The organism is Pseudomonas urmiensis, from assembly GCF_014268815.2.
Classification (GTDB): domain Bacteria; phylum Pseudomonadota; class Gammaproteobacteria; order Pseudomonadales; family Pseudomonadaceae; genus Aquipseudomonas; species Aquipseudomonas urmiensis.
The window spans coordinates 1,205,132-1,666,504 of record NZ_JABWRE020000001.1 but is presented as its reverse complement, the minus strand read 5'-3'; the positions used below and the strand labels follow the sequence as shown (position 1 = coordinate 1,666,504).

The window sequence follows — 461,373 nt, the reverse complement described above, 5'->3', positions numbered from 1 at the left end:
CGCTGTCTGCCGGTGACCTCAGCCAAGCCAAGGCGCAGATCAGTGGCCCGCTGACGCAACACGCCGATGCGATGATGAAGGCCATGAACGCGCTGATCGCTTACAACGGCAAAGGCGCCGAGATTGCATCGCAGCGCAGCAGTGATGTGGCCGATGAAGCCTTCACGGTCATCATCGTCTCGCTGCTGATCATCGTCATCGCCCTGGCAGCCATTGCCACCCTGCTCACCCGCAGCATCGTCGTGCCGTTGGCCGCTGCCGTGGCAGTCGCCGAACGGGTGGCCACCGGTGACCTGACCCAGGACATTCAACTGCGCGGACGCGATGAGCCGGCGCTGTTGCTCGGCGCTCTGAGCCGGATGCAAGACAGCCTGCGCGACACGCTGCGCAAGATCTCCGCCTCCTCCGACCAACTGGCCTCGGCCTCCGAAGAGCTGCACACCGTCACCGAAGACACCAGCCGCGGCCTGCATCAGCAGAGCGCGGAGATCGACCAGGCGGCCACCGCCGTCAACCAGATGACGGCGGCGGTCGAGGAAGTGGCCAACAACGCGGTGAGCACCGCCGACGCCTCCAAAGGCGCTGACCAGACCACCCGTGACGGTCGCGACCAGGTCAATCAGGCGCTCAGTTCGATTCAGCTGCTGGTCGACGATGTCAGCGGCACCTCCGAGGAGATCGAACTGCTGGCCAACAACGCCAACGAGATCAGCCGGGTGCTGGATGTAATCGGCTCGATTGCCGGGCAGACCAACCTGCTGGCGCTCAACGCGGCGATCGAAGCGGCGCGTGCCGGTGAGGCCGGTCGTGGTTTTGCCGTGGTCGCCGACGAGGTGCGCGCGCTGGCCCATCGCACTCAACAGTCCACCGCCGAGATCGAGCAGATGATCGCCGGCATCCAGAACGGCACCGAGCGGGCGGTCCACGCCATGCACAACAGCCGCGGCCGGGCCAACGGCACGCTTGAGGTGGCGCAGTCGGCTGGCCAGGCGTTGGAAGTGATTGCCGAGGCGATCGCCTCGATCAACCAGCGCAATCTGGTGATTGCCAGTGCCTCGGAAGAGCAGGCGCAGGTGGCCCGGGAGGTCGATCGCAATCTGGTGAACATCCGCGACCTGGCCATGCAGACCTCTGCCGGGGCCAACCAGACCAGCGCCGCAGCACAGGATTTGTCGCGCCTGGCAGTGGATCTGAACGGGATGGTGGCACAGTTCAAGGTCTGAAACGGCTGGGGCGAATGATAGTGCGCAGGTCTTCGACCCGAACCTGATCAATATCCGGTCATCTCCAGATATCCCTTGCCCTGCACACCCCCACTCACCCGTACTGGCCCTTCCCAGTACGGGAAGCGGGTGGTCATCCAAGCCTTGCTGTGCAACGCCTCCACCTGCACATCCAACCCCTGAGCAGGTAAGCGTATGCGCCAACGGGTCGGCAGGCGCTTGCCATTGTCCTGCAGGGTGAATGCCAATGGTTGGAGCTCGATCTGCTCGCCAAGCAAGGGCTGCGCCTCGCCTTGGGCGCTGATCCAGGTCCCGGCTCGATAGGGCTGGCCCTGCGCTTCGCGGACCTGGAACAGCATCAGCTTGGCGCCGCTGGCCAGGTGCAGCGAGAACCAGTCCCAGCCCGACTGCCCGGGCGCCAGCGGCTGGCTGCTCCACTCCCGGTCCAACCACGCCTGACCGGTGACGACAACCCGATGTCCCTCACGCTCAACCTCACCACTGACCCGGTAAAAGGGCTGGCTGTAGTAATAGGACGCCTGGCCCTTGCCCGATTTCTCGCTGTAGCCTTTTACCCCATGCAGCACCAACGGCCCGCCACTGACCAGTTTCAGTTGATAGCGAAAGCCCTTGCCGCTGGCGCGCATATCGAGCTGGCCGATGCCGTCGGTGCCCTGCAACGACCAATCATCGATCCAGGCGCGAAACGGCTGCGCCTGGACGCCGGCCTGCCCAACGCCGCCACGCGCCAAGGTCTCGCTGACCTGATGGCTGCCGGGGCCGGTCAACGCGGCGTGGCCCATCCACAGGTTGGGGCTGACCCAGTTGGCGGTTTCCGGGCCAGGGCGCAGTGCCGAGCGAAACAGCGTCCACTGCGCCCCCCAATCGCGGCCCTGGGCATCTTGCAGGTTGGCCGTGATGTACCACCACTCGATGCGAAAGCCGTCGTGTGCGCCATGGTCGCGCGGGAACACCAGCTCTGGGTTGGGCGTCACTGGTCGATAGGCGCCCGCCTGTTGGCCCAGGCCAGCAAAGCTCTTGGGCTCAGGCGCAGGCGGCTCGCAGCCGCCGAGCAGCAAGCTGCCGAGCAACAACCAGGCGCCTGTGCTTGCTCGGCTGTTTTCCCGTTGCTTGATCGCCAGTCGGCGACTTCTCGTCCACGTCCTAGCCTTCATTGGCAAACTGCCTCAACAGGTCACTCGGCTGGCGACGGGCGAGCTGCCAGAGCGGCCAGGCACTGGCCAGGAAACTGGTCAGCACACCTAGCATGGCCAGCTGCAGCAACTGCCCTGGGAACACATGCAACGGCAGCCGCCAGCCAAATGCCTGCACGTTGACCACCGCCACCAGGCACCAGGCAAGCAGCAGCCCCAGGGGCATTGCCAGCAGCACGGTCACGCTGCTGAGCAGCAAGGTCTGCCCCAGCGACAGCCAGACCAGCCGCCCGCGCGACACGCCCAATGCCCACAGCGGTGCCAACTGGCTGAGGCGGGTCTGACCCAACGTCAGCAGGCTGATGAACAACGCCACGCCTGCCACCCCCAGCGTCAGGCTATTGAGCGCAGCGGTGGCGGCAAAGGTGCGGGTGAAGATTTCAGTCGACCACGCTTTCAAGCTGGCCTGCTCGACCACCCGGCTATCGTCCAGGGCGAAACGCTGTTGCAAGGCGTGCTTGAGCGGCGTGAGCTGCTCAGGCGTCACACTCACGCCAAGGCTGCCAAGCGTCGCCTGCGGCCAGTGCTTGCGTAACGCATCGGCGTTGATCAACACATGCCCCTTGGGATTGCCATAGTCAGCGTAGATGCCGACTACCGTCAGGGTCTGGCCGGGCAATGGCAAGCGATCGCCCAGCCCCAGCCCCAGGCGCCGCGCCAGTTGCTCGCTCAGCATCACCGCCGCGCCCTGCGCCAGCTGCTCCCAGGCTTGTGGGCTTTGCGCCAACAATGGCCAGTGCGTGCGGTAGTAGCCATGATCGATGATCCCTTGAACCTGGGCCGGCCACTGCCCCAGCCGCCACTCCAGGCGCCAGCTGGGTAACACCGCGCTGACCGCTGGCTGCTGCGCCAGCCAGGCGCTGATCTGCAGCGCTTGCGCGGTGTCGCGGGGGGTCAGGTAGAGGTCCGCCGACAGCCGCTGATCCAGCCAGCCGGTAAAGGTTCGGCGAAAGCCTTCAGTCATGCTGCCGACACCCACGCTGGCAGCCAGGGCCAGCAACAACGCCATCAGGGCCAAGCTCAATGCCGGCAGTTGCTGGCGGCTGTCAGCGATGAACCACTGCGGCAACGGTCGTCGGCAGACCCGCGCCAAGGCGCCGAGCGCCGCTTCCAGCAGGGCCGGTAACAACAGCGCGGCGGCCAGCAGTAATGCGGCCAGCAGCGCAAAGGCGCTGGGCAGGCTGTTGCCCCATTGCCAGCAGCCCAACGCAAGCACACCCAAAAACCCCGCAACAATGGCCTGTCGCCGCAACCCTGCTCGTTGTGCCAGACGCCAGGCCTGGGGTTGTGCCAAGGCCAACAGCGGCAAGCGAGCGGCGCGCAGCACACTGCCAACCCCCGCCAGTAGCGCCCCCAGCACGCTTACTGCAACACCTGCCAACCACCACTGCGGCGACAGGTTCAGCTGTCCGGCCACTTGCGCGCCATACAAGCCGCGCACGCTGGCAGCAAAGTCGGGCAGCAGCAGCCCGGCCAACAGGTAGCCACTGACCACCCCGGCCAGCCCGCCAAGCACTGCAAACCCGCCCAGCTCCAAAGCCAACCCGGTCAGCACGGTGCGCAGGCTGATGCCACACGCCCGCAGGGTACGGATCAAACTCCGGCGCTGCTCCAGGGCCAAGCCGATAGCAGCATGGGCGATGAACAGTCCGACCACGAAAGCCAGCAGGCCAAGGGCGGTGAGGTTGAGGTGGAAGCTGTCGGTAAGACGCTGCAGGTCGCCATCGTCGCTGGCCGCTTGCAGCGTCACCTGATCAGCGATTGCTGGGGGTAAAGGCGCCGGGGCAGTGCTTAACAGCAAGCGTGACAGCTGTCCTGGCGCTTGCAGCAGCGTTTGAGCGTGGCCAATGTCGACGATCACCACGCCCGGGGCCAGCTCCGGCTTAAGGACGAATGGCGGTAACCGCCGGCCATCGCGGGTCTGCGCTTGCTGCCCAGCCTGCATACCCAGTTGACGCAGGGTATCGGGGCTCACCCAGGCTTGCCCTGGTTGATCGATGAACGCCGCGAGGTCGAATGCCTCGGCCAGGACGCCGGCAACCACCGTCGCAGCAGGCAAGCTCAACGGTTCGATCCCGATCAGGCGAACGCTCAGGGGCCTGTCAGCCGCCAGGCGCAAGCGCCCTTCCAGCACTGGCGTAACCTGCCAACCTAACTGCCTCAGTTGCACGTAGAGGGACTGTTCAAGACGCTCGCCCCTACGCGGCACCAGCTGTGCCTGCGCAGGCCCGGCCAATACGGCGCTGGCACGGGCATAATCGGCGCGTGCCTGGCTATTGAGCGCCTGCACGCCGGTCCACAGCGCCGTGGCCAGCCATAGCCCGGTGAAGATGCTGAAACACTGCAACCAATGCCGTCGCCAGTGGCTGAGCAGTGCCTGCAGGGCAATCGCCAAGCTGCCCATTATCCTTGGCCGACCTGGACCCGGCCGGCGTGAAGCACACAGCGCTGTTGCAGCTGTTCGGCCAGGCGCTGGCTATGGGTCACCATCAGCAAACTGCTGCCCGCCTCGCTGACCAGTTGCAGCATCAACCGCAGCACTTGGTCACTGCTGGCCTCATCCAGGCTGCCGGTGGGTTCGTCGGCTAACACCAGCGCCGGGCGTGCCGCCAGTGCCCGACCGATCGCAACCCGCTGCTGCTGGCCACCCGACAGCTGTTCCGGATAGCGTTGCAACACTTCAAGCAGCCCCAGGCGCTCGGCCAGATACCCCGCCCAAGCGCCATCATGGCGCCCGGCCAGGCGCGCCTGGAAGGCAAGATTGGCGGCCACATCCAGGCTGCTGATCAGGTTGTACTGTTGAAACACCAGCCCGATCCCCTCACGCCGCCAACGGGCCATGGCCGCCTCGGAGCGCCCCGCGAGCGGTTCACCGTCAATCAGGATCTGGCCGCTGTCAGCGCGATCAAGGCCGGCGACCAGATGCAGCAAGGTGCTTTTGCCGCTGCCCGACTCGCCCATCAGGGCCAGGCTGCTGCCATGTGCCAGGCGCAAATCGACACCCTGGAGCACCGCCAACTCGCCTTGGGCAGTGCTGAACGACTTGCGGAGCTGCGCGACGACCAGCATCTAGGGCAATTCCTTTGGCAAGGCAGGAGGAGGATCGGCACCGGGCCAGCACCCCATTTGCGGGGTGGCGGGGGCCGCACGTGGATGCCCGCTGCGCACGGGGTTCAGTCCGGCTGAGCACGCTCACCACGAATGCTTCAACCAATAGGCATAGCAGCCCTGCCAACCTTTGCACGCCCAAGGTGGGCCGCAGCCCCGCGCTGCAATAGGGGCCTCGGCAGCTGGCAATATCAAATTGGAATCACTGCGCTCATTTGCCTACACTGCGCGTTCTTCACGCTTTCTAGACCGGCAGGTGCCGGCCCGTGAATAAGGAGATTCTGGTGTCTTCCAACGCCCGCCGCTGCCTCGCACTGAGTGCGATCACCCTGGCCTGCCTCAACCTCGCCGGATGCTTCAGCGAAGAGATCGATGCCCGTCAGACCCATGAAATACAGGGTCTGCTGTACAAGATCCACGCCGAAGATCCGTTTACTGGACGGGTACTCAACTACCCGATCTCGGTACTGGGGTTGTTCAATGTCGGCACCTGTGCAGCCGATTTCAAGAAGGGTTTGCCTGACGGCGAAATGCGCTGCTCGGACAACGCCGGCACCTTGATCGCCAGCGGCGAGTTCAAAGCAGGAAAGCGCGACGGCAAAGAAGAGAAGTTCGATGCCAAGACCGGCAAGAAAACTGCCGTCGGCCACTGGAAAAACGGCCTGCAGGACGGCGTACAAGAGCAGTTCAACCCGCAGAACGGCGAGCGCGTGCTCGAGGTGCACTACAGCGCAGGCAAGAAACAGGGCCGCGAGCGCGCCTGGGACAACCAGGGGGACCAACTGATCGCCCAGCTGGAATGGGACAACGGCCTGCAAAGCGGTTTCGACAACCGTGGCACCCAGCACCGTACCTACCTTGACGGCAAGCAGCACGGGCCGCAGAAGGAATACAGCATCGACGGCAGTCGCTTCTACGTGGCCCGTGAAGAAAACTACGACAATGGTGTAATGCACGGCGTGCAGAAGCGCATCGACGCACGCGGCAACGTCACGGAGTTGAGCGTATTCGAGCATGACAAGCTGCGTACTCGCACCGTCGATGAGTACAACTACAGCGGCCAGCATGTCCATCACGTCAGCCGGGTGGCGCTCAAGGAAGACGTCAACCGCTTCATCGCCAGCGATCTGAGCAATGATGGCGAGGAGCAATACTGGGATGACCAAGGCAATCTGATTCGCCAACTGCAATGGCGCAATGGCCAGCTGCTTAGCGCAACTGCCACGGTGTGGGTGGGCGGGCGCCAGGAAAGCCAGTTCCAGGGCATTGGTCGCGACAGTTACGAGCCAACGCAACAGGACGTACTCAAACATGGCCAGGAGCGCCTGTTCAGTGATAACGGCGAACTGCAGGCAGTGATCTTCTGGAACGCAGGCTCAGTCAATCAGATCCTGGTGAGCCTGCCGCCCGATCAGCGCAATCAATACCCTGGCAAGATGGGTCTGTTCGACGGCAACGAGTTTTGGGGGAGCCCGGTACAAGCCGATCCTGATTTCAGTAAGCCGAGTCGCTACAACGCAGGTTTCGCCACCCGCTACGAGCAGTTGGTGGATATCCCCGCCCCTGGCCAGCCGATGCAGGCCAGCAACGTACCCGCCAGCGCCCAAGCCGCTGCCGCGCCTGTCGCTGCCACCAGCAATGATCAGGACAGCTGCGTACAACGCAAGGTAGATGCTGTACACGCTGAAGACCCGGATGCCTTGATTCGCGCCGACATGCTCGAGGAGTTCGAGCAGGACTGCCTGTAGGCAATGGGGCTAGACTGAAGAAACCATCACCCGCTGCGCCTCTTGGCGCTCAGACAGGAACCCACCATGACCCGCTCTGCAACATTGTCTCGCTTGTCATGGTGGCTCGCGCCCGTGCTACTGGGCAGCCTGGCGCTCAGTACTGGCTGCTCGAGCAAGCACACAGCCACCCGGTATGCCACTGCCAACGTCGGCTCTAGTTGCTTCGCCAAGGCAGTGCCCACCAGCGGTGAAGGTGGCCTTGCCTTCGGTGATACCTTGAGCATGGCGCGGAAAAAATCCATGGACAGCTGCATCCGCTATGCCGGTCGCTCAGGCGGCGAGCCACGCACTTGCCAGGTGGTGATGGCCAAGTGCAAATGATGCAGCGCTGAGGATAGGCGGCGGCTACGTACGAGCCTGCTAGACCGGGCTATGAGGTCAGTTACCCGGCTGGCCGGAGGGCCACCCGCACGCAGCTACCATTGAAACAACCAGGTGTTTAGATAACTGTAGAGTGCTGCCTGGGATGCCGCAGGCTTGAAGACCCGCGGTATCGGCTGACAGGCGATGGAGGATGTTGCCTCACCGCGCCAAGGGCAATCAGGAAAGTCCGATTCATCCATTGAGCGGCGTCAGCAACGTGGAAAGTTGAAAGTGAAGGCAGTCCCGTCACGCCAGGAAGACTGCACCGTCACCTCGCCCTGATGAGCCCTGGCTATCTGCCGAACGATGAACAGGCCAAGCCCGACACTGCGCTGTGCCAAGTTGCAGCCGTGCCCACGGATCATGGGTTCGAACAGGTCATTGAGGTGTTCTTGGACAATGGGCGTGCCCTGGTTGTGCACGACGATACTGGCCCTGTCGACACCGACCTGCGAAGTGACTGTCACCGGTGCTTGCGAGTTGCCATAAGCAAAGGCATTGGAAACCAGATTGCCGATCAACTGACAGAACCGATCAGGATCGAATGCCACCTGCCCCTGGCCCAAGCACAGGTGCAGCAGATTGGCGTGGGGATACGCCAACCTCAATTCATCCACACAGTGCGCCACAGCCAGTTGCAAGTCCGCTACTACGGGCTGGATCACAATGCCTCGGCCAACTCGAACCTGCCGATAATCCAGCAAATCGGCCACAAGCCGCTCGGCGCGCTCGGCCGAGTGAGTGATGTGCTCGAGTAATTGGCACGTGCGCGCGTCCTGCGGCTGACGCGCCAGAATCTCGGTGGCCATCTTGATCGCCAGCAGTGGATTACGTAGATCATGAGCGACGATGCCCAACATCTGTTCGGCCAGCAAGGCGCGCTGAGCAGCGTCGGCGTGCTTGTCCTGCACGGCGCGCTCGCTGGATAGCAACCCGGCATCGATAACGCAGGGCACTTGGCGTGAAACGACCATGAGCAGCTCCGGGGGCCAACGGTGGCCAGTGAGTACAGCTCTAGGTTGAGCGCTATAAGCATGCGGGTCTGTTCGCTACCGAACAGACCCCGCAGGAGCTCAGCAGCACAATGGCCGCGAGCGATTGAACCTGTGTCAGCAAGGACTCCATGGCTAATCCCTGGCTTCGCGCAACCCGTCTGCTCCAACGCATACCGCTCGCCTTGCAGCGTTGGCGGGCGATGCCGCGCGTGTTCAGCTCTGAAAGTCTGCTGCGCTCGGAGCTGTTTAGCGCCGAGCAGATGGCCGACTACGGCTGCGTCCTGGCCAAGCAACACCGTGTGAGCCAATTGCCGGCCGATGATGCCTTGCTTGTGCGCCTGAGTGACAACGAGCGAACTCTCTCCAGCAGCTGCGCCGCGCTGGCCAGCACATTGCCGGCGTCACGGCGGGACATGCCGGCCGCGCAGTGGCTGCTGGACAATTTCTACCTGGTCGAAGCGCACATCCGCATAGCCAAAAGCCACCTGCCACCCGGCTACAGCCGCCAGCTACCGCGTCTGGATAACGGTGCATCCAGCGGTCTACCGCGGGTCTATGACATTGCCCTGCAAACCATCTCCCACGGTGATGGCCGGTTCGACAAGGAAAGCCTGAGCGGCTTTGTCGAGGCTTATCAGACCATCACGCCCTTGACCCTGGGTGAGCTGTGGGCAATCCCGATCATGCTGCGCCTGGCACTGATCGAGAATCTGCGCAGGGTCGCAGCCAGGGTCATGGCCAATTGGGCCGACCGTGACCTGGCCAACAGCTGGGCTGATCGCCTCAGCGAGATGGCTGAGCGCGACACCAAGAGTGTGGTGCTGGTGGTAGCCGACATGGTTCGATCCGGGCCGGTGTTGAGCGCAGCGTTTGTCGCCGAGTTAGCCAGGCGTCTGCACGGGCAGAGCGCCACCCTGACCCAGCCGCTGGCCTGGATTGAACAGATGCTCAGCGAGTCGGCATTGAGCATCGAGCGCCAGGTGCAACTCGATGCCCAACAGCAAGCCATGGATCAGGTCTCGATCAGCAACAGTATCGGCAGCCTGCGCTTGCTGTCGACCACTGACTGGCGGGCGTTCGTCGAGCAACTGAGCCTGGTTGAACGCATTCTCAGCCAGGATCGCGCCGCAGTGTACAGCGCCATGGACTTTGCCAGCCGGGACCATTACCGGCATGTCATCGAGCAGCTCGCCCGCCATAGCTCCTCCAGCGAAGCAGCTGTGGCGCAGACGGCCATCGACCTGTCGCATGTGCCAGACGCCAGCGCCGACGATCCAACCGATCATGTCGGTTTCTATCTACTCGGTCCTGGGCGTGCGGTGTTGGAGCAGCGCCTCGCTGCCCGGGTAGCACTTGCCGAGCGCTGGCAACGGCTGCTGCACCGGGCGCCGCTGGCGTTTTACCTGGTGCCCTCGGCGCTGCTCTCAGGGCTGTTGGCCTGGGTATTCCTGCAGGCCATTGATCAGGACGGCTGGCCCACTTGGGTGCTGGCCTTGCTGGCCATGCCCATCCTGCTGATGACCAGTCGCCTGGCCATCGGACTAGTCAACTGGCTGGTCACGCTGACCGTCAAGCCGTCCTTCCTGCCGCGACTGGATTACAAAGACGGGATACCGGCGCAGGCTCGAACGCTAGTGGTGATCCCTAGCCTGCTGGCCAATGAAGACGATGTGCAAGAGTTGCTCGAGGGCCTGGAAGTTCGATTTCTGGCCAATCGCGACGAGCACCTGCACTTTGCGCTGCTGACGGACTTTCTCGATGGCCAGCAGCAGAACTTGCCCGAAGACGCCGGCCTGCTGGCGTCAGCCAGTGCAGCCATCGACGCCTTGAACCGCAAGTATCCCAGTACTGGCAGCAAGCGCTTCCTGCTCCTGCATCGCCCGCGGGTGTGGAATGCCAGCGAGCGACTGTGGATGGGTTACGAGCGCAAGCGTGGCAAGCTGATGGCGCTCAATGCCTTGTTGCGCGGCCAGGGGCGCGAACACTTTGTCCTGATCGTCGGCGATATCGCCAAACTGTGCGACGTGCGCTATGTGATTACCCTGGACACCGACACCCAACTGCCGCGCAATGCCGCCAGGCAGTTCATCGCCACCCTGCAACACCCCCTCAACCATCCCCGTTTCGAGCGCCACAGCCGGCGTATCCGCTCAGGCTACGCCATCTTGCAGCCCCGGGTCGGTATCAGCCTGCCCAGCGCGTCGCGTTCGGCCTATGCCCGATTGTTCGGCAGCGACGCTGGTGTCGATCCTTACACCCAGGCGGTTTCCGATGTCTATCAGGACCTGTTTCTCAGTGGCTCGTTCATCGGCAAAGGAATCTATGCCGTGGACGCCTTCGAACAAGCACTGGAGGGCTGCTTTGCCGACAACCGGGTGCTCAGCCACGACCTGATCGAAGGCTGCTATGCCCATTCGGGCCTGCTCAGCGATGTGCAACTGTACGAAGAGTATCCGCCGCATTACAGCACTGACGTCAAACGCCGCCATCGCTGGATCCGCGGCGACTGGCAGTTGTTGCCGTGGCTGCTGCCGTGGCCCAGGCGCGCTGCGCTGAGTGCACTGTCGCGCTGGAAAATCGCCGACAACCTGCGCCGCAGCTTGGAGCCTGCGGCCTTTGTAAGTGTGTTGCTGTGGGGTTGGCTGGCCTCTTCGGCGCCAGCCCTGTGGACCCTGGCGGTGCTGGCGTTGCTGCTGACCCGGCCGCTGCTCGACACCCTGCTGGAAGTGCTGGGCAAAACTACCGATGTGCCGCTAGGGCAGCACCTGCAAGCCGCATTGCGTGCCTCGCGAGCGCATTTCATACGTTGCGCGCTGGGCCTGGCATGGCTGCCCTTCGAAGCCTATTACAGCCTGGATGCGATCGTGCGCACCCTGTGGCGCCTGCTGGTCAGCAAGCGCCGCTTGCTGCAATGGAACCCCTCCCGGGAGGATGCACGGGGCAGCGTCAACAGCCTGCGCGCACTCTACCAGGACCAGTGGATCTCTCCGGCCATCGCTGTGCTGCTGGCCGTCGCCCTGCTGGCGAACCTACAGGCGCTGCTGGTCGCCACACCGATCCTCAGCTTGTGGCTGCTTGGCCCGGCGCTGGCCTGGTGGCTCAGCCGCAGCCCTACTCGTAGTGCGTTCAGCCCATCGGCCGATGAGCTACGATTTCTGCATCGCCTGGCCCGCAGCACGTGGGCGTTCTTCGACCAGCATGTCGGCAGCGAAGACAACTGGCTGGTGCCTGACAACATCCAGCAAGCGCCCTACGCCAGCATCGCTCACCGCACTTCACCGACCAATCTGGGCATGGCATTGCTTGCGCACATGGCAGCTCACGATTTTGGCTACCTCAGCGCGGGGCGCCTGCTTGAGCGGCTGTCACTGATGCTTGACAGCATGGAGCGCCTGGAGCGCTACAAGGGTCACTTCTACAACTGGTACGACACCCAGACCTTACGCCCACTGGCGCCGCTGTATATCTCCACGGTGGACAGCGGCAACCTCGCAGGGCTCCTGCTGACCTTGCGTGCAGGACTGTTGGCCTTGGCTGACGCGCCGTTGCTGGAGCGGCGTCTGAGCCAAGGCCTGGTGGATACCCTCGACGTGCTCAGCAGCACCTTGGCCAGCGCTGGCCGCGCGACGGATGAAGTCAACGTGCTGCGCGAGCAAGCCTTGCAGTTGCACCTGCAATCGACGCCGGCGCAACAGGCTCAGCTGCTGCAACGCGTCAGCCAATTCGCCGCCGCCAGGCTTGAAACCGGCGACGCCAGCGACTGCAGCTTCTGGTTGGCGACGCTGCAGGCGCAATGCCTTGATGTGATGAGCGAGCTGCAATGCGTTGCCTTGCCGCAAAGCCATGACCCGCCGTTGTCGCGGCCAGGCAGCTGGCGCCAGCTGGCAGACTTGCCCGTCGCCCATTGGCCAGTTGCCGAACAGCCTGGCGTGGCCAGCGTGCAAGCCCTGGCCCGCGCACGCATGACCCAGGCTGGGCAGCTAGCCAGGCGCATCGATGCCTTGGCAAACATGGATTTGCGCTTTCTCTACGACCACCAACGCGACCTGTTCACGATTGGCTACAACGCCACTGAGCACCGCCCGGACGCGGGGTTCTATGACCTGCTGGCCTCAGAAATGCGCCTAACCAATTTCGTCGCCATCGCCCAGGGCCAAGTCCCCCAAGATAGCTGGTTGGCCTTAGGCCGCCTGTTGACCAGCAATGCCGGGGTGCCAGTGCTGCTGTCCTGGTCAGGCTCGATGTTCGAGTACCTGATGCCCATGCTGGTGATGCCCAACTACCCAGGCACCCTGCTCGACCAGAGCTGCCAGGCGGCGGTCACCCGGCAGATCGATCACGGCAAGCAGTTGGGCCTCCCCTGGGGAGTATCGGAGTCGGCCTACAATGCACTGGATAGCCATCTGAACTATCAATATCGCGCTTTCGGCGTTCCTGGCTTGGGCCTCAAACGTGGGCTGGGCGAAGAGCGGGTAGTTGCCCCATACGCCAGTGCCCTGGCCCTGATGGTGGCGCCGGCGGCCGCTTGCCGCAACTTGATGCACCTGTCGCAAACCGGCCTGGCCGGCCGCTTCGGACTGTTCGAGGCGGTCGACTTTACCCCGGCGCGACTGCCACCGGGGCAGGAGGCGGTGGTGATTCGCTCGTTCATGGCCCACCACCAGGGCATGAGTTTGCTTGCTCTGACCTCGCTGCTGTTGGACCAGCCCATGCAGCGGCGCTTTGCCAGCGATCCGCAGTTTTTGGCCAGCATGCTGCTGTTACAGGAGCGCGTGCCGAAAACCGCTGCGCAGTACCTGCACACTTCACAAGCACCCGCCCTGGATGACACCGGTAGTGCCAGCGAGTCGCGCCTGCGCGTATTCAGCGACCCGAACCGGCGCTACCCCGCCGTGCAACTGCTGTCCAACGGTCGCTACCATGTCATGGTCAACACCGCCGGCAGTGGCTACAGCCGCTGCAATGAGCTGGCCGTCACCCGTTGGCGCGAAGATATCAGCCACGATAGCCTGGGCAGCTTCTGCTACCTGCGAGATGTCGACACCCAGAGCTTCTGGTCCACGACGTTTCAGCCCACCCTGCACAAGCCACACAGTCAGGAAGCGATCTTCAGCGATGGTCGGGCCGAGTTTCGCCTGCGCGAAATGGATTTCGACTGCCATACCGAAATGGCCGTTTCGCCTGAAGACGACCTCGAATTGCGTCGCCTGCACCTGACCAATCATGCGTCAGTACGGCGCATCCTGGAGCTGACCAGCTATGCAGAAGTGGTGCTGGCGCCGGCGATCAGCGATGCACTGCACCCAGCCTTCAACAAGTTGTTCGTCCAGACCGAGCTGATCCGCCCGCTGCAGGCCATCGTCTGTAGCCGTCGACCACGCTCGCAACAGGAGGCCGTCCCCTGGATGTGCCACGTGTTGGCGGTGCACGGCGCTGATATTACAGCGATCTCATATGAAACCGACCGCGCCCGTTTCATTGGCCGTGGCCGCTCGCTGATCGCCCCGGCCGCCTTGCAGGCGGATGTCGAGCAGCTGTCTGGCAGCGCCGGCGCGGTGCTTGATCCAATCGTCGCGATTCGCTGCCGGATTTCCCTGGGGCCCGGCCAAAGCGCCACCCTCGACCTCGCCACAGGGCTCGCCAATAGCCGCGAAGCCTGCCTGCAATTGATCACCAAGTACCGCGACCGGCACTTGGCCGACCGGGTCTTCGACCTGGCCTGGCCGCACAGCCAAGTGCTGCTGCGCCAGCTCAACGGCTCGCTGGCCGATGCCCGCCTGTTCGAACAAATGGCCGCCTCGGTGATCTACGCCCACGCCACGCTGCGCGCCAACAGCGCGTTAGTCGCCAGCAACCGGCGCAATCAGTCTGGGCTGTGGGGCCAGGGTATCTCCGGGGACCTGCCGATCGTGCTGGTACAGATTGCCGATCCTGCCAACATCCAGCTGGTCAAGCAGATGGTCCACGCCCACGCCTATTGGCGGCAGAAGGGCCTGGCGTTGGACTTGGTGATCTGGAATGAAGACCAGGCAGGCTACCGCCAACAACTGCAGGACTTGATCATGGGCGTGGTCGCCTCCGGCAGCGAGGCGGCCCTGCTCGAACGCTCGGGGGGGATCTTCGTGCGCCCGGCGCAGCAGCTCAGCGATGAAGACCGCACCTTGCTGCTGTCGGTGGCGCGACTGGTACTCAGTGACAGTCATGGCAGCTTGGCAGAACAGATGCACCGTCGGCGGGCGCCAACTGCCCCCGCAGATCTGGTGGCCACTTCGGCGCCTAGGCAACAGCCCGATAGCCGCCCAAGCCGCGCAAACCCTGCGCCGCTGCTGCTAGCGAATAGCTATGGTGGTTTCAGCAGCGATGGTCGCGAATACATCATCCCCATATTGCCCGATCGGCCTACCCCGGCGCCGTGGGTCAACATCCTGGCGAACCCACAATTGGGTAGCGTGATCTCGGAATCCGGCAGCGCCTACACCTGGCGCGAGAACGCCCATGAATACCGGCTTACGCCTTGGCACAACGATCCGGTCAGCGACCCAAGCGGCGAGGCTTTGTACGTGCGTGACGAAGACAGCGGCAAAGTCTGGTCAGCCACCCCCCAGCCCAGCCCCGGCCCCGGCAGTTACCGCACCCGCCATGGCTTTGGCTACAGTGTGTTCGAGTACGTCGAGCAAGACCTGCGCAGCGAATTGTGGGTATATGTTGCCCTGGATGCCGCGGTCAAATTCTCCCACCTCAAACTGCATAACGACGCCGACCGGCCGCGGCGGCTTACCGTCACCTGTTTTGTCGAATGGGTGCTGGGCGATCTGCCCAGCAAGTCAGCCATGCACGTGGTCAGCGAAACCGATCCGGTCAGTGGCGCGCTGTTTGCCCGCAATGCGTTTTCGATCGAGTTTTGCCGGCATGTGGCGTATCTGGATTGCGACCTGCCCTACCTCAGCATCACCTGTGATCGCAGCGAATTTCTCGGCCGCAACGGCCATCTGCGAGCACCTGCCGGGCTGCGTCAAGCGCGCTTGTCAGGGCGCATCGGCGGCGCGCTGGACCCTTGTGCGGCACTACAGGTCAGCGTGGAACTGCAAGCCGGCGAAAGCCGCGAACTGGTGTTTCGCCTCGGCGCAGAGGCGGACGCAACCGCTGCCACCCAGCGGGTATTGCAGTACCGCGGCCTGCGCACCGCCATGGCTGAGCTGGACAAGGTGCAAGCCTATTGGCGCCAGACCTTGGGCACGTTACAGGTGAAGACACCAGAGCCTGCGCTCGATGTACTGGTCAACGGCTGGCTGATGTACCAGGTGATCGCCTGCCGCTTCTGGGCGCGCAGCGGCTTTTATCAGTCGGGCGGCGCTATCGGCTTTCGCGACCAATTGCAGGACAGCATGGCCATGCTGCAGGCCGCCCCCGCCGCTGCGCGCCAGCACCTGCTGACCTGCGCGGCCCATCAGTACGTCGAAGGCGATGTCCAACACTGGTGGCACCCACCGCTGCAACGTGGGGTGCGCACACGCTGCTCCGATGACCTGCTGTGGCTGCCCCTGGCCACCAGCCGCTACGTCGAGGTGACGGGCGACCGCAGCGTGCTGGACGAAGCGGTGGGCTACATCGAGGGCCGCCCGCTCAACCCCGGTGAAGAGTCCTATTACGACTTGCCGGCTCGATCCGCCTTGGTCGAAAGCCTCTACCAACACTGCCAGCGCGCCCTCGGCCAAGCCCTGCAGTGTGGCGCCCACGGCTTGCCGCTAATGGGCAGCGGCGACTGGAACGACGGCATGAACCGGGTTGGCGAGCAAGGCCTGGGAGAAAGTGTCTGGTTGGGCTTCTTCGGCCATCATGTGCTGCAAGCCTTCGCCCGGATTGCCCAGCGCCAGGGTGACCGGCATTTCGCCGAGCACTGTGCCAAGCAGGCCGCTGCCCTGAGCAGCAACCTTGAAGCACACGCCTGGGATGGCGGTTGGTATCGCCGTGCCTGGTTCGATGATGGCCAACTGTTGGGCTCGGCGACCAATCAGGAGTGCCGCATCGATTCGCTGCCACAAAGCTGGGCAGTACTCAGCGGCGTGGCCTCGGCTGAACGTGCGCGCACTGCCATGCGCGCCGTTGATCAACTGCTGGTGCGCCGCGACCTGGGTTTAGTGCAGTTGCTCGACCCGCCGTTCGACCAAGGCAGCCTGGACCCCGGCTATATCAAGGGCTATGTGCCTGGGGTACGCGAGAACGGCGGGCAATATACCCACGCCGCCATCTGGGCCAGCATGGCGTTTGCCCAGTTGGGCGACAGAGCCAAGGCCTGGGAGCTGCTGCGCCTGATCAACCCAGTGGGTCAAGGTAGCATTGCACAGATCGATACCTACAAGGTCGAGCCGTATGTCATGGCGGCCGATGTCTACGCGGTAGCGCCACATGCCGGCCGCGGCGGCTGGAGTTGGTACACCGGCTCTGCCGGCTGGATGTACCGTTTGCTTGTGGAAAGCCTGCTCGGCCTGCAGCGCACGGGCGATACCTTGCACATCCGTCCCCTGCTGCCTGCCGACTGGCCGGGCTACACAGTGCATTACCGCTTCGGCGCCACCGACTATCGCATCGAGGTGCGCAACAACGTTAGCGGCGCTGAACTGAGCTTGAGCCTTGATGACCAGCCGCTGGCCGTCAACACGCTGCACTTGGTGGATGATGCAGGGCTGCATCAAGTGATTGTCCAGTGCCAGCCATCGACCCAGCCTCTTGATCTGTAATGCCTGCTGACCTGCGTTGGGCTAATCTTGCTCAACCAACCTTCGCACCTTGAACGGTGGCCGATCATGCTCCCCATGCCGCAGCACAACCACCTGCTGGCTGCCCTGTCCACGCCGACTTTCGAACGCCTGGAGGGCGATCTTGAGCTCGTGACGTTGCCGTTGGGCAAGTCGCTGTACGAGTCGGGCGATGCCCTGCGCCATGTCTACTTTCCCACAGACTCGATCGTTTCATTGTTGTACGTGATGGAAAATGGCGCCTCAGCGGAAATTTCTGTGGTGGGTAACGAAGGCCTGGTGGGCATCGCGGTGTTCATGGGTGGAGAAAGCACGCCCAGCCGCGCGATCGTTCAAAGCGCCGGCCACGCCTACCGCTTGCCCGGGCAGCGCCTGAAGGACGAATTCAACCGTCACGGCGAACTGCTGCTGTTGATGTTGCGTTATACCCAGGCACTGATTACCCAGATGGCGCAGACCGCGGTGTGCAATCGTCATCACTCCATCGACCAGCAACTGTGCCGCTGGTTGCTGCTGTCGCTGGATCGCCTGCAGAGTGATCAGGTACGCATGACCCAGGAATTGATTGCCAACATGCTGGGGGTGCGCCGTGAAGGAGTAACCGATGCTGCGGGAAAACTGCAGCGTCTGGGCATCATCGAGTACAGCCGCGGCCATATCAAAGTAGTGGACCGTGCCCGGCTCGAAGCGCTGAGCTGCGAGTGCTACGAGGTGGTGAGGAAAGAAACCGAGCGCCTACTGCCCTATCTGCCGCAGCGTGCAATAACCGACCCGCCTTGACGTGAAAGCCCCTTGGCGGGATAGCCCGCACCTGCGTGGCCCTTACCGGATACATGGACTGCATCCGATATTTACCCCGCAGGAACGAGCTAGCCCGGCAAAGGGCCTGCGGCTAACACGTCACTCTGCGACCGAGACGCAAAACGGCCCCGGTCGCAGAACTGAAGATCAACGTTCCTGATCTTTATCCATGTTGCGGTCAGCATTGCCTTGCTGGCCAGCATCGCGCTCACGTTGAGTACCTTGGTTTGGATCATCGGCCATACCGCCACCCGAACCTTGGCCCCCCTGACGCCCTGCGTCAGCTGGACGGTCAGCGTCCTTCGACCAGTCGCCACCGCTCTGTTTACCGCCCTGCTTGCCCATGTCCGACTGACGTTGAGGATCGTTACCCGCACCCCCTTCGGACATCTGGCCACCTTGACGGCCCGCTTGAGAGGCCTTGTCCTGATCCTTGGCCCAGTCACCTTGATTGCCCTGGGCGCCTTTGCCCATGTCGCCACCTTTGTTGCCTTGATTACCAGCCATGATGGTGTACCTCGTTCAGGAACACAGATAAACCTGTGTGTACAGCTGAGACTCGGCGTCGATCCGGGTAATCCTATTTATCTTTGCGTGCGCAGACGAAAGGCCGCAAATGCCGCGGTGCCGGGACTTTTGCGCGCGAGTATCGAGAGCGCAGGTCATCAGGATGTGCCGATGATTCAAACCCTTTCGGGGGTTCGATAATCGCCCATTTTAAACAGCAGATGCATTTTCAAGATTGACGAATTAACTAGATAGTACAAATATCGAGACATCCAACAACAACAAAGCGATGCCCGCCATGACGCCCCGAATCCTCGTGCTCAACGGCCCTAACCTCAATCTACTCGGCACCCGAGAACCCGAGCAGTATGGCCGCGAGACCCTTGCCGACCTTGCCAACGGCTGCGCCGACACCGCTCGCCAGCTGGATATGGAAATCGAATTTCGCCAGACCAATCATGAAGGCGAACTGATCGACTGGATCCATGCCGCCCGCGGTCGCTGCAATGGCATCCTGATCAACCCCGGTGCCTGGACCCATACCTCGGTGGCCATTCGTGATGCCTTGGTGGCCTGTGAACTGCCCGTGATCGAAGTGCATTTGTCCAACGTGCACAAGCGCGAACCGTTCCGCCATATCTCGTTCGTCTCCTCGATTGCGGTCGGGGTGATCTGCGGCCTTGGCAGCCAGGGCTATCGCCTGGCCCTGGCACACTTCGCAGAGCTGCTCGGGGAGCGCGCGGCATGAGCCAGCAGAGTGTTCTTGCCGGTTTGATCGGCCGTGGTATCCAGGCCTCACGCACGCCAGCGCTGCACGAGCGCGAAGGTGATGCGCAGTCATTACGTTACCTGTACCGGTTGATCGATGCAGACCAGCTTGGCCTGGACGACAGCGCCCTGCCCGGTCTGCTCGATGCCGCGCAGCGTACCGGCTTCACCGGGCTGAACATCACCTACCCATTCAAGCAGGCGATTTTGCCACTGCTCGATGAGCTGTCCGATGAAGCGCGCGGTATCGGCGCGGTCAACACGGTGGTGCTCAAAGATGGCAAGCGAATCGGCCATAACACCGATTGCCTGGGCTTCGCTGAAGGCTTGCGGCGCGGTTTGCCCGACGTGCCACGCGCCCACGTGGTGCAGATGGGTGCTGGCGGCGCTGGGGCTGCTGTGGCGCATGCCTTATTGGGTGAAGGGGTCGAGCATCTGGTGCTGTTCGAGGTTGATGCGGCGCGCGGCCAGGCGCTGGTAGATAACCTCAATCAGCATTTCGGCGCAGGCCGGGCCCGCCTTGGTACAGATCTGCCCACTGCGCTGGCGATGGCCGATGGGCTGGTCAATACCACACCGGTGGGCATGGCCAAACTACCCGGAACGCCGCTGCCGGTGGAACTGCTGCATGCGCGGCTGTGGGTAGCGGAGATCATCTACTTCCCACTGGAAACCGCCCTGCTGCGCCACGCGCGAGCGCTGGGTTGCCGTACCCTGGACGGCGGCAACATGGCGGTCTTCCAGGCAGTGAAAGCCTTTGAGCTGTTCAGCGGCCAAGTGGCCAATGCCGACCGGATGCAGGCGCATTTCGCCAGCTTTGCCTGACGCGCCATGTCGCGGGATAGGTCCACGCCCACGGCTTGCCGAGCGTGCAACCGTCCCGCGAATGGCCGATAACTGAAGCGTCAGTCCTTCTCATCGAGCAACGCCTGTATCACCTTCTCCTGCCCCGCATAGTCGCCTTCGCCGAAATGCGCATGGCGTACCTGACCTTGCCGGTCGACAAAGTAATGCGCCGGCCAGAACTGGTTGCCCCAGGCATTCCACACCTGATAGCTGTTGTCCACCGCGACCGGGTAGCCGATGCCTAATTTGGCGAGCTTCTCGCGCAACGTGCCGACATCATGCTCGTAGTCGTACTCAGGCGTGTGCACACCGATCACCACCAAGCCCTGGGCGGCGTAGCGCCTGGCCCAGTCGTTGACATAGGGCAGGCTGCGCTGGCAGTTGATACAGTCCCAGGTCCAGAAGTCGACCAGCACCACCTTGCCCTTGAGCGCTGGTGCATCCAGCGGCGGCGAATTGAGCCATTGGCTGGCGCCACTCAACGATGGCATCGCCCCGTTGCTGTCCTTGGCCAGCAGATGACCCGCCAGCCCCAGGCCGGTCAAGGCCAGCACCACCGCACCGGCTTTGAGCAGCACGCCTGGATTAACTTTCATGGCAGCCGCCGCTGGCATAGGTGCGGTACTGCAGGGTTTGCTGCTGACCGTGAGAGTCGAGGTAGACCATACGTGTGTTGACTACCCCGCAGGCATTGCTCTGGTCATCCATGACCGACAGGACTTTCTTCACATCGAGCCGGTCACCATAGCGATACTGCATCACGCTGCTATCGTCCATCTGCTGGGTGTTTGCTTGAGCGCTGATGGCCGTAAAACCGAGCAGTGCGACCAAGCTGGCATTAATCAGAGTCTTGAAGTTCATGGCATCTCTCCTACATGCGGTTTGCTGATGGGGAGGTGCTTCCCCTTCAGTCGAGAACCATTTCACGCCTGCAAGGTATCGCGGATGTGTCGGTCAAGCGCGAGACGTGCATGCACCTGTATCCAGCAGCAAGCCAGATACACTGCAATACAATCCTCGGCAGGCAAGCGCGCCAACGCCCAGTACACTTGGCTTACTCAAACTAAGGCAGGGCCCGCACGATGGAACACGTCGATCACATCCTGATCGTCGACGACGACCGCGAAATCCGTGAGTTGGTCGGCAATTACCTGAAGAAAAATGGTCTGCGCACCAGCATCGCCGCCGACGGCCGGCAGATGCGCGCCTTCCTTGAGGCCGATGCAGTGGACCTGATCGTGCTCGACATCATGATGCCCGGCGATGACGGCCTGTTGCTGTGCCGCGAGTTGCGCGCGGGCAAGCATCGCAACGTGCCGGTATTGATGCTCACCGCCCGCGACGACGAGACCGACCGCATCATCGGCCTGGAAATGGGCGCCGACGACTACCTGACCAAACCGTTTTCCGCCCGCGAGCTACTGGCGCGGATCAATGCCGTGCTGCGTCGCACGCGCATGCTGCCGCCGAACCTGACCATCAGCGAAAGCAGCCGCATGTTGCGTTTCGGCCCGTGGCGCCTGGACACCACGGCGCGTCACCTGCTTGATGACCAAGGCACCCTGGTGGCCCTCAGTGGCGCCGAATACCGCCTGTTGCGGGTATTTCTCGACCATCCGCAGCGAGTGCTCAGCCGCGAACAGTTGCTCAACCTGACCCAAGGCCGCGAGGCGGACATCTTCGACCGCTCCATCGACCTGTTGGTCAGCCGCCTGCGCCAGCGGCTGGGTGACGATGCGCGAGAGCCGACCTGCATCAAGACCGTGCGCAGCGAAGGCTACGTGTTCTCGCTAGCGGTGCAATTGCTTGAGTCGCCCTCATGAAGTGGCCGCGTACCCTCGCCTCGCGCCTTGCACTGATATTTTTCACCGGGCTGGTATTGGCCTACGGACTGTCATTCGGTTTGCAGGCGTACGAGCGCTACATCAGCAGCCGTTCGATGATGCTCAGCAACCTTGAGCTGGACGTCGCCACCTCAGTCGCCATCCTCGATCGCCTCCCGGCTGCCGAGCGCCCGGCCTGGCTACCGCGACTGGAGCGGCGCACCTACCGCTATAGGCTCGACTCTGGCCAAACCGGATCGGCCATGCCCAGCGAAGACCCGCCGATGGCGGCCGAGTCGATCGTCAAGGCCATCGGCAAGGACTACCGCCTGACGTTTCTGGAAATCCCCGGCCCGCTGACGCACTTCCAGGCACATCTGCGCCTGGCTGACGGCGCGCCGCTGACCATCGACGTCACCCCTGCCACCGTTCCGGTGGCCAGCTGGTTGCCAGTAGTGTTGCTGATCCAGCTGGCAGTGTTGCTGCTGTGCACCTGGCTGGCCGTGCGTCTGGCGATTGGCCCGCTGACCCGGTTGTCCCAGGCCGTGGACAATCTCGATCCGAACACGCCCGGGCCGCAATTGGATGAAAGCGGGCCGCGCGAAGTCAGGTACGCCGCCGCAGCCTTCAATGCCCTGCAAGCGCGCATCGCTGCCTACCTCAAGGAGCGCATGCAGCTGCTGGCGGCAATCTCCCATGATTTGCAGACGCCCATCACGCGGATGAAGCTGCGGGTTGAAGTGATGGACGACGGGGTCGAGAAGGACAAGCTGTGGAGCGACCTGAGCGCCATGGAGCACCTGGTACGCGAAGGCGTCGCCTACGCCCGCAGCATGGACGTGGGCACCGAAGCGCCGTGCCGGATCGACCTCGATGCCTTTCTCGACAGCGTGGTGTTCGACTATCAGGACAGCGGGGCCAAGGTTGAGCGCCTGGGCAGCACCGAGACGACCTTGCAAACCCGCCCGCACGCCCTGCGCCGAGTCCTGGTCAATCTGCTGGACAACGCCTTGAAATTTGCCGGCGCCGCTCAGTTGGAGGTCACTCAACACGCCAATGCCACGGTGATTCGGGTACTCGATGAAGGCCCAGGCATTCCTGCCGAGGAGCTCAACGAAGTACTCAAACCGTTCTACCGGGTAGAAGGCTCGCGCAATCGTGGCACCGGCGGCACGGGTTTGGGCTTGGCCATTGCACAGCAACTGGTGCAGGCCATGGGCGGTACATTGACGTTGAGTAACCGCGAAAATGGCGGGCTCTGCGCCCAGATCGAATTGCGTTGACCGCTGGCTTACAAGCGCATACCTACACTGCGATACATAACTGCAGCGCCTCGACACATTGCAGATACCCCACCCGCGCAAACTCCGAGTCAGTCTTTTCGCTGACCGGAGCCACCCCCAATGACCAGCCTGACCCGTGCCCTGCCCGCGCTCAACCGCTTCGGCGACTGGAGCGCAGATCTGCCTCTGCGACTTTTCCTGGCCTGGGAGTTTTTTGAATCAGGCCTGGAAAAATTCAATGGCAGCAATTGGTTTGCCGATATCCAATCCAACTTTCCCCTGCCTTTCAACCTGCTACCCGCCAGTCTGAATTGGCAGTTGTCGATGTGGGCGGAGCTGATCTGCCCACTGTTGCTGCTGCTCGGGCTAGGCACCCGTTTCGCTTCGCTGGTGTTGATCGGCGTGACAGTGGTAGCCACGGCCGCAGTGCATTGGCCGGCAGAATGGTCGGGGCTGGCGGAACTGGCCCGGGGCTATGCGATCACTGACCAGGGTTATGGCAACTTCAAGCTTCCGCTTATCTATCTGGTCGCCTTGCTGCCGCTGGCGCTCAAGGGCGCGGGCTGGCTGAGCCTGGACCATTGGCTGTGGCATAAGCTCGGTTACTGCCCGCGCAACGCTCGGTAAACATCGCGGCCCCTGCTACGGGGCCGTCGGCGTTTCTACAGCACGCGTTTGATCAACGGCTCCAGACGGCTCAAGCGCAGCCTCTTGAGGAACTTGCGCACCTGCTGCGGATGCTCGCCGGGCTCGCCCAACTCGCTGGCCGAACGCAGTACAGGCGCATGCTGCCTGATCCCCTGCAGCTCAGCCTCGCGAGGTATCAGCCACTGCCCATGTGGGTCGTCGATCAACAAACCATTTTCGAGGTCCAGGTTAAATCCGCGTGGGTTGAGGTTATTACCCGTGAGCAGGCTATAACGTTGGTCGATCCACAAGCCTTTGGCGTGAAAGGTATGCCCCGGATCATTCCAGATGCGCAACACCAACTGGCCGCTGTCGATGGCCGCCTGACGACGTCGGGCGAAGGCCCGCAGGTTGTCTTCGTACAGGTAGGGCAACACCCCACTAGCACTGAACGGCTTACCCGGCTCGACGTAGAAATCATTGGCGGTACGATGACCGACGATGATCTCGACGCCAATGCCGCGGGCCAAGGCCCGGTCAATTTCGCTCATCACCACGCGGGGTGGATTGAAGTACGGGGTACTGATGATGATCTGCGCGCGCGCCGCCGCCAGCAGCGAGCAGATGGCGTGGTTGAGCGGGTTGCCGCGGCCGATGCCCAACAGTGGAATGACCCGCAGGCCATCGATCGCAGGGCTGTCTGGCAATGGGTAGGCCATGCGCCGCAAGCGTGTGCGCAATCGGCGGATGTCCCCGCGCAGACTACGGGTCGATGGCGCCGCTGGCAGGTCCAGGCGGGGTGTGGCGGTACTGGCCAGCACATCGCGCACCAGTTCGACCATGGCATCGGCCAGCGCCGGACAGTCGAACAGGTGATAGCGGTCGAGGCGATAACGCTCGAAACGGTGCAGGTAGACGTTATTAAGGCTGGCGCCGGTGTAGATCACGCAATCATCGATGATGCTGCCCTTGAGGTGCAGCACACCGAACAGCTCGCGGGTTTGCACTGGCACGCCATGAATGATCACATCCAAGCCATGGTGCTCGCGCTGCGCTTGATACCAGGCAGCATTACCCGGCTGGCGGCCCGCCCCTAGCAGGCCACGACGGGCCCGGAACCAATCGACGACGATGACAATGTGCAGTGACGGCCGCGCCGCCTTGGCCTGGTACAGCGCATCCAGAATCTCCTGACCGGCCTCATCTTCCTGCAAGTACAGGGCGACGATGACGATACGCCGAGTCGCGTTGGCAATACGTTCGAGCAAGCAGGAGCGGTAGGTGGCGGCATCAGGCACCACCTCGATGGCTTGCGGTGCCAGGGCAAAGCCTTTGTGCGGTACTGCCACGGATCTGCGGATCAAGCGGTTCACCTCAAGTCGGGAGTGATGGGCACGGCTCACCCGTGCACAGGTGCTGGGTGTACTGACAGGCCCGGCCACGCCCCATCATAGCAACAATGCCAGCAGGCTCGAGTTTCTCCCTGCCCTGCGAACCGACAATGCCTTGGCTTTTACAGGAAGATCGTACAGCTATTGAACGGCGGCAAGCGTCTCTACATTGAAGCGTGTGGTGCCTGAGCCGGCCTCTTCGCGGGCAAGCCCGCTCCTACAGGTGCCGTGCCGCGCACACATTTTGTGACGGCTCAAACACTGTGGGAACGGGCTTGCCCGAAGAGGCCGGTTCAGGCACCACACCTTGGCAGCGGATTGGCCCTGGACCAGGTTATGGTCTGGGCGCTAGGTCAAAGCGGTCCAACTCCATCACCTTGACCCACGCCGCGACAAAGTCTTTGACGAACTTAGCCTCGGCGCCGGTGCTGGCATACACCTCACTCAGCGCACGCAACTGGGCATGCGAGCCAAACACCAGGTCCACCCGGCTGCCGGTCCACTTGCTCTGCCCGGTCTTGCGATCCTTGCCTTCGAAGGTTTGGTTATCGTCCGCGGTCGGCTTCCACTCCACGCTCATGTCCAACAAGTTGCGGAAGAAGTCGTTGGTCAGTTGCCCAGGCTTGTCGGTGAACACGCCGTGCTTGCTGCCAGCGTGGTTGGCGCCCAACACGCGCAGGCCGCCGATCAGCACAGTGAGTTCTGGTGCGGTCAGGGTCAGCAATTGCGCCTTGTCCAGCAGTAGCCGCTCAGCCTTGACGCTATAGGCACCCTTGGAGAAATTGCGGAAGCCATCGGCGAGCGGCTCCAGCACCCCGAACGACTCGACATCGGTCTGCTCCTGCGAAGCATCGACGCGACCAGGATGGAATGGCACGCTGACCGTGTGTCCGGCATCCTTGGCAGCCTTCTCCACCGCCGCAGTACCGGCCAGAACGATCAGGTCGGCCAGCGACACCTGCTTGCCGCCCACGCTGAACTCACTGCGAATTTTCTCCAAGGTGGTCAGTACCTTGTCCAGCTGTTCAGGCTGGTTGGCCGCCCAGAATTTCTGCGGTGCCAGACGCAACCGGGCACCATTGGCGCCGCCGCGTTTATCCGAGCCACGGAAGGTCGAAGCCGACGCCCACGCGGTAGCTACCAGCTCGCCGATGCTCAGGCCGCAAGCGAGCACCTTGGCTTTCAAATCAGCGATGTCCTGCTCGCTGATCACCGCTGCCGGCGCTGGCGGCAGTGGATCTTGCCACAGCAGCTCTTCCTGGGGCATTTCCGGCCCCAGGTAGCGCGCCAATGGGCCCATGTCGCGGTGGATCAGCTTGTACCAGGCGCGGGCAAAGGCGTCCGCCAACTGATCAGGGTTGTCCTTGAACCGCCGAGCGATGGGCTCGTAGATCGGGTCGAAGCGCAGCGCCAGGTCCGAGGTGAGCATCGACGGAGCATGGCGCTTGCTGGGGTCATGGGCATCGGGAATCTGCCCTGCCCCATCACCGTTTTTCGGCCGCCACTGGTTGGCACCCGCCGGGCTTTTGGTCAGCTCCCAGTCGAAGCGGAACAAGTTCTCCAGGTATTCGTTGCTCCATTTGGTCGGGGTCGAGGTCCAGGTCACCTCCAGGCCGCTGGTGATGGTGTCGCCACCCTTGCCGGTGCCGAACGTGTTATGCCAGCCAAACCCTTGCTGCTCCAGGGGTGCAGCTTCAGGTTCCGGACCGACATTATCGGCAGGGCCAGCGCCGTGAGTCTTGCCAAAGGCGTGGCCGCCTGCGATCAGGGCGACGGTTTCTTCGTCGTTCATCGCCATGCGGCCGAAGGTTTCGCGGATATCCTTGCCCGAGGCGATGGGGTCGGGATTGCCTTCCGGACCTTCCGGGTTCACATAGATCAGGCCCATCTGCACGGCGGCCAGCGGGTTTTCCAGGTTGCGCTCGCCCTGCAAGGTGCGGCTCTGTTCTTCTCCATGCTTGGCAGGCTCGGCCACCAGATCACCCTGGCCGGGCGCCTGGGCCTTGCCGTAGCGGGTGTCGCCGCCCAGCCAGACTTTCTCCGAGCCCCAGTAGACATCTTGATCCGGCTCCCACACATCGGCGCGGCCACCCGAAAAGCCAAAGGTCTTGAAGCCCATCGACTCAAGCGCGACGTTGCCGGTAAGCACGATCAGATCTGCCCAGGATATCTTTTCGCCATATTTCTGCTTGATTGGCCACAGTAAACGCCGCGCCTTATCCAGACTGACGTTGTCTGGCCAACTATTGAGTGGCGCATAGCGCTGCTGACCGGAGCCTGCGCCACCGCGCCCATCACCGATGCGGTAGGTGCCGGCACTGTGCCAGGCCATGCGGATGAACAGCGGACCGTAGTGGCCGAAGTCGGCCGGCCACCAGTCCTGGGAATCGGTCATCAAGGCAGTCAGGTCTTGTTTCAGGGCTTGGAAATCCAGGCTCTTGAACGCCTTGGCATAGTCGAAATCCGGGTCCATCGGATCGGACTTGCTCGAATGCTGGTGAAGAATGTTCAAGTTGAGCTGGTCAGGCCACCAGTCACGGTTACTGGTGCCGCCACCTGCGGTTTGATGGAACGGGCATTTCGATTCGTTCGACATCTGCGGTTACCTTTGGGTCGGGTTCTATCCAGATTTCCGGTCTATGCCAGGTTTGATCAGCCGAGCACGAAGGCTCATGCCTACCCCTCATCAGGTGGGTAGGTCTTCGCCGATACGGGCGTGCGAGCGTGTCATCACGTGCAGCGCAGTGTCTTGCACCCAGGTGCTGCCACGCCGCCCGCGCAGGCTTTTCACAGGGCCAGGGACAAGACTAGTCGAGCCTCGCAAGACTTCTAATAGAGTCCGTATTGGCTGCCAATAGCCTGACTCTGTCAGCGCACATCGATACAAGCAGCAAGGCGGCGGACATGCTTGAATATGACGCCACACCTCCCGACCGAGAGCCCTTGCCTTATGAACCGCAATGACCTGCGTCGCGTCGACATGAACTTGCTGGTCGTGTTCGAAGCCTTGATGCTCGAACGCAACCTGACCCGCGTCGCAGAAAAGCTGTTCATCTCCCAGCCTACCGTGAGCGCCGCTCTGGCCCGCCTGCGCGATCTGTTCGACGATCCATTGCTAATCCGCAATGCTCGTGCAATGGAGCCCACGGCACGGGCGCTGCAGATCTTCGCCGAACTGGCGCCGGCAATGGATGTGATTTCAGCTGCCATCAGCCGCGCCAAGGCGTTCGAGCCTGCCACCAGCTGCAATGTGTTTCGCCTCGGTTTGTCGGACGATGCCGAGTTCGGCCTGTTCCCTGATCTGCTCCAGGCCCTGCGCGAAGAAGCGCCACAGATTAGCGTGGTGGTGCGCCGGGCCAACTTCCTGTTGATGCCTGGGCTGCTGGCCTCAGGGGAAATCTCGGTTGGCGTCAGCTACACCACCGACCTGCCGGCCAACGCCAAGCGCCGCAAGCTCCGTGACATCGGTGTGAGAGTATTGCGCGCAGATACCCGCCCAGGGCCGTTGAGCCTCGACGAATACTGCGCCAGACCGCACGTGATGGTGTCGTTCTCAGGTGACATGAGCGGCAATATCGACATGGACCTGGCACGCATTGGCCGCTGCCGCAAAGTGGTGCTGGCCGTGCCACAGTTCGGGAGCCTGCGCGCCCTGCTGCGCAATACTGAATTAATTGCCACAGTGCCGGACTATGCTGCCCGCGCCCTGGCGGACGACGGTAGCCTGCGCGCCGACCCGGCGCCTTTTGCCATCAGCGAAGCCGAGCTGTCGATGGCCTGGAGCAGCGCCCATGACAACGACCCTGCCGAACGCTGGTTGCGCGAGCAGATCCTGCAGTTCATGGCCTCGGGCAACTGAACTGCAAGCCCCTTGAGATCAGGCCTTTTTACCGCGCTGCATCCACGCCGCGCCCAGCCCGCTCAGGCAGATGATGGCGATGCCCACCAGGCTGGTGGTGTCTGGCGCCTGGCCGAAGATCAGCAGGCCCAACAGGCCGGCGAAGACGATCTGGCAGTAACTGAACGGTGCCAGCAACGCCGGCGCGGCAAAGCGAAACGCCTGGGTCAGCAGCAGGTGCGCAGTCATACCAAAGCCGCCCAGGGCCAGCATCAACAGAGCGTGATGCCATTGCGGCGTCTGCCAGAAAAACGGCACCAGCGCCGTCATCACCAGGGTATTGCACAGGCCTGCGTAGAAGTTGCTGGTGGTCGGGCTGTCGTACACCGCCAGTTTACGCGTCAGCACCTGATAGAAGCAGAAGCCCAACGCCGAACCGAACGGGAACAGGATCGCCGGGGTGAACATCGCCCCGCCCGGATGCACCACCACCAGCACACCCACGAAACCCATCACCACCGCCAACCACTGGCCGAGCGTGACCCGTTCCTTGAGCAGCGGCACCGACAAGGCAGTCACCAGCACCGGAGCGAGGAAGTTGACTGCCGTTGCCTCAGCCAACGGTAGGTATTGCAGGCCGGCAGTGAACAGCAGGCTGGTGCTCAGCAGGCTCAAGGCGCGCAGAGTCTGTAGCACCGGGCGATGGGTACGCAGTACCGCCATGCCGGCCCTGGGCAGGAAGATCCCGGCCATCAACAGGGTGTGCACCAGGTAGCGTGCCCAGACCACCATGATGATCGGATAAAGACCGCCGAGGAACTTGGACAGGGCGTCGTGGCTGGCAAATAGAAGCGTGGCGACGACGACCAGCGCGATCCCTCGCAGAGGCTGATTGACTCCAGACAGCGGTGTACTCGAACTCATGGCGTTCTCGAAGGTGGCGTCGGCGGTTGCCGCGCCCGGGGACCTGCGCCGCCTTTGGGCAGCACGGATGTAATGACGGATTCTAGAAGAGATGAGTCAGCTTGCGATAGCCGCGATGCCGTCACAGCACCCTTGCGGACAATTTGCGTTCGCTGATCGACCACTTTTGCTCAACCCTGCATGGTCTGCCCGGTACCGATGCACCACCATGGGCCTGGCCTCTACCACTTGAACAAGGAGTTTTCATGCATAGGCTCACCTCCCAGCATGGCCTGGACATGCCCGCCATTGGCCTGGGCACTTGGCCGATGACTGGCGCCGAGTGCACCCGCGCCGTGCACCAGGCGCTGGAGCTTGGTTATCGGCACATCGATACCGCGACGGCGTACGACAACGAAGCTGCGGTAGGCCAGGCGCTGCGTGATAGCCCTGTCGCGCGTGAGCAGATCCACCTCACCACCAAAGTCTGGTGGGATCGCCTGACACCGACGGCGATGCGCCAATCGCTGGAGGACAGCCTGCGCGCCCTAGGCACCGAGCAGGTGGACCTGTTTCATATCCACTGGCCCGGTAAGGACTGGGACCTGGCGCGCAGTATCGACACCCTGGTGGCGCTGCGAGACGAAGGCAAGGCACGTTGCATCGGCGTGGCCAACTTCCCGCTGGGCCTACTACGCCAAGTGGCCGAAGAGCTGGGCGCACCGCTGTCGGCGATTCAGGTGGAGTACCACGCCCTGCTCGACCAGCAGCCATTGCTCGACTACGCCCGCCAGCACGGCATGGCGCTGACGGCCTATACCCCGCTCGCCCGTGGCCGGGTCGCCGAACAGCAGGTCATCCGCGACATCGCCGCCAAACACGGCGCACTGCCCAGCCAGGTTGCGTTGAAATGGCTGCTTGACCAGGACGGCGTGGCGGTGATTCCCAAGGCCAGCAGTGAGCACAATCAATTGTCCAACCTGGCGGCGTTGCAGGTGCAGTTGGATGATCAGGACCGGGCGCTGATCGCCGCCTTGCCGAAGGATCAACGGGTGGTCAACCCTGAGTTTGCTCCAGACTGGAACAGTTGAGCCCAGGAGCCGCTGCGATGGGTTGCGCAGCGGCCCTAGCGCACTTCAGCGCAGCAACGCCACGCTCTTCAAGCGCTCGCAGGCAGGCGCTGGCCGACCATACAGGTAGCCCTGGAAGTGCGAGCAACCCTCGGCGCGCAAGCGCTCCATCTGTTCAGCTGACTCCACACCTTCAGCCGTGGTCTTGATCATCAGGCTGTTGGAGAGCTCAGTAATGGCGCGGATGATCGACATCGCCTCGCGGCTGTCGCACATGTCATGGACGAACGACTTGTCGATCTTGATCCGATCGAACGGGAACGAGCGCAGATAGCCCAGCGACGAGTAGCCAGTGCCAAAGTCGTCCAGGGAAATCGACACGCCCAAGTCCTTCAGCGCCCGCAGGGTGCGCACGTTTTCCTCACTGTTACCCAGCAGCACCGATTCGGTGATCTCCAGCTCCAGGCGCAGCGGCGACAAACCGGAATCGGACAACGCCAGGGCGACGATATGCACCAGGTTGGCATTTTTGAACTGCACCGGTGACAGGTTGACCGAGACCACTTGTTCAGTGCCCCAGGTGGCCGCCTCCTGGCACGCCAGGTTGAGCGCACGGGCGCCGATTTCATGGATCAGCCCAGTCTCTTCGGCAATCGGGATGAAGTCCATCGGCATGATCATGCCCCGGCCCGGGTGCTCCCATCTCAGCAACGCTTCGTAGCCGGTCACCTCGTGGCTTTGTTGATCCACCACGGGCTGGTAATGCAATTGCAACTGGCCCAGGTGCAAGGCCGTGCGCAAGTCGGTTTCGACCAAGCGGCGCTGGCGGGCAGCCACGTCCAGCTCAAGGTGGAAGCACTCGAAGCGATTGCGCCCATTGCGCTTGGCTTCGTACAGGGCCATGTCGGCGTAGCCGAGCAGTTGTTCGGCCTGGTCGTGATCGTCCGGGGCGATGGCGATACCGATGCTCACCCCCACCGAAAACTGATGCCCTTCGATCTGGAACGGCGGGCACATGGCTTCGATCAAGCGCCGGGCGGTGTTGCAGGCAGATTCGGCGGTGTCCAGGCCAGCCAGAATCACGGCAAATTCATCGCCGCCCAGTCGGGCCAAGGTGTCATGTTCGCGCAGCTCCCGGCGCAGGCGTTTGCCCAGGGCGCGCAGTAGCTTGTCGCCAAAGGCATGGCCGAGGGAGTCGTTGATGTTCTTGAAGTTGTCCAGGTCCAGGCACAGCGCGGCGGTCAACTTGCCGGTGTCTTCGCCGCGCAGCAGCGCCTGCTTGAGCCGCTCGTTGAACAGGGTGCGGTTGGGCAGGCCGGTCAGAGCGTCATGATGGGCCATGTGGTGGATCTGCGCATGCGCGGCCAACTCTTCGGTGGCGTCTTCAGCGACGAACATGACGTAGTCGGCCTGGCCCTCACGCTTTTGGCTGAGCAAGGCGCGGCTACGCAAGGTGCGCGGACCGCGAGCCGTCTCTACCCGTGTTTCGGCAGCATAACCCTTGGTGCTGCGGGCACCGTTGGCCAGCTGCAGTTGCAGATACTCGGCAGCGCCGGGCAACAGGCATTCGCCCGGCAGGCGACCAATCATGCTCGCGCCCTGGCTGCCGAACAGGCGCTCGGCCTGCTGGTTGGCCAGCAGGATGCGCTGGCTGTCCAAGTCCTGGACGATGACGCTGGCAGGGATGTTGGCAATCACCGAATCAAGAAAGCGCGACAAGTTGGCCATTTCCTGGCTGTACTGTTCAGCCAAGACCTTGGCCTCAAGCAGCTCAAGCTCGTAGCGGTGGCGCTCGGAGATGTCGCGGGTGACCTTGGCAAAGCCGAGCAGTTGGCCTTGTTCATCACGCACCGCATCGATTACCACATGGGCACGAAACGCACTGCCATCCTTGCACACCCGCCAGCCCTGCTCTTCGAAACGGCCAGTGCGCCGCGCTTGTTCCAGGTTCTGTTCGGGCAGCCCGGCTGCGCGGTCTTCATCTTCATAGAACAGGGAATAGTGCTTGCCCACGACCTCATCGGCGCTGTAGCCCTTGGCTCGCTGCGCCCCCGGATTCCAATTGGCGACCACGCCATCGGGGGTGAGCATGTAGATGGCATAGTCCACCACGCTCTGGATCAACAGCCGGTACATGATGTCGGAACTGGCAACTAGCGACATGGGTTTTCCCTGAACCTGCGACACGCACGAATGAATCCCCGGCCAGAGCGGCCGGGCCTTGAATAAGACGTGCTGGCATTATGCCGTGCAACCAACCATTTTGTGAACTGCGTCACATTTTCGGCGGGCGCTGTGGCAGGTATCAGTGGGTTTGAGTGGGTACCCAGTAATTGATCAGGTCGGTATCGTCCTCCAAGCTTATGGACTGGACCGGGCGTGGCAGGTCTGCCAGCACCGCGCTGCAAAATGCCATAGCCAGGCGATCTTGGCGATAGCAACGCAGCAACCAGTTGTGGGCGTCACTGCCCAGGTCAGCTGTCGCTCGGGCTGACGTCATCGCGGGACAAGCCCGCTCCCACGCAGTATTTCAACGTGGGCTTGCCCCGCGATGACGCTGAAGGTCCACGTGGGAGCGGGCTTGCCCCGCGATGACATCAGTATTGACACCCCGCGATCAAACCGCAGCCACCGCGTCGATTTCCACCAACATCCCATCCAGCGCCAAGCGCGGCACCGGAATCAACGTGCAGGTGGGTTTCATCTGCGTACCCCAGGCCCGATCAGCCTCGGCCACCCACTGGCGCAGGCGCTGCTGATCATGCTCGACAATCAACAACGTCAGCTTGCACACCTGTTCAAGCCCAGCGCCCTTGGACGCCAACGCCAGGCGCAAATTGGCCAGGGCCTGGCGTGCCTGCTCGGCGAACAGCGGCGAGAGATTGCCCTGGGCATCCTCCCCACCTTGCCCGGCGATGAACAACAAACGGCTACCGGCCTGAACTTCAGCGACATGCGAATAGGCATTGGCGCTGGGGTCGTACAGCCCTTCGGGATTGGACAGTTGCAATGCACTGCTCATAAGGTCGCCCCATCGATGAAAAGAGCAACCGAGTATCAGACCTCAAGTAAAGTCGAGGTCAAGCCCATGCTACTTTTCCTCCAGTACCGCCCTGCCCTTGACCGCCCGCGGCCCGCGCCAGGCCCAGAACAGCAACCCGGGAATCGGTGCATAAACCACAAAGACAATCCACAACATCTTGCGTTCGGCGCGTCGCTCGCTGCCGATGATGTGCCAAATGGCCCAGATCTCCATCAGGATCACAAAGGCGGCGACGATGATCCAGAGCGTTCCGATTTCCATGAGCGTTCTCCTGTGAGCGTGTACTGGGTTGGGTAGCAGCCAGCGTCAAGGGTTCATTCGGATGTTGTCCAGCACGCCGCACGCTGGCAGAGTGGACAGCCGCTCTGCCCTGCACCTTGGAGACTTTGCATGCGTTTCAACCCTCGCCTGCTCGCCAGCGCCCGGCATATCGTGGTGTTTACCGGCGCCGGGGTATCTGCCGAAAGCGGCATCGCCACTTTTCGCGACAAGCTCACCGGCCTGTGGGAGCGTTTCGATCCGGCCGAGTTGGCCAGTGCCGAAGGTTTTCGCCGCGATCCAGCGCTGATCTGGGGTTGGTACGAGATGCGCCGGGCCGGCATTGCCCAGGCCCAGCCCAACCCCGCGCACCTGGCGATCGCCGAACTCGCTCAGCGAGTGCCGAAGCTGACCTTGGTCACGCAGAATGTCGATGACCTGCATGAGCGCGCTGGCAGCGCGGATGTCCTGCACCTGCACGGGCAGTTGGATGCAGCGCGTTGCTTTGACTGTGCGCGACCAGCGGGCGCGGTACTGGAGCTGCCCGAGGGCGCTGGCGACGGCAAGCGCATCGAGCCGCCGCTGTGCAGCGCCTGTGGCGGCCCGCTGCGACCAGGGGTGGTGTGGTTTGGCGAGAACCTGCCAGAGCAGGCGCTAAGCCAAGCATTTCTGGCGGCAGCCGATTGCGACCTGTTGCTGTCGATCGGCACCTCAGGCGTGGTGCAACCGGCGGCGATGATCCCCGGCGTGGCGCTTGAGGCCGGGGCCAGGGTGGTGCATATCAATCCGCAAGTGACAGGGGCTGGCCATGCCAGGGAGTTTGCCCTCGCTGGCAAGGCGGGCGAGCTGTTGCCGCAGCTGCTTAGAGAAGCATTCGGCTAAGTGCAAACGACCTCAAGGTCGCTTGGCCTGATCTAGGGCGGCCTTCAGTGCGTTGGCGTCTGCGTACTCCTGTTGCGCCACCAGGCTGGCGTTGTCCAGCTGCAACCACAGTACCTGGCCCTCTTTGCCTGGATAGCGGCTGGCCACCTGGCCATCGCGGTCGAGCAGCACGCGGTAGCTGTAGTCGCGCATGGCCGGGATGGCGAACAGCTTGCTGATGATCGCCGGCATACGTTGAATGTCGGCCACGAACACCGCGCCCCGGGCTTCAAGGTAGCCCTGGGGCTGCTCGGCCAGGGCCGCCTTGACCAGCTTGGCACCGTCCATATCGCGCGCTACCAGCAAAATGCGCGTGCTGGGGCCGAGGCTATAGGCCTGATCGTGTTGATCGGGCAGCGTCCAGGGGGCGAGCTTGTCGCCGGTCTCCAAGGCCTGGGCCAGGACCGGTAGCAGGGCGAACAGCAGTGCGATGGCGTATTTCATTGCGGGTTCTCGGGTGCTTGGGAGGGGCAGCATAAAGCACAAAATGGATATTGGCAGTGCCGGCCTGTTCGCAGGCAAGCCCGCTCCTACAGGGATCGCGTTGCTGTTGAGATTGCGCGGGTTTACCCGCTAAGGGGCCGGCACTGCCAAGCCCAGGACTTGCCTGAACACGACCTCCAATACCACCCTGCCACCGGCACAGTTGTCTTTCCCCCGCCCCCCAAGCACACTCACCCGAGCCAGCCAGGAAGCGGAGTCCGCAGTGCCCACACCACGCCATTTCAGCAAGAAGACCAGCACCAGCAACATGCTGCGGCTCAAGTCCGCCACAGGCGAGGCGCACAAGCCATATCGGGTCGATTTCGTCTTGCTCGAACACTTCTCCATGGCCAGTTTCACCGTGGCGATGGACGTGCTGGTCACCGCCAACCTGCTGCGCGCCGACAGTTTCAGCTTTACCCCGCTGTCGCTGGATGGCGAGCGAGTGCTCAGTGACCTGGGCCTGGAACTGATCGCCAGCGACCTCGACCCTGCCGAGCTCAAAGCGTTGGATCTACTGGTCATCTGTGGCGGCCTGCGCACCCCACTCAAATATCCAGAACTCGACCGTCTGCTCAATGACTGCGCAGCGCACGGCTTAGCCATGGGCGGGCTGTGGAATGGCGCCTGGTTCCTCGGCCGCGCTGGGGTGCTGGCCGACTATGGCTGCAGCATCCACCCCGAACAACGCGCCAGCCTTGCCGAGCGCAGCCCGCAAACACGCATCACCCCGGCAAGCTTCACCTTGGACCGCGACCGCCTCACCGCCGCCAGCCCCAACGGCGCCATGGAGCTGATGCTTGGCCTGGTACGGCGCTTGTACGGTGACGCCCTGGCCGAAGGCGTCGAGGAGATCCTGTCGTTCTCCGGCGCTCGTTATCGCCAGGTCGGGCCAGGGGCTAAGAAGTCGATGAGCCTGCACCTGCGGACCATCGTCGAGCTGATGGAAAACAACCTGGAAGAGACCCTCAGCCTGGACCAGCTCGCCGCCTACAGCGGCCGCTCGCGGCGGCAGATCGACCGCCTGTTCCAGGCTCAGCTAGGCACCTCGCCACGGCGCTACTACATGGAGCTGCGCATCACCAAGAGCCGGCGCTTGCTGCAGTACTCCGACCTGTCGGTGATGGAAGTGGCAGTGGCCTGTGGCTTTGTCTCGGTATCGCACTTCAGCAAGTGCTATGCGGCGTACTTCGGCTACCCGCCGTCGCGCGAGCAACGGCTGGGCGAGTGACGGCGATCAGGCGCGGATGTAGTTGATCACCGCTTCGCAGATCATCTGCTTGTGGCGCTGCTTGACCTGTTCATCGGACAGGTCGATCTGGAAGATATCGCTGAAGGTATGGCGGTTGGAAACCCGATAGAAGCAGAACGAGCTCATCAGCATGTGCAGGTCGATGACCTCGATGCCCGCACGGAACACCCCTTCCTCGACACCCCGTTGCAAGGTCCTGGCCAACGCCTGCAAGACCAGGCTGCTCATTTCGCGAATGGCCGGGGTTTGCTTGACGTATTCGCCGTAGTGAATGTTCTCGGTGCAGACGATGCGCACGAAATCGACGTTGCGATCATGGTGATCGAAGGTGAATTCGACCAGGCGGCGGATCGCTTGCTCGGCCGGCAATGCCTCCATGTCGAGGTTCTGCTCGGTTTTGCGAATGTCTCCATAGAGCTTGACCAGGCACTCGACGTACAGCTGCTCCTTGCTGCCGAAGTAGTAGTAGATCATGCGCTTGGAGGTGGCGGTGCGCTCGGCGATGGCGTCGACCCGGGCGCCGGCCAGGCCCTGCTGGACGAACTCACTGATGGCGGCCTGGAGGATGTCCTCGCGGGTCTTCTCAGGGTTGTTCTTGCGCGCCTTGCGCCCCCCTTCGATGGCAGGCTGGCCGAGGCTGACTACAGAATCACTCATACCCACTCACAGGCTGTTTATTGGAATAAGCCAGGGATTATCCGTGAGTGGGACCTAGCAGGGAAGCGCGCTGTTGGTCGAGTGGTCAGGATCTTAGAGTGCCAGTGCCGACCTCTTCGCGGACAAGCCCGCACACATGTCCCTGCACAGCGCAAGCTGTGTGACCGACTCGGTCCCTGTGGGAGCGGGCTTGCCCGCGAACGAGCCAACGCGCATCGGGCCTTAAAGCACCAGTCTACGCGCCGCCCCGCTGCGCGCCTTGGCCATCGCCGCCAAGCGTACCGCGACGTTGGCCGCGCCGTATCCTGCGTATCCCCCCTTGCGCTGGATGATCTCGAAGAAGAAGCGCTCCTCGAACGGCTCGGTGTAAACGTGGAAGAACTCGCCGCCCTGGGCATCACGGTCGTACAGCACGTTGTAGTACGCCAGCTCACTGAGAAACTCATCGTCGAAATCAAAGCGTGCGGCCAGGTCGTCGTAGTAGTTCAGCGGGATCTCCAGCAACGGCACCCCTGCTTCTTTGGCGCGCGCTACTTCGCGGAAGATGTCCGCACAATCGAAGGCGATGTGGTGCACGCCTGAGCCACGATAATTCGACAGTGCGTGGGCGATGGCGGTGTTGCGGTTCTCGGAAATGTTCAGCGGCAAACGCAGGCTGCCGCACTGGCTGCGCAACGCCCGGCTCTTGACCAGGCCATAGGGGTCGGGCAGCACCACCTCGTCATCGGCGGCGAAGTCGAACAGGCTCTTGTAGAACAGCACCCAGCTGTCCAGCGACTCGGCTGGCAACGCCAGGGCCATGTGATCGATACGCTGCAGACCACCGGTGGCCTCATTGCCAGCATCAAGACGAAAATCACTGTCATAGATGGTCTGCCCCGCCCCGGCCTGCTCCACCAGGTAGATCAGGCTGCCATCCGGCGCCCTGACAGCGGGGATCTCTCGCTCGTTAGGACCGACCAGGCCACGGAACGGCTGGCCCCGGTAGGCGGTGGCACGCTGCAACGCAGCTTGGCCATCCTTGACCCGTAACGCAGTGGCACACAGCGAAGGGCCGTGGGCTTCGAAGAAGTTATGCGCGAACGAATAAGGCTCGGCATTGAGCACGATGTTGATATCGCCCTGGCGCAGCAAGCGCACGCCCTTGCTGCGGTGCGCCCCGGCCTCGGCAAAGCCCAGGCGCTTGAGCCAGCCGCCCAGACGCGCACCAACCGCTTCGTCGACGGCAAATTCGAGGAACTCAACGCCATCATAGGCACTGGCCGCCGGCGGGGCGAACAGCACATCGGGCTCTACCGCTCGCGCCTCGCGTTGCAATTGCAGACGGGTCTTTTCTTCCAGATAGAGCAGTGAGCGCAGGCCATCGGCGGCGTTCTGCCGGGTCGGCGCGGCGCGGAAGCCATCGTTGAAGATCTCCAGCGACAACGGCCCGCGATAACCCGTCGCCAGGATTGGCGCAAGGAACCCCGCCAGGTCCATTTCACCTTGCCCCGGGAAGCAGCGGAAATGCCGGCTCCACTCCAGCACGTCCATGGCCAGGATCGGCGCATCGGCCATCTGCACGAAGAAGATCTTGTCGCCAGGAATGTCGCCGATCGCGCGAGGGTCGCCCTTGAGCGACAAGGTGTGGAAACTGTCCAGGATCACCCCAAGCGCCGGATGATCAGCCTGGCGGACCAGGTTCCACACCTGCTGATAGGTGTTGACGTGACGGCCCCAGGCCAAGGCTTCGTAGCCAATGCGCAAACCTCGGGCGCCTGCGTGTTCGGCCAGCAGGCGCAAGTCATCTACCAGCAGCTGTTCATCGCCCAGGGCATCGGCCTGGACGTTGCTGCACACCAGCACCAGGTCGGTACCCAGCTCCTGCATCAGGTCGAACTTGCGTTCGGCGCGGTCGAGGTTTTTCTGTAGCCGGTCCCGGCGGCAGCCTTCGAAGTCGCGAAACGGCTGAAACAGGGTGATGGCGATACCCAGGTCGGCACACATCTGGCGAATCTCGCGCGGGCTGCCGGCGTAGTAAAGCAGATCGTTTTCGAAGATCTCGACGCCGTCAAAGCCGGCTGCGGCGATGGCTTCGAGCTTTTCCGGCAGGGTGCCGCTCAAGGACACGGTGGCAATCGAACGCTGCATGCTGGAGTTCCTTGTTATTGGAGCGCAGCCAGGACAACTGCGCGAATACGACAAAGCCGAAAACCGCGGCGGGTTCCTGGCACGATCGATTATTCGCAGGTAAAGTCGGCTCAGCAATTCATTTTGTACGGAACAGTTAGTTTTTGTTCGATTACCGAACAAAAGCGAATTTTGCGAATTGATCGGCGCCCAGCACTGGGCAACCATGAATCGCAGCACAGGCGATCCACCGGCGCTCCCTGCCCTGCCGAACGTTCGGCGGATCCTGTCTTGACCAGCCCAGCGTCACAACATAATAAGTTCAATAAATCGGGTAACGACCTATGCACACCTCCCTCGCCCTGCGATCCGCACCTGCTCGTTCGTCCTCTCTACGCAGACCTCGTTTGCGATCGTGCGCCTTGCGCTGAAACCACTCCCAATACTGATCGCACAGTGCTTCACCGCGGCCTTCGGCCGTGCGCGTGGCACCGTCTGCAGACTTACAAGAACAACGGAGACAACGATGGCTCACTCTAGCTCCCAAGCCAAGAAAGCGACTGCCAGCGGGTGGATAGGCTCGGCTCTCGAGTACTACGACTTCTTCATCTACGCCCAGGCTGCGGCGCTGATTTTCCCGCAGATCTTCTTCCCCTCAGTCGACCCGAAAATGGCCATCATCGCCTCGCTGGCGACCTACGGCGTCGGCTACCTGGCGCGCCCAGTGGGCGCCTTCGTGCTGGGTCACTGGGGTGATACCCGCGGGCGCAAAAACGTCTTGCTGTTGTGCATGTTCCTCATGGGCCTGTCGACCATGGCCGTGGGCCTGCTGCCGACTTACCACGACATTGGCATCCTGGCGCCGATCATCCTGGTGCTGCTGCGCCTGGTGCAGGGCTTTGCCGTCGCTGGAGAAATCTCCGGGGCCAGTTCGATGATCATGGAGCATGCGCCGTTCGGTCGACGTGGCTACTACGCCAGCTACACCCTGCAGGGCGTGCAAGCCGGCCAGGTGATGGCGGCGGCGGTATTCCTGCCACTGGCCTATTTCATGCCTAGCGAAGCCTTCAACGAATGGGGCTGGCGGATTCCGTTCCTGATGAGCGCACTGGTGCTGGTGGCCGGTTTCATCATCCGTAAGGAAGTGCACGAGACCCCCGCATTCGTCCAGGAAGAGAAGCAGGACAAGGTGGCCAAGTCGCCGATCAGCGAAGCCTTCCGCCACAGCTGGAAGCACATGGTGCTGGTGATGTTCATGGCCCTGATGAACGTGATCCCGGTAGTTGCCACCATCTTTGGCGCAGCCTATGCGGTACAGCCGGCCTATGGCATCGGCTTCGACAAGAGCGTGTACCTGTGGATTCCGGTGGTGGGCAATATCGTCGCGGTCTTGGTGATTCCGTTCATTGGCAACCTATCGGACAAGATCGGCCGCCGCCCGACCATGATTGCCGGGTGCCTGGGCTCGGGTCTGCTGGCGTTCGTCTATCTGTATGCGATCAGCATCCAGAACGTGCCATTGGCATTCGCCGCCTCGATCCTGATGTGGGGCATGGTCTACCAGGGTTACAACGCGGTGTTCCCAAGCTTCTACCCAGAGCTGTTCCATACCCGCTACCGGGTATCGGCCATGGCCATTGCGCAGAACGTCGGCACCATGCTCACCGCCATGCTGCCAGCGCTGTTCGCCGCCATCGCGCCACCGGGTTCGGACAACATCTGGCTGGTGGTCGGTAGCCTGGCGTTCTTTATCACCTGCATCTGCGCCTTTGCTGCGTACCTGGCGCCGGAGACCCATCGACTGGCGATGGAGGACCTGGGCAACCCCGAGGCCAAGCCAATGGAGAAAGCCGTATATGAGGCTAGCCGCAAGAGCAGCCTGAACGTAGCAACCCACTAACCGAGTATTGGGGCCGCTTTGCGGCCCCAGCACTTTTAGCCACGAACAACGTCCTGCAAGTTGGCCCACAACCGCTCCACATCCCCCCGCTCGGTCGGCAACGCTCCCACCGACACCCGTACCATCCACTGCCCTTCCAGCGTCGCAGGTGTCACATAAGCCTGCCCCGAAGCATTGAGCCGCTCTGCCCAGGCCCGGGTATGCGCATCCAGTGCCTGCTGCTCCAACCCACTAGGCCGATGGCGAATGCACAGCGTCTGCAATTGCACCGGCGCCAACACTTCCCACTCGGGCGCCTGCTGCACCTGCTCGGCCAGCCAACGGGCATTGTCCAGATCACGGCGCAGGCGCTGCTGCAAGGCCTCGACGCCTTCACTGCGCAGCATGAACCACAGTTTCAAGGCACGGAACCGCCGCCCCAACGGGATACCCCAATCGCGCAGGTTCTTCACTTCACCGTCGACCGCCGATTGCAGGTAGCTCGGGTTGGTGCTCATCACCCGGATCAGGTGCTGCGGATCACGCACGTAGTAGATCGAGCAGTCGAACGCTACACCCAGCCACTTGTGGGCGTTGACCACCACCGAATCGGCCAGCTCGATGCCGTCCCACATCCAGCGGCACTCCGGCAGGATCATTGCCGAGCCGGCCATCGCCGAATCCACGTGCAGCCACAAGCTGTGGGCTTGGGTAATGGCACCAATCGCGGCCAGCGGATCGAGCGCGGTGGTGGTCGTGGTGCCAGTGGTCGCGACTACGGCGCACGGCTGGTTACCGTCGGCAACGTCTTGCTCGATGGCCGCGCTGAGCGCCTCGGGCAGCATGGCGAAGCGCTCGTCGGTGGGGATCAGGCGGATATTCTCGCGACCAAAGCCTGCTAGCAGCGCCGCTTTATCCACCGAGCTGTGCGCATGGGCGCTGACGTAGATGATCAGTGGTTTGGCCTGGGCCTGCAGGCCACCGCGGGTCAGGGCGAAATCGCTGGCGCGCTCGCGGGCGCAGATCAACGCCACCAGGGTGCTGGTCGAGGCAGTGTCCTGGATCACCCCGCTCCACTGGTTCGACAGGCCCAGCAGCTGGCGCAGCCAGTCGAGGGTGGTCTCCTCCAGCTCGCTCAACGCAGGGCTCGATTGCCAGGACAGGCCCAGCACGCCAAGACCGGTGCTGAGGAAGTCGCCGAGTACTGACGACAGGGTGCCGTTGGAGGGGAAGTAGCCATAGAAATCCGGGTGCTGCCAATGCGACAGGCCGGGCATGAGCAGTTGGTTGACGTCATCCAGGATCGCTTCGAACGGCTCGCCCTGTTGCGGCGCCGCGCTCGGCAAAGCGGCCTTGAGGTAGCCGGGCTCGACCTGGGCCATGACTGGGCGTTCGCCAACGGTTTGGCGGTAGTCGGCAATCAGGTCGATCAGTTGGTGGCCATACTGGCGAAATTGTTCCGGGGTCACGCGCGGTCTCCTTGGCAGGCTGAATTAGCGTTGTCAGTGCCGGCCCTATCGCGGGCAAGCCTGCTTCTACAGACATTGCGCACATCCTGTAGCAGCGGGCGTGCCCCGCGATAGGGCCTTCACTGACGCCACACTCAGCCCAGTCTAGGCCCCTGGCCGCACAGCAAGAACCCCACTTCGCGCATAGCTCCTATGGCAAAGGCGCATGCCCGCCCTGTACCCCGAACTGCGACTGACGCCACAACTCGAACACCCGGTTACGTAGCCAGCGGTGCTCGGCCGACGCCTGCAGGCGCTGATGCCAGACCACCCAGTAGCGCTGGGTGTGGTCAACAAAACCCAGCGGCCGCCAGGCCAGTTCATGCAACCGGCACAGCTGCCGGGCAATATGTTCGGGCACGGTGGCCAGTGCCTGGCTGTTGGCGATCACCTGCACGGTGGCGGAAAAGAACGGCACCTCCAGGCTGATCCGCCGCTGCAAGCCTTGGCCACGCAGGTGCCGGTCGATGAAGCTGTCCTTGTCACCGCCGCCGGAAATGCGCACATGCTTGAAGCTCAGGTAAGCGTCTTGATCGAGCACCTGCTGCGCCGCCAGTGGATGGTCGTGACGCATCAGGCACACCGCCCGGTCTTCGCCCAACAGGCGCCCATGCAGGTTGGCCGGCGACTCGTCGAACAAGGTCGTCGCCAGGTCGATCTCACCACTGGCGAGCAAGGCGTATTGCCCGGCCTGCCAGGTCCGGTACTCCAGCGACACGCCCGGCGCCTCGCGCTCCAGCGCCGCCACCAGCAGCGGCAGCATGTGCTCGGCGACGTAGTCCGAGGCGGCCAGGCAGAAGCGCCGCTCGCAGCGGGCCGGGTCGAAAGTGACCGGCTGGCGCAAGGCGTTGAGCTCTTCAAGCACCTGGCGCAGTGGCTCGACCAGTGCCTGGGCGTATTCGCTGAGCACGTAACCACGCCCCTGGCGTACCAGCAGGGGGTCATCGAAGGCTTCGCGCAGATGGGCGAGTTGGCGGCTCAGGGCCGATTGGCTACAGCCCAGGCGCTCGGCGGCGTGGCTGAGGTTTTTCAGCTGCAGCAGGCAATCGAGGGTGCGCAGGTGGGCCAGGCTGAGGGAGGCGAAGGTGGGGTTCATGAAGCAGCTCTGGGCGGTGTTCGCAAAAGTTCAATCGCGGGATAAGCCCGCTCCTACTGTAGGAGCGGGCTTGTCCCGCGATTGGGCCGCAACGCGGACCCGAGCACAGATCAGTCAGTCAGGCCGACATAGACGTTCTGCACGTCTTCGTTCTCGTCGATCGCCGCCAGGAACGCTTCGACCTCTTCCAGCGCCTCAGCACTCAGGCTAGCGGCGCTGACCGGGTTCTTCGGCGTGTAGCCGATCTTCGCCGAGGTCACGGTGAAGCCTTGCTCAGGCAGGGCCTTTTGCACGGCATCCAGGTCGGTGGTGTCGGTGATGAACAGGGTCGAGCCCTCTTCTTCGCCTTCCTCGAAGTCCTGGGCACCGGCTTCGATAGCGGCCATTTCCGGATCCGAATCAGGGTTGACCGGGGTCGCCTCGATCAGGCCGACATGGTTGAAGTCCCAGGCCACCGAACCGCTGGCACCCAACTGGCCTTTACGGAACAGCACGCGGATCTGGGCAACGGTGCGGTTGACGTTGTCGGTCAGGCACTCGACGATCAGCGGCACCTGATGCGGGGCAAAGCCTTCGTAGGTGACTGCGGTGTACTGCACCGCATCGCCATCCAGGCCTGCACCCTTGCGAATGGCCCGTTCCAGGGTCTCGCGGGTCATCGAGGCTTTCTTGGCCTGCTCCACTGCCAGGCGCAGGCGCGGGTTCATGTCTGGATCAGCGCCCGACTTGGCCGCGATCTGAATTTCCTTGGCCAGCTTGCCCATGATCTTGCCTTTGGCGTTGGCTGCGGCTTCTTTATGTTTGGCTTTCCACTGTGCGCCCATGTCGACTCTCTTTGTTTCAGGCGGCCGGTTCAGGAAGCGACCGGCCAAAGTGGGTGCAGTTTATACGCCCTCGCAGCGATGGGCGACAAGAGCTTGTTGTGCCAGCGCCATCAGGCTTTATCAGCCTTACCCGCCGCTGCGGCAAATCGCGCCAGGCGCACATCCAGATGGCGCGGGCGCAGGCCACGGTCCTCGGCGCGCTCTTTGCGGCGGATGGCGTTTCGCACCATCAGCGAGCCCAGGTAGCGGATGGGTTCGGGCGGGAACAAACCCAGCGGCCCCTTGACCAGCGGTGAGCGGGTCCACGGGTTGTCCAGCCCCAACGCCAGCGACGACAAGATCTGCCCGCCCATGTGACAGGGGCCAACGCCGCTGCCGGAGTAGCCAAAGCCATAAAACACGTTGCCTTGCCCATCCAACCGGCCAAAGAACGGCAAGCCGGTCACCGAGCGATCCGACGGCCCGTTCCAGCTGGCCGCCAGTGGCACCTCGGCCAGGGCCGGGAAGAACTCGCTGAGGCTTTCGCGCAGCAATGGCAGGTAAGGCGACGGCTGGTCGAACACCGGCAGCATGCGCCCGCCATAGGCGAAGGTATTGCCACCCTTGCCAAGCATCAGCCGGCCATCGCTGGTGTTGTGGTAGTAGTGCACGAAAATCCGCGAATCGAGCACGCTGATCCCGCTGTCCAGGCCAATGTCACGCAACAGTTCAGGACACGGCTCGGTGATTACCATGTCGCTGGAAACAATCGCCACGCTGCGCTCGAACTGAGCAAATGCCCGGGCCATCCAGGCGTTCATGCCTAGCACTACCCGGTCGGCCTTGATCGTCCCGCGCTGGGTGCGCACCTGCACCGGTGCGCCATGTTCCAGGCCAGTCATGGCGGTACCTTCAAATATCCGCACACCGCGCTGCAGCGCGACCCGGCGCAAGCCGCGCACCAAGCGCCCCGGCTGAACGGTGGCCGCGGCTGGCGAGTACCAGCCCTCCAGGTGACGCGTCGAGCCAGCCAAGCGCTGCACCTGCTCCACTGCCAGGCGCTGGAACGAGTTGATGCCCTGCTGCGTCAGCGCAGCGATCACCGCATCGGTGCTGCCCATCTGCGCCAGGTTGCTGGCGGTGTAGAGGGTGCCGTCCATGCGGAAGTCGCACTGGATGCCATTGGCCGCGCAATACTCGCCGATGGCGGCGATACTGCGCTCGGACTCCTGCACCAGGCGCACCGCCTCGGCCGTGCCGAACAACCGCGCCAGGGTGAAGTACTTGGCCGACCAGGACAGCGCGCAGCCGCCATTGCGACCACTGGCGCCGGCGCCGCAGATGTCGGCCTCGATCAGCAGCACATCCAGTTGCGGCGCCTGCTCCTTGATCATCAGCGCAGTCCACAGCCCGGTATAACCGCCGCCGACAATGCACACATCGCAACGCTGATCGCCTGTCAGCGGCGGACACAGCGCCTCGCTTTCCTGCTCCAGGGCCTGTTGCAGCCAGAACGGTCTCATCTACTCGCTTTCCTTTAAGTACGCAGTGGCTTGATCGCCATGCTGGTATTGGGTGCCACGTCGCTGGCCTGTTCGGCGCTGGCCGGGCGGCTGTTCCAGTGCGGCAGCAGGACCAGGGCGGAGAACAATGCGCAGCCGGCGAAGACAATGAACACCGTGACGCTGTCGAAATACCCCGGCAGCAGACCGCCGAGCACCGCCCCGACCGAGCCGCAGCCATTGACGAAACCTGCGGCGGTGGCGCCGGCCTTGGCGCTGCCAAAATCGATGGCGGCGGCGCCGCTGATCATCGAGTCTGGCCCATACAGGGTCAGGCCCATGACGAACAGCAAGGCCACCACCAACACCACGCTGCCACTGGTCATCGCCGCCATGAACGCCGCCAGGGTGATAGTCAGCAGCAACAGGCTGATCACGCAGGCCGGCATGCGCCGGGCGCCGAACAGTTTGTCCGAGGCCAGGCCGATCATGATCGGCCCCAGCAACCCGGCCAGCTCAAAGGCGGTGGGAATGATCGCCGCGCCGACCTTGCCCACCGACGGCATCTGTTCGAAGACGATCACCGGCCCCCAGAGCAAAATGGCGTAGCGCGCAGGCTTCAACAAAAAGTACGCCAGGCCCAGGGTCAGCACGGTGCGGTTGCGCAGGATCTCGCGCAGCGGCGCCCACACGCTGCACAGGTTCGAGCCCGGCGACATGCTTTGCGGCTCTGGCTCCACCGCAGGCAAGCCGACATCCTCAGGTTTGTTGCGCTGGAAGATGAAGAACAGCAGCGCCACTGCAGCCACCACTGCGGCACTGGAGAAGAACGCCGCATGCCAGCTACCAACCAGGGTATACGCCCACCAACCGGCGAATGGCGAGGCCACCAGGCCGCCGAAGGCGTAGCACGAGCTCCACAGCCCGAGCACCCGGCCGCGCTGGGAAGACGGGAAGAAACTACCGATGTTCTTGCACAGCCCCGCCCAGCCGGTGGACTGCGCCAGGCCTTGGATCAGCATGCAGGTGGCGAAGATCGGGAAGGTCGCGTAGCTGCCCATCACCACCGCCGCCGCCGCCGAAATCAGCAGCCCGCCGAGCACCACCACGCGCGGGCCGAAGCGGTCGGCGAGCATGCCCCAGGTGAACTGCCCCACCGCGTAGGCGGCCAGGTAGATTGCGTCGAGGTTGGCCATCGCGGCCTTGTCGAGCATGAAGCTTGGGTCTTCACCAATGCCAAGCTTGGCCACCGAGAAGGCCTTGCGGGTGAAGTAGAAGGCGGCGTAGGCCAGCCAGGTAATGGCGAAAATCTGGACACGCCAGCGTTTGATCGCCGCTAGGGATTGATTCATGTGAGTCTGACCTCTTGCTCAAGTGTGCCGGCAGAATGTGAAAAAACGCCTGTCTTGTTGTTGTGTTGCGCACTGCATGACGGTGGCCCGTCATGGGTCAGATGGCGCAGCAGTCTGGCGTGACCGCGTGCTGCCATGGCCGCTCAGGGCTGCTTATGGCAGCGCCTTGAGGTTGAAGGGTATGGAAACAGGTGCTGACTGATAACAAAAATCGATTTATCGTATTTCACACATAAGCTCAGCTTGTTACTGGAGGCGGTATGTCGGTTTCCCAGGCTCAACTCAAGGCCTTTCACGCAGTCGCCGAGCACGGCAGCTTTACCCGCGCTGCGGAAAAACTGTTCCTGACCCAACCGGCGGTCTCCGATCAAGTGCGTAAACTGGAGGAGCGCTTCGGCGTGCTGCTGTTTCACCGCAACAAGCGTTCGGTACAACTGACTGACCTGGGCGAACGTTTGCTGGGCGTGACGCAACGGTTGTTCGCCTGCGAGGCCGAGGCGGTCGAGTTGCTGCAGGACTCTCGCGCCCTTCACACCGGCAGCCTGGTGCTGGCGGTGGATGCACCTGTGCACGTGCTGCCGCAGATTGCTCGTTTCTGCCAGCGTTATCCGGGGATCCAGGTAAAGATCGAGACGGGTAACACTGACGAATCCCTGGCCCGATTGTTCAGCTACCAGGCCGATCTCGCCCTGCTCGGTCGCGATGTCGACGACGAGCGCTTGTACTGCGTGCCGATGCGCCGCGACCCGATGGTGGCGTTCGTTTCGCACAACCATCCGTGGGCCAGCCGTGGCGCGATCAACCTGGCTGACCTGGATGACACACCGCTGGTGCTACGCGAGCCCGGCTCGGTGACTCGCCAGACGCTGGAAGAGGAAATGCAGCGAGCAGGCTTGCGTATCCGCCCGGCGATCCAGGTAGAAGGCCGCGAGGCAGCGCGCGAGGCGGTGGTGGTGGGGATTGGCGTGGGCGTGGTTTCGGCGGCGGAGTTTGGCGCGGATGCTCGGGTGTGCGCGTTGCCGATCATAGATTGTCAGCGGCATCTGACCGAAACGCTGGTGTGCTTGAGTGAACAGCGTACGCGGCGGGTGGTGGCGACTTTCCTGCAGATGGTTCAGGAAGATTTGTGATGGCCCACCGGCCCCTTCGCGGCGGTTCGGCGCCCCGACAAGCCCGCGAAGAGGCATGACTGACCCAACACTGCCCGCTGCCACAACACCAACCCCTGTGACAGCGGGCTTGCCCGCAAACAGGCCATGACTGCCCCAACACAGCCCGCTGCCACAACGCCAATCCCTGTGGGAGCGGGCTTGCCCGCGAAGAGGCCGGTACAGGCGCTCTAGCAAACAGCCTATGCTAGGGATCCACTCGCCCACCAAGACCCCATATCATGCTCTATCGCTTAAGCGCTGACACCTTGGTCCTGCTGCATCTTGCCTTCATTCTGCTGGTGTTGTTCGGCGGCCTGCTGGTGCTCAAATGGCGCGCTGCCCTGCTGATCCACCTGCCCGCCGTAGCCTGGGGCCTGGCCGTGGAATGTCTGCACCTGGAATGCCCACTGACCGACTGGGAAAACCGCATGCGCGCCGCCGCAGGCGACGCCGGCTACCAGGGCGGCTTCATCGAGCACTACATCTGGCCACTGATCTACCCCGCCGGACTGACACCGCAAATTCAGATCGGCCTCGGCCTGATCGTCCTGCTGCTCAACCTCGGCGTGTACGGCTACGTGATCTGGCGCTGGCGCCGCTAGCGGGTAGCGACCACGAACAAACGCGGGAACGCCAGCAGCACCTTGCCATCGGTCGCTGGCGGATAGTCCTTTTGCATGGCCTGTAGGTACAACTGCAAGAAGTCCTTCTGTTCAGCCTCGTCCAACCGCGCCAGGTACGGACGCAAGGCCGAGCCCTTGAACCACTCCACCACCGCTTCTGCACCGCCTGCCAGCGGATGGTGATAGGTGGTGCGCCAGACATCCACCCGCGCGCACAGCGGGCTCAGCAAGTCGTAGTAGAAGCCGGCGTTGTGCCGCGGCGGCAGCGCGAAGTCGGCGAACTTGTCCGCCCACGGGCCACGGCTGGCGATCTCGCGCAACTGGCGATGGGCCGGTTCGTCGAGGTTGTCCGGGGTCTGCACGGCCAAGCTGCCACCTTGGCTTAGCTGCTCGATCAGGTGCGGATAGAGCGTGCCGTGGCTTGGCACCCACTGCAACGATGCGTTGGCGAGAATCAGCTCTTGAGGTTTGTGGGCAGTCCAACTGGCGATGTCGCCGATCTCGCAGCGCACTCGCGGCACGCCCAGGCGTGGGCGCTCCTTGGCCTTGGCGATCATGTCTGGATCACTGTCCAGCGCCAGGACCTGGGCATCGGGGTAGCGCTGCAACAACACTTCGGTGGAATTGCCCGGCCCGCAGCCCAAATCAGTGGCATGGTGAACCGAACAAGGAGGGACTGCGGCCAGCAAGTCGCGCACGGCGCGGGTACGTTCGTCTTCGAACAGGGAATATTGGTTGGCGGACCAGGCCATGGCGAACTCCTTAGGCGGACAATGCGTCTAGCATAAGCCATATACGCCCGCTTCGCGGGGCAGCCCACGTTAGCCCTGCCTCCTAGCCGACTGCGTGGGAGCGGGCTTGCCCCGCGATCAGGCCGGAACTGCCAGCGCCGCTCTCAGGTCATTGCAAAAAATAACCAGGATCACCGCCCACCATGATCAGCAAGCAACGCCTAGCCCTGCCCCTGGCCATCCTCGCCCTGATCGGCGCCGCCGCCCTGCTCGGCTCGCCATGGATGAACCAACCCTTCGAACTGGCCGACCTGCGTACCAGCAACGACCAGCAACTGACCCGCCAGCTGGAAGATGGCAGCCTGTTGCACCTGGCAGCGGACAGCGCGGTAGACGTCGAATTCGACCCGGTGCAACGCCGCGTGACACTGTTGCAAGGCAGCCTGTCACTGCACGTTTCTGCGACCGATAGCCGACCTTTCATGCTCGTCACCGAGCACGGCACCCTCGCCACCCAAGACGCTAACCTGAAGCTTGAGCGCGATGCCAAGCGTTCACACATCACCCTGCTCAACGGAAGCGCCGAACTCGACAGCGCTGGCCAACGCCTGCACCTGAACGCCGGCCAGCAACTGCGCTTCGACCAGGCAGGCCCTGAACACCCTCACAATTAGCGCCCACAAACAAACGCGGCCGGCCCCTTGCGGGAACCGGCCGACGTCAACCAACGAGTCGCTTAGTGCTTGTTGGCGGTGCGCATCTGATGCACCACACCCATCGCCACCACCACCGCAGCGGCGATACCGGTGGAGATCACCAGGATCTGGTAGTCAGGCATGAACGCCATGGTCACCAAGGCGGCAACGATGAAGGCGATCACCAGGTAGGTCAGCCACGGGAACAGCCACATCTGCAGGCGGATCTCCTTGCCTTCGGCCATCAGCTTGCGGCGCATGCGCAGCTGCGAGAAGGCAATCACCAGGTACACCAGCAAGGCGATCATGCCGGTGGTGTTCATCAGCGTTTCCAGCACGTCTTTCGGACGCAGGGTCTCGCTGAAGTTGATCAGCGCACAGACGACCGCCACTGCGCACGAGCCAATGATGGCAAAGACCGGCACACCGGTACCGGCGCGGGTAATCTTGAAGAACGACGGCGCATCGCCACGCTGGGCCAGGGAGAACAGCATGCGCGAGGCCGTGTAGTGACCGGAGATCAGGCAACTGCTCACCGAGGTCAGCACCACGAAGTTCATCAGCAGCTCAGCGTAAGGCACGCCCAGCAGCTCCAGGGTCCGGCGGTAGGCGCCATAACCCGACTCGCCCAGGTGCGGGTCGTTCCAGGGTACCAGGCAGACGATCAGGAAGATCGAACCTACGTAGAACAGGCACACACGCCATACCACCGAGTTGGTGGCCTTGACGATCTGCCCGGCTGGGTCCTTGGACTCGGAGGCGGCGATGGTGACGATTTCCGCACCGAGGAAGGCGAACATCACCCCCAGCAACGCACCAATCACCGTGGTGATGCCATTGGGCATGAAGCCTTCGGCGGTCAGGTGGCTCATGCCGCGCACTTCACCGAACTGCCAGATGTTCAGCACTGCCGCGCCGCAGACGATCAGGAAGCAGACGATCGCGATCACCTTGATCAAGGCGAACCAGAACTCGAACTCACCGTAGTGCTTGACGTTGAAGAAGTTGACCGTGATCAGCACCAAGGTGGTGGCCAGGACGAACACGTTGACACTCACACTCGGGAAGAAACCATGCAGGATCTTGCCCGCCACATAAGCTTCCCAGGCCATCAGGATGACCCAGTACCACCAATACAACCAGCCGATGGTGAAACCTGCCCAGCGACCAATGGCGCGGTCGGCATAGGTCGAGAACGAGCCGGTGTCCGGCGAGGACGTCGCCATCTCGCCGAGCATGCGCATGATCAGTACCACCAGGATGCCGCCGGCCAGATAGGCCAGGACAGCGGCGGGACCGGCGCTGTGGATCACGCTGCCGGAGCCGACGAACAGTGCGCCGCCGATAACCCCGGCGATCGACATCATCGTCAGGTGGCGCGACTTGAGCGAAGCATTGAGCTTGCTCTCCGGCGCCACTTTGGCGGATGCGGTGGATGTGGATGTTGCGTCCATCAGTTGTGTACCCCGTGCTTCTTTTTATCCAAGGAAATCCGTGAAACCCCGATGGCTAGCGGTTTCACCTGTACATCAGTGCTAATGCGGGCAGGAGGTGTGCACACGGCACACGCAGGCCATCCATGGCGGCCTGCTTACGCGTTCGAGGGCTGGCCCCCGGACGAACTGAACCGGTTGATCACGCGTGCGCAAGCCGAACGGCGGCCAGACTCCAGCCCATTCGACTTGGCAAAAAGATGATGCGAGGCGGGCCTCGACGAAAAAGCAGCAAAATTATGATTGTTCATGACGCTGGTGTGCCTGCACTGCAAAAGGTGTCTGGCGATCTCAGACACCTAATGTAAAAATGTCGGACACAGAGAGCCATGCACAGTGGCATGAAAGTCGCACTGCACTGTACAGGCCGTCGATGCAATACACCCGCGACACCCTGCAGGCGCTTGGCGTTATGCACACCTGAAGGCAGCCCAATGCTCGTACTACATCCAGACTCCTCCACCCCGCTGGTCAACCAGATCATCGACGGGTTACGCGAGCTGATCGACAACCAGACCCTCAAGCCCGGCGCCAAGGTCCCGTCTATCCGCGCCTTTGCCGCGACCTACTCGGTGAGCACCTTTACCGTGGTCGAAGCCTATGACCGTCTGGTCGCCCAAGGGCTGCTGGTCAGCCGCGGCAACGCGGGGTTCTTCGTCAATCGCGCAGCAGGCGAGTTGCTGGATAGTCAGAATCAGGAAACCGACACCACTCGACCCTCGTTCAACTCCGAGTGGTACCTGCAACAGATCTTCGAAACCCGCCAATTGCCGTTCAAGCCCGGTTGCGGCTGGCTGCCCAACGACTGGATGTACGAAGACGGCCTGCGCCGCGGCATGCGCCAGGTCGCCGGCAGCCCCCTGGAGTTGTCCGGCTACGGCGACCCGATGGGCCTGCCGGAGCTGCGCGCACTGACCGCGCAGAACCTGCAACAGGAACTGTCGATCGTCGCCAACCCGGCGCAACTGATGCTCACCCATGGCGCCAGCCAGGCGCTGGACCTGGCCGTGCGCACCCTGGTGCGCCCAGGTGACGTGGTGCTGGTGGACGACCCCGGCTACCCCAACCTGATGAGCATCCTGCGCTTTCAGGGCGCAACCCTGATCGGCGTGCCGCGAACCCCGGCCGGCTACGACCTCGACCAGCTCGAACGACTGCTGGCGCATCACCGCCCAACCGCCTTCTTCACCCAGCCGCACCTGCACAGCCCGACCTGCTCGCGCACCCCATTGCCACAGCTGCACCGCCTGTTGCAGTTGTCTTCCCAGCACGGTTTCCGCCTGGTGGAAAACAACCTGTACGCCGACATGGTCGCCGAACCGCAGCCCTGCCTGGCCAGCCTCGATCACCTGCAACAGGTGGTCTACGTGGGCAGTTACTCGAAAAGCATCTCGCCCAATGTGCGGGTCGGCTACCTGGTCGCCAACCCCGAGCTGATGCAGCAGTTGCTGCACCTGAAGATGCGCTCGGGCCTGACCACCTCGCAGGTGATGGAGCGCGTGGTCTATGCCGCGATCATCGACGGGCGCTGGCGCAAGCACCTCAAGCGCCTGCGCCAGCGCCTGGCCGAGGCGCACCAGGAAGTTGGCCGGCATCTGCACCGGCTGGGCTTTGAGTTGTTCATCGAGTCCGATGAAGGCATGTACGTCTGGACCCGCCACCCGGCCCTGCCCGACAGCGCCGCGCTGCTGGACGATGCCCTGGAGCAAGGCATCATGCTCGGGCCTGGGCAGCTATTCATGGTCGATGCCCAGGCGACCGGCTGGATGCGCTTCAACGTGGCGTTCAGTACCGATCCGGCGATGTGGGAGTTGCTGGAGAAGGTGCTGGTCAAGCATGTGCGCCGAGGCAGTGTCTGACATTACTCGCGAATCAGTCATAAGCGCTGCCCGGAATCGTCCTTCGAGATCTTCAGACCCCATCTGACATCTAACGCGGCAGCTCGCCTTTAAATTCCTCTGAGCAATATCCCAGACAACGTTCAAGTGCGAATTACGTGCCTTTGCATGCCTGCGCACTTACCAGTCTAGAGAATCAGAGGACGATTCATGACCGATCATAAACCCATCAACCTTGATAACACCTATGTCACCGGAGAGCCCGACCCTCCGCCCATCGAACGTTCCGGCGGCACTGGCGTAGGATATGGATTTCATACAGATCCAGAACACTCAATCGCAACGATCAGGTCTATCGACAAGGCGGCTAACCGTCTCATTAACTCGCTGGATACCAAGCTCAAAGCAGAGCAGGCTCAGAAATCCAAAACCTTAGCGAAGACCACACAGGCGCAAGTAGATAGTTTAGCAGCGAGTGCACTATCTCCAAATTCGAGTACTACAGAGCGACTAACTCGACAAATCACCGTAATCAGTCAATTGATCAGTCGCCATACCGTTGAACTGCAAACGCTCAATACTCAGGTAAAAAAATATTTCAAAAGCGATCCGCTAACCATGAAAAAGTCCTACATTGTTGGGGCTTATGGGACGCGTCTAACTCGCACTTTCCGTAATGTGGTACTCAATGATGCCGCGTTTACAGCTGCCTACCAAGCAGCCTATCAAGCGCAGTCTGTAAGCCACAAGATTACTTGGCTGCAAGATCGCAAACGAACTACAGAACTGGCACATGCCAAGGCCGAGGCCGCGCGCATTGCCGCTGAAAAAGCCAAGGCCGAGGCCGCGCGCATCGCTCAAGAAGCTCTCGTAAACGCGCAGGCGATCCAAGCGGCCAACACCTTCCGTGCCTCTGGGGCAGTTGCCGTCAATGCCCCTCTGCTGGTGACTGCAGCAGGCGTGGTAACCAGCACCTTGAGCACCCTCTCACTCAAGGCCGCAATCGACGCCGCGATTGTTGCAATGAGCGAATTCGCAGGTGCGGTGGCCAGCGGGCTAGGTGTAGGTATTGCCGCACTGTTGTACTCACCTCGCTTGGGAAACGGTGAGCTACCTGCTCGCTTTGCCTTTCAAGTGCCTCTCTCCACGCTACCTGTAGGTCCCGGTGTAGATCTGCACTCAGTTGCAAAAACTGCCGGCGCGGTCGACATGCCTTTCCGATTGACCTCGCGAACCGAAGCGGACGCGAACTCGGAAATAATCCTGGTTAAAACAGAGGGTCAGACCACTCCCTCCAAAGTACGGGTGATAGCGGCCACCTACGATGCACAGCAAAAGACCTACAGCGCCACCACCGCCGATACCCCACCTCGCACGTTGATATGGACACCCGCTGTAACGCCTGACAACAGCTCGACGGCACTCCCTGCGGAGCAGCAACAGCCACCGATTTACAAAGGGGCCAGTCTCGTCCTTGGCGAGGGACGCATTGATGTTTACCCAGAAGTTTCCGAAGCGAGCTTCGAAGACTACATCATTGTCTTCCCCGTCGATTCGGGAATGCCGCCCATCTATGTGCTGTTCCGAGATCGGCGGGACGATCCTGGAGTCATGACTGGACATGGTCAACCCGATGCGCAGGTCTGGCTGTCGGACGCCAACCGAGGGCAGGGCGCCGCTATCCCATCGCGGATTGCCGATAAATTGCGGGGCCGGCGTTTCGCCAACTGGGACCGAGCGCGAAAGGCAATATGGCTCGCAGTGAGCGAAGATCCAATACTACTAAGCCAGTTCAATAGAGGTAATCAAATCAGGCTCCGAGCGGGACGCTCTCCGAGAGCGCTGCGCTCTGAGCAAATCGGTGGCCGAAAAGTATTTGAAATTCATCATTTGACACCCATCGGCACTGGTGGAGACGTTTACAATAATGATAATTTAAAAATAACCACACCAAAGCTCCACATTCAAATCCACCGCACAAAAGGAGCCAACCTATGAATCTAAAAATAACGCTTCAGGAGTATTCCGAGTCGGAGTTCCTCGAATACTTGAACGAATTCTTTAACAACCCAAATAACTTAAAGGATGAGGAATTCGAAGTATACTTCGACAGATTGACCGAGCACTTCGACACCATCGTGGAACACCCTGAAAAAAGCGACCTAATCTATTACCCCGCCCCAGGTATTGAAGACAGTCCCGAGGGTGTTATATCCGTGATAAAAACCTGGCTACGCGAGAACGGCAAGCCTGGTTTCAGAGAAGAGCCATAATGGCTAAACCTATGATCGGGCAATGTAGGAGTGGCGTAAGTTGGTTCTGGTAACGCCTGGGCGCCTGGGCAGATTGTAATTTTTTCAGTATCGACGTCATCGCGGGGCAAGCCCGCTCCTACAGGTCCTGCGCGATCCTTGTAGGAGCAGGCTTGCCCCGCGATGAGACCGCCATTAGCAGCGCAAATTAGCGCCAATCTTGCTTGTCAGCGAAGAACGCCTGCGCATTCGCTTCCAGGCTCTCCAGGTGATAGCCCCCCTCCTGCACGATCAGGCACGGCAGCCGCAGCGCACGGATACGCTCGCCCAATGCGGCGAACCCTTCACGGGTCACGGCCACCTTGCTCTGCGGGTCGAGTTCATAGATATCGAAGCCTAGCGACAGCACCAGCACCTCGGCAGCAAAGTCCTTCACTGCATCCAGGGCAATCTCCAGCTGGCTCATGAAGTCCGCTTCACTGGCTCCGTGCGGCATTGGCAGGTTGAGGTTGTAGCCCTCCCCTGCACCGGCGCCGCGTTCATCGGCAAAGCCGGCCACGCCTGGGTAGAAGTTGGTGGGGTCGCCATGGGTGGAGACGTACAGCACATCATTGCGCGCGTAGAAGATCTCCTGAATACCTTGGCCGTGGTGCATGTCGGTATCGACAATCGCCACACGGCTGTAGCGGCTGCGCAGCACCTGCGCAGCGACGGCGGCGTTGTTCACGTAGCAGAAACCGCCCGCGGCATCAAAGCGGGCGTGATGCCCCGGTGGACGGCACAGGGCATAGGCCGCTGGCTCGCCGTCGAGCAGGGCCTGGGCCGCTGCTACCGCGCTTTGCGCCGACCAGTAGGCCGAGCGCCAGGTGTGCTCGCCGACCGGGCAGCTGCCGTCGGCCAGATAACGGCCGGCCTGGGCGAGGATGCCGCGCAGGGCGTTGGGCTCGCGAACGAAGATGTTCGACATGACTTCATCGCCCCAATCCTCGGGCACCTCTTTCCAGCGCGCATGAGCTTCTTCAAGAAACGCCAGATAAGCCGTGCCATGCACCGCTTGCAACGGCGCCAGGCCGGCATCTGCAGGTTGGCGGATGTCGAAACCCAGGTCCTTGGCTGCCTGCAACAGGCGCTGGGCGCGCTCGGGGACTTCCTGCGGGGTGCGCATGGCGCCGCGTGAGTAGTAGCTGCGCGGATGGTGCAGCAGTTGCTCGGGATGGAAATAGCAGCGCATCAGAACTCTCCTGGTTCGACTTGACCGGCGCGGGCCAGCACGGCGTTGAGCAGTACATCGACGCCTTGGCGGGCATCGTCGGGCAATACATCTTCGGCTTCGTTGTGGCTCAGGCCGCCCACGCAAGGAATGAACACCATCGCCGTGGGGCAATAACGGGCCAGCAGGATGGCGTCATGGCCTGCGCCGCTAACAATGGATTGTTGGGCATAGCCCAGACCATCGACCGCGTGCTGTACCGCTGCCACACAGGCGCCGTCGAACGGCGTGGCGGGGCTCACCCAGTGGCGCTCGATACGCACGTTCAGGCCGCGCTGTGCGGCGATGGCCTGTAGCTGCTGGCCAAGGCTGCGCTCCATGGCTTCGATGGCTTCATCGCGGTGATGACGCAAATCGACGGTGAACTTGACCACGCCGGGAATGGTGTTGCGCGAGGACTTGGCAATGGCCAGCTCACCCACCGTGGTCAGGCCTTCAGGGGCGAAGTCGGCCGCCAGTTGCTCGACCACCTGAATCATTCGTGCGGCGCCATAGAGGGCATCTTTGCGCAGCTTCATCGGCGTGGTGCCGGCATGTGCGGCCATGCCCTCGACGGTGACATCGAGCCAGCGAATGGCCTGGCCGCCGCTGACCACGCCGATGCTCTTGGCGTTGTCTTCAAGGATCGGCCCCTGTTCGATATGCGCCTCGAAATAGGCATCGACCGCGCCGCCCAGCGGGCGTTGGCCGGCGTAGCCGGTGCGCTGCAGTTCGTCGGCGACGCTGATGCCATTGGCATCGCGAATGGCCAGGGCTTGCTCCAGTGCCAGGGTGCCGGTGAACACCGCCGAGCCGAACATCGCCGGGGTGAAGCGCGCGCCTTCCTCGTTGGTCCAGACTGCGATCTCCAAAGGCTTGTGGGTGCGGATGCCGAGGTCATTGAGGCGGCGCACCACCTCAAGCCCGGCCAGCACGCCGTAGACGCCATCGAAGCGGCCGCCTTCAGGTTGGGTATCCAGGTGGCTGCCCATCATCACCGGCGCGGCCTCGGGGTCGCTACCAGGGCGGCGGGCGAACAGGTTGCCGATGGCGTCCACCGACAGGCTCAGGCCCGCCTCGCGGCACCAGGCCTGGAACAGCTCGCGGCCAGCCTTGTCTTCGTCGCTCAAGGCCAGGCGGCAGCTACCACCACGGGCGGTGGCGCCGACTTCGGCCATGGCCATCAGGCTCGCCCACAGGCGCTCGCCGTTGCTTTTCAACATGTGCGGTTACTCCAGCAATCCAGGGGGTGGGTCAGGCCAGCTCAAGCTGCTGGCTGCGGCTGTATTGGCGGGCAAGGGCCAGCACACAGACCAGGGAAATTGTCGCGATCAGGGTGTAGAACACCGCCATCGGCCACCACTGGCCGGTGAAGCTGTGCGCCAGCCAAGTGCCGATCAGCGGGGTCAGGCCACCGGCGATAGCGCCGCAGACCTGATAAGCCATGGAGATCGCGGTGTAGCGCACGCGGGTCTCGAACATGCCACTGACGTAGCCGGCAATCACTGCGTAGAACGAGGCCATGCACGCCGCCGCCAAGGCGATACCGAGCACGATCAACGGCCCCTGGCCGGTGCTGACCAGCACGAACATCGGATACGGCGAGGCCATCGCCAGCAAGGCGACCAGGGCCAGGAATCGGGTAGCGCCGATCTTCTCCGACAGCCACGCTGCCAGCGGCTGGACACAGAACTGGATGACCGCAACGAAGAACAGGCATTCCAGGATCAGCGAGCGCTCCAGGTGCAGTTGCTGGGTGGTGTAGCTGATCATGAAGGTGTTGGTGAAATACACCCCGGCAATCCCCAGGGTATTGGCGCCAATGCACAGCAGCAGAGGCCGCCACGCGGTACGCAGCACTTCCAGCACTGGCGCCTGCTCCTTGCGGCGCGACTTCTCGGCCTGTTCGCGGCTGGCGAGAAACTCTGGCGACTCGTTCACCCCCAGGCGGATCGCCAGGCCAACCAGCAGCAGCAAGGCACTGGCCAGGAACGGCACGCGCCAGCCCCAGCTCATCAGTTCTTCTTCGGGCAAGCGGGTAACCGCGCCAAACGCCAGCAGCGAGAGGATCAAGCCCGCCGGGCTGCCCAGCTGGGCGAACGAGGCGAAGAACGTACGCCGGCCCTTGGGCGCATGCTCGCCGGCCATCAGCACCGCACCGCCCCACTCGCCTCCAACGGCGATGCCTTGGATCACCCGCAGCACAATCAGCAGCACTGGTGCGGCGGCGCCGATTTGCGCGTAGGTTGGCAGCAGGCCAATGCCCACGGTGACCACGCCCATCATCAGCAGGGTAATGACCAGGGATTTCTTGCGACCGATGCGGTCGCCGATATGGCCGAAGACGATGCCGCCCAAGGGTCTGGCGAAGAAGCCCACGGCGAAGGTGCCAAAGGCGGCCATGGTGCTGAACAGGCTGTTGTCGGAGGGGAAGAACAAGGCGCCGAACACCAGTGCGGCGGCGGTGGCGTAGATGTAGAAGTCGTACCACTCGATCATGGTGCCGATAAACGCGGCGGCCGCGGCCCGGCGCGGTTGGGGCGAAGCGGAAGGCTTCATGGGTCAGGCTCCTTTGCTTGTTTTTTTGGCAGGAGTAAGGGGTCACGGGGCGCTCTGGGGGCGCTTGGATGGCGGCTCTATCGCGGGGCAAGCCCGCTCCCACGCTGATCAGACTATTCAGGCATGGGAGCCGGCTTGCCCAGCAATGACGGGCACTGGCCTTGACGTGATTTTTCGGCCGGGGGCTATGATTAGTCAATTTTCTATTTATTATTCGAACTATAACGCCCATTTATTATCGCGAGCCCGCCATGTCTGACCGCCTGCTCAACGATCGCCTCGACTGGAACCTGCTGCGCACCTTCCGGGTGATCGGCCAGGAGCTGTCCATCAGCCGCGCCGCCGCGCGCCTGCACCTGACCCAGCCGGCCGTCAGCCAGGCGCTCAAGCGCCTTGAAGAGCAGCTCGGTCGCCAGCTGATCGCCCGCCGCGGGCCGCGCTTCGTGCTGACGGAAATGGGCGAGCAGCTGTTCCAGTTGGCTGGCGAGGTGTATGGGCAGATGTCGCAGATCGGCGGCCTGCTCGAGCAGCCGGCCGATGAGTTGGTCGGCAAGGTACGGCTCTTGATGATCAGCCGAATCTGCTCGGAGCGCTTCGATGATTTTCTCGCAGGCTTTCATCGCCAGCATCCACGGGTGGACCTGGAGATCGACGTGATGCGCAGCTCGGACATCGTCGCCGCCCTGCAAGAGAAAACCGCCACCGCAGGCTTGAGCCTCAATCGCCGGCCGCAACCACGCCTGGAGCAGCGCTTGTTCCTGCGTCAGCGCTATGCCTTTTTCTGCGGCAAGCACCACGGCTTGTTCGGCAAGCAGGAAGGCGATCTGCAGCGGGAGAATTTCGTCAGTTTCACCAGCGACCAGATTGGCGGCATGCTCTCGCCGTTGACCATTTTTCGTGATCAGCAGGGGTTCAGCGGACGCATCGTGGCGTCATCGCCGAGCCTTGAGGAAGTGCGCCGGCTGGTGATTGCCGGGTTTGGCATTGGCTGTTTACCCGAGCACGTGGTGGCGCCTGATGTGCAGGCTGGATTGCTCTGGCGATTGCCGCCGCATGAGGGGATTGCGGATGTCGATATTCACCTGCTGTGGAATCGCGAGCAGCGTTTGAGTCGGGCGGAGCGGGTGTTTATCGAGGCATTGCAGGGGTGCCTGCAGGTGCAGTGATGCCTTCAGATCCTGGGGCCGCTGTGCAGCCCCAAAAATCCAAAGCCTTACACCGTGGCGTCCAACCCCATCTGCCAGAAATCTGCCTCCAGCTTCGACGCCTGGCCAAAGATCGCCGCCAAGTCGACAAAGCGCTGCTCGGTCATGCTCCGCGCCGCCAGTTCATCCAGATGCGTGCGCGCCGCAGCCGCCACCCCTTGGTAAGCCTCCCCGGCATACTCGCCGATCCATTCGCGATAGGGGTGATCGCGCAAATCGCCAATCTGCTCGGACAACGCCCGGCCAATCTCTGCATAGCCAATCACACAAGGCGCCAGCGCCGCGTGCAGTTCCAGCAGGTCACCTGCCGCACCGCAATCGAGTACATAGCGGGTGTAGGCCACTGTCGCCTGATGCTCAGGCGCGGCCTCGATATCGGCCTTGGACAACCCCCAGCGCGCGCAAAGGCGCAGGTGCAGTTCGGTCTCATCGAGGATCGCCGCCAGCCCCGCCTGGGCTGCCCGGATGTCGCTGGGCAAACGGCTCTTGTACGCGGCCAGGGCCCAGGCGCGGGCAAACTGGATGAGGAACAGGTAATCCTGCACCAGGTAAGTACGGAAGGCCTCCTCGCTCAGGCTGCCCTCACCCATCTGCCGCACGAACGGATGATCGACATAGCTGGACCATTGGGCCGCGCACGCGCCCTTGAGGCGATCGAAGATATCCATGCTCACGCCTCCCCTGGGTAGATGGCATCGAAGAAGGCCAGCTCCAGCTGCACCGTGCGCAGGTAGAAGTCGCTGCTCAGTGCCGCCTGCTGTGGCCCGACCCGATCCAGTTCTGCTTGCAGGAAGGCGACGAAGTCGCGGAAGAACGGGTTGTCATGCAGGGTGATCCACTCGGCGTGGACAAAGTTGGCCGGCAACGGTTGCGGTGCCTTGATCGCCCAATCCAGGTACAGGCCCTCGGCGACATTGAGTACCGCCAGGGCGGCGGCATACGAACGGGTGGCCGCCGCTTCGCGCATGATCGCCTTGAACCCTGCGGTTGGTAGGGTGTCGGCAGGCTCGTCGCGCTGCGCCGGGCTGACGTCCAGGGCTTGGAAAGCGCGCAGGAAGTAGGTGTTCTCGTCGCTACTGATCATGCCGGCGAAGCGCCCCAGGCGCAGGCGTGCCTCGAAGGTGTCGGCCGTGGCGATGGCGGCCCCCAGCAGGGTCAGGAAGCTATCGAGAAAGCGGTGATCCTGGACCAGGTAGCGGACCATGACAGGGTCCGCCACGCTGCCGTCGCACAGCTCTTTGACGAAGCGGTGGCCGACCGCCGCAGACCAGGTCGGCTCGCTTTGGCGGCGCAGGGTTTGGGTGAAGCGTTCGGTCATGGTGCTGTCCTCTGTAGGGTGACAGCGAGACCGTGGCGGTGTGGCATGAAGCGGCCTCGCAGTGAGGCCGGCAAAAAGGCAGGTCGGCAGTCCCATCCCTTCGCCGGCATGATCCGGATCAGGTTCGAAGGGTCACCGCGCTGGTGATCTCAGCGGTTTCTCAGCCCGTTGCCGGGCTCCCCTTGGTGGCGAATAGGTATACAGGAGGGGGGGTGGCTTGTCATCAGCCGGGATGGCTAGCGCAGACACTCAACTGAAATAGCGCACATCCAAGCGCTCGATTGCACACCTGGCATTTTTGCCAGTAGACCTGATCCACTGTCCATTGCAGGCTAGGTGATGCCCTCGGCTATGGAGCGCCTCACCTGATGGACAAGGACACGCTGTTCTGCAGAACCACCGATGGCCAGCATTCGTTGCCTCACGCCGCCAGCCTGCTCGGCTGGCAACTGATCTTGTATCACAAGGTCAAGCGCCAGGCCGAGGTGCTGTTCACGGCTACGTCATCCCTGACCAACGAAGAGGGCTTTATCCACGCCGGTATGCTCTCGGCGATGATCGAGGAATGCATGGGGCCGGCAGTCTTCGCCATGCTCGCCAGTAACCAAGTAGCCCGCTGCACTGGGCTGGATATCCAACTGCGGGTGCCTGTCACTCCTGGGCGCTTCGTCGGCGTCGGTACCCAATACATGTCCAGAGGACATAGGCGTTATGCCCGAGGTGAGCTCTGGGATGAGCAAGGCACGCTAGTAGTCGAAGGAACTGCAAGATACGAAGTCATCCAGCAACCGTTGCGCGAAAGCGCTAACTAAATTTGGATCCCATCCTGTGCCAAGGTATGCTGCGCAGCAATAGCCAATTGCCACTAGCTAGGCGAGCCACCCGCTGCGCCAAGGATCCGTGTTTTGCCCAGCAATCCCACTCGCCACACCATCGCCCGTCAGTGGCAGTTGCTCAAGCTGCTGCCCGACCATCATCCGGGCTTGAGCTCCACCCAATTGCAACAGGCGTTGGCCAAGATAGGTCACTCGACCAGCAAGCGCACGGTGGAACGTGATCTGAATGAGCTGGCCGGGTTGTTCCCCTTGCACTGCAACAGCAAGGGCATGCCCTACGGTTGGTACTGGCAACCGGGCTTGAGCCTGGGCGAGGCGCAGCTGCTGCAACCGAACGATATCGACCGACCACAGCAGGTGGCGTTACGCGCCTGGGTCAACCCGGCACTGGCCCAGCGCCTGCAACAACAGCCGCTTTCTGCGGATATGCGCCTGGACTATCAGGAAGACGGCAGCGCTCACCTTGAGGCTACCGTCGAAGACAATCGCCCCTTGCTGGGCTGGCTGCTGGCCCACGCCGGGGCGATTCAGCTGCACGCGCCCGCGCAGCTACGCACGGCAATGCTTGCGCAACTGCGCCAGAGCCTGGCGCTGCACGACGGCGAGTGAGTTATCTGGACGCGCTCGAGGCGCTGCGCTCTCGGCGCAGGCAGGTGTAGCCCATGCCAAGCACTGCCAGGGTCAGTAGCACCAGCAGTGCTATTAGCAGCTGGCTGTACTTGGCCACCGTTGCGGGCAAGCCTATGTATTCGCGGTAGGTGCTGATCTGTGCCAGCCCATCGGCATGGCGGATGCTCAGGCCACCCTGGCGAATCTGCGAGTAATCGGAATCAAAATAGATCCACACCTTGCACGCCGCACGCCCGGCGATGCTCGGAATGTCGATGATATTGGTCGCCGCCTGGGGAATCGCATCGTTGCCGGCATCGTCACGCACCTGCACCAGGCCTTTGGCCGGCAGGCGGATCTGCACGTCCTTGAGTGCCCTATCGCTGGTATTTTCCAGCTCGATCTGCAAGCCGGTGCGATGGTCGACCAGCCCTGCTTCGAACGGCTTGGCGAACAGCTGCAGGTAGGGTTCCTGGGCGACGTCGACCAGTTTGTCGAGCTGCTGGTGGCCGAGCAGGCCTTTGCTGATATCGCTCATCTGCTCATGCAGGCGCTCGTACTTGAGCAAGTCATTGGCCTTGCTGATGCGCTCGTTGAACTGGCTCGGGTAGGTCAGGTAGGCGTAGGTCAGGCGTGCCTGCAGGGCTGGTTCTTCCTTGAAGGCGGTATACAGCCCTGCTGCGCAGGCGCCGACGACCAACAGGCCCACGAGGGACTTCCCGACTTTTTCCCAACTCACCTTGGCGGTTCCTTATTGTTCGCAGTGTGGGTGATGCAAAAGCGCCGGCAAAGCCTGCCACCGATCGGCCTGTGGGGCAATTGTGAATTGAAGCCGCGCAACGCCGATGAGTGAAATTTTTGGGGCTGCTTTGCAGCCCCAGCCTCTACACCTCAAGCAAACCGCTGAACCTGCGCTGGCGTGCGGCGCATCAATACCTTGCCAGCACGCACCGACACCAACGCATGCCCTTGGCTGCGAACCATCTCGTAATCATCCGGCGCCGACAACAACAGCAGATTCGCCGGCCGCCCCACCTCGATGCCATAGCGCTCACCCAGGTTGAGGGTGCGGGCACTGTTATCGGTAATCAGGTCCAGCCCACGCTGCAAATCTTCATAACCGAGCATGTGGCAGATGTGCAGCCCCGCCTCAAGAATGCGCAAGATGTTGCCATTGCCCAGCGGATACCACGGGTCGACGATCGAGTCCTGGCCAAAGCACACATTCATCCCCGCCCGGTCGATTTCGGCCACCCGGGTCAGGCCACGGCGCTTGGGATAGGTATCGAAACGCCCCTGCAGGTGGATGCTCTCGGTCGGGCAGGAAACAAAGTTGATCCCACTCATCTTCAACAGCCGGAACAGCTTGGAGCAGTAGGCATTGTCGTAGGAGCCCATGGCGGTGGTATGGCTGGCAGTGACCCGCGCGCCCATGCCACGCACCCGCGCTTCCTCGGCCAATACTTCGAGAAAGCGCGACTGCGGGTCATCGGTCTCGTCGCAGTGCACATCCACCAGGCAGCCGCTGCGCTCGGCCAGGTCCATCAGAAACTTGATCGACGACACGCCCTGGTCACGGGTGTTCTCAAAGTGCGGAATACCACCGACCACATCGGCACCCATCGCCACCGCCTCGCTCATCAGCGCCCGGCCATTGGCGTACGACTCGATGCCCTCCTGCGGGAAAGCCACGATCTGCAGATCGATCAGGTGACGAACTTCTTCGCGCACCTCGATCATCGCCTTGAGCGCCGTCAGCTTGGGGTCAGTCACGTCGACGTGGGTACGCACATGCTGGATGCCGTGATCGACCAGCATGCCGATGGTCTTGGTGGCACGGGTCTTGGTGTCTTCGTGGGTGTTGAGCTCTTTGCGCTCGGCCCAGCGCTCGATGCCCTCGAACAACGTACCGCTCATGTTCCAATTCGGCTCGCCGGCGGTGAGCGTGGCGTCGAGGTGGATATGCGGCTCGATGAACGGCGCTACCACCAGGTTCTGCTGGGCGTCCAGGTCATCGGCATTGCTCAGCGCCAGCGCCGCGTTTTGCGGCTCGATGGCGGCGATGCGCTCGCCGTTGAGTTCGATCCGAAACAGGCCGGGTTTGCCACGCAGGCGTGCGTTGATGATGTTCATGGGGTTACTCCTTGCCTTGGGTTTCGGTCATGCGCCATATCAGCATAGCGACCGAAGCATTCATACGGAAAAGCGGGTCGTCCAGCGACTGCCCGCTCAATTGCTCGATACGTTGCATACGTTGGTTGATGGTGTTGCGGTGCAAACCCAGACGCTGCGCGGCCTTCAGGCCATTGCCGTTTTCCTTGAGCAGCGCGTCGAGGGTGTGCACCAGCGAATACGGGTTTTTGCGCCCAGGCGTGATCAACGGGCCGAGGGTCTGGCCGACGAAGTCGTCGATCAGCGAGCGGTCGACGATGCCTTGCAGCAAGCGCAATACACCTAGCTCGCTGAAGTCGCACAGGCCCGTGGCTGGTCGCAGGTTTTGCGCCACCTCCAGGGCCTGGCGCGCCTGATTTAGGGCCTGGCGGTAATGCGCGCAGTCCTCGGCGAGGCTCGACAGGCCCATGAACAGGCCCATCTCCCCCGCCACTTCCAGCAGCTGCCGATGCAACTCGGCCAAGGCCATGCGCAGGTCGCCATCCTCGGCCAACAACAGCACCAACAGATCGCCCGGCAACTGCGCCATCACCGCGCCTGGGCGATTACGGCACCAGGCGTGAAGATGATCTTCCAGCGCTTGGCGGGTGCTTTGCCAGAGACGCTCACCGTGCGCCGGACCATGGCGCTCGAACAACTCATCGACCGCCGACAGGCGTAGCGCCACCAAACGCCGCGGCCTATCCAGCGCCAGTTCCAGGTGCGCCGCGCGCTGGCGAGCGATGGCCAGGCTTGGGTAATCTCCAGTCAGCAATTGGCCCAGGATATCGTTGCGCGAGCGCCGTACCTGGCTCATCTGCACCAGCGCCGTACCGATCAAATGAGTGACCACCACCATCTTCAGCGCATAGGGCTGCTCGATCAGCGGCAGGCCCAACTGCTCGGCGCGCGCGATCACTGCGGGCGGAATACCCTGGATGAACGTGCCGCCGGTGAGGATCACCATCCCGGCAATGCCAACCGCCTCGCCGTCTTCGACCAGGCTCAACAGATTGGCCTCGCCGCGCGGATGGTTGATGCCGGTGACGAACACCAGCTCGCCGCCCATCACCCACTCGGCGATGCCCTCGTTCTCTGCCACATAAGGCCAGCGCACGCGCCGCTGCAGGTTGCGCGCCCCAGCGCGAACAGCCATGTCCTGCAGCCCAGGCAGACAGAGGATCTCTTCCAGCGCCAGGCTCACGGCTCGACCTGCGCCAGGGTGCGCCGCCGGCCACTGAGTTCAAGCAGCAGGATGTAGCACAGCGCCGAGGCGCCAATCCCCACCAGTGGCGCAACCCACGGCGAGCAATAGGCCAACAACGCGCCTACCGCGTAGGCTGACAAGCCCTTGAGGTTGTAGCGCGGCAGGCTTACCGACGCCAAGGCCGGATACTGACCACGGTGGCGATACCAGAAGTCGGCCATGATCACTCCGCCCACAGGCGGAATGATCGAGCCCAACAGCACCAGGAACGGGATCAGCAACTCGTACATACCGCCAATCGCCAGCACGATGCCTACCGCCGCCGCGACCAGGGTCGCCGTGCGCCGACGCTCGCTGCGCAGCAAATGGCAGGCCGCCGCCGAAACGTTGTAGATGGTCGGCCCCTGGATAGTCCACAGGTTCAGGCAGAGCATCACCACCGCCGCGAACGACAGGCCCTGGAGGATCATCACCTCGACGATATCCGCCTGCTGGTAGACCATCGCACACCAGGCCCCCGCGACCACCATCAGCCCGTTACCCAGCAGAAAACTCACCACACTCGCAGTCACTGCCACCCGCCCGCTGCGCGACAGCCGCGTCCAGTTGGTGGCCTGGGTGGCGCCGCTGGCGAAGGTGCCAAAGACCATGGTCACCGCCGCGGAAAAGCTCATCGCCTCATGCGGTATGACCGCCGCCAGCCCGGCAAAGCCCCCGGCATCGCGGGTAGCGATGACCATCGACACCACCAGCAAGACGAACATCAATGGCACCGACACCCGCGACAGCAGGTCCAGGCCCTTGAAACCGATGATTGCGGTGATGCTAAAGCCCAGGCCAAACAACACCATCAGCGGGATGGTAAAACCATCGGCCAGGCCAAGAAGCTTGACCAGCACGATCGCCACCGTCGCCGTGCCCCAGGCGTACCAGCCCAGTTCGGCAAAGCCCAGGAGAAAATCCGAAAGCCGGCTGCCTGCCTCGCCAAAGCAGAAGCGCCCCATCAGCACCGTGTTCAAACCGCTGCGCGAGGCGATGAAGGCCAAGGTGGCGGCGTACAACGCCAGCAAGCTGTTGCCGATGGTCGCGATCCACAGCATGTCGACGAAGTTGAAGGCCATGCCCAGCTTGCCGCCGGCGAACATCGTGCCGGTGAAGAAGGTGAAGCTGAACAGCACCATGGCAATCGGTAGCAGGCCCTTGCGGGCTGATTGGGGGGCTTCTGAGAGGGGGAATTCGCTGGGCGCGCTCATGGCTGGGGCTCCGGGTTGTCGATGGCAGCAGCTAGAGCAATATGTGGGCCGCTTAGGCGGCACGAGGAGCAGGTGGAAAAAGTCAGCAATTCGAATATCGATTTATATGCAACATGCATAGCTAAAACCAACTAAAGGCAAAATTATTGTGCTTGGAGACTCATTTTAAAGCATGCCTGCACTGTTTGGGGACGTGCTGAGTAGTTCAGAAACGAAGGCAACCGAGCTGGGCTTGACCGCTATTTACCCTGGACCGCATGCTCAGCCCCTTCCATCGGCGTTTTGCTTAACACTTCCCACTACCAAGCTTCTGCATCACGTCAGACGCTTCCGAAATGCCTTCCTTAGGGATGCATCTCTCTGCCATGGCCTGCACAATCGCAACCCGCGCCACGTGCGCACTGCACCCATGGACGCCGCGCCGGTCGCCAGCTCGACCGGCGGGCAAGAGAGATCAAACAAGGAAAGGCAATGCTTGAGGTACTGCTCTGCGTCACCCTGTTCATCATCGCCCCGGCGTTATCGGGCTATAGCGCCAATGTCTATGCCACACCACGCAAACGGGTCTGGTGCTATCGCCGCTACCTGATCGTCAAGGACTGGTCGTTGACGCGGCATGTGATGATGATCTTCGGCTTCTTTGCTGTCGTTCTTTACGCCACTGGCGCCCTGGCCAAGCTGGGCATGCCGCTCAACCCTCTCTTCGGCCGATCACTGCTGGGTTTGACCTGGTTGTCTGGAATGGCCTTCCTGTACTGCTACTTCGAGATCAGCAAACTGCGCGACCGCCTGCCGTGGAAATCCCTGGCAGGTCTGCTGGCGATCGGGGTGGCGACACTCTCGAAGGTTCTCGCCGATCACGTCATTGCCGAGCTGACCCACTTGCCACCGCGCGAGTTGGTCGGCGCACAACTTCTGCTGAGTGTGATCATGACTGTGTCACTGTGGTCGGCGGGCGTGGCGATAGCGCTGGGGGCGGTGGTGTTCGGCTCGTTGTTCCTGATGCTGCGCTCTATGGTGCGCGACTACTTCAGCATGCGCAAAAAACAGAAATATGACGCGTTGCCTGACTTGGCTGCGGTGGTGGCGATCTACCTATGTGCGTTGATAGCGCTGACTGCGATGGCCGAACTCTCACGCAAATCGACGTATGAAAAACCAGCACGCGAGGCAATTGCCTTCGCTGCCTTCACGTTGCCGGCTTCCTACTGCGGCCTTTCGGACAAGCGTGGTGCCATGATTGCCCCACTTGCGAACGATACTGCTGCCATCGCTATCGCTGACGACAAGCTTGGCTATCGTTTCGAACCGATCACCTGTGTGCCGGCGAAGAAGAGCTTGGCTGAGATCGAGGCATTGCTGGGTACCTCGGCTCGATAATGAGGCGAACGGGCGAATCACTGCGCTTTCGCAGAACAGGACCAATGCAAGCCCGGTGATGGCGCAAATCATTAGCAGCGGCGGTGCGCCGCTGCTACTTGTCCCCCGATTACGGCCGATGTCCGCAAAACTTAATGCGCTGTCGCTCCCGACTCGCCATGCAAGCCCAGCAACAGATCCTCTACCAACGCCTTGGCCATGCCATTGAGGTAGTAACCCGACCGCATCAACACTTCCACATCGTCCGGCCGGGCCATGGCGCGGCGGGTGAGCTCGGTCATACAGCTCAACATTTTCACCACGTCCTGCAGCACCTCTTCGGCTGCCAGCCCTGGCATCACCCGCAACAGCTCGACTTTGCCCTTGGGCGTATCGCAGGCAAACGTGGCCACACCTGTGGTCTTCAATTTCATAATCTGGTTCAACAGCGCTTGGTCGTCCATTGTGCTGCCCTTCTCTTGTCCATGATCGATAGGACCTCTCGCGCAACACCCCAGCACCTGCCAGACCGATTCAACGCAACCCTACGCGAATCTCTGCCCGTGGGACTGGTGGATGCTGGAGTGAAGCGCGACAGGCACGGCGAGACTAGACGTGCCGCCGGGGCGTCACAATGGGCTGAGCAGGGAAACGACGCCCTTGGGAATTGGACTACAAGAATTGAGGAAGAAAAGCGCGCTTTCCTACAAATTACCGACTTGCTTGAGATCACTGCCGGCAAGAACGGTTCTACAAAGCGTCCCGCGCTTTTCCTCGATACACCCGTAATACGTCCGCCATGACCGCCAGCGCGATCTCTGCCGGCGACTTGCTTCCCAGGTCCAGGCCGATTGGCATGTGCAAGCGTCTGATCTGCGCCTCGGTCAATCCACCGATACGCCGCAGGCGCTCAGCACGCTTGGCGGAAGTTGCCAGCGACCCCATGGCGCCGATGTAGAACGCCTGGGTATCGACCGCCTCCAGCAAGGCCAAGTCATCGATCTTCGGATCGTGCGTCAGTGCGACCACGGCCGTAGCGCCATGGCAGCCACCCTCGGCAATGAACAACGAGGGCAGCACGCGATGCATCTGCACGCCTTCAAGCTGCACATGCGCCATCTCTTCACGCGGATCACAGGCGATGACCTCGCAACCGAGCGTGCGGGCGATAGCAGCGCAGGCCTCGGCCACCGGAGATAACCCAGCCAGCAGCAAGCGCAGTGCCGGACCGATGCCGATCTCGACCACTTCCTCGGCCAGGCGCACGGCAACGCTGCTGTCGGCATAAACCTCGAAGCTGCCGCTTGCCAGCGCGATCCTGCGCGTTACCCGCTGCTGGCCCAGGAGCGCACTGCGCAGCGCCTGCAAATGCGCCAGCCAGCGAGCATTCGACTCACGACGTTCGACCAACACCACCAGCACGCCGCCGCACGGCAAACGCAAACGGCGGCTCTGCGCCTGCCCATCGCCATAGCGCACCACCTGCGCCGCGCGGGTAAAGGCTCCGCGCCCAAGGCTTGCGAGAAACTCCTCCTCGACGCAGCCACCCGACAACGAGCCCACGGATTCCAGCCCACCATTGCTGACCAGCATCGCGCCCGGGGAGCGTGGGGCCGAGCCATAGGTGGACAGTACCGTGCAAAGCCAGATCGTCTCGCCGGCCCGCGCCCATTGCAGGGCCTTGTCGATGACCTGCAGATCAAGATGCTGCATGTTCGCTTACCTCATTGGCATCGTTAACCGTTCTGCTGAAAAAGCCGCGCAAAGGCCCTAGGGTCTATGGCAGTGTTAGCGCTCTTGCCAGCCGCACAGTGATCCCCCATGCAGACTCGCAAAACCGGCGTTCGCGCCCAGCAGGCCGACCGCACCAAACACAACATCCTCCAGGCCGCGGTGAAGGTGTTCAGCAAGGAAGGCTTCACCGGTGGGCGCATCGAGCAGATCTCCTCGTTGGCCAAATCCAATGACCGCATGATCTATTACTACTTCGGCAACAAGGAGCAGCTGTTCATCAGCGTGCTGGAGCATATCTACGCAAGCTTCAACCAAGCCGAAGCCAAGCTGCGCCTGGACCTCTGCGACCCTGAAAACGCCCTGCGCGAACTGGTGGCGTTCATCTGGAACTACTACGTGCGCCACCCGGAATTCGTCACCATCCTGGCCACAGAAAACCTTCATCAGGGCAAGCACGCCAAGAAGTCGCAGAACCTCAAGGCGCTGTCCGGCGAGGCGGTCGGCGTATTGCGGCCAATCATCGAGGCGGGCCAGGCCCAGGGCCTGTTCCGCGCCGATATCGACATCAAGCACACCTACTTGATGATCGCCTCGCTGTGCTACTTCTATAACTCCAACCGCTACACCCTCAGCTCCTTCCTTGCCGTGGACCTGGCCGACAAGCAGGCCAAGTCCGACTGGCTGGCGTTCATCAGCGACCTGGCCCTGCGCGGCCTGCGCCGCTGAGCTTCAGTGGCTGCCAGGATTGGCACGCACCTGAGCACTCTTGGCCTGCAGCCCCTCCCAGGCCGGCTGGCTGCCAGCAAAACGCTGGCGCAGGTAAGCGGCAAGGTCGGCTACCTGGCGGTCCGACAAGCTGTCCTTGAACCCTGGCATGTAGCCCAGGTCGGGGGTTGCTGGATGGGCAATGCCATGTAGCACCACGCGCAGCAGGTTGTCTGGCAGCGCGCTATGGACGTTGCTATTGACTGCCATCGACGGGCTGACGCCGAACAGTTTCGGCCCAAGCCCATCGCTGTGACAGGCCAGGCAGGCGCCCTTGAATAGGCGCTCACCGTTACTCAACGAAACCTGCGAATCGACTTGTGGCGCGGGCTTGGCTGCAACCTGCTGCGGTGTGCCGTCGAGGGATGTCAGGTAATGGGCGATCGCCCGCACATCGCTCTGCGGCAAGCTGGCCAGCTCGCTGACCACCGGCCCCATGGGGCCTGCGGCAACGCCGTGCTTATCGGAAAAGCCAGTGCTCAGATACGTGAACAACTCACTCTCGCTCCACGGCGTCGCAGACTTGCCTAGCGCGTTCAGCGCTGGCGCTTCCCAGCCATCGACCATACCGCCGGCCAAATAGCTGGAACCGCCCTTTTCCGCGCCCATCAGGTTGCGCGGCGAATGACAGGCAGTGCAGTGCCCCAGACCATCGACCAGATAGGCACCACGATTCCACTGTGCGCTGCGCTGCGGGTCGGGCTGATACTCGCCGCGCTTGAGAAACAGCGCGTTCCAACCCGCCATCAGCGGGCGCTGGTTGAACGGGAAACGCATCTGGTTGGCCGGCGCCTCCTGGCGGACCGGGGTCTGCGACATCAGGTAGGCGTACAGCGCCTGCATGTCTGCGTCGGTGATAGTGCGAAACGAGGTGTAGGGAAACGCCGGATACAGGTGGCGGCCATCGCGGCTGATGCCCTCGCGCATGGCCCGTTCGAACGCGGCGAATGACCAGCGACCAATGCCGGTTTCCGGGTCGGGGGTGATGTTGGTGCTGTACAGCGTGCCGAACGGCGTATCCATCGCCAGGCCGCCGACATTGACCTTGCCACCGCTGACCGTATGACACACCGCACAATCACCGGCCGCCGCCACTTGGCGCCCACGTTCGAGCATCGAGGCCGACCAGCTACCAGCGGCCGGTGGCGTTACCGGGGCGATCTCGGCGCGCCAGGGCAACGCCGTGGCCGCCATGCCCAACGCCGCGCCGATTACCCCGGCGAGCGAGCCGAACCACCATTTCGAGCGTTTGCTCGCGGGCTGCGCTGGCGGCTCAGGGGCCTGGTTTTCAGCGTTCAGCGCCGCGCGCACCCGTTCGGCGGTGATCGGCAGTTCGCGAAAGCGGATACCCGTGGCATCGAAGATCGCGTTGGCGATGGCCGCCGCGCTCGGCACCGAAGCCGACTCACCGCTGCCCATCGGTGGTTCATGTTGGCGCGGCAGCATCATCACATCGATCGCCGGCACCTCGGGGAAGGTCAGGATTGGGTAGCCACCCCACTCCTTGCTCGCCACTGTGGACTCCTCGAAGCTCACCTGCTCCTTGAGCACGCGGCTGGTCGACTGGATCACATTCCCGTGAATCTGATGCCGCACCCCTTCGGGGTTGACCATCATCCCGGCGTCATGGCCGATCACCACGCGGGTCACGGCCACCTCGCCGGTGCGCCGGTCAACCGCAACATCGGCCACCCAAGCAGCCCACGCAGCACCAAAACCTGGGAACTTGCTGTGGATGTAGCGCGCGTAAGCGAAGCCCCGACCACGCAACACATCACCTTCGGCCGGGGTTTGCATGGGTTCGCTGCGCGGCTGCCAGTCGGCCCGTTCGGCGGTGGCTTTGACCAAGTCGATGGCGCGCGGATCGGACAGATGCTTGAGGCGGTACTCGACCGGGTCGACGCCTGCGGCAAAAGCCAGCTCGTCGATGTAAGACTCGTGGGCGAAGCTGTTGGGCATCGCCGACACACCGCGCATCCACGACGCGCGCACCAGCGGCGTCATGTCGTTGATGGTCACGCGCATGTGCTCATAGTCATACGGCGGGATCGAGGTCCGGTCGCCCATCTCGAACAGCGCCGGCACCGGTTCTACCGCGCCGGTCAGCAGCAAGGCCAAGGTGGGTGCGCCGTTGGAGGGATAGCTGGTCTGGAAATCGTAGGCGGCCACGGTGCCATCGGCATTCAGGCCGCCGTCGATTTCCATCAACTGTGCGGTACCCTTGGGCTCCCAGGCATGCTCCTGCTCACGGGTCAGCTGCACCCGCACCGGGCGGCCGACCGCACGGGACAACAGCACCGCGTCAGCGCAGACATCGTCAGCGCAGTTGCGGCCATAGCAGCCAGCGGCTTCCATGCGGATGATCTCGATGCGCTGTTCGTCGCACGCCAACAACCAAGCCAGGTCTGCGCGCAGCAGGTGCGGGTTCTGCGTGCCGGACCAGACGCGGATCTGCCCCTCGGTAAAATCGGCCAAGGCGCACGACGGGCCAATCGAGCCATGCAGCTGATAGGGCCACAGATAACTGCGGCTCAGGCGCTGACTGGCATTGGCGATGCCGCCGTCGACATCGCCCTGATCCAGCACGGTACGCTGCACGCGGGGGTTGTCGCGGATCGCCTGGGCGATATCGCTCAGATCCGGCAGCTTGCCAGTGTGCGGTTTCCAGCTGATCTTCAGCGCTTGGGCGGCGCGAATCGCCTGCTCCTCACGCTCGGCGACGACACCGACGAAGTCGCGGATCACCACCACCGCGATCACTCCGGGGAGATGGGCGATGGAGTCATGGTCCACCGCCAGCAAGCTGTTGCCGACAAAGTCGCCGCTGTCGTGGCCGGCGTAGGGTGGGCGGATCACCCGGCCATGGAGCATGTCGGGCAGGCGCATGTCGTGGACGTAGGTCAGCTCGCCAGTGGCTTTGCCAGGGATGTCTACCCGCGCCGCACTGCGACCGACCAGGCGATAGTCGTCGACCGCCTTGAGCGGCGCATCCTCGGCAATCGGTAGTTGCTGGTTGTCGCCCTGAACCAGCTCGGCAAAACGCAGGCTACGGCCGTCGCTGCTGATCACTGCGCCCTCCTCCATGCGCAGCGCATCTGGCGCACAGCCCAAGCGCTGGGCAGCCTGTTGCAGGAGGAAGCGCCGCGCCGTGGCCGCGGCCTTGCGCAGCGGCACGGCGGAAATCTGCAAGGTGGCGCTGGCGATGGTCGCGCCCTGGTTGGGAGCGCGCTCGGTGTCGCCCAGTACCATGTGCACCTGATCCATGCGCAGGTCGAGCTCTTCGGCAACGATTTGCGCCAGCGAGGTGCGAATGCCAGTGCCCAGGTCGACGTGGCCGTTGAAGGCGTAGACCATGCCGTCGTCACTGACCGCAAGAAACAGCGCCAGCTCGCGCGCCTTGAGCGTGGGCGTCACGCCCTTGGCCACCGGCCCGGAGGGCGGCGTGATCTGATCGACGATCAGCAATACGTTGCTTTTGCCCAGCAGTTGCTCGCGGCTGGGAACGTGTTGTGAGTGGTTCATGTTCAGCTCCGGATCTCAGGCCAGGCGGCCGGCAGCGCGGCGCACGGCGCGCAGGATTTCGACGTGGGTGCCGCAACGGCAGAGGTTGCCGGACAGCTCGTTGCGGATCTGCTCGTCGCTGGCATCGGGGATGCGGTCAAGCAGGGCCTTGGCGGTCATGATCATGCCGTTCATGCAGTAGCCGCATTGGGCCGCCTGTTCATCGATGAACGCCTGCTGTACCGGATGCGGCGCGGCCTTGCTGCCCAGCCCTTCGAGGGTGGTGATGTCGCGGTTGGCGGCGCCGGACAGCGGGATCACGCAAGAGCGTGCGGCGACGCCATCGATGATCACCGTGCAGGCTCCGCATTCGCCTAGGCCGCAGCCGTACTTGGGGCCGTTCAGGCACAGGTCGTTGCGCAGGATCAGCAGCAAGGGGGTGTCGGCCATGGCGTTGACTTCGACGGGCTGACCGTTGATTCGCAGGGAGATGGTTGTTTGCATTGTTGGCTCATCTCTGGTGGTTGCATGCCGTTCAGGGCGAGTACCTGGGCGCTACCAAACAACTCAAATGGCGCGCTTGTTTAGGTAAGTACTCACTACATGAAATGATCAGGCAAGAAGCAGGCCAGGGATGATTCTGGGGTTGGGGTTGGGGTTTGGGGTTGGGGTTGGGGTTGGGGTTGGGGTTGGGGTTGGGGGTTGGGGGTTGGGGTTGGGGGTTGGGGGGTTGGGGTTGGGGGTTGGGGGGGTTGGGGGTTGGGGTTGGGGGGGGTTGGGGTTGGGGGTTGGGGTTGGGGGTTGGGGTTGGGGGTGGGGGTTGGGGTTGGGGTTGGGGTTGGGTTGCGAGATTATCCATTTGATGTAGCGCCGCCACTGGCTCCTTCCGCCTTTACGGCGGCTTACTTTTCTCTTGGGAAAAGTAAGCAAAACCGCTCGCTCCTACATACGGCCCTACGCTGCGCTTCGGGTCCCTTCGCGCCGGCGCCTTCCGGGCCCGCGCGGCCTACGATTTGCTGCGCAAATCTACATCTCGCGCCTTCGGCTACGCCGAAGGGTGCTAGCGCACCTGGCCCTCCAGACGCCTCTGCTCAGCCTCCTGAAGTCGCGAATCTGCGTCGCCTGAACCTGCGCGCTCGAAGATCAAGAGCAGGCGAATCGCTGCGCTCTCGCAGAAGCCAAAGCCAAAGCCAAAGCCAAAGCCAAAGCCAAAGCCAAAGCCAAAGCCAAAGCCAAATTTTGATTTTTCTATTTTGTGTTGTTTGTTCTGGCCTCTTCGCGGGCAAGCCCGCTCCCACAGGTACCGCGCAGATTTCAGTTCAGCGTTGAGCCAGCACTGACACGACGCAGATACTGCAAACCCCACGAACCCTGTGGGAGCGGGCTTGCCCGCGAAGAGGCCGGTATATCCACCACCCGTGACACTATCGCCAGATAACGCAAGCCCAGTCGCCGCCACTAACTTCGCGACTTCAGGAGGCCGAGCGTAGGTGCCTGGAGGGCCAGGTGCGTCAGCACCCTTCGGCGTAGCCGAAGGCGCGAGATGTAGATTTGCGCAGCAAATCGTAGGCCGCGCGGGCCCGGAAGGCACCGAAGCGAGGGGACCCGAAGCGCAGCGTAGGGCCGGATGGTGGAGCGCAGACCTTTTGGTTACTTTTGGGGCGACTGCCAAAAGTGACCCGCCGTAAGGGCGGAAGGCGCCAGTGGCCGCGCCACAAAGAATGGATAAGCTCCCAAACCAAGAAACCAAGAAACCAAGAAACCAAGAAGCCAGCCCAACACAACGATCAGCCCGCACCCCCCTCATCCCCATCAATCATCTTGCGCAATAAAAATAAAATCGCCACCCGCTCAGCCGCATTCAGACACCCCATGCTCAGCTCACTGATCTGCCGCGCACAGGGAATCATCGCATCGAGCAACGCCGCCCCACTGTCGGTCAGCTCGCAAATCACCTTGCGCCGATCCCCCGGATCAGGCGACAGCTGAATCAACCCGCGCGCCTTGAGCCGATCGACGATGCCCCGGATGGTCGCCTGATCCACCGCAGTCGCCTTGATCAACTCAGCCTGGGAACTAGGCCCATGATCGCGCAAGGCGCACAGGGTAACGAACTGGATCGAGGTCAGCTGCGGGTCGCACGCCTGCTGCTGGAAGATCGCCGTATGCCGCTGATAGGCCTTGCGCAGCAAGTGGCCGACCTGTTCGGTAACGTCGTAGGGCGCGGTATCAGGTGCAGCAGTAGCGTTCAGAGTTTTGTTCGACATGTGATGGCTTGGGCTGTGAGGATTGGGCTGGCCGGGACTCCGAAGAGCGGAGCGCCGGGCCAGTATAACCACTAACGCGCCTTGGACTGCTCAGGCGCAACCACATCCCCGGCCAGGACCACAGCAAGGTCGTCCAGATAGATATCGCAATTGCGCAGCGGTATATCCAGGTGGCACGGGGTCTTGCGCTTGCCGCCGACCTCGGTGTTGGGGCCTGTGGAAAACAGGAAGTTGCCATAGAACGCGCGAGCGTCCATGCACATGCCGTCGTTGCGGTCGTGCAGGCCCATCGCCGTCCACTGCGCACGCGGCTGCAAGCCCCAACCGATGTGGGAGATGCCGTAGACCTCAGGGTCGTTGAAATACTTCATGTAGTCACGCAGGTATTCGGCCTCGAAGCCGCCATGGATGCCGGTGATGAAGCCCTTTTCGATCTCCAGGGTAATGCGCTCGCGGCAGTAGTTCTTGAACGGCAGGATGATGTCGCCGACATCCAGCACCAGGGTGCCCTCGGCGCTGTCTTCGTTCGGCCAGGTAAACAGAAAGCCACTGGGCCAGTGGTCCCAACGGCCTGGCTCATCGGCATAGCCGTATTCAGTGACGGCCGGGTACTGGCCAAGCGGCGCATGGAAATCACTGCCTGCCTTGGAACGCACATGCAGGCTGCGCGCCTGTTTGAGCAGGGTTTCAGCGGCCAGCACGCGACGCTTGTCGTCCTCGCTCGGCAGCATGCGCGCCAGGACTTCCGGGGGCTCGACCGCCAACAGGATGCGCGTGCCGGTCTTGAGGATCTGCTCCTGCTCAGGGGAATGCAGCAGCATCATGGTGTCGACGATCAGGTCGGCAGCCTCCAGCGCCCGCTGCGCGGCCAGGTTGCCGGTCAGGGCGGTGTCGCCGCAGTAGGCGGTCATGTCGTTGCCCATCGCCGTGGGGTGATTAAACGATGGCAGCTCAACCGCATACACCTTGGCCTTGAGGCGCTGCGCGGCCTCCATTGCCGCGTTCACCGTACGCGGGTCGGAATAGTGGCTTTTGAGCACGGCGACGCTCTGCGTTTCATCCACACGGGACAGCTTGAGCACGTGTTCGAACATCTGGGTCAGTTCTGCATTGCTAACCGGCATCGGTTTTCTCCTGAGCATGCCTGGATGGGCTCGAGATGCTGCACTGGCGTAGTGCGCGGCGCGTCATCCCGGTGCGAATTAAGAGTGCATACACCCTATTTACCTAAATGAAAGCGCATCCAGTCGACAAGCGCAAGTGGCGCACCAAAACGTTACTATTCCACACATACTCCAGCATTTACGGTGACAAACTGCTAAATTCCACTTTCGATCACTTGTTTGAAATTAATTCATTCGCGCTCTTCCCATTAAAAATTTATAGCGTATACACTCAATTTCATCAGACGGCCGAGCCGCTGAGCACATCACAGAACAAGAGGAGAGATACCTATGCGGGGCAGGCAGAAAATCGCAATCGTCGGAGCAGGTCTGGGTGGCGCGGCTGCCGCCACGTTGCTGCAGCAGGCTGGTTTTGAGGTCGACGTGTACGAGCAGGCGCCGGAATTCACCCGCCTGGGCGCGGGCATTCATATCGGCCCTAACGTGATGAAGATCTTCCGCCGCATGGGGCTGGAGCAAAAGCTGGAGCTGATGAGCTCACATCCGGATTTCTGGTTCAGCCGCGACGGCGTCAGCGGTGACTACCTGTCGCGCATCCCGCTCGGCGAGTTCGCCCGCCGCGAGTACGGCGCCTCGTACATCACCATCCACCGCGGCGACCTGCACGCCCTGCAGATCGATGCGATCAAGCCGGGCACCGTGCACTTCGGCAAGCGCCTGGAAAAGATTGTCGACGAGGGTGACCAGGTACGCCTGGACTTCGCCGACGGCACCCACACCGTGGCCGACATCGTCATCGGCGCCGACGGCATCCACTCGAAGATCCGCGAAGAGCTGCTGGGCGTCGAAGCGCCGATCTACAGCGGCTGGGTCGCCCACCGCGCATTGATTCGCGGCGAGCACCTGGCGCAGCACGCCGATGTGTTCGAGGACTGCGTGAAATGGTGGACCGAAGATCGCCACATGATGGTCTATTACACCACCGGCAAGCGCGACGAGTACTACTTCGTCACCGGCGTACCGCACGAAGCCTGGGACTTCCAGGGCCCATTCGTCGACAGCAGCCAGGAAGAAATGCGCGCGGCCTTCGACGGCTACCACCCCACCGTGCAGAAGCTGATCGGCGCCACCGAGTCGATTACCAAATGGCCGCTGCGCAACCGCAACCCACTGCCGCTGTGGAGCCGTGGTCGCCTGGTACTGCTGGGCGACGCCTGCCACCCGATGAAGCCACACATGGCGCAGGGTGCCTGCATGGCGATCGAAGACGCGGCGATGCTCACCCGCTGCCTGCAAGAAACCGGGCTGTCCGACCACCGCAACGCCTTCGCCCTGTATGAAGCCAACCGCAAGGAGCGTGCCTCCCGAGTGCAGTCGGTATCCAACGCCAACACCTTCCTCTACACCCAGGAAGACCCAGCCTGGGTCTACGGCTACGACCTATACGCCCAAGAACTCAAGAGCGGGGAGGCAGCATGAGCAGCTTTATCGCTGGCGGCAACGTCAGCGCCAACGGCATCCGCCAGCATTACCTGCGCTACGGTGGCAAGGGCCCAGCACTGATCCTGGTGCCGGGTATCACCAGCCCGGCGATCACCTGGGGCTTCGTCGCCGAGCGCCTGGGCCAGCACTTCGACACCTATGTGCTGGATGTACGGGGCCGCGGCCTGTCCGCAAGCGGGCCTGAACTGGACTACGGCACCGATGCCTGCGCGGCGGATATTCCGGCCTTCGCGGCGGCGCTGGGCCTGGACCGCTATCACCTGGTCGGCCACTCGATGGGCGCGCGCTTCGCCATCCGCGCCGCCGCCCAAGGCGCGCCTGGATTGCAGCGACTGGTGCTGATCGATCCGCCGGTGTCCGGCCCGGGCCGTCGCGAGTACCCCAGCAAGCTGCCCTGGTACGTCGACTCGATCCGCCAGGCCACGCTCGGCATGAGCGGCGACGACATGCGCGCGTTCTGCGCGACCTGGACCGACGAACAGCTGGCGCTGCGCGCCGAATGGCTGCACACCTGCTATGAGCCGGCGATCGTGCGCGCCTTCAACGATTTCCACGAAGTCGACATTCACCAGGACCTGCCCCACGTGCATCAGCCGGCGTTGCTGATGGTGGCCGGGCGCGGCGGTGTGATCCAGCCGCAGGACATCGCCGAAATCCGCGAGCTCAAGCCGGACATCCAGGTCGTCCAAGTGGAAAACGCCGGACACATGATTCCCTGGGATGACCTGGAAGGCTTCTTCGCTGCCTTCGCTGACTTCCTCGACCACCCTCTCGTCTGAAGGAGCACAAGACATGACCAAGCTGTACCGCATCGGCCAGATCGTGCCGAGCTCGAACACCACCATGGAAACCGAGATCCCGGCGATGCTGCTGGCCCGTCAGGCGATTCGCCCTGAGCGCTTCACCTTCCACTCCAGCCGCATGCGCATGAAACAGGTAAAGAAAGAAGAACTGGCAGCGATGGACGCTGAGTCCGACCGCTGCGCGCTGGAGCTGTCCGACGCCAAGGTCGACGTCCTGGGCTACGCCTGCCTGGTGGCAATCATGGCGATGGGCCTGGGCTATCACCGCCAGTCGGAGAAACGCCTGCAGAAAGCCACCGCCGACAACGACGCGCTAGCACCGGTAATCACCAGTGCCGGGGCGCTGGTGCAAGCCCTGCATGTGATGAAGGCCAAACGCATCGCCATCGTCGCGCCCTACATGAAGCCGCTGACCGAGCTGGTGGTCAACTACATCCGCGAAGAAGGCTTCGAAGTGCAGGATTGGCGCGCGTTGGAGATCCCCGACAACCTCGCCGTGGCCCGCCACGACCCAGCCAACCTGCCCGGCATCGTCGCCGGCATGAACCTTGAAGGCGTCGATGTTGTGGTGCTTTCGGCCTGCGTGCAGATGCAATCGTTGCCGGCGGTGGCCAAGGTCGAGGCACAAACCGGCAAACCGGTGGTCACCGCCGCCATTGCCACCACCTACGCCATGCTCAAGGCATTGGACCTGGAGCCCGTGGTTCCAGGTGCCGGCGCCCTGCTGTCGGGCGCTTACTGAATCGGGAGACGCACATGAGCGACGCACAAAGCGCCAGTGACAACTACCAGGGCGTATGGGGCCAGCGCATCGGTTTCGGGCGCAAGGCGGCCCTGCTGATGATCGACTTCATGCAGGGCTACACCACCCCCGGTGCGCCGCTCTACGCCCCTGGCGTGGTGACGGCTGTCGAGCAGGCCGCCGGCCTGCTGGCCCTGGCCCGTGACTGCGGTACGCTGGTGGTGCACACCAACATCCGCTACCAGGGCCCCCACTTCGCCGATGGCGGGGTGTGGGTGCGCAAGGCACCGGTGATGAAGGACATGGTCGAGGGCAACCCGCTGGCCGAGTTCTGTGAGGCGGTGCTGCCCCAGGCAGATGAAGTGGTGCTCAGCAAGCAGTACGCCAGCGCCTTTTTCGGCACCAGCCTGGCCTCGCTACTGCATGCCCAAGGCATCGACACCGTGGTACTGGCCGGCTGCTCGACCAGCGGCTGCATCCGCGCCAGTGCAGTCGATGCGCTGCAGCATGGTTTCAGAACCATCGTGGTGCGCGAGTGCGTCGGTGATCGGCACAACGATCCGCATGAAGCCAACTTGTTCGACATCGACAGCAAGTACGGCGATGTCATCAGCCGGCAGGAGGCCATGACTCAATTGCAGCGTCTGGCCGGCTGAAACCCGGCCGCCCTTTTGCCCATAACAATTACGCAACGGCGCGGGAAGCCCGTTGCATGACCGTCCGCTGTGCAGACGGCCGCCCCGCAGGAGCGCTCGGGGCCTTGTGACGCTGCCCAGAAACGTCGCGTATAGTGCGCGGCGCGCCTGGAGCGTCGAAAACTGCTGGCCTAAAAACAACCACAAAGTCGCCCGCCAGGAGACAGGAAATGCCAATTGCGAATGCAACCACGGTCCACGCTGAAGTCGACCAGGGTACTCAAGCGCTTTACCGCAGGATCACCTGGAGGCTCATCCCCTTCCTGTGCTTCTGCTACCTCGCAGCCTATCTGGACCGCATCAACGTCGGCTTCGCCAAGCTGCAAATGCTCGAAGACCTGCAGTTCAGCACCGCAGCCTATGGCCTGGGTGCGGGGCTGTTCTTCGTCGGCTATATCATTTTCGAAGTGCCGAGCAACCTGATCCTGCAGCGGGTCGGCGCCAAGCTGTGGATCGCCCGCATCATGATCACCTGGGGCCTGCTCTCGGCCTGCACCATGTTCGTCACCAGCACCACGCAATTCTACATCCTGCGCTTTCTGCTCGGCGCGGCCGAAGCGGGCTTTCTGCCAGGGGTGCTGTTCTACCTGACCATGTGGTACCCGACCTACCGCCGCGGGCGGATCATTGCCCTGTTCATGATCGGCCTGCCGCTGTCGAGCGTGATCGGCGGGCCGATCTCTGGCTGGATCATGGGCCACTTCGATCAGGTCCACGGCCTGCATGGCTGGCAGTGGCTGTTCTTGCTCGAGGCCATCCCCAGCGTGCTGCTGGGCATCCTGACGTTCTGGGCGTTGCCGAACAACTTCCAGCAGGCCAAGTGGTTGTCGGATGACGACAAGGCGCAGCTGGCAGCGGACCTTGCTGCCGATGATGCCGAGGGCAAGGGCAGCAAGCACAGCTTCCGCGATGGCTTCTTCAACCTGAAGGTGTGGATGCTTGGCGGCATCGACTTCTCGATCCTGCTCAGCGCCTATGCCATGGGGTTCTGGATGCCGACCTTCATCCGCGATGCCGGCGTCAGCGACACCTTCCACATTGGCCTGCTCACGGCGATCCCGAGCCTGGCCGCGCTGCTTGGCATGCTGATGATCGGGGCCAGCTCCGACCGCCATCGCGAACGCCGCTGGCACATCATCGTGCCCTTCATCATCGGCGCGATCGCCATGGCCAGCAGCACCCTGTTCAGCCAGAACCTGGTGATGACCGTACTGCTGTTCGCCATCGCCTCGGCGGCGATCATCGGTGCCGTGCCGGTGTTCTTCAGCCTGCCGGCGACCTTCCTCAAGGGCACGGCGGCAGCCACCGGTTTCGCCCTCGCCTGTTCACTGGCCAATATCGCAGGCTTGGTGAGCAACTCGCTGATGGGCATGGTCACCGACCTGACCGGCACCTCCCATGCGGCGCTGTGGGTGTTCGCCCTGTGCCTGCTGCTCAGCTGCTTTTTGGTGATCGCCCTGCCGGCGAAGCTGGTCAACCGCTAACGGTCCAGCGCTTCGCGTAACGGCAGCGCAAGCGGGCCTGCAGCCCGCTTGCCGATCCCTTTCAACGCACCCCCCGTCGTGGACGACCGCCAGGTCGCCACGCAGGGTTGCTGTTGCCTGAATTCAGGAGTAGCTCACATGCAAGGTCACACCCATCAACGCTTAGCCTGCACCGCACGCCTGACTGGCGGTTGTCTTGCCGCCGCCCTGTGCGCCGAAGCGACGGCCGAAGAAGCCGGCTTCATCGAAGGCGCCAAGGCCACGCTACAAGCACGCAATTATTTCTTCAGCCGCGACTATGCCGATATCAAAGGCAGCAGCACCCAGTCGCGCACCCAGGAGTGGGCTCAAGGCTTTATCCTCAATACCAGCTCCGGCTACACCCAGGGCACCCTGGGCGTCGGCATCGACGTCACTGGCCTACTCGGCTTCAAACTCGACAGCAGCCCTGAGCACGCCAAGTCCGGGCTCTTGCCCAGCCTTGAAAGCGGCAAGTCTGCCGACAACTACAGCCGCCTGGGCGCGGCGATCAAGTTCAAGCTATCGCAGACCGAGCTCAAAGTCGGTGAGCTAATGCCCAACCTGCCGGTGCTGCTGTTCAGCGACCTGCGCCTGCTGCCGCCGACCTACCAAGGCGCGATGCTCGAGTCACGCGAGTTCGCCGGGCTGACCTTGAGCGCCGGGCAGTTCCGCTCGACCAGCCTGCGCGACTCTTCCAACAGCCAGAAGATGTATGCGCTGGTCAACGATCCGATCAATCCGGCACGTCTGGCACGGTTTACCAGTGACCGCTTCAACTACGTCGGCGCCGACTATACCTTCAACGACAACCGCACCAGCGTCGGCGTGTGGCAGGCGCAACTGGAGGATATCTATCAACAGCGCTTCTACAGCTTCAAGCACGCCGAGCCGCTGGGTGACTGGACAATGGGGGTTAATGCCGGCTACTTCGATGCCCGCGAGGATGGCCGCCAGATCGCTGGCAAGTACGACAACCATGCGCTGTTCAGCCTGTTCTCGGCCAAGACCGGCGGGCATACCTTCTACGTCGGCTATCAGCAGATCGGCGGAGACGACGGCTTCATCCAGGTCGGCGCCAACACCAACCCGATGGGCAACACCCTGCCCACCTACGAGTTCTCGGCGCCGGGAGAGCGCTCATGGCAGGTGCGCCATGACTACAACTTCGTCGCATTGGGGATTCCGGGGCTGACTTCGACCCTGCGCTATGTCCAAGGGCGTGATGTAGAGACTGGGCTGGGCTTCGAGGGGCGTGACCGTGAGCGCGACCTGGACCTGGCCTATGTGGTCCAGAGCGGGCCGTTGGCCGGGCTGGGGGTGCGGCTACGCAACGTTATGGCACGTTCGAACTACCGCACGGATATCGATGAGAACCGGTTGATTCTGAGTTATACGGTCAAGCTGTTCTGAATGGGGCGAGGCTGGAGCCACCCGCAAGGCGCTCCAGCCTGCCCAGCGGCGCTGATCACCAGCGCCTCCCCTTCAAACCGACACGCCGCCTTGATAAGGCGGCGGCAGGTTTCATGGCTTGAAGCCCTTGTCTTTGCTCCGATCAGGCGGGCTGATGTTCCAGAAGTTCTCGCTGGCCTCTTGTTGCTGCTTGGCCTTTTTTTCGGCTTCCGATTCCCAGCAGCCGCTGAGCGACAGAGCAGTGACGGCGACGAGGATTGCGCCGATGAGGGTGCGCTTCATGAGGTTCCTTCCTTGGAAATGGCCGGGCGTTATATCAAATATCGATTTGCAGCGCAAAACCCTGCACCAGCGCCTTGCGCTAATACACAAAAATCATCATCCCGGTATTGTCGGCACTACCGGAGAGTCGCCAGCCATCGATCAAATTGGTTAAGCTGGCGCGTTATGTGTCGCCACTAAGATGAGCTTCACAACCAGAGACCTCCACGTTTGCGCAAGAAGGACCAAGGAAATATGGATATTAAAGTTGTTCAGCTGACCGCAGCGATGGCAATGGCTGCGATTCTGGCCGGCTGCTCAGAAGAAAAAGTTCCTGAGCCAACCGCGGATAACTGCGCACCTGAGATGTACGAGCAGAACCTGGCGAGCCTTTCGAAAGAAGCCAATCGCAACGAATTCATCGCCAACTGCAAGAGCTTTCTTGCGGCCAAGAAGATGACCGAGTGGACGTTCGAGAAGAGCCCGGAAGGTAAATACTGAGTCAGCCTGTCGCCATTCGATCCGATGCAAAGAGGAGCCCAACGGCTCCTCTTGTGTTTCTGCAACGAGCGTATGTCAGTGCCCTCACCATCGGCCTGCGAGGTAGAACATACCTCCAGCAAAACAGCTGATGAAAACGCCATCGAGCACATCGCCGGCAGTACCGCACCCCGACAGATAGGCTTCGACCTGCACTACCAGGAACAACATGGCGAGCAAAAGAACGACGCCCATGATGCGCCGCTGAAGCTTGAACCTGGCCTTCTCAGTTCCGAACCACAGCATACCTGCCTCCTGCTCTAATCCCTCTACACCCCCACGCAATCTCGAAATCCGCGGCGGATAGAAATGATCTTACAAGGGGAAACATTGGGTTTGGCGATAGTCGCAGCCTTGCAACTTCTGCAACGCACGCCAAACCCTATGCAAAGAACGGCTCAAACCAAACGGCTATCAGATCTTCGGCTTGACCGCCCTTGCTTGCTCGTCTGCCAGTTTCTGTTTGCGCTCAGCTTCTGCCTTGGCATCGCCAGCAGCCAGCTCATCAAACATCGACTTGGCATCAATGATCGACACAGTGTAGTGAGGCACCATGTCGTCACTTTGCGTCGAAGCGCCAACCGAGATGATTTTGCCGCAGTTTGGGCTGAACGAACGCGGGGCGCTTATCGACACGCCCGGGATATTGCTGCTGCGAGCGCCGCCCTGGCAAGGCGCCACGCCAGAGCCAAACCACTGTTTGCCGTTGCGGTCGTATTGCCAGTTGAAGCCGAGCCCCATCATGTTCGAGGTGCTGGAAGGTTTACCGAACTTTTCCGTCAGGGCTGCCTTGAGCGCGTCGATCTTGATACGCCCGCCTTCATCGAAGCGCTGAACGCGAGCGATGAACCAAACCTTGCCAGACTCGTTCTGCAGCGCTGCAAACTCGTCGGATGGCCCGCCTGCATTGGTGGTGCCAGTCCATGGCATCCGGTCGTCCGTCTTCGCCGTGACGCCAGCTTCCTGGCCGGTAGTCAGCATCAACGAAGAAATTTTGTAGTCGGGATTGGCCTTGGCAATGGCGGCCTTGGCTTCAGCCAACGAGGAACCGATGACCACGCCTGAAATATCGTCTGCGGCCAGGGTTGCCGTGCTTGCGAGGGCGGCAAGAGTGGCGGCGGCTAAGACACTTAACCCCTTCAGATGAGCGTTCTTGCAAGCCTTTTTCAGTACTTGCGCGTCGTTATGTTCGTTTGCAACAACAGCCAATTGCATGAGACCTCTTCCTGAAGTCGATTGAAGGACGCAAAAGGTATCACATTGTTTCCATTTGCAAAGCGCGAGAGCTCTGCTGCCAAATCGCCTCGTGGATCTCTGCGCTTCCGGCAGAACAGCATCATCGCCTCGGCCGCTCCAGATGCGGCCCAAGCGTCGAGCGGGGCCAATCTTACTCAGCTTTGGACTCTAGGCATCCGCTGAGCATTGCAGCGCCGAACAAGGCCAGCAGGGAGAGTGCGAGGGAGCGAATCATGGCGTGAACCCCTCGTCTTGGCTTTCATCAGGCGGAGTGATGTTCCAGAAGTTCTCGCTCGCTTCCTGTTGTTCCTTGGCCTTCTTCTCTGCTTCGGATTCCCAGCAACCGCTAAGCGACAGCGCAGTGAGGGCTACAAGCATTGCTCCAATGACGGTGCGTTTCATGAGGTTCCTTCCTGTGAAATGGCCGGGCGTTATACCAAAGATCCACATCCATCGCAAAACCTCACACCGCGTGCTGCCCGTCAGCTCTTCCCCTCTTGAACGATGAGCCTGACTCAATTCATTGCGCACGGTTGCGCTATTCGCTTCGTTTTCGAATATACGAACGCATCGTCCTGCGTTGAATCCAACTGATAATAATGACTTGCAGTGCAATGCAGAGAACTATGAATACACCCCTGGCCGCTTTGCTCCATGGGAGCTCAAAGGACAGGGCGATCCATAGAAACATCAAGCTTCCTTGAAAAAACAGGCTCATCATTGAAGCTACAAAGAAATTAAACCGGGACCAGCTCTTTGGGACGAACTCCAACGGGCCCATGCAAAAGAGAACGATGCCGAAGGGCATACTAAACACGACCAGGAGCGTACCCAGGTCTACGTACCGGAGCAAAACGCACCATACGGCGAACCCTACCAAAGCAACTGTGCGCCAACGATTAGTCATCAGTGGCGAAAGAAGCACCTTCACTCTTTTCCGCCACCCCATCATCACTCTCCTTGTTTGGTGGTGACGAAGAAAAGGCCACCCATAAAAAAAATCCAGCCACCGTTAAGTGACTGGATTTTTTAGGGATTTTTGGTCGGGACGGAGTGATTCGAACACTCGACCCCTTGCACCCCATGCGTTTATTTAGTGTATTTTCATGGAGTGATCTGGACTGCCACGGAAAGCATACAAGCTAGCAAATACGCGGCATACAGACTATATTACGTTCTATCTCTGTCCATCAGCATCCACCTATAGCCGGTCGATCCGGTGGGGCAAAAGTGGGGCAAAATTCCAAGGTGATCGACCTTGGCTAGGGGTAGACATTGGCAAAGATCACAGTGAAGCAACTCGAAGCACTCACACCCGCCGATGATGGCAAAACGCTCCGTGAAGAGGGTGGCCTGACCGCCAAAGTTCGTGCAGGTGTGCGCGGCGTTACAGCGCTGTTCCGCTACGAGTTCAAAATGGGCGGAGCCAAACGCGATCAGCGCCTAGGTAGCTGGCCCAAAAAATCGCTAGCGCAGATTCGTGCTGAGCGAGACGAAGTGAGAGCAAGCGTTACTAAAGGTATAGAACCCGCCATTGCCCGAAAGGCAGCTAAGATCGAGGCTCAAGCTGCGGTCGCCGCAACCATTGCTGAAGCCGAACGTCAGGCTGCAGAAAACAAGACGGTCACCGACCTTTTTGAAGAGTGGATGCGCGACGGGGTATCTCGCCAGGACGGCAACGCAGAACTGCGCCGCAGCTTTTCCAAAGACGTGCTACCAGCTATTGGCGATAAACCACTGCGAACCATAACTGAAAAAGATCTGCTCGCCCTCCTGCGCTCGATTAAAGCCCGCGGTCTAAACCGTACCGTCGTTATTCGCAGCAAGGACATAGGTCAGATGCTGAGATGGGCCGAGAAACGCAAGCCGTGGCGCACCCTGATGGTAGACGGTAATCCCGCCGACCTGATTGACGTCAATAAGCTACTTGATCATGACTATCAGGAGCAGCGCGATCGTCTTCTATCCACTGACGAAATCCAAGAGCTGCAACAAATTTTCACTCGCTTGGTGTGTGAGTATGATGCCTTGCCCGCCGGTAAGAAATACTCCGGCATCCGACCTGTGAATTCTCGCGTGCAATGCGCAGTCTGGATCTGCCTTAGCACGCTCTGTCGCATTGGAGAGCTCCTAAAATCCGAATGGCGACATGTCGATCTCGAGAACGGCACCTGGTTCATTCCAGCAGAAGCCACCAAAGGTCATAAAGGTAAACGGCAGGATCACCATGTATTCCTATCATCATTCGCGCTGAACCAGTTCAAACGTCTTAGAGAAGAAACAGGCCACACCCAGTTCTGCTTTCCCAGCAAAGACGAAAGCAGTCATGTGGATACCAAAACAGTCAGCAAGCTGATCGGAGACCGGCAATGCTGCTTCAAGAATCGCAGCAAGCCTTTATCTGGTCGGCATCACGACGACTCACTGGTACTAAGCCAAGGTAACAAGGGCGAATGGACTCCGCATGACTTGCGTCGTACAGGAGCGACCATGATGCAGGAGCTCGGTGTGACATTAGAAATCATTGATCGTTGCCAGAATCACCTGCTGGGAGGCTCAAAGGTACGCCGGCATTATCTGCATTATGACTATGCCAAGGAGAAAAATGAGGCATGGAGCATACTAGGGGATCGCCTTGAAACAATCCTTCGAGCTCCAACGGCTGAAATCTAATGAGAAACTAATCGGAGCGGGAAACGAGACTCGCATCGGGCCTGCGAGCTTTTGAAATCTAAGGGTTTACAGCTATCCCTGAAACAGACATGGCCTTGATTCTGGACTCATTCTTCAAGGCTTGCAATCCCTTGAGTTGTGAACGAACGGCGCGTCTCGTCGGCCTTTTGAAGATCGACACAACGTCGCAGAAATCATATTAACCAATGATCAGATTCCGCAGAATCCTGATCTGCGGCCAACGCAGCCATTCGCGACCAATCGGTTGGCGAATAGCTCTGCCTTGTTGGCAATGCCGTTCGAGTGCTCAGCTAACACTCTTACTTTTGAGACAGCTAACGCTAAGCACCTGATTTATAAATGAATAAATTTTGGCACCCGTATTGCTGCAAGGTGAATTACCATTTCTCCCCAAGGTGCCTTGCCATGGAAATACCCCGCCCTATTTCTGCAAATCTGGAGTCCCAGCAAGCGTGGTGGCAGTACGATATCGAGACTGCGAGAGGTCAGCCCTCCCCCGCGTTCAAGGGAGGGGCTAGGTATGACGTCGTAGTCATCGGCGGTGGCTTCACCGGCCTTTGGACAGCGTTGACCCTCAAGCAGCGCAGGCCGCAGTTGCAGGTCGCGGTTCTTGAAGCCTTCCGCACTGGAGATGGCGCAAGCACCCGCAATGGCGGAATCGTTCACGGGTACTGGCAGTCGCTAGCGTCCAACATCAAGACGCTGGGCGTAGATGCCGCCCTTGACCTCGCTCATCTCGGAAGCCGGGCGCAGGATGCGTTTCGGGCTTACGCCAGCGCTTGCGATAACGATGTCGAATGGCGGGAAGCCGGCAACCTGCGCGTCTCGACCTGCCCCGCCCAGGAGCGGCAGCTCGATGAGTTCCACCAGCAATGCCAAGGCTTGGGCGTCGAGCGCTACATCCAGGCGCTGGCGCCCGAACAAGTCAGCGAGATCATCGGCAGCCGCACCTTCGGCAAGGGGCTGTTCTTTCCGGAAGCCGGCAATGTCCACCCGGGAAAGTTCAACCGCTTTCTCGACAAGTTGCAACCGGTCATCGCAGCGGTCACCCGCTCGGTGAACGACACACGGGCGACCGCAGACAAGGCCGCGTCCGTAGCGGCCTCGGGGCTGTCTGGCATGCAACAGCAGTTCAGGGAGATCGACTTGGTCGCGACAGCCTCCCAGGAAATGACCGCCACGTCTCATGAAGTGGCCCAAAGTGCCGCCCTGGCCGCCAACGCGGTGGCGGATGTGGACTCCGCAACCCAGGAGGGACTGCGGGTCATCAGCCATACCAATGACGTGATCGTCCAGCTCGCCCGGCACCTCGACCAGGCGCAGCAGGATGTGTCGGGTCTAGCAAGCAGCAGCGATGAAATCGGCGGGGTACTGGAGGTCATTCGCTCGATCGCCGAGCAGACCAACCTGCTGGCCCTCAACGCGGCGATCGAGGCAGCGCGAGCAGGAGAGTCCGGCCGGGGCTTTGCCGTGGTAGCCGACGAGGTCCGTCATCTCGCCCAGCGCACCCAGGACTCGGTCAGCGAGATCCGTGTCGTCATCGAACAGTTGCAAGCCGGCACCCACCTGGTGGTGAAGGCCATGCAGCGTAGCCATGCCCAGGCCACCAGCAGTGTCGAGGAGGTACGACGGGCGAGTAAAGTGCTGGATGATAACAACACCGCGGTGGCCGTCATCAACGACATGAATCTGCAGATCGCCAGCGCCGCCGAGGAACAGAGCGCCGTATCCGAGGAAGTGAGCAAGACAGTCATCGCCATCAGGGACGTGACGAAGGAGCTGGCGAACCATTCGGAACATGCTGCGACCATCAGTAGCAGCCTCAATGGACTTGCCAATGATCAGCAGCGCCTGATGTCTGGCTTCAGGACTTGACGATGACCGCGATGACACTACGGCAGGGATCCTGCCACCTGCTGCACGTCGCTATTTCAGGTCGGGGCATAAAGACGGAAACGCCGAGTATTGTGCTTGAAAGACGCGCATCCGTGGACTAATGGCCAGGTCGAGCGCATCTACCGGACGATAAAAGAAGCGACAATCGAGGCGCTCCACTACCGCAGTATCGAGGCCCTAAAGGCGCATGTGCTGGCTTTCGTAACGGCCTACAACTTTGCCAGGCACCTGAAGACTTTGCGCTGGTGCACGCTATTCAAGGTCATCTGTGAGGTCTGGACTCAACATCCAGATCGCTTCACTATTAACCCGCACCACCTCATTCCGAGACCAAACACCTAGGGCGGTGAGGCTGCCGGTGTTTTTTCGAAAATGAACAGGCTTGGATAAAGGCAGACTTTATCTACTTTGCTGTCGGGGCTCATGATGGCGCGCTGGCTCCAGAAATGAAACGGGAGCGCAGCATCGGTGTTCAGTTAGGCGCTCACTATATGTTTTTATGGGGGTGGACAGATATAAATTTACATGTTGTACGAAACTCGCCTAAAGCTGAGCCAGCTTGCAATCACCCTAGAATTAAAAGCCCAGATCAATCTCCCTGGGTCATTAATGAGAAATCTGCGCACTTACTCCACTCAGAGCACCCACATTCAAAAAAATGGGTAACCTTGATAGACTAAGACTGTAAATCCTGCGCCAACTATCCGAGACAACACGAGGAATCCCTACTCAAGAAACTTGAAGAAAGGTGAAACTATCAAAAGCACACCATAGGCAAAGACATAGCAGGCTGCCTTTCCACGCAAGTGACTCAAACCATCAATTTTATAAACCAAATAACACGGCACCAAGCACGTTGCAACTCCAAAAATTGGGCCCACCACTTGAATAAGTAACAGAGTGGAGAAACCACCTAGCAACCACCCCCAAAGAAACGCAACTATCGTAACCGACAATGCAATTGCAAGCCTCCTTGTATCATTGGCACCCAGATTAAACCTTCGAGAAAGCAAATTAAGCACAATACCTTTGAGCGCTTCATGAAAGCCCAAATAAATCCCAAAAAAAGCGCTTACAATGGCAAATACATTAAGCATAACCGACATGACCTGTATGCCAGCGCCAGGCATTACCTTGGCAGCAATAGCCAAGGCAGAGATATTTTGCTTTAAAGCTATTTCCGCTTCATTTTTGCTAACAGAAAAAGAAAATGAGAGCGCAAAGAACAGAACTGCCACCACCAATATAACGTATGCAATCCTATTGACCCTAATACTTCTATAAGCAGCAACACACCAGTCGCGCTCTATACTTTTAAAAGCAACGTTCATGGGACTCAGTATTTGCACAAATATAATTGACGACAGTGCAAATGGCAGCGTCAGTAACACATCACGAAAAAATATACCCACTTCGGGAAAAGCTACAACATTCGAAAAATCCCAGTGCGGGATCATAATCAGTGCCAAGACGACTACGATACCAAACTTAATCATAATCATTGGACCTGCCACTTTGAAAATCAGGCGTTCCCCTTGCGATGATATGGCAACCAACACAGTCATCACGACCAGCCCATACCACCATTCATTTACTAATGAACGATCAATCAGCCCAAAAGTTTGCAAATAAGATGCACTATCGTGGGCAACTGTGCTCGCATACGTGACTATGCCGCTCAGCAGCATGATAAAATACACACATCCTAGCGCCACCCCCCAATTTTTACCTAAGTAGTAACTAACGGCACCAGTGTAATCACCGCCACCCTCTGAATTAATTAAAGTCCGAAGAAGAAGACTCTGTAAATGATAAACAGCAGGATACGATAGGATTACAGCAACAAGAAACACCCATAACCCCTTAAGCCCCAGTTGCACGGGCATAAATACAATTCCCGACCCTATAGCCATACCGATGCAAAGCACGAGCCAACCAAAATCATAGGATGTAAAAGGTGGCTTCTCTAGCAGTTTTTCTTCACGATAATTAACGACAGACAACATAAAAAACCCTATACCATCTATGATTGTAATTATACTATTAACTGGTATCACCAAAGCATCATCTGCCTTCGAACAACACCATGCACCTTTTAACGACTTAACATGTTCCGCACAAGGAAACAAATCCACCCTTGCAAGTTCATATTAGTCAAGACAGAGCATTTCGAGAGCCAGCTAAACTATATAATTTCGCAAAATCAACTGCATCCCGAGGACATGATCCGCAGGATGCTAGGAACGGCTAATGATTACTGCCATAGTAATGCTTCACGCTGACAGTAGCTTTCCCTCACGAAGAACGTCATCGCCTGCAATATAAGCTAAGTCCATCCCCGGCATCGCATAACGGCGGTTTTGTCGGGCAAAAAGCACGCCCGTGACGCTAGCGTTGTAGCGTTGGCTTTTTCCAGTTACCGGGTCGACGACGTCAACAACAGGATCGCCTGGTAGGAGAAGCTGTCCACACTCAGCGAGATAAACGATTATCCCTGCCGCATCAGCGAAGAGAACCTCGGTTCCACCAAGCGGGGTCGCTTCATGCAGAAGCTTGGGGAGATGAATGTTATGCTGGCCAGCGATAACCCCCTGAAGGCGCAGATACTCCACGATGCGGGTAGCATCTTCCTGTGCCTGATGATGACTGACCTCCAACTGCCCCCGCAGCTCGATACAGATGCTGATGGTTGGGAGAGGAAGACTTACTTCCGGAAGAAGCTCTTGAAGCTTTACCCAAAATGATGAACATACTTCATCAAAGGGCGTATTACCTTGCTCAGCAGCGTAAAGCGTAGCGTGTGAGCCCATTAGGGCCGCAAGTGGCATGACCTCGTCGAGTGATAAAGGGTGAGCATAGAGGTGGAGAACTGACTCACAATCACAGTGCAGATCCAAGACGATATCGGCATCGCATGCCAATCTCAGCAGCAGGACACGCAGGGAGTCAGATTGCTTCTGGCAGCTAAGCTTAGTCAAATGCTGTCGGAGCGCAGCTCTGACCAATTCGATATTAGCTTTGGCATCGCTACTGAACTGGTCTTTCAGTTGTGACGCGATGACAAGCGCTAGGTCAGGGAAGCGGCGATTGAAATTCTCACCGCTTGCAAGATCAAATCGCCCCATTTGATACGACAGAATTGTCTGATCAAGACCGATCGGATTAGCTACTGGCACAACAACAACTTCACCAAGCAGGGTGCCCAGCGACTCTTCGACTGACAGCATATCACGCAGATAATGGCAGACCAGCATACCTGGGAGTTCGCTGGCGTGTAAGCCGGCCTGTACATAGACCTTCCGCCCACCAGCAACCCCAAAATGAAAGCTATGGACGACCCGCGAGGTTCCAATAGATCCGTCACCCAGCAAATGTTTTTGTTCAATCATATTGAAACTCCGATTTGCGGCATCAGGGGATGCCGCAAATCAATGGCAGTTAAGAAAATTGAAGCTTTTTGACCCGGCGATTGTTTAACGCCATATATATTATGCCGAGTCCCAACCATACAGCACCCATCTTAAGTGAGTGTGCACTGAGACTCATCCACACATACCCAATAACCATCAGCCCCATCAGTGGAATCAGGCCGTCCTTAATCCAACGGTGCGATGGAGTTTTGACCATGAACTGATTCAACACACACAGGTGTAGGACGAAGAAAGCTGACAGAGCGCCAAAGTTAACGAGGGACGTCAACGAGTCAACGTGAGCCATGAACAACACACTCACTACCAGTGATACGGCGGCGACGAACAGCGTGCTTACGAACGGCGTCTGATATGAAGGGTGCAGTTTGGAGAGCACCTTCGGAAGTTGGCCATCCCTTGCCATGCTCAGGAGGATGCGAGAAATGGCTGTTTGAGCCACCAATGCGCACGAGAAGCCCCAGGAGACCGCCGTGGCTACTGCACACGCTACCTTCAACGGCGTCCCTCCCACCGCATAAGCGATGGTGTAGAAAGCGTTATCTTTATCCTGAGCCAGCGCGCCAAAGTCTGGCCAGGCCATCCCTGCCACCCAGGTTTGCAGGATAAAGAGCCCACCCATGATAAAAAGAACCGTGATGGTTGCTTTACCCACGTCGCTTGCCTTCCCAGAGTTTTCCTCCGCAAGCGTGCTGATGGCGTCGAAGCCCAGGAAGCTCAATGCAGCAATCGAGACTGCGCTCATGATCAGCCCAGGGCTAAAGGTCTCCGGGTTGTAGAGAGGCGCAATACTGGGCTCTCCGAGGTATCCACCAAACACCATGTAGAGACCAAGCGTAACAAACCAGACCAAGACACCCATCAGGCAGATGGCAAAGAAATCGTTCGTCTTAGCGGTGATATGGATTCCTCGCACGTTGACCGCAGTATTGAAAACAATAAATGCGACCAGCCATATCCATTTAGACAGCCCCGTAACAGCCTCTAGAGCTAATGCCGAGACAATATAGCAAAGAGCAGGCAGCAGAATATAATCCAGCAGCACCAACCAGCCAACCAAGAAACCTACTCTAGGCCCCAGCGAGTGACTAGCGTAGGCATAGATCGAACCTGCTTTTGGGCAGGTCGATGACATTCGTGCGTAACTGAGTGCCGTAAAAATCATGGCAATCATTCCTACCAGGTAGGCCATTGTGGCCATCCCTTTTGATTCAGTCACGATGTAACCATAAATACCCATCGGCGCAATGGGTATCATGAAGATCATTCCATAGATCACCATATGGCGCACGGTCAATGTACGCTTGAGCTCAACGTCGTTACCAGAATGCATGTCTTTTCTCCTAGACTCAGAAGAACGGCTTAAGCCGCCTTCTGAAACGGCTTTTAATTAGTAGACAGCAGAATAGGAATCTCGGATTTCGTTGTCTTTCTTATCGCGCATCAGCGTGATCTCGCTCTGTTTGATTGCTCGATAGCAGTCAAAGAGCATTTCTCCCATACTGGATCTCATCACTTCATCGTTACCCAGTGCCTCTAGGGCCTGGCTGAGGGACGAAGGCAATGGATGCATCCCATATTTATGGTGTTGATCCTCAGGAATGGACGAAGGGTTCACGGCAACTAGATCCGGCATGGCCAGTTTCTTGTTGATGCCGTCTATACCTGCCGCCAAGATGGCGCCCAACGTAAGGTGGGGAGATGCCAGAGCGTCGGCGGCACGGTACTCAATGTTCGCTTGCTTCGCTGCATCGCAGCCATCCAGGTGGGTAATCGGCGCAATCCGAATCGAAGCCTCTCGATTCTGTTGACCGATACAAGCATAAGCCGCGCTCCAACTATCAGGACGCAAGCGCTGGTAGGACACGACGCTAGGTGCAGTCAAAGCAGTGAGAGCCGCCATATGCTCAAGAATACCAGCGGTGAACTGGCTCGCGAGGTCAGACAATTGACCTGGTCGATTAGGATCGTAGGTCAGTGGCTCCCCCGCCATGCTCCACAGCGAAACGTGGACATGTACGCCATTCGTCCCAGGATTCAGAGAAAGAATGGGCGAGAAGGACACGGAGCGCCCTTGACGACGGCAAATTTCGCGAACGATCTCGCGCACGTTCACTGCGCGATCGGCAGCTTGCAATGCTTCGGTCGGGCTGCAGGTCACCTCATACTGCCGAGCTGCATATTCAGGGATACACATCTCGGGATCTACTTTTCCTTCAATCAGCGCCTCGGTGATGGCATTGCAGAGCTTCTCCTCCGACCGCGCTGCTTGCAGCGAGAAACACGCAGCAGGCGTGGCGACATCGGTTAGCATGAATTCGTGCTCAAACGACGCGATTGCTTTGATACCGAGCAGTTCCAGCTTTTTAAGCTGCCGCTTCAAAAACTGCCTAGGACATGCTTCCCAAGGTGAACCGTCCATGTTCAAAAAATCTGCATGAAAATAACGAAGCGGACTGACCGATTCACTACCGGACACGCTTACCTCAGAAGAGGCATCGGGCAGCATGATCAGGTCGCCTAGCGCGCCCCATTCGTTTTCCACAATCTGACCGAATGGGTTCAACGCCAAATTCGCCGGCGTCCAGCAGAGCCCTTTTTTAAGGTTAGGGTCCAATCGATGCTCAGGAAACGATCTAGCTCGGGTAATGCCGCAGTAGTCGTGACTGATAAAATGGGCAAGGTTGCTGCTTATATTCTTGTTTTGCATCGTCTTTTCACTCTTCGAATCGCGCTTGGCCTGGCGTCAGCCGACCGGCCAATCACGTGAAAAAAAGCCACTTGGTTTGACGGATTTCCTTGCTAGCCCAAAGGGTTCGACCGCATCGACATCGTAATTTCCATTTCACGATTACGACTCTGTCGATTCTCTGAAACTAGTGTTACAGTATCAGCGGTCTCGGTTCTCCGCAACAGGCAGATCGGTCAGCCGTCGAATGGCCATCGTGTCGAGGGTGAACAGGGATGACATGGCGTATTCAGGCGGCGCGAGTGTTAGCTCGCGAGGGAATCGATCGCCGAGACGCTTTGAAAAATGCTCAAGAAACGCACATCCACAACAAGAGGAAGAATGATGAAAGGTACCTACCCGGAAGGTCTGTCACGCAGCACGCTGGTCGATCCCAAGCGCACCGCTCTGTTGGTTGTCGATGTCCAGAACGCTGAGGTTTCGCCGTACATCCAGGAAAACCAACCGGATTACTACCGGCAGGTGACCCAGCACGTCGTACCCCAAATCAGAAAGCTGATTGACGCCGCCCGGGCGGCGGGGAGCGAGGTTGTGTACACCGTGATCGAAAGCCTCACTAGCGATGGTCGCGACAGATCGCTTGACCACAAACTCTCCGGGCTTTTCGTGGCTAAAGGGTCTTGGGAGGGCAAGGTCGTTGAAGCTATTGCACCAGAAGCGGATGACATCCTTCTCCCCAAAACCTCGTCCGGAGTCTTCAACTCTACGAATCTGGATTACGTGCTGCGTAACTTGGGTGTTGAGGCCGTTGTCGTAGCAGGAGTGTTGACCGATCAATGCATCGACATGGCTGTCAGAGACGGGGCGGATAAGGGCTATTTCATGATCTGTGTATCTGACGCTTGCGCAAGCTATACCACTGCTCGACACGAGCAGGCGTTGTCCGCGTTTGGCGGATATTGCCGGGTCTCGACCACACAAGAAATCGTTACAGAACTGGGAAGATAAACGGGCGCGACGAGCTAAAGGCTGCCCTATCCCGATAGAGGTGATAGGGCAAATCTCAAGGTCGCAGATTATGGGAATGCTCTATCCGAACACTGCCCACTTTTCGCTCCCTCCTCAAAATATGCTAGCTTGCCGTTGCCATACGCCAACCGTCGATTTCGTGCTACGCATCACTCACTAGGCCAACCATGACCTCCCCCAAGACCATTCGACAGCTGATTCAAGCCAATAAATCCAGCTTCACTCCGAGTGAACGCAAGCTTGTCAAACTCTTGACCGGGGCCAAACCCATACTGGCCCTGGGTACCATTCATGAGTTGGCAAATCATGCACATGTCAGCGCACCAACGGTTTTGCGTTTTGCCGTAAAGCTGGGCTATTCGGGATTTCCTGAGTTTCAAAAAGCATGGCTTAACGAGCTCGAACTGAAGCTAAGCTCGCCCCTTACAATGATCAATCAGCCTCATGAAGATGAAGCACATACGTTCTCAAAGGGTTTAGGCTCGATGGTTGAAGACGCTATTGCGGAGCTGTCAGCGGGATTTGATCTTGTAAAGCTGCTGTCGGACAGTAGACAACGCGTATATGTCCGTGGAGGAAGATTCAGTCAAACCTTGGCTGAATACCTATACGCCCACTTAAAAGAAATGCGCGGCAACACTGAAATTTTAGGCAGGATACCTGCGCACGACCTCGATACCATAGTTGACATTGGAAAGAAAGATATTCTAATCGCCTTTGACTACCGTCGCTACCAAGAAGACACCGTACGACTAGCCAGATTGGCAGCGGAGCAAGGCGCTCAAATTGTACTATTCACCGATAAATGGCTATCCCCGATATCGGAGCTGACCAATAATGTAGTTATCTCAGATATTTCTTCAGGGTCGGCATACGACAGCTTAGTTCCCGCCATGGCACAACTGGAGTATCTTTCGATGCTTCTGCTTAAGGAGCTCGGCGAAACCGCCTCAACCCGACTCAAGAGGCTTGAGGTTATTCGATCATACGGTCGAGATTGACATTTATTTTAAAAGCCCAGGCTCGCTATCGTCTGGGCCCCCTACACTAGATTTTAAAGCCCCGAGCTAGCTGCTGTAGTTCCGACACTTGCATATCCATCTGATTACAAGCCGCTAGGGTGCGTTGCAAGATTCTAGCCGCGCCCTGATTAAGCTCGTTCTTTTGAGCGATGTCTTAACTTATTGTATCAATCACCGCCGTCTGCTCCTCGGTTGCAGCAGCGATGGAATGATTCATTGCATCCATAGATTCGGTTTTGGCTGCGACGCTAGCAAGATCCTTGCCCTAGCACACCTCCTGTAAACGCCAATCAGTAAAATTCTTGAATATGGGGTAAATCTCGGCAGGTGGCTTTTCTACCAAACCTGAATCAGGGTGCATCAAAATATCTGCTCGACCGCTTACCAAAAAAGCATGGCCCATGCCCTTCAAATCGAGACAATTAAGAATTGTGACTGTATGTCCAATATAGAGGTCACCCCTGACCACATCTAGGGTTCGATTATTCGCCCTAAAGGCAGTGGCGACTATAATGGTCAATCCATTGGTATTAGATTCGACATAGGGCGCTGTTAGAACAGTTGGACTACTAACACTGGCAAGCTTGTACCACGGACGCTGCCGTGGGACGTAGCCATCTAGCATGGGCTCATCAGGGATCTGCGTAAACTGCCCTTGGTCAGAACCATAATATATATCTAAAATTAGACGTGAGGATCCTATTATTTAAGAGCCCTGTGAGGTAGCCTGGACGGGAGCCGGCCGATTGTGCAAGGTGCTCTACCAGGGAGCATGCGCCCTCCCATCCAACTGTAAATATTGCTTGTCGCCAAAGCACCGACATCATCCAAATTTTTTTCTACATCGCTGGAAATCCAATCTCGCTGCTGATGATATACCAACACACCAAATGTTCCAAATGATAGAACCAGCACGATGCTAGCAACAGCCAGTATCTTGCTAATGAAACCAAACCTCAGCGTTTCTCAACCCCTAGTCTCCGCAAGGAAAGGGGTATTAGTGTTCATGACACTGATCAAATTTACTCGGCGAAACGGGCATTATACGATCAAAAACAGCGTTATCTACACGAATAACGCAGAAAAACTGAACGAGCGTTTTTTACATTATACGACTAGGGTAGCCACATGGTGGGATTTTAAACGCAGTGATTAGTGCCCTGCTACTTTCCACTCTCACATAAAATCGCGACCCCAGTTTTACCCATTTTCATCATAAAAATTAGGCAATATCTCTGACCAATCACACTTATAATTTCTCGAGTATTTTTTCTGCGCCCTACATATCGCAGCTTTAAAATATCAACCCCACAAAGCAGGGTGAGCTTTCCGCTCGCTTTTCAATTCAATACAAGCAAGGAATTCGCCAAATGGCCATCACGCGACTACACGCGAACAAGCGTTTGAGCAATACAGTAGTTCACAATGGGGTAGTCTATCTTGCTGGACAGTTGGCCAACCAACACAGTGCCGACATCAAGATCCAGACTCGCGAAACGCTGCACAATATTGATACACTACTCAAGGAAGTAGGCAGCGATAAAACGCGTATCCTTTCGGCCACCATCTATCTCGCCGATATCGATGCAGATTTTGATGAAATGAATGAAATATGGGAAGACTGGGTGGCCGCTGGCCATGAACCAGCACGCGCTTGCGTCCAGGCTGCGATGTTCAAGCCTAGCTTACTGGTCGAAATTTCGATTGTAGCTGCAGTAGACTGAAAGCGTATCAGCTAGTAAGCGCTTTCGCTGGGCGGTATTCACACACCGCCCTCAGGGACTTTCAAAGGCTTTCTTCGATAGGGATAGTAAATCCGGCTTTGACCCTATCCATAACCACCATGGTTTTGAAGCTTTTGATATCGCAATTTTCGTAAAAGAAGCGCCTTGTGAAATTTTCGTAGTCTTCCATATTCTTACAAGTCACTACGATCACAAAGTCGGCATCCCCAGTCACGTAGAACCCGCTCATTACCTCAGGCGTGTTACGTATAGCATGCTTGAACTTGTCGATGATATCTGTCCGCTCTCGTTCAAGGGTAACCAAGACGAGCATCGTTACGTGGCGTCCCACTGCTTTCGGGGAAACAATGGAAACATCACCCTCGATCACCCCCTCAGCCCTCAGGCGCTTAAGCCTACGCTGGCAGGCAGTCGGTGATAGTCCAGCTAACTCACCAATCTCATCAGATGTCAGCCGATTGTTTACTTGAACAGCGCTTAAAATTCTTACATCAATTCTGTCAAGTTCAATCATAAGACACACTCCTAGCCGTTTATCAGGTTTGCGCCTGAGACGCAGATCACCCTATCCCACCACATATAAACCCAGTCGAAGTCGCTGTCAACCACAAGATTGCACTTCCCACCACTTATTCGGCTATTTAAGCAATTAAAGATAATTTAGGCAATGCGAGCACAAGCTGCGTGAACCGCCAATCCATTTACTTATATTTTTATCTGGACTGAGCACATCGGAATTCACTGAATGATAACGCACAAAAAAGCGCATTGAGAAAGATGACCAGACCCAACTCAATGCGCAAAACACCCAACGACAGGTATCAGAAAATCAGCTAGTGATATTAATTTGTACCAGCATCAAGACCATAATCTGCATCCTGAAATTTTAGCTTGGCGATGGATGAGCGGCGATACTTCACAGGGTAGACAATTGTCAGCCAGCCAAACCATAAAGCCATAAAGTAAAGCGCCGATAACGTATCAGGTTCCAGGGCCAACAACGCGACGGTGAAGACAAAGGAGGCCAGAGAGAAGTAGCTGAGCGGAATACGCAATGGCATCTTGAAGATAGAAGCAGCGTGCAACTCAGGTTTTCTCTTGCGATAAACCAGGTAAGCAATCAGCACCAGCGACCAGATAAAGATGAGCAATACCGGAGCGACCGTACTTACGATGGTGAATACCGTCATTACGCTAGGAATGAAGATAAGCATCGCCGTACCTCCAGAGATGCAAAGGCACGAGAACAGCAAGCTCGACCCAGGCACTCGTCTACGTGTAACTTCTTTGAAGGCAGTGGGAGCCTGGTTTACATCAGCAAGCCCAAACAGCGTCCGACTCGTACAGAAAATGCCGCTGTTGGCAGCGGAGATTGCGGAGGTGGTCACTACAAGGTTGATCAGGCCCGCAGCGACAGGCAATCCGGTCAGCATGAACAGCTGAACGAAAGGACTTTTGTCTGCGCTGACGGCATACCAAGATGACACGCTGATGATGCAGATCAGGGAGAGCATATAGAACACCATTACCCGAATTGGCACCGCATTGATAGCCTTGGGGAGGATTTTATGTGGATCCTTCGCTTCGGCGGCAGTTGCGCCAATCATTTCAACTCCTGCGAATGAAAGGATTGCATTCTGGAATGCCTGCGAAGAAACCGCTTACGCCGAACGGAAGGAAAACCTCTCGGTCTATCAAATGGCTGAAAGAGGCTGTGACTCCAGTCTGAGATACGAACGAGGTAGCGATAAGCACCAGGCCCACGACGATCAGGCTGACCACTGCCATGACTTTCACCAGCTAGAACCAAAACTCTAACCCACCAAACCACCTTAAAGTCAGAAAATTGAGCGATAGCAACAGACCAAGAATCACAAGTACTGGGCCCCACGCTGGAAGTTCCGGGAACCAATACTAAAAATAGCCACCAATGACAACAGAATCCGCAGTCACGGCGACGATCCAGGTTAGCCAATACGACCAACCAATGAAAAATCCTGCCCACGGCCCAAGGTAGTCAGAGCAAAAATCACCGAACGTTTTGTATTCGAGATTTTAGAGCAGAAGCTCTCCCATTGCTCTCATCATAAAGAACAAAACAATCCCGATGAGCATGTACGTGAAAATGATGGAGGTACCAGAGACACTGATGGCCTTGCCGGCGCCCATGAACAGACCCGATCCGATTGCACCACCCAACGCAATGAATTGAATGTGACGATTCGAGAGTCCTCGATGCAATCCTTGCACTTCTTCAGAGCCAGATTCCTTCTGCGCTCCGGTTTTGGCAACTTCAACCATTGTCACACCTATCAACGATTTTTAATTTTATAACTTTTGTAATAAATCGGTTGAATCATCAGCATCAGCCCAACGACTTTTAGCTGAGACCAAACTTTAATTGGTAGCCATTAAAAAACGGGCCTGTTTGGAGCCGGCCCGTTCTTCACTGCTAAACAATGTTTAGCGTAGAGCACCTTCAGCGGTGAGCTCGTTGATAACCTTGTTAACAGCTTTGCTGGCGATATCAACGATCTTATCGATATCATTATTGGTTGCGACCAGCGGAGGCGCGAAGCCCAAGATCTCACCATGCGGCATCGCGCGCGCGATCAAATTAAGGTCGCGGGCAGCTTTGGAAATGCGAGCACCAACCTTCAGAGCTGGGTCAAGGCGGGTTTTGGTGGCTGGGTCAGCTACGAACTCCAGTGCAGCCATCAGGCCCACACCACGCACCTCGCCAACAATCGGCAGACCCTCGAAGACTTCTTTCAGACTCTTCTGGAAGTACTCACCTACACGCGCGGCATTACCAGGAATATCTTCACCTTCAACGATGTCCAGAACAGCATTCGCCGCTGCGACACCAATCGGGTGACCCGAGTAGGTGTAGCCGTGGGAGAAGGCGCCAACTTTATCTGCGCCCTCTTCCATGACTTTGTAAACCTTCTCGCCCACAATCGACGCCGACAGCGGCGCGTATGCAGAAGTCAGGCCTTTGGCAACGGTGATGAGGTCAGGCTCGATACCGTATTTGTCACAGCCAAACATTGCGCCAGTGCGACCGAAGCCGGTGATAACCTCGTCAGCGATCAGCAGGATGTCGTATTTCTTCAGGATCGGCTGGATTGCTGCCCAGTAACCGGCTGGAGGCGGCGTGATACCGCCAGTACCCAAAACAGGCTCAGCGATGAAGGCGCCGATAGTGTCAGGGCCTTCGCGCAGGATGAGCTCTTCAAGCTCAGCGGCGCGACGTGCAGAAAACTGTTCCTCGCTCTCACCTGGCTCAGCGCCCCAGTAGTAGTGCGGTGCACCGGTGCGCAGGATGCCGCTAACCGGGAGATCCATGTAATCGTGGTAGAAGCTCATGCCAGTCATCGAGCCAGATACGACCGAGCAACCGTGGTAGCCACGATCACGGGTGATGATCTTTTTCTTTTTCGGCAGACCACGCAGGTTGTTGTAGTACCACACCAGCTTCGCCTGTGTTTCGTTGGCGTCGGATCCAGACAGGCCGTAGAAGACCTTGCTCATTTTACCTGGAGCCATCTTCACCAGACGATCAGACAGGCGTGCCAGCTCGTCAGTGGTGTGCGCCGCATAGCTATGATAGTAAGCGAGCTTGTGGGCCTGACGTGAAATGGCTTCAGCTACATCAGTACGACCATAACCGACGTTCATGCAGTAAAGGCCAGCGAAACCATCAATGTACTCACGACCAGTCGAGTCGGTGATGCAAAGACCCTTGCCGGACTCAACGATAGTTGGATCCCCAAGTTTACCAGAAGCAAAATCTTTCAGGTTGGTGAAAGGGTGTAGTACGGAATTGCGATCCTGAGCAGAGATCAGATCATGTTCTTGTTTGTTCATTTTTGACTCCTAGAAATTACAGGCCGCCGAAACAGACGTATTTGATTTCCATGTACTCGGACAATCCATGCTTGGAACCTTCACGGCCCAAACCAGACTGTTTCCATCCCCCAAAAGGAATAGGGGCACCGGTGAACTTTGGCGTATTCAGTGCCACCATGCCATACTCCAAACTATCGGAAAGACGCAGCGCCTTTCGCAAGTCGTTGGTGTACACATACGCCGCTAGACCGTATTCGGTGTTATTTGCGCGGGTCAGGACTTCAGCTTCCGTGTCGAAAGGAAGAATTGCCGCAACCGGACCGAAAGTTTCTTCGTACGCGATAGCCATGTCGTCAGTAACATCGGACAGGACTGTTGGCACAACGAAGTTACCCTGAGTCACAGGGCTGCCAACTACCAAGCGAGCACCCTTAGCCAAGGCGTTGGTGATGTGTTCCTGGCACTTCTGTGCCACGCTTGAACGAGTCATTGGGCCGATATCAACACCCGCCTCGAAACCATGACCGACTCGAAGCTTGGCGGTCGCTTCCCCGAACGCCTTGACGAACTCGTCATACTTGGAGCGCTGTACATAGATGCGGTTAGCACCCAAGCAGTCCTGACCCGAGGTGGCGAACTTAGCGCCAATGCAGCCTTTCACTGCTTCTTCGATGGAAGCGTCATCGAAAACAATGAAAGGAGCGTGACCGCCCAGCTCCAGCGATACCTTCTTGACGGTGTCGCCCGCTTGCTTGAGCAGAATCTTCCCGATTTGGGTCGAGCCAGTGAAGCTGAAGGCTCGTACCTGAGGGTTCTGCAGCAGGCGTGCGGAATGGGTGATCGGATCACCCGTAACTACCTGGAACACACCTGCGGGGATACCTGCTTCCTCTGCTAGCTTGGCCAAAGCCAACGCGGACAGCGGAGTTTCAGGGGCTGGCTTAACGATCATGGAGCAGCCCGCAGCCAACGCGGCAGCTGCTTTGCGGGTAATCATCGCACTCGGAAAGTTCCAAGGCGTGATGGCGCAGGTCACACCAATAGGCTGCAGTTTAGTCAGCAGCTGGCTGTTAGGCAGATGGCTAGGGATTGTCTCCCCGTAGCAACGCTCACCCTCAGCGGCGAACCAATCAATGAAATTGGCGCCATATGCGATTTCACCAACGGAGTCAGCCAGAGGCTTACCCTGTTCTGCAGTCATGATCACAGCCAGGTCTTGAGCATGCTCACGAATCAGAGCAGCCCATTTGCGAAGGATAGCGCCACGCTGAACGGGTAGCAGATCGCGCCATGCAGGGAATGCGGCGCTGGCAGCTTCAACGGCGCGGTCAACCCAGACGATATCGCAATGGCTGACTTCTGCAATTTTCTCGTCAGTACCCGGGTCAGTAACATCCAATCGATTCCCATCATCGATCCACTCCCCATTGATATAGGCACGCGTTTCCAGAAGATCTGGCCGCTTGAGCTGACTCAAAGCATTCTTGGCAAGGTTTTTCATAGCTACCACTTCAGATGTGTTGTTCTGTTTGAATAGCTTATGCATCTTGCGCGCTTAAAAACGTACTTCAAAACCAATTAAGCGCAGCAATACTGCTTTGTTTTTCATAACACGCATAATTACTGCGCATTTTTGGAAAAGCCCGTCGTAGACCGGCTAAATCAATCAGATTTTTCAAATTCCCTCAATTTCCAGCTATCAGGCCTCTGGGGGCGACCGCACATCACCCACTGGTACGGCCCAGCCTCAAGTACCAACCGCAGTGGGCTTCAAGATCGGCATGGTGCTCCAGAGTTTTAACCGTTCCCGCACAGGAACACGCTGCAGCGTGTAATCGGTGTCCGGTCCAAGTACTCCCAATCAGAAAATAGGAAGTCAGTGGCCACGCCCGAGAATTGCTCGACCTCGGGGATCAAGCTCGAACACTGTCCGTCTCAACGAAGAGCTTGACCCAGCGTCAGGCACTCGCCTGCCTGGACCTCGCAGTTTCACCGGGTATCAAGGTCACCACTCAGGAGAGCCTCGCTTTCTCCCGCTTGGCCGAACACTGGCCGCTGTTGCTGAAGCTCGCGGTACATTGCAGCAGCTGTGCAGGCCTGGCGCGCATTAGAGTCGCGAGATCGTCTACAACGCTATCGATGTGTTGCCGGTGGGAGCGCTGCGCTAAGCGCTGGTCATCTGCCTGCGTCAGGAAACTCCCAACCGTAGTCCACGCTCGGGCGATGTGGGTCGCCGTAATCAGCCTTCCCGATCCGGTGAGTATCCATGCACGTCCGCCTGTGGCGTAGGATCGCCAGTCGCTGATGAGCCATTCGGAACATGCTGCGACCATCAACACCAGCCTCAATGGGCCTGCCAATGATCAGCAGCGCCTAATGTCTGGCTTCAGGACTTGACGACTACCGCGATGACACGGCGGTAGGGATCCTGCCGCCTGCTCCACGTCGCGATTTCAGGCTGGGGTATAAAGACGGAAACGCTGAGTAGTGTCCTTCAAAGACGCGCATCCGGATTTCAACCTCGTCGCTACACCGTTTACTTCACGGGCGCTCTCCAGAATCTGCATCGAAGCCTCGTCGACCCGCAGGATATTCGAACTGATCGCTTGCGCCGTTTCAGCCTGCTCATCCGCCGCTGCCGCAATCTGTTCAAGCATATCCCCAACTTGCCGCGACGCGCCGGCAATCAGTTGCAATTGCTCGCCCAGACGAACCACTTCGCCAGCATCGCCCTTGGATTGCTCGCATGCGCTCTGCATGAAGCTGGCCGTCACCCGCACGCCTTCCTGCAACGCTGCCACCGTACTGCCGATCTCGGCGGTCGAGGCCTGGGTCTGCGCCGACAGCTCGCGCACCTGATCGGCTACCACCGCAAAGCCCCGACCGTGCTCCCCCGCCCGGGCCGCCTCGATGCTGGCGTTGAGCGCAAGCAGGTTGGTCTGCTCGGCAATGTTCCTGATCACCGCGACCACCACGTCAATCCGCTGGGTCCGCTCGCGCAGTTGCTCAAGGGCAACCGCCGCTTCGTCCAGGCGTCCAGTCAGTTGCTGCATGCCCTGGGTAGTCTGCAGGCTGCGCAACTGGCCGGCACTGGCCAGGTTGCGCGCTTCGGCGGAATGAACGACCGCCTCGCTACAGGTCTGCGCCACGCTGCGCGCAGTGCTGGCCAGTTCCACGGCAGCAGCGGCGATCAACGCCACCTGCTGACGCTGATTGTCCGCTGCCTGGAGCGAGGCGCCAGCCTGCTCATCCAGCACCGAGACCGTGGCGGTGACGCCATGTGTCTGCTGGATGATCCCATGGATCGTACTCTGCAACTGCTCCTGGGCGGCGTTGAGGCCATGCCCGATAGTGGCCAGTTCGTCTCTGCCGAGCACACTCACTCGGGAACGCAGATCCCCCTCGCTGAGCGAATGCGCCATCCGGGTGATGCCTGCGGTGGTTCGCCGGATCGAGACCTGCACACACAGCAATCCGTACAAGGCCAGGAGCGTCATCACGCTGAACAGCGACAGTGCCAGCAATCCACCCTGCCAGGCTCGCGCCTGATAAAGGCTCAAGCGTTGGTCAAGGTAGCGCTGCGTGCTGGCCTGCAAGCTGTTTGCCAGCGTCAGTGCCTGCGCTATCTGATTGCTGACGGCCATCGGCTGCAATGAGGTGATATCACGTCGGAAGAAGTCCTGTTCCAGTTTCCTGACCACACTGGCTATCTGCTCCAGCCCGGCCTGAGTGGCGTGCTGCCAGTCCTCCTCCTGCTCCTGGGCAACGGCGGTGCTGGCTGTGCTGGCTGTGCTCTGCGCCAGCGTGTCGAGCGTCGCCTGGGTGGCGGCGAGTGCGTCACGAAGTTGCGAGCGGGTCAGCAGGTTGAAACCGCCGGAGCCGATCACCCCCTGCCCGGTGCTGCCCACTGCGGTCAACTGGCGGGTGAGATCCGGCACCTGAAAGGTGATGATATCGATCAGTTCCGAGGTGTCCGCCCAAGTATCGCGCCGCAAGCCATGGTCACTGGCGGCGAGTTCGATCAGCTTGCCCGTGGCCTGCAGCGAACGGGTCGCTGCGTTGTGTGCATCGGCCCACCAACTGGCCAGCGCTTGTGGGTCCTGGCGGGCACGCTCCAGCCGCTGGTGCTCGCTGGACAGCGACTCGACTTCGCTGGCCAGCGCCCGCTCCAGTCTCCCGGACGCATCTAATGCCCCTTGGTCCAGCAGCGCCTGCAATTGCTCGCGGCGCTCGTCCTGATCACCTAGCCACACTGTCATGTCGTTCAGCGACGCACCATCACCACGGGCGGCTACATCCGTAGCACGCCAGCGCGCCGCCAGGTTGCGCCCGGACGCCGCCCCGGCCTGCCCGGCACCCAGCGTCGCCAGCAAGGCCACTCCCCGGCGCTCCGCCTCGATGCGGCTCAATTCGCTGCGGTAACCGCTGCACAACACCCACAAGCCGTACCCCAAAGGGATCAGGAACACCAGCATGAGTACCTGGAACTTTCGCGAGAACGAAAACCGTTCCATCGCGGAAATCCCCCACTGCAAAACTTTCATCGGTTTGCTCCGTCTCTTGCGCAGATTTCTGCTTTAATATTGTTATACTAATATATTAGTAGCAATTTCAGTCCTTCCTGACAACTGCCCCGGAGCCTTATCCATGCTAGCCACCGCAGCCATCCACGCCGTCAATATCAATGGCCTCCCCGCCTGGCGCCTGGAACTGGGCGACGCTTTCGCGTTGATCAGCGCTCAGGGCGCGCAGTTGCTCGAATACGGCTTTCACGGCGAACCCGCAGTGATCTGGAACAACCCGCACGCCAGCTTTATCCCAGGCCAGCCAATCCGTGGCGGGGTACCGGTGTGCTGGCCCTGGTTCACCGCGCTGGAAACCAACCCGCAGGCAGTGCGCGACGCCTGGCAATGTGCCGAGCCACCCTTCCACGGCTTGGTCCGGCAAGTCGATTGGCGGCTCGAATGCACCTCACTGGAGCCACAGGCCCTGCGCCTCACCCTGCGATCCCCGGTCGATCACCACGGTCTGACTACCCGCCTCCACTTGAGCCTGGAGCCCCTGGCACTCGAACTGCACCTGGAGATCAGCAACGCGGGCTCCCGGAGCATCGCCATGGCCGCCGCGCTGCACAGCTACTACGCGGTCAGCGATGTCCGCGAAGTCAGCCTTCAGGGCTTCGCCGGTACCCGCTACCAGGACAATCTCAAGGACCGCGTCCTGTGCCAGCAGGTTGATGAACCGCCTATCGCCGGCCTGACCGAACGGGTCTATCAGGGCCTGCCAGATCGCCTGACCCTCGAGGACCCAGCCTGGCAACGGCGCATCGTGATCGAACCCCGTGACAGCCGCTCCGCCGTCCTCTGGAATCCGGGACCGGAACGCGCAGCCAGCCTGGACCAGTTCCACCCCGAGGCCTGGCACGGCATGCTGTGCATCGAAACCACGCGGGTCCAGGAGGACCTGCTGGAGGTTGCCGCTGGCACACAAGGCGGATTCGGCGTGCGGATTTCCCGGGAACCTACGACCCGCACCTGAACAATCGGCACCGCCCAGGGAAACTAGCCCCTCAACGAATGCCTGCATTTTCGCTAATATACGAGTACATCTTTCCAGCCCCTCCGCGGAGTCCTCTCATTGAATGCCCCCGTTTTCCATCCCGAGTTGCTCGACCACCGCCTGCCCAAGACAGCCCAGGTCTACGAGTTGCTGCGCTCGGCGATCATTTCCCTGCGCCTGCAACCGGGGGACGTGATCAGCGAAAAGGAGCTGTGCGCGCAACTGGACATCTCGAGGACACCGCTGCGTGAAGCGGTATTGCAACTGGCCAACCAGAAGCTGATCACCATCAAGCCCAACTCGAGCACCAGCGTCAGCCTGATCAAGCTCAAGGACGTGATCGAAGGCCAGATCGTGCGCGAGAGCATCGAGTACCGCACCGTGCGCCTGGCTGCGCGCTTCTACGAGAAGGACCGCATCGACCCCTTCACCACCTTGCTGATGCGCCAGAAGTTCGCCTCCGAGCACCGCAGCGTCGACGAGTTCTACGCCCTAGACGAGGAGTTTCACCGGATCATCTGCGAATGCTCCGGCTACCCCAACCTGTGGCGTCTGCTCAACGGCGCCAAGGGGCAGTTGGACCGGGTACGGCGCATGGCCTTCCCGGCGCAGAACCAGTTCGCCGAGGTGATCGAGGAGCACGAGCGCATTGCCGATGCGATCCGCGCCAGCGACGAGGAAGCCGCAGTTGAAGCCATGCGCGTACATATCGACAGCATCTACGAGACCCTGAAAGTCCTCTCGGTGAAGCATCCGGATTTCTTCGCCGAAGACTCGGCGACCATCACCAACTGCGACTCCCTGGAAGACTTCAAGCGTCTCTATGCCTAAGCCGAAAAACGCCAGCCGGAGCAATCCGGCTGGCGTTTCCTGGTGCACTCAGTAGATCGAGAACGGGAAGTACTTCTGGTTGATCTTCTCGTAGGTGCCGTCGGCCCGCAGTTCGGCGATGGCCTTGTTGAACTGCTCGCGCAATGCAACTTCGCCCTGGCGCACACCGACACCCTTGCCGACCCCGAAGTATTTCTCGTTGACCACATCACCACCGACGAAGGCGCAGCAGGCGCCATCCTTGGTCTTCATCCATACGTAGAGCAGCGCGGCATCGGAGAACACCGTGTCGATGCGACCGTTGGCCAGGTCCATGGCGGCGTCGTCGACCGTCTTGTACTGCTTGATGTCCGAGTCCTTGTAGTTCTCTTCAAGGTAGTTGGACTGGGTGGTGGAGACCTGCACGCCAATGCTCTTGCCCGCCAGGTCGGCCGGGGTGATGGCGCTCACGCCGCCATCCTTGACGGTGATGAAGCGCGCCGGGGTGGCGTAGTACTTGTTGCTGAAATCGATCTTCTTCTTGCGCTCCTCGGTGATGTTCATCGAGGCGACGATGGCGTCGTACTTGCCGGCGACCAGGCCTGGAATCATGCCGTCCCATTCCTGGGCGACGATCTCGCACTTGATCTTCATCCGTTCGCACAGTGCATTGGCGATATCCACGTCGAAGCCGGTCAGCTTGCCCTTGTCCAGGTAGCTGAAGGGCGGATAGGTCCCTTCCGTGGCGATGCGGATTTCCTTGAGCTCATCGGCCGAAGCAATCCCCGCCATCAGGGCAGAGCCCAGGCCGAGGGCCGCGAAGAGAACACATTTAGCAAGTTTCATAGACACCACCTTATTTTGCCGTACATTAATATATTAGTTTTGTTGCAACATACAGGCCATTGTTCGAGTGCTGGTCAGGTGCGGGGGTTACTCCCTTGGACAGTGGTTGGACATCAGAAGATCGCCGGCTCGCCGCTGGCTTCGCCGAAGCCGGTCTCGAGGAAATCGAAGTCGCAGCCCTTGTCGGCCTGGAGGATGTGTTGCGCGAACATCCAGCCATAGCCGCGACCGAAGCGCGGTGGCGGTGGTGGCAAGGCCTCGCGGCGTGCAGCCAGTTCGGCATCGCTGACCAGCAGCTCGATGCTGCGCTGATCCACGTCGACGCGGATCAGGTCGCCGTTGCGCACCAGGGCCAGGGTGCCACCTACGTAACTTTCCGGTGCAACATGCAGGATGCACGCCCCATAACTGGTCCCGCTCATGCGCGAATCGGAGATCCGCAGCATGTCGCGCACGCCCTGCTTCACCAGCTTGCCGGGGATCGGCAGCATGCCCCACTCCGGCATGCCCGGGCCGCCTTGCGGGCCGGCGTTGCGCAGGATCAGCACATGGTCGGCAGTGACCTCGAAGTCATCGCTGTCGATCACCTCCTTCAGCGCCGGGTAGTCGTCGAAGACGATGGCCGGCCCGGTGTGCCGGAGCAGACGCGACTCCATGGCGCACGGCTTGATCACGCAACCGGCGCTGGCCAGGTTGCCCTTGAGCACCGCCAGGGCGCCCTCGGCATAAATTGGGTTGTCCAGCGGACGGATCACATCGTCGTTGTACACCTCGGCCTCGGCGATGTTCTGCCCGAGGGTACGACCATTGACGGTCATCTCGTCGAGAGACAGGTACTTGCCGATCACCCGCATCAGCGCCGGCAGGCCGCCCGCGTAGAAGAAGTCCTCCATCAGGTACTGGCTGCCACTGGGCCGCACGTTGGCGATCACCGGCACATAGCGGCTGACCGCATCGAGGTCGTCGAGGGTCAGGTCATGCCCTGCCCTGCGCGCCATGGCAACCAGGTGGATCACCGCATTGGTCGAGCACCCCATGGCCATGGCCACGGCGATCGCGTTGTCGTAGGCGCCGCGGGTCTGCACCCGGGCCGGCACCAGGTCCTCCCAGACCATCTCCACCGCGCGGCGCCCGGCTTCGGCGCACATGCGGATATGGTTGACGTCTGCGGCGGGAATCGATGACGCCCCCGGCAAGGTCATGCCGATGGCCTCGGCGATGGCGGTCATGGTCGAGGCGGTGCCCATGGTCATGCAGTGGCCATGACTGCGGGCAATGCCGCCCTCGATGTCCTGCCAGTCCTTGTCGCTGATCATGCCGGCGCGGCGCTCGTCCCAGTATTTCCAGGCATCCGAACCCGAGCCGAGGATCTTGCCTTTCCAGTTGCCACGCAGCATCGGCCCGGCAGGCACGTAGATCGCCGGCAGCCCGGCGCTGGTGGCGCCCATCAGCAGGCCAGGCGTGGTCTTGTCGCAGCCGCCCATCAGCACCACGCCATCCACCGGGTGGGAGCGCAGCAGTTCCTCCGCTTCCATGGCCAGCATGTTGCGGTAGAGCATGGTGGTGGGTTTGACGAAGTTCTCCGACAGCGACAGTGCCGGCAACTCTACCGGGAAGCCGCCGGCCTGGAGAATGCCGCGCTTGACGTCATCGACCCGGGTCTTGAAGTGGGCATGGCAAGGGTTGATGTCCGACCAGGTATTGAGAATCGCGATCACGGGTTTCCCCGCCCAGTCGGCCGGGGCATAGCCCATCTGCATGATCCGCGAGCGGTGGCCGAAGCCGCGCAGGTTGTCAGGCGCGAACCAGCGCGCGCTTCTCAGGTCTTCGGCTTTCTTCTTGTTCATGGTGTTCATCCGTCAGGCGTTGGGCATCACGTCGGGTTGTTGAATCCATAGAGCGCGGCCGGGTTGTCCACCAGGATCCGGGCGAACAGGGTGTCGTCCTCCAGCCAGCGGGCCAGGCGCTGCAGGGCTGCGCCGTCGTCGATCTCACGGAACATCGAGACCGGCCCGCGGGTGATATCACCGACGCCACCCAGCGGATGCGGCCAGTTCGAACCCCACAGCAGACGCTGCGGTGCCACGGCCACCAGGCCACGCAGCAACGGCGCGACTTCGTCCAGGGACGGCTGCTCCGAAACCAGGTAAGGCGCCGAGACCTTCACATGGCAGTGGCCGCTATCGAGCAGGCCGACCAGCACCTTGAAGCCCTCGCTCTTGACCCCGGCACTGGCATGCACCCCGGCGAAGTGGTCGAGCACCAGGGGCACGTCCAGTTGCCGCAGTTCACGACGCAGGGCCTGGATCACCTCGATGGGCGCGAACACCTGGATGTGCCAGCCGAACTGCGCCGCCACCTCGTTGGCATGCTTGAGCACCCGCAACGCGGCAGGGGCATCCGCCGCCGCCGCCGCCAGGTTCAGGCGGAGACCGCGGATACCGGAACGGGCCAGGGTTTCCAGGTCGCCGAGGGAGGTCTGCGGGTCGATCACCGCCACGCCCCGGGCGCCCTCGCCGAGACGAGCGATGGCGTCCAGGGTGCAGCGGTTGTCGCTGCCATACACGCTCGGCTGCACCACCACCACCCGTTCCAGGCCGAGGATGCGCTGGTGCGCCATCAGGTCCTCGACCAGCGCTGGCGCCGGGGTATAGGGCCGCGACGACGAATAGGGAAAACGCTCGGTGGGGCCGAACACATGGACATGGCAGTCGCAGGCGCCGGGCGGAATGGTGATCGCGGGACGCTGGTGCACGACCCGGAGAATGCTGACGCGGGTATCGTCTGAAGAGTGCTCGGCCATTAGGGTTGTCCTGTTGATGGCTAGGGAAGTTGCGCCTGTTCTACCTGCTGCAGCAGGCGCATCGCCGGCAGTACGGAACGGGCCGGCACCTGCGGCTCGCGCCCTTCGCGCAACGCCGCGACGAAGTCCCGGGCGACCTGGGCGTTGTTGTCCTGTTCGCTGTCCACCTCCAGCAGTTGCGTCCCCTGCCTGAGGGTGCCGGCGAGGATGTCCAGGCGATAGGAATCGCGATCGGTGACGACGAAGATGTCGAAGATCCGTTCCGGCGAGTTGTACGAGCCCGTGCAGACCAGGGCCTGGCGTTGTTCGGTGTGCATCAGCAGCGCCAGCTCCATGGGAATGCCGGTGACCGGGTCGGCGGCCGGCAGCGAAGCGTTCAGCGCCGCCACCTGCGCGGCAGCCGGATCGCCCTTGCCGGCCAGCCACAGCGCGACATCCACCAGGTGCGCACCGTGATGCCAAAGCAGGTTGTCGGTCCAGCAGCGCTTGAGGCCGGTGGAGCCGATGTTTTCCCGGCGGTGGAGGAACAGCCGCGAATGCACCTGGAGCAGGGTTTCCGCACCGGATTGCAGGCGCTCCAGCAACTGCCGGTGTTCGCGGCGAAAGCGCATCGGGTGCACCACGCCCACCGTCAGCCCCCGCCGCGCGGCAGTGTCGACGATGCGTTCACAGTCTTCCAGGTTCAGCGCCAGGGGGATTTCCACCAGCACGTGCTTGCCCTGCTCCAGGGCGGCCAGGGCCATTTCCGCGTGGCTCTGGCTGGGGCCGGCGACAATGACGATGTCGATTTCCGGCGAGCGCAGCGCTTCGCGGTAGTCCACGTACCAGTGGCGGTAGCCGTATTCACGGGCAAAGGCTTCGGTGGCAGCCGGCTCGCGGCCGACCAGGCTGTGCAGCACGCAGTCGGCATCGCGCAGGCTCTGCGAATGCCAGGTGCCCATCATGCCGTGGCCGATCATGCAGATATTCAATGTGTGCTCCTTGAGTGCGAGGTGGCGGGTTGGGAGCGCGTTGCGGCCCTTCGCGAGCCAGCGCCCACAGTCGACGGTTTGCGTGGAACCGTCCGGGGAACCGGCTTGGCGAAGGGCTGCAACGCGACCCCGTGCACTCAGCCCTGGATCGCCGCCATGGTCTCGGCGAAGGTTTCGAGCAACTGGTCGGCCTGGGCCTGCTTGAAGCACAGCAGCGGCCGGATCTTCAGCGAGTTTTCACCCACGCCGGTGGTACTGATCAGTACCTTGCGCTCGCGCAGGCCGCTGACCACCTTGCTGGTCATGGCCGCGTCGGGGGCCTTGCTCTCGGGATCAGTGACGAACTCCACGGCGTGATAGAGACCGGCGCCGCGCACATCGCCGATCTGCGGGTATTCCCGGGCGATGGTCTTGAAGCCGTCGAGCAGGTAGTTGCCCAGGTCATGGCAGTTCTGCTGCAAGCCCTCGTCGCGGATCACGTCGAGCACCGCCTGGGCCGCCGAGATGCACACGGCGTTGCCGCCGAAGGTATTGAAGTACCGCACCTTGGGCCCGAAGTCGGCGAGCAGTTCGGGCTTGACCGCCACACCGGCGATCGGCAGGCCGTTACCCATGGGCTTGCCCATGACCACCATGTCCGGCTGGATGCCATGGCGCTGGTAGCCCCAGAAGTTCAGGCCAGTGCGGGCAAAGCCCGGCTGGACCTCGTCGGCGATGTACAGGCCGCCGTGCTTGTGCACCACCTCGATGGCTTTCTTCAGCATGCCGGCAGTGCCTGGCAGCAGGCCGTCGGTGGAGAAGATGCTGTCAGCGATGAAGCCGGCGAAGCGGATCCCGTGGCGCTGCATGTCGGCGATCGCCGCCTCGATATCCGCCGCCAGGCGCTCACCCACATCCACGCCCTCGCCGGCATGGTAGGCATCCGGTGCGCGCACGGTACGCACGTGCTGGTCCACCGGCACGTACTTGCCCATGGTGGTGGAAATGGCGGCGACCGTGGTGGTGATGCCGTGGTAGGCGAAGTCGGTGACGATGATGCCGGTGCCACCGGTATGGAACTTGGCGATGCGCAGGGCCAGGTCGACCGCCTCGGAGCCGGTGCAGGTGTACATCACGCTGCCGATGCCACCTCCGAAGGTGTCCACCAGTTGCTCGGAGTAGTTGAGGATCTTCTCGTCCATGTAGCGGGTATGGGTGTTGAGGGTCGCCAACTGGCGTGATACGGCCTCGACTACACGCGGGTGGCAATGCCCTACCGACGGAACGTTGTTGTAGCAGTCCAGGTACTGCTCGCCGTTCGGGCCGTACATATAGGCACCCTCGGCACGCACGAACTCCACCGGGTGCTGGTACATCAGCTTGTAGCAAGGGCCCAGCAGACGCTGGCGGCGCTCGACCAGGGCTTGCTCGTGGGCGCTCAGGGTCGGCAGCAGGGCCAGGTCGAAGCCGTTTTGCATGCCGGCAGTGGCGGAATAGTTCTCAGACATCTCAACCTCCAGAAAATCGATTGTTGTAGGGCCTTGGCGGCCTGGTATCCGGGTGTCACGAAACGGTGTCGGCGGGTGGCTTCAGGCGCGCCATTCAATGGCCCGGGCGCTGAGCCCGCGCTCGCCGAACAGGGCGCTTTCGACCTGCTCGCGGGACAGGCCGCGCAGCTGCTCGAACTGGGTCCAAGTGCGCGGGGTGTTGCGCAGGATGTAGTCGCGGTTTTCCGGGAAGCGGCTGGCACGCCACTCGGTCAGGGTCAGGCGCAGGGCCATGCGCACCATGAGCAGGTCGTGGAAGATCTCCAGCTCGTCATCGGTCAGCGGCGTGACCGACTGGTAGCCGTCGACGAACGCCCGTGGCGCGTCCAGCAGTTGCTCGCCATCACCCAGCGCATAGGCAACCGCCACCACCACGTCGTTGACCAGCGCGGTACGCACCATGTCGCCGAAATCGAGGATCGCTGCCACGCGGGAGGGATCCTGCGGATCGACCAGGGCGTTGTCGGAGTTCAGGTCGTTGTGCACCACCTGCCGGCGCAAGCCGGAAAGGATCGGCTTGGCATGCTCCACATAACGCGCCAGGGCCTCCTCGACCCAGGCCCGGTGCAGCGGCTCGAAAACATCGAACATCGGACGCAGGCGCTCGACGTGCTGGATGTCCCACAGCAGCATGTGATCGGCCGAAGGATGCTCGAAATCGCGCAGGGCCGCGCCCAGGCGGGCCAGCTCGACACCGAGGTTGAACTGCTGCTCGGGCGAGACCGGGGCGTGGCGCAGCAAGGTGCCTTCCAGGTAGCTGACCATGCGCACGATGCGGGTCTGCCCCTCGAACTCCAGGGCCAGTTCGCTCTGGCCGCCCAGCGCCCGGATGACCCGCTGCACGTGCAGGCCGGGATCGCGCTGCTCGACATGCAGCAAGGCCTCGCTCTGGAAATTGGCCAGCAGGCGGTCTTCCGCCGGGTGGGCGATCTTCAGCACGAAGGCGCCCTCGGCAGCCTGCAGGTGGAAGTTGTGGTCGCGCTCGCTGATCAGGCGCTTGACCGCCCCGGCCTCGACCCCGAACCAGGTGGCGGCGATCTGCCTGGCCTGCTCGCAGCTGATCTCCCCCGCTTCGGTGGTCAGGCTGGCATGGCTGTCGCCTGGCTTGTGTTCATTGCTCATAAGAGGAAATCCTCGCTTTCGAAATACTAATATATTAGTTGCCAGAAAAAAAACAAGCACCTCAACGGACACGATGACCCAGTTCCCGCAAAGACTGCTCGCCCTCCTGGGCCAGGCCTTCGATAAACAGCCCGCGCTGATCCTTCACCAGGTGTTCGAGCGACTCGAAGATGCTGTTCACGTGCAAGGTCATCAGGCGTTCGGCGCCCTCCTCGTCATGCGCCCGGATCGCCCGGTACATCTGCCGGTGCTCGTCGATCACCTCGTCGAAATGTTCCTGCACCGGAAACGCCAGGCGTCGCACCCGGTCCAGCGGGCCCATGGCGCCCTGCATCACCTGCCACAGGTGCGCATACCCCGCACACTCGCAGATCAGCCGGTGGAAGGCCTCGTCCAGGGCGTAGAACTCGTTGCACTCCATGCGCTCGTAGGCTTTCTGCTTGCGCAGGAACAGGGTTTCGAACTCATCCTCGTAGCGCGGCTTGAAGAACCTCGCGGCCAACCGTATGCAGCGGGTTTCCAGGGTCTCGCGCACCAGTTGGCCTTCCAGCACGTCGCGCAGGCGGATCGCGCTGACATAGGTCCCGGCGTTGGGCCGCACCACCAGCATCTGCTCGCCGACCAGACGCAGGATCGCTTCGCGAACCGGTGTCCGCGAAACACCCAGCGCCTCGCAGATGTCCTTTTCGCCGAGCACGTCGCCCGGGGTGTACTGCAACCCGACGATGGCCGAGCGCAGCAGTTGATAGACCTGGGCCGCTTTCGGCCGCCCCTGGTCGATCATGTCCTGATGAAAGATGCCTCGCATACCCTGCCCCGCTCCGCACGCCGTTGCGCCCGATCAGTGCAGTATCTGGCTCAGGAACTGCCGTGCCCGCTCGCTCTTCGGTGCCTTGAAGAACTCGTCCGGCGCCGCCTGTTCGACGATCTGCCCACGGTCCATGAAGATCACCCGGTCCGCCGCCTGGCGGGCGAAACCCATCTCGTGGGTCACGCATAACAGGGTGATGCCGCTTTCGGCCAGGCCCAGGACCACGTCGAGCACTTCCTTGACCATTTCCGGGTCGAGCGCCGAGGTCGGCTCGTCGAGCAGCATGATCTGCGGGTTCATGCACAGCGCCCGCGCAATCGCTACCCGCTGCTGCTGACCACCGGACAACTGGCTTGGGTAATGCCCGGCCTTGGCCGCCATGCCGACCCGTTCCAGCAAGGCCTGGGCCTGCTCACGGGCCTGGGCCTTGTTCTTTTTCAGCACGCGCATGGGCGCCAGCATGCAGTTCTCCAGGGCGGTGAGATGGGGAAACAGGTGGAAGCCCTGAAACACCATGCCGGTTTCCTTGCGCACCGTGTCCACGCCGCTGCCGTTGGTGCCGATCTCGGTGCCGTTCACGATCAGCTTGCCGGCCTGGTATTCCTCCAGGCCGTTGATGCAGCGGATCAGGGTCGACTTGCCGCTGCCGGACGGCCCGCAGACCACGATGCGCTCGCCCTTGCGCACCTCGAGGTCGATACCGTTGAGCACGGCGAAATCGGCGTACCACTTCTTCAGGTCACGCATCACCACCACGGGTTGTCCGGTCGCGGTCTGCGCTGTGGGCGCGCTGCCCGTTCCGACCTGTTGTTCTGCGCCCATGCTTCGCGCCTCCGCTTGCTTGTTCAGGTTGTTGTCGATGGGGAGTGATCGCATCATCGCGCGGCCCTCAATGAGTGATGTGTCGGGTGATGCGGTTGCTGATCCAGCCACACAGCCGGCGAATGCTCTCCACCAGGCTCAGGTACAGCACCGCCGCCCACAGGTAGACCTGGAAATCGAAGGAGCGCGAGAACGCCAGGCTGGTCATGCCCATCAGCTCGGGCACGGCGATGACGCTGGCGATGGCCGAGGACTTGAGCATCAGGATCAGCTCGTTGCTCAGCGGACGCAGGGCCACGACGAAGGCCTGTGGCACGATCACGTCCTTGATTCCGGACAGTCGCGACAGGCCCAGGGCATGCGCCACTTCCCACTGCCCCTGGGGCACCGCCTGGACCGCACCACGCCAGATCTCGGCCTGATAGGCTGCGGTATTGAGGGTGAAGGTCAGCACGGTGCACCAGTAGGCATCGCGGAAGAACCACCAGACACCCAGCTCCTGCAGTTCGGGGCGCAACTGGCCGGCGCCGTAGTAGACCAGGAAGGTCTGGGCCAGCAGCGGCGTGCCGCGGAACAGGTAGGTGTAGCAGAACGCCAGGCGCCGCAACCAGCCGATCCGGCTCATCCGCGCCGCCGCCAGCGGCAGCGACAGCAGCGCGCCGAGGGCCACCGAGAGCAGGACGATCTTCAGGGTCATGCCCAGGCCGGCGAGCATGCGCGGGCCGTAGGTCGAAAGCAGTTCCAGTTCCATGCTCAGCTCCGCACGTAGAATCGGTTGGCGCGCTTCTCCATCAGGTGCAGCACCTGGCCGGAGACGATGGAGAACAGCAGGTAGATGCTGCAGGCCACGGCATAGAAGAAGAACGGTTCCTTGGTGTTGCTCACCGCCAGGTAGGTCTGGCGCATCAGGTCGGTCAGGGCGATCACCGAGAGCAGCGAGGTCTCCTTGAGCAGTACCAGCCAGAGGTTGCCCAGGCCCGGCAAGGCGATGCGCCAGAGCTGCGGTGCGGTGACGAAGCGGAACATGTCGACCCGCGACAGCCCCAGGGCGAATGCCGCCTCGCGCTGCCCCTTGGCGATGGCGCGGATGGCGGTCAGGAACACCTCGCTGGAGAAGGCGCCGAACACCAGCCCCAGGGCCAGCATGCCGGCGAAGAAGCCGTTGACCTGGAAAGGCTTCAAGCCCATGGCGTCGGAGGCTTCCTTGACCAGCAACTGGACGCCGTAATAGATGATGAAGATGGTCAGCAGCTCCGGCAGACCGCGGAATACGGTGACGAACACCGTGGCCGCACGGCTGGCGAAGCGGCGCTTACTGTCCATGCACAGCGCCAGCGTCAGGCCCAGCGCCAGGCCCAGGGGCAAGGTGGCCAGGGCCAATTGCAGGGTCAGGATGGCGCCGGACAGCAAGGCCGGGCCCCAGCCTTCGGGTGAAAAAGAAAGCAACTGCAAATATTCGCTCATGATCAGGCCATCCCCCGTGCACGGCGCACGGGGCTATCAGTGGGTTGAGAGGCGCGTCGGGGGCGCGTTCTTAATAGATAGCGAAAGGGAAGTACTTCTGGTTGATGCGCTGGTAGGTGCCATCGGCCAGCAGGGCCTTGATCGCCGTATCCAGCTCGCCACGCAAGGCCTGATCCTCCTTGCGCACGCCGATACCCTTGCCGACCCCGAAGTACTTGTCGTCGCGCACTTCCTGGCCGACGAAGTCACAGCACGCACCGAGGCTGGTCTGCAGCCAGGGGTAGAGGATCGCCGAGTCGGAGAACACCGCATCGAGGCGGCCGTTGGCCAGGTCCATCGCAGCATCGTCGACGGTCTTGTAGACCTTGATTTCGGAGTCCTTGTAGAAGTCCTCCAGATAGCTGCCCTGGGTGGTGGAGCCCTGCACGCCGATGACCTTGCCGGCCATGCCGGCGACCGAGGTATCGCTGATGCCGGCGCTCTTCTCGGCGATGAAACGGGCCGGAGTGGCGTAGTACTTGTCGGTGAAATCGATCTTCTGCTTGCGCTCCTCGGTGATCGCCATGGAGGCGACGACGGCATCGTATTTGCCGGACATCAGCCCCGGGATCATGCCGTCCCAGCCTTGGGAAATGATCTCGCAACGGGCCTGGATGCGCTCGCAGAGGGCCTTGGCGATATCGACGTCGAAGCCGGTCAACTGACCGTTTTCAAGGTAACTGAAAGGAGGATAAGTGCCCTCGGTGGCGATACGCAGCGACTTCTGCTCCGCGTGCGCACCGGCACCGAAAAGAAGGGTCAGGACCACAGCCGCACAGGCGAGGTATTTCGAGCTATTCATTGTTGGTTTTCCTCGAATTCCGGTATTCCTGCATACCAATATATTGGTATGCGAATCACGATAACAGGATTTGGCAGCTTATCAAGGGTGTTTCAGGTTTCTTTTTTGGAATGGGGAACAGCGGTTTTATGCCGTGCAGGGCCCTGGAACAAGACATGACGCCTTGATTTACGCGGACCTTGTGGGAGCGGGTTTACCGCGATAGCGGTAGTGAGCCCACCCGCGTAATCGCGGATAAACCCGCCCATAGTGTCCGCTTCGTCCTTTAGCACCTTTCTGCGCGAGCCAACAGCCAGGTCTCGATGACACGCGCCAGCTCCGCAGGCGCCTCACGCATCGGATAGTGACCGACTGCTGGCAGAATCTCCAGCCGGGCCGTCGGCAACCAGCGCATAAGCGTGTTGTTCATCGAGGCCACGGTGCAACCCGGGTCGCGTTCGCCCACCAGTACCAGCGTGGGCACCCTCCCCCCCTTCACTGCCTCGGCGAAATCATCACCGCTCCAGGACTCAAGGTACCGGCTCATCGCTTCCACCCAGGTAGTGCGCAGGCTCAGTTGCAGCATGCCGCGCAGCCATTCCTCGTCCTGGCAATGCCCGACGTTGGCCGAGATCAGCAACTGACGCGCCAGCGGCTCGTGCAAGGCTTCGCCCAGCAAGGCCCTGCGCTCCGGGGAAAGCGTCGCGCCACTGGCGGGTACCGAGGCCAGCAGCACCACCGACACCAGACGCTCGGCAGCGTGGGCCTGCAGCCATTGCGCTGCCATGCCAGCCATGGAATGGCCGACCACGCTGAAGTGCGACCAGTCCAGCAGGTCGGCCAGGTTCAGCATATCCCGGGCGATCTGCTCCACGGTGAATGGCCCTGGCGCCTCGCGCCGCGCGCCATAGCCGCGACAATCCATGAAGGCATAGGTGAAGCGCTCAGGGTCAAGCCAGCCGTGCAACGGATCGAACAGCGCGGCACCGGCCATCCAGCCGTGCACCACGATCACCTTGTGCGGCCCGTGGCCGAACTGGTGCACGGTCTCCAGCAGGCTCATCAGTACTGGCTCCCGACCGGCTGTCCCGTTCCGGCCAGATCGCCAAGTCCGCTGCGCACCTGTTTCAGGGCAGCCCCGGCGGCGTTGGTCAACATGCGCACGTCATTGGCCAGGGTGACCATATCGAAGCCCCACTGCAGCGCCCGCAACGCATAGGCCGGCGAACCACAATGCAGCGCAGCCTTGATGCCATGGGCATGGGCGGTGGAGAGAATATGCTGGATGGCCTCGAGGATTTCCGGCTCCTCGCGGTCGAAGCCGGTGGGATAACGCATGCCGGTCAGGCCGATGGTCAGGTCCGCCGGGCCGATGTACAGCCCGTCCAGGCCCGGGGTCGCAGCGATTTCGGCGAGGTTGTCCAACGCCTCGCGGGTCTCGATCATGGCGAAGCAGAGCATGTTGTCATTGGCTTCGCGGCCATAGTCGGCGCCGGCGGAAATGCTCGCCCGGGTCGGCCCGAAACTGCGCACCCCGGCCGGCGGGTAGCGCATGTAGGAGACCAGCCGCGCCGCCTGTTCCGCCGTGTTGATCATCGGGCAGACCACTCCGTAGGCCCCGGCATCCAAGGCTTTCATGATGCTCGCCGGCTCCAGCCAGGGCACCCGCACCATTGGTGTCACGCCACTTGCGCGCAAAGCCTGGAGCATGCCAACGGCAGTCTGATAGTCCACCACACCGTGCTGCAGGTCGATGGTCAGCGCGTCATAGCCCTGCTCGGCCATCAGTTCACTGACGAACGCACAGGGAATCGACAGGAAACCGTTGACCACCGGCTGACCGTCGCGCCAGAGCGCCTTGATCTTGTTGGGCTGCATAGTCCGTACCTCTCGTTACGCCGCGAGCTCAGCCGCGGCGGTACTTGTTCATCACGTCATAGTCGGGCTCGAAACCCAGGCCCGGCACCTGCGGCACCTTGATCAGGTCGCCGCTGCGCAGCCCTTCCACATCCGCCAGCCAGGCGTCGGGTTGCACGAAGTTGTATTCCAAGGCCTGGACCGAGGCGTTGGCCGCCGCCAGGTGCAGGCTGGCGAAGAAGCCCGGGCCGAAATACGGCGAGTGGGGCATCAACTGGCTGCCCGCCTTACCCGCCTGCTCGATGATCGCAAGGAATTCGGAAATGCCGCCGACCTTGGTCACGCTGGGTTGCACGATATCCACCGCGTCCGCCTGGAAGGCCTGGGCGAACTGGAACGAAGTGGTCCAGTTCTCCCCGGCGGCGATCGGCAGCGAACCACGCAGGCTGGACAGTGCGGCGAAGTCCTCCGGCGGGTACACCGGCTCCTCCACCCAGGTCAGGTTGAGGGCTTCGAGACGCTCCCGGTTGCGCTCGACGAACTCCACCGACCAGGCGCAGTTCACGTCGACGCAAATATTCTTGTCCGGCCCGGCGACACGGCGGCAGGCCTCGATGATGTCGAGGTCGATCTCGTGCAGTTTGATACTGTTGAACCCGGCGGCGATCACCTCGCGACAGGTCATGGTCGCCAGTTCCTCGGTGCCATAGCGCACCATGCTAGCGTAGAACGGGATCTGCTCGCGGCGGCCCTCGCCGAGCAGTTGGTAAAGCGGTTTGCCGGCGCGCTTGGCGGCCAGGTCCCAGAGGGCGATATCCACCCCGCCGATGGCGAAGATGGTGATGCCGTAGCGCCCGAACATGTGGATCGAGCGCTGCATCTGACGGTTCCACGCCGGGATGTCGTCGATGATGCTGCCGATCAGGCTGGGCAGGATCAGGCGGTCGATGATCGCCTTGGTGGCATCCACGGTGAAGTAGCCGAACCCTTCGCCCCAGCCGACATTACCCATTTCGTCCTCGAGACGGATCAGGGCGAACTCCAGGCTCTTCCAGGCGGTGGGCATGATCCCGACCCCGGTACCACGCAGATGGAAGGGAATCTCGACGATGGAGACTTCAGCCTTGACGATCTTCATCAGTTTTTCCTCGGATCAGGGAGCGAACTCTTGGCGAAGAAGCCGCCGACAAAACCGGCGCCCTCCTCCTCGGTCAGGTAGGTGAACGGGCGGAACGTGGCGCTGTGGTTGCGCGGCGAGTGGTCTACCGGGCGATAGCGGCGCTCGAAGGCTTCATCGTTCTTCAGCAGTGGCTGCGGGCAATTGGAAATGCCGTAGACTACCCGGAACGGCTCGCCCTGGCCTTCCAGGCCGAGGCAAATCAACTGCACCAGGTCGGCGGCGCTGACCCACAGGCGTTCACGGCGCCCGTCCACCACCTGCGGGTCAGCGTTACCGATGCGGATGGCTAGGCATTTGATACCGAAGCGGTGGGCGTACAGGGCGCAGGCCGCCTCGCCGAAGGCCTTGCTCAGGCCGTAGAAACCGTCCGGAGCGATCGCGGCGCTGGCAGTCCAGGGCTCGTCGCTGACCGGGTGTAGCCCTACCGCATGATGGCTGCTGGCAAAGATGAAGCGCCCCACACCAAACTCGCGGCAGGCTTCCAGCAGGTTGAGAACGGCGACGTAATTGGGCGCGAGGGTCGCGGCAAAGGCGATATCCGGCGCCACTGCGGCAGCCAGGTGGACCACGCCCACGGTGCCGCGCACGGCGGCATTGGCGATGGCCGGATCGGCCAGGTCACCGACTACGGCCTGCTCGCCGTCGCGTAGGTCCTCGATGGGATTCAGGTCGCACAGGCGCAGGTCGTAGTCGTCGAGCAGGATCGGACGCAACAGGGTCCCGACCCGGCCCGCTGCGCCGGTAATCAGCAGCTTGGGTTTGCTCATGGCAGTGCTCGCTGTCTTGTTGTTGGAAGGCACGCCGACAGCCGCCGGCGTGCCGGGTCATCACTTGGCGGTGGGCATGCTGAACTCGGGGCCCTTGGCGATGCTGTCTGGCCAGCGCTGCATGACGCTCTTGTAGCGGGTGTAGAAGCGCAGTGCTTCTTCGCCGTAGGCGTGGTGTTCACCGAACAGCGAGCGCTTCCAGCCGCCGAAGGAATGCCAGGCCATGGGCACCGGGATCGGCACGTTGATACCGACCATGCCGACCTGAATGCTGCGCGCAAAGGCCCGGGCCACGCCGCCGTCGCGGGTGAAGCAGGACACGCCGTTGCCGAACTCGTGGGCGTTGATCAGCTTCACCGCACTGGCGAAGTCGGGCACCCGGACGATACCCAGCACCGGGCCGAAGATTTCTTCCTTGTAGATAGTCATTTCCGGGGTGACCTGGTCGAACAGGGTCGCACCGACGAAGAAGCCCTGCTCCGCCCCCGGCACCTGCAGACCGCGACCATCGACGATCAACTTCGCCCCTTCCGTGACGCCGCTGTCGATATAGCCCTCCACCTTGCCCTTGTGCAGTGCCGTGACCAACGGGCCCATATCGGCCTGCGGGTCGACACCGTTGCGCACCCGCAGGGAATCGATACGCGGCAGCAGCCGGGCGATCAGCTCATCAGCAACATCGCCTACCGCCACGGCGATGGAGATCGCCATGCAGCGCTCGCCGGCCGAGCCGTAGGCCGCGCCGATCAGCGCGTCCGCCGCCTGGTCGAGGTCGGCATCCGGCATGACGATCATATGGTTCTTCGCCCCGCCCAGGGCTTGCACCCGCTTGCCACGAGAGGTCGCCTCGCGGTGGATGTACTCGGCGATCGGCGTCGAACCCACGAAGGAAATCGCCTCGACGTCGTCATGCTGGAGCAGTGCGTCGACCGCCGCCTTGTCGCCCTGGACCACGTTGAACACGCCGTCCGGCAGGCCGGCTTCCTTGAGCAGGCGGGCCATCAGCAGACTGGCCGACGGATCGCGCTCGGAAGGCTTGAGAACGAAGGTATTACCGGTAGCCAGGGCCATCGGGATCATCCACAGCGGCACCATCACCGGGAAGTTGAATGGCGTGATGCCGGCGCACACGCCCAGGGCCTGACGCAGGTTCCAGTTGTCGATACCGCCACCGATATTGTCGGTGAACGCGGTTTTCAGCAGATAAGGCGCGCCGCAGGCAAACTCGACGATCTCAATGCCGCGGGTCACTTCGCCCATGGCGTCGGAGAGCACCTTGCCGTGTTCGGCGGTAATCAGCCGGGCCAGTTCCTCATGGTGCTGGTCGAGCAGTTCCTTGAAACGGAACAGGATGCGCGAGCGACGCAGCGGCGACAGCTCCGACCAGGCCGGGAACGCCGCCCGGGCCGCAGCCACAGCTTCGTTGACAGTCATCGACGAGGCCAGCGCGACCTGCGCCTGGACCTGGCCGAGCGCCGGGTTGAACACATCGGCCTGGCGCTCGCCTTCGAACGAAACGACCTCACCATCGATGAAATGCCCGATCAGGCCGGACGTCTCGTGCTGGGTAGAACTGCTGCTCATGTACTCACCTATTAGTTGTGGTTTAGGCCCCATTGATGGAGCACGACTCAATGCCGAGGTACGGCAGCGCTTGCCTTACAAGAAAACCAACCGAAGCAGAACACTAATATATCAGTATATTTCTTACAAGACTTATCGCTACAAATCTCCATGAACCACCGTCCCGCTGAGAAATTGCGACGGTGATAGGCCCCTAACACGAAGCAGCAGCCATGACAGCCCTTGCCTGAAGGCTTCAGGCACAGCAAAACGCCCCCCAGCTAGGCGTTGCGAAAAGACAAAAAATCATGCAAAAATAAATACAAACAAGACAAAGCGTGCAGCCGAGGCGAAGAAAAAATGCTGAATCAGGAGCGAAAAGACCAAATTCGCGCACGTTTATCCTTAGACGGAAGAGTTATCGCAGCTGAACTGGCTAAGGAGTTCGGGGTATCAGAAGATGCGATAAGACGCGATTTACGTGAATTGGCTCGTATGGGTTTTTGTCGGAGGGTCTATGGTGGCGCTCTCCTCCCTGCTCCAGATTTTGGAGGGATCCAAGAGCGCACAACCGAGCTCATTGATAGTAAGAATCAATTGGCAAAATCTGTCGCGAACCACGTGACTGATGGCGCTACCATTTTTATAGACGCCAGCTCTACAAATATCGCTGTGGCCGCGGAACTACCTAAAAACATCAAAATTACAGTCATCACTAATGCACCTGCTATCGCAGTAGCATTAACAGATCACGTATTGTGCAAAATCATTGTATTGGGCGGAACCTTCAACCCAATCAAAGGTGCATGCCTAGGAAGCTTGGCAGTTGAAGAAGCGAAAAAAATTTATGCTGACATCCTCATTCTCGGAGCTTGTGGCGTGGACAGGACTTTAGGCATTACAGCATTTGACCCTGAGGAAGCCGAATTCAAAAGATGCTTGATAAATCAAAGTTCGCTGGTCATCGCGCCCATCACGTCTAACAAAGTCGGTACAGTTGCTCCATTCAAGTTATGTGAAGCCAGCGACATTGACATCTTAATCGTGGAAGACAATGTCCCTCCCTCAACGATAGAAAATTTTAAAGAAATCGGAATAAAGGTTGAAATTTCCGAAAAAAACCTTAACGATCGGTTAATAATCGCAAACTCGAAAAGCTTGTAAACCATGAACAAGTGCTCAATTGAATGTAATAGTGCGTATGAGCTAAAATGAACCGGGGTCGAAAAGTGGACAATCGCCATCCTTTCACTGGCCGCTTTCGTCATAGTCACCACGGAATTCATAATTATAGGCCTGATGCCCACCTTGGCGAGAGATTTGAATATCTCCATTCCGATAGTTGGGCAATTGGTTACAGCATTTGCGATAACAATGGTATTTTCCGGGCCGCCGTTAACTGCGGCATTCGCCCGCATCGAGCGACGCTCTCTCTTCACTTGGATACTTATTGCGTTCGCAGTGAGCAATGTAGCACTCGCGCCAAACTATTGGACTGTGCTTATTGCACGAATTGTTCCTGCAGCGCTGCTGCCCGTTTTTTGGGTGTCGGTAGCGATGCAGAAGGAAAATTAGTCGCCAAGGAAAAGGCAGGCAAGGCCATTTCTCAAGTGTATATCGGAGTAACTGCCGCTCTGCTATTCGGTCTACCACTGGTTACGGTGCTGGGTGACGCGTTTGGCTGGCGCGGAGCTTTCTGAATCTTGGCTTTGATGTCGCTCGCAATTGCGGGTCTTTTGCGCAAGGTCATGCCGGAGCTAGCTCCCGGCCCCCAAGAGCCGCTAAAAAACCAGATTGCCACGTTGGCAAACCGCTTTTTCATCGCCGATCTCCTGCTCTCGCTAGCGGAGTTCACCGCCATGTTTGGCGCATACACCTACCTCGCCGATATGCTGGTGCGCTCAGGAGCTATAGCGCCGGCTCAGGTCGGCTGGTGGTTGATGGGCTTTGGCACGGTGGGCTTGTTGGGAAATAACCTTGCCAGCCGCCTAGTTGATGGACACCCTGTCAAAGCCAATATCCTTTTCTGCCTCATGCTTGGCGCAGGTGCCGTAAGCGCTGTCCTGTTTGTTGGACAGTTAATCTTGTTTGTGGCTTCCCTCGTGATTTGGGGTGTCGCACACACGGCACTCTTCCCGCTTGGGCAAATACGTGTCATCAATGCAGCCCGTAATTGTAAAGCATTGGCTGGCACGCTGAATATCTCTGCGTGCAACAGCGGTATTGCTGCCGGCGCGATGCTCGGCGGATGGACCATAGATTTCAGCGGAATCACTGCCGCCATTCTTGCCGCCAGCGTCCTCATCGTGCTTTGTGCCTTTGCAACTCCGGCAGTTGAGCGGTTGCGTCCCGCTGCATAGGGCGTGGCTTCGTTTGGTTTTTAGGCGAATCGAAGAATGCAGCAACACACCTTGTTCGATATCCGTGAATACATTTTATATGAACGCTAGCACATGGAGTAGAAAGAGAACTCAACAACACTTCCTGCATGGAGCCGCCTGGCGAAAACTTAAAGCGGCATACTGCACGGCTTCACGGCAAGTCTCATGATACCCAAGCGCTAACCGCTCCTCAGAAGCAGGCAAAGCGATGCAGGTACTTGCATGAACTTCGTAATCGCCAGTTGCCTTTGGCACTGTGCTTACGTAATAGTGCGCCATAACCCTAACCTCTCAACTTGATGAAAAAAATTCATGGATAACACAGAACACAGAACACAGAACACAGAACACAGAACACAGAACACAGAACACAGAACACCCAAGCATGGAAAAGCATCCAGCCTACGATAACTCCCAAGCCTAAGAAACCTTAACTTCTCTCCCAGTATAACTTACGCCATCGATACTCACTCCCAATGAAATTACAGCATTAGCGTTTGGGATTATGCGTATCGTTGCGGACTACCGAAGGGTACGCCCTGCTCCACTTTGTCGATGATACCGCCCTTTCCTATGATAACTACTTGATTGGTGACCACTCAACCAACTCTATCTCCTTTCTGACCCAGCGCATTGCCGTTCCATCATCAACTACTCGCCACCATAATGTAGCACGCCCCCATAACAAATTCGCTTATTGAACGCTCAGGCAAATTTGTCTACTAACATTCTACTATGCAGGACACACGCAGGAAGGGTGCACGCGCCAAGTAGCATTGAAGTTAGGTAAAATACTTATCAGCCCTGAGTGGAATGCGAGCACTCTCTAGGCAGCCCATACTTACTTCACCTAACACTAGTGAAACTTGCGTACCCAGAGGGGTAAGAGATCGCTGTTTACCGCAGTCATTAGCACCGGACAGGCTTATGTCGGATCACTTCAATTTGCGTAAGACTAGCCGTAAGCTCCACCCCATAAACCGAGATCTGCCCTTGTTGATGCCCTCGATATGGGGAAACACAAATGATGGTAGAGTCTCCAAGACCTCAAAGCCAGCAGAGCATAATTTACTCGCACAGTCAGATCTATCACGATGCTAAGCTTGAGAGGCAGCAAACGAGCCGCGCGACCAAGGATTCCAGCTAATGGGACTAACCCTAGCGCGTGTAGGAAAAGAGAAAAAGCGAATATTTCTTCAATAATACATAAGCCCTGCTTATCAATTCAGCATCGCATTACCCAGCTATCGATTCTTGAAAGAGCCAGCAAGGTGACCGCTCGGATCTAGGCTGCAAGCTAACCACACCACTTGATGACATTCTTCGTAGCAAAACTTTTCTCCGCGCGCAAGCGATAGGCAGTGAAGATATTACGACGAATTTCCATCTCTAAGCGACGTCTGCTCCTAACCTGCATATCAGTGCCCGCCCTGCGCCCACGGAATGCACCTCCCTGCCTTCACAGCTAGAGACAATACTGGGAGAGCACGCAGACCTGTTACATGCTCAGTCACCATACCTGCGTAGGCTCTGCAATCCTCAAACTCCCGGCACGACCATCTTCGATTTGGCGACATCAGCCTTGATCGAATCTAGCTCGTCAACAATCGAATTGGTTGCACCTGCTCTTAACTGGTAGCGGTAAAATCGACGCCACGTCCACAGAGCTCCAGCAAATCAATGCCTGCTCCTTGCTCCAGCAGGGTCGGGGAGACGGTGAATACCGCAACGGTAATCGCCTCAGCAAAAACGGCCACTGTTTTACGCAGGAATCGTTCGCTAGCCGCACACAACCTACTATCATCCTTATTTTTTTACCCAAGCGGCAACCATGAAAAGGGTAATTTTTCCTTATGTATAGTTGAAATATTATTTGCTTTTTTTAATCTAGGACAGGATATAAATTCAAGAAACCATCAAGATAGGCACCGTTGAAATGACACAATCCTACTTCAACGATAACCCTAGTGAGCCTGACTCGCTGATCTTCAAGGCTCTGCAGGACGGAAAAAATCGCCAGCAAGGCCAGTGCAAATTAACTGCTTCTGAGAACACAGTAAGCTCGGGATCCTTGGAAACGATAGGTTCCGTTATCACAATCAAGACTGTAGTAGGCTTTCCGGGCAAGCGCCTTAACGGCGCAGCTGACCTTTTACCGCAGGCTGCAATCGATCGCGCTAAGAAACTTTTCGGTTGCAGCTTCGTAAACGTGCAGTCGCACTCCGACACCCAGGCCAACCAAGCAGTATTCTTTGCGCTGCTCCAGCCTGGCGATACCGTGTTGAGAATGGATCTCGCCTCAGACCGCCACTTAAGTCACAGCGCTAAACACAACCAGTCGGGTCGGTGGTTGAGTATCGACTCGTATGGACTAGATCGCGAAACGGGTTTAGTCAACTATTCTAAATTAGAGAGACTAGCTTCGGAACACAAACCTGAGCTTATCATCGCGGATGGCTCGTCATACCCATTTGAGATTAACTTCCCACGCATGCGTGAGATTGCCGATAAGGTTGGCCCTACCTTCTTAGTGGACATGGCCCACTTCGCAGGTCTAGACGCGGCTGGCGTACATCTTTCTCCGATCGCATACGCCGACTTAGTGACCTGTACCACTACCAAGACATTGTGCGGCGCTCGTGGTGGCCTGGTATGACCAACCGCGAAAATCTCTTTCAGAAGCTTCAATCCACAGTGTTCCCAGGTATACAAGGCTGCGTGCACGTGGCAACCATTGCTAGTGAAGCGGGTTGCCTCGGCGAAGTCTTGACCGCTGAATTCAAGGACTATAGCGGGAACGTTAAAGCTAACGCTTGCCTGCTTACGGAGGTTCTGCACAAACATGGTGTGCGCATCGTAAGCGGTGGCACTGATTCGCATCTTGCTCGGGTAGACATCTCCTCCAAAGGCTTGACTGGTCAGCAGACGCAGGACGCACTCTCCGAGATCAACATCACCTCAAACAAAAACCCGATCCGATTCGACAGCATCAAACCATCGGAATGGAAGGGTTTGAGTCTTGGCTCCTCGGCCGGTACCACTCGAGGCTTCGGTACGAAAGAGTTTGAGATAATTGGCAACCTGATCCCAGATATCTTCGACGCTCAAAATGCTAATGAGTCGCCCCTTGCCGCCATCATTGAGAAGAGCCGTACAGTGCTTGCCAAGCTGATTGATGAATTCCTAATTTATGCCCACAGCAGCCATGGTCTGCGCTGCAAGCCAGATCAACCTCCTGCTGCCCGCTGCTGCTCATCTGAAGCCAGAGATCTTGGTGATCACGATCGAAGCAGACTCGATTGGCTGAACTCGAACTGACTCGGCATTTTGGGTAGTGCAAGAGTAGTTGACGCCTCACCGTCTAGGTGCTGAAAAAATTTTACCGGTGGTTCAGTCGTTGCGCCCATCGTCGCACTACTAGCCACGCTACTGCTGAACTACATCGTAGGTTGACAGAAGCTGAACGCCATTGATGGCGCCCTCCCCCGACCTGTTTGACGTCAAACGGAATAGACATCAAACAGGTGATAACGTGTGGATTAATCCCATGCCAGTACATCACGTTTATCTTGGCCTCGGCAGTAATGTAGAGCAGGAAATCCACCTAGCGACGGCCTTAGAGATGCTTGAAGAACACATCACCTGTCTTCGCGGCTCACCGGTTTATGAAAGCGTCTCAACAGATCCTAGACAATCCCCGTTTTATAACCTGGTCGTAGGTGGTAGCACAGACCTCAGCCTGACGGAATTTCAAGCTTGGATCAAAGAGATTGAGTTAATTCATGGACGCGTCCGCAGTACGCAACGATTCATTCCGCTTGATATTGATATCTTACTTTTCGATGACCTCATGGGCATCCATGAAGGAATAGAGCTGCCTAGGGCAGAAATTCTCGACCGGGCCTTCGTGCTCTATCCGTTACAGCAACTCGCCCCACACCTGAAGCACCCTACCATAGGCATTTCCTTCAGCGAGTTGTGGCGCCAGTTGCAGCCTGGCCCGCCGCTGTCGCTTGTCCTTCCCTCCTTAGGCGCCAGTTCTTCTGGCCCTGCAATTCAAACCAACAGATTTCAACGCACTGGCGATTCGTGCCAGCCCTCGGCTCACGAGGTGACTCTGTCAACAATCCATGAGCACTGAGCTCGTTGGAGCCCTGTATGCAGCCTTTTCACGTACATTCTCTCCCCTACTTCGCAGATCCAACAATCTTCTTTTCAGCGATTCGGAATGCTCCTGGCGCCGTTCTGTTCGACTCGGGTCGCCCCACCTCTCAACGGGGCCGCTACGACCTAATGAGTGCATGGCCGGTAAGAAGCTACCAGCCGTGCCCAAATGAGCCCAACGGAGCATTTGCAGAGCGTTTGCGCTCAGCACTCAAAGGTCTGGAAAAAGGGCGACCGGATGAAACCCTCCCTTTCACAGGCGGGCTCATGGGGTACCTGAGTTATGAATTGGGCCGTGCAATGATGGGGTTACCGCCTAATAATAATGAACAGATTCCCACTGCCCGCATTGGCCTGTATACTTGGGCACTGGTTTCAGATCATGAAGAACGCAAATCTAGACTGATCTTCAATCCAGCGGTAAATCACCAGGAGCGTCAGCGCATAATTTCGCTGTTTCAATCGCGCACTCTGAAAGAAAGTGACGAGTTCTTTAAACTCTACGCCCAGTTCGCACCTGCCATTACTTATGACAACTACAAAAGTGCTATTTCCTGCATCCAGGATTACATCGCAGCGGGTGACTGCTATCAGGTGAATTTCACACAGCGATTTTCTACCGGCTATTCAGGCAGCCCATGGAGCGCCTATCTGACCCTGCGCAAGCATTGCGCAGCCCCTTTCGGTGGCTATATCAACCTAGCGCAGCATAACGCCATCATGAGCTTCTCCCCTGAGCGCTTCATCCAGTGCAGCAAAGGGATGGTTGAGACTCGGCCTATAAAAGGCACCATGCCCAGAGGTCAGACACGGGCTGAAGATCAGCACTTCGCAGACAAACTGGCAGCGAGCGAGAAGGATAAGTCAGAAAACCTGATGATCGTTGACCTGCTTCGCAACGACATCGGGAAAAACTGCAGATTCGGCTCAGTAAGCGTCCCAGAGCTTTTCAGGATTGAGTCATATTCAAATGTTCATCACCTAGTCAGCACCATCCGAGGCGAACTGGCAGACGGTAAACATCCGCTTGACCTGCTGTTCGGTGCCTTCCCTGGCGGATCAATCACAGGGGCACCGAAGAAACGCGCCATGCAAATAATCGATGAGCTGGAGACGACTGAGCGAAGTATTTACTGCGGCACCATGTTTTACCTCGATGTAGACGGTCATATGGATAGCTCTGTTAGCATCCGCACGCTACTTGCAAGCGGCGGAACGATCTGTTGCTGGGGTGGCGGCGGTATAGTAGTAGAGTCAACCGCGAGCAGCGAGTACCAAGAGTCCGTTACGAAGATCCAAAACCTGCTGAATTGCCTAGAGAGTTACTTTCTGCAGCTACCTACTTAGCTCATCCCGCCGACGATAGCCCCTAAGCCAAGTACATTTCGGCAGGTTAAATCCCTCACTAGTTATGACTTCCACACGATACAAAGTGCGTATGGACATTACGACTAACCAACAAAGGCAAACACCTCATGCGGCAGTCCAAGGTCAGTGAGCGAACGAGATCTCGATAACGAACCTCACTAACACCCGAACCTATGAAAATGACCGAACCTATCAGCAGTGCTAAATATGCTAACACGCTGAGTGCTGAGTTATTTAATAAAGTCCTTATGTGCTACGACAGGATTATCAACACGATATTGGGGGGCATGATGACGCAAGCCAGGGCACCCAGAAACCATTAACTTAGGTAAACTTGACCGAACGTGGGGAATGCTACGCAACAATCGCAGGAGGTCGCCCATTTAATGGCATGACTGCAAGAGTACCCAGGATTATTGTGCGGAAAATATAACTGACTTTTCCACTCCACCTTAGAAGCATTAAATAAGCACTAGAAAACTTTAATTCTTGGCGATGAAAGAGCATATCGCTGATAAAAAACTGGCACCTCAGGTTCATGGCATCGCTGCGAAGGTAGCCGACTCGACGGAGTTTTACATCTAATTTAGGGGCAGAAAATGATTTAAGTCCTGATAAAGGCTACCTTCTTAAACTGGCCCAAGAATAGACGACAGCATAAATAGCGACTACGATCTTGCAGATTGCTACTCGATAAATCTATCACAGAAGCTTAAACCTACGCATCTCGCCATATAACACGCAAGTATCAATGCAAAAACATGTTTGAAGTTAAAGAAACCGTCTCGATTGAAGCAAAGCGATTACGGCCATGTTGATACTCGCTTTAGCTCTTCATCTAAAAACATGGTGCACCTGATGACGCTTTTCGTGAATCTATAGATTAATGGCAGCACTGATGACCACGCTTTAGATACATACTTTTAGAAGGTAAAAACCCAAGCAATACTTCGGATTGATAGAGCTTAAGACCGAGAAATTAAAAATGCGACATTAAACCATTGCAAACCTTGTTTGGCGAGAACATGCACGACTACTCTCTAGCACCATAAAAATAGTCTATAGCGCCAAAAATACATTTAAAAGCATTTCGCTTTACTAATCCGCAAAAAGCGATTATTATTAAATAGATTTTCAGCATGTTTAACTTTAAAGTCCTGATAAGAATTTTAAGGATTTAATATCATGGATATCAGCAAGCTAGGTGCGCTCCGAGAGCTATCAGTGCGTAAAACTATGGCTGCGGTCGCCGAAGCCATGCACATCTCTCCATCAGCTGTGTCTCAACAAATTTCATTACTTGAGCAAGAATTTGGTATCGACTTGGTTGAGCGGCGAGGGCGAGGTGTAGAGTTAACTATCGCTGGTCGTACATTAGTTGAGCGTATCAACCGGATTTTTGAGGAGCTCGATTCTGCTCGAGCTGATATGGCGGAGTTAAAGAAAGTAGTAGCTGGAGAGCTTAGAGTTGCTGCCTTCCCAACTGTAGCTGCTGCCTTGATACCTAGGGCGATTCAAACTCTTCGAGTTACTCACCCGCGGCTACAAATTTTTTTTGAGGAAATGGAGCCAGAGGACAGCATGAATGCTCTTCGCAGCTGGCAAACAGATATAGCGTTAATTGATGACTTGAACGTTCCAGTAGGCTTGCTTGATCCTAGCATCGAGATAACGCCGTTCATCGAAGATATTTACAACATTTTAGTTTCCTCAGCGCATCGTTTGGCAGGACGAAGTTCAGTTTCTTGGAAAGACTTGGAACATGAAAACTGGGTGATTGATACTGCGTCAACAACTTATCCGCGCATGATAACGGAAGCTTGCCAGCGGGCCGGTTACAATCCAAAAATCATCGCTCGGTGCAAAGGTTTCGAAATCACTCGCGAGCTTGTGAAAGAAGGATGTGCGATAGCTATTTTGCCTGGCCTAAGGGCTCGAGCTGATATGCAGGGTACATATATCTGTCGGCTGGAGCCGGAGATCAGGCGCAATATATCTATGGCATTTCGCAAAGGAGAAAAGAAAAGCCCGATATTGAAAGTGTTTAAGGAATGTTTGGAGCAGGAAGTAGTAAAGATCCGTGTCTCTAGTGATGAGTGACTACAATATTGTGCGTGGTTTTCTTGTGAGAGATGTAATATTTATTGTTAGCCCGATCTAGGGGTTCTCCAATCAAGTCAGCGCAGGCCGCCCGACCTGTGCTGAAATGGCCCCTCACTCAGCCACCCCATGCAAGCCTTGTCCATGAATCAGATGAGCTTCTCCGATTTCTAATACGCCGGTAAGCGCAAACAGGCCCGCCGCGAACGTATCCTGGCAGAGATGGAGCAGAGCGTGCCGTGGAGCGAATCAGTCGCAGTAATACAGCTTCACTATCCACAGGTCGGCGGCGGTTGTAAACCTTATCCATCGGATACGATGCTGCGTACTCACTTGCTGCAGAACTGGCTTTTGCTGAGCGATCCGGCGATCGAGCAGGCGTTGCACGAGACCACCTCGATGCGCCAGTTTGCTCGACGACGCTCAGAGCGCCGTTCCCCGGAGGTACGACTATTTCCTGCACCTCGTGGACAAGTATCGGCTTGGGCAGGGATTCAGGAACTCATTAACAACTATCTGCAAGAAAACGGCCTGTAGTTGCGCCAAGGCACCATTGCGGATCCCATGTTCATCCTTGAGCTGGATCGCAGCACGACGCAGTACTTACCAGCACTTGGGAAAACGCAGGGTGCTCTACAAAGCCAGCTTAAGATCGAAAGGGCCAAGGTGAAGCTGCGTGGAATAGTGGAGCACCCGTTTCGGGTAATGAATCATCCGCTCGGCTATGTAAATACTCGCTTTCGTGGCTTAGCCAAGAACACGGCGCAACTGAAGCCACTCTATTGCGCTGTCGAATTTGAGGATCGCGCACCGGCAGTAATTGAGCCCGAGGGAGAGGTGCGTCCATGGCGCGCTAGAACCAGAGAAAAGCCAGGGTTTGATGCCGACTGACGATCGAAAAATCGGTCTTGCGGCGTCGAGACGTTGCTCATTGAGTGCTAGGGGCAACTTGTTCAGAGTTTCCCGAAGAATCGCGTATGACTTCTTTGGATTTGGTCGAGCTGGGCGGGGTTGATCGTGTCATGAAGACTGCTAGAGCAGCGACAGGCCTTTGGCTGGCAGATAATTGTTGATGGTCTCCAGAATCCTTATTGCGATCTGATGCACCGTCAAGAGATGGAGAATATTAATACTGACCTTGTATTGTAGGACCGTACATTAAGTGACATTCGCGCAAACTGACGCGTCGAAGTTATCTAATACAACGGCTGCTCCTTGCGCGGATCACTCAAAGTAAACCAAGTCTAATAAGCGTGCACTGCGTACAAAAAGCTAGCTAATGTAAAACCCGGCCTAAACCAGGCTCTACATTAACTAGAGCTTAACAGCCAAGCCTGACATTTCAACAATCACATAAGAATCAAACATTGCGACCCACAATTAAAATACGAGCAGCACGGGCACGACACCAATCGATTTCACCCGGCAACATTCCACTCGACGTATGCCAACATCAAAACCCTTCACATACACCATTAACACATATTAAATCCATTACAACCAAATGACCCCATACAAAAAAACAAAAGAAAACGGCAACAATTTTTTACTAGCAAGTAAGTCACGCCACTATACATAACGATATCGCCAACATTTTATTTGGTTAGCAACCGCTAAAAACCTATTACCTCGGCACTCCGATTTAACTATAACGAGAAATATCAAGTCCTTGAGAGCTAATTTGCGTTTTCTTATTAGCAAGTATATCTGCTAGCAATCTAGCCGAGCCGCACGCCATAGTCCAGCCAAGAGTACCGTGACCAGTATTTAGATAGAGATTTCTAAACTTCGTCGCCCCTACGATGGGAGTTCCATCTGGCGTTGCAGGACGCAGACCTGTCCAGAAGGAGGCCTGCTTAACATCCCCTCCACGAGGGTACAAATCGTTTACAACACTCTCCATTGCCTTGCGACGTTTAGAATCCAAGTCAAGATTGTAGCCATTGATTTCAGCCATACCACCAACACGGATACGATCATCGAATCGTGTTATTGCGGTTTTATTCGTTTCATCTACGATCGTTGAGGTCGGCGCCATTGAATAGTCGGTGATAGGTATAGTCAACGAATAGCCTTTAAGTGGATATACTGGAACTTTAATCCCTAGAGGCCTAAGTAAATTATGACTGTAGCTCCCAACTGCTAACACATATGAATCAGCCCTCTCAACGCTACCATCAACTACCACCCCAGTAATACAATCCCCGTTTGAATTTATTGCTTCGATGGTACTACCAAAGCTAAATTTCACTCCAAGCCCCTCGGCCATTTGCGCTATCTTCAACGTAAACCGATGGCAGTCGCCGGTCTGATCATTCGGTAAGCGCAAGGCCCCCGAAAGTTTATGGCACTCCGAGATTAAGGCAGGCTCAACCCTTGCGATCCCCTCCCGATCAAGAACCTCGAAAGGTACCCCAGACTGTTCGAGAATTGCTGTGTCTTTGGCTGCACTGTCGAGCTGGGCCTGTGTTCTAAAGAGCTGAGTCGTTCCAAGTTGCCTATCATCGTATGTAATGCCGGTTTCTCGACGCAACTCATCAAGACAATCTCGACTGTACTCCGAGAGTCGAACCATACGCTCTTTATTCACTGCATAACGTCCTGCTGTGCAATTACGTAGCATCTGAGCCATCCAAAGATACTGTTGAATACTACTTGTTGCCTTGATCGCAAGAGGAGCGAGATCTTGGAGCATCCACTTAATCGCTTTGATAGGCACACCCGGTGCGGCCCATGGAGCTGCATAACCCGGTGAAATTTGTCCAGCATTACCGAAACTCGTTTCCATCGCTGGCCCAGATTGACGATCAATAACAAGCACTTCAAATCCCGCTCTGGCAAGATAATATGCGGTCGTAACCCCAATAACACCTGCACCCAGCACAATAATACGCATACAGCACCTCATGAAAACCAGGATGTATAGACTGTAAGTTTTCCACATGAGCACTTACAGCACTAGTACCGCCAATAATAACTAATAGCTTGACTTAAGCGACTACAAAATATTCATCCTCCAGCTCAAGCGCTCGCGCAAACCTCATACATTCTTTTACCATAGTTGCCTTAATAACCTAATAAATTGCCGCTCGACAGCCCTACCCGACAACATCCAATTAATTAAAAAAGGCTTCCCGAACAATTAGGAAGCCAAAATACTGGACACAATGACCGAAGGTGACCAAACCCAAAGACCTGCACGACCTAAACGCAAGCTTTGTCATGTGTCCAATATAAAGCCAACAGACTAATAAAAACTCAATGAATTATCTGACTCAGGAATGTTCGAGTACGTACATTCTGAGGGCGGTCAAAAAACTCTTCCGGACTGGCTTGCTCAACGATCTCTCCCTTGTCCATAAAGATCACTCTATTAGCGACCGTCCTCGCAAAACCCATTTCGTGTGTTACACAAAGCATGGTCATCCCGTCTTCAGCCAGGCTAACCATAGTATCCAACACCTCTTTAACCATCTCAGGATCGAGGGCCGATGTTGGCTCATCAAACAGCATGATTTTTGGCTTCATGCAAAGCGCCCGGGCGATGGCTACACGTTGCTGCTGCCCACCAGATAGCTGGCCAGGATATTTATGGGCCTGGTCTGGGATTCGGACACGCTCGAGGTAGTGCATTGCGACTTCTTCCGCCCGACGGCGTGGAATTTTGCGCACCCACATAGGAGCCAAGGTGCAATTTTCAAGGATAGTTAGATGCGGGAACAGGTTGAAATGCTGAAACACCATGCCAACTTCACGCCTAATAGCCTCAATCTGCTTTAGATCTTGAGTCAGCTCTACACCATCTACCACGATTTGACCTTGTTGGTGTTCTTCCAAACGATTCAGACAACGAATTGTTGTCGACTTTCCAGAGCCGGATGGCCCGCACAGCACTATTCTTTCTCCTTGCTGGACATCAAGATTAATATTTTTTAGAACGTGGAAGCTTCCGTACCACTTATTCATGTTTCGGATCCGAATAATTGGCTCGGACACTACTGATGATTTTAAAATCTGACTCATAAAATCACTCCTAAACCTTATGACCAGTGTCGAGCTTACGCTCCAGACTTTTGGAATAATGGGACATCCCAAAACAGAAAACCCAAAAAACTAACGCAGCAAATACGTAGCCTTCGGTAGCCATTCCTAACCAAGCAGGATCAGCAGCAGCTTGTTTAACGCTATTGAGAAGATCAAAAAGGCCGATTATCACAACCAAACTAGTATCTTTAAATAGTGCAATGAAGGTATTAACAATACCAGGTATCACCAACTTGAGCGCTTGAGGTAGGATTACAAGCCCCATAGATCTCCAATACCCTAAACCCATTGCTGCTGCGGCTTCATATTGCCCTTTAGGAACTGCCTGGAGCCCACCGCGCACCACCTCTGCAATGTACGCCGACTGAAAGAGAACAACGCCTATCATGGCGCGTAGCAACTTGTCGAAGCTCATGTCTTCGGGCAGAAATAGAGGTAGTAGAACGGAACTCATGAAAAGCACGGTAATTAGCGGAACACCACGCCAAAACTCGATAAAGGTAACACAAAAAACTTTTATAGCTGGCATGTTTGAGCGTCGACCCAAGGCAAGAATAATGCCGAGTGGCAGTGCCCCTGCGATGCCCACAGTAGCGATTACCAACGTCAGCATCAAACCGCCCCACTTACTCGTAGGAACCTGATCGAGACCAACATATCCACCATGTAATAGGGTAAACGCTAGCACCGGAAACAGGCCGAGGAAAATAACTCCATAAACGGCTTTACGAGGAAAACCACGAACAAAGAATGGCAAAGCGCCTATCAAAGCTGCGATCACCGTTAAATTTACTCTCCAGCGTTGAGTGTCGGGATAATAGCCATACATGAACTGGTCAAAACGCTGCTGGACAAAGACCCAACATGCTCCAGTATTGGTACAGTCTGCGCGAGTCGTACCTCTCCAATTAGCATTAACGACTGCCCAGTCTAGTAACGGCGGTACAACAAGCCAGACCACGTAGACTGCAAAGAGACTCAGCAGCGTATTATACCAACTAGAGAACAAGTTAGCTCGCATCCATCCTATCGCACCCTTGGTGTTAACCGGCGGTGCCATATCAGGCTTAAAATCAAAAGCAGTCATCCTCGACACCTCACCGCTCAACGAGCGCGATGCGCTTATTATAGATGTTCATCAGTAGTGAAATCGAAATACTGATTACTAAATACACACTCATCGTTATAGCAATCAGTTCAATTGCTTGGCCGGTTTGGTTCAACACAGTACCAGCAAATAGAGATACCAATTCTGGATAACCAATACCAGCAGCCAATGAGGAACCTTTGGCGAGATTGAGGTATTGACTGGTCAGCGGAGGTATTATCACCCTCAAGGCTTGAGGAACTATAACCTTCCGTAGCACTTGCCCTTCTTTCAAGCCCAGTGATCTCGCAGCCTCGGTTTGACCGTGACTAACTGAACGTATTCCCGAACGCACAATTTCGGCAATGAATGCAGCTGTGTAGATTGTGAGAGCTAATGTGAGAGCCAAAAGCTCTGGAATTAATACCCAACCACCAACAAAATTGAAGCCTTTAAGCTCAGGAACATCCCAATGCAATGGACTCCCGAAGAGAAAAGCACTACACCCTGGTATAACGATCATGAGCCCAATTCCAGCCCAAAGCTTGTGAAATGGCTGCCCAGTTTCATAAAAACGCTTATTGCCATAACGAACCATAAGAAGCACACAGACTATGGCGATCCCGATTGAAATCACGAATGCTGTCAACCCATCAGAGACCGAAGCCCCCGGCATGCTCAACCCTCGATTACTTATAAAGAAAAGATTGTGAATATTTATACTACTACGCGGCCCTGGGAGCGATAAGAATACAGCGAAATACCAAAAAAGGATCTGCAAAAGCGGCGGAATATTACGGAAAGTTTCGACGTAAACGGCTGCCAGCTTACTCACCATCCAGTTGGATGAAAGGCGTGCCACACCTATAATGAAACCCAGAATCGTAGCTAGTACTATCCCAATGAACGTTACTAACAATGTGTTGAGTAGTGCAATAACAAACACCCTGGCATAGGTATCTGACTCAACATAAGGAATGAGGTGCTGAGCAATACCGAAGCCGGCGCTGCGTTCAAGAAAATCAAAGCCCGATGTAATTCCTCGATTCGCGAGATTTTCTTGTGTGTTATTGAAAAAATATAGACCAACTGCCAATACCGAGACAATGGTTATGACTTGGAGGATCAAGGCCCGAAACCTCGGATCGCTCATCGATATCCTACGCTTAGTGGGGGCGATTTTTTGCATGATTCATGCTCTACCGAAAACTATTGAAAAATTTGCTCAGCTAGCGCTGAGCAAATCTCGCGGTCAGCGAATTGGAGGAGCGTATTGAATGCCGCCTTGGTTCCAGAGCGCATTTAAGCCACGCTTGATCTTCATTTCGCTACCAGAGCCCAAGTTTCGGTCGAATGATTCGCCGTAGTTTCCGACCTGGGAGACAATTTTTACCACCCAGTCATTGGGGAGGTTGAGATCTTTGCCCAAACCACCATCGTTACCCAGTAAACGGGCGACGTCTGGGTTCTTGGTGTTTTTTACTAGATCTGCAACGTTTTGCGAGGTAATTCCAAGCTCTTCGGCGTTTAACATCGCATATTGTGTCCAACGCACAACCGAGAACCACTCCTCATCACCACGACGGACAGCAGTTGCCAGAGGAAGCTTATCAACAACTTCGGGAAGAACCACATAATCTTGTGGCGCAGCAAGCTTCAAGCGCTGCCCGTACAACTGCGACTGATCAGCAGTGAGTACATCGCAACGACCAGAGTCTAGAGCTTTGAACGATTCGTCAGAAGTGTCAAACGTGATAGGTGTGAACTTCAGACCATTCGAGCGGAAATAGTCAGCAAGGATGTTCTCAGTCAATGTACCAGCTTGCATGCATACCGTTGCGCCATCGAGCTGTTTAGCGCTGTTTACACCAAGCTTCTTGTTTACAAGAAAACCCTGACCATCATAATAAGCAATCCCAGCAAACAGGATACCCATAGCTCCATCTCTGGATGAAGTCCAAGTCGTACTGCGCGATAGAATATCCACCTCTCCTGACTGCAGAGCAGTAAATCGCTCTTTCGCGGTCAATTGAGTGTATTTAACCTTATCCGCTTCTCCGAATACAGCTGCGGCTACAGCGCGACAAACATCAACATCAAAACCATGGAAGTTTCCTTTGGCATCTGTATAAGAAAAGCCAGGCAGGCCATCGCTTATGCCACATTGAACGAACCCCTTCTTTTTGACATTATCAAGGGTGGCGCCTGCCATAGCGCCCATGGAGATCACAGAGCCCAGAGTCACTGCTACGACTGTGAGGGTAGTTTTAAATTTATTATTTTCTTTTTTCATGTCATTGCTCTCATAGATTGCGGCATAGAAATTCCGTCAAAATTTGATAATTTTGGCGGGCACTCGACCAACTTTCAGAGGCAGAAAAAAACTCGCAGACGCACATGCCTGATAGATAGAATTATCATTATAGTAAGTGGCATAGCCTGCCCTCTTGTTATTTTACCAACCCCAAATTATGACAAGCTAACGCTACAAACGCAGCCAGATTCTCTGTGCCTTGGATGACGATTGTTTGCGCTTCGGACAAGATTTCTCCGTCGAGATCAACCTACCCCCTGATTGAATCGAGTAAAAGCGAATATTTCTGCATTACAGCATAAGCTTAGCTTACGAATCGATAACTCGTCACTCCTCTATTTTCCGCTTGCAAACCAGGGGATGTGTCCACCCCAGCTACAAATGCAACCGTAAACACCGTCTGAGCTCCTCTAGCCAGCTTGGGTATACCTCCTGGGGCATCCCGCCCCCCCCTGTGACCTCTTGAAGTTTACACTGCGCCGCTGCGGTGGCTGGCACCCCGCAAACACTGAGGCTCTATCCGTCTCAGTACATAATTCAAGAAACCGAGCCGATAGCAAACACGTTGCCTCGCCATTCTCCAGGCAAGTCTTTGACCTACAAGAGTATTGTGTCGGCGCTTTAAGAGATCTGTGCTAACGCTCAGTTCAGCAGCGCTGCAAAATCACACCAATCGTTAAGTGTTGCTTACATATATTTGAAAAAATATTTGCTTTTCATGATGTTGGACAAGGTATAGGTTTTGAAAAAAACCAAAGAAAGGTACCGCAGCAATGACCCACTCCTATTTCAACGACAACCTTGCTGAACGCGACCCTCTGGTCTTCAAAGCTCTTCAAGGAGAAAAAAAGCGTCAACAGGGCCAGATTGAACTCATTGCTTCAGAGAACTCAGTCAGCCTGGCATGCTTGGAAGCCTTAGGCTCAGTGATCACTAACAAGTCTGTAGAGGGTTATCCTGGTAAGCGTTTTCACGGCGGCGCTGACTTCGCTGACGTTGTAGAACAGGCTGCAATCGATCGCGCCAAGGATCTTTTCGGCTGCAATTTCGTCAACGCGCAGCCTCACTCCGGCACCCAGGCCAACCAAGCAGTATTCTTCGCGCTGCTCCAGCCTGGCGATACCGTGTTGAGCATGGATCTCGCCTCAGGCGGCCACTTAAGTCATGGTGCTAAACCAAACCAGTCGGGTCGCTGGTTCAATATCGTCTCGTACGGGGTAGAGCGCGAAACGGGTTTAATCGACTATGCCAACTTGGAGGCGCTGGCTTCGGAACACAAACCCAAGCTCATCATCGCGGGTGGCTCCTCATACCCTCGCGAGATCAATTTCCCTCTTATCCGTGAGATCGCTGACAAGGTTGGCGCTACCTTCCTAGTGGATATGGCTCACTTTGCGGGCCTAGTCGCTGCTGGAGTCCACCCATCTCCCATCCCTCACGCAGATATCGTCACAACTACCACCACCAAAACCCTACGTGGCGCTCGCGGCGGCTTGGTAATGACTAATCGCGAAGACCTCTTTAAGAAGCTTCAATCGGCGGTATTCCCAGGCGTGCAGGGTAGTGCACATTTGGCAACAATCTCCGGTAAAGCGGTATGTCTCGGTGAAGCTCTGACCGATGAGTTCAAAACCTATGGCGCCAACGTCAAAGCTAACGCTAGCCTGCTTGCGCAGGTTCTGCAGAAACGTGGTGTGCGCATCGTCAGCGGTGGCACTGATACTCATCTTGTTCTGGTAGACGTCTCCTCCAAAGGTCTGACCGGTCAGCAGTCGCAAGATGCACTCTCCGAGATCAACATCACCTCGAACAAGAACCCGATTCCGTTCGACAGCACCAAGCCATCGGAATGGAAGGGTTTGCGTCTTGGCTCCTCGGCCGGTACCACTCGCGGCTTCGGTGCGAAAGAGTTTGAGATCATTGGCAACCTAATCGCAGATATCTTCGACGCTCAAACTGCTGACGAGTCGACCCGTGCTGCAGTCATCGAGAAGAGCCGTGCAGTGGTTGCGAAACTGGTTGGTGAATTCCCAATCTATGCCTAAGGGGTATGCGGCGGGTGCGTAGAACACCCGCCCGACTTCACGCTGTAGGAAAATAGTAATGAGCGTTCAACTTCCTAATGATCCAGCGCGTGATGATGTTTTGGCTGGCCGCCCTGCGCTTTGGCTGAACCCGAATCTGAAGGCCAACGGCATCGCTGATCCTTCGCTGCCGATCCGGTCTACCCAGGTAAAAGAAGCCGAAGAAAACTGGCAAATGCTGGCTCCGCTACTGGAGTCTTGCTTCCCCGAACTGAGAGCGTCGAAGGGCCGGATTCAGTCCAAGCTAATCGAAGCTGAAGATCTTCGCGGCGCGCTGGGGTATGGCACCTCGCAGTACGGTCGAGTATTTGTCAAAGCCGATGGCGATTTGCCTGTTGCAGGCTCCATCAAGGCGCGCGGTGGCGTTTACGAAGTCTTCATGCACGCCAAGAAGATGGCTGAAAGACGCGGCATTCTAACCCCAGGCGCTGACATTACCGTACTGGCCGGAGATCAGGCGCGTGCCCTCTTCAATCAGCATACGATCGCCGTGGGCAGCACTGGCAACTTAGGTTTAAGCGTTGGTATTGCAGCTCGCGCCCTGGGCTTTCGTGCCGTCGTGCACATGTCGTCGGACGCCAAGCAATGGAAGGTTGATCGCCTCACTCGCTTGGGTGTTGACGTTGTTCAGCACAAAGCCGACTACACCACCGCTGTTGAACATGCTCGTATTAGTGCAGAAGCGGATCCAACTATCTACTTCGTGGATGACGAACGTTCGCAAGTACTGTTTTTCGGATACAGCGCAGCAGCCACCGAGCTGGCCGCACAGTTGAAAGATCAGGGTGTTACCATCGATGAAGACCACCCGCTGTTCATCTACCTGCCCTGTGGTATCGGCGGAGCGCCAGGTGGCGCCGCCTATGGCCTGAAAGCCATCTTCGGCGATGCAGCCCACGCATTCTTCGTTGAACCTGTGCAATCACCGTCCGCGCTAGTACACATGATGAGCGGCTCCAATAACTTGGTGTCGGTATACGACGTAGGTCTGACTAACCGAACTGAGGCAGATGGTATGGCAGTGGCTCGCATGTCGGAGTTCGTTGCCAACGTCATGAAGCCCATGCTTTCAGGTGTATTCACAGTGGACGACGACGATCTCTTCCGCTGGCTTTGGAAAGCTCAGATTGTTCAGAAAATGCGTCTTGAGCCATCGGCAACAGCTGGTTTTGGCGGCCCTGAGTTCATCGTGAATAGCGTTCAAGGTCGCGTATATCAAAAAGCTCATGGACTGAGCAATAAACTTGCTCAGGCAACACATGTTATCTGGACAACGGGTGGCGCTTTCGTTCCAGAAGAGCAATTCAAGGAATTCATGGCGCGCGGAGCTTCTCTGATCAAATAAGACCCAAGCTGACCATGGGGATATACCCGCTCCATACCCCCTGTCCTTAGAAAAATAGCGCCGAAGAAAACCAATTACGCCAGTCAATGACGTTGAGGTGATAGTTCCATGAATAATCAATTCCTGGCCGACCGTATCGACGGTAAAGGCTTTGCCGCTCATCTTGTCGAAAAACTGACAGATGATGTAACCGACATTAAAGAAAAAACCGGACTTATTCCAGGCCTGGCCGTTGTCCTAGTGGGTGAAGATCCTGCAAGTTCCGTCTATGTAAGCGCTAAACATCGCCAGACTCTCGCCATCGGTATGCAATCGTTTGTCCATAAGCTACCTATTGATACCAGTCAAACTGAACTGATGGCACTGCTGACAGAGTTAAATGCCGCATCGGAAGTAAACGGGATTCTGGTCCAATTGCCGCTGCCAGCTCACCTAGACACCAACGCGGTCATCAATGCAATTGAGCCAGATAAAGATGTCGACGGCTTCCACATCCTCAATGCTGGCCGCCTAGCGACAGGCCAGGATGCCCTAGTGCCCTGCACTCCATTGGGCTGCCTGATGATGCTCAAAGACCGCCTGGGCAGCCTGGCAGGTATGAATGCCGTGGTTGTCGGTAAATCCAACATTGTCGGCAAACCTATGGCTCAGTTGCTAATGGCGGAAAACTGTACAGTTACAGTCGCGCACTCTAAGACCCGCGACGTCCCGGCTCTGTGTCGCACGGCCGACATTCTGGTAGTGGCAGTGGGTCGACCAGAGATGGTCAAGGGCGACTGGATCAAGTCTGGCGCAGTCGTGATCGACGTAGGCATCAACCGCATTGAAAGCGACGGTCGGTCGCGAATTGTCGGCGACGTGGCCTACGACGAAGCAGGCCATGCCTCGGCGATCACACCGGTTCCGGGTGGCGTTGGCCCAATGACCATTGCTTGCCTGCTGGCAAACACTGTGACCGCATTCAAGCGTCAGCATAAAATCGTAACTAAAAAAGAAGCTGTTGTCGTTTAAGGTGATTCAAATGACTAAGACTAGAAAAAACTACGTACTTCGAGTTTCTTGCCCTTCGATCCGTGGCGTGACCGCTGACATCACCAGCTTCTTATCCTCTCGCGGTTGTAACATCCGTGACAGTGCACAGTTTGACGATGAAAGCACTAACCACTATTTCATGCGGATCACGTTCCGCCCGGAAGAAGGTCAGTCGCTGGAAGACCTGAAGAAGGAGTTCCAGCATCTTGTTGAAAAATACAACATGGAATACGAGTTTTTTGATGAGCGCGCCAAGCGCAAAGTCATCCTTATGGTTTCCCGCTTCGGCCACTGTCTGAACGACCTGCTGTACCGCTGGAGCATCGGCGCCCTCCCCATCGACATCGTCGGTGTGATCTCCAACCACCTGGACTTCCAGAAAGTGGTTGAAGGCCACAGTATTCCTTACCACCACATCAAGGTGACCAAGGAGAACAAGGCTGAGGCCGAAGCCGCCCAGATGCGCATAGTGCGCGAGACCGGTGCCGAGCTGATCGTGCTTGCACGCTACATGCAGATTCTGTCGGACGAGATGTGCCAGCAGATGTCGGGCCGCATCATTAACATCCATCATTCGTTCCTCCCGTCCTTCAAGGGCGGTAGCCCTTACAAACAGGCCTTCGATCGCGGCGTAAAACTGATTGGTGCCACGTCGCACTTTGTCACCGCCGACCTGGACGAAGGCCCGATCATCGAGCAGGATATTGTCCGTATCACTCACGCGCAAAGCCCGAATGACTATGTGTCGTTGGGGCGCGACGTCGAAAGCCAAGTGCTGGCCCGGGCAATCCATGCTTACGTCCATGGCCGTGTGTTCATGAACGAGAAGAAGACGATTGTGTTCCCGGCATCACCTGACTCGTACGCATCTGAGTCTATCGGTTGAGATGATTGCGGCTTGCAATCATCTCGCCTAAGCAGCTACATGTTTGATCAAAAAGTAAAGTAGGTGACAAGTACCCACTTGGGCATCAATCCAAGGGGGTACTCCTATCGATCAAGCTTTCAAGGTTAAGCAAGCTATGCCAAATTAATAAAGCTTCGTCACTTTATCCTTAGCATTTATAACTGCACAAATAGCGAAAACAAGGTGCGAGGCACAGAAGATAAAACCTGGCTGCTAGGCAGATTCCACACAGGTTGCCGCGAGCACTCAATGAGCAACGTCTCGACGCCGTAAGGCCGACTTTTAAGACGCCAATCGGCACCAAACCCTGGCTTTTCTCTGGTTCTAGCGCGCCATGGACGCACCTCTCGCTCGGGCTCAACTACTGCCGGCGCAAGATCCTACGTTTCGACAGCGCATAGAGCGTCGTCAGTTGTACCGTGCTCTTGGCTAAGCCACGAAAGCGAGTATTTACATAGCCGAGCGGATGATTCATTACCCGAAACGGGTGCTCCACTATTCCACGCAGCTTCACCTTGGCCCTTTCGATCTTAAGCTGGGCTTTGTAGAACACCCTGCGTTTTCCCAAGTGCTGGTAAGTACTGCGTCGTGCTGCGATCCAGCTCAAGGATGAACATGGGATCCGCAATGGTGCCTTGGCGCAACTACAGGCCGTTTTCTTGCAGATAGTTGTTAATGAGTTCCTGAATCCCTGCCCAAGCCGATGCTTGTCCACGAGGTGCAGGAAATAGTCGTGCCTTCGGGGAACGGCGCTCTGTGCGTCGTCGAGCAAACTGGCGCATCGAGGTGGTCTCGTGCAACGCCTGCTCGATCGCCGGATCGCTCAGCAAAAGCCAGTTCTGCAGCAAGTGAGTACGCAGCATCGTATCCGATGGATAAGGTTTACAACCGCCGCCGACCTGTGGATAGTGAAGCTGTATTACTGCGACTGATTCGCTCCACGGCACGAACTGCTCCATCTCTGCCAGGATACGTTCGCGGCGGGCCTGTTTGCGCTTACCGGCGTATTAGAAATCGGAGAAGCTCATCTGATTCATGGACAAGGCTTGCATGGGGTGGCTGAGTGAGGGGCCATTTCAGCACAGGTCGGGGCGGCCTTTGCTGACTTGAGCGGAGAATCCCCAGAAAAGCTCATCACTACCCGCTCCGTACTCGCCAGCCATAGGACGGGTGAGTTGCTACAGCGTAGGAGGGACTGTGGCCGAATCAACCGCCAGCAATTGGTACCAAAGATTTTAACCAAAATCCGAATTTTGAAAAACTGCTTAATAGCCAATTCTTGCAACAATCCCTTTAGCTCACCACATCAGCAACGGACTCGGTGAACAGGGTACACTCAGGAAGGATAATACCCTTCTTGACAGTCACGCCCCCAAATACCACCGACTGCGCATGAACGGTGGCTCCCTGCATCAAAACTGGACTTTTACAGGCCCCTACAGGGCTGCGAAGAACGCTGACTGCATTCCATAAGGTTACGTTATCTTCAATAACTACACCGTCATCGATCACGAGGCCCTGTCCATGACGGATGACGACTCCTTTCCCGATCTGTGCGCTGGGATGAATATCGATACCCCAAACCTGAGCTCCCCAGTTTTTTAACATCATGGCGTTGTGGTGCTCGTCATTAAGCCAAAGCATGTGGCTTATACGATAGAGCTGTAACGCTTGGAAGCCTGCACATGAAGATAACGCGACATAAAAGTCGACACAAGAAGGGTCGTCCTTTACGAAGCGGTCAATATCTGCTTCAGACTGGAGGGAGATCGTCGGCTCAGAGCGGAGCAGCGCGGTGAGCCAGACCTGAAGCTTATCGCCGCCAAGATGCCTCATGCTGAAACTAATATTTGCGCCCAAGGCCGCCTCGAAGCAGTCATGTTCAAGTACTCGATTTTCCACGTTCCATCGCATAACCGGATTCCAGCCTGCAAAATGTTCAGCCTGCCGCCTGAGGGTACGCCATACGTCACTCATGGTGCCTCATAATATCGAATAATCAATAGATGACAATTTAATGCCACTGCTTTTATCAATAGAAAACTTAACATGTGGCACATTAAAATAAAATTACTCACCAAACGAAATCACTATTTGCCTCATTTAACCCAGCCGACAAACCCCGATTACGAAGACTATGCTAGGCCGGATCCACATGGCCTACCATGTCTGCGACCTCGCCCATACTTTCAAACTCGGCCAACCAGGCAAAGGTCGGTTTAGGTTCACAGCTGTCGAACGGAAACTGTCGGACAGATGCAAGGCTGCTTCATCAGCATCGGGGTGGCGGGCAGACATCAAGCCAGTGCCAGACCTGGTGCCACGCCTCTCCGCAGCATGAATGTGTCTGAAGTACGATACGACAGCGGCAGTCGTGAAAGACTATCTGAATAGCGAAAGTGACCTGCCTGCCGCAAGCCCCACGGCGCACCAACGATCATTACAGTGATGAACAGCTCTCCGAAGGTCGAATAAGCATCGCGTAACGCTGTGAGAACAGACGTAAGCGTAGCCCCTACCTCGCCAATATCAAAGGCCCTTTCAATATCCATATCCGATACGATGCACGATTTGCTTCAGCTCATGTATTATCACGATGTAACGACCCAGCTGGAGATTTCCCGTGAATGCGTCATCCCCTCCCAAGAATGCCCCTCGCAACCTTCCGCTTGGGGAGCAGGTATATGAGACCCTGCTCTCTCAACTGATCACCCTGAAGATCGGCCCCGGTAGCCGGATCTCCATCGACTCGCTTTCCCGAGAGCTCAACGTTTCCCAGACCCCGATTCGTGCAGCATTGATTCGCTTAGAGGCGGAGGGCCTGGTCATAAAGGTTCACAACATCGGGTACAGCGCAGCCTCTATGCCTTCTCACCAACGTTTCGAGGAAATTTACGACATCCGCGAGATGCTGGAGCCTTACCTGGCGAGCCGTGCTGCTCAACAGCTTTCCGATAGCGATGCGATGGAGCTGTGTGCGCTCGCTGACACCATGAAGATTCCAGCCGGCGAAGACCTGAGCCTAGCCTACGGTAAGTTCGCCAAACTCGATGCTCAGTTCCACGCTTGGATCGCGGAGCGTGGCAACAACCACATGGCCCAAGAAGCACTCACCAGGCTCCACGCTCACGTGCACCTGTTCCGCCTCAGGTTTCATTCGCGCGTTACCGAAGAAGCCATTCAGGAGCATGATGCGATCGTGACCGCCATTCTCGCCCGCGCCCCTGAACAGGCAGCGGCAGCGATGAGAGAACACATATCCAGATCTCGTGCTCGAATGGAACCCTACTTCAAAATGATAGAGTAGGTGTGTCGTCGTTAGGGGTTCAGTACCGCTTTATCGATACCGAACCCGCAGGATGATTTAGACAGACTTCACTTCAACAACCAGCTCTACCTCTACGCACACGCCCATTGGCAACTGCGCCACACCGAACGCAGAGCGTGCATGCTTACCAACATCGCCCAAAATCTCCACTAAGGTTTCGGAGAAGCCGTTAGCAACGATGTGCTGCTCCTGAAATTCCGGGCCGGAGTTCACAAGTACCACCGCTTTGACAATGCGCTTGATGCGATCCAGGCTGCCCAATTGATCATGTAGTGTAGACAGTAGGTCGAGTGCAACGCTGCGAGCGGCTGCGCCAGCATCTTCGATGGAAATATTTATCCCGAGGACACCTACCCAAGGCTGACCATCCCTGCGAGGTATGTGACCGGACACATACAGATTCGATCCAGTTTGCACAGCCATTACATAACTGGCTGCTGGCTTGATGGAGTCTGGCAGCTTGATGTTCAGCTCACGAAGACGCTCATAAACGCTCATTTTAGGAGTCCTATTAATGAAAAAGAAGCTGGCTTTCTGTGACAAGCTCAGCAAGCCAACTCCCAAAACATGATTTAAACTAAGATAATTAGAGTCACCAGTTGACGGAAATGTACTTGGCCTCCATAAACTCCAGCATGCCGTGGTGAGCGCCTTCGCGGCCCAAGCCACTCTGCTTCACACCACCGAATGGAGCTGCAGGGTCTGAGACGATGCCACGATTCAGACCGATCATCCCGCTCTCGAGACGCTCGGAGATGCGCATACCTCTGGCAAGATCGCCGGTGAAGACGTAAGCCACAAGGCCATATTCGGTGGCGTTGGCAGCATCAACTGCTTCGTCTTCGTGATCGAACACTACAATCGGAGCGACTGGGCCAAAGATCTCTTCTTTCAGCAAGTCAGCGTTAGCAGGCACATTGATAAGTACGGTCGGGCTGTAGAAGTAACCGACGCGATCCGGGCTGTTACCGCCAGTCAGAACGACTGCACCTTTGGAAACTGCGTCATCAACCAAAGAGGCTACCTTTTCGACGGCGCTGGCATTGATCAAAGGGCCACATTGGGTTCCAGCCTTAGCACCATCATCTACTCGCAGAGCACTCATGCGCTCAGCGAAGCGCTTGGAGAATTCAGCGGCAATCCCACGTTGTACGTAGAAGCGGTTCGCTGCAGTGCAGGCTTCGCCGCCGTTGCGCATTTTTGCGATCATGGCACCTTCGACGGCAACATCAATGTCGGCGTCATCGAATACTAGGAACGGAGCATTACCACCCAGCTCCATGGAGCAGTTCACTACTGAATCGGCAGCTTTGCGCAGCAGAACGCGGCCCACTTCAGTCGAGCCAGTGAAAGAAAGCTTGCGAACACGATCGTCATCTAGGATTTGGGAGCAAACCTTGCCCGAAGCTCGGGTGGTAATAACGTTAACTACGCCGTCCGGTACTCCGGCTTCAGCCAGGATCTCAGCAACCAAGTAGGCAGTCAGCGGAGTCTCGGTGGCAGGTTTCAAGATACAGGTGCAGCCCGCAGCCAGTGCAGGAGCGATCTTGCGGGTAGCCATGGCAGCAGGGAAATTCCACGGTGTCACCAGCAGGGCGATACCGATCGGTTCATACTGGACGATTGTGCGTGCAAGGCCGCTAGGAGAACGGCTGAAATCGCCTTCGATACGAACAGCTTCTTCAGCAAACCAACGGAAGAACTCGGCAGCGTAGGTCACCTCCCCAAGGGCGTCGTTCAGGGACTTTCCATTCTCCATAGAGATCAAAGTCGCCAGTCTTTCCTTATCACGAGTCATCAGCTCGAAACAGCGACGTAGAATTTCGCTGCGAGCTCGAGCTGGGGTGGCAGCCCAGGCCGGAGCAGCTTTGGCAGCAGCGTCAACAGCGGCCTGTGCATCGTCCAGAGAAGCGTCTGCTACTGACGCAATGATCTGCTGGGTCGAAGGATTGAACACCTCGATACGGGCCTGGGAGATGGAGTTGATCCACTGACCACCTATGAACAGGTCGGTTGGGAGTTGAACGACGTTTAGAGATTGCGAAGTCATGGTTGTTGTTTTACCTATCAATGTTAATCAAAGGCCGTGGAATGCTTGACCAACAAGCTCACGCATCGACTGGAAATCGAGCTTGCGCGGGTTATTGTTGACGAGACGAGCGGCCAGCAGCGATTGCTCCGCGATCCAGTCGAGTTGCGATTCTTTAATACCCAACTCAGCTATGGTGCGAGGGATCTTGATGGTCTTAAATAGCGCACGAGTCATCTCGACAAGCTGATCTACCGTTTCTTTGTCGGTAGCACCTTTGATATCCAACGCCTCGGCAATAGCAAGGTAAGACTCTGGTGCAACTTCGGCATTGAAGCGCATGACGTAAGGCAGGAGCGCGGCGACACCCAACCCGTGCGCAGTCTGAGTCAGCGCCCCTACAGGATACTGAAGTGCGTGTGCAGCGGCGGTACCCGCGACACCAAAAGCCATACCAGCCAACAGCGAAGCTTCCATTAGCTTCGAGCGAGCTTCACGGTCAGCACCGTTGACTACTGCGCGCGGTAGGTATGAGAACACAGTGCGAATGGCACTCAGGGCATACTGGTCGCTAAGCAGGTTCTTGCCTACGAATACACGAGACTGGGATAGATCAGAATTCACCGGGTTACGCACTGCTGTGAAAGCCTCAATGGCGTGCGTTAGGGCATCGGCACCTGAGATTGCGGTCAAACCAGGTGGGCAAGTGGCTGTCAGCTCGGGGTCACAAATTGCGGTATGGGGAATCAGATACGGTGAAGAGATACCGACCTTCAGGTCGCGCTTCTTGTCTGCTAGTACCGCTACCGGAGTGACTTCGGAACCGGTACCCGCAGTGGTCGGCATCGCGATGACAGGAATCAACGGGCCTGGAACTTTCAGCTCGCCATAGTACTCATCCAAACTTCCTCGGAAAGTCAACAGTAGTGCAACCAGCTTGGCCATGTCCAAGCAGCTACCGCCACCCACGCCGATGACCACTTCGGGGTTAAGATCTTTATACTCAGTGACACAGGCCTCAATGCTGTCGGATGGAAGTTCCGCCAAGGTGCCACCGAAAACGCTACATTCAACGCCGTGGCTCGCCAGGTTCTCAAGTAGCTCAGTCATCACAGGAGAAGATGCCAAGCGCTCATCCGTACAAATCAGTGCTCGCTTACCGATCTTCGCGGTAATAGCACCTAATGCAAAGCGCTGACCATCGCCAAATACGATTTCTTTGGGACTACGAGTTAGACCAAATTCATTGTTCATCTGTCTGACCTTCCTAACTTATTATTATCGGGCGAGCGCTTGAATGTTATTCCAGACAAAAGCAGGTAATTTCACACCGTTTTCCAAGCTCTTCCTGCGAGCGATCAACGCGCGATCGCCTGGCACAAGTACAGGGCGTTCCACCTTTGCAGGCTTGCAGTCACGGATCGTTTGCAGGTACCTGCTAATATGTTGAGCAACACCGTGAGCCGGCTCGATTACAATGAACACGTCGCCTTTGTTACATTGGTGAGTGGCATCAAGTGTGCCTTTCACCTCGGTACCGAGTGCAGACGCAGTCAGACTGGCGACTAGCACTTCGATTGCCAGGCCCAAGGCGTATCCTTTTGCTTCACCAAAAGGTGCGATGGCCCCCTCTTTGGCAGCAGTTGCGTTGAGCGTTGGGTCACCATTTGCGTCGAGCGCCCAACCATGCTGAAGCTGCTCACCACGGTTCGCGTAATCGTGAACTTGGCCCATCGAGACTAGGCTGGTTGCCATATCCACAATGAATGGTGCCGGCGACGCCGGCACACCGATTGCGATAGGATTGGTACCGATCAATGCCTTGCGGCCACCCCAAGGGTGGACGAGAGCCTCGCTTGTGGTCAGCGCGATCAGAATCTGGCCCTCTTTAGCAACACGCTCCGCATACAGCGCAAGCATCCCAATGTGGTTGCAGTTGCGAACGTTCGCGATAGCAATGCCAGCTGACTTGGCCTTCTCCGAGATCTCCTTCAGCGCTGAGAAAGCGACAACTGGCCCGAGACCATTCTCACCGTCCACGTCATACAAACTAGTACCGCGCCAAGTGCCAACGCCCCTAGTAGTGGGGTTGCAAACGCCATTTCGAATGCGCTCGATAACGCGCGGCAGCCGCTGCAAGCCATGCGATGCACGCCCACGTAGCTCTGCTTCGAGAAGCAATTCAACCTGAATATCAGCATGAACCGAAGGAACACCGGCCTTGCTCAGCGCTCGGGTGCAAGTAGCGGTGGCTTCTTCTGGGCTTATTGTCAGCACCTGATGACCCCTCAAAATGATATCGTATCGGAAATCGTATTTGATTTACCTTACTGCCTTGGTATTATGCTGTCAACGAATTTTTGGAACATCAGCACGTGACTAGGTTATCCACTCTCTCTTTTTTTTCTGGTCAGCCTCCCATGGAAACCAACCACTTATCGCTTGGCGACAAGGTCTACGAGACGGTGTTGGCAGAGCTCATCACACTGAAGGTGTTGCCCGGCAGCAAGATTTCAGTTGACGCATTGGCCCGACAACTAGGCGTCTCGCAGACCCCGGTACGCGCGGCTCTCATCAGGCTCGAAGCAGAAGGATTGGTGGTCAAGACACACAACGTAGGCTACAGCGCCGCCGACATGCCGGCTCGCAAGCGCTTCGAAGAGATGCATGAAATGCGCCTGCTGCTTGAGCCATATATGGTGGCCCTTGCCTGCGAGAGGATGAGTGACGAGCAGCGGCGGTACCTTAGCGACCTCTCAAATCGCATCGAAATTTCGACCAAAAAGCATGACTCCACCGCCTATGGTCACTTTGCAAAGCATGATGCAGAGTTCCATGCTTGGATCGCGCAGCAAGCCGGCAACGAGCTCATGGCCGAGACTCTCGCTCGCCTCCACGCGCACATGCATGTTTTCCGACTCTGTTTCCGCACATCCGTAACCCAGCAGGCCAGAGAAGAGCACAACCTCATCATCTCAGCGCTCGTGAATGGCGACGCTCAGACCGCTACTGACGCCATGCGGGAGCATATTCTGAAATCGTGGGAACGCATGTCTGCACTCCTCTCCGACTTTAATTGAACATGCATCTCATAACGTACTGATCGTCAACCGTTATTTGGGTAAATCTCCATGCAAGGCATTACAGACCTCGGGCCACTGCGAAGCTTTATAGAGGTGGTGAGACAAGGCGGATTTACTCACGCCTCGAAAGTCCTCGGGATTACCCAGGCCACCGTCAGCAAGCATGTGGCTCTTCTTGAGAACAAGCTGGGTTTCAGGCTACTTATCCGATATCCTAGAAAAGTGATCCTTACCGATAGTGGCAACGTGGTTTATAGTCGAGGTATACAACTACTCTCCCTCAATGATGACCTAATCCTTGAACTCAACGAATTGGCCGACGTTAAGACCGAAAAGCCCAATATCGATATCGCTGCTCAAAGCTGCTTTCCGCACAAAATCCAGATAGATACCAGCAATGACATCAACGCCGACGTCATTCACAAATTGATGCCACTTTTCCTCAAACAGTCTACTGCAGCTTTGCAAGCCCCAATACCGACCAAGGCGAAAGCCAAACAACCAACTTACGATGCCGTGTCCGTCGAGTTGCCTTTCGGTGAGCAAGTCGTGACCCCGAACTGGCCCGCCTCTGACCCAGATGGATGCGCACGTTGTGTCCGTAAGCTGCTCCAGTATCAGAAGCGATGTCATTTGGCCCGCTGCTGATCAATAGCCACGACACCGCTCCGATTGATAACTTCGAGCAGTTGGATTCAAATGATGTCGTAGACCGCATCTCACCGCCAGGGCAAGCGGAGCTAGCGGTTGGGAGATCTGAATGGGAACGAGTGACAGAATGGAGCCGCCCCGATAATCTAAGCCTCCTGCCAATGCATAGAGGCTCACTGGAGCCACGTTGAACGCGAAGGAGCCAGGGCTAGGATGTGCGAAAATGAATACCAGTCAGGGGGCTTAATGATACCTGCTCTCTCAGGATTACTATTCGGCGTCGCAGAATAATACGTCTAATCACCCCCACCCTTTTCGATCTGACGCGGTAACATGTAGAAATTTTGCTTGGCTTTTTGATTACGAACCTGTATGGAAATTCTATCTGGAGGTCTTGTCCATGGCTTCATCTGACTACCTATCCGCCAACCTACGAACACTGTGCGAAAAGTCGGGATCTGTAACAGAATTCTGCAGGAAAGTTGGTCTCAACCGGCAACAGTTCAACAAATATCTTGCTGGCACTCACGAGCCTTCCAAGAGCAACCTTAGGGCTATTGCCAATCATTTTGGCTTATCAACTGAAGTTCTTTTTTCATCTCCTGGTGACTTTAGATCCATAATTGACGGCAGCCACTTTCATCTATTTCGAAGTCTGATCCAAGCGCCCAAGATGATCAGCTTCATCGACGAAGTCACTGCCAGTGCAACCCCCTCACCTAGCAGTATAATTGGAGTCTATGAACGCTATCACTACTCGTCAATTTACACCGGCCAGATCGTTCGCTCGATTTTCTGTATTTACGAAGCGGAGGGATCCCTAAGGCATTACTATGTTGAGCGATTTCCTAGCGCCGATGGCACAGGTAAAAACGATTACCACTTTAAATATCATGGATTGTGCTTCCCTGTTGCAGGCCGAATTTTCGCTATAGACTTTGAGACGATTCAGCGCAATGAACTGACATTCAGCAACCTGGCGTCTGTGAACCGCAACTCAAAAAAATTTATCTTCGGAGTTACCAGCGGGATAGCCGCTTCAATGATGCGGCAACCGGTAGCAGCCAAGGTCGCAATGGCATTTGTGGGCAAAGGCTTAATACGTAAAACTCATATAAAGCGAGCAACAGTGCTTTCACCCACAGATCCTTCCATCCCCAAGGAAATCATTACTTATCTAGACAGTGATAACTCCTTCATCGATTCTGCCCGTATATGACGTAGAAAATGCTTCTTAAGGCTCATCATCACCTCGCAGCCGCCAGCTTCCCCACTCCAAATCCAGCCTGCGTCACAGTGCGTCACTTTTCGTCCTTATGAGAAATTGTGGCGACTCAGATAAACGCTTAATTTCTTTACTAGGCAGGGCATTAAGCCTTCTGGTCGTTAGGCTTAGCCGCTCTGCCGGGAGCGTCGATCTCCGCATCCGCACGAACTAGCGGAAGCGATTGACTCACATTTGGTTTGGTCAACCAATGTAAACAAACAAGGCGTTTTGCCTGAAACTATTTATTTCAGAACTACGCGTCGGAGTATGGCGAGACGCTAGGGTTCTGATACCTACAATAAAGGTGATGAGATGGCTGAGTGGATAAAAAAAGCGAACCCTACGGAGCAGCAAGTAGCCTCGAACGAGAAAGTAAAATCGGACGTTTCCCGTATTCTCCTGGACATCGAGAAGCGCGGTGATGCCGCCGTCCGCGAGCTATCGACTCAATTCGATGGTTGGGATCGCACTGACTACCGCCTGACACCTGCGGAAATCCAAGAGTGCATGAATAAACTGACTGATCGTGAGCGTGATGACATTCTGTTTGCTCAAGCTCAGGTACGTCGCTTCGCTGATGCTCAACGTGCCTCTATGCTGGATTGCGAAATCGAAACCATTCCAGGTGTTATCCTGGGTCATAAGCACATCCCAGTAAGCGCTGCCGGCTGCTATGTTCCAGGCGGCAAATACCCATTGCTGGCTTCGGCCCACATGTCCATAGTCACGGCTAAGTCGGCGGGCGTCCAAAACATCACCACGGCAGCCCCTCCCTTCCAAGGCAAGCCCGCCCCTTACATTGTGGCAGCTCAATACCTTGCAGGCGCAGACTCGATTTACTGCCTCGGAGGGATCCAGGCCGTGGGTGCGATGGCTATCGGCACCCAGAGCATCGATCCGGTGGATATCATCGTCGGCCCAGGTAATGCCTATGTGGCTGAAGCCAAGCGCCAGCTTTTCGGTCGAGTGGGCATCGACCTCTTCGCCGGCCCCACCGAGACCCTGCTGATCACTGATGACAGCGTGGACGGCGAGCTTTGTGCCACTGACTTGCTCGGCCAGGCAGAACACGGTAAAGATTCTCCTGCCGTCATGCTGACGACTTCCCGCGAGTTGGCGGAAGACACGCTGAAGGAAATCGCACGCCTTCTGGAGTTACTGCCAACTTCTGCCATCGCCGCGGAGGCTTGGGAGAACTTTGGTGAAATCATTCTCTGTGAGTCCTATGAGGAAATGGTCAAGTTTTCGGACGAGTACGCCTCTGAACACGTCCAGATTATGACTCGAGATGACGACTATTTTGTTAAGAACTTGCAGAATTACGGCGCTCTGTTTGTGGGTGCTCGCACTAACGTCTCCTATGGCGACAAGGTAATTGGCACCAACCACACGCTGCCAACTAACAAAGCAGCTCGCTACACAGGCGGCCTATGGGTTGGTAAATACATCAAAACTTGTACTTACCAGCGAGTCCTCACTGATGAAGCATCAGCCCTCATCGGTGAATACTGCTCTCGCCTGTGCCTCATGGAAGGGTTTGTCGGTCACGCTGAGCAAGCCAACATCCGAGTCCGTAGATATGGTAAAAAGGATGTAGCTTTCGGGGCGCCTGCTTTGTAAACACATAAAGGGAGCGAAGTGTCTCTTCGCTCCCTGCCGGGGTGTTTAATTTAACCCCTCATAAATATTCCCACCCAGACTACAACCCCACATTTTTATGTCATTTGAGAAATATTAGACAACCTCTGCTCTCCGGCGCAATGCCCGTAAAACTACTGCACCTGACCTGATCAGTTCTCACATACAGCTACGCCAATCACATCAAACATTTTCTGCCCTTAGCATAGTAGCCTATGAAACCACTCATCGGACTACATCTTGCGTTACTGGAAAGCCTTTTCAGCGAACCGGGCCATGGGCATCTAACAAAATTAAGTCTCATGACACGCACCAGAAACAGCATATATAACTAGATATTATCGAAAATTGATGGACCTGGATCTTGAACAGCGCCGTTACATTTAGTATCACCTAAACATCGCATCATGGTATGTTGACCCTACCGCTAGAATTCGAGGAGACAATGTACTCAGCGCTTCGACACGGCAGAATCAGGCTTTAAATTTTTATTCCATTTCCACATAACGGAATTGTCAGAATATCGGATTTCCCATTAAATATTTGACAATCGATACCAAGTTTCTCAAAGCCGTACGGGGAGGATGGCGCTGGCATAAAAATTGCATGTAATTAAGCACAATCAACCCAGCATGGTAAACAGGAGGAAAGCGATGGGCTTTGATGAGAACCATAAAGTACGTTTTTCTAGAGATGTACACTCCCAGGCACAAGTTATATCGCAGTGGCAGCAGCAATATGCGCAGATTTCTCGTGGCGTATTCAAGGGTGTCGGAATCGACCTATCGTTAGATCAGGCAGATTTTTACTTTGAGCAAATGAATAAGGCCACGTACCAGAAGGGCTGTATACCAGACAACTCAATCGGTCTCGTCGTTGCACTCAAATGTGATGAGCAGATGGCAACTTGCGGAAGATCAGTAAGCCAAGGGGACGTGGTACTGATATCAGGACGGTGCGGATACGAATTCAAAAGCGCGGAGAACATGAAGGCACTGATGATCAGCATCCGTAAGGGATCAGAACTCGAAAAACACTTAACAAATGATTTGCTTTTAAATCTTGAGTCGTCACCGAGAGTGTTGGCAACAATCTGCGAACCAAATTTGAAAAGACTCGAAAATTCATTCTATCTGTCCAGCGATGCGAACACACACTTTGCCTCCACATCGGTCAACTTGATAGACGTATTCACCGACTCGCTATATGAATGGCGCAAACAAACGAACTCAATTAAACCCCACATCGAAAGCTACATCGTTAATCATTACTGGGAAATCATAAAAAGGGCTTACTCGATAATCATTTCCCAGCCTTATGAGATCCGTTCCATATCGCAACTGATTGATGAATTACACATTTCACGTGGAACGCTTCAAAACGCAACTCATCAAACGGTAGGTATGAAAGCCGCCGAGTTTATGAGAGCAATCCGGTTAAATCAAGTCCTGAAAAACATGTCATCAGGAGAATCGGTAACTACGGCTGCTACTAACTGGGGCTTTCTACACCTTAGCCATTTTTCCAGAGAATACAAAAAGCTATTTGGTGAACTACCTTCGCAAACACTAAAGGCAAAACTCGAAAATCTTTATACTCAACCTAAACATAGGTAAGTTAGGCTGGCAACCAGTCCAGCCTAACAACCTCTTAGCCAGTTTAATACACAGATTCAAACCCGCTCACACACCTGAACCAGCCGCAACGGTGATAAACATTTGAGATACAAACCGCGTGTTGCCCCAATCACAAATGTGCCTACCACCACCGCAACTATCGAAATATTTACAAAATTCCAACCTTGACTTCCTGTCAGGGCGGAAATATTCACAAGAGCTAGGTACAGGAAACCAACAAGGCAGATCAAAGAGAGGTACGGTGCAATTTTGGAGTTCCACACCGGAACTGCGCGTGAATCCTTCCTGAAGAACAGAATCACTGAAAGAGCAGTTAGGGTAATGATGAGCATGTAACCCAGGGTACCTGCCGCAGACCCCCAAGTATATACCTCTTTGATAGGGTCGAGGTTGAGTACAACCGAACCGACAACCAATGCCAAAGCCGTTAGAGTTTGTGTAAACGAAGCTCGATGTGGAGACCCATGAACATGGTGTACGTCAGAGAATCTTGGATTAATAACAGATGAACGGCCCAAAACATATTTATACCGAGCTATCACATTGTGATTTGCCAGTGCAGCGGAGAACAAGCTGGTAATCACCAGGATATTAGCTATATCTTGGGCAACCTTCCCCATATAATGACCTACAAAATCAATATACATATATTCTGTATTACTTAGCGCCTGCTTTACTACATCATCAACACCAACACCAATGATAGTAAGATAAAACGACACACAGTAAAGCACGACAATGATAATGATAGAGTAGTAGGTAGCCAGAGGTATCGTCCGATTCGGATCTTTGACCTCTTCTCGGTAAACGACTGTTGCCTCAAAACCTACAAAGCACAGCACGGTGAAGAGGATGCCAATACCAGGATTACCAGACATGAAGCTGGAGGGTAGTAGAGGAGTGGGATCCAGGCCTGCTAAGCCGTGCTGCCAAAAAACAACAATATCCGCAACAATTATGATAGCGATCTCCGCCACCAGTGCCACACCTAAAACCTTGGCGCTCGCCTCAATATTTCTGTAACCAAGGACACCGATAACTAGGATGATAGCACTGGTGTATATACTCCAGTGTAAATTCACATCCACCCAGCGCTCGACTGCATCCTTTACAAGAATAGATAAGAACACTTCAAGTGCGAGCAGTACCAATGTATATGAAACCACAGCAACGGCTGCGCCGCCAATTCCTGTAACTGGCCCCATTCCCTTGAGAATATAAGCGTAGAATGCGCCTGACCCTTCAATATATTTGGACATAGCCACAAATCCAAATGCAAACAGAAGCAAAGCACAACCAACCACCACCGAAGTCATCGGAACACCGATACCGTTACCCAACCCGATCATCAGTGGCCCAGTACCAGCCATTACCGTCAAGGGAGCTGCTTGGGCTAGCACCATCAATACAACGCCCATCACACCAAGGCTGCCTTGCAAACCGGCCATCTTGTTTTGAGTTTCCATTATATTTCACCTTTAACCCTGCAACCGAAGCACTACGTCAGCTAGATAACAGTCCTGAACGCATGTATCGGATATAGAGCTGTTAGATAACGTTATTATTTTAAACTTTTTAGCACTGGCAGCTTTAAGGAAACACTTTGTTATGCAAATCTATTACTTTACACACTTGAACGGAAAGGATGGCCGCTCCACTTGAATGTAGACACTCTTTACTTGAGTATACTCTTTAAGAGCGTAAGCACCATTCTCCCTTCCTAATCCGGAATTTTTATATCCACCGAAAGGGAGTTCAGCAGGCACGACATTGTACGTATTTGTCCAGCAAACACCGGCCTCAAGGTTCTTCGTCATACGTAATGCGCGACTAATATCCTGGGTGAATACCCCAGCAGCCAATCCGAAAAGAGTGTCATTAGCACGGGCAAGCACCTCTTCCTCGGTTTCAAATTTCAAGATCGACATAACAGGGCCGAAAATTTCCTCTCGGACGATATCCATCTCGTCAGTGCAGTCACAGAACACTGTTGGGAATACAAAGCTACCACCCTCCAGCCCCTCAACAACGTATACACCACCACCTACAAGTAAAGTTGCGCCCTGCTGAACACCACTCTCAATGTACGAACACACCGAATCCCTATGCTGAGGAGAAATGAGCGAACCGATCTCGGTTTCCAAATCCATAGGATTGCCAACCTTGAGCGCTTTTGTAGCCTTAGCCACCTTCTCGCAAAACTCATCATAAATCGAAGCTTGGACGAACACTCGTGTTCCATTACAGCAGTTTTCACCTTGTGATGAAAAGTTTGAACACAGGGCCGCCTCCACTGCAACATCAATCTCAGCATCAGCAAAAATGATTAGCGGTGACTTCCCACCAAGCTCCAGAGTAGTTTTCTTCATCATTTGGGCGGTGCTAGCAGCTACCTTTAGACCGCTAGCGACTGACCCGGTGAATGAAACTTTAGCCACTTGCGGATGCTCAGCCAGGTATCGACCAACCTGACCATCACCTTGTACGACATTGAATACACCTGGCGGTAGACCAGCTTCGCTCAGTATCTCAGCGAACAAGACTGCATTAGAAGGCGTCATCTCAGATGGCTTAAATACCATTGAGTTTCCTGCTGCCAGGCACGGCGCCGCCTTCCAAGCTATGAGCTGGATTGGATAGTTCCACGCACCAATACCTACGCATACACCAAGCGGTTCGTGTCGCGTGTAAGCCATATTTGCCCCCAGATCATACTGCTGGGCATGTACTGTTGCCGCTTGCGCGCTCATGTACTCCAAGCAATCGATAGCCGATACTACGTCATCGGCCCTTGCTTCACGCAACGGTTTACCAGTATCAAGCACTTCAACTTCAGCAAGAACGTCTAATCGCTCACGCATCAACTGGGCCGCTTTACGCAGCACTGCCGCCCTCTGCCCCGGGGGAGTAACTGCCCACTTTTTAAAACCCTCGCTAGCCGCAGCAATAGCGTTATCGCAATCCTGCTCTGCTGCGAAACTAACCTTGAGCAATAACTCCCCGCTAGCCGGATAGAATTTATCAAAGAGCTTCCCGCCACCTTCAACCTGAGCACCATTAATGTAATTCAGCACAGTTTTCATATAATTCACTCTTGTTGTATCAACGTTGTTTCGACTGCCAATTTTCGACAAATATTGGTTGCCGGGTTGCCGGGGCGATAGGCGCAATGCCCAACACATGATCCGCGCCTTTTTCTCCTATCATGATAGAAGGAGCGTTAATATTTCCCATTGGAACAAGCGGAATAATGGAAGAGTCTATGACACGTAGATTCATTAGCCCTACTACCCTGCATTCAGGATCAACCACGGTCATCGGATTAGCCGGATCGCCCATAACACAGGTTCCACAAGGGTGATACGCACTACCAGTATGCTCGAGGATGAACTGATCGATCTGCTCGTCAGTTTCATAACCGGTTCCCGGCAAAAGCTCTTCTCCAGCAAATTGATTCATAGCCGGCATCCCAATCACTTCCCTAGCGAGCCTAATACCATTGCGAATTTCTACAATATCATCTGGGTGATCGTAGAAATTATAATCAATGCTTGGTGATACATCGGGATCACTCGACTGAATGTGAGTTGATCCTCTGGAAAGAGGCCGAGCAGAAGCAACCATAATTTGGAAACCATGTTTCTGCTCAATGGCAGTACCATCATACTGTATGGCAGCCGGCATGAAGTGAAACTCTAAATTAGGATACTCAATACCCGCTCTATCTCGAATAAACGCACAGGCTTCGAAATGATTCGTAGCACCTAGACCTTCCTTGGTGAGCAGCCATTGAGCGCCAATGAATGCCTTTGATAGAACATTGTTGTGTTTATTGAGAGTGATTGGCTTTTTACAATGCCATTGCATGATCACCTCAGGATGATCCTGCATGTTTTCTCCGACGCCAGGCAATTCGTGCACTAGATCGATTCCGTTTCTTAGCAATACATCAGCTCTGCCAACACCGGAAAGCTCAAGTAATTTCGGTGTATTGATCGACCCTGCACAGAGAATAACTTCTTTATTCGCAAAAACTTCGAAGCTATCGCCCCCCTTAGAGTAAGCGACACCTCGAGCAGTTTTTTCCGAGATAATAACTTTATTTACCAACGCGTGCTTAATTAAGGTAACGTTTCCTGTCTCAAGAGCTGGTCGCAGATACGCGCTAGCTGTAGACCAACGACGACCATTATAAACTGTGCGCTCCATAGCGCCGAAACCTTCACCACATGAACCGTTATAGTCTTGGGTTCGATTGTATCCAGCTTCCACTCCTGCATCGATGAAGGCTTTGTACAAAGGGTTTTCCAGCGTACCTCTCGTTACATGCATTGGCCCATCTGTACCCCTCCATCCTTCTTCCCCGGCATGAGATTTTTCCATTCTCATGAAATAGGGAAGGACATTTTTATAAGACCAACCTTGGGCGCCTAACACTTCCCAACTGTCAAAGTCGCGCGCATGCCCACGCACATAGACCATACCATTAATTGAAGAAGACCCACCTATTACCTTACCGCGCGGACAGAAAAGCACACGATTTTTAAGATTTTTTTGCGGAACACTAGAATAATCCCAGTTATATCGCTTAATGCTCATCGAGACTTGAAGGGCTGAAGGCATCTGGAGAATAGGCCCCCAGTCACTTCCACCAGCCTCCAGAACCAACACTTTATGACCTGCAGCCGCTAGTCGGTAGGAAACAACCGCCCCTGCCGATCCTGAACCAACTATTACGTAATCATACTGACTAGTTTTTTTATTAAGCTCTGCGTTCACAATTATCACTCTACGAAATTACTGAAGCGCTATAAGCGACCGCTTGAGTCACTTTGCCGGTAGCATCAGTATGATTTTCGAGAGAGGTGGTCACTATCCATTTTTAGCAAGCAAAGCACCGCACGTCCGCACCCAAGGAGCGGATTGAGAGCGCTTTGCGTTTGCGAACGCTTGCAGTTTCAGCGTCCATACACATGGCCTCGCCAAGGAGATCGACCGAATCCTGAGTGCGCGCAGGGCCGTCAGGAGCCGGGACAGAGCAGCTACCAAAGCACCGTATGATTCGGCTTTGAGGATGATGCCATGGCCCTTCTGATGCCAACCTGTTGCAGTAATTAAGGTGTCTATACGCTGTTCGGTAGCACTTCTGAACTCCACCACCATCCACCTTTCGCTAGCCGTAGAACCCGTCAGGGGCTCCGGCTTTACATTCCCAAAGCCGATGGCAGGCAACGCCCGTTGGGTATTGCTTCTTTGGAGGACAAGATCGTACAGCAGGCGGTTGTTACCGTTCTGAATGCGATCTATGAGGAAGACTTTCTTGGGTTCTCGTATGGGTTTCGACCGGGCCGCAGTCAGCACGATGCGCTGGATGCGTTAACGGTCGCGCTGAACAGCCAAAAGGTGAACTGGATACTTGATGCGGATATCACGTCGTTCTTTGATGAGATCGATCATGAGTGGATGCTGATGTTTCTAGGGTACCGGATTGCAGACCGGCGCTTGCTCGGGCATATCTGCAAGTGGCTTAAAGCAGGTGTCATTGAGGATGGCCGTAGGGTGGCTGCGACCAAGGGTACGCCCCAAGGCGCAGTGATATCGTCGTTGCTGGCGAATATCTATCTTCACTACGTGCTGGATTTATGGGCAAGGCAGTGGCGCGAGCGCCACGCTCGCGGTGATGTGATTGTCGTGCGCTACGCGGACGACAGTGTCGTGGGATTATCAGTTAGTCAACGTCCAGATCGCCCCCGCGCTGCACGCGACGGTCGGGGAAGCACTGCGCCACGTGCTCCAGCGTTCGGGCTACTCCCTCTGTCCCGACACCGGGTCGTAACCACACACCATAAGAGCCCCTCCGGCAACCGAATTCTGTGGAGAATCTATGCCTACTCCTCCCGCTAGCCTACCAACGACACCAAGGCGCCCGGGGTTGCTCTTCGGTACGTTCGAGCTGTGCCTAAGCTTGCTGGGCCTGCTATTCGCTTCTCTGATCTTCTCCGTCGTGCTGGAGTTCGTGGGCATGCTGTGGTTCTGGCCCGAACAGGGTTGGCATCACAGTCATGCCATGTGGCTCACTGAGCTGGGATGGCTCAGCGATCACTTCAAAAATTCGCTGCTCGTGAAGGAACCCGCGCGAGCCACCGCCAAAGTCCTTCAGCACCTGAACGAATGGGTCGTGGTCCGCTCTGGCTGGGCGGATTCTGACACTCAACTGAGGCTCCTGAGTCAGGAAGTGTCGGTGCAGGGTCAGTTTGCTCAAGCCTATGTCGTGCTGCAGGACTACCTATTGGCCGCCCTGTTCACCATTTTCACCTTGGTCGTGCGTCTAACCATCCTCACCCTAGCCACACCACTATTCCTGCTCGCCATAATCACAGGCGCTGTCGATGGCTTGATGCGCCGCGACCTTCGCAAGTTCAGCGCCGATCGCGAGAGCAGCTATGTCTACCACCGAGCGAAGCGAGCCCTATTGCCCCTCATAATCAGCCCATCGATGATCTATCTCTCTTTTCCATCGTCTTTCAATCCTGTTTGGATACTGCTTCCCTCCGCAATTTTGTTGGGATGCACAGTTGCCATAACAACGAGCACATTTAAAAAATATATTTGAGTGTATAGTCGTCAATGCAGCATTTTGGATCTGTAAAGAATACCCCTTTTCGTTTTCCTCTTCTCACTAGTTAAGCCGGGTTAAGCATCGCTTCGTAGGCTGGTCTAAAGTGCAGTCCTGCTATGAACAAGCTGATTACGTCAGCCTCTATCGTTGTCCTTGGCGGGTCAGTCTCGATGCCATGCGTCTAGAGCACTTGCCTTGGGGAAGCTGGCAACCATTCTTGAAAACCCGCACCCGACTCCCCTCAGAAGCGTAGAACACCATACCGCCGGCCAGGTACTCCACATCGAAGGTGGCCGGCACATTGGCACCTTCAAGGAGGATTTTCACGGTGGCACGGCTTTCAATCCAGAACTCGCTGGAGGTTGGCTCGATGATAAGGAGCAGCCGCTTGGGAGCCCCATTGATAAATTGGAATTCTTGGCTGTTGTTCATTTAATTGCCTTCAAAGTGGTCTGACTCATCGCACAACTCCAACCTCTGCGCTGAGTCTGCGCGTGCCTCGTCTTACGGTCTCGAAGCAGAGCAAACCGCCTAATGCTGAGAATGCCATTAGCACAAGGAACATGCTGGTGGGTGCAGAGTAGGTAAGGAAGAACCCGCACAGAATCGGGCTGAGAGCGCCACCCAAGGCCGCGAGGTTTTGGGCGCCGTAATAGCTGCCACGAAGATGCTCTGGGGCGATGGTGTCGATGAACAGGTATTCGCCCGGCAGCACGATCATTTCACCCAGCGTGAATACAAACATTGCAATGCACCAACTGACGCTGTTCTCGGCGTACATGAAACCCAGTAGGCCACTGATGAAAAGCACCGAGCCGATGCCCATCCAGAATGCCAGGTGCTCTCGCTTGAGCAGGCGACCGAACTGATACTGCAAGACGATCACCGTGATCGCGTTACAAGCCAGCACCGCAGAGAGAATACTCATGGCATCGTCGGACGAATATTCAACCAGCAGATACTGCGACAGGTAGATGGTGAATCGGCCATGAACCACCGCATTGAGAAGGCTTCCCAGCGTGAACAGGATCAGGATGCGATCGCCTCTGAGGGTGGCTAACGTGGCGAGGAAGCTGGGAGGCTGAAGGGTGGCAGCTGCGTCTGAACGCTTGCTGGTGGGAACACCCTTCATCAGGAAGATGCTGAGAAAGGCGATGGCACTGGCTGTCCAGAAGGGGGCCATCGGCTGAACGCCAGCCAGGATTACGCCAAGCATCGGGCCAGTGGCATAACCGATATTGGTCAGGGTGTAACGCAGGGAAAAGGCCTTCGCTCGCTGCTCCACAGGCAGGTTGTCACTGAGAATGGCCTTGGAGCCAATGACGAACAATGCTGAGGCTGACTCGGTGATGATCAAGGCCAGCGCCGCGACATGCAGGTCATTGGCGAACGTCAACAGCAGGAATCCGATGGCGCCGGAAAGCATCGACAGGATGAGAAGCCGACGTTTCTCCAAACGATCCACTACGTAGCCGCCATACAGCCCCAGAAACGTACCAATGAACGCAGCAATGCCCACCAGCAGACCAACGTCATTCTGATTCAGCCCAAGCTGGGTGCTGATGAAAAGTGCCAGCAGAGGGCTTGTGACGGCGCGGCTGATAACGATGGTCAGCGAGCACACCATCAGGCGGCGAATGGCGAGCGGGTAAGTAGTCACAGAGATCATGCACGTCCTTGCGGTCATGGGTGGGGGCAAGACAACGCGGTGTTATCCGACCGAAAGCAATTCAGGAAGCTGCTCGGTGGTGTGCAGGTCTTCGAGGCTCAAAAGAAGATTGGCTAAGTGCGTGGCCTTCGGCAAAGGGAGCACGCGCACAGCCAAGCTATAAAATTTGTCCAACAGCGCCACATCGCTGATGGGGTTGCCTGGTGCGCCCAGCGCCAGCTCGACACACAGGCTGGCCTCGCGACCGTCATGAGTACGAAGGGTGACGATAGGTTCCCCGTCTTCGGACAGTGCGGAGTTCACGCTCAGGTGGATGCGCTCGAACCAGTGGCTAATCATCGAATGCTCGCGACACTTGTCTTCGTAAGCGTCCAGCCCTGCGTGGCCATAGGTGAGCCTCGCCGCGAGCGCATACGGTAGGCTCATTTGTGCGCTGGCCAGCGTTTCTATACGGGTATGGCCACACATGTCTTTGAGGAACGCGCACATCTCCACGCGCACCTCAGTGATCTCGTGAGGTGTGATCTCCAGTTGCTCCATGAGCAAACCCACAGCATCGATTGCAGCATGGGTGCCACGGCAGGAAGCATGGGGTTTGATGGAGCAACGCCCCAGTTTCCAGACCTTGCCCAGGGTTTCGTCCAAGGCTTGCGGTTCGGCATCGTCGCCAGCCAGGGTTTTAAGGAAGCCTCCCCACACGTCGTCGAACAAATAGGCCGGCCCAGTGATGCCTTGTTCGGCAAGCATGACCGCCAGCAAACCGCCTTCTGCTGCTCTGCCGGTATGCAGCTTTTTGGTTTGCGAGCCATCGTGGATGAACGCCCACAGTCCGCCGCTGAAACTGCCAGCGATGCCCAGTGCGCAGAGCGTCTGCGCCTGATCCAACCCGAAGATCCGCGCGCAAGCCGCTGCGGCACCAAAAACGCCGCAGGTGGACGTGGAGTGCCAACCGGCACCATTGTGTGCGGAGTAGCTCCCGCAGGCCTCGAGTACACGTCGGCCGACTTCATAGCCGATAACCACGGCCACCAGTAACTCTTTGCCGGAGACAGCCCTGTTGCTGGCCTGCAAGGCAGCCATTACGGCGGGCAACACAACAGCGCCGGAATGATCACAGCCACCGGCATCGTCCAGTTCCAAAGCATGGGCCGCTATACCATTCAACAAAGCTGCATTGCGTGGGCTGGCGCGGTGGTGGGTGCCCCAGAGCACGGTACTGCCTGAGGCTTCGTGCTGAATGAAAAGCTGGCAGGAGGCCTTGAATATGTCACTGGTGGCGCCCGCCAGAGTCGCCCCGAAGGTGTCCAGGATATGGCGTTTGGCTTTTTCTACCAGGGGCGGTGGTAGATCGTCGAACAGGGTCTCGACTACAAAACGGGCCAGTTTCTGTAGGCGCTCAGTCACAGTTGATGCTCCGTATAATGGCGTGCGTAAACAGCGGCAGGGTGGTCAAGGGGCAGCGCGGGGCCGGATTGCGCCCACCACTGCGCCACTTCTTCGGCAGTGGCGAACCAGACGTCCGGAAGCTGCTGAATCCCTTCCAGCAACTCGCGCAGGAGCCCGATGCGGCCCGGTGTTGCGATGATCTCCGGGTGCAGGCGCAGCACGTAGCAGAGGCCATAGCGATGAAACCCGGCGAAGTCCATCTGCAGGTTCTTCAGGGTGTGGCTGTAGGAGGCGATGCGCGATTGAGCGGGCGGCACTGCCGGGCTCAGGTTGAACGCGAAGTAGGGCTCGTCCTCCAGTTCGTAATGCAGGGGTAACTCAATTAACGGCGCGCCGCCGGGCGCCGACTGCAGGTGCGCATACGGCAGATCATCACCACGCAGGGACGACGACCAACGTATTCCTTGGCGGCGCATGGCTTCGGGGAAACCGGGAGCCCAATTGCCCGCAGGCACACGGAAACCTCGCGGCTTTTGCCCGCAGAGGCTGGCCAAGACGCTGCAGCCTCGCTCCAGTTCGAACGCCTGCTCGCAGAGGCTGAGCGAGTCATAGTCCTGATGTCGGTATCCGCAACAGGCGATTTCATGCCCGCCTTCGAGAATCGCATCGATCCGCTCAGGGTTCTGCTCGGCGACGATGCCGGGAATGCACCAAGAGCTACGAACCTGCAGATCGGCGAGGGTCTGCAGCAGGCGTGGCACACCACGTGTGGTGCCGTAGCGCCAGACTGACAGTGTTTTATCCCGACCTGCGACAGCAGGTGCTTGGGTGAGAATGCCGTGGGTATCGTTGTAGTCGACGGTCACGACTACGGCGCAGCGGTAGGGTGCCGGCCAGACTGGCAGCTCAGTCATTTCCGTGCTCCTTGAGCGTCCATTGGGCAACGTCGCGGCAGGTGGAGAACCAGACATCCTGACGTTGGCGCATATGTTCGAAAAGCTGCTCCAACAGTAAAAGCCGGCCAGGTTTTCCGGTGATCTTCGGATGCAACAGCGTGGTCAAGCACAGACCTTCATCCATGGCACCGTCGAACTCGCGGCACCAGTTGTCGAGGGTCAGCTCATAGCTCGCCGTCCGGTCCAGACCGCAGGGAAAGTCTGGGCGCTTGGTGTAAGCCAGGGAGGCGTAATCGTCGAGCTCCCAGTGGCCTGGGATTTCCACCAGCGGGCGAGCGTGGCCGGCAACGTTGATCAAATAGGGGCGATCATCGCCGCGCATACTACTGGAGTAGGTCACGCCGGCCTCCAGGAGCACTGCTGGGGTTTGGGCGTGCCAATCGCCGGAAGGGGTACGAAACCCTTCTGCACGCACGCCCAGCACGTTCCAGAAAACTTCCCGGCACTTGTCCAGCACTTGGCGTTGTACTTGCGGCTCCAGCGCAAAAAAGGATTCGTGCCTGTAGCCGTGGTAGGCCACCTCATGTCCCCTTTCGACAATCGCTTGGCACTGTCTGGGCCAATTCTCCACCACCCATGCGGGCACGAAGAACGTTGCCGGTATGCGCACGGCATCAAGCAGATCGAGGATACGTGGCAGGGCGCGATAGGGCCCGTAACTGCCAAAGCCGAAATATTCGGGCTTGCGCCAGATCGATCCGTCGAGCATTGCATCGCCGGTCGGACCGTCGACGTCGAAGGCCAGGGCCATGCAGGCCCTGCTTTCGCCGGGCCACTGAAGTGTTGTCGGAGAGGACATGGGTGGGCTCTTGGTTACTGGCCGTTGATAGTCACGCGCTCGACAGCGCCTTTCTCAAGGTCCCACTTCTTCAGGATGGCGTGGTAGCTGCCGTCGGCGATCATGCTTTGCAAAGCCTCGGCCACGGCTTTCGTCAGTTCAGGGTTGGCATTGCTCACGCCGAGCCCGGTGAACTGGGTGGAAATGGCAGGGCCCAGGGTCTTAAGGGAGTTTTTGTCCAGGGACATGATGTAGGGCAAGGTCTCACTGCCCTGCATGGCGGCGTCTATGCGACGTTGACGAAGTTGAGTACGAGCATCAGCGCTCCCTTCTGATCCCATCACAACAACCGCGGGCTTTCCTGCTGCTTCGCAGTTCGCTTTGCTCCACTCAGCGATCTCGTCTGGCCATGTTGTGGCTCGGCTCGTCCCCACTTTCTTCCCGCACAAGTCGGTTGTCTCGTTGAGGTCGGTGCGGCTCTGCAGGGTGTAAAACTGTGGTCCACTGACGAAGTAGTCAACGAACGTGATCGCCTTTTGCCGCTCCTTGGTGTCGGTCATGCCGGACAGGATGATGTCAACACGTTTTGTAGTCAGCGCGCTGATCATCTGTTCGAACGAGGTTTCCTGCCACTTTATCTTCACGCCAAGGCGCTCAGCCAGTGCGGTGCCCAGGTCATAGTCGAAACCGGTCAGCTCGTTGGTGGCCGGGTCTCTGAAGTCCATCGGCGGATAGTTGGGCTTGATCGCTGCAACGATTTCGCCTTTGGCTTTGATGGCTGCGGGGAGTTCTGCGGTTGCCTGTGCACAAACGGCAATGCCCATCAGTACGGAGGAGAGGATCAGCTTTTTCATGTACGACGTTCTCTTGAATTATTATTGGCGCCTAGGCGCGAACGGCAGAAATGAAGTTTTGAGTGCGTGGATTTTGTGGGGTTAACAGCACCTCTTCTGGGCTTCCGACCTCCACGACTTGGCCGGCATCCATGAACACCACGCGATTGGAAACCTCGCGGGCGAAACCCAGTTCGTGGGTTACAACAACCATGGTCATCCCCGTTTTAGCGAGATCACGCATGACCGAGAGCACCTCACCGACCAATTCCGGGTCGAGTGCGGAGGTGGGCTCGTCGAACAACATCAGCTTTGGCCGCATGGCCAGCGCCCGAGCGATGGCAACCCGCTGCTGCTGACCGCCGGAAAGCTGGATCGGGTAGTGATCGCGTTTATCAGCCAGCCCGACACGCGCCAGCAACTCAATGGCACCCTCTGTGGCCTCCTTGGGCGAGCGCTTCAAAACCTGGCACGGACCTTCAATGATGTTCTCCAGCACGGTCAGGTGCGGAAACAGGTTGAAGCGCTGGAAGACCATCCCGGTAACCAGGCGTTGGCGGGCGATCTGGGTCTCGTTCAGTTCGTAGAGCTTGCGGCCTACCATGCGGTAGCCCACCAGTTCGTCATCGACCCAAAGTGCGCCACTATCGACTTTTTCCAACTGGTTGATGCAGCGCAAGAAGCTGCTCTTGCCCGAGCCAGAAGGGCCGATGACACAGAGCACTTCACCTTGTTCGATTTCCAGGTTGATGTCTTTGAGGGCGTGGAAATCGCCGTAGTGTTTGTTCAGGCCGACGGCCTTGACGATGCTTCTCATAGGGATATCTCTCTGTGCGTGGCCGGTTAGGAGCGCTTACCTGCGCCTTTGGCAAAGTGACGTTCCAGGCGGCTCTGACCAAACGACAGGACAGTGACGACGGCGAGGTACCAAATACCCGCGACGATCAGCAGTTCCATTACGCGCGCGTTGGCGAAATAGATGTTCTGGGCGTTGTGCAGCAGTTCGGAGTACTGAATGACACTGGCCAGACTGGTCATCTTCACCATGCCGATGAACTCGTTACCCACTGGCGGGATGATGATCCGCATGGCCTGCGGCAAAATGATCCGTTTGAGTGCCTGAAGGCGCGGCATGCCGATGGACTTCGCAGCCTCATACTGGCCGGTGTCGACGGAGAGCAGGCCGGCGCGCACCACTTCGGCGGTGTAGGCGCCTTGGTTGATGCTCAGGCCGAGCAGGGCCGCAACAAATGGCGTCATCACACTCACAGTGTCGATCTGGAAGACGCCGGGAATGCTGATGACCGGGAAGATCAACGCAAGGTTGAACCAGAGTAAAAGCTGCAGAATCAGCGGTGTGCCGCGGAACAGCCAGGTGTAACCCAGGGCGACGTACTGCAGAATGGGGTTTTGCGACATTCTCATGATCGCCGTGATGACCCCGAAGATGATCCCCAGCGTCATGGCGAGCAGGGACATCAGAATGGTGTTCATCAGGCCGAACAGAATCGCTTTGGACGTCAGGAACTGGCCGACATAGGACCATTCGATCTGACCTTTGGCGAAGGCATTCCCAAGGCCGATTAACAGGACCACGAGCAATGTGGCGAAGAACATGCGCCCGTAGTATCGGCGTGGCACGTGTTCGTAATGGGCGATGTCGAATTGGTTTTCCTGTTGCTTGCGCTCGGCGACAAGACGTTGTGCTTGTAATTGACTCATGGTGTTGCTCCGAAGGCAGCACTGGAGGGCTGCGGCTAATCGGTCGATCTGGAAAGCACTACCCTGGGGTCGCGCTCCGTTTGGGCAAAACTCAGATGCGTGGGCCGGCGTAGTTGGCCGTCCACTCGCGCTGACCTTCCAAGGCCGATTTCAGCCGGGTGATTTGCTCCCGGACACGCTCTGGCGCTGTGCCGCCCCAGCCACTGCGAGCGGCGATGGCAGCCTCCAGAGTCAGGCTCTGCTTCACATCGGGGGTCAGTCGCCCATCGATGTCCGCCAACATGCTCGGGCTGGCTTCCCACAACTCGATGTCTTGCTCTTCACAGGCTCGTACCAGAGCACCGGTGATCTCGTGAGCTTCTTTGAAGGGCACGCCGCGTACCGCCAGCCAGTCGGCGACCTCGGTGGCCAAGGTGAAGCCCAGCGGCGCCTGGCGGCGCAGTTCGTCTGTGCGTACGCGCATGGTGCGGACCATACCCGCCATGGCGGGCAGGACCAGGCTCAGGGTTTCGACAGTGTCCAGGACTTCGTTCTTGTCTTCGGCAAGGTCCCGGTTGTAGGAAAGCGGCAGAGATTTCAGCGTAGAGAGCAACCCAGTCAGGTTGCCGATCAGACGGCCAGCCTTGCCGCGGGACAGCTCGGCGATATCCGGGTTCTTCTTCTGCGGCATGATCGAGCTACCGGTGGCATACGCGTCATCCAGGTCGACCCAGCGGAACTGGCGAGAGGACCACAGGCAAAACTCTTCCGATACTCGGGAAATGTTGATGCCCAGCATAGCGGTCACGAACAGGAATTCAGCGACATGGTCGCGGCTGGCCACGGCATCGATGGAGTTTTCACAGGGCGCGGTGAACCCCATCTCAACGGCGGAATGCTGAGGCTGACGGGCGATCGCCGAACCTGCCATGGCCGCTGCTCCCAGGGGCGACAGCGCAGTGCGCGCATCCCAGTCGACCAGGCGCTGGATGTCACGCAGCATGGCTTGAGCGTGCGCCAGCAACTGATGAGCAAAGGTAATCGGCTGGGCCTGCTGGAGGTGGGTAAAGCCAGGGCAGATGGTTTCGACGTGCTGTTCAGCTTGCTCAACCAAGGCGTCTTGCAGGTCCAGCACCTGCGATGCCAACTTGCGGGCGTGGTCACGCAGGAACAGCCGCAGATCATTGGAGGCTTGGTCATTGCGAGAGCGACCGGCGCGGATCTTGCCGCCAAGCGGCCCCAGGCGCTCAGTTAGCACGCGCTCGAGGAAGGTGTGCACGTCTTCGTCATCCAGCGAAGGGCTGAGCCGGCCGCCGCGAAATTCTTCTTCGATGGTATTGAGCGCTTCGAGCATGCGCTGGGTTTCAGTCTCGTCCAGCAACCCTGCACGTTGCAGTTCGCGGGTGTGTGCTCGAGAGCCTGCCAGGTCGTATGGGGCGAGCTGGAAGTAGCGCTCAGGGCAACGCGAGAGGGCTGCCAACGCCTCCGAAGGACCACTCTTGAAACGAGCACCCCAAAGGCGATCAGTAGGTTGAGTCATTATTATTGTTCCTCACTTTTTGAAATAGAACGGGCGAGATTAATACGGATAAGTACTATTCAGCGCGCGTAAATACTTGGGAATTACTGTGGAAGCAAGACGTGTTTGGCGAGAGTTTTTTGGCCGATAGGGCAGGATAAAACCTATTTAAATCAGTCGCTTGTGAAATAAACGGCTGATGTGAAGTTTGTTGCAATGCGCCGCTGCATGTGTTCATGATGATTAGGCCGGCTGATTTCTTGTTGTGGTGATCTAGCCTGTTGTATGCCGACTACGAGGTAAATAATCATCATGGAAACCTCACTTTCCACGCCCGGAAACCTGCCCGGAAAGACAGGAATCAGAGCGCCGATGGCGCTGAGCGGACAAGATTTCAAACTGCTGAAAGTCTTCAAAGCTGTTGTAGAAGCCGGGGGCTTTAGTGCAGCCCAGAACGAGCTGAATGTGGGCCTCGCGGCGATCAGTAAACAGATTTCGGACCTTGAAATTCGCATCGGAATGCGCCTGTGCAGCCGCGGTCGAGAGGGCTTCAGCCTGACGGACGAGGGCAAGGTGGTTTATCAGGCGTCCATCGACTTATTCAATTCGGTGGAAAACTTCCGAGACAGGATAAGTTCCACGAAAAATGAATTGATTGGGGACCTGAGTATCGGTGTCATTGATAACACGATATTTGATTCAGGCTCTCCGCTGATTGCGGCGATCAGAACGATGGCCGATGAGGCACCCAAGGTGAGGGTGCGATTGAGTGTTTCGCAGTTGGATGAAGTGGAGCGGGGCGTTGTCGAGGGGAGATTTGTTTCGGGTATCGTTCCAGTTTACCAGCGAAGGGAGGAATTTGATTATTTTGAAATGTACGAAGAAAAGTCGACACTGTATTGCGCTGTAGGGCATGAATTGTTTGAGAAGGTGGATGAAGAAATTGAGTTGGAACAGTTGAAAAAGTACAGCTTCGTCAATCATCGCTATGCCATACATGCAGCAAAAAGAGAGTTCTTTGACTACGATGAAAGTTCAACGTCTGCCACGCAGGTCGAAGCCGTCGCGATGCTGATCCTGACCGGCAGGTTCATCGGTTTTCTTCCATGCCATTATGCCAGTCAACTCGTCAAAGACGGGCGTTTGCGGGCTATTCGCCCAGATGTCGTTAAATTGTTGACGCCCTTCAGCCTAATCTTGCGCCATAACGCGCCACGCAGTCCGCTGGTCAAAGCATTTGCGGACTTTATGAACATTGACCTAAAACTCGCGATAACAGGGTAATGCTTTCGATGACTACCAACTCCAACCCCCAGAGCAACGTTTCAATTACGTCGACGTCCTCGACACTATGCGACAGGCCGAATATTGTTCTGATCGGAACAGGCGGCACCATCGCTTCGTCAGCGGGAAGTGCTACGGAACTACAGGGTTACAAGGTGACCGCCTCAATCGATGAGGTACTGGCTGCTGTTCCAAACGTCAATGATTTGGCCAAGATCCGCTGCGAACAGGTGGTCAATGTTGAAAGCCACCAGATCGATAACCTGATACTGTTGCACATTGCCAAACGAGTCGACGAACTGCTGAAATTGCCAGACGTCGACGGAGTGGTGATTACCCACGGTACTGACACGCTGGAAGAAACCGCTTACTTCCTGAACTTGACGCTTAAGAGCACGAAACCCGTGGTCATGGTCGGCGCAATGCGGCCCGCAACCGCATTGAGCGCAGATGGCCCACTTAATCTGTATAACGCATTTCGTCTGGTCACTACACCGTGTGCTTCTGGCAAAGGTGTCCTTATAATGCTCAATGACCGAATCGGCTCGGCACGCAGTATGACCAAGGCGAGCACTACCGGCGTCGACGCGTTTCGTTCTGTCGGGCAGGGCTATCTTGGAGAAATCGTAGGAAATGTCGTGCATTTCTACAGTGGTCCTACGCATGCGCATACAGGGGAAAGCGAATTTTTCCTCGATGCGATCGAAAGTTTGCCTCAAGTCGATATCATTTATGACCACCAAGGTGCCGGCGCGCATCTGTATCATGCTGCAATCGCTGCGGGGGCACAGGGAATTGTTTTGGCAGCGACGGGCAATGGCAGCCTCTCACCATCGGCTCGCGCGGGGGCTGAAGAGGCTGTTCGTAATGGTGTGCTATTTGTACGTTCCAGCCGGGCTGGAGACGGGATCGTAACAGGCTCGGCTGATGATGAGACTCTTGGGCTCGTTACCGCGAACTCCCTTAACCCGCAGAAAGCGCGAATACTTTTGATGCTTGCCTTGGGCAAAACCCGTGATTTTCGGATCGTCCAAGGCTATTTTGATCGCTACTAATTGAGATGTGGCAATCCGAAAGTAAGGGGCCGGCGAACACAACTTCCGAATCCAGGCATTAAGGACGATGGTGGCCACATAAACGTGGACACCATCGCCCTTATCGCAAGGATCACCAAGCGCCAGCGCAACTCTTATCCAAAATCGTTCAAGGCCCAGGTCGCTCAGGAATGCCTACAGCCCGACGTATCGATTGCCAGCATCGCTTTACGTCACGGCATTAACGCGAACCTGGCCCGCAAGTGGATACCGCTTTACCGCGATCATCCACCATCTGCACTGCCGGCGTTCACTCCAGCTTGAAAGACATCTGGCGAAACAAGCCAAGCTCGAATTTGCCCTCAGTGCGCTCGAGTAATTGCAGCTATCTTACACTGCCACCGCTGGTGATGTGGCAGACCTCTCCACGCTCAACGACAAGCTGAAAACGCCACTGGATTCCTCAACATCACATCCGAGGCCTCTGAAGTCATCCACAACGTGCTGATCGGCGGAATGCTCGAGACCACATATCGCTCCACAACGCTCACATAACCTCCCCGAATACGATGACCCAGACTGCTCGCAATGGCTCTGGGTATCGGAGGGGCGTTTTCAAAGCGTAATGATGCAAGGAGGGATCGCGTCAAAACCCGTCGCTATCGTGTATTTACACCGGAACCATCAACTGGAACCGTTGTCACCAACATTGGATACGTAAATTGGAACCCGGCTCGCTCGACGGGGCCTGTACGCACGCCTCCGCCAGCGATTCTAGGACGAACGCAGCTGGAGGCTGTGTGCCATGATTTCAATCAGAAGCTCCTACCACCCGATTGATGCCGCAATTTTGTGGTGTGGCCTTGCCGCCTACCAAGACGAGATCTTGCGCGTCGACGCGTCCCAACCGGGTTGCCTACGAAAGCATTTTCCGCAGTGGCCGTCGCTGCAAAGACACCTTGAGTGCATCTGCGATGCGATCATCTGTGGCGAGCTCCCCGCGACTTATTTAGGGCGCCCGATCACTTCTGACCACCAAGTGCATCATGAGTATTGCTCAGTACGGCGTGCTGACCTAGTGGCCTGGTTCCTACGTAATTTCCCTGATCAGAGACCTGCATTCCTGTTCCCTCCAAATCTGGATCATTCAGAATGCATCAGCTTGAACGCTCACTTGGTGCAGGAAGCAGAAATTGACGCTTCCCAGCGCACCATTGAAAAGCTGCGCCAAGAGCTCGCAGCCACTACCGAAGAAATGGCAACGCTTGTGAGCGCCAACAGAGAGCTGTCAGAACGGTTGGAGGCCTGCGGCATACCCTCTGAGACCTCCGAGTGTATGCATAACACGCTCGTGGGCGCCGTACTGGAAGTCACGTTGGGCAAATCGAACAGCGGCCAGGTGCAGTCCATCTATCCAAGCCAGGCAGCCTTGGTCGAGGAGATCACCCGCCGTTTCCCGGGAGTCAGCGGCCTGAGCAAAAGTACCCTTGATCGGAGATTTGCCGAGGCTCGCCGCCATTTCGCCCAGGCTTTCCGGGCATGACGCAGCATTGTCAGGCAATGCCCGCCATTGCCTGACAATGTTTTTTCGCCTCGATGAGCCTTCACTGACTGTCACATCCCACCACGCACCACCCGGCGCTAAGGAGTGACATCATGCAACCGACCTGCCCTTCCCCCCTCAATGCCGACCGCCACATCATGCGCCGCGATGAAGTGGAGCAGAAAACCGGCTTCAAACGTTCGCACATCTACAACCTGATGAAGGCCGGCCAGTTTCCGCAGTGTCGACGCATAGGCACCCGCGCCGTAGGCTGGGATTCGCTGGAAATCGAGCAGTGGGTTCAAGACCGGCTGTCCAGCGGGAACTGAATGATGGACGTCCTTTCGCTCATCTCAACCAAGGGCGGGGCGGGCAAGACCACCGTCGCCGCTAACCTGGGTGGATTGCTCGCCGATGCCGGCCTTCGTGTATTGCTGCTGGATTTGGACAGCCAGCCCACCCTGTCCAGTTACTACAGCTTGAGGGAACCCCGTGAAGCGGGTAGCTACGAACTCATCGCACAGGGGCTTACGACGGCAGACTTGGTGATTTCCAGTACCGTCATTCCACGCCTGGACTTGATCGTATCCAACGACCGCGCCGGGCACATCAGCACTCTGCTGTTACACGCAGCCGATGGCCGCCTGCGGCTGCGTAACCTGCTGTCCGCATTCGAGGATGAGTACGATGTGTTGATCATCGATACCCAAGGTGCACGCAGCGTCGTGGTCGAGATGGTGATCCTTGCTACCGACTGCGCGCTGTGCCCGGTACCACCGGAAATGCTTGCTGCACGCGAACTGCGCCGCGGCACGCTGGGTCTGTTCGAAGAATTGGAGCCCTACCGCTACCTGGGGGTCGCCTTGCCGTCAGTAAAGCTGCTGCTCAACCAGGTCAATGCCAATCGCCGCGACACCCGCTTGATCATGCAGAGCCTGCAAGCTTCCTTTCAAGCGGATCCGCATGTCACCGTTTGCACCACGACGATTCCCGACCGCGTGGCCTACACAAATGCCGCCTCGCTGGGGCTTCCTGTGCACCGAGTGGAACCCACGCCAACTTCTGGTAGCCGCAGTCCTTGCGCTGCCCAGGTAATGCACGCACTGGCAGTCGAGCTCTTTCCTCAGAGGGCCGAACATCTTCTGGCCTTGGAAGTGCACGTGCCAAACCAAAAGTCTGCTGGGCACGACCTCGTACGTCGCGGATAAACGGAGGATGGGTAATGAAACCGCCAACGTCCGAAGACATTACGCGTCAGCTGCAGCAGGCACATTTTCCACAAAACCGCGGCCGCGAGGTTTCGTCCGTACCAATCGCTGATACCCCGATGGTGGTCAGCCTTGAGCAACTGCGCCCGTACGAGCTGAACCCACGCGTGGTGCGCAACCCTCTTTACGACGACATCAAGGCTTCGATCCGCGAACGTGGGCTGGACCAGCCACCGTCCATCACACGCCGCCCTAGCGAACCGCATTTCATCATCCGTAACGGTGGCAATACGCGCCTGAGTATCCTTGGCGAACTCTGGCAGGAAACCCGCGAAGAACGTTTTTTCCGCATCCACTGCCTGTTCCGGCCTTGGCAGTCCGAGGCGCATACATTGCTCGGGCACCTGGCCGAAAGCGATCTGCATGGACAGCTCACCTTCATTGAGCGGGCGCTGGCGGTGGCGCAACTGCAGGGCATGCTTCAGGGGAGTGATGAATCACTGAGTCAACGCGAGCTCTCTTTACGCCTGAGCCAAGGCGGCTATCCGATCTCACAATCGCAGATCAGCCGCATGTTCGACACGCTTGAGTACCTGCTCCCTGCAATCCCTCAAATTCTGTACGCCGGTCTCGGCAAACCTACCATCGCACGGCTCATCAGCTTGAGACGGCGGGCGGAATCAATCTGGAACCAGCACTTCGGCGACGCCCTACAGTTCGTGCAGCTCTGGCTCGAAGTACTGTCGATGTATGACAGTGATAAGCCAGAGCTGGATACGGGCGAGTTGCAGGACGAACTGCTGGCCAGGATGTCGGAGATCCTCAAGCAGACACCTCGACTGCTGGCCCTGGAGTTGCACCAGGAACACCAACCCTCGCCGCTTCAGTCGAGTACCGCCCCGCGCCTGCTCCAGGACCTACCCCCCGATGCAACGCCAGAGTCATTGTTTATGGAAGAGGTCCCCAAACCAGCGTCCGAATTTCCCAGCGCTGATAAGGAAGATAGTGACGGCGACCCACCCCCGTTTCAAACGCCACGTCTTCCCCACATCCGCCAGGCACTGATTGACGAACCGCCGCGGGGTGAAAAGTCAGACGCACCTGAACTTGTTCATGTACCGGTTGACTCGGCACCACTCCAGACTTTGGTAGAGGATGACCTTATCACTTTGCGTAAGCGCTGCGCCACGCTGGCCTCCGAACTAGCCGCGTATGCCGATGCCCATGCCATGGTCAGCCCACATGCGGATGGCCTGGGTTTCACACTGGCACCCGAACACCGCGAACAGATGAGTGCCCGTCACACCGGCATTCAACTGCTGCTATCAGCGCTGCTACGGCTGCAGGAAGACGTCAGCTGGAAAGAGCGCCAACAGTTACCCTCCGCCCTCTTCGGACAACTGCTGATTGGTGCCTATGACCTCCCCTGTGCCGAGCGACCTGCGCTCACGGTGGGTCTCGAGCGACTCCCCGACGCCCAACTCGAGCAACTGTTCACACTGATTCGCCACGCCCGGCAGCTCATTCAGCTGACGCTGTCGACCACTCGTTAACGTGAGGAGTTGCCTCATGAGCACGACCTTCAATCTGTTGAACCATGCCATGTTGAACCAGGTGCTGCATGAGCTGCGCCATGGCCGGCTGCAGCGCTGCAAAGCCCTGGGGCTGGCCGATGAGGACATCGAGGTGTTGCAGTCTCTGCCGCCGACCACCCTTTCGCACCTGGCGCATTCGTCGATCGCCTGGGTGGAAGTAAAGGTCGATACCACGGTGCTGCGTCGCCTGATCGCCCAGGCCGAACGTGACGAGCAGAACGAACGGCTGATCAACCGGGCGCTTAAGCTCGGAGCGAGCTCCAACATCATGTACCGCTGCTTTGGTCTGGACCACTCGGAAACCGCCTTGCGCCGACGCGTGCTGAAGATCGAGACCCACCGCGGCCGACCGGTTCAGCTGAGCGAAGCCCAAGAGCATGCGGTGTGGAACCGATGGAGCCAACTGCGGGCGGAGGACCCTGACAATGACCCTCTGGACACGATGATGATGCTGGCCGAGGAACAACACATCACGCTGACCCTGGTCTGGCAGCAGGTCGAACTGTACGGAGGTGCACCGTGCTGAGTTTCTACGAAGTCGACTGGCAGGACGTGGTGCGCCAGTGCTACGACGCACTGCGCCGGCGAAATGAATGGCAAGCGGCGCAGGCCAAGCTGGCCGAGGCCGATGAGACGCCAGCGGTGCGCACCATCTACTACGGCGACAACAATCCGCTGCCGATGGAGCTGCTGCTGGATCGTCGACTGACACCCCTGGAACGCAATACCTGGCAGGTGCTGCGCTGGCTCATCACCGAGCGCAAGGTCAGAACCCCGCGCTACCAAGACCTGCAACCGTATCTAGCCACCAGTCCGTGCGGCACCCAAGCCTCACGCGAGACCATCGCCCGCGCACTCAATGTCTTGCGCACCACTCGCTGGCTTAGCCTGGTCGACCGCTCACGTGATGCCCAGGGCTGCCTGCGTGGCTGTGTCTACGTGCTGCACGGCGATCCGTTGACCCCGGCCGAGCAGCTCGAACTCGACAACGGCTATGCGACACTGCTGCAGCAGAATCTCAGCCACGCCACCAAAGGCGTGCGGGATGTGACACAGCACGTCATTGAAGAAATCCAGGCCGATACGCAGGTGGCCCGGGTCGACAAGGATCGGCTAGTAGCAGCTGAACCGCCGGTGCAACAGCAGACGCTGCCGCTGACGTGTAGCGATATGGGAAATTCCGAACCTGGCGAGCGTCACACCGTTCGGGATTTTGGCGCCGCAGTAACTGATTCCGAACCCTGCGGCAAAGCACCGGTTTCAGCTGATGTTCGGAATGCCGACGCTGGCCGTACAGTACAGAAAGACAAAAGCAAAAAAAGTACGGTACTGGGGCAAGTGGAATTTGGTCGAGCGCGATGGCCCGAAGACTTACCGCTAAACCCGACCGAGCGACGCATGGCCTCCCAGGCGATGCGTCAGCTCGAGCCGGAACAGCAACAAGCGGTAATCAACGAAGCAGCGGTGCGCTGTGCCCGCGGAGAGATCCGCAAACCGGTCGCCTACCTGATGGGTTTGATCAAACGCGCTTGTCAGGGTGAATTCACCTTGTGGGCCGCCCGCGCTGAAGCGTCGGCCTCGGCGCCCGCCTCTTCGCGGACGGCGATGTTCGAACGTTTGTCGCAGCCATCCAGCGAACCACCTCGCCGCAGCGGTCAGCGTACTGCCTCTCCCCTGGCCCTCTCCTGCCTCGAGGAGCTGAAGCAACGCTGTCGCGGGGTCAGTGCGCCGACGTAGGCTGGACGTCGGTGGAATCAATGCCAATGCGATCATTTCCAGCGACGTCCACAGCCGGAAAAATGTGACCTGATCATCTTCGTGTTGATGCTCGTAGACCTTCACGGATTAGGCCATCGTCGGCGTCATTCCGACGGCGAGGTACTGGCGATGGCCGATCACTACCAACTCAACCTGGGGTCCCTGCGTAGCAGCATCACCCTGACCCTGCACACCCATCATGCGGCGCGGCTGTGGCAGGGTCGCTCCCGGCGCGAGGGCGTGCATCCCATCCTCGGCATGCCTGGCTACATCGCCGTCACCAATCTGCTCAAGCAAGCCAGCAGCCAGGATGACCCCTACGCCGACTGGTTCATGCTGCAGCTGGAAGAAAAGCTGCTGCAGACCAAGGCCGAGGTGCGCAATTTGGTCCACCAGGTCAGCCAGGTGGAGCGCGACCTGCCCACCCAGGTCGATGTCGGTGACAACCTCAATATCCACCCGGTGACGCTGCCGCTGTACATCGGCAGCCAGCTCGGTTTTCTCGCGGTCTACCTGCTCACCGATTACGACACCCTGGTCCGTCGTGTTCTGCTCGCCCACCACACCGCGCTGATCGGCCGGGTCGACATGGAAAGCTGGATTGATGGCGGGGCCCATCACCTACGCAGCCTGCTCGGCCTGGCCCAGAACTACCGCCTGGCGGGCGTCACTCGGGGTGATATGGCCGCCAACAACGCCCGGGCCCGTGAAGCCCTCGAGAAGTTTGGCACGCCGCCCTTGGATATTCTGGAAGGCACCCGCCGCTCCCAGTTCGCGCCTCCGATTGTGCGCACCAGCGCGGGCTCTCTAACTGAGCCGCCTGAATCGCTGGAGGCCGAGGCCCCACCTCTACCGGATGTCTCCGACGAAGGGGGTGAGGCATGACCTTGGCTGAGGCGATTGCCCGACGCTTGTCGACGGATGCCTATCGCGAGTTCGCACAAGGTGCCTCCCTAAAAGGCCTTTTAAAGCCTTTTAAGGGTAAGGGGGAGCTGCAGCAGTTCGCCGACACGATCCTGCGCCTGCGCACCCAGGTCGCCGAGCTGATGGGGGTGATGCTGGCGATCATGGCGCAACCGCCATTCGTTTTGCTGGACCTGCGACTGGTCATCCAGCACAGCGCGACGGGCACCGACTTCCTGCGCTGGCGCAGTCCGGACTTTCAGCGCATGGGCGTGCAGGTGTGGCAGGCAGCAGTGGTTCATCCGCACCTGCACCCGGAGCTGCGGCAGGCGCTGTATCAACTGGAGACCAACCGCGTGGTGCTGAACCTGCAGATGAGCAGCCTGCAATCGCTGTATCGCCAAGCCAGTAGCGGGGTCTGCAAGCTCGAGGCCGCCGAACACGCCCTTTCCTGTTCCCCCACCGAGGAGTAGCCCCATGAGTACGTTATTTGTTGGCGAAGGCAACATCGGCAACGTGCCGGAATTTCAGGAGTTCAACACCAACCCGGATGAACCGCGGCGCTTGCTGCGGTTAAACGTCTACTTCGACAACCCGGTGCCGCGTGAAGGTGGTTACGAAGACCGCGGCGGCTACTGGGCCCCGGTCGAGTTGTGGCACCGCGACGCCGAGCACTGGAGCACCTTGTACCAGAAAGGCATGCGGATCCTGGTTGAGGGCCGCACGGTCAAGGAGGAATGGGAGGACAGCGAGGACAACGCGCGGGTGACCTTCAAGGTGGAGGCTCGGCGCATCGGCATCCTGCCGCACCGCCTGGCGTCGGTGTCCATGCGTGAAAAAGCGCAGGAAAACGCCGGTTCCGGACGCAAGGGGGGCGGCAAGAAAGCCCCACGCAAGGCCGGTTGATCAGGTGGTACTCATTGGAGCAAGCGCCCGCCGCGCGATACCACTGGGGTTCGTACGCCCTGCTCGGCGGGCAATCCCGGCTATCGGCCGCTGTTCAGTTCCGTCGCGACCTCCCTTCCCCATCGCCGTGCAACACGTGCGATACCTCTGCCAGGTACTGGTCCAGGGCAAGGAACGCCTGCCAGTGCTCCGGGCTCTCCTGAACCCAGGCGATCAACGTGGCACGCGCCTCGGCATTGTCCGGTTCCAGGTGGGTGGCCATGAATAACTCGTAGGCCTTGATCGCTAGCGCATCCGTCTGACTCTGGTTTGATCCGTGCAAGGGCTTGCCTCCGTAGTGACGGGCGGGTCTTACAGGTATTTTCGGTGATACGCCTCATAGGGTTGGCAGTCAACCTTTCAGGTCGTTCATATCTTTGGGTGGCTGGTCGACCATATGGGTCGAATTGGAGAGTGCCCCCATTGCCAGTGAAAGAGCCTAGCCCACATCACATTGGTCGCCAGCTGGCGAAGTATCGTCGCGCCCGCGATCTGACCCAGGCGAAGGTGGGCGAGCACCTGGGGATCTCCGGTGAAGCCGTGTCGCGGCTCGAACGTGGCGAGGTCGAGCTCTCAGTCAGTAAGCTGCTGCGATTGGCCGACCTGTATGGCTGCCCTGCCGATGAGTTGCTGTTGGCCATCAGTCCGCGCCCGCAGGATCAGGGTCAGCAGATCACCTCGATCATCAAGGAACTGAGCGAAGCGGATAAGCAGTTTGCCCTGCAGTTTCTGCAAACGCTGGCCAGCCACCTCGCACAGCGCAAATAGCCCTTTCCCCGCCGATATGAGCGCGGCGCCATCGTATTTTTGCTAGTAGTCCCTAGTCACCCCGCCACCCTGTCGGTATTCACCGAGAGGGCCAAGCCATGCGCCTGTTTATTTGCGAGAAACCATCCCAAGCCCGGGACATTGCCCGCGTCCTACAGGCCAATCGTCGCAGCGACGGCTGCCTGCTGGGGCAAGGCATTACCGTGACGTGGTGCGTCGGGCATCTGCTGGAGACCGCGCCACCGGAAGCCTATGGCGATTACAAACGCTGGTCGCTTGAGCATCTACCCATCATCCCCGCGCGCTGGAAAGTAGTGGTCAAACCCAAGGTCGCCAGCCAGCTCAAGGTGATCAGCCAACTGCTGCGCACCTGCAGCGAGGTGATCATTGCCACAGACGCAGACCGCGAGGGCGAGATGATCGCCCGTGAGATTCTCGAACGCTGCCAGTACCAGGGATCGATCTCGCGTCTGTGGCTGTCCGCACTCGACGATGCCTCAATCCGCCGCGCCTTGGCCGCATTACGCCCGGGTGAGCAGACATTGCCGCTGTACCACTGCGCATTGGCCCGCTCTCGAGCCGATTGGTTGGTGGGCATCAACCTGAGCCGGCTGTTCACCCTCCTCGGCCGTCGCGCCGGCTTCGAGGGATTGCTGCCGGTGGGGCGGGTGCAGACGCCGACACTGCGCTTGGTGGTGGAGCGAGACCGGGCGATCGCGAGCTTTGTGCCACAGCCGTTCTGGGTTGTCGATGCCCAAGTGGAGACTGAGGGCGTCACCTTCAAAGCGCGTTGGCAGCCGCCGAAGACAGCCTGTGACGCCGATGGCCACTGCACTGAAGAGCTCGCGGCGCAGCAAGCGGCTCGACGTCTGAACCAGCAGGCGACGGCGCGCGTTCAGAGCATCGATGTCGAGCACGTTCGCGAAGGTCCGCCGCTACCGTTCGACCTGGGCACCTTGCAGGAGATCTGCTCCGCTAAACTGGGTCTGGGCGCCCAGGAAACATTGGCCACCGCACAAGCCCTGTACGAGACCCACAAGGCAACGACCTACCCGCGCACCGACTGCGGTTACCTGCCCGAGAGCATGCTCGACGAGGTGCCACGAATCCTTCGAGCCTTGGCCGCCGCCAGCCCATCCCTGGGTAAGGCACTGCAAGAGGTCGACCCCTGCCGCCGTTCTCGCGCCTGGAACAGCAGCAAGATCACCGCGCACCACGGCATAATCCCCACTGCCGTCTCCCTAGACCTGGCCCAGCTCACCGAGCGCGAGCAGGCGGTCTACGCGCTGATCCGCGCCCGCTACCTGGCGCAGTTTCTGCCGGAGCACGAATACTTGAAATCACAGGTGCTGCTGCAGAGCGGGACCGAAGCTCTGCTGGCTCGTGGCAAGCAGATCCTGGCGCGTGGCTGGAAGGCGGTGATCGACGAAAACCACGGCGACGAGGTCGGCGAACAGGCCCAGCGTTTGCCCACGCTACGCGAATCCGCCGTGGTGGCGTTGAAAGATGCCACGGCCGTGGCCCAGCGTACGCAGCCGCCCAAAGCTTACACGGAGGGCACGTTGGTCAAGGCCATGAAAACCATCGCCAACCAGGTGGCAGACCCACACCTCAAGCAGAAGCTCAAAGACAGTTGCGGGCTGGGTACCGAAGCGACCCGCGCGGCTATTATCCAGGGGCTGATCGACCACGGGTATCTGACCAAGAAGAAACGCAGCCTGGCGGCATCGGCCGCAGCCCACACCTTGATTGAAGCAGTGCCGCCGGAGGTGGCTGACCCGGTGCTGACGGCACTGTGGGAGCAGGCGCTGGACCGCATTGAAGCGGGCCAATTGAGCGTCGACACCTTTCTCGCCAAGCAGGCGGAGTGGTTGACGCGCCTGGTCCGCTCACACGCCTCGCTGGCCCTGCGCCCACCTCCCGTCAAAGGGCCGAACTGCCCGGTCTGCCGCAGCGCCATGCGCCAGCGCAAGGGCCGCACCGGCAGCTTCTGGTCGTGCACCCGCTACCCGGATTGCAAGGGCACCAAGCCGGTGGCCAAGTCCAAACGCTCGAAGGACGCATAACTTGACGCGGGACAGCGCCGCTGGTGTAGTGATCAGGCACCTCGCCGCTTGGCGACCAAAGACCGATTCGCTCCGGGCAGCTCGGTCGGACTCGTAGAGTTCGGAGCCACACTACTCAGCGTCCTCGGATCGCTTCTCAGCGTTTTCAAGTTACCCAGGCGGATGACCTGTACGACTTATGCCAGGTCGTACAGGTCATCCGCTTCGGCGACGATGCTCAGCTCCGGTGCCCGCCGGCGAAATACTGGGCACCTTTTGTGCGCGGATGCGTGCCAGTTGATTCCGACCCAGGCCACGACAAGGGTCGGTTGATTCAGGCGGATCGATAGCGGTGGTTTTGCGACGAACCCCGGTATCCGATTGCCGGGTCAAGCGTGGTCCATCTCCTCCTAGCCTGACGACCGTCGGGCTATTTTTTCGCCGCTTAGAATCCACTGAGCACCAACCACTTCCGCTTGCCTAGAGCCCGTCGAATCTGCAGTTGACGGGCCTTTCCCGGGGTTGTATAGATGGGCTGCACACCGCTGTCGTTGACCGCGTCCAGGTAGCCAGAACCTTCAAGGCTACGCCCATTTCGGGTGGTTCTCCCCAAGTGCGATCCGCGTTCGGTAGCTCGCACGGTTACTGCCTCCGGCAGTGATGAGCGCCCTCTAAACGATCACGTTCGTGTACGTCCCCTTGCGGAATTCACCAGCCGCCAGGGCCGGTGGCTGTCCGCGTTTCTGCTCACCAGGAGATCAATCATGACTACTGCAAGCAACAACGCCCCTACTACCTACTTCAATCTGCACACCCAAGGCATCGGTTACCTGAACCGTGTGCGCGAAGTCCCGGTTCGCCGTGGGCAAGCGTTCATGGCGTGTGACATTGCCGCCTTGCACGGTGCCGCTGACGACGTCGAGTACACCCGCTTCGACTGCAAGGTTGCCAGCGGTGAAGCCGACCGGCTGATCCGTGAGCACCTGGAAGACGTCCGCGCGGAACGCAAAGTTCTCATCGCGTTTCGCATTGGCGACCTCTGGGTTGATCCGTTCATGTACGAGAAAGGCGAGCGCAAGGGGCAACCCGGCGCGAGCCTCAAAGGCCGATTGATCTTCATCGAATGGATCAAGGTCGATGGCCAATTCAGCTACCGTGCACCCGCTCGCACCGAGTCCGCTGCTGCCCCTGAGGCTGTAGCGGAAGTGGACGAGGCAGTTACTGACGCCGAACAGCGTCAGCCTGCCCCGGCTGCTGCACGTAAATCCACCGCCGCTCGCCAGCCTGCCTGAGGCAGCTTGACCGGCAACCATAGGCGTTCTCCCGAACGCCTTTGGTTCATCTACGTCGGAGGCCGCCATGGAAAGCTTCTGGCTGTGCGAGGACTGCTTGCAGGCAGTCGCGTATGACGACTTCAGTGCACTGTCGCTCTACTACAGCGAGGCTGAGGTCGACCAACGCATCGCCCATCTGCGCAGCGAACTGCAAACCTTGTTGCCACTGAGTGCTGATTTCGATCCCCGCACTGGCACCGGCATCGAGGTCTTTTCCACCCGACCATGTGAGGGCTGCCACAGCCCACTGCATGGAGCTCGACATCGCTTTACGCGTCTGTGACTCACCACTCTCTCACCAGCCTGGGGCTCTCCCCCTGGGGGCGCTCCGTCTCCCACGAGGAATTGCCCATGAACACTGCCCAGAACCGAGTCGAGCGTCTTGACCCTGCATTGGCCCAGCGTGCCCGCGAGGATGCGTTGCTGACCGAAGCGCTGGAATTGCTGGATCAACGTTACTTCCAGCGCGGCGAGCAACTGATCACACCGTGCGATGCAGCGTCCTATCTGAAGTTGCAGCTCGCACCCTATCACCATGAGGTGTTTGCCCTGCTCTGCCTGGATTCGCGCCACCGCGTGCTGAGCTTCGACATCCTCTTCACCGGCAGCATCGACGGTGCCTCCGTGTACCCGCGCCAGGTCGTCGTTAAGGCACTCGAGCACAACGCCGCTGCGGTGATTTTCAGCCACAACCACCCCTCTGGCTGCTCGGAGCCGAGCGGCGCCGATCGGGTGCTCACTACCCGCCTGATCGAAGCCTTGGCCCTGGTTGAGGTACGTGTGCTGGACCACATCATCGTGGGTGAAGGCACGCCGCTGTCGCTGGCCGATTACGGCTGGATCTGACCACCCCCACCACTTGGAGGGTCACTGCCTGTACGGGGTGCCCTTCGCATTCTTGGAGCACCCCATGTCCACTTCCCCTCGCAATCCCTTCCTCCGCGGCTTTCAGGACCTGAGCTTCGAACGTGTGGTGCAAATCAGCTACGCCGACGATTGCCCGCCCTGCTACCGATCCCTTCACCCTGCGCTGCATGACCTGCCGGATGACGGCATTAATTTCCAGCCGTGCCTGTTCGATGATGACTTCGCGGTGATCACCGACGGCAAAAGCGTGCCCGAGTTTGTCCGTATGCCGTTCCCTGCCGACGGTACCGTGAGCCAGGTGCTCTACCAGGTCACAGGGCTGCACCATGGCCGCCGGCAACACGTCAGCGATCTCCCCAACGAGGAAGCCGCACAGCACTTGATTGAGCAGCTGTCATTCACCAACGGGCACTACAGCCGCAGCTGGGAAATCAGCAGTGCGCACCTACCAGCAGATGAGTTCGAGTTCCTGCAGATGTGCGCCTGGTGTCGCTCACCGTCGAGCTTCTTCGAATGCTTCGTGCTGACTAGCAACAACGCGGTGGGCTGCAAGCTGTACTCGACGCCCTGGCTCAGAAACATTGCCGCCAGCGGCAGCTACTGCCGCATTGAGGAAGTGACTGCACGTCTGCGCGCAGATCATGTGCCACCGGTCCTGCTGCGCCTGCTCTTGATGGCCGGTGAAGCAGACACCCGTTTGCTGATCTTCGACCCTGATGCGCGGCCGCTCCCCGAACTGCCGTTGTTCACCGAAGATTGACCTCAAGGCGCCCTCCGGGCGCCTTTTTCATGGTTGCGCCAGCGTAAATCGGCCGGGGAGATTCGATTTTTCGGTAGGGGCGCGCTCTGGCTTTTCGACAAGGTGTCGGCATCTTTTGTCGAGATCTGGTCATGCATACCCCCACGCTCCTCACACTCGGACTGATGCTCACGTTGCTGGGCTGCAGCACGCCTCAACCGGCGCCCACCCCTACGCCACCTGCACCGGCCCCGACCGCAATGGCCAAGCCAAAATCCCCGGTACCCGCCTGGGTCCGACAGGACCGCTACACCTTGGCCAGCACCCGGCCAACGCTGGAGCAGCGCCAACCGCTGTATCAGCTGATCAACGTCCAGATCGCTCCAGCGCTGCACGCGACGGTCGGTGAAGCGCTGCGCCACGTGCTGCAGCACTCGGGCTACTCCCTCTGTCCCGATGACCCTGCCGTGGCGCGGTTGTTCCACCGCCCCTTGCCTGCCGTGCATCACGACCTCGGGCCGATTTCACTACTGGATGCCTTGACCGTCATCGGCGGCCCCGCTTGGCGACTGGACATTGATTCGGTCGAGCGGAGCGTGTGCTACGCCCTGCGCCTGCCCCCGCCCAAGCCGCCCTTCTCGACACTGGAGACCGCACCATGAAGGTTCACCATTTTCAGGCCTTGGTGATCGGCGCGCTATGCCTGGGGGCTGCCGTCCTCGCGGCTGAAAGCTACAACCAGCATCAGCAACTGTCAGAACTGCAGACTGCTGCACGGAATGCGCCGGCTGACCCTGGCCCGTCACTGCGTCGCGACATCGGGGAATTGCGCACCACACTCGCCACACTTTCGCCACAAGTCGCGGCCCTGGAAGACGCACAACACCAGCAGACCACTGCGCAGGCAACGCTCGGCCAGCAACTCGACGAGCTGGCGACCTCCGTCAGGGTCCTGCAAGCGGCACCGCCAGGACCGAGCAGCGCCGATCTGACCGCCCTGGCGCAACGCATGAGGGAGGCAGAAGCGGCACTCGAGAAGCTCTCGACCGGTCCTAAGGTGCCAGCAGCTACCGCCGCATCCCAACCTGCCTCCTTCCGCGAAAAATCAAAAGCCACGGCGCCGCAGCCGCCTTTCACCCTGCAGGGTATCGAGATGCGCGGCACCATCAGGTTCGTGACTGCGTTGCCTGCCGGCACCCATGCACTGTCCACCGTGCACCTGCTTCAGCCCGGTGACAGCTTGAACGGCTGGCAACTGCGGGCGATTCGCGAGGGCCAGGCCGTGTTCTACGTTCCGGGCCATGGCGATCGCACCCTGCCCATCCCATGAGGAGGTGAACGTGCATAGGTTCTCTGCGCTTGCGCTCATCCTACTGCCGGCTTACGTGTTCGCCGATCAGGGCTCGAGTGTCCCCAAGCATGTCGACGCTCAGGTGCAGTTCAGTGAGCAGTCGCCGCTGGCACGACAGGCGTCTGCTGCAGACCAGGCCAAGACCTGGGGCCTGACGGATGACGAATGGGCCACGTTTGAGCGCCTGCAGACCGGCCCCCGCCATTACTGGTCGCCGCAACTTGACCCGCTCACCACCCTGGGTGTCGAGGCCAACTCGGATCAGGAGCGGCAGCGCTACGCCGAGCTGCAGGTCCGTCTGGAAGCCAAGCGTGCCGAGCGCGAACTGGCCTACCAGAAGGCCTACTCCGCGGCCTGGGCACGGCTGTTTCCAGGTCTGCAGCCCATGCAGGGCATGAGCGACGATGCCGAACCCTCGAACAGCAGCCGTACGGCGCTTTTCGTGGAAGACAAATGCGCCGCCTGCGTGACCAGCCTCCAGCAATGGCTGCGGGCCGGGGCGCGGCTGGATGTGTACCTGGTCGGCAGCCAAGGCAACGATACGCGGTTGCGCCAATGGGCGCAGGGTGCAGGTATTACCGCCACACAGGTCAGCGGCGGCCAGGTCACCTTGAACCATGACCGCGGCCGCTGGTTTGCCCTGGGCGCCAGCCGGCCCCTGCCAGCCCGCTATCAGCAGGTGGATGGAAAATGGCAGCGCGTCGACTGATTCTCGCCCTGGCGATGGTCGGGGCGGCCAGCGTTCACGCAGATACTCTGCCGCCGCCGGCCTATCAATTGGCGGCCGCGCGTGCCGGTATCCCCGCCTCGGTGCTGTTCGCCATCGCCCTGCAGGAAAGTGGTACACCGCTGCGCGGACAGCTTATGCCCTGGCCGTGGACCCTGAATGTGGCGGGTTCACCACTGCGGTTTGCCCGACGCGGCCAGGCCTGTGCCGCACTGAGGGAAGCGCTCAGTCGCCACGACCCCAAGCGCATTGATGTCGGGCTGGGACAAACCAACCTGGGTTATCACCCGGACCGCTACCCGAGCGCTTGCGATGCCCTCGATCCCCGCACCAACCTCGCTGTCACCGCCGAGCTGTTGCGCGCGCACTTTGCCGATACCGGTGATTGGGTTGTCGCCGCCGGCCGCTATCACCGGCCTGCCGGTGGTCCTCCTGCGGCGCACTATCGCCGTCAGTTCACCCGTCACTGGCAGCGCGTCCAGCCCGTCGCGACGGCACCAGGGCGGTCCCTGCCATGAGACGTTTGCACTTGGTCGCCATAGCTCTCTGCCCCTGGCTGTCACTTGCCGCGAGCGCTGAGTCCAAAAGCCCACCCGACCCAGCCACGTTGAATTGGGTGCTGCCGGTGCGCAGCGCTCGCCTCTCGCCAGGTCCCGTGCTGCCCAGGACGTTGAGACTGCCCGGCATGACGCCGTTGTTCCTGGTTGGGCAGGACCCTGCTTCCGTGGAGTGGCTGTCGCGGCACGCCCAGGCGCTACAAGACTTGGGCGCCAACGGGCTGGCGGTCGAAGTAGACAATGTGCAGGCGCTGCGTCGCATCCAGACGGCAGCGCCCGGGCTGAACATCTGGCCAGTCAGTGGTGACGACATTGCCGAACGGTTGGAGCTGGACCACTACCCGGTGCTGATCACGCCCACCAACCTGCAACAGTGAGGGTACTTCATGGGCGAGCATGCGATGGAATCCCTGCTGCGACCGGCGGTGGAACTGTACACCGTGGGTCTCTGCGCCGGTGCCGGTGCGCTGTGCCTGCATTCACCCTGGGCCGTGGCCCTGTCGCCTGAGGTAGGGGCTGGCATGGCCCTGGCCTACACCGCGTTCGGTCTGAAGCGGCTCAACGAAGCGCGGATCGTCCTGCGCTACCGGCGCAATATCCGCCGCCTGCCGCGCTATTCGCTGACCAGCCGGCAGATTCCGGTGAGCAGCAAGCGGTTGTTCATGGGCCGCGGCTTTCGCTGGACCCGCCTGCACACGCAGCGCCTGCTCGAAGCTCAGGACCCGGCGCTGGCCCGCTATGTCAACCAGTCGACTGCCCACCAGTGGGCGCGACGCATGGAACAGCTACTGGAGAAAGCCCCACCGGTACTATCACTGCTGCCTCGCCTGACCGCGTGGGACAGCCCGTTCAATCCGGTGCGTCCATTACCGCCGGTGGGCGGCTCGCCATTGCTGCACGGCGTCGAACCGAAGGAGCAGGAAGCCAGTCTGCCGCTCAGCGAGCGCGTTGGACATACCCTGGTGCTGGGCACCACACGGGTGGGCAAGACTCGCCTGGCCGAGGTGTATATCACCCAGGACATCCATCGACCGAGCCGGGAAGTGGTCATCGTCTTCGACCCCAAGGGCGACGCCGACCTGCTCAAGCGCATGTACGTCGAGGCGCGGCGCGCTGGCCGCGAGCACGAGTTCTATGTCTTCCACCTGGGCTGGCCGGAGATCTCCGCACGCTACAACGCCATCGGCCGCTTCGGGCGCATTTCGGAAGTCGCTACCCGGATCGCCGGCCAGTTGAGCGGTGAAGGCAACTCGGCGGCTTTTCGCGAGTTTGCTTGGCGCTTCGTCAACATCATCGCGAGGGCGCTGATTGAGCTCGGTCGCCGCCCGGACTACCTGCAGATCCAGCGCCATGTGGTGAACATCGATGCGCTGTTTATCGAGTATGCCCAGCATTTCTTCGCCCGCCATGATCCGCTGGCCTGGGAAGCGATCGTGCAGATCGAAGGCCGCTTGAACGAGAAGAACATTCCGCGGCATATGGTTGGCCGGGAAAAGCGCGTCGTTGCCATCGAGCAGTACCTGACCGCCAAGCGCATCTTCGACCCGGTAATGGACGGCCTGCGCTCTGCCGTGCGCTACGACCGCACCTACTTCGACAAGATCGTGGCGTCGCTGCTGCCACTGTTGGAAAAACTCACCAGTGGCAAGACTGCACAACTGCTGGCCCCGAATTACTCCGACCTGGATGATCCGCGACCGATCTTCGACTGGCTACAGGTCATCCGCAAACGCGGCATCGTCTACGTCGGCCTGGACGCGTTATCGGATGCCGAAGTGGCCGCCGCAGTCGGTAACTCGATGTTCGCCGACCTGGTCTCCGTCGCCGGCCACATCTACAAACACGGCATCGATCACGGCCTGCCCGGCTCCTCAAGCGCAGCGGACAAGGTGCCCATCAACCTGCACGCTGACGAGTTCAACGAGTTGATGGGCGACGAGTTCATCCCGCTGATCAACAAGGGCGGCGGTGCCGGTATCCAGGTCACGGCCTACACCCAGACCTTGAGCGACATCGAGGCACGTATCGGCAACCGGGCCAAGGCCGGCCAGGTCATCGGCAACTTCAACACCCTGCAGATGCTGCGCGTACGGGAAACCGCCACCGCTGAACTACTGACCAACCAGCTGCCCAAGGTCAACGTGCAGACACGCACTTTGGTCTCCGGAGCGACGGACACCGCCGATCCGGATGCCCGTACCGACTTCACCTCCTCTTCGCAGGACCGGGTCACCACCACTGCCGTACCACTGATCGAACCGGCGCACATTATCGCCCTGCCCAAGGGCCAGATGTTCTCGTTTCAGGAAGGCGGGCAACTGTGGAAGGTGAGCATGCCGCTACCGAAACCGGCCAGCGATGATGCTATGCCAGAAGACCTGCAGACCCTGGCGGCGCGTATGCGAGAGTCCTATAACGCCAATGCGGGGAGTTGGTGGAGTAACGCGGGAGGCGCACCCACGGCAGATTTCGATCCCGAGATGCCTCCACCAGGGCGCAGGCACGCGCCGTAAGCGACCAAGTACTGCGGAGCCCCTATGCCGACCACTCCAGTCAGCCAACCTCCTGCGCAAAAACGTCCGGGGCTGATCTTCGGCACGCTTGAGCTTTGTCTGCGGCTGCTCGGTCTGCTGTTCGCTTCGCTGATTTTCTCCATCATCCTGGAGTTCGTGGGCATGGTCTGGTTCTGGCCCGAGCAGGGCTGGCATCACAGCCATGCCATGTGGCTGAGTGAGCTGGGATGGCTAAGCGATCACTTCAAAAACTCGCTGCTCGTGGAGGAACCCGCGCAAGCCACCGCTAAAGTGCTTCAGCACTTGAGCGATTGGGTCGTGGTCCGCACCGGCTGGGCGCATTCAGACACTCAACTGAAACTCCTAAGTCATGAAGTCTCGGTGCAGGGTCAGTTTGCTCAAGCGTACGTTGTGCTGCAGGACTACCTATTGGCCGCCCTATTCACCGTATTCACCTTCGTCGTGCGCCTCGCCGTCCTCACCCTAGCCACGCCGCTATTCCTGCTCGCCGTGATCACCGGCGCTGTCGATGGCTTGATGCGCCGAGACCTTCGCAAATTCAGCGCCGATCGCGAGAGCAGTTTTGTCTACCACCGAGCGAAGCGGACATTATTTCCATTGATGGTTAGCCCATGGGTGATCTACCTTTCCCTACCTTGGACACTCAACCCCATCTGGGTCTTAGTGCCTTGTGCAGCACTGCTCGGCTGCATGGTGGCGATCACAGCTGCTACCTTCAAAAAATATCTCTGATAAATGGACTGCAGTATCAGAGCTCGCACTATCCCACAAATTCGGATTTTTCCACTCACTGTTCGATGATCCATTCAATGTGGGACGTGCTTTGCATACCTACTATTCCAGCGTTAACAAAACACACTTCAGTGTGTGCTGGCCACAACGCTAGAAAGACAGTGCTGGAACTTCTCCACCAACACGTCGATTTCCTCGGCACTGATCGTCAATGGCGGCAGGAACCGAACCACCGCACCATGCCGCCCGCCCAGTTCGAGGATGACGCCCTCGCGCAAACACTGCTGCTGCAGGGCCTTGGCCAGTGCGCCATCGCCAGCCGGCACCCGTGCCTGGCCCGGCGCCGTGCAAACGAGCTCCACACCGACCATCAGACCGCGCCCACGGACATCGCCCATGCAGGCAAAGTCGCGCTGCACCTCGCGCAGTCGCGCCATCAGATGCTCGCCCAGGCGCTCGGCATTGGCCACCAGGCCCTGCGCCTGGATGTAACGCAAGGTCGCGGTACCGGCGGCCATCGCCAGCTGGTTTCCGCGGAACGTTCCGGCGTGGGCCCCTGGTTTCCACACATCGAGGCTGTCGCGGTAAACCACTACCGCCAACGGCAGGCCGCCGCCGACAGCCTTGGAAATCACCAGGATGTCCGGCTCGATGCCGGCGTACTCGAAGGCGAACATCCGCCCGGTGCGCCCGATGCCGCTCTGCACCTCGTCGATGATCAGCGCGACACCGTGCGCCTGGGTCAGCTTGCGCAGGCCCTGGAGCCAGCGCGTCGGCGCCGGAATGACGCCGCCCTCGCCCTGCACCACTTCCACCACCACCGCCGCCGGCAGCGATACGCCGGACTCCGGATCGGTCAACAGTTGCTCGATGTAGCTGAGGCCGGCGTCCACCCCAGCCTCACCGCCAATACTGAACGGGCAGCGATAGTCATAGGGGTAAGGCAGCACCTGCACATCAGGCATCAGCGAACCCGGCAGTTGCTTTGGCCCCAGGTTGCCCATCAGGCTCAGGGCGCCGTGGGTCATCCCATGGTAGCCGCCAGAGAAGCAGAAGATCCCCTTGCGGCCAGTGGCGATCTTCGCCAGCTTAATCGCCGCCTCGATGCCGTCAGCGCCGGTCGGCCCACAGAACTGGATGCGTGCCTGGGCGGCGAAGGCCGGCGGCAAGGCATTGAACAGGGTCTCGACAAACTCGTCCTTGACTGCGGTGGTCAGGTCGAGGGTGTGCAGCGGCACACCGCTGTCCAGGGTCTCGCGCATCGCCGCCAGGGTGCACGGATGGTTGTGGCCAAGCGCCAGGGTTCCAGCGCCCGCCAGGCAGTCCATGAACAGTTGCCCACGGCTGTCGAGAACATAGAGACCGTGCGCCTCCTTGAGCGCCAGCGGAATGCGACGCGGGTAGGAGCGAGCATTCGACTCGCGCGCAGCCTGCCGCTCCAGCATTGGCTCAGCCTCGAAACTGCGGGCGGGTTGCTGGCGAAAATGCGCCAGGCTGAACAGAGGGAACTGAACATCTTCCATGGATGAACTCCTCGTCTGCATGTAATCAGCGCTGGCCGCCGGATTGAAGGGCAACGCGCAGACTCAGCGGACGCATGTCCGTCCAGTGCTGCTCGATCCAGGCCAGGCACTGGGCCTTGTCCCCCTGCTGGCCAACCGCGCGCCAGCCTTCAGGCAGGGCCTTGTAATCCGGCCAGATCGAATATTGCTCCTCATGATTGACCACCACTACGAACCCGCTTTCAGCCTTTTCCCAACTCATTTTCTATTCCTTGGACAAGAGTTTTTTCATGGATCCCGGCTGCCCGATTAAGGCCCAGTCGAGGCGCGCTACGAAACGTGCGAATGCTAATAAATAGCATTAACACTTGCCATATCTTTCGTATATATTTCGCCGGCGCCCGGTGGTCTACCCACGATGGCATTTGGCTGTGACAACTAAGAGAACAAAGGAGCAAGCTCATGGGACGAGGTGTCGGACAGAACAATGGCCTGTCGGTGCAAGCGCTCATGCCAAACCGCAATCTGCCGCTGCTGGTCAAGCCGGAGCAGCCCGGCGCATGGAGCATCGAGGCATTGCATGCACTGGCCGACGAGTGCCTACATGAAAGTGGCGCCCTCTTGCTGCGGGGTTTCGATGTGCTGGGTGAACAGTCGTTCCAGGCACTGGTACGCAGCTTTGGCCACCCGTTGCTCAACTACGAATTCGGCTCCACCCCGCGCAAGGCAATCGAGCAGGGGGTGTACACCTCCACCGAATACCCCGCGCACCAGGTCATCCCGCTGCACAACGAGCAGTCGTATACCTTGCAGTGGCCGATGAAGATCTGGTTCCACTGTGTCCAGCCCAGTGCAGAGGGTGGCGAAACACCGATCGCCGACAGCCGGCAGATCTACCAGCAGCTCGACCCCACCCTGCGCCAACGTTTCAGCGACAAGCGCCTGATGTACGTGCGCAACTACGGCAATGGCCTCGACCTGCCCTGGGAACAGGCCTTCAACACCGAGGACCGCGCCGTCGCCGAGGCTTACTGCCGGGCCAACCAGATCGCCTTCGAATGGAAGGACGACGGCGAGCTGCGCACCCGCCAGGTGTGCCAAGCCACCGCTCGCCACCCTGTCACGCAAGACTGGGTATGGTTCAACCAGGCCCACCTGTTCCACGTCTCCAACCTGCCGCCAGCGGTGCGTGAAAGCCTGCTGGCCGTGGTCGACGACCCGCTCGACCTGCCGCGCAATGTGTATTACGGCGATGGCAGCGAGCTGGAGGAAAGCGCGCTGGCAGAAATCCGCGGTGTACTGGAGCAATGCACCGTGCGCTTCCCCTGGGAACAAGGCGATGTGCTGATGCTCGACAACATGCTGGTGGCCCATGGCCGCGCCAGCTTCAAAGGGCCACGGCAAGTGATCGTGGCCATGGCCGAACCGGCTCAGGAGTGACCCAGGATGACGACCTCCCATTCGCAGCACGCCGCCAGCACCGGCCAGCAGGCGCTGTGGCAGTACCACCAGCTCAACCCAACCAGCCCGGCATACAACATGGTCGCCGCCCGCGAACTGCGCGCCGACCTCGACCCCGCCACCCTGTGCCGGGCGTTCGCACGGGTGGTCGAGCACTGTGAAACCCTGCACTGCGGCTACCGCGAGCAGAACGGCGTTGTGTTCATGTACCACCCCGGGCAGGTCCGGGTGAACGCCAGCGTCGAGCACAACGATAGCCTGGACAGCAAAGGCGTCGCCGACTGGATCGAACAACACGCCGACCAGCCGTTCGACCTGGCCGCGGCGGACATCTGCCGACTGCGCCTGCTGCAGTGCCAGGGGCGTCTGTACCTGTGCATGGCCGCCCACCATATCAGCGGCGACTTCCTCAGCGTCGAATGGATGCTCAAGCTGACCTTCGCCGCCTACCATGCCGAACTCACCGGCGAGCCGCTGGTGCTGCCCCAGGCCGGGCTGTACTTCGACTGGCTGGACGAGCAACGCGAACTGCAGGCCGAGCACAAGCTCGGCGCGGCCGCCGCCTACTGGCGCGAGCAGCTCACGGGCAACCCGACGGCGCTGACCCTGGCCGCCGACCGCCCTCGCCCACGCACGCCCGGCTTTGCAGGCGGCGAAGTCGAATTACTGCTGGACCAGGCCCGCAGCGACCAGCTGCGCCAGTTGGCCGAGGCGCATGGCGTCAGCCTGTACGTGGTGCTGGCGACCCTGTTCCAGGTATTCATGCACCGCTACACCGGCCAGGACGATTTCCTGATCGGCACGCCGACCATGGACCGCCACAAGGCCCGCTACAAGGAACTGATCGGTTTCACCCTCAACAGCCTGCCGCTGCGCGCCCGTTTCGGCCATGCCCCGAGCCTGGCCGACTGCCTGCGCGACACCGCCCAGCAACTGCGCGAAGCCCTGCGCCATCGCCGCTACCCGGCGGCGCTCCTGCAACAGGAGGTCGCCAGCGGCCCCCTGTTCCACTGCATGATGACCTACATGCCAAGCCGGCGTGACGATGCCTTCGCCGACTACAGCGTACGCGAGCACCTGTTCACCCAGCGTGGCGCCGCCAATGAACTGAACCTGCGCTGGCAGGACGACGGCGTACAATTGCTGGCGCAGTGGCGCTATCGCAGTGACCTGTTCGATGCCGAACGTATCGCCCGCCTGGCTGAAGACTTCGCCTGGTTCGCCGGCAACGCCCTGGCGCACCTGGACGCCCCCGTTCACCAGTTGCCCGCAGCGCCACCGGCCAACAGCGCGCGTCGCGCCGGTGCCTGCCAACCGCAGGCCTTCGCCACTGCCACGGCCGCCTTCGATCACCAGGTCCGCAACCACGGCCAGCGCACCGCCCTGCGCGATGCCGACGGCAGCCTGAGCTACGCTGAACTGGACCAGGCCGCCAGCGCGCTGGCCGAGCGCTTGCGTGAAGCGGGCGCCGGCGCCGGTCAGATCATCGCCATCACCCTGCCCCGCAGCCGCGCACTGATCACCGCCATGCTGGCCAGCTGGAAACTCGGCGCGGCCTACCTGTGCCTGGACCCAACCCTGCCCACCGCACGGCAGCGGCAATTGCTCGAAGACAGCGCCGCCAGCGTGCTGATCGACCCCACCCACACGCTGCACGGCCTGGCCCGCAACGCCAGCGTCGCAAGCGCTGATGCGCACCCGCTGCAACTGGCCTACCTGATCTACACCTCCGGCTCCACCGGCACGCCCAAGGCGGTGCGGGTGACCCAGGGCAACTTGATCCACTACGCCGAGGCCGTGCTCAAGCCATTGGCCCTGAGCCCTGACGCCAGCCTGACCGCGCTGGCCAGCGTCGCCGCCGACCTGGGCTACACCGCCTGGTTCGGCGCACTGCTCAGCGGCCGCACCCTGCAGTTGATCAGCGACGAGCTGGCCAGCGCCCCGGAGGAACTGGCCCAGTTCCTGGCGAGCAACCCGGTCGACTGCCTGAAGATCGTGCCCTCGCACCTCGGTGCCCTGCTCGCCGTGGCCGAACCGCAACGCCTGCTGCCCCACCAGTGCCTGGTACTCGGCGGCGAAGGCCTGGACCTGGCCCTGATCAGGCGCATCCAGGCCCTGGCCCCGGGCTGCCGGATCGTCAACCACTACGGTCCCACGGAAAGCACGGTCGGCTGCCTGACCCACGCCGTGCAGGACGACGCCCCGAGCCTGTCCGGGTTCGCCCCGGTCGGCCAGCCGCTGGACAACGTCCAGGCCCAGGTGCTCGACCAGCACCTCACGCTGCTGCCGCTGGGCAGCAGCGGCGAGCTGTACATCGGCGGCGCCGGGGTGGCCGACGGCTACCTGGGCCAACCGGGCCTGACGGCCCGCCAGTTCATTCCCGACCCGTTCTCAGGCTTGGGCCAGCGCCTCTACCGCACCGGCGATCGCGTGCGCATGCTGGCCAGCGGCGCCATCGAATTCCTCGGCCGGATGGACGACCAGGTCAAGATCCGCGGTTTCCGTGTCGAACCCGGCGAGGTCGAGGCCTGCCTGCGCGCCTGTGCCGGGGTGCGCGAAGCGGCGGTGCTCGCCCGTGCCCTCAACGAAGGCGAAGCACCACGGCTGATCGCCTACCTGGTGGCCGAGCCCGGGCTGGACCATGATCGACTGCGCCGGCAACTGGCCGAACAACTGCCCGAGCCGCTGGTGCCCAGCCTGTACCTGGAGCTCGACCGCCTGCCCCGCCTGGGCAACGGCAAGGTCGACCGCCACAACCTGCCACTGCCGACCCCGGGCCAACCCGCCGCGCAGCAGCAAGACGCCCCACGCGACCCGGTCGAAGCAGTGTTGCTGACACTGTGGCGCGAAATTCTGGACAAGCCGACACTGTCGATCCATGACGATTTCTTCGCCCAGGGCGGCGACTCGATCATGGCGCTGCAACTGATTGCCAAGGCACGCAAGGCCCAGCTCAAGTTCACCCCCAAGCATTTCTTCGCCCACCCCACCATCGCCCGCCTCGCGGCCACCCTGGACTCGCCGCTCAAGGCCCTGGAGGCGCAATTGCTGGCGGTCTGGCGCGAGGTGCTGGAGCGCCCGGACATCGGCCGCGAGGATGACTTCTTCGGCGTTGGCGGCGACTCCATCATCGCCCTGCAGGTGATCGCCAAGGCCCGCAAGCTGGGCGTGAAATTCAGCCCGAAGGAACTGTTCGCCCACCCGCGCATCGACGCCCTGGCCCTGCTGGTCAGCCAGCGCCAGCCGACACAGCCCGCCCCCGTCACGCCAGCGCCGGCAACACCAGCCAGCGTCTCGGTGTCGCTCGGCGCCGACCAGCGCCAAGCCTTGCAACCGCTGGTCGGCACAGCCCTGGAAGACGCCTACCCGCTCTCGCCGTTGCAGAAAGGCCTGCTGTTCCACAGCCTGCTCGAAGGCGCCAGCGGGGTGTACGTGAACCAGCTGCAGGCCGAGCTGCAAGGCCCACTGGACGCCGAGCGCTACCTGGCCGCCTGGCACGCCACCTTCGCCGCGCACCCGCTGATGCGCACGGCGATTCTGTGGCAAGGGCTGGACGAACCGATGCAAGGCGTGTGCAGTGAACTGACCCTGCCGGTGCAACGCCTGGACTGGAGCGCCCTCGACGCGACGCAGCGCCAGCAGGCCCTGGACGCTTACTGCCAGGCCGACCGCGCACAAGGCTTCGACCCACAGCGCCCACCGCTGCAGCGGGTGGCGCTGATCTACCTCGACGCGCAGCACAGCTGGCTGATCTGGAGCCGCCACCACCTGATTGCCGACGGCTGGAGCTCGGTGATGCTGATGGAGGAAATCCTGGCCCGCTACAACGGCCTCGCCGTGCCATCCCGCCCGCCCTACCGCGACTATATCGCCTGGCTCGCGGCGCAACCGGCCGAGCACAGCCTGCAGTACTGGCAGCAGCACCTGGCGAACTTCGAGGGCGTCGGCAGCCTGCCGGCCCTGAACCCGGCCGAGCCCGTCACCCCGCGCTACCACAGCCACAGCCTGCGCCTGAGCGAGGCCCACAGCCGCCGCCTGAATGACCTTGGCAAGGCCTGCCGGGTCACCCTCAACACCTTGATGCAAGCCGCCTGGGGCCTGCTACTGGCCCGCGGCAACAACCACACCGAGGTCATGTTCGGCGTCACCAGCAGCGGCCGCCCGGACGCACTGGCCGATGCCGGGCAAATGCTCGGGGTGTTCATCAATACCCTGCCGCTGCGCCTGCGCACGGCCCCCGACATGGCCCTGTGCGACTACCTGCAACAGGTGCAGGCGGTCAGCGTGGCCATGCGTGAGCACGAGCAGACGCCACTGGCGCAGATCCTCCAGCAGCACCCTCGCGGTGCCGGTCTGTTCGATACCCTGCTGGTGTTCCAGAACCTGCCGGCGCTCAGCGAACGGCAGTTGCAGGCTGGCGAACTGACCTTCAAGGTCCTCGACAACCTTGAGCAGACCAGCTACGGCCTGACCGTCGAAGTGCTGCCAGGCCGTTGCCTGGAAGTGCTGTTCAGCGCCGACGCCCAGCGCCTGCCCGCCGTCGCGCTGGAGCGCCTGGGCGATGACCTGCTGAACCTGCTGCAGGCGCTGGACTGCCCGCCGGACACCCGCCTCGAGCAGCTCACCACGCTCAGCCCGGCACAGCATCGACGCCTGCTGGACTGGGGGCTCAACCCGGCCGACTACAGCCTCGAACACAGCTGGGAAGCGCGGGTGGCCGCCCAGGTCGCGGCCCACCCCGAGCGCATTGTCGCCCGCTGTGCCGAGCAGTCGCTGACCTACGCGCAACTGTGGCAGCACTCCGAACGCCTGGCCCGCGGCCTGCAGGCCCTCGGCGCGCGGCCCGACCAGCCGGTGGCACTGCTGGCCGAGCGCGGCATCGAATGGTTCTGCCTGATGGTCGCGACCCTGCGTGCCGGCTGCGCCTGGCTGCCGCTGGAGCCCTCGCAGCCGCCGGCACGCTGGCAACAGGTACTGGCGCGCCTGGAAGCGCCACTGGTGGTCTGCAGCCAGGCCTACGCCGAACCCCTGGCCTCGGTCTACCAGGGCCACCGCGCACTGCCTGCCGACCTGCTGGAGATGAGCGCCACCGGCATGCTGCCGAGCGAGCCGGCGCGCGCCGACCAGCTGGCCTACGTGCTGTTCACCTCCGGCTCCACCGGTCAACCCAAAGGCGTGATGGTGCCTCGCGCCGGCATGCTCAACAACATGCTGGCCAAGCTGCGGCCCCTGGGCCTGAACGCCGACGACGTGATCGCCCAGACCGCCCCGGCCTGTTTCGACATCTCGGTCTGGCAGACCCTCACCGCACCGCTGTTCGGCGCCTGCGTGGAGATCATCGGCGATCATCTGGTCCGCGACCCGCAGGCGCTGCTGCAGCTGGTGCGCGAGCGCCGGGTCAGCCTGCTCGAACCGGTGCCGGCGCTGCTGCAGGCGATGCTCGAAAGCCTCGATGGCCAGCCGCTGCCACTGCCGCACCTGCGCTGGGTACTGCCCACCGGCGAGGCGCTGCCGGTCGCCACCGCTCAGGAATGGTTCCGTCATTACCCGCAGATCCCGTTGATGAACGCCTACGGCCCGGCCGAATGCTCCGATGACGTAGCCTTCCAGCCGCTGTACCAGGCCCCTGGCCAAGGCGCCAACGTGGCCATCGGCCGGCCCACCGCCAACAGCGAGCTGTACGTGCTGGGCCACGACCTGCAACCGGTGGCCGACGGCGTGGTCGGCGAACTGGCCATCGGCGGTATCGGTGTCAGCCGCGGCTACCTGGCCGACCCGGCACGTACTGCCGCCAGCTTCATCCCCAACCCGTTCGGCGCGCCGGGCAGCCGCCTGTACCTGAGCGGCGACCTGGCCCGCTGGGACGCCGACGGCGTCCTGCAGTACCTGGGCCGCAAGGACTTCCAGCTCAAGCTGCGGGGCTTCCGTATCGAGCCCGGCGAGATCGAGGCGCACCTGGAGCGCCACCCGGATGTGCTGCGCGCCATGGTCAGCCTGCAACACCTGGGCGGCAGCGACATGCTGGTTGGCTACTGGCAGGGACGCAGCGGCCATCAGCTCGATGACAACCTGCTGGCCCAGCACGTGCGCGACAGCCTGCCGGCGTACATGGTGCCGTCGCTGTGGGTCGCCATGGACACCTGGCCGACCAACGCCAACGGCAAGGTCGATCGCAAGGCCCTGCCGCCACCGTCGCTGCAACAGGCCGAGGTCGAACCCCTGGCCAGCGAAAACGAGCGATTGCTGGGCGAGCTGTGGGCGACGCTGCTGCCCGCCCAGCCACTGGGGCGCAACAGCCACTTCTTCGAGGCCGGCGGCCACTCGCTGCTGGCCACCCGGCTGATCGCCCGGGTTCGCCAGCGCTGCGCCCTGGAGCTGCCGCTGCGCAGCGTGTTCGAGGCACCGCTGCTGTGGCAACTGGCCGCCCGCCTGGATGCCCTGGCCGCCGAGCCGGCCCAGGCCACGGCGGGCCCGCAACTGCTGCCGGTAGCGCGCCAGGCGCACATGCCGCTGTCGCTCAGCCAGCAACGGCTGTGGATGGTCGATCGCCTGCACGGCCCGTCGGCGGCCTACAACATGGCCGCCAGCCTGACCCTGGACGGGCCGCTGGAAATGCCCGCGCTGCGCGCCACCTTCAATGCCCTGCTGGCGCGCCACGAAGTGCTGCGCAGCAGCTACCAGGACATCGACGGCGAGCCGATCACCCTGATCGCCGAACAGCTGGAACTGGACGTCACCCTGCGCGATCTCAGCGCGCTGGACGACGCCCAGCGCCAGCAGGTGGCCGAACAGGAAAGCCTGGACAACCTGCGCCTGCCATTCGACCTGCGCCAGGCCCCGCTGATCAGGGCCCGGGTGCTCAAGCTCGGTGAGCAACAGCATCTGCTGTTGCTGGCCCTGCACCACATGGTCGCCGACGGCTGGTCGGTGGGCGTGCTGGTCAACGAGTTCAGCCAGCTGTATGCCAACCTGCGCGAGGGGCGCCAGGCACCGTTGCCGGCGCTGCCGGTGCAGTACGCCGACTACGCGGCCTGGCAGCGCCAATGCCTGCAAGGCGCCGCACTGGAGCGCGAGGTCGACTTCTGGCAGGGCCAGTTGCACGACGCGCCCCAGGTGCTGGCCCTGCCCAGCGACTGGCCGCGCCCGGCCCAGGCCGACGCCCGCGGCGCCGCCAGGGCGCTGGAAATTCCCGCGCCACTGCTGGCCCGCCTGGAAGCCCTGGCCCTGGCCGAAGGGGTGAGCCTGTACATGCTCCTGCTGGCCAGCTTCGAGCTGCTGCTGCACGCGGTCACCGGTGCCGACGACCTGCTGCTGGGCACCGACGTCGCCGGCCGCGAGGAGGCCAACCTCGAAGGCCTGATCGGCTTCTTCGTCAATGTCCTGCCGCTGCGCTCGCGCCGGCTGGCCGGCGAAAGCCTGCGCGCGTTCCTCGGCCGCACCCGCGACACCTGCCTGCAGGCCCTGGAGCACCAGGCGCTGCCGTTCGACCGCATCGTCGAGGCGCTGCAGGTCCCGCGCGAGCGTAGCCGCAACCCACTGGTGCAGGCGCTGTTCGTGCTGCAGAACACCCCCGAGGGCGACTTCTCGATCCCAGGGCTCGAGGTGCGCATGCGGCCTGCCGCCGAACGCACCAGCAAGTTCGACATGGCGCTGTTCCTCGAGCGCCACGGCGAGGTCATGCGCGGCGACTGGGTTTACGCCCGCGCCCTGTTCAAGGGCGAGCGCATCGACGCACTGATCGACGCCTGGCTGAACCTGCTGCAACAGGTGGTCGACCAGCCCCACGCCGCCCTTGCCCATTTCACCGTCACGCTGCCCACCGTGGAGACACCGGCCTTGGCAAAACCAGCCCCATCGTCCAGCAAGCTCGACAAACTGAAGAAACTCCCGGCCCGCGCCGCCGCGCCCCGGCCACTGATCCGCACCTCGGCGCTGCAACCCGGCCGCGAGTTCCCGCTGCTGATCGAGCCCGTGGCCCCGGACCTGGACCCGGTGGGTTGGGCGCAGAGCTCCCGCGACCTGATCGACACCCTGCTGTGCCAACACGGTGGCCTGCTGTTCCGCGGTTTCGCCCTGGACGACCCGAAAGCCTTCGAAGCCTTCGCCGAAGCCATTCACCCCGGCCTGTTCGGCGGCTACGGCGACCTGCCGAAGAAGGAAGGTGGGCGCAACATCTACCGCTCCACGCCTTACCCGGAGCGGGAAATGATCCTGTTCCACAACGAGAGCTCGCACCTGCCCCGCTCGCCGCGCAAGCAGTGGTTCTACTGTGAGCAACCGTCGCCGGTCGGCGGCGCCACGCCGATCGTCGACTGCCGCGAGCTGTACCGGCAACTGCCGCCGGAGCTGGCCGAAGCCTTCGAACGCAAGGGCCTGCTGTACGTGCGCACCTTCACCGAGCGCCTGGACGTCAATTGGCGGGAGTTCTTCAAGACCGACAGCCGCGAGCAGGTCGAGGACCTGTGCCGGGCCAGCAACACCGAGTTCCGCTGGCTGGCCAACGACGAACTGCAAACCCGTACCCGTTGCCCGGCGGTGATCCGCCACCCGCTGAGCGGCGAGCGCAGCTTCTTCAACCAGTTGCAGCTGCACCACACCTTGTGCCTGGAGCCCCAGGTACGCGAAGACCTGCTCAACATGGTCGGCCAGGAGCGTATGCCGCGCCAGGTGTACTTCGGTGACGGCAGCCCGATCGACGACGCCAGCATGGCCCTGATCGGTCGCCTGTACGAAGCCTGCGCGGTGCGTTTCGACTGGCAGCGCGGCGACGTGGTGATGCTCGACAACCTGATCGCCGCCCACGCCCGCGACCCGTACGAAGGCCCGCGCAAGATCGCCGTCGCCATGGGCGACATGCATGAACCGGCCCAGCTGGCCGCCCGACACACCGCAATGGAACTGCAGGATCAGACCGCGCAATGAACCACACCCTGGATTTGAGCCACGACCTACCCCTCAGCGCCGAACAGGCCCTGGCCGTGCAGCACGGTCGCGCGCCCCTGCAGCTGGGCGTCAACCTTGCCGGGCCCCTGCAGCCGGGCCGCCTGCACGAAGCCTTGCTGCAGGTGATCGAGCGCCACACCAGCCTGCGCGTGGCGCTGCGCCCATCGACCCTCTACCGCAGCCTGCGCCAGAGCGTGGTCGCCAGCACCCTCGACTGGCACCTGCTGGACGCCGGGCAGCACGCCGAGGCCCAGGCCCTGGCCGCCCAGCCGCTGGCCATCGACCAGGGTGCCCTGGTGCGCGCTGTCCTGCGCCAGCAGGGCCCCGAACAGTGGCGGCTGGACCTGTACGTCGCCACCTGCGCCAGCGACCGGCTGAGCCTGCAGAACCTGCTCGGCGAGCTGGCCGCGCTGTATGCCCAGCCCGATGCGCCACTGGAGGAAGCCTTCCAGTACAGCCAGTACGTCGAGTGGCGCAACGACCTGGACGCCGATGAGGAAGCCCCCGCCGGGCGTGCCTACTGGGCCGGCCTGCGCCTGGAACACCTGGCCCCGGTACGCCTGGGCAGCCTCGCCGAGGCCTCGCCGCAGGCCCCTGGCAACGCCGTGCAACAGGCCCTGCCCGAAACGCTGCAGGCACAGTTGCAACAACTGGCCGAAAGCGCCGGGCAAGCACTGGATACCGTGCTGCAGGCAGCCTGGTGGGCGCTGCTGGCGCGCATCGGCGGCAACGCCGAGTTCATCGCCGGCTGGCAACAGGACTGCCGCTTCGACTATGAGACCCTGGCCAACGGCATCGGCGTCTACGAGAAGATCCTGCCCCTGGCCCTGGCACCTGCGCTCGACCAACCCTTCAGCGCCTGGCTGCAACGCCTGGCCGAACAGCTCGAAAGCCATGCCCAGCAACAGGAGTACTGGAACGTCGCCGACACCACGCTGACGCTGCAGCGCACCGTCGGTTTCAACCTGGTGCGCCACAGCGCGGCGTTCGCCAGCGGCGGCCTGCGCTGGTCGGTCGATACCCTGCCCGGCGCCGATTCGGGCTTCGAACTGGCGCTGCAGGTAACCCTCGACGCCCAGGGCCAGCTGCAGCCACTGAGCCTGCAGTCACCCACCGCGCAGTACCCCGAGGCCGACCTGCGCTGCCTGCTGGAGCAGTATGCACAGCTACTCGAAGCACTGGTCGAACAGCCACGCCAGCGCGCCATCGGCGAACTGCCACTGAGCCCGGCGGCGCATCAGCGCCTGCAGCAAAGCCTGCGCGGCCCACAGCGCGACTTCGGCAGCCGCCCGCTGATCGAGCGCCTGGCCCACTGGGCGCAGCACAGCCCCGACGCCCCGGCGCTGATGGCCGCGGGGCAGACCTTGAGCTATGCCCAGCTGCATGCGCAGGTCGAGCACCTTGCCGGGGTGCTGCAGGCGCGCGGCATCGGTCGCGGCGCCAACGTCGCGCTGCTGCTGCCACGCTCGGCCGAGCTGCTGCTCGGCCTGCTCGCCGTGCTGCGCGCCGGCGCCGCCTACGTACCACTGGACCCGGCCTGGCCACAGGCGCGCGTCGAGCGGATCCTCGCCGACGCCCAGCCGCAGCTGTTGATCGGCGGCCCGCAGGGCAACGCCCTGGCCGAGCTGCTCCAAGCCCCCGCCGCCGCACCGGCCGACCCTGACATCAGCCTGGCCGATGCCGCCTACCTGCTGTACACCTCCGGCACCAGCGGCGAGCCCAAGGGCGTGCTCATCGAGCACGGCCAACTGCTCAACTACACTGCCGCGGTCAGCGAAGCGCTCAGCCTGGCGCAGTGCCGGCGTTTCGCCCTGATTTCCTCGGTGGCCGCCGACCTTGGCAACACCACCCTCTACGCCGCGCTGTGGACGGGTGGTTGCCTGGTGCTGGCCGACGACCAGGCCAGCCGCGATGCCGCCGCCTTCGCCCGCTATCTCGAAGCCGGGCAAGTCGACTGCCTGAAGATCGTGCCTTCGCACCTGGCGGCGCTGCTCGAAGGCCAGCAGGCCTGCAGCCTGCCCCAGGTGCTGATCCTCGGCGGCGAGGCCTGCCCCGGCAGCCTGCGCCAGCGCATCGAACAGCTGGCGCCGGGCAGCCGCGTGCACAACCACTACGGCCCCACCGAAACCACCGTGGGCGTGCTGTACAGCCTCGACCAGGGCTACAGCCCACGCGCCCCGCTTGGCCTCGAACACGCCCTGGCCAACACCTGGGTGCGCCTGCTCGAAGCCACGCCGGCCGGCCTGCAACCGGCCCCGCTCGGCGCCCTGGGCGAGCTGTACATCGGCGGCGCCCAGGTCTGCCGTGGCTACCTGAACCGCAGCTCCGATGCCTTCATCGACGACCCGCTGCAACCCGGCCAGCGCCTGTACCGCAGTGGCGACCTGGCGCGCCTGTCGGCCAGTGGCCAGCTGCAACTGGCCGGGCGCAGCGACAAGCAGATCAAGATCCGCGGTTTCCGCGTCGAGCCCGGCGAACTGGAAGCGGCCCTGGCCGCCCTCGAAGGGGTCAGCCAGGCCGTGGTGCAGTTCCACAACGCCAGGCTGCTGGCCTATGCCGTCAGCCAGCGCGACAGCGCCGCGTTGCTCGGCGAACTGCGCACTCGGCTGCCCGACTTCCTGGTGCCGGCGCAACTGCTGTGCCTGGCCGAGCTGCCACGCCTGGCCAACGGCAAGGTCGACTTCGGCGCGCTGCCGAGCGCCGACAGCCAGGCCAGCGAGCGGGTCGAGCTGCCACCGCGCGACGCCCTCGATGCGTTGCTCGTCGACCTCTACAAGGAGCTGCTCGAACGGGCGGCCCTGAGCATCGACGACAGCCTGTTCGACCTCGGCGGCCATTCGCTGATCGTCATCAAGCTGTGCACCCGCCTGCGCAGCCTGCTGCAACTGGAAGTGGCCCCGGCGCTGGTGTTCGACCACCCCAGCGTGGCGGCGCTGGCAGATGCCCTGCGCGCCCAGGAAAGCCAGCCAGGCAAGCTGCTGAAGATCGCCGAGCTGCGTCGCATGCTGGCGGCGATGTCGCCCGAGGAACGCGCCGCCCTGCAGGCCCGCGCCCAATCCGCCGCTGCGCCAAGGAGCTGATGCCATGCAACTCGACCCCCAGCAACTGGCCGAGCGTATCGCCAGGCTCGCCCCGGAAAAACGCCAGGCCTTCGCCGCGGCCCTGGCCGCCCAGGGCTTCGCCCTCAGCCGCCTGCCAATCGTCGCGGCCAGCGAACCTGGCCCGCACCCACTGTCGTGGGCGCAGCAGCGCCTGTGGTTCCTGCATCGCCTGGAGCCGTCCAGCAGTGCCTACAACATGCCGGCGGCCCTGCACCTGCGCGGTCACCTGGACAGCGCGGCGCTGCAACGCAGCTTCGACCAGCTGATCGAGCGCCACGCGATCCTGCGCAGCACCTTCGACGAAGTCGACGGCCAGGCCCGCCAGACCGTCCACCCGCAGTTGCCGATGCCCCTGGCCCAGGTGGACTTTTGCGCGCTGCCCGCCGAGCAGCGGGCCGTGCGCCTGCAACAACTGATCGACGCCGAGAGCAACCGCCCCTTCGACCTGCGCCAGGCGCCGCTGCGCGGCCTGCTGGCGCGGCTGGACAGCGATGAGCACGTGCTGATCCTGTGTGCCCAGCACATCGTCGCCGACGGCTGGTCGCTGGGCATCCTGGTCAAAGAACTGACCGCCCTCTACAGCGCCGCCCTGCAAGGCCGCGACAGCGACCTGCCGGGCTTGCCGATCCAGTACCACGACTACGCGGTCTGGCAGCAGACCAGCCTGAGCGACAGCGCGCTGGCGACCGACCTTGCCTACTGGCGCGAGCAGCTGGGCAGCGAACAGCCGACCCTGGAGCTGCCCACCGACCACCCACGGCCCCGGCAGCCGAGCGGGCGCGGCACGCGTCACCAGCTGCGCATCGAGGCGCCGTTGTGCCAGGCCCTGCGCGAGCTGGCCCAGGCCCGTGGCACCACCTTGTTCAGCGTGCTGCTGGGCGCCTTTAACGTGCTGCTGTACCGCCTCAGCGGGCAGACCGACCTGCGCGTCGGCGTGCCTGTGGCCAACCGTACCCGGGTCGAGACCGAGGGCCTGATCGGCTGCTTCATCAACACCCTGGTGCTGCGCTGCCAACTCGACGGTCGCCAGCCCTTCAACGCCCTGCTCGACAGCATCGAGCAGACCCGCCGCCAGGCCCTGGCCCACCAGCAATTGCCCTTCGAGCGGCTGGTCCAAGCCCTGGAACCCGAGCGCCAGCTGCAGCACTCGCCGCTGTTCCAGGTGATGTTCAACCTGCTCGACGGCCAGACCCCGCGCCGCCTGCAACTGCCCGGCCTGGAGATCGACGAGATCGAGCGCGAGCAGCTGACCGCGCATTACGACCTGGTGCTCAACGTCGTCGAGCGCAGCGACGCCCTGGAAGTCACCTTCACCGGCAATGCCGACCTGTTCGAACACGCCACCCTGGTCGGCCACGGCCACAGCTATGCCACCCTGCTGCACAGCCTGGTGCAGGCGCCCACGGCTCGTATCGCGCTATTGCCGCTGTACGACGGCGAGCAACAGCAGCGCCTGCTGGCCGACTGCCAGGCTTCGCTGGCGCTCGGCCCACTGCCGGAGCTGGTGCACCTGCGCCTGGCCGCGCAGGCGGCCGAGCAGCCCGAGCGCATCGCGCTGATCCACGACGACAGCACCTGGAGCTACGCCACCCTGCAACAGCGTGTCCAGCTGATCAGCCGCCACCTGCTGGCCCTGGGCCTGCCCGCCGAAGCGCGCATCGGCCTGGGCCTGCCGCGCGGCCTGGACATCGTCGCCGCGGTGTTCGGCACGCTCAATGCCGGGCTGACCTTCGTGCCACTGGACCCACAGTTCCCCGGCGAGCGCCTGGCGCACATGATCGACGACGCCGATATCCGCCTGGTGCTGGTCACCCCAGAGACCCAGGCGGTCATGGCGCCCTACCAGCGCCCGTGCCTGGACGTCACCGCCCTGGACGCCACGGCGCCAGCACTGGCCGGGGTACCGAGCACACGCCCGGTGCAGCGCGAACAACTGGCCTATGTCATCTACACGTCCGGCTCCACCGGCAAGCCCAAGGGCGTGGCGGTCACCCACCGCTCCCTGGCCGGCTACAGCGAAGTCGCGCGCGCCTACTACGGGGTCGCTGCCGACGACCGGGTGCTGCAGTTCTCGACCTTCAACTTCGACGGCTTCGTCGACCAGCTGTTCCCGCCGTTGGTGTGCGGCGCGGCCCTGGTGGTGCGCGGCCCGGAGCTGTGGGACAGCGCCGAGTTCCATGCACGCCTGTACCGCCACCGGATCACCGTCGCAGCCTGCCTGACCACTGCATACTGGTTCCAGCTGGCCCAGGATTTCGCCCGGCAGCCGCACGCGGCCTACGGCGAGCTGCGCCTGGTCAGCGTCGGCGGTGAAGCGATGCCCAGCGCCGGCCTGGATGCCTGGCGCAAGGCCGGCCTGGCCGCGGTGCGCCTGCTGAACATCTACGGCCCCACGGAAATCACCGTGGTCTCCAGCATCCAGGACTGCAACGCGCTACTGCAGCGCGACCCACTGCCACTGCAACTGCCGATTGGTGCGCCGCTGCGCGGGCGCGCCTACTACCTGCTGGACCGCGACGACAACCTCACCCCGCCGGGCGTCCCTGGCGAGCTGTGCGTCGGCGGCGAGCTGCTCGCCCGCGGCTACCACGACGTGCCCGGCCTCACCGCCGAGCGCTTCTGCCCCGACCCCTACGGCCCGCCCGGCAGCCGCATGTACCGCACCGGCGACCGTGCCCGGCGCCTGGCCGACGGCACCTACGAGTACCTCGGGCGCATCGACCAGCAGGTCAAGCTGCGCGGCTTCCGTATCGAACTGGGCGAGATCGAGTCGCGCCTGCGCAGCCACCCTCAGGTGCGCCAGGCCCTGGCGCTGGTACGCGAGGACCGTCCCGGCGACCGCCGCCTGGTGGCTTACCTGGTGTACCACGAGCAGGCCCCGCAAGCCGCCGAGCTGCGCCAGCATCTGGCCGCGCAGTTGCCCGACTACATGGTGCCCGCCGCCTTCGTGACCCTGGCGCAGATGCCCATGACCCCCGGTGGCAAGCTCAACCGCGCCGCCCTGCCGGCACCGGACTACAGCGCCCAGGGCAGCAGCCAGCGGGCGCCGCAGAGCGAGCGCGAGCAACAGTTGCTGGCGCTCTGGCAGAACGTGCTGGGGCAGCAGGCGATCGCCATGGACGACAACTTCTTCGCCATTGGTGGCCACTCGCTGCTGGCCGCGCAACTGGTTGCGCGCATTCGCCTGGAGCTGAACCTGGAACTGCCCCTGCGCAGCCTGTTCGAGGCGCCGACCATCGCCCAGCTGGCGTTGCTGCTGGACAACGCCGCGCCCAGCCGCCAGGCACCGATCACCGTGGCCGCGCTGCCGGCCGATGGCCGCCGGGTGCTGTCCCACGCCCAGCAGGGCATGTGGCTGGTACAGGCGATGCAGCCGGACAGCGCGGCCTATCACATCCCCAGTGCCGCGCGGCTGCTCGGCCAGCTCGACCTGCCCGCCCTGCGCCAGGCCTTCCAGCACCTCGGCCAGCGCCACGAAGCGTTGCGCAGCAGCTTCCACGAACAGGACGGTACGCTGCATGTGCGCGTACAGGACACCCTCGAACTGCCGTTCGAGCTGCATGATCTGGGCCCTGTGCCCGAGGCCGAACGCGAGGCCAGCGCCAAGCGCCTGCTGATCGAACTGGCGACGCGCCCCATCGACCTGCGCCAGGCACCGCTGCTGCGCCTGCACCTGGTCCGCCTGGACGAGCGCCAGCACCTGCTGTTGCTGGTGATGCACCACATCGTCTCCGACGGCTGGTCGATGGGCGTGCTGGTGCGCGAGCTCAGCCAACTCTACAGCGCGGCCCTGAGCGGCAGCGCGACGACCCTGGCGCCACTGCCGATACAGTACAGCGACTACGCCGCCTGGCAACGCCAGCAGCTGGCCAGCACCCAGCAAGCCCACCTGGGCTACTGGCAACAGGCCCTGGGCGAGCCCCTGCCGCCGCTCGAACTGTTCAGCTATCGCCCGCGCCCGCAGGTGCTCAGCGGCCAGGGCGCACGGTTGTCGTTCCAGGTCGCCGCGGCCCCGGCCCAGGCACTGAAACAGCTGTGCCTGGGCCATGGCGCGACCTTGTTCATGGGCCTCTTGGGGGTGCTGCAACTGAACCTGTACCTGCACAGCGAACGCGCCCAGGCGGTGATCGGCACCGACGTGGCCAACCGCGAGCACAGCGAGACCGAGGGCCTGGTGGGCTTCTTCATCAACCAGCTGGCGCTGCGCGTCGATGTCGGCGGCAACCCCAGCTTCAACGCCCTGCTGCAACGCCTGCGGCCTCAGGTGCTGGAAGCCTTCAGCCATCAGGCGTTGCCGTTCAACACCTTGGTGGAGGTGCTCAACCCGCCGCGCAGCCTGGCCTGCAACCCGCTGTTCCAGGCCAAGCTGGTGCTGCAGAACCACCCGGACGGCGCCCTTGAGCTGCCGGGCCTGACGATCGCGCCCGAACGCATCGAGCATGGCCAGTCGCAGCTGGACCTGCACCTGAGCGTGGAAGAAAGCCAGGGCAGCCTGGCCTGCACCCTGAAATACAGCACCGACCTGTTCGAGGCCCACAGCGCCGAAGCGTTTGCCGCAGCCTTCGTGAGCCTGCTCGAACAGCTGATCGCAGCCCCTGAAGTACCCGTGCAGACAGTGGTCGAACCGCTGCGCCGGCAGCTTCAGGAACAACGCATGCAGCACGTGAGCGCACGCAGCGAACAGAGCCTGGCCCGCCTGGGCAGCAGCCGTCGCCGCGCCCGCATCAGCACCGACTCTATGGAGGGATAAGACATGAACGGCCCCGCGATTGCCAAACTCGGCGGCATGCGCCGCAAAACCATCCGTGTGGATGAAGACGCACTGGTCCATTTCACCCCGCTCAACCCGGGCAGCACCTACACCGCGGTGTGCGAACCGGCCGGCCCCGGCATCAGCCTGGTGGCCTGGGCCGAGGCCAACCGTGAGCTGATCGAGCGCAAACTGCTCGAACACGGTGCGCTGCTGTTTCGCAACTTCCAGGTGGACAACGCCGAAGCCTTCGACAACTGCATCAGCGCACTGTCCGGCGGCGCCCTGGAATACAAGTTCCGCGCCTCGCCGCGCACCCAGGTGGACCCGCGCCTGAACATCTACACCTCCACCGACTACCCCAAGGACCAGCGGATCTTCCCGCACAACGAACACTCCTACTCGCCGGTGTTCCCGCTGAAGATCTTCCTGTGGTGCGATATCGCGCCGCTGTCCCGCGGCGAAACGCCGATCGGCGACACCCGGGCGATCAGCCAGGCCATCGACCCCGAGGTGCGCGAGCGCTTCGCCCGCCTGGGCATCATGTACGTGCGCAACTATGGCGACGGCTTCGGCCTGCCCTGGCAGACCGTGTTCCAGACCGAGGACCGCGCCCAGGTGGATGCCTACTGCGCCAGCGTCGGCATCCAGACCGAGTGGAAAGCCGACGGCCGCCTGCGCACCCGCCAGGTAGGCCCGGCCCTGGTGCGCCACCCGCGCACCGGCGAGACGCTGTGGTTCAACCACGCCACCTTCTTCCACGTCAGCACCCTGCCGGCCAGCGTGCGCGATGCGCTGCAGGCCGACTTCGCCGATGACGACCTGCCGCAGAACACCTTCTATGGCGACGGCAGCCCGATCGAGCCGCAGGTGCTGGAACACCTGCGCGGTATCTACCTGCAGCACATGACCGAGTTCCCCTGGCGCCACGGCGACGTGCTGCTGCTGGACAACATGCTCTCGGTGCACGCACGCAACGAATACGACAGCCCCCGACGCATCCTGGTGTCGATGGCCGAAGCCCTGAACAGCACGGACGTGGCGCTCAAGCCCTGACGCGCCCCCACACGGTTCACGGTTTTCGACTCTGCCCCCTATTCAAGGCCTCCACATCATGTCCAGCATCGCCATCGAGGGCTTTCGCCCCGCCCTGCAACAAAACGCTCACTGGTCCCATGCCAGCGGGCGCGACGCCACCCTGTTCCTGACCTTCAGCCTGCCTGAGGGCACCGACCCCAGCCGCCTGCGCACGACCCTAGAGCAGGTGCTGGAGCAGCACGAGATCCTGCGCACCCGCCTGGTGGCCAGCCCCGGCATGCAACTGCCGGTACAGGTCATCGCCGAGCAACTGCTGATCGACTGGCGCGAGGTCGCCGACGACCTGCCCCAGCACGCCCTGCACAGCTTGCTGGGCGCGGCATTGGCCGAGGCCAGCCTGGCCGTCGCGCTGACCCAGGCAACGCCGCCACGGGCCTGCCTGGCGCTGCCGGCGGCCAACGCCGACCACACCACCCTGCAGCTGCTGTTGCAGCAATGGCAGGCGCTTTACCAGGGCCTGCCAGCGGACGAGGAAGCGGTGCAGTTCGCCGATTTCGCCGAATGGCAGTTCGAGCACCTGGGCAGCAGCGACAGCGACGCCGGGCGGGCCTTCTGGCAGCGCCAGCAGGCCGACGCCGCCGACCAGTACCTGGTGCAGCACCCGTTCCAGCGCGGCGAGGCCGCGCTGCCGGCACAGCCAGCCTGCCTTGCGCGCACCCCGGACGCGGCCTTCCAGGACCACATCGGCAGCGCCCTGGCCGGGCTCGACGCTCCGGCCGAGGCGCTGTTCGGCTGGTGCTGGGCACTGCTGCTCAAGCGCCACCTGGGCCAACCACAGGTGCTTCTGGGCTGGGCCCACGATGGTCGCAACAGCGCCACCACGAACGCCCAGGGCCCCTACGGCAAACGCCTGCCGCTGCACCTGCAGCCGGACGACCAGGACACCCTGGCCAACGCCCTCGCCGGCTTCACCCAGCTGCTCGAACAGGCCCGCACCTGGCAGGAAGAATGGCCGGCCCAGGCCCAGGACACGCCCTTCGGCTTCCGCCTGCGCCAGCCGCTGGCCTCGGCCTGGCCGGTGCTGGCGGTGCACGGTGAAACCTGTGCCCATGCCCTGTTGCTGGAAGTCCTGGAACAGCCCGAAGGCTTTGCCTTCCACCTGCACTACGATGCCGCCCGCCTGGACGCCGACGCCGCCGGGCTGCTACTCGACCAGTTCCTCACCCTCGCCCTGCAGGCCAGCGCCGCCAGCCAGCGCGCACTGGGCGAGGCCTCGGGCATCAGTGCCGCGCACCAGGACTGGCTCGCGGCGCTGAACCGCACCGAGGTGCGGCAACAGCCCCCGGCGCTGCTGCACCAGCTGTTCGAACAACAGGTCGCCGCCCGGCCAGAGGCCATTGCCGTGCGCCACGGTGATGCGCAACTGAGCTACCAGGCACTGGAGGCGCGGGCCAACCAGCTGGCGCACCAGCTGCGCGACGCCGGCCTGGCGCCGGGGCAGGCCGTGGGCCTGTTCATGGGCCGCGGCCTCGACGCGATCGTCGGCATCCTCGGCATCCTCAAGGCCGGCGGTGCCTACCTGCCGCTGGACCCAAGCTACCCGGCCGAACGCCTGAGCGACGTGCTCGAGCAGACTCGCGCCAACCTGCTGCTGAGCCTGAGCAGCCTGGAGACACAGCTGCCCAAGGGCGACTACCGCACCCTGTGGCTCGACCGCCTCGCCGAGCACGACCTGCCCACGCAGCGTCCGCAACCGCTGAACGACGGCGACAGCCTGGCCTACCTGATCTTCACCTCCGGCTCCACCGGCCGGCCCAAGGGCGTGATGGTGTCGCACCGCAATGCCGTGCACTCCACCGCCGCACGCCTGCTCGCCTACCAGGAGCCGCTGCAAGCCTTCCTGCTGGTGTCGGGGCTGGCCTTCGACAGCTCGGTGGCCGGGCTGTTCTGGACCCTGGCCCAAGGCGGCGAACTGTGCCTGCCCCAGGACGACCAGGTGCAGGACGCCCTGGCCCTGGGCCGACTGATCGGCGCCCGGCGGATCAGCCACACCCTGATGCTGCCGTCGCTGTACGGGCAGGTGCTGGAACAGGCCGCCGACCAGCTGGGCAGCCTGCGCTGCGCCATCGTCGCCGGTGAAGCCTGCCCGGCCAGCCTGGCCCGCCAGCACCGCCAACAGTGCGCCCAGGCGCAGCTGTACAACGAGTACGGGCCGACCGAGGGCACGGTGTGGTGCAGTTACTACCGCGCCCAGGGGGACGAACAGGGCGTGCTGCCGATCGGCAAGGCGATCGCCAACATGCAGATGTATGTGCTCGACGCCCAGCTGCGCCCGGTGGCCGCCGGCGTCAGCGGCGAAATCTACCTCAGCGGCGCCGGCATCACCCAAGGCTACCTGGGCCGCCCCGACCTCACCGCCGAGCGCTTCCTGGACAACCCGCTGAACCCGGCCGGCAGCCTGCTTTACCGCAGCGGTGACCTGGGCCGGGTCAACGCCCAGGGCGACATCGAGTTCCTCGGCCGCATCGACGACCAGGTGAAGATCCGCGGTTTCCGCATCGAGCTGGGCGAGATCGAGGCGCGCCTGCTCAACCACCCAGGCGTGCGCGAGGCCGCCGTGGTGGCACGCGCCAACGACACCGGTGACAACGAGCTGGTCGCCTACGTGGTCGCCCGCGATGCCTGCCCGGGCGCCACCGCGCTGCAGGCGCACCTGGGCCTGCATATGCCGGAGCACATGGTGCCGAAAACCTATGTGATGCTGGCGGCCTTCCCCCTGACCCCCAACGGCAAGCTCGATCGCAAGGCCCTGCCGGCACCGGTGCGTGAGCGCCGGGCCAGCTACCGGGCACCGGCTACCGAGCGCGAAGCCACGCTGGCGGCGCTGTGGGCCGAGGTACTCGGCGTTGAACAGGTGGGCCTGGACGACAACTTCTTCGAGCTCGGCGGCCACTCGCTGACCGCCACCCGCCTGGTTTCGCGCCTGCGCAGCAGCCTGGGCCTTGAAGTGCCGGTGCGAGCGCTGTTCCAGCACCCGACCCTGGGCGCGTTCGTCGAACAGGCCCTGCCCCGGGCCGAGGCGTCGACACTTCCACCGATCCGTGCGCAGCGCCGCGAAGCGCCAGTGCCACTGTCCTATGCCCAGGAGCGCCTGTGGTTGTTCGACCGCCTGCACCCAGGCAGCACCACCTACAACGTGCCCGAGGCCGTACGCCTGCGCGGTGCCCTCGACCTGCCGGCCCTGGAGCGCTGCTTCAGCGTGCTGCTGCAGCGCCACGAAAGCCTGCGCACCACCTTCGCCCTGGACGGTGACCTGCCGGTGCAGCGGGTGCGAGCGGCCGAGGACTTCGCCCTGGGCCTGATCGACCTGGGCCGGCTACCCGAGGCGCAGCGCAGCGCGCGCCTGGGCCAGGAACTCCAGGCCCAGGCCGCGCACCGTTTCGACCTGGAGCACGGGCCGCTGTTGCGTGCCGGCCTGGTGCGCCTGGCGGACGACGAACACGTGCTGTGGCTGACCCTGCACCACATCGCCTTCGATGGCTGGTCGATGCGGGTCTTCACCCGCGAACTGATCGCCCTGTACAGCGCCTTCAGCCACGGCCAGGACTCGCCGCTGGCAGAGCCACAGTTGCAGTACGCCGACTTCGCCCAATGGCAGCGCCGTGAGCTGAGCCAGGCGGCGCTCAAGCCGCAGCTGGACTTCTGGCTGGGCCACCTGGGTGAGGACCGCAGCCTGCTGCAGTTGCCATGCATGCTGCCGCGCCCGGCCCTGCCCAGCCATCGTGGCGCCGAGCACAGCCTGATGCTGGGCCCGCAACTGGCCCAGGCCCTGCACGCCTACAGCCGCGAACAGGGCTGCACGCTGTTCATGACATTGCTGGCGGCATTCAACGTGCTGCTGGCAGGCCATAGCCAGCAATCGGCGATCCGCATCGGCATCCCCATCGCCAACCGCCATCACCAGGAGCTGGAGGGGCTGGTCGGCTTCTTCGTCAACACCCTGGCGCTGCGCACCGACCTGGCCGGCAACCCGCGTTTCGACAGCGTCTTGCACCAGGTGCGCGACAACCTGCTGCACGCCCACGCCAACCAGGACCTGCCGTTCGAGCAACTGTTGCAGGCCCTGCCCGGCGCCCAGCAGCACAGCGCGCCGCTGATCCAGGTGATGTTCGACCTGCACCAGGAGCGCAACCTGCGTTCGTCGGCGTTCGGCGACCTGAGCATCGAGCCGCTGAGCGAAGACCACGGCAAGCGCAGCACGCTGTTCGACCTGATGCTGGATGTCAGTGAGCGTGAGCAAGGGCTGATCGCCACCTTCACCTACAGCACCGACCTGTTCGAACCTGCCAGCATCGAGGCCCTTGGCGAGGACCTGCAGGCCCTGCTCGAAGCCCTGCCCGGCCAACCCGCGCCGTCGTTCGAAGCGCTGGTGCAACGCCTGCGGCCACAGCCGGCGGCGCACGCCGGGCAGCAGCCCGAGGCCCGGGAGCAAGTGGCGCAGCTGGTGCGCGAGGTGCTGGAACTGCAGACGCTGGATGAGCAGGCGCACTTCTTCGAGGTAGGCGGCAGCTCACTCAAGGCCGTGCTGCTGTGTGCCCGCGTGCAACAACTGTGGGGCACCCAGGTACCGGCCCACCTGGTGTTCCTCAACCCACGCCTGGACGACCTGCTGAACGTGCTGAGCCGCTACAGCCACGCCTGCCCCTGACCCGCCCGCTGGCCAGGGCCAGCGGGCGGGCTCAACGGCAAAAGCACCGGCCCAGCCGGTGCAACCAGGGCTTGCGCCAGCACAACAACAGGCTCACGCCCAGGCCACAAGGCACCAGGGCCAGCACCCAGAACAACGTCCCCATCGCCAGCCCCAGGCCGGCCTGCCCCACCAGCCATGCCAGGCCCGATGCCAACAACGCTGACAGGCGCAGCGTCCGAGTACCGGGGAACGCCTGCGGCTGCATCACTTGCCGCCAATGGCCGGCCTGACTCAGGGCCAGCAACGCCAGGCCCAGCGTCTGCAGACCCAACCCCACCCCGCTCGCCAACCACTCAGGCATCCTTGACCTCCGCCAACCTGCGCACAGCCGCGGCGCGCCGCCGCAGGCGCCAGCCCAGGCCGCCGGCAATCAGGGCGCAGGCCAGCAGTGCCAGATCGACACCGGCCACCGCCCACAAGCCCTGGCTGAGCGCTCGCCACGGATGATCACCCGTGCTCCAGGCGTTCGACAGCACGGCCAGCAGCGCCAGCGCGCTGATCGCCATGCACTGCGTCGCCCACGGCGCACGGGCCTGCGCGCAACGGCCAATCACCCACAGCGCGTGCAGCCCGGCCAGCAGCCAGGCGGCGAAGAACACCCGCACCTCCCACTCGGCACGCCCGCTCAAGGCCAACGGCAGCCAGCGGTTGGCCACCAGCATGGCCAAGGTGGCCAGGGGCATGCCGGTGATCAGCACGCTGCACAACAGGGTCACCGACATCCCGCCCGGCTCCCGGGCAGGCTGCTGCAGGCGGCGCTTGGCCAGCCAGTACAGCAGGCCGCTGGCAAGCATCACGCAACCGCTCAGGCCTGCGAAGAAGTACAGGGCGCGCAAGGCGGGCTGGTGGAAGTGCGCCACGTGCAGCCCGGCCAGCACATCCAGGGTCGCGGCCGCTGGCGGCAGCCGCGATTCATGCAGCAACCGTGCGCTGGCGCCGTCGAAGTACAGGATCTGCCCATCCAGGCTCAGGCGGTCAGCCAGGCTGCGGCTGACCTCGACATAGGCATTGGCGTCACCGGGATGCCAGACCCTGACGAACGCAGGCTCACCACCGCCCCAATGCTGGCGGGCCTGGGCCAGCATGCCGTCGAGCGAGGCCATTGGCCCTGGGGTGCCCGTCGCCGGGCGGCTGTAGGCGGCGTTGGCCTGCACCGCGAACTGCCCGGCCTGGCCTGGATACAGCGCATCGATGGCCGCCGGCAGGTACAGCGGGAACAGGATCAGCAGGCCGCTCAGCAGGATCAGCGCATGAAACGGCAAGGCGAACACGCCGGTCAGGTTGTGCAGGTCGAGCAACCGGCGGGGAGCCTTGTCGGCACGCAAGGTGAACAAGTCCTGGAACAGCCGCGCATGGATGCACACGCCGGCGATCAGGGCGATCAGCCCGACCATCGCGGCCAGGCCCAACAGCCGGGCACCGAGGTTCCAGGCATGGATGTTCAGGGTGTAATGAAGACGGTAGAAAAAGTCGCCGCCACGGCTACCGGCGGCGGCCAGCACGCCGTCGCCGCCAGGCTGCAGGAAGCGGCTGAAGCCTTCGCGCTCGACGCTCCAGGCCTGGAAGCGCAGCAGCGGGCGGCGCGCATCGGGCAACTCGACGTACCACTGCAGCAGCGCCTTGCCCTCGCTCAGGGCAGCCACCCGTGGCAGCACCTGCTGGTCCAGCGACAGCGGCGCGGGCGCCGGCGCCACCCGCAGCGCCGGCAGCATCCAGCTGTCCAGCTCGCGGTCGTACAACGCCAGGCTGCCCATGAAGAACGCGACCAGCAGCAGCGCGGAAAACCCCAGGCCCAGTACCCGGTGCGCCCATAGCATGGCCTGGCGGACACTGTCGAACATCAGCTCGCCCCCGCCAGCGCGCGCAGCGTCGCCAGCATCACCAGCGACACAGCGGCCAGGCACAGGCTGTTGCGCACCAGCCGCCGCGCGCACAACAACCAAAGCACCAGTGGCGGATAGAGCACGAAGGCGGCGATAGAGCTGCTCAGCACCGCCTCGCTGGGCGCTTGCCCAAGCCAGGCCAGGGCCAGCGCGGCCAGGGCGCTGAGTGGCCAGATGAACAGGTAGGCCAGCAGCAAGGCCAGCAGCAGCCACAACCCGCGCTGTCGGCCCCGGACGCTTGCCTTGTGTGACGCCGGTCGTTTCACCCTGTTCTCCTCGTTGCTTCACGGTGTTTCGACGCCCCAACAAACACGCCCCCGCCGGTGCCCTGCTGGATCAGCTGGGCACCGGCGGGGGCGTGCTTGCCGAGCATTGATGCTCGGCAGCGGCGCCGACGCAGTATGCCGGGCGGCGCCGCTGCTGTCGCGGGTCAGAACTTGGCGCGCAAGGTCAGCGATACCGCGCGAGGGTCACCGAAGATGTTCCCATCCTGGAAGGTGTTGATGCGCTGGTAGTACTTCTTGTTGGTCAGGTTGGTGCCGAGCAGGTCAGCCGACAGGTTCTCGTTGATCTGGTAGCCGATACCTGCGTCGTACAACGCGTAGCCGCTCTGCTGCAGCTTGGTGCCTTCCATGCCGATGCCGGGAACGTGCAGCTTGTTGTAGGTTTCGCTGACAACGCTCACGCCGCCCTGCACGCTCCACTTCTCGAGCTCGCCAGGCAGCTTGTACAGGGACCAGACCCGCAGCATGTTTTTCGGCAGGTAAGTCTGCAGCTGCTCGTTGGGGCTGTCGTAGCGCTTGTAGGTGTGGGTGAAGTTGGCGGTGAGGAACCAGTCAGGCGTCATCTGTCCGGTCACTTCCAGCTCGTAGCCACGGGTACGCGCCTTGCCACCGGCCACCACGGCCCGCGAGTTCGGGTCGTTCATGTCGGGGATGGCGCGGTTCTCTTCCTCGATCTGGAAGGCCGCCAGCGAGGCATTCACCGCGCCGTCGAGGAACTCACCCTTGATGCCGAGCTCGTGCTGCTTGCCTTCGATCGGCTCGATGATGTTGTTGTTGATGTCCAGGTTGCTGACCGGCTGCGGGTTGAACACCTCGGCGTAGTTGGCGTACAGCGAGTAGTTTTCGTTCAGCTCGTAGATCAGCCCGTAGAACGGGGTGAACTTCTGCGACTCGCTCTGGCTGGCCTTTTCCGACGGCGAGCCGGCCTCTGGCTGGTGCTGGCTGCGGTGCATGTCGAGCCAGGTGACACGGCCGCCCAGGACCAGGGTCAGCGGGTCGGCGAGGCTGATGCGCATGTTGCCGTAGACCGCCTTGGAGCGGGTGTTGGCGACGTTGGTCGGCAGGCGGTCGGCATCCGGGAACGCCGGGTAGCCGAAGCTCGGCTGCGGGTCGTAGAGGTCCACGTCACCGAGGAAGCTGGAGAAGTAGCCGCCGTTGGAGGCGAACTCCGAACGCGAATAGTTGGTCCCCACCAACAGCTTGTGTTCACGACCGAACAGGCTGAACGGGCCGTCGGCGTACAGGTCGACTTCGTCCTGTTTCTCGCGGTAGTCGAACATGATCGAGTTCATCGACACCAGGTTGTCGGCCGGGTCGATGCCACCGCCATTGCGGGCGTAGGCCTGGGTCAGGTCGTAGTTGTTGTCGGCGTGGCGCACCGACAGCTTGGTCTTCCAGTCGCCGCCGAGCTGATGCTCGAGCTCGGTGAACACCGCGGTGCTCCAGAAGTAATCGCGGTTCCAGTTGGCGCCGTAGAAATTCTTGCGCGAGACGTCCGGCAGCGACATGGCCGCTTCGCCGGCGGCGTTGGTGTAGCGGAACGCCGGCAGCGAGCGCTGGGCGCCACGGATGTCGGTGTTCTGGTTGCTGGCACCGATGGTCCAGACGGTGTCCGGGGTCAGGTCGATGTCGACGATGCCGTAGGCCTGGCTGGTCTCACGCTTGCCGCTGCCATCGTAGGGGAACGCTGTCTTGTTCTCGCTGAGCACCAGGCGGCCACGGATGTTGCCGGCTTCGGTCAACGGCCCGGTGACATCGACCATGCCACGGTAGGCGTCCCAGGAGCCGGCGCTGATTTCTGCCGATACCGCCGCGTCAGCCTGCGGGCGCTTGCGCACCAGGTTGATGCTGCCACCCGAACCACCGGCGCCGGTCAGGCTGCCGGACGGCCCCTTGAGCACTTCGACGCGGTCGTACATGGTCAGGTCCGGCGACAGGAAGATCCGGTTGTCCATGGTGGTCGGCGTGCCGTCCAACTGCAGCGAGGTGATCTCGAAACCGCGCGAAAAGAAGCTCAGGCGGCTGGCGTCGATGCGCTGCACGGTCACACCGCCCACTTTGCCCAGGGCATCCTCGAGGGTGTAGAGGTTCTGCTTCTGGATGCGTTCCTGACCGATGACGTTGATGGTCTGCGGCACTTCCTTCAGGCGCAGCGGCACCTTGGTGCCCACCGAGACCGTCGGCGCTTCGGTCTGCATACCGACGATGGTCTGGTCAGGCAGTGTGATGGACGCCGGCGGCGCCTTTTCCTCGGTGCTTTCCTCGGCCCAGACCGCCGGGGCGAGCAGCATGCCGCTGCTCACCAGCGGCACCAGCAGCCAGTTACCCGCCTTGCCTGGCTGGCGCCCCTTTTCAACTTGACTCATATCGCAAGCTCCTGTGCATGGCCTTTTTCGGGCCATTATTTTTTTAAGTGTTGTGCTATGAAAATCGCGCGCCGGTCACACCGGCGCCGGCAGTTCGCTGGACGCGCCTGCCCCGCTGCCGAGGGCAACAGGGTCATAGGGATAGAGCTGGCCGCCGTCGCACTTGAGCACGCGGTCGGCAATGGCGAAGTAGTGATCGTCGTGGCTGATGGCGATGATGGTCTTGCCCTGCGCCTTGAGCTCGGGCAGCAGCTCGCGGTAGAAGAACGCCCGGAAGCCCGGGTCCTGGTCGGCGGCCCACTCGTCGAGCAGCAGGATCGGCCGCTCCTCGACCAGCGCCACCAGCAGGGCCAGGCGCTTGCGCTGGCCCTGGGACAGGCGGGTGGTGGACAACCCGCCCTGGGCGTCGATGCTGACCTTGCGCTGCATGCGCAGGCGCTCAAGCCAGGCCTGGGCCAGTTGCGGGTCGAAATCGCCCTGGGGGCCGACCAGGCGCTCGAACAGGTAGAAGGTGGAGAACACCGTGGAGAAATGCGCGCGGTACCAGTCGCGCAACGCCGGGGTGATCGCCACGCCTTGCAGCTTGAGGGTGCCGGCACTGGGTTCGTAGAGGCCGGTGAGCAGCTTGGCCAAGGTCGACTTGCCGCTGCCGTTGCCACCGACGATGAACAGGATCTCGCCCTTGGCGATACTCAGGTTCACCGGCCCCAGACGGAAGCCATATTCGTCGGCCTGGTGCGGGTAGTCGTAGCTCAGGGCCTGCAGCTCGAGCATCGGCTGGCCGCTATCGACCTCGCCGCCGCTGGCCGAGGGTGCCTCGCGGTAGTCGGCGAAGGCCAGGGTCTGGATCTTGGCCAGGGACACGTTGCCGGCCACCAGGGTCGGCAGGCTGCCGATCAGGTCGTTGAGCGGCATGCGCAGGAACATCAGCACCAGCACGAAGGCGCCGATCACCCCATTGCTCACCCCCAGCCAGGTGCCCGCGGCGAACAGCCCGCCGGCCAGGGCGAGGATCAGCGCCACGGTCCAGTTCAGGCTCAAGGTCCAGTAGCGGTCGGCGTGCACCTCGTTGCGCCGCGCGTATTCGGCCGCCGGTTGCAGGTCGAGGGTGTAGAAGCGCTCCTTGCGCTGGGCATTGAGGGCCAGCTCGAATCGCCCCTCGATGGCACCCTGGTAAGCGGCATACAGGCGATCGTCGGTTTCCCGCACGCGCGTCATCAGTTGGCGCATCTTGGCGAACCAGCCATGGGCCAGCCAGGTGCCCAGGCCCAGGCCAACCGCGCAGATCAGCAGCAACTGCCAGGACAGCCAGGCCATGTACAGGCAGCCCCCCAGCATCAGGACCAGGTTGTAGAACACGAACGGCATGCGGTTGAAGGCCTGGCCAATACTGACGATGTCCTTGCTCAGGGTCGCGTACAGGCTGGCTTCGCCGATCTTTTCCAGTTGCTCGATGGAGGTGTCCAGCAGGCGCTTGACCATCTGCAGGCGCAGTTCGTAGACCACCCGGTGGCCCAGGGCCGTGAGCAATGCCTGGGAACCGAAACCGCAACCGAACAGCAGCACCAACAGGCCGAAGAACTTGGCCCCCAGGGCCAGGTTCATGCTGACGCTGCCGGCGATCAGCCGGTTGATCTCGTTGATCAGGCCGATGCCGGCCGCCGCGCTGATCAGGCTGGCCAGCAAGCCCAGGCTGAGCAGGGCGCGATGACGCTTGAGTAGTGATAGAAACAGGGTCATGCGAAATCCTCGGGGTGGCCTGTGCAATGGCCCAAATGGTTCACTCGAAGGCGAGCAGCAGCTTTTCGATCTCGGCCAGCTCATCGACGACCGGCGTGGCGCAGGCCTGCTCGATCACCGTGGCCATGTCGGCCAGCACCGGATTGGCGAACAACTGGGCCAGGGCGACCTCACAGGCGAAGTGCTGGCGGATGCGCGCCTGGATCCTCACCAGTTGCAGGGACTGCGCCCCCAGGCGGAACAGCTCGGCGCGCGGGGCGATGGGCCAGATACCGAGCACCTCGCGCCAGATATGCGCCAGGCCTTCCTGCCATGGACCGGCCAAGGCTTCGTCATCAGCTTCGCCGGCACCCTCCCACTCGGGCTCGGGCAAGGCCTTGCGGTCAACCTTGCCATTGGCATTCAGGGGCAGGCAGCCCAGGATCACGAACGCGCTCGGCACCATGTAGGCCGGCAGGCGCTCGCGCAGCTGCTGCTGCGCCCAGGCGCTGTCGAACGCGCCCGCGCCGTGGCACAGATAGGCCACCAGCAGTTCCTGGCCTGCCGGCGCCCGGCACAGGGTGACCACCGCCTGGGAGACACCCGGCAGGGCCACCAGCGCGCTTTCGATCTCACCCAGTTCGATTCGGAAACCGCGCAGCTTGACCTGGAAGTCGCTGCGCCCGAGAAACTCCAGGCTGCCATCTTCGCGCAGGCACGCCCGGTCGCCGGTGCGGTACAGGCGGCTGCCGGCCCCGCACCCCGGCGCCAACGGCTGGACGAAGGGGTTGGGCACGAAGGCGGCGGCGGTAAGCTGCGGACGGTCGGCGTAGCCACGGGCCACGCCGGCGCCACCGATGTACAGGTCGCCCGCCACACCCACCGGCTGCGGCTCGAGGTAGTCGTCGAGCACATACAAGCGGTTGTTGGCCAGCGGTCGGCCGATGGGCAGGATCGCGCGGGTGACGGCTTCGACGGCCTGTACCGCCGACCACACAGTGGTCTCGGTCGGGCCATAGACGTTCAGCAGGCGTACCTGGCGGGCCAGCAGGCGCTCGGCCAGCTCGGCCTTGAGCGCTTCGCCGCCGCACAGCAGGCGCAGCCCGGCCCAGGCCGGCGAGTCGTGCTCGACCAGCATCTGCCAGGTGGCTGGCGTGGCCTGCATGACATTGATGCCGTGGCGCTGCATCAAGCCGAGCAATGCGCCCGGGTCGAGGCTATCCGCGCGGCTGGCCAGCACCACGGCAGCGCCATGCACCAGCGGTAGGAACAGCTCCAGCCCGGCGATGTCGAAGCCCAGGGTGGTCACCGCCAGTAGCCGGTCGGCGGCGCTCAGTTGCACATGGGCCTGGATGCCATGGAGGAAGTTGACGAACGCCTCGCGCTCGATGTCGACGCCCTTGGGGCGCCCGGTGGAGCCGGAGGTATACAGGGTGTAGGCCAGTTGCCGAGGGTGTACCGGCAGCCCGAGGCCGCTCTGGGGCAGCCGTGCAAGCTCGCTGTCCAGGGTTTCCAGCAGTACCACCCGGGCCGTGCTGCCCACCACCTGCCGCAGGTTCGCCCGGGTCAGCACCAGCCGAGGACGGGCCTGGCCAATGATGTCGCTGTTGCGCGCGGCCGGTTGGCCGGGGTCGATCGGCAGGTAGGCGCCACCGGCCTTGTGCACTGCCAGCAGCGCCACCAGCAGGTCGGGCTCGCGCTCCAGGCAGATCCCCACCCGCTCGTCGCAACCCACCCCATTGGCCACCAGCCAATGGGCCAGGCGGTTGGCCCGGGCATCGAGGTCGGCGTAGCTCAGGGTCTGCTCGCCGCAGATCAGCGCACAGCGCTGCGGCGCGGCCGCGACCTGGCGCTCGAACAGCGCCAGCATGTCCTCGCCCGGTACCAGTGCCTGCTCGCTGGCGTTCCAGCCGTCGAGCTGGCGGGTGCGCTGGGCCGGATCGAGCAGCGGCAACTGCCACACCGGGGTGTCGGGCTGGTTCATCAGGCCGTCGAGCAGCAGGCTGTAGCCGGCCGCGAGGCGTTCGATGGTCGCCGGGGCGAACAGCTCCAGGCTGTATTCCAGCTCACAGAAGATGCCGTCGGGGCGTACCGCGGCATCTAGGGTCAGGTCGAACTTGGCGCTGTCCTGCGCCGGCAGGACACGCTCGATCTGCAGCCCCGGCAAGCTGAAGTTCACCGCCGCGCCGCTGCTGAGGTTGAACATGGCCTGGAACACCGGGGTACGGCTGGCGTCGCGCTCGACGTCGAGGTGTTCGAGCAGCAGCTCGAACGGCATCTCGGCGTGCTGCAGGGCGTCGAGGGACTCCTGGCGCAGCCGCTCGCACAGCATGCGGCCGGTCAACCGCGGGCCCAGGTCAACGCGGTAGACCAGGGTGTTGACGAAGAAGCCCAGCAGCTCGTCGAGCTCTTCACGGTTGCGCCCGCCATGGGGCACGCCCACCGCGAAGGCCTGCTGGCCGCTATGGCGAGCCAGCAGCAGTTGCCAGGCCGCCAGCAGGATCACCAGGGCGCTGCTGCCGCTGCTGCGGCAGAAGGCCTGGACCTGCTCGGCCTGCGCCTCTGGCAGTTGCCAGCGCAGGCGCTGCCCGCGCAAGCCCTGCTGCGCGGGGCGAGGGAAATCGGTGGGCAGTTCGAGCACCGGTACCTGGCTGCCCAGGTAGTGTTTCCAGTAGTCAAGGTCGGCCTGGGGCCCGGCGCCCCCCAGGCGCTCGCGCTGCCACAGCGCGTAATCGATGTATTGCACCGCCAGCGGCGGCAGGCGCGGGGTGTCGCCGCGCAGCGCCTGGGCATAGGCGCTGGCCAGGTCGGCCACGAGGATCGGGTTGGACCAGGCGTCGCTGACGATGTGGTGCATCTTCAGCAACAGCCCGTGACAGGCGGCGTCATAGCGGATCAGCTCGACCTTGAGCAGCGGCGCCTGGGACAAGTCGAAGGCAATGCCATCCTCGATGCTCAGCAAGCCCTGCAGATGTTCGCGCCGCTCGGCTTCAGCCACACCTGGCATGGCCCGCTCGTGCAGGACGAACACGGCCTCGGCCAGCAACTCCTGGCGCGGCTCGCCATCGACCTCGATGAAGCGCGTGCGCAGCACCCCATGCCGCTCGACCAGGGCGCTGAACGCCTGGCGCAGGGCCTGGACGTTCAGCTCGCCGTTGAACAGGAAGGCACGGGCAAGGTTGTAGGCAGTGGAAAGCGGCGCCATGCGCTGCAGGAACCACAGGCGTTGCTGCGCGAAGGAAAGGAGCTGCGGACCGTCATGGGCGCGCGATACGAGCGGGTCTGGCTGCGCCTGGACATCGCTTTGCAGGAGGGCAAACAACGCTTCATCAAGATTGTCCATCGGCGCTCATACTTCCTTATAAAAACCGACCAGCTATTTGTGCGCGAGATGTTATTCGCAAATGATAATTGATGTCAATTGAGTAAAATACTCACTACCTCTGCTGCCGCGCAAGGCGCTTCTAGCCACTCCTGCATCGTATACAACCACCTAGACGAGTCCTGTGCCTCGCCTATCACCATCATCACATTTAAAAATGAAGGGACCGTTTTTCATTTAACGCATGTCTGAAAGCAGTCTGCCAACTCAAGGTAAATACCAGATCCCCAGAAGGATTTTGCCATGAGACCTCCCTGCCTATTGCTCATATGCTCAGTACCACTTGGCGCCTTCGCTCAAGACATTCGTGAAAATTCGGATTTTGGCTTGATGCAGCGGCAGATCGATGCCATCGAGCTGTTGGCCGATCGAGCTCGTAGCAGCGCTACCGGTGCTGACCGAGTTCGTTATCGCTTCGACTATCCCAGGTTGACTGCGGACTTGGAGCGCGTGCGGGACGGTATCAACAACTATCTGTCGCCTTCCCGCGCGCAGCCAGCTGACCTGGTCGAGCTGAGCGGCGATTACCGTGCCGATGCGCTTCATTCGAGTAACTCCGATGAGCATGAGTGATGCCCAACTTAGCGCGTTCTCTGCCGTGGCCGGGTTTACGCCGCAACTCAGCTCGGCGCTATGGCGCTCATCGGTGTTGGTGCTCGCGTTGCTCTGGTGCACCTGGGCGCTGTGGACCGGCTACCGCGGTTGGGCGGCCGGCAACCTCAATTTTGGCGCACTCGGCGGCAGCACGCTGCGCCTAGCACTCGCCCTGATCGTGCTGATGTTTTTCATGCTGTCGTAATCCGGAGGCCCTGCCATGAAACTCTTCCACCATCGCCACCGCCCGCTTCTCCTGCTGCGGGAATTCTGTTCGAAAGTCCTGTTCGGCGGCCTGGTTTTGCTGAGCTCGACATTTGCCAGGGCCGACCTGCCGACCATGGAGGCCCCCTCTCGGGGTGAAGGTTCGGGGTTGATCGATACCATCAAGAACTACGCCTACGACGGCGGGATCCTACTCGGACTGTTGATCGCCACCCTCGCCTTCCTTGGCGTGGCCTGGCATTCGCTCACGGTTTACGCCGACGTACAGAACCAGCGGAAGACCTGGAAGGACCTCGGCGCCGTGGTCGGGGTCGGCGCGCTGCTGGTGGTGGTGATCCTGTGGTTCCTCACTAAAGCCGCGACTATTCTGTGAGGTCCGCATGTCCGACACCCCTGCCACGCTGCCTGACGGCACGCTGACCTTCCTGCCGGAGCGCCTTAACCGTGACCCAGCGGTCCTGCGCGGCCTCACCAACGACGAGATGTGGGTATCCCTGATCGTCGGTGCCGGGCTTGGTGTGATCTTCGGTGCGCCGCTGGCGGTGGCTACCGCCTCCATCGCCACCCTCCCCACCTGCATGTTCGTCTGCATGGCGTTGGTGTTGCTCGGCGGCGGCAAGCTGCTGCGCCGGGCCAAGCGCGCCCGCCCGGAAACCTGGTTGTACCGGCGCCTGCAGTGGCACCTGGCGGTGCACTGGGGCATCAGTTCGCACCAACTGATCCTGCATTCGGGTCCGTGGACCGTGCGTCGGACGCGCCGGCATAGGAGGGCCAACCCATGAGCCGCTTCCGCAACAAGGTGGATGCGCAGCAGGCGCATATTTTCAGCCTGCGCCTTGCCGTGGCCATCCTGGCACTGCTGTGCTGCGGGCTGTGGTACGGCTGGCAGGCAGCGCCCTCCGAACTCACCATTCACGTACCGCCTGATCTGCGCTCAGGCAGCACGCGCAAGTGGTGGGATGTGCCGCCCGAGAACATCTACGCCTTCGCCCTGTACATCTTCGGACAACTCAACCGCTGGCCCACCGACGGTGAGGTCGACTACCACCGTGCCATCTTTGCTCTGCAGCCCTACCTGACACCTGCGTGCAAGACATTCTTCGACGGTGACTTCGAATATCGCAAGGCCGCCGGCGAACTGCGTGGCCGGGTGCGCGGGGTGTATGAGGTACTAGGGCGTGGCTACAGCGACGACCCCGACCTCCGCGTGAAGCAGCTGGATAAGCACAGCTGGCTGGTCAAGCTCGACCTCAACGCCGACGAGTACTACGCCGCCGAGCCGGTGAAACGCGTGGTGGTGCGCTATCCGCTGCGGGTGGTGCGCTTTGACGTCGACCCCGAGCGCAACAAATGGGGCCTGGCGCTGGACTGCTACGAAGGCACACCGCAGAAGCTGACGCTGCCGGGAGGTGCGTGATGATGCGTGTCTTGATCCTGATTCTAGTGGCGGCCACCGGCTGGTGTTCAGCGGTCGGCGCCGTCGAGGTGAAATACTGGGACCGCCTGCCCTTGGCCGTTCCGCTCACGGTGGGTCAGGAGCGGGTCCTGATGCTCGATGATGACGTTCGCGTTGGACTGCCCAGTGCGATCGCCAGCAAGCTGCGCGTGCAATCCGTCGGCGGCACGGTGTATCTACGCGCCGCAGAAGCGCTCCCCCCTACCCGGCTGCAGCTGCAGTCGGTGAAGACGGGCGACATCATCCTGATCGATATCGAGGCGCTCGACGGCAACGAGGCGCTGGAGCCGGTCAAGATCGTGGCCAAGACTCAGGTGCCGGACGCAGAGACCAAAAAAGATGCAGCACCCGTGGCGACGCCAGTACCGGTGGTGCTTACCCGTTATGCCGCGCAGAACCTCTATGCACCTCTGCGTACCGTGGCGCCATTGCCTGGTGTACGGCGTCTGCCGCTGACCGACTCCATCGCGTTCAGCACCTTGCTGCCCACCGAGCGGGTTTCGATCAAGGCGCTTGCTGCGTGGCGTCTGGGTGACTACTGGGTGACGGCGGTGAAGATCGTGAATCGAGGCCCCGGCAAGGTCGCGCTCGATCCGCGTCACCTGCAGGCCACGCTGTACGCCGCAACGTTCCAGCACGCAGACCTTGGCCTCGCCGGCACGCCTGAAGACACCACCGTGGCCTACCTCGTCACCCGCGGTGGGGACCTGAAACACGCGCTGCTGTTGCCCCCGCCTACACCAGAGGCTGCCGATCATGAAAGCTAACAGCCTGCTGAAGTGGTTGGTGCCAGGGGTTCTGCTGGGCATCGTGCTGATCATCGGCAAATCCTGGCTGACCACGCCGAACGGCCAGCCCGCTCATGATCCAGACAAGACCACGCTCAGCGCGGAACAGGCTAAGGCCCTGGGCATCGCGGGCGACACCCCACGCGACACCGTGGCCACACTGATCGGCCAGGTCAAGGCGATGCGCAGCGAGATGCAGACACTGAAGAAAGGCAACGATGCCCTGCAAACCGAGAACAACCGGCTGCGCTCGCGCGAAGGCAATATCGACACGCGCATCCAGAGCACCTTGAGCAGCGTCACCCAGCAGGTCACCGAGCAGCGTCAGCAGGCCAATGATGCCCGGCAGAAGGCTGAGCAGCAGCACCGCGAAACCCAGGGCCTGCTGTCCAGGCTCAAGGACCAGCTCACCAGCAAGCCGGCCACCAAGTCTGATGTACCCGCCGGCTTCGGGCTTGAGCCCGGCGACGAGCAACAGTTTTCCGGTGCGCAATCGGCGCCTGACGCAGTGCAGTGGATCGAGCCGTCGAATGCTCGCTTCGGCCAGGGCGATGCCAGCAAAGCTGACGGTCCGCTGTCATCGCTGACGTCGACGTTCAAGGACCTGCACGGCCTGGACAACAACGTCATTGATCGAGGCCAGGACCGTTTGCGTGCCGTCGCCAAAGGCGAGCGTGACTCGGAGAATGCCCAGGATCGCACCGAAGACGCTCGGCCCGTTTACACCCTCCCCGAAAACTCGACGCTGATGGGCTCGATCGCCATGACCGCGCTGATTGGCCGGGTGCCGGTAGACGGCACCGTGAACGACCCTTATCCGTTCAAAGTGCTGGTGGGCCCGGACAACCTTACCGCCAACGGCATCGACCTGCCGGACGTGGTCGGCGCGGTCATGAGCGGCACCGCCGCTGGCGACTGGACGCTGTCCTGCGTGCGCGGCCAGGTCGAGTCGATCACCTTTGTCTTCAACGATGGCACCGTCCGCACGGTGCCACAGCCGCAGAAGGTCGTCAGCCGCAATCGCAGCAGCACCCAGACCTCCGATACCGAGAAGATCCGCGGCGGGCTGGGCTACATCTCCGATCCCTACGGCATTCCCTGCATCTCCGGGGAGCGCCGCTCCAACGCCCAGCAATACCTGGGCAGCCAGAGCCTGATCACCGCGGCCGGTGCCGGCTTCGCTGCGGCCCTGGGCAGCGAGCAGACCAATACCTCGTTCATCAACTCCGCCAGCGGTAGCCTGGGCTTGACCCAGAACAGCGGCAACAGTGCGCTGAACTCGGTGATCAGCGGCGGCATTGGCGACATCCGTGAATGGATCAACAAGCTTTACGGCGAAGCCTTTGCAGCCATCTACGTTCCGCCCGGGGCCAAGGTGGCTCTGCACCTGGATCACGAGATCAGCATCGACTACGAACCCAAAGGCCGGAGAGTGAACCATGAAAGCCCATCCGTTTCGGTACTGGATCTGGATTAGCCTGCTGCTCGCCCTGCACCTGAGCGGCTGCTCCACCAGCAAGGAGGAAATGCTGCCCCACGGTGATCAAACCATGTTGGACATCTGGAACGGCGGTGGCTCCGTCGGTTCTCAGCAGCAGTTGCAGGCAGCGCGCGGCGAACTGCGCCGTCCGGTGCTCGACCCAGAGCTCCTGATAGGCGACCAAAGCGCGTACACGCGCACCGCCGCCAATGAGATCCGCGCCCAGTTCCCGCGCCTGCCCAATCCGGACCTGGTCATGTATGTGTACCCGCACCTGGCCGGTACCCAGCAGACCCCAGTGCCAGGCTACTCGACCGTGTTTCCATTGTACGAGAAGGTCCAGTACGCGCTGCCCGGCGAACGCCTGGACGATCTGTGATGACCGATGACCCGAGTCGCGACCCGCCACGCTGGAAGCCCTGGCGTGCTGCGGAACGCCGACGCGCTACGCTTGCCGACGATGCCGCCCAGTATGCGCACCATCCCAGCTTCACCGATCACCTGCCCTGGGTTGAATACCTCGAGGAGGAGCAGTGCTTTCTGCTCGACGATAACCGCTCCGTGGGCGCAGTGTTCGAGCTGCAGCCGATCGGTACCGAGGGTCGTGAGCCCGAGTGGTTGATGGCGGCCCGTGACGCCCTGGAGGATGCGCTGCAGGACAGCTTCGACGAACTGGACCAGGCGCCCTGGGTAGTGCAGTTCTTCTGTCAGGACGACAGTGACTTTGCCCCGTACCTCGAACGCCTGGAGCGCTATATCGCGCCGAGGGCTCGCGGCACACCGTTTACCCAAGCCTTCCTCGCTTCGATGCAGCGTCACCTCGAGGCCATTGCTAAACCGGGCGGGCTGTTCGACGACCATGTCGTGTCTCACCTGCCCTGGCGCGGCAGCAATCGGCGGATTCGCCTGGTGGTCTATCGCTGGATCGGGGACCAGGGTGACGATGACGGGCAGAGCCCGACTCAGTTGCTGAACCGCACCTGCGACCGCCTGGTGGCCTCGCTGCAGGCATGCGGGGTCAACCCTCGACGATTGACCGGCCGCGACTTCTACACCTGGTTGCTGCCCTGGTTCAATCCGTCTCCAGCCCTCACCGGCGAATCCCCCGCAGCGTTCTATCGACGCGTGCCCTATCCGGTGACGGACGACGGCGAGGATCTGCCGCTGCCGTTCGACCACTATTTCGCCGAGCGGCTGTTTTTCCAGGAACCGCGCTCCGATAGCGAACCGGGCCTCTGGTACTTCGATCAACAGCCCCATGCGGTGATGGTGGTCGACAAGCTGCGCAGGCCGCCGCATATCGGCCAGCTGACCGGCGAAACGCGCAAAGGCGAGGCGTTGAACGCCTTGTTCGATCAATTACCCGAGCAGGCGGTGATGAGCCTGACCCTGGTGATCACGCCCCAGGATGTGCTCGAAGAGCAGCTCAACCGCCTGGCACGTAAAGCCATCGGCGAGAATCTCGCCTCCACCCAGACCCGCCAAGACGTGGAAGAAGCGCGCGCGTTGATCGGGCGCCAGCACAAGCTGTACCGCGGCACATTGGCGTTGTATCTGCGCGGTGCGGATGAACAACAGCTGCGCCAACGCTCGATTCAGGCCGCCAATGTACTGCTCGGCGCCGGCCTGCAGCCGGTGCGCGAGGGCGATGAAGTGGCGGCGTGCAACAGCTACCTGCGCTGGCTGCCGATGGTCTACAACCCGGCCCGCGACACGCGCAACTGGTACACCCGGCTGTTGTTTGCCCAGCATGTCGCGAACCTGCTGCCGCTTTGGGGCCGCAGCATCGGTACCGGCAACCCGGGCATCACGTTCTTTAACCGTGGGGGCGCACCGCTGTCGTTTGACCCGTTGTCACGTTTCGACCGCTCCATGAATGGCCACCTGCTGCTGTTCGGGCCGACCGGCGCCGGCAAATCGGCCACACTGGTCTCGATCCTAATGCAGGTCATGGCCGTGTACCGGCCGCGGCTGTTCATCGTTGAAGCGGGCAACTCCTTTGGCCTGCAGGGCGACTACTTCGCCACGCTCGGCTTGTCCGTCAACAAGGTTCAGCTCAAACCCGGCAGTGGCTTAAGCCTGGCGCCGTTTGCCGATGCTCGCCGGCTGATCGAGCATCCGGATCAGGTCGCCAGCCTGTCGACCGAGGACCTGGATGAAACGGCGCCGGACGGTGATGAGCAGCGCGACGTGCTGGGCGAATTGGAGATCACCGCGCGGCTGATGATCACCGGTGGTGAAGCCAAGGAAGAGGCGCGTCTGACCCGCGCAGACCGCAGCTTGATCCGCGAGTGCATCCTTGATGCCGCTCAGCACTGCGCCTCGACCGAACAACAGGTGCTGACGCGGCATGTCCGCGATGCCTTGCGCCAGGTCGCCAGCGACGCCCATTTGCCGGACAAACGCCGGGAGCGTGCCCAGGAAATGGCCGAATCCATCGACCTGTTTTGCCAGGGTTTCGAGGGCGCCCTGTTTGACCGGCCCGGCACGCCCTGGCCAGAGAGCGATGTGACGATCGTCGACCTCGCCACTTACGCCCGTGAGGGTTACGAGGCGCAGATGTCGATCAGCTACATCAGCCTGATGAACACAGTGAACAACCTGGCCGAGCGCGACCAGTACCTGGGGCGACCGATCATCATGGTCACCGACGAAGGCCACATCATCACCAAGAATCCGCTACTCGCCCCTTTTGTGGTCAAGGGCACGAAGATGTGGCGCAAGCTCGGCGCTTGGTTCTGGCTGGCCACGCAGAACCTGGCCGACTTCCCCGACGCGGCGCAGACCATGCTCAACATGATCGAGTGGTGGATCTGCCTGAACATGCCGCCGGCGGAAATCGAGGAAATCGCCCGCTTCAAGAAACTCACGCCGGCTCAGAAGGCGCTGCTGCTCTCCGCGAGCAAGGCTTCGGGCAAGTACACCGAGGGCGTGGTCCTGTCGAAGAACCTCGAGACACTGTTCCGCGCAGTGCCGCCGAGCCTGTACCTCGCTCTGGCCATGACCGAGCCCGAGGAAAAGGCCCAGCGCTGGCGATTGATGGAAGAGCACCAGCAGTCCGAACTGGAAGCCGCTCTGCAGGTCGCAGCGGAGATCGACCGCCTGCGCGGCATGTTGTGACCGATACCGCCAGGACTGTCCGCAAGCCCTTAGCTCAGCAAAAAATCGACAAGAGCACATTTGTACTCCTTCGCTGTTTTACTCACCTCACGCTGCTGAATCAGGCGCCAGACGAAACCGATCACCCCGGGCTCGGTTTGTCCGTCCCTCTCCAGTGCCGGATCCGGGATGCTGAAACCTGGCGCATGGACGCACACCGCTGCCACCTGCCGAGCGTTGCCCATGAACGTGACCGCCTCCATCCACTGCAGATCACCGAAGCCCAGGAAGGCCGGCCGAAGTCGTGCCTTCCCCGCAGCGGTTCTGCTCGTCGCGACCGAGCAGTGCCTGGCACTGACTACCCCGACCATCATCGCCTCAGTCACTTCGCTACAGTGCCTGGAGTATCGGGTCGTCGGGATCTGCTACTGGCTGCTGTGCACGCCGTTCGGCTGCACGGTGCGCACCTCGCCGAAGATCCGTCACTTCATTCCCGAACTGGTGATATCGAGCTACGCCGACACCGGGGGCAATCCCTGGAGTGAGATGTCCGCACTGTCGATGCCGACGTCAGCCTCCCAAGGCGGTGGCAACCTGATCACGCCTTCGCTGCAGCGCGATAACCTTCCTCGGTTCAAGAATGTCGACGGCATCGGGCACCCCGGCGGGGCTGCCCTGACGGCCTTGGCGCACACGTTCGGCTATGCGTGCCCAAGCGGTGCCGTGCCGTTTGCGCCCTACTACCTCAGTACGCTCGACCCGCTGGCATGGCGCCAAGCTATTCCCGAATCCGTCTACTCGCAAGCACAGGTTCCGGGAGTGCGCGAGATCGGCAATCAGGCACTTGGCGACATGTGGGGTAGCGTCTACCCACGCCACGGTTTTCTGGTGCAGCCCGACGATTTCAAGGCGGGCGCCGTTATGGCTCAACGCGCCAGTGACTTCATCACTCGCGCTGGCCAGCCGCACGTCTATCGGCCGCTGCAGCCGATGCCAGCGCCCGGCTACTGGCCGCCGCAGCCGGTACTGGAGAACAACGTCAACAACCATCGCTGGCAGCTGCTCGTCCCGTTGATCCAGAACACCTGCGCCATCTTCCCCAGCCCAACGGTCCAAAGCGCCGACGGTGCCTATGCCTGGGCGCTGTGGCGTCCGTACCGCTGCTGCCAGCGCATGGGCCAGACCTTCCTGTTCAGCATCGATTTTGACGGAGGCCAGTGATGAAGAATCTCTCGCTCGGATTGCTGTGCTTCCTCGTCTATGCCGTGGGCCACGCCGCCGAGAACGGCTACCACCTTGGTGACCAGGCCCAGGTCCTGGACGACCGCGTGATGTACACCATCGGCGGTGGTTCTGCGGCAGGAGCGCCCTCCTCGCTCTACCGACCCAATGGCCTTGGCGTGGGCATGTCTTGGCGCGCCAACATGATGTGCGGAAACATGAACCTCTCGAACACCCTGCAGAACCAGCTCAATGGCGCCACCCAGGGTTTCCAGCAGATCATGGGCAACGTCATCCAGAACGCCACGCAGGCGGTCATGTCGCTGCCGGCGATGATCATCCAACGCGCCAATCCCGGGCTGTATGAGCTGCTGAGCAATGGTGTTCTGCAGGGACGGATCGACTTCGACCGATCCAAGCTCACCTGCCAGGCAATGGCGGCGAAGATGGCCGACAAGGTCGACCAGGCCGGCTGGGGCGCGCTGGCGCAGAACCAGGAAATGCAGCACAACCTGGAGCAGTCCGGCGGTGATGCCGTGACGGCGGTGAAGGACACCGAATCCAACAACGGCAACAACGGCGTCAGCTGGGTCGGTGGGCAAAAAGCCGGTGGCAACGCCCAGCAACCCATCCGGGTCACTTCGGACGTCGTCAAAGCCGGCTACAACCTGCTGCACAACCGGGCGGTCGAGGATACCTCAGCACTGGGTTCGAATTGCCAGAGCGGCGCCATCTGCCAAGCCTGGTCAAGTCCCGAGGAGGCCTCTGAGTGGGCGACGCGTGTGCTCGGGGAAACCGAGGTTCAAACCTGCGACGACTGCGAGACATTGCGGGTAACCGCTGGCACCGGCCTGTCGCCACTGATCCAGGAAACCTACACGGAAAACCTGGAAGGCTTGCAACGCATGGTTTCAGGCGCCGAGCAGCCAACACCGGCGAACCTGGGCAAGGTCTCCAGCCCGTTGCTGCAGGTCTCCCGCGGTGTCATCGAGGGGCTACGCGACGACCCCGACCAGAACCTCCTGGCCCGACGCCTGGCCAGCGAAACCGCACTATCGAGCGTGATCTACAAGGCGATGCTGCTGCAGCGCACGCTGTTTGCGGGCAGCCATGAGCCTAACGTGGCCTCGGCGCAGCCCGCCACCACTGCCCTCAACGGCAACGTCGAAACCCTCGAGCGCGAGATCCGCCTGCTGCAAACCGAGCTGCAGGTACGCCAGGCGCTGGCCACCAATACCGCCAGCCTTGTGCTCGATCGCCACGCCGGCGGTGCAGACGCCTCGCGTAGCATCGATCAGCGCGATCCGGAGCCGGATCGCCTGCGCCGAGCCGAACAGGAGAGGAGCACGCCATGATCTTGATTTCAGTGAGATCCACGTTCGCGCGTGTACTGCTGATCCTCGGCGCCATGCTGGTCATGTTGCTGATTGCTTGGATGGCGCTGCACCTGTCAATGACCCAGCTGAATTGGCTCAAACCGGCACGAGGGGCAGCGCCCTACTTCGCGTGCTGGCGCGCCGGTTGGGCCGCAGCGTTGCGCAGGCGGCCCACGCCTGCAGATCAACAAAGGCTGAAGCGCCTGGCATTGATCGGCTTCAGCTCGATCATCCTGGTCGAACTGTCTCGCGTGTGAGGTGCAACCATGAACATGAGCACCAACAGCTACCTCGAGTATTACCTTTCGCTGCTGGCCTGGATCATCAATAACGGCATCTGGAACACGCTGGCGGACACCGGGCTGTTCGCCGCTCCGTTCGGCGCGATCATCCTGCAGGAATGGCTGTCGGCCCGCCAACAGGGTGCCGACGAGGGCAACAAGGGGCTGTTGTCGATCCCTCGCGTCGAGAACAGGCTGTGGATGAGCTACGTGGTCATACTGTTTGGCTGCATGCCGTTCTTTCCGCTCAACCTGTCCTCCGTGAGCTTTGACGACGCAGCGAGCCAGCGCTGTGGCGTATCCATGGCCAAACCTGCGGATACGGCTTGGGGCACAACCTTCAACACCATCGGCGAGAAATCCGCGAACGTGCCCGTGTGGTGGTTCCTGGTGCATGCCATGAGCAAAGGCATCACCGCCGCGGCGACGGCGTCGATCCCGTGTGCACCCGACATCCGTGCAATGCGCATGGAGATCGACAGCTCGCGGATCAACGACCAAGTGCTGCTGCAGGAAGTTGCCGACTTCACCCGGGACTGCTACGGCTTTTCGCGCTCCCGGCTCTTTACCAATCGCCCTGAACTCGACGAAGCGCAGAGCTATGACGCGTCCTGGATCGGCTCGACCTACCTGCTCAATACACCGGGTTACTACGATACCGATCGCTCGCGAATGCCCAGGCTCGATTGGCCGTACGACGAGACGAGAGATACCTCGCTGCCCCAGCTCGACAATGGTGCTGGTTATCCCACCTGCAAGCAGTGGTGGAGCGATGGCGCGATCGGACTGCGAGACCGCTTGGTGGCCGAGGTGGATCCAACGCTGATGTCGCAACTGCGAGGTTGGCTGACCGGGCGTACGTCCACAGAGATCGAAGATGCCACCTTGCGCGAGCTGGTGAGCCCACGGCAGCAATCATTAAGCATGGCACCCGGGCAGGTGTTCCAGGACTACGGCAGCAGTGCCAGAGGTGGTTCACTGACGCAGGGTCTCAACAACTTGGCCACTAACACCGGCCTGGCCCTGGGCTCGTTCAGCAATTTCCCGGCGATGAATGCGCTGCGCGCGGCCTTGCCGATGGTACAGGCCTTTCTGATCATGGGCACCATCATCAGCTTGCCACTGGTGCTACTGATCAGCACCTACCAGTTGAAAGCGCTCATGACGATCACGTTTGCGCTGTTCACCCTACATATGCTGACGTTCTGGTGGGAGCTTGCGCGCTGGATAGATTCGAGCATGCTCGAAACCCTGTACAACCAGGTCTCTGCCACAGACCAAGCGCTGTTGTCGTTACCGACGGCAGGACTCATGGATGGGACGGTTACCGCGCAGGTAATCGAGTACGTCATGGGTGCAATGTTCATTGTATTGCCTGCATTGTTCGTAGGCACTATAAGCTGGGCAGGTTACGCCGTGGGAAATGGGATCCAGAGCATGTTGGCAAGTGGCGGCAAGAATGCAACCGACGCTGCAAGCAAAGGCACAGCGCAATTGACGAGTGCCGGCAAGAAATCAATCAGGTGACTTAAAGTTACCTATGTAATGGCCGTTGCTATCATAATCGCCAATATAGAGGTCAGCACCCAGAGCGTCTGGGACTGATTCTTCTCGACTTGTCACAGGTTCGGCGTTCTCCCACCAGCTTCGAACCAGAGCAACTGCCAGGCTGGTGATGATCAGCAAAGCAAAGGCGAGAGCTACTGCAGCAAGGCCGATCAGGCAAAGTAGCCTAACACCTGCAGTAACCCAAAGTTGTCTATGCGGTATTTGAGTCGAACGCTGAGAGCTTACTAATTTGGATGCCAAATTTCGCCAGGCTGTTCCAAGGCTAAAACCGATACGACCCGAAACTGAATGAGGACGGATTTTGCTATTCATGTTGCACCTCCACAGGCCGGTAGCCCGTTGGATCCAAGATTCAATTCTACTCCTTTCCGTCCCGCGAACAGCACCGCTCATCGTTCAGAATCGAACTGAAACATCGCCATGGAACAATGCGGAAACGGAGCCTGGCTTTACATCTGTCCCACCGTTGACCACAGCCAGCCTGCCTGATATTGAGTAAGGGCAATCGCTGGTTTTCCAGCATCCCAGGTAGCCATAACCTTTGAGGCTACGTCACGTATGTGATGGTTATCCCCAAATGCGATTCGCGTTCGGCAGCTCGCATGGTCACCGCTCCCCGGTGATGAACGCCTTCCAATCCCCCATAGCTCATTGAGCCCGCGTCTTTGACGCCCCCAAACCCAATCCATTCCAGTGCTGGGAATTCTCCCGCATGGGTGGCATTCCTCCGCACATTCTGGAGGATCTCATCATGCTGCGTTTCACAGGCACTGAACTTCACGCCGTATTGGCAGAGGCCGGTATCAACGGTTGCAGAGTGATACTGGTCAAAGACCACGGCGTCTACCTCATGTCAGAGGTTGGCGAAAGCAAACCAGATGGTGGTGGGCGTAAACGCGTGGCCTACGCCACCGGTTGCAACCCTGCCGTCGACGACTTCGACACCTGGTGGAGTCGCGCCCGCGATGAATTCGGCGGCGATGATTTTGCCGAGTACTTTGACGTTGATGATCCCGTTCTCGCCAGCCTTCGTGGCACTGCAGGATCGCTAGTGGTGGAGGCCACCTCCACCCACTTGTACCTGGCCGCCGAGGTTGATACTGCGGGAAAACCTTGAACGTAAAAGCGAGCACTTCGCGCTTCCCGATAGGCACCTAGCGGGCCTTTCGGGAGGCATTACACACTACGTTCAGGCTGAGTGGAGATCGCCGCTTGTCGGGAACTCAAGGCCGATAGTCTTCCTTGGAACGCCCTGGATAGAGCCGTTCAGAAGAGGTCATGATCGGAGATTGACCCCACGTGCAGGCGCGTTTTAATGGACGGACGCTCCCTGCTCGGTGGGTTGATCGGATCGGGCAATCCACACCAAACCTCAGAAAGGTGACGCGGAATCTGCTAACCGGAGACCACCATGTCCAGGATGAACCACCTTTCCACTGCCATTGTGCTGAGCCCAGGTGTCTGGCAGCAGTTCATTGAACCTGCCGCAGGCGAGGAGCCGGTTGGACAGTCCGCACTGCGCTTGGCTGGCCTACTCAATAGCGCGCTGACTTCTGCACCACTTGCCCTGCACCGTCCCGTAGCACTGCAACTCGACCTGCTGAGCAACGGCACTTCAGAAATTGCCCATCTGCCGCAGCTTCAGCTGGCTCGTGTAATACCACGCAGCGGGCCGGCTTTTTTACTCGTCCGACTGCCAGATGAGAGCGCGGTAGACATCGCCGCCCTCTGATCCACTCAGCACCGTCACTATCCCCTCTACCCCCACTGGGAACCCTTCCCGGCCGGGCAGCGTTCCCCCCTTCACGACCGGAGAACGCCATGTCCGATATCTACCTGGACGTCACCAACAAGATCGTCAGTGCCCTGAGCCAGGGCGTGATCCCTTGGATCAAACCTTGGACCACAGCAGGTTCGAGCGCTGACTCCCCATTCCCTATCAACGCCATTACCCGGCGCCCCTACGCCGGCATCAACGTTCCACTCTTGTGGGCTGAGGCCCGCCTGCGAGGGTTCACCCATGATCGCTGGCTGACCTTCAATCAGGCACGCAAGGCTGGCGGCCATGTGCGCAAGGGCGAGCAATCCACCCTCGCGGTGCTGTACAAACCGATGAGCAAGGAGGCGCATGACGAGGACGGCCAGGTCGTTCGCGATGAACAGGGCAACATCAAATTGGTGCAGTTCGCACTCCTGCGCACGCACTGCCTGTTCAACATTGAGCAGACCGAAGGCTTGCCTGACGAGGAGCCAGCCTCCATCGAGCACACTGAGCCCGCGGCCTTCATCGATCATGAACCGGCAGAGCAACTGCTGGTCGCCAGCGGGGCGCGCATCGAGCATCGCTACAGCGATGACGCGTTCTATCAGCCGATTCGTGATCTGATCCAACTGCCTACGAAAGCGCAGTTCGAAGACGTCGGCAGCTACTACGCAACGGCGCTGCATGAGCTGACGCACTGGTCGGGCCACCGTACTCGTCTGAACCGTGAAGGCATCACCGGTGGGCATGCATTCGGCTCCACGGCGTATGCCTTCGAGGAACTGGTCGCAGAAATGGGCGCCGCGTTTCTCTGCGCACTCACGGGTACCACAGGTGAGTTGCGTCACGAGGAATACCTGGCGTCCTGGCTTAAGATACTCAAGGAGGACAAGCGAGCCATTTTCCGCGCCAGTGGTCAGGCTCGAGAAGCTTCTGAGTACCTGTTGGCCTTGCAGTGTGACCAAGCCACGGATACGCCAGCTCGACTCACCGCGTGATTCCACCCACCCAACAAAAAGGCCCCTATCCGGGGCCTTTATTTTGTACGCAGCGCGACTTTTACCGCTGTCAGTAAATCAGTGATTACTGCACCCAGCTCTCAACGGTGTCCGAGCCGTGCTCCTGCTTCCACTGTTTGAGGATCTTGTGGTTGCCGCCCTTGGTTTCCACAACCTCACCGCTCTGTGGGTGCTTGTAGCGTTTCACCTCGCGAGGCTTGCGCTGGCTACTGCTGGACGCACTCGCGGTCTGTACGCTCAAGCTCTTGGCCGGATCAAGAATGCTGATCACCTGGCGCAGGCCCATGCCGTACTGTTCCAGCAACGCTTTGAGTTTCTGTTCAAACTCGATTTCCTGCTTCAAACCGGAGTCGTTTTTCATGGCATCCAGCTGTTGCAGCTGGGCGGCCAGTTGCGCTTCCAGTGCTTTGAACTCGGCAAGTTTGGACATGAATGATGTTCCTAGGTGTGGGACAAGTGCTGGGATAATAACTGAGACTGCGGATTTATCCGAGGGTTTACTTGAGGCGCACGCACTCTTGCGAGGTGCCGGTTAAAACGACCTCGCTTGGTCGCTCAATCAGACAAGTGCTGACACAGGTGCGCCACAAGTTGCCGAGGATTTGCGCTGTTTCCAATCTTGAACACGATATCGCGCTGGCTGCGGGGCAGCTTTTTCGCACAGCGCTTGGCTGCAGATCGGATGGCCGTGTCCGTGCCATGAATCCGATCGGCCAATAACACGACCAATACCGCATCACTCAACGTCATCCGCACCCCTGCTCTAGCAATCATGCCGGGCAGTCTACGCTCTGAACAAAGGGACCGCTATTCCGAGCGGCCGCCGATCCCGATGTGCCTGGCTTCGAATTATCACACGCGTGAAAAGGGCCAAGGCGGTAAAGGGTAACGGCGGCAATGGAAGGGGGCGCAAGGGTAAGAGCTCTATCCGAAAAGGCAAAAGGACCTCCCGAACGAACAGCAGGTCATACGATGAAACGCTGGTGGTTAACATTTCAAAAAGGTGAGGCGGCAGAGCCCACCCCCACGCCCTTCGCCGAGGGCTTCCTGCTTCCCCAGTCGGCCGAATCTCTACTCGCCGCCGATCACCGGAGAAAGCTGCTCGAACGCATCTGGCAGTACACGGCCCTCTCCGAAGCGCAGTTTGATCGACTTTACCTCGAGCCCATCCGCCGCTACGCCAGTTACGTGCAGCAACTCCCGGCCAGCGAAAGCCATCATCACGCCTATCCCGGGGGCATGCTCGATCACGGGTTGGAGCTGATGGCCTGCAGCTTGAAGCTACGCCAATCCTATCTACTTCCCAGCGGTGCTGCACCGGAAGACCAGGCCGCACAAGCTGATGCCTGGAGCGCCGCGATTGCCTACGGTGCCCTGCTGCATGACATCGGCAAAATCGCCGTCGACCTGCAGGTGGAGTATCAGAATGCCGATCGCTGGCACCCTTGGCACGGCCCGCTGAACCAGCCCTACCGTTTCCGCTACCACCCAGAGCGCGATTACAAGCTGCACGGCGCCGCGGCGGGGTTGCTCTATACGCAGATCCTGTCGCCCGCCCTGCTCGACTGGCTCAGCGATTACCCAGCATTGTGGAACCAATTGCTGTTTCTGCTCGCCGACCACTACGAGCACGCCGGGACCCTTGGGGAATTGGTGCTGCAGGCTGACCGGGTTTCCACTGCGCAAAACATCGGTGGCAATCCCGCGAAGGCTTTGCAGGCGTCCAAGCACTCGCTGCAGCATCATCTGCTGACGGGGCTGCGCCACTTGGTCAAGAACAAGTTCAAGCTCAACCAGCCCGGCGCGGTCGGCTGGCTGACCGAAGACCACCTGTGGCTGGTCAGCAAGACCACGACCGACAATCTGCGGGCGCATCTGCTGGCTCAGGCCGTGGACGGAGTTCCCTCTTCAAACATCGCCTTGTTCGATGAACTGCAGTCACATGGATTGGTGGAAGCGACACCGGAAGGCAAGGCGGTTTGGAACGGCATTGTCACGGACGGTGACTGGCAGCATCGCTTCACCTTCCTCCGTCTGCAGCCGACCCTGATCTGGGCCGATGAGCTCCGACCGGATTTTTTCGGTGGCACTGTTGAGCCGACCATAGACCCACCTTTGACCGGTGAAACCGGGGAGTCGGCCCTGGGTAGTCCACAGATTTCAGCGGCAGAAAAACAGCCCACTGCTGTGCCGCTGAGTCTGGAGTCCGACTATCTCGACGAATTGATGGACATGCTGCAGGAGCCGACAGAGCTCCAGGCTGAAACAACTGCGGAAAGCCTCCGGCCTACCACTTCGCCCGACCAAAACGACGCGGGATTAGCCTTTATGGAGTGGCTGCGCGAAGGACTTCACAGTCATCGCTTAGTGGTCAATGACAGTAAGGCTAAAGTGCATACCGTGGATGGCACATTCTTCCTAGTCACGCCGGGCATTTTCCAGCACTATGCTGCTGAACACCTAGGTTTGGCTGACCCAGATCCCAAGAGTGACGGTTGGCGGCTCCTCCAACGCCAATTCGAGAAGCTAGATGTCCATCTGAAAAAACCCAATGGCCAGAACATTTGGACTTGCAAGGTTAAAGGTCCTCGCAAAACTAGCTCACTCAATGGCTACCTTCTGCGCAGCAAGGCAGCCATATCCCAAGAATCACCGGCGGATAATCCATTTCTTACATTGGCCAGGTAAAACTCCAACGCAATTCCATTGAGTAGCCCGCGGCTCGAACAATCCAAACCATGGGCACCTTAACCTAATCATTCCTGTGATGACGAATGGCTTTCTCGATTCGCGAGCGGCCAGCATGTGCGAACTTCATAACATCTGCCTCCTTGGCGACGGCGTGGATCAAGGCCTCAGCTGCGTGTCCCTTTGCTTCCATCTCACCCACGAGCGCAAACAACTCCTGAAGGCAGATTTCCGCCAGGCTGCGCACGGAGTCATCGTCACCTGGACGGCGGAATGTAGCTGCAGCATCTAAATCGAGTTTGGTTGGCCAGAAGAAGGTTCCCAGTTGCTCTTCCTCATAAGACCTGAAGTGCGCACGCGCGACCTGATCAACTTGATCACGAATACGTGCTCCCGTACGACCCCACCCGTGCGCCCGGGCGATGCGTCGGGACAGCACGCTGTCGAGAACTGGGCCTTCTTCGTTTACAACGTGGGCGATCATGCTCTGCAGAATCGGCGTGTAGGCGGTATCGAAGAACTGGTCAGGGCTCACGCCATCCACGGCGTGAGTAGGATCTGTCTCACGATAGACTGGGTAGTCTGCCGATACGTAGGCTACATATTCAGCAGCGGCCTCAACGGTGGCCACCTTCGCGTACTTGAGCTCCTGGAAGGCGCCAGCCGGGTCATTGGCCACAGGGATACCCTCCTCGCCCGTGATCAGTTGACATTCAGGGTTTGCTGTCGCAAATGCTCAGATAGGCGCATCTATTGCACCCTCGTCCTCTGCTGGCAAAGCGATCACCCGCAATGAACCGCTTGGACATCTTGTACACCGTCGTGCGCTCAATGCCACGCGAGGCGCCTTCTCGAATGCGTTTATCGGTGATCAACGAGTAGATGGTGGCATGCCGGATGCCGGGGGCATTCATGTTCACCATCATTGGCCTGAGCTGCTTCATCGTCCCTGACAGACCTTCGTGCGCCCGGATCCAGTGCAGTTCGCTGCCCACCGACAGCATCCACGGCAGCACGATCTGCAGCCCCCCGACCTCTGATACGAGCCCTTCTACCAGGCTGCCCCGAATCTCACCGACAAGCGCAAGGCCTCGCTTCACCGCTATCACGGCATCTTCATAGAGCTGCGGATCTTCAGTTTTCGGGGGCAGGAGGCGCGCTTTCCACGCTGCCTGGAACGCCGTCTGAGGCACGGCAGCGTTCTTCAATACCTCAAAGAGCATGTCGCTGACAGCCCACCGCGCCCGGATAGACACATCAATCTCCTGCTCAGCCGTCAGGGTCAGCTCATGCCGGTAGTGGTACTGAAGCGGGCAGTTCATGTAGGTCTGGAACGCTTCGTAGCTCACTGTGCTTGGCGCAACGGCGCTGCCAATCGGCAATGGGGCTGGCGCTATGGCAGGCAAACGGATGCCGAAGAGTGTTCGAAGCTTCTTGCCTGCCGCGTTGAGGGGCGCCGGCCTGGTGGTGTCAGCGAGCTGGTAGAGGTACAGGTGATCGCGGGCACGGGACAGCGCCACGTAGAGCAGGTTATTCCGCTCTACCTTTTCCTCGAACGCAAAGTCATCATCGGTGCTGTTGAGCACCTCGGGAGGAATCAGCTCAAGTGGACGCAGATCGTAGAAGTAGGGCCGATTGGGCCCGTAGGCGGTATCGTCGACGTTGGTGAGATGCACCGCCGAGTACTCAAGCCCCTTGCTGGAATGCACCGTCATGACGTTGACGGCATCCAGGGCTCTTGCCTCAGGCGGTATGCCTCGATCCGCCAGTTTCTCGCCAATGCGCCGACGTAGTTCTTCTTGCAGCAAGAACTTGGTGAGGCGGGACTGGCTGCCATCGCCGTCACCGTTGCGCACTGCATAGACGAACAGCCAGAGTGCGAGCCGGGCAGTGTGCGCCTCGATTGACGTATCAGTCGGATTCGGGAACCCGTAGCGACGATCCAGCATTACCGTGGAAACGAACACCCACGGCTTTGTATTGCGCGTGAAGCCCTGCAGCAACATGCTCAGGTTTGCTTTCGCCACCTGCCCTTGTGCCGAGAGGCCTGGGATATTGCTCCAGATCCATCGCCCACGCTGAAGCGCGGTACCACTGCCCTTCTGCGTGAAACGCATGAGCAACTCGATGTCCTGGGCCGTCATCGGGAATCGTGGATCCTGCATCAGGCCGACCAAAGACCTGGGCTGCCGCATGCAGAGCAGCTCCATCAGGCAGAACAGTCGCTTGATTTCAGGCCGCTGGCAAATGTCCCCGAGATGAAGAACCGGCACGCCCCGCTTGGTCAGCTCCTCGACAACGTGCTCAACGTTCGTGGAGCTGCGGCTCATGACCAATTGCTCGCGGTAGGGGATGCCCTGAGCCGCAAGCGCCTTGATGCACGTTTCAAGGGTGGCTGCCTGGGCGAGGTTGGAGTCGCACTGGTAGAGCCTTGGGATTTCGCCAATCGATGGCCGATAAGCCGTGACCGGCTCAAGCGGCATCAGATGACGCAGCGCGTGATACGTGCCAGCGCAGTTGAACAGGTCGAGAATCTCTGGCGTGCTTCGCCTGTTCAGATCTAGTGCATAGCGCTTGTACGTCGGTGTGATGTGCCGCAAGCTTTTGAAGGTCTTGTCGAAATCGATCAAGCTCTTGATGGAAGAGCCTCGCCAGTGATGGATCGCCTGGCGAACGTCACCGACCACCCACACCGAATTCGCATTCAGGGCCAACTGCCTGATCAGCTCGACCATGACCTCAGTGACATCCTGATATTCATCGACCAGCACATGCTCAAATTGATCGAGGTACTGCGCGACGGTGGCACGCGCGCTCCGGGCCTGGATTGACGGGTAAGCGACCAGGTCGACGTAATCGACCCAGCACTTTTCCCGCATGGCCTCTTCATAGGCCTCAAAGAGTGTCGCGATGTCCTCACGCTCATCCTGGACATCCTGATCACATGGGGGCAGCGCCTTGAGCCGAGCGCGGTAGTCATCGACCGTCAGGCACTCTTCCTTCAATCGCTTGATGTGCTCGATCACACCTGGAAGCCAATCGTAGGGGTTCTGTAGCCGCAGGTAGTACTTCAGCCTGACCTTGGCCAGGCGCCCAACCATCAGCCTGACCTGCATGAGCTTGTCAGCCATGCTTACTTTCGCGCGGAGGTTGAACAGGTGGTGATGCTTACGAAGGAATTCCAGGCCGAAGGCGTGGAAGGTGCCCGCCCACACGTTTGTCGCGTTCTTGATACCTGAGGCAGCCAATCGCTCTACCAATTCAGCAGACGCCTTGTTGGTGAAGGTGAGCACCAGGATCTTGTTGGCCGGCACGCCTTGCTCAAGCAAGTACTTGATGCGGTGCACCAGGGTGGTCGTCTTCCCGGTGCCGGGGCCTGCCACCACGTTCACGAACGTTTCTTTGGCATGCGCCGCCAGGCGCTGCGCATCGGTCATTTCTGGCAATGCACCAGGCGGTACGGTGGGCAGGATCGGCAACAGAAGACCGTCAAACAACTGTTGGCGAACGATCTCAATCGGTATCGTCAGGTTGAGCGAGATCTGACTCGCGCCGAGGTGCGCGAAAAACTGTTGCTGGGCGACGATACGAGGCAAGAGCAACTCGCGCGCGAACACATTGGCCTGCAGTTCAGTGCGCTCGTTTGCGCCGTATGCCTCAACCTTGACGATCGCCTCGCTGCCTTCGGAGGCGGTCATGGCCGCAAGATCGGCGTACGTGGTCTCCTGCAGATCGGCGTCCAGGTACCAGTGACCCAGTTCATGCGCGATCAGATAAGCCTTCTCGGCTTCACTGACATCCTTGCGGATGTACATGGTCTCATCGTTGCGCTTGAGTACACCATCGGTGCCACCCAGAATCGAATGGCCCGGTGGTACAAATTCGATCCCAACGCCGAGGATCACTTCAACGTTGGCAAGCAGCGTCTTGGAAGAAACTGACCCATGAGAGTCGGCTAACCCCACCAGCGACTCTCGAACATCCATGGCTTTCCGTCGAGCCCTGTCGAAGGGATTCATGCTCAACCCTCCAGTTTCAGCAGGCGAGCTTCCTCGTCCGGCGACAATTCCAGCTCCTTCACTGCAACACTCCAGGATTTCCGCTGCAGATCAACTTGTGGTTTACCTGCAGTGGCCTTGAAGGCAGGTACAGGCTGACTCGTAAAACGTCGCTCCAACGCAACGGAAAACGCGTCGAAGGGAACCTGCAGATAATCCGCCATTTTGCGGATGACCCGAGCAGGTGCAAAGACAGATCCGCCCAGAATCAAGGTTGCCAGAACACGGTTGTCGCCCAAGTCAGCCTCAGCAGCAATCTGCTTGGCCTTCGGCCCCTTTACACGCTCGATGGCTTCCAAAGCCAGCGCGACGGAAGCATCGGCAATTACCGGCGCCTTTACGGCCAACGCAGCGGCCACCGGACAGTGCGACAGCGCCTCGGCCAAAAGGCCATTTACGAACGACGAGGTGGAGCGTTCGTACTCTCCCGCCGTCAACTGCGTTTTCATGACCAGTCGACGCTCAGCACGAATGCTCCAGTTTTTCGTTTGGGCACCGGCGAAGTCGTTTGCTTTTCGTTCGTACTCTGCCAGCAGCTTCGATGTGCTCTTGGTTCGGGACTCCCGATCGAAGCGAGTCAGCCCATCTTGCAGAAGGTCACGTGCGGCGATCGCACGCGAGATGCCCCTCTGCTTGGCGACCGCGTCGATCTCCTCAAGCAGCGATACCTTAGTCGTAACGCCGATCTGTTCGCGGGCTTTACCAGTTGCTTCATCCATCTGTTTAGCCTTCACCTCAGAATGCATGATCGTCTCCGTTGCCTGGGAGTTCACCGCAGGCTCTCTGGTTGAGACAGACATCTTTTCTTTCTGTTCTTCACGTGGAGCCAGTGGCATCACGTTCACAAGCGCGTGCATGAGGTTTAGCGCGACATGAGGTTCATCCTTGCCTTGCACATCCAAACAGGTGCCATCAGGGAGTGTAAGCCTGCATCTGAATCCCTGAGCCGCTTTTGTCAGACTCATATAAGGCTTGAGGCAGGCTAGAAAACTAGCGCACCCGTTGAGATAATCGGCGAGCTTGAGGCTGGGCTTTTTCATGGATCCGAACGATCGCTAGCAAGAAAACGCGTGATAGGTCACGCTGTCGTATATCACATTTATATCACCCGCACGCGTAGGCACACAATTGATCGACGCTCATTTTTGTACTGCTTTGCGAATCGTTATCACGAACTGGAAGTCGCAGCTCAGCGTTGAGGACATGGCTCAACAGCTCAGTGATCCCGTTGCATTTGGCCATGCCTTGCTGCCAGCGCTTGATGCCGAACTGGCCAATCTGGGCTGTAAACGCAGCGACGTTCATGATCTTGCTTGGCAAATGCCGTGCCTGCATTTGCGCAGCGTGTTCGACCCCCAGAGCATTCCTGACACGCCAATCGGCTTTCGTCCGGTACCGGACTGCCTCGGTACACTGGTAGCGCGTGCCACGGCAATCATGTGCCTGGCCGGACTGGGGGCCGATACCGTGTCGTATGGTTCGGAAAACGGCGGCGACCTCTTCGTGAACCTGGTCGTGATTCCGGGTGAAGGCCGGGTTTCTGAAAAGTCGCAGGGAAAAATGAACGGCCACACCGATGGTGTTTCGTTCCCCGTGCGCGGCCACCGCGACCCTGAAAACCCGCGCATTGCACCATCGCCGGACTTTGTTTGCCTGTCAGCGCTGCGCAACCCCAACGCAGTGCCGACGACCGTGATGCCGCTTGAAGCCATCTTGAGCGAGCTTGACCCCGAGCACATTCAGGAACTGCAGAAACCGCAATATATCCTGCAGTCGCAGCTCACCTTCCGCGACGGCATGGAGGAGATCCTGGGCGAAGAACTGCTGGTCGATGACGCCCAACTGCTGTTTCGCATGCAGAGCGGATTCTGGATTCGCTACAGCCACAGCTCCACTCAGCCAGCCGATGTTGGTGAAACGCCCGCCAAGAAGGCGATGCATGCGCTGACACAGGCCTGCTTGAACTGCGTGATCCCTGTCGCCCTGGCGCCCGGGGACATTGCCATCGTCAACAACCGCATCGCGCTGCATGGCCGGACAAAGGTCGGCGAGGGACACGGCGGCGTGTCCCGCTGGATGCTGCGTACCTACGGGCTTGATACTTCCGAACTCGACGAGTCCCAGCGCCACCCCAACAGCACCTTCATGCTGTTCCCCTGACAGACAGGTGTCAGCCAGGCTGGGGCGTTTCTTGGCGCCCGAGCCTGGTTGCAGAGGGTTCGCGCACTAGAACTCATGCATCTCAGTCAGCGGCCCAAGCGAGTTCTCTCGTAGGGGTTCATCGCTTGGGTCGTACACCAAGCCTCGAATCTTGTGATAGATCAAGCTGCCCGGCACATATTCGATTCGCGGTGCGTCAGATGCTTTCGCCCCCCTGAGCCCCATGCCACCCTTGAAGCGGAATGTCATCGACTCCGCTGTGCAGGCCACGTGCGAGAACAGCACGATGTTGGTTCCACAGTCCTGCTGCACCGAACTGAACATCACACCATCAATCCGAGGTTTGCAGTGCGTCGCCAGGTACTCGGCGATGACCTGGGTAGTCAGATAGTCGCGCTCCAGGCCTGGCAGAACCGGCAGAGTAATCTCGCCGTGCAGATACCTCAGGAATTCTCGCCGGCCCTCTTTGGCGAAAAACGCTGGATCGAAAAAGCTAAGCATGGGCCCCGGATCAGCCTCCTCCAGGCGCGTGAAGTCCAGCACCCTGACGTCCTTGTTCAATCTGAACTCACCGCTCACGACCGTGCCGCCCACTGGAGGCCGAAGTTCGGCGATGCAAGTCAGGCGCTCCAGCGCACCATAGAAAGCAGGGACACCAGCGGGATTCATCCTGCCCTCGCCCGCCCTGGCCTTCGGCGGCGCCCCGAGATTGCGGGCAGGATTGGCCAGGATTTCATCCACGCTTCCCGATGCCAGGCAGGTGCGGGCGCGGTAGATCGGCGGTGCGTTGTCAGGCGTGAGTACAGGAACAACCGCGTGTTCACTCAATGGGGCGCAGTACTCACCCAGGTCGTCGAACAACCAGTCGAGAAAGGCCTTCGCGTTATCGTTGAAGAACCGATTGCCGTGCTTCATGCCCTCCTGGAATTCGCCCCACTAAAAGCAAATGTCGTTCGGCATCGCGGACACCCTGGAGTACGTCACACCATCGCTGTATGACGCGAGCTCACTGCACACCGCCGTAACGATAGGTTCGACGTTGTCGCAGCCAAACACTTCTCCGACCCAGAAATCGAGCGGGTTACCGTACTGGTATTGCTCAGATTCAACACCATTCCAGCGGAAGTCGAACTCGCCCTCACAGATGTAACGATCGAGGATTGCCTTGACGAGGGTGACGATCTCGAAGAGCGGGACGCATTGGCGATTCGAGTCACACAGGCTACAGACGGCTGAGGCGCCACTGTCTCGAATCTCCCCACCCAGATAAGGATCGACAACGCATTCGTAACAGACGGTTTCTTGAAGCATGGCGATCACATCATCCTTTCGCTCGATGGTGGCAGAATACAGGCACGCATGCAGAGCATGATCGCTGATGATCACTCACAGTCAATACGCCGCTGTCAAAGCTGCATGGCCCAGACCGGGCCGCGACTTAAAGGCAGCACCACCGACATGGGACAGGAGGCTACATGAGTGCAAGCAAGGACGTGTTCTTCGAAATCGAGGCGCAACAATGCAGTTTATGGATTCACAACAAGTACGGCCTGGATCTCACCGCTGAAGACACAACGGGGCTCTGGAATGAGTTCTACGAAGAGTACATAGAGATGCTCGATGCGGAACAAGCCGAGTACCTGTGGCTGGAGCGACATTCGCACAAGCAGTTCTTCCATGAGTTCTCCACAGACCTGACAACCGCCTACAGCCTGCTGACGCTTGTGGGCAACCAGACTCAAGCCGACACGACGTATAAGCTGGTGTATGCGCATGCAGTGACCTTACTTGAGGCATTAATCAGCACCGTCGTACGAAAGCTTGTCATCAGCGAGCCTCGTCTGATGCTGAACCTCGTCACCGAGTACGAAGCGTTGAGCAAGAGAACGATCTCCCTCAAGCAGGTCGCCCAGGATCCCGCGATCGTTCAGGGCATTGTGCTCAAGGTGTTATCCGAGCTCAGCTTCCACAACGTGGCCACCATCCGTGAAATCTTGGGCGCGATGTTTGGTGAGCACATGAAAGGGCTTGAGATGGCAGACATCGCTCGGATCTGCATCAAGCGGCATGACATCGTTCACCGCAACGGAAAGACCGTCGACGACGAACCGATTGATCTGAGCATCGAAGACGTTCAGCAAGCGATCTACGCCATAGAAGCCTTCGCGGCAGACCTGAAGCGCCGCGTTGATGAGGCACTTGCAAAGAAAGACACGTAGGTTCAGCCATGAATCAATAGGTCTAGCGGAGCTGGATATCACCGGGTGGTAGTAAGTGTAAGCAGTTCGGTGGCAGCGCGAAGCCGCAATCGGGATTCTGGAAGCACGAGCCAAACGAAAGGAAAGCACCATGTACACCCGTGAATTCGCACAACCCACCGATACGATGCTTCTGACCGCAATCCTCGACATGGAGACCGGACTCGACGTTGACCTGCAGGTGTTTCTGAGCCGCGAGCTTGGGCTGGTGATCAAAGACCGCGCTGAACTGGTCAGCCGCTACACGCGCAATCGCGAAGCACCTTGGCTTGTCTGCCACCTGTGCACTGCACCGGTGATTCTCGTGCGCACCAAGGGGCGTCGCTTCCACTTCCGTCACCATCCCGTAGAAGAGGTCGAGCAAAAGTGCTCGATTTCCACTCGCGGCCAGCTCAGTGCTCAGCAGATCAACTGCATCAAGTACAACGCAGCAAAAGAAAGCATGGCCCACCTGAGATTGAAGGGCATCATTCGCGACAGCCTGATCGCCGACGAGAACTGCACTGAGCCGCAGCTTGAGGTGGTCTGGAAAGGCATTCGACTGGCCGACCGGGCGCAATGGCGCAAACCGGACGTCCAAGTCGAACACGCCGGCCAGCGGATCGCTTTCGAGGTGCAGCTCTCGACGACGTACCTGACCGAGATCGTAGGCCGCCGTGAGTTTTATCGCCTGAACAACGGCGCGATAATTTGGGTCTTCCAGGACTTCGACCCCAGCCTCACGCGCACCTCCGAGGAAGACATCTTCTATTTGAACAACTACAACGTGTTCGTGGTGAATGACGCCACACTGAAGCGCTCGCAGGAGTCGAAGCGGATGGCGATGGACTGCTGGTTCGCCACCCCGGAGGTGAAGAATGGCCAGATTTATGACAGGTGGGTCAAAGAAGAAGTGTTCCTGGATCAGCTGACCATCAACCCCAAGGATCAGAAAGTTTACTACAGGGATTACGAGTACGTACGCGCAGTGGTCGAACAGTTGCTAAGCGCTTCTGCTGCCCGTCAGTCGTTCATTGATTTCTGGTCAAGGCATGCGGCGAACGACTGCCGGGAGACAAATGCCGCCTGGATAATTCTCCGGGAGAACATGCGCATCGCGATGCCAGAACTCCTGCTGCCGGCGGATCACCGTTCTGGCAAATTCCACGGCATGGTTTCACTGATGTTGAGTGCCCGTTTTGGCTACCCGGTTGGCTACAACCTGCCGCGCTTGCTGAACGTCGCCAACACCGCGTTTGATCACTACAAAGAGTACCTGTACGCGTTCGGGTGGACACTCAGGCTTTACGGCCATGAGCAGCTTTTGAAAGACCAGGACACCAAGGGCACATGGGCACGTCGTACGAAGATCATCAAAGAAGGCATGGCAAAGCACGATGAGGCGTTTCGACAGGATCCTTTGTTCAACAAGCTCTTAGCGTTCCTCGTGCCGGAAATCAGTGACAAGCTGGCTCAAGCCAGAGAATGGTGATCTTCGACCGGGCGAGCACACACTGTGCTCGCCTTTAACCACTCAGCCGCTGAACCCATACTGGTTCAGGTGGTCACGCAAAGCCATGAATACTATTGCTACATAAATTCATTACGGTCTCGTGATGCAGTGACAGAGCGTTCATGAAGAGAGAAATCGCTCACATCTGCGTCATTGAACCAGAACCCGCGGCCTTCAGGCGTGCTGCCGTTTCTCCGACCTGACCCATAGAGCGACGACGTCAAGACAACCTGAATAAACTCAACCATCTTCTGCAGTTTTGCATCGGACTGGCTCACAAACCCTAAGGGAACGTTGTACCGGTCTGCGCTTGGCACTACCCACTGGTACGTCGCCGCGCCGAAGATGCCAGGGATCAATAAAACTTCGAAACACTCCTGCTTGGGTTGGTATGGACCTAGAAACACGCGACTGAAACCTGCATCGAGAAGATGACGTGCGCGCTTGACGAGGCGATCCCTGTTTTCCTCTTGGCGGCAGGGCGCAATGGCAACGACTTCCAGCGTTGTACCCAAGCTCTCCTTGAGCGCGGCCTGGATGCCGTTGATGAGATCGCGAACCAGGCTAGTGCGCCCCCATAGATCAGAGTCCGGGATCATCCAGAAGATAGCCGCTGGCCGCTCAGTGTTCGTAGCCCGCTTGGATGTAGCGAGGGCCTTATTCAGTCCATTCAAAAAACGCTGCTGGCATTTGGGCATGTAGGGTGCGCCAAGAAGCGCTTGGCTATTGCCGGCATCGTACATTTCGCCGTTCGCTTGGCCATGCACATCGCGTACATACCGCCCGAAATCGATCACTTGGTCTTTGCGCAGGCCGATCCGCCCGTCGGGTTTAATCAATGCGATCCTCTCCCCGCTAGCCTGCGCTGTCAGCAAATATCGCGAGAGCAGTTCATCGTCGAAGAACTCGATGAAAGTGCGTAGGTGGTTGGTCCGGGTTGAGAGTGCGGCGATCCGGTCGGATGTTAGGGTCCGCACCTGCGAACGTAGTGACTCGGGCAGAAGTTCGAGCTGCGCGTCAATCTCAAACGCGACGTTGCCCTCGACGTCTACTTCGAAGTGGACGGGAAGGGGGACGCTGAACGGGCGCCCAGCGCGAATCTCGTCCACTTTGTAACAAGCGTAAGCTCGCTTGTTCTCATCTTCCTGTTCGAAGCGCTCGATATCGAGGAAATGCTTGTGAAACGCGGCCTCTGCCCTATCAATTGTCTTGCCTGCTGCGGGGTCGTCCGTATTCCAATTTAGCTCCAAGGCGTTGTCCCAGTAGCTACTCGAAAGCGCCTTGGGCAGTGGCGTGTAACTCAATAGCTCGAAGACGGGTCGGCTTTGCCGCTCAGCGATCCTTGTGAAGCGCGGCATTCCTTGTGATGACCCCGCGAAGCGCGACTCAGCATAAGAGGTTAGCGAGATGCGGCCGTTGCTCTCTCCGACAAGACCTTCTTCTCGCAAGAGTTCAAGCAGATTCCTTATCTCGCTCGCGGATAGGCCGAAATACTCCCGGAGGGCACCGACATCCAGAGGACCGCTCAGGTGAAGTAAGCGCACGGCGAAGTCCGTCATGACTGGAACCTGGCGGTCGATGGAGACATGACAGCGCACGTTGAAAAGCTGCGCTGGAATCGCTACAGCGACGGTATTGAAACGCTCACGCATTGGACAGGCTCCGCTTCAGGTCCTTGGATGGCACGAACGTGGCTAGTTTTTTTTCCGCGAGGCGTTCGACTTCGTCGAGCACGCTTTTCATCGGCGTTTCCGTCCGAGAACGCCACATGGCCGAGGAAGTGACGATCACCAACCGGTCCTTTGATCGAGACATGGCAACGTTGATGCGCTCTGGATCGCTCAAAAAACCAATGTTCTCGCTGGTGTCGTTGCGGACAACTGAGAGCACGATGATGCGGTTCTCCTTGCCCTGATAGCTATCCACTGTACCAACTGAGAAGCAGTGACGAAGCCCGGATGCCCATTCAGCTTGCTCGAGCTTCTCCCGGATCATGTCGCGCTGATCAGAGTACATGGCGATCACACCGATGATGGGCTCATGCTCACCTTCCTGCTCCTGGACCTGTTCCAAAAAACCGGCTGAGGTCAGGATTGCTCGAACCACTTCCACGACGGCCAAGGCTTCCTGCTCGTTCACGAGCGCACCTTCGTGGGTACCAGCCGGCCGGTGAAAGGCCTCTCGACCCTGATCTTGGGTATCTACCCACACAACCTGCGAGGCGAGAAATCCGGGCAGCTTCTCGTACTCTGCTCCTGGAGGCGCGCGTCCGACCTCAAGTGCATCCGCGTAGAAGCAGTGCGATACGAGTCGGTTGATGTGCTCTGCCATACGGTATTGCACGCGTAAAGTTCTTCCCACCGATTGGCCGTAATTCGATGAGAACGCACGTTGGAAATTGTTCATCCGCCGGAAGTCCTTTCGCTGCATTCCCAGTAGGGCCGACGCTTGGTCCTCAACGGCGCGGGGGTACGACGGCGGCAGTTGTAGGTGATCGCCCACCAGTAGCACGCGCTTTCCCGCTTGCATCGCGACAACAAGTTCCATCGGGGATGCCCGTGCGGCCTCGTCGACGATGACCCAGTCGTAGGGAACCTCTGTGATGCCCAGTGCCTGCTTGCCAACGCCTACGCAGGTGCCTGCCACAATGCTGGAGCTGCGTGCGAGGAAAGCGGTGTAGTTGGAGCGTGGGCTACGTAGCACCTGGGAAAACTCCATCGATAGAAGAGCGATCTGCTCTAACCGAGCGCATTTAGCCGGACTCGGTGAGCCGTGCTGTTGAGCCAACGATTCGAGTTTTTGGCCTATTAAGTTACGTAGGCTGGCGGCGTCATTTCCGGTCGATGCCTGAATGCCGAACTGACGCTCCGCGACCTCGACGAACACCCGCCTGAGCCGTCGCAAGTGCTCCTTAGCCGAGGGATCCTCACTATCGGTCTCGTTTATCGTGTGTATGAGGTGGTCAATGCTCTGGAGCATCGGACCCAGTGTGATGTGAAGCTTCGTTGCGGAACGCACGTAACCCTCTGGAAGCCCCATAGCCACGCCCGCCGCTCGCACACGATCCGTGATTTCCGCGTCAAAGCTTTCGCGGTAGCGCTGACGTAGCGAATCCTCTTGGACGTTACGGAGTCCGGGCGACACCATTGATTGAAGGCCGACACGCACCATAGGCACATCCATGCTCGACGCACGCAGCGAACCAGCCACTTTGTCCATGGCATTGTTCACTGCCTCATGTGATTGGCTGACCAGCAAGATGTTATGAGCCAGCCCTCGCGACAGCAGCAGGTGAACAAACGACGCAATGAATTTGGTCTTCCCCGTTCCTGGTGGCCCCTGCAGCAGTGAAATTGGTCCATAGGATAGAGCGGTCCGCAATGCCTCTTCCTGAGAGGGGTTCAGTTCGTATTTACTGAGGTCACCTAGGTCAATCGCGACCTGGCACTTCGGCATTCGTTCGGTGTCCGGATCGAAGTAGTCAACAAGCGAAGGAATGAGGCCTCCGCCCGCGAGCACCCGCTTCATTGCTGCGACCCGCCGCTCAGACGCTGCCTTTTCGAAGGTACCGCGGACGTGCAATATGTCTCCTGTCTTCGGCGAGAAGCGCATATTCTTGGAGCGCACCCGCATCACGTCGCGTCCAAGGTCGGGTGAGACCCAGCCGACAGTAAACCATCGGTCGCTGCCGTCGATAGGGTCAACGCCGCGTTCCATCAATTCGATGCCTTCGCCCTCCGAGAAATCGAGTACGCCCGCCTCGCAGTCGAAGGGGATGACCCACTCCTCGCTATCAGGTGAGAATTGCTTCGCCCCTTGCCGCACCGTAATCTTCGTGACGTTCATCTCATCGGTATCGGATAGCGCGCTCCAGAGCGCTGTTGCCGATACTCTTTGCGAGGACGAGCCTCCGGACTGGCGAGCGTAGGGGTCGGCACCGAGTGCCACGGCCGCGTCATTGCCTACCAGATCATCCAGCACATTCGCGCGGTAGAGTTCGTACAGCAAACCGGCGAGTGCGGTGACGTCGGCCTCCTCTGCAAAAGTGACGTGAATCTCTCCGTTCAGAGAGAAGGCCTTGCTGCGGTGGGCGCTGACGAACTCGATATGGTCGACATCCTTAACTGCGGAGCCAAGCACAGCGTCCTCTTTTGGGTCGTATTTGATATAGAGCTCTTGTCGCACCCCGACGATGTTAAATCGAACGTGTCCAGTTTCGGCATGCCGAGTCGCGCGCACCGAGTATTCGCCATTGTTGGAGACCAGGTCCAAAGACGAAGAACCACTACGACCGCGGCGCTTTAGGGTTGCCTTGAACGTCGAGATTGAACGCTGTTTTGGGTAAAGCTCGTCCTGCAGCGTCTCGGCCAGCAAGTCCAGCGGCGGCAGTGTGTCTACCAACTCAATAGCCCGATTCACGTCGCTTCGCGTGGCCGTGAAATCCTCAGGCAACAGCGTCAGTACAAGCATGCACACTGCAAATGCGTCACGGTGAAGCGGGGATGCGCACTCCAGAGCCGGAGGCACCGTACCAACCGTTACCCCTTCGTCTCCATCGGCGCTTAGGTCTGGGATGTCTACCAGCACGACCTGCGGCATCTGTGCCTCCGCCGCCTGCGATACGATGATGTTATCTGCTTTGACATCACCGTGGGACAGCCCCAAGGCGTGGAGACGCTGCACGGCATTGAGGACTGCGTGCGCGACGAGGGCACGGTGCCTCCCCTCTGGGTTGTTTGCCAGCCACTCGGTTAGCGTCTGTCCTTCTGCCCATCGCGTGACCAGCATCAAGCCAAACATGCTCAAGCCAAAATCCAAGACGTCTGGGGCTGCATCGAACCCTGACTGCCGCATAGACCTAGCTTGCTGGAGGAAAGCGAGCAAGCGTAGATTGCGCGCTAGATACTTCGGGTCGTACTTGAGTTGTGGCCAACACTTCACCAGTACCCGCTCACCGTTCTGCTCCGACTCGTAAACCATCTTGGTGGGATGAGTCGAAATGGTATGTTTAATAGGGAGGGTTATTAGACTGGCGTCGGTCTCATAGCCCTCGAAATCTTCAGCACATACGTCCGGTCCAGCATCAACCGACAAACAGTCGTTCAACGCGTCGAGCGCCTCGGAAGCATTGTGGTAGCGCGTTTTAGGATCCAGGTCCATGGCTTTGGCGTACCACGGCGCCAAAGCTGGAACAACGAGTGTGACTGCATCGTCATAGACCGGTACGTTGTTGAGTCTTTCTAACTCGCGGCTCTCCAGCATCTCGTAGACCAGCACCCCGAGCAGGAATACGTCACGAGCGAAGGGATCAATTGAGCGAGCCTGTGCGGCGACGCCTTCATCTTCCGGTAGTTCGATAGACCCGGTTTCCAGCTCGACACGATGAACGCCCACGGTCTGTGCCTGGGGCACCCGCGCGGCAGCGAATGTAGACAGGATCACACGGGACGGTTCGAGCACCCACAGCGTACGTTTAGTGATGTCGCGATGAGCAATTCCCAGTGCGTGTAGTTTCGAGAAGCGCGCCAGGATGCTTTTGGCCAATAAGCGTCGGTCTTGCTCGCTCTTGTTGCTGTTGCGCTCTAAGTGCTCGGAGAGACGTTCAATACCCGTTGGAAGTCGGTACGCTTCAACGAAGTTGGTAGTGATGTCGTCAGCCGTCGCGGAGCCGATCGGTTCTAGCAGATCTTCATGAAGCCCTGGTGCCTGGATCCGCAGCGCCTCATTCAAGCGCAGCTCGCGAAGGCCGATTGTCTGTCGCTCGACGGTGGACGTGCCGCCGGCGGCAAGCTCTTCGAAATTCCACTTTCGCAGCAGCGCTTTTGAGCTTCGGTTCTCTTGGTGCTCGGCCAGGAACTCCGACCAGATATTGCGCGGATGTACGTAGTCCGCATGATCCTCAATCTGCTCAAAGCCATGCAGCACGGTGCGGCGCTTAAGCACCGACGGGTTGGAATTGGAAAATATCGTGTTGTACTGCTGCCGGTGGGGCAAGGGGTCTGCGGACCGATAGTTCCATTTCGGGGGAATGTCGGGGAAGCGCATCTTGTAGCGCGTCCCTTCTGAGGCCACATGCACGAACTCGGGGAGCGTTGTGACGAAGCGGCGCTGCTCGTCCGGAAAGCTAATCAGCCGGCACTTGGGATGGCAGAGCACTACCAGCGATTCAATGAAAGGCACCTTTAGGGAAGGGATCTTCTCCTGAATGAGCTGCTTCAAAACGCGAGCTTTGTTATCTGTTGTGTCGACAGGTGATGGCATGGCTGCGCCGCGATGGAACCACTGGCCGGACGAGTAGGAAATGTCACCTGACCAGTTCTTCAACTCCACGACCAGGATCCTATTGGGCGTCAATAGAAGCAGGTCAATATCCAGTGGCTGTTTAGAGCCTCGCGTAATCAATCTAAATGCTGCATAGGCACCCCATCCGCGGGGTAGCTTCGCTTCGAGCTCTCGCAGCGCCGCATGCTCAACCTCCAGAACACCTCGGGGGCTAAGGTAGTTGATACGCAAAGTTGAGATCTCCTTATCCTGACCTATTTACCAGCCATCTACCCTGGATGGCTCGCCACAACCTCGGACTATGCCATCATAGTCTCGATATGTGCCATCACAAATTGGGATACCTAAGCAATAGCCCTAGAGGCCAACCAAATCGGGTGCCTGGCACGCGTTAAGAATCCCAGCCTGAGGGTGACCGCATGAGACTTCTGCCCGTGAGCGACGAAAGTGGCTCATGACAGAGCCACTGACAATCAGCCTAGGAGGCACACCGAAGCCCAAGGTTAACGCCTCAAGGACTAGAGGCCGTTCGGCAGAAAATTCCAGGGAGATGCAGCGAAAGCCAGCGCCCAAAGTATGGGCTAGAGTATGGGCCAAAACCGACCACGCACAAAAAAGCCCCGAAATATCAGGGCTTTAATGAGAATTTGTGGCGGAAGCGTAGGGATTCGAACCTTCCAACTGCCCCTCCCGCTCGACTAATCGCTGTTTCGCATGAGCGGATGCAAATGCCCAATACCCTGCCGTTTCTGAATTCTTGACTAACGGCAGTTGAAATTCGGTGGGGCAAAAAGTGGGGCAAATTTGCTAACCAAGGAAAACCGGACAGGCATAAAAAAATCCAGCCACCGCTAAGTGACTGGATTCTTTGGAGTTATTTGGTCGGGACGGAGTGATTCGAACACTCGACCCCTTGCACCCCATGCAAGTGCGCTACCGGGCTGCGCTACGCCCCGAACTGCTCTCGATACTGCTGAGAACGTTGAGAAATCTACCCTAAGCGTCTGATTAATGGAAGCTTTTTTTCAAAAAACTTTCCACTCGTCGGATCGGGTCACTTCTTCAGCACCACCAGCACATCTTCCAATTCAGCAATCATCTGCCGGATCAGTTGCTTGTACTGGGTGGTATCGTCCTTGGCTTCATCACTGGACAAACGCAACCGCGCGCCGCCGATGGTGAAGCCTTGGTCGTACAGCAGCGCACGGATCTGGCGGATCATCAGCACATCTTGGCGCTGATAATACCGCCGGTTACCGCGGCGCTTGACCGGGTTGAGTTGCGGGAACTCTTGCTCCCAGTAACGCAGCACGTGCGGTTTTACCGCACAGAGCTCGCTGACTTCACCAATGGTGAAGTAGCGTTTGCCCGGTATGGGGGGCAGCTCGTCGTTATGGCTTGGTTCCAGCATAGGCCTCAACCCGGGCTTTCAGTTTCTGCCCTGGACGAAAGGTGACGACGCGGCGTGCGGTGATCGGGATCTCTTCCCCAGTCTTGGGGTTGCGGCCCGGCCGCTGGCGTTTGTCGCGAAGGTCAAAGTTGCCGAAACCGGACAACTTGACCTGCTCGTTGTCTTCAAGCGCGTGGCGGATCTCTTCGAAGAACAACTCGACCAGTTCCTTTGCTTCGCGCTTGTTGAGCCCCAGCTCCTCGTACAGCCTTTCGGCCATCTCAGCTTTCGTCAGAGCACCCATGCCGTTATTTCCTTAACGTGGTGTTCAACCTTTGTTCGAGCGAGGTGAGGATCAACTGCAGGGTGGCGTTCACCTCATCGTCATTAAGAGTGCGCGATGGATGCTGCCAGGTCAAGCCGACGGCCAGGCTTTTTCTATCAGGATCAATACCTTTACCCTGGTAGACATCAAACAGCCTGAGGTCTGTGAGCCATTCGCCTGCATTGTCACGAATTACTTCAAGGACCGAGCTCGAAGCTACATCACGTCCTGCGATCAAAGCCAGGTCACGCCTGGTTTCAGGGAACTTGGACAGTTCGCTGAATTTTGGCAGGCGACCTTCGACCACTTCTTCCAGGATCAACTCGAAGACGAACACCGGGCGGTCCAGGTCGAGGGTCTTGGCGAGTTCTGGGTGAAGTGCGCCGAGGTAGCCGACTTCCTTGCCGTCACGTTCGATGCGAGCAGTCTGACCTGGGTGCAGGGCTGGATGCTTGCCGGCAACGAAGGTGAAGTCGTTGAGCGCGCCAGAGTAGCCCAGCAGAGCCTCTACGTCGGCCTTGACGTCGAAGAAGTCGATGTTGTCACGGGCGTTGGCCCAGCCTTCCGGCAGGCGGGTGCCAGTGACGACGCCGGCGATCATCGGCTGTTGCTTGAGATCACCCAGCTGGCCGACGAAGCGCTGGCCGCTCTCGAACAGGCGAACGCGATCTTGCTGGCGATTGAGGTTGTGCTGCAGTGCCTTGACCAGGCCCGGCCACAACGAGGCGCGCATGGCAGCCATGTCGTTGGAAATCGGGTTGGCCAGCAGTAGCGGCTCGACGCCAGGGGTGAACAGCTCGAACAGCTTCGGATCGATGAAGCTGTAGGTGATTGCTTCCTGGTAGCCGCGAGCAACCAGCAGGCGGCGCAGGGTTGGCAACTCGCCACGGGCTTCCGGAGCACCTTTTGGCGCCAGACGCGCTTGCGGGTAGCGTACCGGCAGGTGGTTGTAGCCGTACAGGCGAGCCAGCTCTTCGATCAGGTCGACTTCCAGGCTGATGTCGAAGCGGTGGCTTGGAACGTTGACAGTCCACTGCCCTGCCCCATTGCTGGTGGTGGTCAGCTCCAGGGCGTTGAGCAGTTGCTCGACCTGTGCTGGTTCCATCTCCATGCCGAGCATCTGGGTGATGCGTTCGGCTCGCAGGGTGATCGGCGCCACTTTAGGCAGGTGCTGCTCGCTGACACTCTCGATGATCGGGCCAGCTTCGCCACCAACGACCTCCAGCACCAGCGCGGTAGCGCGCTCCATGGCTTCGCGGGCCAATTGCGAGTCGACGCCGCGCTCGTAGCGATGCGAGGCATCGGTGTGCAGGCCGTAGGAACGGGCCTTGCCAGCGACCGAAATAGGCTCGAAGAAGGCGCTCTCAAGGAACAGGTCGCGGGTCTTCTCAGTATTGACACCGCTATGCTCGCCCCCCATGACGCCAGCGATAGCCAGGGCCCGGGTGTGGTCGGCGATGACCAGGGTATCGCTACGCAGGGCCACTTCTTGGCCGTCGAGCAGGACCAGTTTCTCGCCCTCTTCGGCCATCCGCACGCGGATGCCGCCGTTGATTTCGGCGAGGTCGAATGCGTGCATCGGTTGCCCGAGTTCAAGCATCACGTAGTTGGTGATGTCAACGGCGGCGTCGATGCTGCGCACATCGCTGCGGCGCAGGCGCTCGACCAGCCACAGCGGGCTTGGCTTGGACAGGTCGACATTGCGGATGACCCGGCCCAGGTAGCGCGGGCACGCAGCCGGAGCACTGACTTCGACCGAGCGTACTTCGTCGTGGGCGGGCGCGACTGCAGGCACCGCCAGACGAGTGACCGGAACGTTGTACAGAGCGCTGACATCGCGCGCCAGACCGACTACCGACAGGCAGTCGCCGCGGTTCGGGGTCAGGCCAATTTCGATGCTGGCGTCGTCCAGGTTCAGGTATTGGCGAATGTCTTCACCAACCGGGGCATCGGCTGCCAGTTCGAGCAGGCCATCGTTTTCTTCGCTGATCTGCAGTTCGGCCGCCGAGCAGAGCATGCCGAACGACTCGACACCCCGCAGCTTGGCCTTCTTGATCTTGAAGTCGCCCGGCAGTTCGGCGCCGATCATGGCAAACGGGATTTTTATGCCCGGACGGGCATTGGGCGCGCCGCAGACCACCTGGAAGGTTTCCTGGCCGCTACTCACCTGGCAGACGCGCAGCTTATCGGCGTCCGGGTGTTGCTCGGTGCTCAGGATTTCGCCAACGACGATACCGCTGAACTGGCCAGCAGCCGGGGTAACGCTGTCGACTTCGAGGCCGGCCATGGACAGACGAGCGACCAGCTCGTCACGGGAGACTTGCGGGTTGACCCAACCGCGCAGCCACTGTTCACTGAATTTCATGCTGTTCTCCTGAAAGTTGCGTCGATTGGGCCTAGCGGAATTGGGCGAGGAACCGCAGGTCGTTGTCGAAGAACAGACGCAAATCGTTGACGCCATAGCGCAGCATGGCCAGGCGCTCGGCACCCATGCCGAAGGCGAAGCCCTGGAACTCTTCCGGATCGATGCCGGACATGCGCAGCACGTTCGGGTGGACCATGCCGCAGCCCATGACTTCCAGCCAGCCCGTCTGCTTGCAGACGCGGCAGCCTTTGCCGGAGCACATCACACACTGGATATCGACTTCAGCAGACGGCTCGGTGAAGGGGAAGAACGACGGACGGAAACGCACGTCCAGTTGTTTTTCGAAGAACACCCGCAGGAATTCTTCGATGGTGCCCTTGAGGTCGGCGAAGTTGATGTCGCGATCGATCAGCAGGCCTTCGACCTGGTGGAACATCGGCGAGTGAGTGATATCCGAGTCGCAGCGATAGACGCGGCCTGGGCAAACAATGCGGATTGGCGGCTGAGTGGACTCCATGGTCCGCACCTGCACCGGCGAGGTGTGGGTACGCAGCAGCATGTTGGCATTGAAATAGAAGGTGTCGTGCATCGCCCGCGCCGGGTGGTGGCCGGGGATGTTGAGCGCTTCGAAGTTGTGGTAGTCGTCTTCGACCTCAGGGCCTTCGGCAATGCCGTAGCCGATGTGGGTGAAGAACTGCTCGATACGCTCGAGGGTGCGGGTGATCGGGTGCAGGCCACCGGTGGTCTGGCCACGACCTGGCAAGGTCACATCAATGCATTCGGCCGCCAGGCGAGCGCTGAGCTCGGCCTCTTCAAAGGCAGCTTTGCGTGCGTTGAGCACTTCGGTAACGCGTTCCTTGGCGTCGTTGATCAGCGCTCCAACCTTGGGGCGCTCTTCGGCTGGCAGGTTGCCCAGGGTCTTCATCACCTGGGTCAGCTCGCCCTTCTTGCCGAGAAATTGAACCCGGATCTGTTCCAGGGCATTGATGTCTTCAGCGCGCTCCACAGCTTCCAGGGCTTGGGAGACCAGCGCATCCAGGTTTTCCATGTACAGACTCCAGATACGAAAATAGGGGAAGAGCTTTGAAGGCTCTTCCCCTATCGATGACGTTCAACACCCAGCGATGCTAGCACCGCCGGGTGATTGTCGTGGGTACTTAAGCCAGAACGGCTTTAGCCTTTTCGACAATCGCAGCAAACGCCGCTTTTTCGTTCACTGCCAGGTCAGCCAGAACTTTGCGGTCGATTTCGATCGACGCTTTTTTCAGGCCAGCAATCAGACGGCTGTAAGACAGACCGTTGGTGCGGGCACCGGCGTTGATACGAGCGATCCACAGAGCGCGGAACTGACGCTTTTTCTGGCGACGGTCACGGTAGGCGTATTGACCAGCCTTGATGACAGCCTGCTTGGCAACACGGAATACGCGCGAACGTGCACCATAGTAGCCTTTAGCCAGTTTCAGAATTTTCTTGTGACGCTTACGAGCGATTACGCCGCGCTTTACACGAGCCATGAGTAACTTCCTCTATCTAGACCAGAATTAACGAACGCGCAGCATGCGCGCGACTTTTGCCACGTCAGACGGGTGCAGCAGGCTGCTACCACGCAGTTGACGCTTACGCTTAGTCGACATTTTGGTCAGGATGTGGCTCTTGAAAGCGTGCTTGTGCTTGAAGCCGGAAGCCGTTTTCAGGAAACGCTTCGCAGCACCGCTCTTGGTTTTCATTTTTGGCATGTTGGAACTCCGCATTCGATAAAATTACACAATAATCATCAGGCCTGCCGTGCCCGGGAGATTACTTCTTCTTTTTGGGGGCGATGACCATCATAAGCTGGCGTCCTTCCATCTTCGGATGCTGCTCAACGGTGCCGTATTCGATCAGGTCAGCTTCAACCCGCTTCAACAGCTCCATGCCCAGCTCCTGGTGGGCCATCTCACGACCACGGAATCTCAGAGAGATCTTGGCCTTGTCCCCATCACTAAGGAAACGTACCAGGTTGCGTAGTTTTACCTGGTAATCCCCTTCCTCCGTCCCTGGACGAAACTTGATTTCTTTGATCTGGATCTGCTTCTGGTTTTTCTTGGCCTCGTTGGCCTGCTTCTTCTTCTCGAAGAGGTGCTTGCCGTAGTCCATCACCTTGCAGACAGGAGGTACGGCGTCAGCAGAAATCTCTACCAGATCCAGCTTCGCTTCTTCAGCGATACGAAGCGCTTCATCAATCGAGACGATGCCAATCTGCTCGCCGTCAGCGCCAATTAACCGAACCTCGCGGGCCGAGATATTCTCGTTGATCGGGGCCTTCGGTGCAGTTCGTTTATCGTTTCTCATTTCACGCTTAATAGTTATTACTCCGATTCTTGGCGACCACGCCGGGAAACCGCATGCGCAAGGAGCTCAGCGAATTGGGCGACGGGCATGGAGCCCAGGTCAGCGCCTTCGCGAGTACGCACAGCGACGGTTTGCGTTTCGACTTCACGGTCCCCTATAACCAAAAGGTACGGGACCTTGAGCAAAGTATGCTCGCGGATTTTAAAGCCGATCTTCTCATTTCTCAAGTCAGACTTGGCACGGAAACCGCTATCGGTCAGGTTTTTTTCCACCTCAAGGGCGAAATCGGCCTGTTTGTCGGTGATATTCATGATCACCGCCTGGGTTGGCGCCAGCCAAGCTGGGAAGACACCGGCATAATGCTCGATGAGCATGCCGATGAAGCGCTCGAACGAACCGAGGATGGCGCGGTGCAGCATCACCGGACGCTTGCGGGCGTTGTCTTCGGCGATGTAGCTGGCGTCCAGACGCTCAGGCAGGTTCGGATCGTACTGCAGGGTACCACACTGCCAGTTACGGCCCAGGCAGTCGCGCAGGGTGAACTCGATCTTCGGACCGTAGAACGCGCCCTCGCCCGGCTGGTATTCCCACTCCAGACCCGACTCGTTCAGGGCATCGGCCAGCGCACCTTCAGCGCGATCCCACAGCTCTTCGGAGCCGACGCGCTTGACCGGACGGGTCGAGAGCTTCATGGCGATGTCGGTGAAACCGAAGTCCTTGTACACATCCAAGGTCAGCTTGATGAAGTCGGCGGCTTCTTTCTTCACCTGATCTTCGGTGCAGAAAATGTGCGCGTCGTCTTGCACGAAGCCACGCACACGCATGATGCCGTGCAGGGCGCCGGATGGCTCATTGCGGTGGCAAGCACCGAATTCAGCCAGGCGCAGCGGCAGGTCGCGGTACGACTTCAGACCCTGGTTGAACACCTGCACGTGGCATGGGCAGTTCATCGGCTTTACCGCGTAGTCGCGGCTTTCCGACGAAGTGGTGAACATGTTTTCGGCGTAGTTGGACCAGTGACCGGACTTCTCCCATAGGATGCGGTCGACCACTTGCGGGGTCTTGATCTCAAGGTAGCCATTGATGCGCTGGACGTTGCGCATGTACTGCTCGAGCACCTGATACACGGTCCAGCCGTTCGGGTGCCAGAAGACCATGCCCGGGGCTTCTTCCTGCAGGTGGAACAGATCCAGCTGCTTGCCGATCTTGCGGTGATCGCGTTTTTCGGCTTCTTCGATGCGCTGGATGTAGGCCGCCAGCTGCTTCTTGTCAGCCCAGGCAGTGCCGTACACACGTTGCAATTGCTCGTTCTTGGCATCGCCGCGCCAGTAGGCGCCGGACAGCTTGGTCAGCTTGAATGCCTTGAGGAAGCGGGTGTTCGGCACGTGCGGACCGCGGCACATGTCGACGTATTCTTCGTGATAGTACAGGCCCATGGCCTGCTCATCGGGCATGTCTTCGACCAGGCGCAGCTTGTAGTCTTCACCGCGATTGTGGAAGACGTCGATGACTTCGGCGCGCGGGGTCATCTTCTTGATGACGTCGTAGTCCTTCTCGATCAGCTGCTGCATGCGCTTTTCGATGGCCGCGAGGTCGTCAGGAGTGAAGGGGCGCTCGTAGGCAATGTCGTAATAGAAGCCTTCGTCGATCACCGGGCCGATCACCATCTTGGCGGTCGGGTACAGCTGCTTCACTGCGTGGCCGATAAGGTGGGCGCACGAGTGACGGATGATCTCCAGTCCCTCTTCATCTTTAGGGGTGATGATCTGCAGGGTGGCGTCGTGCTCGATCAGATCGCACGCATCGACCAATTTGCCGTCGACCTTGCCGGCCAGGGTGGCCTTGGCCAGGCCTGCGCCAATAGAGGCAGCGACTTCGGCTACGGATACGGCGTGATCGAACGAACGTTGACTGCCATCGGGAAGAGTAATAGTGGGCATGGCGCCTCCTCTCCTAGTGGTGACCCCTACCAAAGGTCACGTGGGTTGGGATGAGCCAGTACAAGATCCGACCTGCCTTTCCCGCGGGAAAGCCTGCCTCACAGTGGCAGAAGCCTTTCGGCTTGCCAGGGACGAACCAGAGTGACTGGAAAATAAAATGGATTGCAGCCGGCACCAGGCCCGCCGCAAGCCAAGCATGCTAGCACGCGGGTTGCACCCCAGGCAGAAATATTTGGAAATTACGCCCCAGGCTGAACTTGTGCGGAAATTTGCCTATCAGACTTTCTGAAGCATCCTACTCTGTATGAGACCTAACCCAAGGAGTGTCTGGTTATGCGATTTCAGTCTCTTTTGGCCCTGACTGCCGCCAGCGCCCTGCTGCTGCCCATGGCTGCAACCGCTGGCGATTTCCCGGCCGGCAAGCAAGCGGCCTATATGACACAGTGCCAGCAGGTGGCGACCGGTCAGGGCGTCGACGCCAATACAGCCAAAAAACACTGTGAATGTGGCGCACAAGCCATCAAGAAGAATTTCACAGACGATGAAATCAAGGATTTGGACAGCCAGGACGGGGTGGACGCCAAATTGATGCAAAAGGCGCAAACCGTGGTCCAGCAGGCCTGCAAGGCTAATTGACACGGCGATTTTGTGGCTTACTGCGCTTTTATTTGCGATGGATCAGCATAATCCGAAGGTAAAAGGCGCGACATCCGCAGAATTAGACTATGATGTACCTGGCGCACGTAGCTTCGGCCACATTTGCACCTCGATAAAAAATCATGTTTCTGGAGATTCACCCCATGTCCAATCGCCAAACCGGCACCGTCAAGTGGTTCAACGATGAGAAAGGCTTCGGCTTCATCACTCCTCAAGGCGGCGGCGACGACCTGTTCGTACACTTCAAAGCCATCGAAACCGACGGCTTCAAGAGCCTGAAAGAAGGCCAGACTGTTTCCTTCGTCGCTGAACGCGGCCAGAAGGGCATGCAGGCTGCACAGGTTCGTCCGGAGTAATTCGGATTGCTGTAAAAAAACCCGCCCTTGTGGCGGGTTTTTTTATGCCTGGGATTTGCGCCGCTAGTGGCAGGGCTTCCCATCGCGAGGCAGCCCGCTCCCACTCAATCGCTCAAACCAATACGTGGCAGCGGACTTGCGCCCGACGACAGGACCAGATCAGCCGCAGTTAACGCGAATGACCTTGCCCTGCTCATCAACGTTCAAGTTCAAGCGCTCAGAGCGATACTCCAGGGTGATCACATCGTGTGGCTTAAGGATACGCGCCATCTGCGAGCCACTGGCCTTGCGCGCCTGCTCGAGCAGGTCCGGGGTGCCCGGCTTGCCAACTGCAAAGTCGGCGCCACTGGCTTCGCAGCGGCCGTCGTTACCGGCTGGAGCCGCCGGGGCGTTGCCAGCAGCGCCGGAAGAACCGCCTGTGCTGCAACCTGCCAGGACTGTAGCCACCAGCAGGATTGCCAGGGAAGCACGAGTACGGAACATGAATCCTCCTAATCATCATGGGAACTGCTCTATGCGACAGTTCCACGCAAAATTTGTTGCAAAACCGCACAAGTCTGCCTGAATCGGCCGCTTGAGGCGAAACGCTAATCGTGACCGGATTTTGCACCACACCGATAGTTTGCCAACCGAGCGTTCTTATGCCTAAGTCGCAGGGCTATTGACGCAAAGGCATGATTTACTGCAATAAGTGGAGCGCAGCATGCCTCCCCACGAACGCCAGGGTCAGGTGTTCGCCTCATCGCCCGGGCCGTCACGAGAATCTCCCATGAGCAGTCACACCATCGATGCCGATATCAAGGTCAAATGGGCCGAGGGTCAGAGCGCCTACAGCCCAGGCACACCCGAGGAACTGCTATTGATTGCCGTCGATCTACTGGTGCGCGATCGCGGCAGTGAGGCGACCCGCAGCTTCATCGAACAGGTGCTCGAGCGCTACGCGCCGCACGAAGCTATTGCAATCGAGCCAGGCGCTCGCTGAGCAGGTCGAACAGGCCCTGGGCGTCGCCCTCAGCGATCCACAGCACATTGGCCGGTTGCTTGAGTACACCGTACCAATCCGCCACGGTCTGGCCGAAGGTTGGCCCTTCGCGGCTATCGACTGTCATGTGGAGCTGCCGCCCGCTGAACAACTCGGGCTTGAGCAGGTAGGCAATGACACTGGCATCATGCACCGGGCCGCCAGGCATGCCGTAAAGGTCCATATCGTGCTTGATGTAGGCGTTGAGAATATCCACCACCTGCTTACTGGCCCGATTATCCACCGCAGCCAATTGCTTGAGGCGAGTCTCGCTGGTCAATAGCTTGTGGGTGACATCCAGCGGCAGATAGGTGAGCTTGACACCACTGGCCAGCACCACTTGCGCGGCATGCGGGTCGGCGAACAGGTTGAATTCCGCAGCCGGGGTGATATTGCCGCCATTGAAGTGCGCACCACCCATCACCACCACTTCCTTGATGCCGTCGACGATATCGGGTTGCTGGATCAATGCCAAAGCCAGGTTGGTTTGCGGCCCGAGCATGGCGATGGTGATGCTATGCGGCTCGGCAGCGACCAGGGTATCGACCAGGTACTGCACCGCATTGCCCTTGGCCAGGCCCTGCTTTGGCTCGTGCACACTGACGCCCGTAAGCCCTTCTTCGCCATGCACTTGAGCGGCGTAGATTGGCGGGCGCACCAGCGGGCGGCCGGCGCCAGCATATACAGGGATCTCCTCCCGGCCCGCCCACTCGCGCGCCAGGCGAGCATTGCGTGAGGTCTTTTCCAATCTCACATTGCCGGCAACGGTGGTGATGGCGCGAATGTTCAGCTCGTCAGGCGAGGCCATGGCTAGAAACAGCGCTACCAGATCGTCCGCCCCGGGGTCGGTATCGATGATCAGGTCGCGAGGCGCGGCCTGCAGGGTGGCGGCGGCGATGATGGACATCAGTACGACTCCTTGTAGCAAACGTTTGAGCATCGAGCACTCCCTGCTGCGTGATGGATGGAAGACTTGCGCCCTGAACTTAAAAGGTAACGCCAGCGATCAGGGCAATGTTGCTATAGGGCTGGCACTCTCCCGTGCGCACGATAGCCTTGGCCTGCCTGCTCAGATCCTTGAACTCACTGTGGTGCAGACGTTCACGCCCGCCGAGCAAGCCTTGCGCATAGAGCTGCTCGATCTCCGCCAAGGCCGGCGGCGAAACCTGAAACAGCTCTTCGGCGAGCACGTGTCGCTCGACCTGCATCTCGCTCAGCACCGCGCGCAGCACACTGGCGAAATCAGGAATCCCAGGGGTCAGGGCCAAGTCGATCAGTTCGACAGCCGCCGGCACTGGCAGCCCCGCGTCACCAATAATCACCACATCGCCGTGCCCCAAACCGGCAATGGTGCGGGACAAGGCGATATTGAGCAGCGCGGTTTTCTTCACGGCTGCAACTCCCTGACGTAAGGAATAGACGGCTGGGCGCCCGCTCGGGTGACCGACAACGCCGCGGCGCGCTGACCAAAAGCAATCGCCTCACCCTCCCCCATCCCCTGCGACAGCCCTGCCGCAAAACCACCAATGAAGGTGTCCCCGGCCGCAGTGGTGTCCAGCGGTTCGACGTGCGGCGCCGGGAAGTGCTGGCTGCCGTTGGCACTGACGAACAAGGCACCTTGAGCACCGAGAGTGACGATCACTTTGCCCGCGCCCAGCTTCAGCAACTGCTCAGCCGCGCGACGGGCGCTGTCCTGGTCCGTCACGGGCAGGCCAGTCAGGGCCTCGGCCTCGCTTTCATTGGGGGTGAGGTAGTCAATATGGGCAAACCACTGCGCCGGCAGCGGCTCGCTAGCCGGCGCAGGATTGAGAATGACGGTCTTGCCCAGCTCGCGGGCGCGGGCCAGGGTCCAACCTACCGTCTCCAGCGGCACCTCAAGCTGACAGATGACGATCTCGGCAGCCTGCAACAAGGCGTCGAAACGCTGCACCGCCTCAGCGCTGAGCAACCCATTGCCGCCGGGAATGATGACAATGGCGTTTTGGCTCGAGGCATCCACCACGATCAACGCCACCCCACTGGACACGCCGTCGCACACGCTCACAGCCTGGCAGTCAACACCTTCGACCTGTAGCGCCTGGCGCAACTGCTGGCCGTAGGCGTCATCGCCGACGTTGCCGATCATCGCTACGCTGCCACCCAGGCGTGCAACCGCCACCGCCTGATTGGCACCCTTGCCTCCCGGAACAGTGAAGAAACTGTCGCCGGCCAGCGTCTCACCACCGCGCGGCAAACGCGTGGCGCGGGCCACCAGGTCCATGTTGAGGCTGCCGACCACTACTACCTTGGCATCCATGGCAATTCCTTAACGGTAATCATTGAACAAGTCTGGGCGCGGCCCGGTGGACTCACGCATGACGATGCGCGGCGCGACGATCCGCTGCTCGGCTTGCGCCGACTCGCGCCGGGGCGTAGCGATCCGCGAGAGCAGCAGCTCGGCCGCGCTTTCACCCAGCTCTCGGATCGATTGGCCAACGGTGGTCAGCGGCGGATAGACGTAACGGCTAAGCTCGATATCGTCGAAGCCGATCACCGACAACTCACCAGGCACATTGATGTTGCGCTCGGCCGCTGCGCGCAGCACGCCAAAGCCGATCATGTCATTGCCCGCGAAAATCGCCGTGGGGCGCGGGCCGTCGAGCAAGCGCGCGGCGGCCGCATGCCCGCCAGGACTGGTGAAATCGCAGTGCAGCACACGGTCTGCAGCGATCGGCGCATCGGCCTCAGCCATCGCCCGACGATAACCGGCCAGACGCAACTGGCTGACGCCGGTCTCGGCAGGGCCACCGATACAGGCGATATCGCGATGGCCCAATTCCAACAGATGGCGCGTGGCAAGGTAGGCGCCCTGCTCATGGTCGATGCGCACCAGATCAGCATCCACCCCCTCCAACGCGCGGTCGACGATGACCATCGGAGTGCGCACCCCAGACAGGCTGTGCAGCAGATCGCTGTCCTCGCCCACCGACGCCACCACCAAGCCATCGATGCGCTTTTCCAGCAACACCCGCAGGTAGCTGCGTTGCTTCTGCGGGTTGTCGTCGGAGTTACACAGAATCACGCAATAGCCATTGCGTTCGCAGCCATCCTCGATACCCCGGGCCAATTCGGCAAAGTACGGGTTGACGCTATTAGGCACGAGCAAGCCAATGGTGGCGGTGCTACGAGCTTTCAGCGAGCGGGCGACGGCACTGGGCACGTAATCCAGCTCGACGATAGCCGCCTCGACTTTGAGACGCACCTGCTCGCTGACCGGACGGGTCTTGTTCAGTACATGCGACACGGTGGTGTAGGAGATACCCGCCAGTGCCGCGACATCTTTGATGGTTGCCATGGGTTCAGTTCCGCCGGCTCGCGCGCCGGCTGCGATAAGTGTCGAGCACCACGGCGATGACGATGACCGCCCCGGTGATGATGCGTTTGGTAGGTTCCGAAGCGCCAATCTGCGCAAGGCCTGCGGCCAGCACGGAGATGATCAGCACGCCGAAGAAGGTACTGATGACCGAGCCACGCCCGCCCATCAGACTGGTACCGCCGATCACCACGGCGGCGATCACCTGCAGCTCAAGGCCAGAACCCGCATTGGGGTCGGCCGCCTCCAGGCGCGATATCTGAAACAGCGCGGCCAGGCCAGCCAGCAGGCCCATCAGGGTGAAGACCAGGATCTTGTATGGCCGCGGGTCGATGCCTGCCAGGCGCACGGCTTCTTCATTGGTGCCAATGCCGATCAAGTAGCGACCAAACACTGTGCGGGTCAGCACCAGCTGGGCAACGATGATCACCACCAAGGCGATGATGAACGCCGGCGAAATGCCAAAGGCGATGGGGTTGGAGAACCAGGCGAAAGCGTCACCGATGTAAGCGGTACGCGAATCGGTAAACTGGTAGGCCAAGCCACGTGCCATCTCCAGTACGCCCAGCGAGACGATGAATGAGGGGATGCGCCACGCCACGGTGATACTGCCAGTGACGCTACCGGCCAGTGCCGCCACTGCCATGCCGAGCAACGCCGCAGGCAGTACACTCCAGCCCCAGCCGAGGATCGCCACGCTCACCGCCGAGGCCGCCAGGGCCAATACCGAGCCCACCGACAAATCGATGCCGCCGATGATCAGTACGAACGTCATCCCTACTGCCAGCACCATCAGGTCGGGGATCTGGTTGGCCAAGGTACTGAAGGTCGCGTAAGACAAGAAATGGCTGCTCAACAGCGAGAACAGCACGATCATTGCCGCCAAGGCGCCAGCCAGCCCGAGGTAGGTGCCCAGGCCAAAGTAGGTAGCAGTACGGCGCGCGGGAGCGGCACCTGAGTTTTGCAGGGGGGTGGTCTTCATGCGTCCATCCTGGGGGCTGCGTCGTGCAGCAGTGCGTCACGTTTCTGGTAGCCGGCGAATGCGGCGGCAAGCAGCTGGTCCTGGCTCCAGTCATCGCGCTCGAAGGTCTCGATAAGACGGCCAGCGGACAGCACAGCGATGCGATCACAGATCAGCATCAGCTCGCGCAAGTCGCTAGACACCACCACCAATGCCTTGCCTTGGCGCGCCAACTCGGCGAGCAAGCCATAGATGTCGAACTTGGCGCCGACGTCGATGCCACGGGTCGGCTCATCGAACAGCAACACCTGGCAGTCGCGCTCCAACCAGCGGCCAATCACTACCTTCTGCTGATTGCCGCCCGACAACTCGCCAACCAGCTGGGCAGGGCTGGCACTGCGGATGCGCATGGCGTTGATCTGGCGTTCAGCCAGAGCCCTTTCAGCGGCGCCATCGAGCACCCCAGCGCGGGACACCGCACCCAGGTTGCCCAAGGCGATATTGGCGCTGATCGACTGGGTCAGCAGCAGGCCTTCGCCCTTACGGTCTTCTGTGATCAAGGCAATGCCCGCGCGCACCGCAGCCTTGGGCGAATCGATGGTCACAGGCGCCGGCGGCAGACCCAAGGCAACGCTGCCGCTGTCGGCACGGTCAGCGCCATAGATCAGCCGCAGCAGCTCGGTGCGTCCGGCGCCAATCAGGCCGGAGATACCGAAGATCTCCCCTGCCCTCACCTCGAACGACACTTCGCGGACCTTGTCACCGCGGCTGAGCTTGTCGACCTTGAGCAACGGCGCACCGATGTCGCGGCGCCCCAGGTCGATATGCTCGCCCAGTTCACGGCCAACCATCAGGTTGACCAGCTCGGCGCTGCTATATCGCTGGATCGGCTCGACACACACCAGCTTGCCATCGCGCAATACGGCGATGCGTTGAGCCACCCGCTGCAGCTCCTCCAGGCGGTGGGAGATATAGACGATGGTCACCCCGCGCTGGCGCAGACGCTCGATTTGCGTGAACAGCAGCTCCACCTCGCGGGCGGTGAGCATTGCAGTCGGCTCATCGAAGATCAGCACATGGCAATCGCCGATCAGGTTACGAGCGATTTCGACCATTTGTTGATGACCGATGCCCAGCTCGCCGACCGGCGTATCCGGATCGATCGCCTCCAGGCCGACTTGAGCCATGGCGGCGCCAGCCAACTGGCGCAGGCGCTTGTGGCTGATCCAACCAAAGCGGCTGGGCAGGTTGTCGAGAAACAGGTTCTCAGCCACGGTCAGGGTCGGCAGCAGATTTAGCTCCTGCATGACCATGCGCACGCCGAGACCCTCGGCCTCGCTACGGCTACCTGGAGCGTAGACCTGGCCGCGGTAAGTCATCTGCCCGGTGGTGGGGGTCTCCAGGCCGCTGATCAGCTTGGACAGGGTGCTTTTGCCGGCGCCGTTCTCGCCGGTCAGCGCCAGTACCTCACCGGCGCGCAGGCTCAGGGCAACGTCGCCAAGTACCGGCTGGGCGTAGCTCTTGCCCAGGCCGCTGACAGCGAGCACCGTTTCATAGGCCGATGCAGACATGGCCGTATCTCCTGCTGGGCTCAAGGCTTGGTGATCAGTTCGACCGGCGTCTGGATGACGTTATCGGCATCCACTTCAGGCTTTTCGCCCTTGATCATCTGCAGCGCCGCCTGAATGCCGTAGACCGCTTGTTTCTTGGCATCTTGGTCGAGGGTGGCGAGCACGCGGCCATCCTCGAGCATCGGCTTGATGGCATTGATGTTGTCGTAGCCAACCACCTGCACTTGCCCAGTCTTGCCAGCGGCACGTACCGCAGACACCGCGCCCAGGGCCATACTGTCGTTACCCGCCAGCAGCGCCTTGAGTTCAGGGTATTCGTTGAGCATGGCGGCGGCCACGGCATTGCCCTTGTCGATCTCCCAGTTGCCCGACTGCACCGAGACGACCTTCATCTGCGCAGCGTCCATGGCATCTTTGAAGCCGGCGGTGCGCTGCTGGGCGTTGGTGGTGGTCGGTACGCCTTCGATGATGCCGACCTGATCACCCGCCTTGAGCTTCTCTTTGGCCAGGTAATCACCGACCAGGCGCGCGCCCTTGCGGTTGTCGGGGCCAACGAACGGCACGCTGAGGTTCTTGCTCTTGAGCACCTCGGGGTCGAGGCGGTTGTCGATATTGACCACGGTGATGCCCGCGTCCATGGCCTTCTTGATCACCGGCACCAGGGCTTTGGAGTCCGCAGGAGCAATTACCAGGGCCTTGGCGCCGGTGGCGATCATCTGCTCGACGATGCGGATCTGGTTGCCGGTATCGGACTCGTCCTTGATGCCGTTGGGCACCAGGTCGAAGTCGTTGGGGTGCTGTTTCTGGTAGTCCTTGGCCCCGTCTTCCATGGTGCGGAAGAACTCGTTGGCCAGCGACTTCATCACCAAGGCGACTTTAGGTTTGTCTTCAGCCTTAACCGAGAAAGGCAATGCCAAGGACAGCGTGGAGACGACAGCGAGGGTCAACAGACGAGCGGGGAACGGCAGTTTCATGGAAGATGACTCCGAATTTTGTGTTTTTTATCGGATCGCAAACGTTTGCGGTAAATAACTATGGAAACAAGACCCGCGTTTGTCAAATCCCTCTGCCGTAGTGTCGCCTGGCCATGAGCGTGGAGAATATCCGGAAAATACCCGGAAAACCGAACATCTTTTCCTACGCTTGTTCGGGAAGCCGAATGACGGTGGCTGCTGCCTGGTTTTTGCTGCTCGAAACATCGGCCGTAGACTTCGCACACACCCCTGCTTTCCCCTATACCTGAGGGGGGCGAATTGACAAAGAAGCAATTGCTGCTGGTTCAACAGGATGCTGCCGCTATCTGGTACGAAAACTGCCTTCACAGCTGTGCGACTCATAAATCTCATTAGGAAGAGAGAGAACAATAACGATGAAAACCGCACTGAAATCCTTCGCCCCTGGGGCACTCGCCCTACTGCTAATTCTGCCCACCGCCGTCTCGGCCAAAGAAGCCGAGCAACAACAGAAACTGGCCAATGTGGTGATCCTCGCCACCGGCGGAACCATCGCTGGCGCCGGTGCCAGTGCTGCCAACAGCGCCACCTACCAGGCCGCCAAGCTTGGGGTCGACAAGTTGATTGCCGGGGTACCTGAACTGGCGCAACTGGCCAACGTGCGTGGCGAGCAGGTGATGCAGATTGCCTCCGAGAGCATCAGCAATGAAGACCTGCTCAAGCTCGGCAGGCGTGTTGCAGAGCTGGCCGAGAGCAATGATGTCGACGGCATCGTCATCACTCACGGCACCGACACCCTGGAAGAGACTGCCTACTTCCTCAACCTGGTGGAAAAGACCGATAAGCCGATCGTAGTAGTTGGCTCGATGCGCCCAGGCACCGCCATGTCCGCTGATGGCATGCTCAACCTGTACAACGCGGTCGCCGTGGCCAGCAATAAAGATTCGCGTGGCAAAGGCGTACTGGTGACCATGAACGATGAAATCCAGTCGGGCCGCGATGTCAGCAAGATGGTCAACATCAAGACCGAAGCGTTCAAGAGCGCCTGGGGGCCGCTGGGCATGGTGGTCGAGGGCAAGTCGTACTGGTTCCGCCTGCCAGCCAAGCGCCATACGGTCAATTCCGAGTTCGACATCAAACAGATCAACAGCCTGCCCGCAGTGGACATCGCCTATGGCTACGGCAACGTGACCGATACCGCCTACAAGGCATTGGCACAAAACGGCGCCAAAGCACTGATCCATGCCGGTACGGGTAATGGCTCGGTGTCGTCGCGGGTAGTCCCTGCCCTGCAAGAGCTGCGCAAGAATGGCGTGCAGATCATTCGCTCTTCGCACGTCAATGCTGGTGGTTTTGTCCTGCGCAACGCAGAACAGCCCGATGACAAGAATGACTGGGTGGTGGCCCATGACCTGAATCCGCAGAAGGCGCGGATCCTGGCCATGGTCGCGATGACCAAGACCCAGGACAGTAAAGAGCTGCAGCGGATTTTCTGGGAATACTGATAGGCGCGTGAGTGGGGTCGCAATGTGAACCATTGCGACCCTATCGCCCGGGCAGGCCCGCCCCAAGAGCAATCAGCTTTTACCTTCTTTTGAGTAAGCAAGATCTCGAATTGCTCGGAACGAAACCTTCTACCACGGTCTTATAGGCTTTTCGACTTACATGCTGTTGCGAAATAACCTACAGTGAAATACTGTATGCGCATACAGCAAAACAAGGAAAAGCCCAATGGCCAGTACCTCTCAAGCCACCCCTACGCCCTATCAGCTGCTTGGGGAGCGCATTCAGAAGATCATCAACAGCCCTACCGCCCAGCGCAGCCGCGCTGCACTGATCTTCCGCCTTGAACATGAACTGCCCGAAGACTGGGCAACCCTGCTCGATGAGATCGCCGAGAACGACAACGTCACCCTCGCCCACCGCGATGACGGCGGCGTGCAAATCTTCTGGACCGTGCCGAAGGAAGATTGATCGCACATGAGAGTTTCACTTTTCGCCGCCGCTTGCCTGCTGTTTACCACCCCCATTGCCCACGCCGACGCCCCGCGCACCTTCCAGGAAGCCAAGAAGGTCGCGTGGCGGCTATATGCACCGCAATCCACCGAGTTCTATTGCGGCTGCAAGTACAACGGCAACAAAGTTGACCTGGCCTCCTGCGGTTACCAGCCGCGCAAGAATGCCCAGCGCGCCTCGCGCATTGAATGGGAGCACATCGTTCCGGCCTGGCAGATTGGCCATCAACGCCAGTGCTGGCAAGACGGCGGACGCAAGAATTGCTCGCGCAATGACACCGTGTACAAGCGTGCAGAAGCTGACCTGCACAACTTGGTACCCAGTATTGGCGAGGTGAATGGCGACCGCAGCAACTACAGTTTCGGCTGGCTACCGGAGCAGCATGGGCAATATGGCAGCTGCCTGACCCAAGTGGATTTCAAGGCCAAGAAAGTCATGCCGCGGCCTTCGATCCGCGGGATGATCGCGCGCACCTACTTCTATATGAGCAAGCAGTACAACTTGCGCCTGTCCAAACAGGACCGGCAACTGTTCGAAGCCTGGAACAAGACCTACCCGCCGCAAACCTGGGAGCTGCAACGTAATCAGCAGGTGGCCTGCGTGATGGGGCGCGGCAACGAGTTTGTCGGTCCGGTGAACCTCAAGGCCTGCAGCTGAAGTTCAAGCCAGCGCCTGCAAGTAGGCGCTGGCCTCCTGATAACGGATCAACCTGGCCAAGTCAGCAGGCCCTGGACACGCAATGCGGGTGAGATCGCTATTGTCGGCAAGGTCGGCCAACTTGACCTCTCTGGCCAATGGATCATCACCCAGGCGCACCACGAATGCCTCGTAGCTCTCCCCCCTGCGCCGACTCAGCGACAGCAGCGCCGCGAGAATCTTCAGTGGAAAACCTTCGCGTGCTAGATCGGCAACGGTCAGCTGGGTGTCCTCCAACACGTCGTGAAGCACGGCTACAATGCGCTGCTCAGGCGTGGACACCCGCATCATCACCCGCAACGGGTGAAGGATATACGCCGCGCCACCCTTGTCGTACTGCCCTTCATGCGCTCTGGCGGCCACAACGATGGCCCGCTCCAGTGTAGACATGAGGCCCCTCCCTGCTCTGCGCCCTCAGGGGCAAGCATAGCTGGGACGGGCGTTGCAGGACAGCCCGCGCATGGCAAGCGTAGGCTCTATCGCGGATGTGGGCCTCATCCCGGGGCAAGCCCGCTCCCACAGGCTCACCACAAACGAAAGGTTGGCGCGATCGGCGTGGGAGCGGGCTTGCCCCGCGAAAGAGTCCGGAAAGCCAATGAAGCTCAGCGCTGGACGCCGTGCTGAATAACGATCGAATCAGTACCCTGCCGCGCCATGACATCGGCCTTGCGCGCCTCAGCCTCTTCTTTGGTCGGGAAAGGCCCCATCAATACCACCGGCTTGCCATCTCGGTATTCGACCGAAGAGGGGATGCCCTTCTCGATCAGGCGCGCAGTCATGTCGCTCAAGGCGCCCATGTTGGCCCCCTGGATCACTTCCACATCCCAACCTTCAGGCGCCGGCTGATCTGCCACTGCCTCGGCACGCCGCTGCAAGTCGGCACCGCCGCAGATCTCACGAATGCGCAGATTATTGCCGGTGTCATCGACGATAATTTCGTACTGGCCATCGTGCTTGATCGCCACGTAGCTGCGATAGGCCTCAAACTTGCCCGCATCGTCTTTGCCGCGGAACTGACCACAGATGGAACCCTGGGTGTCGAAGCGCACGTTGGCGAACTTGGCGGTCTTGGGATTGCTCAGGTGTTCGGCCACCTTTTTATGCACGCCGTCAACTTCGTTGTTACAGCCCGCCAGGGCCAGCACTGCCATTACCACTGCCAGTTTGCGCACGCGTGTATCTCCAAATTCGAAGGGCCGCAGTCTAGCATGACGCCCCTCTCCCGCCGATGGGCAGGCTGCCGCAGGGTATTTCCAACTGGAATGCGAAATGCAAAAAGGGCGATCCTTTCGGATCGCCCTCTTCTGATTTGGTAGGCACAATTGGACTCGAACCAACGACCCCCACCATGTCAAGGTGGTGCTCTAACCAACTGAGCTATGTGCCTGTCGTGTGGGGCGCATATTACGAGTGATGCACCAAGCTGTAAAGCGTTTTTTTCAGAAAAATCAAAAACTTTGCGATTTGCAGTAACTGAGCCTAGGGCAGCGAGCCTGCCCGCGAAAGCGCCGCAGCCACGAGGCAAAAGCCACCCGCCGGAATGCAAAAAGGGCAATCCTTTCGGATCGCCCTTCTTCGATTTGGTAGGCACAATTGGACTCGAACCAACGACCCCCACCATGTCAAGGTGGTGCTCTAACCAACTGAGCTATGTGCCTGTCGTGGGGCGCATTCTACGCATTCCAGATTAGCTGTCAACACTTTTTTTCACGCTAACCCCCTGAATCTTAAACGTTATTGCTCACGACTAAAGAAGCGCCGCTCGTAAAGGATTTTCACCATACGACTAGCGGGTGTTTATTATTATTGATAGCATCGGTACATTCGTTAAAAATATAAAACACGAGGTTTCTCGAGCATGGCCAATACCCCCTACCCCCAGTCCTACTACGCCGCCTCGGCTAACCCGGTGCCGCCACGTCCGGCGCTGCAGGGTGAGGTGGAGACTGATATCTGCGTAATCGGTGCCGGCTACACCGGTCTTTCCAGCGCATTGTTCCTGCTTGAAAACGGCTTCAAGGTGACCATCGTCGAGGCGGCCAAAGTTGGCTTCGGCGCATCGGGCCGCAACGGCGGTCAGATCGTCAACAGCTACAGCCGTGATATCGACGTCATCGAACGCACCGTCGGCCCCAAGCAAGCCGAACTGCTGGGCGCGATGGCCTTTGAAGGCGGACGCATCATCCGTGAGCGCGTGGCCAAGTACAACATCCAGTGTGACCTCAAAGATGGCGGCGTATTCGCTGCACTGACCAGCAAGCAGATGGGCCACCTGGAATCGCAAAAGCGCCTGTGGGAACGCTACGGCCACACCCAACTAGAGCTGATGGACCAAAAACGCATCCGCGAAGTGGTCGCTTGCGATAGCTATGTCGGCGGCATGCTGGACATGAGCGGCGGCCATATCCACCCGCTCAACCTGGCGCTGGGCGAAGCGGCAGCGGTCGAATCGCTGGGTGGCGTGATCTACGAGCAGACTCCAGCTGTGCGCATCGAGCGCGGCGCCAATCCAGTGGTTCATACACCGCAGGGTAAAGTCCGTGCCAAGTTCATCATCGTTGCGGGCAACGCTTACCTGGGCAACCTGGTCCCTGAGCTGGCCTCCAAGTCGATGCCGTGCGGCACCCAAGTCATCACCACCGAGCCACTGAGCGATGAGCTGGCGCGCACGCTGCTGCCACAAGACTACTGCGTCGAAGACTGCAACTACCTGCTCGACTACTACCGCCTGACGGGCGACAAGCGCTTGATCTTCGGTGGTGGCGTGGTCTACGGCGCGCGCGACCCGGCCAACATCGAGGCGATCATCCGGCCGAAGATGCTCAAGGCCTTCCCGCAGCTCAAAGATGTGAAGATCGACTTCGCCTGGACCGGTAACTTCCTTCTGACCTTGTCGCGCCTGCCGCAAGTCGGTCGCATCGGCGACAACATCTATTACTCGCAGGGCTGCTCGGGTCACGGCGTGACCTACACCCACTTGGCGGGCAAAGTGCTGGCTGAGGCCTTGCGTGGCCAGGCAGAGCGTTTCGATGCCTTCGCCGGCCTGCCGCACTACCCGTTCCCGGGTGGCCAGCTGCTGCGCGTACCGTTCAGCGCCATGGGTGCCTGGTACTACAGCCTGCGCGATCGCCTGGGCTTCTAATAGAGGTACGGGGGCTTTAACAGCCTCATCGCGGGAGAGCCCGCTTCTACACGGACGATAGGGTCTTGGTAGGAGTGGGCTTTTTTATGTCTTGAGTTACTGGCCGATACTGCTAATGGCCTGCTTGGCGGCAGTTTCCTGGCCTGCGCGGGCCAGTTCGTCCGCGGCCTTCAGCCAGCGCTGGCGATCTACTTGGGCTGGCAATTGCAGTGGTGATTGCACGAGCACCGCCCAACTCCCTGCACTCTCCCACGCCGCGGCAAAGTCGTCGAACGCCATCAGCTGGCGCCGATGCATGCCCGAGCGCAGCAGCACCCGTTGCTTGTAACTGTCATAACCGACCAACACGGCGTAACGCGGCTCGCTCCACCAGGCAGCGCCTTCCTGATAGCGCAGCAAGACTGGATTACCGGCGGCCACCTGTGCCAACAAGGCATCCAGGCGCGGGTCCAACGGGTAGACCAACATGCCGTAGTCACGCGCAGCAGCAGGAATGGTCGTCTGCAGCGAGTCAACGCCTTGTGGCAAGTTCAGGGGTTTATCGAGCAAGCCTGGGGTAATGCGCACGCCCTGCTGGGACAAAGCCATTGCCAGGGCCATGGCCCCACTGTGGTTGGCATTGCCACGAAAGAACGGCACGCTGCTGATTTCGACCCGCTGTGGCAGGCCCTTGGATGCAGGCGCAGGGCCGCCCGCGCAACCAGCCAGGCTGGCGATCAGCAGACACGCAGCGAGGATATGACGCGGCAGGCTGCCCGACGACTTGAGGGGTTGTTGCAACATGGACACTCGCTTGTCTGGATGCCAGGCAGGCAGCGCCCGGCCGTGGGCACAGATCATAGATCGCAGACGCGCATGGGTATAGTCCGACACCGGCTTGGAACAAATCGACCCAAGGGATAGACCTTTGGTCAATGGAACGTCACAGGGGGCAAGCTAGACTAAAGCAGTGTCTGGAGGGCGAGCCTGGGGCTTGCCTGAGAGAAGGAGGCACACATGAGCCTGACAATGGCAATTCTTATGCTGGTGGGTATGTGGATCAGTGTCGCTGCCGCCATGCTCTGGGGTGTACTGCGCATCGTGCGTCGTCACTCGCACCATCACCTGCCGCCGCAGGTCCAACCCAAGCAGCAGTCTGTGCGCCGCGCTCGACGGCATGCTGGGGCGCATTGAGCCTTCACCGCCCCTAACTGCAATTGCTCTTAAAAGACTTGGGGCCGCTTTGCGGCCCCAATACTAAGTGCAACTTGCAGCTAACTGTTGCTTAACCTTCAGCCGCCTCACGCTTCAACCGCGCCCGACGAGCGAAGATGTTGAGCATCTCGATCACGGTCGAGAAGGCCATCGCCGCATACACATAGCCCTTCGGTACATGCGCACCGAAACCTTCAGCGATCAGGGTCATACCGATCATGATCAGGAAGCCCAAGGCCAGCATGACTACCGTCGGGTTGTCGTTGATGAAGTTGGCCAGCGGATCGGCCGCAACCATCATCACGATCACGGCAGCGATCACGGCAATGATCATGATCGGCAAGTGCTCGGTCATGCCCACGGCGGTGATGATGCTATCGACCGAGAACACGATGTCCAACAGCAGGATCTGGAAGATCGCTGCAGCGAAGCCCAGGGTGACGGTGCTGGAAACCTTGGCCTCCTCCTTGGCACCATGCGGGTCGACGCTTTCGTGGATTTCTTTGGTCGCCTTCCACAGCAGGAACAGACCACCGGCAATCAGGATCATGTCCTTCCAGGAGAAGGCATTACCGAACAGTTCGATCACAGGATCGGTCAACTGGACGATCCAAGCCACGGTGCTGAGCAGCGCCAGGCGCATGATCAAGGCCATGCTGATACCGATACGGCGAGCCTTGGAACGATACTCCACCGGCAGCTTGTTGGTCAGGATCGAGATGAAGATCAGGTTGTCGATACCCAATACGACTTCCATCGCCACCAGAGTGGCCAGGGCAACCCAGGCGGTCGGGCTTGCGGCGAGTTCCAGCAAATATTCCATGAATCAATCCTGTTTGGGGTCTGTAAATCAGATGTCCTGGGTCTTGTCTTGCTCAGCGGCTGGCTTGGACGACTTCTCGCCCTCGCCGCCGATGGCGTCGTTCAAAGCCTGCTGGGCGGCTTTGTTAGTATCGTCGATCGCTTGCTTGGCCGATTCGGCGGCCTGATCGAGCATTTGCTGGGCAGATTTTTCCGCCTGGTCGCAGCCTGCCATGGTGAACAGCGCCAAGGCCAGCACCAACGGGGTGCCAATGGATTTCAGTTGTAGCATGGGTTCCTCACTTGTCATGTCCGGGCGGCACGCACGATGCCTGATGGGGAGGCATTCTAGTGAATTGGAAACATCCGGAAAATTCGTTTTTTTAGCGGTTATACTTCGGTTATTACGAATAATGGTAATCCCGAGATGCTTAACTACCGGCAGTTGCATTATTTCTGGGTGGTCGCCCGCACAGGCAGCATTGCCCGCGCCAGCGAGCAATTGAACCTCACCCCGCAGACCATCAGCGGGCAGATCAGCCTGTTCGAGCAGACCCACGGCCTGGAGCTGTTCCAGCGGGTCGGTCGGCAGCTTGAGCTGACCGAAACCGGGCGCCAGGCCTTGGTGTACGCCGAGCAGATGTTTCAGATTGGCGGCGAGCTAGAGGCCATGCTGCGCGCCGGGCCGCAGGAGCAGATCCTGTTCCGGGTCGGGGTGGCTGACGTGGTGCCCAAGTCGATCGTCTATCGACTGCTGGCGCCAACCATGGAGCTTGAAGGCGTGCTACGCATCAATTGCCGGGAAGACAAGCTTGAGCGACTGCTGGCGGACCTGGCCATCCAGCGCCTGGACCTGGTGATTTCCGACAGCCCGATGCCTAGCCACCTGGATATCAAAGGCTACAGCCAAAAGCTCGGCGAATGTGGCTTGAGCTTCTTCGCTACCCCTGCCCTGGCCGAACGCCACCACCAGCCCTTCCCCGCCTGCCTCAACGATGCTCCGTTGCTGATCCCAGGCCAGGAAACCGTAGTGCGCAGCCGGCTGCTGCGTTGGCTATCCGAGCAACATGTGCAACCGCGAATCATTGGCGAATTCGACGACAGTGCCTTGATGCAGGCCTTCGGCCAGTCTGGCAGCGGCATTTTCGTCGCCCCCAGCGTGATTGCCGAGGAGGTCTGCCGCCAGTATGGGGTGGTGCTGATCGGCCAGACCGAGGCAGTGAACGAGTCGTTCTATGCGATCTCGGTGGAGCGCAAGGTCAAGCATCCGGGGATCGTGGCCATTACCGAGGGCGCGCGGCGGGAGCTGTTCAATTGGTGATGGCCAGGGCGTTCGCTAGCGGTCCGGCGCAGCGATTTGCAGCGCAGAGGCCGAAACCGGCCGACCAAGGTCTATGGTAAAGTCGCGCCCGTCCAAGTCCCTGAGATTGTGCTGCACATGTCCCCCGTCCTTCGTCTGCTCAACCGTACCAGCCTGGTGACCCAGATCGTCATCGGCCTGGTCGCCGGCATTGCCCTGGCCCTGCTCGCCCCCGCCGTGGCGCGTGATCTGGCGTTTCTGGGCAAGGTATTCGTCAGCGCCCTCAAAGCGGTGGCGCCAGTGTTGGTGTTCATCCTGGTCATGGCATCTATCGCCAACCATCGCCACGGTCAGGAAACCCACATCCGCCCCATTCTGTGGCTGTACCTGCTGGGCACTTTCGCCGCGGCCGTTGTCGCAGTAGTGGCCAGCATGCTGTTTCCCTCCTCCTTGGTGTTGAGCGCCAGCGAGGCCTCGCTGAGTGCCCCTGGGGGCATCACCGAGGTGATGCAAAACCTGCTGCTAAGCGCCGTAGACAACCCCATCAGCGCCTTGATGAACGCCAATTTCATCGGCGTACTGACCTGGGCCATCGGCCTGGGCATTGCCCTGCGCCATGCCGGCGAAACCACCCGCGCCGTGGTCGATGACCTGTCCAACGGGGTAACCCTGATCGTGCGCGTCGTGATCCGCTTCGCGCCGCTGGGGATCTTCGGCCTGGTCGCCTCGACCCTGGCCCAGTCCGGCCTGCAAGCGCTGCTTGGCTACTTGCACCTGCTGGCGGTACTGATTGGCTGCATGCTGTTCGTGGCGCTGGTGATGAACCCGCTGATCGTGTTCTGGAAGATCCGCCGCAACCCCTACCCACTGGTACTGCTGTGTCTGCGCGAAAGCGGTATCACCGCATTCTTTACCCGCAGCTCAGCGGCCAACATCCCGGTCAACCTGGCACTGTCGCAGAAGCTCGGCCTGCACGAGGATACCTATTCGGTGTCGATCCCCCTGGGTGCGACCATCAACATGGCCGGCGCGGCAATCACCATCACCGTGCTGACCCTGGCGGCGGTGCACACCTTGGGTATCGCTGTCGACCTGCCGACCGCAGTGCTGCTCAGCGTTGTCGCAGCGGTGTGCGCATGCGGCGCCTCGGGTGTGGCAGGTGGGTCGCTGCTGCTGATTCCACTGGCCTGCAGCCTGTTCGGCATCCCCAGCGAGATCGCCATGCAGGTGGTGGCAGTTGGCTTCATCATCGGCGTGCTGCAAGACTCGGCGGAAACAGCCCTGAACTCTTCCACCGACGTCATCTTCACCGCCGCAGCCTGCGAAGCCCAGGCGCGTCGCGGCGCCTGAGGCTGCTTGTCTTTACCCTGCCAGGCCCCTAGTCTAGGGGCCTTTCCTCGCAACGAGACAGGGCCATGTCAGAACACCAAAACGCCAGCGAAGGCCGCTTCACCAGCACCGAAATCCGCATTCTTGGCTCGCTGATCGAAAAGCAGGCTACCAGCCCTGAAAGTTACCCCTTGACCCTCAACGCCCTGGTCCTGGCCTGCAACCAGAAAACCAGCCGTGAGCCGGTCATGAACCTCTCTCCAGGCCAGGTCGGCCAGGCGCTGCGCACACTCGAAGGGCAAGGTTTTGCCCGCCTGCAGATGGGTAGCCGTGCCGACCGCTGGGAGCAGCGGGTGGACAAGGCGCTGGAGCTGGTGCCGGCGCAGTTGGTGTTGATGGGCCTGATGTTCCTGCGCGGGCCACAGACCATCAATGAACTGCTGACACGCAGCAATCGTCTGCATGAATTCGAAGATGGCGAGCAGGTTCAGCATCAGCTGGAGCGCTTGATTTCCCGTGAGCTGGCGGTGCATTTGCCACGTCAGGCAGGGCAGCGTGAAGACCGCTACACCCATGCCCTGGGTGACCCGGCGGAAATCGAGGCCATTCTGGCTGCACGCCAACAAAGTGCTGGCGATAGAAGCCCGGCAGCGGGTGTCTCGCAAGAGCGCATTGAAGCACTTGAGGCACGCATCGCTGCGCTGGAAGAGCGCCTGGCGCTGCTCGAAGGCTGAATCAGGGCGTTGCGGGATCTGGGAAGTTGCGGCAGCTCTTGCGCTCGGCCAGTTCCTGATCGCTGGGGCGCTCGTCGACAAATTTGGTGCTACCGTCGGCGTAGATTTCCAGATAGCCCCAGTGCAGGTCCTGCTCGTTCTGCCCAGGCTGGGGTGGCTTTAGCCACCAGGGTTCGCGGCTGATCAAACGCATCAGAAGCCTCATTGGCAGGTGTCTGTCTTTACTATAGACACACCACCTGGAACGCTCTGTACGAACGATGAACATCGAGTGTCAGTCCGAGCTTATCGCCGGGCAAGACGGCGTGGGAGCGGGCCTGCCCCGCGATGAGGGCGGGACTGACTGGCGCAAAAAAACGCCGCCCAAGCAGGCGGCGTTTGTCATTGAGCTAGCGCAATCAAGCTGGCGCAGAGGTCCGGATCAGGTGATCGAACGCCGACAACGATGCCTTGGCCCCCTCACCCACCGCGATCACGATTTGTTTGTACGGCACCGTGGTCACGTCACCTGCGGCGAACACGCCCGGGATGTTGGTCTGGCCCTTGGCGTCGACGATGATCTCACCGCGCGGCGACAACTCGACCGTGCCCTTGAGCCAATCGGTGTTAGGCAGCAGGCCGATTTGCACAAAGATGCCTTCCAGCGCCAGGTCGTGCTGCTGGTCGGTGGTGCGGTCCTTGTAGCGCAGACCGTTGACCTTTTCGCCATCACCGAGCACTTCAGTCGTCAGTGCGCTGGTGATCACCTTGACGTTGGGCAGGCTGTACAGCTTGCGCTGCAAGACAGCGTCTGCGCGCAGTTGGCTGTCGAACTCGATCAGGGTTACCTGGGCCACGATACCCGCCAGGTCGATGGCCGCCTCCACACCAGAGTTACCGCCCCCGATCACTGCCACGCGCTTGCCTTTAAATAGCGGGCCGTCACAGTGCGGGCAGTAGGCCACGCCACGGGCGCGGTATTGCTGCTCACCGGGCACGTTCATCTCGCGCCAGCGGGCGCCCGTGGCCAGGATCACGGTCTTGGCCTTGAGCGACGCACCGCCAGCCAGACGCACTTCATGCAGGCCGCCATCGGTGGCCGGGATCAGCGCTTCGCCGCGTTGCAAGTTCATGATGTCGACGTCGTACTGCTTGACGTGCTCTTCCAACGCCGAAGCCAGTTTCGGCCCTTCGGTTTCCTGAACCGAAATGAAGTTCTCGATGGCCATGGTGTCGAGCACCTGACCGCCGAAGCGCTCAGCGGCAACACCGGTGCGGATACCTTTACGCGCGGCGTAGATCGCCGCTGCAGCACCGGCCGGGCCACCGCCGACCACCAGCACGTCGAAACCGCCCTTGGCGTTGATCTTCTCGGCCTGGCGAGCACCGGAGTTGGTGTCGATCTTGCCGAGAATCTCTTCCAGGCCCATCCGGCCCTGGCCGAACACTTCGCCGTTGAGGTAGATGCTCGGCACGGCCATGACCTTGCGCGCCTCGACCTCTTCCTGAAACAGGGCACCGTCGATGGCCACATGGCGCACGTTAGGGTTGAGCACTGCCATCAGGTTCAGCGCCTGGACCACGTCCGGGCAGTTCTGACACGACAGCGAGAAGTAAGTCTCGAAGGTGAATTCACCCTCCAGCGCCTGGATCTGCTCGATCACTTCGGCACTGGCCTTGGACGGGTGGCCGCCGACTTGCAGCAGCGCCAGTACCAGCGAGGTGAACTCATGGCCCATAGGGATGCCGGCGAAACGCAGGCTAATGTCCGCACCAGGGCGATTGAGCGAGAACGACGGGCGACGGGCGTCGGTGCCATCCTTGCTCAAGGTAATCAGGTTCGACAGGCCGGCGATTTCCACCAGCAGGTCGTGCAATTCGCGGGACTTCGCGCCGTCGTCGAGGGAGGCAACGATCTCGATCGGCTGGGTGACCCGCTCCAGGTAGGTTTTCAGTTGCGATTTAAGCGTGGCGTCCAACATACGGGCGATTCCTTGTTCAAACGTGTAAATAAAAACGCCCAGGCGAGGTCGCCCGGGCGTTTTCTACGGGGCGGTGACAACTTAGAAGTGGCGGTTGCTCACCGCCCGCAGCTGGGGCATGGCGTTAGATCTTGCCAACCAGGTCCAGCGATGGTGCCAGGGTGGCTTCGCCTTCTTTCCACTTGGCCGGGCAGACTTCGCCTGGGTGGGCGGCAACGTACTGAGCAGCCTTGACCTTGCGCAGCAGCTCGCTGGCGTCGCGACCTACACCACCGTCGTTGATTTCGACGATCTTGATCTGGCCTTCTGGGTTGATCACGAAGGTACCGCGATCGGCCAGGCCGGCTTCTTCGATCAGCACGTCGAAGTTGCGCGAGATGACGTGGGTCGGGTCACCGATCAGCGGGTACTTGATCTTGCCGATGGTTTCCGAGGTGTCGTGCCAGGCTTTGTGGGTGAAGTGGGTGTCGGTGGACACGCCGTAGATTTCCACGCCCAGTTTCTGGAACTCAGCGTAGTTGTCGGCCAGGTCGCCCAGCTCGGTTGGGCAGACAAAGGTGAAATCGGCCGGGTAGAAGAACACGACGGACCACTTGCCTTGCAGATCGGCTTCGCTCACCTGAACGAATTCGCCGTTGTGGAAGGCAGTAGCGTTGAACGGTTTGACCTGGCTGTTGATGATAGGCATGAGATGCGCTCCTTCATGGGGTTTGAAATGGTTGACGCAGAGAATCCTAACCGCCCACCCCGATAAAGGCTCATTGGCAAACCTGATGCTGCTGATTGGTTTTGGCTATAAAGCTGGGTTGCAGATAGATTGTTTGATTCCTAAAGCCAATCTTTGGCCGCAGCACCCATTCACGTGCATACCAATAGGGCTTGTTCTGCGCCCGCTTCCTGATGAGGTGCTGTCCAGCACTGCTCCTCCACAGCCTCGCCCCAGACCACCCTCCACCTGCTCTGCTCGTCATCGGAGCGGACATACAGTTGGCCACCCTGACCCACCATACCCTGCTCTTTACCCTGCTCATCGAACACCAAGGGCCCCCGCAGCTGTTTCTCTAACGTGGGAGCAATGAGGTGATCGGCTCTTGCTATCAAGAGGCTCACGCGCTTCGTGTCTGCAGGCGTCTGCTCGTTGTCTTGACTTCCGGACTGGGAGCCGCTGCAGCCTTCGGTGTTGAGTTCGATGCAGAAATGCTGCGCCAGGGTAGTGCGGCTGATCTGACGCGCTTCGAGCAAGAGACGGTGGTGCCGGAAGGTGACTTCAGCCTCGACCTGGTGCTGAATCAGCAGTGGAAAGGCCGTCGCGCACCGCGCCATAATCATCGATGGTTGAGAAATGCAACTCACCGGCACTCACTCTTGGTACTTTCTCCAATACGAAGCGCTTGCTCGAAAAAGGCGAAATATACGAAGGATTCAAACTAATCACTTGCTGCCCCACGTGAACATCCAGCTTCGCCAAATTAATATGATAAGGTCCAGGATTAGTAGCCACTACACCCCAACCGCCACCCTCACGCGCCATCTTCCACGTCAGCGATTGATACGCATCGGCAGAGGATCCCGGCAAGCCATGCGGGCGATAAAAAAGCTTTATTCGTGAGCGCAATGAAAACTGCAAGGCATTGCCCTGCTCTTTGGGAGGCACCTCCAAGACATTGAGCCAGTACAAACTCTCACGATCCGGCGGCATGCCATCCCCGGTGTGAAAAATCCTGAGACTTTGCGACTTGCCAACCTCCAGTTGAAACAACGGAGGCATTAACCTAAACGGCACTCTTAGTTGTTCCAACGGCACTTCCGGACGTCCATCGTCGATCCAAGCTTGCACCAAGAAAGGAGAAACCCCTCGATTACTCAGCTTGACAGTGACTTCTGTCTGTTCGGCAGGAAAGATCACCCGCGTGGCGGCGATGACCATGCCGGCGTTGGCGTGAAATGATATCAAGCAGGCAACAGCTATCGCTCCTCGCCTACAGACGTTGAGTAAATTAGCCATGGTGATGTGCTCGGGATATACAAAAGGCAGCCCCGAGGGGCTGCGCAGATTACTTACAGGTAATTAAGAATATAGTTGACGCTGGAGCGGACATCACCGGGCGTCGCTTGTCCAGTCGCATAGTAGCGAACTTCGAAATCGAACCGACCCGCACCCTCCCTAACAGTCGTTACATTAGCCGAACTTTCGGGAGACCTTAGGTTTTGAACATTGTTCGCAGCCAACACTTCTAGCTCAACATTCTTCGAACCGCTCGGCGCGATGTTGAGACGACCGTTCTGATTAATCTTATCCCCCTCGAACGCCAAACCTACCGTGCTGATACCTGGCGGGCAAAACTCCAATTCAATATTGAAGCTTTTTGTTCCAGCAACATCCCCAGCATTTCTCAGATCTCCAATATCTACAGGATCCAGCTGAACCGTTTGATTGCTCGTACCTGCCGTAACGCGGCAGGTGGAGGACGTCAACTCCCCATTGAAATTGACCGTTCCGTCCGTAGCCTGCGCAGCCCCTACCCAGAGAAGTACGCTGCCAACCATTACTGCCTTGGAAAAAGTGCTCATAGCTGCCTTCATGAAACCTAACAGAAACGACCAGATAAACCGCCCGACACTACTTGCGTAGTGCCGAGCAATGATCGAGAGGTGGAAAGTTTCTGACAGTAAGGCGATAAGAGCATAAAAGAAGGAAAATTCAGCCCCGCACGTCAGAGCTGTACCCGGCAATAAAAGCCAGGACCGACACTCAGCGACTCGCAGTACGCATGGTCACGAACTCTTCGGCCGCCGTCGGGTGGACGCCGATGGTTTCGTCAAACTGTTGCTTGGTGGCGCCCGCCTTGAGCGCGATACCCAAGCCCTGGATGATCTCACCGGCATCAGGCCCAACCATGTGACAACCCAGTACCTTGTCGGTGTCAGCGTCGACCACCAGCTTCATCAAGGTCTTTTCCTGGATGTCGGTCAGCGTCAGCTTCATCGCGCGGAAGCGGCTCTCGAATATCTGCACGTTGTGCCCGGCTTCCAGCGCCTGCTCTTCGGTCAGTCCAACCGTGCCAATCGGCGGCTGGCTGAACACCGCAGTCGGGATGTTCTGATAGTCCACTGGGCGGTATTGCTCTGGCTTGAACAGCCTCCGTGCCACCGCCATGCCTTCAGCCAGCGCGACCGGCGTCAGCTGTACGCGACCGATGACATCACCAATGGCCAGGATCGACGGTTCGGTAGTCTGGTACTGCTCGTCGACGCGCACGAAGCCACGCGGGTCGAGCTCCACACCGGTATTTTCCAGCCCGAGGTTATCCAGCATCGGCCGTCGGCCGGTGGCGTAGAACACGCAGTCGGTGATCAGCTCGCGACCGTCCTTGAGGGTGGCCTTGAGACTGCCGTCGTCCTGCTGGTCGATGCGCTGGATATCGCTGTTGAACTGCAGATTCAGGCCGCGTTTATCCAGCTCTTCTTTGAGATGGGTACGCACCGAGCCATCGAAGCCGCGCAAGAACAGATCGCCGCGATAAAGCAACGTGGTATCGCTACCCAGGCCCTGGAAGATGCCGGCGAATTCGACAGCGATATAGCCGCCACCCACTACCAGGATCCGCCGTGGCAGCTCCTTGAGGTAGAACGCCTCGTTGGAGGTGATAGCCAGCTCCTTGCCAGGAATGTCCGGCACCTGCGGCCAGCCACCGGTGGCGATGAGGATGTGCTCGGCGCTGTAGCGCTGGCCTTCGACTTCCACTTCGTGGGCGCCGGTCAGGCGAGCATGGCCTTGCAGCAGGGTGACTCCACTGTTGATCAGCAGGTTGCGATAGATGCCGTTGAGGCGCTCGATCTCGCGGTTTTTGTTGGCGATCAGGGTACCCCAGTCGAAGTGCCCTTCTTCCAAGGTCCAGCCGAAGCCTGCAGCTTGCTCCAGCTCGTCGGCCACGTGAGCCCCGTAGACCAGCAGTTTTTTCGGCACGCAGCCAACGTTTACGCACGTGCCGCCCAGGTAGCGGCTCTCGGCCACAGCGACCTTGGCACCGAAGCCCGCTGCAAAGCGCGCGGCACGCACACCGCCGGAACCGGCGCCAATCACGAACAGATCAAAATCGTAGGCCATGTATTCAGTCTCCTTGGCTGGCGCTCAGCATACCGCCGTTGGCCGCCACAAACAAAAAAGCCACCCCGAGGGGTGGCTTGTCGACCAGGCGTGGCGAATCAGTACGCCTTGCCGGTCTTGTAGTAGTTCTCGAAGCAGAAGTTGGTTGCGTCGATGTAGCCTTCGGCGCCGCCGCAGTCGAAGCGCTTGCCTTTGAACTTGTAGGCAATCACGCAGCCGTTCTGCGCCTGCTGCATCAGGGCGTCGGTGATCTGGATCTCGCCACCTTTGCCCGGCGGGGTGTTCTTGATGATATCGAAGATATCCGGGGTCAGGATGTAACGACCGATGATCGCCAGGTTCGACGGAGCGTCTTCTGGAGCCGGCTTCTCGACCATGTTGGTCACACGGAAGATGTCGTCGCGGATCATGTCGCCGGCGATTACGCCGTACTTGTTGGTTTCCTGCGGATCGACTTCCTGGATGGCGATGATCGAGCAGCGGAACTGGTTGTACAGCTTGACCATCTGGGTCAGCACGCCATCGCCTTCCGGGTTGACGCACAGGTCGTCTGCCAGCACCACGGCGAACGGTTCATCGCCGATCAGCGGCTGGCCGGTGAGGATCGCGTGACCCAGACCTTTCATTTCGGTCTGGCGGGTGTAGGAGAACGAGCACTCGTCAAGCAGGCGACGGATACCGACCAGGTATTTTTCCTTGTCGGTGCCCTTGATCTGGTTTTCCAGCTCGTAGCTGATGTCGAAATGGTCTTCCAGGGCACGCTTGCCGCGGCCGGTAACGATGGAAATCTCGTTCAGGCCAGCGTCCAGTGCCTCTTCAACGCCATACTGGATCAGTGGCTTGTTGACCACCGGCAGCATTTCCTTGGGCATGGCTTTGGTAGCGGGCAGGAAGCGAGTGCCGTAGCCGGCTGCCGGGAACAAGCATTTTTTGATCATATACGTCCTTAACAAGGGCTTTGCGTACGAAATTCGGCGCAGTCTAATCAGGCGGCACGCACCTTACAATGCCCCGCCCTCGGGCGACCGATGCCATGATAGAGATAACCCAGTGTAGATAGTTCCGACCAATCGTAAATATTGCGCTCAGTGAAAACCAATCACCCCCACGATTTTGAGGGGATTGCAGTTGTTCGAAGCGCCTTGGTTCCCCTGTTGAAGCAAAGAATTCAGCAACCGCGGTACAGGCACAGGGGCTGCCTTGCAGCCCCCCTCTATCGTCCGGACGATTACTCGCTGCCCTGGCCGATCAGCAATCCTTCGACCGTCTGTCCATAAAGGTTCACCCCGTCATTGGCGTGGAACTTCACCCGGGTCTTCTCGATGGAACCTTCGACCAGGCGCGGATCCTGCGGGCGCTCGTGACGATTGATCCAGGCGGCGACATCCCAAGCCTGCTGATCGCTCAGGCTGCCGGGTCGGCCCAACGGCATGTTGTACTTGATGAACGACGCCGCCGTGTTGATCCGGTGCATACCTGCGCCCCAGTTATAGGAGTCCTTGCCCCACAGCGGCGGCATCACGTATTCCCCTGCCACTTGCTGACCTTCGCCCCGGTCGCCGTGACAAATCGCGCATTGCTCGCGATACACCTGCTGGCCACGCTTGAAGTCATAGCCGCCCTTGGGCTTAGGAACCTCCGGGTAGCCGCGACCCGGTGTCTCGATACCGGTAGCCGCTTTGGTCGAGAGCCAGTAGGCGTAGACACTGAGTGCAGTCATCTGCGGGCTGTCGGCAGCCGGTGGCTTGCCGTTCATGCTGAACTGGAAGCAGCCTTGGATGCGCTCGGCGAAGGTGTTGACCTTGTCGTTCTTCTTGCGATACGCCGGATACATCGGATACGCACCCCACAACGGCGCAGAGAAGGCCATGCGTCCCTGGTCAAGGTGGCAGTTGCTACAGTTCATGCCATTACCCACGGCCTCGGGCATCAGTCTGCGGGTATCGACAAACAGCGCATGACCTTCGCGGACCATTTTGCCAAACGCGTTGTCCGGCAGCTCACTTTCCGCTGGCGGGGTGAACTGCGTGGCAACCTGCATGCCTGGCACCTTTAGCTGGGACTGATCTTCCATGGCAATCGGCGCCGCCTGAAGGCTGCCCACGGCCAACAGCAACATTGCTGGGATCATCGGCTTCATGGCTTGACCTCCTGGCTGCCGGGCTCGGCGAAGAACGCGGCAACTGCCGTAACCTCAGCATCGGTCATCGCCTTGGCCACGCCGACCATCAACTGGTTGGGGTCGTTGCTGCGGCTGCCATCGCGCCAGGCATTGAGTTGCGCCACCAAGTAACTGGCCGGCTGCCCGGCCAACGGCGGAAAGTGCTCACCTACGCCGCTTCCGCCCGGCCCGTGGCACTGCACACAACCTGGGATATGCCGACTCCAGTCGCCATACAGCGCTAGGCGCCTCACCGGATCGGTGGCGATCTGTTGCCGGCGCTGCTCGGGGGCAGGGTCACTGGGCATATTGGCCAGGTAGGCACTGACGGCCTTGGCTTCTTCTTCACTCAAGGCCTTGGCCAGCGGCTCCATGACCGCCTGCTTTCGACTGCCATTGCGAAAGTCGCCCAATTGCTTGTTGAGGTATCCGGCGGGGAGTCCCGCCAAGCGGGGAAAGCCTGCGGGGGCAATGCCTTTGCCATCGGCGCCATGACAGCCCAGGCAAGCCATGGCGGCAGGGTTCTGCCCGCCTTGCGTGAAGATTTTCTGGCCATCGGCGGCATGCGCCGCAGGCCAGGCCAGGATCAGCGCAGTGCTGATCGCGACGCGACTCAACGGTTTGATCACGGGACGCTCCATTTCCTTGTTATAAGCTTAGGCTTAATGGGTATAAGCACAAAAAGTCTAGGCTTATCCTCCGGCAGGGAACAACGCCTACCGGACAAGAAGATGGCAATCTGCCCGTTAATTGCTCCTGAGCTGAGCTAGATCAAGATCCTGAGATGCACTTGGTCGCAGCGGTACGCACATCACCCAAACGCAGGGGGAAGTTGTTCAAACGCTCACGCAGCTTGATGCTGCTGCCGCTGCCGCGTTTGTCGATGTCCAGTAGCGCGGCCGGGCCGGTACCTGCGGTCAGCTTTTGCGGCACGATCAGGCGCAGGCCATCACCGCGCTGCTCTTCTTGCAAGGAATCGCGGCTGTCAGCCAGCTCGGCCTTGACGCAGTCAGCGTAAGCACGCGGGGTCTTGCCTGAAATCACATCCATGGTTTCTCGCGATTGCTCCAGTTCCGAAACACTGACGCAGCCGCCCAAAGTCAAGGTCATCGCCGCCACCACCCACTTCATTCGTTGTACCTCTGCCCTTTAAAGATTGTGTATGACAACGCCCGGGCGGATTTGCTCCCTGCTTTGGCGGATTTATCCCTAGCCCGGTCAACAGGGGCGCGAGTGTACCCTTACATCGTGATATCTTTCGCGTTTGCAAAGATAAACCTTGCGGAGCATCACATGAAATTCGTACACCAGCGCGAGCATCTCAACGAGGACGATATCGTCGTTATCGAGTGTTCCCAGCGCTGCAACATCCGCCTGATGAACGACGCCAACTTCCGCAGCTTCAAGAATGGCGGTCGTCACACCTACCACGGCGGCGCCTTCGATCGCTTCCCGGCCAAGATCACCGTGCCGAGCACCGGTTTCTGGAACATCACCATCGATACCGTCACCCCGCGCCCGATCTCGGTCACGCGTAAGCCGACCTTCACCCACAAGATCAAGATCATCCGTCGCTCGTCGTCGCAACTGAGATAAGCCCCATGACCCAGACCATCAAATACGTGATCAAGTACAAACTCGATGGCGAGCGCCGTTGGGACTTCGCCCTGATGCCCGACAGCTCCACCGAGCAGGCCCTGCAAGCGTTGCGCAAGATCCATGGCGATGACGCTGAAAAGATCAGCGACATCCAGGTCAGCAAGGCCCTGTAACCCCCTCAGAGGTAAGCCCCCGTCGTCACACCGCCCAAGGAGTCGCGCATGAGCACCTGGTCAGACCGCCGCATTCTCGATCTGTTGGGCATCGAAGTGCCCATTCTCCAGGCGCCCATGGCCGGCGCCACGGGCTCGGCCATGGCGATTGCGGTGGGCAATGCCGGGGGGCTGGCAGCGTTACCTTGCGCCATGCTCAGCCTGGAGCAGGTGCGCAGCGAGATCGACGCTTTCCGCTCTGCCTGCCTGGGACCGCTGAATCTCAACTTCTTCTGCCACCAACCGCCAGCCGCCGATGTTGAGCGTGACGCGCGCTGGAAGCAGGCACTCAAGCCGTACTATGAAGAAGTCGGGGCAGACTTTGACGCTCCCACGCCTGTTTCCAACCGCGCGCCGTTCGATGAGCACAGCTGCCAATTGGTCGAACAGTTACTGCCGCAAGTGGTCAGCTTCCATTTTGGCCTGCCACGTGCCGACCTGCTGCAACGGGTCAAGGCAACGGGCGCTAAGGTGCTGTCCAGTGCCACCACGGTAGAAGAGGCGCTGTGGCTAGAGGCCCATGGCTGCGACGCGATCATCGCCATGGGCTATGAAGCGGGTGGGCATCGCGGCATGTTCTTGAGCGAGGACATCACCAGCCAGATCGGCACCTTTGCCCTGGTGCCGCAGGTAGTGGATGCGGTGCGCGTGCCCGTGATCGCTGCGGGCGGCATCAGCGACCATCGCGGACTGGTCGCGGCCCTGGCCCTGGGTGCATCGGCAGTGCAGATTGGCACAGCCTACCTGTTCTGCCCCGAGGCCAAGGTGTCGCCTGCCCACCGGCAGGCGCTGGACAGCGCACCTGCCAGCGATACTGCACTGACCAACCTGTTCACCGGGCGACCGGCGCGTGGCATCAATAATCGGATCATGCGCGAGCTGGGGCCGATGAGTGAGCTGGCGCCGCGCTTTCCGCTGGCCGGCGGTGCGTTAATGCCGTTGCGGGCAATCAGTGATGCCAAAGGCAGCAGTGATTTCAGCAATCTGTGGTCGGGCCAGGCGTTGCGTTTGGGGCGGGCGATGCCGGCGGGCGAGTTGACCCGGGACATTGCAGAGAAGGCATTGGCCCAATTGGGGCGCTGAGTCAGGGATTGTTATCGTTCTGGCCCCTATCGCGGGGCAAGCCCGCGCGTAGACGTTCAGCGTGCCTCTTCCCGATCAGCGGGTTATCGCTATATAGTCAGCCACATAACGATAACCTGCCCTCTGGAGCTGCTTCATGCGTATTCATCTGTCACACCTGGCCGTCACCGCACTGGCCGGCCTGATTACCCTCAATAGTGCATGGGCAGATGAGGTCCAGGTTGCCGTCGCCGCCAACTTCACCGCTCCGATCCAGGCCATTGCCAAGGACTTCGAGAAGGACACCGGCCACAAACTGGTGGCTGCCTATGGCGCCACCGGGCAGTTTTATGCGCAGATCAAGAATGGCGCGCCATTCGACGTGTTCCTCGCCGCCGACGACAGCACCCCGGCCAAACTGGAGCAGGAAAAAGAAACCGTCGCAGGCTCGCGCTTCACCTATGCCATCGGCACCCTGGCGCTATGGTCAGCCAAGCCTGGCTATGTCGACGACAAAGGCGCTGTATTGAAAAGTAATGACTACAAGCACCTATCCATCGCCAACCCGAAGACCGCGCCCTACGGCCTGGCCGCTACCCATGTTCTGGACAAGTTGCAACTGACCGAAGCCACCAAAGGCAAGATCGTCGAAGGTCAGAACATCACCCAGGCGTTCCAATTCGTCTCCACCGGCAATGCCGAACTGGGCTTTGTCGCCCTGTCGCAAATCTACAAGGACGGCAAGGTCGAGAACGGCTCGGCCTGGATAGTGCCTGCCGATCTGCACGAGCCGATCCGTCAAGACGCAGTCATCCTCAACAAAGGCAAGGACAATCCGGCGGCCAAAGCCCTGGTCGACTATCTCAAGAGTGCAAAAGCCACTGCGCTGATCAAATCCTACGGCTATGAAATCTGATGCCACTCGACGCCAGTGACCTGGGAGCGATTTGGCTGACCATCAAACTGGCCAGCTTGACCACCTTGATCCTGCTGGTGGTGGGTACACCCATCGCCTGGTGGCTGGCGCGTACCCAGTCATGGCTGCGCGGGCCAATCGGCGCGGTGGTGGCCTTGCCGCTGGTGCTGCCGCCGACGGTAATTGGCTTCTACCTGCTGATCGCGCTAGGGCCACACGGTTGGATCGGCCAGGCCACCCAGGCGCTCGGCCTGGGTAGCGTGGTATTCAGTTTTGCCGGACTGGTGATCGGCTCGGTGGTGTATTCGATGCCGTTCGTGGTGCAGCCGTTGCAAAACGCATTCAGCGCCATCGGCCCACGCCCATTGGAAGTCGCCGCAACCCTGCGTGCCAGTCCTTGGGATACCTTCGTGCACGTGGTGCTACCGCTGGCCCGACCTGGCTTTGTCACCGCCAGCATCCTTGGCTTTGCCCACACCGTGGGCGAATTCGGCGTGGTGCTGATGATCGGCGGCAATATTGCGGACAAGACCCGCGTGGTCTCGGTGCAGATCTTCGATCACGTCGAGGCCATGGCCTATACGCAAGCGCACTGGCTGGCCGGGGCCATGCTGGTATTCTCCTTCCTGGTGCTGCTCCTGCTCTATGCGGGCCGGCGTGGCAAGGCTGGCTGGAGCTGAAATGAGTTCATCGATAGTGGCGCGGCTGACCCTTGGCCGCGACGATTTTACCCTGGATGTCGACCTGCAGCTGCCAGGGCGCGGGATCAGCGCGCTGTTTGGCCACTCCGGCTCCGGCAAGACCTCTTGCCTGCGCTGCCTGGCCGGGCTTGAGCGCGCCAGCAGCGCTTATATCGAAGTCAATGGCGAGGTCTGGGAAGACAGCGCACGCGGCTTGTTTCTGGCCCCGCATTTGCGCCCGGTCGGCTATGTGTTCCAAGAGGCTAGCCTGTTCCCGCATCTCTCGGTGCGCGGCAACCTTGAGTTCGGCTGGCGACGCATCAAGGCCAGTGAGCGCAAAGTCAGTTTGGACCAAGCTTGCCAACTGCTCGGTATCGGCCATTTGCTCGAGCGCAAGCCAGCCACGCTGTCAGGCGGCGAAGCGCAACGAGTGGGCATTGCCCGGGCCCTGCTCAGCAGCCCGCGGCTGTTGCTGATGGATGAACCCTTGGCAGCCCTGGACGGACCGCGCAAGCGCGAGATCCTGCCTTACCTGGAACGGCTGCACGATCAACTGGACATCCCCGTGGTGTACGTCAGTCATGCGCAGGATGAAGTCGCCCGCCTGGCTGATCATCTGGTACTGCTCGAACAGGGCAAGGCCATGGCCAGCGGGCCGATTGGCCAGACCCTGGCCCGCCTCGACCTGTCGCTGGCCGAAGGTGAAGATGCTGGCGTGGTGCTCGAGGGCGTGGTGGTGGGCCATGACCCGCACTATCAGCTGTTCGATCTGCGCCTACCCGGCAGTGACACTCAGTTGTTGCGTATCGCCCACCCGTCTTTGGTGGTCGGCAGCACCCACCGGCTCAAGGTGCAGGCGCGCGACGTCAGCCTGGCGCTGGCCGCCGACAGCGCGTCAAGCATTCTCAATCGCTTACCAGTGCGGGTGCGTGAATACCGCGAAGCCGACAACCCCGCCCATGTACTGGTCAGCCTCGACGCTGCCGGCAGTGCCCTGCTCGCACGTGTTACCCGTTACTCGGCAGACCAGCTCGGCCTGCGCCCTGGGCAGATGCTCTGGGCACAGATCAAATCAGTGGCGCTATTGATCTGAGCATCAGCGACTTTGCCGCTGTCCACTGATCAGGTAACTGGTCGATGGATGGCGCCTCATGCTCGATTGCCCCCTGCCCCGCACCCTGCATTATGTCGACGACAGCCAGCCCGGACTGAGCCGGCGCCGTTGGCGCGACCGCTTCATTTACCTGGATGCCGACGGCAATCGCGTGCGAGATAGCCAGACCCTGGCGCGCATCGCTGCGCTGGTCATCCCACCCGCCTATACCGACGTCTGGATTTGCGCCGACCCACAGGGCCATTTGCAGGCGACAGGGCGTGATGCACGCGGGCGCAAGCAGTACCGCTACCACAGCCAGTGGCGCGAGCTGCGTGACCAGCACAAATATGGCCGTATGCTGGCGTTCGCCCAAGTATTGCCCGCACTGCGCCAGCAACTGGACAGCCACCTGCGCCGGCCAGGCCTGGACCGGGAAAAGGTCATGGCGCTGGTTGTCAGCCTGCTCGACACCACGCTGATTCGCATCGGCAACCGCCAATACCTGCGCGATAACAAGTCCTATGGTCTGACCACCCTGCGCGCGCGGCACGTCAAGGTCGAGGGCAGCACGATTCGTTTTCAGTTTCGCGGCAAGCGCGGAGTGGAGCACAACGTGACGCTGCGCGACCGTCGTCTAGCCGGGTTGATCAAGCGTTGCATGGAGCTACCAGGGCAGTCGCTGTTTCAATACCTGGATGAAAATGGCCAACGTCACAGCGTCGGTTCCAGTGAAATCAACCTGTTCCTGCAACAGCTGACCGGTGCCGACTTCACGGCCAAGGACTATCGCACCTGGGCCGGCAGCAGCTTGGCCCTGAGCCTGCTGCGCCCCCTGGCCTGGGAGCCGGACAGCGAAGCCAAGCGCCAGGTCAGCGCAATCGTTCGCCAGGTTGCCAGCCGCTTGGGCAACACCCCTGCGGTGTGCCGGCGTTGCTACATTCACCCAGCGGTGCTGGAGCACTTCCATCTGGGCCGACTCGCCGCATTGCCCAAAACCCGCACGCGCAAGGGCCTGGAGCCTGAAGAAGTCGCCTTGCTGCGGTTTCTGCAGGACCTGCAAACCCTCGATTGACTCACCCTATCCTCACCATCAAGCAGAGAAATTTCCAATATGAGCGTAAGCCCCCTATTCTTGCCACCGAGCACCTTCGCCGATGGCGCCTTAATGGGTTAAATCGGCACCTGCAACTAGAGACAGGCAACAGATTTTGTCAGCGGGGGAATTCCTGTCCGCCGAAAGCGTCTTTAATGAGAAGGAAGAGGGACAAGCTCCCGCCGCAGCGGTAAATGGCCGCACGGTTTTCATCATTACCAAGGAGAACTACATGCTGATACTCACCCGCAAGGTTGGCGAAAGCATCGTCATCAACGATGACATCAAAGTCACCATTCTGGGCGTTAAAGGGATGCAAGTGAGGATCGGCATCGATGCACCGAAGGATGTTCAGGTTCATCGTGAAGAGATTTTCAAACGTATCCAGGCTGGCAACCCAGCGCCGGAAAAACATAACGACGAATAGCACTGATCTGCATCGCCTGAAGCCGCACGGATGCGCTTGACCGATCGGCCCGCCGATGCGGGATTTTGCCTGGCCTTCAGCCGCCCAGCAGTTCCCGCACTTTGGCGATCAGCTCTATCGGATTGAATGGCTTTTCAAACACCGCAACGAACAGTTCAGGGCTGGCCTGGCTGGCTTGCGCGCCACTCATGAGAATCACCGGCAGGTCTGCAAGCTCCAGCTCGTCACGGATTGCCCTGGCAAGCTCTTCGCCGTTTTTCTTCGGCATCATGAAGTCAGTAATGACCAGGTCTACCCGCTTCTCCTTCAAGGCTTCCAGTGCCTTGGTGCCATCGCCCGCTTTTTCAACCGCAAAGCCCTCATCCTCCAATGCATAGGCAAGGATTTCGACTATCAGGTACTCGTCATCGACGATCAGGATGGTATTCATCGCCTCATCCCATCACCCACCCTCCTGCGGCACAGCGCTACCAGAGAGCACTCCCGAGGCCCCCTCGAACGCTTTGCGCAGCGTGACGCCCAGAGGCCCCAGGCACAGTTCATGAAGCGCAGGATCGTGGTGACTGTCGCGCACTTTGAGAATTGACAGCATGCGGCGCAACTGCGCATCCAGCTCGACGAAGCGAGTCAGCAACAGGTTGTCGACAATGCTCGACAGATCCGGCGCGGGTGCACTGATCTCGGCGCCGAACAGGTCACGCATCTCCCAGGTCATCAGCACGCTGACGTCCTGAGCGCGCAGCTCGCCGATCAGCGCACGGAAAAAACCATTGAGTCGCGTGGGGTCCGCAGCCAGCCGACTGAACGCCCCCAGACTATCGATGACCACTCGCTTGGCGCCCAACGCCTTAACTTGAGCGAGCAACCGCGCGCCCAGCTGATCGAGTAAACCTTCGGTGGTCGGTTGCCAACACAGCTGCACAGCGCCCGAGCGTTCCAGGGTGGCAAAGTCATAACCCAGCGCGGCGGCCTTCAGGCGCAAGCGCGCTGGGGTTTCATAGAAGCCAAAATGCAAACCCGGCGCCTGCGCGGTGGAGGCGGACAGAAAGGCCAGCCCCAGCGATGTCTTGCCAATCCCCGAGGGCCCCATCACCAGACTGGTTGAGCCTGTGGCCACACCACCACCGAGCATCTCGTCCAGCGTAGGCGCACCGGTGGTGACCTGGTTCAGGGTCGCGGTGCCTGGTTGGCTAGGATGGCTGTACAGCGACTCCAGACGTGGAAACACCTTGAGCCCAGCCTCGTCGATCAGGCACTCATGCAACCCTGCCAGAGCACCACTGCCGCGGGTCTTGCGCAGTTGGATATGGCGTATTGCGCGGCTTCCAACCAACTGCTCGCTGAGCTCAACCACCCCATCGACCATCGTGTGCTCGGGGCTGCCTTCCTGTAGGCGGGCACTGGTCAACAGCAACACCGTACAACCGGCGAAGGCGGCATGGCCCTGCAGTTCAGCAACGAATTTCTTGGTATCCAGGGTCGTTTCAGCGCGCACCCGGGCGTTGAGCAACCCATCGACGATGAGCAAGGTCGCCTGCTGCCGGGCGATTTCCTGACGCAAAAGCTTGACCACCGCCTCCAGTCCCTCCTGCTCCAGGGTATCGAAGGCACTGACGAACTGGATCTGATCGCCGACCAGGGCCTGATCGAAGAACTCCAGTGTCGAAAGGTATTGAAACAAGCGCTCGTGAGACTCGCTAAGCAAGGTGGCCACCAGCACTCTGCCGCCCTCACGCACATGCCCCCAGGCCAGCTGGTTGGCCAAGATCGTCTTGCCCGCGCCAGGTGGCCCCTGGACGATGTAGGAGGCACCCACCACCAAGCCGCCCTTGAGCAGCGCATCTAGCCCGTCTATGCCGGTGGTCAGCCGCTTGAGTGCTTCTACCATGGTGTCCACCTAATTGGATGTCGTGCTATGGACCGATCTGGGCAACGGGCAAGTACAGGCTCATGCGCGTGCCAACCCCCACTTCGCTAATTACACAGATCGCACCATTGCTTTGCTTGGCAAAGCCATAGACCTGGCTCAAACCAAGCCCAGTGCCTTTGCCGAAGGCCTTGGTGGTAAAAAACGGCTCGAAGATGCGTGGCAGCACCTTCGCCTCGATACCTTGACCGGTGTCCTGCACATCGAAACACACAAAGCTGCCGTGCAAGCCCTCGACTTCGCCTGACAACTCAACAGCGTTCACCTCAAGCCGAATACTCCCCTCACCCTCGATGGCGTCACGGGCATTGAACAACAGGTTGAGCAGGACCATTTGCAACTGGCCGGCATCGGCTTGGATCATCGGTACATCCGGTTGCAGATGTTGCTCAAGCACTATCTCACTGGGCAGCGCATGCTCCAACAAACCACGGGTCGAATCGATCAGCTCGGCTGGCGCGATACGCGTGACGTTCAACTGCTGATGACGAGCAAAGCTGAGCAAGCGCTGGGTGAGCTGAGTTCCGCGCTGGCCAGCATCAAGAATATGCTCGAGCAGGCGCCGCACGCGCTCAGGATCCTGGCTACTTGCAGCCAGGCGGGCAGAACTGAGGATGATGGTCAGCAGATTGTTGAAGTCATGCGCCAAGCCGCCGGTCAACTGCCCTAAGGCTTCGAGCTTCTGCGCCTGGAACAGTTGGGCACGCATGGCATCCAGTTGCAGTGCCGACTCGCGCCGATCGGTGATGTCGCGGGTAACTTTGGCCAAGCCGACAATCTGGCCCTGCTCGTCACGAATCACATCCAGGGCCGCCAAGGCCCAGAACTGCGTACCGTCCTTGCGTACTCGCCAGCCCTCATCCTGGGCAACACCCTGCTCCAGTGCCTGGCGCAACAGTTGCCCAGGGCGCCCTTCGACACAATCTCGGGGGGTAAAAAAAACCGAGAAATGTTGGCCGATGATTTCATCGGCGCGGTAGCCCTTGATGCGCTCAGCACCGGCGTTCCACGACACCACGTTACCGGCAGGGTCGAGCATATAGATGGCGTAGTCCACTACCGACTGAACCAGCTGTTCATAGCGGTTGGTGGGCACTTCAGGCTGGTCCAGGCGGTCGGTTGAAACCATGTAAGCTCCACGGGCACCGCAGGGAAAGACAAATTGAGCGTAGTTCAGAGTCTACTCGCCCTCAGGCCATCAAGCGAAACTCTTCAGGTCTCACGCTCGACCAAAACCGGGCTGAGCCTGTGCGGCATCGTTACCCTAAGCAGCCACAGGCATGCCAGCACAACGCCGCCACCAGCCGCGATCGCCAGCCCCCTCTGCTGAACGGTGTGCTCTGCATCGAAGCCGATCATCAGCAGATAGCCGCCCAGACACAACAGGCTGAAGTAAAGGAAAGCCGCTATAACGAAGACCTGAGCAAACACTATGCGCCAAAACAGCTTAGGCCGTACGACACTCGGCGATGGTACAGACGATAGGTCGGCAGACATGGCATCTAGCTCATTGGATCCAAAGTTTCGAACAGTGGCCTAATGCTGGCAATGTGTCAATTGCACCTTTAGCAATTGTCGCCCTACTACCCCGTAAAAGCTTAGGTTCGATCAGGCCATATCAGCCGCTGAGTTGACTCACCTATAACGATGGGTTATAAAGCGCGCTTGATTGCGTGGCCCTTCACTACGAAGCGCCCCGGTCCTTGAGGCCCTTTCAAACGTGCGAGTGTGGTGGAATTGGTATACACAGCAGACTTAAAATCTGTCGGCGTGAGCCTTGCGGGTTCGAGTCCCGCCACTCGCACCAATCTTCCTTGAAAAGGCGCCCATGTGGCGCCTTTTTCATGCCTGGCACAAATCTTTTGAGCAACTGCTAAAGTGGAGTATGTCTCGGTCCATTGGAACACCGCCATGCGCTATTCCCTGTTCGAAGTCAACGCGATGTGATAATCCTGCTTGCCCGCATCCTGCTGATGATCCTGTTCGTCATGTCTGGCTGGAGCAAACTCACAGGCTTCGAAGGCACGGTTGGCTATCTAGGCTCACTGGGCGCCCCGGCGCCGACGCTGGCGGCGGCAATTGCGGTGATCATGGAGTTCTTCGTCGCCATCGTGTTGATCCTGGGCTTCTACACTCGGCCATTGGCGTTTCTATTTGCTCTGTTCGTGCTCGGCACAGCAATCATCGGCCACCCCTACTGGAACATGGTGGATCCCGAACGTAGCGCCAACATGACCCAATTCTTCAAGAACCTGAGTATCGTCGGTGGTCTACTTTTGCTGGCAGTCACTGGCGCTGGACGATTTTCGCTGGATCGTCACTGAACACAGCGTCTCGAGCCGCGCTGCGTAAGGGCCGTGCAGCGCAGGCTCAGTCGTCGTCGACGTCATCATGCCAGGCGGGATGATCCTGCTCATCGAAGTCATCGAGGGTATCTTCATCTTCCTCAATGTCATCTTCAAGGCCCTGAGCATCGGCCTCGGAATCCAGATCCTGGTAGAGAAACTCGTGGTCGAGCAGATGATCATGCTCAGGTTCTGGAAGGTCATCGTCGTCGTGCATGCCGGGCTCCTGAAATAAGCACGCTTATATAGGCCGTTCAACGGCCGCGGTCAATCACCGGGCCGTTAATGCTGACTTAACTGCCCGACATCAGACTGCAAGCTCTCCCTTCAAAACGTCCTTGCCCGCCTCATGGCGGGCTTTTTTATGGGTAGCGAAAGCCCTCAACAGACTGGCGACATGATCTTCACGAATTTCTGACATGTGCGTAGGCACACTCAGGGTGCTTCGTACGTTCTTTCAACCCGCCCTCTGCTGGCGGGTTTTCTTTTTCTGCCGCCTTTTCCCCGCACCCCGCTAAACATGCCTTGTTGCCCAATCTTGTGGTAGGCCAAGCCACCCCCCAGGCCGACCTGAGGGTTGATCTACAGCGCAGGATGATGTCATACTAGCATTATTGAAAATCATTCTCAGGCCAGTATTCTGCTGCCTATTCCACATTAATACCCAAGGAAGGACCCTATGAGGCCGCTTCTCTCCCTGGCCGCCAGGTTGAGCCTGTGCGTCGCGCTGCCTGCGTGGGCGCCATTTGCTGCTGCTGAATCCGTAACCCCCTGGGCTCAGGAACCTACGGCCTTTCTCGGTATCGACCTACAGGGCAACTTCCTCGAACAAGTTGAAGAGTGCCCTTCCGATAGCGTCAGACCCACTACCCTGTGCCGTGTCGCCAGCGCACTACCGAACCAATTCGAAGTTCGTGGACTGCCCTACCTGCCTATCTCGCCAGGCTACAGCCTGATCGCCAGCATCAGCGACGGGAAGGTGAATGAGCTGGTTTTCAGCGGCAACGCCAACAGTCTCTATCTCGTCACCGAAATGCTCACCGATCGCTTCGGCGAACCTGGCGTTCAGCAGAGTCACTGGATCAAGATGAGTTCGGGCGCGTCTTATCTGAGCGAGGTCATGAGCTGGAAAGGTGAGAACGTCGCGATCAACTTCCAGCGCCAGGAGAGCGATCTTGGCCGCTATGCGGTAACCATCTCGCCACTCTCCAACGCGCCAGCAGCCTCAACCGCCGAAGCTTCTACTGAAGTGGTCGAACCGCAGGTGTCAAATCTCTGACCGCGCAGCTGCGCTCAAGCATGCTAGCGATCATCCTGTAAGATTCGATTGCCGAGCCTCAACAACTGCCGGGCTCGGTAGAGCCTGACCGTGAAACTGCCAGTCAGTCGCTGACGAAGCTCGGTGTCCATGATGACGCAAAATGGATCAGCCAAGCCCCATCCCCAATTGACGCTCAGGCCTTGGCAGCCTGAGCTTTGGTCCAGTGCACCTTAGGCGCGGCAGGATTGAATCCGCTAACGCCCCTGGCAATTTCCTTGATCGTGCCGCCTTTGGAAAGGAACTGCTCGATTTGCTCATTCAAGCGCAGTTGCGCCTGCTGGGTCGTGGAATGGTACATGCTGACACCTCGTAGGTGAGCCGCCCAAAGAGAGGACTCGCCCGCCACTATACACCTGCTCCCGGCAAGACAGGCCTAAATGACGAATAAAGCCCGATCGCCGCAAAATTTCTGCAGATCCCGACATAATCCAATCGGCCGGATGGCGCAGGACCCCGCCAAGGAACTCCCAACTTTTCCGACCCACAAAGAAAAACCCCGCAGACGTTAATCTGCGGGGCTTTCGAATATGGAGGCCGAGGTCGGAATCGAACCGGCGTAGACGGATTTGCAATCCGGAGCATAACCACTTTGCTACTCGGCCTCAAAGTTCGGATCTAGCGGCTTACGCTTTGCTATCTCCTTGAAACTTAAGCGCTTTTTCAAGCAACCTGCGTTTCGATGGAGGCCATTATGTCTGCATTCGAAGTTCCTTGCAACCCCCTGAACCGAAAAAATCTTCAAGGGGTTCAAGGTCTTAGCGCAGGCGGCCGAGTTTGCTCCATAGACCCACCAGAGTGTTCTCGACAGTCCCGCTAGCCGCCATGCCAATGCGCTCCTGCAGGCTCTTGCGCTCAGCGAAATGCAGGTGGAACAAATTCGCTTCGCGAGCGCGATCGCTCAGGTACTCGTCACTGGTGCGCAGCTCATCAACCAGCTTGCGGTTCAATGCAGCGACACCCAACCAGACCTCACCGGTTGCCACCTCATCAATGTGCAATTGCGGACGATAACGTCCGACAAAATCCTTGAACAGCTGATGGGTGACGTCCAGGTCTTCCTGGAACTTCTCCTTACCTTTCTCGGTGTTCTCGCCAAACACGGTCAAGGTGCGCTTGTATTCACCCGCGGTCAGCACCTCAAAGTCAATGTCGTGCTTTTTCAACAAGCGGTTGACGTTGGGCAGCTGTGCCACGACGCCAATCGAGCCAAGCACGGCAAACGGCGCGCTGATGATCTTTTCGCCGATGCAGGCCATCATGTAACCGCCGCTGGCAGCGACTTTGTCGATACAGATGGTCAGCGGGATACCAGCTTGGCGAATGCGCGCCAGTTGCGAAGCTGCCAGGCCGTAGCTGTGCACCAGGCCGCCGCCGCTCTCCAAACGCAACACCACTTCATCACTAGGGGTGGCGAGAGTGAGCAAAGCAGTGATCTCATTGCGCAGACTTTCAGTGGCCGAGGCTTTGATATCACCATCGAAGTCGAGCACAAAGACCCGGGTCTTATCCTCAGCCTTGGTCTTCTTGAGCTTTTTATCCGCCTTGGCTTGCTGCTTGCGCAAGGCCTTTAGCTCGGCCTTGTCGTACAGACCTGACTCAAGACGCTCGCGCAGCTGCTTGTAGAAATCGTTGAGGCGGGTGACCTGCAACTGCCCACCTGGCTTGCGCCGCCCTTTGCCCCGCAGGCCAGCAATGGCCGACAGCACCACCAGAATGGCGATTACCAGGGTTGCGGTCTTGGCGAGAAAGCTTGCGTATTCGGCAAGAAATTCCACAGTAATCCTCAAAGCACAAAATTGATCGCCCATCGTACCTAAGGTTGGGGTGACTTGGTACGACGGCCTAAGGTTTTAACCGGGCGCTTTGGCCTTCAGTCTTCCAACGGCTTGGGAGGCGCCGCGGGCTTGGCCGGTTTGCTCGGTTTAGCGTCCTTTGCCTTGGGCTCGGCCACAGCGGCAGCGACAGGTTCTGGGGCCGTTACGGCTTTCTCGTTAGCGGGCAGTTCGTCCACAGCCTTGATGATCACCTGCGGGTCGATCTTCTCACCACTGTCATCATCCTTGAGCACGTGCCGCTCGCCGTCCTTGCCCACCAGGATTACCTTGGTGCCTTTGCTTGCGCCTAATTTGAGTTCACGGATCAGGGCCATGGTGGTTTGTTGTTCAAGGTTCTTGTCCTCGCGCATGCCCATCATGTTGGCAACGCTATACAGGACCAGCCCACGTTCCTTGAAAGCCGCCTGGGTAGCAGGATCTTTCAGGGCTTCATTCAATCCACGCAGGGTTGGATCCGCCGAGCTTGGGGCAATGACTACCAAAGGCCGTGCCTTACCCAACTCTTTGGCCAGGGGGGCATCACTGTCGGCGGCGAACAGTGGGCCACTAACGGCGAGCAAGGTGGCGAGGGTCAGTGACCGGACGAGCATGTGCATCTCCTTACTATCTCGATAAACCAGTGACTACAGATCATGGAGAAAAATCCGCTCTGGAGACTAAACCACCTGACAGAGCAAGTGGTTAGAGGAAAAGTTACCGGCGATTTCCAAGCTTTCTCCAGACCGGGATATCGGCATCTCCGGAAATGCCGACACCCAGACAAAGCATAGTTCAAAGCCGCCCGAGGTGAGCTGACGTGCCGCTTTCAGCTATACCGTACTCAACGCACGTGAATTGGCGGGTCCGCCGGTCCTTCCTCCAGGGCGCGGATCGTCACCTCAAGCATCAGCCCTCGACGCGCGGCCAGCTGCTCATCTCTGATCGCGTCCGATTGCAGCTTCTTGTCCTGGTCGGACAATGCCTGATCATCGAAGAGCGCTTCGAGCCGCTCATGAAATGGCTCATCCATGCGACTGAATTCGTCAGCCCGGGTGCGCTCCAGATGGGCCTGCCAAAAATCGCGCTCGACTAACGAACGCGCCAGTCGCTCTTGTGTTTCAGCCTCCAAGACCTGCACATACGCCTGCTCCAGGCGCGTCTCATCAACCCCGGCAATGGGTCGAAAGCTCATGTCGCCCACCTCCACAGGTAAGTTCAGGCGTTCACGCAGACCAAGTCGATAAGCAAGGCCAACTTCGCTTTCGTCAGGATTGCCAGCGCGAGCAACGATGTCCTGCACTGCCAAACGGTCAACCTCATCCAGACGCCACAGGCGCTTACCCAAGTCCAGCAACGCGCTTTCTGAATTCCCTTCGGTATTGTTCCGGGCACTCCACACTAGGACTTTTAATTCCAGGTTACTCAAACACCAGGTAGCACCGTCCTGACAGCCCCATTCATCATTGGCCACGCTGAACAGTTCATCACACAGTACCGGGTTGTCAGTCATCAATTGCAGTAACGCCAACACACGTAACGCGACCGGACGAGGTCGACGGTGAAAATCCGCCGATTGAAGCAACTGGCGCAATACCCGGAAAAAACGCTCTGACTCGGGTCGCTGCTCAATCGCGTCCCAGCGACTAACCATCGAACCGCGGTAACCCGGCCCCACGGCATCGCCCCACAGTTCGCGCGCATTGATCGACTGCTCGCCAGCAGCGTCTGCATCGACTGGTTCCAGGGGTGCCGTCAATGCCATCTGCAAACGCAAGACCTCAGTCGCCCCAAATGAATTACCCGCCAGGCGGATCCTGCGCCTGACTAGCAACGGTGCTTGATAGAACTGTTCTGGTAAGTGGGTGATGCGGTTGTCGCGCAGGTCCGCGTAATACATCATCGGTCGATCGGTCAGTGCCGAAGGAACCTGGCTGATGCGGGTGGCGCGCAGGTTCAGCCAGCGCAGTCGGCTCATTCCGCTCAGAGTAAAAGTACGGCCCAAGGGGTTATGAGACAGGTCGATGTACTCGAGCTCTTCACAACTGGCTAAAACAGTTGCCTGGGCCCGATCCAGGACGATCTGATTGTTGGTCAGCACCAGCGAGCGCAACTGCTGCATCTGCAACAATGGTTGCGGCAGTCGGGTCAAGTGGTTATCCCCCAAGTCCAACACTCGCAGGCGACTGAACGCCAACAGGAAACTCGTCGGGATCTCCTCAAGATCCATGTGCAGCAGTGCGAGATTGGATATATGACCGAAGCTGACCCGCGCCGGCAACTGCGGCAAACCTTCTGGCTTGGCCCCATACAGCATCATGTGAAAGTTGGCGTTTGGTTGGCTGGTATCGTAGGGAGCGGCCGTCCGGCGTCGCCAGCCATTGAGCAACGTCCGCCTGACGAAAACGCGCTCAGCTGCCAGCTCGACGTCGCCCTCCATGACCCAGTCATCCAGGCAACCGTTGAGATCAGCCAGCTCCGCGCGCAGGCTTGCCATGACGATTTCTGGCCTGCGACCAGACTGGAGGACATTCTCGACCCAGGCGATGACTTGCTCGTCAGTGAAGGTAGGAAACAGCTCTCGCAGCATCGCAGGCATCGACCTATCTCGACCACACAAGCCACTGGGCGTACACCCTCCCATCAGATAGCCAAGGCGTCCATCTGCCAGGCGTTGCGGTGGGCGGAAGGTGCCACTGCGCTGCACTCGGGTAAATAGCTGGGCGACCTCTTCGCGCCGCTGTACAGCCTGGCGAGCCAGCAGCACCCGCAAGTTGTGCGAGAACGGCTCGCCAATACCCATGGAGGCCCATTGCTGCGCTGTACGGGCACCGACCATCACTTCAAAAAACTCGCCCGCCTCGCCGTCGGCCAGCCCTTTAGCACCCAGACGCAGGAATCGACCATTGACATGCGCCAGGTCCACCACTTGCTTGCCCTCCCCTGTTGTCAGCAGTAAAGGTCCAAGGGCATTGCCTTCGAACAAGCGCCAGCGCACCCCTTGTGCGGACCCGGCAAGATGTTTGAGCATGCCGAGGGCTATCCTGGCCAAATCTGCAGTCTGCGGCGTATCCAGGTAGAACGCTTCATAGCCACGGACCGTACGAATGGCCAGCGAACTGGCCCGCGCAGCCTCGGCTAGGCGCAAAGGGATCCGCCCACTTTCCAGCAGGCGGCGTAGGTCATTGCTGCTCGCCGCTTCCAACAGCTCATCGGCAGCGCCCCGATGCAGACTCGGAAACACCCGACACAGTGCACTGCTGCTAGGGCTGTGAGTGGCTTGCATGGCATTGTAAAGGTCCCGGAACAACTTCCGACGTTCGGACCAAGCCAGCTCAGCCAGCGCCTGATCAGCAAGCCCGGCAGCTCCGGCCAGTCTTTGCGCATGCTGCAGCACGGTGATGTCTTCAACCTTTTCGCCCGAGCGCAGGCGACTGACCAAACGGCGAATACGTGCATCCAGTCGGCATCGCAATACACTATCGAGCAGTCCCGCCAGCGCGGGCTGGTCACTGACATGCATAGCGCGCAGATGATCAGCTTCAAGACCATTGCAGATCAAAACCTGATCGATTTGCTCGTCATCCAAGCCACTAAAATTGCGACCCAGGCGCCGGAAAAGGTGAAATCTATCGTCCCATTCAGCCGGCTGCTCGCTCCACAGGCGCCATGCCCCCGCGCCATTGCCTTGCAATTCTGGGCCATGCCCATCAATCGAGCGCAGTTGCCAAGTCCGATTGGCAGGGCCACGGATGACTGGATAGGTTTGCTCGTCTATCTCGACCCAGGACTGACCGTCCAGATGCTGGATTCCTTCCGCGTCAACCGCTGTTCCACTGGGGACTGTAGCACTGCGAAAGGGCACCAAGTCTTGCTGCCACAGTTTTGTGCTGCCATCCTCCAGCCGCGCCGGAACCAGGTTGTCGACCCACACTGAGCGATTCCATTGTCGCCGCACTGCCGCCACCCCGACCGCAGTGGCAGCTATCGTCGCAAGATCGACGGCAACATTGTGAAGGTGTTCAAGCGCCTCGCTGGTGTCACCCTCACGCCATGTCTCAATACCGTGGTAAACCTCGCCCAGCAGTTCCCAGACCGTAACCGCCAGCAGCACGATGCCAATCTGCGGAACAAACAACCCTGCGACATTGACCAGCGTCCAGCCTTCGGCAGCCAGACGCTGGTCATGCCCACGCTGAATTTCACGATCAAGCTGGGCAACGGGCGTTGCAATCAGCGCCGCATCATCCTTGATCTGGCGAATACGCGCACGCGCCAGGCTGTTGAACAGGGGCACCGGATACGGCTGTAGGTACTCCTGCAAGTCGAAACTGGCCCAGACAGGCAAGTCTGCATAGGCAGGAATGATGACGGAAAAGAACGCCTGACTGTCGCGCAAGCGCACAAACCGTCTGAAAAACTGCAGGTAAGCGTTGCTCCGCAAGCGCTGGCCGAGGGCTCTGGCCATCCGGGTCAAACTTGAGAACGTGCTCCAAGCGCCATAGGGATCACCTGGGATATACAACAGTATCTGGCGGGTGGTGTTCAAAAGCGGCCCCTGGTCGATGACCTCGAGCACGACAATTTGCTCCAGCATGCATCCAATCAGGCGCAACTGCTTGGCTACCACCAGATTTCCAGCCAGACGCCCCGTTTTGCCCTCCAGCGACATCCCCAGCACCAACTGCAACTCGCTATCACTCAAGATGCCCATGAACCGGGCCTGATAGGCATCTACCGCCATGGCGTAGCGGTATGCACCGACCAGCAGCGACTCCACACCTTTTGGATTATCGCTTGGATTGAGAACAGCGCTGAGGTGGCGCTGGTAGTGTTCACCCAGGTCGAGCTCACGACACAACGCGGCAAACTCGATCGCAGTGGGTGCCGGGCGCAACCCCTGGCGACTGATGAGCAGGCGATTGCCCCTAGGCTGGCCGTCAGCCTGAGCCTGCTCGGCGGTGAAGTTACGCATGGCGACTTCGAGCAAGGGTTTGTCTTCGTACACTACTTTGGTGAGATGGCTACCCACCGGCTGCGCATTGATGACTGGCTCACGGCGGCCTTGTAAAAACCTCAAACGCCGCACGTTGTACCCTGGCGCATGCCGCTCGTCCAAGGCGGTCTGCAGGGCGGAGGCGACGAAATCGTCAATGTTGTCTATTCGCGCAAGCATTCGAGCCAACTGCTGACGAAATTCCAGGCTTTTACTCAGTGCCTCGCCCAATACGTTCATCTGGTCGACCGGGACTTTGAGCAGCCAAGCCGGTAATCGCTTGCCGATGATGCTGTCCTGAAACGCCGCCGCTGTGTTGCGCAGCGTCTCAAGCCGTGGATCGTCAGCGCTTGCGGTGGCTTTGGCGGTGTTTGCTTGTGATACCTGGCCGGCACCCATGGGTAGGCCCTCCTGTGAGTTTAAACCGACCAGCCTAAGGATCGCTGCACAGGAAAAGAGCTAGATATCTACTACGGGCGCTCAGAACAACAGCAGTTGCCGATCGGTCAGCGCGGCGAAGTCATCGTCGACGAAGGGCAGGATAGCGTCGGCAACCGGTTGTAGCTGGCGGCTGAGGTAGTGATCGTAATCGATCGGCGATTGCAGGTTCTCCAACGGTTCGGGGCCTGCCGTGGTGATGATGTAGCTGATCCAACCGCCATTCTGGTATTGCCGTGGCCGGCCCAGACGCAGATTGAATTCATCGGCCAGTCGCGCGGCGCGCACATGCGGAGGAACGTTGCGCTGGTAATCAGCCAGCGGCCTGCGCAGGCGCTTGCGGTAGATCAGTAGCTGATCCTGCTCGCCAGCCAGGGTGGCACGCACATACTCACGCACATAGTCGCGATAGGGCTGGCCACGAAAAATCCGCTCATAGAGTTCCTGCTGAAATTGCCGGGCCAGCGGCGACCAGTCGGTGCGCACCGATTCCAGACCCTTATAGACCATCTGCTGCTGACCGTCGGCACGCTGCACCAGGCCGGCATAGCGCTTTTTGCTACCCTCTTCAGCACCACGAATGGTCGGCATCAAAAAGCGCCGATAATGGGTTTCGAACTGCAATTCCAACGCACACTCCAGGCCCATGCTCTGGCGTAGATGCTCGCGCCACCACTGATTGACCTTGGCCACCAGCGCGCGGCCAATGCGCGCCGCAGCCTGTTCATCGTGGGCGCTTTTTAGCCAGACGAAGGTGGAGTCGGTATCGCCATAGATCACATCGAAACCTTCGGCTTCGATCAGCGCCCGGGTCTGGCGCATGATCTGGTGGCCGCGCATGGTGATCGACGAGGCCAGGCGCGGATCGAAGAAACGACAGCCGCTGGAGCCGAGCACGCCATAGAAGGCATTCATGATGATCTTCAGCGCCTGTGACAGCGGCGCGTTGTCGGCGCGCTTGGCCGCCTCGCGGCCCTGCCACACCCGCTCGACGATAGCCGGCAGGCAGTGGCGAGTGCGCGAAAAACGCCCCCCGCGAAAGCCCTCTACCGAGTGTTCATCGTCGGGCTGACGCAAGCCTTCGACCAAGCCCACAGGATCGATCAGGAAGGTACGAATGATCGAGGGGTAGAGGCTTTTGTAATCCAGCACCAGTACCGAATCGTACAGACCAGGGCGCGAGTCCATGACGAAGCCGCCGGGGCTGGCTTCATCAGGTCGACTGCCCAGATTCGGCGCGACGTAGCCCAACCGGTGCATGTGGGGAATGTACAAATGGCAGAACGCGGCCACCGAGCCGCCGCTGCGGTCCACCGGCAAACCGGTGACAGTGGAGCGTTCAAGCAAGAACTCGAGCAACCGGGTGTGGGCAAAGATCCGCGTGACCAACTCGCAGTCCTTGAGGTTGTAACGGGCCAGGGCCGGTTTGTCCTCGGCGAACATGCGGTTGATCTCGTCCATGCGCTGGTAGGGCGTATCGATCGCCTTGCCCTCGCCAAGCAGGGTCTGGGCAACGTTTTCCAGGCTGAACGAAGCAAAGCTCCAGGTCGCCGAGCGCAGCGCCTCGATACCGTCGATCAACAGCCGGCCCGGGGCGTCGGCGAACACATGGTTGCGGCCTGAATGGGCGCGCAAGGTCATTGGCGCACCATTGCGTCCCAAGGCCAACGGCAGGTGCAGCCGGGCGGCGTGCTCATGCAGTAGGCGCAGGTCGAACTGCACCAGGTTCCAACCAATGATTGCATCGGGGTCGTGATCGGCCATCCACTGGTTAAGGCATTGCAGCAGCTGCGCGCGGTCGTCGCAGTAATGCAGATCGAAGTCCAAGCCGCTGGCATCGCCATTGGCCGGGCCGAGCATATACACCTGACGCTGGCCGCACCCTTGCAGGGCGATGCTGTACAGCTCGCCGCGCTCAGTGGTTTCGATATCCAGCGAGACCAGGCGCAGCGGCGGGCGGTAGTCGGGGTGCGGCTTGAGTTGGGCGTCGCAGAGCACGCCATGGGCATCGGGCTTGCCATCGAACAGCACCGGCGCGGTGATGAAGCGCTCCATCAGGTAGCGCTCCGGCGGGCGGATATCGGCCTCGTAGACCTCGACCCCGGCGCCACGCAGACGCTGTTCCAACTGCATCAACTGGCGATGCTGGCGACAATACAGGCCAAGTACCGGACGCTGCTCGAAGTCACGTAGACGCAGTGGCTTGAACTCAACGCCCTGCTCATCCTTGAGCAGGGCCCGGGCATGTGCGGCGTAGATCTCTGGGATGAACGCGACTGACTCCTGAACCGCCAGGCGTAGCTGGCGCGGGCCTTGGTCAGTGGCCAACCAGAACTCCACGCAGGTGCCCTCGGGCGTGTCATGCCAGTGCCGGGTGAGGACGAAACCCTGCTGCAACTCCACCGCGTTGAACTCCACACATTGATAGGCGCCGATTCTACCTTGTTGCGCCGTTGTCGGCCTTATCGCCAGCCGTTCGCTTCAGCGCCCGCCCGCGACGAACCCGGCGCGGCGACCCGACCAGGCGAGAATCCCGGCCAGCGCGATCATCACCAGCACCACACTGGCGAACGCGCCGACCCCGCTACCGCTAAGCAACAAGCCACCGGCCACCCCACCCAGGGCAATCGCAGTATTCCATACGGTCACCAACGTCGACTGGGCGACATCACCGCCCTCGCCTGCTGCATCTGCGCAGGCTGTCTGCAATAGGGTCGGCGCGCCGCCATAGGTCAGGCCCCAGAGTGCCACGCTCAGATACACCACCCCAGGCGTCGGCGCCTCCTGGCCAAGCAACAGGGTTGCCACGGCAAAACCTGCCAAGCTCAACAACACCAGCAATCGCAAGTGGCGATCGACCCACAGGCCCACCACCACGATGCCCAGCAACGCCGCCAGGCCAAAGGTCAGCAGCACCAGGCCAGTGTCCGCCGCCATGCTTGCCGCCGCCAGCAGCGGCACGATGTAGGTGTAAAGGATGTTATGACCCAGAACCCACGCCAGAATGACCAGCAAAACGACTGCCACCCCCGGTGTGCGCAACACCTGCCAGGCCCCGGTGCGCTGTCCTGGCGCCTGCCCAGGAAAATCCGGCACCGCCCGCAATACCCACAGCGCCAACACTACCGAGGCCAGGGTAACCAGCACAAAAGTGGCGCGCCAGCCCAGCCACTCACCCAGCCAGGTGCCAACCGGGACCCCCAGCGAGAGCGCAATCGGCGCGCCGACCATGGCCACTGCCATCGCCTTGCCCTGGCGCGCCACCGGCACCATGCGCCGGGCATGCCCGGCGATCAGCCCCCATGCCAAACCCGCAGCGGCACCCGTAAGAAAGCGCGCCACCAGGGTCAGGCCATTGGATTCGGAGATCGCCGTCAAACCGTTGAAAACAATGAACCCAGCAATCGCCAGCAGCAGCGTGCGCCGGCGCCACCAGCCCTGGGTCAGGGTCACCAAGGGGATCGCGGTCAGCAGCGAACCCAAGGCATAGGCAGTCACCCACTGCCCGGCCATCGCCTGGCTGATCTGCATACCACCGGCAATCTGGCCGAGCAGCCCGGCCGGCAGGGTCTCGCTGAGAATGGCGATAAAGCCGGTCATGGCCAGCGCGAGCAGGCCACTGAGCGGCAAGCGTTGCGCTGAGGAGGGAGTATCGGCCGCTGTCGCGATGGCCGCTTGAGAAGTTTGGTGCATGGCGAGAACGCCTCATGTTGCTGATCAAGAGGCAGGCATCTTGCGTCGGTGTGGATTACGGAAAAAGATGGGTAGAATTCCGCTCACCTCGGACGTTGATGTCCGCAATCGGGAGCAGCACATGGACAGCCTCAGCGGCTTTGTGGTCTTCAACCGGGTTGCCGAAACCCGCAGTTTCGTCGCTGCCGGGCAATCGCTGGGCATCAGTGCCTCGGCGGTGGGCAAGCGGGTGGCGAGGCTGGAGGCGCGCCTGGGGGTACGCTTGTTCCACCGCAGCACACGCAGCATCACCCTGACCGCCGAGGGCACGCTGTTCCTGGAACGCAGTCGGCGCATCCTGGCGGAGATCGAAGCCACTGAGCAGGCGCTGTCGCAGGCCAGCGAAACACCGAGTGGGCGGCTGCGAGTCAGCCTGCCTCAGGTGACCGGCTTAGTGATGCCAGCCCTTGCCGACTTCATGGCGTTGTACCCACAGATCGAACTGGACCTGGACTTCAGCGACCGCATGGTCGATATCATCGGCGAAGGCTTCGACGTAGTCATGCGCGGCGGCCAGCCAGTGGATTCGCGGCTCAATGCCAAGTTCCTCGGCCACTTCCAGCATCGCCTGGTAGCCTCGCCGCAGTACCTGCACGAACGCGGCGTGCCGGAGCATCCACGCGACCTGAGCGGCCATACCTGCCTGCACTACCGTTTCCCCAGCAACGGCAAGCTGGAGAGCTGGCCGCTGCGCCGCGAGCATCCCGAGCAGGCTTACGACATCCCCATCTCGATGGTCTGCAACCATGTCGAGACGCGCATCTGCTTTGCCCTCAACCACCGCGGCATTACCTGCCTGCCAGATTTCAACGTGCGCAAGGAAGTGGCCAGCGGCAGCCTGGTGAGCGTGCTCGACGACTTCATGGAGCGGCGCGGCAGCTTTTACCTGCTGTGGCCCTCAGGCCGGCAGATGCCGCCAAAGTTGCGGGTGTTCATCGACTTCATGCTGCAGCGGGTGTTCCAGGAACGGCAGGCCTAGCCATACAGGTAGTTGATTTCCTTGGACGCCAGCGGCGGCACCTGGGCCAGGAGAAAATCGCGCAGGCGCTGCATCTGCCGGGCCTTGGGGCTGGCTTTGAGCCAGGTCATGTAATAGCCATCACCTGTGGCCACGGCGTGCTTGAACGGCGTGACCAGGCGCCCGGCGCCGATATCGGCACTGGCCAGCACCAGGTCGACCACGGAAATCCCCAGCCCCTGCTGGGCCGCCGAGATACCTTGATCGAGCGTGTCGAACACCTGGCCCTGGTCGATGCTGATGTCCAGCGCATCCATCCGCGCCAGCCAGCGCCGCCAGTCGCGCCGGTCGGTCGAGGGATGGAGAAACTCGCACTGCTTGAGCGCCGACAGAGCGGGGGCTTCGTCCTGCAGGTAGTCGGGATGGCAGACCGGGATCAGCCATTCATCAAACAGCTTGAAGCTCTCGACGTCGGCCGCAAAGCGTCCGTTGGCCAGAAGGATGGCGCAGTCGTAGGGCTCGGAATAGAAATCGACGCTGTCGATGTCCATCCACACGCTCGACAGTTGCACGCTGCAACTGTTCTCGACCTTCTTGAACGCATCCAGCGCCCGCAGCAGCCAGCGCACGGTCAGGGTCGACGGCGCTTTGAGGCGCAGGCCATAGCGGTCCTGACGCAATAGCGCGCAAGCGTTCTCGATGATCTTGAAGCCGACCTTGAGCTCCTGGGCCAACAGCCGGCCGTGTTCGGTCAGGCGCAGCTTGGGGCCGCGCCGCTCGAACAAGTCGCAGCCAAAAAGCGACTCGAGGGTCTTGATGTGATGGCTCACTGCGCCTTGGGTCAGCGCCAGCTCTTCTGCCGCGCGGGTGAACGAGCCATAGCGCGAGGCCACTTCGAAGGCGCGCAGCGCGTGCAGTGCCTGAATCCGTTCCGACATCGTTCGCCTTCCCAATCATGAGTGAGACTAATAGTAGGTCATAGTTCCAGGCGTTTTACAACTGCAAGTCGTTCTCAGAAAATGCTTGAAAACAACAAATACATAGAGCGAAACCGCCTAACTAACGGCGGAAACGATTATTAGAACTCCTGGGGAAACCATGTTTACGGGTTATGGAAACTGCTATCGCTTGGATGCGCTAGAGCTGGCCAATGAACATGTCCAGAATGCCAATCACTGGACGTATAAAACTATCCAACATTTTCGCGACATTCTCGCCAACCCCGACTTTCCCTGCCTGTTCGGGCGCAAGGCGGTCGCCGCCAAGACCTGCCACATCGTCTTCGCCCGCGCCGAGCACATGGCCGACGACATGGCGCAGGGCCTGGCCGATTATGTCCGCACCATCGAGCCGATCCCGCTCAAGCAGCGCATCGGCACCCCGCTGCTGGTGTTTCTCGAGACTGCCCCTGGCGGCAGCCTTGAGCAACAGCAGGCACTGGCGTGGAAAGTCCTGCAGGGCGTGCACGCGCGCGACCCCCAGCCCTGGCCGCAGGACGTGCCGGGCGATCCGCATGACAGCCAATGGTCATTCTGCTTCGCCGGCATGCCGCTGTTCATCAACATGAACTTTCCCGCCCACCGCGTGATGAAGAGCCGCAACCTGGGCGACAGCATCGTGTTTGTGATCAACCCACGGGAAAGCTTCGACGAAGTGGCCAGCGCTGCCACCGAAAGCGGCCAGCGCATTCGCGGCAAGATCCGCGAGCGGGTAAGGCACTACAACGATGGCGTGATGCCCGACTCCCTGGGCTTCTTCGGCCAACAAGACAACTACGAGTGGAAGCAATACCAGTTGCAGGAGCACGGCTCGCTGAACCCTGCACGTTGCCCATTCCACGCCCATGCAACACCCGACACATTGATCGAGAACTGACCGTGAATACCGCATTGACTGCCACTTACGCCCTGACCGTGCTGCTGCTGATCGCCACCCCTGGCCCGGTCGTCGCACTGATCGTCAACACTGCCGCCGCCTCCGGGTCGCGCAAAGCCCTGTTCACCGCGATCGGCACCAACTGGGCGTCGCTGGTGCTGATTGGCGCCGCAGCCTGGATCATCATGACCAGCGCTGCCATCGACAAGGTCTGGCTCAACGGCATGAGTTTGCTGGGCTGCCTGTTCATCGGCTACATCGCCGTCGCCACGCTGCGCGAAGCATTGCAGGCTCCAGTAACGGACACCGAGATGGTGCAAGCGCCGGTAAAACCCGGGCGTGGCGGCTTGCTGCAAGGGTTCATGGTGGGCATCTCCAACCCCAAGGACATCATCTTCTTCATCTCCTTCTTCCCCCAGTTCATCCAGATCACCGAGTCGTTCGAAAAGAGCATGGTGGTGCTGTCATTGCTGTGGATCGCCATCGATTTCGCCGTGCTCAGCCTGTACATCTTCGCCATCGGCAAGATTGCCTCGCAGCGCAGCAACCGCCTGATCAGCCTGGCTTCGGGCGTGGCCTTGCTGCTGATCGCCGCCGGTGGCCTGCTCTACAACCTCAAGGAGCTGACGGCCTGACGCGGCCGCTGACCTACCCACCCACAAGGAACGTCCATGAGACCGATCGACACCGCTACGGACGTCCTGGGCGCGCCCCTCCCCTTGCAGGAGGACTACCAACGCTTCCTGCAACTGGGCAGTCGCCGAGCCCCGCATACCCTCTATATGCACGAGCGTGGCTATCGCTCCGGCACGATCAATACCGATGCGCTGGGCCTGCGCTACAGCCACTGTGCGGGCAAGCGCTATTCGCCGGCCGAGCGCGGCGCCAGTGCCCGGGTCAACCTGTTGGTAGGCGGATCGACCGCACTGGGCATCGGCGCCAGCAACGATGAACACACAGTGGCCTCGCACCTGTCGATGCTCACCGGCGAAGTCTGGTTGAGCCTGGCCGGGTGTGGCCTCAATGCCACTCAAGAATTGCTGATGTTTCTCAGTCACCAGCATCGCTTGGGCAACATTGGCCACGTGGTGGTCCTGAGCGGGCTGAACACCCTCGCCCAGGAAGCCTTGGGCGAGATCATGGCGGCCGGTCATGCGCAGCATCAGGGCGGCGCCTATCAGACCTACCTGAACAGCTTCAACGAAGGCGTGCCGACGCTCGACACGCCGCGCCGCCAATCGCTGTGGCAGCGCCTGGGCCACGCCCTGCTGCCGCGTCATGAGGCGCCAACCCCCGACTGGTCACTGCCCGCCCCGGACAAACGCCTGATGCGCGCCGCCGACTGCATCGGGCGCACCCTGCGCCAATGGGATCGCCTGCTGGCCGACAGCCACGCCACCCTGACTTTCATTCTCCAGCCATTGCTGCCCTGGTGCCGGGAAAGCCTGCCCGATGGCGAGCAACTGATGATGGCGGCGCAACGTCAGCCGACCAACTTCGATCGGCTGCTGGCTGACGTGCAGGACAGTCAACAGCATGTAGCCTTTTTCCGAAGAATTAAAAGCGAAGCCGAGTCGGTGCCCTGCTATGACATGAACAGCATGCTCAGCAGCTCGCCGGTTTTTGGCCAGTCGCTGTTCGTCGATCGCCTGCATTTCAATGACTTAGGCAACAATGCCCTGGCAAAGGTGATCACCGCAAAGCTGGGCCTGGCCCAGGAAAAGTACAGCCAACGCAAAGTGACGCCGATCAAGCTCGTCTGATAAACGCGGCAATGGTCTTTCGGCGGGGGCCTTGGGGTGGCTAGAATACGCCGTCGTCGCTCTGATTTGCCTGAGGCACATGCGTAACCGCAATGAACACCACCGCCATCTGGTCGCAACTGACCGCCTACGAGGCTCATCCGTGAGTCGCGCTGTCTTGTTCTCGCCCCTGCTCATGGCCCTGGCTCCGCTCGGCGCGCAAGCACTGGAGATCCAGATCGATCCGCACGCCGATCTGCTGTACCGCCAGGCCCTACCCTTGCTGGAGCAGGCAGACAACCGCGAAGACAGCCCCAGCGCGCTGCGCACGGCGATCGACAGCGATCCAGAACTCAGCCGTCAGGGCCAAGCGCTGGCCCGCACCCTGCCAACTGCGGTAGACCTGCTGAAAAAGTCGGTCGCCCTGGGTCATCCGGTGGCGCAATACCGCTTGGCGCTGTACTACATGACCTACCTGCCAGCGGCGCAGATCCCCGATGCGGCCTGCCCGTTGCTGCAAGCCAGCCTCAAGCAAGGCTTTGCCCCTCCCGCACCAGCGATCTCTACCTGGTGCCCGCCCTATAACGCCAGCCCTGCCTACCGTGACGCCATGGAAGCGATTCCGAACATGGCCACCTTGTATGCGCCGTACTATCCGCAGCCAGCGGTACGCCTGGCTTGCAACCGCAGCCAGCCGCAGGGGCTGGAAATGCAGTGGGGCCGTCAGCGCGACTATCAGGCCGAGGTGTACCGCCTGCTTGGCGACCTTGATCCGCAGCATCGCCAGCTGTTGCTGCAAAAAGCCGTGGAGATCAATGGCTGTGCTGCCGCGCAGCAGCGCTTGACCAGCCACCGCTGAAGTAGCCCCCTGCCCCGCAGACAGCGCCGGGCAGGGAACAAACAAGCAAGATCGTTCAAGCCAGCGCCCCCGCCCTCTGCCATGCTGCTCTGCCCTGTAGATGTGTTTGAGCCACCATGTCCAGCCGTCAGCCCATCGCCCGTACCGCCTTCCTCCACGGCGCCATCGCCATTTTGCCGCTGTCCCTGGCCGTAGCCCCATGGGGCCTGCTGGCAGGCTCGATGGCCATCGAAGCCAACCTCAGCCCTTGGGAGGGCCAAGGCCTGTCGGCCATCGTGTTTGCGGGGGCTGCGCAACTGGTGGCCATTGGCATGCTCAAAAGTGGCGCCAGCCTGCTCTCGATCCTGCTGACCACCCTGCTACTGACCTCCCAACACCTGCTGTACGGGTTGTCCATGCGCCCGCTGTTGTCGGGCCAGCCGCTGGGCTGGCGGCTGGGCCTTGGCTTCTTGCTGACCGATGAATTCTTCGCCCTGACCAGCCATTACGACCAGCAGCAATTCAACCGCTGGTATGCCCTGGGCGTAGGCCTGACCTTCTATGTCGCCTGGAACCTGTTCACCTTGGCCGGCATCATCTTGGGCCAGAACATCCCCCACCTGGACCAACTCGGCCTGGACTTCTCGATTGTCGCCACGTTCGTCGCCTTGATCGCGCCGGTAGTGCGTAATGTGCCAACCGTAGTGTGCGTGGCAGTGTCGCTGTTTTGCTCGGTGCTGTTCAGTGCCTGGCATTGGGAAACCGCGCTGGTCGCCGCCGGCCTGCTGGGCATGGGCGCCGGCTTCATCTGCCAGAAGTTCTCGGGAGCACGCGCATGACTTGGCTGCTGATCTTGGCCATGGGCCTGGTGGTGTTTCTCAACCGCTATGCGTTTCTGGAACCGCGCCTGCCGCTGCGCCTGAGCTCCAATGCCCGGCAGTTTCTCGGCTTCGCGGTACCGGGCATGCTCACTGCGATTTGCGGGCCGATCATCTTCCTGCCTGGCCATCAGCTCGACCTGAGCCCGAGCAACCCTTACCTGCTCGGGTCCCTGGTCGCCATAGCCCTGGTGCTGTTGACCCGCAGCGTGTTGCTGAGCATGCTGGTGAGCATGTTGATCTTCTTTTTGCTGCGCAGCTGTCTGGCATGAGCACGCCCCTGCGCGAACAAACCCACCTGTGGCAGGCGCCGGCGCTTGGCGATGTCGAGATGCTGCATGCGCGGTATTTCCAGCAGCGCTTCGCCCCACACGTGCACGAAGGCTACGTCTTCACCGTGATCGAGTCCGGCGCGCAACGCTTTTGGCACCGCGGCAGCGAGCACCTGGCGCCGGTCGGCAGCATGGTACTGATCAATCCCGATGAACTGCACACCGGCGCCACCGCTCATGAAGCCGGCTGGCGTTATCGCGGCTTTTATCCGGAACATGCCCGGGTCACCGGGGTGCTGGAGGAGCTGGAGCTGGGCCGTCATGGCATGCCGCATTTTCAGCAGAGCGTGATCCAGGACCCAACCCTGGCCGCCGCCTTCAGCCAATTGCATCAGTTGTCCGAATCCGGTGCCAGCGCCCTCGAGCAGCAGACCGCCTGGCGCCACGCCGTGCTGGCGCTGGTGCAGCGGCACGGCCATGGCGCCCAGCCGCGCGCACCGGGCAACGAGCCGTTGGCCGTGGCTCGCGCCCGCGAGCTGCTGGAAAGCCAACTGGCCGACCCACCGTCGCTGGAAAGCCTGGCGGCGGCAGTCAACCTCTCGCCTTTCCATTTCGCCCGGGTATTTCGCCAAGCCACTGGCCTGCCGCCGCATGCCTGGCTCAAGCAACGCCGACTGGGTCGCGCGCGGGAGCTATTGAAAAGGGGGATGGCCGCCGCCGAGGTGGCGTTTGCCCTGGGTTTCGCTGACCAGAGCCATCTGAGTCGCCAGTTCAAGCAGGCCTATGGAGTCACTCCGGGCGCTTATCGCACGGCCTGCCTGAGCCTGTAGCCGGATCCGGCAGCAATGCCAGCCACTGCTACACTGACAGGGTTGAACGGAGGATCCTGTCATGTCCGCAAAAGAGCTCAACACCCTCCTGACGCTGATGAACCAGCGCCAAACCCGCTTGACCAGTGCGTGCAAGGAAATCGCCGAATGGATCGACCGGCAGGGCGATGTGCCCGCGGCCGGCAAGATTCGCGACAGTCTCAAAGCGCTGGAGGCAGAAGAGGCACAAGTGCGCAAAACCTTGACTTCGCTGACGATCGACCGGCCACTGCCACGTTTTCGCGGTTGAGGCCACCGTCAAGCAAAAAGGCCGCTCCCGCAGAGGGCAACGCGGCCCCTGCGTGAGCGGCCTTGAGCCGCCAATGCGCTGCATAGCAGCCCAAGCGTTTAGTGCTGGTGAGCGTGCTCGTGGCCTGCGCCCGCTTCAGCGGTCAGCGCGCGTACTGGCGCCTGCACTTGCAGGGTCTGCTTGGCCCCCTTGGCATCTTCGATAGTCAGGGTCAGCGGCACTTGCTGGCCTTCTTTGACCTGCTCATGCAAGCCCATCAGCATCACGTGCAAGCCATTGGGATCGAGGCTCACTGCCTTGCCTGCCGGCAGCTCGACCGCCTTGACTTCACGCATGCCCATCACGTCGCCATTCATGGTCATTTCATGCACCTGGACGGTCTTGGCCACTGGCGAGGCAACGCCGACCAGCTTGCTGTCGCTGGTTGCGGTCAACACCATGAAGGCTCCGGTGGACTGCTGGTGCGGCACGGTGGCGCGGACCCAGGCATCACTAACGGTGGTTTCAGCCAGGGCCGGCAAGGCCATGCCCAGCAGGGCCAGGGCGGCCAGGCCGCGCTTGATCGGTTGCAGCAAAACAGCCATTAGCAAATCTCCATCAAAGTGAGCAGGTCCTCTGTGCATTCCTTGGCGTTCAAGGAGTGCCCCAGGCTCAGGCGCAGGGTACTGCGCGAATCATAGACGTAGCTGGTGGACGAGTGGGAGATGGTGTAGGTATCGCCCGCTGGCACCTTCTCGTAGAACACCTTGAACTCCCGGGCCACCTCGGCGATTTCCTCAGGGGTGCCGGTCAGCGCGGTGAACGACGGGTCGAAGGCCTTGACGTAGGCGTCGAGTACTTCTGGCGTATCGCGCTCAGGGTCGAGGGTGATGAACACCACTTGCAGGAAGCCGGCATCGCGGCCCATCAGCTTCTTGATCTGCGCCGCACGCGCCAGGGTGGTCGGACAGACCGCCGGGCACTGGGTGAAACCAAAGAAGATCATCGGCATCGAGCCATAGAAGCTCGACAGGGTGCGCACATTGCCTTGAGTGTCCTTGAGGCGGAAAGAACGCCCGAGGATCTCGTTGCTCATGTTCTTGCCGTACTTGAAGTCCAAACTCCGCGCCGGATTGCAACCCGCCAGCAGGCCAAGCCCGAGTACGCCCATCCCGGCGACAACCGCGCGCCGGGTCAACAGATCATTCATGGAACCATCCTTTACAGGGAAGGTGCCAGCCCTTGGGCAGGGCCGGTCGAAAACCGCGGCATTCTGGCATGACACCTTGGGGTGTTCTACCCGACGATGGGGTCGATGGGGCTGCAGGCCTTGAATTTCGCGGCTGCGGCCTGTTGTCGCAGGGGTTGAATCGGTAACAGATTGTTGCTAGAGAGCTGATTCTTGTGGCGCTTATTCGGCCTCATCGCGGGCTTGACCCGCAATGAGGCCGGCAAGAAAACCACCGACTATCAGTAGTAGGCGTTCTCTTTCTGCGTGTGGTCAGTCACATCGCGCACACCCTTGAGCTCAGGAATACGTTCGAGCAAGGTCCGCTCGATGCCATCCTTGAGGGTCACGTCGGCCTGGCCACAGCCCTGGCAACCACCGCCAAACTGCAGCACCGCGATCCCATCGTCGACCACGTCGACCAGGCTCACCGCGCCACCATGGCTGGCCAGACCTGGGTTGATCTCGGTCTGCAGGTAGTAGTTGATCCGCTCGTTGATCGGGCTGTCTTCGTTGACCATCGGCACCTTGGCGTTCGGCGCCTTGATGGTCAGCTGGCCACCCATGCGGTCGGTGGCGTAGTCGACCAGCGCGTCCTCAAGGAACGGCTCGCTGACCGCGTCGATGTAAGCGGTGAAGCTCTTCAGACCCAAGGCGGTGTCCTCGGGCTTTTCCTCGCCTGGCTTGCAGTAGGCAATGCACGTCTCTGCGTACTGGGTGCCCGGCTGAGTGATGAAAACACGGATGCCGATACCCGGGGTGTTCTGCTTGGAGAGCAGATCGGCCAGGTAATCATGGGCGGCGTCGGTAATGGTTATAGCGCTCATGGAAGTTCCTCACAGACTTGCTGGCAAGTGTACGCCAACCCAGGCTTCGAACAAAGTCCTAGCATTTGACTCGGGAAAGCGCCAATGCCGGTTCCTGCGCCGAACGTGCGGCGAACCAGGCCTTCATCCGCTGGTACAAGCCACGTTCGAGCCATTGATAACTGAGCCACGACATTAGTCCAATGGACGGCACGCAGAAGGCGAATACCAGGTACGGGTTCAGCGCGAATCGCTCACTGACGAACCAGCCGGCATACAGTACCAGCACGTGAATCAGGTACACCGAATAGGAGCAATCACCCAGCGCCTTGAGCAACTGGTTGCCGCGAAAGTACGGCTCCAGCGAGATGAACGCCAACACCACCAGTGCGCTGGGCAGGCCCCAGTGCAGCAGGCGCAGCGAGGCGTCCAGGTGATAAAGGGCGTAACCGGCGGCCACCAGCATCGCCAGCGGTAGCCACAGGCCTTCACGGATCAGGCCGCGGCGGTACAGCACCCCCAGGCCGATGCCCAGCAAGAACTCATAGATGATGTCGTTGTTGTAGAACCGACTGAGCACGCCAAGCCGGCCCAGCACCTCGCTCACCAGCAGCAACGCGGCAGTCACCAGCAGCAGGTGATGGCGTTGACGCACCAGGAATGCCAGGCCGAACAACAGATAGAAAAACATCTCGAAGTTCAGCGTCCAGCCGACGTTAAGCGTCGGATACAGCCCATACCCGCCGGGGTTTTCCGCCGGAATGAACAGCAAAGACAACAGCAGGTGCTGCCAGTCGAACACCTGGTGCGGCATCCAGCGGCTGGCCGCCAGCAGCAGGACCGCCATCAAGACCGTATAGAACCAATAGGCCGGAATGATCCGCAGTGCTCGATTGAGCAGGAACTGGCTGGGCACGATGTCTTTGTCGCGGGTCGACAGGTAGATCACCAGCCCGCTGATGACGAAGAAGATGTCCACGCCCACCGCCCCGCGATCGCTGAGCAGTTGGCCGACCGGGCCGGTGGCGTGGAAGTCGAAGAAGATCTGCATGAAGTGGTGGCAGACCACCACCCAGGCGGCGAACGCCCGAAGTGCCTGAAGCGAATACAGCATGAAAAGCCCTGCGTGTCCGGGTGCATTCAGGTCCCGTATCGGCGTCGATGGTTATCGCGGGGCAAGCCCGCTCCCACGCCCCTTGGCATTCGAGCGATGGCGTGGGAGCGGGCTTGCCCCGCGATAGCACAATTCGGGACCACTCCCAGAGTCGGACCGCAGGATGCCGGGAAAGATCAGCCGACCTTCCCGGCGGTCATGTTACAGGTTCTCGTAGCGGTTCATGTCCAGCACCCCCGCCTCCACCGGCTGGGTTTGCTTGATGAAGCTATTCAGGTCATGGAAGTAGCGCCAGAACTCAGGGTGGCTGCGCCGCACGCCCCAGCGCATGACGATCCGTTCGAACTTGGCCGGATCATCGCGAGCCGCTTCCATGTCCTCGACCCACTCCGGCACATCGCTCGCCGGGATGTTGAAGATGAAGTTGGGATAGCTGCTCAGCACCCCCGGATACAAGGTCAAGGTATCCAGCCCCGGCTGATAGCGATAAGCCTCGCCGAGCAGGAATGCCACATTGCTGTGCGCGCGGTTGCGCAGCAGGCTGTAGACCTGGCGCTGGCCACCCTGCCCTTCGATGCGCAGCATGCTCGCTTCAGGCAGCTGGTTGATCACCTTCAAGCCCGCAGCTGGGCGCGAAACCAGGCGACTGAGGCTCTGCTCGACATCACGGAACTCAGCCGTCATCTCTGGCCGCGAGCAGTACGCGCCGGTGCAGCGGTTGATCGGATCGGGCGCCGCGTTGAGGCTGCCGGTGCGCTGCAGCAGTTTCAGGCCAAAGTCGCGCTTGGGGTCGCGCTCATCGAGTTTGAGCCCGCTTGGGGTATCGGTGTCGATGTCCTCGTAATCGAGCCACATCTTCACCTTGCCGCTGTTCTGGTACCAGTCGCTGAGGATTGCCCCGCGCTTGTCAGCCGGCATCAGGCGCAGGAAGTTGACCTCGGCGCCATTGCGGATCAAGTCGAAGTACAGACGCGTCTGCAACTGGTGCGAGACGTTGCCGAACACATCGAAGTTGACCGCCAATTGATAGTAGGTGCGCTCGAACAGCGGGTAGTCGAACAGCCAGGTGGTCTTGGGCACATCACCGATCAAGCCCTTGGTCACCGAGGCGCTGTCGAAGTGGCGGAAGATGCTCAGCAACGCGTTGTCGTTGCCCGCCCACAAGGTCGACCAGCCCGGCGCCGGCAGTTCGGCATAGGCTTGGCGGCGCAGTTTCTCGTACTCGTTGCGCTTGTCGCGATAGGCGTGCCAGAGGCTCAGTACGCTGCCGACATCATCGATCTGGCCAGGCATGGCCAACAGCGGCGTGGCTTCGCCACGGTACTGGGCATCGGTGACATAAAGGTCATGCGCAGGCTCTTGGAACAGCGCCCAGAAGTTGTCGCGAATCACGTCGGTAGCGATCTGCCCGCGGCACACCGGGCCGCGAATGAAGGTGCGCACGAAGTACTCGGCGTTATCCAGCATGAACTGGTAGCGCGCCACGGCCGGAATCGCCTCGAAGGTCTCGAACGGGTTGGCCCGGTGGCGCGGGCCGTAGCCCGGCAGCGCGGCGGCATGCCAGTCGCCGCTGTAGAACAGCTGTTTGACCCGCTTGAGCTTCTGCGGCCCCATCGGGTAGGTGATGTGGGTTTTATGGACGATCACGCCCTGCACCGGCATCAAGCGGTAATAGAAGTCGGTGCCCGGTGGATCGTTGGGCCGGCGGGTGGCGATCAAGTCCACCGGCTGGCCGCTTGGCGTGCGCGAGCGCACCCACTGGAAGAAATGCCCCTGCTCGCCGCCGACAAAATGAATGTGCGCCAGGAACAGGTGCTCATACAGCCAACGGCCTACCAGCGCTTCGGTGGAGCCTGGGCGATTGAACAGCTCTTCCCAATCGGCGATCTGCTTGGCCTCGACTGCACTGGGCTGGATCGGCTGCGACTCGACCGGCGCACCGGCCGCCAGCCAACGCTGCAGGGTCTGGTACTCCTGATCGGTCAGGCCGGTGACCGCCAGCGGCATGCCCTCCTTGGGGTGGGCGCCGGCATAGGCGTCGAACTCAAGAGGCAAGGGGCACATGTTGTTGCGGTTGAGCCCCAACACGATCTCTTCAGGGAGTTTGGCATTGGGCGTCAGCGGGGTCTTGTGCCCAAGTTCAAGCATGCGTGCCATCAGCGCAGCCTGGCTGCCCTGGCGATCGAGCACCGAATAGAAGCCCTGCTTGCGCCAGCCCTGTTCATTCTGCTCGTCGTAGAACAATCGCGTGGTAGGCACCGCCTGGCTGCGTTCGCCTTGATACACCGGCACCTTGGAGGCACCGCGCTCGGCGCCTTCGGCACTGCCCAGATTGAGCTGGCAAGCGGCATCGTTGCAGGCGTGGCAGGCGACGCATTTCTCGGTGAAGATCGGCTGGATATCCCGGGTGTAGGAGATTGCCGGGCTCGATTGCGGGGCTTGCCCCACCGCCAGCCCGCTGATCATCAGGGTCAAGGCGGTGGTTATGGCAAGTAAACAGCGATGCACCATGTGCAGATTGTCCTGGTTTCTAGTAAAGCCATCACGATTGCCTACCGGTCGCGGGGTGCGTCAACATGAGGGAAATTCATGCAAAAGCCCAGCATGCCTAAAAACCGCACAGCTTTGCTATCATTGCGCACCTTCTGTTATTCGCCCGACCAGGTAGTCCTATGTCCGACCGTAGCGCTCGTCTCCAAGCACTTCAGCAAGCACTCAAGGAGCGCATACTGATCCTCGACGGAGGCATGGGTACTATGATCCAAAGCTACCGTCTGGAGGAACACGACTATCGTGGCACGCGCTTTGCCGATTGGCCAAGCGACATCAAGGGCAACAACGATCTGTTGCTGCTGACCCAGCCCGATATCATCGCCGCGATCGAGAAGGCCTACCTCGACGCCGGGGCCGATATCCTCGAAACCAACACCTTCAACGCCACGCAGATTTCCCAGGCCGACTACGGCATGGAATCGCTGGCCTACGAGATGAACGTCGAAGGCGCGCGGGTCGCCCGCCGCGTGGCCGATGCCAAGACCCTGGAAACACCGGACAAGCCACGCTTCGTCGCTGGCGTGCTCGGCCCGACCAGCCGCACCTGCTCGATCTCCCCGGACGTCAACGACCCGGGCTATCGCAACGTCACCTTCGATGAGTTGGTCGCCAACTACATCGAGGCGACCCGCGGCCTGATCGCCGGCGGCGCCGACCTGATCCTGATCGAAACCATCTTCGACACCCTCAATGCCAAGGCGGCGATCTTCGCCGTGCAGCAAGTGTTCGAAGATGACCGCATCGAATTGCCGATCATGATCTCCGGCACCATCACCGACGCCTCCGGCCGAACCCTGTCCGGGCAGACCACCGAAGCGTTCTGGAACTCGGTGCGTCACGCCAAGCCAATTTCCGTGGGCCTTAACTGCGCCCTCGGCGCCAAGGACCTGCGCCCGTACCTGGAAGAGCTCTCGACCAAGGCCGACACCCATGTATCGGCGCACCCCAACGCCGGCCTGCCGAACGCCTTCGGCGAGTATGACGAAACCCCGGCCGAAATGGCCGCCGTGGTCGAAGAGTTCGCCGCCAGTGGTTTTCTCAACATCATCGGTGGTTGCTGCGGTACCACCCCGCCACATATCCAGGCTATCGCCGAAGCGGTGGCCAAGTACAAGCCGCGTGAAATCCCCGAGATCGCCAAGGCATGCCGCCTGTCGGGCCTGGAGCCGTTCACCATCGATCGCCAGTCGCTGTTCGTCAACGTCGGCGAGCGGACCAACATCACCGGGTCCGCCAAGTTCGCCCGCCTGATTCGCGAAGAGAACTACACCGAAGCCCTGGAAGTCGCCCTACAGCAGGTCGAAGCCGGCGCCCAGGTGATCGACATCAACATGGACGAAGGGATGCTCGACTCTCAGGCGGCCATGGTTCGCTTCCTCAACCTGATCGCCGGTGAGCCAGACATCTCCCGCGTACCGATCATGATCGACTCCTCCAAGTGGGAAGTGATCGAAGCGGGCCTTAAATGCATCCAGGGCAAGGGCATCGTCAACTCGATCTCGATGAAGGAAGGCGTCGAAGCCTTCAAGCATCACGCCCGCCTGTGCAAGCGCTATGGCGCTGCGGTAGTGGTGATGGCCTTCGACGAGGTCGGCCAGGCCGACACCGCGGCGCGCAAGCGCGAGATCTGCAAACGCAGCTACGACATCCTGGTCAATGAGGTTGGCTTCCCCGCCGAGGACATCATCTTCGACCCGAACATCTTCGCCGTCGCCACCGGCATCGAAGAGCACAACAACTATGCCGTGGACTTCATCGAAGCCTGCGCCTACATCCGCGACCACCTGCCCCACGCCCTGACCAGTGGCGGGGTGTCCAACGTGTCGTTCTCGTTCCGTGGCAACAACCCGGTGCGTGAGGCGATCCACTCGGTGTTCCTCTACCACGCGATCCAGAATGGCCTGACCATGGGCATCGTCAACGCCGGACAGCTGGAGATCTACGACGAGATCCCGCCCGCGCTGCGTGACAAGGTCGAGGACGTGGTACTCAACCGCACTCCGGAAGGCACCGACGCCCTGTTGGCCATTGCCGACGACTACAAAGGCGGCGGCGCGGCCAAGGAAGTGGAAAACGAAGAGTGGCGCTCGATGCCTGTCGACAAGCGCCTCGAACATGCGCTGGTCAAAGGCATCACCGCCTACATCGTCGAAGACACCGAAGAGTGCCGCCAGCAAGCGGCGCGGCCGATCGAAGTCATCGAAGGCCCGCTGATGAGCGGCATGAACGTGGTTGGCGACCTGTTTGGCGCGGGCAAGATGTTCCTGCCGCAAGTAGTCAAGTCGGCGCGGGTGATGAAGCAGGCCGTGGCCCACCTGATCCCGTTCATCGAAGCCGAGAAAGGCGACAAACCTGAAGCCAAGGGCAAGATCCTCATGGCCACGGTCAAGGGCGATGTGCACGACATCGGCAAGAACATCGTTGGCGTGGTCCTCGGTTGCAACGGTTATGACATCGTCGACATGGGCGTGATGGTCCCGGCCGAGAAGATCCTGCAGACCGCCCGCGAACAGAAGTGCGACATCATTGGCCTGTCCGGCCTGATCACCCCGTCGCTGGATGAGATGGTGCATGTTGCCCGCGAAATGCAGCGCCAGGACTTCCACCTGCCACTGATGATCGGCGGCGCCACCACTTCCAAGGCGCATACGGCGGTCAAGATCGAGCCCAAGTATTCCAACGATGCGGTGATCTACGTGACCGACGCCTCGCGCGCGGTCGGCGTGGCCACCCAGTTGCTGTCCAAGGAGCTGAAGGCCGGCTTCGTCGAGAAGACTCGCCAGGAGTATGTCGACGTACGCGAGCGCACCGCCAACCGCAGTGCCCGCACCGAGCGCCTGAGCTACGCCCAGTCGATCGCCGCCAAGCCCAAGTACGACTGGGCCACTTATTCGCCGGCGGTGCCCTCCTTCACCGGCGTCAAGGTGCTGGAGAACATCGACCTACGGGTGCTGGCCGAATACATCGACTGGACGCCGTTCTTCATCTCCTGGGACCTGGCCGGCAAGTTCCCGCGCATTCTCACCGACGAGGTGGTCGGCGAAGCGGCCACGGCGCTCTATAAAGATGCCCGGGAAATGCTCGACAAACTGATCAACGAAAAGCTGATCAGCGCCCGCGCGGTGTTCGGCTTCTGGCCGGCCAACCAGGTCGCCGATGACGACATCGAAGTGTATGGCGACGACGGCCAGACGCTGGCCACCCTGCACCACCTGCGCCAGCAGACCATCAAGCCTGATGGCAAGCCGAACCTGTCGCTGGCCGACTTCGTCGCACCCAAGGACAGCGGCGTCACCGACTATGTCGGCGGCTTCATCACCACCGCGGGTATTGGCGCTGAAGAAGTGGCCAAGGCCTATCAGGACAAAGGCGACGACTACAGCTCGATCATGGTCAAGGCCCTGGCCGACCGCCTGGCCGAGGCGTGCGCCGAATGGCTGCATGAACAGGTGCGTAAAGAGCACTGGGGCTATGCCCGCGACGAACACCTGGATAACGAGGCGCTGATCAAGGAGCAATACAGCGGCATCCGCCCTGCCCCGGGTTATCCGGCCTGCCCGGATCATACCGAGAAGGAAACCCTGTTCCGCCTGCTCGACGGCACGGCGATTGGCCAGACCGGCCCAAGCGGCGTATTCCTCACCGAGCACTTCGCCATGTTCCCGGCGGCAGCGGTCAGTGGCTGGTACTTTGCCCACCCGCAGGCGCAGTATTTTGCCGTGGGCAAGGTGGATAAGGACCAGGTCGAGCGCTATAGCGCGCGTAAGGGCCAGGAGTTGAGCGTGACCGAGCGCTGGCTGGCGCCGAACCTCGGGTACGACAGCTGAGATTGATTGGGGCCGCTTTGCGACCCCAAAAATCGAAAGGTCTACACTTGTCCCTGATCGTTTCTGAAAGCCTTCAGGAGCCCCTCATGGACGACTCAAGCCAGGGCAAACCGCCCACCTTCTGGCAAATGCTGCACAGCATTCTCGCCGCCGCCTTTGGCGTGCAAAGCGGCAAGAACCGCGCCCGTGACTTCACCCACGGCAAGGCCAGCCACTTCATCGCCCTCGGCACGCTGTTCACCCTGATTTTCATCCTGGTGCTGATCGGCCTGGTGCAACTGGCGCTGCACCTGACTGCCCGCTAAAACGCAATCCGCCCGTGGAAATCCCTTCCACGGGCGGTTCAGGTTGAATCCACGGTCTGAAGTTTTTGCGCTACTGATGGCTGACCCAATACACAGCGGTGACGACCACCAGAACGATCAGGCACAGGATCGCCCAGGCATCGACACTGCTGTCAGGCTTGCGGACCTTGGTTGAGTTTCCCATTGCATTGCCTCTTGTAGTGGTTATGGGAATGCACTTCACCACCAGCAGTTAAGACGAGCAATGCCCTTCCCTCAAGCAGGGTCTTTCAATAGTCGACGGGTGACTTAAGAAAAGGATACTGATAATCGGCCGGGCGCCCCTCGGCGCTGTAGCGCTGGAAATCAACGCCATGATCGTCCTCCTCCAGCAGCTTGAGCCAACGCCTGGCCTTGGCCTGATCGATCGATTGCAGCACGGGCAGGCTGTGCTCGCGCAGGCCGTCACGGTTGATCGCCAGCCCCTGGGCATCATCGTGCAGCATCACCATGGCCCAACCACCCACACTGAAGTGTCCGCCCATCAACACCCCCAGGCGCCCATCGATCCGCGCCCGCAGGGCTTCTGGCGAGCTGTTGACGGCGCTGAAGACGGTATCGACGCCTGGCTTGCGCCCAGCCGCCTCGAACGCCTGCATGGCGCCGAATGCCATTTCGTCATTGGCCGACCAGACCAGCTGGACCTGCGGATAGCGCTCGAGCAGTAACTGGGCCTGTTCGTATGCGCGCTGGCGGCTCCAGCCGCCATACACCACCTGACGCAAGCGTACCTGGGGGAAATCGGCCAAAGCGCGGCGCATACCTTGCTCACGCAGTTGCGAGGCGGGGGTGGTCTTGATCCCGGCGAACGCCAGCAGATCCACCGGCCCACTGGAGCGCGGCAGCAACGCGACCATCTCGCGCAACATCTGGTAGCCAGCCTGCTCGTCGTTCCCGGTGAGGGTGCCCAATACCGGGGCATAGCGCTCAGGCTGGGCCTGGATACTGCTGGCCTGGGTCGCGGTCAGGCCGTTGTTGACCAGAAACAGCTTGACCCCGCTGCCACGTGACAAGCGGATGATCTCCGGCGCCACATATTGCTCGTTGACCAGCACCAGGTAATCGGGCCGCTGCGGCCCCTTGAGAATCGCCCGCGCCTGGCTCAGGGCAAGGTCCGCACGCCGCTCGCTGTATTGCACGCGCAACTCCATCCCCAAGTCCTGTGCTGCCGCCTGCATGAAGCGCGAGTAACTGACCCAGAAGTTTTCATTGGAGTGACCCGGGTTGAGAAACACCACCGAAGCGGCCTGCGCGCCCGCTGCCAGGGGCAGGCTCAAGCACAGGCCCTGACCGACGGTGCGAAGCAGCGCCTTGAACATGAGGTACATCCCTGCGGAGCAAACCGCGGATTATACCTATTCGCCCCGACTGCGCGGATAAATGCCAGTCAGTCTCACTTAGTCCGTTTAGTTCTTTTCATATGCAAAAACATCACTTTAGCGCATAAATACAACCTGATATCGTTCCCCGGCTCCGAACCGGAGTGCGCGGCCGTGCGCGCGATTAGCTGCATGCAGCCTGAGACAGGACTTTTATGTACGTATACGACGAGTACGATCAGCGGATCATCGAGGACCGCGTCAAGCAGTTCCGTGATCAGACCCGCCGCTACCTGGCCGGTGAGCTGAGCGAAGAAGAATTCCGCCCTCTGCGCCTGCAGAACGGCCTCTATATCCAACGTTTCGCGCCCATGCTGCGTGTCGCGGTGCCCTACGGTCAGCTGAACTCGACTCAGGTGCGCCTGCTGGCGAAGATCGCTCGCGACTACGACAAGGGTTACGCGCACATCAGTACCCGCCAGAACGTGCAGTACAACTGGCCGGCGCTGGAAGACATCCCCGAGATTCTGGCAGAGCTGGCCACCGTGCAGATGCACGCGATCCAGACCAGCGGCAACTGCTTGCGCAATACCACCACTGACCAGTTCGCAGGCGTCGCCGCCGACGAAATCGTCGACCCGCGCCCATGGTGCGAGATCGTCCGCCAGTGGACCACCTTCCACCCCGAGTTCGCCTACCTGCCGCGCAAGTTCAAGATTGCCGTCAACGGCTCGAAGGAAGACCGCGCCGCCATCGAAGTGCACGACATTGGCCTGGAGCCGGTGCGCAACGAGGCCGGCGAGCTGGGCTTCCGGGTCCTGGTCGGTGGTGGCCTGGGGCGTACCCCGGTGGTCGGTTCGTTCATCAATGAGTTCCTGCCGTGGCAGGACCTGATCAGCTACCTCGATGCCATCCTGCGCGTGTACAACCGTTACGGTCGCCGTGACAACAAGTACAAGGCGCGGATCAAGATCCTGGTCAAGGCGCTGACCCCAGAAGTGTTCGCCGAGAAGGTCGAGGCCGAAATGGTCCACCTGCGTGGCGGCAACACCACCCTGACCGAGGCCGAAGTCGAGCGCGTTTCGCGCCACTTCGTCGACCCGGCCTACCAGGCCCTGGACAACGTCGACTACGCCGAGCTCGATCAACAATTCCCAGGCTTTGCCCGCTGGCGTTCGCGCAACACCCGCGCGCACAAGCGCCCTGGCTATGTGGCCGTGACCCTGTCGCTCAAGCCGACCGGCGTTGCCCCAGGCGACTTGACCGACAAGCAGCTCGACGCCGTTGCCGACCTGGCCGAGCGCTACAGCTTCGGCTTCCTGCGCACCTCGCACGAGCAGAACATCATCCTGGCCGACGTCGAGCAGCGCCAGTTGCATGCGCTTTGGCAGGAACTGCGCGAAAGCGGCTTTGCCACGCCGAACATTGGCTTGCTGACCGACATCATCTGCTGCCCGGGCGGCGATTACTGCTCGCTGGCCAACGCCAAGTCGATACCGATCGCCGAATCGATCCAGCGCCGTTTCGATGACCTCGACTACCTGTTCGACATCGGCGAGATCGACCTGAACATCTCCGGCTGTATGAACGCCTGCGGCCACCACCACGTTGGCCACATCGGTATTCTCGGCGTGGACAAGAAAGGTGAAGAGTTCTACCAGGTCTCGCTGGGTGGCAACGCTGCGCGTGACGCAAGCCTGGGCAAGATCCTCGGCCCGTCTTTCGCTCAAGACCAAATGGCTGATGTGATCGAGAAGCTGATCGACGTGTACGTTGAGCGACGTACCGAAGAAGAGCGCTTCATCGACACCTACCAACGTATTGGCATCGACCCCTTCAAGGAGCGCGTCTATGCAGCGAATCATTAAGAACAACCAGCTGGTCGACGAAACCTGGCACCTGCTGCCCAAGGAAACCTCGTTCGACGAGCTGACCAACTGCGACGACTACATCGTGCCGCTGCAGTTGTGGCGCGACCACGCGCATGCCCTCAAGGCGCGCGATGGTGGCCTGGGTATTTGGCTGGACAGCGACGAAGAAGCCGAAGAGATCGGTGACGACGTCGAACACTTCCAGGTCATCGCCCTGAACTTCCCGGCGTTCACCGACGGGCGCAACTACTCCAATGCGCGCCTGCTGCGTGACCGCTACCAGTTCAAAGGCGAGCTGCGTGCCATCGGTGACGTCCTGCGCGACCAGCTGTTCTTCCTGGCTCGCTGCGGTTTCGATGCATTTGCCATTCGCGCCGACAAGGATCCAGTGGATGCCCTTGAAGGCCTGAAGGACTTCTCGGTGACCTACCAGGCCGCCACTGACGAACCGCTGCCGCTGTTCCGTCGACGCTGATCGTTATCGCTTCACCCTCCAGCCCGCCCTTGCGCGGGCTGGTTGGTTTTTGCGCTGCCGTAATCTCCTGGCTGAACACGCAGAGCGCAATAAACCCTCAGGTTTTCTAGTGGCATGCCGATATCAAGGGCTACAGCCTAAGATCTGCACGGAAGCCGACCATGAATGCGATCACTGCCGCACAGCGCTTCACACCTGTCTACACGCCACCAGTGCGTGCGCTGGCGCCCATTAGCACCAGCAGCCAGAGCAGCACCGCCGCGGCCACACCCAGCACCAGCGTGAGCCTTGGCCAGAGTCAAACCACGCCGGTGCAAACCTACAGCCCCAACGGCTTGGCCAGCACTGGCCAGGTGCGCTACATCTGGGAAAAAGACAGCGGCAACAAGCTCGGCACGGCCATGACCATCGCGGTGCAAGCCTCGTCCAATGGCGGCCGCTTCGCCGGCATTGGCGCGGCGCTGCTCGACCAGTTGGCGGCCAATGGTGGGCGCAACATCTCGCAGTCTGTGCTCACCTTCTCAGGCACTGAACAACCTGATGCCACTGGACTGCGCCTGCAACAGGACAGCCTGCGGGAAAACGCCACCAACAAGGTGACGTTCAATCTCACCACGGCTTCGGGCGCTACAGTGACGCTGTCGTTGGCCAGCGGCGAACAAGGGCTGGCGGTAAGCGCAGAAGTGCAAGGCGGCCAGTTGAGCGCAGACGAGCTCAAGGGCCTGGCCGGGCTGGCGGACGGTTTCCAGTCCGCCCTCAACGGCCTGACCCAAGTACCACCGCGGGTACAGATTGGCGACTTGGTAAAGGTCGATCCTGCGCTGTTCACCTCGCTACAGCTCAACGCCAGCCTTGATGTAGCCGGGGAAACACAGACCTTCGACCTGCGCCTGGACGAGCAGTCGCGCAGCCTCGCCCTACAAGGTCCGTCGGGGCGCGTGCAGCTCGACCTCGACGCCTCCAGCACCCGGCTTGGCAGCACGGCGCAACGTCAGGCGGCGATCGACAACTACCTGAACCAGTTCGACGCGGCGCAAAAACGTGGCAAGGGCGACGAGAACCTGATGCGCCAGTTCAAGGACGCATTCACTCAGCTCAATGCCGCAGACAATGGCAAGAAGGCGGTCAACGACCGTATCTCGCTGATCGATACCGGCTCGCGCGCCTTGCTCAGTGGCCTGGCGGACTTTTCCGCCTCGATCAGCCAGACACCTGGGCAAAGCAACCCTCTGCACCCCGAGGAATCAGACCGCTTCAGCTATCGTGCTTCGCAGTCAACCAGCCTCAAGGGCAGTGGCTTGAACCGCTCAGTGCAACAAGACCAGCAAGCCGAACTCAAGGCTGCCTATCACAAAGGCCTGAACCCCCTGGTGGACATACAGCTGGGGATGGACCGCGAGTCGCAGAACTACAGCTACCACGAGATCAACGACCAATCGAGCAGCTCCACCCGCCTGGCCTATGACAAAGGTCGACTGGTAGAAGCCAGCGCTACTCAGCACGCCAGCCAGAGCGAGCGGGTGCGCACCTACGTCAAAGGTGAACTCACCGAAGATGTGACCACACCGGCCTCGGCGAGTCAGTCGCGCAACCTGCTGGGCGTGCTCGATGATGTGATGCGCCGTGAGCGCAACGCTCGCGAGCAAACCGGCGCATCGATCCTCGATGACGCCTTGCAAAGCTTGCGCAGCCGCTGGCAGTTGCAATCTACGCCTTCGGCGATTGCCGCCTAAGCCTGCTTCACCCCGCGCTCATCCTGGCCTTTTGGCACGAATGAGCGCGGTATCCCAGCCCTGTCAAAGCCTCTCTTGCTCCCAGGAAACACTGCGCCCCTGACGTCTCAAGGTATCGATACGCATCTGCGCAGCCCGCCAGCGCGCCATAGCCTCCTCATCCAACGGGTTATTGGCTAGATTGACCCGATGCGGATGTTGGTGAACCCACTGCAGCGCCTGTTCGCTCAACTCCACGATCAAGTTGCCGGCAATATCTACATGCAGCTGCGGATGGGCCTGAAGGAACGCCAGCGGAAACTCAGTCAAGCCGGTCTCGCGTAGCGCCAAGTGACGCAGGTGGTCCAAGTTGCGCAGTGGCGCGATCATACCTATCGGGTTACGGTTCAGGCTCAACATCTGCAGACGGCTAAATGCCTCAAGCCGCTGCCCGCCTGCGAGATCGATGACGATCTGGTTATTACCCAGATACAACTCGGTCATTTGCCGTAACCGTTCCAAACCGAGCGGAATTTCAGTGAGCTGGTTGGAGGCCAAGTTGAGAATCCTCAATTGCGTCAGATTGCCAAGCGCAACTGGCACGACAGACAACCTGTTACCTCCCAGATGCAGATGCAGCAACCCTGCTAGCTGGCCCAGCGAGTCTGGCAGTTCAGTCAACTGATTGCTGGCCAGGTTCAACTGATTCAACCCGACCATCCGCTCGATCCCCTGCGGTACAGCCGTGAGTTGATTCCTGCCCAAGTTCAGAAACTGCACCCCAGTCAGCCGTTCGAGCTGCCCTGATAACGCCGTCAGGCGATTACCGCTGAGATCCAGCTGGATTAGCAAACCGAGGTTTTCAAGACCAGGCACGCCAGTCAGTCGATTGTCCTGCAAATCCAGGCGCGACAACCGCCTTAGGTTTTCCAGCCCTGGCAGCTCGCTCAGCTGATTGTCATTGAGTCTCAACTGAGTCAACTGGGTAAGCTGGCCAAGCCCGCGAACTTGGCTCAGCTGATTGCGCTGCAGGTCCAATCGCGTCAGGCGCGTGAACGATGCCAGGTCCGGGACCGTGGTCAAGGAATTACCGCCGAGGAGCAAGCTGGTTAGATTGGAAAAGCGCGCCAAGAACGCCTGCTCGAGCGTCGACAAACCGATGTTGCTCAAGCTGAGGTTACGGATATGAGCGAAGTGCACGTTGGCCGGCAACGTGGGCAGCGTACCGACACGCTCGCCCTCGATTCTCAAGCTACTGATGCCGCCAGGGCCAAAGTCGTGGGGCTGCCAGGCCTGGGCGAGCAAACGCCCGACCCGCTGGCGACTGGTATACGTTGCACCTGTCGCCTGAACGTACCAGCGCCACAGACTCGATCGCAAACCACGTACCTGGCTGCTCAGCTCGCTGAAGGCCGTCCACACCGTCCTTGCGGGGCGTTGGGCAAGCTGATGGGCCATCCAGGTCACATCCGCCGCGTGCCAATGCGGGAACAGCTGACGCAAGCCGGCGTGGATCGAGCGTCGAGCGGTTTGATCTTCGGTAGTGAGTACCGATCCGGTCAGTCTCCTGTCGGGCTGCCCACCGCTCAACGGGTAACCCAGACGGCCATCACCCAGGCGCACCGGCGCGCGCACATTGCCTTCGATCGGCGCCATACCCAGCAACTGAGCGACTTGCTCGCGTCGAGTCGACGCACGAACTGCCAGGGCCTCTGCCAACTGTTGTGCTGAGCGCCCAGCGCCCCCCATGAGCTGCTTCTGGGCCTCATCCAGATGCAGCCACAGCGCGGTGAACAGGCTGTCGCTCGGTGCAGCAGTCGTCAGCAATGCGCCAGTGGCTGCCAGGGCTTGATAACCTTCCGCAGTCTTGACGATTAGCCGCACTTGCGCGGCCATTGCCGGGCCGGCCTCAGCCAGCAGCGCGCCGGTCGAAGTCAGGTCGCGCAACTCGATACGCACTGCCGACGACCATGGCGCCCAGTCGGCGATCAGGCCCAGTGCCAAACGTTGTCCATCTGCGTTGATCGCCGAGGCCTGATAGAAACCGGCACAGGCGCGGTCCAGCCGATAATCGCGGATCAACCAACGCGCCTCGCTCGCCAGGGCCAGCGGCACGCGCTGGGAGGCGAGCATCTGCTCGACCATCTCGGCACTTGCCTGGCTAACGATCTGTTGCGCTGCGCGTGCGCTCAGGCTGGAGAAGTGCTGGCGTAACAACTGCTGAGCTGGTGTTGATGGCACCTGCAGGGCACTGAACTGCTGGGCGAATGCCACGCCAATCAAGCCGGGCTGTTGTTCGCGCAGTTGATACGCCTGTAACGCATCGTGCAAACGCGCCGGGGCTGGCGCATGATCCAAATGCAAGCGGCGCAGGCGATCTTCATCGAAGCCGGTAATGTGCATGATTCGCTCTGCGCTCTGCTCGTCCAGCTCGGCCCAACGACTGCCCAGGCGGCGCAACAACAGCGCGGCACCTTGCCACTCCTGAGGAGTTTCCAGCTCATGGCGCCAACCACCTTCGCCATTGTCCTCCAGCAACGGCATATAGGCGTGGGGATTGGTCGGATGCTGGATGCGCAGTTCTGCCCCTGGCGCACGTTCGAGCACTTGATACGTCGCCGATGGGGTGCGCAGCCGCAACTGACCGGCCACAGCGCTACGCTCGCCCACTTGCAGACCAAGATCGCCCAGGGCATAGCCGGGTAGATCGGCGCTGATCAATTTCAGCGCACCTGTTGCGGTCTGGATCGGTATCAGCCCATCAACGTAAGCAGAGCGCTCGATCAGCCTGCCTGCAGCAACCCCTACTGCCGCAACCGCCGTACCAAGAGCCAGATTCTCTGCCACCCCCAACACGTGATTCAACGCACCCTGACGATCGCCCAAGCGCCAATCGGCATACCCCTCATACACGTGCTCGGCGATTTGCAGGGCTGTGATACCCAACAACGGCAAGCCGAGCGCAGGGATGAATAAACTGGCCAAGCCAAGCACATCCAGGCCGGCGCTGGCGTAGTCGCTCAGGCGCCTGTCGCGCTGCGCGCTGTCGACCTCGGCGCTAGGCGTGGCCAACACTTGCGCATCGTCGAGCAAAGTGTCGATGCGCACTTTACGTAGATGCGCGAACAGTGGTGTGCCGATGCTGAAGTAGCGCCCGTCAAGTTCGATCGCAGCCGCTGTGTTAGCGCTCAACAGAGGCGCCAGGGCACTGCTGAACGCGACACGATCACGTTCACTGATAAAGCGCTGGAAAAACGCTCTGTAACCTGGGCTTTGCAAGCGCCGGCCCAGGTCTGAAAACAACTCATCCCAAGTGCGGTAGCGGCTCAGCGCGCCTTGCGGATCATCTGGAATCCACGCAACTACTCCTTCCAATGGCGCAGTGGCCAAACCACCGCGACGCACTTCGAACGCCACCGCCCCACGTACTCGCTTACCCAGCACCCGCAGATCAAAAGGCAGCAGCCGCGAAGCATCGGCGGCCACCACCGGCGCCTTGGCCATGACCGGAAGAAACTGAAAATAGCTGCGCTGATCAATATCGCCGCGCAGCGCCGCAAGGCGTACAGCCGCATCAAGGCTTGCCCGAGCGCCCTCCTCCAGCAACGCTTCGATTTTTTTTCCGGCAGCGCCGGTCGCCGGCAGGACTGAGCGCAAGTGCTGCTGGTACTGCGCACCAATGTCCAGGCTACCGCACAACGCCATGAACGACTGCACCGACAGCGGCAGCGCCTCGTCATCGGCGTCCACCAGCACGGCGGTTTCAAGCCCACCCGACGGCGCCGTTTCCGACGCGGCGAAGTTATGCAGCGCAGCTGCCAGCAGGCTGATTTCGCGGGTTTCCTGCACGGTCCTGCCCAGCCCACCGGGCGCAACTGAGGCAATGATGGCGCTGCTGGTGCGACGCAGCTTGGCCTGACGCACATCGATGCTGAGCTGAAATTGCGCTTGCAGACCATTGGCGAGCGCGCGCTCAGCGAATGTATCGAGCGGGGTGATCTTGGCAAACAGCGCCGCCAGCTGGTGCTGACTGCGCTGTTGCTGGTTCAGGCTGCTGCGCAGCCGGCCGATGTGTTCTGCCGATGAGTCGGTCAGCCAGGCGGGTAGCCGGCTGGCAATCAGCGCATCAACGCTATCCTGACGAAACAATGCAGCTGTCATTGGGCGATCCTGTCCTTGATGAGAAGGCCCTAAGCAGACCATTCCACAAGCCAGCATCGGCATTACTTAAAGCAATGGTGCATTGCAACGTTTACTCAGGCTCAGGGCCGCTCGGGCCTTCCCCTTGTGTGCCAACGTGAGTCACGTTCATAGGCCTCGCGGGTCAATCGCAGGAGCAAGGCCCGCTCGGCCGCTGCGCGCTCGGTCGACAACGCTGCGACTCGCTCCAGATAGACTCGCTCGCCGAGTGTCCATGCCTGCTCCAGCAGTGCTTCGAGGCGCTCATGAAACGGCGCATTGAGCGTCTCGAAGGCCCCGCTGTGGACTGCCCGCAGGTACTCCTGCCAAAACTCGCGCGCCGCCAGTGACTCGCTCAACGCAGTAATGGTCTCGGCCCGCACGATGGCGGCCCTGGCGGCTATCAACTGGGTGGAGCTGACGTCGCTGAAATGCTCATAGTGCATGTGACTGGGCTGGCCTGGTAGATCCAACAGCCTGGCCAAGCCGACTCGATACGCCAGGTGAACCTCGACCTCGTCGACCACGGCCTCGGGGTTCAGGCGTAACCGGCTGATGTGCTCAGTGGCAATCCGGTCGACCTGATCACGGCGAAACAGCTCACTGCCCAGTTGCAGCAACGGGGCCTGGGCCGTTGCATCGAGCAGCCCCGCCGTACGCTGAACCACCAACGCCCGTACCTCCAGGGTACTCAGGATCAGCAGCACCTGATCGGCGCAACTGCGCGGCCCCGCCGCTTGCTGGAACACCGCCTCGCGCACTTGAGTGTTGTGCACGCAAGCTTCGATGATTTGCCAAACCCTGCGGCGCAATTCCTCCGGCTGATTAAGCGCGTCACTGGAACGAGATAGGTCAGCCAGAAACCGAAATAAATCCCCTGCTCCTTCCTCCGCGACCAGACGCTCCCATTGCGCACTGCGCCGCGCACGCTCGGCGCCAGTAAGACTGTCCAACCAGGCATCACGCGCCAGAGCCCCGACATGAGGGCTCGCAGCATGTGGCTGTGTGCCTGCAGCAACTCTTGCAAACGCTCAACTGCGTCTGGCGACAATGGGTTGTCATGCAGGTTGATACGGCTTGGGCGCACCTGCAGCAGGTGTATAGCCTCATCACTGAGTTCGACGATAGCGTTGTCGCGCAGATCGGCCAGCACCAGATTGGCATGACGCAGCACCCCCAGCGGTAGCTCACTCAAACCGCAGTCGCGCGCGGACAGACTGTGCAGCCAGGCCAGCCGACTGAGCTCTGGTACGCCGCCAATAGGGTTATGATCCAGGGTCAGCACTTGCAATCGACGCAACCCTGCGATGCGCTGGCTGCCTTGAGCATCGATGACAATCTGATTGCCCGGCAAATGCAGCTCTGTCAATTGAGTCAGATGCTCGAGCTCATTCGGAATGGCAGTCAGTTGATTACCACTCAAGTCCAGATGCGTCACCCCACCAAAGCGGCTCAAGAAACCCTCGGGCATGCTGGTAAGATCCAGGTTGCACAGGGTCAGGTGGGTCACGTGAGTGAAGTCGACCGTCTCTGGCAAACTGGGCAGCGAGCCGACTCGAATGCCCCGCAGGCTCAACTCAAAGCCACCGGACACAGTACGGGTCTGACGCTGCCAGGCCCGGCGAATGCGTCGCGCCACTTGCGAGCGACGCAGAAACCTAGCCGGCCCACCCGCCCCGCCAAGCGTGGAGTGAACAGGGCGCGCAAGTGGTTTTGGTAGCGTTCGCCCAGATCCAGGGTTCGACACAACCTCATGAACGCCTGAACCGTCAGCGTCTGCCGCTGCCCGAGCGCATCGAGCACCGCCGAGCTTTCCAACAAGGCCAATGGCAGTGTTTCGCCTTCACTGAAGTTATGCAGCGCGGCCGCCAACAGCGGCTGCGTCCGGGTCACGATCGCATTACCTTCAGGCACACCTGCCACATAGGGCGAAAAGTGCACCACTGTCTTTAGCTGCAACGTGGCTGTGCGCACATCGAGCATCAGCGGCGCCAACGCCTGTTTGAGCAATGGTTCGGCGAAGTGGTCCAGCGGCGTGACACGCTCGAACAACGCGTGTAACTGATGCTGGACACGCTGTTGCGCGCACAGGCTCTGATGCAACTTGTTCACGTTTGCTGGCGAGGCTGTAACCAGCCAGGCGGGCAGCCGACTGGCGATCAGGGCATCGACGGAGTCATCGGGGATGGGGGCGTTGGACATGCTGCGTGCTCTCTTGTGGCAAAGCCGCCAGCACATCATTCCTCCTTACGGCGACGGCGGTAGCTATGTCTGCGCCACCCCCCATTCAGGCAATCATTGGCTCACCCGTGGTTCGAACAGCGTCACCGCATGCGCATCAACCGTTTTGGGCAATAAGCCTTCACGCCAGAAAGCATCGGCAATGCGCTGCTGCTCAACCAGGTTATCCGCCTGCACCGGCTGCACCTCATAGCTGCGCCGGGCATTGGCCTGCTGCACCGTGGCGCTGTCCAGGTTGCCCCACAGCGGGCCGAGTACTCGGGCTGCGGCCGCGGGATTGGCCTTGGTCCAGGCGCCGACCTCGCGCAGGGCGGTGTAGACCTGCTCCAGCACTTGCGGATGCGCCTTGGCATAGTCACCGCCAGCCAGGTAGTAGCGCTGATAGCTGGCCAGCCCGGTGCCGTCAGCGAGGATTCGCGCATTTTGCTGGCGCTGGGCGCTGGCTACGTACGGATCCCAGGTAACCCAGGCATCAACCTTGCCGTTCTCGAATGCGGCGCGGCCATCGGCGGGGATCAGGTAGGCCGGATTGATATCCTTGAAGGTCAAGCCTGCTTTGGCCAGGGCCTGGATCAGCAGGTAGTGGCTGCCCGCCGCCTTGGTCACGGCCACGCGCTTGCCCTTGAGGTCGGCGAGGGTCTTGAGCGGAGAATCGGCAGGCACCAGGATCGCCTGGGCGCTAGGCGATGGCGTTTCTCGGGCGAAGTAAGTCAGCCGCGCGCCAGCGGCCTGGGTGAACACGGGGACCGTGTCGGCAACGTCTGCCGACAGGTCGACATTGCCCAGGTTCAGCGCTTCCAATAGCGGCAGGCCACTGGGAAATTCGTGCCAACTGACCCGGATACCCTCGGCCTGTAAACGCTGCTCGAGTGTGCCACGGGCTTTGAGCAGGGTGAGCAAGGTCGAGGACTTCTGGTAACCGATGCGCAGGGTCTGTTCGGCGCTGGCGATACCCGGTAGCAGGCCGCCGAGCACTAACCCAACGGCCAGATGGCGCAAGTGTTTGAATGCAAGCATGAGCTGTTCTCCCGATCAATGTTGCGCCGCAACGGCCTCGGCGTTCGGCACGCTGAAGTCTTTGGCAAAAGTGGGTGACACATCCAGGCGCTGAGGCATCAGCCCATGGGCGTGGTAGAAGTCGGCGGTTTCCTGCTGCTCGGCGATGGTCTTGGCGTCGATAGCCTGCCAGCGTAACTGGCGCCGCTCGAACTGCAGGCGAGCGGCGTCCTCGGGAAATCCGATGATCTTGGCCAGGGTGTGCGAATAGCTATCCAGGTGCTGATACGCCCACACCTGGGCGCCAGCCAGCCGCTTGAGGTAGTCCTGCAAAGCCGCACGGCGGTCTGAGTCGTGCAGCGCCTTATCGGTCACGGCGAGAAAACTGTTGCCGCTGGACAGGCCACGGCCATCGACCAGCACCCGACCCTGGCCACTCAACTCGGCCAATGCGGTATAGGGTTCCCAAGTCGACCAGGCGTCGACCGAGCCATTGGCCAATGCGATCTTGGCGTCGACTGGGCCAAGGAAGCGTAACTCAACGTCCTTTTCACTCAGGCCGGCCTTATCCAAAGCCTTGAGTGCCAGATGATGACCGATCGAGCCGCGGCCGGTCGCGATGCGCTTGCCTTTGAGATCAGCTGCAGACTGTAGTGGCGCATCCGGACGCACCAACAGCGCCGTGCCATAGGGATCGGATTTGTCCACCGCAACTGCCTTGATCGGCGCTCCGGAGGCCAGTACGAACAACAGCGGCGCATCGCCGATGATGCCGGCATCGATGGCGCCAGCATTCAATGCTTCGGCCAACGGCGCGGCGGCGGGGAACTCGGCCCAGTGGATGTCGTAGGGCAAGTCGCGCAAGGCATCGGCGGCCTCGAGCTGGGCGCGCATGTTGCCCTTCTGATCGCCAATGCGCAGGGTCAGGCGGTCGGCGGCGAGCGCCTGGGTAGCCGCCAGCAAAGCGGCGGCGAAAAGCAGAAAACGCGAGCGGATTGGCATGGTGCTCCTTAAGGGTTGTCCCTGGCCAGGTACTAGCTGTCTGGAACAGACTCTATAGAGCATTGCGTAATTAATTAAATTGATTTTAGGAATAACCTAATATGCATTTTAACAAGCAAGGTCAAGCAACCCAGTTCGAGCCAGCTCATGCCACTGCTGACCCGTGACGGCTTGAGGAGCGCATCTAACGCACGTGCCTAGGGATAGGCCGCTGCTGAGCAAAAACGGCTATTAGCAACATTTCGATGCATTAAACTGGAACATTGCCGCCAATACTCTGTAAAATTGCCGCCTGGCGTGTGCTGCGTGCGCCCGGGAGCCATCCCGAATACGGAGAACATTCATTTGTTTTCCGAGAGTCCGTCCATGTTGCACGCAGCTGTCCAATGTCTATGGCGTTTTCCGTTCCCGCTTTTTTTAGCTGGGTTGCGCACGCCCCTTCCCTTCTTCTCGCCTACCGCCGCACTGGTTCGGGTCAACCCCCGCCAGCGCTTTGCTGTGCTCGCTAGTTGGCCAACCGCAGCGGCATCGAGGGCGAATCCATGAACGAGGACCTTCCCATGAACGTTTCCCTACCTACCGCCGAGCGGCGGCCCTTGCTGCAGCGCTTGCTGGCCAGCGAGGCTGCTGGTGGCGTGCTGCTGATGCTCGCTGCCGCCCTGGCCATCGTCATCGCCAACAGCCCCTGGGCCAGCGCCTATCAACACCTGCTGCATCTACCGGTAGGCCCGACCTTCACTGACAAGCTCGGCCCGATGACCGTGCACCACTGGGTCAACGATGGCCTGATGGCGATTTTCTTCCTGATGGTTGGCCTGGAGATCAAGCGCGAGATGGTCGACGGCCGCCTGGCGACCTGGGAGCAACGCCGCCTGCCGGCGCTGCCGGCGCTAATGGGCATGGCCGTACCCGCGCTGATCTACCTCAAGGTTTCAGCGGTCGAACCGGGCCTGGCCAGCGGCTGGGCGATCCCCGCCGCCACCGACATCGCCTTCGCCGTCGGCGCCCTGGCGCTGCTCGGCAAGCACGCGCCGCTGTCGTTGAAGGTGATGCTGGTGTCGGTGGCGATCATCGATGACATGGGCGCGGTGGCGATCATCGCCTTGTTCTACACCTCATCGATCGACCTGCTCGCCTTGGGCGCTGCAGCGGGCATCGTTGCCCTGCTGCTGGGCCTTAACCGCATGCGCGTAGTGACACTGTGGCCTTACCTGATCGGCGTTGCGGCGCTGTGGTACTTCACCTTGCTGTCGGGTGTCCACGCGACCATTGCCGGCGTCGTCGGCGCCCTGCTGATTCCGTACAGCGCAGGCGCCAGCGACAGCCCGCTGCTCAAACTTGAGCACGCCATCGCGCCCTGGGTGGGGTTCCTGATCGTGCCGGTATTCGGCTTTGCCAACGCCGGTGTTTCGTTCGCCAACCTGAGCTGGAGCGATGCGCTGGCACCACTGCCACTGGCGATCGCCCTGGGTTTGTTGCTGGGCAAGCAGTTGGGCGTGTTCGCGGGGGTGCTGCTGGCAGTGAAAACCGGCTTGGCCTCTAAACCGCAGGGCGCCAGCTGGCTGCAGATTTACGGGGTGGCAATGCTCTGCGGAATCGGCTTCACCATGAGCCTGTTCATTGGCGAGCTGGCGTTTCCAGGGCAGCCGGAGCTGATCGATCAGGCCAAGATCGGGATTCTGCTGGGGTCGTTGCTGTCGGCGGTGATCGCTTGCGTGATCTTGCGCTGGGCGCCGAAGACAACCGAGTAAGTGGTCTATCACACGATAAAAAACCGGGCCTTGATGGCCCGGTTTTGCTTTCGACTCGCTTCTTGCGCCTAGCGTACGCCACTGCTGGTTAACCCAGCCTGAACCACCCGCGGGCTACCTTGCTCAAGCAAGGTGCGCGGTAGCCGGAAGCCTTTGAACGGCTGTTGGGTGATCGGGTTGAATGCTTTCTCCGAACTCAGTTGATAACGCATCATGCCGTCTCCTGTACGAAAGCTCAGGTCGACACTGGTCGCCGTACGCCCATTGAGCGCGCCCCGACTGAGCAAGCGGAACATCGACCACGGGCCACGATACTCAAGACTGCTGCTGTTGCCATTGAGCTTGAGCAAGGTCAGGTTGCTACGCACCTGCGGGTTCAAGGTATTGGGCCAGATCACCCCGGTGATCAAGCTAGGACCATGGGTGTAGGAAATCAGCTGGCCATCCAGGTCAAGCACACTGGTACGCTGGTTCGCACTGAGCCCCAAGGGTTCGATGCTGAACTGCACACTCAAATTGCCTCGGTGATCGAAAAAGGTTTCGCGGATTCGATCTGCTACTTCCAACTGCTCGATGACATCGGTGCGTATCAGGTAGCCGCCACGATTGTCGGCATAAAGTGCATCGAGGTTGTCCTTCAGGAACACCTTAAGGTATTGATCCTGGAATTGCTGCAGGCGCCCCTTGGGCCCAAAGAAGGCCTCGAAATCATCCAACGCCGCATCGGGGGCTTGTGCAACGAATGGATAACGCCCCGCAAGCCGCTGCTGGAAGAAGCTGTAGACCTCAGCATCCCAACGCCGCTCCAGCTCTCGCAAGGCTTCGATTACCAACACTTGGGCAGTTTGCTCGGCGACCTTTTTAACCTGCTGGCGGATGGGCTCAGGCAGGCCGGTTGAGACCCGCTGCAGGGTTGCAATCGGATCAGGTCCCTTCATCGAAAAGCGCTGCAGCACCACCTGCAAGGCAGCCTTGCCTTGATCGGGGCTATCTTGCACGGCCTTGGCGTAGTCATAGAGCGCGGTGATCGCGCCAAGGGTTTCGTCGTAATAACTTGGCCGCTCACCCCTCGCCTCAAGCATTTCATTCAAGCTTATAAACGCCCTGCGTATTCCTCCGGCCTGTTGCTGGGCAGGCTCCCCGCCTCCCCCCAGTGCCGTGATAGCCCCTGCTTGCTTGGACTGCGCGGCGGTCAACGAGTCGATGGTGGTGTTATCGCGTACAGTCTCCAACAAGCGGCGCAGCGGCGCTGCCGGTCCTGTGATCTGGTCGAGGACCGACACCCCATGGCTCAAGTCGTGAAAGTCCGTCACCGCGAACTCATTCAACGCTCGTCGCCAACTGTCGATGTAGTCAGCGCGGTACAAGCTGCTGATCTTCTCAGTCAATGCAGCGCGGTCGGCCGCGGAGTAGTCCAGTTGACGCCGCTCACCCAGGGCCCACTGGTCGATCATGGCCATGTCCGTGATGTGCTCGCTGTGCGGTTCGAAATAGTCCCTGAAACCCTTCGCCGTCAGCAATCGCGCCAGCAGGATGCCGTCGCTCGCAGCCACGTTTGCTGAGGTTGGCTGATAGACGATGTCGAACGCAGGCCCTATCTGATGGCGCAAATCCAAGCCTGTATGCAACTGATCTTGAGCCTGCCGCTTAAGGCTTGCGTAGACGCGCTGCGCCAGCGGGACTTTACCCAGTATCTGCTGGAGTTCACTGACTCGTTGACGGAACTGCGGTAGATCGGTGTCGGCGTAGGCCAAGGCGTACTGCAAGTGCCGCATAAGGTCACGCTGTAGCTGCCCCTGCCCAGGGTAGGCAGATTGCCACTGGTGTGCCATCCAATCTTCTACCCACTGCGCTCGCCGGTTCTGCCGGTCCTCGATCATCCGATAGACCCTGAGCGCCGCCATCTGTTGCTCGCTACCATCGGCGGCGGCATTCATCGCGTCGACGACCCCACTGGCAAGGGCCGGCAGGAAACGCCGCGACAGTAGCGTCAGGTATGCCTGATCGACCATCGGACCAATTGCACGGCCCTGGTAGAGACCAAGGTCGGCCACCACCGGCCACGCAGCGCGATAGTCGCCAAACACCGAAACGGCATCTCGGATCTGATCCAAAGGCACCAGCAGGTTGCGGCCGGTAGGATCCAGGCGCTGATCGACTTCGCCATCGCTGAACGCCTGACTCTTGGCCAGCACGCTGATCGCTTGGTCCCGGTTGTGATCAAAGTAGCGATGCCAGCTTGCCCCAAGCACGGCAAAGGCCAGCACACCAACGCCCGAACTCAGCCACAACAGACGGCGTTTGTCGCGAGCGACCTTGACGTTGTCACCCGCCAATCCCGCTTCGGGAAATATCGCCCGCTTGAACACCTGCTGGGCAAAATAGACCAGGGCTTTGCCTTGCGGCTTGCCATCGCTCAGCGGTGGCAGAACGTTGTAGGGTTGCGCCGCTTCGCGGACAAACGCGTTGTTCATCTCTCCCTGCTGAAACACCGAAGACAGGTACAGTCCGCGCACCAGTGCCGGCGTCGTGAAGCGATCGCTGGCCAATGCGTGTCGAAGGAACGTCATCAATGCCGGGCGCAGCCCCATCAACTGCCCCTGCAACGAAACCAGCCGCTGGCGCTGCTCAGCACTGCTCAAGCCGCTCATGCTATCGAGCACCATTTCTTGGGCGATCTCGATCAACTGATCGTAATGGGCGATCAGCTCATCCAGCCACGCGTCGAATGAGCTAATGGCATCGAGCTTGAAGCTGAATCCAAGCATGTGCTCTCGCTGAGACTGGCTCATGCGCGCAAAAAGCTGATCGAAGCCGTCAAGCAAATCGAACTTGCTCAGTACCACGTATAAAGGCAAACGTGAGCCCAGCTGACGGCTCACCTCATACAGCCGGGTACGCAGCACATCAGCCAAGGCCATGCGCTGCTCGGGCGTCGAACGCAACAACGATGCCAGATCGACCACAAGCACCAGACCATTCAAGGCTCTACGGCTGCGCTTGCGCGCCAGCCAATCCAGCAGGTGCAGCCAGAGCTTGGCCTGAGTGCCCGCAGGCAGGACGGCTGACGGCTTGCCATCAGCGTCAGGCACAAGGCCCTCAAGTGACTGCTGGGTAATCAATTCGCCGGGCGGATCGATGATCACTGCTTCATTGCTGATCCACCAGTCCACTGGATAGGCGAGGTCGTCATCCTGGCGACTGAGGGCCTGTGCCTTGCTGATACGGGTCAGAGAAAAATGCTGATCGGAACGGGTGATGAAGCTGGTCTTGCCAGCGTTTTGCTCGCCGACAACCAGGTACCACGGCAACTGATAGAGCGCACGACGGCCGCCGGCATTGTCCAGATAGCTTGCCAGCCCTCGATCAAGCGCTCGCTCCTGTGCTTGCACGAACGGCAGGCTCGGATCTGCCTCGACAGCGGCCTCCTGCTGACGCTGTGCTTGGAAGCGACGCAGACGCGCGCCCAGCACCAGCGACCCGCATAGCAAGGGCACCAGTACCACCAGCAAACTGGCGATACTGCGGTGCGCAAGACTGGCCAGTGGCTGCTGCCCACGCCAAGTCCACTGCGGGCCAAGCCACCAGATGGCGACCAGCAACAACACCCCACCCACTGCGAGCAGCAGCGGCATGGCCAGCCCTGCGCGGGTGGCCAGCAGCAAGCCCCAACGTTTCAGATGTCTCCAATATGTGCTCATCAGGGACTGCTACTCCTTGTCCTGGTCAATCAGTGATGATGTGCCTGCGTAGTGCTTGAGCTTTTGATAAACCTCCGGCTCCCACAGCTGGGCGGTGGTGGCCTGCATGGTCCGGGCGACACTGGCGCACAGGTCGTGAGCCAGCCAAGACACGCCACGGGCACCGAGCAGATCGGCAGCGATCAGCGTGGTATGGCAGCGCTCGCGCGGCGAACTGTGCTGTGCTTGCAGGGCCTGTAGGCGCAACAGCACCGCTTCCACCCCTTCAACCTCCATCTGCTCGACCAACGCTTCGCGCAGCCCAGAAAATTCTTGCGAGCCTGCGGCCTGGGCAGGCGATGCTTCCGCGCCCTTGAGCCATGCCAGGCATTGCTCATCGACAAACGCTACGCCATCGCTGAAACACCGCTGTTGCACGGCGGGTAAGCGACGGACGAAGCGAGCCGTTGCGCAGCGGATCGCTTCGGCGACTTCAGCCATGGCCAAACGCGATGCGATGCTTGCAGCGAGGAAACTGCCGCGAATCCAATACGGCGAGGCAGTGACGCTTTTCTCCACTCGCAGCAACAGGGCCGGATCAATAGCGGTACTCGACAGCGCCTCCTCGTATCCGCTGACGATGTCTGCCGGGACCGACATCAGTTCGGTGCGATGATCCTGCCTGGCGCCCGGCGCAGCCTGGATGTGCGCCCACAAGCCAAACCTTCGCAGTTGATAGCCGGTCGGGTCATACAGGTCTTGCTGATTGATGAACTCGGCCATGCTCAGCACCGCGCGCCGAGTTTCGCGCTCATTGCCGAGCGACACGGTGGTCTTGGCCGGGAGGAATGCTTCAGCGAGCGGGGTAGCATTGCGGGCGGGTGAAACAGGCTTGCCAGCAGGTTCGTTACCGACTCCAATGACAGACTCGCTGTGCTTTACCAGCAAGCGCTCAAGCGCCTGCAACGCCGGCAGATCAAGCTGCGCCGAGCCCGCCTGTTGCAACAGGGAGGCAATTGCCTTCTGCGCCGTTTCGGCACAGGCCGGTGTGTAGCTAAAGCGGTCGAGCTGAGGCAGCGCTTCGGTCAATCGCTTGACCTGCACACCAACCAGTTTGCGCTTGCCCAGAAATCCCGTTGGGCCGGGCTTGGGATGGGCGGTTTCCCAATAGTGTTCAACCATGCCCGCCAGCAACTGCAGCGTGTGGCACCAGTGCTCCCAGCAGCGCTTGCGCAACCACACGACACCCAGATGGCCGACGATACGCAAATGCTTGCAGTGGCTACTGAGGTACTGACGGGAGGCTTCCTCGATGAATGGCCAATCGATAGCCCCCTCATGCAATCCGCCAAGCTTGACCATCTCCTGATCGATCGCCTGGTAGGTCTCATCCTCGATATCGAACAGACCCGCGGCAAGCTTGAGGTCAATGGGCGCCAGCAGCCTGGCGATGTCATCGCTCGACACCCTGGCTACCAACGACATGCTTGGCGCGCCTGATCAATCAAAGGGTCCAGCCCTTGAGCATCGAAACTCAGCCCATCGAGCGCCGGATGGTCGCTGACGATGTGGATCCGCTTGGCGCCGATCAACGCCTTGATCTGCTCAATGGCCGGTAGACCCCGGCCAGCATCCAACACTTGGCCGTTTTCCATGACTTGCCAGGGCTGCACACTGGTCGCCTGATGCTCGGTGCGCAGCTGCACCATCACTCGGCTGCCCTCAACAGGTCGCGCGGTGATCAACTGCAATCTGGAGATGTTCTGCACGCAACTGATGGCAAGGTAGGGCCGCGGCTCGACCGCGGCGATCGCAGGCGCCGAAATCACCAGTCGCGTCTGCCCCACTTGCCCCTCACGCTGCACGCTCATGCGAAACGCCAGGTCGTCCGGCATTCGCTGGGCCTCATTGGTCATGACCCGAGCCACGCTAGGTGCGCTCAGCTCCGGTGCTGACCACGTGGCTTTTACCAGCGGCACCCGCGAAGGGGTTCCGGCCGCCTCATCAAAACAGGCCAAACGCTCGACATTGGAAACAATTCGCGTGCAATCGCGCTCAGGCTCGGCGAACACTTGCCCCAAGCCGAGCAACAATAAAACACCCATTCCATAAGTGCATTGTTTGTTCACCGCAGCTCTACTCCACTCTCATACGCCCATACGGACGCACACTTCCAAAGCATTTACCTGAAGAGCAATGCGCCGCGTACAAAGCTAGAAAACTCGACAAGCGCAGAGCTTAGAGCAGATTCAGGCCAGGCCACAAACAAATATTTCTTTACACTTTTAAACTCGACCAAGCCACTTTCAGCCATGCATCGTTTAAATACAAAGCAAAAGCTCAAATAAACAATAAGTACAAATGCAACATCAACTGTCAGAATAAACCTACAAAAGCAACCCTAACAGGAAGCACTGTAAGAAACATCCTACAAACTTAACAGGGAGTTAATATAGCGCATGGCTAAAAGCTCAAGTTCCGTTGCACCCAAAGAACGTATCAACATCAAATACGTACCTGCCACAGGCGACCAGCAGGCCGAAATAGAACTGCCCCACAAGATGCTGGTCTTGGGCGATTTCGGCCTGATCGATACACGTACTCTGGAAGATCGCCAGCTCATGCGCATCGACAAGCACAGCTTCAACAGCGTGCTGAGCGAGGCTGCGGTGAGCTTGAGCATGGCCGTGCCTTCGAGCCTCAGCGCAGCCCCCGATGCTGAACTGGCAGTGCGCCTGCAATTCAACTCGATCAATGACTTCGGCCCAGACCAAATCGCCCGCCAAGTGCCCGAACTGAACAAGTTGCTCGAGTTACGCGAAGCCCTGGTGGCCCTGAAAGGCCCGCTGGGCAACGTCCCTGCCTTTCGCAAACACTTGCAACAGCTGCTCACTGACGAGCAAGCACGCAAGCAGCTTGCCCATGAGCTGGACCTGGTGATCGAAGCCACCGAACAAGATTGAAGCAGCCAAGACCTGAGCATCAGGTCAATGAAGCACTGACAACGGAGCGTCACCATGCCCAGCCAAAATACCCAGACCCTCACCTCTGACGTTGCTGACCAGACAATCGGCAACCAGACCTTGCTCGACCAGATCATGGCCGAGACCCTGCTCACTCCCAGTCAAGAAGGCTATCAAGTCGCGAAGCAGGGCGTCGCTGCATTCATATCCAACATCCTCAAAAGCGATGAGCCTGATCAACTGATCAACAAGCATCGCGTGGACCAGATGATTGCTGAGGTCGACCGAGTCCTTAGCAAACAAATGGACGCTATCCTGCATCAACCCGAGTTCCAGCAACTTGAATCGGCATGGCGCGGCTTGAAACTACTGGTGGACCGCACCGACTTTCGCGAAAACATAAAACTCGAAGTGCTCCACGTCAGCAAAGCCGAACTCCTCGAAGACTTCGACAATGCCGGCGACATCACCAGCAGCGGGCTCTACAAACATGTCTATACCGCAGGTTTTGGCCAGTTTGGTGGCGAGCCGGTGGCGGCCATGGTCGGCAATTACAACTTCGGCCCCTCCTCGCCCGATATAAAGCTATTAAGTTATGTTGCTTCGGTAGGTGCAATGTCCCATGCGCCGTTCATTACCGCACCCGCCCCTGAATTCTTCAACTTGAGCAGTTTCGAAGATTTGCCCAACCTCAAGGAGGTCAAAGACATTTTCGAGGGGCCGCGATTCGCTAAATGGCGATCGTTCCGTGACAGCGAAGACGCTCGCCATGTCGGCATGATGTTGCCGCGCTTCATGCTGCGCTCGGTCTACGACCGCCATGAGCAACCCATCAGCAGCTTCAGCTATGACGAGACCATCAACGGTCAGCATGACAATTACCTGTGGGGCAACGCCGCCTTCCTGATGGCCAGCTGCATCAACGACAGCTTCGCTCGCTACCGCTGGTGCCCGAACATCATCGGCCCACAATCCGGAGGCGCCGTCGAAGACCTGCCCGTGCATCTGTACGAGTCTTTGGGTCAACTGCAGGCGAAGATACCGACCGAAGTGTTGATCTCTGATCGCAAGGAGTTCGAGCTGGCCGAAGAAGGCTTCGTCGCCCTGACCATGCGCAAGGACAGTGACAACGCGGCGTTCTTCTCGGCCAATTCGGTACAAAAGCCCAAGACGTTCCCCAGGACGCCAGAAGGCCAGCAGGCGCAAACCAACTACAAGCTCGGCACCCAACTGCCCTACCTGTTCATCGTCAACCGATTGGCCCACTACATCAAAGTGCTCCAGCGTGAACAGATCGGCAGCTGGAAGGAACGCGCCGACCTGGAAGGCGAGCTCAACAAGTGGATCAAGCAGTATGTCGCCGACCAAGAAAACCCCTCGGCCGATGTACGCAGCCGTCGACCACTGCGCGCCGCCAAAGTCGAAGTCTCGGAAGTTGCCGGTGATCCGGGCTGGTACCAGGTATCCCTGGCTGTGCGGCCACACTTCAAGTACATGGGAGCGAATTTCGAGATCTCCCTGGTCGGTCGGCTCGATACCGAATGAGCAGCCTGTTCGATCGCCTGGCTGCAGATAACCCACCCAGTCGACAGCAATGCCGCCATGAACAGGCAGGCCAGACATTCGAGGCCATCAAGCACCACCTCGAGACACTGCTCAATACTCGTCAGGGCTGCTCGCAAAGCAGCCCTGACCTGGGCCTGCGCGACTTCAACGGCCACGACCTGAGGAGCGGTGATTTGCTGGCTCAAGTGAGTGCCGACATCCGCCGCACCATTGGACGCTATGAACCGCGCATCCGCATTCGCACCTTGCATGGCGTACCGGACGCCAATACCCCGCTGGAGCTGCACTTTCGCCTCGATTGCCAAGTGCGGGTAAACAACCGTGCCGAGCAGTTGCAGATCGAGTTGCTGGTCAACGGCCAAAACCGCTACACCCGGGTGAGGTAACCCATGCCATTGAAACAACGTTTTAGCGAAGAGCTGCGTTATTTACGCGAGCTGGGTGCCGACTTTGCTCGGGACAACCCGCAGCTCGCGCAATATCTAGGTAAAGAAAGTAGCGACCCAGATGTCGAGCGGCTGCTCGAAGGCTTCGCGTTTCTCACGGCAAAACTGCGCCTGAAACTCGACGATGACCTGCCAGAGCTGACCCATTCAATGCTGCAGATGCTGTGGCCCAATTACCTACGGCCGCTGCCCAGCGCAACGATAATCCAGTTCACCCCGCTGGAGCAGTCTCTGAGTGAGTCACAACGCGTAGCCAAGGGCTCACGGCTGTTTTCCCGCCCTGTGGACGGCATCGCTTGCGAGTATCGAACCTGTACCGAGGTCACACTTCATCCTTTTGAGATCCACCAGGCCAGTGCCACACAGACACTCGATAACTGCAGCGTTGCCATTGACCTGAACACCTTGGTTGAGCGCCCGCTGAACACCCTGGCCTGCCACAGCTTGGACTTCCACCTCAGTGGCGATCATGGCAGCGCTCAAACGCTGTACCTGTGGCTATCGCAATACCTGAAGAACATCAGCGTGATCATCAACGGTGAAGTGCGCAGGCTACCGGCTTGCACCGTCAGCTTTCCCGGTTTTAGCCCCGAAGAGGCCTTGCTGCCTTATCCGCGCAACGTCTTCGACGGCTACCGGATTGTGCAGGAGTACTTTGTCTTCCCGCAGCGCTTCCACTTCTTCAGCTTGACCGGCCTCACCCAGCTGTGGCCGAACCAGGACAGCCGCAGGGTGCGCATCGAGTTTCACTTCACCCGGCCACTGCCCAGCACGATACGTATCAGCAGAGCTGACTTCAGCTTGTTCTGCACGCCGGCCATCAACCTGTTCGAGCACAGCGCCGAACCCATCGACTTGTCTGGCCAGGCCGAGCAGGTGCGGCTGACGCCCAGTGGTCAGCGCCCGAAGGCCTACGAGATCTTCAGCGTCGACCGCGTGGCCAGCTGGCGAGTAACCGCAGATGGCAGCCGAGGTGAACAGCTGCGCGTGTTCCAACCTTTTGAATCGTTCGCCCATGAAATCGAACACGCCCAGGGACGCACCGCGCTGTATTACCGCTGCCGGATTGAAGAGTCGTTGCGCGGCGACGGGCTGGTGCACCGCATGGCGTTCGTCCGCGCTGACGAAAGCCTGTATGTCGGGCAATTGGAAACCGCCTCGGTCGACCTGACCTGTACCAATCGGGATTTACCCTTGGCATTGGGCATTGGCGATATCAGTGTCACCACCGAGGCCACTCCACCGCTGGCCAGCTACCGCAACATCTGCCGACCGACCCGGCCGTACCGACCGGTACTGGATGGCCAGCTGCAATGGACATTGATCTCCAACCTGTCGCTGAACTATCTCTCGCTGCTCTCGGCCGAACCGCTCAAGGCGGTGCTCGGCGCCTACGACTTCGCTGCCCTGCATGACATTCAGCAGGCACGCGCCACGCGCAAGCGCCTCGATGGCATTGGCCATGCCAAGACCGAACCATTGGACTGGCTGATCAAGGGCCTGCCCGTACGCGGCTTGCGCACACACTTGCAACTCGATCAGGACGCCTTTCGCTGCGAAGGCGACCTGTACCTGTTCGGCTGCGTGCTGTCGCACTTCTTTGCCCTCTACGCCAGCATCAATTCCTTCCATCAACTGGAAGTGATCAACACCACCAACAACGAGCACTACACATGGCCCTTGCTGACCGGCAGACAACCGCTGATCTAGCCGACACGCTGCTCGCCGAAGCTCATCTGCACAATTTCTTCCAATTGCTGGAGAGGCTGCATGGCTTGCACGATGATGACCTTGAGCCACATAGGCCAGCAGATGCTACGCAGCCGCGGCTACGCCTTGGCAGCGACCCTCGCCTGACCTTTCCGGTGGCCGACGTGCTGGAGGCGCAGCGCCTGCCGCAGCGGGCAGACAACGATGACCGCTACCGGGTTTGCACCACCTTCCTGGGGCTGCACGGTACAGACTCACCGCTGCCCAGCTACTACCTGGACCAGCTCGCTTACGAGCATGCCCAGGGCAAAGGCGTGCGCCCGGCATTCTTCGATTTCTTCAATCACTATTTGCTCAGCCTGCTCCACCGGATCTGGCGCAAGTACCGCTATTACATCCGCTTCCAGACCCAAGCCAGCGACCACTTTTCTGCCTATATCTACGCCTTGATCGGCCTGGGTAACGAGCAACTGCGGGTGGATACGGCATTGCCCTGGAGCCGCCTGCTCAGCTTTGCCGGGGTGATTGCCAGCCGCAGCCGCGCCCCCGGCACGGTGGCCGGGATCATCGCCCACTGCTTTGATCTGCGGCAGGTGCAGATCCGCGAATTTGAAAAGCGCTCGGTGTCATTCGATGTCCGCCAGAGGGTCAGTCTTGGCCTGACCAATGGCCAGTTGGGCAGCGCTTTCATTGTCGGTGATCGCAGCCGAACCCGCAGCAGCAAGTTCGCCATTCTGATTGGTGATCTCGACCAAGCCCAACTACGCGACTTCCTGCCCAGCGGTATCAATTTTGGGCGTTTGCGGGCGCTGATTGATTTTCTCCTGCGTGATGGCCTGGCCTACGACCTGGAGCTGCGCCTCAAACAGCAGCAACTGCCGCCGTTCAACTTAAGCCGCTCGCAAGGCAGCCACCTGGGCTGGACCAGTTTTATCGATGATCGGCACGGCGCGACCAGCCCCAAGGTACTCATCAGGGTGCGCTCATGAAGATCACCCTGACTATCAGCAATCCCGATCAACTGCAGCATGGCGTCACCGTCAGCCATCAGTTCGACAACCGCGGCGGCACGCTCGGCAGCGTCGGCGCCGACTGGCTGTTGATCGATCGCGAGCGACGCATTCTGCCCATCCATTGCGAGATTCGTTGGCTTGAAAAGAGCTTTTGCGCCGTTGATCGTTGCGGCCAGACCTTCCTCAATGACAACCAGATGAGCCTTGCAGGCACAGCTGCGGTGCGCCTGCAGGAAGGCGATTGCCTGCGTATCGGCGCCCATCGCGTGTTGGTCCACTATCACCGCGACCCACCCAGCCAGCTGGCCAGTCGCGGCGCCCTGGAAGAACTGTTCGAGCCTGGCAAGCGCCTCTTGGATGCCCTGGTGAACGATCTGCCGGCCGGCACCCTGGACCTGGAGCCAGCAGCCCCCACCTGTCCCGCCGTGCTCGACATCTGCCAGGCGTTCAAAGCCGACAGTGGCTGCGACCCCCTACTGGCACTGGAAGCCCCATCTACTTTGCACCCTGCAGGAGACACCACCATGACCAATATCCGCCCAGGGGAAAAGCTGTGAAGCTGCGTCCCCTGATAATCGCTGCACTGTTTCTACCCCTGCTGGGCTGCACGGTCTTGAGCAAGGTTGGCCAGGTATTGATGGACCCCAGCATACCGGTGGGCGCTGCGAGTGATCAGCCAACCCAGGTTGCTTTCAGCCTGTATGCCAGCCCCACCCTCAATGGCAACCCACGAAGCCTCGATGCCACGGTTGCCGATGCAGTACTGGAGCCAAGCCCCTATGCAGTCAGTCTCACTGCTGGCAACCCACAGGTCTTGACTGAAAAGGTCGAAGTACTGCTGGCGTATCTGCAAGAGCAATTTCCAGCCGTGTCTCCTATAGAGCAGGAACAGGAACAGGAACAGGAACAGGAACAGGAACAGGAACAACCAACCCTGCCGCGCTCGTCCATGGAGGACAGCAGCCCAGGCACTTACGACGACCCGGCAGTGCACCTGAGCCTGGCGCAGCCGCAGACGGTATCGGCTGAGCAGATCGCCACGCCCATCGCCATCAAGATCTTCCAGTTGCGTGACGACTCACTGCTGCATAACGCCGTCTTTTCGGGCCTGGAACAAGACCCGGCCAAGGCCCTGCGCAGCACTTACATACGTGACGACGACTATCTCCTGACGCCAGGTCAGTTCAAGTTCGTGCCCTTCGAAGCGCTCGATGCCGACACCCGTTTCATTGCCGTAATTGCTAATTACAGCAACCAACAGGACACCACCTGGAAGCAGGTCCTGCGCGTCCAGCCGCGGGGTCGCAAGGTGGTGCTCGCCGTACAGATCAACGACTCACAGATCCTGCTCAAGGAAGAAAGCTGATGCTCACCTGGCTGTTGTCCCTCTGCACCTTCCCTTCTGATTCGGAGCGCCCATGAGCTCACGCAACCCTGTCGTCTGGCGCGAAGGCTTGTTCGTCAAGCCGCAACACTTTCAGCAGTTGGCGAGGGCCAGCGAAGCCGCCGTTCACCAGCGCCTGAGCAGCCTCAATAGCTCGTTCTATGGGTTCAGCGAATTGCAGCTGAATCAGGAGTACTTATGCTTTGGCAAGATCGCCATTACCCGGGCTCGGGGCGTCATGCCCGACGGCACGGTGTTCGACATCCCCGGCGACTTGCCGCCTCCTGCACCGCTGGAAATCATCGACAACCTCACGCACCAGAACGACGTGTACCTGTGCCTGCCACTGCGCAGCGACGGCGGCCGTGAAGTACGCTGGCCAGACAGCAGCGCCAACTATCGCTACATCGCCAACACCGAAGATATCAAGGATACCCATACCGACGACGGCGACATCGCGGCTGTGGACCTGGCAGTGCTCAACCTGCAACTCAAACGAGACAGTGAAGACGCCAGCGCCTACACCCGCCTAGCCTTGGGGCGCATCCTGGAGCGTCGCCCCGACGGCAGCCTGGTGCTGGACGAAAGCGTCTACCCCACCTGCATCTCTGTGCAAGCGGTGCCCTCGCTCAAACGTTTTCTCGATGAAGTCTGCAACACCCTGCGCGAGCGCGCTCGCAACCTTGCGGCACGGATAGGTTCGTCAGGACAGTCGGGGGTGGCCGACATCAGTGACTTCAATCTGCTGCAAGCCATGAACCGCTGGTGGCCGTGCTTCCAGCATCTGGCGCGACAGCCGCATACCCACCCTGAGCAGTTGTACCTGGCCATGAGCCAAGCCTGTGGCGAACTGGTGACCTTCACGGATGAGAGTCGCTTGCCACAGGAGTATCCGGCTTATCAGCACAGCGCGTTGCACACTTCCTTCAAACCGCTGGAAGACGCCTTGCGGCGCACCTTGAGCATTGTCCTGCAACCTCGGGCGGTGTCACTGCCGCTTGAGCAACGCCAATACGGTGTGTTGGTCGCAACCCTCGAAGACCGGCGCCTGCTGGACAGCGCGCAGTTCATCCTGGCGATACGCGCCAGCGTGCCAGCAGAGTCGCTGCGCCAGCAGTTCACGCAGAAAGCCAAGGTCACCTCACTTGAAGCGCTGACCGATCTGGTGCCGCTGCAATTGCCTGGTATTCCGCTGCTGCCGCTGCCGGTAGCCCCGCGCGAGCTGCCGTTCCATGCAGGCTTTAGTTACTTCGAGCTGGATCGACGCAATCCGGCTTGGCAGGTGATGAACGACAGTAGCGGCTTTGGCTTGCACATCGCCGGCGAGTTCCCAGGGCTTGAGTTGCAGTTGTGGGCGATCAGGAGCGAATGACATGAGCGACAAGCAAAATACCCCTGGCGCCATCGATACCGAGTTGCACGGCCTGCTCGAACAACCCCATAGCGCGGCATCGCGCAGCGCGGCCCCAGCCGACTACCCGGGCTACCCAGCCGACCCGCAATTTCAACTGCGCGGCGCCTTCAGCAACCTCATGATCGATGCGGCAATGCCCTTGTTTGGCTTGGCCATGCGCTTGCAGACACTGGACGATCATCAAGACATCAAGCAGTTGTACAAGGACGTCCACAACCAGATCACTAGCGTCTTGGCAGAGCTGCGCCAGCACAACTATGAGCCTGCGCACCTGCTGGCCTATTCCTACTCCTTGTGCCTCTACCTGGATGAAACCGTGATGAGCACCCCCTGGGGCAAGAACTCCAGCTGGAGCCAACAGCCGCTGCTGAGCGATTTTCACCAGGAAACCTGGGGCGGGGAAAAGTTCTTTACCGTGCTCTCGCGAATGATGCTCGAACCGCAGCGCTATCAGCAGGTGCTGGAGTTCATGTACCTGTGCTTGTGCATGGGCTTGAAGGGCAAATACGCCATCCTGCCCAAGGGCGACGAGGCCTTGCAGAACCTCATCGTCAAGCTACACCGGCAGATTCGAGAACTGCGAGGCCCGGTCCCGGAGTACTTGAGCGACCCACTGACCAATGTCGCGCCGCGTAACTTTCGGATGAACCGCCAATGGCCGTGGTGGAGCCCACTGGTGATCAGCGCAGTCGCCCTTGCCGCCTTATACGCCTTCTATAGCTACCGCCTGCATGTGATTACTACCGAGGTGCTGCAGTCGCTCAACGGCATCCTGCAGTGACCGGCAAGCACGTGATTGGAATTCAACGAATTAGCAAGGCCCATGCCTTGCTGACAAGCCCATCGACCCGCGATGGCCACGCCTGCCCCTGAGGGTTGCGTGCTTTTACATGGACACAGGAGTCTGCCATGCCAACACCCGCTTACATCAAGATCGAAGGCAAAACCCAGGGCAACATCACTGCTGGAGCCTTCACCTCCGACTCGGTCGGCAACGTCTTTGTCGAGGGTCATGAAGACGAGATCCTGGTACAGGAAATCAAACACCAGGTGAGCGTCCCGACCGATCCGCAGAGTGGTCAACCTGCCGGCCAACGGGTGCACAAGCCTTTCATCTTCACCAGCGCGCTGAACAAAGCCACGCCGCTGATGTATGGCGCACTGGCCAGCGGAGAGATGCTGCCAACCGTCGAGGTCAACTGGTACCGCACTTCAGTGGAGGGCAAACAGGAGCATTTCTTCACGACCAAGCTTGAGGACGCAACCATCGTCGACATCAACACCGTGCTGCCGCACGCCCAAGACAAGGAGAACGAGAACTACACCCAACTGATCGAAGTATCCCTGTCCTATCGCAAAATCACCTGGACCCACGAAACCTCGGGGACCGAGGGTTCTGACGATTGGCGCAAACCTATCGCCTCCTGACAGCAGTGCTCCGGGCAGGGTCAGCCTGCCCGGGCATTTTCTTTCTCAGACCGCGCACAGGGACTTGTATGCCCCGCCAATCCGATCTTCGTTACAGCTTGCAACCCTTGGTCGGCGACGCCGCATTCGAGGTGGTCTCGTTCACCCTCGATGAAGCCTTGAGCACCCCGTTCAAGCTCAACCTGGAGCTGGTCAGCGCAGACGCCGACGTCGACTTTGCCCAGTTGCTCGACCAGCCTGTGCTGTTCACTATCTGGGACGGCCCACGCCCGGTGCGCTACGTGCACGGCCTGGTCAGCAGCTTCAGCCAGGGTGACAGCGGCTTCTCTCGCACCCGCTACCAGGCGCTGGTCGAACCACAGCTGGCCCGCGCCAGCCTGCGTTCGAACTGGCGGATCTTCCAGCAAAAGACCGTGCCGCAAATCCTTGAACTGATGTTCCAGGCCCAGCGGCTGAGCAATGTCAGCCTGGTGGCCTGTTTCGACCATCAGGTTCGCGAGTTCTGTGTCCAGGCCGGTGAAACCGACCTCGACTTCCTGTCCCGCCTGGCCGCCGAAGAAGGCTTTATCTACAGCTTCGAGCACAGCGCCACCGGCCATCAACTGATCATCACCGACCGCCTGCTGGAGATGGGCCTGATCAGCCGCAGCGTGATCAAGGCCGAAGACGACGATGAAGGCTTCGTCGATGACGTCGAAACACCCGACGCCGACCCCATCGCCGTGCTCTACCAGCCCAACGGCGGCGGCGATCAGGCCAAACCCGCCCTGCACCGCTTTCGCTACAGCGAACAGGTGCGCAGCGCCCGCCAGGTGCAGCGCGACTACAGCTTCAAGCACCCCGCCTACCGCCAGGAGCATGCCGCCACGGCCAGCGACCTGCAGCACCAGTCCCCGGCCTACGAGCGCTTCGACTATCCCGGACGCTACAAGCGGGATGTGGTCGGCAAGCCGTTCACCCACAACCGCCTCACCGCCTTGCGCCACGATGCACGCATCGCCCAGGTCGAAGGCGACGATGTGCGCCTGCAACCAGGCTTGAGTTTCAACCTGATCGACCACCCGCGCGAAGACCTCAACGCCCACTGGCGGGTGATCGGCGTGCACCACGAGGGCTGCCAGTTCACCAGCCTGCAGCAAGAGGCGGTGGGCGCCGACCAGGGCACCCGCTACCTGCAACAGGCGACGCTGATTCCCGGGCGCATCGAGTGGAAACCCGCCCTGCTGCCCAAGCCGCATATCGACGGCCCGCACATGGCCACCGTGGTCGGCCCGGCCAACGAGCAGATCTATTGCGATGAATGGGGCCGGGTCAAGGTCAGCTTCCCCTGGGACCGCGACAGCCAGGAAAATGAGTTCAGCTCGTGCTGGGTGCGCGTCTCGCAAGGCTGGGCCGGCGGCAGCTGGGGCGCGATGGCCATCCCACGGATCGGCCAGGAAGTGATCATCCACTACGTCAATGCCGACCCCGACCAGCCGCTGATCACCGGCCGCACCTACTGCGCCAACCAGCTACCGCCGTACGAGCTGCCCAAGCACAAGACGCGCATGACCATCAAAAGCCAGACCCACAAGGGCCAAGGTTTCAACGAACTGCGTTTCGAGGATGAGCTGGGGCATGAGGAGGTGTTCATTCATGCGCAGAGGGATCAGAACAACCACGTTGGTAATGACGAAACAAGCTGCATCGGCCGCAACCGTGTCGAGCGCGTGGGTAACGATGAGCAAACCGCGGTGGGTAACGACCTACGACAGCAAACGGGTCGCGATCATAGCCACAGCATAGGTCGAACATGCCAAGTGAGCATTGGCCAGGATCTGCTCGAGCAGGTGGGTAACGAGCGCCGCGAGTCAACCCATGCCAATCACTACCAAACAGTTGGCGGCGATAACGAGCTGGTCGTCAACGGCCGGCAGACCGTGAGCGTCGGTCAGGGTGTCAATCATCAGACCACTGTCTACCAACTACAGGTAAATGAGCGCATTGAGTTCAGAAGCCCCGGCGGCAGCATCATTCTGGATCAACACGGCATCACCCTCGATGGCCTGACGCTCACGTTCAAGGGTCCGACCCAAGCCAGTACCCCCGGTGCCGGTAACAGCGTGGTCGTGGAGTTGCTTGCTGACGAAGGCAACCGGTGCGAGGAAAACGCCTAATGAGCACCCAGGCCTTGATCGAGTACGTCGGCAAACATCACGATCCCCAGCTGTACTGCTACGTACTCCTAGACCCCTTGGCGATAGCCGCTACCAGTGATCAGACGCTTTTGGGCAGTTTGCGCCAGGCATTGGGCGAAAGTGCGTTGACCCGGGTTTGGCGTGCAGACCTCGCCCACTCTCCTGAAACTTTGCCGATCCTGGCCTGCCTGGCATCCCCCGGTAACAGCCTTTGCCAGCGCTTGCTTGAGCAGACAGCAAGCGCCGCGATAAGGGATCTGCGGCGCCGTAAACGCCAGGTATGCGCGTGGCTATTTAGCAGCGCACCCGCCCCTGCGACTGCCGCTTATCTGTCGTCCATGGGGCGAATTCAGAACAGTGCCGGCGCAGTAGGTTTTTACCCGCTGTTCGAACCGGTGCGTTTTGAGCTGTATGCCGGAGCCTTCGCTCAAGCGGACCAGGGCCACTGGTGGCCAATCAAGCATTGGCTGTTTCTAACCAGCGGCGGCGCTCCTGCTCGGGTAACCGGCGAAGCTCAGCCCCGCCGGCCGATTCCCGCTAACGCTGGCGATGACCAGGAAGAAACGGCGTTGATCGAGGCAGTGCTGGCTAGCTGGCGGGCATTGCGTACAGGTCCGTTGGCGCAACAACTCACGCCCATCACCCGCTTTGCGGCCACGCAGGCGGCCGAACATATCCGTCACGCGCGAGCGCTCGGCTTGAGCGCAGTCGACGACATTCTCAACCTGGTGGTGCACCAGCTATGTCTGCACCCGGCGCTACCTAACCACCCTAGCGTGCGCGCCATGATCGACAGCGCTGCGCAGGGGCAGCGATCGCTTGGGCAGCAGTTCGCTCAATACACCAATGCGAACTGGAAACACGTGACAACCACTTTGCCAGCAGCCGAGGTGCACTCATGACCATCAGCCGGCACATCGCCCACGCCATCGCCGAGTCGGCGATGCCCCCCGACCAGTGCCTGGCCTGCGAACGCCAAGGCCTGCCAATCCTGCCCCTGCGCCGGGCGCTGGTGCCCGACACCCGTCCCGCCTACAACGCGCCCGTAATTGGCGGCAAACCCGTGGAAACCCGCCTGGGCCTGCGAACCTTGCGCATGGGCTACCTGTATGTGCTGCTCGACCGCAAGGTCTGGCAGGCCTTCGAGGTCACCGAACACGCTCACTTGCGCCGCTTCAACCCGCTCGAACCCCCACCGGCACCGCCGCGGCCGCTGCCCAAACGGTGCGTGGGCAAAGACCACGACATCCCGTCTGCCTTCCTCACCCTCGACAGCAAGACCTACAGCAGCGCCTGGATTGCCTTCTCCAGCGATGCCTGGCCGCCGAGCGTGCTCAATGCCTACCGCGATGGCAAGGCCCCGCCCGAGCGCTTTCAGGTGCTGGACCTGGCCCAGGTGCGCAATGCCCCTGGCGAACTGGGCCTGGCGATGACCCCGGACGCCCTCAAAGTCGATCGCCAGGTCTTCGAATACGCCGAACAACTGCCCGGCGACTTCGACAGCGTGCATGGCTTTCACAGCCGCTTCCTGCGCCAGACTGCGCTGCGCGGCTATGTGCTCAACGCCATCGCCAAGCACCAGTTGGAGCACGGTGTGCTCGCCCTGGACCTCGATGACACGGTTGGCATGGTGCAGGAGTTCAACCATGCGCGGCTGAACTGGATCACCACCCGGCAGCGATGGCGTGAAGAGCCGCTGCGGGCTTATCAACTGCAAACCTCGCAACTGCTGTTGAGCATCCGCGCCATGCACCGGCAGTGGGCCGAGCAACAGACGCCAGCGTTCGACGCGCAGACCGGCGATGGCCCACCGCTGTTCGTCGACCCTGCGGTGGAGCGCCAGCGAATAGTTGATTACACGGCGCAGAACAGCGACGAGCGGCTCGAGCAGCGCTATCACGAACCGATGCGCGCCGCCTTCCAAGCCGAGTACGACCGCCAGGAGGCGCAGTACCAACATTACATTGACCTCAATGCCAGGTTCTACGCGTCGCTGTGCGCCAGCCCGACGTTCAAGCGCATCGAGCAATACGACTATGACGGCAATGATCGCGAGTCTGGCATTGCCTACTGCAAGACCATGGCGCTGTGCCTGGCTGGCGGCATCAGCGAAGCGCCAACCGCCACCCCCGAGGCGCAGCCGGCTGCGGGCAGCAGCGCAGCGCTCTGGCTGAAGTGGCTGCAAGACCCGCACAGCCCGCCCTATCGCGCCTTGCTCCTGCGTGATCAGTCGTTGCTGGCGGCCTTGCTGCCAAGCTTCTCCATCACCGATCCCACCGAGTGGAACGACAGCGACAAGCTCTATGCGGCGCTGAGCAAGGTCATTGCCAGCGAGGATGCCGGCTTGCGCCTGCGCACTTCGCTGCAACAAGCGATCAGCGACGCGCAAGGCGCACTCAACGCGGCCAGCCAACGCCTGCACCCGCTGGCAGGCCCCGGGGTTCAGCGTGCGGTGATGCGCCTGAACTGTGCCAGCCAGTGGCTGTACAACGGCGTACAGCTGGTCGAGTTGCAGGTGCAGATGAAGCTCAGCGAGTACTACGCCCTGCAAAGTGCCCACTTGCGGCAGATGCAGCGCACCGCCAATGCCGCGATGGCCCAGGCCCGCGAGCGCATGCACGTGAGCCTTGAGGAGCTGCAGCAGCAGTCGCAGTCCAGCCTGCGCAAGGTTCGGCCGATCATCCAGAACGGGCTGCTGAGCCTGGCGGTACTCGATCCGAAGCTGGCGCACAGCGTGATTGTCGTCAGCGTCTGGGTCCAAGGAACGGCAGAGCAAGTGCGCGACACGCTGGTCAATGGCACACGCGCCAGCCTTGAGGAATTGAACCGGGCAGCGCAGGTGACGATGCTCGATCTGAGCGTCGCCGTGGGCACCCTGGAGCCGAATGCGCGCCAGGCGCTGCAGGGCCTGCGGGTGACCTCGCGACAAGCGGCGCAGTTGCTTGGCACCAGTTTCACAGGGCTGCGCGGGGTCGCGGGAAGCTGGGAGTTGCTGCTGGCCATGGGCGGGCTGTACCTGCTCAGTGACAGCCTGGAAAAGAACATGCAAAAGGCCGAGGCCGAAATTGGCGATAAGTCCATGGAAGCCTGGCTGGCATTGCAGGGCTCCAGCTTGGCGATACTCGGGGGGAGCGTTGAAGCGGTCGGGTTGATTGTCCGGCAGAGCGCTTTGCAGGTTCAGAAAAGCGCGGCGTTGGCGGCGGCCGGGGCGTCAGGCGCAAGCTCGGGGGTAGCGGTGGGCCATTCATTGGTAAGAGTTGGCTCGATAATTGGTGCGGCAGCGGGAGTTTATGACGCAACCCAAGCACACTTGGCCGCAAGGCGCACATCTACAGCGGGAGATAAGCACGCATCTAGTGCTTATTCGATCGCGAAATATACATTCGCTTTCGGCGCTTACTTCTCGATGACTGCCGTCCTAAGTCCCGCACTGCTTGGCCCATTGGGCATCGCGATAGTGTTGACGCTAACCGCCTATAGCTTAGCTAAATGGGCTGAACATAATGAGTCTAGCTCATTAGAGCGGTGGGCTCGACGATGCTACTTCGGTAAAGCCGATGAGACACCCGCCATTCATTGGAATAGACCTGAGCACGCGGACATTGCCCTTGCCGAACTCAACGCCGCCACACTAGGTCTCATCACCCAAATCGGATTCGAGACGCGCAACGCAGATCCAACAGTCAGCTCGAAAATCGGAGGCCTGGCGAGTTTAGCTACGCTACAGCACATCAAATTCAGAATCATCCTCCCTGGTTTTGACGAGACTAAATCCGCCTATCACTGGACGCTAACTGTGCACCGTCATGGAGATGGTCACTCACCCAACTACACGGGCGGCGAGACTATTATAAACGGCGAATTCCTCCCCTTACCGCATTCCACGACAGCCTTGAGACAGGTTTCACTACAAGCCTCCCGACTTCCAAAATTTCCTGACTACAAAAAAGACAGCATCGTGGTGAATAAATCCAGACACCAAACTCGCCCCCATACAAGCGAACACTTTTACCATGAAGAGATCAGCGGAAGCATCGAATTGAATCCCGATATCGGCAAGCACAACATCTTAGCGGCAACATTGTCTGTCACCTATTGGCCGGACAGAAGCGCTGTAGATGCATACGCCGAAATCATTCAAGAGCAGAAAAACAAGTGAATAGAGAACAGAAATTTCTACCGCGCCGTGCGCTAGGCTGGAAGTATGACTTACCAAAACCGCATGAACGCCCAGAGCCGCACCCAGATTCAAGGTACTTACTACCCTCGCCAAACCATATTAACGAAGCGTTTCTTGAGCTACCCAGAAGCTCCCTCAACGTCAGAGGATTTGGAATAATCGGCGGCACACTGATGCTTTCAATCAATGTAATCTGGCTGTTATTCATTATATATTTACTGCTGACACAAAATCTTCAGATTGGAACCCACCTCATTCTTGCCTGCTTTGGATTTGCGACCCTTATGTCCTGGCTGATTATTCCCACCATCCGCATGGACATAGAACTCCCCCGCGACGAACCCATCCGCTTCAACCGGCTACGGCGCAAAGTCTATTTCTACCAATACCACTTTGACCGACTCCACCTATTCAGCCGCCAACGCTGGGGTATACGCCCGGTTGTCTACGACTGGGATGACCTGGTCGCCGAAGCCTGCAGCGTATACGCACCGATGGGCAATGGCGGTCTAATCGAAAACGTCGTGATTTCGGTGATCAAGCCCGGCACTGAAGAGGTAATCGACCGCCTGTTCTTCACCCACGATATCGAGCAAGGAAAGCAGTACTGGGCACTTGCTCAGTTGTTCATGCAACAAGGCCCCCAGGCCATGCCCGAGTTCGTCCACCCACCCCGTGACTGGAATGATGATTCGCAATTAAGCCCTATTCGATGCATTGCCCCTAAAGTTAGTTGGCCAGAAGAGATAGACCTCGAATCACGTAGCGCTCCGCTCTCCGAGCAATGCTTTTGAAGCCCGGTGTTATTTACCCAAAAAATCAATACATACTTTCAATGATAAGCACAACACGCCCAACAAGACTCTACCTGCAGCAATGTATATGACGAAATAATTTCAAGTATATGAGTCGCAACATTCTTAAGAGAAGTCCAATGAGAAGCCATACACCAGCCATGCCACGCCGTGCTCCAGGTTGGAAATACGACCTAAACAAACCGAATGAACAGCCACAATTATCTTCTCCTACAGCAAGACTTAGGACACCACCTAACCATTTCTGCGATACCTATTTAGAACTACCGCGATCTACAATTAGACTTAGGGGGGTTGGGATTTTCGGGGGGATTGTCTGTATCTGTGCAATCAGCGCTACAGCACTGATGATTATATATACGGCACTAACACCCAGCTTTGAACTCGAAGTCAAATATACGTTACTTAGCTTATTTTTCATAGTATTAATGTATTGGACTGTTATCCCTACCATCCGCATGGACATAGAATTCCCCCGCGACGAACCTATCCGCTTCAACCGGCTACGGCGCAAAGTCTATTTCTACCAATACCACTTTGACCGATTCCACCTATTCAGCCGCCAACGCTGGGGTGTACGCCCGGTCGTCTACGACTGGGATGACCTGGTCGCCGAAGCCTGCAGCGTATACGCACCGATGGGTAATGGCGGTCTAATCGAAAACGTCGTGATTTCGGTCATCAAACCCGGCACCGAAGAGGTAATCGACCGGCTCTTCTTCACCCACGATATCGAGCAAGGAAAGCAGTACTGGGCACTTGCCCAGTTGTTTATGCAACAAGGCCCCCAGGCCCTGCCCGAGTTCGTCCACCCACCCCGAGATTGGAACGATGATTCGCAGTTGAGCCCGATCCACTGCATTGCCCCTAAAGTTAGATGGCCAGAAGAGATAGATTTCGAATCACGCAGCGCGCCGGGCTCTTATTGAATCACACACCTAGTCCACACCATTTCTTAAGAGAGACGTCGAATGAAAACCCACGCGCCAAACATGCCGCGCCGTGCGCCAGGCTGGAAATACGACTTAAGCAAACCTAATGAGCCGCCTGAGCTAAACCTAAGCTTAAGACACCTATATCCCGCACCAAACCAAATCAACAACATCAATCTCGAACTCTCCAGGTCATCGTTAAGAATACGAGGACTTGGCAGCCTCGTGGGCACAATACTGACTGCGAGCTATACCGTGTGGCTCTTGCAGTTCCTCTATGAGACGCTGACACACCAATGGGAGGCGGGCGTGGACCTCATAGTTTTCACAGTTGGCTTCTCTATTGTTTTATATTGGCTAGTCATCCCGACCATCCGCATGGACATAGAACTCCCCCGCGACGAACCCATCCGCTTCAACCGACTACGGCGCAAAGTCTATTTCTACCAATACCACTATGACCGATTCCACCTATTCAGCCGCCAACGCTGGGGTGTACGCCCGGTCGTCTACGACTGGGATGACCTGGTCGCCGAAGCCTGCAGCGTATACGCACCGATGGGTAATGGCGGTCTAATCGAAAGCGTCATGATTTCGGTCATCAAGCCCGGTACCGAAGCGGTAATCGACCGCCTGTTTTTCACCCACGATATCGAACAAGGAAAGCAATATTGGGCACTTGCCCAGTTGTTCATGCAACAAGGCCCAGAGGCCCTGCCCGAGTTCGTCCACCCTCCCCGAGACTGGAACGATGATTCGCAGTTGAGCCCTATTCACTGCATCGCCCCGAAAGTTCAATGGCCAACCGATATCGACATTGAATCGCGTACGGCACCCTCTGCAGGAGCTAATCTATGAAACCCGTTGCCCTGGTGGGCCATCGCCATGACTGCCCGATACATGGTCCAGGCGTGGTGGAAACCGGCAGTACGAGCTATCGGTTCAATGGCAAAGCCGTCGCTCGATTGGGAGATCGCACCAGTTGCGGAGCGCTGATTGTCAGTGGCACCGCGCAGTATCAAATAGACGGCCAATGCGTCGCGCGCCAAGGTGATCGCAGCGATCACGGTGGGATTATCGTCGAGGGCGATAGCGGATGGTTACTGGATGAGTAGCGGAAAAGGATCAAGCCTGGCCGTGCCCCATCTGCTTAGGCGCGAGCCAAATTCCAGGCACAAAAAAAGAGGCCCTAAGGCCTCTTTCTTGTGATCCCAGCGACGCACTGAGGATCGAATTTGGAGCGGGAAACGAGACTCGAACTCGCGACCCCGACCTTGGCAAGGTCGTGCTCTACCAACTGAGCTATTCCCGCGTCGTGATAGGTCGCTATTCTAGCGATCTAGCAAACAACGTCAACCCCTTGATTCAAAAAAACTTTATTTCTGCTCGGAACCTTCGCGCAGGTGCGGCCAGGCGGCGATCAGGTAGTGCATCATCGACACCAGGGTCAGGCCGGCGGCAACCAGCAGCAAGCCATAGCCAAGCACCACCCAGAAGGTCAGCACCGGTGGGTTGGCCAGCAGGATCACCAGCGCCAGCATTTGTGCGGCGGTCTTCCATTTGCCCAGGTTGGACACCGCGACGTGTGCCCTCGCCCCCAGTTCAGCCATCCACTCGCGCAGGGCCGAAACGACGATTTCGCGGCCGATGATCACCGCTGCCGGCAGGGTCAGCCAGAAGTTGGCGTGCACTTGCACCAGCAGCACCAGGGCCACGGCGACCATCAGTTTGTCTGCCACTGGGTCGAGGAAGGCGCCGAACGGGGTGCTCTGCTGCAGGCGTCGGGCCAGGTAGCCGTCGAGCCAATCGGTCGCGGCGGCTATCGCGAACACTGTGCTGGCGGCCATGTAGCTCCAGTGATAGGGCACATAGAACAGCAAAATGAAGATCGGGATGAGCAGGACGCGTAGAACGGTGAGCAGATTTGGAATATTCATCGGTACGACTGGCTGCGGGTTGAGCCAGGCATTCTACTCGCTATGCAGGCTGGCATAAATCGACTCGGCAAGCTTTTTACTGATTCCCGGTGCTTTGGCGATCTCGTCGACACTGGCGCGGTTGAGCTCTTGCAGGCCGCCGAAGTGTTTCAGCAGCTCGCGTCGGCGCTTTGGCCCAACCCCGGCGACGTCTTCCAGGCTAGAGGTGGTGCGGGCCTTGCCGCGCCGCGCGCGGTGGCCAGTAATAGCAAAACGGTGGGCTTCGTCGCGGATCTGCTGGATCAGGTGCAGGGCTGCAGAGTCGCCCTTGAGGGTGAACTCGTGGGCCACATCATTGAGGTACAGGGTCTCGAAACCGGCCTTGCGGGTCACGCCCTTGGCCACGCCAAGGAGGGTCATGTCGGTCATGCCCAGCTCCTGCATGACGTCACGGGCCATGTTCAACTGGCCTTTGCCGCCGTCCACCAGCAGCACATCGGGGCGCTTGCCCTCGCCGTCCTTGATCCGCCCATAGCGGCGCATCAGCGCCTGGTGCATGGCGGCGTAGTCATCGCCAGCGGTGACGCCTTCGATGTTGAAGCGCCGGTAATCGGATTTGAGCGGGCCTTCGGGGCCGAACACCACGCAACTGGCCACCGTGGCTTCGCCGCTGGAGTGGCTGATGTCGTAGCACTCCAGGCGCTGCGGGACCTCGTCCAGGCCCAGCACCTGGGCCAGCGCCTCGAAGCGCGCGGCCATGTGTTGGCGATTGGCCAGGCGCGCGTTGAGGGCCTGCTCGGCGTTGGTCACGGCCAGTTGCTGCCAGCGCGCACGGGTACCGCGCACGCGATGGGTGATGGCCAACTCGCGACCGCGCAGCGTGTGCACGGCTTCGCTGATGGCTTCGAAGTCCTCGTGCACGACATTGACGATCAGTTCGCCCGGCAGCTCGCGCTCGGCATTGCCCACATAGTACTGGGACAGGAAGGCGGCCATGACTTCGCTGACCTCCTCCTCGATACCGACCTGGGGAAAGAAGTTCTTGCTGCCCAGGACGCGCCCGCCGCGCACGCTGATCAGGTGCACACAGGCACCACCGGGGTTGACGAACGCCGCGACCACATCGACATCACCGGAGCCGCCTTCCATGTACTGCTGATCCTGGACCCGGCGCAGCAAGGCGATCTGGTCGCGCAGCTCGGCGGCTTTCTCGAAGTTCAGGGCCATGGCGGCCTGTTCCATCTCGGCGTTGAGCTCGTTGCCCAGCTGTTGGCTGCGGCCTTCGAGGAACATCACCGAGTGGCGCACATCCTCGGCGTACTCCTCAGGCGTGACCAACCCTACGCAGGGGCCTTTGCAACGCTTGATCTGGTATTGCAGGCAAGGCCGGGTGCGGTTGGCGAAGTAGCTGTCTTCGCACTGGCGCACCGAGAAGCCCTTCTGCAACAGGCTCAGGCTCTCGCGGATGGCACCGGCGCTAGGGTACGGGCCGAAATAGCGGCCCTTGGCTTTTTTCGCGCCACGGTGAATCCCCAAGCGCGGGAAGGCTCCGTCAGACAAGAACACATAGGGGTAGGACTTATCGTCGCGCAGGAGAATGTTGTAGGGCGGCCGCCATTCCTTGATCAAGGTCTGCTCAAGCAGCAGCGCCTCGGTTTCGTTGGAGGTAATGGTGGTTTCGACCTGGGCAATGCGCCCCACCAGCGCGGCGGTCTTCGGTGCCAGGCCGGTTTTGCGGAAATAGCTGGCCAGACGCTTCTTGAGGTTCTTGGCCTTGCCCACATAGAGCAGCCGCGCCTCGGCGTCGAACATACGGTACACGCCCGGGCGACCACTGCAGGTCGCCAGGAACGCGCTGGCATCAAAGACTTGGGACATGAGCGGCTTTTATAGGCTTGCGTCGACCATACCGTGGCGAACGGCCAGCAAGGTCAGTTCGACGTCACTGGTAACCGAGAGTTTTTCAAAGATCCGATAACGGTAAGTATTGACGGTCTTGGGCGACAGGCACAACTTGTCGGAGATGATCTGCACTTTCTGGCAACCGACGATCATCAGGGCGATCTGGATTTCCCGCTCCGACAGCGCATCGAACGGCGAGCCTTGGGGCTGGAACGACTTGAGTGCCAACTGCTGGGCAATCTGCGGGCTGATATAGCGTTGGCCGGCGAACGCCAGGCGGATCGCCTGGACCATTTCATCCAGCCCCGCACCTTTGGTCAGGTAACCGGCAGCGCCGGCTTGCAGCAGACGCGTAGGGAACGGGTCTTCCTCGCACACGGTGACGGCCACCACCTTGGTGTCCGGATGGCTGCGCAGCAACTTGCGGGTCGCCTCCAGGCCACCGATACCCGGCATCTTGACGTCCATCAGGACCACATCGGGTTTCAGCTCACGGGCAAGCTTGAGGGCCGACTCCCCGGAATCCGCCTCACCCACCACCTGCAGGCCGTCGATATCGGCGAGCATGCGGGTAATGCCGGTACGCACCAGATCGTGATCGTCGACCACTAGGACCCTAATCAAGCAGACACCTCGTCATGGGGGCGATTGGATCCCGCCACCTTAACAAAAAATTTCAGCCTGAACCTAGTGGAATGCGTCCTAGAGATATGCCTGACGATCTAGCCGGCGATTCCTTACAGAATCATCACTACCGGACTCCCCCAGCAAGCGTCCGACCAAGTGCCAGAGGGCTGCCTGATCGCTGGGCGGCAAACGTCGGAAGGCGCCCAACAGGCGGTCTTCGTCAACGCTGAGGCTGTCCAGCGGCGCCGGTGTGTGCTGACCACTGAGAACATACAGCGCATCGACCCCTTTAGCTGCGACTGCGGCCAGGTAATCGACTCGCGGGGTTCGCTCACCGCTTTCGTATTTGCCCTGGGCGTTGGGTTCGACGCCACCAATGTCGCCGAACACGCGCTGAGTGAGCCCCAGCCGTTCGCGTTCTTCCCTTAAACGCGGCCCGAATCCTTTCATTTGCAACTCCTTGCCCTTACATCCCAGAACGGATGCGTCCCGCACCCATGTGAATAGCCATGAATCCAGATGGAACTATGCCAATTGGATCCAACAGGCGCAAGGGGGCGAGTTCGCCGCAGGCAAAAACAGCAGAAGGCCACACTCGAAGATGCTCCCACCCATTCAGCATATCGCCCTGTTAAAACAACGTTTTACTGTCAGTCCGAGAGCAGGAAAATCAATCGAGCAACAGCACACAAGCAAGAAAAACGACAAAAAAAGAGCCATGAAAAAACCCGGACGAAGCCAACAAAACGCGCTTTTGACGCCATTTTCTCGGCATCAACACCACAATCGTTTTTTTGACGCCCAACTAAAGCCAAACTTTAACACATTGATTTATAACGGTTTTTAAACTTTAACATGACGCGATTAAAGTATTTTTATCGCAAGCAATTTGAAAGCTTGCGAAACAAACAAAAACGCCTTTAGGATAAAAATAGACCACTAAGAAACAGCCTGTAACGCCACTTCCTGAGCGCGGCTTACTTCTGCGCGTCTGCCACTTTGAACACTTCTTGAACTGAGAATCTCGGCCGGCTTTGCCGCGCCTTGGGAGAGGGATCTATGAATATCAGTATCTTTGGACTTGGCTATGTGGGCGCGGTCTGCGCGGGCTGCTTGTCGTCTCGTGGGCATCATGTACTGGGGGTGGATATCTCCCAGGCCAAGATTGACCTGATCAACCAGGGCAAGTCGCCCATTGTCGAACCGGGGCTTGAGCAACTGCTGCTCGACGGTGTACGCCATGGCCGTCTGCGCGGCACTACCGATGTGCAAGCGGCGATTCTGGCAAGCGACCTGTCGCTGCTGTGCGTCGGCACGCCTAGCAAGAAAAACGGCGACCTGGACCTGGTCTACATGGAAGCGGTATGCCGCGAAATCGGCACCGCCCTGCGCGACAAAGGCAGCCGCCACACAGTCGTGGTGCGCAGCACCGTTCTGCCGGGCACCGTCAAGAACGTGGTGATTCCAATTCTGGAAAAGAGCTCGGGCAAGAAAGCCGGGGTCGACTTCGGCGTTGCCGTCAACCCGGAATTCTTGCGTGAAAGTACAGCCATCCAGGACTACGACTTCCCCGCCATGACCGTAATTGGCGAGCTCGACAGCCAGTCGGGCGATCTGCTCGCCTCGCTCTATGAAGGCCTCGATGCGCCGGTGATTCGCAAGTCGATCGAAGTCGCCGAGATGATCAAGTACACCTGCAACGTCTGGCACGCGACCAAGGTCAGCTTCGCCAACGAGATCGGCAACATTGCCAAGGCCTCGGGCGTCGATGGTCGTGAAGTGATGGATGTGGTGTGCCAGGACTACAAGCTCAACCTGTCGCGTTACTACCTGCGTCCAGGCTTTGCCTTCGGCGGCTCGTGCCTGCCCAAGGACGTGCGCGCCCTCACCTACCGCGCTGGCCAGCTCGACGTCGAGCATCCGCTGCTGGCCTCGATCATGGCCAGCAACCGCAACCAGGTCGACACCGCGTTTGACCTCATCGAGCGCCAGGGCAAACGCAAGATTGCCCTGCTTGGCCTGGCCTTCAAGGCGGGCAGCGACGACCTGCGCGAAAGCCCGCTGGTGACCCTGGCCGAACAGCTGATCGGCAAGGGTTACGAGCTGCGCATCTACGACGCCAACGTCGAGTACGCACGAGTGTTCGGTGCCAACCGCGAGTACATCGAAGCGGTTATCCCGCACGTGTCGTCGTTGCTGCACAGCGACCTGCAGCAGGTGATCGACGAGGCCGAGGTGATCGTCCTGGGCAACAACGACGAACGCTTTGCCAGCGCTCTGCAGCTGGGCGGCAACAAGCAAGTGATCGACCTGGTCGGGTTCATGGACGGCACCAGCGACACCCAGCGCCAAGGCATCTGCTGGTAACCGACACGCGCCCGCCCCGCCCTTTCTGGGGTGGGGGTGGGCGCAAACAGGAGCAAAGGCTACATGGAACGAGTGCAACAGCGACCTTTCGAGGCCCCCGGCTACCTGCGCGCAGCCGCCAGCTTCTGCGCCTGGGCGTGCCTGGCCGGGCTGATCGCGCTGGCGTCGGAGATGATCGCGCCGCAGTACCTGGACCCGAACCATCACCTGTTCATCTTCATCATCGGCACGCTGGGCATGTGGCGCTATGGCAACGCCATCGTCCATTACCTGCGTGGCATGTACTTCCTGCATTGGCGCTTTCCACGGATGCGCCGCCAGGTCGAGCGGCTGGGCGATGCCGCGCTGCCCTCGCACATGTTCATGGTGGTGACCAGCTTCCGCATCCCGACCCTGACCACCTTCAAGGTCTACCAGTCGGTGTTCCAGGAAGTGCAACGGCTGAAAGTGCCGTGCACGGTGATCGCCTCGATCGTCGAGAAAGGCGATGAGAACTTCATCAAGGACATCATGCGCAACGAGGTGCGCGATCGCGACGACATCAAGCTGGTGATCGTGCGTGCCCGTGGCACCGGCAAGCGTGATGGCCTGGCCCACGCCTTCCGCGCCCTGTCGCGGCAAATGCCGATGGAGGACGCGGTGGTCGGCGTGGTCGATGGCGACACCATGATGCTGCCTGGCTGCGTCGAGCGGGCGGTCAAGCTGTTTGCCGTGCTGCCCAACGTTGGCGGCCTGACCACCAACGAGTTCTGCGAAGTCGAAGGTAGCCGCTGGATGCGTCAGTGGCACTCGATGCGCTTCGTCCAACGGCACATCAACATGTGTTCGATGGCCCTGTCGCATCGGGTGCTGACCCTGACCGGGCGCCTGTCGTTCTTCCGCGCCAGCGTGATGACCGACCCGGACTTCATCCGCGACGTCGAGGCAGACTTCCTCGAACACTGGCGACTGGGGCGCTTCCAGTTTCTCACCGGCGACGACAAGTCCAGCTGGCTGAGCCTGATGCGCGCCGGTTGGGACACCTTCTATGTACCTGACAGCCACACCCTGACCGTCGAGCACCCGCCCAGCGACAGCTTCTGGGTCGCCACCCGCCAGCTGATGTTCCGCTGGTACGGCAACTCGCTGCGGCAGAACTTCCGTGCCACCGCCCTGCTCGGCCGTGCGCGCCTGGGGCTGTTCACCTTGTACGTGCTGCTCGATCAGCGGGTGTCGATGTGGACCTGCCTGATGGGCCTGACCGCCTCGGTGGTCGCCGGCTTGGTGTTCGGCATCCAGTACCTGTTGGTGTACCTGTTCTGGGTATTGATCTCGCGCAGCCTGGTGACGGTGCTGTTCGTCTTCGCCGGCCACCCCGTCAGCCCGATGTACCCCTTCGTTCTCTATTACAACCAAATCGTCGGCTCGGTGATGAAGGTCTACGCGATGTTCCACATGGACCAGCAAAGCTGGACGCGGCAGAAAACCACCCTGGCCACCGGCAGCGTCGACTTCGACGCCAGCCTCAATCGCTGGTCCTCGAAGGCGATGCTGTTGAGCTCCATCGCCATCTTCTTCGGGGTCATCACCGTGCTTCTAGAACTCTCGCAACGTTAAGGAAAGGCGCCTGCACATGAGTACAACCAACATCCCCGCAGCCCCGAGCAAGTCCGCAGCCAACATCGTTCACGAGGCGATCGACGAGCGCCAGTACGTGCGCACTCGAATCAATGCCCGCGTGCGCCTCTCCAGTGGCGGCCAGACTGCCTTCGAAACCCAGCTGCAGGATATTTCCCTGGGCGGTATCGGCCTGCTGCACGAAGCCCCGCTGAAGATCGGCGCGCTGTATGACGCCTCGATCCAGCTGCGCCTGAACCAGGTCGACCTGGCGATCGAGGGCAAGGTGCGCATCGTTTCCCAGCGCGGCAACGAGGTCGGTGCGCAGTTCGTCGACCTCGATGCGCAAAAACGCGACATCCTGCGCTACATCATCACCGCCTACATGTCGGGCGAGATCGCCGACATCAATGGCCTGTTCAACGTGATGCAGCGGGAAAACTACATCAAGGAACGCAAGCACAAGCACGCCACTGCACGCACCCCCGGCGCGCGCCTCAAGGCCATGGCCGGCACCTTGCTGTACACCGCCGCGGGCCTGGCAGCACTGGGTTTCGTCGGCTACAAGGGCTACCTGCTGTTCTTCCGCATTCCTGCCGTGCAGGCGCAAGTGGCGACCAACGTACAGATCATCAGCATGCCCGACAACGGCTATGTGAAGTACCTGCTGCCAGCCGGCACCACTGAAGTCCAGGCCGGCCAGCCACTGGCGAGCATCTCCACGCAGCTGGCGACCAGCTTCACCAGCCCGGCCGACATGAAGGCGGTGGCCGACCTCGCCCCTGGCGACCTGCAAGCCCTGCTCGGCCGCGCCACCATTGAGACGGTGATCAACAGCCCGTGCGACTGCCAGGTGTACTACCCGAGCCAACCGCTCAATGGCTATGGCTACAAGGACGCCCCACTGATGCACCTGCTGCCCAAGGATCAGGGCCTGTTCGTGCGCGCCAACGTGCCGTTCGACAAGCTCGAAGATGTCAGCCGCGTGCGTTCGGTGGACATGCAGGTGTTCGGCCTCGACCAGCATTACAGCGGCAAGGTGGTCGATGCGCGAGTCGATGAAGTCAATCGCAACCTGGCGCTGACCATCCAGCCAGACAGCCCGCTGCCGGCAGCGGCCTATCAGAAGGCGGTGGCGGTCGACCTGTTCCTGGGCCTGCCGTTTGCCAGCGCGAACTGAGCGCGTCGAGAGAGATGACCTGATGAAGCTGAAGACGCCTTCGCGCCTGCTGCTGGCCAGCCTGGCCCTGGCCTGCGCCAGCGCGGCCTGTGCCGGGCAGAGCCTGGAGCAGATCCGCTACGCCCTGTACAAGGACCCCAGCGCCGACGTCACTGGCGACCTGCGCGAGCTGGTCGGCCGCGGTGACCTGGCCAGCGCCCTGCTGCTGGGCGACGTGCTGTCGGGTCGGGCCGACGCCAGTGCCCAGGAAGTGGTGGGCCTGTATCACCAGGCCTTCGCTGAAGGCCGCGGGCTGATCCCGGCGCTCGCTTCGCTGGCGCGGCTGATCGACCGCACGCCGAGCCTGCGACAAGCCCAGCGGCCCTGGGTCGAGCAGGCGTTGAGCCGGTATCCCAGCCGCCTCGATCCACGCAACGCCAGCACCACGCTGGAGGTGTTTCTGGTTTATCCAGAGCTGATCGACGTGCCGCAGGCCGCCGAACTGCTCGGCTTGTATGAACAGTCGTGCCTGCTCAACTGCCGGCCGCAGCTGTACCGCGCGGTACTGGCCGAGCGCCAGGGCGATCGCGCCGGCGCCGAGCGCTGGTACCAGGAGGCGGCGCGCACCGACGTACGCGCCATCGATCGCTACTACGCGTTCCTCGGTGAAAACCAGGACCAGGCGTTCCGCGCCTTCGCCACCCAGCTGGAGCCGGAGCGGGCGCAACTGCCGGTAGAGATCGTCCACCGCATCGCCGCCTTGCTCGACAACATCACCAGCGTCCAGCGTGCCGAACAGGAGGCTGATCGCTTCGAGCGCCAAGCCAGCAATCCTGCCGCCGCCAACCTGCCGCCAAGCCCTGAGCAACTGGCCCGCGACAAGGCCCAGGCCGACGCCCTGGCGCTGGCCACTGCGCAGGTCCAGCGCTGGCGGGACGATGCCGTCGCCCGTGGCTTCGTGCCGGCGATGGTGTCCAAGGCCAACTACATGATCTCCAACCCCACCGAGCACAACGCCGAGGAGACTCAAGCGTTGATCGATCAGGTGCGCCAGCGCGACCCGACCCGGGCCAAGGCCCTGCAAGCGTCGTTCTACATGGTCAACAACTGGCTGACCCTGGACCCGGACAAAGCCCGCGCGCTGATCGACGAACTGCGCGCCAGCGGCTACCCCGATGCCGGCTTGCTGTTGGCCGAGTACTACAGCAAAGGCGTCGAAGACCAGCCAGATCAGGAGAAAGCCTTGGCACTGTTCCGGGAAGAAGCCGACAAGGGCTCCTCCACCGCCTGGTACCGCATGGCCACCCTGCACACCTATGGCCGCGCCATCTGCCACGACCCCGTCAAAGCCTACACCTATGCCCGCATCGCGCTGGACATGGGTGAGCGCGGTGCGCGCAGCCTGGTACGCCGACTGGAAAGAACTTTGCCCAAGGATGACATCGAGCGCGCCCTGGCCGCACGCAACGATCTGTTGAAGGAGGCTACTCTGTGAAAGCGCATTCCCCCCTGTTCGGCGCCCTGCTCGCCCTGGCCCCCTTGCCAGCGGCGTGGGCGGCTGAAGAAATCACTGGCCCCGAGGCCGACAGCAACGAGCCGGTGCGCGTTGCTGCGGCCGATGGCAGCGAGCCGGTGATCACCTCGGAGTTCTTCAACAAGCTCACCGTACAGACCGGCTATGGCCCAGAAGACTCGCAAGTCGGCAGCGACCGCGAGATGTTCTACAGCCTGCGCTACGAGCCGTCCTTCGCCTGGTATTCACCGGAAAAGCGCTGGGCCAAATGGATGGTCTACGGCCGCCTGTGGCTGAACTACGACTCCAGCCAGTCGAGCAACCTGACCAACGAATCGACCAACAACACGGCCCGCGAACAAGCTGAAGGCTGGTACGCCGAGCTGCGTGAGTTGTACGTCAAGCGCAACCTGATCGGCGATGACCCGCGCTTCTCGCTGTCGCTCGGCCGCCAGCGTTTTTACGACACCTACGGCATCTGGTGGGACGACAGCCTGGAGTCGCTGCGCTTCAACTATCAAGACACATTCTCCGATGCCTTCATCGCCGTCGGGCAGAAATTCCACAACTACAACACCGACGTCAACTCGCTGGCCGACAGCGAAGAGCGCACCACCTATGTGATGGGTGAATACGCCTATCGCTGGAGCCAGAACAACCGGGTCGGCGTGCGCCTGATGCACGAGAACGATCACAGCGGCCATGACGCCGACGACCGCTACGACTTCAAGGGCGTGCGCTACGGATTGTTCTTCAACGGTGACAACCTGGCCTACCCGGTGCTCAGCGACTACCACCTGGAGCTGGCCGCGCTGGACGGCAAGATGGACAACACCGACGGCCGCGGCCAAACCACCAACGGCCACAACAGCAAAGGCTGGGCGGCCCTGGGCGAGCTGGGCAAGCGCTTCGACGATTTGCCCTGGACCCCACGGCTTGCCTTGCGCGGTGGCCTCACCGACAAACCGAGCGACGAGAACGATGGCTTTCGCCTCAACGCCATCCAGTCGGACCGCATCACCCGCAGTGGCTCCTACAGCACTCGCCTGACCAGCTCGTTCGTGGCCCTAGACTTGCGCAACCTGAGCTACTACGGCGTGTCCCTGGAGACCCGCCCGACCCCACGCAGCGCCCTCGACCTGCGCGTGACCCAGCTCAACCTGCGCGATGAAGACGGCACCCTGCCGATCCGCATGAACGGCGACCAACGTGCCGAGCGCAACCGCGCCATCGACCGAGGCACTCAAGGCAATGGGCGCAACGTCGGGCAAATGCTCGACGTCAATTACTACTGGAAGATGTTCCCAGTAGCCCTGGACGGCAAGCACCTGGATATCAACGCCCTGGTCAGCGCCAGCTACCTCAATGCCGGGAGTGCGCTGGAAACCGGCGATGACTACCAGCTGAGCGTCGGCGTGGTGATCAGCTACTAAGGACGGACCCTGCCATGATCTTCGCCTCCAATGTGTTCCTGTTCCTCTACCTGCCGCTGTTCCTGGCCGTGTATTTCCTGTCCAGGCCACAGTGGCGCTCGACCGTGATCGTCGCCGCCAGCTACATCTTCTATGCCTGGTGGCGGCCGGACTTCTTGCTGCTGTTCGTGGCGATCACCTACTGGAACTACTGGTTCGGCCTGCGCATCAAGGACCGCCTGGATGCCGGCGACAAGCGCTGGGCGTTGCGCCTGCTGTGGATCGGGATAATCGGCAACCTGTCGACCCTGGGCTACTTCAAGTACGCCAACTTCGGCGCCGAAGTGCTGGCCGTACTGCTGGCACCGCTGGGCATCAATACCTGGACCTTGGAGAACATCTTCCTGCCGCTGGGGATCTCCTTCTATGTGTTCCACGCGCTGAGCTACATCGTCGACATCTATCGCAAGGACGCCACGCCGACCAACCGCTTCATCGACTTCGCCGCCTTCGTCGCGCTATTCCCGCACCTGGTGGCCGGGCCGATCCTGCGCTACAGCCAACTGGCGCCGCAGCTGCGTGAACGCACCCATTCGCTGGAGCTGTTCTCGCTGGGGGTGTGCCGGTTCATGCTCGGTTTCATCATGAAGGTGCTGATCGCCGACCGCCTGGCGCCGATCAACGTGCTGTTCGTTGGTGAAGGCGCGTTGCAGTTCAGCGATGCCTGGTTCGGCCTGGTGGTCTCGACCCTGCAGCTGTACTTCGACTTTGCCGGCTACAGCCACATGGCCCTGGGCCTGGCGCTGATGATGGGCTTTCGCTTTCCGGAGAACTTCAACCAGCCCTATGTGTCGCAAAGCATCACCGAATTCTGGGCACGCTGGCACATGACCCTGGCGCATTTTCTGCGCGACTACGTGTACATGCCGCTGGTGCGCAAGCGCGTCACCGGCGCCCTGCCGGCGCTGATCTGGACCATGCTGCTGTCGGGCCTGTGGCACGGCGCGAGCTTTGCCTTCATCTGCTGGGGGCTGTTCTTCGGCGTCGGCATGGTCATCGAGCGCAAGTTCAACCTGGCGACCAAGATCACCACGCCCTACCACCTGGGCCGCAACCTGCGCACGGCGCTGCTGATCGTGCTGAGCATGCCGCTGTTCTTCACCATGGACCTGCGCCACAGCCTGGATATCTACAAGGCGTTGTTCGGCCTCAACGGCTTTGGCTCGCTGGAGCTGTATGTGCTCGGTGCCTCGAAGATGGCCATGTCGTTTGCCCTGGTGGCGTTGGTCTGGCTGCTGCTGGCCGGGATCAACAACGTGCGTTTCTACGCCGGCAACAAAGAGGGCTACTTCATGCGTCACGTCGGCGCGCTGCACAGCGTGTTGCTGTGGGGTGGTTTCTTGCTGGCGTTGAGCAGCCTGGCGGCCAACTCGTTCTCGCCCTTCCTGTATTTCCAGTTTTAGGAGACGGCCATGTATCCGGTGATGAATACGGCCAGCAAGGTCAACGGCATTCTCTTCGCCCTGGTGTTGGCAGCGATGTTCGTCTACTCGCTGCCGCCGGTGTTCAGCTTCGCGCGCACCCAGACCGACACCTGGAACCTGTTCGTCGACGGCAAGCTGCTGCGCAAGTTCGAGCAGGCCTACGACAAACGCTTCTTCCTGCGTGACCCGTCGGTTGAGCTGTGGGCCGATGCCCAGTTCCAGCTGTTTGGCGAAGGCACCAAGGGTGTCGTCCTGGGCAAGCAGGGCTGGCTCTACACCAGCCAGGAATACCGCGTGCCCAACGACCTCGACGCCAATGTGGCCACCCAGCTGGAGCAGATCGCCAAGGTTGAAAAGCAACTGGCCGAGCATGGCAAGAAGCTGGTGCTGCTGCCCCTGCCGATGAAGCTCGATGTGTATGCCGAACATGCCCAGCACGCCTTCGACCCACGCGTGGTGAGCCTTTACGACCGCTTCGTCGGCGAGTTGCAGGCGCGCCAGCTGGACGTGGTGCCGCTGCGGGGCGCTTTCCTCAGCAACCTCAATGGGCCGCAACTGTTCCTCAAGTCCGATACCCACTGGAGCCCGGAGGGTGCCCGGCTGTCGGCCTACGAGCTAGCTCGCCAGCGCCCGCAGCTGTTGGGCGACCAGGTGTATGTGTCGCACAAGGCCGGCGAGAAGAGCATCAAGGGCGACCTGATGAACTACATCCAGTTCGACCACAGCCGCCTGGCGCCGCAGTTCGGCCCCAACCAGATCGAGCTGTACGAAACCCTCAAGGCCGAGCAGAACACTGACGACCTGTTCGCTGAAGAAGATCAGAGCCTGCTGCTGGTCGGCACCAGCTACAGCAAGATCGACGACTGGAACTTCGTCGGCTTCCTCAAGGAAGCGCTGAACCGCGACCTGCTGTCGATCGCCGTGGAGGCCCGCGGGCCGTTCGAGGCGATGAGCCAGTTTCTTGCCAGTGACCAGTTGAGCAACCCGCAGATCGACACCGTGGTCTGGGAGTTCCCCCTGCGCACCCTGCTCGCCCACCGCCCGGGATCGCTGAGCCGCAGCGCCCAGCCCCAGCATTTCTGACGATTAAAGGAGTACCTGATGAAACTCTCGAGCCTGTTTACCGCCATCGCCCTGGCTGCTGCCAGCCACAGCGCCCTTGCCGCCGAAGGCAACGCCGACCTGTACGACGCCGTGGCGCCGGCCGACTCGGCCTTCGTGCGTGTGCTCAACCTGTCGGAAGGCAACATCGATGTCAGCCTCAGCGGCAAGGTCAACCCACAGCGCGTCGCCGCCGGCCAGCTCAGCGGCTACCGCTTCATCCCGGCCGGTGCGCACAAGATCGCCGTTGGCGGCAAGGCCATCGAACCCCAGCTCAAGGCCAATGCGGCCAGCACCGTGGTCTACGACGGCAAACAACTGACGCTGATCGCCGACAAGTACGTCAACGAGCCGAAGAAAGCGCAGATCGCCTTCTACAACCTGACCGACAAGCAGGCCGCGCTGAAGACCGTGGATGGCAAGCACGTGATCGTCGACCCGCTGAGCAACGGCCAGACCGGCAGCCGCATGGTCAACGAGATCAAGATCGGTTTTGCCGCTTATGAGGCCGAGCAGAAGGTGGCCAGCTTCGATGAACTGTTCCTCAAGAAAGGCCGTTCCTACAGCTACGTGCTGCTGCCAGGTGGGCGCAGCATGAGCCTGGCCAACAGCATCGACCCGACCGAGTGACCGCCCGCTGCAAGGATGAATGGCACATGAAGATCCTCGTAACCCTGGGCCTGGGCGCCGCCTTGGCCCTGCTCAGCCAGGCCGGCCAGGCCGCCGAGCCGAGCGCTGCGGCCAAATCTGGCTGCGAAAACCTGCAGTGCATGGTCTGCCCGGCCCTGAGCGACCCGCAGCGCTACGCCGAAGGGCGTATGAAGCTGATGCGCGAGATCGTGCCCGGCAAGGACCGCTGGCTGTTCCGCTCGGTGGTCGACTTGACCAACGAGTTCGGCATCCCGGCCCCGATGCGTCCGGAATTCGCCCGGCTGATCAAGGCCTTCGACCAGCAAGGCATTCACGTGGCCATGGCGATCCAGCCGACCCGTGGCCTGATGCACCGCGACAAGCTGCCCAGCGAGCACCCGCTGGGCTTTGACTACAACCGCGCCAGCGCCAACCTGGCCGCCTACCTCGGCCAGTTGCGCCAGGGCGGTGCGGTGGTGGCGCCGATGATGCAGCTGGTGCAGCAGCCGCCCAGCAAAGAGTTCTTCTTCCGCCGCGACCACCACTGGACGCCAGCAGGCGCCGAGGCGACCGCACGCTTGATGGCCGATGAAATCCGCCGCCAGCCGTTCTATGCCGGGCTGACCAAGAAGGAGTACCGCACCGAGCCTGGCGTGATGGTGCCCAAGGACGGCACGCTGAACCTGGCGCTGAGCTACATCTGCGGCAACAACTACGGTTTCCAGTACGTGCGCGGCTACCAGACCATCCCGGTGGCGGACGGCGCCGATGCCCTGTTCGATGAGGCGCCGGACCCGGAAGTGATTCTGGTCGGCGACAGTAACGCCGCAGCGCGCGAAGACGAGAGCAAGCAGTTCAACTTCGACGGCTACCTCAAGCAATACCTGGGCGTGGACATTCTCAACTACGCCCTGCCCGGTGTCGGCGAGGATGGCTCGTTGCTTGAGTACCTGCTGTCGGATGACTACAAGGCCGAGGCGCCCCCCAAGTTGATCATCTGGGAGCTGCCAGCCAACTACCGGCTCGACTCGCCGCTGATGTACCGGCAACTGGTGCCAGCGGTACAGGGTGGCTGCAAGGCCTCGCAAGAGGTGCTCAGTTCCAAGCTGCAACGCCCGGCGCTGAAGATTGGCGAGCGTATCGAGCTACTGTCCAATGCCGGCAGTGAGCGCAAGGCGCTCAGTGGATCGAAAGGGTTTCTCGACATCCGCCTGAGTGACAAGAACGTCAAGGACTTCTACGTGATCGTCTACTACGACAATGGCGCGCGCGACAAAGTGTGGTTCCGGCGTGAGGCGGCAGTGACCGGCGGGCAGTATTACCTGGAGCTGAGCAAGGATCCTGCGTACGCCGGGGCCAACCTGCTTTCGGTGTTCCTCGAGCCGACCAAGGCCGGTAGCGCGGCTACTGACGTGGAAACTCGACTATGCCTTTGAACCGTGTGATTGGGGCCGCGTTGCGGCCCATCGCAGGCAAGCCAGCGCCTACAGGGATCGAGTCGGTGCCGGTAGCTGGGTACCCATCCAAACCTGTAGCAACGGGCTTGCCTGGGCGCCGAACCCTCCTGGCCCTCGCTACCGCCCTATTGCTGCCCCAAGCCCAAGCCGCACACTCGATCTGGCCCGCCCGCGCCACCCCGCAGGCGGCAATGATCGCCGACTACCGCACCCTGTCCTGTAGCAAGGAGCCGCCAGCGCCCTACACCGGCACCCTGCGCCTGGAAAGCAAATACGACCAACGTGACGCCAGCAAGTCGACCCTGCGCTCCAGCCCCGACGCCGACAGCGAACGCATCGCCAAGCAGGTCAAACAGTTCGTCGGCGGTCTGATCTACGCCAGCAAACGCTTCCAGCGCGCGAAGAAACCGCAGGACGCCAACATGGCCCTGGCCTGCCAGGACCAGTGGCTGCAACACTGGGCCAGCGCCGGCGCCCTGCTCAACCCAGACGCCAGCAGCACCGGCATGGCCGCGCGCAAATGGGCCCTGGCGTCGATGGCCGGCGCCGTGCTGCTGACCCAGTCAGCCAGCGCCGGCAAGCTTGAGCTGACGTCCGTACAGAAAGACTGGTTCACCCGCCTGGGTGAACAGGTCATCCGCGAGTACGATCCGCGCCGCAGCGCCAGCGGTGTGTATTTCAACAACCACGACTACTGGGCCGCCTGGGCCGTAGCCGCCACCGGCATGCTGGTGGGGCGCGATGACTTCATCCAGTGGGCCGACGGCAATCTGCGCCGGGGCCTCAAACAAGCAGTGCGTAGCAGCGACGGCAGCTATGCCTACCTGCCGCTGGAAGTCGCCCGCTCCAAACTGGCCGCCACCTACAGCCAATATGCCCTGGTGCCGCTGGTGCTGCTGGCAGAATCGGCACGCGCCAACGGTTTGCCATGGAGCGCCGAAGACCAGCAGACCCTCGACCTGCTGGCCAACTTCGCCGCGCGCAGCGTGCTCGATCCGGACCAGTTGCCCGAGCTCAAGGGCCAATCGCAAGTCGATGTCGCGCCGTACAAGCTGGCCTGGCTGATCCCCTTCTTGCAGCGCAACCCCAGCCATCACTTGGCCCGCGAGCTGTACGACAGTGAGGACGGCGAGGTGGACAACTACAGTCAGCTCGGCGGCCCGATCCAGCCGGCTTATCCCCCTTTGCGTTGAACAAGGAAGTCCCCTATGGCCCCGCTCGCCCGCTTCTCCCTCACTTGCCTGGCCGCCCTGCTGCTGGCCAGCACTGCCCAGGCCGCCACCCAGGCGCTGGCGGTCAACCAGGCACTGGAGGTGCTACAGCCTGAACAGCACCAACTGCATCTGCAGCAACTGCGCCAGCAGGCACGCCAGGCGACAACCTTCAACCAGGCCGAGCGCCCGCGCCCGGCAGGCCGCGCCAGCGTCAGCCTGCAACCGATGTTCTCGTCCCAGGCTGGCAGCTGGCCGTTCGAGCCGTTCGTCAACAACGGCCTGTTCCGGGCGATCGCCGGCTATCAGGCGCATCACCCACAGGTGGTGATGCTGCGCGGCGGGAGCATCAGCCTGGCGCAACTGCACGACGCGTTGAACGACCCGCGGATCATCAAGCGCTACAAAGATGGCTACCTGCTCAGCTACCCGCTGATGATCGGCGCCGATGCCGGGCTTGTCCTGGAAGGCACCAGCCTGTACCTCTCCAGCTTCTCCGGCACCGCGCTGATCAACCAGGGCTGGCTGGGCTTGAACCAATCCAACCTGGAGAGCATGGCGGGCGACAAACCGGGCAACACCGATCGCGCCTGGCGGCCATTCGTGATCGCCTGGGCTGGCAGCCACACCCAGGTGATCGGCTCGACCCTCAAGCGCCTGGGCTACAACGCCAACCTCTCGCGCGGCCTGACCACCGCCCTCAGTGCCCAGCAGTCGCCCAACAGCCGCCCGGCGACGGTGCTGATTCGCGACAGCCAGTTCAGCGAGCTGTCCACCGCAGTGGAGCTGCAACACAGCCAGGCGAGCATCCAAGGCAGCCAGTTCGAGCAGTCCCAGCAGTACGCCATCGATGCCCGCGACAGCCAGCTGAGCGTCACGGGCAATCATCTGCGCGGGGTCGACAACAACAGTGGCGTGCGCCTGCGTGGACAGACCCGTGCGCGGGTGGAGGACAACCTGATTCTCGGCGCCGCCAAAGCCGCCATCGAAGTCAGCGAGCAACAAGGCGCCGTCATGCTGGTCGGTAACCGCATAGGCGACAGCCGCGGCAACGGCATTCAACTGCGCAACCTCGCCCCGACTCCGGCAGCGCCGCTGGTGATCGACGACAACCTGCTGGCCAGCAGCCAGGGCAGCGCTATCGATGCCAGCGAAGTGGCGGCGTTGACGCTGATCGGCAACCGCATTGGCAATACCCCGGAGTATGCGATCAGCCTGCGTAATGGCACGCCCATGGCAGGGCCCTTGCTGCTCAGCGGCAACCGTTTGGGGCAGGTCGGCAAGGCGGTGGTGCGCGTCGAAGGCATGCGCGTGGTGGAACTGGGTGGTAACAGCTTCGATGGCAAGCCGGTGCTGCAGAATCTGCTGATTGGCGATTTGATGCCGGTGCAAGGGGCGTTGCTCGATGCCACGGTGCGCCAGGGCGAAACGGTGCGGGTGACGCAACGTTGATCGGCTGGCGGTAAATTTGCGCTAGTAATACCTAATTGCAGGACAAGTCGCAGCGGCGCACCGCCGCTGCTACACGATGGACGCTGACCTCGTGGGAGCGGGCTTGCCCCGCGATGAGGCCAGTACTGCCCCCTCCATCAGCCAACCGTACGCTGCATACGCACGAAACACTCATCCTCGCCCATCTCGACAAAACCGTGACGCAGATACAGCTGCCGCGCCGGGTTGCTCCTGAATACCATCAGGCGCACCAGCCCCAGCCGCCGCTCGGCCGCCCATTGCGCTAATTGCTGCAGCACCCAGCTGCCGACCCCGCGCCCACGCTGTTCAGGCAGCAGATGCAGCTCGCGAATGAACAACGCCTGCCGGTCCTGGCTCAAGCTGCAAAAACCCAGCACCCGCGGCCCGTCGACCACCAGCCACTGTTCGCGCCAGCCCCAGGCTTCATCGAAGGCCTCTTCGATCCACAGCAAGTCGAACTCACGGTAATAAGGCAGCATCGCCCGCCGGGTAAGGTCGCGGGCGAAGTTGCGGTACTGGTCGCTGGCGCGGATCAGTTCAAGGGGCATAGCACACCGGCGAACTGCCCGGCCCCTGGCGCTCCAGCTCATCTTCCAGCCAGGCCGCCAACACCTGGGCGTTGTTGTGCTGGGTGTCCTTGCCGGCATACAGCAAGGTCAGGTTGCCCTTGGCGGCCAGGTCCAGCAGCGGATACCAATGCTCGGGATGCGCGGCCAGCTCCTGCTGGTAGCGCTGGCTGAAGCCGGCAAAATCCACCTCACCCTGGTGGAACGCCTTGCGCAAGGCAGCCGACGGCGCCACCTCGCGCAGCCACAGTGCATGCACCTCGTCCTTGCGCGTGTTGCGCGGCCACAGGCGGTCAACCAGCACCCGCTGGCCGTCACTGGGCTCGAGCGCGTCGTAGACCCGTTTGCAGCAAATCATTGCCCTCTCCTGCGACATTGTTTCCCTATCAGCCTAGGGCGTTCATTGACCGAGGTCACGTCCTGGTAACGAATTGTTTCTATGCTGAAGGCCTTCGGCAACCTTGCCCGACGTCAATCGGAGCCATCATGGCAACCCCGTCACTGGCCAGCCAACCCGACCTGAGCCACCACGATTCGCGCCCGCAGCTGTCACACAAACCGGGGCGCGCCACCCTTAGCTTGTTTATCGGCCTGCTGTTGGCGGGGCTGGCGTACACCGCCTGGAGCCTGAAGCAGGACGTCAGCGCCAGCGGCACCGTGGTGACCACGGTCACGCCTTTTCTGTTACTGGGCCTGGCCCTGCTGATCGCCCTGGGCTTCGAGTTCGTCAACGGTTTCCATGACACTGCCAATGCGGTGGCCACGGTGATCTACACCCACTCGCTACCGGCGCCGGTGGCAGTGGTCTGGTCGGGGCTGTGCAACTTCCTTGGCGTGTTGCTCTCCAGTGGCGCGGTGGCGTTCGGCATCATTGCCCTGCTGCCGGTCGAGCTGATTCTGCAGGTGGGCTCCGGCGCAGGCTTTGCCATGGTCTTCGCCCTGCTGCTGGCGGCGATTATCTGGAACCTGGGTACCTGGTGGCTGGGCCTGCCGGCCTCGTCGTCGCACACCTTGATTGGCTCGATCATCGGCGTGGGTGTGGCCAACGCCTTGATGCACGGCCGCGAGGGCACCAGCGGGGTGGATTGGAGCCAGGCCAGCAAGGTGGGCTATGCCTTGCTGTTCTCGCCACTGATCGGCTTTGCCTGCGCAGCGTTGGTACTGCTGGCACTGCGCATCCTGATCAAGCGCCCCGAGCTGTATCAAGCGCCGCAAGGCAAGACGCCGCCGCCGTGGTGGATCCGCGGGATCCTGATCCTGACCTGTACCGGGGTGTCGTTTGCCCACGGCTCCAACGACGGCCAGAAAGGCATGGGCCTGATCATGCTGATCCTGGTCGGCACCCTGCCGATGGCCTACGCGCTGAACAAGACCATGCCCAGTGAACAAGCATTGCAGTTTTCTGCTGTCGCCGAAGTCACCCGCCAGGCCTTGCTGCGTAGCGACCCGCAATTGCTTGCCCAGGACCCACGCCAGACCCTGGCCAACTTCATCACCGAGCCCAAGGCCAGCCCGCAGCTGGTGCCGGCCTTGGCTGCGCTGACCGGGATGATCGGCGACCAGGTCAAAGGCTATGGCTCGCTCAACCGCGTGCCGGCCGAGGCCATGGCCAACGTGCGCAATGACATGTACCTGACCAGCGAGGCGATCCGCCTGATCGACAAGCATCAGCTGGTGGCCTTCGACGCCGATACCCGCAGCCACTTGCAACTGTTCAAGACCCAGCTCGATGACGCTACCCGCTACATTCCGCTGTGGGTCAAAGTCGCCGTGGCCATCGCCCTGGGCCTGGGCACCATGGTCGGCTGGCGGCGTATCGTGGTGACGGTGGGCGAGAAGATCGGCAAGACCCACTTGAGCTACGCACAAGGCGCCTCGGCCGAGGTGGTAGCGATGTGCACCATCGGCGCGGCGGACATGTTTGGCCTGCCGGTATCGACCACCCATGTGCTGTCCTCGGGGGTGGCCGGGACCATGGTAGCCAATGGCTCAGGGATTCAGAAGCGCACGCTGATCAATCTGATGATGGCCTGGGTGCTGACGTTGCCGGCGGCGATGATCTTGGCGGGGAGTCTGTACTGGTTGTTGAATCAATTGTTTTGAAATTGCCCGCCAGGGCCTCATCACGCCGCTGCGATTAGTCCCGCGATGAGGCCCAAACAGATACGACGCGGAAGGTTCAACCAGGAATTTTCAGCCCGCGCTGCACGGCTGGCCGCTCCAGGAATGCCGCCAATACGCGCTGCACCTCGGCGAACTCTTCGAACCCGACCAGCTCCCGCGCGTTATACCGATCAACCAGGTTACGCACCCAGGGAAAGATGGCGATATCGGCAATGCTGTACTCATCGACCATCCACTGGCGCCCTGCCAAGTGCCGATCGAGCACCCCAAGCAGGCGGCGCGACTCGTTGACGTAGCGGTCGCGCGGGCGTTTGTCTTCAAAGTCCTTGCCGGCGAAGAAATGGAAGAACCCCACCTGGCCAAACATCGGCCCGATGCCGCCCATCTGGAACATCAGCCATTGAATGGTCTGGTAACGAGTAGCCGGGTCTTCGCTGAGCAACTGCCCGGTTTTTTCCGCCAGGTACTGCAAGATCGCCCCAGACTCGAACAACGCCAGCGGCTTACCACCCGGGCCATCGGGGTCGAGGATGGCAGGGATCTTGTTGTTGGCGCTCAGGGAGATGAACTCGGGGCTGAGCTGTTCATCGCTATCGAAGTTGACCTTGTGCGCCTCATAGGCCAGGCCGATCTCTTCGAGCATGATCGAAACCTTGACGCCGTTGGGCGTGGGCAGGGAATACAACTGCAGGCGCTGGGGATGGTGCGCGGGCCATTTGCGGGTGATGGGGAATGCGCTCAGATCGGTCATGGTGGGTGCCCTTGGTGGCAGAAGCGGGAAGCATCGACCGAACACTTTAGGCATAACGACGGGCGCTGACTATCTCCCGTTGCAGGAGAAAGACAAAGCAAAGGCGCGGCCACTGGCCGCGCCTTGTACTGCTTAGCGGCGACGCACGACTTCCTGGTCGTCGCGGGAGATGATCACTTCAACACGCCGGTTGAGCTGGCGGGAGTGCGCGGTGGTGTTGGAAGCCACCGGGTAATCCTTGCCGTAGCCGGCAGTGACGATTCGGTTGGCGGCAATACCCTCACGACGCAGGGCGTTGGCCACCGAGGCGGCGCGAGCTTCGGACAAGCGCTGGTTGAGCGCGTCGCCGCCAGTGGAGTCGGTATGGCCTTCTACCAGCAGCCTACGACTGGGGTTATCGCGCAGGTAACGCCCCAGTTCCTGGATGTTGCCACGGCTGCGCGGATTCAATGTGGCTTGCCCGGTAGCGAACAACACATCGCCAAAGGTCACTACCGTGCCGCGCTCAGTCTCCTTGCTACCCTTGGGCGCGTTGTTGGCCAACGCCGCCTTGAGCTGCTCGGAACGTACATCCAGACGCGCCTGGGTGCGCTCGGCCTCGATGTTTTTCATGCCAGCCTGGGCCAGGCGCAACTTGATGGTCTCTTCAGCTGCCTTGACCCGGTTATTGGCCAGATAGGACAGCTGCTCGACATCATCGCCATTGCGGTTTTTCAGCGAAGCCTGCTCAGCCTTAGTCAGCGCCACCGAGGCTTCCTGGGTTTCCAGAGCGGCGATACGGCTGGATTCAGGCTTACCTTGCAGCGCCGAGAAACCTTCACGGGCCTCCACCAGCGTGGGGTTTTCTGGGGTGGTGCCGCAACCGGCCAACAGCAGGCTCAGGATCGACACGGTAGGCAGAATGTACAATTTCGACATGATCGGCTCCTGTTAGTGGGCGGATTTGAGGATCGGGTCTTCCAGCAACTCTTTGCGCAGCACCTGGATGCCCTCGCGAGCAACCTTGAGCTGGTCTTGAGTTCTGCTGGCCCGTGCCTTGGTCTCGGCTAGCCGGGCATCGGATTCGGCTCGCTCGGCGAGGATGCGCACCTCCTTGAACTTCTTCTCACCCAGCGCCCTTTCCATGGCACGCAGATTGTCTTGGGCAGAGCGCATTTCAACGGGTGCATACTGGGTTGCATCTGCCGAAACAGCACGGTTGACCGCACTGCGCGTCAGCTCGATCTGCTCGTTGGGTACGACCACGCTGGCGCAGCCGGAGAGCACCAGCAGCAAGCCTGCGACAGTCAGGGTTTTAGGGTTGAATCTGGCATGCATGGGACATCTCCTTTAGTGCGTCCGCGAACGTCCGAGTACACGGCGATTGCCGCGATCAGGCAGTGTTTGCTTCGGGGGAAAAGTGAGCCGAGATGTCCATACGCCAGCCTGCAGCTCGGCAAGCCGGCAGCGGGTGCATAGAGATAAATCAGTAGAGTCGAGCATCTCGGACAGCCTGCGGTGAAAACGCGGTCAGACTATTCCGATACTCACGTAGTCCCTATAGGACTCTTCGTCAGGCTCTGTAGGAATTTTCAACATCACTGATAGCGGTCTACAACCAGAGGGCGGCCGGTTGCCGCCCCACCCTGGCGTCTCACGCTTGGCCGTGGGCCTTGTGCTTGAGCTTCTCGGTGTCGACACGCACGAACAGCGAATCGGCCGTGACTGTCAGTACCTCGCCTGCCCAGACCTCGCAGATGACCCGCGTCTTGCGCCCGACCTCACCTTCAACGCGTGCCTTGAGCAACAACTCGACTCCCATCGGAGTGGGCTTCAGGTAGTTCAGGCTGAGGGTGCCGGTGACGCAGTCGATGCGCGGCAGGCTGTCGGGCTCACGCCCTTCGGCGCGGTAGTGGTAGGCCATGGCGGTCCAGTTGGAGTGGCAGTCGACCAGCATCGCCAGCAGCCCGCCATAGACCAGGCCGGGCCAGCCGAGGAAGGTGCTGTCGGGGGAGTGCCGGCACAACAGGTGGATGCCATCGGCATCCCAATGACTTTTCAGGTGCAGGCCGCTGGGGTGTGAGCAACCACAGCCGTAGCAGACTCCGTCCGGGGCTGCGCGCTCCTGGAGGGAAAGGATTGGATCGTTCATACGCTTCCTGGACTTGTTGGAATGGGAAGGTTTACCGGGTGATGGTAGCGCTATACCGGGCTGTGCTGTCTAGATCTCAAGCCGCTATTGACAGACAAGCCCGCCCCCACAAGGACCTGTGGGAGCGGGCTTGTCCGCGAAGAGGCCTGCAGCTTCACTGCAAGCCCTAAAGCCCAACTATCCCCTGCGCCTCAGCTCAAGCGCCCTCGCTGCTGGCCAGCTCAGCGGGTGACGATGGCGCAGTGTGCCGCCGACGGGTCAGCGAAATGAGCAGGATGAACAGCGTCACTCCTGCTGTCATCAGCGTCTCGTAGCGATAGGCATCGCTGAACAGCATATAGCCCAGCACCATGACGATGGTGCCGATCACCAGCCAGGTCAGCCACGGGAACAGCCACATCTTCAAGGCCAGCTCAGTGCCGTCACGATCAGCCCGAGCCCGCATGCGCAGTTGCGACACAGCGATGACCAGGTACACCAGCAAGGCAATGGCGCCGGTAGTGGAGAGCAAGAAGCCGAACACCTTGCCAGGGAACACGTAGTTGACCAGGCAACCGGCAAAGCCTGCCAAGGTCGACAGCAGCACCGCCACGGTCGGCACACCATTGCCGGAAACGCGCTTGATCATCCTTGGTGCTTCGCCACGCGAGCCCAGCGAGTAGAGCATCCGCGAGGCGGTGTAGAGGCCCGAGTTCATGCAACTGGTCACCGCAACCAACACCACCAGGTCGACCACCAGTTTGGCCCCGGGCACGTTAAGCACTTCCAGCACCCGCTGGAACGAACCAACAGCTTTCAAGCCTGGGTCATTCCACGCCACCAGCGACACCACCAGGAAGATCGACGCCAGGTAGAAGATGGCAATGCGGTACACCACCAGGTTAGTGGCGCGGCGGATCTTGTCTTTCGGGTTGGCAGTTTCATCGGCGGCAATGGTGACGATCTCAGCGCCAAAGAACGAGAAGATGGTGATCAATACCCCTCCCAGCACCGTGCCAAACCCGTTTGGCATAAAGCCGCCGTTAGCCCACAGCTGGCTGACCCCGGAGCGCTCGGCCAATGGCCAGACGCCAAAGACGGCCATGCTGCAGATGCCGATGAAGGCGACGATGGCAATCACCTTGATCAAGGCAAACCAGTACTCGAATTCACCGAAGTTCTTCACGCTGACCAGGTTGGTGCACGACAGCACGATCATGATCAAAAAGGCGAACAACCACGAGGGGACGCCTGGGAAGTAGGCATGCAGGATGTCGGCGCCAGCGATAGCCTCGACCGGAATGATCAGCACCCAGAACCACCAGTACAACCAGCCAATGGTAAAGCCCGCCCACGGGCCGATGGCCTCAGTTGCGTACGTGGAAAAAGAGCCGCTGTTGGGGTTGGCAATCGCCATTTCGCCAAGCATGCGCATCACCAGCAGCACCAACAGGCCGGTCATGGCGTAGGAGATCAGAATCGCCGGGCCGGCGGTGGCGATGGCGTTGGAAGAGCCGATGAACAGGCCGGCGCCGATGATGCCGGCGATGGAGATCATCGATACCTGGCGGGAGGTCAAGCCGTGTTGCAGGGAACGCTGTTTTTTGTTCTGTAGCGAAGCCATGAAAAACCCTCGAATGGGTCGGCCGCCGCACGGGCGGCTGAACTTGGAGCAGAATTCTTATTAATCGTTATCGCGCGTTTCTTGTTGTTGTGAGGATGCCGCCGATGCGCCTTTTGCCTCCTCTTGCCATAAGCGGTTGTCATCATTGATCCAGGTCAGTATTAATCTATAGGGCGTGACCAACAAACGACCTTTTCGACGTACATGATTCCGGTTCGGAATGAACTTCTTCCTTTTTCGCTCGGTAATAGACCCATCATGTCCAAACGCCTGATGCCCTCCACCACGGCCCTGCAATGCTTCGAGGCCGCTGCCCGTCACCTGAGCTTCACCCGCGCGGCGCAAGAGCTGCACCTGACCCAAAGCGCGGTCAGCAAGCAGGTGGCGCAGCTTGAGGACATGCTCTCGCACGCGCTGTTCCAGCGCATTCGCCGGCGCCTGCACCTCACCCCGGCAGGCGCGTTATACCTGGCCGAGGTGAACAAGATCCTCACCCAGATCGACATCTCCAGCCGCTATATCCTCAGCTACGGCGACGAAACCGAAGTGCTGCGCATCGCCACCCAGCCAACCTTTGGCGCACGCTGGCTGGTACCCCGGCTCAAGGGCTTTGGCGAACGCTATCCACGGATCCACCTGGATATCCGCAACGAACTGGAACCCTTTGACCTGGTGCAGGCCAAGGCTGACATCGCGTTTTTCTTTGGCCAGGGGACCTGGCCGGGCGCCACCTGCATCGAGCTGTTCAGCGAAGAAGTCGTGCCGGTGTGCGCGCCAGAGCTGTTGGCGCGCTCACGCTTTGACAGCGCCCAGGCGCTGACCGAACATCGCCTGCTGCAATGCGCCTCACGGCCAGAGGCTTGGCATGAGTGGTTCCTCGGGCTTGGCCTGCACAGCCAGAACAGCTACCACGGGCCGCGTTTCGACACCTTTTACCTGTGCATTCGCGCCGCCATCGCCGGTTGCGGGATCGCGCTGATCCCACGCTACCTGGTGGCCGAAGAGCTGAGCGAAGGCAAGCTGGTGGTGGCCTGGGACCATCCGGTGCCGAGCAATGGCCGGCACTTCATTGCCCATGCCGAGCATGCCGCCGAGGTGCCGAAGGTTCGGGCCTTTGTGCAGTGGATTCTGGAAGGTGTAGCTGAGGATGGCTGAGTTTGTTCCGGCCTCTTCGCGGGCAAGCCCGCTCCTACAGGGGCGGCGAAGTACCTGTAGGAGCGGGCTTGCCCGCGAAGAGGCCGGGCCTGACTTCCAGAATCTATGGAATGATCGCAATCGAATAATTCGTTTGCCGACACTACCCAAGTCGCGTTTGGATATCAACAAACTCGAACAAGGTCCGCGTGCTCATGAATCTGGAAAGTATCAGCCAATCGATTGCCATAGTTCACCCCATTACACTTTCCCATGGGCGTAATGCAGAAGTCTGGGATACCGACGGTAAACGCTACATCGACTTTGTCGGCGGTATTGGTGTGCTTAACCTGGGCCACTGCAACCCGGCGGTGGTCGAGGCGATCCAGACCCAGGCCTCGCGCCTGACCCACTACGCCTTCAACGCCGCACCGCATGGCCCCTACCTTGAACTGATGGAGCAATTGCGCGCGTTCGTGCCGGTCAGCTACCCGCTGGCCGGCATGCTCACCAACAGCGGCGCGGAAGCTGCGGAAAACGCCCTGAAAGTGGCCCGTGGCGCCACCGGCAAACGCGCCATCATCGCCTTTGACGGCGCCTTCCACGGCCGCACCCTGGCCACCCTCAACCTCAATGGCAAGGTCGCTCCGTACAAGCAACGTGTCGGCGATTTGCCAGGGCCGGTCTATCACCTGCCCTACCCCAGCGCCGACACCGGGGTTACCTGCGAGCAGGCGCTAAAAGCCCTGGAGCGGCTGTTCAGTGTCGAGCTGGCCGTCGAAGACGTGGCTGCGTTCATTCTCGAACCGGTGCAAGGCGAAGGCGGTTTCCTGGCGCTTGATCCGGCCTTCGCCCAAGCCCTACGGCGCTTGTGCGACGAGCATGGGATCTTGATCATCATCGATGAAATCCAATCGGGCTTTGGCCGCACCGGGCAGCGCTTTGCTTTCCCACGCCTGGGCATCGAGCCGGATTTGCTGCTGCTGGCCAAGAGCATCGCTGGCGGCATGCCGTTGGGTGCGGTGGTCGGGCGCAAGGCGCTGATGGGCGCGCTGCCAAAGGGCGGGTTGGGCGGCACCTATTCAGGTAACCCGATTGCCTGCGCGGCGGCCCTGGCCAGCCTTGCGCAGATGAGCGATGAGAACCTGGCGACCTGGGGCGAGCGTCAGGAGCAAGCCATCGTCAGCCGCTATCAACGCTGGAAGTCATCTGGATTGAGCGTTTCGCTTGGCCGCCTGACCGGCGTTGGCGCCATGCGCGGCATCGAACTGGTCAATGCCGATGGCAGCCCGGCGCCTGCGCAGCTGGCCAAGCTGCTGGAAGCGGCGCGGGCCAAGGGGTTGCTGTTGATGCCCAGTGGCAAGGCGCGGCACATCATTCGCCTGCTGGCACCGCTGACCATCGAGCCGGCAGTGCTCGAAGAAGGCCTGGATATCCTCGAGCAGTGCCTGGCGCAGCTGGACTGAGGCTTACAGGCCCAGCTCTTCAGGGGTGAGCATGTCGGATTCGAAGGCGATCCAGCCGCCTTCGAGTTCGGCGTGACCGTTGACGATCGGGCCGTAATAGACGAGGCCGTTTTCCAGGGTGACGCAGATGTGGGTAGCCGGCTTTTCCGGGGCTGCCAAGGCGCCGACGAAATGCACCTTCTTCAGGGTTTCGGTCACAGCCTCAAGGCCAACACGGATGTTGGCATTTTCCGACGCCTCGACGTCGCCTCCGCGGTCTTCGGTGCTGACGGTCACGGTGGCGATATACGGGTACTTGCTCAATCGGGTTGCCTCATCGATAGGGATCGGCGTGCTCCACGCCGGGGGCGCATAGGGTACGGCAGCTGTCACCTGTTGTCTCTAGCCCTCTATCGCGGGGCAAGCCCGCTCCCACGACACACGTTTGCGCCTCCTACATCACACAATCACACATTTGATCCTCGTGAATGCCTGCGCCTCCTACAACACACGCTTGAGCCTCATGAATGCCTGCGCCTCGACCGGTGGCGTGCTGGCTACTCATCAGAGGTGGGATACGCAAGCCTCGTGGGAGCGGGCTTGCCCCGCGATGAAGGCGGCGCTGACGACATCGATCGCCAGACCAAGCGCATGGCCTGCAAAGCGCCGATCTGTTAGGGTGCCCGCCGATGCACGCCACACCACACGAGGACACCGAGTGAGCGCCGAAGAACCCCTGATCGCCGACCTGTTCGAGGTCGACAAACGCCTGACCCTCAAGCCCGTAGTGGACTTCAACAGCTACCTGCGCACTGCCTTTGCCGATGGCCCATGCCGCTGCTACCGCTGCGTCGAAGGCAATGGCGACGAAAGCAGCTACAGCCATCAACACAGCTTCGAGTTCGACGGCCGCCAAGCCCACCGCCGCTTTGCCAACACTGCGGGCAGTGACGTGCTGCAAGTACTTAAAAAGGCCTGGTTGTCGTACACCAAGACCGACATGAAGCTGACCGGCGAGCTCGACCTTAACTGCGTCAAGGGCTTCACCGATGCCGCCCTGCACCCACGCCTGGTGGTTTTGCTGGCCGCTAGCGGTCTGGCACGTGAAGTCGACGGCATCTGGCAGTTGCAAGCGCAAGCTGACTGAGACCGCTCCTCGCTTGATCGGGTCAAGGGGCAACAGGCCGTCAACGGTCTGCTACCTTGGGAGTACCCCTCCCCGCGCATTCACCCACAGGTGACTGACCATGGCCCGCACTACGCCCATTGAGCTGTACCGCAATATCGGCATCGTCGCCCACGTCGATGCCGGCAAGACCACCACCACCGAACGCATCCTGTTCTACACCGGGGTCAACCACAAGATGGGCGAGGTGCACGATGGCGCCGCGACCATGGACTGGATGGCCCAGGAACAGGAGCGCGGCATCACCATCACCTCAGCGGCGACCACCGCCTTCTGGCAGGGCTCGACCAAGCAGTTCGCCAACAAATACCGCTTCAACATCATCGATACCCCCGGACACGTCGACTTCACCATCGAGGTGGAGCGCTCGTTGCGCGTGCTCGATGGCGCGGTGGTGGTGTTCAGTGGCGCCGATGGGGTCGAGCCGCAGTCCGAGACCGTCTGGCGCCAGGCCAACAAGTACCATGTGCCACGCCTGGCCTACATCAACAAGATGGACCGCCAGGGCGCCGACTTCTTGCGCGTGGTCAAACAGATCGACCAGCGCCTGGGCCACCACCCGGTGCCGATCCAACTGGCGATTGGCAGCGAGGAAAACTTCATCGGCCAGATCGACCTGGTGAAGATGAAAGCCATCTACTGGAACGACGCCGACAACGGCGCCAGCTATCGCGAGGAGGAAATCCCCGCAGAGCTCAGGGCGCTGGCCGACGAATGGCGTGCGCACATGATCGAAGCCGCCGCCGAGGCCAACGACGAGTTCATGGAGCTGTACCTCAATGGCGAAGAGCTGAGCACCGAGCAGATCAAGGCCGGGCTGCGCCAGCGCACCATCGCTAACCAGATCGTGCCGGCGGTGCTCGGCTCCTCGTTCAAGAACAAAGGCGTGCCGCTGATGCTCGACGCGGTGATCGACTACCTGCCCGCGCCTAGCGAAATTCCGGCGATCAATGGCACCGACCCCGACGACGAAGACAAGCATCTGGAACGTCATGCCGACGACAACGAGCCGTTCTCGGCGCTGGCCTTCAAGATCGCCACCGACCCCTTCGTCGGCACCCTCACCTTCGCCCGGGTGTATTCCGGCGTGCTCAGCTCCGGCAATGCCGTGCTCAATTCGGTCAAGGGCAAGAAGGAACGCATCGGCCGCATGGTGCAGATGCATGCCAACCAGCGTGCCGAGATCAAGGACGTTTGCGCTGGCGATATCGCCGCGCTGATCGGCATGAAAGATGTCACCACCGGCGACACCCTGTGCGACATCAATAAACCGATCATTCTCGAACGGATGGACTTCCCCGATCCGGTGATTTCAGTGGCGGTGGAGCCAAAGACCAAGGCCGACCAGGAGAAAATGGGCATCGCCCTGAGCAAGCTGGCCCAGGAAGATCCTTCATTCCGGGTCAAGACCGACGAAGAAACCGCGCAGACCATCATCTCCGGCATGGGTGAGCTGCACCTGGACATCATCGTCGACCGCATGCGCCGCGAGTTCGGCGTCGAGGCCAACATTGGCAAGCCACAGGTGGCCTACCGCGAGAAAATTCGCAACACCTGCGAGATCGAAGGCAAGTTCGTCCGCCAGTCCGGTGGCCGTGGCCAGTATGGCCATTGCTGGATTCGCTTCGCCCCAGGAGAAGAAGGCAAGGAAGGCTTGCAGTTCGTCAACGAGGTGGTCGGCGGGGTGATTCCACGCGAGTACATACCGGCGATCCAGAAAGGCATCGAGGAGCAGATGCAAAACGGCGTGCTCGCCGGCTATCCGCTGATCAACCTCAAGGCCGCAGTGTTCGACGGCTCGTACCATGATGTCGACTCCAACGAAATGGCCTTCAAGATCGCCGCCTCGATGGCCACCAAGCAGCTTTCCAGCAAAGGCGGCGCGGTGCTGCTGGAGCCGGTGATGAAGGTTGAGGTGGTCACGCCTGAGGAGTACCAGGGCGACATCATTGGCGACCTCAGCCGCCGTCGCGGGATGATTCAGGAAGGCGAGGAAACCCCGGCCGGCAAGGTCATCCGCGCCGAAGTGCCGCTGGGTGAAATGTTTGGTTATTCGACGCAGATGCGCTCGATGACCCAGGGGCGGGCCAGCTATACCATGGAGTTCACCAAGTATGGCGAGGCGCCGGCGAACATCGCCGAGGCGATCGTGAAAAAGAACCGCGGGGAATCCTGAACCCATCGCGGTGCAAGCCCGCCCTCACGCACTACCTGTGGCTGCGTGGGAGCGGGCTTGCCCCGCGATGCATCAGTGCTGCTCGCCCGCGCGCTTCAACAGCTTCTTGCAGCGCTCCGACAGATGCACCACCCGCAGGTGCTTGCCCGCCTTGGCATAGCGCTCGCGCAAGGTCTGCAACGCCGCCACCGCCGAGTAGTCGACAAAGCTCAGGTGCTTGCAATCGAGCGTCACGCTGGGCGGATCGCCCGCCGGGTCGAACTGATTGAGAAACGGCGTGGTCGAGGCAAAGAACAACGTGCCATGCACCTGGTAACGCTTGCCGCCCTCACCATCATCATGGCTGTCGGCATACAGCTCACGGGCATGCTGCCAGGCAAAGTTGACCGCCGCGATGACGATCCCGAACAGCACCGCTGTAGCCAGATCGGTGAACACCGTGACCACGGTGACCGCGATGATCGCCAGTACATCGCTAACCGGCACCTTGTGCAGCACGCGCAAAGAGGCCCAGGCGAAGGTCTGCTGGGCCACCACGAACATCACCCCGACCAGCGCCGCCAGCGGGATGCGCTCGATCAGCGGCGACAGGAACAGCACGAACAGCAGGATCATGCCCCCGGCGACTACCCCGCTCAACCGACCACGGCCGTTGGAGCTGAGGTTGATCACGGTCTGGCCGATCATCGCGCAGCCGCCCATGCCACCGCACATCCCCGAAACCATGTTGGCCGCACCCAGCGCCACGCACTCACGGTCGGGAAAGCCGCGGCTTTCGGTGATCTCATCGGTCAGGTTGAGGGTCAGCAGGGTCTCCAGCAGACCGACCATGGCCATCAGCAGCGCGTAAGGAGCAATGATCTTCAGGGTTTCCAGGGTCCATGGCACGTCCGGCCAGGCCAGCTGGGGCAGGCCGCCCGCGATATGCGCCATATCGCCCAGGGTCCGGGTCGGTAGATCGAGCAGGTACACCAGCAGCCCCACCCCAAGGATCGCCACCAACGCCGGCGGCACGGCGCGGGTCAGCCGCGGCAAGACGTAGACCACCAGCATGGTCAGCGCCACCAGACCGATCATCAGGTACAGCGGCGAGCCGCTGAGCCACTGCTCGCCGCTCTTGAAGTGCTCAAGTTGGGCCAAGGCGATGACAATTGCCAGGCCGTTGACGAAGCCCAGCATCACCGGATACGGCACCAGGCGCACCAACTTGCCCAGGCGTAGCGCGCCGAACAGGATCATCAGCACCCCACCCAGCAGTACCGTGGCCAGCAGGTACTGAGCGCCGTGCTGCACCACCAGGGCGACGATCACCACCGCCATGGAGCCGGCAGCGCCGGAAATCATCCCAGGACGACCGCCGAACAATGCCGTCAAGGTACAAATGATGAAGGCGCCGTACAGGCCCATCAGCGGGTTGAGATGGGCGACCAGGGCGAAGGCGATGCATTCCGGGACCAGGGCGAAAGAGGTGGTCAGGCCGGCGAGGATGTCGGCGCGAAATCGGGCGGGTTTCATGAAGTTCCTGCGAAGGTGTCTGTGGCTGACCCTAGCGCGGGGCTAGCCCGCTCCCACGATCTCAAGCGACAGCGTGGGAGCGGGCTTGCCCCGCGATAGGGTCAGCGATGTTACGGAATTTGTCCTACAGCGGCCACCATTGCGCGACTCAGCGCACCCGCTGCAGGCTCTGCACCGCCAAATCCAGGGCGCGCTGCATGTCCAGCCGCGCCGATCGGCCCAAGTCTGGGTGATTGAGCTGGCCATTGCGCTCCGACGGCAGAATCGGCGCCGTCAGGTCCTCGGCGTCCATGGCCTCGAAGTCTTGCTCCAGGCCCAGGGTCAGCGCGCTGCGCCGCAGCAGCATGCGCACTTGCTCGGGGGTCAAGCTGGGGTTGATCGACAGCATCGCCGCCACCGTGGCGGTCACCAGCGGCGTGGCATAGGAGGTACCGCAATGCGCCTCACTGGCCTGCGCCGAACGGATACAGGCGGCGGCGCTGACATCCACGCGCATATCGATGTTGGAGCTTTGCCGCTTGCGCACATGCTGCGGATCGGTCACTGGCACGCCCTTGTCACTGCGCTGATGACCACCGACCACCAGCAACTGGTCAGTGACGAACGACGACGGCAGGCGGTACTCGTCAGTGCCCGACCAAGACGCGCCATTGCCGGCCGAGTTGACCACGATCACCTCGGGATGGGCCTTGCGCAGCCACAGGAAGAACTCCTCGAGCAACTCTTCATAGCCGCTCATGGCAAGCCCGGAGCGCACCAGCGAATCGACCTCATCACCCTGCACGCTCTTCGCCCCGACCCGGTGGATACCCCAGCTCCAGTTCAGCACCCGTACGCCATCCTCGACCAAGTTGACCGAAGCGGCGATGTTGGCGGTGATCCCAGCGTCGGAGTTGCGTTCGACGATGACCTCGAAGCCTGGACTGGCCTTGCCAAGGCCAGTCAGAAAGCCGCCTTCGGCGCCCTGCCCGGCCAGAATTCCAGCAACATGGCTGCCGTGGCTTTCAACCTTGTCGCCGTCGCGGGCGTAAACGCAGGTTTGCCCCTGTGGGCAAGGCCCACGATAGCCAGTAAAGGCTGGAGCATCGAAGTCGACCTCACGCTCGATCACGCCAATGCGTACCGGCTTGACCGGTATTGCCGAGGCCTGGATCCGCCGCTGGTAGAAATACAGCGCGTCCATGAAGCGGTTGGCGGCCCACTCGTCTGCCTGGTTGATCGCCTGCCGGGACGGCCCTGTGCCTTCTTCGCCACGCTCCGGGGCTGACTCTTCGATGATCAGCGCATCGACACTGGCCTCGCTGCCCATGCGCAGGATCATCGCGTCACGCTGGATCAAGTCATGCACAGGTAGGCGCAACTGATAGACGTTGAGTGGCGCGATGGCGCCGACCACCTTGGCGCCGTACTTGTCGGCGATGCGTTGGGCTTCCTGCAAGCCCGGGTGTTGTTCCTCGATCAGCAGGCTGACCAAGTCCAGGTAGGTGGTCAGGCCATCCATGTTCTTTGCCACTTCATCAGCAGTGGCGGCCACTACATGGCTGCGCTGGCGGCTAAGCCAGACGGGGTTGCTCTTGTCACCGGCGGATTCTAGCCATAGCGGTGCGCTGGGCTGGTGTGCGCCGGTGAGGGTAAATGTCAGGTTATCGCCCTGGCGCTGTACATCGGCTTGAGGGAGGCGCTGACCGGCCAGCCAGACGGTAGGAGGTTGTGCGCCCAGGCCCTGGGCATGGAGACACCATTGTTGCCGGTCTTCGCTGAGCAGATCGGCGCAGCGCTGCAGCGACTTGATGCGCAACGGGTCCTGGGCCGCGAAGGCGGCGTGGGTGAGCAGGCAGAACAGCAAGATTGAATAGCGCTTCATAATGAGGACCCTGTTGCCACATTGGCTGCGACTGCCTGGGCAAGGCAAAGGTTCATAGCTGGCAGTACCAGCCTAAAACCCACTTGGTGTGATCCACACCCGGCAAGACCCGTACAAATTTGCCATCATGTCCATTCCACCCGCGGAGATCATGGACATGCCGCTACGCCCCCTCATCGCCTCCCTACTGTTGGCTGCGAGCCTCACCGCCCAGGCCGCCACCGAGGTCGTGCCGCTTCAGCACCGCAGCAGCGCCGAACTGCTGCCCACCGCCCAAGCCTTCCTGGGCAAGGACGGCAGCGTCAGCGCCTTCGAGAACAAGTTGATCGTCAACGCCGAGCCGGAGCGCATCGACGACCTGCGCACCCTGCTGCAACAACTCGATACCGCCCCCAAGCGCCTGCTGATCAGCGTCGACAACAACGACAGCAACTTCCAGGACAACCGCGGCAACGCCCGGGTCATCCGCTACGGCACCGCCAATCGCGACGGCGGCATGCAGCAAGTGCAGGCCAGCGAGGGCCAGCCGGCGTTGATCCAGGTCGGTCAAAGCATCCCCATCACCAGCAGCAGCACCGACGGTTACGGGCGCATCCAGACCAACACCGAATACCGCAACGTGACCCAGGGTTTCTATGTCACGCCGAGCCTGAGCGGTGAGACGGTTCGCCTGGCAATCAGCAGCAATAATGATCGAATGAGCAGCGAACGTCCCGATGTAGTGAAAGTGCAAAGCACCGACACAACCGTCACCGGCAAGCTCGGCGAATGGATCACCCTGGCCGGGTTCAATCAGCAGAGCCAAGCCGAGCGCAACCCGTCAAGCCTCAGTTACAGCACCCAGCGCGGTGAAAACATGACATTGCGTGTCAAAGTCGACCTTCTGGACTGATCCCAGGCAATTCAAGGCCTCGACCAAAGGCCTTGAAACTGACTGCCGAGTCGCATTAGACCAAAGATGTAGTAACCAGAAAAAAGCACTACAAAACATTTGACAGGTACTTTTTGCCAAGGGCATGATGGCCTCGCTCCCGCTAATCAGAGGCCCTGGCAAGGGTCTTCGAGGCGCGCTCCTCCCACCCCTGGAGGCGCTTCGTGTCTATACGGCCCACAAGGCGGTTCGACCGGATTGCGACTGCAACGAGAAGTTGTCCCGAGGGACGGAAGCGCATCACCGCAGTCACCAGGCAAGCCATGTCGCACCGCAGCAAGGCATCCACGAGCCGACCTGCAGCCATCGCTGACCCACGCTGCACCTCCTTCCCCTTCGAGCCTTCGCGTTCGCCGTCGCAACACCGCCGAACAGGACAGCCGTCAGGCCTCTGATCCGCGACTTTTGAGCATCAGCACAATTACCCCAAGATCGATGCGACGAGGTTTATTTCCATGGCACTGACACGCGAACAGCAAATTGCAGCCCTCGAGAAAGACTGGGCCGAGAACCCGCGCTGGAAAGGCGTGACCCGTACCTACACGGCCGCTGATGTCGTTCGCCTGCGTGGCTCGCTGCAACCGGAGCACACCCTGGCCCAGGTGGGTGCAGAAAAACTGTGGAAGCTGGTCACCCAAGGTGCCCACCCCTCTTTCCGCCCTGAAAAAGATTTCGTCAACTGCATGGGTGCCCTCACCGGCGGCCAGGCAGTTCAGCAGGTCAAGGCCGGTATCCAGGCTATCTACCTGTCCGGCTGGCAGGTTGCCGCCGACAACAACTCGGCCGAGTCGATGTACCCCGACCAGTCGCTGTACCCGGTCGACTCGGTTCCGACCGTGGTCAAGCGCATCAACAACTCTTTCCGCCGCGCCGACCAGATCCAGTGGAAAGCTGGCAAGAACCCAGGTGACGAAGGCTACATCGACTACTTCGCGCCAATCGTGGCCGACGCTGAAGCCGGTTTCGGCGGCGTTCTGAACGCCTACGAGCTGATGAAGAACATGATCGAAGCGGGCGCCGCTGGCGTGCACTTCGAAGACCAGCTGGCTTCGGTGAAAAAATGCGGCCACATGGGCGGCAAGGTGCTGGTACCGACCCAGGAAGCCGTACAGAAGCTGGTCGCTGCACGTCTGGCTGCCGACGTTGCCGGCGTACCGACCATCATCCTGGCCCGTACCGACGCCAACGCTGCCGACTTGCTGACCAGCGACTGCGACCCGTACGACCAGCCGTTCGTGCTCGGTGAGCGCACCCGTGAAGGCTTCTACAAGGTGCGTGCCGGCCTCGACCAGGCCATTGCTCGCGGCCTGGCCTACGCGCCGTACGCCGACCTGATCTGGTGTGAGACCGCCAAGCCGGACCTGGACGAAGCGCGTCGTTTCGCCGAGGCGATCAAGAAGGAATACCCAGACCAACTGCTGTCGTACAACTGCTCGCCTTCGTTCAACTGGAAGAAGAACCTGGACGATGCCACCATCGCCAAGTTCCAGCGCGAACTGTCGGCCATGGGCTACAAGCACCAGTTCATCACCCTGGCTGGCATTCACAACATGTGGCACGGCATGTTCAACCTGGCGCACGACTACGCCCGCAACGACATGACCGCCTACGTGAAGCTGCAGGAGCAGGAGTTCGCCGACGCCAGCAAAGGCTACACCTTCGTGGCGCACCAGCAGGAAGTGGGTACTGGCTACTTCGACGACATGACCACCGTGATCCAGGGTGGCGCTTCGTCGGTGACCGCGCTGACCGGTTCGACTGAGGAAGAGCAGTTCCACTGATAAAGAGTGGGTTGCTACTGAAATAAAGAAGGCCCGGGCCACCGTCGAGGTGCCCGGGCCTTTTGTCGTCTACGTCTGTACGGGCAGCAATAGAGGTTAGGGTCTATGCTTGCCCCATAACTACAGCAAGGACTGCCCATGTCCCGCCCATTCAGCCTGTTGCTATTGGCCCTGGTCGCCGCTGCCCTCTATTTATATGCATTGGCCAGCGGCAACGCTGTACTTGCCCTGCTGGCCAAACCGGTTCCGGTGCTGGCCCTGATCCTCTGGCTGCGAACCACCCCAGCCACGACCTACCGCCGCTGGATCATGATCGGCCTTGGTTTTTCGGTACTCGGCGACATACTCCTGGCAATCCCCGCGGATCTGTTCGTATTCGGCCTGGGCGCCTTCCTCTTTGCCCACCTGGCCTACCTGCGCGGCTACTACAGCCAAAACCGCCAGAGCGCCCTGCCCGCCCTGTTGCTCGCCGCGGTCGCTGGCAGCGGCTTGTTCTACCTGCTCGCCAGCCACGGCCTTGGCCCCCTGTTGCTACCGGTGGCGCTGTACGCCCTGGTGATCAGCGCAATGCTCTGGCGCGCCCTGGCCTGCGGTGGCCTGGCCGCGCTCGGTGCCTGCCTGTTCGTGTTCTCCGACAGCCTGATCGGGGTCGACCGCTTCGTCAGCCCGTTCGCTGCGGCGCAGTACCTGATCATCCTCGCCTACTGGCTCGGCCAATGGGCGATCGCTTCGTCGGCCGCACGCGGCTCAATCGATAAAGTATTGATCCAGAGCGGGGCACGCGGTGCGCAAAACTGCTAGAACGAGAGTTTTTCGCATTTGCAAGTAGCGAGGTGTGCCCAATGAACTTTGCAAGGCCCAGACCCGGTAAAGTTAACCGGCCCAAATCAAATGATATTAATTATCATTACGCAACTTACAAGTCGTTACGCGAGGCAAGAAACATAATTAACAAAAGCAGGCGTAATGCCCGAATATCAAGGCTTTCAGCCAGTTACAAAAGATTTTTGTTCTTAATCCTACGAATAAATTTGCGACAGAAATTTTACTTGCACTGGGTTTACCCATAAAATCAGCGCGATTGATTCAGCTGCGACATTTGGTCACTGCACCTGCGACACCACGTCGCCGCTTTACTTATTTCAGACTGCAGAGCTGGGTCTCTGTATAAGGATCTCTAGCATGTCCGATTCGGCAGGACTCATCGCCCACAACTGGGGCTTTGCCATCTTCCTCCTGGGTGTCGTCGGCCTGTGTGCCTTCATGCTCGGTCTGTCCAGCCTGCTCGGTAGCAAGGCCTGGGGCCGCGCCAAGAACGAACCCTTCGAATCCGGCATGCTGCCCGTCGGCAGCGCCCGCCTGCGCCTGTCCGCCAAATTCTATCTGGTCGCGATGCTGTTCGTGATCTTCGATATCGAAGCCCTCTTTCTCTTTGCATGGTCTGTGTCCGTCCGCGAAAGCGGCTGGACCGGATTCGTCGAAGCACTCGTTTTCATAGCAATTCTGTTGGCAGGTCTTGTCTACCTATGGCGCGTCGGGGCACTTGATTGGGCTCCCGAAGGTCGTCGCAAGCGGCAAGCGAAGCTGAAACAATGAGGCTTTGGCATGCAATACAATCTCACCAGAATCGATCCGGATGCGCCCAACGAGCAGTATCCGGTCGGTGAGCGGGAAACCGTCACCGACCAACTGCTAGAGGACCAGGTCCACAAGAACATCTACATGGGGAAACTCGAAGATGTCCTGCGTGGCGCGGTCAACTGGGGTCGCAAGAACTCCCTCTGGCCGTATAACTTCGGCCTGTCCTGCTGCTACGTGGAAATGACCACGGCCTTCACGGCACCCCACGACATCGCCCGCTTCGGCGCCGAAGTCATCCGGGCCTCGCCGCGTCAGGCCGACTTCATGGTCATCGCCGGGACCTGCTTCATCAAGATGGCGCCGATCATCCAGCGCCTGTATGAGCAGATGCTCGAACCTAAATGGGTCATTTCCATGGGTTCGTGCGCCAACTCCGGCGGCATGTACGACATTTACTCGGTCGTTCAGGGGGTCGACAAGTTCCTCCCCGTGGATGTCTACGTACCTGGCTGCCCGCCACGCCCTGAGGCGTTCCTGCAAGGCTTGATGCTGCTGCAGGAATCGATCGGACAGGAGCGACGCCCGCTTTCCTGGGTGGTTGGTGATCAAGGCATTTACCGTGCCGAGATGCCTGCCCAGAAAGACCTGCGTCGCGAACAGCGTATCGCGGTAACCAACCTGCGCAGCCCCGACGAAGTCTGATCCAGCGACCTGCCGCCCGCTCCCCCTGGAGCCGGCGGCCTGGCTTCATTCTCTACGTTGACCCAAAGCGACCGAGACCATGACAGCGGACAACGCTATTTTCATTCCGCCTTACAAGGCTGACGACCAAGATGTGGTCGTCGAACTGAACAACCGTTTTGGCGCCGAAGCATTCGTCGCCCAACAGACCCGCACCGGCATGCCTGTGCTGTGGGTCAAGCGCGCCCAGCTCAAAGAGGTGCTCAGCTTCCTGCGCGGCGTCGCCAAGCCCTACAGCATGCTGTACGACCTGCACGGCGTCGACGAGCGCCTGCGCACCCAGCGCCGCGGCCTGCCCGCCGCCGATTTCAGCGTGTTCTACCACCTGCTGTCGGTCGAGCGTAACAGCGACGTGATGATCAAGGTCGCACTCAGCGAAGGCGACCTGAACCTGCCGACCGTGACCGGCATCTGGCCAAACGCCAACTGGTACGAGCGTGAAGTCTGGGACATGTTCGGCATCGACTTTGCCGGCCACCCGCACCTGAGCCGGATCATGATGCCGCCGACCTGGGAAGGTCACCCGCTGCGCAAGGACTACCCTGCCCGCGCCACTGAGTTCGATCCCTACAGCCTGACCCTGGCCAAGCAGCAGCTTGAAGAGGAATCGGCTCGCTTCAACCCGGAAGCCTGGGGCATGAAGCGCCAGGGCGCCAACGAGGACTACATGTTCCTCAACCTTGGCCCCAACCACCCGTCCGCGCACGGTGCGTTCCGTATCGTCCTGCAGCTGGACGGCGAAGAGATCGTCGACTGCGTCCCGGACATCGGCTACCACCACCGTGGTGCCGAGAAGATGGCCGAGCGTCAGTCCTGGCACAGCTTCATCCCCTACACCGACCGTATCGACTACCTCGGCGGGGTGATGAACAACCTGCCGTACGTGCTCGCGGTCGAGAAGCTCGCCGGTATCCAGGTGCCGCAGAAAGTCGACGTGATTCGTATCATGCTCGCCGAATTCTTCCGCATCACCAGCCACCTATTGTTCCTGGGTACCTATATCCAGGACGTCGGCGCCATGACCCCGGTGTTCTTCACCTTCACCGACCGCCAGCGCGCCTACACCGTGATCGAAGCGATCACCGGCTTCCGCCTGCACCCGGCCTGGTACCGCATCGGTGGCGTCGCCCACGACCTGCCGCGCGGCTGGGACAAGCTGGTCAAGGACTTCGTCGAATGGCTGCCCAAGCGCCTCGACGAGTACACCAAGGCGGCCCTGCAGAACAGCATCCTCAAAGGCCGGACCATCGGCGTTGCCGCCTACAACACCCAGGAAGCGCTGGCATGGGGCACCACCGGTGCCGGCCTGCGTTCCACCGGTTGCGACTTCGACCTGCGTAAAGCCCGCCCCTACTCCGGCTACGAGAACTTCGAGTTCGAAGTACCGCTGGCCCACAACGGCGATGCCTACGATCGCTGCATGGTCCGGGTCGAGGAGATGCGCCAGAGTATCCGCATCATCGACCAGTGCCTGCGCAACATGCCGGAAGGCCCGTACAAGGCGGACCACCCGCTGACCACGCCGCCACCGAAAGAGCGCACCCTGCAGCACATCGAGACCTTGATCACGCACTTCCTGCAAGTCTCGTGGGGCCCGGTCATGCCGGCCAACGAGTCGTTCCAGATGATCGAAGCGACCAAGGGCATCAACAGTTACTACCTGACGAGCGATGGCGGCACCATGAGCTACCGCACCCGGATTCGTACCCCAAGCTACCCGCACCTGCAGCAGATCCCTTCGGTGATCAAAGGCAGCATGGTCGCGGACTTGATCGCGTACCTGGGCAGTATCGACTTCGTTATGGCTGACGTGGACCGCTAAGCATGAACAGCACGCTTATCCAAACCGACCGTTTCGCCCTGAGCGAAACCGAGCGCTCGGCCATCGAGCACGAGATGCACCACTACGAGGACCCGCGCGCGGCGTCCATCGAAGCCCTGAAGATCGTCCAGAAACAGCGCGGCTGGGTGCCTGACGGCGCCATCTACGCGATCGGCGAGATCCTCGGCATCCCGGCCAGCGACGTCGAAGGTGTGGCTACGTTCTACAGCCAGATCTTCCGTCAGCCGGTTGGCCGCCACATCATTCGCGTGTGCGACAGCATGGTCTGCTACATCGGCGGCCATGAATCGGTCGTCAGCCAGATCCAGAGCGAGCTGGGCATCGGCCTGGGCCAGACCACCGCAGACGGGCGTTTCACCCTGCTGCCGGTGTGCTGCCTGGGCAACTGCGACAAGGCCCCGGCGCTGATGATCGACGATGACACCTTTGGCGACGTGCAACCTGCTGGCGTCACCAAACTGCTGGAGGGTTACGTATGACCATCACTTCCTTCGGCCCGGCCAACCGCATCGCGCGCGCAGCCGAAACCCACCCGCTGACCTGGCGCCTGCGTGACGACGGCGAGCCAGTCTGGCTCGACGAGTACCAGGCCAAGGACGGCTACGCCGCCGCCCGCAAGGCACTGGCGCAGATGTCCCAGGACGATATCGTCCAGACCGTCAAGGACGCCGGCCTCAAGGGCCGTGGTGGCGCTGGCTTCCCCACTGGGGTGAAGTGGGGCCTGATGCCCAAAGACGAATCCATGAACATCCGCTACCTGCTGTGCAACGCGGACGAAATGGAGCCCAACACCTGGAAGGACCGCATGCTGATGGAGCAACAGCCCCATCTGCTGGTCGAGGGCATGCTGATCAGCGCCCGCGCCCTGAAGGCCTACCGCGGCTACATCTTCCTGCGTGGCGAGTACACCACCGCCGCCAAGAACCTCAACCGCGCCATCGATGAAGCCAAGGCCGCAGGCCTGCTGGGCAAGAACATCCTGGGCAGCGGTTTTGATTTCGAGCTGTTCGTGCACACCGGTGCCGGGCGCTACATCTGCGGTGAAGAAACCGCACTGATCAACTCGCTCGAAGGCCGCCGCGCCAACCCGCGCTCCAAGCCGCCCTTCCCTGCCGCCGTGGGCGTGTGGGGCAAGCCGACCTGCGTGAACAACGTCGAAACCCTGTGCAACGTTCCGGCCATCGTCGGCAACGGCGTCGACTGGTACAAGTCGCTGGCCCGCGAAGGCAGCGAAGACCACGGCACCAAGCTGATGGGCTTCTCCGGCAAGGTAAAGAACCCTGGCCTGTGGGAGCTGCCGTTCGGCGTTACCGCCCGCGAGCTGTTCGAAGACTACGCCGGTGGCATGCGCGATGGCTTCAAGCTCAAGTGCTGGCAGCCTGGCGGCGCCGGTACCGGTTTCCTGCTGCCAGAGCATCTGGATGCGCAGATGTACGCCGGCGGTATCGCCAAGGTTGGTACGCGGATGGGTACGGGCCTGGCCATGGCGGTCGATGACAGCATCAACATGGTCTCGCTGCTGCGCAACATGGAAGAGTTCTTCGCCCGCGAATCGTGCGGCTGGTGCACTCCATGCCGTGACGGCCTGCCCTGGAGCGTGAAGATGCTGCGCTCGCTGGAGCAAGGCCAAGGCCGCGCCGAAGACATCGAGACTCTGCTGGGCCTGGTCAACTTCCTCGGCCCTGGCCGCACCTTCTGTGCTCACGCACCCGGTGCCGTCGAGCCATTGGGCAGTGCCATCAAGTACTTCCGGTCCGAGTTCGAGGCCGGCGTCGCCAGCCAATCCGCCAGCGAAGCCCTGCGCCCGAACCTGGCCAAGCCAATTCCGACCGGGCCGATCGTGGTCGGCGCATAACAAGATCAAGTGCGGGTGGTCCGTGCCATCCGCCAGCCTCGCAGGCTCGTCCGAGTGTATCGGGCAGAGCCGCAGGCACACCGATTTCCATTAGCCACGCCTGCTCACGCGGGCCAACGAAGAACTTTGAACCATGGCCACTATCCACGTAGACGGCAAAGCGCTCGAAGTCAACGGTGCGGACAACCTGTTACAGGCCTGTCTGTCGCTCGGCCTCGACATCCCTTATTTCTGCTGGCACCCGGCGCTCGGTAGCGTCGGTGCCTGCCGGCAGTGTGCGGTCAAGCAGTACACCGACGAGAACGACACCCGTGGTCGTATCGTCATGTCGTGCATGACCCCTGCCTCCGACGGCACCTGGATCTCCATCGAAGATGAAGAGTCCAAGGCGTTTCGCGCCAGCGTCGTCGAATGGCTGATGACCAACCACCCGCACGACTGCCCAGTCTGCGAGGAAGGCGGTCACTGCCACCTGCAAGACATGACGGTGATGACCGGCCACAACGAGCGCCGTTACCGTTTCACCAAGCGTACCCACCAGAACCAGGACCTCGGCCCGTTCATTTCCCACGAAATGAACCGCTGCATCGCCTGCTATCGCTGCGTGCGTTACTACAAGGACTACGCCGGCGGCACCGACCTGGGCGTCTATGGCGCCCACGACAACGTGTACTTCGGTCGCGTTGAAGACGGCGTGCTCGAAAGCGAGTTTTCCGGCAACCTCACCGAGGTTTGCCCGACCGGTGTGTTCACCGACAAGACCCACTCCGAGCGCTACAACCGCAAGTGGGACATGCAGTTTGCCCCAAGCATCTGCCATGGCTGCTCGAGCGGCTGCAACATCAGCCCGGGCGAGCGCTACGGCGAACTGCGCCGGATCGAGAACCGCTTCAACGGCTCGGTCAACCAGTACTTCCTGTGCGACCGTGGCCGCTTCGGCTACGGCTATGTCAACCGCAAGGACCGTCCGCGCCAGCCACACCTGGCCGATGGCACCAAGCTGGGCCTGGACGCTGCCCTGGACAAGGCCGCCGACCTGCTGCGCGGCCGCACCATCGTCGGTATCGGCTCGCCACGCGCCAGCCTGGAAAGCAACTACGGCCTGCGCGAGCTGGTCGGTGCCGAGTACTTCTATTCGGGTATGGAAGCAGGCGAACTGGCCCGTGTCCGCCTGGCACTGAATGTACTCAACGCCAGCCCCCTGCCCGTGCCGACCCTGCGCGAGATCGAAGATCACGACGCCGTGTTCGTGCTCGGTGAAGACCTGACCCAGACCGCCGCTCGCGTCGCCCTGGCCGTGCGCCAGGCCACCAAAGGCAAGGCCGAAGCCATGGCCGACGCCATGCGCGTACAGCCTTGGCTCGACGCTGCGGTGAAGAACATCGGCCAGCACGCGCTGTACCCGCTGTTCATCGCCAGCCTTGCTGAAACCAAGCTCGACGACGTCGCCGAAGAGTGCGTGCACGCAGCCCCCGCCGACCTGGCGCGCCTGGGCTTTGCCGTGGCCCACGCCATCGACCCAAGCGCTCCGGCCGTAGCAGGCCTGGACGATGACGCCAAGGCCCTGGCCCAGCGCATCGCCGACGCCCTGGTCGCCGCCCAGCGTCCGCTGGTGGTTGCCGGTACCTCGCTGGCCGACCCAGCCCTGATCGAAGCCGCCGCCAACATCGCCAAGGCGCTCAAGCTGCGCGAGAAGAACGGCTCGCTGAGCCTGGTCGTACCTGAGGCCAACAGCCTCGGCCTGGCCATGCTCGGCGGTGATTCGGTGGATGCCGCGCTGGATGCAGTGATCAGCGGCAAAGCCGACGCCATCGTGGTGGTGGAAAACGACCTGTACGCCCGCGTCCCGGCCGCCAAGGTCGACGCGGCCCTGGCCGCAGCCAAGGTGGTGATCGTCGCCGATCACTCCAAGACCGCCACCAGCGACCGCGCCCACCTGGTCCTGCCAGCGGCATCGTTCGCCGAAGGCGACGGCACCCTGGTCAGCCAGGAAGGCCGTGCCCAGCGCTTCTTCCAGGTGTTCGATCCGACCTACCTGGACAGCAGCATCCAGATCCACGAAGGCTGGCGCTGGATGCACGCCCTGCGTGCCACCCTGCTCAACAAGCCGGTCGACTGGACCCAGCTGGACCACGTCACCAGCGCCTGCGCCGACGCCGCGCCGCAACTGGCCGGGATCGTCAACGCCGCGCCAAGTGCTGCGTTCCGCATCAAGGGCATGAAGCTTGCCCGTGAGCCGCTGCGCTACTCCGGCCGTACTGCCATGCGCGCCAACATCAGCGTGCACGAACCGCGCACCCCGCAAGACAAAGACTCCGCGTTCGCCTTCTCCATGGAAGGCTACTCGGGCTCGGTCGAGCCTCGTCAGCAGGTGCCATTCGCCTGGTCGCCGGGCTGGAACTCGCCGCAGGCCTGGAACAAGTTCCAGGACGAAGTCGGTGGCCACCTGCGTGCCGGTGACCCAGGCATCCGCCTGATCGAGTCGCAGGGTGATCGCCTGAACTGGTTCAACGCCATTCCGGGCGCCTTCAACCCGGCCCGTGGCAGCTGGACTGCAGTGCCGTTCTTCCACCTGTTCGGCAGCGAAGAGAGTTCCTCGCGCGCCGCCCCCGTGCAAGAGCGCATCCCGGCCGCCTACGTGGCCCTGGCCAAGTCCGAAGCCGATCGCCTGGGCGTCAACGATGGTGCAATGCTGAGCCTGACCGTGGCCGGTGTGGCACTGCGCCTGCCGCTGCGGATCAATGAACAGCTGGGCGCAGGCCTGGTCGCGTTGCCGAAAGGCCTGGCCGGCATTCCGCCAGCCATCTTCGGTGCATCCGTAGAAGGCCTGCAGGAGGCAGCACAATGAGCTGGTTCACCCCCGAAGTGATCGATGCGATCATCGCCGTGGTCAAGGCCGTGGTGGTCTTGCTGGCCGTGGTGGTCTGCGGCGCGCTGCTCAGCTTCGTCGAGCGGCGCCTGCTGGGCTGGTGGCAGGACCGTTACGGTCCGAACCGGGTTGGCCCGTTCGGCATGTTCCAGATCGCAGCAGACATGCTGAAGATGTTCTTCAAGGAAGACTGGAACCCGCCCTTCGTCGATCGGATGATCTTCACCCTGGCACCGGTGGTGGCGATGAGCGCCCTGCTGATTGCCTTCTCGATCATCCCGATCACCCCGACCTGGGGCGTTGCCGACCTGAACATCGGCCTGCTGTTCTTCTTCGCCATGGCCGGTCTGTCGGTCTACGCCGTGCTGTTCGCCGGCTGGTCGTCGAACAACAAGTACGCCCTGCTCGGCAGTCTGCGGGCCTCGGCACAGACCGTCTCGTACGAGGTGTTCCTGGGCCTGGCTCTGATGGGCGTGGTGGTGCAGGTTGGCTCGTTCAACATGCGCGACATCGTCGACTACCAGGCGCAGAACCTGTGGTTCATCATTCCGCAGTTCTTTGGCTTCTGCACCTTCTTCATCGCAGGCGTCGCCGTGACTCACCGTCACCCGTTCGACCAGCCGGAAGCAGAACAGGAACTGGCCGACGGCTACCACATTGAATATGCCGGCATGAAATGGGGCATGTTCTTCGTCGGTGAGTACATCGGCATCATCCTCATCTCGGCGCTGCTGGTAACCCTGTTCTTCGGTGGCTGGCACGGTCCGTTCGGCATCCTGCCGCAAGTACCGTTCCTATGGTTCGCCCTGAAGACCGCGTTCTTCATCATGCTGTTCATCCTGCTGCGCGCCTCGATCCCGCGCCCACGCTATGACCAGGTGATGGACTTCAGCTGGAAGTTCTGCCTGCCGCTGACCCTGATCAATTTGCTGGTGACCGCTGCGCTCGTGCTTTACAACACGCCAGCCGTCGCGGCCCAGTGAGGATTTGACCCATGTTCAAGTATATCGGCGACATCGTTAAGGGCACCGGCACCCAGCTGCGCAGCCTGGCCATGGTGTTCTCCCACGGGTTCCGCAAACGCGACACCCTGCAGTACCCCGAAGAAGCTGTGTACCTGCCGCCGCGCTACCGCGGGCGCATCGTCCTCACCCGCGACCCCGATGGCGAGGAGCGCTGCGTAGCGTGCAACCTCTGCGCGGTGGCCTGCCCGGTTGGCTGCATCTCGTTGCAGAAGGCCGAGACCGAGGACGGTCGTTGGTACCCGGAGTTCTTCCGCATCAACTTCTCGCGCTGCATCTTCTGCGGCCTGTGTGAGGAAGCCTGCCCGACCACCGCGATCCAGCTCACGCCGGATTTCGAAATGGCCGAGTTCAAGCGTCAGGACCTGGTGTACGAGAAAGAAGATCTGCTGATCTCCGGCCCCGGCAAGAACCCTGACTACAACTTCTACCGTGTTGCGGGTATGGCCATCGCTGGCAAGCCGAAAGGCTCTGCACAGAACGAAGCTGAGCCGATCAACGTGAAGAGCTTGCTCCCATAAGGACAGAAAGATGGAATTCGCTTTCTACTTCGCATCCGGGATCGCCGTGGTCTCCACCCTTCGGGTGGTGACCGGTACCAACCCTGTGCATGCCCTGCTTTACCTGATCATTTCGCTGATCTCCGTGGCCATGATCTTCTTCAGCCTGGGTGCGCCGTTCGCCGGTGCCCTGGAAGTGATCGCCTACGCCGGCGCCATCATGGTGCTGTTCGTGTTCGTGGTGATGATGCTCAACCTTGGGCCGGCTTCGGTCGCCCAGGAACGTGGCTGGCTCAAGCCAGGCATCTGGGCAGGGCCGGTGTTGCTCGGCACCCTGCTGCTGCTCGAGCTGCTCTACGTGCTGTTCGTCGCGCCAAGCGGCGCCGGCATCAGCGGCACCACCGTGGACGCCAAGGCCGTCGGCATCAGCCTGTTCGGCCCTTACCTGCTGGTGGTCGAACTGGCCTCGATGCTGCTGCTCGCCGCAGCCGTCACCGCCTTCCACCTGGGCCGCAACGAGGCGAAGGAGTAAATCATGGGTGCTATCCCTCTCGAGCATGGTCTGGCGGTCGCCGGCATCCTGTTCTGCTTAGGTCTGGTTGGCCTGATGGTCCGCCGCAACATTCTCTTCGTCCTCATGAGCCTGGAAGTCATGATGAACGCCTCTGCCCTGGCGTTCATCGTCGCCGGTGCCCGTTGGGTGCAACCCGACGGCCAGGTGATGTTCATTCTGGTGATCAGCCTGGCAGCCGCCGAGGCCAGTATTGGCCTGGCAATCCTGCTGCAGCTGTATCGCCGCTTCCACACTCTCGACATCGATGCTGCCAGTGAGATGCGCGGATGAACCTTATCTTCCTGACTTTCGTCTTTCCCCTGATCGGCTTCTTGCTGCTGTCGTTCTCCCGTGGTCGGTTCTCGGAGAACCTGTCCGCGCTGATCGGCGTCGGCTCGGTGGGCCTCTCGGCCGCGACGGCCGCCTACGTGATCTGGCAGTTCAACGTCGCCCCACCTGAAGGCGGCGCGTACAGCCAGCTGCTGTGGCAGTGGATGTCGGTGGACGGCTTTGCACCGAACTTCACCCTGTACGTGGACGGCCTGTCGGTGACCATGCTCGGCGTGGTCACCGGCGTAGGCTTTTTGATCCACCTGTTCGCCTCCTGGTACATGCGTGGCGAAGCCGGCTACTCGCGCTTCTTCTCGTACACCAACCTGTTCATCGCCAGCATGCTGTTCCTGGTGCTGGGCGATAACCTGCTGTTCATCTACTTCGGCTGGGAAGGCGTGGGCCTGTGCTCGTACCTGTTGATCGGTTTCTACTACAGCAACCGCAACAACAGTAACGCGGCGCTCAAGGCGTTCATCGTCACCCGCATCGGCGACGTGTTCATGGCCATCGGCCTGTTCATCCTGTTCGCCCAGCTGGGTACCCTGAACGTGCAGGAACTGCTGGTGCTGGCACCGCAGAAGTTCCAGGCTGGCGACACCTGGATGGTTCTGGCCACCCTGATGCTGCTCGGTGGTGCGGTGGGTAAATCGGCGCAGCTGCCGCTGCAGACCTGGCTGGCAGACGCGATGGCCGGTCCTACCCCGGTTTCGGCCCTGATCCACGCCGCGACCATGGTGACCGCAGGCGTCTACCTGATCGCCCGTACCCACGGCCTGTTCGCCCTGGCGCCGGATATCCTGCACCTGGTCGGCATCGTCGGTGGCGTGACCCTGGTCCTGGCCGGCTTCGCCGCGCTGGTCCAGACCGACATCAAGCGTATCCTCGCCTACTCGACCATGAGCCAGATCGGCTACATGTTCCTCGCCCTGGGCGTAGGTGCCTGGGACGCGGCGATCTTCCACCTGATGACCCACGCGTTCTTCAAAGCGCTGCTGTTCCTTGCTTCCGGTGCGGTGATCGTGGCCTGCCACCACGAGCAGAACATCTTCAAGATGGGCGGCCTGTGGAAGAAACTGCCGCTGGCCTACGCCAGCTTCGTGGTCGGTGGTGCGGCCCTGGCGGCCCTACCAATCGTCACCGTGGGCTTCTACTCCAAGGACGAGATCCTCTGGGAAGCCTTCGCCAGCGGTAACACCGGTCTGCTGTACGCCGGCCTGGTCGGTGCGTTCATGACCTCGCTGTACACCTTCCGCCTGATCTTCATCGCCTTCCACGGCGAAGCCAAGACCGAAGCCCACGCCGGCCACGGCATCAGCCACTGGCTGCCACTGGGTACCCTGATCGTGCTGTCGACCTTCGTCGGCGCCTGGATCCATCCGCCGCTGGCGGGTGTTCTGCCAGAGAGCGCTGGTCACGCTGGCGGCGAAGCCAAGCACAGCCTGGAAATCGCCTCGGGTGCCATCGCCATCGCCGGTATCCTGCTGGCTGCGGTGCTGTTCCTGGGCAAGCGTCGCCTGGTCACCGCGATCGCCAACAGCGGCATCGGCCGCGCGCTGTCGGCCTGGTGGTTCGCCGCCTGGGGCTTCGACTGGATCTACGACAAGCTGTTCGTCAAACCTTACCTGCTGATCTGCCACATCCTGCGCAAGGATCCGGTGGACCGCAGCATCGGCCTGATTCCTCGGATGGCGCGTGGCGGCCACGTCGCCATGAGCAAGACCGAGACTGGCCAGCTGCGCTGGTACACCGCTTCGATCGCCGTAGGTGCAGTACTCGTGCTCGGCGCCGTGCTGGCGGCTGCGGTATGACTATGAATCTTGCGAACCTTGCGACTTTGCCAAAGGAAACGAACCCGTCATGATTTTGCCTTGGCTGATCCTGATCCCCTTCATCGGCGGCTTCCTGTGCTGGCTGGGTGAGCGCTTCGGCTCGACCCTGCCGCGCTGGATTGCGCTGCTGACCATGTCCCTGTTGCTCGGTATCGGCCTCTGGCTGTGGGGCACCGGCGACTACACCCTGGCCCCTGCCCCGGGCGCTGAACCTGCCTGGACCTTGGAATACAAGGTCGAGTGGATCAAGCGCTTCGGCATCAGCATCCACCTGGCGCTCGATGGCCTGTCGCTGCTGATGATCCTGCTCACCGGCCTGCTCGGCGTGCTCTCGGTGCTGTGCTCGTGGAAAGAGATCCAGCGCCACGTCGGCTTCTTCCACCTCAACCTGATGTGGATCCTCGGCGGCGTGGTCGGGGTGTTCCTGGCCCTGGACCTGTTCCTGTTCTTCTTCTTCTGGGAAATGATGCTGGTGCCGATGTACTTCCTCATCGCGCTCTGGGGTCACAGCTCGGCAGATGGCAAGAAGACCCGGATCTACGCGGCGACCAAGTTCTTCATCTTCACCCAGGCCAGCGGCCTGATCATGTTGGTGGCGATCCTCGGCCTGGTGCTGGTCAACTACAACACCACCGGCGTGATCACCTTCAACTACAGCGACCTGCTCAAGGCCGAACTGCCAGCCGGTACCGAGTACCTGCTGATGCTGGGCTTCTTCATCGCCTTCGCGGTCAAGCTGCCGGTAGTGCCGTTCCACTCCTGGCTGCCTGATGCCCACGCCCAAGCGCCAACGGCAGGTTCGGTGGACCTGGCGGGTATCTTGCTGAAGACGGCGGCCTACGGCCTGCTGCGCTTCGCCCTGCCGCTGTTCCCCAATGCCTCGGCCGAGTTCGCCCCGATCGCCATGACCCTGGGCCTGATCGGTATCTTCTACGGAGCGTTCCTGGCCTTCGCGCAGACCGACATCAAGCGCCTGATCGCCTTCTCCAGCGTCTCGCACATGGGCTTCGTGCTGATCGGTATCTACTCCGGCAGCCAGCAAGCGCTGCAAGGCGCGGTGATCCAGATGCTCGCCCACGGCCTGTCGGCTGCCGCGCTGTTCATCCTGTCCGGCCAGCTGTACGAGCGCCTGCACACCCGCGACATGCGCCAGATGGGTGGCCTGTGGCACCGCATCGCCTACCTGCCGGCCATCAGCCTGTTCTTCGCTGCGGCGTCGCTGGGCCTGCCAGGCACGGGTAACTTCGTTGGCGAGTTCCTGATCCTGATCGGCAGCTTCGTCCACGTGCCTTGGATCACCGTGATCGCCACCACCGGCCTGGTCTTCGGTTCGGTCTACTCGCTGATCATGATCCACCGCGCCTACTTCGGTCCGGCCAAGTCCGACACCGTCCTAGCGGGCATGGACAGCCGCGAGCTGATCATGGTGCTGGGTCTGGCGGGGCTGCTGATTCTGCTCGGTGTCTACCCGCAGCCGTTCCTCGACACCTCTGCCGCCACCATGAGCGGTGTGCAGCAGTGGCTCGGCTCCGCTTTCACTCAACTCGCTTCGGCCCGGTAAGAGCGCTATGGAATTCACCACTCAACACTTCATCGCACTGGCGCCGATGCTGATCACCACCATCACCACGGTCGTGGTGATGCTGGCGATCGCCTGGAAGCGCAATCACTCGCAGACCTTCCTGCTGTCCACCATCGGCCTGAACCTGGCCCTGCTGTCGATCCTGCCGGCGCTGAAGGTCGCGCCGCTGGCGGTCACCCCGCTGATCACCATCGACCAGTTCGCCTGCCTGTACATGGCGATCATGCTGGTCGCCACCCTGGCCTGCGTGACCCTCGCCCATGCCTACCTGGGCGAAGGCTCCAAGGGCTATCCGGGCAACCGCGAAGAGCTCTACCTGCTGCTGCTGATGTCGGCCCTGGGCGGTCTGGTGCTGGTCAGCGCCAACCACCTGGCGGGTCTGTTCATTGGCCTTGAGCTGCTGTCGGTGCCGGTCTACGGGCTGGTGGCGTACGCGTTCTTCAACAAGCGCTCGCTGGAAGCCGGTATCAAGTACATGGTCTTGTCGGCCGCCGGTTCCGCCTTCCTGCTGTTCGGCATGGCACTGCTGTATGCCGATGCAGGCAGCCTGAGCTTCGACGGCATCGGCAAGGCCCTGGCCAGCACTGGCATGCCAAGCCTGCTGGCGCAACTGGGCCTGGGCATGATGCTGGTTGGCCTGGCCTTCAAGCTGTCGCTGGTGCCGTTCCACCTGTGGACCCCGGACGTCTACGAAGGCGCCCCGGCGCCGGTCGCCGCCTTCCTGGCCACCGCCAGCAAGGTCGCGGTGTTCGCCGTGGTGGTCCGCCTGTTCATGCTCTCCCCTGCCGCTAGCAGTGGCGTGCTGAGCACCGTACTGGCAGTGATCGCCGTGGCCTCGATCCTGATCGGTAACCTGTTGGCGCTGACCCAGAGCAACCTCAAGCGTCTGCTCGGTTACTCGTCGATCGCCCACTTCGGCTACCTGCTGATCGCCCTGATCGCCAGCAAGGGCCTGGCCCTGGAAGCCATGGGCGTATACCTGGTCACCTACGTGATCACCAGCCTTGGCGCCTTCGGCGTTATCACCCTGATGTCCTCGCCGTACGCTGGCCGTGATGCTGATGCCCTGTACGAGTACCGCGGCCTGTTCTGGCGTCGTCCGTACCTGACTGCGGTTTTGACCGTGATGATGCTGTCGCTGGCCGGTATCCCGCTGACTGCAGGCTTCATCGGCAAGTTCTACATCATCGCTACCGGCGTCGAGTCGCAGCTGTGGTGGTTGGTCGGTGCCCTGGTCATCGGTAGCGCCATCGGCGTGTACTACTACCTGCGGGTCATGGTTACCCTGTACCTGGTCGAGCCGAACCTGCGCCGCCACGATGCCCCGCTGAAGTGGGAGCAGCGCACCGGTGGCGTGATGCTGCTGGCCATCGCCCTGCTCGCTTTCGTCCTCGGTGTGTATCCGCAGCCGTTGCTGGAGATGGTTCAGCAGGCGGGTCTGCAACTGATCGGCTGATTGCTTCAAGGCGGTACAAGACACCTCGCTTCGGCGGGGTGTTTTTTTTTGCGGCCGCTGTGCGGCCCATCGCCGGGCAGGCCCGCTCCCACGCCAGCCTGAAGTGCGCACTACAGGCTGGCGTGGGAGCGGGCTTGCCCCGCGATGAGGCCGGTGATTTCACTACAGATCGACCACTGTGCTTCGTCTGCCATTTGCAGCGTCAGACTCCTGCACCCGATCTGGAACCCCTCTAAAGCCATGCGCCCCACCCTGCCCCTTTCCCTGCTGGCAATGCTCGTCGCCAGCACCAACGCCCAGGCCAATGGCCGCATCGAACTCGACCAGGTACTGATCCAGGATCAGCAGCAAAGCGAGCTCGACGCCGCCCGCGAGCGCCTGCACGAGATCCCCGGCGCCAGCAACCTGGTGGACATGCAGCGGGTTGGACAAGGTCGGGTGGCCAGCAACCAGGACGTGCTCGCCTATCAGCCCGGGGTGTTCGCCCAGTCTGCCGGTAACGACGGCATCAAGCTGTCGATTCGCGGCTCAGGCATCAACCGCGCCCCCGGCGCTCATGGCTCCGGTGTCTACACGATGTTCGATGGCTTGCCGCTGACCGGCCCCGGCGGCACTCCCTATGAACTGTTCGAGCCGCTGTGGCTGAGCCGCGCCGAAGTCCTGCGTGGCACCAATGGTTTCGATCAAGGCGCGCTGGCCTTGGGCGGTGCGATCAACTACGTGACCCATACCGGCTACGATGCCGCGCCCTTGCAACTGCGCTATGAAATGGGCAGCCGTGGCTATGCCCGACGCCACATCAGCTCCGGCCAGGTGCTGGGCAACCTTGACTACTATGTGGCACTGACCGACGCCGAATACGACGGCTACCAGCAGCACAGCAGCGGTAGTGCCAAAGGTATCGCCGCCAACCTCGGTTATCGCTTCAACCCCAACCTGGAAACGCGCCTCTACCTGCGCTACCGGGAGACTGAAAACGAGCTGGCCGGGCGCTTGCGCAAAGACCAGATCAAGCACGACCCACGGGCAGCCAACGCTGCCTACCTGGCCCGCGACGACAGCCGCCCACAACCGGGCAGCACCTGGGTCGGCAACAAGACCACGTTGTTCCTCGACGATGACTCGCGCCTGGAAGCCGGACTGGTCTATCACGACTTCCCGATGGACCTGCGCGAAGGCCCGATGCGCTTGAAAGTCGCCTACACCGATGTCAGCGGCACCTTGAACTACCTGCGCCGCGACACCCTGTTTGGCCATGAGAGCAAAACCACCGTCGGCTGGCGCACCACCAAGCACCTGCCCAACAGTGGCGCCTCGCAGTTCAAACGCAACGGCGACGTGATCGGCGCGCGCACGCGCGACTTCAGCTACCAGGGTTCGGACACGGTCCTGCACATGGGCAACGACCTGGAGCTGATCCCCGACCTGTGGCTAACCACGGGCCTGGCAATGATCTACACCCGCCGCGAGAGCGATGTCAGCTACCCCGCCGCTGGCGGCAAGGTCAGTCAGCATGATTGGGACTATGCCCCGCGGGTGGGCCTGCGCTATGACCTGAACCCCAACCTGCAGGTTTACGGCAACCTCAGCCGTTCGGTCGAGCCACCGCATCCGTGGTCGCTGATCTGGAGTTCGCCTGCCGTAAGTGGCGGGCAGATCCAGCCCATCGAGATGCACAACCAGACCGCCACGACCCTTGAGCTGGGGGCTCGGGGTGAGGCCGCTGTTGGCCACTGGGAATTGGCTTGGTATTACTCGCAAGTGCGCCATGAGCTGTTGGCAGTGGAGATCGTGCCCGGCATACCCGCGGCCGAATTCAACGCCAGCCCTACCGTGCACCAGGGGGTCGAAGCTGCGTTGGACAGCGTGCTGTGGGAGGGTGGCGGCGTCGGCAAGCTGTCGTTGCGCCAGGCCTATACCTTCAGCGACTTCCACTACCGCGACGATGACAAATTCGGCGATAACCGCCTGCCAGGCATCCCCATGCATTACTACCAGGCCGAGCTGCGCTACGACTGGCCAAGCGGCTTCTATGCCGGGCTCAACACGCAGATGGCGTCCAAGGTGCAGGTCGACTATGCCAACAGCGGCCACGCCGATGCCTATGCGTTGCTCGGTGCGCGCCTGGGCTGGGACTCACCCAAGCAGGACTGGCAGACCTGGCTGGATTTGCGCAACCTGACCAACAAGCGTTACGCGGCGACGGTGACGCCTGGCTATGACGATGCTGGCAAGGACATGCCACGGATGACACCGGGTGAAGGCTTCGGGGTGTATGCCGGGGTGTCCTACACCTTGCGTTGATGAGCAATCCAGGCCAAGTGTAATTGGGGCCGCTGCGCGGCCCCCTTACGAAGGCAACTGCACCTGTGGTTTGGTCGCGGCAAAGATTGCCCAACTGGACATGAACAACGCCGCGATCAACGGCCCAATGACAAACCCATTGAGCCCAAACACCGCCAGGCCGCCGAGGGTCGACACCAGAATCAGGTAGTCCGGCATGCGCGTATCCCTGCCCACCAGGATCGGCCGCAACACATTGTCGACCAAGCCGATCACCAGCACGCCAAAGGCGGTCAGCACCACGCCTTGCCAGATCGCCCCGGTGAGGATGAAATAAGCCGCCACCGGCGCCCAGACGATCCCTGCCCCGACCGCTGGCAGCAGCGACAAGAACGCCATCAGCACCGCCCAGACCAGCGCACTGGGAATGTCCAGCACCCAGAATATCAGCCCTCCCAAGGCGCCTTGGGTAATCGCCACCAGCACATTGCCCTTGACCGTAGCGCGCACCACCCGGTTGAACTTCAGTTGCAGACGACGCTTCTGGTGCTCGGGTAGCGGCACGGCCAGGCGGACCTTGCGCGCCAGCTCCGCGCCCTCACGCAGGAAGAAGAACAACAGATAGAGCATGATGCCGAAGCTCACCAAAAATTCGAAGGTGCCCTGACCAAAGCTGAACGCCTGGCTGGCCAGGACTTGGCTGCCCTGGGTAGCCCACTTGGTGATCTTGTCGCGCAAGCCATCGAGATTGCCCATGCCCATGCGATCCAGGCCGTTCTGGGCAAACGCCGGCAGCATGTCCTTGCCGCGTTCGACGTAGCCGGCGATATCCAACTGGCCGCTCTCGATACGCTGGTAGAGCGTGGCGCCTTCCTGCACCAACAAGGCACTGGTGATGATCACCGGCAAAATCGCCACCACTAGACAGATCATCAAGGTGGTGGCGGCAGCCAGGTTACGTCGGCGGTTGAAGCGGATCAGCAGGTTACGCTGCAACGGCGCGAACAGGATGCCAAGGATGACTGCCCAGAAAATCGCCCCGTAGTACGGCAACAGGATCCACACGAAGGCGACGGTCACCAGTGCCAGCAATACGGCCAGTGCCTTGTTCTGTAGAGCGGTTTCGTTCATGAGCATTCCTCTGGGATTCACAACGTTAGTGCGCAGGCTTTCGCAAAAAGTGCCCTGCTCTGCTTGATCCAGATCAATACCCACCACCCGCCTTGCCCCTACCATCCGCGCCTTTTGCCCCGGTGCGCTCATGACCCCACTCGCCATGCCCGAATTGCTGGCCCCTGCCGGCACCCTGAAGACCATGCGCTACGCCTTTGCCTATGGCGCCGATGCGGTCTACGCCGGCCAGCCGCGCTACAGCCTGCGGGTGCGCAACAATGAGTTCGACCATGCCAACCTGGCCTTGGGCATCCAGGAGGCGCACGCGCTGGGCAAACAGTTTTACGTAGTGGTCAACATCGCCCCGCACAATGCCAAGCTCAAGACCTTCCTCAAGGACCTGGCGCCGGTGATCGAAATGGCCCCCGATGCGCTGATCATGTCCGATCCCGGCCTGATCATGCTGGTGCGCCAGCACTTCCCGCAGATGCCGATCCACTTGTCGGTGCAGGCCAATACGGTGAACTGGGCCAGCGTGAAGTTCTGGCAGCAACTGGGCCTGAGCCGGGTAATCCTGTCGCGCGAGTTGTCGCTGGAGGAAATCGGCGAGATTCGCCAGCAGGTGCCTGATATGGAGCTTGAGGTGTTCGTCCACGGCGCCTTGTGCATGGCCTATTCCGGCCGCTGCCTGCTGTCGGGATACCTCAACAAGCGTGACGCCAACCAGGGCAGTTGCACCAACGCCTGCCGCTGGAAATATGAAGCCAGCGAGGCGCGCGAAAACCTCACTGGCGATATCGTGCAGCACGTCGAGCCAACCCTGGGCATCGGTCAACCGACCGAACAGGTGTTCCTGCTCCATGAGGCCAACCGCCCCGGTGAGGCGATGCCGGCGTTCGAAGATGAACACGGCACCTACATCATGAACGCCAAGGACCTGCGCGCCGTACAACATGTGCAGCGGCTGACCGAGATGGGCGTGCACTCGCTGAAGATCGAAGGGCGGACCAAGTCGCATTTCTACTGCGCCCGCGCGGTGCAGTCCTATCGTAAGGCGATCGACGACGCCGTGGCCGGCAAGCCGTTCGACCGCGGCTTGATGGACAACCTCGAGTCGCTGGCCCAACGCGGCTACACCGAAGGCTTCCTGCGCCGCCACGTACATGACGAGTACCAGAACTACCAGCGCGGCAATTCGGTGTCCGAGCGCCAGCAATTCGTCGGCGAGCTGACCGGCGTGCGGGTTGATGGCCTGGCCGAAGTCAACGTGAAAAACCGCTTTGCCCTCGGCGATCAGCTGGAACTGATGACCCCACGCGGCAACTACCATTTTGACCTGGACCGCCTGTGCAATCGCCAGCAACAGGAGATTCAGGTGGCGCCGGGTGATGGCCATGTGGTGTACCTGCCAATCCCCGAGCAGGTATCGCTGGAATACGGGCTGTTGATGCGCGATTTGGACAGCGAGCCAGTGCCCGCCTGACGGATCTGTAATCTGCCGCTCAGGCGGCTGACAGGCACTGGCAGCGAGGATGGCGGCTATCCACTTTGGGCAGTCTGACGCCCATCGCGGGGCAAGCCGCTCCCACGCTGATCGTCCTCAACGGGAACTGACGTGGCAGCGAGCTTGCCCCGCGATGGATGCCAGCAGCCTGCAACGAGGCCACGTCATGCCATGCATTTCTTCCCGCCGCACCTTCGTCAAAGGCCTGGGCGCCGCGACGGCCCTGGCCGGCCTGGGCCTATGGCGCCCACTGGCACAGGCCGCTGAAGGCGCTCGTCCTGGGCAAATCCTTCAGGGCCAGCAGTTTGCCCTGTCGATCGGCCAGACCCCGGTCAACATCACCGGCCGCCCGCGCACCGCCTTGACCGTCAATAACAGCCTGCCCGGGCCACTGCTGCGCTGGCGCGAAGGTGATACGGTCAGCTTGCGGGTGCGCAATCAGCTGGCAGAACCGACCTCGATCCACTGGCACGGCATCATCCTGCCGGCCAACATGGACGGCGTACCGGGCTTGAGCTTCGCCGGCATCGAGCCAGGCGGCGACTACCTGTATCAGTTCACCCTGCGCCAGAGCGGCACCTACTGGTACCACAGCCACTCGGGTTTGCAGGAGCAAGCCGGGGTCTACGGGGCCATCGTCATCGAGCCGCGCGAGCCTGAGCCGCACCGTTATCAGCGCGATCACGTGCTGCTGTTCAGCGATTGGAGCGACCAGGCGCCTGAGCAGTTGATGGCGACCCTGAAAAAGCAGTCCGACGCCTTCAACTATGACAAGCGCACGGTCGGCGATTTCATCGACGATGTGGCCGCCAAGGGCTGGGAAGCAACCGTCGACAACCGCCTGGCCTGGGCGAGCATGCGCATGAGCCCCACGGACCTGGCCGATATCAGCGCGGCAACCTACACCTACCTGCTCAATGGCCAACCGCCGGACGGCAACTTCACCTGCCTGTTCCAACCCGGCGAAACCGTGCGCCTGCGCCTGATCAACGCTTCGGCGATGAGCTACTTCGACTTTCGCATCCCGGGCCTCAAGCTGACGGTGATCGCCGCCGATGGCCTGCCGGTGACCCCCGTTACAGTCGATGAGCTGCGCATTGCCGTGGCCGAGACCTACGACGTGCTGGTGGAGGTGGGCGACCTGCCCGCCTACACCCTGTTCGCCCAGAGCATGGACCGCACCGGCTTTGCCCGTGGCACCCTGGCCCGCGCGCCGGGCTTGCAAGCAGCGGTGCCCGCGCTGGATCCGCGCCCGGTGCTGAGCATGGATGACATGGGCCATGGCGGCATGGGCAACATGGATCATGCCGGGATGGACCACGCCAGCATGGCCGGCATGGACCATGGCGCGATGTCGGCCATGCAGCACCACCCAGCCAGCGAGACCGGTAACCCATTGGTCGACATGCAGACCATGGCCCCACGCGCCAACCTGGCCGACCCCGGTATTGGCCTGCGCGACAACGGTCGACGGGTACTGACCTATGCCGACCTGCGCAGCACCTTTGCCGACCCCGACGGGCGCCAGCCCTCGCGGGACATCGAGCTGCACCTGACCGGCCATATGGAGCGCTTCGCCTGGTCGTTCGATGGCATCAAGTTCAGCGATGCCGAGCCCCTGCGCCTGCGCTATGGCGAGCGGGTGCGCATCACCCTGGTCAACGACACCATGATGACCCACCCGATCCACCTGCACGGCATGTGGAGTGACCTGGAGGACGAGCACGGGCGCTTCCTGGTGCGCAAGCACACCGTGGATATCCCGCCTGGCAGCCGCCGCAGCTATCGGGTCAGCGCCGACGCCCTGGGGCGCTGGGCCTATCACTGCCACCTGCTCTATCACATGGAAACCGGAATGTTCCGCGAGGTACGGGTCGATGAATGAGGTCATCAATCGCAGCTTGCTGGCGGGCGCCGCCTTGGCCGCATTGCTGGCCAGCGAGCGCGTGCTCGCCACTGAGGCAAGCCACCACGGCCACGGCGCGATGCCGATGGACCACAGCCAGATGAACCATGGCGCCATGCCCCTGCAGCAGCCTCCTGCGCCGCTCAGTGCGCAGCCGCGCACGCCACTGGCGGTGATCACCGACGCCGACCGCCGCGCCGCCTTCCCACCGCTGCCAGGCCATCAGGTACACGACCGGGCGATCAACTGGGCGGTGATCGTCGACCAGCTGGAATACCAGAACTTCGAGAGCAGCAGCGCGCTGAACTGGAATGCCACGGCCTGGATGGGTGGCGATATCGACCGGCTGTGGCTGCGCACCGAAGGGGAACGGGAACAGGGCAAGACCCACAAAGCCGAACTGCAGGCCTTGTGGGGCCACGCCATCAGCCCCTGGTGGGAGCTGGTCGGCGGCCTGCGCCAGGATTTCAAGCCTGCCAGCGGCCAGACCTGGGCGGCCTTCGGCATCCAGGGCACGCCGCTGTATGGCCTGGAGCTGGAAGCCACCGCGTATGCTGGCGAGCGGCAACAGACCGCGCTGCGCCTTGAGGCCGGTTACGCTATGCTGCTGACCAATCGCTGGGTACTGGAGCCGACCCTTGAGGCCAACTTCTTCGGTCGTAACGATGCCAGCCGCGAGCAAGGCGCGGGGCTGGCTGAGAGCGAAGTCGGTGTGCGCCTGCGTTACGAAATCAGCCGAGGCTTCGCCCCGTATGTCGGGGTCAGCTTCAATCGCCTGCACGGCCAGCGCGCCGAAATGGCCCGCGACGATGCCGAAGATATCAGCCAGACCCGCCTGGTCGCCGGTATCCGCCTACGTTTCTAGAGGACTGTTCACCATGCTGCGCAAACACCTGATTACCCTGGGCCTGCTGGCCTTCACCGGCCTGGCCCAGGCGGCTGAGGTCATCGACGTCTACCGCGACCCCAACTGCGGCTGCTGCAAGCTGTGGATCAGCCACCTGCGCGACAACGGTTTCACCGTCAACGATCACGTCGAACCGAACATGAGCGAGGTCAAGCAGCGCCTGGGCGTGGCGCCACGGCTGGCTTCGTGCCACACCGGGGTGATCAACGGCAAGTTCGTCGAAGGTCACGTACCGGCCGAGCAGGTGCGCCTGCTGAGCGAACGCAGCGACCTCAAAGGCATCGCCGTGCCGGGTATGCCGATGGGCTCGCCGGGCATGGAAATGGGCGATCACAAAGATCCCTACCAAGTGATCGGCCTGACCCAGGATGGCCAGGACCAGGTGCTGGCCAACTACTGAGACGTCGTCGATGTTGAGCTTGTGGGCGCTGTTTCTCAGCGCCTTTGGCGCCGCTACCCTACTGCCGCTGCAATCGGAAGCGGTGCTGGTCGGCCTGCTGCTGCGCGACCCTGATGCCTGGCTGACCCTGCTGCTGGTGGCAACCCTGGGCAATGTCTTGGGTTCGATCGTCAATTGGCTGCTGGGGCGGGCCATCGAGCACCTGCGCGAACGCCGCTGGTTCCCGTTCAGCGCCGCACAGCTGCAGCGTGCCCAACAGCGTTACCAGCGCTGGGGGCAATGGTCGTTGCTGCTGAGCTGGATGCCGGTGATTGGTGATCCGCTGACCCTGATCGCCGGGATTATGCGCGAGCCGTTCTGGCGCTTCCTGCTGCTGGTCACGGTGGCCAAGGGCGGGCGCTATATGGTGTTGGCGTTGATTACCCTGGGTTGGTTTAACGGCCAGTAACACCTTTGCCGCTGCAGGCGGTCAACAGGCTGTTAGAGTCGCTTTTTCCTACATGGTGCTACACGGAGTACTCCCATGCTGCGCGCAACCGCCCTGACCCTCGCCTGCCTGCTGGGCAGCTCGGCCATCGCTGCCGAGTCGCCCACCTACGGTATGCAGCTCGAAGGCTTCGATTACCCTCACCCGCTCAAGCATTTCAACTTCAAGTCCCAGGGCCAAGACGTGCAGATGGGCTATATGGACGTACCCGCCAAGGGCCAAGCCAATGGCCGCAGCGTGGTGCTGATGCATGGCAAGAACTTCTGCGCCGCCACCTGGGAAACCACCCTCCTAGCCCTCAGCCAAGCCGGCTATCGGGTAATCGCCCCCGACCAGATCGGTTTCTGCACCTCCAGTAAACCCGGCTATTACCAGTACAGCTTCCAGCAACTGGCAGACAACACCCATGCCTTGCTCGAACACTTGGGTGTCAAGCAGGCGATCATCCTCGGCCACTCCACCGGCGGCATGCTCGCCACCCGCTACGCGCTGATGTACCCGCAGCAGGTCGAGCGCCTGGCCATGGTCAACCCGATCGGCCTGGAAGATTGGAAAGCGCTTGGCGTGCCCTACCGCACGGTGGATCAATGGTATGCGCGCGAGCTCAAGCTCGATGCCGAAGGGGTGCGTAACTATGAGCGCAAGACCTACTACGCCGGGCGCTGGAAGCCTGAGTACGAGCGCTGGGTGCAGATGCTGGTGGGGCTGAACAAAGGGCCGGGGCATGAGCGGGTGGCGTGGAACTCGGCACTGATCTACGACATGATCTTTACCCAGCCGGTGTACCACGAGTTCAAGGATTTGAAGATGCCGACACTGTTACTGATCGGCGATCAGGACAGCACGGCGATTGGCAGTGATATCGCGTCCGATGAGGTCAAGGCACGCTTGGGCAAGTACCAGGAGCTGGGGCCGCAGGCAGCCAAGATGATACCCAAGGGCGAATTGGTGACCTTCGAGGGGCTGGGGCATGCGCCGCAGATCGAAGAGCCTGAGCGGTTTCACCAGGCGCTGATCGGGTGGCTCGGGCGATAAGCATTGTTGGGGCTGCTGCGCAGCCCCAATCCCACAAGCCTACCCCCTCCCCCAAACCAGCGCCTCGCTCCACCCCAACTCGGCAAAATCATCAGCCCGCAAATGAGCCTCTTCTTCACAGAAGAACTCATCCAACTGCGGCGGTCGCACAGCCGTATCGCTGAGCATCCCATGCACCTGGCCGCGGTGATGAGTCTGGTGCTCGAACAAATGCGCCAGCAACCGCAGACGCTGCTCACGCTGCACCCGCTCAGGGCGCACGATGCTGACATAGCGCCGCAGTTGATCGTCACGCAGCTGGCGACAGTAGGCGATCAAGCGATGGTCGGCCTGGGCCTGCTCGGCATGCAGATCAGCGCAGGTGGCAAAGGGCTGTTCCGGCTCGAAAAACCGCTCGCCATCCGGGTCCGGCGCCTCGCCGCGCTGTTCACACTCCAACGCATGCAGGTAGAACCAATCCACGGTCAGCAGGTGATTGAGGGTGGCCTTGATCGACGGGAAGAAGCTGCAACGGGGTGCGACGAACTCGTCCTGGGTCAGTTGCAGGCAGGCTTTGTACAACCGGTGATTGGCCCAGCCATTGTTATAGGCCTGGGTCAGCAGATGATGCGACAGCGGCTCCATGGTCGGCTCCTTCAAGCGAAGCGTTGCAGTTGCATCTCCCGTAGCCGGCTCAGGGTCCGCTGATACGGGAACGCCAGATACCCTTGAGTGTAGAGCGCTTCGAGCGGTACCTCGGCCTCCAGGTACAACGCAATGCGCCGGTCATAGCATTCATCGACCAAGGCGATGAAGCGGCGCACGCTGTCATCTTTCGGTGAAAGTGCCGGCAACTGGCGATCGCCTGCCTCCACCCGACAGGCGCCATCCTCAGTGCCGCGGGCAATACGCCCGGGACGCTGCTCGCCGCTCAGGGCCGGGATGCCGTCTACCAGGATCGCCGGGAACAGGTCGCACAGGGCCATGAATTCCAGGGCTGACAGGGGTTGCTCGCACAACTCGCTGAAACGGCACCAGATCGCCTGGCTGCTGCGGCGCACCACGCGGATCTGCCGCAAACCGAGTTGCAAGGGCTGATCCGAGCCGGCATCGTCTGGGCTTAATTGCGCAAATACGGCCTGCAAGGCGCTGGGCTGACCGGGTGCGCTCAGCCAGAAGCGTTGGTGGCTCTCGCCTGGGTGCAGGCGATGGTCCTGCTCGCCGGCTACCGGCAGCACCTGCATGTGCCGTTCGATGGCGGCGATGGCCGGCAGGAAACGCTCGCGGTTGAAGCCGTCGTGGTAGAGCTGGTTCGGCGGTTGGTTGGAGGTGGCGACGATCACCACCCCATGCTCGAACAGCGCTTTGAAGAGCCGCCCAAGAATGATCGCGTCGCCGATGTCGTTGACGAACAACTCATCGAAACACAGCACGCGGATCTGTCCGGCCAGCTGCGCAGCCAGCGCCAGCAAGGGGTCGGCGGTGCCGTTGAGCTGGAACAGGCGCTGGTGGACCCAGGCCATGAAGTGGTGAAAGTGCTGGCGCCTCGAGGGTAGCTCCAGGCACTGATGAAACTGGTCCATCAACCAGGTCTTGCCGCGGCCAACCGGCCCCCAGAGGTACACACCCTGAGTCGGCTGGGCGCTTTGCAGGGCTGCAAAGCAGGCTTGTAGCGCGGCGACGGCGCGAGCCTGGGCTGGGTCGGCAACGAAGCCTTGGTGCTCCAGAGCCTGGCGGTACAGCGATTGCGGATTGGTCGACATACCCAGGTGTGTGTGCCCAAAAGACTTATGTTACGGCACGCGGCGGCGACGAGCATGCAGATTTTCTGTCAGCGCTGCCCGCCTCTTCGCGGCAACGCGCGCGCCCACCGCGAAGCAGCCGGGATAACCTACGACTGTTCAGGGGGTTTGGCTCAGGCCTACCTTCAACAGCGCTCCATCCTTGGCATCGGTAAGCACATACAGGTAACCGTCCGGCCCCACCCGCACATCACGGATGCGCGCTTGCAGATCGCCCAGCAGGCGCTCTTCATGGACGATCTTGTCGCCATCGAGCTGCAGCCGGATCAACTCCTGAGTCGCCAGGGCGCCGATGAACAAATTGTGGTCCCAGGCCTTGAAGGTCGGTCGATCATAGAAGGCCATGCCGCTGATGCCGGGGGATTTCTCCCAGACGTGGTGCGGATCGACCATGCCGTCGACGTGCTTGCCCTTGGCCTCAGGGATCGGCAACAAGGAATAGTTGATGCCGTGGGTGGCCATCGGCCAACCATAGTTCTTACCCGCCTGCGGGATATTGATCTCATCGCCACCTCGCGGGCCGTGCTCGTGGGTCCAGAGTTTGCCGGTCCACGGGTTGAGCGCCGCGCCCTGCTGGTTGCGATGGCCGAACGACCAGATCTCGGGGCGCACACCATCCTTGCCGACGAACGGATTATCCTTGGGCACCTCGCCATCGGGCAGGATGCGCACGATCTTGCCTTGCAGCTTGTCCAGATCCTGCGAGGTGGGGCGTTGATTGTTCTCGCCCAAGGCGATGAACAGGTAGCCGTTGCGGTCGAACACCAGCCGTGAGCCAAAGTGATTGCCGTCGGACAGCTTGGGCATCTGGCGGAAGATCACCGTGAAGTTTTCCAGGCGCGCTTTGTCCTCCGAGAGCTGGCCACGCCCCACCGCTGTCCCCCCCTTGCCATCACTGCCTTCTTCTGCAAAAGACAGATACACGGTGCGGTCCTGCTCGAACTCAGGCGACAGCACCACATCCAGCAGGCCACCTTGGCCTTGCGCCCATACCTTGGGCACACCGGAGAGCGGTGGGCCGACCTTGCCCTCGGCGCTGACAACACGCAGGTTGCCAAGGCGTTCGGTGACCAGCATGTCCTTGCTACCGGGCAAGAACGCCAGTGCCCAAGGGTTACGCAGACCGTCGGCGACGGTGTTGACGGTCAGCTGGCCGTCTTCACTGGGATAGCGCTGTTCGGAGGCGGCCTGGGCGAGCATTGGCAACAGGGCGGCGGCGGCCAGGGTGGTCAACCAGCTACGTGGGGGCATGCGCGATTCCTTGCAGTTGAGGGCTCAAGGCGCGCGTTGGCTATCGCGCGCGGGCCGGGTCGGTTCTAGGTTAGGCGTCTGCTGTTGGCGGCGCAGGTTTTCGCCGTTGCCAATGCCGCGGTTGTCCAGGGTCGGTGGGCGCGGGATCGGCTGGGTAGAAGGCCCGCGAACCGGTGGCCTGGCCTGGATGCTGCCCTGGCGGCTGTTGGGGTTGGCGCGCTGGATCGGGCTGTTATAGGGGTTGTTGTCGTTGGCCGCGATCAGGGGCTGCACAGGCGGTGCCGCAGACAGCGGAAGACTGACAAGCAGACCCAGGGCCAGCACTGGCAGTGTCGGATTCATACTTCACCTCCTGCACGAAAAAGCCGCGCTCAAGCGTTGGATAGCCTAAGTCGCGACTGGTTCGTAACAAAAGTAGGAATTGGTGTGGAGATGATTCCTGATGTTTCGGTGCTGCCCCCCCTGCTCCATCATAGGAGGCCGCTGTGCGGCCCATCGCAGGCTGTACTAGCGCCTACAAGTGGGTGGCGGGCTTGAGTCCTCACACCTGCTTGTCGACCTTATGCCGCGCTGCGTACAGGCACAGCATCTCCATGGCCAAGGTGGCCCCTGCCAGGGCGGTGATATCGGCATGATCATAGGCCGGCGCCACCTCGACCAGGTCCATTCCCACCAGGTTGATGCCGCGTAGCCCGCCGAGTATCTCCAGCGCTTGCACAGTAGTGAGGCCGCCACACACCGGCGTGCCGGTGCCCGGCGCATAGGCAGGGTCCAGGCAATCAATGTCAAAGGTCAGATAAACCGGCTGTTGTCCAACCCGCTGACGAATCGCCGCGATCACCGCCTCGGTGCCCTGACGGTGCACCTGGCGCGCATCGAGGATGGCAAAACCCTGGCTGTCGTCATTGGTGGTACGCAAGCCGATCTGCACCGAGTGCGCAGGGTCGACCAGGCCTTCGCGCGCCGCATGCCAGAACATGGTGCCGTGGTCGATGCGCTTGCCCTCCTCGTCTGGCCAGGTGTCGCTGTGCGCATCGAAGTGGATCAGTGCCAGCGGGCCGTGGCGGCGGGCGTGAGCCTTGAGCAGTGGGTAGCTGATGAAGTGATCGCCGCCCAAGGTGAGCATGGCGCAGCCGGCCTCGAGAATGTGCTGGGCATGCGCCTCGATGCTGTCCGGCACGTTCTGCGGCGTGCCGCTGTCGAACGCGCAATCGCCATAGTCGATCACGGCCAAGTGGTCGAACGGATCAAACGTCCACGGCCAGTGCCGCGCCCAGGCTTGCTGCACGGAGGCCGCACGAATGGCGCGCGGGCCAAAGCGCGCCCCCGGACGATTGCTGGTGGCAGTGTCGAATGGCACGCCGCTGACCACCACGTCAACGCCGCGCAAATCACGGCTGTAACGACGCCGGGAGAAACTGGTAATGCCGGCGTAGGTGCTTTCGGCAGCAGTGCCGTACAAGCTGTCGCGGGTCATCGCCTGGTCATTGTGCTGGGCTTGGTCCACGGTTGTGCTCCTTGTCATGAGAAGAGGTCACTGGCCGCTGCGCAGGGCGTTCCACAGCCGGTTGCGCTGGCGCAGGTCGGACAGTTGCATGCCCCGGTCGGCGTACAGCCGCTCACGCACGGAGGCAGGCGGATAGATGTCCGGGTCGCTGCGTACGGCCTCATCGACCAACGCCGTTGCCGCTTGGTTGGCGTTGGCGAAGAACAGCGTGTTGGTCAGCGCCGCCACCGATTCGGGCTGCAACATGAAGGCAATGAAGGCGCGGGCGGCTTCTGGGTGCGGGGCGTCCTTGGGAATGACCAGGTTGTCTTGCCAGACCACCGTACCCTCGCGGGGAATGCGATAGACCAACTCGAAGCGCTTGCCTGCGCGCCGCGCCTGGTCGGCGGCCATGGCGGCATCGCCGTTGTAGGTCAGCGCCAGGCACACGCTGCCATTGGCCAGGTCATTGATCTGGCGACCATTGGCGACGTAGCTGATCGACGGTTTGAGTTGGCGCAGCAGCGCCTGGGCAGCATCCAGGTCGTCCTTGCTCTGGCTGTAAGGGTCCTTGCCCAGGTAGTTGAGTGTCAGGCCAATCACCTCCTGTGGTGAGTCAGGCATGGCGATGCCGCAATCCTTGAGCTTGCTGGCGTACTCGGGCTTGAACAGCAGGTCGAGGCTGTCCAGCGGCACGTCGCCCAGACGTTGGCGCACGGCCTCGACATTCACCCCCAGGCCGAGCGTGCCCCAGGTGTAGGGCACGGCATAGCGGTTGCCAGGGTCGGCCACGGCCAATTTGGCCAGCAAATCCTTGTCGAGGTTGGCATAACCGGGCAGCGTTTGCGGGTCGAGTGGCTGCAGCGCGTTGGCCTGCAGCGCCCGCGCCAGGACCGTGGATGACGGCACCACCACGTCGTAACCGCTGCGCCCGGTGAGCAGTTTGGTTTCCAGCACCTCGGTGGTATCGAAGGTGTCGTAACGCACCTTGTAGCCCGTCTCCTTTTCGAAGCGCTCCAGGGTTTGCGGGGCGACGTAGTCGGCCCAGCTGTAGAGGTTGACGACCTTCTCTTCGGCCTGCAATGGCAGGGCCAGCACCAGGGACAGCAAGCACAGCGATCGACGCATGACGGACACCTCGGCAATGGGTGGATGCCGCCAGCATGCCAGCCGGGTTACATTGCAAGAATGGCAAGTTTGCAAAGCTTACATTCATCAGGAGCAATGTGATGCTCGGACAACTGCACGACCCCGACCTGCATCTGTTGCGGCTGTTCGTCACTGTAGTCGAGGCCGGCGGCTTCAGTGCCGCCCAAGGCGTGCTGGGCTTGAGCCAGCCGAGTATCAGCCAGCAGATGGCACGCCTGGAAACGCGCCTGGGTTATCGCCTGTGCAGCCGCGGCAAACGCGGCTTTGCGCTGACTGACAAAGGCCAGTTGCTGCTCAAGGCAACGCGCGAATTGCTGGTGCAGATCGAACAGTTTCGCCAGCAGGCCAATGGCGCTGCCGGGCAACTGCTGGGCACCCTGCGCATTGGCATTGCCGAAAACCAGGACAGCGCCGTGAGCCTACGCCTGGGCAATGCAATCGCCCGCTTCAGGCAACGACAAGAAGCGGTGCAACTGGAGTTGATCAGCGCCCCGCCCGCCGAGATGGAACGCTTGCTGCTGGAGCAGCGGCTGGATTTGGCCATCAGCTATTTTTCCGGTAAGCAGGCGGCATTCGACTACCAGCCGCTGTTTGCGGAAACCCAGCGGTTGTATTGCGGCCAGGGCCATCCCTTGTTCACGGCCGAGACGGTGAGCCGCGAACAGCTGCTGGAGGCGGACCAAGTGCGTCATAGCTATCGGTTCTTGCAGGGAACGGATGCGTTTCAGAGCCAGCGCAGTTCAGCCCAGGCCGAACAGATCGAGAGTGTGCTGACCTTTATCCTGTCGGGGCGGCACGTGGGGTATCTGCCGTGTCACTATGCCGAGCCTTGGCTGCTGCGAGGGATGCTGCGGG

At 60.4% G+C, this 461,373-nt stretch carries 388 protein-coding genes, 6 tRNA genes, 11 pseudogenes and 1 riboswitch (2 of these 406 only partly in view); of the genes and pseudogenes, 209 read left to right on the top strand and 196 right to left on the bottom strand.

Going from position 1 to position 461,373, the window contains the following annotated elements:
- Positions 1 to 1,223, top strand: the 3' portion of a protein-coding gene (locus HU737_RS07330; RefSeq protein ID WP_225915592.1) for a methyl-accepting chemotaxis protein. Its footprint begins 400 nt before the window's first position; 1,223 of the gene's 1,623 nt are visible here — the last part of the coding sequence; its start codon lies off the left edge, out of view; the stop codon is at positions 1,221 to 1,223.
- A gap of 47 nt (positions 1,224 to 1,270) precedes the next feature.
- Here HU737_RS07330 and HU737_RS07325 read toward each other — a convergent pair whose 3' ends face one another.
- The 3 genes from HU737_RS07325 to HU737_RS07315 are packed head-to-tail and all read right to left on the bottom strand — an operon-like array spanning position 1,271 to position 5,506.
- Positions 1,271 to 2,398 (bottom strand): lipocalin-like domain-containing protein, encoded by a 1,128-nt coding sequence (locus HU737_RS07325; protein ID WP_186553545.1) that lies wholly within the window; start codon positions 2,396 to 2,398, stop codon positions 1,271 to 1,273.
- Positions 2,388 to 4,841 (bottom strand): ABC transporter permease, encoded by a 2,454-nt coding sequence (locus tag HU737_RS07320; RefSeq protein ID WP_186553546.1) that lies wholly within the window; start codon positions 4,839 to 4,841, stop codon positions 2,388 to 2,390. Before HU737_RS07320 ends, HU737_RS07325 begins: the two co-directional genes overlap by 11 nt.
- Positions 4,841 to 5,506 carry an ABC transporter ATP-binding protein gene (locus HU737_RS07315; protein WP_186553547.1) on the bottom strand — a complete coding sequence of 222 codons (666 nt, stop codon included), beginning with the start codon at positions 5,504 to 5,506 and terminating at the stop codon, positions 4,841 to 4,843. Before HU737_RS07315 ends, HU737_RS07320 begins: the two co-directional genes overlap by 1 nt.
- A 305-nt stretch (positions 5,507 to 5,811) precedes the next feature.
- On the opposite strand from HU737_RS07315, the gene HU737_RS07310 reads away from it, so the two are divergent.
- Positions 5,812 to 7,293: a toxin-antitoxin system YwqK family antitoxin gene (locus tag HU737_RS07310; protein ID WP_186553548.1), complete on the top strand. Its 1,482-nt coding sequence runs from the start codon at positions 5,812 to 5,814 to the stop codon at positions 7,291 to 7,293.
- Between the two features lie 66 nt (positions 7,294 to 7,359).
- Complete coding sequence (locus tag HU737_RS07305; RefSeq protein WP_186553549.1) at positions 7,360 to 7,656, top strand: hypothetical protein; 297 nt, start codon at positions 7,360 to 7,362, stop codon at positions 7,654 to 7,656.
- 251 nt (positions 7,657 to 7,907) lie between these two features.
- Here HU737_RS07305 and HU737_RS07300 read toward each other — a convergent pair whose 3' ends face one another.
- Complete coding sequence (locus HU737_RS07300; protein ID WP_186553550.1) at positions 7,908 to 8,672, bottom strand: sensor histidine kinase; 765 nt, start codon at positions 8,670 to 8,672, stop codon at positions 7,908 to 7,910.
- A 149-nt stretch (positions 8,673 to 8,821) separates the two neighbouring features.
- On the opposite strand from HU737_RS07300, the gene HU737_RS07295 reads away from it, so the two are divergent.
- Both HU737_RS07295 and HU737_RS07290 read left to right on the top strand, forming a co-directional pair.
- On the top strand, positions 8,822 to 17,431 hold the full coding sequence (locus HU737_RS07295; protein ID WP_186553551.1) for a glycoside hydrolase family 94 protein: 8,610 nt from the start codon (positions 8,822 to 8,824) through the stop codon (positions 17,429 to 17,431).
- A gap of 66 nt (positions 17,432 to 17,497) precedes the next feature.
- A complete protein-coding gene (locus HU737_RS07290; RefSeq protein WP_186553552.1) occupies positions 17,498 to 18,229 on the top strand; it encodes a Crp/Fnr family transcriptional regulator in 732 nt (243 codons plus the stop codon).
- Between the two features lie 168 nt (positions 18,230 to 18,397).
- Here HU737_RS07290 and HU737_RS07285 read toward each other — a convergent pair whose 3' ends face one another.
- Positions 18,398 to 18,757 (bottom strand): glucose starvation-inducible protein B, encoded by a 360-nt coding sequence (locus tag HU737_RS07285; protein ID WP_202885248.1) that lies wholly within the window; start codon positions 18,755 to 18,757, stop codon positions 18,398 to 18,400.
- A 298-nt stretch (positions 18,758 to 19,055) separates the two neighbouring features.
- Here HU737_RS07285 and aroQ point away from each other — a divergent pair, with 298 nt between their 5' ends.
- Positions 19,056 to 19,505 (top strand): type II 3-dehydroquinate dehydratase, encoded by a 450-nt coding sequence (gene aroQ, locus HU737_RS07280; protein ID WP_186553553.1) that lies wholly within the window; start codon positions 19,056 to 19,058, stop codon positions 19,503 to 19,505.
- The gene (locus tag HU737_RS07275) at positions 19,502 to 20,350 is read left to right on the top strand and encodes a shikimate dehydrogenase (RefSeq protein WP_186553554.1); all 849 of its coding nucleotides are present in this window, start codon (positions 19,502 to 19,504) and stop codon (positions 20,348 to 20,350) included. The genes aroQ and HU737_RS07275 overlap by 4 nt, the downstream gene beginning before the upstream one ends.
- 80 nt (positions 20,351 to 20,430) lie before the next feature.
- Here the strand turns inward: HU737_RS07275 and HU737_RS07270 are convergent, their stop codons facing one another.
- Both HU737_RS07270 and HU737_RS07265 read right to left on the bottom strand, forming a co-directional pair.
- Positions 20,431 to 20,946 (bottom strand): thioredoxin family protein, encoded by a 516-nt coding sequence (locus tag HU737_RS07270; protein ID WP_405129000.1) that lies wholly within the window; start codon positions 20,944 to 20,946, stop codon positions 20,431 to 20,433.
- A gap of 10 nt (positions 20,947 to 20,956) precedes the next feature.
- A complete protein-coding gene (locus HU737_RS07265) occupies positions 20,957 to 21,232 on the bottom strand; it encodes a DUF2790 domain-containing protein (RefSeq protein ID WP_186553556.1) in 276 nt (91 codons plus the stop codon).
- 221 nt (positions 21,233 to 21,453) lie between these two features.
- Between HU737_RS07265 and HU737_RS07260 the strand changes: the two genes are divergently transcribed.
- The 3 genes from HU737_RS07260 to HU737_RS07250 all read left to right on the top strand — a co-directional run bounded on the left by HU737_RS07260 (position 21,454) and on the right by HU737_RS07250 (position 24,104).
- Entirely contained in the window at positions 21,454 to 22,194 is a 741-nt protein-coding gene (locus HU737_RS07260) for a response regulator (protein WP_186553557.1), read from the top strand.
- The gene (locus tag HU737_RS07255; protein ID WP_186553558.1) at positions 22,191 to 23,477 is read left to right on the top strand and encodes a sensor histidine kinase; all 1,287 of its coding nucleotides are present in this window, start codon (positions 22,191 to 22,193) and stop codon (positions 23,475 to 23,477) included. Before HU737_RS07260 ends, HU737_RS07255 begins: the two co-directional genes overlap by 4 nt.
- Positions 23,478 to 23,597: 120 nt before the next feature.
- Positions 23,598 to 24,104 carry an HvfX family Cu-binding RiPP maturation protein gene (locus HU737_RS07250; protein WP_186553559.1) on the top strand — a complete coding sequence of 169 codons (507 nt, stop codon included), beginning with the start codon at positions 23,598 to 23,600 and terminating at the stop codon, positions 24,102 to 24,104.
- A 35-nt stretch (positions 24,105 to 24,139) separates the two neighbouring features.
- Here HU737_RS07250 and pssA read toward each other — a convergent pair whose 3' ends face one another.
- Together pssA and katG are read right to left on the bottom strand one after the other, a co-directional pair.
- On the bottom strand, positions 24,140 to 25,477 hold the full coding sequence (pssA, locus tag HU737_RS07245; protein ID WP_186553560.1) for a CDP-diacylglycerol--serine O-phosphatidyltransferase: 1,338 nt from the start codon (positions 25,475 to 25,477) through the stop codon (positions 24,140 to 24,142).
- Between the two features lie 352 nt (positions 25,478 to 25,829).
- Positions 25,830 to 28,091 (bottom strand): catalase/peroxidase HPI, encoded by a 2,262-nt coding sequence (katG, locus tag HU737_RS07240; protein ID WP_186553561.1) that lies wholly within the window; start codon positions 28,089 to 28,091, stop codon positions 25,830 to 25,832.
- Between the two features lie 354 nt (positions 28,092 to 28,445).
- Here katG and HU737_RS07235 point away from each other — a divergent pair, with 354 nt between their 5' ends.
- Positions 28,446 to 29,354 carry a LysR family transcriptional regulator gene (locus tag HU737_RS07235; RefSeq protein ID WP_186553562.1) on the top strand — a complete coding sequence of 303 codons (909 nt, stop codon included), beginning with the start codon at positions 28,446 to 28,448 and terminating at the stop codon, positions 29,352 to 29,354.
- 18 nt (positions 29,355 to 29,372) lie between these two features.
- Here the strand turns inward: HU737_RS07235 and HU737_RS07230 are convergent, their stop codons facing one another.
- Positions 29,373 to 30,257, bottom strand: a complete 885-nt coding sequence (locus HU737_RS07230) for a DMT family transporter (RefSeq protein ID WP_186553563.1) — start codon at positions 30,255 to 30,257, stop codon at positions 29,373 to 29,375.
- Positions 30,258 to 30,502: 245 nt separating this feature from the next.
- Here HU737_RS07230 and HU737_RS07225 point away from each other — a divergent pair, with 245 nt between their 5' ends.
- The gene (locus tag HU737_RS07225) at positions 30,503 to 31,327 is read left to right on the top strand and encodes an aldo/keto reductase (RefSeq protein WP_186553564.1); all 825 of its coding nucleotides are present in this window, start codon (positions 30,503 to 30,505) and stop codon (positions 31,325 to 31,327) included.
- A 45-nt stretch (positions 31,328 to 31,372) separates the two neighbouring features.
- On the opposite strand, the gene HU737_RS07220 is transcribed toward HU737_RS07225, so the two are convergent.
- From HU737_RS07220 to HU737_RS07210, 3 genes are all read right to left on the bottom strand, one after another.
- A complete protein-coding gene (locus HU737_RS07220) occupies positions 31,373 to 33,469 on the bottom strand; it encodes a sensor domain-containing protein (RefSeq protein WP_186553565.1) in 2,097 nt (698 codons plus the stop codon).
- Between the two features lie 454 nt (positions 33,470 to 33,923).
- Positions 33,924 to 34,328 carry a RidA family protein gene (locus HU737_RS07215; protein ID WP_186553566.1) on the bottom strand — a complete coding sequence of 135 codons (405 nt, stop codon included), beginning with the start codon at positions 34,326 to 34,328 and terminating at the stop codon, positions 33,924 to 33,926.
- Between the two features lie 69 nt (positions 34,329 to 34,397).
- Positions 34,398 to 34,610: a PLDc N-terminal domain-containing protein gene (locus HU737_RS07210; protein WP_186553567.1), complete on the bottom strand. Its 213-nt coding sequence runs from the start codon at positions 34,608 to 34,610 to the stop codon at positions 34,398 to 34,400.
- Positions 34,611 to 34,739: 129 nt separating this feature from the next.
- On the opposite strand from HU737_RS07210, the gene HU737_RS07205 reads away from it, so the two are divergent.
- On the top strand, positions 34,740 to 35,489 hold the full coding sequence (locus HU737_RS07205) for an SIR2 family NAD-dependent protein deacylase (protein ID WP_186553568.1): 750 nt from the start codon (positions 34,740 to 34,742) through the stop codon (positions 35,487 to 35,489).
- A gap of 12 nt (positions 35,490 to 35,501) precedes the next feature.
- Here HU737_RS07205 and HU737_RS07200 read toward each other — a convergent pair whose 3' ends face one another.
- Positions 35,502 to 35,972, bottom strand: a complete 471-nt coding sequence (locus HU737_RS07200; protein ID WP_186553569.1) for an FAD/FMN-containing dehydrogenase — start codon at positions 35,970 to 35,972, stop codon at positions 35,502 to 35,504.
- Between the two features lie 262 nt (positions 35,973 to 36,234).
- Between HU737_RS07200 and HU737_RS07195 the strand changes: the two genes are divergently transcribed.
- Positions 36,235 to 37,242, top strand: coding sequence for a GlxA family transcriptional regulator (locus HU737_RS07195; RefSeq protein WP_186553570.1), 1,008 nt, complete (start codon positions 36,235 to 36,237; stop codon positions 37,240 to 37,242).
- 6 nt (positions 37,243 to 37,248) lie between these two features.
- Here the strand turns inward: HU737_RS07195 and HU737_RS07190 are convergent, their stop codons facing one another.
- Positions 37,249 to 37,920: a TetR/AcrR family transcriptional regulator gene (locus HU737_RS07190; RefSeq protein ID WP_186553571.1), complete on the bottom strand. Its 672-nt coding sequence runs from the start codon at positions 37,918 to 37,920 to the stop codon at positions 37,249 to 37,251.
- 222 nt (positions 37,921 to 38,142) lie between these two features.
- On the bottom strand, positions 38,143 to 40,050 hold the full coding sequence (gene quiC / locus HU737_RS07185) for a 3-dehydroshikimate dehydratase QuiC (protein WP_186553572.1): 1,908 nt from the start codon (positions 40,048 to 40,050) through the stop codon (positions 38,143 to 38,145).
- 505 nt (positions 40,051 to 40,555) lie between these two features.
- Between quiC and HU737_RS07180 the strand changes: the two genes are divergently transcribed.
- Positions 40,556 to 41,929: an MFS transporter gene (locus tag HU737_RS07180; RefSeq protein ID WP_186553573.1), complete on the top strand. Its 1,374-nt coding sequence runs from the start codon at positions 40,556 to 40,558 to the stop codon at positions 41,927 to 41,929.
- A 35-nt stretch (positions 41,930 to 41,964) separates the two neighbouring features.
- On the opposite strand, the gene HU737_RS07175 is transcribed toward HU737_RS07180, so the two are convergent.
- The 5 genes from HU737_RS07175 to HU737_RS07155 all read right to left on the bottom strand — a co-directional run bounded on the left by HU737_RS07175 (position 41,965) and on the right by HU737_RS07155 (position 48,169).
- Positions 41,965 to 43,377 (bottom strand): DOPA decarboxylase, encoded by a 1,413-nt coding sequence (locus HU737_RS07175; protein ID WP_186553574.1) that lies wholly within the window; start codon positions 43,375 to 43,377, stop codon positions 41,965 to 41,967.
- A 190-nt stretch (positions 43,378 to 43,567) separates the two neighbouring features.
- Entirely contained in the window at positions 43,568 to 44,512 is a 945-nt protein-coding gene (locus HU737_RS07170; protein WP_186553575.1) for a LysR family transcriptional regulator, read from the bottom strand.
- A gap of 110 nt (positions 44,513 to 44,622) precedes the next feature.
- On the bottom strand, positions 44,623 to 45,336 hold the full coding sequence (locus HU737_RS07165; RefSeq protein WP_186553576.1) for a YebC/PmpR family DNA-binding transcriptional regulator: 714 nt from the start codon (positions 45,334 to 45,336) through the stop codon (positions 44,623 to 44,625).
- Positions 45,337 to 45,446: 110 nt separating this feature from the next.
- The gene (locus HU737_RS07160; protein ID WP_186553577.1) at positions 45,447 to 46,838 is read right to left on the bottom strand and encodes an FAD-dependent oxidoreductase; all 1,392 of its coding nucleotides are present in this window, start codon (positions 46,836 to 46,838) and stop codon (positions 45,447 to 45,449) included.
- A 14-nt stretch (positions 46,839 to 46,852) separates the two neighbouring features.
- Positions 46,853 to 48,169, bottom strand: a complete 1,317-nt coding sequence (locus HU737_RS07155; RefSeq protein WP_186553578.1) for an MFS transporter — start codon at positions 48,167 to 48,169, stop codon at positions 46,853 to 46,855.
- 260 nt (positions 48,170 to 48,429) lie between these two features.
- Between HU737_RS07155 and HU737_RS07150 the strand changes: the two genes are divergently transcribed.
- Together HU737_RS07150 and HU737_RS07145 are read left to right on the top strand one after the other, a co-directional pair.
- Positions 48,430 to 49,299, top strand: a complete 870-nt coding sequence (locus HU737_RS07150) for a LysR substrate-binding domain-containing protein (protein WP_186553579.1) — start codon at positions 48,430 to 48,432, stop codon at positions 49,297 to 49,299.
- A gap of 260 nt (positions 49,300 to 49,559) precedes the next feature.
- Positions 49,560 to 49,922 (top strand): DUF2784 domain-containing protein, encoded by a 363-nt coding sequence (locus HU737_RS07145; protein WP_186553580.1) that lies wholly within the window; start codon positions 49,560 to 49,562, stop codon positions 49,920 to 49,922.
- Here the strand turns inward: HU737_RS07145 and tam are convergent.
- Positions 49,919 to 50,695: a trans-aconitate 2-methyltransferase gene (gene tam / locus HU737_RS07140; RefSeq protein WP_186553581.1), complete on the bottom strand. Its 777-nt coding sequence runs from the start codon at positions 50,693 to 50,695 to the stop codon at positions 49,919 to 49,921. The genes HU737_RS07145 and tam overlap by 4 nt on opposite strands.
- Before the next feature lie 182 nt (positions 50,696 to 50,877).
- On the opposite strand from tam, the gene HU737_RS07135 reads away from it, so the two are divergent.
- On the top strand, positions 50,878 to 51,348 hold the full coding sequence (locus tag HU737_RS07135; protein ID WP_186553582.1) for a FecR domain-containing protein: 471 nt from the start codon (positions 50,878 to 50,880) through the stop codon (positions 51,346 to 51,348).
- A gap of 62 nt (positions 51,349 to 51,410) precedes the next feature.
- Here the strand turns inward: HU737_RS07135 and HU737_RS07130 are convergent, their stop codons facing one another.
- The gene (locus HU737_RS07130) at positions 51,411 to 52,823 is read right to left on the bottom strand and encodes an amino acid permease (RefSeq protein WP_186553583.1); all 1,413 of its coding nucleotides are present in this window, start codon (positions 52,821 to 52,823) and stop codon (positions 51,411 to 51,413) included.
- A gap of 473 nt (positions 52,824 to 53,296) precedes the next feature.
- Between HU737_RS07130 and HU737_RS07125 the strand changes: the two genes are divergently transcribed.
- The 3 genes from HU737_RS07125 to HU737_RS07115 all read left to right on the top strand — a co-directional run bounded on the left by HU737_RS07125 (position 53,297) and on the right by HU737_RS07115 (position 56,973).
- Positions 53,297 to 54,721, top strand: a complete 1,425-nt coding sequence (locus tag HU737_RS07125; RefSeq protein WP_186553584.1) for an aminotransferase-like domain-containing protein — start codon at positions 53,297 to 53,299, stop codon at positions 54,719 to 54,721.
- Between the two features lie 189 nt (positions 54,722 to 54,910).
- Positions 54,911 to 56,698 (top strand): S-type pyocin domain-containing protein, encoded by a 1,788-nt coding sequence (locus HU737_RS07120; protein ID WP_186553585.1) that lies wholly within the window; start codon positions 54,911 to 54,913, stop codon positions 56,696 to 56,698.
- Positions 56,695 to 56,973, top strand: coding sequence for a bacteriocin immunity protein (locus tag HU737_RS07115; protein ID WP_186553586.1), 279 nt, complete (start codon positions 56,695 to 56,697; stop codon positions 56,971 to 56,973). The genes HU737_RS07120 and HU737_RS07115 overlap by 4 nt, the downstream gene beginning before the upstream one ends.
- A gap of 187 nt (positions 56,974 to 57,160) precedes the next feature.
- On the opposite strand, the gene HU737_RS07110 is transcribed toward HU737_RS07115, so the two are convergent.
- From HU737_RS07110 to HU737_RS07100, 3 genes are read right to left on the bottom strand one after another with little or no spacing between them, the layout of a single operon-like run.
- Positions 57,161 to 58,183 (bottom strand): histone deacetylase family protein, encoded by a 1,023-nt coding sequence (locus tag HU737_RS07110; RefSeq protein ID WP_186553587.1) that lies wholly within the window; start codon positions 58,181 to 58,183, stop codon positions 57,161 to 57,163.
- Positions 58,183 to 59,424 carry a Zn-dependent hydrolase gene (locus tag HU737_RS07105; protein WP_186553588.1) on the bottom strand — a complete coding sequence of 414 codons (1,242 nt, stop codon included), beginning with the start codon at positions 59,422 to 59,424 and terminating at the stop codon, positions 58,183 to 58,185. The genes HU737_RS07110 and HU737_RS07105 overlap by 1 nt, the downstream gene beginning before the upstream one ends.
- Positions 59,425 to 59,455: 31 nt before the next feature.
- The gene (locus HU737_RS07100) at positions 59,456 to 60,760 is read right to left on the bottom strand and encodes an MFS transporter (RefSeq protein WP_186553589.1); all 1,305 of its coding nucleotides are present in this window, start codon (positions 60,758 to 60,760) and stop codon (positions 59,456 to 59,458) included.
- 251 nt (positions 60,761 to 61,011) lie between these two features.
- On the opposite strand from HU737_RS07100, the gene HU737_RS07095 reads away from it, so the two are divergent.
- A complete protein-coding gene (locus tag HU737_RS07095) occupies positions 61,012 to 61,926 on the top strand; it encodes a LysR family transcriptional regulator (RefSeq protein ID WP_186553590.1) in 915 nt (304 codons plus the stop codon).
- Positions 61,927 to 61,973: 47 nt separating this feature from the next.
- Here the strand turns inward: HU737_RS07095 and tenA are convergent, their stop codons facing one another.
- Together tenA and HU737_RS07085 are read right to left on the bottom strand one after the other, a co-directional pair.
- Positions 61,974 to 62,633: a thiaminase II gene (tenA, locus tag HU737_RS07090; protein WP_186553591.1), complete on the bottom strand. Its 660-nt coding sequence runs from the start codon at positions 62,631 to 62,633 to the stop codon at positions 61,974 to 61,976.
- 2 nt (positions 62,634 to 62,635) lie between these two features.
- Positions 62,636 to 63,283: a TenA family protein gene (locus tag HU737_RS07085; RefSeq protein WP_186553592.1), complete on the bottom strand. Its 648-nt coding sequence runs from the start codon at positions 63,281 to 63,283 to the stop codon at positions 62,636 to 62,638.
- 78 nt (positions 63,284 to 63,361) lie between these two features.
- Positions 63,362 to 63,476: riboswitch (TPP riboswitch) on the bottom strand.
- Between the two features lie 175 nt (positions 63,477 to 63,651).
- Here HU737_RS07085 and HU737_RS07080 point away from each other — a divergent pair.
- Together HU737_RS07080 and HU737_RS07075 are read left to right on the top strand one after the other, a co-directional pair.
- Positions 63,652 to 64,095, top strand: a complete 444-nt coding sequence (locus HU737_RS07080) for a PaaI family thioesterase (RefSeq protein WP_186553593.1) — start codon at positions 63,652 to 63,654, stop codon at positions 64,093 to 64,095.
- Between the two features lie 93 nt (positions 64,096 to 64,188).
- Positions 64,189 to 64,728: a WYL domain-containing protein gene (locus tag HU737_RS07075; protein WP_186553594.1), complete on the top strand. Its 540-nt coding sequence runs from the start codon at positions 64,189 to 64,191 to the stop codon at positions 64,726 to 64,728.
- A 1-nt stretch (position 64,729) separates the two neighbouring features.
- Here HU737_RS07075 and HU737_RS07070 read toward each other — a convergent pair whose 3' ends face one another.
- From HU737_RS07070 to codB, 4 genes are all read right to left on the bottom strand, one after another.
- On the bottom strand, positions 64,730 to 65,467 hold the full coding sequence (locus HU737_RS07070) for a hypothetical protein (protein WP_186553595.1): 738 nt from the start codon (positions 65,465 to 65,467) through the stop codon (positions 64,730 to 64,732).
- 152 nt (positions 65,468 to 65,619) lie between these two features.
- The gene (gene codA / locus HU737_RS07065; protein WP_186553596.1) at positions 65,620 to 66,861 is read right to left on the bottom strand and encodes a cytosine deaminase; all 1,242 of its coding nucleotides are present in this window, start codon (positions 66,859 to 66,861) and stop codon (positions 65,620 to 65,622) included.
- A gap of 4 nt (positions 66,862 to 66,865) precedes the next feature.
- On the bottom strand, positions 66,866 to 68,083 hold the full coding sequence (locus tag HU737_RS07060) for a PucR family transcriptional regulator (RefSeq protein ID WP_186553597.1): 1,218 nt from the start codon (positions 68,081 to 68,083) through the stop codon (positions 66,866 to 66,868).
- On the bottom strand, positions 68,080 to 69,339 hold the full coding sequence (gene codB / locus HU737_RS07055; protein WP_186553598.1) for a cytosine permease: 1,260 nt from the start codon (positions 69,337 to 69,339) through the stop codon (positions 68,080 to 68,082). Before codB ends, HU737_RS07060 begins: the two co-directional genes overlap by 4 nt.
- A 471-nt stretch (positions 69,340 to 69,810) precedes the next feature.
- Here codB and HU737_RS07050 point away from each other — a divergent pair, with 471 nt between their 5' ends.
- Positions 69,811 to 70,719 carry a hypothetical protein gene (locus HU737_RS07050; RefSeq protein ID WP_186553599.1) on the top strand — a complete coding sequence of 303 codons (909 nt, stop codon included), beginning with the start codon at positions 69,811 to 69,813 and terminating at the stop codon, positions 70,717 to 70,719.
- A 131-nt stretch (positions 70,720 to 70,850) separates the two neighbouring features.
- Here the strand turns inward: HU737_RS07050 and HU737_RS07045 are convergent, their stop codons facing one another.
- Complete coding sequence (locus HU737_RS07045; protein ID WP_186553600.1) at positions 70,851 to 71,132, bottom strand: DUF3077 domain-containing protein; 282 nt, start codon at positions 71,130 to 71,132, stop codon at positions 70,851 to 70,853.
- Positions 71,133 to 71,448: 316 nt separating this feature from the next.
- Positions 71,449 to 72,411, bottom strand: coding sequence for an XdhC family protein (locus HU737_RS07040; RefSeq protein WP_186553601.1), 963 nt, complete (start codon positions 72,409 to 72,411; stop codon positions 71,449 to 71,451).
- A 108-nt stretch (positions 72,412 to 72,519) separates the two neighbouring features.
- Here HU737_RS07040 and HU737_RS07035 point away from each other — a divergent pair, with 108 nt between their 5' ends.
- The gene (locus tag HU737_RS07035) at positions 72,520 to 73,158 is read left to right on the top strand and encodes a TetR/AcrR family transcriptional regulator (protein WP_186553602.1); all 639 of its coding nucleotides are present in this window, start codon (positions 72,520 to 72,522) and stop codon (positions 73,156 to 73,158) included.
- 3 nt (positions 73,159 to 73,161) lie between these two features.
- Here the strand turns inward: HU737_RS07035 and HU737_RS07030 are convergent, their stop codons facing one another.
- From HU737_RS07030 to HU737_RS07015, 4 genes are all read right to left on the bottom strand, one after another.
- The gene (locus tag HU737_RS07030) at positions 73,162 to 76,719 is read right to left on the bottom strand and encodes a molybdopterin cofactor-binding domain-containing protein (RefSeq protein ID WP_186553603.1); all 3,558 of its coding nucleotides are present in this window, start codon (positions 76,717 to 76,719) and stop codon (positions 73,162 to 73,164) included.
- Positions 76,720 to 76,734: 15 nt separating this feature from the next.
- Positions 76,735 to 77,202 carry a (2Fe-2S)-binding protein gene (locus HU737_RS07025; RefSeq protein WP_186553604.1) on the bottom strand — a complete coding sequence of 156 codons (468 nt, stop codon included), beginning with the start codon at positions 77,200 to 77,202 and terminating at the stop codon, positions 76,735 to 76,737.
- Between the two features lie 1,283 nt (positions 77,203 to 78,485).
- Complete coding sequence (locus HU737_RS07020; protein WP_186553605.1) at positions 78,486 to 78,965, bottom strand: MarR family winged helix-turn-helix transcriptional regulator; 480 nt, start codon at positions 78,963 to 78,965, stop codon at positions 78,486 to 78,488.
- Positions 78,966 to 79,036: 71 nt separating this feature from the next.
- Positions 79,037 to 80,089 (bottom strand): 2,5-dihydroxypyridine 5,6-dioxygenase, encoded by a 1,053-nt coding sequence (locus tag HU737_RS07015; RefSeq protein WP_186553606.1) that lies wholly within the window; start codon positions 80,087 to 80,089, stop codon positions 79,037 to 79,039.
- Between the two features lie 330 nt (positions 80,090 to 80,419).
- Between HU737_RS07015 and HU737_RS07010 the strand changes: the two genes are divergently transcribed.
- The 6 genes from HU737_RS07010 (at position 80,420) to HU737_RS06985 (ending at position 86,747) form a co-directional block, all read left to right on the top strand.
- Positions 80,420 to 81,568, top strand: a complete 1,149-nt coding sequence (locus HU737_RS07010) for an FAD-dependent monooxygenase (protein ID WP_186553607.1) — start codon at positions 80,420 to 80,422, stop codon at positions 81,566 to 81,568.
- Positions 81,565 to 82,371, top strand: a complete 807-nt coding sequence (gene nicD, locus HU737_RS07005) for an N-formylmaleamate deformylase (RefSeq protein ID WP_186553608.1) — start codon at positions 81,565 to 81,567, stop codon at positions 82,369 to 82,371. Before HU737_RS07010 ends, nicD begins: the two co-directional genes overlap by 4 nt.
- Positions 82,372 to 82,384: 13 nt before the next feature.
- Positions 82,385 to 83,137, top strand: a complete 753-nt coding sequence (locus tag HU737_RS07000; protein ID WP_186553609.1) for a maleate cis-trans isomerase family protein — start codon at positions 82,385 to 82,387, stop codon at positions 83,135 to 83,137.
- A gap of 14 nt (positions 83,138 to 83,151) precedes the next feature.
- Complete coding sequence (locus HU737_RS06995; protein WP_186553610.1) at positions 83,152 to 83,793, top strand: N-carbamoylsarcosine amidohydrolase; 642 nt, start codon at positions 83,152 to 83,154, stop codon at positions 83,791 to 83,793.
- Positions 83,794 to 84,002: 209 nt separating this feature from the next.
- Entirely contained in the window at positions 84,003 to 85,316 is a 1,314-nt protein-coding gene (locus tag HU737_RS06990; protein ID WP_186553611.1) for an MFS transporter, read from the top strand.
- A 138-nt stretch (positions 85,317 to 85,454) separates the two neighbouring features.
- Positions 85,455 to 86,747, top strand: coding sequence for an OprD family porin (locus tag HU737_RS06985; RefSeq protein WP_186553612.1), 1,293 nt, complete (start codon positions 85,455 to 85,457; stop codon positions 86,745 to 86,747).
- 111 nt (positions 86,748 to 86,858) lie between these two features.
- Here HU737_RS06985 and HU737_RS06980 read toward each other — a convergent pair whose 3' ends face one another.
- Positions 86,859 to 87,029 carry a hypothetical protein gene (locus HU737_RS06980; protein WP_186553613.1) on the bottom strand — a complete coding sequence of 57 codons (171 nt, stop codon included), beginning with the start codon at positions 87,027 to 87,029 and terminating at the stop codon, positions 86,859 to 86,861.
- 234 nt (positions 87,030 to 87,263) lie between these two features.
- Here HU737_RS06980 and trbK point away from each other — a divergent pair, with 234 nt between their 5' ends.
- Complete coding sequence (trbK, locus tag HU737_RS06975) at positions 87,264 to 87,509, top strand: entry exclusion lipoprotein TrbK (protein ID WP_186553614.1); 246 nt, start codon at positions 87,264 to 87,266, stop codon at positions 87,507 to 87,509.
- A gap of 84 nt (positions 87,510 to 87,593) precedes the next feature.
- On the opposite strand, the gene HU737_RS06970 is transcribed toward trbK, so the two are convergent.
- The 3 genes from HU737_RS06970 to HU737_RS06960 form a co-directional block, all read right to left on the bottom strand.
- A complete protein-coding gene (locus HU737_RS06970) occupies positions 87,594 to 87,794 on the bottom strand; it encodes a hypothetical protein (protein WP_186553615.1) in 201 nt (66 codons plus the stop codon).
- Between the two features lie 168 nt (positions 87,795 to 87,962).
- Positions 87,963 to 88,763 carry a hypothetical protein gene (locus tag HU737_RS06965; RefSeq protein ID WP_186553616.1) on the bottom strand — a complete coding sequence of 267 codons (801 nt, stop codon included), beginning with the start codon at positions 88,761 to 88,763 and terminating at the stop codon, positions 87,963 to 87,965.
- Between the two features lie 252 nt (positions 88,764 to 89,015).
- Positions 89,016 to 89,186: a hypothetical protein gene (locus HU737_RS06960; RefSeq protein WP_186553617.1), complete on the bottom strand. Its 171-nt coding sequence runs from the start codon at positions 89,184 to 89,186 to the stop codon at positions 89,016 to 89,018.
- 873 nt (positions 89,187 to 90,059) lie between these two features.
- Between HU737_RS06960 and HU737_RS06955 the strand changes: the two genes are divergently transcribed.
- The 3 genes and pseudogenes from HU737_RS06955 to HU737_RS06945 all read left to right on the top strand — a co-directional run.
- Complete coding sequence (locus HU737_RS06955; protein WP_186553618.1) at positions 90,060 to 91,457, top strand: tyrosine-type recombinase/integrase; 1,398 nt, start codon at positions 90,060 to 90,062, stop codon at positions 91,455 to 91,457.
- Between the two features lie 360 nt (positions 91,458 to 91,817).
- Positions 91,818 to 93,353 (top strand): FAD-dependent oxidoreductase, encoded by a 1,536-nt coding sequence (locus HU737_RS26760; RefSeq protein ID WP_186553619.1) that lies wholly within the window; start codon positions 91,818 to 91,820, stop codon positions 93,351 to 93,353.
- Positions 93,354 to 93,452: 99 nt separating this feature from the next.
- Positions 93,453 to 93,716, top strand: a pseudogene (locus tag HU737_RS06945) (integrase core domain-containing protein); the annotation flags it as partial.
- Positions 93,717 to 94,099: 383 nt separating this feature from the next.
- Here the strand turns inward: HU737_RS06945 and HU737_RS06940 are convergent.
- The 4 genes from HU737_RS06940 to HU737_RS06925 all read right to left on the bottom strand — a co-directional run bounded on the left by HU737_RS06940 (position 94,100) and on the right by HU737_RS06925 (position 99,512).
- Positions 94,100 to 95,509, bottom strand: a complete 1,410-nt coding sequence (locus tag HU737_RS06940; protein WP_202885249.1) for an SLC5/6 family protein — start codon at positions 95,507 to 95,509, stop codon at positions 94,100 to 94,102.
- Between the two features lie 138 nt (positions 95,510 to 95,647).
- Complete coding sequence (locus HU737_RS06935) at positions 95,648 to 96,763, bottom strand: succinylglutamate desuccinylase/aspartoacylase family protein (protein WP_186553621.1); 1,116 nt, start codon at positions 96,761 to 96,763, stop codon at positions 95,648 to 95,650.
- Between the two features lie 49 nt (positions 96,764 to 96,812).
- A complete protein-coding gene (locus tag HU737_RS06930) occupies positions 96,813 to 98,135 on the bottom strand; it encodes an APC family permease (RefSeq protein ID WP_186553622.1) in 1,323 nt (440 codons plus the stop codon).
- A 57-nt stretch (positions 98,136 to 98,192) separates the two neighbouring features.
- Entirely contained in the window at positions 98,193 to 99,512 is a 1,320-nt protein-coding gene (locus HU737_RS06925; RefSeq protein ID WP_186553623.1) for a type I glutamate--ammonia ligase, read from the bottom strand.
- A gap of 363 nt (positions 99,513 to 99,875) precedes the next feature.
- Between HU737_RS06925 and HU737_RS06920 the strand changes: the two genes are divergently transcribed.
- The 3 genes from HU737_RS06920 (at position 99,876) to HU737_RS06910 (ending at position 103,266) form a co-directional block, all read left to right on the top strand.
- Positions 99,876 to 100,499 carry a cysteine hydrolase family protein gene (locus tag HU737_RS06920; protein WP_202885250.1) on the top strand — a complete coding sequence of 208 codons (624 nt, stop codon included), beginning with the start codon at positions 99,876 to 99,878 and terminating at the stop codon, positions 100,497 to 100,499.
- Positions 100,500 to 100,687: 188 nt separating this feature from the next.
- Positions 100,688 to 101,521 carry a MurR/RpiR family transcriptional regulator gene (locus HU737_RS06915; RefSeq protein ID WP_186553625.1) on the top strand — a complete coding sequence of 278 codons (834 nt, stop codon included), beginning with the start codon at positions 100,688 to 100,690 and terminating at the stop codon, positions 101,519 to 101,521.
- A gap of 1,391 nt (positions 101,522 to 102,912) precedes the next feature.
- Complete coding sequence (locus HU737_RS06910; protein ID WP_186553626.1) at positions 102,913 to 103,266, top strand: RidA family protein; 354 nt, start codon at positions 102,913 to 102,915, stop codon at positions 103,264 to 103,266.
- A 61-nt stretch (positions 103,267 to 103,327) separates the two neighbouring features.
- Here HU737_RS06910 and HU737_RS06905 read toward each other — a convergent pair whose 3' ends face one another.
- The 6 genes and pseudogenes from HU737_RS06905 to HU737_RS26530 form a co-directional block, all read right to left on the bottom strand.
- The gene (locus HU737_RS06905; protein WP_186553627.1) at positions 103,328 to 103,801 is read right to left on the bottom strand and encodes an Lrp/AsnC family transcriptional regulator; all 474 of its coding nucleotides are present in this window, start codon (positions 103,799 to 103,801) and stop codon (positions 103,328 to 103,330) included.
- A 328-nt stretch (positions 103,802 to 104,129) separates the two neighbouring features.
- Positions 104,130 to 105,588: pseudogene (locus tag HU737_RS06900) on the bottom strand (amino acid permease).
- A gap of 162 nt (positions 105,589 to 105,750) precedes the next feature.
- Positions 105,751 to 107,157, bottom strand: a complete 1,407-nt coding sequence (locus HU737_RS06895; protein ID WP_186553628.1) for an aspartate aminotransferase family protein — start codon at positions 107,155 to 107,157, stop codon at positions 105,751 to 105,753.
- A 16-nt stretch (positions 107,158 to 107,173) separates the two neighbouring features.
- Complete coding sequence (locus HU737_RS06890) at positions 107,174 to 108,640, bottom strand: NAD-dependent succinate-semialdehyde dehydrogenase (protein ID WP_186553661.1); 1,467 nt, start codon at positions 108,638 to 108,640, stop codon at positions 107,174 to 107,176.
- A gap of 952 nt (positions 108,641 to 109,592) precedes the next feature.
- Positions 109,593 to 110,315, bottom strand: coding sequence for a methyl-accepting chemotaxis protein (locus HU737_RS26535; protein ID WP_437182253.1), 723 nt, complete (start codon positions 110,313 to 110,315; stop codon positions 109,593 to 109,595).
- A 147-nt stretch (positions 110,316 to 110,462) separates the two neighbouring features.
- Positions 110,463 to 110,561, bottom strand: a pseudogene (locus tag HU737_RS26530) (HAMP domain-containing protein); the annotation flags it as partial.
- A 1,225-nt stretch (positions 110,562 to 111,786) separates the two neighbouring features.
- Between HU737_RS26530 and HU737_RS06880 the strand changes: the two are divergent.
- Both HU737_RS06880 and HU737_RS06875 read left to right on the top strand, forming a co-directional pair.
- A complete protein-coding gene (locus HU737_RS06880) occupies positions 111,787 to 112,677 on the top strand; it encodes a D-hexose-6-phosphate mutarotase (RefSeq protein WP_186553630.1) in 891 nt (296 codons plus the stop codon).
- A gap of 99 nt (positions 112,678 to 112,776) precedes the next feature.
- Complete coding sequence (locus HU737_RS06875) at positions 112,777 to 113,529, top strand: GntR family transcriptional regulator (RefSeq protein ID WP_019098962.1); 753 nt, start codon at positions 112,777 to 112,779, stop codon at positions 113,527 to 113,529.
- 48 nt (positions 113,530 to 113,577) lie between these two features.
- On the opposite strand, the gene HU737_RS06870 is transcribed toward HU737_RS06875, so the two are convergent.
- The 16 genes from HU737_RS06870 to HU737_RS06795 all read right to left on the bottom strand — a co-directional run bounded on the left by HU737_RS06870 (position 113,578) and on the right by HU737_RS06795 (position 130,081).
- The gene (locus HU737_RS06870; protein ID WP_186553631.1) at positions 113,578 to 114,354 is read right to left on the bottom strand and encodes a lysine/arginine/ornithine ABC transporter substrate-binding protein; all 777 of its coding nucleotides are present in this window, start codon (positions 114,352 to 114,354) and stop codon (positions 113,578 to 113,580) included.
- A gap of 113 nt (positions 114,355 to 114,467) precedes the next feature.
- Positions 114,468 to 116,201, bottom strand: a complete 1,734-nt coding sequence (gene araD, locus HU737_RS06865; RefSeq protein WP_225915590.1) for an L-arabinonate dehydratase — start codon at positions 116,199 to 116,201, stop codon at positions 114,468 to 114,470.
- Between the two features lie 26 nt (positions 116,202 to 116,227).
- A complete protein-coding gene (locus HU737_RS06860; RefSeq protein ID WP_186553633.1) occupies positions 116,228 to 117,157 on the bottom strand; it encodes an amidohydrolase family protein in 930 nt (309 codons plus the stop codon).
- 20 nt (positions 117,158 to 117,177) lie between these two features.
- On the bottom strand, positions 117,178 to 118,128 hold the full coding sequence (locus tag HU737_RS06855) for a Gfo/Idh/MocA family protein (protein ID WP_225915589.1): 951 nt from the start codon (positions 118,126 to 118,128) through the stop codon (positions 117,178 to 117,180).
- Positions 118,129 to 118,265: 137 nt separating this feature from the next.
- Entirely contained in the window at positions 118,266 to 119,615 is a 1,350-nt protein-coding gene (locus tag HU737_RS06850) for an aspartate aminotransferase family protein (protein WP_186553634.1), read from the bottom strand.
- An 81-nt stretch (positions 119,616 to 119,696) separates the two neighbouring features.
- The gene (locus tag HU737_RS06845) at positions 119,697 to 120,776 is read right to left on the bottom strand and encodes a phosphotransferase (RefSeq protein ID WP_186553635.1); all 1,080 of its coding nucleotides are present in this window, start codon (positions 120,774 to 120,776) and stop codon (positions 119,697 to 119,699) included.
- Positions 120,777 to 120,837: 61 nt separating this feature from the next.
- A complete protein-coding gene (locus HU737_RS06840) occupies positions 120,838 to 121,584 on the bottom strand; it encodes a GntR family transcriptional regulator (RefSeq protein WP_186553636.1) in 747 nt (248 codons plus the stop codon).
- Positions 121,585 to 121,617: 33 nt separating this feature from the next.
- Complete coding sequence (locus HU737_RS06835) at positions 121,618 to 122,409, bottom strand: amino acid ABC transporter ATP-binding protein (protein ID WP_275959806.1); 792 nt, start codon at positions 122,407 to 122,409, stop codon at positions 121,618 to 121,620.
- A 67-nt stretch (positions 122,410 to 122,476) separates the two neighbouring features.
- Positions 122,477 to 123,160, bottom strand: a complete 684-nt coding sequence (locus HU737_RS06830; protein ID WP_019098971.1) for an ABC transporter permease — start codon at positions 123,158 to 123,160, stop codon at positions 122,477 to 122,479.
- A gap of 2 nt (positions 123,161 to 123,162) precedes the next feature.
- Positions 123,163 to 123,873, bottom strand: coding sequence for an ABC transporter permease (locus HU737_RS06825; protein WP_186553637.1), 711 nt, complete (start codon positions 123,871 to 123,873; stop codon positions 123,163 to 123,165).
- A gap of 70 nt (positions 123,874 to 123,943) precedes the next feature.
- Positions 123,944 to 124,714: a lysine/arginine/ornithine ABC transporter substrate-binding protein gene (locus HU737_RS06820; RefSeq protein ID WP_186553638.1), complete on the bottom strand. Its 771-nt coding sequence runs from the start codon at positions 124,712 to 124,714 to the stop codon at positions 123,944 to 123,946.
- A 265-nt stretch (positions 124,715 to 124,979) separates the two neighbouring features.
- The gene (locus HU737_RS06815; protein WP_186553639.1) at positions 124,980 to 125,756 is read right to left on the bottom strand and encodes an alpha/beta fold hydrolase; all 777 of its coding nucleotides are present in this window, start codon (positions 125,754 to 125,756) and stop codon (positions 124,980 to 124,982) included.
- The gene (locus HU737_RS06810) at positions 125,756 to 126,571 is read right to left on the bottom strand and encodes an HpcH/HpaI aldolase family protein (RefSeq protein ID WP_186553640.1); all 816 of its coding nucleotides are present in this window, start codon (positions 126,569 to 126,571) and stop codon (positions 125,756 to 125,758) included. Before HU737_RS06810 ends, HU737_RS06815 begins: the two co-directional genes overlap by 1 nt.
- 28 nt (positions 126,572 to 126,599) lie before the next feature.
- Positions 126,600 to 127,688 carry a mandelate racemase/muconate lactonizing enzyme family protein gene (locus HU737_RS06805; RefSeq protein ID WP_186553641.1) on the bottom strand — a complete coding sequence of 363 codons (1,089 nt, stop codon included), beginning with the start codon at positions 127,686 to 127,688 and terminating at the stop codon, positions 126,600 to 126,602.
- Positions 127,688 to 128,497: an NAD-dependent epimerase/dehydratase family protein gene (locus HU737_RS06800; protein WP_186553642.1), complete on the bottom strand. Its 810-nt coding sequence runs from the start codon at positions 128,495 to 128,497 to the stop codon at positions 127,688 to 127,690. The genes HU737_RS06805 and HU737_RS06800 overlap by 1 nt, the downstream gene beginning before the upstream one ends.
- 60 nt (positions 128,498 to 128,557) lie before the next feature.
- Positions 128,558 to 130,081 (bottom strand): CoA-acylating methylmalonate-semialdehyde dehydrogenase, encoded by a 1,524-nt coding sequence (locus HU737_RS06795; RefSeq protein WP_186553643.1) that lies wholly within the window; start codon positions 130,079 to 130,081, stop codon positions 128,558 to 128,560.
- 339 nt (positions 130,082 to 130,420) lie between these two features.
- Here HU737_RS06795 and HU737_RS06790 point away from each other — a divergent pair, with 339 nt between their 5' ends.
- From HU737_RS06790 to HU737_RS06755, 8 genes and pseudogenes are all read left to right on the top strand, one after another.
- On the top strand, positions 130,421 to 131,224 hold the full coding sequence (locus HU737_RS06790) for a DeoR/GlpR family DNA-binding transcription regulator (RefSeq protein WP_186553644.1): 804 nt from the start codon (positions 130,421 to 130,423) through the stop codon (positions 131,222 to 131,224).
- Positions 131,225 to 131,359: 135 nt separating this feature from the next.
- The gene (locus HU737_RS26405; protein WP_367616012.1) at positions 131,360 to 131,635 is read left to right on the top strand and encodes an MFS transporter; all 276 of its coding nucleotides are present in this window, start codon (positions 131,360 to 131,362) and stop codon (positions 131,633 to 131,635) included.
- A gap of 137 nt (positions 131,636 to 131,772) precedes the next feature.
- Entirely contained in the window at positions 131,773 to 132,420 is a 648-nt protein-coding gene (locus tag HU737_RS06780; RefSeq protein WP_367616060.1) for an MFS transporter, read from the top strand.
- 1,957 nt (positions 132,421 to 134,377) lie between these two features.
- Positions 134,378 to 135,759: pseudogene (gene glyA, locus HU737_RS06775) on the top strand (serine hydroxymethyltransferase).
- A gap of 229 nt (positions 135,760 to 135,988) precedes the next feature.
- The gene (gene folK / locus HU737_RS06770) at positions 135,989 to 136,582 is read left to right on the top strand and encodes a 2-amino-4-hydroxy-6-hydroxymethyldihydropteridine diphosphokinase (RefSeq protein WP_186553645.1); all 594 of its coding nucleotides are present in this window, start codon (positions 135,989 to 135,991) and stop codon (positions 136,580 to 136,582) included.
- Positions 136,583 to 136,599: 17 nt separating this feature from the next.
- Positions 136,600 to 137,952, top strand: coding sequence for an aminodeoxychorismate synthase component I (gene pabB, locus HU737_RS06765; RefSeq protein WP_186553646.1), 1,353 nt, complete (start codon positions 136,600 to 136,602; stop codon positions 137,950 to 137,952).
- A gap of 1,206 nt (positions 137,953 to 139,158) precedes the next feature.
- Positions 139,159 to 140,073 (top strand): LysR family transcriptional regulator, encoded by a 915-nt coding sequence (locus HU737_RS06760; protein ID WP_186553647.1) that lies wholly within the window; start codon positions 139,159 to 139,161, stop codon positions 140,071 to 140,073.
- 210 nt (positions 140,074 to 140,283) lie between these two features.
- Positions 140,284 to 140,893, top strand: a pseudogene (locus HU737_RS06755) (transposase).
- Positions 140,894 to 141,715: 822 nt separating this feature from the next.
- Here the strand turns inward: HU737_RS06755 and HU737_RS06750 are convergent.
- The 5 genes from HU737_RS06750 to HU737_RS06730 all read right to left on the bottom strand — a co-directional run bounded on the left by HU737_RS06750 (position 141,716) and on the right by HU737_RS06730 (position 147,497).
- Positions 141,716 to 142,969 carry a D-amino acid dehydrogenase gene (locus tag HU737_RS06750; RefSeq protein ID WP_186557751.1) on the bottom strand — a complete coding sequence of 418 codons (1,254 nt, stop codon included), beginning with the start codon at positions 142,967 to 142,969 and terminating at the stop codon, positions 141,716 to 141,718.
- Between the two features lie 362 nt (positions 142,970 to 143,331).
- Positions 143,332 to 144,096, bottom strand: a complete 765-nt coding sequence (locus HU737_RS06745) for an amino acid ABC transporter ATP-binding protein (RefSeq protein WP_186557750.1) — start codon at positions 144,094 to 144,096, stop codon at positions 143,332 to 143,334.
- A 10-nt stretch (positions 144,097 to 144,106) separates the two neighbouring features.
- A complete protein-coding gene (locus HU737_RS06740; protein WP_186557749.1) occupies positions 144,107 to 145,204 on the bottom strand; it encodes an amino acid ABC transporter permease in 1,098 nt (365 codons plus the stop codon).
- A gap of 10 nt (positions 145,205 to 145,214) precedes the next feature.
- On the bottom strand, positions 145,215 to 146,393 hold the full coding sequence (locus HU737_RS06735; RefSeq protein ID WP_186557748.1) for an amino acid ABC transporter permease: 1,179 nt from the start codon (positions 146,391 to 146,393) through the stop codon (positions 145,215 to 145,217).
- 63 nt (positions 146,394 to 146,456) lie between these two features.
- On the bottom strand, positions 146,457 to 147,497 hold the full coding sequence (locus HU737_RS06730; protein ID WP_186557747.1) for an amino acid ABC transporter substrate-binding protein: 1,041 nt from the start codon (positions 147,495 to 147,497) through the stop codon (positions 146,457 to 146,459).
- Between the two features lie 794 nt (positions 147,498 to 148,291).
- Here HU737_RS06730 and glyA (HU737_RS06725) point away from each other — a divergent pair.
- From glyA (HU737_RS06725) to purU, 4 genes are all read left to right on the top strand, one after another.
- Positions 148,292 to 149,563, top strand: a complete 1,272-nt coding sequence (glyA, locus tag HU737_RS06725) for a serine hydroxymethyltransferase (RefSeq protein ID WP_186557746.1) — start codon at positions 148,292 to 148,294, stop codon at positions 149,561 to 149,563.
- A gap of 58 nt (positions 149,564 to 149,621) precedes the next feature.
- Positions 149,622 to 150,947, top strand: coding sequence for a D-serine ammonia-lyase (gene dsdA, locus HU737_RS06720; protein ID WP_186557745.1), 1,326 nt, complete (start codon positions 149,622 to 149,624; stop codon positions 150,945 to 150,947).
- Positions 150,948 to 151,055: 108 nt separating this feature from the next.
- A complete protein-coding gene (gene folD / locus HU737_RS06715; protein ID WP_186557744.1) occupies positions 151,056 to 151,958 on the top strand; it encodes a bifunctional methylenetetrahydrofolate dehydrogenase/methenyltetrahydrofolate cyclohydrolase FolD in 903 nt (300 codons plus the stop codon).
- A 10-nt stretch (positions 151,959 to 151,968) separates the two neighbouring features.
- Positions 151,969 to 152,865, top strand: a complete 897-nt coding sequence (purU, locus tag HU737_RS06710; RefSeq protein WP_186557743.1) for a formyltetrahydrofolate deformylase — start codon at positions 151,969 to 151,971, stop codon at positions 152,863 to 152,865.
- Positions 152,866 to 153,247: 382 nt separating this feature from the next.
- On the opposite strand, the pseudogene HU737_RS06705 reads toward purU, so the two are convergent.
- Together HU737_RS06705 and HU737_RS06700 are read right to left on the bottom strand one after the other, a co-directional pair.
- Positions 153,248 to 153,857 (bottom strand): annotated as a pseudogene (locus tag HU737_RS06705) (transposase).
- Between the two features lie 322 nt (positions 153,858 to 154,179).
- Positions 154,180 to 154,863 (bottom strand): serine acetyltransferase domain-containing protein, encoded by a 684-nt coding sequence (locus tag HU737_RS06700; protein WP_186556049.1) that lies wholly within the window; start codon positions 154,861 to 154,863, stop codon positions 154,180 to 154,182.
- 646 nt (positions 154,864 to 155,509) lie between these two features.
- Here HU737_RS06700 and HU737_RS26400 point away from each other — a divergent pair.
- A complete protein-coding gene (locus tag HU737_RS26400; protein ID WP_186556050.1) occupies positions 155,510 to 156,193 on the top strand; it encodes a GntR family transcriptional regulator in 684 nt (227 codons plus the stop codon).
- A gap of 57 nt (positions 156,194 to 156,250) precedes the next feature.
- Here HU737_RS26400 and HU737_RS06690 read toward each other — a convergent pair whose 3' ends face one another.
- The 4 genes from HU737_RS06690 to HU737_RS06675 form a co-directional block, all read right to left on the bottom strand.
- The gene (locus HU737_RS06690; RefSeq protein ID WP_186556051.1) at positions 156,251 to 156,712 is read right to left on the bottom strand and encodes a RidA family protein; all 462 of its coding nucleotides are present in this window, start codon (positions 156,710 to 156,712) and stop codon (positions 156,251 to 156,253) included.
- Between the two features lie 94 nt (positions 156,713 to 156,806).
- Positions 156,807 to 158,264, bottom strand: a complete 1,458-nt coding sequence (locus HU737_RS06685) for an NAD-dependent succinate-semialdehyde dehydrogenase (RefSeq protein WP_186556052.1) — start codon at positions 158,262 to 158,264, stop codon at positions 156,807 to 156,809.
- A gap of 27 nt (positions 158,265 to 158,291) precedes the next feature.
- Positions 158,292 to 159,497, bottom strand: a complete 1,206-nt coding sequence (locus HU737_RS06680; RefSeq protein WP_186556053.1) for an iron-containing alcohol dehydrogenase — start codon at positions 159,495 to 159,497, stop codon at positions 158,292 to 158,294.
- 24 nt (positions 159,498 to 159,521) lie between these two features.
- A complete protein-coding gene (locus HU737_RS06675; RefSeq protein ID WP_186556054.1) occupies positions 159,522 to 160,520 on the bottom strand; it encodes an Ldh family oxidoreductase in 999 nt (332 codons plus the stop codon).
- Between the two features lie 143 nt (positions 160,521 to 160,663).
- Between HU737_RS06675 and HU737_RS06670 the strand changes: the two genes are divergently transcribed.
- The 5 genes from HU737_RS06670 (at position 160,664) to HU737_RS06650 (ending at position 166,498) form a co-directional block, all read left to right on the top strand.
- Positions 160,664 to 161,323 carry a GntR family transcriptional regulator gene (locus HU737_RS06670; RefSeq protein ID WP_186556055.1) on the top strand — a complete coding sequence of 220 codons (660 nt, stop codon included), beginning with the start codon at positions 160,664 to 160,666 and terminating at the stop codon, positions 161,321 to 161,323.
- A 51-nt stretch (positions 161,324 to 161,374) separates the two neighbouring features.
- Positions 161,375 to 161,974: a LysR family transcriptional regulator gene (locus HU737_RS06665; RefSeq protein WP_186556056.1), complete on the top strand. Its 600-nt coding sequence runs from the start codon at positions 161,375 to 161,377 to the stop codon at positions 161,972 to 161,974.
- Between the two features lie 403 nt (positions 161,975 to 162,377).
- Entirely contained in the window at positions 162,378 to 163,196 is an 819-nt protein-coding gene (locus tag HU737_RS06660) for a helix-turn-helix domain-containing protein (RefSeq protein ID WP_104961232.1), read from the top strand.
- 360 nt (positions 163,197 to 163,556) lie between these two features.
- Positions 163,557 to 164,864: a histidinol dehydrogenase gene (gene hisD / locus HU737_RS06655; RefSeq protein WP_104961231.1), complete on the top strand. Its 1,308-nt coding sequence runs from the start codon at positions 163,557 to 163,559 to the stop codon at positions 164,862 to 164,864.
- 671 nt (positions 164,865 to 165,535) lie between these two features.
- Positions 165,536 to 166,498, top strand: coding sequence for a helix-turn-helix domain-containing protein (locus HU737_RS06650; RefSeq protein WP_186556057.1), 963 nt, complete (start codon positions 165,536 to 165,538; stop codon positions 166,496 to 166,498).
- 56 nt (positions 166,499 to 166,554) lie between these two features.
- On the opposite strand, the gene HU737_RS06645 is transcribed toward HU737_RS06650, so the two are convergent.
- The 3 genes from HU737_RS06645 to HU737_RS06635 form a co-directional block, all read right to left on the bottom strand.
- Entirely contained in the window at positions 166,555 to 167,985 is a 1,431-nt protein-coding gene (locus HU737_RS06645) for an APC family permease (protein ID WP_186556058.1), read from the bottom strand.
- Between the two features lie 153 nt (positions 167,986 to 168,138).
- The gene (betB, locus tag HU737_RS06640) at positions 168,139 to 169,602 is read right to left on the bottom strand and encodes a betaine-aldehyde dehydrogenase (protein WP_186556059.1); all 1,464 of its coding nucleotides are present in this window, start codon (positions 169,600 to 169,602) and stop codon (positions 168,139 to 168,141) included.
- 19 nt (positions 169,603 to 169,621) lie between these two features.
- Complete coding sequence (locus HU737_RS06635) at positions 169,622 to 171,298, bottom strand: choline dehydrogenase (RefSeq protein WP_186556060.1); 1,677 nt, start codon at positions 171,296 to 171,298, stop codon at positions 169,622 to 169,624.
- Between the two features lie 459 nt (positions 171,299 to 171,757).
- Here HU737_RS06635 and HU737_RS26755 point away from each other — a divergent pair.
- The 3 genes and pseudogenes from HU737_RS26755 to HU737_RS06625 all read left to right on the top strand — a co-directional run.
- A pseudogene (locus HU737_RS26755) lies at positions 171,758 to 172,183 on the top strand (reverse transcriptase domain-containing protein); the annotation flags it as partial.
- A gap of 58 nt (positions 172,184 to 172,241) precedes the next feature.
- A pseudogene (locus HU737_RS26750) lies at positions 172,242 to 172,352 on the top strand (PilL N-terminal domain-containing protein); the annotation flags it as partial.
- A 51-nt stretch (positions 172,353 to 172,403) separates the two neighbouring features.
- Complete coding sequence (locus tag HU737_RS06625; RefSeq protein WP_186556061.1) at positions 172,404 to 173,132, top strand: TIGR03747 family integrating conjugative element membrane protein; 729 nt, start codon at positions 172,404 to 172,406, stop codon at positions 173,130 to 173,132.
- A gap of 147 nt (positions 173,133 to 173,279) precedes the next feature.
- On the opposite strand, the gene HU737_RS06620 is transcribed toward HU737_RS06625, so the two are convergent.
- From HU737_RS06620 to argH, 9 genes are all read right to left on the bottom strand, one after another.
- Positions 173,280 to 173,570, bottom strand: coding sequence for a hypothetical protein (locus tag HU737_RS06620; protein ID WP_186556062.1), 291 nt, complete (start codon positions 173,568 to 173,570; stop codon positions 173,280 to 173,282).
- A 25-nt stretch (positions 173,571 to 173,595) separates the two neighbouring features.
- Positions 173,596 to 174,798: an MFS transporter gene (locus HU737_RS06615; protein WP_186556137.1), complete on the bottom strand. Its 1,203-nt coding sequence runs from the start codon at positions 174,796 to 174,798 to the stop codon at positions 173,596 to 173,598.
- A 51-nt stretch (positions 174,799 to 174,849) separates the two neighbouring features.
- Positions 174,850 to 176,211: an MmgE/PrpD family protein gene (locus HU737_RS06610; protein WP_186556063.1), complete on the bottom strand. Its 1,362-nt coding sequence runs from the start codon at positions 176,209 to 176,211 to the stop codon at positions 174,850 to 174,852.
- On the bottom strand, positions 176,208 to 177,107 hold the full coding sequence (locus HU737_RS06605; RefSeq protein ID WP_186556064.1) for a polysaccharide deacetylase family protein: 900 nt from the start codon (positions 177,105 to 177,107) through the stop codon (positions 176,208 to 176,210). The genes HU737_RS06610 and HU737_RS06605 overlap by 4 nt, the downstream gene beginning before the upstream one ends.
- Positions 177,100 to 177,948 carry a polysaccharide deacetylase family protein gene (locus HU737_RS06600; protein WP_186556065.1) on the bottom strand — a complete coding sequence of 283 codons (849 nt, stop codon included), beginning with the start codon at positions 177,946 to 177,948 and terminating at the stop codon, positions 177,100 to 177,102. The genes HU737_RS06605 and HU737_RS06600 overlap by 8 nt, the downstream gene beginning before the upstream one ends.
- Positions 177,949 to 177,962: 14 nt before the next feature.
- Complete coding sequence (locus HU737_RS06595) at positions 177,963 to 178,781, bottom strand: ABC transporter substrate-binding protein (RefSeq protein WP_186556066.1); 819 nt, start codon at positions 178,779 to 178,781, stop codon at positions 177,963 to 177,965.
- 31 nt (positions 178,782 to 178,812) lie between these two features.
- The gene (locus HU737_RS06590) at positions 178,813 to 179,577 is read right to left on the bottom strand and encodes an amino acid ABC transporter ATP-binding protein (RefSeq protein ID WP_186556067.1); all 765 of its coding nucleotides are present in this window, start codon (positions 179,575 to 179,577) and stop codon (positions 178,813 to 178,815) included.
- Positions 179,578 to 179,603: 26 nt separating this feature from the next.
- Complete coding sequence (locus tag HU737_RS06585) at positions 179,604 to 180,482, bottom strand: amino acid ABC transporter permease (protein WP_186556068.1); 879 nt, start codon at positions 180,480 to 180,482, stop codon at positions 179,604 to 179,606.
- A 91-nt stretch (positions 180,483 to 180,573) separates the two neighbouring features.
- A complete protein-coding gene (gene argH, locus HU737_RS06580) occupies positions 180,574 to 182,001 on the bottom strand; it encodes an argininosuccinate lyase (protein ID WP_186556069.1) in 1,428 nt (475 codons plus the stop codon).
- A gap of 291 nt (positions 182,002 to 182,292) precedes the next feature.
- Between argH and HU737_RS06575 the strand changes: the two genes are divergently transcribed.
- The 12 genes from HU737_RS06575 (at position 182,293) to HU737_RS06520 (ending at position 192,211) form a co-directional block, all read left to right on the top strand.
- Entirely contained in the window at positions 182,293 to 183,264 is a 972-nt protein-coding gene (locus HU737_RS06575) for a LysR family transcriptional regulator (protein WP_186556070.1), read from the top strand.
- Positions 183,265 to 183,272: 8 nt separating this feature from the next.
- Positions 183,273 to 184,319, top strand: coding sequence for an asparaginase (locus tag HU737_RS06570; protein ID WP_202885262.1), 1,047 nt, complete (start codon positions 183,273 to 183,275; stop codon positions 184,317 to 184,319).
- A gap of 84 nt (positions 184,320 to 184,403) precedes the next feature.
- Positions 184,404 to 184,622, top strand: a complete 219-nt coding sequence (locus tag HU737_RS06565; RefSeq protein WP_258641799.1) for a transposase — start codon at positions 184,404 to 184,406, stop codon at positions 184,620 to 184,622.
- 481 nt (positions 184,623 to 185,103) lie between these two features.
- The gene (locus HU737_RS06560; protein WP_186556072.1) at positions 185,104 to 185,841 is read left to right on the top strand and encodes a hypothetical protein; all 738 of its coding nucleotides are present in this window, start codon (positions 185,104 to 185,106) and stop codon (positions 185,839 to 185,841) included.
- Between the two features lie 113 nt (positions 185,842 to 185,954).
- The gene (locus HU737_RS06555) at positions 185,955 to 186,170 is read left to right on the top strand and encodes an AlpA family transcriptional regulator (protein WP_186556073.1); all 216 of its coding nucleotides are present in this window, start codon (positions 185,955 to 185,957) and stop codon (positions 186,168 to 186,170) included.
- 3 nt (positions 186,171 to 186,173) lie between these two features.
- A complete protein-coding gene (locus HU737_RS06550; RefSeq protein ID WP_186556139.1) occupies positions 186,174 to 187,049 on the top strand; it encodes a ParA family protein in 876 nt (291 codons plus the stop codon).
- A 14-nt stretch (positions 187,050 to 187,063) separates the two neighbouring features.
- Positions 187,064 to 188,602 carry a ParB family protein gene (locus tag HU737_RS06545; protein WP_186556074.1) on the top strand — a complete coding sequence of 513 codons (1,539 nt, stop codon included), beginning with the start codon at positions 187,064 to 187,066 and terminating at the stop codon, positions 188,600 to 188,602.
- A 16-nt stretch (positions 188,603 to 188,618) separates the two neighbouring features.
- Positions 188,619 to 189,170 carry a DUF2857 domain-containing protein gene (locus HU737_RS06540; RefSeq protein ID WP_089230149.1) on the top strand — a complete coding sequence of 184 codons (552 nt, stop codon included), beginning with the start codon at positions 188,619 to 188,621 and terminating at the stop codon, positions 189,168 to 189,170.
- Positions 189,164 to 190,381 (top strand): STY4528 family pathogenicity island replication protein, encoded by a 1,218-nt coding sequence (locus HU737_RS06535; protein ID WP_186556075.1) that lies wholly within the window; start codon positions 189,164 to 189,166, stop codon positions 190,379 to 190,381. The genes HU737_RS06540 and HU737_RS06535 overlap by 7 nt, the downstream gene beginning before the upstream one ends.
- Positions 190,382 to 190,531: 150 nt before the next feature.
- Complete coding sequence (locus HU737_RS06530; RefSeq protein WP_186556076.1) at positions 190,532 to 191,287, top strand: PFL_4669 family integrating conjugative element protein; 756 nt, start codon at positions 190,532 to 190,534, stop codon at positions 191,285 to 191,287.
- Entirely contained in the window at positions 191,284 to 191,778 is a 495-nt protein-coding gene (locus HU737_RS06525; RefSeq protein ID WP_186556077.1) for a DUF3158 family protein, read from the top strand. The genes HU737_RS06530 and HU737_RS06525 overlap by 4 nt, the downstream gene beginning before the upstream one ends.
- Positions 191,779 to 191,782: 4 nt before the next feature.
- The gene (locus tag HU737_RS06520; RefSeq protein ID WP_186556078.1) at positions 191,783 to 192,211 is read left to right on the top strand and encodes a single-stranded DNA-binding protein; all 429 of its coding nucleotides are present in this window, start codon (positions 191,783 to 191,785) and stop codon (positions 192,209 to 192,211) included.
- 94 nt (positions 192,212 to 192,305) lie between these two features.
- Here the strand turns inward: HU737_RS06520 and HU737_RS06515 are convergent, their stop codons facing one another.
- The gene (locus tag HU737_RS06515; protein ID WP_101320518.1) at positions 192,306 to 192,533 is read right to left on the bottom strand and encodes a hypothetical protein; all 228 of its coding nucleotides are present in this window, start codon (positions 192,531 to 192,533) and stop codon (positions 192,306 to 192,308) included.
- Between the two features lie 140 nt (positions 192,534 to 192,673).
- Between HU737_RS06515 and HU737_RS06510 the strand changes: the two genes are divergently transcribed.
- The 13 genes from HU737_RS06510 (at position 192,674) to HU737_RS06450 (ending at position 203,904) form a co-directional block, all read left to right on the top strand.
- Entirely contained in the window at positions 192,674 to 193,018 is a 345-nt protein-coding gene (locus HU737_RS06510; protein ID WP_186556140.1) for a helix-turn-helix domain-containing protein, read from the top strand.
- A 98-nt stretch (positions 193,019 to 193,116) separates the two neighbouring features.
- Positions 193,117 to 195,084: a DNA topoisomerase III gene (locus HU737_RS06505; RefSeq protein WP_186556079.1), complete on the top strand. Its 1,968-nt coding sequence runs from the start codon at positions 193,117 to 193,119 to the stop codon at positions 195,082 to 195,084.
- 743 nt (positions 195,085 to 195,827) lie between these two features.
- Entirely contained in the window at positions 195,828 to 196,355 is a 528-nt protein-coding gene (locus HU737_RS06500) for an STY4534 family ICE replication protein (protein WP_186556080.1), read from the top strand.
- 67 nt (positions 196,356 to 196,422) lie between these two features.
- Complete coding sequence (locus HU737_RS06495) at positions 196,423 to 196,680, top strand: hypothetical protein (RefSeq protein ID WP_186556081.1); 258 nt, start codon at positions 196,423 to 196,425, stop codon at positions 196,678 to 196,680.
- 68 nt (positions 196,681 to 196,748) lie between these two features.
- Entirely contained in the window at positions 196,749 to 197,243 is a 495-nt protein-coding gene (locus tag HU737_RS06490) for a JAB domain-containing protein (RefSeq protein ID WP_138736126.1), read from the top strand.
- 64 nt (positions 197,244 to 197,307) lie between these two features.
- Complete coding sequence (locus tag HU737_RS06485; protein WP_186556082.1) at positions 197,308 to 198,024, top strand: DUF5983 family protein; 717 nt, start codon at positions 197,308 to 197,310, stop codon at positions 198,022 to 198,024.
- A 239-nt stretch (positions 198,025 to 198,263) separates the two neighbouring features.
- On the top strand, positions 198,264 to 198,665 hold the full coding sequence (gene pilL2 / locus HU737_RS06480) for a PFGI-1 class ICE element type IV pilus protein PilL2 (protein ID WP_225915588.1): 402 nt from the start codon (positions 198,264 to 198,266) through the stop codon (positions 198,663 to 198,665).
- Positions 198,662 to 199,333: a hypothetical protein gene (locus tag HU737_RS06475; protein WP_186556084.1), complete on the top strand. Its 672-nt coding sequence runs from the start codon at positions 198,662 to 198,664 to the stop codon at positions 199,331 to 199,333. Before pilL2 ends, HU737_RS06475 begins: the two co-directional genes overlap by 4 nt.
- A 10-nt stretch (positions 199,334 to 199,343) precedes the next feature.
- Positions 199,344 to 200,063 carry a TIGR03759 family integrating conjugative element protein gene (locus HU737_RS06470; protein ID WP_186556085.1) on the top strand — a complete coding sequence of 240 codons (720 nt, stop codon included), beginning with the start codon at positions 199,344 to 199,346 and terminating at the stop codon, positions 200,061 to 200,063.
- Positions 200,045 to 200,599 carry a lysozyme family protein gene (locus tag HU737_RS06465; protein ID WP_186556086.1) on the top strand — a complete coding sequence of 185 codons (555 nt, stop codon included), beginning with the start codon at positions 200,045 to 200,047 and terminating at the stop codon, positions 200,597 to 200,599. The genes HU737_RS06470 and HU737_RS06465 overlap by 19 nt, the downstream gene beginning before the upstream one ends.
- Positions 200,596 to 201,015, top strand: coding sequence for an integrating conjugative element protein (locus HU737_RS06460; protein WP_186556087.1), 420 nt, complete (start codon positions 200,596 to 200,598; stop codon positions 201,013 to 201,015). The genes HU737_RS06465 and HU737_RS06460 overlap by 4 nt, the downstream gene beginning before the upstream one ends.
- 9 nt (positions 201,016 to 201,024) lie before the next feature.
- A complete protein-coding gene (gene traD / locus HU737_RS06455; RefSeq protein ID WP_186556088.1) occupies positions 201,025 to 203,151 on the top strand; it encodes a type IV conjugative transfer system coupling protein TraD in 2,127 nt (708 codons plus the stop codon).
- A 24-nt stretch (positions 203,152 to 203,175) separates the two neighbouring features.
- A complete protein-coding gene (locus tag HU737_RS06450) occupies positions 203,176 to 203,904 on the top strand; it encodes a TIGR03747 family integrating conjugative element membrane protein (RefSeq protein WP_125859228.1) in 729 nt (242 codons plus the stop codon).
- Positions 203,905 to 204,032: 128 nt separating this feature from the next.
- On the opposite strand, the gene HU737_RS06445 is transcribed toward HU737_RS06450, so the two are convergent.
- Both HU737_RS06445 and HU737_RS06440 read right to left on the bottom strand, forming a co-directional pair.
- On the bottom strand, positions 204,033 to 205,448 hold the full coding sequence (locus HU737_RS06445) for a diaminobutyrate--2-oxoglutarate transaminase (protein WP_125859229.1): 1,416 nt from the start codon (positions 205,446 to 205,448) through the stop codon (positions 204,033 to 204,035).
- Positions 205,449 to 205,452: 4 nt separating this feature from the next.
- Positions 205,453 to 205,668 (bottom strand): MbtH family protein, encoded by a 216-nt coding sequence (locus tag HU737_RS06440; protein WP_125859230.1) that lies wholly within the window; start codon positions 205,666 to 205,668, stop codon positions 205,453 to 205,455.
- Positions 205,669 to 205,868: 200 nt separating this feature from the next.
- Here HU737_RS06440 and HU737_RS06435 point away from each other — a divergent pair, with 200 nt between their 5' ends.
- Genes HU737_RS06435 through HU737_RS06410 form a run of 6 tightly spaced genes read left to right on the top strand, consistent with a single transcriptional unit; the run spans position 205,869 to position 229,407 of the window.
- Positions 205,869 to 206,846, top strand: coding sequence for a TauD/TfdA family dioxygenase (locus HU737_RS06435; RefSeq protein ID WP_186556089.1), 978 nt, complete (start codon positions 205,869 to 205,871; stop codon positions 206,844 to 206,846).
- 6 nt (positions 206,847 to 206,852) lie between these two features.
- Positions 206,853 to 215,789: a non-ribosomal peptide synthetase gene (locus HU737_RS06430; protein ID WP_186556090.1), complete on the top strand. Its 8,937-nt coding sequence runs from the start codon at positions 206,853 to 206,855 to the stop codon at positions 215,787 to 215,789.
- Positions 215,786 to 218,890 (top strand): non-ribosomal peptide synthetase, encoded by a 3,105-nt coding sequence (locus tag HU737_RS06425; RefSeq protein WP_186556091.1) that lies wholly within the window; start codon positions 215,786 to 215,788, stop codon positions 218,888 to 218,890. Before HU737_RS06430 ends, HU737_RS06425 begins: the two co-directional genes overlap by 4 nt.
- A gap of 4 nt (positions 218,891 to 218,894) precedes the next feature.
- Positions 218,895 to 223,661: a non-ribosomal peptide synthetase gene (locus HU737_RS06420; RefSeq protein WP_186556092.1), complete on the top strand. Its 4,767-nt coding sequence runs from the start codon at positions 218,895 to 218,897 to the stop codon at positions 223,659 to 223,661.
- 3 nt (positions 223,662 to 223,664) lie between these two features.
- A complete protein-coding gene (locus tag HU737_RS06415) occupies positions 223,665 to 224,717 on the top strand; it encodes a TauD/TfdA family dioxygenase (protein ID WP_125859235.1) in 1,053 nt (350 codons plus the stop codon).
- Between the two features lie 58 nt (positions 224,718 to 224,775).
- Positions 224,776 to 229,407, top strand: a complete 4,632-nt coding sequence (locus HU737_RS06410) for a non-ribosomal peptide synthetase (protein WP_186556093.1) — start codon at positions 224,776 to 224,778, stop codon at positions 229,405 to 229,407.
- Between the two features lie 31 nt (positions 229,408 to 229,438).
- On the opposite strand, the gene HU737_RS06405 is transcribed toward HU737_RS06410, so the two are convergent.
- The 6 genes from HU737_RS06405 to HU737_RS06380 all read right to left on the bottom strand — a co-directional run bounded on the left by HU737_RS06405 (position 229,439) and on the right by HU737_RS06380 (position 239,044).
- Positions 229,439 to 229,750 (bottom strand): DUF3325 family protein, encoded by a 312-nt coding sequence (locus HU737_RS06405; protein WP_104961196.1) that lies wholly within the window; start codon positions 229,748 to 229,750, stop codon positions 229,439 to 229,441.
- Positions 229,743 to 231,290, bottom strand: a complete 1,548-nt coding sequence (locus HU737_RS06400; RefSeq protein ID WP_186556094.1) for a PepSY-associated TM helix domain-containing protein — start codon at positions 231,288 to 231,290, stop codon at positions 229,743 to 229,745. The genes HU737_RS06405 and HU737_RS06400 overlap by 8 nt, the downstream gene beginning before the upstream one ends.
- Positions 231,290 to 231,598 (bottom strand): hypothetical protein, encoded by a 309-nt coding sequence (locus HU737_RS06395; protein WP_125859237.1) that lies wholly within the window; start codon positions 231,596 to 231,598, stop codon positions 231,290 to 231,292. The genes HU737_RS06400 and HU737_RS06395 overlap by 1 nt, the downstream gene beginning before the upstream one ends.
- Positions 231,599 to 231,762: 164 nt before the next feature.
- Complete coding sequence (locus tag HU737_RS06390; protein ID WP_104961193.1) at positions 231,763 to 233,982, bottom strand: TonB-dependent siderophore receptor; 2,220 nt, start codon at positions 233,980 to 233,982, stop codon at positions 231,763 to 231,765.
- Between the two features lie 75 nt (positions 233,983 to 234,057).
- Complete coding sequence (locus HU737_RS06385; protein WP_186556095.1) at positions 234,058 to 235,722, bottom strand: cyclic peptide export ABC transporter; 1,665 nt, start codon at positions 235,720 to 235,722, stop codon at positions 234,058 to 234,060.
- Positions 235,723 to 235,762: 40 nt separating this feature from the next.
- Entirely contained in the window at positions 235,763 to 239,044 is a 3,282-nt protein-coding gene (locus HU737_RS06380; RefSeq protein ID WP_186556096.1) for a non-ribosomal peptide synthetase, read from the bottom strand.
- Positions 239,045 to 239,326: 282 nt separating this feature from the next.
- Here HU737_RS06380 and HU737_RS06375 point away from each other — a divergent pair, with 282 nt between their 5' ends.
- From HU737_RS06375 to HU737_RS06335, 9 genes are read left to right on the top strand one after another with little or no spacing between them, the layout of a single operon-like run.
- A complete protein-coding gene (locus HU737_RS06375; RefSeq protein ID WP_186556097.1) occupies positions 239,327 to 239,656 on the top strand; it encodes an integrative conjugative element protein, RAQPRD family in 330 nt (109 codons plus the stop codon).
- Positions 239,643 to 239,882 carry a TIGR03758 family integrating conjugative element protein gene (locus tag HU737_RS06370; RefSeq protein WP_186556098.1) on the top strand — a complete coding sequence of 80 codons (240 nt, stop codon included), beginning with the start codon at positions 239,643 to 239,645 and terminating at the stop codon, positions 239,880 to 239,882. Before HU737_RS06375 ends, HU737_RS06370 begins: the two co-directional genes overlap by 14 nt.
- Before the next feature lie 15 nt (positions 239,883 to 239,897).
- On the top strand, positions 239,898 to 240,275 hold the full coding sequence (locus HU737_RS06365) for a TIGR03745 family integrating conjugative element membrane protein (protein WP_186556099.1): 378 nt from the start codon (positions 239,898 to 239,900) through the stop codon (positions 240,273 to 240,275).
- A gap of 7 nt (positions 240,276 to 240,282) precedes the next feature.
- Positions 240,283 to 240,684 (top strand): TIGR03750 family conjugal transfer protein, encoded by a 402-nt coding sequence (locus HU737_RS06360; protein WP_186556100.1) that lies wholly within the window; start codon positions 240,283 to 240,285, stop codon positions 240,682 to 240,684.
- Positions 240,681 to 241,319 carry a PFL_4703 family integrating conjugative element protein gene (locus HU737_RS06355; protein WP_186556101.1) on the top strand — a complete coding sequence of 213 codons (639 nt, stop codon included), beginning with the start codon at positions 240,681 to 240,683 and terminating at the stop codon, positions 241,317 to 241,319. Before HU737_RS06360 ends, HU737_RS06355 begins: the two co-directional genes overlap by 4 nt.
- Positions 241,319 to 242,125: a TIGR03749 family integrating conjugative element protein gene (locus HU737_RS06350; protein ID WP_186556102.1), complete on the top strand. Its 807-nt coding sequence runs from the start codon at positions 241,319 to 241,321 to the stop codon at positions 242,123 to 242,125. The genes HU737_RS06355 and HU737_RS06350 overlap by 1 nt, the downstream gene beginning before the upstream one ends.
- Positions 242,115 to 243,623 carry a TIGR03752 family integrating conjugative element protein gene (locus tag HU737_RS06345; RefSeq protein ID WP_186556103.1) on the top strand — a complete coding sequence of 503 codons (1,509 nt, stop codon included), beginning with the start codon at positions 242,115 to 242,117 and terminating at the stop codon, positions 243,621 to 243,623. The genes HU737_RS06350 and HU737_RS06345 overlap by 11 nt, the downstream gene beginning before the upstream one ends.
- A complete protein-coding gene (locus HU737_RS06340; protein WP_186556104.1) occupies positions 243,586 to 244,005 on the top strand; it encodes a TIGR03751 family conjugal transfer lipoprotein in 420 nt (139 codons plus the stop codon). Before HU737_RS06345 ends, HU737_RS06340 begins: the two co-directional genes overlap by 38 nt.
- The gene (locus HU737_RS06335; RefSeq protein WP_186556105.1) at positions 244,005 to 246,746 is read left to right on the top strand and encodes a conjugative transfer ATPase; all 2,742 of its coding nucleotides are present in this window, start codon (positions 244,005 to 244,007) and stop codon (positions 246,744 to 246,746) included. The genes HU737_RS06340 and HU737_RS06335 overlap by 1 nt, the downstream gene beginning before the upstream one ends.
- A gap of 29 nt (positions 246,747 to 246,775) precedes the next feature.
- Here HU737_RS06335 and HU737_RS06330 read toward each other — a convergent pair whose 3' ends face one another.
- Complete coding sequence (locus HU737_RS06330) at positions 246,776 to 246,970, bottom strand: hypothetical protein (RefSeq protein ID WP_186556146.1); 195 nt, start codon at positions 246,968 to 246,970, stop codon at positions 246,776 to 246,778.
- Between HU737_RS06330 and HU737_RS06325 the strand changes: the two genes are divergently transcribed.
- Genes HU737_RS06325 through HU737_RS06310 form a run of 4 tightly spaced genes read left to right on the top strand, consistent with a single transcriptional unit; the run spans position 246,969 to position 251,130 of the window.
- Positions 246,969 to 247,946: a TIGR03756 family integrating conjugative element protein gene (locus HU737_RS06325; protein WP_186556106.1), complete on the top strand. Its 978-nt coding sequence runs from the start codon at positions 246,969 to 246,971 to the stop codon at positions 247,944 to 247,946. The two genes, HU737_RS06330 and HU737_RS06325, sit on opposite strands and share 2 nt — an antisense overlap.
- Positions 247,946 to 249,301 carry an integrating conjugative element protein gene (locus HU737_RS06320; RefSeq protein WP_186556107.1) on the top strand — a complete coding sequence of 452 codons (1,356 nt, stop codon included), beginning with the start codon at positions 247,946 to 247,948 and terminating at the stop codon, positions 249,299 to 249,301. The genes HU737_RS06325 and HU737_RS06320 overlap by 1 nt, the downstream gene beginning before the upstream one ends.
- On the top strand, positions 249,298 to 249,579 hold the full coding sequence (locus HU737_RS06315; RefSeq protein ID WP_186556108.1) for a hypothetical protein: 282 nt from the start codon (positions 249,298 to 249,300) through the stop codon (positions 249,577 to 249,579). The genes HU737_RS06320 and HU737_RS06315 overlap by 4 nt, the downstream gene beginning before the upstream one ends.
- A 9-nt stretch (positions 249,580 to 249,588) precedes the next feature.
- Positions 249,589 to 251,130 (top strand): conjugal transfer protein TraG N-terminal domain-containing protein, encoded by a 1,542-nt coding sequence (locus tag HU737_RS06310; RefSeq protein WP_186556109.1) that lies wholly within the window; start codon positions 249,589 to 249,591, stop codon positions 251,128 to 251,130.
- Here HU737_RS06310 and HU737_RS26145 read toward each other — a convergent pair.
- The gene (locus HU737_RS26145; protein ID WP_225915587.1) at positions 251,119 to 251,484 is read right to left on the bottom strand and encodes a hypothetical protein; all 366 of its coding nucleotides are present in this window, start codon (positions 251,482 to 251,484) and stop codon (positions 251,119 to 251,121) included. The two genes, HU737_RS06310 and HU737_RS26145, sit on opposite strands and share 12 nt — an antisense overlap.
- A 439-nt stretch (positions 251,485 to 251,923) precedes the next feature.
- On the opposite strand from HU737_RS26145, the gene HU737_RS06300 reads away from it, so the two are divergent.
- From HU737_RS06300 to HU737_RS06290, 3 genes are all read left to right on the top strand, one after another.
- A complete protein-coding gene (locus tag HU737_RS06300) occupies positions 251,924 to 252,289 on the top strand; it encodes a DUF3085 domain-containing protein (RefSeq protein WP_186556141.1) in 366 nt (121 codons plus the stop codon).
- A gap of 294 nt (positions 252,290 to 252,583) precedes the next feature.
- On the top strand, positions 252,584 to 252,904 hold the full coding sequence (locus HU737_RS06295) for a hypothetical protein (RefSeq protein WP_225915586.1): 321 nt from the start codon (positions 252,584 to 252,586) through the stop codon (positions 252,902 to 252,904).
- An 89-nt stretch (positions 252,905 to 252,993) separates the two neighbouring features.
- Entirely contained in the window at positions 252,994 to 253,932 is a 939-nt protein-coding gene (locus tag HU737_RS06290; protein ID WP_186556110.1) for an ArdC family protein, read from the top strand.
- Positions 253,933 to 254,017: 85 nt separating this feature from the next.
- On the opposite strand, the gene HU737_RS06285 is transcribed toward HU737_RS06290, so the two are convergent.
- Positions 254,018 to 254,383, bottom strand: a complete 366-nt coding sequence (locus HU737_RS06285; RefSeq protein WP_186556111.1) for a histone-like nucleoid-structuring protein, MvaT/MvaU family — start codon at positions 254,381 to 254,383, stop codon at positions 254,018 to 254,020.
- A 125-nt stretch (positions 254,384 to 254,508) separates the two neighbouring features.
- Complete coding sequence (locus HU737_RS26140; RefSeq protein WP_225915585.1) at positions 254,509 to 254,703, bottom strand: DUF7740 domain-containing protein; 195 nt, start codon at positions 254,701 to 254,703, stop codon at positions 254,509 to 254,511.
- A 222-nt stretch (positions 254,704 to 254,925) separates the two neighbouring features.
- On the opposite strand from HU737_RS26140, the gene mobH reads away from it, so the two are divergent.
- Positions 254,926 to 256,641: a MobH family relaxase gene (mobH, locus tag HU737_RS06280; protein ID WP_186556112.1), complete on the top strand. Its 1,716-nt coding sequence runs from the start codon at positions 254,926 to 254,928 to the stop codon at positions 256,639 to 256,641.
- A 64-nt stretch (positions 256,642 to 256,705) separates the two neighbouring features.
- Here the strand turns inward: mobH and HU737_RS06275 are convergent, their stop codons facing one another.
- Genes HU737_RS06275 through HU737_RS06265 form a run of 3 tightly spaced genes read right to left on the bottom strand, consistent with a single transcriptional unit; the run spans position 256,706 to position 261,739 of the window.
- The gene (locus HU737_RS06275; RefSeq protein WP_367616011.1) at positions 256,706 to 257,320 is read right to left on the bottom strand and encodes a DUF3320 domain-containing protein; all 615 of its coding nucleotides are present in this window, start codon (positions 257,318 to 257,320) and stop codon (positions 256,706 to 256,708) included.
- A gap of 34 nt (positions 257,321 to 257,354) precedes the next feature.
- Positions 257,355 to 260,660: a UvrD-helicase domain-containing protein gene (locus HU737_RS06270; RefSeq protein WP_186556113.1), complete on the bottom strand. Its 3,306-nt coding sequence runs from the start codon at positions 260,658 to 260,660 to the stop codon at positions 257,355 to 257,357.
- A 2-nt stretch (positions 260,661 to 260,662) separates the two neighbouring features.
- Positions 260,663 to 261,739, bottom strand: coding sequence for a hypothetical protein (locus HU737_RS06265; protein ID WP_225915584.1), 1,077 nt, complete (start codon positions 261,737 to 261,739; stop codon positions 260,663 to 260,665).
- Positions 261,740 to 261,827: 88 nt separating this feature from the next.
- On the opposite strand from HU737_RS06265, the gene HU737_RS06260 reads away from it, so the two are divergent.
- Entirely contained in the window at positions 261,828 to 262,859 is a 1,032-nt protein-coding gene (locus tag HU737_RS06260; protein WP_186556114.1) for a TauD/TfdA family dioxygenase, read from the top strand.
- A 66-nt stretch (positions 262,860 to 262,925) separates the two neighbouring features.
- Here HU737_RS06260 and HU737_RS06255 read toward each other — a convergent pair whose 3' ends face one another.
- Both HU737_RS06255 and HU737_RS26135 read right to left on the bottom strand, forming a co-directional pair.
- Entirely contained in the window at positions 262,926 to 263,774 is an 849-nt protein-coding gene (locus HU737_RS06255) for an RES family NAD+ phosphorylase (protein ID WP_225915583.1), read from the bottom strand.
- Between the two features lie 21 nt (positions 263,775 to 263,795).
- Positions 263,796 to 264,245 (bottom strand): hypothetical protein, encoded by a 450-nt coding sequence (locus HU737_RS26135; protein WP_225915582.1) that lies wholly within the window; start codon positions 264,243 to 264,245, stop codon positions 263,796 to 263,798.
- Between the two features lie 89 nt (positions 264,246 to 264,334).
- Between HU737_RS26135 and HU737_RS06250 the strand changes: the two genes are divergently transcribed.
- Positions 264,335 to 265,078 carry a hypothetical protein gene (locus HU737_RS06250; RefSeq protein WP_186556115.1) on the top strand — a complete coding sequence of 248 codons (744 nt, stop codon included), beginning with the start codon at positions 264,335 to 264,337 and terminating at the stop codon, positions 265,076 to 265,078.
- A 130-nt stretch (positions 265,079 to 265,208) separates the two neighbouring features.
- Positions 265,209 to 266,588 (top strand): DUF6035 family protein, encoded by a 1,380-nt coding sequence (locus tag HU737_RS06245; protein WP_186556116.1) that lies wholly within the window; start codon positions 265,209 to 265,211, stop codon positions 266,586 to 266,588.
- Positions 266,589 to 266,686: 98 nt separating this feature from the next.
- Here the strand turns inward: HU737_RS06245 and HU737_RS06240 are convergent, their stop codons facing one another.
- The 11 genes from HU737_RS06240 to thrS all read right to left on the bottom strand — a co-directional run bounded on the left by HU737_RS06240 (position 266,687) and on the right by thrS (position 281,242).
- On the bottom strand, positions 266,687 to 268,261 hold the full coding sequence (locus tag HU737_RS06240) for a hypothetical protein (protein ID WP_186556117.1): 1,575 nt from the start codon (positions 268,259 to 268,261) through the stop codon (positions 266,687 to 266,689).
- Positions 268,254 to 273,122 carry an AAA domain-containing protein gene (locus HU737_RS06235; RefSeq protein ID WP_186556118.1) on the bottom strand — a complete coding sequence of 1,623 codons (4,869 nt, stop codon included), beginning with the start codon at positions 273,120 to 273,122 and terminating at the stop codon, positions 268,254 to 268,256. Before HU737_RS06235 ends, HU737_RS06240 begins: the two co-directional genes overlap by 8 nt.
- A 648-nt stretch (positions 273,123 to 273,770) precedes the next feature.
- Positions 273,771 to 273,847: transfer RNA gene (locus HU737_RS06230), tRNA-Pro, on the bottom strand.
- Between the two features lie 98 nt (positions 273,848 to 273,945).
- Entirely contained in the window at positions 273,946 to 274,302 is a 357-nt protein-coding gene (locus HU737_RS06225) for a MerR family transcriptional regulator (RefSeq protein WP_043213594.1), read from the bottom strand.
- A complete protein-coding gene (ihfA, locus tag HU737_RS06220; RefSeq protein ID WP_009394049.1) occupies positions 274,283 to 274,585 on the bottom strand; it encodes an integration host factor subunit alpha in 303 nt (100 codons plus the stop codon). Before ihfA ends, HU737_RS06225 begins: the two co-directional genes overlap by 20 nt.
- A 4-nt stretch (positions 274,586 to 274,589) precedes the next feature.
- Positions 274,590 to 276,971, bottom strand: coding sequence for a phenylalanine--tRNA ligase subunit beta (gene pheT / locus HU737_RS06215; RefSeq protein WP_186556119.1), 2,382 nt, complete (start codon positions 276,969 to 276,971; stop codon positions 274,590 to 274,592).
- A 31-nt stretch (positions 276,972 to 277,002) separates the two neighbouring features.
- Positions 277,003 to 278,019, bottom strand: a complete 1,017-nt coding sequence (gene pheS / locus HU737_RS06210; RefSeq protein ID WP_186556120.1) for a phenylalanine--tRNA ligase subunit alpha — start codon at positions 278,017 to 278,019, stop codon at positions 277,003 to 277,005.
- A 109-nt stretch (positions 278,020 to 278,128) separates the two neighbouring features.
- Complete coding sequence (gene rplT, locus HU737_RS06205; protein ID WP_003250671.1) at positions 278,129 to 278,485, bottom strand: 50S ribosomal protein L20; 357 nt, start codon at positions 278,483 to 278,485, stop codon at positions 278,129 to 278,131.
- Between the two features lie 27 nt (positions 278,486 to 278,512).
- On the bottom strand, positions 278,513 to 278,707 hold the full coding sequence (rpmI, locus tag HU737_RS06200; protein WP_008100408.1) for a 50S ribosomal protein L35: 195 nt from the start codon (positions 278,705 to 278,707) through the stop codon (positions 278,513 to 278,515).
- Positions 278,708 to 278,768: 61 nt separating this feature from the next.
- Entirely contained in the window at positions 278,769 to 279,320 is a 552-nt protein-coding gene (infC, locus tag HU737_RS06195) for a translation initiation factor IF-3 (RefSeq protein ID WP_186556145.1), read from the bottom strand.
- On the bottom strand, positions 279,320 to 281,242 hold the full coding sequence (gene thrS, locus HU737_RS06190) for a threonine--tRNA ligase (RefSeq protein ID WP_186556121.1): 1,923 nt from the start codon (positions 281,240 to 281,242) through the stop codon (positions 279,320 to 279,322). Before thrS ends, infC begins: the two co-directional genes overlap by 1 nt.
- Positions 281,243 to 281,575: 333 nt before the next feature.
- Between thrS and HU737_RS06185 the strand changes: the two genes are divergently transcribed.
- A complete protein-coding gene (locus HU737_RS06185; RefSeq protein WP_186556122.1) occupies positions 281,576 to 281,878 on the top strand; it encodes a hypothetical protein in 303 nt (100 codons plus the stop codon).
- A 164-nt stretch (positions 281,879 to 282,042) separates the two neighbouring features.
- Positions 282,043 to 282,255: a cold-shock protein gene (locus HU737_RS06180; RefSeq protein ID WP_110993890.1), complete on the top strand. Its 213-nt coding sequence runs from the start codon at positions 282,043 to 282,045 to the stop codon at positions 282,253 to 282,255.
- A 159-nt stretch (positions 282,256 to 282,414) separates the two neighbouring features.
- On the opposite strand, the gene HU737_RS06175 is transcribed toward HU737_RS06180, so the two are convergent.
- Positions 282,415 to 282,738, bottom strand: a complete 324-nt coding sequence (locus HU737_RS06175; protein WP_186556123.1) for an I78 family peptidase inhibitor — start codon at positions 282,736 to 282,738, stop codon at positions 282,415 to 282,417.
- Positions 282,739 to 283,024: 286 nt separating this feature from the next.
- Between HU737_RS06175 and HU737_RS06170 the strand changes: the two genes are divergently transcribed.
- Complete coding sequence (locus HU737_RS06170; protein ID WP_186556124.1) at positions 283,025 to 283,237, top strand: hypothetical protein; 213 nt, start codon at positions 283,025 to 283,027, stop codon at positions 283,235 to 283,237.
- Here HU737_RS06170 and HU737_RS06165 read toward each other — a convergent pair.
- Genes HU737_RS06165 through HU737_RS06135 form a run of 7 tightly spaced genes read right to left on the bottom strand, consistent with a single transcriptional unit; the run spans position 283,209 to position 290,134 of the window.
- Positions 283,209 to 284,216, bottom strand: coding sequence for a nucleoside hydrolase (locus tag HU737_RS06165; protein WP_186556125.1), 1,008 nt, complete (start codon positions 284,214 to 284,216; stop codon positions 283,209 to 283,211). The genes HU737_RS06170 and HU737_RS06165 overlap by 29 nt on opposite strands.
- A 46-nt stretch (positions 284,217 to 284,262) precedes the next feature.
- Complete coding sequence (rbsD, locus tag HU737_RS06160; RefSeq protein ID WP_186556126.1) at positions 284,263 to 284,667, bottom strand: D-ribose pyranase; 405 nt, start codon at positions 284,665 to 284,667, stop codon at positions 284,263 to 284,265.
- On the bottom strand, positions 284,664 to 285,572 hold the full coding sequence (rbsK, locus tag HU737_RS06155) for a ribokinase (RefSeq protein WP_186556127.1): 909 nt from the start codon (positions 285,570 to 285,572) through the stop codon (positions 284,664 to 284,666). The genes rbsD and rbsK overlap by 4 nt, the downstream gene beginning before the upstream one ends.
- A gap of 9 nt (positions 285,573 to 285,581) precedes the next feature.
- The gene (locus HU737_RS06150; protein ID WP_186556128.1) at positions 285,582 to 286,610 is read right to left on the bottom strand and encodes a LacI family DNA-binding transcriptional regulator; all 1,029 of its coding nucleotides are present in this window, start codon (positions 286,608 to 286,610) and stop codon (positions 285,582 to 285,584) included.
- 4 nt (positions 286,611 to 286,614) lie between these two features.
- Positions 286,615 to 287,610: an ABC transporter permease gene (locus tag HU737_RS06145; RefSeq protein ID WP_186556129.1), complete on the bottom strand. Its 996-nt coding sequence runs from the start codon at positions 287,608 to 287,610 to the stop codon at positions 286,615 to 286,617.
- Positions 287,607 to 289,160 carry a sugar ABC transporter ATP-binding protein gene (locus HU737_RS06140; protein ID WP_186556130.1) on the bottom strand — a complete coding sequence of 518 codons (1,554 nt, stop codon included), beginning with the start codon at positions 289,158 to 289,160 and terminating at the stop codon, positions 287,607 to 287,609. Before HU737_RS06140 ends, HU737_RS06145 begins: the two co-directional genes overlap by 4 nt.
- A 20-nt stretch (positions 289,161 to 289,180) precedes the next feature.
- Positions 289,181 to 290,134, bottom strand: coding sequence for a sugar ABC transporter substrate-binding protein (locus HU737_RS06135; RefSeq protein ID WP_186556131.1), 954 nt, complete (start codon positions 290,132 to 290,134; stop codon positions 289,181 to 289,183).
- Positions 290,135 to 290,529: 395 nt separating this feature from the next.
- Between HU737_RS06135 and HU737_RS06130 the strand changes: the two genes are divergently transcribed.
- The 3 genes from HU737_RS06130 (at position 290,530) to HU737_RS06120 (ending at position 292,786) form a co-directional block, all read left to right on the top strand.
- The gene (locus HU737_RS06130; RefSeq protein ID WP_186556132.1) at positions 290,530 to 291,618 is read left to right on the top strand and encodes an asparaginase; all 1,089 of its coding nucleotides are present in this window, start codon (positions 290,530 to 290,532) and stop codon (positions 291,616 to 291,618) included.
- Between the two features lie 226 nt (positions 291,619 to 291,844).
- Positions 291,845 to 292,087, top strand: coding sequence for a DUF1654 domain-containing protein (locus HU737_RS06125; RefSeq protein ID WP_186556133.1), 243 nt, complete (start codon positions 291,845 to 291,847; stop codon positions 292,085 to 292,087).
- A gap of 6 nt (positions 292,088 to 292,093) precedes the next feature.
- Positions 292,094 to 292,786 (top strand): endonuclease, encoded by a 693-nt coding sequence (locus tag HU737_RS06120; RefSeq protein WP_186556134.1) that lies wholly within the window; start codon positions 292,094 to 292,096, stop codon positions 292,784 to 292,786.
- Between the two features lie 3 nt (positions 292,787 to 292,789).
- On the opposite strand, the gene HU737_RS06115 is transcribed toward HU737_RS06120, so the two are convergent.
- The 4 genes from HU737_RS06115 to HU737_RS06100 form a co-directional block, all read right to left on the bottom strand.
- Entirely contained in the window at positions 292,790 to 293,215 is a 426-nt protein-coding gene (locus tag HU737_RS06115; protein ID WP_186556135.1) for a GTP pyrophosphokinase, read from the bottom strand.
- 212 nt (positions 293,216 to 293,427) lie between these two features.
- Positions 293,428 to 293,997: an SPOR domain-containing protein gene (locus HU737_RS06110; RefSeq protein ID WP_186556136.1), complete on the bottom strand. Its 570-nt coding sequence runs from the start codon at positions 293,995 to 293,997 to the stop codon at positions 293,428 to 293,430.
- A 138-nt stretch (positions 293,998 to 294,135) separates the two neighbouring features.
- A tRNA-Val gene (locus HU737_RS06105) sits at positions 294,136 to 294,212 on the bottom strand.
- A 194-nt stretch (positions 294,213 to 294,406) separates the two neighbouring features.
- Positions 294,407 to 294,483 (bottom strand) — tRNA-Val (locus HU737_RS06100).
- 200 nt (positions 294,484 to 294,683) lie between these two features.
- Here HU737_RS06100 and HU737_RS06095 point away from each other — a divergent pair.
- Positions 294,684 to 295,967 carry an NAD(P)/FAD-dependent oxidoreductase gene (locus HU737_RS06095; RefSeq protein ID WP_186556707.1) on the top strand — a complete coding sequence of 428 codons (1,284 nt, stop codon included), beginning with the start codon at positions 294,684 to 294,686 and terminating at the stop codon, positions 295,965 to 295,967.
- A 96-nt stretch (positions 295,968 to 296,063) separates the two neighbouring features.
- On the opposite strand, the gene HU737_RS06090 is transcribed toward HU737_RS06095, so the two are convergent.
- Positions 296,064 to 296,807 (bottom strand): PA2778 family cysteine peptidase, encoded by a 744-nt coding sequence (locus HU737_RS06090; protein ID WP_186556708.1) that lies wholly within the window; start codon positions 296,805 to 296,807, stop codon positions 296,064 to 296,066.
- Positions 296,808 to 296,963: 156 nt separating this feature from the next.
- Here HU737_RS06090 and HU737_RS06085 point away from each other — a divergent pair, with 156 nt between their 5' ends.
- On the top strand, positions 296,964 to 297,140 hold the full coding sequence (locus HU737_RS06085) for a hypothetical protein (protein WP_186556709.1): 177 nt from the start codon (positions 296,964 to 296,966) through the stop codon (positions 297,138 to 297,140).
- 91 nt (positions 297,141 to 297,231) lie between these two features.
- Here HU737_RS06085 and HU737_RS06080 read toward each other — a convergent pair whose 3' ends face one another.
- Together HU737_RS06080 and HU737_RS06075 are read right to left on the bottom strand one after the other, a co-directional pair.
- Positions 297,232 to 297,984 carry a TerC family protein gene (locus HU737_RS06080; RefSeq protein ID WP_186556710.1) on the bottom strand — a complete coding sequence of 251 codons (753 nt, stop codon included), beginning with the start codon at positions 297,982 to 297,984 and terminating at the stop codon, positions 297,232 to 297,234.
- Between the two features lie 27 nt (positions 297,985 to 298,011).
- Positions 298,012 to 298,254, bottom strand: coding sequence for a hypothetical protein (locus HU737_RS06075; RefSeq protein ID WP_186556711.1), 243 nt, complete (start codon positions 298,252 to 298,254; stop codon positions 298,012 to 298,014).
- A gap of 135 nt (positions 298,255 to 298,389) precedes the next feature.
- On the opposite strand from HU737_RS06075, the gene nhaR reads away from it, so the two are divergent.
- The 3 genes from nhaR to HU737_RS06060 all read left to right on the top strand — a co-directional run bounded on the left by nhaR (position 298,390) and on the right by HU737_RS06060 (position 301,325).
- Positions 298,390 to 299,283 (top strand): transcriptional activator NhaR, encoded by an 894-nt coding sequence (gene nhaR / locus HU737_RS06070; RefSeq protein WP_186556712.1) that lies wholly within the window; start codon positions 298,390 to 298,392, stop codon positions 299,281 to 299,283.
- A 117-nt stretch (positions 299,284 to 299,400) separates the two neighbouring features.
- A complete protein-coding gene (gene sstT, locus HU737_RS06065) occupies positions 299,401 to 300,612 on the top strand; it encodes a serine/threonine transporter SstT (RefSeq protein WP_186556713.1) in 1,212 nt (403 codons plus the stop codon).
- A gap of 65 nt (positions 300,613 to 300,677) precedes the next feature.
- Positions 300,678 to 301,325: a YceH family protein gene (locus tag HU737_RS06060; protein WP_186556714.1), complete on the top strand. Its 648-nt coding sequence runs from the start codon at positions 300,678 to 300,680 to the stop codon at positions 301,323 to 301,325.
- 1 nt (position 301,326) lies between these two features.
- Here the strand turns inward: HU737_RS06060 and HU737_RS06055 are convergent, their stop codons facing one another.
- From HU737_RS06055 to HU737_RS26395, 4 genes are all read right to left on the bottom strand, one after another.
- A complete protein-coding gene (locus HU737_RS06055) occupies positions 301,327 to 301,518 on the bottom strand; it encodes a hypothetical protein (protein WP_186556715.1) in 192 nt (63 codons plus the stop codon).
- A 205-nt stretch (positions 301,519 to 301,723) separates the two neighbouring features.
- On the bottom strand, positions 301,724 to 303,286 hold the full coding sequence (ahpF, locus tag HU737_RS06050) for an alkyl hydroperoxide reductase subunit F (protein WP_186556716.1): 1,563 nt from the start codon (positions 303,284 to 303,286) through the stop codon (positions 301,724 to 301,726).
- Positions 303,287 to 303,410: 124 nt separating this feature from the next.
- Positions 303,411 to 303,974, bottom strand: a complete 564-nt coding sequence (gene ahpC / locus HU737_RS06045; RefSeq protein WP_186556717.1) for an alkyl hydroperoxide reductase subunit C — start codon at positions 303,972 to 303,974, stop codon at positions 303,411 to 303,413.
- Between the two features lie 170 nt (positions 303,975 to 304,144).
- Positions 304,145 to 304,324, bottom strand: a complete 180-nt coding sequence (locus HU737_RS26395; RefSeq protein ID WP_186556718.1) for a FimD/PapC C-terminal domain-containing protein — start codon at positions 304,322 to 304,324, stop codon at positions 304,145 to 304,147.
- A gap of 159 nt (positions 304,325 to 304,483) precedes the next feature.
- Here HU737_RS26395 and HU737_RS26390 point away from each other — a divergent pair.
- Positions 304,484 to 304,537: pseudogene (locus HU737_RS26390) on the top strand (hypothetical protein); the annotation flags it as partial.
- 16 nt (positions 304,538 to 304,553) lie between these two features.
- On the opposite strand, the gene HU737_RS06035 reads toward HU737_RS26390, so the two are convergent.
- The 7 genes from HU737_RS06035 to HU737_RS06005 all read right to left on the bottom strand — a co-directional run bounded on the left by HU737_RS06035 (position 304,554) and on the right by HU737_RS06005 (position 310,686).
- A complete protein-coding gene (locus tag HU737_RS06035) occupies positions 304,554 to 305,291 on the bottom strand; it encodes a fimbrial biogenesis chaperone (RefSeq protein ID WP_186556719.1) in 738 nt (245 codons plus the stop codon).
- A 53-nt stretch (positions 305,292 to 305,344) separates the two neighbouring features.
- Positions 305,345 to 305,857, bottom strand: coding sequence for a fimbrial protein (locus HU737_RS06030; RefSeq protein WP_186556720.1), 513 nt, complete (start codon positions 305,855 to 305,857; stop codon positions 305,345 to 305,347).
- Positions 305,858 to 306,038: 181 nt separating this feature from the next.
- Positions 306,039 to 307,394 carry a glutathione-disulfide reductase gene (gorA, locus tag HU737_RS06025; RefSeq protein ID WP_186556721.1) on the bottom strand — a complete coding sequence of 452 codons (1,356 nt, stop codon included), beginning with the start codon at positions 307,392 to 307,394 and terminating at the stop codon, positions 306,039 to 306,041.
- Positions 307,395 to 307,492: 98 nt separating this feature from the next.
- Positions 307,493 to 308,332, bottom strand: coding sequence for a UTP--glucose-1-phosphate uridylyltransferase GalU (gene galU, locus HU737_RS06020; protein WP_016391540.1), 840 nt, complete (start codon positions 308,330 to 308,332; stop codon positions 307,493 to 307,495).
- A gap of 290 nt (positions 308,333 to 308,622) precedes the next feature.
- On the bottom strand, positions 308,623 to 309,534 hold the full coding sequence (locus tag HU737_RS06015) for a c-type cytochrome (protein ID WP_186556722.1): 912 nt from the start codon (positions 309,532 to 309,534) through the stop codon (positions 308,623 to 308,625).
- Positions 309,531 to 310,181 carry a c-type cytochrome gene (locus HU737_RS06010; RefSeq protein WP_186556845.1) on the bottom strand — a complete coding sequence of 217 codons (651 nt, stop codon included), beginning with the start codon at positions 310,179 to 310,181 and terminating at the stop codon, positions 309,531 to 309,533. The genes HU737_RS06015 and HU737_RS06010 overlap by 4 nt, the downstream gene beginning before the upstream one ends.
- Positions 310,182 to 310,326: 145 nt before the next feature.
- Positions 310,327 to 310,686, bottom strand: coding sequence for a hypothetical protein (locus HU737_RS06005; protein ID WP_186556723.1), 360 nt, complete (start codon positions 310,684 to 310,686; stop codon positions 310,327 to 310,329).
- Positions 310,687 to 310,848: 162 nt separating this feature from the next.
- Between HU737_RS06005 and HU737_RS06000 the strand changes: the two genes are divergently transcribed.
- The 8 genes from HU737_RS06000 to csrA all read left to right on the top strand — a co-directional run bounded on the left by HU737_RS06000 (position 310,849) and on the right by csrA (position 316,640).
- On the top strand, positions 310,849 to 311,151 hold the full coding sequence (locus HU737_RS06000) for a DUF1883 domain-containing protein (RefSeq protein WP_186556724.1): 303 nt from the start codon (positions 310,849 to 310,851) through the stop codon (positions 311,149 to 311,151).
- A 5-nt stretch (positions 311,152 to 311,156) separates the two neighbouring features.
- Positions 311,157 to 311,327, top strand: coding sequence for a hypothetical protein (locus HU737_RS05995; protein WP_186556725.1), 171 nt, complete (start codon positions 311,157 to 311,159; stop codon positions 311,325 to 311,327).
- A gap of 48 nt (positions 311,328 to 311,375) precedes the next feature.
- Positions 311,376 to 312,449: an NAD(P)H-dependent flavin oxidoreductase gene (locus HU737_RS05990; RefSeq protein ID WP_186556726.1), complete on the top strand. Its 1,074-nt coding sequence runs from the start codon at positions 311,376 to 311,378 to the stop codon at positions 312,447 to 312,449.
- A 136-nt stretch (positions 312,450 to 312,585) separates the two neighbouring features.
- On the top strand, positions 312,586 to 313,344 hold the full coding sequence (gene modA / locus HU737_RS05985) for a molybdate ABC transporter substrate-binding protein (RefSeq protein ID WP_186556727.1): 759 nt from the start codon (positions 312,586 to 312,588) through the stop codon (positions 313,342 to 313,344).
- A complete protein-coding gene (gene modB, locus HU737_RS05980; protein ID WP_186556728.1) occupies positions 313,344 to 314,024 on the top strand; it encodes a molybdate ABC transporter permease subunit in 681 nt (226 codons plus the stop codon). Before modA ends, modB begins: the two co-directional genes overlap by 1 nt.
- A 1-nt stretch (position 314,025) precedes the next feature.
- Positions 314,026 to 315,117, top strand: a complete 1,092-nt coding sequence (modC, locus tag HU737_RS05975) for a molybdenum ABC transporter ATP-binding protein (RefSeq protein ID WP_186556729.1) — start codon at positions 314,026 to 314,028, stop codon at positions 315,115 to 315,117.
- A 58-nt stretch (positions 315,118 to 315,175) separates the two neighbouring features.
- Positions 315,176 to 316,192 carry a DNA topoisomerase IB gene (locus tag HU737_RS05970; protein WP_186556730.1) on the top strand — a complete coding sequence of 339 codons (1,017 nt, stop codon included), beginning with the start codon at positions 315,176 to 315,178 and terminating at the stop codon, positions 316,190 to 316,192.
- Between the two features lie 253 nt (positions 316,193 to 316,445).
- Entirely contained in the window at positions 316,446 to 316,640 is a 195-nt protein-coding gene (gene csrA, locus HU737_RS05965; protein WP_186556731.1) for a carbon storage regulator CsrA, read from the top strand.
- Between the two features lie 76 nt (positions 316,641 to 316,716).
- Here csrA and HU737_RS05960 read toward each other — a convergent pair whose 3' ends face one another.
- The 4 genes from HU737_RS05960 to HU737_RS05945 all read right to left on the bottom strand — a co-directional run bounded on the left by HU737_RS05960 (position 316,717) and on the right by HU737_RS05945 (position 320,064).
- Entirely contained in the window at positions 316,717 to 317,070 is a 354-nt protein-coding gene (locus HU737_RS05960; protein ID WP_186556732.1) for a response regulator, read from the bottom strand.
- A 12-nt stretch (positions 317,071 to 317,082) separates the two neighbouring features.
- The gene (locus tag HU737_RS05955; RefSeq protein WP_186556733.1) at positions 317,083 to 318,528 is read right to left on the bottom strand and encodes an ATPase domain-containing protein; all 1,446 of its coding nucleotides are present in this window, start codon (positions 318,526 to 318,528) and stop codon (positions 317,083 to 317,085) included.
- A 25-nt stretch (positions 318,529 to 318,553) separates the two neighbouring features.
- On the bottom strand, positions 318,554 to 319,696 hold the full coding sequence (locus tag HU737_RS05950; protein ID WP_186556734.1) for a two-component system sensor histidine kinase NtrB: 1,143 nt from the start codon (positions 319,694 to 319,696) through the stop codon (positions 318,554 to 318,556).
- Positions 319,697 to 319,779: 83 nt separating this feature from the next.
- Positions 319,780 to 320,064, bottom strand: a complete 285-nt coding sequence (locus HU737_RS05945) for a hypothetical protein (protein ID WP_186556735.1) — start codon at positions 320,062 to 320,064, stop codon at positions 319,780 to 319,782.
- A gap of 225 nt (positions 320,065 to 320,289) precedes the next feature.
- On the opposite strand from HU737_RS05945, the gene HU737_RS05940 reads away from it, so the two are divergent.
- A tRNA-Leu gene (locus tag HU737_RS05940) sits at positions 320,290 to 320,374 on the top strand.
- Positions 320,375 to 320,478: 104 nt separating this feature from the next.
- Positions 320,479 to 320,891: pseudogene (locus HU737_RS05935) on the top strand (DoxX family protein).
- Positions 320,892 to 320,937: 46 nt separating this feature from the next.
- Here the strand turns inward: HU737_RS05935 and HU737_RS05930 are convergent.
- Positions 320,938 to 321,129, bottom strand: a complete 192-nt coding sequence (locus HU737_RS05930; protein ID WP_186556737.1) for a hypothetical protein — start codon at positions 321,127 to 321,129, stop codon at positions 320,938 to 320,940.
- Positions 321,130 to 321,591: 462 nt separating this feature from the next.
- Here HU737_RS05930 and HU737_RS05925 point away from each other — a divergent pair, with 462 nt between their 5' ends.
- A complete protein-coding gene (locus HU737_RS05925) occupies positions 321,592 to 322,191 on the top strand; it encodes a hypothetical protein (protein WP_186556738.1) in 600 nt (199 codons plus the stop codon).
- A gap of 175 nt (positions 322,192 to 322,366) precedes the next feature.
- Here the strand turns inward: HU737_RS05925 and HU737_RS05920 are convergent, their stop codons facing one another.
- The 7 genes from HU737_RS05920 to HU737_RS05890 form a co-directional block, all read right to left on the bottom strand.
- Complete coding sequence (locus HU737_RS05920; protein WP_186556739.1) at positions 322,367 to 322,531, bottom strand: hypothetical protein; 165 nt, start codon at positions 322,529 to 322,531, stop codon at positions 322,367 to 322,369.
- Between the two features lie 230 nt (positions 322,532 to 322,761).
- Positions 322,762 to 322,835 (bottom strand) — tRNA-Cys (locus HU737_RS05915).
- A 153-nt stretch (positions 322,836 to 322,988) separates the two neighbouring features.
- Positions 322,989 to 324,008 (bottom strand): protease SohB, encoded by a 1,020-nt coding sequence (gene sohB, locus HU737_RS05910; protein ID WP_186556740.1) that lies wholly within the window; start codon positions 324,006 to 324,008, stop codon positions 322,989 to 322,991.
- Between the two features lie 95 nt (positions 324,009 to 324,103).
- Positions 324,104 to 324,658 (bottom strand): DUF4174 domain-containing protein, encoded by a 555-nt coding sequence (locus tag HU737_RS05905; protein ID WP_186556741.1) that lies wholly within the window; start codon positions 324,656 to 324,658, stop codon positions 324,104 to 324,106.
- 230 nt (positions 324,659 to 324,888) lie between these two features.
- The gene (locus tag HU737_RS05900) at positions 324,889 to 329,439 is read right to left on the bottom strand and encodes an NEL-type E3 ubiquitin ligase domain-containing protein (protein ID WP_186556742.1); all 4,551 of its coding nucleotides are present in this window, start codon (positions 329,437 to 329,439) and stop codon (positions 324,889 to 324,891) included.
- An 81-nt stretch (positions 329,440 to 329,520) separates the two neighbouring features.
- Entirely contained in the window at positions 329,521 to 331,881 is a 2,361-nt protein-coding gene (locus HU737_RS05895) for a DNA polymerase II (protein WP_186556743.1), read from the bottom strand.
- Positions 331,882 to 331,959: 78 nt separating this feature from the next.
- Positions 331,960 to 333,171, bottom strand: a complete 1,212-nt coding sequence (locus tag HU737_RS05890; RefSeq protein WP_186556744.1) for an MFS transporter — start codon at positions 333,169 to 333,171, stop codon at positions 331,960 to 331,962.
- A gap of 121 nt (positions 333,172 to 333,292) precedes the next feature.
- Here HU737_RS05890 and HU737_RS05885 point away from each other — a divergent pair, with 121 nt between their 5' ends.
- Positions 333,293 to 334,189, top strand: a complete 897-nt coding sequence (locus HU737_RS05885) for a LysR family transcriptional regulator (protein ID WP_186556745.1) — start codon at positions 333,293 to 333,295, stop codon at positions 334,187 to 334,189.
- On the opposite strand, the gene HU737_RS05880 is transcribed toward HU737_RS05885, so the two are convergent.
- Positions 334,186 to 335,106 (bottom strand): LysR substrate-binding domain-containing protein, encoded by a 921-nt coding sequence (locus HU737_RS05880; RefSeq protein ID WP_186556746.1) that lies wholly within the window; start codon positions 335,104 to 335,106, stop codon positions 334,186 to 334,188. The two genes, HU737_RS05885 and HU737_RS05880, sit on opposite strands and share 4 nt — an antisense overlap.
- Before the next feature lie 160 nt (positions 335,107 to 335,266).
- Between HU737_RS05880 and HU737_RS05875 the strand changes: the two genes are divergently transcribed.
- From HU737_RS05875 to HU737_RS05840, 8 genes are all read left to right on the top strand, one after another.
- The gene (locus HU737_RS05875) at positions 335,267 to 336,043 is read left to right on the top strand and encodes a YqcI/YcgG family protein (protein ID WP_186556747.1); all 777 of its coding nucleotides are present in this window, start codon (positions 335,267 to 335,269) and stop codon (positions 336,041 to 336,043) included.
- A 2-nt stretch (positions 336,044 to 336,045) separates the two neighbouring features.
- Positions 336,046 to 336,678 carry a LysE family translocator gene (locus HU737_RS05870; protein WP_186556748.1) on the top strand — a complete coding sequence of 211 codons (633 nt, stop codon included), beginning with the start codon at positions 336,046 to 336,048 and terminating at the stop codon, positions 336,676 to 336,678.
- A 36-nt stretch (positions 336,679 to 336,714) separates the two neighbouring features.
- On the top strand, positions 336,715 to 337,806 hold the full coding sequence (locus HU737_RS05865) for a hypothetical protein (protein WP_186556749.1): 1,092 nt from the start codon (positions 336,715 to 336,717) through the stop codon (positions 337,804 to 337,806).
- Between the two features lie 175 nt (positions 337,807 to 337,981).
- Positions 337,982 to 338,644, top strand: a complete 663-nt coding sequence (locus HU737_RS05860) for a sel1 repeat family protein (protein ID WP_186556846.1) — start codon at positions 337,982 to 337,984, stop codon at positions 338,642 to 338,644.
- A gap of 116 nt (positions 338,645 to 338,760) precedes the next feature.
- Positions 338,761 to 339,462: an AzlC family ABC transporter permease gene (locus tag HU737_RS05855; protein WP_186556750.1), complete on the top strand. Its 702-nt coding sequence runs from the start codon at positions 338,761 to 338,763 to the stop codon at positions 339,460 to 339,462.
- Positions 339,459 to 339,773 carry an AzlD domain-containing protein gene (locus HU737_RS05850; RefSeq protein WP_186556751.1) on the top strand — a complete coding sequence of 105 codons (315 nt, stop codon included), beginning with the start codon at positions 339,459 to 339,461 and terminating at the stop codon, positions 339,771 to 339,773. The genes HU737_RS05855 and HU737_RS05850 overlap by 4 nt, the downstream gene beginning before the upstream one ends.
- Positions 339,770 to 340,603 (top strand): AraC family transcriptional regulator, encoded by an 834-nt coding sequence (locus tag HU737_RS05845; protein ID WP_186556752.1) that lies wholly within the window; start codon positions 339,770 to 339,772, stop codon positions 340,601 to 340,603. Before HU737_RS05850 ends, HU737_RS05845 begins: the two co-directional genes overlap by 4 nt.
- 61 nt (positions 340,604 to 340,664) lie before the next feature.
- Entirely contained in the window at positions 340,665 to 340,892 is a 228-nt protein-coding gene (locus tag HU737_RS05840; RefSeq protein ID WP_186556753.1) for a hypothetical protein, read from the top strand.
- 98 nt (positions 340,893 to 340,990) lie between these two features.
- On the opposite strand, the gene HU737_RS05835 is transcribed toward HU737_RS05840, so the two are convergent.
- The 5 genes from HU737_RS05835 to HU737_RS05815 all read right to left on the bottom strand — a co-directional run bounded on the left by HU737_RS05835 (position 340,991) and on the right by HU737_RS05815 (position 346,485).
- The gene (locus HU737_RS05835; RefSeq protein WP_186556754.1) at positions 340,991 to 341,476 is read right to left on the bottom strand and encodes a copper chaperone PCu(A)C; all 486 of its coding nucleotides are present in this window, start codon (positions 341,474 to 341,476) and stop codon (positions 340,991 to 340,993) included.
- A complete protein-coding gene (locus HU737_RS05830; protein WP_186556755.1) occupies positions 341,476 to 342,081 on the bottom strand; it encodes an SCO family protein in 606 nt (201 codons plus the stop codon). The genes HU737_RS05835 and HU737_RS05830 overlap by 1 nt, the downstream gene beginning before the upstream one ends.
- A 260-nt stretch (positions 342,082 to 342,341) precedes the next feature.
- The gene (gene nfuA / locus HU737_RS05825; RefSeq protein ID WP_186556756.1) at positions 342,342 to 342,926 is read right to left on the bottom strand and encodes a Fe-S biogenesis protein NfuA; all 585 of its coding nucleotides are present in this window, start codon (positions 342,924 to 342,926) and stop codon (positions 342,342 to 342,344) included.
- A 58-nt stretch (positions 342,927 to 342,984) separates the two neighbouring features.
- The gene (locus HU737_RS05820) at positions 342,985 to 344,019 is read right to left on the bottom strand and encodes an acyltransferase family protein (protein WP_186556758.1); all 1,035 of its coding nucleotides are present in this window, start codon (positions 344,017 to 344,019) and stop codon (positions 342,985 to 342,987) included.
- A 201-nt stretch (positions 344,020 to 344,220) separates the two neighbouring features.
- Positions 344,221 to 346,485 carry a fatty acid cis/trans isomerase gene (locus tag HU737_RS05815; RefSeq protein WP_405129839.1) on the bottom strand — a complete coding sequence of 755 codons (2,265 nt, stop codon included), beginning with the start codon at positions 346,483 to 346,485 and terminating at the stop codon, positions 344,221 to 344,223.
- A gap of 206 nt (positions 346,486 to 346,691) precedes the next feature.
- Between HU737_RS05815 and metH the strand changes: the two genes are divergently transcribed.
- Positions 346,692 to 350,399 (top strand): methionine synthase, encoded by a 3,708-nt coding sequence (gene metH / locus HU737_RS05810; RefSeq protein WP_186556769.1) that lies wholly within the window; start codon positions 346,692 to 346,694, stop codon positions 350,397 to 350,399.
- A gap of 86 nt (positions 350,400 to 350,485) precedes the next feature.
- Positions 350,486 to 350,704 carry a DUF2970 domain-containing protein gene (locus tag HU737_RS05805; RefSeq protein ID WP_186556771.1) on the top strand — a complete coding sequence of 73 codons (219 nt, stop codon included), beginning with the start codon at positions 350,486 to 350,488 and terminating at the stop codon, positions 350,702 to 350,704.
- 269 nt (positions 350,705 to 350,973) lie between these two features.
- Here HU737_RS05805 and HU737_RS05800 read toward each other — a convergent pair whose 3' ends face one another.
- Positions 350,974 to 352,062, bottom strand: coding sequence for an ABC transporter substrate-binding protein (locus HU737_RS05800; protein ID WP_437182209.1), 1,089 nt, complete (start codon positions 352,060 to 352,062; stop codon positions 350,974 to 350,976).
- Positions 352,063 to 352,277: 215 nt separating this feature from the next.
- Between HU737_RS05800 and HU737_RS05795 the strand changes: the two genes are divergently transcribed.
- From HU737_RS05795 to HU737_RS05785, 3 genes are all read left to right on the top strand, one after another.
- A complete protein-coding gene (locus tag HU737_RS05795) occupies positions 352,278 to 353,930 on the top strand; it encodes a nitrite/sulfite reductase (RefSeq protein WP_186556772.1) in 1,653 nt (550 codons plus the stop codon).
- Entirely contained in the window at positions 353,914 to 354,408 is a 495-nt protein-coding gene (locus HU737_RS05790) for a DUF934 domain-containing protein (RefSeq protein WP_186556773.1), read from the top strand. Before HU737_RS05795 ends, HU737_RS05790 begins: the two co-directional genes overlap by 17 nt.
- Positions 354,409 to 354,569: 161 nt before the next feature.
- Positions 354,570 to 356,141: a hypothetical protein gene (locus HU737_RS05785; protein ID WP_186556774.1), complete on the top strand. Its 1,572-nt coding sequence runs from the start codon at positions 354,570 to 354,572 to the stop codon at positions 356,139 to 356,141.
- 63 nt (positions 356,142 to 356,204) lie between these two features.
- Here the strand turns inward: HU737_RS05785 and HU737_RS05780 are convergent, their stop codons facing one another.
- The 6 genes and pseudogenes from HU737_RS05780 to HU737_RS05755 form a co-directional block, all read right to left on the bottom strand.
- Positions 356,205 to 360,281 (bottom strand): leucine-rich repeat domain-containing protein, encoded by a 4,077-nt coding sequence (locus HU737_RS05780; protein WP_186556775.1) that lies wholly within the window; start codon positions 360,279 to 360,281, stop codon positions 356,205 to 356,207.
- 101 nt (positions 360,282 to 360,382) lie between these two features.
- Complete coding sequence (locus HU737_RS05775; protein WP_225915580.1) at positions 360,383 to 361,252, bottom strand: NEL-type E3 ubiquitin ligase domain-containing protein; 870 nt, start codon at positions 361,250 to 361,252, stop codon at positions 360,383 to 360,385.
- A gap of 395 nt (positions 361,253 to 361,647) precedes the next feature.
- Positions 361,648 to 361,809: pseudogene (locus HU737_RS26125) on the bottom strand (leucine-rich repeat domain-containing protein); the annotation flags it as partial.
- Between the two features lie 62 nt (positions 361,810 to 361,871).
- Positions 361,872 to 362,501, bottom strand: coding sequence for a dermonecrotic toxin domain-containing protein (locus HU737_RS05765; protein WP_186556777.1), 630 nt, complete (start codon positions 362,499 to 362,501; stop codon positions 361,872 to 361,874).
- Positions 362,502 to 362,594: 93 nt separating this feature from the next.
- Positions 362,595 to 363,557 carry an aliphatic sulfonate ABC transporter substrate-binding protein gene (locus HU737_RS05760; protein WP_186556778.1) on the bottom strand — a complete coding sequence of 321 codons (963 nt, stop codon included), beginning with the start codon at positions 363,555 to 363,557 and terminating at the stop codon, positions 362,595 to 362,597.
- Positions 363,558 to 363,572: 15 nt separating this feature from the next.
- Complete coding sequence (locus HU737_RS05755; protein ID WP_186556780.1) at positions 363,573 to 364,538, bottom strand: ABC transporter substrate-binding protein; 966 nt, start codon at positions 364,536 to 364,538, stop codon at positions 363,573 to 363,575.
- A gap of 560 nt (positions 364,539 to 365,098) precedes the next feature.
- Here HU737_RS05755 and nhaA point away from each other — a divergent pair.
- On the top strand, positions 365,099 to 366,289 hold the full coding sequence (gene nhaA, locus HU737_RS05750) for a Na+/H+ antiporter NhaA (protein WP_186556782.1): 1,191 nt from the start codon (positions 365,099 to 365,101) through the stop codon (positions 366,287 to 366,289).
- Positions 366,290 to 366,357: 68 nt separating this feature from the next.
- On the opposite strand, the gene tssM is transcribed toward nhaA, so the two are convergent.
- Genes tssM through vasI form a run of 3 tightly spaced genes read right to left on the bottom strand, consistent with a single transcriptional unit; the run spans position 366,358 to position 372,074 of the window.
- The gene (gene tssM / locus HU737_RS05745; protein ID WP_186556791.1) at positions 366,358 to 369,990 is read right to left on the bottom strand and encodes a type VI secretion system membrane subunit TssM; all 3,633 of its coding nucleotides are present in this window, start codon (positions 369,988 to 369,990) and stop codon (positions 366,358 to 366,360) included.
- A gap of 9 nt (positions 369,991 to 369,999) precedes the next feature.
- Positions 370,000 to 371,454, bottom strand: coding sequence for a type VI secretion system protein TssA (gene tssA / locus HU737_RS05740; RefSeq protein WP_186556800.1), 1,455 nt, complete (start codon positions 371,452 to 371,454; stop codon positions 370,000 to 370,002).
- Complete coding sequence (vasI, locus tag HU737_RS05735; RefSeq protein WP_186556802.1) at positions 371,442 to 372,074, bottom strand: type VI secretion system-associated protein VasI; 633 nt, start codon at positions 372,072 to 372,074, stop codon at positions 371,442 to 371,444. Before vasI ends, tssA begins: the two co-directional genes overlap by 13 nt.
- A gap of 354 nt (positions 372,075 to 372,428) precedes the next feature.
- On the opposite strand from vasI, the gene tssB reads away from it, so the two are divergent.
- From tssB to HU737_RS05650, 17 genes are all read left to right on the top strand, one after another.
- Positions 372,429 to 372,932 carry a type VI secretion system contractile sheath small subunit gene (gene tssB / locus HU737_RS05730; RefSeq protein ID WP_186556804.1) on the top strand — a complete coding sequence of 168 codons (504 nt, stop codon included), beginning with the start codon at positions 372,429 to 372,431 and terminating at the stop codon, positions 372,930 to 372,932.
- 54 nt (positions 372,933 to 372,986) lie between these two features.
- Entirely contained in the window at positions 372,987 to 374,477 is a 1,491-nt protein-coding gene (tssC, locus tag HU737_RS05725; protein WP_186556811.1) for a type VI secretion system contractile sheath large subunit, read from the top strand.
- On the top strand, positions 374,474 to 374,884 hold the full coding sequence (tssE, locus tag HU737_RS05720; RefSeq protein ID WP_186556813.1) for a type VI secretion system baseplate subunit TssE: 411 nt from the start codon (positions 374,474 to 374,476) through the stop codon (positions 374,882 to 374,884). The genes tssC and tssE overlap by 4 nt, the downstream gene beginning before the upstream one ends.
- A 3-nt stretch (positions 374,885 to 374,887) precedes the next feature.
- Positions 374,888 to 376,654 carry a type VI secretion system baseplate subunit TssF gene (gene tssF, locus HU737_RS05715; protein WP_186556817.1) on the top strand — a complete coding sequence of 589 codons (1,767 nt, stop codon included), beginning with the start codon at positions 374,888 to 374,890 and terminating at the stop codon, positions 376,652 to 376,654.
- A complete protein-coding gene (tssG, locus tag HU737_RS05710; protein ID WP_186556822.1) occupies positions 376,618 to 377,643 on the top strand; it encodes a type VI secretion system baseplate subunit TssG in 1,026 nt (341 codons plus the stop codon). The genes tssF and tssG overlap by 37 nt, the downstream gene beginning before the upstream one ends.
- Positions 377,640 to 378,224 carry an FHA domain-containing protein gene (locus HU737_RS05705; RefSeq protein WP_186556825.1) on the top strand — a complete coding sequence of 195 codons (585 nt, stop codon included), beginning with the start codon at positions 377,640 to 377,642 and terminating at the stop codon, positions 378,222 to 378,224. The genes tssG and HU737_RS05705 overlap by 4 nt, the downstream gene beginning before the upstream one ends.
- Complete coding sequence (gene tssJ, locus HU737_RS05700) at positions 378,221 to 379,033, top strand: type VI secretion system lipoprotein TssJ (RefSeq protein WP_186556830.1); 813 nt, start codon at positions 378,221 to 378,223, stop codon at positions 379,031 to 379,033. Before HU737_RS05705 ends, tssJ begins: the two co-directional genes overlap by 4 nt.
- A gap of 52 nt (positions 379,034 to 379,085) precedes the next feature.
- Positions 379,086 to 380,423, top strand: coding sequence for a type VI secretion system baseplate subunit TssK (tssK, locus tag HU737_RS05695; protein ID WP_186556839.1), 1,338 nt, complete (start codon positions 379,086 to 379,088; stop codon positions 380,421 to 380,423).
- 1 nt (position 380,424) lies between these two features.
- Entirely contained in the window at positions 380,425 to 381,246 is an 822-nt protein-coding gene (gene icmH / locus HU737_RS05690; RefSeq protein ID WP_186556841.1) for a type IVB secretion system protein IcmH/DotU, read from the top strand.
- A 128-nt stretch (positions 381,247 to 381,374) separates the two neighbouring features.
- Positions 381,375 to 381,893: an Hcp family type VI secretion system effector gene (locus HU737_RS05685; RefSeq protein WP_186556843.1), complete on the top strand. Its 519-nt coding sequence runs from the start codon at positions 381,375 to 381,377 to the stop codon at positions 381,891 to 381,893.
- Between the two features lie 68 nt (positions 381,894 to 381,961).
- Positions 381,962 to 384,049 carry a type VI secretion system Vgr family protein gene (locus HU737_RS05680; protein ID WP_217838523.1) on the top strand — a complete coding sequence of 696 codons (2,088 nt, stop codon included), beginning with the start codon at positions 381,962 to 381,964 and terminating at the stop codon, positions 384,047 to 384,049.
- Complete coding sequence (locus tag HU737_RS05675) at positions 384,049 to 384,972, top strand: hypothetical protein (protein ID WP_186557774.1); 924 nt, start codon at positions 384,049 to 384,051, stop codon at positions 384,970 to 384,972. Before HU737_RS05680 ends, HU737_RS05675 begins: the two co-directional genes overlap by 1 nt.
- Complete coding sequence (locus tag HU737_RS05670; protein WP_217838522.1) at positions 384,969 to 388,229, top strand: T6SS effector BTH_I2691 family protein; 3,261 nt, start codon at positions 384,969 to 384,971, stop codon at positions 388,227 to 388,229. The genes HU737_RS05675 and HU737_RS05670 overlap by 4 nt, the downstream gene beginning before the upstream one ends.
- Positions 388,226 to 389,044 carry a DUF6708 domain-containing protein gene (locus tag HU737_RS26120; protein WP_367616010.1) on the top strand — a complete coding sequence of 273 codons (819 nt, stop codon included), beginning with the start codon at positions 388,226 to 388,228 and terminating at the stop codon, positions 389,042 to 389,044. The genes HU737_RS05670 and HU737_RS26120 overlap by 4 nt, the downstream gene beginning before the upstream one ends.
- 110 nt (positions 389,045 to 389,154) lie before the next feature.
- The gene (locus HU737_RS26385; protein ID WP_367616009.1) at positions 389,155 to 389,994 is read left to right on the top strand and encodes a DUF6708 domain-containing protein; all 840 of its coding nucleotides are present in this window, start codon (positions 389,155 to 389,157) and stop codon (positions 389,992 to 389,994) included.
- Between the two features lie 42 nt (positions 389,995 to 390,036).
- Positions 390,037 to 390,855, top strand: coding sequence for a DUF6708 domain-containing protein (locus HU737_RS26380; protein ID WP_367616008.1), 819 nt, complete (start codon positions 390,037 to 390,039; stop codon positions 390,853 to 390,855).
- Positions 390,852 to 391,112 carry a PAAR domain-containing protein gene (locus tag HU737_RS05650; RefSeq protein ID WP_186557105.1) on the top strand — a complete coding sequence of 87 codons (261 nt, stop codon included), beginning with the start codon at positions 390,852 to 390,854 and terminating at the stop codon, positions 391,110 to 391,112. Before HU737_RS26380 ends, HU737_RS05650 begins: the two co-directional genes overlap by 4 nt.
- A gap of 121 nt (positions 391,113 to 391,233) precedes the next feature.
- On the opposite strand, the gene HU737_RS05645 is transcribed toward HU737_RS05650, so the two are convergent.
- The 5 genes from HU737_RS05645 to HU737_RS05625 form a co-directional block, all read right to left on the bottom strand.
- A tRNA-Gly gene (locus HU737_RS05645) sits at positions 391,234 to 391,309 on the bottom strand.
- A gap of 64 nt (positions 391,310 to 391,373) precedes the next feature.
- Positions 391,374 to 391,934, bottom strand: a complete 561-nt coding sequence (gene pgsA / locus HU737_RS05640; RefSeq protein ID WP_186557107.1) for a CDP-diacylglycerol--glycerol-3-phosphate 3-phosphatidyltransferase — start codon at positions 391,932 to 391,934, stop codon at positions 391,374 to 391,376.
- Between the two features lie 33 nt (positions 391,935 to 391,967).
- Positions 391,968 to 393,791 carry an excinuclease ABC subunit UvrC gene (gene uvrC, locus HU737_RS05635; RefSeq protein WP_186557108.1) on the bottom strand — a complete coding sequence of 608 codons (1,824 nt, stop codon included), beginning with the start codon at positions 393,789 to 393,791 and terminating at the stop codon, positions 391,968 to 391,970.
- A gap of 9 nt (positions 393,792 to 393,800) precedes the next feature.
- The gene (gene gacA / locus HU737_RS05630; RefSeq protein ID WP_023631421.1) at positions 393,801 to 394,439 is read right to left on the bottom strand and encodes a response regulator transcription factor GacA; all 639 of its coding nucleotides are present in this window, start codon (positions 394,437 to 394,439) and stop codon (positions 393,801 to 393,803) included.
- A 78-nt stretch (positions 394,440 to 394,517) separates the two neighbouring features.
- A complete protein-coding gene (locus HU737_RS05625) occupies positions 394,518 to 394,892 on the bottom strand; it encodes a helix-turn-helix domain-containing protein (RefSeq protein ID WP_186557110.1) in 375 nt (124 codons plus the stop codon).
- A gap of 49 nt (positions 394,893 to 394,941) precedes the next feature.
- Here HU737_RS05625 and HU737_RS05620 point away from each other — a divergent pair, with 49 nt between their 5' ends.
- The 12 genes from HU737_RS05620 (at position 394,942) to HU737_RS05565 (ending at position 409,824) form a co-directional block, all read left to right on the top strand.
- On the top strand, positions 394,942 to 395,289 hold the full coding sequence (locus HU737_RS05620; protein ID WP_186557111.1) for a hypothetical protein: 348 nt from the start codon (positions 394,942 to 394,944) through the stop codon (positions 395,287 to 395,289).
- Between the two features lie 212 nt (positions 395,290 to 395,501).
- Positions 395,502 to 396,809 carry a nucleotide sugar dehydrogenase gene (locus tag HU737_RS05615; protein WP_186557113.1) on the top strand — a complete coding sequence of 436 codons (1,308 nt, stop codon included), beginning with the start codon at positions 395,502 to 395,504 and terminating at the stop codon, positions 396,807 to 396,809.
- Positions 396,810 to 396,872: 63 nt separating this feature from the next.
- Positions 396,873 to 398,405 (top strand): glycosyltransferase, encoded by a 1,533-nt coding sequence (locus HU737_RS05610; RefSeq protein ID WP_186557121.1) that lies wholly within the window; start codon positions 396,873 to 396,875, stop codon positions 398,403 to 398,405.
- A 16-nt stretch (positions 398,406 to 398,421) separates the two neighbouring features.
- Complete coding sequence (locus HU737_RS05605) at positions 398,422 to 399,585, top strand: PilZ domain-containing protein (RefSeq protein ID WP_186557123.1); 1,164 nt, start codon at positions 398,422 to 398,424, stop codon at positions 399,583 to 399,585.
- 22 nt (positions 399,586 to 399,607) lie between these two features.
- A complete protein-coding gene (locus HU737_RS05600) occupies positions 399,608 to 401,059 on the top strand; it encodes a tetratricopeptide repeat protein (RefSeq protein WP_186557125.1) in 1,452 nt (483 codons plus the stop codon).
- Positions 401,056 to 402,510: an alginate export family protein gene (locus HU737_RS05595; RefSeq protein WP_186557127.1), complete on the top strand. Its 1,455-nt coding sequence runs from the start codon at positions 401,056 to 401,058 to the stop codon at positions 402,508 to 402,510. The genes HU737_RS05600 and HU737_RS05595 overlap by 4 nt, the downstream gene beginning before the upstream one ends.
- Positions 402,511 to 402,524: 14 nt before the next feature.
- A complete protein-coding gene (locus tag HU737_RS05590; RefSeq protein WP_186557128.1) occupies positions 402,525 to 403,952 on the top strand; it encodes an MBOAT family O-acyltransferase in 1,428 nt (475 codons plus the stop codon).
- 9 nt (positions 403,953 to 403,961) lie between these two features.
- Complete coding sequence (locus HU737_RS05585; RefSeq protein WP_186557129.1) at positions 403,962 to 405,056, top strand: alginate O-acetyltransferase; 1,095 nt, start codon at positions 403,962 to 403,964, stop codon at positions 405,054 to 405,056.
- An 18-nt stretch (positions 405,057 to 405,074) separates the two neighbouring features.
- Positions 405,075 to 405,704 carry an alginate O-acetyltransferase AlgF gene (locus HU737_RS05580; RefSeq protein ID WP_186557130.1) on the top strand — a complete coding sequence of 210 codons (630 nt, stop codon included), beginning with the start codon at positions 405,075 to 405,077 and terminating at the stop codon, positions 405,702 to 405,704.
- 26 nt (positions 405,705 to 405,730) lie between these two features.
- Entirely contained in the window at positions 405,731 to 407,140 is a 1,410-nt protein-coding gene (locus HU737_RS05575; protein WP_186557131.1) for an alginate O-acetyltransferase AlgX-related protein, read from the top strand.
- Positions 407,141 to 407,205: 65 nt separating this feature from the next.
- Positions 407,206 to 408,354 carry a polysaccharide lyase gene (locus HU737_RS05570; RefSeq protein WP_367616059.1) on the top strand — a complete coding sequence of 383 codons (1,149 nt, stop codon included), beginning with the start codon at positions 407,206 to 407,208 and terminating at the stop codon, positions 408,352 to 408,354.
- A 15-nt stretch (positions 408,355 to 408,369) separates the two neighbouring features.
- Positions 408,370 to 409,824: a right-handed parallel beta-helix repeat-containing protein gene (locus tag HU737_RS05565; RefSeq protein ID WP_186557133.1), complete on the top strand. Its 1,455-nt coding sequence runs from the start codon at positions 408,370 to 408,372 to the stop codon at positions 409,822 to 409,824.
- 137 nt (positions 409,825 to 409,961) lie between these two features.
- On the opposite strand, the gene HU737_RS05560 is transcribed toward HU737_RS05565, so the two are convergent.
- Together HU737_RS05560 and HU737_RS05555 are read right to left on the bottom strand one after the other, a co-directional pair.
- Entirely contained in the window at positions 409,962 to 410,393 is a 432-nt protein-coding gene (locus tag HU737_RS05560) for a GNAT family N-acetyltransferase (RefSeq protein ID WP_186557134.1), read from the bottom strand.
- Positions 410,383 to 410,769 carry a DUF488 domain-containing protein gene (locus HU737_RS05555; RefSeq protein ID WP_186557135.1) on the bottom strand — a complete coding sequence of 129 codons (387 nt, stop codon included), beginning with the start codon at positions 410,767 to 410,769 and terminating at the stop codon, positions 410,383 to 410,385. The genes HU737_RS05560 and HU737_RS05555 overlap by 11 nt, the downstream gene beginning before the upstream one ends.
- 128 nt (positions 410,770 to 410,897) lie before the next feature.
- Between HU737_RS05555 and HU737_RS05550 the strand changes: the two genes are divergently transcribed.
- Positions 410,898 to 412,514, top strand: a complete 1,617-nt coding sequence (locus HU737_RS05550) for an inorganic phosphate transporter (protein ID WP_186557136.1) — start codon at positions 410,898 to 410,900, stop codon at positions 412,512 to 412,514.
- A gap of 76 nt (positions 412,515 to 412,590) precedes the next feature.
- Here the strand turns inward: HU737_RS05550 and HU737_RS05545 are convergent, their stop codons facing one another.
- The 5 genes from HU737_RS05545 to HU737_RS05525 form a co-directional block, all read right to left on the bottom strand.
- Complete coding sequence (locus HU737_RS05545) at positions 412,591 to 413,286, bottom strand: glutathione S-transferase N-terminal domain-containing protein (protein WP_186557137.1); 696 nt, start codon at positions 413,284 to 413,286, stop codon at positions 412,591 to 412,593.
- A gap of 132 nt (positions 413,287 to 413,418) precedes the next feature.
- Positions 413,419 to 414,204, bottom strand: a complete 786-nt coding sequence (locus tag HU737_RS05540) for an OmpA family protein (protein ID WP_186557138.1) — start codon at positions 414,202 to 414,204, stop codon at positions 413,419 to 413,421.
- Between the two features lie 12 nt (positions 414,205 to 414,216).
- The gene (locus HU737_RS05535) at positions 414,217 to 414,603 is read right to left on the bottom strand and encodes a DUF4398 domain-containing protein (RefSeq protein WP_186557139.1); all 387 of its coding nucleotides are present in this window, start codon (positions 414,601 to 414,603) and stop codon (positions 414,217 to 414,219) included.
- A gap of 316 nt (positions 414,604 to 414,919) precedes the next feature.
- A complete protein-coding gene (locus tag HU737_RS05530) occupies positions 414,920 to 415,417 on the bottom strand; it encodes a PaaI family thioesterase (protein ID WP_186557140.1) in 498 nt (165 codons plus the stop codon).
- Between the two features lie 196 nt (positions 415,418 to 415,613).
- A complete protein-coding gene (locus HU737_RS05525; RefSeq protein ID WP_186557141.1) occupies positions 415,614 to 417,020 on the bottom strand; it encodes an amino acid permease in 1,407 nt (468 codons plus the stop codon).
- Between the two features lie 258 nt (positions 417,021 to 417,278).
- On the opposite strand from HU737_RS05525, the gene gcvA reads away from it, so the two are divergent.
- Both gcvA and HU737_RS05515 read left to right on the top strand, forming a co-directional pair.
- Positions 417,279 to 418,175, top strand: coding sequence for a transcriptional regulator GcvA (gene gcvA, locus HU737_RS05520; protein WP_186557142.1), 897 nt, complete (start codon positions 417,279 to 417,281; stop codon positions 418,173 to 418,175).
- 194 nt (positions 418,176 to 418,369) lie between these two features.
- A complete protein-coding gene (locus HU737_RS05515) occupies positions 418,370 to 419,620 on the top strand; it encodes a 2-aminoadipate transaminase (RefSeq protein WP_186557143.1) in 1,251 nt (416 codons plus the stop codon).
- Between the two features lie 3 nt (positions 419,621 to 419,623).
- Here HU737_RS05515 and HU737_RS05510 read toward each other — a convergent pair whose 3' ends face one another.
- The gene (locus HU737_RS05510) at positions 419,624 to 419,923 is read right to left on the bottom strand and encodes a hypothetical protein (RefSeq protein ID WP_186557184.1); all 300 of its coding nucleotides are present in this window, start codon (positions 419,921 to 419,923) and stop codon (positions 419,624 to 419,626) included.
- A 394-nt stretch (positions 419,924 to 420,317) separates the two neighbouring features.
- Here HU737_RS05510 and HU737_RS05505 point away from each other — a divergent pair, with 394 nt between their 5' ends.
- Both HU737_RS05505 and fusA read left to right on the top strand, forming a co-directional pair.
- The gene (locus tag HU737_RS05505) at positions 420,318 to 420,746 is read left to right on the top strand and encodes a hypothetical protein (RefSeq protein ID WP_186557144.1); all 429 of its coding nucleotides are present in this window, start codon (positions 420,318 to 420,320) and stop codon (positions 420,744 to 420,746) included.
- 100 nt (positions 420,747 to 420,846) lie between these two features.
- Complete coding sequence (gene fusA / locus HU737_RS05500) at positions 420,847 to 422,961, top strand: elongation factor G (RefSeq protein ID WP_186557145.1); 2,115 nt, start codon at positions 420,847 to 420,849, stop codon at positions 422,959 to 422,961.
- 72 nt (positions 422,962 to 423,033) lie between these two features.
- Here the strand turns inward: fusA and HU737_RS05495 are convergent, their stop codons facing one another.
- Both HU737_RS05495 and HU737_RS05490 read right to left on the bottom strand, forming a co-directional pair.
- Complete coding sequence (locus HU737_RS05495; RefSeq protein ID WP_186557146.1) at positions 423,034 to 424,476, bottom strand: SulP family inorganic anion transporter; 1,443 nt, start codon at positions 424,474 to 424,476, stop codon at positions 423,034 to 423,036.
- Positions 424,477 to 424,624: 148 nt separating this feature from the next.
- Positions 424,625 to 426,340, bottom strand: coding sequence for a S8 family peptidase (locus HU737_RS05490; RefSeq protein ID WP_186557147.1), 1,716 nt, complete (start codon positions 426,338 to 426,340; stop codon positions 424,625 to 424,627).
- A gap of 127 nt (positions 426,341 to 426,467) precedes the next feature.
- On the opposite strand from HU737_RS05490, the gene HU737_RS05485 reads away from it, so the two are divergent.
- The 17 genes from HU737_RS05485 to HU737_RS05405 all read left to right on the top strand — a co-directional run bounded on the left by HU737_RS05485 (position 426,468) and on the right by HU737_RS05405 (position 447,520).
- Positions 426,468 to 427,232 (top strand): secretin N-terminal domain-containing protein, encoded by a 765-nt coding sequence (locus HU737_RS05485; protein WP_186557148.1) that lies wholly within the window; start codon positions 426,468 to 426,470, stop codon positions 427,230 to 427,232.
- Positions 427,233 to 427,726: 494 nt separating this feature from the next.
- The gene (gene aceA / locus HU737_RS05480) at positions 427,727 to 429,052 is read left to right on the top strand and encodes an isocitrate lyase (protein WP_186557149.1); all 1,326 of its coding nucleotides are present in this window, start codon (positions 427,727 to 427,729) and stop codon (positions 429,050 to 429,052) included.
- A 138-nt stretch (positions 429,053 to 429,190) separates the two neighbouring features.
- Positions 429,191 to 429,853: a lysoplasmalogenase gene (locus tag HU737_RS05475; RefSeq protein WP_186557150.1), complete on the top strand. Its 663-nt coding sequence runs from the start codon at positions 429,191 to 429,193 to the stop codon at positions 429,851 to 429,853.
- 381 nt (positions 429,854 to 430,234) lie between these two features.
- On the top strand, positions 430,235 to 430,648 hold the full coding sequence (locus HU737_RS05470; RefSeq protein ID WP_003251427.1) for an NADH-quinone oxidoreductase subunit A: 414 nt from the start codon (positions 430,235 to 430,237) through the stop codon (positions 430,646 to 430,648).
- Between the two features lie 9 nt (positions 430,649 to 430,657).
- Positions 430,658 to 431,335, top strand: coding sequence for a NuoB/complex I 20 kDa subunit family protein (locus tag HU737_RS05465; RefSeq protein WP_012313769.1), 678 nt, complete (start codon positions 430,658 to 430,660; stop codon positions 431,333 to 431,335).
- A gap of 79 nt (positions 431,336 to 431,414) precedes the next feature.
- Entirely contained in the window at positions 431,415 to 433,196 is a 1,782-nt protein-coding gene (nuoC, locus tag HU737_RS05460; protein WP_186557151.1) for an NADH-quinone oxidoreductase subunit C/D, read from the top strand.
- A 2-nt stretch (positions 433,197 to 433,198) separates the two neighbouring features.
- The gene (gene nuoE / locus HU737_RS05455; RefSeq protein WP_186557152.1) at positions 433,199 to 433,696 is read left to right on the top strand and encodes an NADH-quinone oxidoreductase subunit NuoE; all 498 of its coding nucleotides are present in this window, start codon (positions 433,199 to 433,201) and stop codon (positions 433,694 to 433,696) included.
- Positions 433,693 to 435,072 carry an NADH-quinone oxidoreductase subunit NuoF gene (gene nuoF, locus HU737_RS05450; protein WP_186557153.1) on the top strand — a complete coding sequence of 460 codons (1,380 nt, stop codon included), beginning with the start codon at positions 433,693 to 433,695 and terminating at the stop codon, positions 435,070 to 435,072. The genes nuoE and nuoF overlap by 4 nt, the downstream gene beginning before the upstream one ends.
- Before the next feature lie 133 nt (positions 435,073 to 435,205).
- The gene (gene nuoG / locus HU737_RS05445; protein ID WP_186557154.1) at positions 435,206 to 437,920 is read left to right on the top strand and encodes an NADH-quinone oxidoreductase subunit NuoG; all 2,715 of its coding nucleotides are present in this window, start codon (positions 435,206 to 435,208) and stop codon (positions 437,918 to 437,920) included.
- The gene (gene nuoH, locus HU737_RS05440) at positions 437,917 to 438,924 is read left to right on the top strand and encodes an NADH-quinone oxidoreductase subunit NuoH (RefSeq protein WP_186557155.1); all 1,008 of its coding nucleotides are present in this window, start codon (positions 437,917 to 437,919) and stop codon (positions 438,922 to 438,924) included. The genes nuoG and nuoH overlap by 4 nt, the downstream gene beginning before the upstream one ends.
- 11 nt (positions 438,925 to 438,935) lie before the next feature.
- Positions 438,936 to 439,484, top strand: a complete 549-nt coding sequence (gene nuoI, locus HU737_RS05435) for an NADH-quinone oxidoreductase subunit NuoI (RefSeq protein WP_027592814.1) — start codon at positions 438,936 to 438,938, stop codon at positions 439,482 to 439,484.
- Between the two features lie 10 nt (positions 439,485 to 439,494).
- Positions 439,495 to 439,995 (top strand): NADH-quinone oxidoreductase subunit J, encoded by a 501-nt coding sequence (gene nuoJ, locus HU737_RS05430; protein ID WP_186557156.1) that lies wholly within the window; start codon positions 439,495 to 439,497, stop codon positions 439,993 to 439,995.
- Between the two features lie 3 nt (positions 439,996 to 439,998).
- On the top strand, positions 439,999 to 440,307 hold the full coding sequence (gene nuoK / locus HU737_RS05425; RefSeq protein ID WP_008096201.1) for an NADH-quinone oxidoreductase subunit NuoK: 309 nt from the start codon (positions 439,999 to 440,001) through the stop codon (positions 440,305 to 440,307).
- Positions 440,304 to 442,157 carry an NADH-quinone oxidoreductase subunit L gene (nuoL, locus tag HU737_RS05420; RefSeq protein ID WP_186557157.1) on the top strand — a complete coding sequence of 618 codons (1,854 nt, stop codon included), beginning with the start codon at positions 440,304 to 440,306 and terminating at the stop codon, positions 442,155 to 442,157. The genes nuoK and nuoL overlap by 4 nt, the downstream gene beginning before the upstream one ends.
- A 49-nt stretch (positions 442,158 to 442,206) precedes the next feature.
- Positions 442,207 to 443,739, top strand: a complete 1,533-nt coding sequence (nuoM, locus tag HU737_RS05415) for an NADH-quinone oxidoreductase subunit M (RefSeq protein WP_186557158.1) — start codon at positions 442,207 to 442,209, stop codon at positions 443,737 to 443,739.
- A gap of 7 nt (positions 443,740 to 443,746) precedes the next feature.
- Positions 443,747 to 445,216 carry an NADH-quinone oxidoreductase subunit NuoN gene (nuoN, locus tag HU737_RS05410; RefSeq protein ID WP_186557159.1) on the top strand — a complete coding sequence of 490 codons (1,470 nt, stop codon included), beginning with the start codon at positions 443,747 to 443,749 and terminating at the stop codon, positions 445,214 to 445,216.
- A gap of 240 nt (positions 445,217 to 445,456) precedes the next feature.
- The gene (locus HU737_RS05405; protein ID WP_186557160.1) at positions 445,457 to 447,520 is read left to right on the top strand and encodes a TonB-dependent receptor family protein; all 2,064 of its coding nucleotides are present in this window, start codon (positions 445,457 to 445,459) and stop codon (positions 447,518 to 447,520) included.
- A 45-nt stretch (positions 447,521 to 447,565) separates the two neighbouring features.
- Here the strand turns inward: HU737_RS05405 and HU737_RS05400 are convergent, their stop codons facing one another.
- Positions 447,566 to 448,630: an AI-2E family transporter gene (locus HU737_RS05400; protein ID WP_186557161.1), complete on the bottom strand. Its 1,065-nt coding sequence runs from the start codon at positions 448,628 to 448,630 to the stop codon at positions 447,566 to 447,568.
- A gap of 130 nt (positions 448,631 to 448,760) precedes the next feature.
- Between HU737_RS05400 and trhP the strand changes: the two genes are divergently transcribed.
- From trhP to HU737_RS05370, 6 genes are all read left to right on the top strand, one after another.
- The gene (gene trhP / locus HU737_RS05395) at positions 448,761 to 450,095 is read left to right on the top strand and encodes a prephenate-dependent tRNA uridine(34) hydroxylase TrhP (RefSeq protein ID WP_186557162.1); all 1,335 of its coding nucleotides are present in this window, start codon (positions 448,761 to 448,763) and stop codon (positions 450,093 to 450,095) included.
- Positions 450,096 to 450,282: 187 nt separating this feature from the next.
- Positions 450,283 to 452,001 carry a copper resistance system multicopper oxidase gene (locus HU737_RS05390; protein WP_186557163.1) on the top strand — a complete coding sequence of 573 codons (1,719 nt, stop codon included), beginning with the start codon at positions 450,283 to 450,285 and terminating at the stop codon, positions 451,999 to 452,001.
- Positions 451,994 to 452,887, top strand: coding sequence for a copper resistance protein B (locus HU737_RS05385; protein ID WP_186557164.1), 894 nt, complete (start codon positions 451,994 to 451,996; stop codon positions 452,885 to 452,887). Before HU737_RS05390 ends, HU737_RS05385 begins: the two co-directional genes overlap by 8 nt.
- 13 nt (positions 452,888 to 452,900) lie before the next feature.
- Entirely contained in the window at positions 452,901 to 453,329 is a 429-nt protein-coding gene (locus HU737_RS05380; RefSeq protein ID WP_186557165.1) for a DUF411 domain-containing protein, read from the top strand.
- 10 nt (positions 453,330 to 453,339) lie between these two features.
- Positions 453,340 to 453,777, top strand: coding sequence for a YqaA family protein (locus HU737_RS05375; protein ID WP_186557166.1), 438 nt, complete (start codon positions 453,340 to 453,342; stop codon positions 453,775 to 453,777).
- A 75-nt stretch (positions 453,778 to 453,852) separates the two neighbouring features.
- Positions 453,853 to 454,851, top strand: a complete 999-nt coding sequence (locus tag HU737_RS05370) for an alpha/beta fold hydrolase (protein ID WP_186557167.1) — start codon at positions 453,853 to 453,855, stop codon at positions 454,849 to 454,851.
- 39 nt (positions 454,852 to 454,890) lie between these two features.
- Here the strand turns inward: HU737_RS05370 and HU737_RS05365 are convergent, their stop codons facing one another.
- From HU737_RS05365 to HU737_RS05340, 6 genes are all read right to left on the bottom strand, one after another.
- Entirely contained in the window at positions 454,891 to 455,475 is a 585-nt protein-coding gene (locus HU737_RS05365; RefSeq protein WP_186557168.1) for a DinB family protein, read from the bottom strand.
- Positions 455,476 to 455,486: 11 nt separating this feature from the next.
- Entirely contained in the window at positions 455,487 to 456,593 is a 1,107-nt protein-coding gene (zapE, locus tag HU737_RS05360) for a cell division protein ZapE (protein WP_186557169.1), read from the bottom strand.
- A 138-nt stretch (positions 456,594 to 456,731) separates the two neighbouring features.
- Positions 456,732 to 457,883: a PQQ-dependent sugar dehydrogenase gene (locus HU737_RS05355; protein WP_186557170.1), complete on the bottom strand. Its 1,152-nt coding sequence runs from the start codon at positions 457,881 to 457,883 to the stop codon at positions 456,732 to 456,734.
- 24 nt (positions 457,884 to 457,907) lie between these two features.
- Positions 457,908 to 458,225, bottom strand: a complete 318-nt coding sequence (locus HU737_RS05350; protein WP_186557171.1) for a hypothetical protein — start codon at positions 458,223 to 458,225, stop codon at positions 457,908 to 457,910.
- A 199-nt stretch (positions 458,226 to 458,424) separates the two neighbouring features.
- A complete protein-coding gene (gene speB / locus HU737_RS05345) occupies positions 458,425 to 459,390 on the bottom strand; it encodes an agmatinase (protein ID WP_186557172.1) in 966 nt (321 codons plus the stop codon).
- A 27-nt stretch (positions 459,391 to 459,417) separates the two neighbouring features.
- Positions 459,418 to 460,497 (bottom strand): polyamine ABC transporter substrate-binding protein, encoded by a 1,080-nt coding sequence (locus tag HU737_RS05340; protein ID WP_186557173.1) that lies wholly within the window; start codon positions 460,495 to 460,497, stop codon positions 459,418 to 459,420.
- A 101-nt stretch (positions 460,498 to 460,598) separates the two neighbouring features.
- Between HU737_RS05340 and HU737_RS05335 the strand changes: the two genes are divergently transcribed.
- A protein-coding gene (locus HU737_RS05335) for a LysR family transcriptional regulator (RefSeq protein ID WP_186557174.1) crosses the window boundary here: on the top strand, positions 460,599 to 461,373 show its 5' portion. It continues 116 nt past the right edge of the window; 775 of the gene's 891 nt are visible here — the first part of the coding sequence; its start codon is at positions 460,599 to 460,601; the stop codon falls past the right edge of the window.

What these genes read in the sequence shown, in the direction of transcription:
- HU737_RS07325 (WP_186553545.1), bottom strand. Translation starts at nt 2,398, where the DNA reads ATGAAGGCTAGGACGTGGACGAGAAGTCGCCGACTGGCGATCAAGCAA.
- HU737_RS07320 (WP_186553546.1), bottom strand. Translation starts at nt 4,841, where the DNA reads ATGGGCAGCTTGGCGATTGCCCTGCAGGCACTGCTCAGCCACTGGCGA.
- HU737_RS07315 (WP_186553547.1), bottom strand. Translation starts at nt 5,506, where the DNA reads ATGCTGGTCGTCGCGCAGCTCCGCAAGTCGTTCAGCACTGCCCAAGGC.
- HU737_RS07305 (WP_186553549.1), top strand. Translation starts at nt 7,360, where the DNA reads ATGACCCGCTCTGCAACATTGTCTCGCTTGTCATGGTGGCTCGCGCCC.
- HU737_RS07300 (WP_186553550.1), bottom strand. Translation starts at nt 8,672, where the DNA reads ATGGTCGTTTCACGCCAAGTGCCCTGCGTTATCGATGCCGGGTTGCTA.
- HU737_RS07295 (WP_186553551.1), top strand. Translation starts at nt 8,822, where the DNA reads ATGGCTAATCCCTGGCTTCGCGCAACCCGTCTGCTCCAACGCATACCG.
- HU737_RS07290 (WP_186553552.1), top strand. Translation starts at nt 17,498, where the DNA reads ATGCTCCCCATGCCGCAGCACAACCACCTGCTGGCTGCCCTGTCCACG.
- HU737_RS07285 (WP_202885248.1), bottom strand. Translation starts at nt 18,757, where the DNA reads ATGGCTGGTAATCAAGGCAACAAAGGTGGCGACATGGGCAAAGGCGCC.
- aroQ (WP_186553553.1), top strand. Translation starts at nt 19,056, where the DNA reads ATGACGCCCCGAATCCTCGTGCTCAACGGCCCTAACCTCAATCTACTC.
- HU737_RS07275 (WP_186553554.1), top strand. Translation starts at nt 19,502, where the DNA reads ATGAGCCAGCAGAGTGTTCTTGCCGGTTTGATCGGCCGTGGTATCCAG.
- HU737_RS07265 (WP_186553556.1), bottom strand. Translation starts at nt 21,232, where the DNA reads ATGAACTTCAAGACTCTGATTAATGCCAGCTTGGTCGCACTGCTCGGT.
- HU737_RS07260 (WP_186553557.1), top strand. Translation starts at nt 21,454, where the DNA reads ATGGAACACGTCGATCACATCCTGATCGTCGACGACGACCGCGAAATC.
- HU737_RS07255 (WP_186553558.1), top strand. Translation starts at nt 22,191, where the DNA reads ATGAAGTGGCCGCGTACCCTCGCCTCGCGCCTTGCACTGATATTTTTC.
- HU737_RS07250 (WP_186553559.1), top strand. Translation starts at nt 23,598, where the DNA reads ATGACCAGCCTGACCCGTGCCCTGCCCGCGCTCAACCGCTTCGGCGAC.
- katG (WP_186553561.1), bottom strand. Translation starts at nt 28,091, where the DNA reads ATGTCGAACGAATCGAAATGCCCGTTCCATCAAACCGCAGGTGGCGGC.
- HU737_RS07235 (WP_186553562.1), top strand. Translation starts at nt 28,446, where the DNA reads ATGAACCGCAATGACCTGCGTCGCGTCGACATGAACTTGCTGGTCGTG.
- HU737_RS07230 (WP_186553563.1), bottom strand. Translation starts at nt 30,257, where the DNA reads ATGAGTTCGAGTACACCGCTGTCTGGAGTCAATCAGCCTCTGCGAGGG.
- HU737_RS07225 (WP_186553564.1), top strand. Translation starts at nt 30,503, where the DNA reads ATGCATAGGCTCACCTCCCAGCATGGCCTGGACATGCCCGCCATTGGC.
- HU737_RS07220 (WP_186553565.1), bottom strand. Translation starts at nt 33,469, where the DNA reads ATGTCGCTAGTTGCCAGTTCCGACATCATGTACCGGCTGTTGATCCAG.
- HU737_RS07215 (WP_186553566.1), bottom strand. Translation starts at nt 34,328, where the DNA reads ATGAGCAGTGCATTGCAACTGTCCAATCCCGAAGGGCTGTACGACCCC.
- HU737_RS07210 (WP_186553567.1), bottom strand. Translation starts at nt 34,610, where the DNA reads ATGGAAATCGGAACGCTCTGGATCATCGTCGCCGCCTTTGTGATCCTG.
- HU737_RS07205 (WP_186553568.1), top strand. Translation starts at nt 34,740, where the DNA reads ATGCGTTTCAACCCTCGCCTGCTCGCCAGCGCCCGGCATATCGTGGTG.
- HU737_RS07200 (WP_186553569.1), bottom strand. Translation starts at nt 35,972, where the DNA reads ATGAAATACGCCATCGCACTGCTGTTCGCCCTGCTACCGGTCCTGGCC.
- HU737_RS07190 (WP_186553571.1), bottom strand. Translation starts at nt 37,920, where the DNA reads ATGAGTGATTCTGTAGTCAGCCTCGGCCAGCCTGCCATCGAAGGGGGG.
- quiC (WP_186553572.1), bottom strand. Translation starts at nt 40,050, where the DNA reads ATGCAGCGTTCGATTGCCACCGTGTCCTTGAGCGGCACCCTGCCGGAA.
- HU737_RS07180 (WP_186553573.1), top strand. Translation starts at nt 40,556, where the DNA reads ATGGCTCACTCTAGCTCCCAAGCCAAGAAAGCGACTGCCAGCGGGTGG.
- HU737_RS07170 (WP_186553575.1), bottom strand. Translation starts at nt 44,512, where the DNA reads ATGAACCCCACCTTCGCCTCCCTCAGCCTGGCCCACCTGCGCACCCTC.
- HU737_RS07165 (WP_186553576.1), bottom strand. Translation starts at nt 45,336, where the DNA reads ATGGGCGCACAGTGGAAAGCCAAACATAAAGAAGCCGCAGCCAACGCC.
- HU737_RS07160 (WP_186553577.1), bottom strand. Translation starts at nt 46,838, where the DNA reads ATGAGACCGTTCTGGCTGCAACAGGCCCTGGAGCAGGAAAGCGAGGCG.
- HU737_RS07155 (WP_186553578.1), bottom strand. Translation starts at nt 48,169, where the DNA reads ATGAATCAATCCCTAGCGGCGATCAAACGCTGGCGTGTCCAGATTTTC.
- HU737_RS07150 (WP_186553579.1), top strand. Translation starts at nt 48,430, where the DNA reads ATGTCGGTTTCCCAGGCTCAACTCAAGGCCTTTCACGCAGTCGCCGAG.
- HU737_RS07145 (WP_186553580.1), top strand. Translation starts at nt 49,560, where the DNA reads ATGCTCTATCGCTTAAGCGCTGACACCTTGGTCCTGCTGCATCTTGCC.
- tam (WP_186553581.1), bottom strand. Translation starts at nt 50,695, where the DNA reads ATGGCCTGGTCCGCCAACCAATATTCCCTGTTCGAAGACGAACGTACC.
- HU737_RS07135 (WP_186553582.1), top strand. Translation starts at nt 50,878, where the DNA reads ATGATCAGCAAGCAACGCCTAGCCCTGCCCCTGGCCATCCTCGCCCTG.
- HU737_RS07130 (WP_186553583.1), bottom strand. Translation starts at nt 52,823, where the DNA reads ATGGACGCAACATCCACATCCACCGCATCCGCCAAAGTGGCGCCGGAG.
- HU737_RS07125 (WP_186553584.1), top strand. Translation starts at nt 53,297, where the DNA reads ATGCTCGTACTACATCCAGACTCCTCCACCCCGCTGGTCAACCAGATC.
- HU737_RS07120 (WP_186553585.1), top strand. Translation starts at nt 54,911, where the DNA reads ATGACCGATCATAAACCCATCAACCTTGATAACACCTATGTCACCGGA.
- HU737_RS07115 (WP_186553586.1), top strand. Translation starts at nt 56,695, where the DNA reads ATGAATCTAAAAATAACGCTTCAGGAGTATTCCGAGTCGGAGTTCCTC.
- HU737_RS07110 (WP_186553587.1), bottom strand. Translation starts at nt 58,183, where the DNA reads ATGCGCTGCTATTTCCATCCCGAGCAACTGCTGCACCATCCGCGCAGC.
- HU737_RS07105 (WP_186553588.1), bottom strand. Translation starts at nt 59,424, where the DNA reads ATGTTGAAAAGCAACGGCGAGCGCCTGTGGGCGAGCCTGATGGCCATG.
- HU737_RS07100 (WP_186553589.1), bottom strand. Translation starts at nt 60,760, where the DNA reads ATGAAGCCTTCCGCTTCGCCCCAACCGCGCCGGGCCGCGGCCGCCGCG.
- HU737_RS07095 (WP_186553590.1), top strand. Translation starts at nt 61,012, where the DNA reads ATGTCTGACCGCCTGCTCAACGATCGCCTCGACTGGAACCTGCTGCGC.
- tenA (WP_186553591.1), bottom strand. Translation starts at nt 62,633, where the DNA reads ATGGATATCTTCGATCGCCTCAAGGGCGCGTGCGCGGCCCAATGGTCC.
- HU737_RS07085 (WP_186553592.1), bottom strand. Translation starts at nt 63,283, where the DNA reads ATGACCGAACGCTTCACCCAAACCCTGCGCCGCCAAAGCGAGCCGACC.
- HU737_RS07080 (WP_186553593.1), top strand. Translation starts at nt 63,652, where the DNA reads ATGGACAAGGACACGCTGTTCTGCAGAACCACCGATGGCCAGCATTCG.
- codA (WP_186553596.1), bottom strand. Translation starts at nt 66,861, where the DNA reads ATGAACATCATCAACGCACGCCTGCGTGGCAAACCCGGCCTGTTTCGG.
- codB (WP_186553598.1), bottom strand. Translation starts at nt 69,339, where the DNA reads ATGAGCGCGCCCAGCGAATTCCCCCTCTCAGAAGCCCCCCAATCAGCC.
- HU737_RS07050 (WP_186553599.1), top strand. Translation starts at nt 69,811, where the DNA reads ATGCTTGAGGTACTGCTCTGCGTCACCCTGTTCATCATCGCCCCGGCG.
- HU737_RS07045 (WP_186553600.1), bottom strand. Translation starts at nt 71,132, where the DNA reads ATGAAATTGAAGACCACAGGTGTGGCCACGTTTGCCTGCGATACGCCC.
- HU737_RS07040 (WP_186553601.1), bottom strand. Translation starts at nt 72,411, where the DNA reads ATGCAGCATCTTGATCTGCAGGTCATCGACAAGGCCCTGCAATGGGCG.
- HU737_RS07035 (WP_186553602.1), top strand. Translation starts at nt 72,520, where the DNA reads ATGCAGACTCGCAAAACCGGCGTTCGCGCCCAGCAGGCCGACCGCACC.
- HU737_RS07030 (WP_186553603.1), bottom strand. Translation starts at nt 76,719, where the DNA reads ATGAACCACTCACAACACGTTCCCAGCCGCGAGCAACTGCTGGGCAAA.
- HU737_RS07025 (WP_186553604.1), bottom strand. Translation starts at nt 77,202, where the DNA reads ATGCAAACAACCATCTCCCTGCGAATCAACGGTCAGCCCGTCGAAGTC.
- HU737_RS07020 (WP_186553605.1), bottom strand. Translation starts at nt 78,965, where the DNA reads ATGTCGAACAAAACTCTGAACGCTACTGCTGCACCTGATACCGCGCCC.
- HU737_RS07015 (WP_186553606.1), bottom strand. Translation starts at nt 80,089, where the DNA reads ATGCCGGTTAGCAATGCAGAACTGACCCAGATGTTCGAACACGTGCTC.
- HU737_RS07010 (WP_186553607.1), top strand. Translation starts at nt 80,420, where the DNA reads ATGCGGGGCAGGCAGAAAATCGCAATCGTCGGAGCAGGTCTGGGTGGC.
- nicD (WP_186553608.1), top strand. Translation starts at nt 81,565, where the DNA reads ATGAGCAGCTTTATCGCTGGCGGCAACGTCAGCGCCAACGGCATCCGC.
- HU737_RS07000 (WP_186553609.1), top strand. Translation starts at nt 82,385, where the DNA reads ATGACCAAGCTGTACCGCATCGGCCAGATCGTGCCGAGCTCGAACACC.
- HU737_RS06995 (WP_186553610.1), top strand. Translation starts at nt 83,152, where the DNA reads ATGAGCGACGCACAAAGCGCCAGTGACAACTACCAGGGCGTATGGGGC.
- HU737_RS06990 (WP_186553611.1), top strand. Translation starts at nt 84,003, where the DNA reads ATGCCAATTGCGAATGCAACCACGGTCCACGCTGAAGTCGACCAGGGT.
- HU737_RS06985 (WP_186553612.1), top strand. Translation starts at nt 85,455, where the DNA reads ATGCAAGGTCACACCCATCAACGCTTAGCCTGCACCGCACGCCTGACT.
- HU737_RS06980 (WP_186553613.1), bottom strand. Translation starts at nt 87,029, where the DNA reads ATGAAGCGCACCCTCATCGGCGCAATCCTCGTCGCCGTCACTGCTCTG.
- trbK (WP_186553614.1), top strand. Translation starts at nt 87,264, where the DNA reads ATGGATATTAAAGTTGTTCAGCTGACCGCAGCGATGGCAATGGCTGCG.
- HU737_RS06970 (WP_186553615.1), bottom strand. Translation starts at nt 87,794, where the DNA reads ATGCTGTGGTTCGGAACTGAGAAGGCCAGGTTCAAGCTTCAGCGGCGC.
- HU737_RS06965 (WP_186553616.1), bottom strand. Translation starts at nt 88,763, where the DNA reads ATGCAATTGGCTGTTGTTGCAAACGAACATAACGACGCGCAAGTACTG.
- HU737_RS06960 (WP_186553617.1), bottom strand. Translation starts at nt 89,186, where the DNA reads ATGAAACGCACCGTCATTGGAGCAATGCTTGTAGCCCTCACTGCGCTG.
- HU737_RS26760 (WP_186553619.1), top strand. Translation starts at nt 91,818, where the DNA reads ATGAATAAATTTTGGCACCCGTATTGCTGCAAGGTGAATTACCATTTC.
- HU737_RS06935 (WP_186553621.1), bottom strand. Translation starts at nt 96,763, where the DNA reads ATGATTGAACAAAAACATTTGCTGGGTGACGGATCTATTGGAACCTCG.
- HU737_RS06930 (WP_186553622.1), bottom strand. Translation starts at nt 98,135, where the DNA reads ATGCATTCTGGTAACGACGTTGAGCTCAAGCGTACATTGACCGTGCGC.
- HU737_RS06925 (WP_186553623.1), bottom strand. Translation starts at nt 99,512, where the DNA reads ATGCAAAACAAGAATATAAGCAGCAACCTTGCCCATTTTATCAGTCAC.
- HU737_RS06920 (WP_202885250.1), top strand. Translation starts at nt 99,876, where the DNA reads ATGAAAGGTACCTACCCGGAAGGTCTGTCACGCAGCACGCTGGTCGAT.
- HU737_RS06915 (WP_186553625.1), top strand. Translation starts at nt 100,688, where the DNA reads ATGACCTCCCCCAAGACCATTCGACAGCTGATTCAAGCCAATAAATCC.
- HU737_RS06910 (WP_186553626.1), top strand. Translation starts at nt 102,913, where the DNA reads ATGGCCATCACGCGACTACACGCGAACAAGCGTTTGAGCAATACAGTA.
- HU737_RS06905 (WP_186553627.1), bottom strand. Translation starts at nt 103,801, where the DNA reads ATGATTGAACTTGACAGAATTGATGTAAGAATTTTAAGCGCTGTTCAA.
- HU737_RS06895 (WP_186553628.1), bottom strand. Translation starts at nt 107,157, where the DNA reads ATGAACAAACAAGAACATGATCTGATCTCTGCTCAGGATCGCAATTCC.
- HU737_RS06890 (WP_186553661.1), bottom strand. Translation starts at nt 108,640, where the DNA reads ATGAAAAACCTTGCCAAGAATGCTTTGAGTCAGCTCAAGCGGCCAGAT.
- HU737_RS06880 (WP_186553630.1), top strand. Translation starts at nt 111,787, where the DNA reads ATGCTAGCCACCGCAGCCATCCACGCCGTCAATATCAATGGCCTCCCC.
- HU737_RS06870 (WP_186553631.1), bottom strand. Translation starts at nt 114,354, where the DNA reads ATGAAACTTGCTAAATGTGTTCTCTTCGCGGCCCTCGGCCTGGGCTCT.
- araD (WP_225915590.1), bottom strand. Translation starts at nt 116,201, where the DNA reads ATGAACAAGAAGAAAGCCGAAGACCTGAGAAGCGCGCGCTGGTTCGCG.
- HU737_RS06860 (WP_186553633.1), bottom strand. Translation starts at nt 117,157, where the DNA reads ATGGCCGAGCACTCTTCAGACGATACCCGCGTCAGCATTCTCCGGGTC.
- HU737_RS06850 (WP_186553634.1), bottom strand. Translation starts at nt 119,615, where the DNA reads ATGTCTGAGAACTATTCCGCCACTGCCGGCATGCAAAACGGCTTCGAC.
- HU737_RS06845 (WP_186553635.1), bottom strand. Translation starts at nt 120,776, where the DNA reads ATGAGCAATGAACACAAGCCAGGCGACAGCCATGCCAGCCTGACCACC.
- HU737_RS06840 (WP_186553636.1), bottom strand. Translation starts at nt 121,584, where the DNA reads ATGCGAGGCATCTTTCATCAGGACATGATCGACCAGGGGCGGCCGAAA.
- HU737_RS06835 (WP_275959806.1), bottom strand. Translation starts at nt 122,409, where the DNA reads ATGGGCGCAGAACAACAGGTCGGAACGGGCAGCGCGCCCACAGCGCAG.
- HU737_RS06830 (WP_019098971.1), bottom strand. Translation starts at nt 123,160, where the DNA reads ATGGAACTGGAACTGCTTTCGACCTACGGCCCGCGCATGCTCGCCGGC.
- HU737_RS06825 (WP_186553637.1), bottom strand. Translation starts at nt 123,873, where the DNA reads ATGAGCGAATATTTGCAGTTGCTTTCTTTTTCACCCGAAGGCTGGGGC.
- HU737_RS06820 (WP_186553638.1), bottom strand. Translation starts at nt 124,714, where the DNA reads ATGAATAGCTCGAAATACCTCGCCTGTGCGGCTGTGGTCCTGACCCTT.
- HU737_RS06815 (WP_186553639.1), bottom strand. Translation starts at nt 125,756, where the DNA reads ATGAGCCTGCTGGAGACCGTGCACCAGTTCGGCCACGGGCCGCACAAG.
- HU737_RS06810 (WP_186553640.1), bottom strand. Translation starts at nt 126,571, where the DNA reads ATGCAGCCCAACAAGATCAAGGCGCTCTGGCGCGACGGTCAGCCGGTG.
- HU737_RS06805 (WP_186553641.1), bottom strand. Translation starts at nt 127,688, where the DNA reads ATGAAGATCGTCAAGGCTGAAGTCTCCATCGTCGAGATTCCCTTCCAT.
- HU737_RS06800 (WP_186553642.1), bottom strand. Translation starts at nt 128,497, where the DNA reads ATGAGCAAACCCAAGCTGCTGATTACCGGCGCAGCGGGCCGGGTCGGG.
- HU737_RS06795 (WP_186553643.1), bottom strand. Translation starts at nt 130,081, where the DNA reads ATGAGCAGCAGTTCTACCCAGCACGAGACGTCCGGCCTGATCGGGCAT.
- HU737_RS06790 (WP_186553644.1), top strand. Translation starts at nt 130,421, where the DNA reads ATGCTGAATCAGGAGCGAAAAGACCAAATTCGCGCACGTTTATCCTTA.
- HU737_RS26405 (WP_367616012.1), top strand. Translation starts at nt 131,360, where the DNA reads ATGCCCACCTTGGCGAGAGATTTGAATATCTCCATTCCGATAGTTGGG.
- HU737_RS06780 (WP_367616060.1), top strand. Translation starts at nt 131,773, where the DNA reads ATGTCGCTCGCAATTGCGGGTCTTTTGCGCAAGGTCATGCCGGAGCTA.
- folK (WP_186553645.1), top strand. Translation starts at nt 135,989, where the DNA reads ATGCCAGTACATCACGTTTATCTTGGCCTCGGCAGTAATGTAGAGCAG.
- pabB (WP_186553646.1), top strand. Translation starts at nt 136,600, where the DNA reads ATGCAGCCTTTTCACGTACATTCTCTCCCCTACTTCGCAGATCCAACA.
- HU737_RS06760 (WP_186553647.1), top strand. Translation starts at nt 139,159, where the DNA reads ATGGATATCAGCAAGCTAGGTGCGCTCCGAGAGCTATCAGTGCGTAAA.
- HU737_RS06750 (WP_186557751.1), bottom strand. Translation starts at nt 142,969, where the DNA reads ATGCGTATTATTGTGCTGGGTGCAGGTGTTATTGGGGTTACGACCGCA.
- HU737_RS06745 (WP_186557750.1), bottom strand. Translation starts at nt 144,096, where the DNA reads ATGAGTCAGATTTTAAAATCATCAGTAGTGTCCGAGCCAATTATTCGG.
- HU737_RS06740 (WP_186557749.1), bottom strand. Translation starts at nt 145,204, where the DNA reads ATGACTGCTTTTGATTTTAAGCCTGATATGGCACCGCCGGTTAACACC.
- HU737_RS06735 (WP_186557748.1), bottom strand. Translation starts at nt 146,393, where the DNA reads ATGCAAAAAATCGCCCCCACTAAGCGTAGGATATCGATGAGCGATCCG.
- HU737_RS06730 (WP_186557747.1), bottom strand. Translation starts at nt 147,497, where the DNA reads ATGAAAAAAGAAAATAATAAATTTAAAACTACCCTCACAGTCGTAGCA.
- glyA (WP_186557746.1), top strand. Translation starts at nt 148,292, where the DNA reads ATGACCCACTCCTATTTCAACGACAACCTTGCTGAACGCGACCCTCTG.
- dsdA (WP_186557745.1), top strand. Translation starts at nt 149,622, where the DNA reads ATGAGCGTTCAACTTCCTAATGATCCAGCGCGTGATGATGTTTTGGCT.
- folD (WP_186557744.1), top strand. Translation starts at nt 151,056, where the DNA reads ATGAATAATCAATTCCTGGCCGACCGTATCGACGGTAAAGGCTTTGCC.
- purU (WP_186557743.1), top strand. Translation starts at nt 151,969, where the DNA reads ATGACTAAGACTAGAAAAAACTACGTACTTCGAGTTTCTTGCCCTTCG.
- HU737_RS06700 (WP_186556049.1), bottom strand. Translation starts at nt 154,863, where the DNA reads ATGAGTGACGTATGGCGTACCCTCAGGCGGCAGGCTGAACATTTTGCA.
- HU737_RS06690 (WP_186556051.1), bottom strand. Translation starts at nt 156,712, where the DNA reads ATGAGCGTTTATGAGCGTCTTCGTGAGCTGAACATCAAGCTGCCAGAC.
- HU737_RS06685 (WP_186556052.1), bottom strand. Translation starts at nt 158,264, where the DNA reads ATGACTTCGCAATCTCTAAACGTCGTTCAACTCCCAACCGACCTGTTC.
- HU737_RS06680 (WP_186556053.1), bottom strand. Translation starts at nt 159,497, where the DNA reads ATGAACAATGAATTTGGTCTAACTCGTAGTCCCAAAGAAATCGTATTT.
- HU737_RS06670 (WP_186556055.1), top strand. Translation starts at nt 160,664, where the DNA reads ATGGAAACCAACCACTTATCGCTTGGCGACAAGGTCTACGAGACGGTG.
- HU737_RS06665 (WP_186556056.1), top strand. Translation starts at nt 161,375, where the DNA reads ATGCAAGGCATTACAGACCTCGGGCCACTGCGAAGCTTTATAGAGGTG.
- HU737_RS06660 (WP_104961232.1), top strand. Translation starts at nt 162,378, where the DNA reads ATGGCTTCATCTGACTACCTATCCGCCAACCTACGAACACTGTGCGAA.
- hisD (WP_104961231.1), top strand. Translation starts at nt 163,557, where the DNA reads ATGGCTGAGTGGATAAAAAAAGCGAACCCTACGGAGCAGCAAGTAGCC.
- HU737_RS06650 (WP_186556057.1), top strand. Translation starts at nt 165,536, where the DNA reads ATGGGCTTTGATGAGAACCATAAAGTACGTTTTTCTAGAGATGTACAC.
- HU737_RS06645 (WP_186556058.1), bottom strand. Translation starts at nt 167,985, where the DNA reads ATGGAAACTCAAAACAAGATGGCCGGTTTGCAAGGCAGCCTTGGTGTG.
- betB (WP_186556059.1), bottom strand. Translation starts at nt 169,602, where the DNA reads ATGAAAACTGTGCTGAATTACATTAATGGTGCTCAGGTTGAAGGTGGC.
- HU737_RS06625 (WP_186556061.1), top strand. Translation starts at nt 172,404, where the DNA reads ATGCCTACTCCTCCCGCTAGCCTACCAACGACACCAAGGCGCCCGGGG.
- HU737_RS06620 (WP_186556062.1), bottom strand. Translation starts at nt 173,570, where the DNA reads ATGAACAACAGCCAAGAATTCCAATTTATCAATGGGGCTCCCAAGCGG.
- HU737_RS06605 (WP_186556064.1), bottom strand. Translation starts at nt 177,107, where the DNA reads ATGACTGAGCTGCCAGTCTGGCCGGCACCCTACCGCTGCGCCGTAGTC.
- HU737_RS06600 (WP_186556065.1), bottom strand. Translation starts at nt 177,948, where the DNA reads ATGTCCTCTCCGACAACACTTCAGTGGCCCGGCGAAAGCAGGGCCTGC.
- HU737_RS06595 (WP_186556066.1), bottom strand. Translation starts at nt 178,781, where the DNA reads ATGAAAAAGCTGATCCTCTCCTCCGTACTGATGGGCATTGCCGTTTGT.
- HU737_RS06590 (WP_186556067.1), bottom strand. Translation starts at nt 179,577, where the DNA reads ATGAGAAGCATCGTCAAGGCCGTCGGCCTGAACAAACACTACGGCGAT.
- HU737_RS06585 (WP_186556068.1), bottom strand. Translation starts at nt 180,482, where the DNA reads ATGAGTCAATTACAAGCACAACGTCTTGTCGCCGAGCGCAAGCAACAG.
- argH (WP_186556069.1), bottom strand. Translation starts at nt 182,001, where the DNA reads ATGACTCAACCTACTGATCGCCTTTGGGGTGCTCGTTTCAAGAGTGGT.
- HU737_RS06575 (WP_186556070.1), top strand. Translation starts at nt 182,293, where the DNA reads ATGGAAACCTCACTTTCCACGCCCGGAAACCTGCCCGGAAAGACAGGA.
- HU737_RS06570 (WP_202885262.1), top strand. Translation starts at nt 183,273, where the DNA reads ATGACTACCAACTCCAACCCCCAGAGCAACGTTTCAATTACGTCGACG.
- HU737_RS06560 (WP_186556072.1), top strand. Translation starts at nt 185,104, where the DNA reads ATGATTTCAATCAGAAGCTCCTACCACCCGATTGATGCCGCAATTTTG.
- HU737_RS06555 (WP_186556073.1), top strand. Translation starts at nt 185,955, where the DNA reads ATGCAACCGACCTGCCCTTCCCCCCTCAATGCCGACCGCCACATCATG.
- HU737_RS06550 (WP_186556139.1), top strand. Translation starts at nt 186,174, where the DNA reads ATGGACGTCCTTTCGCTCATCTCAACCAAGGGCGGGGCGGGCAAGACC.
- HU737_RS06545 (WP_186556074.1), top strand. Translation starts at nt 187,064, where the DNA reads ATGAAACCGCCAACGTCCGAAGACATTACGCGTCAGCTGCAGCAGGCA.
- HU737_RS06540 (WP_089230149.1), top strand. Translation starts at nt 188,619, where the DNA reads ATGAGCACGACCTTCAATCTGTTGAACCATGCCATGTTGAACCAGGTG.
- HU737_RS06530 (WP_186556076.1), top strand. Translation starts at nt 190,532, where the DNA reads ATGGCCGATCACTACCAACTCAACCTGGGGTCCCTGCGTAGCAGCATC.
- HU737_RS06525 (WP_186556077.1), top strand. Translation starts at nt 191,284, where the DNA reads ATGACCTTGGCTGAGGCGATTGCCCGACGCTTGTCGACGGATGCCTAT.
- HU737_RS06520 (WP_186556078.1), top strand. Translation starts at nt 191,783, where the DNA reads ATGAGTACGTTATTTGTTGGCGAAGGCAACATCGGCAACGTGCCGGAA.
- HU737_RS06505 (WP_186556079.1), top strand. Translation starts at nt 193,117, where the DNA reads ATGCGCCTGTTTATTTGCGAGAAACCATCCCAAGCCCGGGACATTGCC.
- HU737_RS06500 (WP_186556080.1), top strand. Translation starts at nt 195,828, where the DNA reads ATGACTACTGCAAGCAACAACGCCCCTACTACCTACTTCAATCTGCAC.
- HU737_RS06495 (WP_186556081.1), top strand. Translation starts at nt 196,423, where the DNA reads ATGGAAAGCTTCTGGCTGTGCGAGGACTGCTTGCAGGCAGTCGCGTAT.
- HU737_RS06490 (WP_138736126.1), top strand. Translation starts at nt 196,749, where the DNA reads ATGAACACTGCCCAGAACCGAGTCGAGCGTCTTGACCCTGCATTGGCC.
- HU737_RS06485 (WP_186556082.1), top strand. Translation starts at nt 197,308, where the DNA reads ATGTCCACTTCCCCTCGCAATCCCTTCCTCCGCGGCTTTCAGGACCTG.
- pilL2 (WP_225915588.1), top strand. Translation starts at nt 198,264, where the DNA reads ATGGCCAAGCCAAAATCCCCGGTACCCGCCTGGGTCCGACAGGACCGC.
- HU737_RS06475 (WP_186556084.1), top strand. Translation starts at nt 198,662, where the DNA reads ATGAAGGTTCACCATTTTCAGGCCTTGGTGATCGGCGCGCTATGCCTG.
- HU737_RS06465 (WP_186556086.1), top strand. Translation starts at nt 200,045, where the DNA reads ATGGCAGCGCGTCGACTGATTCTCGCCCTGGCGATGGTCGGGGCGGCC.
- HU737_RS06460 (WP_186556087.1), top strand. Translation starts at nt 200,596, where the DNA reads ATGAGACGTTTGCACTTGGTCGCCATAGCTCTCTGCCCCTGGCTGTCA.
- traD (WP_186556088.1), top strand. Translation starts at nt 201,025, where the DNA reads ATGGGCGAGCATGCGATGGAATCCCTGCTGCGACCGGCGGTGGAACTG.
- HU737_RS06450 (WP_125859228.1), top strand. Translation starts at nt 203,176, where the DNA reads ATGCCGACCACTCCAGTCAGCCAACCTCCTGCGCAAAAACGTCCGGGG.
- HU737_RS06445 (WP_125859229.1), bottom strand. Translation starts at nt 205,448, where the DNA reads ATGCAGACGAGGAGTTCATCCATGGAAGATGTTCAGTTCCCTCTGTTC.
- HU737_RS06440 (WP_125859230.1), bottom strand. Translation starts at nt 205,668, where the DNA reads ATGAGTTGGGAAAAGGCTGAAAGCGGGTTCGTAGTGGTGGTCAATCAT.
- HU737_RS06435 (WP_186556089.1), top strand. Translation starts at nt 205,869, where the DNA reads ATGGGACGAGGTGTCGGACAGAACAATGGCCTGTCGGTGCAAGCGCTC.
- HU737_RS06430 (WP_186556090.1), top strand. Translation starts at nt 206,853, where the DNA reads ATGACGACCTCCCATTCGCAGCACGCCGCCAGCACCGGCCAGCAGGCG.
- HU737_RS06425 (WP_186556091.1), top strand. Translation starts at nt 215,786, where the DNA reads ATGAACCACACCCTGGATTTGAGCCACGACCTACCCCTCAGCGCCGAA.
- HU737_RS06420 (WP_186556092.1), top strand. Translation starts at nt 218,895, where the DNA reads ATGCAACTCGACCCCCAGCAACTGGCCGAGCGTATCGCCAGGCTCGCC.
- HU737_RS06415 (WP_125859235.1), top strand. Translation starts at nt 223,665, where the DNA reads ATGAACGGCCCCGCGATTGCCAAACTCGGCGGCATGCGCCGCAAAACC.
- HU737_RS06410 (WP_186556093.1), top strand. Translation starts at nt 224,776, where the DNA reads ATGTCCAGCATCGCCATCGAGGGCTTTCGCCCCGCCCTGCAACAAAAC.
- HU737_RS06405 (WP_104961196.1), bottom strand. Translation starts at nt 229,750, where the DNA reads ATGCCTGAGTGGTTGGCGAGCGGGGTGGGGTTGGGTCTGCAGACGCTG.
- HU737_RS06400 (WP_186556094.1), bottom strand. Translation starts at nt 231,290, where the DNA reads ATGTTCGACAGTGTCCGCCAGGCCATGCTATGGGCGCACCGGGTACTG.
- HU737_RS06390 (WP_104961193.1), bottom strand. Translation starts at nt 233,982, where the DNA reads ATGAGTCAAGTTGAAAAGGGGCGCCAGCCAGGCAAGGCGGGTAACTGG.
- HU737_RS06385 (WP_186556095.1), bottom strand. Translation starts at nt 235,722, where the DNA reads ATGACCCTGTTTCTATCACTACTCAAGCGTCATCGCGCCCTGCTCAGC.
- HU737_RS06380 (WP_186556096.1), bottom strand. Translation starts at nt 239,044, where the DNA reads ATGGACAATCTTGATGAAGCGTTGTTTGCCCTCCTGCAAAGCGATGTC.
- HU737_RS06375 (WP_186556097.1), top strand. Translation starts at nt 239,327, where the DNA reads ATGAGACCTCCCTGCCTATTGCTCATATGCTCAGTACCACTTGGCGCC.
- HU737_RS06370 (WP_186556098.1), top strand. Translation starts at nt 239,643, where the DNA reads ATGAGCATGAGTGATGCCCAACTTAGCGCGTTCTCTGCCGTGGCCGGG.
- HU737_RS06365 (WP_186556099.1), top strand. Translation starts at nt 239,898, where the DNA reads ATGAAACTCTTCCACCATCGCCACCGCCCGCTTCTCCTGCTGCGGGAA.
- HU737_RS06360 (WP_186556100.1), top strand. Translation starts at nt 240,283, where the DNA reads ATGTCCGACACCCCTGCCACGCTGCCTGACGGCACGCTGACCTTCCTG.
- HU737_RS06355 (WP_186556101.1), top strand. Translation starts at nt 240,681, where the DNA reads ATGAGCCGCTTCCGCAACAAGGTGGATGCGCAGCAGGCGCATATTTTC.
- HU737_RS06350 (WP_186556102.1), top strand. Translation starts at nt 241,319, where the DNA reads ATGATGCGTGTCTTGATCCTGATTCTAGTGGCGGCCACCGGCTGGTGT.
- HU737_RS06345 (WP_186556103.1), top strand. Translation starts at nt 242,115, where the DNA reads ATGAAAGCTAACAGCCTGCTGAAGTGGTTGGTGCCAGGGGTTCTGCTG.
- HU737_RS06340 (WP_186556104.1), top strand. Translation starts at nt 243,586, where the DNA reads ATGAAAGCCCATCCGTTTCGGTACTGGATCTGGATTAGCCTGCTGCTC.
- HU737_RS06335 (WP_186556105.1), top strand. Translation starts at nt 244,005, where the DNA reads ATGACCGATGACCCGAGTCGCGACCCGCCACGCTGGAAGCCCTGGCGT.
- HU737_RS06325 (WP_186556106.1), top strand. Translation starts at nt 246,969, where the DNA reads ATGAACGTGACCGCCTCCATCCACTGCAGATCACCGAAGCCCAGGAAG.
- HU737_RS06330 (WP_186556146.1), bottom strand. Translation starts at nt 246,970, where the DNA reads ATGGGCAACGCTCGGCAGGTGGCAGCGGTGTGCGTCCATGCGCCAGGT.
- HU737_RS06320 (WP_186556107.1), top strand. Translation starts at nt 247,946, where the DNA reads ATGAAGAATCTCTCGCTCGGATTGCTGTGCTTCCTCGTCTATGCCGTG.
- HU737_RS06315 (WP_186556108.1), top strand. Translation starts at nt 249,298, where the DNA reads ATGATCTTGATTTCAGTGAGATCCACGTTCGCGCGTGTACTGCTGATC.
- HU737_RS06310 (WP_186556109.1), top strand. Translation starts at nt 249,589, where the DNA reads ATGAACATGAGCACCAACAGCTACCTCGAGTATTACCTTTCGCTGCTG.
- HU737_RS26145 (WP_225915587.1), bottom strand. Translation starts at nt 251,484, where the DNA reads ATGAATAGCAAAATCCGTCCTCATTCAGTTTCGGGTCGTATCGGTTTT.
- HU737_RS06300 (WP_186556141.1), top strand. Translation starts at nt 251,924, where the DNA reads ATGCTGCGTTTCACAGGCACTGAACTTCACGCCGTATTGGCAGAGGCC.
- HU737_RS06295 (WP_225915586.1), top strand. Translation starts at nt 252,584, where the DNA reads ATGTCCAGGATGAACCACCTTTCCACTGCCATTGTGCTGAGCCCAGGT.
- HU737_RS06290 (WP_186556110.1), top strand. Translation starts at nt 252,994, where the DNA reads ATGTCCGATATCTACCTGGACGTCACCAACAAGATCGTCAGTGCCCTG.
- HU737_RS06285 (WP_186556111.1), bottom strand. Translation starts at nt 254,383, where the DNA reads ATGTCCAAACTTGCCGAGTTCAAAGCACTGGAAGCGCAACTGGCCGCC.
- HU737_RS26140 (WP_225915585.1), bottom strand. Translation starts at nt 254,703, where the DNA reads ATGACGTTGAGTGATGCGGTATTGGTCGTGTTATTGGCCGATCGGATT.
- mobH (WP_186556112.1), top strand. Translation starts at nt 254,926, where the DNA reads ATGAAACGCTGGTGGTTAACATTTCAAAAAGGTGAGGCGGCAGAGCCC.
- HU737_RS06270 (WP_186556113.1), bottom strand. Translation starts at nt 260,660, where the DNA reads ATGAATCCCTTCGACAGGGCTCGACGGAAAGCCATGGATGTTCGAGAG.
- HU737_RS06265 (WP_225915584.1), bottom strand. Translation starts at nt 261,739, where the DNA reads ATGAAAAAGCCCAGCCTCAAGCTCGCCGATTATCTCAACGGGTGCGCT.
- HU737_RS06255 (WP_225915583.1), bottom strand. Translation starts at nt 263,774, where the DNA reads ATGAAGCACGGCAATCGGTTCTTCAACGATAACGCGAAGGCCTTTCTC.
- HU737_RS06250 (WP_186556115.1), top strand. Translation starts at nt 264,335, where the DNA reads ATGAGTGCAAGCAAGGACGTGTTCTTCGAAATCGAGGCGCAACAATGC.
- HU737_RS06245 (WP_186556116.1), top strand. Translation starts at nt 265,209, where the DNA reads ATGTACACCCGTGAATTCGCACAACCCACCGATACGATGCTTCTGACC.
- HU737_RS06240 (WP_186556117.1), bottom strand. Translation starts at nt 268,261, where the DNA reads ATGCGTGAGCGTTTCAATACCGTCGCTGTAGCGATTCCAGCGCAGCTT.
- HU737_RS06225 (WP_043213594.1), bottom strand. Translation starts at nt 274,302, where the DNA reads ATGCTGGAACCAAGCCATAACGACGAGCTGCCCCCCATACCGGGCAAA.
- ihfA (WP_009394049.1), bottom strand. Translation starts at nt 274,585, where the DNA reads ATGGGTGCTCTGACGAAAGCTGAGATGGCCGAAAGGCTGTACGAGGAG.
- pheT (WP_186556119.1), bottom strand. Translation starts at nt 276,971, where the DNA reads ATGAAATTCAGTGAACAGTGGCTGCGCGGTTGGGTCAACCCGCAAGTC.
- pheS (WP_186556120.1), bottom strand. Translation starts at nt 278,019, where the DNA reads ATGGAAAACCTGGATGCGCTGGTCTCCCAAGCCCTGGAAGCTGTGGAG.
- rplT (WP_003250671.1), bottom strand. Translation starts at nt 278,485, where the DNA reads ATGGCTCGTGTAAAGCGCGGCGTAATCGCTCGTAAGCGTCACAAGAAA.
- rpmI (WP_008100408.1), bottom strand. Translation starts at nt 278,707, where the DNA reads ATGCCAAAAATGAAAACCAAGAGCGGTGCTGCGAAGCGTTTCCTGAAA.
- thrS (WP_186556121.1), bottom strand. Translation starts at nt 281,242, where the DNA reads ATGCCCACTATTACTCTTCCCGATGGCAGTCAACGTTCGTTCGATCAC.
- HU737_RS06185 (WP_186556122.1), top strand. Translation starts at nt 281,576, where the DNA reads ATGCGATTTCAGTCTCTTTTGGCCCTGACTGCCGCCAGCGCCCTGCTG.
- HU737_RS06180 (WP_110993890.1), top strand. Translation starts at nt 282,043, where the DNA reads ATGTCCAATCGCCAAACCGGCACCGTCAAGTGGTTCAACGATGAGAAA.
- HU737_RS06175 (WP_186556123.1), bottom strand. Translation starts at nt 282,738, where the DNA reads ATGTTCCGTACTCGTGCTTCCCTGGCAATCCTGCTGGTGGCTACAGTC.
- HU737_RS06170 (WP_186556124.1), top strand. Translation starts at nt 283,025, where the DNA reads ATGAGCAGTCACACCATCGATGCCGATATCAAGGTCAAATGGGCCGAG.
- HU737_RS06165 (WP_186556125.1), bottom strand. Translation starts at nt 284,216, where the DNA reads ATGCTCAAACGTTTGCTACAAGGAGTCGTACTGATGTCCATCATCGCC.
- rbsK (WP_186556127.1), bottom strand. Translation starts at nt 285,572, where the DNA reads ATGGATGCCAAGGTAGTAGTGGTCGGCAGCCTCAACATGGACCTGGTG.
- HU737_RS06150 (WP_186556128.1), bottom strand. Translation starts at nt 286,610, where the DNA reads ATGGCAACCATCAAAGATGTCGCGGCACTGGCGGGTATCTCCTACACC.
- HU737_RS06145 (WP_186556129.1), bottom strand. Translation starts at nt 287,610, where the DNA reads ATGAAGACCACCCCCCTGCAAAACTCAGGTGCCGCTCCCGCGCGCCGT.
- HU737_RS06140 (WP_186556130.1), bottom strand. Translation starts at nt 289,160, where the DNA reads ATGTCTGCATCGGCCTATGAAACGGTGCTCGCTGTCAGCGGCCTGGGC.
- HU737_RS06135 (WP_186556131.1), bottom strand. Translation starts at nt 290,134, where the DNA reads ATGAAACTGCCGTTCCCCGCTCGTCTGTTGACCCTCGCTGTCGTCTCC.
- HU737_RS06130 (WP_186556132.1), top strand. Translation starts at nt 290,530, where the DNA reads ATGAAAACCGCACTGAAATCCTTCGCCCCTGGGGCACTCGCCCTACTG.
- HU737_RS06125 (WP_186556133.1), top strand. Translation starts at nt 291,845, where the DNA reads ATGGCCAGTACCTCTCAAGCCACCCCTACGCCCTATCAGCTGCTTGGG.
- HU737_RS06120 (WP_186556134.1), top strand. Translation starts at nt 292,094, where the DNA reads ATGAGAGTTTCACTTTTCGCCGCCGCTTGCCTGCTGTTTACCACCCCC.
- HU737_RS06115 (WP_186556135.1), bottom strand. Translation starts at nt 293,215, where the DNA reads ATGTCTACACTGGAGCGGGCCATCGTTGTGGCCGCCAGAGCGCATGAA.
- HU737_RS06095 (WP_186556707.1), top strand. Translation starts at nt 294,684, where the DNA reads ATGGCCAATACCCCCTACCCCCAGTCCTACTACGCCGCCTCGGCTAAC.
- HU737_RS06090 (WP_186556708.1), bottom strand. Translation starts at nt 296,807, where the DNA reads ATGATCTGTGCCCACGGCCGGGCGCTGCCTGCCTGGCATCCAGACAAG.
- HU737_RS06085 (WP_186556709.1), top strand. Translation starts at nt 296,964, where the DNA reads ATGAGCCTGACAATGGCAATTCTTATGCTGGTGGGTATGTGGATCAGT.
- HU737_RS06080 (WP_186556710.1), bottom strand. Translation starts at nt 297,984, where the DNA reads ATGGAATATTTGCTGGAACTCGCCGCAAGCCCGACCGCCTGGGTTGCC.
- HU737_RS06075 (WP_186556711.1), bottom strand. Translation starts at nt 298,254, where the DNA reads ATGCTACAACTGAAATCCATTGGCACCCCGTTGGTGCTGGCCTTGGCG.
- nhaR (WP_186556712.1), top strand. Translation starts at nt 298,390, where the DNA reads ATGCTTAACTACCGGCAGTTGCATTATTTCTGGGTGGTCGCCCGCACA.
- sstT (WP_186556713.1), top strand. Translation starts at nt 299,401, where the DNA reads ATGTCCCCCGTCCTTCGTCTGCTCAACCGTACCAGCCTGGTGACCCAG.
- HU737_RS06060 (WP_186556714.1), top strand. Translation starts at nt 300,678, where the DNA reads ATGTCAGAACACCAAAACGCCAGCGAAGGCCGCTTCACCAGCACCGAA.
- HU737_RS06055 (WP_186556715.1), bottom strand. Translation starts at nt 301,518, where the DNA reads ATGCGTTTGATCAGCCGCGAACCCTGGTGGCTAAAGCCACCCCAGCCT.
- ahpF (WP_186556716.1), bottom strand. Translation starts at nt 303,286, where the DNA reads ATGTTGGACGCCACGCTTAAATCGCAACTGAAAACCTACCTGGAGCGG.
- ahpC (WP_186556717.1), bottom strand. Translation starts at nt 303,974, where the DNA reads ATGCCTATCATCAACAGCCAGGTCAAACCGTTCAACGCTACTGCCTTC.
- HU737_RS06035 (WP_186556719.1), bottom strand. Translation starts at nt 305,291, where the DNA reads ATGGCTAATTTACTCAACGTCTGTAGGCGAGGAGCGATAGCTGTTGCC.
- HU737_RS06030 (WP_186556720.1), bottom strand. Translation starts at nt 305,857, where the DNA reads ATGAGCACTTTTTCCAAGGCAGTAATGGTTGGCAGCGTACTTCTCTGG.
- gorA (WP_186556721.1), bottom strand. Translation starts at nt 307,394, where the DNA reads ATGGCCTACGATTTTGATCTGTTCGTGATTGGCGCCGGTTCCGGCGGT.
- galU (WP_016391540.1), bottom strand. Translation starts at nt 308,332, where the DNA reads ATGATCAAAAAATGCTTGTTCCCGGCAGCCGGCTACGGCACTCGCTTC.
- HU737_RS06015 (WP_186556722.1), bottom strand. Translation starts at nt 309,534, where the DNA reads ATGAAGCCGATGATCCCAGCAATGTTGCTGTTGGCCGTGGGCAGCCTT.
- HU737_RS06005 (WP_186556723.1), bottom strand. Translation starts at nt 310,686, where the DNA reads ATGAAGTGGGTGGTGGCGGCGATGACCTTGACTTTGGGCGGCTGCGTC.
- HU737_RS06000 (WP_186556724.1), top strand. Translation starts at nt 310,849, where the DNA reads ATGAAATTCGTACACCAGCGCGAGCATCTCAACGAGGACGATATCGTC.
- HU737_RS05995 (WP_186556725.1), top strand. Translation starts at nt 311,157, where the DNA reads ATGACCCAGACCATCAAATACGTGATCAAGTACAAACTCGATGGCGAG.
- HU737_RS05990 (WP_186556726.1), top strand. Translation starts at nt 311,376, where the DNA reads ATGAGCACCTGGTCAGACCGCCGCATTCTCGATCTGTTGGGCATCGAA.
- modA (WP_186556727.1), top strand. Translation starts at nt 312,586, where the DNA reads ATGCGTATTCATCTGTCACACCTGGCCGTCACCGCACTGGCCGGCCTG.
- modB (WP_186556728.1), top strand. Translation starts at nt 313,344, where the DNA reads ATGCCACTCGACGCCAGTGACCTGGGAGCGATTTGGCTGACCATCAAA.
- modC (WP_186556729.1), top strand. Translation starts at nt 314,026, where the DNA reads ATGAGTTCATCGATAGTGGCGCGGCTGACCCTTGGCCGCGACGATTTT.
- HU737_RS05970 (WP_186556730.1), top strand. Translation starts at nt 315,176, where the DNA reads ATGCTCGATTGCCCCCTGCCCCGCACCCTGCATTATGTCGACGACAGC.
- csrA (WP_186556731.1), top strand. Translation starts at nt 316,446, where the DNA reads ATGCTGATACTCACCCGCAAGGTTGGCGAAAGCATCGTCATCAACGAT.
- HU737_RS05960 (WP_186556732.1), bottom strand. Translation starts at nt 317,070, where the DNA reads ATGAATACCATCCTGATCGTCGATGACGAGTACCTGATAGTCGAAATC.
- HU737_RS05955 (WP_186556733.1), bottom strand. Translation starts at nt 318,528, where the DNA reads ATGGTAGAAGCACTCAAGCGGCTGACCACCGGCATAGACGGGCTAGAT.
- HU737_RS05950 (WP_186556734.1), bottom strand. Translation starts at nt 319,696, where the DNA reads ATGGTTTCAACCGACCGCCTGGACCAGCCTGAAGTGCCCACCAACCGC.
- HU737_RS05945 (WP_186556735.1), bottom strand. Translation starts at nt 320,064, where the DNA reads ATGTCTGCCGACCTATCGTCTGTACCATCGCCGAGTGTCGTACGGCCT.
- HU737_RS05930 (WP_186556737.1), bottom strand. Translation starts at nt 321,129, where the DNA reads ATGCACGACGACGATGACCTTCCAGAACCTGAGCATGATCATCTGCTC.
- HU737_RS05925 (WP_186556738.1), top strand. Translation starts at nt 321,592, where the DNA reads ATGAGGCCGCTTCTCTCCCTGGCCGCCAGGTTGAGCCTGTGCGTCGCG.
- HU737_RS05920 (WP_186556739.1), bottom strand. Translation starts at nt 322,531, where the DNA reads ATGTACCATTCCACGACCCAGCAGGCGCAACTGCGCTTGAATGAGCAA.
- HU737_RS05905 (WP_186556741.1), bottom strand. Translation starts at nt 324,658, where the DNA reads ATGCTCGTCCGGTCACTGACCCTCGCCACCTTGCTCGCCGTTAGTGGC.
- HU737_RS05900 (WP_186556742.1), bottom strand. Translation starts at nt 329,439, where the DNA reads ATGGGTGCCGGCCAGGTATCACAAGCAAACACCGCCAAAGCCACCGCA.
- HU737_RS05890 (WP_186556744.1), bottom strand. Translation starts at nt 333,171, where the DNA reads ATGCACCAAACTTCTCAAGCGGCCATCGCGACAGCGGCCGATACTCCC.
- HU737_RS05885 (WP_186556745.1), top strand. Translation starts at nt 333,293, where the DNA reads ATGGACAGCCTCAGCGGCTTTGTGGTCTTCAACCGGGTTGCCGAAACC.
- HU737_RS05880 (WP_186556746.1), bottom strand. Translation starts at nt 335,106, where the DNA reads ATGTCGGAACGGATTCAGGCACTGCACGCGCTGCGCGCCTTCGAAGTG.
- HU737_RS05875 (WP_186556747.1), top strand. Translation starts at nt 335,267, where the DNA reads ATGTTTACGGGTTATGGAAACTGCTATCGCTTGGATGCGCTAGAGCTG.
- HU737_RS05865 (WP_186556749.1), top strand. Translation starts at nt 336,715, where the DNA reads ATGAGACCGATCGACACCGCTACGGACGTCCTGGGCGCGCCCCTCCCC.
- HU737_RS05860 (WP_186556846.1), top strand. Translation starts at nt 337,982, where the DNA reads ATGGCCCTGGCTCCGCTCGGCGCGCAAGCACTGGAGATCCAGATCGAT.
- HU737_RS05855 (WP_186556750.1), top strand. Translation starts at nt 338,761, where the DNA reads ATGTCCAGCCGTCAGCCCATCGCCCGTACCGCCTTCCTCCACGGCGCC.
- HU737_RS05850 (WP_186556751.1), top strand. Translation starts at nt 339,459, where the DNA reads ATGACTTGGCTGCTGATCTTGGCCATGGGCCTGGTGGTGTTTCTCAAC.
- HU737_RS05845 (WP_186556752.1), top strand. Translation starts at nt 339,770, where the DNA reads ATGAGCACGCCCCTGCGCGAACAAACCCACCTGTGGCAGGCGCCGGCG.
- HU737_RS05840 (WP_186556753.1), top strand. Translation starts at nt 340,665, where the DNA reads ATGTCCGCAAAAGAGCTCAACACCCTCCTGACGCTGATGAACCAGCGC.
- HU737_RS05835 (WP_186556754.1), bottom strand. Translation starts at nt 341,476, where the DNA reads ATGGCTGTTTTGCTGCAACCGATCAAGCGCGGCCTGGCCGCCCTGGCC.
- HU737_RS05830 (WP_186556755.1), bottom strand. Translation starts at nt 342,081, where the DNA reads ATGAATGATCTGTTGACCCGGCGCGCGGTTGTCGCCGGGATGGGCGTA.
- nfuA (WP_186556756.1), bottom strand. Translation starts at nt 342,926, where the DNA reads ATGAGCGCTATAACCATTACCGACGCCGCCCATGATTACCTGGCCGAT.
- HU737_RS05820 (WP_186556758.1), bottom strand. Translation starts at nt 344,019, where the DNA reads ATGCTGTATTCGCTTCAGGCACTTCGGGCGTTCGCCGCCTGGGTGGTG.
- HU737_RS05815 (WP_405129839.1), bottom strand. Translation starts at nt 346,485, where the DNA reads ATGATCAGCGGGCTGGCGGTGGGGCAAGCCCCGCAATCGAGCCCGGCA.
- metH (WP_186556769.1), top strand. Translation starts at nt 346,692, where the DNA reads ATGTCCGACCGTAGCGCTCGTCTCCAAGCACTTCAGCAAGCACTCAAG.
- HU737_RS05805 (WP_186556771.1), top strand. Translation starts at nt 350,486, where the DNA reads ATGGACGACTCAAGCCAGGGCAAACCGCCCACCTTCTGGCAAATGCTG.
- HU737_RS05800 (WP_437182209.1), bottom strand. Translation starts at nt 352,062, where the DNA reads ATGTTCAAGGCGCTGCTTCGCACCGTCGGTCAGGGCCTGTGCTTGAGC.
- HU737_RS05795 (WP_186556772.1), top strand. Translation starts at nt 352,278, where the DNA reads ATGTACGTATACGACGAGTACGATCAGCGGATCATCGAGGACCGCGTC.
- HU737_RS05790 (WP_186556773.1), top strand. Translation starts at nt 353,914, where the DNA reads ATGCAGCGAATCATTAAGAACAACCAGCTGGTCGACGAAACCTGGCAC.
- HU737_RS05785 (WP_186556774.1), top strand. Translation starts at nt 354,570, where the DNA reads ATGAATGCGATCACTGCCGCACAGCGCTTCACACCTGTCTACACGCCA.
- HU737_RS05780 (WP_186556775.1), bottom strand. Translation starts at nt 360,281, where the DNA reads ATGACAGCTGCATTGTTTCGTCAGGATAGCGTTGATGCGCTGATTGCC.
- HU737_RS05765 (WP_186556777.1), bottom strand. Translation starts at nt 362,501, where the DNA reads ATGTCCAACGCCCCCATCCCCGATGACTCCGTCGATGCCCTGATCGCC.
- HU737_RS05760 (WP_186556778.1), bottom strand. Translation starts at nt 363,557, where the DNA reads ATGCTTGCATTCAAACACTTGCGCCATCTGGCCGTTGGGTTAGTGCTC.
- HU737_RS05755 (WP_186556780.1), bottom strand. Translation starts at nt 364,538, where the DNA reads ATGCCAATCCGCTCGCGTTTTCTGCTTTTCGCCGCCGCTTTGCTGGCG.
- nhaA (WP_186556782.1), top strand. Translation starts at nt 365,099, where the DNA reads ATGAACGTTTCCCTACCTACCGCCGAGCGGCGGCCCTTGCTGCAGCGC.
- tssM (WP_186556791.1), bottom strand. Translation starts at nt 369,990, where the DNA reads ATGAGCACATATTGGAGACATCTGAAACGTTGGGGCTTGCTGCTGGCC.
- tssA (WP_186556800.1), bottom strand. Translation starts at nt 371,454, where the DNA reads ATGTCGTTGGTAGCCAGGGTGTCGAGCGATGACATCGCCAGGCTGCTG.
- vasI (WP_186556802.1), bottom strand. Translation starts at nt 372,074, where the DNA reads ATGGGTGTTTTATTGTTGCTCGGCTTGGGGCAAGTGTTCGCCGAGCCT.
- tssB (WP_186556804.1), top strand. Translation starts at nt 372,429, where the DNA reads ATGGCTAAAAGCTCAAGTTCCGTTGCACCCAAAGAACGTATCAACATC.
- tssC (WP_186556811.1), top strand. Translation starts at nt 372,987, where the DNA reads ATGCCCAGCCAAAATACCCAGACCCTCACCTCTGACGTTGCTGACCAG.
- tssE (WP_186556813.1), top strand. Translation starts at nt 374,474, where the DNA reads ATGAGCAGCCTGTTCGATCGCCTGGCTGCAGATAACCCACCCAGTCGA.
- tssF (WP_186556817.1), top strand. Translation starts at nt 374,888, where the DNA reads ATGCCATTGAAACAACGTTTTAGCGAAGAGCTGCGTTATTTACGCGAG.
- tssG (WP_186556822.1), top strand. Translation starts at nt 376,618, where the DNA reads ATGGCCCTTGCTGACCGGCAGACAACCGCTGATCTAGCCGACACGCTG.
- HU737_RS05705 (WP_186556825.1), top strand. Translation starts at nt 377,640, where the DNA reads ATGAAGATCACCCTGACTATCAGCAATCCCGATCAACTGCAGCATGGC.
- tssK (WP_186556839.1), top strand. Translation starts at nt 379,086, where the DNA reads ATGAGCTCACGCAACCCTGTCGTCTGGCGCGAAGGCTTGTTCGTCAAG.
- icmH (WP_186556841.1), top strand. Translation starts at nt 380,425, where the DNA reads ATGAGCGACAAGCAAAATACCCCTGGCGCCATCGATACCGAGTTGCAC.
- HU737_RS05685 (WP_186556843.1), top strand. Translation starts at nt 381,375, where the DNA reads ATGCCAACACCCGCTTACATCAAGATCGAAGGCAAAACCCAGGGCAAC.
- HU737_RS05680 (WP_217838523.1), top strand. Translation starts at nt 381,962, where the DNA reads ATGCCCCGCCAATCCGATCTTCGTTACAGCTTGCAACCCTTGGTCGGC.
- HU737_RS05675 (WP_186557774.1), top strand. Translation starts at nt 384,049, where the DNA reads ATGAGCACCCAGGCCTTGATCGAGTACGTCGGCAAACATCACGATCCC.
- HU737_RS05670 (WP_217838522.1), top strand. Translation starts at nt 384,969, where the DNA reads ATGACCATCAGCCGGCACATCGCCCACGCCATCGCCGAGTCGGCGATG.
- HU737_RS26385 (WP_367616009.1), top strand. Translation starts at nt 389,155, where the DNA reads ATGAGTCGCAACATTCTTAAGAGAAGTCCAATGAGAAGCCATACACCA.
- HU737_RS26380 (WP_367616008.1), top strand. Translation starts at nt 390,037, where the DNA reads ATGAAAACCCACGCGCCAAACATGCCGCGCCGTGCGCCAGGCTGGAAA.
- HU737_RS05650 (WP_186557105.1), top strand. Translation starts at nt 390,852, where the DNA reads ATGAAACCCGTTGCCCTGGTGGGCCATCGCCATGACTGCCCGATACAT.
- pgsA (WP_186557107.1), bottom strand. Translation starts at nt 391,934, where the DNA reads ATGAATATTCCAAATCTGCTCACCGTTCTACGCGTCCTGCTCATCCCG.
- uvrC (WP_186557108.1), bottom strand. Translation starts at nt 393,791, where the DNA reads ATGTCCCAAGTCTTTGATGCCAGCGCGTTCCTGGCGACCTGCAGTGGT.
- HU737_RS05625 (WP_186557110.1), bottom strand. Translation starts at nt 394,892, where the DNA reads ATGAAAGGATTCGGGCCGCGTTTAAGGGAAGAACGCGAACGGCTGGGG.
- HU737_RS05615 (WP_186557113.1), top strand. Translation starts at nt 395,502, where the DNA reads ATGAATATCAGTATCTTTGGACTTGGCTATGTGGGCGCGGTCTGCGCG.
- HU737_RS05610 (WP_186557121.1), top strand. Translation starts at nt 396,873, where the DNA reads ATGGAACGAGTGCAACAGCGACCTTTCGAGGCCCCCGGCTACCTGCGC.
- HU737_RS05605 (WP_186557123.1), top strand. Translation starts at nt 398,422, where the DNA reads ATGAGTACAACCAACATCCCCGCAGCCCCGAGCAAGTCCGCAGCCAAC.
- HU737_RS05600 (WP_186557125.1), top strand. Translation starts at nt 399,608, where the DNA reads ATGAAGCTGAAGACGCCTTCGCGCCTGCTGCTGGCCAGCCTGGCCCTG.
- HU737_RS05590 (WP_186557128.1), top strand. Translation starts at nt 402,525, where the DNA reads ATGATCTTCGCCTCCAATGTGTTCCTGTTCCTCTACCTGCCGCTGTTC.
- HU737_RS05585 (WP_186557129.1), top strand. Translation starts at nt 403,962, where the DNA reads ATGTATCCGGTGATGAATACGGCCAGCAAGGTCAACGGCATTCTCTTC.
- HU737_RS05580 (WP_186557130.1), top strand. Translation starts at nt 405,075, where the DNA reads ATGAAACTCTCGAGCCTGTTTACCGCCATCGCCCTGGCTGCTGCCAGC.
- HU737_RS05575 (WP_186557131.1), top strand. Translation starts at nt 405,731, where the DNA reads ATGAAGATCCTCGTAACCCTGGGCCTGGGCGCCGCCTTGGCCCTGCTC.
- HU737_RS05565 (WP_186557133.1), top strand. Translation starts at nt 408,370, where the DNA reads ATGGCCCCGCTCGCCCGCTTCTCCCTCACTTGCCTGGCCGCCCTGCTG.
- HU737_RS05560 (WP_186557134.1), bottom strand. Translation starts at nt 410,393, where the DNA reads ATGCCCCTTGAACTGATCCGCGCCAGCGACCAGTACCGCAACTTCGCC.
- HU737_RS05555 (WP_186557135.1), bottom strand. Translation starts at nt 410,769, where the DNA reads ATGATTTGCTGCAAACGGGTCTACGACGCGCTCGAGCCCAGTGACGGC.
- HU737_RS05550 (WP_186557136.1), top strand. Translation starts at nt 410,898, where the DNA reads ATGGCAACCCCGTCACTGGCCAGCCAACCCGACCTGAGCCACCACGAT.
- HU737_RS05545 (WP_186557137.1), bottom strand. Translation starts at nt 413,286, where the DNA reads ATGACCGATCTGAGCGCATTCCCCATCACCCGCAAATGGCCCGCGCAC.
- HU737_RS05540 (WP_186557138.1), bottom strand. Translation starts at nt 414,204, where the DNA reads ATGTCGAAATTGTACATTCTGCCTACCGTGTCGATCCTGAGCCTGCTG.
- HU737_RS05535 (WP_186557139.1), bottom strand. Translation starts at nt 414,603, where the DNA reads ATGCATGCCAGATTCAACCCTAAAACCCTGACTGTCGCAGGCTTGCTG.
- HU737_RS05530 (WP_186557140.1), bottom strand. Translation starts at nt 415,417, where the DNA reads ATGAACGATCCAATCCTTTCCCTCCAGGAGCGCGCAGCCCCGGACGGA.
- HU737_RS05525 (WP_186557141.1), bottom strand. Translation starts at nt 417,020, where the DNA reads ATGGCTTCGCTACAGAACAAAAAACAGCGTTCCCTGCAACACGGCTTG.
- gcvA (WP_186557142.1), top strand. Translation starts at nt 417,279, where the DNA reads ATGTCCAAACGCCTGATGCCCTCCACCACGGCCCTGCAATGCTTCGAG.
- HU737_RS05515 (WP_186557143.1), top strand. Translation starts at nt 418,370, where the DNA reads ATGAATCTGGAAAGTATCAGCCAATCGATTGCCATAGTTCACCCCATT.
- fusA (WP_186557145.1), top strand. Translation starts at nt 420,847, where the DNA reads ATGGCCCGCACTACGCCCATTGAGCTGTACCGCAATATCGGCATCGTC.
- HU737_RS05495 (WP_186557146.1), bottom strand. Translation starts at nt 424,476, where the DNA reads ATGAAACCCGCCCGATTTCGCGCCGACATCCTCGCCGGCCTGACCACC.
- HU737_RS05490 (WP_186557147.1), bottom strand. Translation starts at nt 426,340, where the DNA reads ATGAAGCGCTATTCAATCTTGCTGTTCTGCCTGCTCACCCACGCCGCC.
- HU737_RS05485 (WP_186557148.1), top strand. Translation starts at nt 426,468, where the DNA reads ATGTCCATTCCACCCGCGGAGATCATGGACATGCCGCTACGCCCCCTC.
- aceA (WP_186557149.1), top strand. Translation starts at nt 427,727, where the DNA reads ATGGCACTGACACGCGAACAGCAAATTGCAGCCCTCGAGAAAGACTGG.
- HU737_RS05475 (WP_186557150.1), top strand. Translation starts at nt 429,191, where the DNA reads ATGTCCCGCCCATTCAGCCTGTTGCTATTGGCCCTGGTCGCCGCTGCC.
- HU737_RS05470 (WP_003251427.1), top strand. Translation starts at nt 430,235, where the DNA reads ATGTCCGATTCGGCAGGACTCATCGCCCACAACTGGGGCTTTGCCATC.
- HU737_RS05465 (WP_012313769.1), top strand. Translation starts at nt 430,658, where the DNA reads ATGCAATACAATCTCACCAGAATCGATCCGGATGCGCCCAACGAGCAG.
- nuoC (WP_186557151.1), top strand. Translation starts at nt 431,415, where the DNA reads ATGACAGCGGACAACGCTATTTTCATTCCGCCTTACAAGGCTGACGAC.
- nuoE (WP_186557152.1), top strand. Translation starts at nt 433,199, where the DNA reads ATGAACAGCACGCTTATCCAAACCGACCGTTTCGCCCTGAGCGAAACC.
- nuoF (WP_186557153.1), top strand. Translation starts at nt 433,693, where the DNA reads ATGACCATCACTTCCTTCGGCCCGGCCAACCGCATCGCGCGCGCAGCC.
- nuoG (WP_186557154.1), top strand. Translation starts at nt 435,206, where the DNA reads ATGGCCACTATCCACGTAGACGGCAAAGCGCTCGAAGTCAACGGTGCG.
- nuoH (WP_186557155.1), top strand. Translation starts at nt 437,917, where the DNA reads ATGAGCTGGTTCACCCCCGAAGTGATCGATGCGATCATCGCCGTGGTC.
- nuoI (WP_027592814.1), top strand. Translation starts at nt 438,936, where the DNA reads ATGTTCAAGTATATCGGCGACATCGTTAAGGGCACCGGCACCCAGCTG.
- nuoJ (WP_186557156.1), top strand. Translation starts at nt 439,495, where the DNA reads ATGGAATTCGCTTTCTACTTCGCATCCGGGATCGCCGTGGTCTCCACC.
- nuoK (WP_008096201.1), top strand. Translation starts at nt 439,999, where the DNA reads ATGGGTGCTATCCCTCTCGAGCATGGTCTGGCGGTCGCCGGCATCCTG.
- nuoL (WP_186557157.1), top strand. Translation starts at nt 440,304, where the DNA reads ATGAACCTTATCTTCCTGACTTTCGTCTTTCCCCTGATCGGCTTCTTG.
- nuoM (WP_186557158.1), top strand. Translation starts at nt 442,207, where the DNA reads ATGATTTTGCCTTGGCTGATCCTGATCCCCTTCATCGGCGGCTTCCTG.
- nuoN (WP_186557159.1), top strand. Translation starts at nt 443,747, where the DNA reads ATGGAATTCACCACTCAACACTTCATCGCACTGGCGCCGATGCTGATC.
- HU737_RS05405 (WP_186557160.1), top strand. Translation starts at nt 445,457, where the DNA reads ATGCGCCCCACCCTGCCCCTTTCCCTGCTGGCAATGCTCGTCGCCAGC.
- HU737_RS05400 (WP_186557161.1), bottom strand. Translation starts at nt 448,630, where the DNA reads ATGAACGAAACCGCTCTACAGAACAAGGCACTGGCCGTATTGCTGGCA.
- trhP (WP_186557162.1), top strand. Translation starts at nt 448,761, where the DNA reads ATGACCCCACTCGCCATGCCCGAATTGCTGGCCCCTGCCGGCACCCTG.
- HU737_RS05390 (WP_186557163.1), top strand. Translation starts at nt 450,283, where the DNA reads ATGCCATGCATTTCTTCCCGCCGCACCTTCGTCAAAGGCCTGGGCGCC.
- HU737_RS05385 (WP_186557164.1), top strand. Translation starts at nt 451,994, where the DNA reads ATGAATGAGGTCATCAATCGCAGCTTGCTGGCGGGCGCCGCCTTGGCC.
- HU737_RS05380 (WP_186557165.1), top strand. Translation starts at nt 452,901, where the DNA reads ATGCTGCGCAAACACCTGATTACCCTGGGCCTGCTGGCCTTCACCGGC.
- HU737_RS05375 (WP_186557166.1), top strand. Translation starts at nt 453,340, where the DNA reads ATGTTGAGCTTGTGGGCGCTGTTTCTCAGCGCCTTTGGCGCCGCTACC.
- HU737_RS05370 (WP_186557167.1), top strand. Translation starts at nt 453,853, where the DNA reads ATGCTGCGCGCAACCGCCCTGACCCTCGCCTGCCTGCTGGGCAGCTCG.
- HU737_RS05365 (WP_186557168.1), bottom strand. Translation starts at nt 455,475, where the DNA reads ATGGAGCCGCTGTCGCATCATCTGCTGACCCAGGCCTATAACAATGGC.
- zapE (WP_186557169.1), bottom strand. Translation starts at nt 456,593, where the DNA reads ATGTCGACCAATCCGCAATCGCTGTACCGCCAGGCTCTGGAGCACCAA.
- HU737_RS05355 (WP_186557170.1), bottom strand. Translation starts at nt 457,883, where the DNA reads ATGCCCCCACGTAGCTGGTTGACCACCCTGGCCGCCGCCGCCCTGTTG.
- HU737_RS05350 (WP_186557171.1), bottom strand. Translation starts at nt 458,225, where the DNA reads ATGAATCCGACACTGCCAGTGCTGGCCCTGGGTCTGCTTGTCAGTCTT.
- HU737_RS05340 (WP_186557173.1), bottom strand. Translation starts at nt 460,497, where the DNA reads ATGCGTCGATCGCTGTGCTTGCTGTCCCTGGTGCTGGCCCTGCCATTG.